Below are 374,914 nucleotides of genomic sequence, written 5' to 3' on the forward strand. Positions count from 1 at the left end.
CGTTCCGGGCGGTCGCCCGGCACGTAGAGGCCCGTGATGAGCACGTTCACACGATCCCGCTCTCCCGCAGCGCCGCCAGCTGCTCGGGTGTCACGCCGACCTTCGCCAGGACCTCGTCGGTGTCGGCGCCGTGGGGACGGCCGGTCCAGCGGATCCGACCGGGTGTGGCCGACAGGCGGAACAGGACGTTCTGCATCCTCAGCTCGCCCAGCTCCGGGTCGTCGACGGCCTGGACCGTGCCCAGCGCCGCGTACTGCGGGTCCGACAGCACCCCGCGCACGTCGTGCACGCGGCCGACCGCGGCGTGGGCCCGCTCGAACTCCGCGACCACCTCGTCGGCGGGACGGGCCGCGATCCACGCCGAGACCGCCGCGTCCAGCTCGTCCGCGTGCTGTGCCCGCTCGTGCCCGGACGCGAACCACGGCTCGTCGACCACGTCCGGCCTGCCGACGAGGCGCATCACGCGTTCCGCGATCGACTGCGAGCTGGTCGAGACGGCGAGCCACGTCCCGTCGCTCGTCCGGTACACGTTGCGGGGCGCGTTGTTCACCGACCGGTTGCCCGTCCTCGGCTGCACGGCGCCCAGCTGGTCGTAGGCGGTGATCTGGCCGCCGAGCAGCATCAGGATCGGCTCGATGATCGCGGTGTCGATCACCTGGCCGACGCCCGCGCGCAGACCGACCATGACCGCGTAGGCCGTGGCCAGCGCGGCGATGCCGTCGGCGAGGCCGAAGGGTGGCAGCGTCGGCGGCCCGTCCGGCTCACCGGTGAGGGCCGCGAAACCGCTCATGGCCTCGGCGATCGTGCCGAAGCCGGGGCGGGTGGCGTACGGGCCGACCTGGCCGAACGCCGTGACCCGCGCGATCACCAGCCCCGGGTTGGCCGCGTGCAGCTCGGCGGGCCCGAGACCCCAGCGCTCGAGTGTGCCCGGGCGGAAGTTCTCGATCAGCACGTCGGCGTCCTCGGCGAGCGCCAGCAGGAGCTCCGCGCCCGCCTGCTCGCCGAGGTCGATCGTGACCGTGCGCTTGTTGCGCCCAAGCGTCTTCCACCACAGGTTGACCCCGTCCTTCGCCGGCCCGTGTGCGCGGGCGGCGTCCGGTTTGCGGGGGTGCTCGACCTTGATCACGTCCGCGCCGAAGTCGCCGAGGAAGGTCGCGGCGAGCGGGCCCGCGAACAGCGTGGACACGTCCAGCACGCGGATCCCGGCGAGTGGCGGTTCGGTCACTAGTGCACCCTCTTCCGTGCGGGCCCTCCGAGGGGGCTTGTGGTCATCGGCCCTCCCAGGCGAGGCGGAACCCGATCGACGGCGAACGGTCGACCCCGAGCCCCGGCAGCAGGAACTTCAGGCTGAACGACGGCTCGCGGGGGCCACCGTCGACGTACCAGTCCGAGCCCTCGCCGCGGTGGTCGCTGCCGCCCTTGAGCATCACGAACCGGGTCACGCCGTCGGTGTGCTCGCTCTCGGTCCAGTTCCAGACCAGGGGAGTGGCGCGCCGGAACCCGGGCTGCCCGGCCGCGACCTGCCATTCGAACTCGGTCGGCAGCCGGGCACCCGCCCACGCGGCATAGGCGCGGGCGTCGTCGAGGCTCACCATCGTGGCCGGGCCGTCGCCCTCCGGTGCCACCCAGCGGTTCTCGCAGGACGGGCGGTAGCCGGTGGCGGCCACGAACGCCGCGAACTCGGCGGCCGTCACCTCGTGGGCCGCGACCTCGACGTCGGCGAGGGTGAGCGTCAACACCTCGGACCTGGGGTCGTGCAGGCGTGGCGGCAACGGCTTCCACTCCTCGACGTACGGCGCGCCCTGATAGGTGCCCGTCTCGCGGCGCCGGTAGGTCATCGTCAGCTCGCGCGGGCCGCCGTCGACGTGGACAGTCGCGACCGTGGGCCTGCCGGTGGCCGGGCTGGGGTGGACGCGCCGCGCGGTGCGTGCGGGGAAGGTCGTGCTCGTGGCGCCGCGGTCCTCGGCGGCTGCCGCGAGCAGTCCGGCGAGCCAGTCGGGTTCGGTGCCCCGCACCGCGAGGACGGCGGCAACTCCGCGTGCGGGCACCGTGATCCGGTCGGCGCCGAGGCCGAGCCTGCGCCCGTCGGTGAGGTCGAACCACTGCGCGTGCGCGTTCACCGCGGTCAGCGCGGGCCCGGCGAAGTCCGTCTCGCCGCGGTTGACCAGCGTCCACAGTGTCAGCTCCGGCCCGGCGAACCGCGACGCGTACACGCCTGCCTCGACGGCGTCCGAGGCCGTGTCCGCGAGCGGGGTCCACTCGCCGGAGGTGAGCAGCGGGGTGAGCGCCCGCTGCACGCGCAGCATCCGGCGCAGCGTGGCCTTGTCGCGTTCGTGCCAGCCGACCCACACGCCGAACACCGCGTCCCACACGAGCATGCCGGTGCCGTTCATGAACGCGGACTGCAGCTCGGCGCTGTGGTCGCGGTTCCAGCGGCGCGTCGCGTGGGTCATGTGGCGGCGCTCGAACCACCGCGCCCGCTGCACCCCGGGTGCCGCGCTGTCGGCGAACCACTGCGCCCAGCTCAGCTGGTGGTCCTCGACGCGGGCGTTCGGCAGCCGCGACTCGCCCTCCAGGACCTGCGGCGGCTCGTTGGTGAGCAGCGCGGTGACCAGGCGCGAGTCGGCCTCCTTCATGGTGTCGAGGAACATCCCGTCGGTGCCCAGCTCGGTCGCGAGCAGCGCAAGCTCGGTCGCGTCGTCGTGCGCGGCGCGTCGGGTGCCGGTGTCCCACGGGTTGTAGTCGAGGAAGACCCGGATGCCCCGGGACCGGAACTCGGCGACCACGTCCCGCAGGCCGGGGACGTCGCGGTAGAAGTCGAACTGGTTGCGGTCGTCGATGCCGATGACCGGGTAGGCGTGCCACAGGACGACACCGTCGAACCCGCCGTGGTCCCGTGTCCGGTCGAGGAAGCCCGCGACGTCGAACCGCTGTCCGGCCCGGTCGAACAGCCGCTCGTCCCACAGCCAGACGAGCGCGACGCTGTGGCAGGACGCGGTCCACGCCGTTTCAGGTCGGTCGTATTGTTTCCCGTCGTACGCGAGGCGCTCGTGGGCCTCGGCACGCCACCGGGTCAGTGCCCCCCGCCACGCCGGCCAGTCCGCCGGGTCCTGTGGGGCGGCGAAGATCTTGGCGACGTCGCCGACCTCCGGGTCGAGCGGGCCGTCGAGGGGGAGCGTGGTCGGCCGGTCGATCGGGCGCGGCACCAGGGGGTCGAACCGGTTGGTGGCGGCCTCGTCCGGGTCTGCCTCAGCGGTGGAAATCGTCGATCTCCTCCCTGGTCGGGATGGCGGGGACCGCGCCTGCGCGGCCCACCGAGACGGCGGCGGCGGTCGTGGCGAACCGGACCGAGGGTTCGAGCGCGGCGCCCTCGTCGAGCCGCGCGACGAGCGCGCCGCAGAAGGTGTCGCCCGCCCCGGTGGTGTCGACGACCTGGACCGGGATGCCGGGGACCTCGGTGCGGGTGTCCCCGGTGTGGATGACCGCGCCCTGCGCGCCGAGCGTGACGACCAGCCGGGGGACGACGTCGAGGAGTGCCTCGGCGCCGCCGAGTTGGGCGGCCTCGTGCTCGTTGACGATCAGCAGGTCGACGGACTCGAGGAGGTCGCGGGGGAGTGGCCGGGCTGGGGCGGCGTTGAGGACGACCGTGCCGGTGGCCGCCTTCGCCGCCTCGGTGACCGTGGCGAGGGGGATCTCCAGCTGCAGAAGGACGACATCCGCCTCGGCGACGGCGGTCCGTTCGGCGTCGGTCAGGTCCGTGAGGGTGGCGTTGGCGCCCGCGTTGACCACGATCGCGTTCTCGCCGCCCGCCGCCACCGTGATGAGCGCGGTGCCCGTCGGCTCGGTCGACGTGCGGACGAGAGGGCGCACCCCGCTGTCGGTGAGGCTCGTCAGGAGGCGCCTGCCGTTGTCGTCGTCGCCGAAGGAGCCGAGGAACGTCGTGTGGGCGTTCGCGCGGGCGGCGGCGGTGGCCTGGTTGTTGCCCTTGCCGCCCGCGTGCGTGGCGAACCCGGTGGAGAGCACGGTCTCGCCGGGTGCTGGGATCCGCTCGACCCGGCTGACCAGGTCGACGTTGCCGCTCCCCACGACGAGAACGCTCACAGTGCTCTCGTCGCCAACGCGGCGGTGCGGGTGGCGAGCGTGTCGAAGCCGACGCCGTCGAAACCCGGGATGCTCGTGGCGAGCCGGTTGCGCAGCGGGTCGACCCACTGGGCGGGCAGGGCCTTCGCGCCCGTGAGCGCGCCGGCCAGCGAACCGGCGGTCGCACCGGTGGAGTCGGTGTCCCAGCCGCCCGTGACGGCCGTCGTGATGGTGGTGGCGTAGTGCCCGGCACCACGGGTGAGCGCGAACGCGAGGACCGCCGCGTTGTTGAGCACGTGCACCCAGTGCAGGTCGCCGTAGTCGGCGTGGATCGCGTCGAGTGCGTCCTCGGTGGACCGAGCACTGTCCCCGAGCCCCGTCCCGCGCCGCACGGCCGTCGCGAAGCGGGACTGCGGCGGCACCACCGACAGCCCGGCCTCGACGACCGCCGCCACGTCCGTGCCGACCACGGCCGCCGAGCAGGCCGCGGCGGCGAACATCGCGCCGTACAGGCCGTTGCGGCCGTGGGTGAGCCGGGCGTCGGTCCACGCGAGCCGCGCCGCGGCCACCGGGTCGCCGGGGTGGGTCCAGCCGTAGACGTCCGCGCGGATCTGCGCGCCGATCCAGTCCCGGAACGGGTTGCCGACCGCGCCCGCCACGTCGGGCTCGTAGCCGTCGAGGAGGTTGCGGTAGGCGATCCGCTCGGCCGTGAACACCCGCCCACCCGGCAGGTTCGAAAGCCAGGACTGTGCCACGTCCTCGGTGGTGAACGCGTCGCCGTGCCGTTCCAGCAGGTCGAGGGCGATGAGCGGGAAGTTGAGGTCGTCGTCCTCCGGCATCCCGTCGATGTTCTCGTGAAGGCTCGTCGGGCGGCTGCGGCGGTTCCACGGGTACTGCGCGGCGAGCGCGGGGTCCAGGCCGATCTCCGTGAAATAGGTGGAGATCGGCCAGTTGCCCGTGTCCTTCGCGATGGCCCGGATGCCCTCGCGGGGGATCTTCTCGACCGGTTTGCCGAGCAGGCAGCCCGCCGCACGTCCCAGCCACGCGCCGTGGAGCCGGTCCTCGTCGACGACCCCGGGCAGCGACGGGACCGGCCCGGCCAGCGCCAGGATCGCGGCCAGGTCGTCGGGCTCGGCCGCCAGCAGTTCGGGGGGCGGCTCGCGGTCGTCCACACGGGACAGTATCTCCCGGCCGAACGCCCGCAGCACGGCCGGAGCCGCCGTCGGGGTGGCGCCGGTGACCGGTGGCACGAGCGAACCGCCCGCCGCCACCCACTCCCGCGCCAGGTCGTCGACCTCGATGCCGTCCAGGTGAGCCGCCCGGAGTGCGTGCGGCACCAGGTCCTCCGGCTGGGTCCACGTGAGACGAAGGCTCATGCCGCCTCGTCCAGCGACCCGAACAGCGTGGCCCGCGCGGCGAACCGCTCCTGGTCCTTCGCCCAGACGTCCTTCGCCACCGACGCCATCGTCGGGCCCGTCGCCGTGATGTCCATCCTGCTGGCCTCGCTGATCGCGGTGACCCACTCGTCCGGCACGACCGCCCGGCCGCCGAGCGCGCCGGCGATCGAGCCACCCATGACCGCGATCGAGTCCGAGTCGCGGCCGTAGTTCACCGCGCCGAGCACCGTCTCCCGGTAGTCGCCCCCGGCCACCACGAGCATGCCCAGCGCGACCGGCAGCTCCTCGATCGACTTGGTACGACTGGGAATCCGCGCGTCACGGGCGGGCGCCCGGTAGTTCGGGCCGACCGTGTCGAACGGCTCCACCGCCGCCCGGATCGCCCGCAGCGACGTGCGCCAGTCGTCCAGGCCCGACGCGGCCGCGGTCACCGCCTCGATCGCGTCGCGGGTGCCGTCCTTCGCCAGCGCCAGCGCGACCTCCACCACCGACGACACCGACGCGCCCGGCCGCATCGCCTCCGCGACACACGCCGCGTAGACCCCGGCCGCCTCCCGGCCGTAGCTGGACTGGTGCGCGCCCGCGACGTCGACGGCCTCCGCGTACGCCCCCCTCGGCGAGCCGGCGTTCGCGATCCCGACGGGTGCCGCGTACATGGCCGCACCACAGTTGACGATGTTCCCGACGCCTGCCTCACGCGGGTCCACGTGCCCGTAGTGCAGGCGCGCGACCAGCCACTTCTCGGCCAGGAAGATCCGCTGGAGCAGGATCGTCTCGGTCTCCAGCTCCGGGATCCACCGGCGCTCACCGATCAGCAGGGGTACCAGGTGGTCGGCGACCGCGTACGCGTCGAGGTGGTCGCGCACCCGGTCGTAGACCTCGACGAGTGCCCTCGTCATCAACGTGTCGTCGGTGACGTGCCCGTCGCCCTTGTGGTACGGCGCGATCGGGCGGGCATGCCGCCAGTCCGGCAGGAACGGCGGCACGATCCCCTCGATGAACCCGTCGTACCGCTCGCGGATGGCTTCGGGGGTGTTGCCCTCCGCGGCGCCGCCCAGCGCGTCGGCCACCGCGGCACCGGCCAACGCCCCCGTCGCCCTGTCCTCGAGCAGATCCATGGAAACACTCCCCTTTGTGAACGTGCGTGGCGCCGGTGGCCGTTCCGGTCAGCCGATGGACGACCAGCCGTCGGTCAGCTGCTTCTTCAGGTCGTCGACACTGATCGAGTTGGCGAAGTACTGCTGCAGCGCGGGAGTCGCGTACTGATCCTTCCACTGTGGATAGTTCTTCGCCTGCTGGAAGGGGGCGCCGGCCAGGTCCTCACCGGTACGCAGCATCGGCCCCCACACCGGGATGTTCTGCGTCTCCGTCGCCACCGCGCCACGCGCGGTCTTCGACGACGGGATCAGCCAGTCGCCCTGCGCGAGCTTCGACTGGTTCTCCGCGTTCATGAAGTAGTCGATGAACTTCGCGGCCTGCTCGGGTGCCTTGCTCTGCGCGGACACCGACATGGTCTGCGGGTTGGCCGCCTGCGTCGGTCCCGCCGAGCCGGCGAGCGGGGGCAGCACCGTCCACTGGAAACCCTGCGGCGCGGACTCGGTGATCTGCTGGGCCAGGAAGTTGCCGCCGACGTACATCGCGTACTTGCCGCCGAGGAAGCCGGGCAGGACGTCGGTGCCGGACTGCGTGAGCGACACCGGGTCGAGCGACTTGTCGTCGAACGCCATGGCGTGGATGCGTTCCGGCACCGCGAGCTCGCTCTCGCCGACGTGGATCGTGGCCGAGCCGTCGTCCTTGGTGTCGAAGAACGTGCCGTCGAAGCCCAACGCGGTGTTCATGACCGCGGCGGTCGGCTGCTTGAGGCCCCAGCCGATGCCGAACCTGCCGTTGCCGGTCAGCTTCTTGGCCATCGACTGCAGGTCGTCCCACGTGAGGGTCTCACCGGACGGGACCTCGACACCCGCCTGGGCGAGCGCGTCGGTGTTGGCGAACACGACGTAGGTCTGCAGCAGGGTCGGCGCGGCCACGACCTTGCCGTCGGCCGTGGTGACGGTCTTCCACACGTCGTCGCTGACCGCGCTCGTGACGTCCTTGCTCAGGTACTTGCCGATGTCGGCGAGGTAGCCCTGCTGCGCGAAGCCCATGATGTCGCTGGACTCGTCGTGGATGATGTCCGGCGCCGTGTCGCCCTGGAACTGCGTGACGAGCTGGTCGTGCACGTTGTCCCAGGTACCCTGCGTGAGCTTGATCTGGATGTCGGGGTTGTCCTTGTTCCAGCTGTCCACGATGTTCTTCGTCGCGGCCACGGTGGAGTCCTGGTAGGCCAGGCTCTGGAACGTCAGTGTCACCGGGCCGTCGGCGGACCCGCCGTCGTCGCCGCTGTCACCGCTGTTGAGCGCACAGCCCGACAGCAGCAGGGCGGCCGCGGCGCCGATGCCGAGCAACGCCTTTCGGTTCATGGAGATTCTCCTTAACTCGTCAGCCTTTGACGGCGCCGCTCATGAGCCCGGAGGTGAGCCGGCGTTGGATGATCAGGAAGAACAACAGGCTCGGGATCGTCGCGAGCAGCGAGGCCGCCGCGAGCTGTCCGAGCTGGACCTGCCCCTCCGCGCCGACGAACCGCGCGAGGGTCAGGGGAAGGGTCTGCTTCTCCGGGTCCTTCATCAGCACCAGAGCGAAGAAGAACTCGTTCCACGACGAGATGAACGTGAACATGCTCGTCGCCACGAGCCCGGGGGCCAGCAGGGGCAGCACGATCGAGCGCAGCACCCGCAGTTTCCCCGCCCCGTCAATGGCACCTGCCTCCTCCAGGTCCACGGGGATGGCGGCGACGTAACCGCGCAACATCCACAACGCGAACGGCAGGCACCATACCGTGTACACGAGAACGAGTCCGACCGGGTTGTTCACGAGCCCGACCTGCTTGAGGACGAGGAACACCGGGATCACGATCAGGATGAACGGGAACACCTGGCTGAGCAGGATCCAGCCGGTCGCGATGCCCCGCAGCCTGGTCCGGAACCGTGCCAGCGCGTAGGCGGCAGGCAGCGAGACGACCGTGACGATCACGGTCGTCAGCGCCGCGACCAGCAGGCTGTTCCCGGCCGCCTGCAACAGGTTCGCCTTCGTGACCGCGTTGCCGAAGTTGTCCCAGGTCAACGACTTCGGGAAGAACGACGGGTTCGGCGACTGCAGCTCCTGCGGCGTCTTGAGCGACGTGGACAGCAGGAACAGCAGCGGGAAGCCCAGGAACACCACGTACGCCAGCAGAGCGAGGTACTGCAACGGCCTCGCGAACGTCGCGCCGCGCCGCACCGGCGGCTCGGCGACCTTGCGGATGGTCTGCCGGGGTGGCGGGGCCAGGGTCCGGGTCATCTGGTCGCTCCGTGTCACGATTCACGGCTCCTCGCCTGGCCACGCAGGTAGAAGAACAGGAACGCGGTGATGACGACGACCATGACGTTGCCCATCGCCGCCGCGTAGCCGAAGTTGCCGTAGCGGAACGCCTCGTTGTAGGCGAACAGCATCGGCAGCATGGTCTTTCCGCCCGGGCCGCCCGCCGTGAGCACGAAAACCAGCGCGAACGAGTTGAAGTTCCAGATCAGGTCCAGCGAGGTGATCGCGAGGATCACCGGCCGCAACGCGGGCAGCGTGACGTGCCAGAACCGCTGCCACGTGCCCGCACCGTCGATGGCCGCCGCCTCGTGCAGGTCGGCCGACACGTTCTGCAGGCCCGCCAACAGGGTCACGGTCGTCTGCGGCATGCCCGCCCACACGCCGACCACGATCACCGCCGGGAGCGCGGTCGAGAAGTCGCCGAGCCAGTTGATGTCGCCGGAGAGCCCGAGCGTCCGCATGGTCTCGTTCACCGGGCCGTACGTGGGATTGAGCATGAGCCGCCACATGATCGCGATGACGACCGGCGGCATGGCCCACGGCACGAGCGCGAGCGTGCGGGCGAGCCACCGCATCCGCAGGTTCAGGTCGAGCAGCAGCGCGAGTCCCAGCGAGGCGAGGAACTGCAGGATCGTGACGCCGAACGCCCACAGCAGGCCGATGCGGAAGCTGCTCCAGAACAGCTCGTTGTGAAGCAGTTTCGTGTAGTTGTCGACGCCGTTGAAGTTCACCGGCTGGTTGAGGCCCGCCTTGGCGTCGGTGAAACCGAGCAGGATGCCCTGCACCAGCGGGTAGACGCTGATCAGCACGACCGGGATCAGCGCGGGCAGCACGAGCAGCCACGCGTCGCGGCCGTCGCCGCGTCCGCGCTGCCTGCGGCGCGGGGCCCGCACGGCGATGGCGGTCACAGGTTCTCTTCCTTCGTGGACGAACCGCGGACGGTCAGCGTCGGCTCGATGACGACCTGGCGCACCGGCGCGTCCGGCTTCTCCAGGCGCCGCAACAGGAGCCGGGCCGCCGTCCTGGCACGCCGTGTCGCGCCGAGGTCCACGCTGGTGATCGCGGGGTTCGCGAGGTCGGCGATGTCCGTGTCGTCCATGCCGACGATCGCGACGTCGTCCGGGATCTTGAGGCCGCGGCGGGTGGCCACGTTCAGCGCGGCGATGGCGAGGAGGTCGTTGGCGCAGACGATCGCGTCCGGAGTTCCCTTCTCAAGCAGCGTCGCCGCGGCCTTGAGGCCGGCCTGGTAGGTGAAGTCCCTGGCGTCGACCTGGGTCCTGTCCTCGATGCCCCTGGCCGCGAGCGCCTTCAGGTAACCGTCGCGCCGGGCCGCGCCCGGCACGGTGTCGACCGGTCCGTTGACGAACGCGATGCGCGTGCGGCCCTGCGCGGCGAGGTGGTCGACGGCGAGCGCCATGCCCGCCACGGAGTCCGCCCGGACGTTGTCCAGCTCCGCACCGGGCGGCAGCGACCCGATGATCACGATCGGGAGCCTGCTCGACCGCAGCTGCGTGCCCAGCTCCTCCGGCACCCGCAGCGGGCTCATGATCAGCCCGTCCGCGTAGCCGCGGTTGAGGCTGACCAGCAGGTCGATCTGGTCCTTCGGGTCGATGCCGGTCGAGGACAGGACGAGCCGGTAGCCCGCCTTCGTCACGACGCGCGAGATCTCCCGCATCATGCCGACGTACACCGGGTTGCCGACGTCCGCGACCGCGAGCGCGATCTGTTCGGTCCTCCCGACCTTGAGCGAGCGCGCGGTCGCGTCCGGGACGTAGCCCAGCTCGGCCGCCGCGGCACGCACGCGCTCGGTGACCCGCTCCGACGCCGGCAACCCGTTCATCACCCGTGACACGGACGCGATGGACACCCCGGCACGCTCGGCGACCAGCACGAGCGTCGACTTCCTGGGGTCGGCCATGGGTTCCTCGCGTCCTCGGAAGAGTCTGTAAACGTTTACGAGAACGTTTACAGCCGGACCCTACGTCCGCTCGCCGACCTCCGCAACCCGGGTCCGATAACGCCCGCGTCACAAGTGGACGATCGACCGGCGCCTTGACAAATTAAGTTGTCAAGGGTTCCCTTGCGGTCGTGCAGGACATCGAGGTGATCGCCGACCCCGCCGCGGCCGTGGTGGTGCTGGACCCCGTGCGAGCCCGGCTGCTCGGTGCGCTCCGGGAGCCGGCCTCCGCCGCGACGCTCGCCACGAAGGTGGGTCTGACCAGGCAGAAGGTGAACTACCACCTGCGTCAGCTGGAGGCGCACGGTCTCGTCGAGGCGGCGGGCACCCGCGTCTGGGGTGGTCTCACCGAGCGGCTGCTCGTGGCCACCGCCGGCGGGTACGTCGTGGCGCCGGAACCCCTCGGCGAGCCGGTCGGCGGTCCCGACCGGCTCTCGGCCGCGTACCTCATCGCGGTCGCGGCCAGGGCGGTCCGCGAGGTCGGCGCGCTCGCCAGACGAGCGGCCCGTGCCGACCGGACCCTGCCCGTGCTCGCGCTGGACGCCGAGATCCGCTTCGCCACCCCGGACGACCGTGCCGCGTTCGCCGACGAGCTGGCCGCCGCCGTGTCCACCCTGGCGGCGAAGTACCACGACGAGAAGGCCCCGGGCGGCCGGTGGCAGCGGCTGCTGGTCGCCGTCCACCCCCGACCGAAGGACGTCGCATGACCGAGGAACACGTGACGAGCGCCGAGGCGATCGCGGCCGGTCCCGAGGAGGTCTGGGCGGCGATCACGACGGCGTCGGGCAGCGAGGCCTGGTCCTTCCGCGCCGACGTGGAACCGAACGAGGGCGGCGCGGTGCGGCTCCACAGGGGACCGTTCGCCCCGGACGCCGCCGCCACGGTGACCGCCTGGGAGCCGCCGCGCCGGTTCGCCTACGAGGAGCCCCCGAGCGCGACGGAGTACCTCGTGGAGGCGCGTGACCGGGGCAGCTGCGTGGTGCGGGTCGTGAGCACCTTCCCCGGCGGCACCGAATGGGACGACCTCGCCGAGGAGGCGGGCAACGGCTGGCGGATGTCGCTGCTCGTCCTGCGTGCCTACGTCACCCACTTCGCCGGCCTGCGCTCGGCCAGGCTGGACCTGACGGCGCCCGTGGACGCACCGGTGTCGGCACGCGCCGAGGTCGGCGCGGTCGTCGCGACGTCGCTGGGCGTAGGTGGTCTCACGGCGGGCGAGGAGTTCCACAACGCGCTCGCCGACGGCACGGTCGAGCACCTCGGCCCCTACTTCACGCTGCTGCGCGCGACACGCCCGTGCCCCGCGCTGTTCGCGATCTCCAGCTTCCCCATGGACGCCGTCACGCTCTCGGTCAACGTGACCGGACGCCTGTACGGCGCCGACGCCGAGGCGGTGGCCACGCGGGAACGCCCGCGCTGGCAGGACTGGCTCACCCGCCTCACCACACAGTGAAGGAGCGAGAACATGTTGCTGGCAGGCAAGAACGCCATCGTCTACGGCGCCGCCGGTCAGGTCGGCACCGCACTGTCCACCGCGTTCGCCCGTGCGGGGGCGCGGGTCCACCTCGCGGGCCGCACGGCGAGGACGCTCGAGGACCTCGCCGAGCGCCTCCGCGGTGACGGCGGCCAGGCCGAGCCGTCCGTCGTGGACGCACTGGACGAGACGGCGGTGGACGCGCACACCGACGCGGTCGCGGCGACGTGGGGGAGTGTGGACATCTGCGTCAGTGTCATCGACATCGCCGACGCCCAGGGCACGCCGCTGGCCGAGATGTCCCTGGAGGACTTCGAACGTCCGGTCCGCATCGCGACGCGGTCCACGTTCCTCACCGCCCGCGCGGCGGCACGGCACATGGTGCGTCGGCGGTCGGGCGTCATCCTGACCTTCGGCGGTGACGGTGGCGGCGAGCCGATGCGCGATTACTCGATCGGCGGGCTGCAGGTCGCGCTCAACGCGGTCGACTTCCTCCGCCGCCAGCTCGCGGCCGAGCTGGGCTCGTACGGCATCAGGGTGCTCGGGCTGCACACCGGCGGCGTCGTCGAGGGGCTGCCGGACGACTTCGGCGCCCGCCAGGAGGTCACGGACATGATCGTCGGGAAGACCATGCTCGGGCGAGCGGCGACCTTCGCCGACGTCGGCAACGTGGCCGTGTTCGCCGCCTCCGACCTCGCCGCTTCGATGACGGCCACGTCACTCAACATCACCTGCGGCGCGGTCGCCGACTAGGGGTTCGCCGAGAGTGAATGGCATCTCGGGTGGCGGCGCTTGTCGGGCGACCCGTGCAAGATAGGGCCATGGCTGAATGCACGCACGTCGCCGAGCTGGGTGACGTCACGCCGAGTGACACCGAGGGCTGCACGGACTGCCTCGCGGTGGGGGGACACTGGGTCCACCTCCGCGAGTGCCTGACCTGCGGCCACGTCGGCTGCTGCGACTCGTCGCCCGCCAAGCACGCCACCGCCCACCACAACGCCACTCGGCACCCGGTGATCCGGTCGTTCGAGCCGGGCGAGGACTGGCGCTGGTGCTACGTCGACCAAGAGATCGTGTGAGTGAATAGCGCCGTGAACAAACCGGTACTGCTGACCGTCGACGACGACCCGGGGGTGTCCCGGGCCGTGGCCCGCGACCTGCGCCGCCGCTACGGCGAGGGCCACCGCGTGGTGCGTGCGTCCTCCGGCCAGGAGGCGCTCGAGGCGCTGCGGGAGCTCAAGCTGCGTGGCGAGCAGGTCGCGGCCATGCTCGCCGACTACCGCATGCCCGAGATGAACGGCATCGAGTTCCTCGAGCAGGCGATGGACCTGTTCCCGCGGGCCCGCCGCGCGCTGCTCACCGCCTACGCCGACACCGACGCCGCGATCCAGGCCATCAACCTGGTCGACGTCGACCACTACCTGCTCAAGCCGTGGGACCCGCCGGAGGAGAAGCTGTACCCGGTGGTCGACGCGCTGATCGAGACGTGGCGCGGCTCGGGCGCGACCGCGGTCGAGGAGATCAAGATCGTCGGGCACCGGTGGTCGGCGCCGACGTACGCGGCGCGGGACTTCCTCGCCCGCAACGCCGTCCCGTACCGGTACTACACGATCGACGAGCCCGAGGGCCGCAGGCTGCTGGAGGCGGCGGGAGCCGACCCGACCGAGATCCCGGTGGTGATCACGACCGACGGGCAGGCACTGCTGGCCCCGAGCGACGCACGGATCGCCTCGGCCGTGGGGCTGACCGTGGACCCGGCCACCGACTTCTACGACCTGATCGTGGTCGGCGGCGGCCCGGCAGGCCTCGGTTCGGCCGTGTACGGCGCGTCCGAGGGCTTACGGACCGTCCTGGTGGAACGGCAGGCCGCGGGCGGTCAGGCCGGGACCAGCTCACGCATCGAGAACTACCTCGGCTTCCCGGACGGCGTGTCCGGTGCCCAGCTCACCGACCGGGCCCGCCGCCAGGCGGTGAAGTTCGGCGCGGAGATGCTCACCGCCCGTGACGTCGTCGCGCTGGAGGTGCAGGGCTCGGCGCGGGTGGTCCGCTTCGGCGACGGCAGCACCATCTCGGCGCACGCGGTGATCCTCGCGACCGGCGTGGACTACCGCAGCCTCATGGCACCCGGCTGCGACGACCTGACCGGCCGTGGCGTGTTCTACGGGTCGGCCAACACCGAGGCCCCCGAGTGCGTCGGGCGCGACGTCTACATCGTGGGCGGCGCGAACTCCGCCGGTCAGGCGGCGGTGTTCTTCTCGAGGCACGCCCGGTCGGTCACGCTGGTGGTGCGGGGCGAGTCGCTGCACTCGTCGATGTCGCACTACCTCATCCAGCAGCTCGAGGCCATCGAGAACGTGCACGTGCGCACCTGCACGACCGTCGGCGAGGCGAGCGGCGACGAGCACCTCGAGAAGATCCGGCTCGACCACGTCGACGGCGCGACGGAGCTCGTCGAGACGAGCCATCTGTTCATCTTCATCGGCGCCCAGCCCCAGACCGACTGGCTCGACGGCGTGGTGGAACGGGACGAGCGCGGGTTCATCTGGACCGGGCCGGACCTGCTGGTCGACGGCGAGCGGCCCGCGGGGTGGCAGCTGGACCGCGATCCGTTCTACCTTGAATCGAGCGTGCCTGGCGTCTTCGTCGCCGGCGATGTGCGGGCCCAGTCGGTGAAGCGGGTCGCGTCGGCGGTCGGGGAGGGCGCCATGGCGGTCACGCTCGTGCACCGCTACCTGGAGGAACAGTGACCACCCCAGCACAGCTTCGCGAGCTGTTCCTGTTCGAGAACCTGACCGACGACCAGCTCGGGTGGGTGGCCGAGAACGGCGACGTCGTCTCGTACAAGGCGGGTGAGACCGTCTCGGTGGAGGGCGAGCCAGCGGAGTGCTTCTACGTGCTGCTGTCCGGCGAGCTGGTCATGGTGCGTCTGGTCCGGGGCGACGAGGTCGAGATAACCCGCAGCGACAGTCGCGGCGCGTACTCGGGCGCGACCCAGTTCTACCTCGGTGACCAGGTCGACCAGGTGTACGCGGCGACGATCCGCGCCGTCACCGACGCGACGTTCCTGGCGCTGCCCGCGGCGGAGTTCGCGGCCAGGTTCAACCAGTGGTTCCCGATGGCAGTGCACCTGCTGCAGGGCATGTTCGTCGGCCTGCAGAACGCCAACGTCCTGGTGGCGCAGCGGGAGCGGCTGCTCGCGCTCGGCAAGCTGACCGCCGGGCTCACCCACGAGCTGAACAATCCCGCCGCCGCGGCCGTGCGCGCGACCGAGACGCTGCGGGAGCGGTTCTCCGGGATGCGCCACAAGCTGGCGATGCTGGCCGACGGCCACTTCGACGGGCTCCAGCTGCACCAGCTGACCAAGATCCAGGACAAGTTCGTCCAGCGGATGGCCGAGGCCGAGGACCTGACGCCGATGCAGGTGGCCGACCGCGAGGACGAGCTGGGCGAGTGGTTCGACGACCGGAAGGTCAGCGGCGGCTGGGACCTCGCGCCGGTGTTCGTCGCCGCCGGGATCACGACCTCGGACCTCGACGAGCTGTCCAACGTGGTCGACTCCGGGTTCCTGGAGCCCGCGCTGCGCTGGCTCGCCTACACGGTCGAGACGGAGAACCTGCTCATCGAGGTCAAGGAGAGCACGAAGCGGATCTCGGCCCTCGTCGGCGCGGCCAAGCAGTACTCCCAGCTGGACCGCACACCCCACCAGGAGGTGGACCTCCACGAGGGCCTGGTCGCGACCCTGGTCATGCTGGCGGGCAAGAAGCCCGAGGGCGTGCGGATCGTGAAGGAGTTCGACAAGTCGCTGCCCCGCGTGCCCGCCTACGCGGCCGAGCTGAACCAGGTGTGGACGAACCTGATCGAGAACGCGATCGACGCCGTCGCCGGAGACGGGACGATCACGGTCCGCACCGCCCGCGACGGCGACTCGGCCCTCGTCGAGGTGATCGACACCGGCCCCGGCGTCCCGGAGGAGCTGCGCCGCCGCGTGTTCGAGCCGTTCTTCACCACCAAGGGTGTCGGCCAGGGGACCGGTCTGGGCCTGGACGTCTCCTACCGCGTGGTGGTCAACCGCCACGGCGGCGACCTGCGGGTGGTCTCCGAGCCGGGCGACACCCACTTCCAGGTCCGGTTGCCGCTGCGGGCTCACGACGCTGCCGGGGGCTGAGCGGGCCTAACGCCAGGAGTGGGCCGGGTCGTAGCCGAGCAGGCGGCGCGCCTTGTCGATCGACAGGAGGGTTTCGTTCGGGCCGAACTCCCGTTTGTGCGGGACGTCCGGGTAGACCTCGGCCAGCAGCTCGTGGTTGGGGCGCGTCATGACCGTGTCGGCGTTCGCGATGACGAACACCTCGAAGCCCGGCTCGTCGTAGGCCAGCGCGAGGCGCACGGCCTGGGAGCCGTCGCGGGCGTCGATGTAGGACCACAGGTTCCAGCTCCGCGACCGCGCGTCCGCGTCGTAGTCCGGGAACCTCTCGTAGTCCTGCGGGTCCATCACGTTCGAGAACCGCAGGCCGATGATCTTCAGCGTCGGGTCCCAGCGGCAGAACTGGGCGGCCATCGTCTCGTCGAGGAGCTTGCCGAGCGAGTACGTCGACTCCGGGCGGCCCGCGTACTCCTCGTCGACCGGCACGTAGGGCGGCGGGGTCCCGAACGGGAGCCCCAGCACCGTCTCGCTCGACGCCCACACCACGTTCGTGATGCCGGCGAGCCGCGCGGCGGCGAACACGTTGTAGGTCGAGGGCACGTTGTTCGCGAACGTCGCCGCGTTCGCCGTCAGGCCGGGGGCCGGGATCGCGGCCAGGTGCACGACCGCGTCCACGCCCCGGTAGCGGTCGTCGACACCCGTCAGGGCCTCCACGACCTGGCCGTAGTCGGTCAGGTCGACGCGAAGGTGCGGGCACACCGGCGCCGCGGGCGCCACCAGGTCCAGGTTGTGCACCTCCCAGCCGTGTGCCAGCAGGTCGGCGACCACCGCACGGCCCAGCTTGCCGCTCCCGCCCGTTACCACCACGCGTGCCATCGGTGCCTCCACGGCTCGTTGTCCCGGTCGGAGGAACGGTAGTTGGCCAGATTGCAGTCTTGTGGTCAGCACCCCGACCGGGTGGAATCAGACACGGAAGATCGCTGACCGGCCACAGCCAGTGGTCAACGCGTGTTTCCGCCTTTCTCGACCCCTGCTGTCCGAGACCCGGACGTCGAAAGGACCTACTCGTGACAACACCACTCAGATCCGCCCTGCGCAGAGCCGCGCTGGTCACCATCGGCGCGGTCGCTGTGCTCGGCGCGGCGGCCGGCCAGGCGCTGGCCGCCCCGCCACCGGCGCCAGGCGACGACGTGCAACCTCAGGTCGTCGGCGGCACCCGCGCCGCTCAGGGCGAGTTCCCGTTCATGGTCCGCCTGTCCATGGGCTGCGGCGGCGCCCTGTACACCCAGGACATCGTGCTCACCGCGGCCCACTGCGTCGGCGCGACCGGCAACAACACGAGCATCGGCGTGACCGCCGGGGCCGTGGACCTGCAGGACGCGAACCGCATCACCCGCACGTCCACCTACGTCTACCGCGCACCGGGCTACAACAACCCGAGCGGTGACGACTGGGCGCTGATCAAGCTGAACTCGCCGATCACGAACCAGGCCACCCTGCCGATCGCCACGAGCACCGCCTTCGACACCGGCACGTTCACCGTCGCCGGCTGGGGCGCGGCCACCGAGGGCGGCGGTCAGCAGCGTTACCTGCTCAAGGCGACCGTCCCGTTCGTCACCGACTCGCAGTGCCAGCAGGCCTACAGCGACCTGGTGCCGAGCGAGGAGATCTGCGCGGGCAACTGGAGCAGCGGCGGCGTCGACACCTGCCAGGGCGACTCCGGTGGCCCCATGTTCCGCCGCGACAACAACAACGCCTGGATCCAGGTCGGCATCGTCAGCTGGGGCATCGGCTGTGCCCGCCCGCAGAACCCGGGCGTGTACTCGCAGGTGAGCGCGTTCGCGTCGGCCATCGCCGCCGCGGCGGCGAACCTCGGCGGCACCACGCCGCCGCCACCCGGCCGCACCTTCGAGAGCACCACCGACGTGACGATTCCCGACAACTCGACGGTCTCGAGCCCGATCACGGTGTCCGGCGCGTCGGGTGCCGCCTCGGCCAGCGCCGCCGTCGAGGTGCACATCGTCCACACCTACCGAGGTGACCTGGTCGTCGACCTCGTCGCCCCGGACGGCACGGTCTACAACCTGCTCAACCGCAGCGGCGGCAGCGCCGACAACGTGGACCAGACCTTCACGAAGAACCTGTCCAGCGAGACCGCCAACGGCACGTGGAACCTCCGCGTCCGCGACGCGGCCACACAGGACACCGGCTACATCGACAGCTGGAAGATCAGCCTGTAGTCGACCGGACCGAGGGCCGTCTCCCCGCGCCGGGAGGCGGCCCTCGCTCGTCCACAGCCGGGGCCACGGGCTGACGCGACACCGGCGAGCGGCGATACCCAGCTGAGCGGCGGCGGCACGGACCTCGCCTCCGCGGGGTCGCCCGACGTGACCGCCGGGCAGACCATCACCGGCATCGACCTCGGTCCCTGCCCCCGGTGAGGCCGGTCCTGACCGCGTGGTCACGGCCGCGCCGGTCAGGTCGCCCGGATCTGCTCGATTCGGGCGTCCAGGTTGCGGAAGTGCTCGACCATCGCGTGTTCGGCCTTGGCCACGTCGTGCTTGCGCAGCGCGGTCACGATGGCCCGGTGCCTGCGGACCGTCTGGGCGGGGTTGGGGTCGGTGACGCCGAGGCGGTGGTTGACCCGGTGGAAGACGTCCCAGAAGGCCCTCAGCAGCTGTGTGACCAGGGCGTTGTTGAGCGACCGGTAGAGGATCTCGTGGAACTCGCGGTCCTCGTCGGCGAAGGTGGCGCCCGCCCTGGCCCGCTCGGCCATCCGCCTGGTGACCTCGTCGAGGGCCGCGAGGTCCTCCTCCGGCACGGTCGCGGCCACCCGGCGGATCAGCGCGGCCTCCAGCGCCTCGCGGACCTCGAGGATCTCCTCCATCGAGCGGAGGTCGCGGCCGATGTCGTGCAGTGCGCGGAAGGTCAGGCCGTCGGCGAGCGGGTCGAGCGACAGCCTGCCGACGTAGGTGCCGTAGCCGTGCCGGATCTCCACGATGTCCAGCGCCTGCAACGCCTTCAGCGCCTCGCGGATCGAGTTCCTGCTGACGCCGAGCGCCTCGACCAGCTCGGTCTCCGTCGGCAGCGGATCACCGGAACGCAGCCCTCGGTTGAGGATCAGCCCGGTGATCTCGTCCCGGATCGCCCTGCTCATCCTCGTGGCCACGCGGTTCATCGGCGCGGGTGTCTGCTGCTCTGTCACGGGGGACCTCCCAACGGGCCAACCTTAGAGGAGGCCGGCCTCGGCCAGACGGCTTCGCACGGCGCCGCGTTCCGTGTCGTCCAACGGGATCATCGGCGTGCTGGTCGTGCCGTTCGCGATGACACCGCGTGCCACGAGTCCCTCCTTGAACGCGCCGATCGCGGAGGAGTAGCGGCCCATCCGGCCGTCGCCCACGTTGATCAGCCTGAACAGCGTGCGCAGCCGCGTCTGTTCGGTCGCGGCCGTCGCCCAGTCGCCGCGTTTCGCCGCGTCGTAGAGGCGCCGGTAGCCTGCCGGGTCGACGTTGCCGAGGCCGGGCACCAGGCCGTGCGCCCCGAGGAACAGGCCCACGTCGGCCAGCACTTCCGAGCCGGAGAACACCCGCACCGGCACCGGGTCCTCGATCAGCGCGCGCAGGCCGTCGAGGTCGCCGCTGGAGTCCTTGACCGCGTCGATCGTGCCGTCCTCGGCGAGCGCCAGCACGACGTCGGTCGGCAGCTTCTGGCCGACCGACACCGGGATGTCGTAGGCGATGAGCGGCAGGTCCACCGCGGCGCGGATGGCGCGGAAGTGGCCGGGGAACTCCACCGGGTGCGTCGGGGCGTAGAAGGGGGCGGTCGCCACGAGCGCGTCCGCGCCCGCGGCCTTGGCGGCCTTCGCGTGCTCGACGACGCGCGGGGTGGTCGTGTCGATGATCCCGGCGAGCACCGGCACCTGTCCGGCCGCGACGCCTGCCACGACCTCGAGGGCCCGGTAGCGGGTCTCGTCCGGCAGGTAGGCGACCTCACCGGTCGAGCCGGTGACGAACAACCCGTGCATGCCGTTCTCGATCAGGAACGCCGAGAGCCGTTCCAGGGACGGCACGTCGAGCTCACGTTCCGGGGTCAGGGGTGTGCACACGGGTGGCACCACGCCGCCGTCGAGCTGTGTCAAGGCATCTCCCTTGCGGATGAGAGGCGGTTCGTCATACGGTCGCGCCCGACATCCTACGTCCTATGTCCTATGTCTTCGGTTGCGAGAGTGGGAATCGTCGTGGAGTCAGTAGTGCGGCACCGCCTCGGGGGGTTCGGGGCCGGGGCCGACTACAACCCCGAGCAGTGGCCGGAGGCGGTGTGGGACGAGGACGTCACGCTGATGAGGACCGCGGGCGTCACCATGGTCTCGGTCGGCATCTTCGGCTGGGCGGCCACCGAGCCCACGCCGGGCTCGTACGACTTCTCGTGGCTCGACCGGGTCATGGACCTGCTGTCCGCGAACGGGATCGGCGCCTGTCTCGCCACCATGACCGCGTCCCCGCCGCCGTGGCTCGCCCACGCGCACCCCGAGACCCTGCCGCGTCTCGCGGACGGGACCGTGCTGTGGCCGGGGGCCCGCCAGCACTACTGCCCGTCCAGCCCCGTCTACCGCGAGCACGCCGCCCGCCTGGTCGAGGCACTCGCGGTCCGTTACGCAGACCATCCGGCGCTCGCCATGTGGCACGTCAACAACGAGTACGGCTGCCACGTGCCCGAGTGCTTCTGCGACGTGTCGGCGGCGGCGTTCCGCGACTGGCTCACCGACCGGTACGGGGAGGTGACCGCGCTGAACGACGCGTGGTCCACCACGTTCTGGTCCCAACGCTACGGCGACCTCGCCGAGGTGCTGCCGCCCCGGAGCGCGCCGACCTTCCGCAACCCCGCGCAGGTGCCGGACTTCAGACGGTTCTCCTCCCGCGCACTGCTCGACTGCTACCTCGTGGAGAAGGAGATCCTGCGCCGGGTCACACCGGACGTACCGGTCACGACGAACTTCGTCGGCGCCTGGCACCGCGTCGACGTGGCCGACTGGGCACGGCACCTGGACGTCGTGTCCTACGACTCCTACCCGGACCCGCACGACCGCGATACCGTAATCCAGGCGGCGTTCTCGTACGACTGGTCGCGTTCGCTGCACGGCAGGCCCTGGCTGCTGCTGGAGCAGGCGCCGAGCGCGGTGAACTGGCGGGAATGCAACGCGCCCAAGGCGCCGGGTGAGATGCGGCTGTGGAGCTACCAGGCCGTGGCACGTGGCGCGGACGCGGTGATGTACTTCCAGTGGCGCCAGTCCCGGGGTGGTGCGGAACGCTTCCACTCGGCGATCGTGCCGCACGGAGGGGCCGACACCAGGACGTTCAGGGAGACCGCGGCGCTCGGCGCGGAGCTGGCGAAGCTGGAACCGTTGCTGGGGACCGATGTGGACGCTCATGTCGCGCTGGTGACGGACTGGTCGAGCCGTTGGGCGCTGCAGGGTGCCGCACTGCCGGCGTCGGACCTCTCGCTGGAGGAGACCAACCTCGCGCACTACCGTCCACTGTGGAACGCGAACGTGGCGGTGGACGTGGTGGCGCCGACCGCGGACCTGACGCGTTACAAGCTGGTCGTGGTACCGAACCTGTACGCGGTGGACGTCGACGTGGCCGCCCGGCTGGTCGAGTACGTGCGTGGCGGTGGGCACCTGGTCATGTCGTACTTCTCGGGGATCGTGGACAGCAGTGAGCGAGTGCACCTCGGCGGCTATCCCGGACCGTTCCGTGAGATGCTGGGCCTGCTGGTGGAGGAGTTCTGGCCACTGCCTGCCGACGGCACGGTCGCACTCGGCTCCGGCGCGGTCGGCGCGCTGTGGTCCGAGTGGATCACCACCGAGGGCGCCGCGGTCCTGGACACGTTCACCGACGGCGCCCTGGACGGCCGACCGGCAATCACGAGACACACGTTCGGCGACGGCGTGGCCACCTACCTGGGCACCCGCCCGAACGACGCGGCACTCGCGCAGGTCATGGCCCGAGCCCTCGCCGACGCGGGAGTCGAGGTGCCGGCCGTACCGGCCTGCGTCGAGCGCGTCCAACGTGGACAGTGGCTGTTCCTGCCGAACCACAACGAGACCGAGGTAGTGGTACCCGTCCCGGTCGGGGCGACCGACGCCCTCACCGGCGAGCCGCTCACGGAGCAGGAGCGGCTCGCCGGCAGAGGCGTGGTGGTTGCCCATCCGAGTCAGTCCACGTCCCGCATCGGCAGCTGGCGGAACGTGATCGTCTCGGACGAGCCGCTCACCCCGGTCTCGTACAGCAGGCCGACAGTGGACCCGGACAGCTGCACCAGGTCGGAGTAGGCCGCGGGCGCGTCGGACACCAGCAGGGTCTGCCGCCACGTCCGGCCGCCGTCCCCGCTCGCCCGGATCGCCAAAGCCCTACGGGCCGCCGGGTCCGACGGGCCGGCGAACAACAACAGATCCGGCCGCACCGTCTGCAGCAGGCTGCCCTCCACCTTCGGGACCGACAGCCCCGCCTGCGGCGCGTACGGCGCGGCCAGCGACCGGCCGCCGTCCGTGCTGTACGCGTCCACCCGGTTGGCGCCCGTGCCCTGGTTGCGGCTGTTGAAGTACACCCGCCCGTCGGGCAGCTGCGCCGCGGTCGTCTCGTTCGCCGCCACGACCGTGGCCGTCCGGTCCTCGGTGAAGCCGATCCGCCACGTACGGCCACCGTCGTCACTGATCAGGTCGTGGCCGCCGTAGTACTTCGCCTCCGTGCCCACGTCCGTCGAACCGGCGGGCGGCGCCGAGGAATGGTTCGCAGGCACGACGATCCGCCCGCTCCGCAACACGATCGCGTGACCCGGCCCCGTGGCGTACCAGCGCCAGTCGGCCTTCTTCGCGACGTTCGTGATCTCCTTCTCCCTCGACCACGAACGGCCCCCGTCGGTGCTGCGCTGCACGTACACCCGGCGGCTGTCCTGCGCGGACGCCGTGCCGGACATGATCTCCTTCTCGGTGACCCGCCCGTTGCGCGTGGTCAGCAACACGACGGTGCCGTCCGGCGACACGACGGGCGCGGGGTTACCGGCCGTCGCGTCGCCGTTGTCCGACACCACGGTCATCGGACCCCACGTGCAGCCGCCGTCGGAAGAACGGCGTTGCACGACCCGGATCGCGCCGGTGTCACCGGCGGACTCGACCCGGCCTTCCGCGAACGCCAGCACCGTGCCGTCCTTCGCACGAACCACGGCCGGGATACGGAAGGTGTTGTAACCCTGCGTGCCGGACACGAACGGCACCGAGGTGCAGCCCTGGCCCGGCAACGACCGCACGGAGTCGAGCGGCAACCGAAGTACCTCCCCGTCACGAATGTCCACATTGGACTGTCGAATCCGGTCAAGCTCCGAAGTGGACAGAGCCCGGCGGTACAGGCGCACCTCGTCGAGCGAGCCGTCCCACCGCTGCAGGTAGTCCTGACGCTCACCGAGATGGACCTGCCACGCCACGCGCTCGCTGATCGACCCGGCCACCGCGGGCCCGGACGCCGCCTGCACGCCGTCGACCCACAGCGTCAGCCGGCCATCCGCCCGCTGCAACGCCACGTGGTGCCACTGGTTGTCCGCGTACGCCGAGGTGGTGGTGATCTGCGACGTGCCCTGCGCGGTCGTCATCAGCGCCACCAGGCGGTTGCCGGCGGGTTCACCACGCAACCACAGCTGTGGCGCGGTGTTCATGCCACCCACCCACAGCAACGCCTGCTGGCCCGTCTGGGCGCCGTAACGGAACCACGCCGTGTAGGTGAGGTCGCCGTCGCCGGGCAGCTGCGCCGAGTCGTACGGCACCCGCAGGTAGTCGTCGGCTCCGTCGAGGTCGAGCGCGGTCCCGAACTTCCCTGCGACCTGCTGCGGACCACCCAGCACGTACGCGTCGGCGTGCGACTTCGACGTGTCCGGCGTGGTCGGGCCGACCGGCTTCCTGCCGCCCAGGTAGTCCTCGGTGAAGCGGGCGAACCGGATCTCGTCGCGTGCGTCGACCGGACCACCCTCGTACAGCAGGCCGATCTCGGCGTCGCGCACGCGTGACGAGCTGATCTGCACGAGATCCGAGTAACCGGACCAGTCCGAGGTGATCCGCGTGCCCTGCTCGGCCGCCTCGAAGCCGCGGCCGCCGTCGTAGGACGAGCGGATCATCATCCAGCGCCTGCGGTCGGTGTCGGACGGGGACGAGAACAGCATCCGGTCGGGGCCGGGGCGGTCGAGGCGCAACACCGCACCCTGCACGGTCGGCGTCACCAGGTCGGGAATCGACGTCCACTGTGTACTGAAGGTGTTCCCGCCGTCCCTGCTGATCGCGTACGTGCGGTTGCCGACCGACGTGCCGCCCTGCTCGCGGGCGTTCGCGTACACCGAACCGTCCGCCAGCTCGGTGACCGTGATCTCCTGCGGCTTCTGGGTGAACGTGCCACCCTGCGGGAACCTCGTCCTCCCGTTCGCGCCGACGTGCCAGCTGCGGCCGTGGTCGTCGCTGTACACGAGCGCGCCGTCGTTGCGGTAGGACGCGGTGCCGTCGCTGACCTCACCGCTGATGCCGAACACGAGCCGACCCGCGTGACGCCCCCTGGTCAGCTGGATGCCGTGCACGGGACCGGTGGCGACCCACCAGTCCCACTCGGGCAGCTTCATCTGCGTACTCGTGTCGACCGGCGCGGACCAGGTGACGCCGTCGTCGTCGCTGTACTGCACGTGCGGGAAGCGTGGGCACGGCGTGTCACACGCCTTGTCGTCGGTGCGACCCTTGTTGTAGGTGCTGACCAGGATGATGCGACCGGTCGTCTGGTCGACGATCGGCACGGGGTTGCCGTGCGTGTCGCCGCCGCCCTCGTTGACCAGCCGCAGCGGCGACCACGTGCGGCCACCGTCCGTGGAGCGCTTGACCACGAGGTCGATGTCCCCGGTGTCGCCGCAGTCGTTCACGCGGCCCTCGGCGAACGCCAGCAGGGTGCCCTTCTTGCTCCTGACGATCGCCGGGATGCGGAAGCAGGCGTAGCCCTGCTCATTCGCGGCCTTGAACAGCACCTGCTGGTCAAGGGTGGGCGGTGGGGCCGGTGCCGGCTCGGCGGCGGCGGACTGGGTGAGCCCGGCCGCCACCACAACGGACAACAGTCCTGCCAGTAACGCTTTCACGACCACGTCCTCTACGACTCGGGGTGAATGCAGCGATAGGTGTGGCCCGCGCCTGCCGTGGTGAGCGGCGGCAGCTCTGCCGCACACTCCTCGGTCGCCTTCCAGCACCTGGTACGGAAGTTGCAGCCACTCGGCGGGTTCGTCGCCGACGGCACCGGTCCGGACAGGACGATCGGCGCCACGGCGTGCCGGAGGCTCGGGGTGGCTGAGAACAACGCACGCATGTAGGGGTGGTGCGTGCTCGCCGGCACAGCCGATGCCGGCGCCGCCTCGACGATCCTGCCGAGGTACATCGTGATGATCCGGTCGCTCATCCTGCGGACGGTCTGGATGTCGTGCGACACGAACACCATCGCGAGACCGAGCCGCTCCCGCAGGTCGATGAGCAGGTTGAGGATCTGGGCACGCACCGAGACGTCCAGTGCGGAGGTCGGCTCGTCGGCGACGAGGAGCTTCGGGCGCAACGCCAGCGCGCGGGCGATCGCGACGCGTTGCCGCTGGCCGCCCGAAAGCTGGCCGGGCACCGCGTCGGCGACGCTGTCCGGCAGGCCCACCAACGACATCAGCTCACGGACCCGCTCGTCACGCTCGTCGGACGTGCCCACCCGGTGCACGTCGAGTGGATCGCGGATGATCTTCGCGATCGAGAGGCGCCGGTTCAGCGCGGTCGTCGGGTCCTGGAAGATCATGCCGACGTCACGGCCGAACCGCTCGGCCCGCTGCGTCGTGCTCATGCCCCACAACGACTCGCCGCCGTACCGCACGGTGCCCTGCGTGGGTTGCTGCAAGCCGACGATCACCCTGGCCAAAGTGGACTTTCCGCACCCGGACTCGCCGACAACGCCGACAGTCTCACCCGGGTCCAGCCTCAGGTGCGCGTCGGTGAGCGCGTACACGTCGTCATGCCCGAAGATCCGACGCGCCCTCACCTGGTGCACGACATGCACACCGTCCAGCTCAAGCAGACTCATGACTCACCACCGGCTGTTCCGCGGGAAAGTGGCAGGCGAAGGCATGGTCGGGATCGCCGGTGTGTGCGGGCGCCTTCTCGTGGCAGATCGCCTGAGCGGCCGGGCAGCGGTCGGAGAACCGGCAGCCGGGCGAGAAATCGGCGGGGGAAGGCACGACACCCTTGATCTGGGTGAGCCGCGCCTGGTTCTCCTCCAACGACAACACGGCCGACAGCAGCCCACGCGTGTAGTGGTGGCGTGGCTCGCCGACCACCCGGGCGATCGCACCCGTCTCCGCGACCTGCCCGCCATACATGACCACGACACGATCGGCCACTTCGGACACGAGCGCGAGGTCGTGCGACACCAGGACCAACGCGAACCCCAGCTCCTCCTGCAGGCGCAGCAGCAACGTCATGATCTGCGCCTGCACCGTCACGTCGAGCGCGGTGGTCGGCTCGTCGGCGACGATCAGCCTGGGGCTGCGGGACAACGCCATCGCGATCAGCACCCGCTGCCGCTGCCCGCCGGACAGCTCGTGCGGGTAGGACCGCAGCGTCCGCTGCGGGTCGAGGTTCACCAGTTCGAGCAGCTCGGCCGGGGTGCGGGTGCCGCCGCGCCTCGTGAACTGCCTGAGCTGCGCGCGGATCGTCATCGCCGGGTTGAGCGAGCTGAGCGCGTCCTGGTAGACCATCGCCAGGTCGTTGCCCAGGTAGCGTCGCCGCTCGCGGGTCCTCAGGGCGAGCAGATCCCGTTGCGCGAAGCGGATCTGACCCGAGACCCGGGCCGTCTCCGGCAGCAGACCCATGATCGACAGCGCGGTGATCGTCTTGCCGCAGCCGGACTCGCCGATCAGACCGAGCACCTCGCCAGCCCGCACCGAGAACGACACGTCGTCGACCACCCGGACACCGTTGTGCCGGTCCCTGAAGGAGATCGCCAGGTGCTCGACGTCCAGCACACTCGGCCTGTCGTCGAGATCGCGTGCGTTGGCCGCGAGCCGCTCACCCGTCTCACGCAGGCCCGCGATCGGCAGCACCGGCTCGGCCGGCTTCTCGGCGGGTGCCGCGGCGGCCTTCCTCGCCTCCCTGCCCGCCTTCGCGCGGCGTGCCGACGGTGTGGCCCACGCGTCGGAGATGCCCTCGGACAGGATGTTCAGTGCCAGCACCGTGATCAGGATCAACAGGCCGGGGAACAGCGTCGCCCACCAGCCGCCGGTGAGCACCAGGTCCTTGCCGTCGGACAACACCGCGCCCCAGGACGGGTCGGGTGGCTGGATACCGGCGCCCACGAACGACAGCGACGCCTCGAACACGATCGCGTCCGCCACCATCACCGTGCAGAACACCAGGATCGGCGCGGCGCAGTTGACCGCGACGTGCCTGGTCAGGATGTAACGCCGCTTGGCGCCGATGATCCGCTCGGCGTCGACGTAGTCCTCGCCGTACTGGGCAAGGACGTTGGCGCGCACGACACGAGCGATCGGTGGTGTGTAGAGGAAGCCGATCGCGAGGATCAGCACCGGGAGACCCCGCCCGAACACCGCGACCAGCACGGCCGCGAGCGCGATGCCGGGGAACGCCATGACGACGTCGAGGACCCGCATGATCGCCTCGCCGACCCGGCGGTTCGAGGTGGCCGCGACGGCGCCGACCACCGCACCCGCCACCAGGGCGATCGCGACCGCGCCGAGGCCGACGGCGAGCGACCAGCGGGCGCCGTAGATCAGGCGGGTGTAGATGTCGCGGCCGGAGGAGTCGGTGCCGAACCAGAAGCTCCCGCCCGGCCCCGCGACGCTGTCGCCGGTGAGGTACGGGTCGTGGTTGGTGACCAGCGGCGCGAGTGCGGCAGCGAGGACCAGCAGCACGAGCACGCCAAGCGCCACCCAGGACGGCAGGCGCAGCCTCTGGAACCGGGCGCCCCTGCTCAGCCGCCCGGTCAGTCCGGGGCGCATCACGAGCGGCTCCTCAGCCGTGGGTTCGCGATCACGTAGAGGATGTCGACAACTAGGTTGACCAGCACGAAGATCGCGGCGATCGTGATCACGAAGCCCTGCACCTTCGCCGTGTCACCGTCCTTGACGGCCTGGATCATGTTCTGCCCCATGCCGGGCAGGGCGAACATCGTCTCGATGACCACCGCGCCGCCGAGGAGGAAGCCGACCCGCAGGCCGAGCACGGTGAGCGGGTTGACCAGGGCGTTCCGCAGCACGTTGCGGCCGACCACCACGACGGGCGGCAGGCCGCCGCCCCTCGCCGTGCGCACGTAGTCCTTGTCCAGCTCCTCCACCATGGACGTGCGGATGATCCGGGTCAGCTGCGCGGCGACCGGTGCCGCGAGCGCGATCGCAGGCAGTGTCATCGAGTTCAGCCAGCCGCCGAACGAGTCCTGCGGGCTGATATAGCCGCTGGTGGGGAAGAGCCCCTGCCCGACGGCCAGCCACTGCACGAGCAGCAGCGCGATCCAGAACGCCGGAGCCGCCACCCCCGCGAGCGACACGATCCGGATCACCTGGTCGGGCCACCGGTCCCGGAAGATCGCCGACACGACGCCGAACAGCAGCCCGAACACGACCGCGATGACGAGGCCCATCAGCGTGAGCTGGATGGTCAGCGGCAGTGCCGTCGAGATGGTGGCGCCCACCGACTGCTTGGTGATGACGCTGGTCCCGAAGTCACCGTGCAGCAGCTGCCACACGAATCGTCCGTACTGGACCGGCCACGGGTCGAGCAGCCCGTTCTCGCTGCGGAACTGGTCGAGCTGTGCCTCCGTGGGGTTGCTGTCCCCGAGTGCGGCGATCGCCGGGTCCACCGGCGAGAACCGCATCACGACGAACACGAACAGCGTCACGCCGAGCAGCAGCGGCACCAGCGAGAGCACACGCCCGAGCAGCATCCGCAGGATGATCACGAGGCCCCCTCGCCCGCCCTGCCCGACGCTATCAACATGGCAACGAGCGGAGCGTCCGTTCTGCTCCCCGGACCCTTACGAGAGTCCCACTCGTGGCCGCATGAACCGGTGTGAGAGTCCCACTCGTGCATCGAGCCGCAGGTGGCGCGCCATCCCGGGTGTCTCTGGTTCGCTCCGCGAGCTTCGCTCACACCGGCGGGCACCGTCCCCTCACCCGCTCGGTGACGGTGCTCGCCGGCGTGCTGCCCGCGGTGCGCTCCGATCACGCCCCGCTCCCCGGCTTCGCCTGGTTGACGTTGAGACCCGGGTAGCCCTGCGCCCGGACCCCGCCGATGGTCTTCGGGTCCCAGGCCGTGCCCAGCTGCGTGAACACCAGCGGGTACACGACGGCCTGGTCGGCGAGCAGGTCGAGCACCTTCTTGGTGGTCTTGTCCCGCTTGCCTGCGTCGGTCTCCGAGGCAGCCTCGTCCAGCAGTGACGTCAGCTTCTGCTGGTCGGGGCCGGACCACCTGGCGTACTTGGTGGCCACGCCGGCACCCGTGTAGTAGTAACGCACCTGCAGGTCGGGGTCGTTGCCGAACTGCTGCGCGTTCTGCGTCGTGGCGACGGCCTGGAAGTCGAAACCGCTGTCGAGCTTGGAGAACAACGCCTTGGTGTCCTGGCTGTCCAGAGTGGTCGTGACGCCGATCGCGTCCCAACCCTCCTTGATGACGTTCACGCAGTCGGCCACCAGCGTGGTGTTCGTCGTGGACAGCGTCACCGAGAGGTTCGTGACACCGGCCTGCGCCAGCAGGTCCTTCGCCTTGTCGGGGTCGTAGGCCAGGGCGTTGGCCGCCGGCTGGGACTCCGGCAGCTTCGGGTTGATGAACGACGTGCCGACCGAGCCCTTGCCCTTCAGGCCCACCTTGAGCATCTTCTCGCGGTCGACCGCGAGGTGGAGTGCCTGGCGCACCAGCTTGTTGTCGAACGGCGCGTGCGTGGTGTTGAACATCAGCCACAGGTTGTTGCCGCCGTCCGCGAACTGGACCGTGCGACCGTCCTTCTGCAGCTGCTCCGCGTTGGCAGGCGGGATGTTCTCGGCGATCTGCGCGGCAGGCCTGGCACCGGAGATCTTCGCGACGCGCGGCGCGGCCTCGACGATCGAGTTCCACAGCATCTTCTTGTACACGGCGGGACGCGGGCCGTTGTAGTCGTCGAACTTCTCGAAGCGGGTGAACGACAACGGCGCCTGCTCGACCACCTTGTACGGGCCGGAGCCGACGGCCTTGCCCGCGATCGCGTCGGCCCACCTGCCGTCGAAGACGTGCCTGGGGCAGATCTTGACGGTCTGGAGCCGTTCCAGGACATACGGGAACGGCTTGCTGAGCACGAACTCGACCTTCGCGTCGTCGACCTTCCTGACCTCCGTCAGCCACGGCACCAGGAAGGTACGGACCAGGACGTTCTCCTTGGGGTCGAGCGCGCGGGTGAACGTGAACACGACGTCGTCCGCGGTGACGGGCTCTCCGTCGTGCCACGTGGCGCCGGCACGCAGCTCGATCTCGAAGGACGTGCCGGTCACGTCCTTCGGCAGCTCCTTGGCGAGGCCCGCGTAGGACTCGCGGGTGATGGCGTCACCCTCCACAAGGGACTCGTAGCTGTGCAGGATCGCGGCCATCGAGAAGGCCGACGCGGTCTGCAGCGGGTCCCAGGTCTGGTTGTTGCCGTACCCGATCACCGCGGTGATCGAGTCGACCGTGCTGCCTGTGGCGTTTGTGGACGCCGGACCGCCACAAGCGGCGAGACTGGACGAGAAGGCGGCCGCGACCCCGGCGAAACCGGTGAAGCGCAACATGTCCCGACGGCTGAAGGACGGACCGGACCCGGGCGGAGTTTTCGACACCCGCACCTCCTGAACACGCGTACGTCATCGGACGACATAGGACATGGGATGTCCTATGAATGGCAGAACCATAGGGCGGTGGTCCCGCGTGGTCAAGTAGGTGAGGGTCTAGCGCGCCAGCCAGTGCAGGGACTGACCGTGACCGGCCGCGTACGCGACGGGCTCGCCGTTGTGCGTGACCAGGAACAGCGCCTTGTCCGGTTCCGGCGACGGCGGCGCGTCGGCGAGGACCACGCCCATGCCCTCGTTGGCGATCCAGTGCGCGTCGAGGCCCTTGACGGTGGCGATGAACCTCTCGCGCTCGTCGGCGCTGAGGTAGGGGAGGACCGCGCTGTGGAAGACGACCAGCGTCGCGTCCTCGGGCGCGGTGGCGGCGACGGCCGTGAGCTGCTCGTTGAGGTCACCGGCGACGATGAGCGGCGGGTGCTCCCTGACGATCCCGATGGCGGCGGCGAGACGCGTGCGGCGGTAGTCGTGCTCTGGCCAGATCAGCGTCTCGAGCCAACGGACGGTGTCGGGGTCGCCGACGTCGAGCGGGTTGAGGTCGATGCCGGCACGCCAGGCGATCTCGGGGACCTTCGTCGGGAACGGCACCGGGCCGGTGGTCTCGCATTCGAGGACCGCCGGGCTGGGGCCGTCGGCGGGGTCGAGCTGGTCGCGGCCGGGGTAGCGGTAGCTGTAGCGGTCCGGGAACAGGCACAGGCCCGCGGAGGCGCCGACCTCGAGGAGTGCCAGCGGCTGGGGGAGCGCGGCGAGCAGGGGGAGCAGGACCGCGCACCGGCCGGGCTCGTTGGTCTGCGTCCGCTTGGCGAGCATGACGGCCGCGACCTCGGGCCACCGTTCGAGGACCGCCCGCCGGAAGCCTGCGAAGGGGCCGGCCGGGACACCGAGGTAGCGGGCGGCGGCGAACAGGAGGTTGGGCTGGCGTTTGGGCTCGGGCAGCTCGTCGAGCAGGGCGATCAGCTCGACGTCGTCCGCGACGCCCAGCGACCACTCCTCGTAGCACGGTGAGGTGGCGCGGGTCTCGAGCACACCGAAGCGCCGGTACTCCTCAGCGGTCGACACGCTTGGCCTTGTCCCGCATTTCGATCATCTCGTCGAACGTCAGTTGCTTCATCCGCCGCAGGGGTTTGCTGAGCTCTCCGGGCCGCTCGCCTGCGATGTTCGCGGCCGCTTCCTCGCACAGACGATCCATCTGCTCGTCGATGGCCGCGAATTCCTCGGGGCTCGCCGCCCGCCGAGTGGTGATGAGATCTTGCATGCGCGTCAACCAGCCCAACAGAAGTTCAGAGACACCCTCCAGAGTGCCACCGACGAGCACGGGAGGTCTCGGTCTCGGCTTCGGTCGTGGGAATCCCCACACAGCGCCCCCTACAGTTTGTCCTGGTCGACCGGTTCGGGCGGTCCTGGTGGGGTGGCGGCACCCGCCGCGGCCTTGCCGCTCTCGAGGCCGACGGTCTGTCCCAGTTCTCCCGGTATCTCCTTCACGGCCTGTTTCAGCGCGCCCTTGGCGAGGATCCCGATCTCTTCGCCGAGGGCGGTCAACATCCCGGTGCTGAACGCCCGGTCTCCATAGGTGCCGGCCATCCCCACCGTGGTCTTCACCGCGCGGAAGATGCCCACGCTCCGCCGCAGCAGTCGCTGGGCGTTCTCGAAGGCGGCCTTCAGTTTGCGCAGCCACTGGACGATCTTGTTGCCGGTCGCGGTGATCGTCTGCGTGATCTCCGGCACGGCGGCGGGCGTCACGGGTGGCGGGTTGCGGCAGAGGATGCTGACGGCCTTGCCGACGGCGTCGGTGATCAGCCCGCGGACGATCTCGCGCACCATGGTCAGCAGGAGACCGGACATCCGGGCGTTGACGGACACGGACTGGGCCGCGGCGGCCCCTGCCCGGTACAGCTCGACCTGGTTGGCGCAGAACAGCCGGTACTGGGTCACCGCCGGCCCCGACCAGCTCGCGGAGTCCCTCGTGTAGTGGTCGTGCAGGTCGTCGGCGGACTTGGTCATCTCGGCGGCGACGCCGGACCAGGTCTCGACGACCAGGTTGAGCTGCTGCTGGTCGCCGGTCAGCTGGTCGAGCACCCAGCGCAGGGGCCCGAACAGCTCGATGACCCAGCCGAGCCCGAGGCTGACGAGCTTCGCGAGCGGGTCGGCGAGGAGGTCCCTGACCTCGAAGGCGAGGGAACCGGCCGAGACGAGGCCCGCGGTCCAGTCGCCGCTGGAGACCTTCGCGCACAGGTCGTAGGCGTCCTTGGCCAGGCCGAACCCCTCGAGCGACGAGCGTTCGGCGCGTGCCGCGGCGGCGTCGGCGACCGGGTTACCGTCCGGCATCGCGCAGCTCCGGCGAGGTGGAGAACATGTCGGTGATGTCGCTTTCGTTGGCGTCCACGTCGCCGGCCCACACGCCGACCCTGACGCGGTGGTCGTCGGCGGCCTCGTGGGCGGCGCCGAGCATGTCGAGCCCTTCGGCGGCCGCGTCGGCGCACTCGATGGCGAGGAAGTAACCGAAGATGCCGAAGGCGTCCCGGCCGACGGGCGCGCCGGCCGCCCGGTGTGCGGCGTCGATCCGGTCGGCGACGTCGGCGACGCGGCCCTGGTGCGCCCGCAGCTCGCGGACGTCGATCTCCACGGTCATGGGTGCCTCCTCAGCGCAGCAGGGTGCGGTCGCCGAACTCGGTGTCGTCGTCGGGGCGCGGGGGCCGGGTTCGTTTCGGTGCCTGCCGTTCCTCCTGGGCGCCGAGCCGCATCGATCGCCGCAGGTGCTGCTGGACCGGGGGCGGTGCCGGGTAGGCGGCGCGGTACTGGGCGTCGAGCTCGGCCATGATGTCGCTACCGGCGAGCGCGGGCATCGTGGCACGGGCGGCGTCGGCCAGTTGGCTCTGCGCCTGCCGCACGGTGTTGACGATGAGCGCGGCCAGTTCGGGGTCGGGCAGCCGCAGGTCGACGAGGTTCCCACCCGAGTCGACGGTGACGGCGACCTTCCCGTCGGCCGAACGGGCGGTGGCCCTGAGCGCGGCGAGGCCGGTCCTGACCTGTTCGGCTGTGCGGGTGGTCTCGGCCAGGCGTTCCTCGAAACCGGCGATGACGTCGTCGGGGTGGGTCATCAGTCGTCCTCGTACTCGTCGTCACCGATCACCTGGGGTGCGGTGAGCACATCACTGCCGAACATTCCCTCGGAGTCCTCCTCGATGAGGACCTTCCGCTGGTGTTCTTCGTCCTTGTCGTCGCGGCCTCGGCCGCCTACGGGTGCGCCACCCATCATGCCGGGGCCGGTTCCTCGCGCCATGGCTGCCGCAGCGCCTCGCCTGAGGGCCGCTTCCTCGGCGGCCAGTGCGCCAGCGCCGGGCGCGAGGGGGTTGCGCCCGGCTGGTCCCGGTCCGGTATCGCGTCCACCGGGGCCTGGTCCACCTTCGCCGGGGCCGCGGTAGGCGCCACCGCGAGCCCCCGGATCAGGGGTGCTTCCCAGGGTGCCGAAACGTGCGACGGGTAGTTCGGGACCGCCTCCGCCGACCCTTGGGGCATCCGGCGCGGGTACCAACGGTCCCGGGGTCCTGCCCGAGGGGGAGAAGTCGTTTGGGCTGGTCAGGCCGGGTTGGTGCCATGGTGTCGGCTGTACGGGGGGTTCGTTCCCGAGGTCGGGGGTCCCGAACGGTCGGGGTTCGCCGCCGCCTCGGGGGCCGGGTCCGCCGCTTCGTGGGGGCGGGTCGTCGCCGTTGCGGGGCTGCCCATCCGGGACGTGGATGTAGTCGTCGGTGTCCTCGCCGGTCACGGCTACCGTGTCGCCGGAGTGGTTGACGGTCCTGTACTCGGCGGGCATCTCGGTCTCGTTGTACTGGCTGGCGTGGTCGTAGCCGCGGTAGACCTCGAGGTTGTGGTGGGCGTCGGCCTGGTAGGCGCTGACCTGCTCCTCGTAGTCGGCGAACGGCGCCATTCGGTCGAAGATGTCCATCTTGGGCGGTTCGGGTGGGACTGGGACCACGCTGTTGGCCGCTCGGTGGAATGACCCGCTCTGCCGGTCGAGCAGATCCTCGGCTCGGCTCAGCAGGTCGGCACCGTGGATCGCGGACTCGGCGAGTGGCTGCGCCGCGCCGAACGCGCTCTCGCTGGCCGCTCCCTGCCATCCATCTCGGATCAGCTCTCCCTGCTTGCGGATCATCGCCGCTCGATCTTTTTCCAGCTCCCACTCGGACCGGGTGGCGTACTGCGCGTCGTCGAGCATCCCGGTGCCGCGCCCGTTCGTCATGTACTCGTAGATCTCGTGAGGCGATATTCCGTGCTTGGTGAACTCGCCCACGGTCACGCCCCCTTCATCGTCTGCAACGCCATCCCCGCGATGTCGGAGGCGGTCTTGCATGGATCTTTCTGTCCGACATTCGCCGTCGACAGGGACAGCTCGGTCGCGAATGCCATGTCGTCGGCCACCCCTACGATAACGACGCAATTGCCCTTGGCCCGGTCGTCGATTCCGCGGACTATCGCCGGGTATCCCTCGATGTCAGGTAGCTCCTCGAAGAGTTCGTACTCACCTCGGTTGTTGGCGTCGTACTCCGGGCTCAGTCCTCGCGGATCGTCGACAATGAAGACGATTCTGACCTTGCCGCGAGTTTCCTCGTTGAGCCAGACGCAGCCAATGCTGAGAGGAATTTTGTCATCGATCGTTCCCACTCGGGGCAGGTTGAGCGACTCTGCCTGGTCGGCGGTCAGTGATCGGCAGGGGTCCCGCTCGTATCGGGAGGTGTCCAGCGGATTCTCAACCTTCGGTGCCCCGGCGAACGGGAGTTCCTCATCCCCGTTGTCAGACGAGGGGGGCGCCGAATCCGAAGCCGTTTTCTCGGTGGACGGGATCGGCAGGGGATCGCCCTTGCTCGTCGTCGTGCATCCGGCAACGACTGCGAGCGCGAGCAAGCTCGCCACGGCTACCAAAGGCCGGATTTGCATGGCTCAAACCCCGGGTTGTGGGCCCTGGGGGGCCGTGGCCTTGGTGATGTCAGTGACGTTGGTGTGCTCGACGCCCAGATAGTCGTCGAGCGCGTTCTGAAACAACTGCGCCTGCTGTCGGCAATAGTCACGATTGTGTTCCAGATATCGCCCGTACGACTCGCCTGACCGGTTGGCCGAGGAGGTGTGTGCACGGCTGGCGAAGTCCTCAGCCGGTGGCCGGATCCGTGACATGTAACCCGAGTTGTACAGCGAATCGTGATAGCTGTCCGCCAGCTCGAGCCAGTTCTTGATGATGGTGCGCAGGTCCGGCTCGAAGTAGGTGAAGCTGCCACCACCGGTTGACGTCGGCTCGGTGGTGTGGCCGGTGAACATGTCGCCCAGTCGGGCCTCGATGTCGTCGCGGTTGGTCATGTCGGCTCCCCCGGGGTTCCGAAGGGGTTCGGAACGCTCGGTAGCTGAGCATACGACAGGCGTGATTTCCCCGAGCGATGTTCCGGGGGAAAGGAGGCAGGTGACTACCTGTCGTCAGCAGCAGTAACGGTGTGCCCGCTCCGGTTCGTGCCACCAGTACTCGGGGTCGTGTTCGTGCGTCGCCGGGACTGATGTCGTCGCCAGTGCGGGCGTTGCCGCCGCCACCGGCGTTCTGAACGGGGTCAGCAGGTCGTCGACCGTGTGCAGTCTGCCCTTCACCATCACGCGGTCCACCGCCGCCGCCGCGTTGATGTCCGCCAGTGGGTTGCCGGTCACGAACGACAGATCGGCCTGCGCGCCCCGGCGCACCTCGCCCAGGTTGCCCGACTGGCCCAGCCACCGGGCCGGGTTCGTGGTCGCCGTCGTCAGGGCCTCGTACGGGGTGAAGCCGAAGTGGACCTTCGCGCGGAGGTTCGTGTGCAGGGACACCGCGGGGTTGTCCAGTGGGGCGTCCGTCCCGGAGATCACGTAGCCGCCCGCTCGGTGGATCCTCAGCACCATGTCCACGTTCGCCGCCAGCATGGCCAGCGCCGGCTCGTTCGCCGGGGTCTGGGCGGCGTCCGCCTTTGTCACCAGTGCCGCGTACTCCCACGCGGGATACAGGGTTCTCGTTCGCTCGTCCTCCACCAGCGCGCGGTCGAACGCGTACATCGCCGCCGAGTTGAACAGTGTCGGGGTCAGCGACATGCCCGACCTCACGAACAGCGTCACCGCGTCCTCGTACGCCCGGCCCAGCCTCGACACCGTGTGCGAGTAGCCCAGGCGGTTCGTCGCGCCCGTGTGCTCCATGCCGTCCATGCCGATGTGCTCTGCCGGGTACAGGTAGTGCGACGACAGCGGCATGCCCGCCCGGTGCGCCGCCGCCACCACTCGCCTCTGGTACGCCACCGGCAGGCGCACGTACGTCTTCACCATGTCGTAGCCCAGCGCCTTCGCCCGTGCCAGCTCCAACCCCAGCTGCGCCACCGACCTGGTCGGGCGCATGAAGTTGTAGTACACGCGCGAACCGTCGATCGCCTCGCCTGTGCCGAAGTACCGTGGGCCCACCCGCGCACCCGACTCCAGCGCCTCCCTCGTCTCCACGAACTGGTACGCCGGGTCACCGGGCGAACGGGTCGTCGTGATGCCGTACGTCAACCACAGCCTGCCCTGCCGGTCGCCCCACTGACGCCCCCTCAGGTGCCAGTGCACGTGGGCGTCGACCAGGCCCGGCATCACCGTCGACGTTCGGGCGTCCACCGTGTACCGCCTGCCGCCCGCCCTCAGCACGTCGACGATCTTTCCCTTGTCCACCACGATGTCCACCGACTCGCGTAGACGTTGGGCCCGGCCGTCCCACAGGGCGCCCGCCCGGATCACCTCGTGCTCGTGGACCTCTGTCGGGCGCCAGTGCAGCGTCAGCGGGATGTCCTTCGGCCTGCCTCCGTCGACGCTCACCGAGCGCAGGGTGCCGTTGTGCAGGTACAGCAACCGGTCCGCGCCCAGCCACGACAGCGAGTCCGTCACCTCGGTCGTCACCTGGCGGGCCGGGCCGGTGAACGCGCCCGTCGGGCTCACCGGGACCACCCACGCGCACGACTCCACCACGAACGCCAGGTACTTCCCGTCCGGGGACCACGCCGGGCCGTCGTCACCGCGGGTGGCCAGCGACGCGTGCGGCATCGGTTCGGTGTAGGTCAGGGCGCCGGACGCCAGGTCCACCGACAGGATCTGGCTCGTCCCCTCGCGGAAGCGCCTCGAGTACGGCTTCACCGCCGCCAGCGCCACCGTCCGGCCGTCCGGCGACCACGTCGGCCGCCCCGGCATGAACAGCGACGGCGTCACCTGCGTCGGCGTGCCGCTCGCCAGGTCCAGCACCCACGTCACGCCGTCCTGGTCGTTGTAGGCCACCCGGCCCCCGTCGGGGGACAGGCGTGGCGCCACCTGCGCGCCCGGCAGGCCGGACAGGCGCCGCTCGCGCCCCGACGCCAGATCGTGCTGCCACAGGTCCGCGTCGCCCGCGCGGTCGGACGCGTACACGATCGCGCGGCCGTCCGGGGTGAAGTCCGGGTCGGAGTTGAAGTAGCCGTCCGCCACCAGCCGCACGGGACGTGGGTCGCCGATCTTCAGCAGCCACAACGCGTTCAGTGCCCGGAACGCCACCTTCGTGCCGTCGCGGGACGCCACCGGGGACGCGATGCCCAGTGCCCGCTGCTCCTTCGTCGAGTCGAGGTCGCGGACCGAGTGCCGGTAGTGCTGCCGGGGCACCACCGGCACCTCGGCGGTGAACGCCACCGCCGTCGCCGCCCCGCCCAGGGTCCTGCGCTTCGGCACGCCGTCCGCCGTGTACACGAGCGTCGTGGGGGACGGCCACGACGCCGCGAAGCCGAACACGTCCTCGCCCCGGTCACTGACCACGCGGTCGCCCACCACCAGCTCCGCCGTCGCACCCGCGACACGCACGTACGCGAGCGTGCCGTCCGGCGCGAAGGACGGGCCGAACAGTGACGCACCCGCGGGGGCGGTCACCGCACGCGTGATCACGCCGGTGGACAGGTCCAGCACGTCCACCGCCGTGGCGTCGACCGTGTAGGCGAGGCGGCGGCCATCCGGTGACCACGCGGGCATCGCCTCGTCGGCCGCCGTGTCGACGCGCGTCGTGATCGCACCCGTCGCCGCGGACAGGGTGTGGACGCCGTAGCTGCCGCCTCGGTCCGACGCGAACGCGATCATCGTGCCGTCGGGCGAGAAGCGTGGCTCACGGTGGTCGTAGGGGCCGGTCGTCAGCTGTTCGAGCGATGAGCCGTCGGGGCGGATCGTGTACAGGTGGTAGTTGCCGTCCCGGTACGCCTGGAAGACGAGCCTGCGGCCGTCCGGCGACCACGAGGGCTGCGTCGCGTCGGTGTCGTCGCCGGTCAGCCTGCGTGCCCGGCCGCCGGTGACCGCCACCGTCCAGATCGCCGTGACCAGGTCGAACGCCACCGTCCGGCCGTCGGGGGAGAGGTGCGCGGCGATGTTGGTGCCCTGGCTGACCGCCACCCCGCCGTCGGCGGTGGCCTCGGCTGCCGCGGCCGTGCCGGTCAGGGCCGTGGCGCCGGCCAGCACACCGGCACTCCGCAGTACGTCCCGCCGAGTCAGCTCCACCATGGGACCTCCCCAGAACACGGGGCGCAGTCGCCCCGTCACTCCATGACAAGATCCACCCTGTCGAACACGGGCGCGGGTGTCTACCCTCCGCCGATACGTGTCGTCTCCACCACGGGGTGTAACACAGGCGGGTGACGTCGCGACCGTAAGCTCTGGGCCGCCCGAACCCCCGCCGAAACGGAGCTCTCCCGTCATGAGACCGCAGCCGCCGACCAACGTCCGCGACCTGGACCTCGAGAAGCCCAACGCCGCCCGCATGTACGACTACTACCTGGGCGGCTCGCACAACTTCGAGTCGGACCGGGCACTCGCCGGGCAGGTCGAGCAGGTAGCCCCCTGGGTGAAGCACGTCGCCGGGATCAACCGGGCCTGGCTGCGCCGTGCGGTGGACTTCCTCATGGCACAGGGCATCCGCCAGTACCTCGACCTCGGCTCCGGCATCCCGACCGTCGGCAACGTGCACGAGATCGCGCAGCGCCGCCACCCCGACACCCGAGTCGTCTACGTCGACTACGAGGCCGTCGCCGTGCACCACAGCTTCGAGCTGTTGCGCGACAACGACAACGCGGCGGTCGTGTGGGCCGACGTCCGCGACGCGAAGGCCGTCCTCGAGCACGAGGAGACCCGGCGGCTCATCGACTTCAGCCAGCCGGTCGGCCTGCTGTGCGCGGGGCTGTTGCTGTTCATCGGCGACGAGTACGACCCCGCCGGGCTGGTCGCCGCCTACCGCGACGCCTGCGCGCCGGGCAGCTACCTCGCGATCTCGACCATGAGCCGGGACGAGGCCGACCCGAGGACCGCCGAGCAGCTCGCCGGACTGCTGAAGCTCTACGAGATGGCCGACGAGCGCGTCTACCCGCGCACCAAGGAGGAGATCGCGGCCTGGTTCGCGGGCACCGAGTTGGTCGAGCCGGGGCTGGTGCCGCTGCACAGGTGGCGCCCGGAGCGGTCCTCGGACGGCGACCCGATGTGGACGCAGCACGAGTCCTCACCCGCGCGTCTGCTCGGTTACGCGGCGCTCGGCCGCGTGCTCTGACTTTCCCCGGGTTCCCTCAGCGCCGTCTCAGGCTGCCCTCAGGTTCGCGGTGAATCGTGGCCGACGGGAGCGCGGGGCGACGAGGGGTGGCACATGCGTGGAATCGTGCGGTTGGTCGGGGGGTGCCTGCTGGCCGGGGTCCTGGTCGCCGCACTGATGGCGCCGTTCGTGGTCGGGAGCGGGCTGGCGGCGGGGCGGGTCGCCGCCACCGCCGCCAGCATCTCGCCGACCTCGCTCGACGGTGAGACGCCGTTGGTGACCACGGTCACGGACCGCAACGGCGCCCCGATCGCCACGGTGTTCGACCAGTACCGGCTGCCGCTGTCGGCGAAACAGGTGCCGGACACCCTGAAGGCCGCGATCATCTCCATCGAGGACCGGCACTTCTACACCGAGCACGGCGTCGACCCCACGGCCGTGCTGCGTGCGCTGGTGAACGACATCGACGGCGGTCCGACCCAGGGCGGCTCGACGATCACCCAGCAGCTCGTGAAGAACTACCTGATCAATGTGGTCGACCGGAACGACCCCGCGGCCCAGCAGGCCGACCGCGCCGACACGCTGACCCGCAAGATCCGCGAGGCACGCTCGGCGATCGAGCTGGACCAGTCGACGGACAAGGACGACATCCTCACCGACTACCTGAACGTCGTGGAGTTCACCGGCCGCGTCTACGGGGCGGCGGCAGCAGCGCAGGCGTACTTCGGGGTGTCAGTCGACAAGCTGAACCTGCAGCAGGCCGCGCTGCTGGCCGGCATGGTCAACAACCCGACGCTCTTCGACCCCTACAACCACCCCGAAGCCGCGCTGAAACGGCGCAACCAGGTGCTCGACGCCATGGCGGGCACCGGGTCCGTCGACCGGCACACCGCGGACGAGACCAAGCAGACGCCGCTCGGGGTGGTGCCCGGCGGCCCGAACGTGCCGGCGAGCACGTGTGCGGGCGCCGCGCCGGACGCGGGTTTCCTGTGCCAGTACGCCCTCACCTACCTGACCTCGGCGGCCGGGCTGTCGTCGGACCAGCTCGCGACCGGCGGGTACACGGTCCGCACGACACTGGACCCGACCGTGAGCCAGGCCGCGAAGGACGCGGTGAACGCGAACGTGCCGACCACACAGGACGGTGTGGCCAACACGATGGCGATCGTCTCGCCGGGGTCGGACAGGCACGAGGTCCTCGCCATGGTCGCGAACCGGAACCTCGGCACGGACGCGGGGCAGGGGCAGACGTCGAGCAACATCGTGTCCGAGGTGTCCGACCCGTTCGGCGCGGGCTCGGTGTTCAAGATCTTCACCTCGGCCGCGGCGGTCGAGTCGGGCAAGGCCGAACTGGACACGCAGCTGCCCAACCCGTCGACGGGATGCTTCGCGCTGTCCGGCCGGAAGTGCTACACCGTGCACAACGACGGCGACTATCCCGATCCGATCACCCTCGCGGACGGCCTGGCCACGTCGCCGAACACCGCGTTCGTCGGCCTGGAGACCAGGGTGGGCATGCCCGCGGTGCTCGACATGGCGAGCAGGCTGGGCCTGCGGACGACGATGAAGTCCAACGACGAGGGCAAGGCACCGGACACCTCATCGGACGACACCCAGCTCAACCAGCCGCAGTCGCAGTACTTCCTGGACAAGCCGTCGTTCACGCTCGGCAACAGCCCGGTGAGCCCGCTGGAGCTGGCGAACGTGTCGGCGACGCTGATGTCGGACGGCACGTGGTGCCCGCCGGACCCGGTCCAGTCCCTGACGGACCGCTTCGGCCACGACGTGGCCCTGCACCGGGAGGCCTGCTCGCAGGCGGTGACACCGGACGTGGCGAGGACGATCGTGGCGGGGCTCGGCAAGGACACGACGATCGGCACGTCCGCGCAGGCCGCGCGCAACGCGCGGTGGACCCGGCCGGGCATCGGCAAGACGGGTACGACACAGACGAGCGAGTCGGTGGCCTTCGTCGGCGGCAGCGGGCCGTACGCGGTGTCGTCGCTGGTCTTCGCCGACGGGTCCGAGCCGGGTGAGCTGTGCCCGGGGCCGCCGGTCCACCTCGGCAACTGCGGCCACGGCGCGTTCGGCGGGACCGCAGCCGCACCGCCGTACTTCCACGCGTTGAACGAACTCCTGGGCTGATCCCGCCGGTGCGCATACGTTGCGTGTGGTGTTTTCACCACCGTGAATTCGTCCTGGACGAACGAAGATCACTGCGTTAGCGTCCTTCCTGGGTCCCGACCTGGGGAGGCAAATGGGACAGTCCTCAGCTGATGGTGCGTTGTTCTTTCCCGATGTCGAAAATCTTGTCGCCGCCTTTCTCGGCACGCGGGGCGAGCTCGACGGGGTTTATGTCGGCGTCGCACTCCCGACGGGTTTCGACGGCGGTTCTCGGGCCGTTGTCGTCAACAGGCTCGGCGGCGGGTTTCGGTCGGATGATTTTCTCGACGACGTCATCGCGCTGGTGGACGCGTACGGCGGTGACAAGACCTCGGCACACGCGGTGGCCAACGCCGTGCGGGGCGTACTGCCCCTGATCACGGTGGCAGGCCACGCGGGCGGCGTGGTCGTGAGCGAAGTGGAAGAAAGCCAGGGGCCGTGCTGGTCGCCGGACCGGCGCAACGGTGGCGCCAGCCGCTATGTCATGCGATACCGGTTCGTCGTCCCCGTTCGTCCCGTTTCGGCCTGAGTCAGGAGGATTCCGTGGCTGGACTCAATGCCAGTGAAATTCGGGTGGCCGGTACCGGGACGATCTATGTCGCGCCGGTGCACACGGCCGCCCCGGCCGATTTCTCGGCGGGCGCCTGGGACGCGCCGTGGGTGAATCTCGGGTACACCACGTCCGACGGCGTCAAATTCATCAGGAAGGACAAGCTGGATCCGGTCGACACGTGGCAGTCGGTGGCGCCGATCCGGTTCGTGTTCAGCGACCGCGACTTCTCCGTGAAGTTCGCGCTGCTGCAGATCAACGCCGACACGCTGCCGTTCTTCTTCAGCGGCAGGGCACTGGACGCGGGCGCCACCTCGTTCGCCCTCGCCGCGGCGCCGACCGTCGAGGAGCGGGCGCTCGGCATCGAGTTCCACGACGGCCCGGACGTCACGCACCGCCTCCACATCCCGAGGGGCGCGGTGACCGAGACCGACGAGACGGCGGTGACCCGCACCTCCGCGATCAAGCTCGGCGTCACCTTCACCGCGCTCACCCCGATCAACGGCGAGTTCGAGCCGCTCGCCGTCTGGTCGATGAAACCGCCCGCCACCGCGTCCGAGGACGCGGAGCAACCGGCCTAGCGACGAGGGGAAGAGCGAACACATGGGGCGGTACAACGTCAACGCGGCCAGGGCCCAGCGCCTGGAGGCCCACGGCGAGCGCTGGGACTTCGAGGTCGACGGCGAGCTGTTCTGGCTGCCGACCGAGCTGCCGAGGCACGTCGTGGGCAAGCTCGCCGAGCTGGACCAGTCCGACCTGGACGGTCTGCTGACCCTGCTGCTGGGCGAGGAGCAGGTCAAGCGTCTCGACCAGCACGTCGTGAGCGTGCAGGACATCCAGGGGCTGCTGGAGGCCTACGGCCGCGACACCGGCATGACCCTGGGGGAATCCTCGGCCTCGACGCGCTCCTGACCGAGCACGGCGAGGCCGTGGAAGCCGACCTGCTCCGCTACTACGGCGTGGATCTGCTGGACTACCACCGCGGCACGCTGTCCGCCCGCCGGGTCCGCGTCCTCGTCGAGCACCTGCCCCGCGACGCGGCGCTCGTGCGTGAGCTGCACGGCGAGACCGCCGACTGGGGGCTGTCCGAACACCTCCTCGCGGCCGTCGTCGACGAGCTGGCCGCGGGTAACTGGCTGTTCGCCACGGCCAACCGCGACGAACACGCCGACCCGCCCGAGCGGCCCAAACCCGTGCCCCGGCCGGGGATCGAGACCGAGACACCGGCGGCGACCCCCGCGGAGATCGCGGCGTTCTTCGTGGGAGGCGGACCGTGACCGGCGCCTTCGGCGACATCGCCGCCGACGCCCGCGCCGCGATGGAGAGCGTCGTCGCGGAGGCACGCAACGCCGCCACCGAGCTGGTCACGAGCGTCAGGACCTCGGCTGTCGGCGTGGTGACCGATGCGCGGACCGCCGTCAGCGGGATGATCACCGGCGTCACGCAGGCGGTGACGGGTGCGGTGACGGGCGCCGCCAACCAGATCTCGCAGAACTTCACCGAGCACGTCAACGCCCAGCTCGGCGAGATGACGGAGAAGTTCAAGGAGACCCACCCCGCCGTCACCGGTGCCGTCACCGACGTCGTCGGCTACGCGGACGCGGTGAACACGGCCGCGACCGCCGTGCAGGGCACCGTCGGCCACGTCAGGGACGCGGCCACGGCCATGCAGGAGCTGCCGGGCGCGATCGGCGACATCCGCACCGGCCTGCGTGACACGGCCACCGAGGCCGCCGAGCTCGGCCGCGAGGTCAAGGACCTCGCGGCCAAGGCACCCGGTGCGGTCCGCGACCTCGCGTCCTCGGTGAGCGGCAACCTGAAGAGCGCGTTCGACACCGCACGCGAGAGCGCCACCAAAGCGGCAGGCGCCGTCGGCACGTTCGCGACCAGCGCCAGGACCATGGCCACCAACGCGGCCACCGCCGTGCGGAGCCTGGTGCAGCTCGCCGCGAGCTACGCCAGAGCGGCGATCCAGGCGGCTCTCGCCGCGGCGAGAACCGTGGCGGTGGCGGTGGCACAACGCGTGGTCGCGATCGCGACCCGCGCGTGGGCGATCGTGCAGGCCGTGCTGAACGCGGTGATGTCGCTCAACCCCATCGCTCTCGTCGTCATCGCCATCGGGCTGCTCGTCGCGGCGATCGTGTTGGCGTACAACCGGAGCACGACGTTCCGCACCATCGTCAACGCGGTGTTCACGGCGGTGAAGAACGTCGTCGTGGCCGCGGTGAACGCGGTGCGCAACGTCATCGCCGTGGTGTGGCCCTACATCGCGCGGGTCGTCCAGGTCGCGGTCACGGCCATCAGGACCTACGTCACCACCTACTTCACGATCGTCCGCACCGTGATCACCACCGTGTTCAACGCGGTCCGCGCGGTGGTGCTGGCGGTGTGGAACGCGATCCGCGCGATCATCACCGGCGCGGTCAACGCGGTGGTGAGCGTGATCCGCGGCATCAGCCGGGTCGTCGGGATCGTCAGGGACGCGTTCAACCAGGCCAGGAATGCCGTCAGCGGCGCGATCTCCGGCATGGTCGAGTTCGTGCGCGGCCTGCCGGGCCGCGCGGTGGGCGCGCTCACCAACATCGGCAGGACGCTCTACGAGAAGGGCAAGGACCTCATCCGGGGCTTCGTCAACGGGATCCGCGACATGGCGGACAACGTCGTGTCGACCATCAAGAACTCGATCATCGACCGGATCCCGGGGCCGATCAAGAGCGCGCTGGGCATCTTCTCGCCGTCACGGGTGATGGCCGGCATCGGCCGCGAGATCGGCGCCGGGCTGGCGGTCGGCATCGACGCCTCCGGCGACGAGGTGGCCGGCGCCATGAAGAAGCTGGTCCCGGTGCCCAAGGCCGCCACGGTCGCGCCCGCGTTCGCGGCCCTGGCCGCGTCCGTCGGGGGATCGACCCTCGTCCAGGCCGCCCGCCGGGCCGCCGCGACGTCGCAGGTGACGGTCAACGTCCACCCACGCGAAGGGCAGTCGGAGTACGAGATCGGGCGCGTCGCCGCCCGCGAGGTGGCGTGGGCGGCGAAGACGTCATGAGCGGAGCTTGCGAAGCGAGTCATCGAGGTTCAGGTCGTCGTCGAGTCCGCGGAGCGGCGGAGGTGGCGTCATGACCTCGGATCTGGTGCTTCCGGTGTTCACCGTGGACGGCTGGTCGGGGAACGTGGTCGACGACGAGGGCGTCGAGTGGTGGGTGACCAGGGAGGATGGCTGGGCGAGCGGCCCGGACGTCCGCCTGTCGCTCGCCAGCCGGCCGCAACGCGACGGCGGGTTCGACGCGGAGTCGTTCCGTTCGGTCCGCGTGATCACCCTCGAAGGCCTGGCGATCGCCCCGGACCGGGACGCCAAGGAACGCGCCAAGAACCGCATGGGTGCCGTCCTGGCGGACGGCTCGACGCTGTCGGAGCTGACCGTCCGGGAACGCACGGTGGTCCGCCGCGCGATGGTCAGGCTGTCGGCAGGCACCAAGATCGTCGACAGGGGCCCGCACGGCTTCGAGTTCTCGCTGCAGGTCACCGCGCCGGACCCGCTCCGGCAGGCCGTCGAACCACGCACGGCCCGCTGCGGCCTGCCGCGACCAGGCCCCGGCGTGACGTTCCCGCTGGGGTTCCCCCTGGCGTTCGGTGAGCCGGTGGACGGGTCGCTGTCGATGACCAACGCGGGAACCGCCGTCGCGTGGCCGGTGTGGACGATCACCGGACCGGTCAACCAGCCGGTGATCCGCAACGACTCCACCGGGCAGCGGCTCGCGTTCAGCCTGCGGCTGGCCGAGGGCGACACGCTCACCGTCGACGTGGCCGCCCGCACGGTCACCCTCGGCGGCGCGTCACGGCGCTCGATGCTGCTGCCGGGCTCGACGTGGTTCGGCCTGCCGCCCGGCACCACCGCCGTCGGCTTCGACGCGACCGACACCACCGCCGCGGGCACGCTCGCGGTGTCGTGGCGGGATTCCTGGATCTGAACGGAGAGGGGACCACCATGGCCGAACGCCATCCCGGCTGGGTCGACGGCATCGACGCGGCCGAGGCACGTCTGGCCACCGGCCTGCTCGTGGCGGCGAACGGTGTCGCCGACGCGCTCGGCCCGATGCGGGTCCGGTCGGGCATCCGGGACGCACCGGGTTATCCCGGCCGGGTCGCCGTGAGCGGCACGAAGGCGACGGTCAACGCGTTCCAGGCGGTGATCGCGGACGACGCCCGCCCGGCGGGTGGCGCCTACCTCGTCACCATGGACACGCAGAAGGAGCTGACCCTCGGCGCCGCGCACCAGTCGCTGTACCGGATGGACCTCGTCGTGGCCGAGGTCCTCGACACCGACCCGGGGTTGCTCGTCAGCGTCTACCCCGGCGACAACAGCGCGAGTGCGACGCCGCCCAGGCCCGCGGTGACCAACCCGCTGTCGTTGGTGCTCGGCGAGGTCACGGTGCCGCCCGCCACGACCGGTGCGCCGTCGGCGAAGGACACCCGGTGGTTCACGGCCGCGCTCAACGCGATCATCCCGGTGCTCGGCGAGGCGGACCGGCCACCCAACCCGCACGGCAGCATGATCATCTTCCGGTTGGACACGCGCAAGCTCGAGGTGCGCACGAGCGAGGGCTGGACGACCTACCGCCCGCCGCGCGGCAGCGTCGACACCTGGCACACCCCGAGCGCACTGTCCAACGGGTGGGTCAACTACAACGCCGGCTACCCGCAGTTCGGCTACACCATCACCGAGGACGGCTGGGTCCACCTGCGGGGGCTGATCAAGAGCGGGGTCTTCGACACGACCGCCACCAAACAGATCTTCACGCTCCCGAACACGCCGATCAACTACCGGCCGGTGACCCACCACCTGTTCCCGGCGGCCGTGCCGCCCGCGGGCAACCCGCCGACCGGCCGGATCGACGTCTGGCCGGACGGCAAGGTCGTCGCCGTCCACGGCACCAACGGCTACCTGTCACTCGACGGCATCTCGTTCGCCACGTACTGACCATGGGGGCCACCTACACGTACCTGATCGCGGACCTGCGCGGCGGCGACATCCTCGACGAGCTGCCGCTCTCCGGCGTCACGTTCGACAAGAAGCTCAACGACACCGGGTCCTTGCGCGCGCAGCTCTACGTCGGCGACCCGGAGATCCGGGTGAGGGAACCACGGCTGCTCACCGAGCCGGGCCGCACGGCTGTCTACGTCGACCGCGACGGTGAGCTGCTGTGGGGCGGGATCGTCTGGACCAGCCGGTACTCCGGCGCCTCCAACGTGCTGGAGCTGGGTGCCGCCGACCTGCTGTCGTACTTCGAGCACCGGCTCGTGCTCGACCCGGAGGACCCCACCGCAGGCGTGCCGCTGGCAGGCGACCAGCTCGCGGTCGCCAGGAGCCTCGTCACGGGTGCGCAGTCCCATCCCGGCGGCGACCTCGGGATCGTGTTCACCGGCGCCGAGTCCTCCGGCGTCACCCGCACGGTCACCTACTCGCCGGGCGACCTCAAGCCGGTCGCCGACGCGCTGCGGGACCTCGCCAACGCCGACGACGGCTTCGACTTCACCGTCGACGTCCGGTACGGCGAAAGTGGGGAGCCGCAACGGTTCCTGCGGTTCGGCTTCCCGCGCCTCGGGCAGCCGGGCGCACCGTACGTCTGGGAGTACGGCGCGAACCTCGTCGACTACGTCTGGCCGAGCGACGCCGCGAGCATGGCCACCCGCGTGCTGGCGCCGGGCGGCGCACCCGTCGTGACCGACCCGACCGCCCTCACCGCGGGCTGGCCGCTGCTGGACGCACAGGTGTCGCCGTCGGACACCACCGACGCCGCGATGCTCGACGCACAGGTGAAGGGTGAGCTGGCCGCACGTCGCAGACCGGTCGTGCTGCCCGAGCTGACCGTGCGTGCGGACCTGGACCCGGTGGTGGGCAGCTACTCCGTCGGCGACGACGCGCGGATCGTCATCGACGACCCGTTCTTCGCCGGCGAGCAGCTCGACGTCACCGTGCGGATACTCGGCCTCGAGGTCACCCCGGGCGACGACGCCGGTCAGGAACAGGTCACGCTCACCGTCGCGCCGTTCCTGGAGCAGTCATGACGAGGGTCAACCGGCCGGACACGCTCCTGACCCGGCTGCGGGAGATCGAGCGTCGCCTTCGGCTGCTCGAAGGCCGCGGACCCGCGATGACCATGGCCTCGGTCTCGCCCCCGCCACCGAGGCCCGTGCCGCTCACACCCGCACGGCCCAGGGACTGGCCGGGTACCGACTCTCCCGAGTGGACGGACCTCGTCCTCACCCTCGCACAGCCGGGCGAGTTCCGGGTCGTGGTCGACGCCGTCGCGGACACCGGGGCGTCGGGGGAGGCACGGGTGCTGGTGAACGGGACACCGGTCGGCGCGGGGTTCGCCGTGGGGGAGTGGCACGTCGTCGACATCACCGTCGGGGAGGAACTGAGCGAGGTCGTCGTGCAGGCACGCAGGACGGGTGGCGGCGGCCTCGTCCGCGTCAGCGCGACGCTGGTGTAGGCCGGTGGGACACCTCGCGGTGCCCCACCGGTCACCCACTATGACCGGGTGAACTCCACCCAGTTCAGGTTGAACAGGCCCGTCGTCGGGCCACCGGCCACCGGCCGGAACACCAGGTACAGCGCGTGCGCCCCGGCCGGTTGGGACACCGGCACGCTCTGGCTCGCCCACGCACTCGTCCCTGCCGTCGCCGCCAGGGTGGCCGTCGTGACGACCGGTCCCGTCGGCGAGTCGAGCCGCAGCTCGACCGCGGCCCTCGGCTGGCCGACCGTGCCCGCCGAGCCACCGGCGTACCGGAACGTCACCGCGGACGCGTCACCCAGGTTGATCGGGTCGAACGCGACGTAGTCCCCGGCGTCCACACCCGACAGTGCGTTGCCGCCGCCGGTGTCGTTGCTGACCGTGATCTCCACACCCTGCTTGACCTGGGCGTTCTCGGCCTGCTGACGCGGTGTCTGGATCACCGTCTGGCCGATCGTGGTCAGCGCGGGCTGACCGCCGCCGCCGAGGTCGGTGTACTGCGCGGAGATCCCGCCGTACAGGTACCCGCCAGCATGGTCGGCGCCGTCAGCCGGGGTCGGCAGCACACCCGTGCACCCGGTCGTCGAGCCCTGGCCGTGGCCATGGCCGTCGTGACCGAGCACGAACGTCACCGTGACCCGCGAGCAGTCGATGGCGCCGTCCTCCGGGTCGGTGACCGTCACCTCGAACGGGACGTTCTCGCCCCAGTCGAAGAACGAGCCGCCGACCGGCGAGGTGACCGTGACCGTCGGCGCGGTGTTCCCGACGGTGATCACACGCGTGAGCACCGCCGTCCTGCCGCTGGAGTCGGTCACCGTCAGCTTCGCCGTGTACTGGCCGTTCACGGTGTAGGTGTGCGACGGGTTCGGGTCCGCCGAGTCCACCGTGCCGTCGTTGTCGAAGTCCCACGCGTAGGAGATCGACTCGCCGGGGTCGGGGTCGTACGTGCCCGCGCTCGAGAACTGCACCGTGAGCGGCGCCGTGCCGGACGTCGGTGTCGCGTTCAGGACGGCCACCGGCGAGCGGGTGCCCTTCACGTACCGGATCACCGACAGCTGGGCGTCCGGGTTCGGGCGGAAGAACCCGTCGCCGTACTCCAGCATGTACAGGCTGCCGTCCGGTCCGAACTCCATCTCCATGGGGTTGTCGAAGACGAAGCCCGGCAGGAACTGCTCCACGCCGACGAGGTTGCCCTTGCCGTCGGTGCGCATCATGAACAGCTTGTCCCGGGTGAACTCGCCGAACACCACCGAGTCCTGGTAGTACTCGGGGAACTTGGTCTCCGACGTGGACTCGCTGTCGTAGTCGTAGATGGGTCCGCCGTGGGGGCCGACGCCACCCGTGCCGATCACCGGCCACGTGAAGTCGCACGGGATCGGCGGGTTCTCCAGGTACGCGCTCGCGCACGGGGTCCGTGCCTCGTACGTGTACCAGAACTGCGGCTGCTGCACCGCCGGGAGCACGCGCAGGCCCGTGTTGTGGCGCGAGTCGTTCACCGGCGCACCGCAGTTGAACCGCGAGCCCGGCGTCAGCGTGCCGAAGTCGTAGTCGACGTACGCGAGGCTCGGCGACACGCACAGCGGCCAGCCGTAGTTGCCCGCCTTGTTGGTGCTGAACCACCGGCCCGTGCCCTCCGGACCCCGGGTGGGGCTCGGCGTGCGTGAGTCGGGGGAGTAGTCCCCGACGTACACCCGGCCCGACGCGTCCACGTCGTACCGGAACGGGTTGCGCAGGCCCATCAGGAAGATCTCCGGACGGGTCTTGCCGTCCGTGTCCTGCGCCTCCGGGAACAGGTTCCCCTTCGGGCTCGTGTAGGTGCCGTTGGCCTTCACCTTGATCCGCAGCAGCTTGCCCCGCAGGTCGTTGGTGTTGGCCGCGGACCGCCGCGCGTCCAGGCCCGGCGCGGCGTTCGCCGAGTCGTTGATCGGCGTGAACCCGTCCGAGCCGCCGGCGTTGGTGTCGTCGCCGGTGATCAGGAACAGGTTGCCCTTGCCGTCGAACTTCACCTTGCCCGCCACGTGGCAGCAGATGCCCCGGTCGGTGCCGACCCGGATGATCTGCTGCTCGGTGGACAGGTCGAGGTGCGGTGTCGGGGTTTCCACCATCTTCACGCGCGAGAGCTGGTTGTAGCCCTCGAACTTGTCCCACACCGTCGGGTCGGTGGACGACAGCGGCGCGTCACCCTCGTTGACCCCCGGCGTCGACGGGTCGTCGACCGGGGTGTTCAGCACGGGTGCGTAGTAGATGTAGACCCACTTGTTCGTGGCGAAGTCCGGGTCGATGGACAGTGTCTGCAGGCCCTCCTCGTCGTGGCTGTAGACGGGGACCGTGGTGATGACCGGGCTGGCGCCGGTGGCAGGGTCGTAGAGCCTGACCTCGCCGCCTCGGGTGTTGTGCAGCACCCGGCCGTCCGGCAGGACCGCGAGCGACATCGGCTCGCCGGGCTCGTCGTTGAGGGTGACCTTCTCGTAGTTGCCGAGCACGGTCGCGCCGCAGTCACCCTCGACCACGCCCGCCGCCCACTCGATGCCACCGAGCAGGTGCTCGCGGACATTGCTGTTGCGGTAGGACTCGATCGAGTGGCCGAGACCGGTGTACCAGCTCCGGCCGCCGACGTGGTCCTGGCACCAGGCCACGGGGTGGTCGTAACCCATCGTTCCGCCGCTGAACGAACTCTCCTCGGCGGTGGCCAGCACGTGCTCCTGGCCGCGCACGTTGGCCGCGAAGTTGTACCACTCCTCGGTCAGCGTGAGGGTGCGTGGCACGGTCTCGGTCGACGGGTGGACGCGGTCGGCGACGGACACGGTGCCCCTGCCGACGCCGGCCACGCTCGCGACCTTCGCGCCGACCAGCTCCTGGTAGAACGGCCAGTCCGGCTCGGTCTCGGCGGCCGCGTGCACGCCGACGTAGCCGCCGCCGGCCCGGATGTAGCCCTCGAAGGCACCCTGCTGGGCGTCGTTGAGGACGTTGCCGACGGTGTTGAGGAAGACGACCGCGCGGAAGTTCGCGAGGTTGTCGGTGGTGAAGGCGTTGGCGTCCTGGGTGGCGGTGACACCGAAGCCGTTGGCGGCGGCCAGGTCCCTGATGGTCTGGACGCCGTCCTTGATCGACGGCCTGCGCTCGCCGTCGGTCTTGGTGAACACGAGCACGCGGAATGTGTCGGGTTGGCGGTTCTCGGACCGCAGGGCGGCCGGACCGTTCTCCTGTACGGAGAGGTCGCGGTCGCCCTGCTCGCCCGGGGCGGCGGCGCTGGACGCGCCGCCGGTGAGGGTCATCGCTGCCGCGGCCACCAGGCCGGTGGCCGCGGCGATCCATCTGTGTGCTGCGCGTTGTGCCGAAGTTGCCATGGTCTCTCCAGGTGCGACGGTGAACGCGGGAGATGGTTACTTGCGGTAGATCGTCAGCTCGGACATGTTGGTGTAGCTGATCTGCGCCTGCTGCAGCGACTGGCCGGGGTTGGCCGCGCCGCCGGGTGCGTTGTCGTTCTCCCAGTTGGCGTGGTGGAAGTTCTGCTCGCCGATGACCTCGAAGAACTGCTGGAAGTTGATGTCACCCACGCCCAGCGCGGTCATGTCGTAGCCGTCGCCCGCGGCCGGGTTCCTGACGCCGTCCTTGGCGTGGAACAGCGGGAACCGGGTCGTCTGCGGGGCGACCGTGAGGATCGGGTCGAACAGGTCGGTCTGGGTGTTGCCGCGCTTGTCGGTGTAGGTCTGGTGGCGGAAACGCGCGACGTAGGCCCAGTAGATGTCCATCTCGAAGAACACGTACCGGGGGTCGGTGATGCCGAAGAAGTACTCGAGCTTGCGCAGGCCGGTGCTGCGGGTCGGCCTGCCGTTCGCGTCGAGGGGGCCCGCGTCGAGCAGGAAGTCGTAGGCGTCGTGGTGGTTGTGCGTGTAGAGGCGCAGACCACGCTTCTTGGCCTTGCGGCCCAGGTCGTTCCACACGTCGGCCGCGGCGTCCCAGTCGGCCTTGTACCGGCTGCCGGACGGGTCGCCACCGGTACCGATGTTCTTCATGCCCAACGTCTGGGCGATGTCCATCTCCTGCTCGAACGTCGTCGGGTTGATGGTCGTGTGGGTGCCGTTCGCGACCAGGCCGTTGGCGTCGAGGAGCGCGCGGATCTCGGTGGGGGTGATCTGGCGGCCCAGGATCGACTCGTGCTGGGTGTAGCCCGCGAACTCGACCTCCTTGTAGCCGCACTTGGCCACTGCCTCGAGGACCTGCGCGAACCCGTACGGCACACCGGTGTTGTCCGGCGCGGCGGTGATCCGGTCACGCACGCTGTAGAGGATCATGCCCCGGTTGCGCGCGGGGATCAGCGGCTCGGCGTGCAGCGTGCTGCCGGGCAGTCCCTGGCCCTTGTCGGCGAGCGCGGGAGCGGCTGTCGCGATGATCGGCGCACCGGCGGCCGCGAGCACGGCCGCCGCGCCTGCGGAGGCCCTGAACACGTCGCGCCGGGTGACGCGGGAGGGGGTCTTCTCGTCCATGAGAGGTTCGCACCTTTCGGGGTTGAGCACTGGCGCACGCCGCGAACGGTCCAGCGAGGCGGGTCCTGGCGTGGGGGGTCTGTGGGGACGGTCGGGTTAGCCGCTTGTGACAGCCGTATGAAGACTTCCGCGCGGAGTATTACATGCTTTTACTCAAGAACGACATACTTTTGTCGACCAATGACAAAAGTTGGTACTAGTGGGGGATGGGTGGCTCCTCCCGGTCCTCGAGGGCGCATGAAGATCAAATGAGAACACGTTCTTGTCTATCGGGTCGATGTGGCGTTGGCTTGACGCATGGACCTCGTCGCACTCGAAGAGATCAAGCGCCTCAAGCACCGCTACCTCCGCTGCGTCGACACGAAGGACTGGGACGGCCTCGCGGACGTCCTCACGGCCGACGCGGTCGCCGACTACGGCACCCCGACCTACGGCAGACCGCTCAAGCTCGAGGGGAGGGCCGCGATCGTCGGCTTCATGCGTGAACAGCTCGGTCCCGGGTTGATCACCACGCACTTCGCGACCCAGCCGGAGATCGAGATCGACGGCGACACCGCGACGGGGACCTGGGCGTTCCAGGACACGGTCATCGCGGTCGAGTACGGCGTGGTGATCATCGGCGCCGCGTTCTACGAGGACCGCTACCGCCGCGAGGACGACGCCTGGCGCATCGCGCACACGGGCTACGAGCGCACCTACGAGGCGACGCTCAAGCTCGAGGACCTGCCGAGCTTCCGGCTGACCGCCAACCGGTGGGCGCCGCAACCGGCGTAGAACACGTTTCGCGCCACGCGGAGGTGCGGTTGAGCTGGGCTGTGGCAAGGGGTCGCGCCCAGCTCACGGTGCATGTTGCGATCGTCAAGCTCGCCGGACGTCGCGCTGGTCGCCGATTCGAGTCGAACAAGCGTGCGGTCCGGTCGTCGTGAGGTGCGCTCTACCTGCGGCTTGTCGGCTGACTTCGGACGCCCGTCGAACTATTGCGTCCATTCGACGTAACTTTGCATATTCTCGACAAACTTTCGTTGACCGCCAGCGAAAGTGGTCCTACTTTCGGCAACGCGGCTGTGATCCCCCTGCTTCCAACCGCTTCCCCGGGAGAAGACATGCGTCTGTCATCCCTCGCAGCGCTGTGCGCTGCGCTGGTCCTGTCCGGAGTCACGAGCGTGCCGGCCCAGGCGGCCGTGCCGCCCCAAGAGCCGGGGGTGACATTACGGGTCTACGACGTCCAGGTCGAGCTTGACCGGCTGTGCACCCTCAAACCCGGCCAGACCCCCAACATCGACAAGCTGATGCCGACGATCGACTGGAGCGGCAGCGCGTTCGGCATCGAGGACTTCTTCATGTCGGAGGCGATCGGCAACATCAACATCGCCACCGCGGGCAGCTACACGTTCCGCCTCACCAGTGACGACGGGTCGCGCATGCGGCTCGACAACAACCTCCTGATCAACAACGACGGCCTGCACGGGTCGACGCCGGTCGAGGCCACCGTCTCGCTGACCACCGGCTACCACGGGTTCAAGATCGAGCACTTCGACCGGGCGGGCGGCCAGCAGGTCACGCTCGAGTGGCGGCCACCGGGTGCGAGTGGTTTCAGCGTCGTGCCGAACTCGGTGCTGAGCACCGACGCCGGGGTCGTGCGGGTGACCGCGCCGGGCCGCAAGGAGTGCGAGGGCGGCGCCGACACCCCCGGCGACGGCCTGCCGCTCACCGGCGTGCACCCGGACCTGACGCTGACCAACCTGCGCCCCAACGGTTTCCAGCCGCAGGTGACCGGCATGGACTGGCTGCCGGACGGCCGCCTGGCCATCACCACCTGGGGCGGTTCCAACAACGTGCTCGGTGAGGTCTACCTGCTGAGCAACGTCACCGGCACCACCAGCCCGTCGCGGGTCACCACGCAGCGGATCGCCAGTGGGCTCAAGGAGCCGATGGGCATCAAGTACGTCGACGGCAAGCTCTACGTGTCGCAGAAGACCGGGCTCACCGAGCTGAACGACACCAACGGCGACTGGGTCACCGACAACTACCGCACCGTCGCGACCTGGCCGTTCGGCAACAACTTCCACGAGTTCGCGTTCGGACTGCTCTACAAGGACGGGTTCTTCTACCTCAACCTGTCCGTGGCGATCGACGAGGGCGGCAACACCACGAACCCGCAGCCCGCGCCGAACCGCGGCTCGACGCTGAAGATCAACAAGACCACGGGCGCGGTGTCCTATGTGGCCGGTGGGCTGCGCACGCCGCACGGCATCGGCTGGGGCCCGGACGGCGACATCTTCGTCACCGACAACCAGGGTGGCTGGCTGCCGTCGTCGAAGCTCGTGCACATCAAGCAGAACCGCTTCTTCAACCACTACATGAACCCGCCGGGGCCGTTCGAGTCGCAGCCGGTGACCCAGCCGGTGCTGTGGCTGCCGCAGAACGAGATCGCGAACTCGCCGAGCAACCCGATCCTGTTGTCGCAGGGGCCGTTCGCCGGCCAGTTCGTCTTCGGTGACGTCACCTACGGCGGCATCCAGCGCGGTTTCGTCGAGAAGGTCAACGGCGAGTACCAGGGCGCGGTCTTCCGCATGACGCAGGGCCTCGAGTCCGGCGTGAGCCGCATGACGCTCGGTCCGGACGGCGCGCTGTACACCGGCGGCATCGGTGCGGGCGGCAACTGGGGCCAGGAGGGCAAACTGACCTACGGCCTGCAGAAGGTCGCGTTCAACGGCAACAACGCGTTCGACATCAAGGCCATGCGGGCGGTCGCGGGTGGCTTCGAGCTGGAGTACACGCAGCCGCTGTCCACCGCGACCGCGCAGGAGGTGGCGTCGAAGTACCAGGCACAGCAGTGGCGCTACGTCCCGACCTCCGCCTACGGCGGCCCGAAGGTCGACGCGGAGACCGTGCCCGTGACCTCGGCGACGGTGTCTGCGGACCGCCGCAAGGTGACGCTGAAGATGTCCAACCTGAAGGCAGGCCGCGTGGTGTACGTCCGCTCGCCCCGCTCGTTCACCTCGGAGAGCGGTGAGCAGCTGTGGAGCACCGAGGCGTGGTACACGCTGAACGCGTTGGTCGGCGGCTTCCAGGACACCGACCTCGAGGCGGAGGCCTCGGCGCTCGGCGGCGGCGCGGTGACGGCGACCGACCACACGGGATACTCGGGCACCGGTTTCGTCGCCGGGTACTGGAACCAGGGCGCGTCGACGACGTTCACCGTGAGCGTGCCCACCGCGGGCTCCTACCAGGCGCGGCTGCGGTACGCGAACGGCCCTGACCCGGTCGCGGGCGCCAAGACGGTCAGCCTCTACGTGAACGGGACGAAGGTGCGGCAGGTCTCGTTGGCCAGCACCGGGAACTGGGACACGTGGGCCACGAAGACCGACGCGGTGACCCTCGCCGCGGGCACGAACTCGATCTCCTACCGCTACGACGCGGGCGACGGTGGCAACGTCAACCTCGACCGGCTCACCGTCGGCGCGACGACGCAGATCCTCGACACCGACCTCGAGGCGGAGTCGTCGGGTCTCGGCGGTGGTGCCGAGGTCGCGACCGATCACGCAGGCTACTCGGGCAGTGGTTTCGTGGCCGGGTACTGGAACCAGGGCGCGTCCACGACGTTCACCGTGACCGTGCCGACCGCGGGCACGTACCAGTCGCGGCTGCGGTACTCCAACGGCCCGAACCCGTTCGCGGGCAACAAGAGGGTGAGCCTGTACGTCAACAACGCGAAGGTGCGGCAGATCTCCCTGGCCAGCACCGGCAACTGGGACACGTGGGCGATCCAGACCGACGTGGTGACGCTGAACGCGGGCGCCAACACCGTGTCCTACCGGTACGACGCGGGTGACGACGGCAACGTGAACCTCGACAAGCTCACGGTCGGGGCCGGCTCGCGGATCGTGCTGTTCGACGGCACCGGGCTCGGTGCGTGGGAGGCCCGCTCGGGTGGCGCGGCGAACTGGCCGATCTCGGGTGGTTCGGTCGAGTCGCTCGGCGGTGACATCCGCACGAAGCAGAAGTTCGGCGACTTCCGGCTGCACGTCGAGTGGTACGAGCCGGAGTACCCGCCGGAGGTGACCGGTCAGGCCCGCGGCAACAGCGGCGTGTTCCTGCAGGAACGGTACGAGGTGCAGGTGCTGGAGTCCTACGGCAAGCCGGCGGCCGACAACGAGGCGGGCAGCATCTACTCGAAGCGCGCGCCGGACGCGAACGTGGCCACCCCGTCGGGCACGTGGCAGACCTACGACATCACCTTCCGCGCGGCGAGGTTCGACAGCGCGGGCAACAAGACCGCGAACGCCCGCGTGACGGTGGTGTGGAACGGCGTGACCGTGCACGACAACGTGGAGATCAACGGCGGCACCGGCGACAACCTCCCCGAGGACGCCACACCGCAGTCGATCCGGCTCCAGGACCACGGCGACGCCGGCGCGAACCCCCGCTACCGCAACATCTGGATCGAGCCGCTGACCTGACGGTCACGGCGGGCACGAACCCGAGCCCGGGGTCGACGCGGCGGAACAGCGCCGGGTCGACCCCGGGCTCGGGTTTCCCGCTGTCCACGAGGTGGTGGACACTACCGTCGAGGACCGGTCGGACCTCTCGGCGGACGGATCGACCTCGGTGCCGACCGGGAGCGGCTGATCATGGCGTTGAAGCCGCGCGACTCGCGATCCGACTCCCGAGTGGGTCTGACCTGACGGTCACGGCGGGCACGAGCCCGAGCCGGGGTCGACGTAGCGGAACAGCGCCGGGTTGACCCGGGTCGGGGGTTGGCGCAGGCCGCTGGCCTGCTCGTACGCGTACGCGTAACCGATCAGTGTCGGTTCGGTCCACGCCTGGCCCAGCAGGGTGATGCCGAACGGGTGGCGGTTCGTCGTGCGGTAGCCGGCGGGCACGGTGATCGAGGGGTAGCCGGCCAGGGCGCCGAGTGACGCGCTGCCGGAGCCGGTGAACAGCAGCGCGGTCAGGTCGTGGCGGTCCAGGACGGCGTCGACGCGGTCGCGGCTGTCCACCAGGTCCTTCGCCCGGTCCGCGGCGTGGCGGGCGGTGTCGGCGCTGTCGGGGGAGAGGTCCATGGCCTGTGCCGTCAGCGCGCGGGCCTGGCCGTACTTGAGCGTCGCCGCGGCGTTGGCCTCGTTGTGGGAGATCACCTCGGCCAGCGTGCGGACCGGGGCGCCCGCCGGGAGACGCGCCAGGTACTCGTTCAGGTCCCGTTTGAACTCGTAGTGCAGGACCGTCGAGTCGTCGCCGCAGCCGCTGTCCAGGTCGACGTCCACCAGGGTCGCGCCCTGTTCCCGGAGCACGGTGCACGCCGCGTCCCACAGCGGTCGCCCGTCACCGTCCGGGACCTGGTCCGCGACCACGCCGATCCTCGCGCCCCGCAGGGCATCCGGGTGCAGTGAGCGGGTGAGATCGCGGTCCGCCAACGGGTTTCCGGCCGTCGCCGGGTCGTCGGGGTCGATGCCTGCCATGGCGCTCAGCAGGACGGCCGCGTCGGTGACGGTTCTCGTCATCGGGCCCGCGGTGTCCTGGCTCGCCGCGATCGGGAGGATGCCGCCCCGGCTGGCCAGGCCCAGCGTCGGTTTGACGCCCACCACCGAGTTCGCCGCCGCGGGGCTCAGGATCGAGCCGTTGGTCTCCGTGCCCACGGCGAGCGCGGCCAGACCCGCGGCCACCGCCGACGCCGAGCCCGCGCTCGAGCCGCTCGGCGACCGGGAGGCGTCGTAGGGGTTGCGGACCTGGCCGCCGAGCGAGCTGTACCCACCGGGCATGCCCTCGGCCAGGAAGTTCGCGAACTCCGTCAGGTTCGTCTTGCCGATGATCACCGCCCCGGCGCGGCGCAGGTTCGTGACCAGTGCGGCATCTGCCGCGGGGTAGGCGTGCTCCAGCGCGACCGACCCCGCGGTCGTCGGCATGCCCCGCACGTCGATGTTGTCCTTGACCAGCACGGGTATCCCGAGCAGCCGACCGTGCGGACCGCCGCGCAGCCGGTCGGCCTCGGCCGCATCGGCGAGCGCGTCCGGGTTGAGCGCGCGCACCGCGTTGAGCGCAGGCCCCCGCGAGTTGAACACCTCGATGCGGCCCAGGTACGCCTGGACGAGGTCCACGCTGGTGATCGTCCCGGCGTCGAGCAGCGTCGCCAGCTGCCGGACGGACGCGACCTCGAGGTCGACGGCGCTACCCATGATCACGAGCGTGGCGGTCCGGGGCGGCCCCGGTCAACCACCCACCGTGCTCTTCTCCACGGTCCATTCCCGCGCCCGGTCGCTCAGCGTGATGCCGAGACCGGGCCGAGCGGACAGGTGCATGCGCCCGTCCACACATTCCAGGCGCTCGTTGAACAACGGGTACAGCCAGTCGAAGTGCTCGACCCACGGCTCGGCCGGGTACGCGGCGGCGAGGTGGACGTGGATCTCCATCGCGTAGTGCGGTGCCAGCCCGAGGTTCGCGTGCTCGGCGAGCGTCGCGAGCTTCAGGAACTGCGTGATGCCACCGATCCTCGGCGCGTCCGGCTGCAGGATGTCGACCGCGCGGTGGCGGATCAGCTCGTGGTGCTCACCGACGCTCGTCAGCATCTCGCCCGACGCGACCGCCGTGGTCAGCGCCCGGGTGAGGTCCGCGTGGCCCTCCGCGTCGTAGGCGTCCAGCGGCTCCTCGATCCACACCAGGCCGAACTCCTCCAGCGCCCTGCCCATCCGCATGGCCGTCGGCCGGTCCCACTGCTGGTTGGCGTCCACCATCAGCGGCACCGCGTCGCCGAGGTGCTCGCGCACGGCCGCGACCCGCCGCAGGTCCTCGCGCCAGTCCGGCTGGCCCACCTTGACCTTGATGCCGCCGATGCCGGACGCCAGTGTCGCGGTCGCGTTGTCCTTGACCTGCTCCACCGACTCGTGCAGGAACCCACCGGAGGTGTCGTAGCACCGCACCGAGTCCCGGTGCGCGCCGAGGAGCTTCGCCAGCGGCAGGCCCGCGCGCTTCGCCTTCAGGTCCCACAGCGCCACGTCGATCGCGGCCAGCGCCTGGGTCGCGGCGCCGCTGCGGCCCACCGACGCACCCGCCCACACGAGCTTGGTCCACAGGCGGCCGATGTCGCTCGGGTCCTCGCCGAGGAGGTCCGGCGCGACCTCCCGGGCGTGCGCGAACTGGGCGGGGCCGCCCGCGCGCTTGGCGTAGCCGAAGCCGACACCCTCGTGCCCCGACTCGGTCGTGATCTCCGCGAACAGGAACGCGACCTCGGTCATGGGTCGCTGCCGCCCGGTGAACACCTTGGCGTCGCTGATGCCGGTCGGCAGCGGGAGGGTCACCGAGGACAGCGTGACCGAGGCGATCCGGTCGAGAACGGCGGCGTTGCTCATGCGCCCAACGTAGGAACGGCGTGTGATCGCTGTCCAACGCTTGTTTCGCATCGGGTGATACCCGCCGCGCATGACGCACGAGGGGTATCGGGCGATGCCGTACACTCCGCTCCTTCGTTCGAACACTGGGGGAGAGACATGTCCGAGCCAGACGGGCCGACAACGGCCGAGCGGAGACAGGCCGCGTTCGACGAGCTGATGCGCATCGAGAACGACCGGAACAGGGCGCCGGTCAGCGGGCTCGCGGTCGCCACACTGGTGTTCGGGATCCTCGGTGGTGTCCTCGCACTGGTCTTCGGGTTCTTCGCGATCTCGCAGATCCGCGACGGGCAGCGGCGCGGCACGGGCTTCGTGGTCGCGGGGTTCGCCGCGTTCGTGGCGTGGGTGGTCTACCTCACGGTCCTCGCCACCTCACCGGCCGGACCCCAGCCGGTGAACGGGGTGGACCTGAAGGCGGGGGAGTGCTTCCAGGCACCGGGCATGTCCGGTGAGGTCTCCGTGGTCCGGACGGACTGCACCGAGCCGCACACCGGTGAGGCGTTCACGGTCTTCACCGTGCCGGACGGCACCTATCCCGGCAGCGTCGAGCTGTTCGACGAGAGCATCGCGCGGTGCCAGAGCGAGGTCGCCGGGATGCCCGCGGACGGGCGTGTGCAGGTCATGACGCCCAGCCCCGAGACGTGGGAGAAGCGGAAGTCCCACACGGTCGTGTGTTACTTCCGCTTCTCCGACGAGGTGACCCACCCGCTCTGAGGGCGTTACGCCGTCGTGCAGGCCGCGCCGTTCAGCGTGAACGTCGTCGGCGCCGTGTTGGTGCCGCTGTAGGTGCCGTTGAAGCCGATCTGCACCGACGCGTTCGCGGAGAGGGTGCCGTTGTAGGACATGTTGGTCGCGGTCACGTTCGCGCTGCCGGAGGCCTGCGTCCACGTCGCGTTCCAGCCCTGACTCACCCGCTGCCCGGACGGGAACGCGAACGCCAGCGTCCAGCCGTTGACCGTCGCCGTGCCGGTGTTGGTGATCGTCACGCTCCCGCTGAAGCCACCGCCGTCACCCCAGTTCGACGCCGTGTACGCGACCCGGCAGGGGCCCGCGGCAGGGCCGGACGCGGTCGTGAACGTCACCGTCGCCGACGGGGTCGACAGGTTCCCCGCGCCGTCCCTCGCCCGCACGTACACCTGGTACTGGGTGCTCGGGGTCAACCCGGTCAACGTCGTCGAGGCCGAAGTGGACTGACCGAGCAGCGGGTCGGTCGTGCCCTGCTCCCGGTAGACGTTGTAGCCGGACAGACCACTGCCGCCCGAGTCCGTCGACGCCGACCACGACAGTGCCGCGGTGCTCGACGTCACGCCGGACGCGGTCGGCGTACCGGGTGTGGTCGGCGCGGTGGTGTCCGGAGTGGACCCGCCCGCCAGCGCGTCGTGCACGGCCGTGTACGCGGGCTTCTGCCGGAAGCTCTCGTCGACCAGCAGTGCGGCGCCCTCGCCGGGGAAGGTGTTCGGCACCCACGAGTACTTGTCCGTGTAGCCCCAGGTGGTGATGCCGACGCAACGGGTGACCGCGAGACACGCGTCGATCACGTTCTTGAAGTACGTCGCCTGGGTCGCGAGCTTCGTCGAGTCCGACGGCAGCTGCATGCGCACGTCCAGCTCGGTGATCGCCACGTCGAGTCCGAGGTCGGCGAACCGCTGCAGGTTCTGCTGCATCTGCGACGGGAACCCGTACTGGATCGCCAGGTGCGCCTGGAAGCCGACGCCGTCGATCGGCACGCCCTGCGACAGCAGCGACTGCACCAGCGTGTACATGGCGTTGCTCTTCGCGCCCATGCCGTCGGTGTTGTAGTCGTTGATGTACAGCTTCACGTCCGGGTCGGCCGCCCTGGCCGCGCGGAACGCGTCGGCGATGTAGCTGGACCCGAGCTTGGCGTACCAGAACGAGTTCCGCATCGTGCCGTCGTCGTTGAGCGCCTCGTTCACGACGTCCCACGCGTACAGCTGGCCCTCGTAGTGGTTCACCACGTTGGTGATGTGGTTCTGCAGGGCCGAACGCAGCGCGGTCGCGTCGAGGTTCTGCACCCAGTTCGGTGTCTGCTGGTGCCACACCAGCGTGTGGCCGCGGACGGTCTGGCCGTTGGCGCGGGCCAGGCTCACGATCTCGTCGCCCCTGGTGTAGCTGAACTGGCCCTGCGTCGGCTCGGTCGAGTCCCACTTCATCGCGTTGCCGGGCGTCAGCTGGCTGAACTCGCTCGCGATGAGCGGCCGGTACTGCGCGTCGGTGATCTCGTTGTTGTCCACCGCGTCGCCGAAGTACTTGCCGCGCGCGGCGGCGTGCACCTTCAGCGGGTCCGCGGAGGCGGGTGCGGCCAGCACGACCACCCCGGCGAGCCCCGACAGGACGACGAGCGTGGCGGCGAGTGCTCTTCTCACGAACATGGCCTGTTCCTGGCTTTCTGTGAGGTTCCCGGGGGTGCCCGTGCGGGGGTGCCTGCGAAGGGGCGGCGGGCACCCCCGGGAAGGTGCAGCGTCAGGCCACCGAACAGGCCTGGCCGTTGACCGTGAAGGCCGACGGTCGTGCGTTCGTGCCCGTGTAGGCGGCGTTGAAGCCCAGCCCGGTGACCGACTGGCCCGCGGCGATCAGGCGGTTGTGGTCCGCGTTGGTCGCCGTGACGCCTGCGCTACCGGACGCCTGCGTCCAGTTCGCGCTCCAGCCGTTGGTGATGCGCTGGTTGCCGGGGAAGGTGAACCCCAGCGACCAGCCGTTGATCGCCGACGTGCCCGTGTTGGCGATCGACACCGACGCGCTGAAGCCGGTGCCCCAGTCGTTCACCGCGTAGGTGACGCGGCAGGACACGGTCGGTGTGGGCGGCGGGTCGGTCGGCCCGGTGCCGCCGGACGGTGCGATGAGGTAGGGATCCAGGTACGCCTGCTTGGTCGTGTTGACCGTGGTCCAGTCGTCGTTCAGGATCCCGCCCGTGTCACCGGAGTTGGGGTTCCACGACCAGTAGGTGAAGCTGATCGCGTCGGTGCCCTTGCCCGTGTAGGCCATGAGCGCCGAGAGCCACTGCCGGTCACGCGGGTCGGCGAGCGTGGTGCCGAACTCGCCGAGCAGCACCGGGGCCACGTTGTTCTTGTACAGGTAGCCCCAGTTCTTGTCCCAGATCGCCGGGAGGTTGCTGGGGAACGCGGGGTCGGAGAACCACGGCTGCGCGAACACGGACGTCGCGTAGTCGTGCGCGGAGTACACGAGCCGGTTGGCCACGTTCAGCCGCACCGGTGCGGTCGCCGCGCCCTGGAGGTTGCCGCCCCACCAGTAGCCGCTGCCGTTGTAGGAGTCGACGCCCTCGACGACGATCAGCCAGTCGGGGTTGATCGCGAGGATGGCGTTGCCCGCCCGCTCGGCGGCGAGCCGCCAGTCGGTCGTGGCGCTGCCACTGCCCCAGTCGGAGCCGCCGCCACCCTGGACGCCGTGCGGCTCGTTGTGGAGGTCCGCGCCGATCACCGTGGTGTTGCCGAGATAGCGGGTCGCGAGCATCCGCCAGTCGGACAGCCACCTGCTCTCCGGGTACTGGGCCGTGTACCAGAGCGCGGACTGCGCCCCGGAGTCCGGCCGGTGCCGGTCGAGCAGCACCTTCATGCCGATCTGGCCGGCATAGGCGATGATCTTGTCCATGATCTGGATGCCGTTCAGGCCCTCCAGATCCGGGCTGAGGTCGTAGCGGATGCTGTTGGGGGTGCTGCCGGAGTCGAAGAGCTGGCTGGAGAAGGGCAACCGCAACGTGTTGTACTTCAGGCTCTTCATCTGGTCGAGCATGTCCTTGTAGCCCCGGGACCACAGGCCGTGTGGCGCGTAGTTCGCCGTCTCCAGGCCGAACCAGTTGATCCCGGTCATGCGTACGGGTTGGTTGCTGGCGTCGAGCAGCTGCCGGCCACTGGTGTGCCAGTAGCCGGTGCCGGCCGCCGAGGCGGGCCCTGCCGAGGCAAGGCCCACCACGGGAACGACCACAAGAGCCAACAACAACGCCATGAGTCGCTTGATCATGGATTGTTGTTCCGTTCACTCATCAGGGAAAGAGCCTGCCGTACTCGGCCATGGCCATCGCGACGTCGGCCTGCGCCCAGAACCGGTGGTACCGGAACGTGGGTGCGGAGCCACCGTTGAGATAGGACTGGACCGAGGACCACGCCGGGTCCTGCTTGTACCAGGACCGGAGGCCGACGAACGTCGACGACGAGTTGATCGGGTCGCCGTTCGACATGGTGCCGGTGAAGTTGCTCGGCACGTAGACGGGGTCGTCGAACCGGTTGTAGTCGGCCCGGGACTCGACGGTCGAGATGCCGCGCGTGTCCTGGTTCGGCGTGGCCCACATGGCGTCGAGGAGGTTCTTCGCCATGTCGCGAGCGGCCGTGTTGCCGGACTCGGACGCGTAGTGCGCCAGGGTCTTCACCAGCGCCGCGGTGACGCCGACATCCTGCCCACGGCTGGTGACCGTGACGTGCAGGTTGGTGTTGGCGGCCGGGTTCGACGGGTTCCACGTGGCCGGTGCGCCCGACCACGACAGGTCGCTCGGGACGGCCCAGGTGCCCGCCGACGGGTTCGCCGTCGTGTTCGCGAGCGCCCACGGCACCCACTTGTCCAGCACGGCCTTGGCCGCGGCGTTGCCGGTCTGGTTGTACAACTCGGCGACGCGCTCCATCGACCACACCTGCATGCCGAACCACTGGTTGCTCGGCGGGTCGTGGTAGACGGGCTGGACGTCGTAGTACATGCCGTAGAACGTCGACGACCCGGACGGCGGGGTCGCGTAGCGGCCCGCCCAGCTGTTGGTCGCGCCACCGGCGATGCCGCCCTCGGCGGACTGCAGCCACCGGTAGAACTCCAGCTGCCTGGTCAGGCTCGCGGACCAGTCGGCCTGCGCGCTCGGCGACTGCGGCTTCAGTGCGGGCACGTTCGCCAGCGCGTACGCGGCGAGCGGGTTCTGGTAGCCGAAGTGCGCCTGACCGGAGCCGATGCGCCACGCCCAGCCGCCCTCGGTCGCACCACCCCACGCGTAGTACCACGTGAGCAGGCCGGTCGAACTGTTCTTCCCGCTGCCCGCCGGGCAGGTGGTCGGACCGACGCAGTTGCCGACCTGCTTGAAGTACTTGTCGTAGAACGCGTACCGCAGGTAGTCACCCATCTTGGCCGCCTTGGCCATGGTGGACGCGACGTCGGCCTGCTTGCCCTGCTGTGTCGCCCAGACGTTGGCCCAGTAGGCCGCCTGCACGGCACGCGCGTCGGCGTCGGGCGCGTTCGTGTAGCGCCACTGCCGTGCGTACTGGGAGTCCTGGATGTACAGCGGCAGGAACCCGTTCGGGCCACCCTGCCCGGAGTTGAACGGCTCCCACGACGGCTGCGGCACCGTCTCCCACACCGACTCCTGCGGGCCGCGCTGGAAGGTGTTGATGTAGGAGGGGCTGCCGGTGCGGTCGCCGCGGCGACCGTAGCCGTAGCGGTTGTCCACGTCGAGCAACCAGTGCATGCCGTAGATGTCACTCGTGCCGTAGGCGCTGGACAGCTCGCTCGCCAGCGGGTCGTTGCCGGTGGACACGTTGGCGTCCAACGGAACCGGGTACTGGTTCGGGGTGTCCTGCTCCGGCGCGTACGTCGCCGTGTCGTTCGGGTTGTACGCGGAGTTGGTCGGCTGGTCGGCGTGCGTCGGGATGATGTTGGTCTCCATGGACGTCCAGGCGGTGTTGAACCTGGACCAGTCCTGGGTCGCCTGCCCGTACTGCGCCTCGAGCCAGAGCCAGTAGCTGAACGCCTCGGACGTCGTCACGTGCCCGTAGTCCGGTGCCTCGACGATCAGCGTTTCCACGGAGTGGTAGGGAATCGGCGGGTTGTGGCTGGAGAAGTAGCCGTTCGCCGGATTCTTGATCTTGTTGTACAGGTCCATGAACCGTTGCGCGTAGCTCGACAGGTCGTTGTCGCCCTCGGTGGCGGTGATCGTCGCCGAGGTCTGGCCGGTCGCGCTCGCGGTGAACGTGGCGGTGCCCGCGGCACTGTCGGTGTCCTCCGCCGCGTTCAGCGTCACGGTCTGCGCGGTGTTCCAGTTCGACGTGGTGAACGTGCGCGTCGCGCCCGTGCCGACGGTCAGGTCGGTGTCGCCGCTCGTGCGTGCCGTCGTCACCGTCACGCTTGAGGACGGTTGCGCGGACAGGCGCAGTGACACCGTCGCGCTGCCGCCCTCGGCCACGGTGACCGCGGTCGGGGTCGCGACGACCGACGGACCCGTGTTGGCGCCCACCGTCACGTCGGCGGGTGCCGAGTTGGTGAAGGCTCCCGAGTTGTCGTAGGCGCGGGCCACCACCACGTAGTTGCCCGCTGCCACGTTGCTCCACGTGCCCGTGTACGGGCTGGAGGTGTCGGTCCCGAGCAGCGTGCTGCCCGCGTAGAACTCCACCCGTGCGACCGAGCCGTCGGAGTCGGCGGCCGTCGCGGCGAGTGGCACGTTCGCGCCGGCCGTGTAGGTCGCGCCGTTCGCCGGCGAGGTCAGGCTCACCGTCGGGCCGGTGTTCGCGCCGGTGCACAGGGTGCCGTTGACGGCGAAGTTGGTCGGGCTCGCGTTGGTGCTGCCCGTGTAGGTGCCGTTGAAGCCGATCCCCGTCGACCCGTTGGTCGCCAGGGTGCCGTTGTAGGACATGTTCGTCGCGGTCACGGTCGCGCTGCCGGACGCCTGGGTCCAGTTCGCGTTCCAGCCCTGGGAGATCCGCTGGGTGCCGGGGAAGGTGAAGGTGAGGGACCAGCTCGTGATGGGGTCGCCGAGGTTGTGCAGGGTGAGGTTGGCCGAGAAGCCGCCACCACCCCAGTTGCTCGCGCTGTAGTCCACCGAGCAGCTCACGGCCTGAATGGAGAGGACGTCGGCGCTGGCCGGGATGGCCAGTGGCACGACGAGTGCGAGACACGCTGGGAGCGCTCCCAGACGACGTCTGAGTCTCATGACCTAACTCCGATGATCGATCGGATTGATGCGGGGGGAGCGCCGCCCGCCTTCGCGCGGCGCGGGGCCGTGCGAAGGCGGGCGGTCTCTCTCAGCTGTCGCTCACAGCGCCGGGTAGGCGTTCTGCATGAGCTGCTGGAACTGGGCGGAGAACCAGTGACCGGACAGCGGTGCGTTGGGCAGCGCGCCGGACATGTTGTTCTGGTTGCGCGGGTTGCCGGTGTACGTCGGGTCGCACATCCGGTCGAAGCCCTTGCCCTCGTCGTTCGGGATCTGCGAGCTGGAGCCGTCGGACTCGCCCGGCGGCTTGATCCACACGTACGCGTCGATCCCGGTCGCGGGCGCCGACCTCGGGCGCTCGCCGAGGCCTGCCCCGGACTGGTTGCACCAGTTGCCGAGGTGGATGCGGCGGTCGATCCGCGACTGGTTCATGAAGGTGATCGGGTCGGTCGACGTGCTCGCGGCGGTGGGCCGGGCGGAGCCGCCCCAGCCGTTGCGCGAGGTGTCGATCAGCATGCCGATGTTCGAGCCGAAGCACGAGGCCGCCTTCGTGCGGAAGTCCTGCGCGAAGGAGAGCTCGTCGACGTAGCGGTTCCAGTCGACCCAGCCACCGGACACCTCACGCAGCACCCTGCCGCCCACCGTGGTGTTCGCGGTGAAGAACGGCTCGCGCAGCGCGCTGTAGTTGGCGGTGTTGGTGATGAAGCCCCACACGTCGGCCGGGGTCGCGCCCTGTGCCCGCGCGGCCTGGCAGGTGATGTCGATCGTCGGCTGGAGGTTGTCGTCCCAGCCGATCCAGCCGTGGTGGCCCGCGTCGATGTAGTTGTAGACGTTCGGCACGTCGCCGAGCTTGTTCAGCGCGTAGCCGACACCGTTGACGTAGTTGCCGTTCGACTTCATCGTGTCGCACTGGGCCGTCGCCGTCTCGCGCGGCGCGACGTTGGTGATCAGGTTCGGCAGCGAGTCGATCTCGATGACCGTGACGATCCGCAGGTTGGCGTAGGCCGGCCTGGCGAGGATCGCGGCGATCGCGTCGATGTACTCGGACTTGTACCTGGAGAGGTCACCGGGGCCGAGCTCGCCGTTGGAGGCCAGCGCGGCACAGTCGCGACCGGGCAGGTTGTAGATGACGACCTGGAACACCATCGGCGTCGAGCCGTTCGCGGCGTCCTGCTGCACCGCACCGTCGAGGTGCGAGGCGAGGCCGCGGGCACCGGTCGTGCCCGCGATCGCGGCGATCCGGTCCATCCACACCCCGGTGGGCTGGTTGGCGATGCGGCTGCCGCCGGACTCTGCACGTGCCTTCGCGGCCCAGTCCGGGTTCACGTAGACGCCCGCGCCCGCGTACGGGTTGTTGACCCGGTCGGCCGGTGTCTCCGGGTTCTCGCCCGGGTCCTCGGGGTCCTCGCCGGGGGGCTGGCCGGTGCACGCGACGCCGTTGAGCGAGAAGCTCGTCGGCGCCGGGTTGCTGCTGCCCGTGTAGGTGCCGTTGAAGCCGATCTGGACGGACGCGCCGGTGGCGAGCGAGCCGTTGTAGGACATGCTCGTCGCGGTCACGTTCGCGCTGGACTGGGTCCAGTTCGCGTTCCAGCCCTGGCTGACTCGCTGGCTCGTGCTGGGGAAGGCGAAGGTGAGCGTCCAGTTGGAGAGGGCGTCACCGAGGTTGTTGACGGTGACGTTGGCGCTGAAGCCGCCGCCACCCCAGTTGCTGGCCGAGTAGTCGATCCGGCAGGCGGTCGCCGCACTGGCCGGGGAGGCGCCCAAGGTCATGACGAACGTCGTGGCCATCACGACGAACGACACGGCCGCGGCCGTGATACGGCGACCGCTGCGCACCCTTCTGAATGTCGGTTTGATTCTGAGCCTCATCGCAGTTCCTCTCGCTCAACGTTGAGCGGGCGCTCTGGGAGCGCTCCCAGAATCGGAGTCTAACGTGTGTTAACGCCGTGTGTACAGCCTCTCACCCACGATGAACAGTTAAGTTCGCACTGGCGATCTTGGGTCATCCGATCTCTCACCTGGCCGGTTGGTTGGAACTTTCGGTAATTGACGGGTCTACCGGCAGTGATCGCGGAGGGTGTTGGACACGGCTTGACAGCCGGGCGAAAGGTCTGGATTCTGGGAGCGCTCCCAATCGGAGATCCACTGACCGGGCGGGCGACGAGGCGTGTCCTGGGTCAGGCGCGGGTGATCGCGACGCCCACGGTGGTGAAGCGTGTGGTGAACGAGCCGCCCATCGCGTCGATCGCGGCGCCGACGTCGGTGAGGATCGGGTCGAGCCGCTCCGGCGGGACGCGGGTGAGGGGGCCCAGGGTGGGCATGAGGTCCAACCACTGGTCGCGGGTGGAGGTCCGCTCCACCTCGAACCGCCACGTCCGCGGCTCGCCGAAGGCGCCCGTGGCGGCGAGCCTCTCGCCGGTCGAGGTGATCAGCGGCTGGTAGGGGTTCGCGTCCTGCTTCACGCCGTCGAGGTTGAAGGGGGAGTCGGGCACGGCGCGGCGAAGCGCCGTCGCGGTGGCGCTCTGGATCTCCGCGGGTGGCATGAACACGTGCCAGAACGCCGCGAACAGGCCGCCGGGACGCAGGGTCGACAACACCTTCGCCGCGCCGGCCACCGGGTCCACCCAGTGCCATGCCTGCGCGGCCACCACCGCGTCGAACGTGCGACCCGCCGGGTCCCAGTCCTCGAAAGTCGACACCTCGACCGCCACGCCCGTCTCGCGTGCGACCCCGGCCATCCGCGGGTCCGGTTCCAGGCCCAGCACCGTGGCGCCCGCCGCCTGGAGCTGGCGTGCCGCGATGCCGGTGCCGCAGCCGACGTCGAGGACGTCACCGCCGGGACTGGTGGCCACGATGCGGTCGATCAGCTCCGCCGGGTAGGCGGGACGGGCGCGGTCGTAGCGTTGTGCGTCGGTGCCGAAGGACTCGGCTATGCGTCGGTACTGGTGTGGTTCTAGAGTGGGCATGCGCCCACCTTAAGTGGGCAAGCGCCCATTACGCAAGGAGAGAGCGCGTGCCAACCGGTGTGGCCCTTCGTGACGTGCGCAGGCAGCTGTTCGACGCGGCCGAGCGGGTGCTGCTCCGGGACGGCCCGAGCGGTCTGACCAGCCGCGCGGTCACCGAGGAGGCGGACGTCGCGAAAGGCGTGCTGCACCGGCACTTCGCCGACTTCGACGCCTTCCTCGCGGAGTTCGTGCTCGACCGCGTGAACCGGTTGGACGCGGGCGCGCTGCGGGAGTCGGCGGGCACCGGCTCGGTCGTGGACAACATCGCCGAGGCGGTCGTGGCCGTGTTCGGGTCGGTCGCGGTGGCGATCGTGCCGCTCGTGACCTTCCGGGACGGGCTGCGGGCACGCCTGCGTGACGCGTGGCCCGCGGGTGTCCCGGTGCTGACCGACGCCGCGGAGATGATCACCGACTACCTCGGCGCCGAGCGCGAGCTGGGGCGGGTCAGGGAGAACGCGGACCCCCAGTTCCTGGGGCCCATGCTCGTCGGGTCCGCGCACCTGCTCTTCGCCGACCGCACCGGCACGCCGCCGACACCGGAGGCCGTGCGGAAGATGGTGGCCTCGGCACTCGGCGGCGCGCTGCGCGGCCCGACCGGAACGCACTGAAGGACGCCTTCGTGACGCTGGGCGCAAGGAAGGCGTCCTTCAGTGCGGTGGACTAGAGCGGGCGGCCGCGTGGGGTCAGGCGGACGCGGACCGGCTTGTCCGGACCGAGCGTCAGCAGCGGTCTCGGTTCGACCGGCTCCCGGGACTCCAGCTCGATGCGGTACCGCTGCATGGTGCTCGCGACGACGAGCAGCATCTCGGTCAGCGCGAACTGGTTGCCGATGCACAGGTGTGGGCCCGACCCGAACGGGAAGAACGCGGCGCGGTCGCGTTTCGCGGCCTCCTCGGCCGTGAACCGCTCCGGGCGGAACTCGTCGGGCTCGTCCCAGAACTCCGGGTGCCGGTGCGCGTGGTAGGCGCTGAAGAAGATCTCCGTGCCCGCCGGGACGCGGAAGCCGCCGATCTCGTCGTCCTCCTGCGCACGCCGGGAACCCAGCCACGCCTGCGGGTACATCCGCATCGTCTCGTCGAGCACCGAGCGGGTGTAGGTCAGCTTGGCGCAGTCGGCGAGGGTCGGCGCCCTGCCCTCCAGCTGGTCGTCGACCTCGCGCAGCACCCGCTGCTGGATCTCGGGGTGGCGGCCGAGCCGGTACCACGCCCACGTGAGCACGTTGGCGCTCGTCTCGTGCCCGGCCCACAGCATGATCATGACCTGGTCGCGCAGCTGCTCGTCGGTCAGGCGGGCGCCGGTCTCCTCGTCCTGCGTCATGATCAGCATCGACAGGAGGTCACCGCGGTCCACCTGGTCGGTCAGGTGCTGCATGATCACGTAGTCGATGATCTCCTCGGCGATCTCGCGGCTCGCCCAGTACCGCCGGTGGCCCGCGGTCGGCACGGACAGCGGCAGCAGCGGGAACCGCACCCACTCGCCGAGCTGGTGGTCGACGGTCTCGATGGCGGCGGCGAACCGGTCGCACACCTCGCCTTCCTCCAGCGCGAACAACGCACGTGCCACGACCCGCAGCGTCAGGCTGCGCATCTCCTCGGCGGCGTCGATGACCTCGCCGTTGGCGGCAGGCTGCGCCCAGCGTTCGATGCGGGCGCGGATCACGGCGAGCATGTGCTCGGTCATCGACGCGACGCGCTGGTAGTGGAAGGACGGCTGCATCATCCGCCGCATGGACCGCCACTCCTCACCGCCCTCGACGGTCGCGAGACCTCGGCCGAAGAAGTTGCGGGTCATCTTGTACGCCATGGAGTCGCGCGTGTAGGTCGCCGACTTCTGTTGCAGCACCCGCCGGATGTGGTGCGGGTGGCGCAGCAGCGTGACCCTGGTGGTGGCGAGGCGGAACGACGAGACGTCGCCGTAGGTGTCCACCACGTTGGTGAGGTACGCCAGCGGCGCCTTCGGGTAGGTCAGCATCGTCCTGACCAGGTTCGTCGGTCCTGGCGGAGAGGGAAGCGGCACGGGTTTCGATCCTGCCAGAGCACGGCGTGGATTCGAGGTCCGTTTGGTCGAACTGGCTCCGGCGTTCGGACGTTCCAGTATCTTGCCTACTTGCGTTCCGGTGCGCCGCCCAGCGTGAGGACTGATATGCCACCTCGAGAGCCCGTCCCCCCAGAGCACCGGTCGATGACCGACGTGCTGCTCTACCTCCTCGTCGCCATGGCGGTCACCGCCGGGGTGACGCTGTGGGTGACCTTCCAGGTCGACACCGAGGACCGCCTCGTCGTGGCGTCGTCCGCTGGCGCGCTGGCGCTCGGGCTGTGCATCGCGCTCGCCTTCTCGACCCACCGCGCCATCCGGGCAGGTCGGACCACCGCCCGGCTGCGCAGGCTGGAGACCGGGCTCGCGCGGCTGGTCGACGAGGTCCTCCCCGGTGCCGCGCGCCGCATCCGCGACGGCGCCTCCGCGGACACGGTGCTCGCCGAATTGGGCCCGGAGGCCGCCGACGTGCCGAGGGGCGTGCTCAACGCGGCGGTGCGGGAGGTGGGCGTCAGCGAGCGGCAGCGGTCGGCGGCGATGGCGGCGTGCGCGAACGCCGCGGGCCGGGTGCAGGCCATGGCCACGAGCATGTTGGCCGACCTGCGCGAGATGGAGGGCCGCCACGCCGAGAACGTCCTCGGCGACCTGCTCAAGCTCGACCACGCCACCGCGCAGACCGGCCGCCTCGCCGACAGCATCGCCGTCCTCACCGGCGCACGCTCCGGCCGCCGCTGGACGAGGCCGATCGTGATGGAGAGCGTCCTGCGCGGCGCCATGGGCAGGATCCAGGCCTACCAACGGGTCCAGGTCCACTCGAGCAGCGGGGCGGCGGTCGTCGGGTACGCAGCGGAGGACGTGATGCACGCCCTCGCCGAGCTGATGGACAACGCGACCCGCTTCTCGGCCCCGTCCGAGGAGGTGCACGTCTACGTCGAGGAGCTGAACACCGGCGTCGTGGTCACCATCGAGGACGGCGGGCTCGGCATGAAGCCCCAGGCACTCGCCCGCGCCGAGGCGGCCGTGTCGACCAGGGAGCCGCTCGACCTCGCGAAGGTGCCGGGCACCCGGCTCGGCCTCGTGGTCGTGGGTTCGTTGGCACGCAAGCACAGGCTCCAGGTGTACTTCCGGCCGTCCTCGCGCGGCGGCACCGGCGTCGTCCTGCGGATCCCGCAGCAGCTGGTGATCCACCCCCGGGAGGAGGAGCCGCCCCCGGCCGCGCCACGGACCGCGGACACCGTCCGGTCGGCGGCGGGGGAGACGGCCACGACGAACGCGACGACCACGGCCGTGCTCGACGCCGCCCCCGCCGCGGCCGACGACGACACCGCGGAGATCACCGAACTGCCCAAGCGCCCGCGCGGTGAGACACTCGCCGCCGCGGTGCGCGCCACGGAGGCGGGCCGCACACCGAGGAAACGCACCGAGAAACGGACCGACATCGGCGCGCGCTTCAGCGCTTTCCAGCAGGGCCGCCGATCCACAACGCCCGACGAGACTGCTGGAGAGGACGACACCTTATGACGATGGCGACCGACGCCAACCTCACCTGGATGCTGGAGAGCCTGGTGGAGCAGACCGCGGGCGCCACGCATGCGCTGGTGCTGTCCAGGGACGGGCTGAAGCTCTGCCACACCGCGGGGCTGTCCGTCGACAAGGCCGACCAGCTCTCCGCCATCGCCGCCGGCGTGCAGGCGCTCTCGCAGGGCGCCTCCGTCGAGTTCGGCGACGGCACCGGCGGGGTGCGGCACTCGATGACCGAGTTCCACGGCGGCATCCTGTTCATCGTCGAGGCCGGTGAGGGCGCCCACCTGGCCGTGCTCGCGAACGAGGAGGCCGACGTCGGCCTGATCGGTCACCGGATGAACGAACTGGTCGAGCAGATCGGCGCGTTCCTGATCGCGCCGCCCCGGCGGCCGGAACGGACCAGGTGAGCATGATCCGCAGAGGGCTCGACAACGAGGGGCCAGACCGGCTCTACACCGTCACGGGCGGGCGAAGCCAGGCCGACGAACCGGACCTCGACCTCGTCACGCTGATCATCGGCACCGCGGAGCCGGGGACGGGCATGCAGTCCGAGCACGTCAGGATCCTGCGCATGTGCCGGACCCCGATCGCGGTGGTGGAGATCTCCGCCGAACTGGGCATGCCCGTCGGCGTCGTGAAGATCTTGCTGTCCGACCTCCTGCGTGCCAACAAGGTCACCGCCCGCCACCCGTCGTCGTCGACGCGCGCTCGTACGTCGCTGCCGGACGCCGCGATCCTGAGGAAGGTGCTCGTTGGACTCCACAACCTCTGAGTCCCGCACGCCACTGGCCGAGACGGCCCGTGAGGGACTGAAGATCGTGATCGTCGGCGGCTTCGGGGTCGGCAAGACGACCATGGTCCGCTCGGTCAGCGAGATCCGGCCGCTGTCCACCGAGGAGACGATGACCCAGGCGGGCCTCGGCATCGACAACACGGGCGCGGTCGAGGGCAAGACGACCACGACCGTCGCGTTCGACTTCGGGCGCATCAGCCTCGACGAGGAGATGGTGCTGTACCTGTTCGGCGCGCCGGGCCAGGAGCGTTTCTGGTTCCTGTGGGACCGGCTGTTCTCCGGCACGCTCGGCGCGGTCGTCCTCGTGGACACCAGGCGCCTGGCCGACTCGTGGTACGCCATCGACCGCCTCGAACACCACGGGACGCCGTTCATCGTGGCACGCAACAACTTCCCCGGCACCGAGCACAGCATCGAGGCCGTGCGCGACGCGCTGTCGCTGCCCTCGGAGGTGCCGCTCGTCGACTGCGACGCCCGGGACCGCGACTCGGCGAAGAAGGTGCTGATCGCACTGGTCGACCATCTTCACGCCCTCAGCACCGCCAGAGAGGCCGTCCCGTCATGACCGAGGTCGCGCGCCGTACCGACGCCGTTCCCCTGTACGGGGACCGGTACCGCACGGACCCGGCCGAGGTGTACGCGCAGCTGCGCGACAAGCACGGGCCCGTGGCGCCGGTGCTGCTGGAGGGCGACATCCCGGCGTGGTTCGTGTGCGGGTACCGGGAGCTGCACCAGGTCACGACGGACTCGACGCTGTTCGCGCGGGACACCCGGCGGTGGAACGCGTGGGAGACGGTGCCGGACGACTGGCCGCTGCTGCCGCACCTGGTGCACAACCCGTCGGTCATGTTCACCGAGGGGCCGGAGCACCAGCGGCGGGCCGGGGCGCTGTCCGAGGCACTGGAGTCGGTCGACCAGTTCGAGCTGGCGAGCCAGTGCGAGCGCATCGCCGACCAGATGATCGACCGCTTCGCGGGCGCGGGCGAGGCCGAGCTGATGAGCCAGTACGCGTCGCGGATCCCGCTGAGTGCCGCCGCGCTGATGTGCGGGGTGCCCCAGGCGCAGACACGCATGCTGGTCGACGACGTGATGGCCGCGATGAACTCGTCGCTGGCCGACCAGATGACCGCGTACGGCCGGATGGAGGAGGAGATGCTCGCGCTGCTCGAACGCAAGCGCGTGACTCCCGGCTCGGACGTGCCGTCGCACCTGCTGACCAACCCGGCGAACCTCGGCGACGAGGAGATCCTGGCCGACCTGCTGCTGGTGATGCTGCAGGCACACGGGCAGACGACCAACTGGATCGGCAACACGGTCGCGCTGATGCTGACCGACGAGCGCTTCGCGATCACGCTGTCCGGCGGCAGGGCCAGCGTCGGCGACGCGCTGAGCGAGGTCCTGTGGCACGACACGCCGACCCAGAACTACCTCGGGCGCATAGCCACCCGCGACACCCGCCTGGGCGGCCAGCGCATCCGCGCGGGCGACCTGCTGGTGCTCGGCCTGGCCGCCGCGAACGCCGACCCGCACGTGCGTCCCGCCGAGGGTGCGTCGGGCAACCGGGCGATGATGTCCTTCGGCCACGGCGAGCACGGCTGTCCCTACCCCGCGCCCGAGATCGCGGAGATCATCGCGAAGACCAGCATCGAGGTCCTCGTCGACCGCCTGCCGGACCTGGTCCTCGCGGGCGACCTCGAGTGGCGGTCGTCGGTCTGGACCAGAGGTCTGACCCGTCTCCCGGTGTCCTTCACGCCCGCCTACCAGCCCTGACACCCGCACACCGGTTCAGGGTTTGTCCCTGAGCCGGTCCCGGTCATGATCGGGTAAGAAGAGTCCTCATGCGAAGGGGCATCCACTGGGGCGCGGCGCTCGTCGCCGTCGCCACGATATTCACCACTGTTTCCGCGGTACCGGGGGCGGCCGAGCCGCGTCACGGGTACGCGGCCGACATCCGGTACACCGAGTACGGGATCCCGCACATCACGGCGAAGGACTTCGGCGGTCTCGGCTACGGGTACGGCTACGCCGCCGCCACCGACAACGTCTGCCTGCTGGCGAAGATGTACGTCACGGTGAACGCGCAGCGGTCGAGGTACTTCGGCGCGGACACACCGTCGGACTTCGACTACGGTCCCGCCAGGACCAACCTGGACAGCGACCTGTACTTCCAGCAGGTCAACGACTCGAGGATCGTCGACCACCTGGTCGCGCAGCAGGCACCGGTCGGGCCGAGGCGCGAGGTGCGCGACATCATCCGGGGGTACGCGGCGGGCTACAACCGTTTCGTCCGCGAGGGACGGATCACCGACCCGGCCTGCCGCGGCGCGGAGTGGGTGAGGCCGATCTCCGAGAAGGACGTCTACCGCCACTTCTACGCCGTGTTCACCTACGCGGGTGCCGCGCAGGCCATGGACTCGATCGCCACGGCCGCCCCGGCGACGGCGGCGACCCCGGCGGCGGCCGCCGCGCCCGCCGACGCGGTCGCGAAGGTCCGCGAGGCGCTCGAGGGCCGGGACATGGGCAGCAACGCCATCGCCGTCGGCTCGGACGGCACGGCCAACGGACGCGGCCTGCTGCTCGGCAACCCGCACTTCCCGTGGCAGGGCGGGCGCCGGTTCTGGCAGTCGCAGCTGACCGTGCCCGGCAGGCTCGACGTGAGCGGCGGCAGCCTGCTCGGCCTGCCGCTGGTGCAGATCGGCTTCAACAAGGACGTGGCGTGGAGCCACACCGTGTCCACCGCGGCCACCTTCGGCTTCTACCAGGTGAACCTGGTTCCCGGTGACCCGACGAGCTACCTCGTCGACGGGAAGGCCGAGAAGATGACCAGCCGGACGGTGCGGGTGCGGGTCCAGGACGGGACCGTCGAGCGCACGCTCTACTCCACGCGTTACGGCCCGGTGCTGGCGGACCTCTTCGGCATCCCGGGCACCGGCTGGACGACCACGACCGCGTTCGCGATCCGCGACGCCAACCGGGACAACCTGCGTGGCCTCAACACCTGGTTCGGGTTCGGTCAGGCCCGCGACACCAAGGGGATCACCGACGTGCTGCGCGGCACCCAGGGCGTGCCGTGGGTCAACACGATCGCGACCGACCGGTCCGGTCACGCGTTGTTCAGCGACATCCAGGTCGTCCCGCACGTGACCGACGAGCTGGCCGCGACGTGCAGCACCCCGCTGGGGCAGCAGATCTTCCCGGCGGAGGGCATCCCGGTCCTGGACGGCACCCGCGCGGAGTGCGCGTGGGGCACCGACCGGGACGCTGCGGTACCCGGCATCTTCGGCCCGAAGCGGCTCCCGCTGCTGAACCGCGCGGACTACGTCGAGAACTCCAACGACAGCGCGTGGTTGTCCAACCCGCACCAGCCGATCACGAACTACCCGCGCATCGTCGGCGACATCGGCACGCAGCGCGGCCCGCGCACCCGCATGGGCATCACCGCGATCGAGGAAGGGCTCGGCTCGTTCACCCGGCAGGCCATGCAGAACCTGCTCTTCGCCGACCGCAGCTGGTCGGGTGAGCAGGCGGCCGCGGCGGCGGCACAGCTGTGCGCGTCGTTCCCGAACGGCCAGGCGCCGACGTCGTCGGGCGGCACGGTCCCGGTCGGCAACGCGTGCACCGCACTGTCCGGCTGGGACAGGACGATGACGGTCGACAGCCGTGGCGGCCTGCTGTTCGAGCAGTTCTGGCTGAAGGCAGGCGGCACGCAGGGCCTGTGGCTCGTGCCGTTCGACCCGGCGGACCCGGTCGCCACGCCGAACACGCTCGACACGGCCAACCCGGCCGTGGCACAGGCACTGGGCGACGCCATCGCCGAGCTTCGTGCCGCCGGTGTCGACCCGGCCGCCCCGCTCGGCGAGAACCACTACGTCGTCCGCAACGGCACCCGCATCCCCGTCCACGGTGGGAACGGCGCACAGGGTGTGCTGAACGCGATCCAGGCGACGTGGGACCCGGCGGCGGGCGACGTGGAGGTGGTCCACGGCTCCAGCCACATCCAGGCGGTCTCCTTCACCGGCGGCCAGTGCCCGGACGCGGCGACGCTGCTGACCTACTCGCAGTCGGCGAACCCGAGTTCGGCGCACTTCGCCGACCAGACCGCGTTGTTCTCCGACAGCCGGTGGGTGCGCTCCCGCTTCTGCGAGAAGGACATCATGGCCGCACCGGGCCTGAAGGTCGTGCGCCTGAGGGGTTAGCGCACAGCTGACGCACAGGTTCCACACAAGGTCGGGTGTTACGGTCCGCGCTCACCTGTTCCCGGACAGTGAGGGCAACCATGGACAACGACGACGAACCCGTCGGGCGTGTGCTGGGCCGGCGGCAGGCCATCGCGATTCTCGGTCTCTCGGGAATGGCGCTGACCGCCGCCGGCTCGGCAGGCGCCGCCTCGGCAGAGCCGAGGGCCGCCGACTGCGTCGACTGTGTCGTCAGGCCGGAGATGACCGAGGGGCCGTACTTCGTGGACGAGGGGCTGAACCGCTCCGACATCCGCACCGACCCCTCGGACGGGTCGGTCTCGGCAGGCACGACGCTCGCGCTCGGTCTGCGGGTGCTGCGGGTCGACGGCCGCCGGTGCGCGCCGCTGCGTGGCGCGGTCGTGGACATCTGGCACTGCGACGCGCTCGGCGCCTACTCCGACATCGCGTCGGAGGGCACCAGCGGCCGCAAGTTCCTGCGGGGCTACCAGACCGGTGACCGCGCGGGACGCGTCCGGTTCACCACGGTCCTCCCCGGCTGGTACCGGGGGCGGACCGTGCACCTCCACATCAAGGTCCAGACGACCGGCACCGACGGCAACCCGTACGAGTTCACCTCGCAGCTCTACTTCACCGAGGAGTTCAAGGCCGAATACCTGACGGCGCAGCCGTACGCGGACAAGGGGACGCCGGACACGACCAACGCCGAGGACGGCATCTACCAGGCGGGCGGGGCGGGCGACCAGATGCTCCTGCACCCGAGGCGTCGAGGCCGGGGCTACGTCGCGGACTTCGCGATCGGGCTGGACCTGTCGGACACGGCCGTCGGCGCCGACGACGGGTTCGGCGGCGGTCCACCACCTGGCGGCGGGCCAGGAGGCCCACCCGGCACAGGCCCGGGCGGCCCGCCGCCGACCGAGCCGCCGACGTCCTGAGTGGACGGTGGGCCGGGGGTCACCGCTGTGCGCAGCTGACCTCCGGCCTCGGCCGGTCGTCCCCGTTCGCGCGGGCCGTGAAGCCGAACGTGGTCTCGGCGCCCGCCTGGATCGTGACGTTCCAGTCGAGGTTGCGGACGGTCACGTCGGTGCCGTCGCGGGTCAGGGCGCCTGCCCACAGGCCGTCGATGTCGTGCCCGCTGGGCAGCGTCCACCGGACCGTCCAGCCGTCGAGGGCGCGATCCCCGTCGTTGCGGATGGTCACCCTCGCCTCGTAGCCGTTCGGCCAGGAGTTGACCACGTCGTAGCTCGCCACACAGGTCGGGCTGCCGGGCGGCGGCTGCTGTGTGGACCGCGTGGGTATCGTCGTCGTCGGCGGTGACGTCGTCGGCGGCGGTGCGGCCGCGGTCGAGTCCCCGCTCGTGAGCAGCGCGCCCAGCACGGCACCCACCGCCACCAGTGCCACGGCCGCGCCGCCGATCACCGCCGCCCGCCGCGACCTCCCGCGCGCGGGTGCGGGCAGCATCGTCGTCGAGGCCCTCGCGCGGGGCACGTCGAACGGCCTGCCCTCCGCGACCGTCGCGAGTGCCTCGTGTGCCACCCGCATCGTCGGCCGCTGCGTCGGATCCCTGCGCAGCAGCCACAACACCAGCTCGGTGACGTGGCCCGACCGCTGCGGCGGCGTGACGTGGCTCGTCGCGACCCGGTGCAGCAGCGCGATCGGGTTGTCGTCCACGCCGAACGGCGGCAGGCCCTCCATCGCCGCGTACAGCATGGCGCCCAACGAGAAGACGTCCGAGCGTGGCGTCGCCTTCCCGCCGCCCGCGACCTCCGGCGCCAGGTAGGCGGGCGTGCCCGCCAGGATCCCGGTCGTCGTCACGGTGCCGACGCCCACCGCGCGGGACACGCCGAAGTCGGTGATCTTCGCCGTGCCGTCCTCGGTGATGAGCACGTTCTCCGGTTTGACGTCCCGGTGCACGATGCCCGCCGCGTGCGCCGCCGCCAGCGCCGAGGCGATCTGCGTGCCGATCCTGGCGGCCTCGGTGGGTGGCAGCGCCCCGCCACGCGCGACCATCACCGCGTCGAGCGGCTGGGAACGCAGGTACTCCATGACCAGGCACGGTCTGCCGTCGTGCGCCACCACGTCGTGCACGGTGATCGCGTTCGGATGGCGCAGCCGCGCGGCGATGCGTGCCTCCCGCACCCCGAGCGCCGTCGCCTGCTCGGGCGTCGCCTCGGCCATGGCCCTGTCCGGCGAGTCCTCGACCAGCAGCTGCTTGACGGCGACCTCGCGGTCCAGCCGCTCGTCGGTGGCCAGCCACACCACACCCATGGCGCCACGCCCGATGACCGACGCGAGTCGGTACCGCTCGGCGACCAGCTCACCCGCTTCCATCGGGGCACACGCTAGCGCGTGCGCGCACGCGGGCACACGCGCGCGGCGTCGTACGGCCGGCACGCGACGCGGGCGCGTAGCGAACGGGACCGCCCGGCGCAGCGACGCGACCGGTGGCCGACAGCGGTGAACTCCTCACTGCCTCCCCAACGCCTCGAGCGCCGCCTGGACGCCCTGTGCCTCGGGCAGGCCGAGCCGTTCGTAGAGGTCCAGCGCCTCCCGCAGGTACGCGCGCCCGCTGCCGGAGTAGCTGTCGCTGATCAGGCAGCGGCCCATCCCCTCCAGCGCACGCGCCTGCGCCACGAACGCGCCGATGTCGCGCGCCATCCGCAGCGCCCGTTCGTGGTAGCTGAAGGCGTCGCCGGCCTCCGGCCAGTCCGCTGCGAGCCTGCCGAGGTCGTTGAGCGAGTCGACGGTGCCGGTCGGGTCGCCGATCTCGGTGCGCAGGTTCAGCGCGCGCACGAGGCTCGCGGTGGCCTCCTGGCAGTGGCCTGCCAGGTGCGCGAGCACGCCGAGGTCGTGGTAGACGCCCGCCTCGCACAGCCGGTCGCCGATCTTGCCCGCGAGCGTCAGCGCCCGCTCGAGCGCGTCGACCGCGACGGTGTAGTCGGCCGCCGTGCGGTCGCTCGCGAGGTAGCGGGTCATCGCGATGCCGCGCAACGTGTTCGCCTCGCCCTGGTAGCTGTCCAGGTCCATGAACAGCAGGTGCGCGCGGTGCAGGGTGGCGAGTGCCTCGGTGTGCTCGCCGATGGCGCGCAGCAGCGTGCCCATCCGGCACAGGGCGGTGGCCTCGCCCCGGCGGTCGCCGATCTCGGCGAACAACGCGACGGCCTTGGTCAGGCACCGCAGCGCGGGCGAGCCGTCGCCCGCCATCCCCTGCAGGAGCCCGAGGTAGCTCAACGCCTCGGCCTGACCCTGCCCGCAGTCGAGCTCGCGGTAGAGCGTGTACGCACGCACCAGGCTCAGCGAGGAACGCGAGTAGCTCTCCGTGAGGTGGCGGACGATCCCGAGGCGCAGGTGGCTGCTCGCCTCGCGGTAGCGGTCGCCGACCTCGCCGGACAGGGCGAGCGCACGCATCAGGTTCCTCGCGGCGGCCGCGTACTCGCCGAGCGCGTACTGCACGGCGCCGATGTGCTCGATCGCGGCCGCCTCGCCCCTGGCGTCGCCGAGCTGGATGTAGAGCCGCTGCGCGCGGGAGACGTTGACCATCGCGGAGGAGTAGTCGTCGGCGAGCAGCTGCACCGCGCCGAGGTCGCGCAGCGACGCGGCGAGCCCGGCCACGTCGCCGGACCGCTCCGCGGCGAGCACCGCGACGTTGTGGATGGCGAGCGCGTCGTCCCAGTGCCCGCGCTGCGTGAGGTACGGGTGCAGGACGGCCGCGAGCCGGACCCGGTGGCGCGGGCCCGCGAGGTCCACGCACCCGGTGAGGTTGCCCCGTTCCCGCGTGAACCACGCGGTGGCCTGCGCCTCGGTGGTGAGCGGCGGGACGTGCGCGGGCGGGTGGCCGACCGGGTCGGCGGGCGCGTCGGGGTGGGGGAGCAGCCGCGCCGCCTCCGTCGCGACGTGCACGTAGTAGTCGAGCACGCGCTCGACCGGGTCCTCGTCCCGCTTGGCCGCGAGCAGGGTCGCGGCGTAGTGGCGGACGAGGTCGTGCAGCCGGTAGCGGCCGGGTGCGGTCTCCTCGACGAGGTGGTCGAGGTAGAGCCGCTCGACGAGGCGCCGGGTCGTGTCCAGGTCGCCGCCGCCGACCGCCGCGGCCGCGTACAGGTCGAAGTCGGGCCCCGGGTGGCACGACAGCAGGCGGAACAGGCGCGCCACGTCGGCGGGCAGGTCGCGGTGGGACAGCTCGAACGCCGTGCTGACCGCGCGGTCGTCGGCCCGCATCTCCGCGAGCCGGTTGGTCGAGGAGACCAGCTGCTCGGTCAGGTACCGCACGTCCCAGCACGGGTGGCTCCGCAGCCGTCCGGCCACGAGCGCGATCGCGAGCGGCAGGTGACCGCACACCCGCACCAGCTCCCGGATCCGCTGGCTCGCCTGGTCGTCGGCGGGCCGGTGGGACAGCCGCACGAACATCGCGACGGCGGCGTCCGGCGGCAGGACCGTGAGCGGCAGCGGCCTCGCGTCCTCGAGCGCGGGAACCCTGCGGCGGCTGGTGATCACGACCTGGCAGCCGGGCGTGCCGGGCAGCAGCGGCCGGACCTGCTCGTGGTCGGCGGCGTCGTCCAGCACCAGCAGCATCCTCTTGCCCGCCAGCCGGTCCCGCCACATCCGCGCGCGGTCGTCGAGGGTGGGCGGGATCAGCCGCGTCGGCACGCCGATCGCGACCAGGAGCGAGCGCAGCGCGTCGGCGGGCGCGAGCGGCCCCTGGCCGGGGGTGTGCCCGCGCAGCTCCAGGAACAGGTGGCCGTCGGGGAACCGGTCGGCCACCCGCCGCGCGACGTGCACGGCGAACTCGGTCTTGCCGACCCCGGGCATGCCGGTCACGACGTGGATGCCCGCGTCCTGCTCGGTGACCCTGGCGATCAGCTGCTCGGCCTCCTGCCTGCGTCCGGTGAACGACGCCACACCACGCGGCAGCGTCGACATCACGGCAGCCGTCGGCCGGTGCCGTGTCGGTGCGGGCGCGGGGGCGAGGACGGGCGGGTCGCTACGCCGGGTGAGCACCCGCGCGAGCTCCTGGACACCGGTGGCGCTGAGCTTGTGAACGCGGTAATGACTCGCACAGTGCGGTTGGAGGTACAGCGGAATCTCGTCGACCGACCGGCCGGGCAGGATTACCGGGAGCAGCTTGCGCGTCCAGGTTTCCCGGTCCCGATAGAGGTGATTGCGCAGCACGGCCGACTCGGTTTGCACGCCGCGGTGTATGTCGGCCGGCACGTTGCCGTCACCGGCCGCCCGGTACTGAGGGGACGCCACGGCGATGACGTGGTCGGCCCGCTCGAGCTGTTCGATCATCCACAGGAACCAGTCCCGCCGCAGGTCGGTGTGCCACTCGTCGACGTGGACGTCGACCCCCTGTCGTGCGAGGACGGTACAGAGCCGGAGCACCAGGCGGCGGTGCTGCGACGAGTCGTGCGCATAGGACACGAACACCCTGGTCCGTGTCCCCTCCCCGGTTGTCACGGAATTAATTTCGTTCGTCGCTGCCATGGTGCGAATCCCCCGACGATGTCTTATCTCGCGTCATGCGCATCCCCCGTTAGCCGGAGATTAACCCAATCGAGATGCGCATCGGCAAAGGGGTCGTCGGAGTTTGATTAGCGGGCAGGATTGTCCTTGATCTGTCCGGTATGGGGTCCACCGAAGGTGGAAGAGCGGACTGAACAGTCACCGCGCGTGTGCGTTCAGTCGTCGGCGCGGTGGCACGGACGCGTCTCGCCCGAGGCGGGTCGGCGACCCGGGGCCAGTGGTCTGACCAACTGGTCGGCGAGGACGAGTCGGCGTGGCGTGGGTGTCGATCACGCGTCCGGCTGGATACGGTTGCGCGTATGGCTGGGCGGGTGTTGTCGTGGTTTCTCGAGTTCGCGCCTGCGCGCGAGGCGATGCGGCGCGAGGTGAAGGTCGCGGTCGACCTCGTCATGGACGAGACCGAGGACGCGCACTCCCGGCTGCGTCAGCGGCACCGGACCGCGTTGGCCAAGGCGCAGCAGGAGGCGGCCGAGCTGCGGGCGCAGGTCGACGAGCTGACCGCCACCACCACCGACCTGCGGGAGTCCACGGTGTCGCTGCGGGACCAGGTCGCCGACCTGGAACAGGCCGCGCAGCGGGAGCAGACCAGGCGCCAGGAGTTCGCGCAGCTGCTCACCCGTGAGCAGGAGGCCGCGGCGACCCGCCAGTGGGACGGCGCGACGAGCGACGTGTTCTGCTGCCAGTCCTGCTGGGCGTTCTGGTTCCTGAGCACCGCGCCCGACCGGATGAGCTGCCTGGTCAGGGGTCCGTTCGGCAGGCACAGCGAGGCGTGCACCGTCTGTGCCGACCCCGTGATGGCCCTGCCGTCGGCGAAGCTCGTGGTCTACCGCAAGAACGCGGAGGACCGGATCAGCAGGCCCGTGGCCGCCGACGAGCCGCGGTCGGACACGGCCGTCGCGAACGCGGAGCTGGCCGCCGTCGCCGAGGGCCTGACCCGCCTGCCGAAGGTGCCGAGCCGCTCGGTGGCCTGGGTCGCGGCCGACCTGACCGGTTCGCCGGAGCTGCCCGCGAAGGTGCTCGGCGAGATCGCCGTCCGCACCACGATGCCCGTGCCCCTCGACGGGATCGTGGCAGGCATCCGCGCCTTCATCGAGGTCGGCTCCTAGCTCCCGCGACCGGGAGCCGGACTCGTGTCGCCACTGGAGTTCCGCTCGCGTGGCGGCCGACGGTACTTCTGTTCTCTATGGGCGATATGTCAGGCTGATGCTGGTTCCGGTCGTCGAGACAGCCTGGAGATCACTGTGGTGGAACGCAACGACCTCATGGGTGTCGCGGCGGTGTGGGGGCAGGCGGCCGACAGGGTCGGCGCGCTCACCAGGGACGGCGCCGACTCCTGGAACGCCGCCATCGAGCACGCGACCCAGGTCCTGCGCAAGGAAGCCGACGACGTCCGCGCGATGAACGAGATGGCTCACCGGATCATCGTCGGGAACCTCCGCTGACGGCGCGGACGGCGAAGTCCACCGCGCTGTGCGCGGGCCTGCCCGCGAGCCTGGACACGGTGTCGTGCACCGGGATGACCAGCTCCCCGGTCGCCACCCGCGCCAGCGCCTCGGCCAGGAACGTGCCGTAGTCGGCGGTGAAGCCACGCGCCACCATCAGCTCGACGAACTCCTCGGCGGGCACCGGCGTGTACGTCACCGGTCTGCCCAGCCCCTCGGTCAGCGCGGCGGCCACCTCGTGGTGGGTCAGCGACGCGGGGCCGGTGATCGGCAGCGGCCCGGTCGGCCCGTCGGCCGCCATCGCCGCCACCCCGACCGCCGCCACGTCGCGGGCGTCCACGAACGGGATGCGGCCCTCGCCCGCGGGCAGGCGCATGACACCCGAGTCGACCATGCCCGCGAACGAGCCGAGCGTGAAGTTGTCCAGGAACCACGTCGGCCGCAGCGACGCGGTGGCCGACGGCAGCCCGAACAGCGTGTCCTCCGCCTGTCGCAGCGGGCTGTCCGGCTCCGCCTCCGTGACGTCCAGGCTGGACAGCAGGACGACCCGGCCGACACCGGCCGCCGCGACGGCCCGCAGCAGTGCCGGCGTGTTCTCCGGGGCTCCGGGATGGTTGAACGGGATCAGCACGTAGGCCGCGTCGCTGCCCTCGGCGGCGGTCCGCCAGGTCCGCTCGTCGTCCCAGTCGAACGGTTCCAGCTCGCCGTGCGCGGGAACGGAACGACCGGCCGCCCGCACCCGCCAGCCGCGCTGGGCGGCGTAGCGGGCGACGTGGCGGCCGGTCTTGCCGGTGGCACCGAACACGGTGACCGTGTACTGACTCACGCGCGGTTCCGCCTCCCCGGAATCAATCCTTGTGGTCACCTTGTGCTGTTGCCTTCCGGTTCGGTACGTGCCGGTGGCTGGGTTGCGTCCCGTTCCCCTCAGGTGCGGGTGGGAGACACGCGGCGCGGGCACACTGCGCTCACGCGGCCACCTTCTCATGCGGCAGTGGCAGGCCGAACAGGCTCCCGTAGCCGGGGGACACCGCCGGAATGCCCGCCAGGCGCAGGGAGTGCCACAGCGCCGCCTGGTTCGACGTCACCACCGGCACACCGAGGTCCGCCTCGAGCGGCGCCACCGCGTCCGCCGCCAGCAGGCCGTTGCCGAGCACCGCGACCCCGTCCGCGTCGGCGGGCAGGAGCGCCCGGACCTGGCGGTACAGCTGGTCCTGGCGCACCTCCTGCTGCCCGTTGGCGTCCCACACCTGCCACGGCTCCTTGTCGTGCCAGGCCGGGCCGAGGTCGTAGCGGACCATCCCGGCCGGCGCGAAGCCGCCCTGCTCGAAGTACGCTCCCGCGTGCTTGGCGATCAGGTCGTTGAACCACGGCGGCGTGATGAAGAACGGCCGCCGCACGCTCGTCGCCGTCAACGCCGCCCGGACCGCGCCCGCCGCGGTGCCGACCGCGCAGCCGTGTGCCTTCTCGCTCGCCTTGGCCGCGAACGCGTCGTCGAAGGCGACGCCACCGAAGAAGCTGCCGGTCACGAAGCACAGCGTGATCGCGTCCAGTCCGATCCGGCCGAGGTAGTCGAGGCCCTGGGCGATGTCCGGGGAGTCGGCGACCGTGGCGGCCGGGTCGTCGCCGTAGCTGCCCGAGCCGTGCTGGCGGGGGCTCGCGAACCGTGCCGCGTGCACGGTCACCCCCGCCGGCGCCATGGCCTGGAACTCGACCTCGGGCACCGTGTCCTTGTCGATCACGAGGATCCCGATCCGCGCCCGCCAGCCGACGGCCGGCCGCCACACCTCGGTCATCACGCCACCTTCTCAACCACTTTTGGGGCAGCGGTGACGGTCCTGCGCCTGCGGGACAGCCGGTTCTCCGCGATCGCGAGGCCGACCATCACCGTCAGCACGCCCGCCACCATGTTCCAGGTGAGGGAGTCGCCGAGCAGCGTCGTGCTGGCCACCGCGCCGACGACGGGCACGAGGTAGTTCACCGAGGACGCGGTCGCCGCGCCGAGGTCGGTGATCAGCCGGAAGTACAGCACGTAGGCGGCACCCGTGCCGAAGACGCCCAGCAGTACCACGCTCACGACCACGGGCCACGTGAACGTCGGCGTCTCCCAGCCGAAGGCGGGCAGAGTGACGGTCTGCAGCACGAGCGCCATGATCACCTGGCCGCCTGCCTGCGCGACCGGCGACAACCCGTGCGGCACCAGGAACTTGCGGATGTACACGGTCTGCGCCGCGTAGCTGCACGCCGCCGCGATCACGGCCAGCTGCCCGGTCAGCTCACCGGGCGCGCCCTCCCACGGCGCGACGATCAGCACCACACCGGCGAACCCGAGCAGGAACCCGTACAGCTTGCGCCTGCTCACCTTCTCCGACGGCAGGAACACCGTGACCGCCGCGAGGGTGGCCAGCGGCAACACGGCGATCAGCATGCCTGCCATGGCGGCACTGGTGTGCTGCTCGCCGTAGCCGAGCAGCAGGAACGGGATCACCATGCCCAGCGCGGACGAGACCGCCATGTGGGCCCAGACCTTGCCGGCCTTGGGCAGGCCGATGCTCCACAGCAGCAGGATCGCGACCAGGAACACGAGCCCCAGCCCGAGCCGGGCGAGCACGAGCTGTGTGGGCGTGAGCCCTCCCAGCGCGGCCTTGATGAAGGTGTAGCTGGTGCCCCAGATCGTGCCGAGCAGCAGGAACTGCAGCAGGTTGGTGCGACTCATCGACGTCATGACTGAACTCCGGGGGTTTCGGGAATGCTGGCCAGGCCGACCGCGAGGGACTCCTCGCTCACCGAGTCGTCCGGCAGGGTGCCTGCGGCGAACCGCTGGTAGGCCCCGAGGTCGAAGTTACCGTGGCCCGTCAATCCGAAGAGAATTGTCTTCTCCTCGCCGGTCTCCCGGCAGCGGACGGCCTCGTCGACGGCGGCACGGATGGCGTGCGTGGCCTCCGGCGCGGCGAGCACGCCCTCGGCGCGCAGGAAGAGCACACCGGCCTCGAAGGCACGCTTCTGCGACTCGGCCACGGCCTGCATGTAACCCAGCTCGACGACCCAGCTGATCAGCGGCGCGATGCTGTGTGCCCGTAGGCCACCGGCGTGCACGGGCGGCGGCACGAAGCCGTTGCCCAGCGTGTGCATCCGCTGCAGCGGGGTCATCCCACCCGAGTCGGAGTGGTCGTAGGCGATCCTGCCCCGGGTCAGCGTCGGGCACGCGGACGGCTCGACGGCGAGCAGTTGGACGTCCCTGCCGCCTGCCAACTTCTCACCGAGGAACGGGAAGGCGAGACCGGCGAGGTTGCTGCCGCCGCCCGCACAGCCGATCACGATGTCCGGGTAGTCGCCGAGCAGCTCCAGCTGCCGCTTGGCCTCCTGGCCGATGACGGTCTGGTGCAGGCAGACGTGGTTGGCCGCGCTGCCGCGCGTGTAGCCGGCGTCCGGGTCGTCGAACACGATCTGCAGTGCCTCGGACTTGGCCACCGCGAGGCTGCCGGGGTGGTCGGGGAACTCGGCCAGCGTCGCCCGCCCCGGCGCGGTCTCCGTGCTGGGGCTGGGGATGCACTCCGACCCGAACGTCTCCATCATCGTCTTGCGGTGCGGCTTCTGCTCCGCCGACACCCGGACCTGGAAGACCTTGGCCTTCATGTCGAACAGCGACGCGGCGAACGCGATCGCGGCACCCCACTGGCCCGCGCCGGTGTCCGCGACGACCATGCTCCGCCCGGCCTGCTTGTTGTAGAACACCTGCGGCACCGAGCTGTTCGGCTTGAAGCTGCCGGTCGGGGCGTCACCCTCGTACTTGTAGTAGATCCTGGCCGGCGTGTTCAGCTCCCGCTCCAGGCGCCGCGCCCGGAACATGGGGGTCGGCCGCCACTGCGCGTAGATCTGCCGGACCTCCTCGGGGATCGCGATCTCCCGCTCCTTGCTGAACTCCTGCTCCACCAGCGCCGGCGCGGTCGTGCGCATCATGTCCTCGGGCGTGATGGGAATGCCGGTCTTCGCGTTGATCGCGGGTGCCATCGGCGGCAGGTCCGCGGCGATGTTGTACCAGTGGGTCGGCAGCTCTTCCTGCGGCAGCTGGAAACGAACCTGTTCGGTCATGACTTCTCCTTGCTGGCTTCAGGCCGCCGGAACGCTCCGCAGGCCCCGCTCACTTGGCACCGCCGGTGGCGAGCAGGGCACGCTGGTCGGCGGACTCGTCGACGAGCGAGCCGGTCGCGGTCTTCGTGTTGCCGGCGAACAGCTTCGGGTGGTGGGTCTGGAAACCGCCGATGACGAGGTCGTAGGGGAAGTCGTCGAACTCGCCGTGCCAGCGGACGAACTCCATGTGCTCGCGGCCCTTCTCGTCGTACGGGTGGTAGACCGCGTCCGAGGTGCCGTCGAAGTCGAGCGGCTTGATCTTGTACAGCCTGCACAGCGTCTTGGTGAACACCGGCGTCGCCTTGAGCCACTTCCCGTCCAGGTACACCTGGGTGAGGCTGTGGAACCGGAACAGGTCGCCGCCGACCAGCTCGCGCAGCCGGGGCGAGGCGAGGTGGTTGCGGACGTCGCCGTAGGTGACCCGACTCGGGATGCCGACCGCACGCAGCGTCGCCGCGTACACGAGCGCCTTGTGGATGCAGAAGCCGAAGCCGCGCTCGATGATCGAGCTGGCCTTCATGCCGTCGTGGGAGAGGTCGTTGCCGTACACCTCGTACCGCAGCCCATCACGCACCGCGTAGTACAGCTTCACCGCGTCCTGCACCGGGTCGCCGCCCGAGCCGTCGAGGGTCTTGGCGACGAACGCGCGGACGGTGTCGGACTCGTAGTCCATGAACGGTGTCGGTCGTAGTAGTTCCTGCAGGTTCTCGGACACGTTGATGTCCCTTTCGGTCAGCTCGTCGGCAGCTTGAGCATCGCGGCGATGCGGCTGCGCTGGATGTCGGACGTGCCCGAGTAGATGGTGCCGCCGACCGCGTTCCTGACGTCCTTCTCGAGGCCGTATTCGGCCATGTAGCCGTTGCCGCCGAACACGTTCACGGCGGCGATCGAGGTGGACAGGTTGGCCTCGCTCGCGACCAGCTTCGCGATCGCGAGGTCGGTGGTGATCGTCTCACCGCGCTGGAGCTTCTCCGCGGTGTCGTACAACCACTTCCGCGCCGACTCGGTCGCGATCTTCATGTCCACGATCCGGTTCTGCACGGACTGGTTCGCGCCGATCGGCCGCCCGAACTGGTGCCGTTCGTTGGCGTACTCGACACAGCGCTCCACCCGGTGCTGCATCTCGCCGGTGTTGATGACGAAGGAGAGGAGGATCTCCCACTTCATCACGTGGTCGAGGATCAGGAACCCCATGCCGCGCCTGCCGATCACGTTGCCGTCCGGCACGAAGCAGTCGTCGAGGTAGATTTCGGCCATCGGCGAGGTCTTCAGCCCCATCTTCGCGATCGGCTGCCCGACCGAGAACCCGAGCGAGGACGTGTCGACGAGGAACGTGGTGATGCCGAGCGGTCCGCCCGCGGGGTCGGTGCGGGCGTAGACGACGACCACGTCCGCGATGGGTGCGTTGGAGATGAACGTCTTGCTGCCGGAGAGGACCCAGCCACCGTCGACCTTCTTCGCGGTGGTCCGCATCGCCAGGGCGTCGGAGCCGCTGCCCGGCTCGCTGATCGCGTGGGCGCCGATCAGCGAGCCGTCGCAGACGGCCGGTAGGTACCGGTCCTTCAGCTCCCTGGAACCGAAGCGCGCGAGCGGCACCCCGGTACTGACGATGTGGGTCGTCGTGGAGAAGAGCAGGCCGCCGTCACGGCAGCCCTGACCGAGTCCCTCCAGCACGAACATGGTCGTGACCAGGTCCTGCCCGAGCCCGCCCCACTCCTCCCCGAACGGGAGGCCCAGAATGCCCGAGCCACGCAGCGTCTTCCACGCGTCGTGGGAGAACTCGGCCCGGGCGTCACGCTCGATGTGGCCCTCGTTGATCGTCTCGCAGAAGGGCGCGAGTCCGTCACGCAGCTCCCGCTGCTCCTCGGTGCAGGTGAACACCATGGTCGGAGACCTCGTTCCGTTCAGTAGGCCGACGAGACGGCGGCGTCGAGCGAATGCACCTCGTCGCCGCGAAGCGCCGGGGTGAACATGCAGATCAGCCGCAGGTCGGTGTGCGGCGCCGCGACGAGGTAGTGGGCGTCGTGCTGGTCGAGCGCGTACATCGTGCCCGGCGTGATCGGGTGGGAGTTGCCGTCCATGTCGACGACCTCGCCCTCGCCCTCGACGCAGTAGCACGCCTCGAGGTGGTTGCGGTACTCCAGCCGCGACTTGGTGCCCGCGTTCACGGTGGTGTCGGTCAGCGTGTACCCCATGCCGTCCGACGCGGTCAGGAACCGTCGCGACAGACCGTTGCCCCACTCGACCGTCTTGACCTCGGAGATGCTGCGGATAATCATCTCGGTACTCCTTTATCCTGTGGTGATCCCTTGTGTGGCGGGTGTTACGACTTCGCCGACGCGACCATCGCGTCGATGTTCTCGACCGTCCGGAAGTTGTCCGGGGACAGGTCGAGGTCCTCGACGGACACCTCGAACTCGGCCGCGATCCAGTCCACGACCCGCAGCAGCGCCAGGCTGTCGATGACGCCGTTCTTCAGCAGGTCGTAGTCGGACTCGAGCTCGCTCTCGTGGACGTCCGGAAGGAACTCCGTGACGATGTACCTGGTGATCGTCTGCGCGTTGGACATTCCGTTACCTCTTCTGGGAGTTGGCGACGAGGGTCTGTCGGTCGACCTTGCCGGTCGAGGTTCTCGGCAGTGGCTCCGATCCGATGTGGAGGGTCGAGGGGATCGCGGCGGGAGGCAGCCGCTCGGACAGGTACCTGCGCAGCGCCAGGCTGTTGAGCCTGCTGCCGTCGCGGCGGCGCACCACCACGTGCAGCCGCTTGCCCGCGTGTTCGTCGGGCACCGCCACCGCGGCCGCCTCGATCACGTCCTCCGCGGCGAGCAGCACCTCCTCCACGTGCTGCAGGTACACCTGCTGGCCGCGGACCTTCACCCGGAAGTCGGCCCGGCCCTCGAGGAAGTACTCGCCGTTCTCGTCGCGGCGGACGAGGTCGCCGCTGCGGAAGTACTGGTTTCCGTCGGCCCGCACGGGATGCGGTCCGAACGCGCCCGTCGCCGAGTCGTGGTAGCCGGCCGACTGGAACGGGGTCCGCACGACCAGCTCGCCGACACCGGGACCCGTGAGGATCTCGTTGTCCGCCACCAGGTCCGCGTGCACGCCGGGGAGCGGTTCGCCGAGGGGGAGCGCGCTGCGGCGCTCGTCTCCCACGCGGACCTCGTGGCGGAAGCTGTCGTTGGTCTCGGTGCAGCCGTAGATGTTGTGCAGGCGGGCGGCGGGGAACAGCGCGTGGAGCCTGCCGAGCCGCTCGGGGCTCGTCGCGTCGCCGGTGAAGATCACGTGTGCGACCGACGGCAGCGTGTGCGTGCCGCCGGCCGCTTCCGTGAGGAGCTGGTAGAACAGCGGCACCGCCTGCACGACATGGGGGCGCGTCGTCTCGACGAGTGCGAGCAGCGCGTCGCAGTCGGCCGCGATCTCGGGGTTGACCAGCACGACGCAGCCGCCGTGGCGCAGTGTCGCCCAGATCTCGAACAGGCACAGGTCGAAGTTCAGCGGCGCGTAGTTGAGCACGCGGCGGCCAGGGCCGACGTCGAACACGTCGTGCGTCCACCGCGCGAACCGCTCGACGCTGTCCGAGTCGATCGGCACCAGCTTGGGCACCCCGGTCGAGCCGGACGTCGTGAGCATGAACGCGGTGTCCACTGTGGACGGCGCGGTGTCGCCGGTGGTGAACCGTGCCAGGTCGGCCTCGTCGACCACGGCGCGGGCGCCCGCCCGCTCGAACAGCGCCGTCAGGGTCTCGGCGGGCAGGGTGGGGGAGGGCAGCACGACCGTGCGGCCCGCCGCGAGGCAGCCGAGCACGAACGTGACCGCCTGCGCCGACTTCCTGGCCCGCACCCCGACCGGGCCGGCAGGCAGCGAGGCGAGCCCGGCCGCGGCGGCACGCATGCCCGCGGCCAGCTCGCCGTAGGTGACCACGGTCTCCCGCCAGATGAGCGCCGGAGCGTCCGGACTGGTGCCCGCGTGGCGGTCGACCGCGCCCGCGATGGTGTTCGTCATGGCCACATGCCTCCTTGGTAGCCGTCCGTTCCGGGGAGCGCGCCCGCAGGCACGCCGAGTCCGTTGCGCAGTGCTGCCTGGTAGAGCTGGTGGGTGAGCCACAGCCCGCCCGCGTCGGTGCCGAGCAGGTCGACGAACAGCACGCCGTCGAGCGCGTCGCGGCCCGGGTGGGTGCCCGCGAGCACCTGCCCGAGGTCGGCGGTCCCCGGCGCGCTGCCGGGTAACAGCCGCCGGTCGTCGACGAAGACCTGGTCGACCCGCGCGTCCAGCGGGACCTCGTGCCCGGTGGCGTTGACGATCACCGCGCCCTGCGGCAGCTGCCAGCTCGCCCTGGGCTGTGGGCCGGCGAGCACCACGAGGTTGGCGCCGAACACCGCGTCGGCCCCGCACTTCGCGACCGTGAGCCCGATGCCCGCGCCGTCGAGCCACTCGACGAGGGACGAGGGCACCCGGCTCCTGCCGTCCGGCGCGTGCACCGCGACGTGGCTGACGCCCGGGACGTGCGTGGCGAGCGCGAGGATCTGCAGCCGCGCGGCGAGTCCCGAGCCGAGAACGCTGACGGTGACCACCTGCGGGCCGACGAACATCCTCGCCGCCGCCGCGGTGAGCGCCGCCCCGCGCACGGCCCGAAGCCCCGTCGTGGGGACGAGCATCCCTCCGCCGCTGTGCTCGCCGTAGAGCAGGGTGAGGTCGTCCCCGATGTTCCCGTGCAGGCGCCAGCCGCCGATGGCCCGTCGGCTGAGCGCCGCGTCGTTGTCGGCGACCTCCTGCCAGAGCAGCTCGTCGACGACGGCGCGCGGCGCGTCGGCCCCGGTGAGTGCCTCGGGCAGCTCGTGGGCGCGCAGTCGTAACACGGTGCTCATCTCGGGTTCCTCGGGTTCGTGGGTGCCATCGACGGGACCAACGGTCGCGCGCCGCGCTTCTGATCGGCTTCTCAACGGGTTCTGGAACCCGGCAGCGGAAAGGGAAGCGGGCGGGAAGCCGTCGAGAAGGACCGCGGTGTGCACTTGTCCCATGCACACACAGGACGACACCCACTGGCGCTAGCCGCGGCCCACCGCGCCGGCCTACCGCACTGAAGGACGCCTTCGTAACGCCCAGCGTTACGAAGGCGTCCTTCAGTGCGTCCAGGCGCCCGTCAGGCTGCCCTGTGGTCCGAACCGCGCCTGCCGGGCTCGTTCGGCACCGCGACCGTGCCGGCCGCGGACGAGTCCGCCCGGCCGTCGCGGGCCTGCGCCAGCAGAGCCGTCGCCCCGGCCTCCCAGGCCGACGACCTCAGGTCCGCGAACAGGCCCCGCGCGGCCTCCAGGTGGTCGATCGCGGCCGCGAAGTCCGTGCGCAGCAGGGCGATCTCGCCGAGGACGTGGTTCGCCTTCGCCTCGACGACGCGTTCCCGCACCCGGGTCGCGAGGTCCAGCGCGTGTGCCAGCGTCGTCATCGCGTTGTCCACGCGGCCTTCCCGGTGGCGCAGGACGCCGAGTGCGTACAGGGCGTGTGTCTCGCCGATCTTGTCGCTGGCGTCCCGGACGATCCGCAGCACGGTGTGCAGCGACTCCCTGGCCCGGTCGAATTCGCCCGAGGTCAGGTACAGCTCGGCCAGCGTGTGCACGGCCTGGGCCTCCGCCCGCCTGCAGCCCTCCGCGCGGCAGATCGACAGGGCGTCGGTCAGCAGGACCCGTGCCCGCCCCAGGTCGTCGTTGTCCAGCCAGTACCTGGCCTGGTTGCGCAGGATGTGGGCCTCGCCGATCCGGTCGCCCACCGCGCGCATCGTCGCCAGCGCGATGTCGTACTTCGTCAGCATGCGGTCGTGCCTGCCGCAGAGGCCGTCGATGTGGGCGGCGTTGCGCAGTGCCAGCGCGCCGCCGTGCTCGTTGCCCGCCTCGGCGAACGCGTCCACGGCGTCGGCGAAGCACTGGTCGGCCTCGGCGAGGCGGGACTGGAACATGCACCACGTCCCCATCGAGTACCGCATCGCGCCGACGCCGTTGTGGTCGCCTGCCAGCACCGACGCCTCGTGGGCCAGCTCGGTGACGGACTTCCAGTCGTCGAAGTAGCCCTTCACCTCGAACAGCGTGACGCAGGTCAGCGCGAGGTCCCAGCACTGCGCCACGAACCCCGTCCGCGCGGCCTGCCGCACCGCCGCCACCAGAGCGGCGCGTTCGGAGTCCCACCAGCCCAGTGCCGCGCCCGCGCCGATGTAGGACGACGGCGACGCGTCCGGCGGCTGCCACCTCGGCGCGGTGCTGTGGACGACCGTGTAGTCGCCGCCGTACTCCTCGCGGTGCGCGGCGTCGACGAGCGACAGCCAGCCGCCCAGCACCCGGCGCAGTGCCGCCTCGCTCTCGTACGGTGTGATCGAGTCGGCCAGCAGCTCTTTGGCGTACACGCGGACGAGGTCGTGCAGCCGGTAGCGCAGGTGCCGCGCCTCCGGGTACTCGACGGCGTCGAGCAGGCGGGCGTCGACGAGGCTCTCCAGCACGTCCTCCGCGTCGCCGAGGGTCGCGTCGAGCAGGGCGGCCGCGGTCCACGCGTGCAGCTCCGGTGTTTCCACCAGCGCCAGCAGCCGGAAGAGCCTGCGTGCCTCGGGGCTCAGGTTCTCGAAGGTCAGCGCGATGCTCGACCGGAGGGTCCAGCTCCGGTGCGACAGCTCGTCGAGCCTGCGGCCCTCGTCGCGCAGGCGGTGGACGAGCCCGCCGATCCGCCAGTTCGGCCGCGACGCCAGCCGTGCGCCGCCGATGCGCAACGCGAGCGGCAGCCCCTCGCACAGCCGCACCAGCTCCTGCGCGTCGTCGACCTCCGCACGTACGCGCCGGTCGCCGACGATCCGGTTCAGCAGCGCGAGAGCCGTCTGCGTGTCGAGTGGGTCGAGGTCGACGTGGTACGCGCCGGGCAGGCTGCCGAGCCGGACCCGGCTGGTCATGATCACCGCGCAGCCGGGAGAGCCGGGGAGCAGCGGCAGCGCCTGGTCCTCGGTGCCCACGTCGTCCAGCACCACGAGCACGCGCTTGCCGGACAGCGTGCTGCGGTAGAGGGCCGCCCGCTCGTCGAGTGTCTCGGGCACCGCGCGGCCCGCGATGCCCAGCGCGCGCAGGAACCGTGCCACCTGGCCGGGTGGGCTGGTGTCCCGCAGGTCCGCGTACAGCTGGCCGTCGGGGAAGTGCTCGGCCAGCTCGTGTGCGACGCGGACCGCGAGGCTCGACTTGCCGACCCCGCCGCGCCCGGAGATCGCGACGACCGGCATGCCGTAGCCGCGTGCCCGCTCGGTCAGGAGGGCCACGATGTCGTCGACCTCGGCCTGCCGCCCGGTGAAGTCGGCGACGCTCGCGGGCATCTGCTTCGGCACGGTGACGACGACGGGCTCGGGTGCCGGCTCGGCGGGCGGGCTGTCGAGGTTCAGTGCCGGGTCGCGGTTGAGGATGGCCAGTTCCAGCTCGCGCAGTGCCTGCCCCGGCTCGACGCCGATCTCCTCGATCAGCACGTCGCGGGCGTGCCGGTAGGCGTTGAGCGCCTCGGCGGAGCGGCCGGACCGGTACAGCGCGATCATGAGCAGCTCGTGGAGCCGTTCCCGCAGCGGGTGGTCGTTGACCAGGGCGTGCAGCTCCGAGACCAGCTGCTGGTGCTGGCCGAGCGCGAGGTCGAGCCGGACGCGCTCCTCGATGGCGGTGAGGCGCTGTTCGTCCAGTGCGGTCGCGCCTCGGCGGACGACCTCGCTGTCCACCCCGTCGAGGGCGGGCCCGCGCCACAGGGCGAGCGCGGTGCGCAGGGCGTCGACCGCGTCGGCGGTCCTGCCGGTGTCGGCCGCCTCCGTGGCGGTGGTCACCAGCCGGGCGAACGCCAGGGTGTCGACGTCGTCGGCGTGCAGCTCGAGCCGGTAGCCGGGCGGGACGGTCCTGATCGCGTCGGCGTGCCCGGCCTCGGCGAGCTGTTTGCGCAGCCCGGAGATGCAGACCTGGATCTGTCCCCGTGCGGTCTCCGGTGGTTCTTCACCCCACACGGCCGCGATCAGCCCGTCCATGGAGGTGACCCGTTCGACGTTGAGCCCCAGCGTCGCGAGCACCGTCCGCTGCCTCGGCCCGCCGATGTCCATCGACCGGCCGCCGGCCACGAGCTCGATCGGACCGAGAAGCCGTAGCACCAGTGCCACCCCAGTCCCCGATATTCGTAGCGATCTTCCCCAGAGCTGAGGGTCGGATGACCCCTCTGGATCATCACCCGTGTCGCGCGTCGCGGAAACCCTTGGGACACAGTGTCTCGCGGGATGCGAGAGCGGGGTTACCCCTCGATGGGCAGCGAAGTTCCTCAAGGCGAACGGGTTTCACTTCGGCGCGGACTAGGTGAGCAGGTTCAGCAGGCCCCGCATGGGGAGCGAGTCCGGCGGCTCCAGGTTCGAGATCGTGGTGACCAGCTCCACGAGGCCGTTCTCCACCGCCGTGCACGTGCGGAGCATGCTCGTCAGGTGCGCCCGTCTCGTCGGGGCGTAGCGGATCATCCCGGCGTAGGAGAGCTGGTCGAACACGAGCTGGCGCAGGTGTTCGTCGCGCATGCACGGGATCTGCTCCAGCGCGTCGACCACCTGGAAGAACACCGGGGAGGTGCGGGGGAGCACCACGAGCGGGTCGCCGTCCTCGGTAGGCACCACCTGCGCGGGCCGGTCGTCGCCCGGCAGCCTGATCCAGCCGGTGCCGCTGGTCTCCTTGACGTTGACCTCGATCCTCCGGTAGGCCTCCGGCGCGCAGTCGGGGTGGTGGTAGACGACGTCCTGGTAGAACCAGTCGGACGTGATCACCGCGAGCGTGCTCGGGGAGTCGGCGTGCGCCTCCTTCAGCGGTTCGGCGGCCAGCAGGCGGTGCACGTGGATGATCGCGGGGCCCGTGACGCCACGGCGGTCGTAGGTCACCTCACCCGCGTGCAGGCCGACGCGGAACGCCAGCTGTTCCTTCGCCTCGTGGGTCTCGTTGTGGGCGTGCACGGTCTCGGTGAGTGCGTGGATGACCGAGCTGGCGACGACCTTCTTGGCCACCGACGGCGGGACGAGCACGAGCATGCCGTCGCCGACCGTCTCGTGGTAACAGTCCGACCAGCACACTCCCGCGCGTTCGAACGACGCCCGCACGCAGTCGTACATGCCTTCCCGAATGGCCACGAAGTTCGCTCTCGTGCGATTCATCCCGCCGAATCCGCGCATGTCGACGGCGAAGATCGTCCGATGCACGTCGTTCATGAGTCTGTCGTCGGGCACGCCTGTCGGGGCGTTACCGGCGCCGGGATCGTGGCTCATCGTGTTCTTCCCGTGGTCGCGGAACCTGTTCGGGCGCGGTGATGGTACTGGTGACAGGACCTTCACCATCGCCCGCGTTCCCACCACGGTCACTGTTAGTGGGAAATTTCGCACGAACGGGTTACGAATACCGGGGAATTGTCACGATTGTGGTGCGAATCCACCCCACGAGCCGAGCACCGGCTCCCGCAGCTCCAGCAGACCCAGCGCGTGCGCGGCGACCAGCGCGCCGGATCGGTTGCGGGCACCCAACTTCCGGTACAGCCGCGACTGCGTGTTCTCCACGGTCTTCGCCGCGATGCCCAGCGCACGGGCGGTCTGGCGGACCGTGTGCCCGTCGGCGATGAGCCGCAGGATGTCCAGCTCGCGTGAGGTCAGCTCCGGCAGCCCGGGGTCGGGCGATGGCGCGCGTATCGCCTCCAGCACGCCGCGGACCGCCTCCGCCTCGATCGTCACGTAGCCGTGGACGGCGAGCGTGCACGCCGACACCAGGTCGGCGGGTACGCGGTCGGCGGTCATCACCGCGTGGACACCGCGCAGCAACGCGGTGAGGATCTCCGCGCGGGACGGCTGCCCGCTGTGGACCAGCACCACCGGCACACCCTCCTCCGGCCAGTCCGACGGGGCCGGGTCGACCAGGACGACGAGCGCCCCGGCCAGCGTCACACCGCTGCTGACGGCGAGACCGCCCGCCAGCAGCGCGGTGGTCGTGCGCTGCATCGCCGCGCCAGGGGTGCCGCGCACGACCACGGGCAGCATGTCGCCCGGCACGTCGTCCCGCACGTCTGCTCGCCACGGGTCCGAGGACAGCAGCCTGCCTGCCGGGCGGGCGACGATGCCCAGCGCCGTCGCCCGTGCCATCGCCTGCCCCTGGCTGCCGACCTCGAGCTTGCGGTAGATCCGCCGTTTCGTGTTGGCCACCGACGAGGTGCTCGCCTCGAGCAGCTGGGCGATCTGGTGGACCGTGTGCCCCGCGCCGACCAGCGTGATGATCTGCCGCTCCAGCTCGGTGAAGCCGTCGCCCGCCGCGGGCCGGACGGGGCCGTCGCGCTCGCCGTCGAGGTAGCGGCGCAGCACCACCAGCAGTGCGTCGAGGCCGTGCGAGCAGGGGAGCAGCGTGTCGACGCCGACCCGGCACAGCTCCCCGAGGTCGGCGCAGGACAGGCTTTCGTACACCACGACGACGGTGGTGAGCGCCGCGCAGTCACGCAGCTCGTCGGTGCCGCTGTGGCCGGACCCGACGTCCACGAGCGCGACGTCGGGTTGTCGCAGCCTGCACAGCGACACCAGGTCGTCGAGCCTGCCGACGTGCCCGACGACCGCGTACTCCGGCTGTGCACGCAGCCACGCGGTCAGTGCGTCGCGGAACATCCGGCGTTCCGACCGGATGACCACGCGGAGGTTGTTCTGCTGTCCTGGCGCCGTTGCCACGAGGACCTCCGCCTTCTGGGAGCGCTCCCAAGACCGTATCGGCCCGGCGGGGGTCCGTGTTACACGATGTGGCCCTGTTGTCCCGGACTGTCCGGATCGACCCGCGGTGGGTCGATCAGCGACGCTATTTCAGACCGGTGGTCGCGATTCCGCGCATGAGGTACTTCTGGCCGAACAGGAAGATCACGAAGATGGGGATCAGGGAGACGACGGAGTCGGCGAACAACGCCCCCCACGAGCTGTCGGCGGTCGAGTCGACGAAGGTGCGCAGCGCGACCGGCACGGTGTACATGTCCGGGTCGGTGAGGAAGATCAGCTGGCTGAAGAAGTCGTTCCAGGTCCAGATGAACGTGAAGATGGCCGTGGTGGCCAGCGCGGGCATCGACAGTGGCAGCATGATCCGGAAGAAGATCCGGCCGTGCCCGGCGCCGTCGATGTTGGCCGCCTCGGTCAGCTCCCTGGGGATGCCGCGGAAGAACTGCACCATCAGGAAGATGAAGAACGCGTCGGTGGCCAGCATCTTCGGCACGACCAGCGGCAGGTAGGTGTTGATCCAGTCCAGCTGCGCGAACAGCACGTACTGGGGCACGATCACCACGTGGATCGGCAGCATGATCGACATCAGCATGATCGCGAACCAGATCCGCCTGCCGCGGAAGTTCAGGCGTGCGAACGCGTAGGCGGCGAACGAGCACGACACGAGGTTGCCGAGCACCGCGCCGCCCACCACCGCGAACGAGTTCAGCAGGTAGTGCGTGAACGGGTGCGCGAGTGCGTTCCAGCCGATCGTGTAGTTCGACAGGTCCAGCTCGCCGGGGATCAGCGACGGGTCGCGGAAGATCAACGCGTTCGGCTTCACCGAGCTCGCGATCATCCAGAGCAGCGGGTACAGCATCAGGAACCCGGTGAGCACCAGGACCACGTGTTTCGCCAGGCGGCGCAGGGGTTCAGTCATCGTAGAAGACCCAGAACCTCGACAGCAGGAAGTTGACCGCCGTCAGTGCGCCGACGATCAGGAGCAGCAGCCACGCCATGGCCGAGGCGTAACCCATGTTCAGGTTCGCGAAGCCCTCCTTGTACAGGTAGAGCGTGTAGAACAGCGTCGAGTCGACCGGGCCGCCGGTGCCCCCGCTGACGACGAACGCCTGCGTGAACGACTGGAACGCGTAGATGACCTGGAGCACCAGGTTGAAGAAGATGATCGGCGTGAGCAGCGGGAGCGTGATGCTGCGGAACTGGCGCAGCCTCCCCGCGCCGTCGATCGACGCCGCCTCGTAGTAGGTGACGGGGATCTGCCGCAGCCCCGCCAGGAAGATGATCATCGGCGACCCGAAGGTCCACACGTTGAGCACGATCAGCGTGCCGAGCGCGAAGCGCGGGTCGGCGATCCAGCCCGCGCCCTGGATGTCGAACCAGGACAGGACCTGGTTGATCAGGCCGTCGTTGCCGAAGATCCGCCGCCACAGGATGGCGACCGCGACGCTCCCGCCGAGCAGCGACGGCAGGTAGAAGACCGACCGGTAGACCGCGAGCCCACGCAGCCCCCGGTCGAGGAACAGCGCCAGCCCGAGCGCGAACGCGAGCTGGACGGGCACCGACACGAAGACGTAGACGAACGTGACCCGCAACGCCGTGTGCAGGCGCTGGTCGGTGAACATCTCGACGTAGTTGTCGACACCGATCCACGTCGGTGGCTCGAGCAGGCTGAAGTCGGTGAACGACAGGTAGAGCGAGGCCACCATAGGGCCGACGGTGATGAGGAACAACCCGGCGAACCACGGCGCCAGGAACAGCATGGCGGCCCTGTTGTCACCCGCCTCGGCGGGCTTGGGCTTGGTCCGGACCTTCGGTGGCTCCTTCGGCCTCGCCTTGGCCAGCTCCTGGATGGCGATCACGACGTCTCCCACGCGGGCTGCGCGGCGGTGCCGGTCAGTCCGGGCAGGCCCAGCTCCTCGATCTGGACCGGGCGGCCGGTCGTCATCGACGTGTTGACCGCGAGCCCGACGGCCACCGAGGCGAGGCCGTCGCGGTAGCCGGCCTGCCTGCCGAGGCGGTCGGCCGCGGTCACGCCGCGGAACACGTCCGAGAGGAGCAGTGCGTCGCCACCGCCGTGGCCGCCCTCGTTCTCCGCGATGCGGACCTTCCGAGCCGTCTCCCAGTGGCGTTGCACGAGCAGGCGGGTGCCGCCCCGCCTGCCGTCCTCGCCGCTGTCGACGACCGAGCTGGCGTCGAGGATGATGCGGCCGTCCGGGCCGGGCAGGACCGCCGCCCGCTCCACGACCTCCAGCTCCGCGCGGCCCTCGGTGCCGTTGACGGTGACCCGGTAGCCCTCCCACGGGCTGTGGGCGTTGAGCGAGTACGTCAGCACCGCGCCCCTGCCGTAGCCGACCATCACCGACAGGTTGTCCTCGATCGTGATGCCCGGCGAGAACACGTCGCGGTCCCGCAGGTAGCCGTCGTGCTTCTCCGCCTCCCAGTACAGCGACCGCAGCACCGGGTCCACCCGCAGGTCGAGTGCGAACGGGTCGATGCTGGGCGGGTCGACCGTGCCGCGCGACGGCCGGTCGCCGAGGCCGCGGGCACGGGCGTTCGCGTCGCCGTAGAACCGCAGCCCGCCCTTCGCGAACACCCACTCGGGCACGTCCGCGAGCCACCAGTTCATGAGGTCGAAGTGGTGTGACGCCTTGTGCACCGCCAGCCCCGCCGACCGCTTCTTGTCCCGGTGCCAGCGGCGGAAGTAGTCCGCGCCGTGCATGGTGTCCAGCACCCACTCGAAGTGCACGGACGTGACCTCGCCGATCTCGCCCGCCGCCAGCACCTCCTTCAGCGCGGCGTTGCGGGGCGAGTAGCGGTAGTTGAACGTCAGCACGAGCGACCGGCCGGAGTCCTCGATCGCCGACACGATCGTGCGGCAGCCGTCGAGCGAGGTGGTCAGCGGCTTCTCCAGCACCACGTCCGCGCCCGCCCGCAGCGCGCGGCTCGCCATCTCCGCGTGTGTCCAGTCAGGACTCGTCACCACGACCGCGTCGAGCCGCTGCTCGGCGATCATCCGTTCGAGGTCGTCCGGCGCGTACCGGACCGGCGGCGGACCCGGGCGGCGCTCCGTGACCAGCCGGTCCGCGTGGTCCATCCGCGCCGGGTTGGGCTCGCACCACGCGACCAGCTCGGCCACGTCGGTGAAGTCCCCCGCGAGGGCCCTGACGAACATCTGCGCGCGGGCACCCGTGCCCACCACCCCGTACCGACGAACCGAACTGTCAGTCATTCCCTCTCCGATTCATGGTGAGCGGACAAAACCCTCGTGCCGCACCGACCAGCCCTCCCGGGGGAAGCCGGGCAGCGGTGGGCCGCCGTCCCAGCCCGCGACCATCAGCGCCAGCGCGGCGAGCAGGCCGCCGTTGCCCGGCAGGTACAGCGGCAGCGTGGCGGTCTGGAAGTTGTGCCCGTTGTGGAGGTAGGTGTTCTTGTCGGTGTCCCGCAACAGGATGTCCACGGCGGTGGCCGGTTCACCGAGGCGGGTGGCCGTCATGGCCATGGCCGGGTAGTCCCAGCCCCAGGTGCCCGGCCAGTCCCAGTCGGCGAGCACGTCGTGCAGCGTCGCCCGCGCCACCTCCGGGTCGACGAGGTCGGTCACGGGCACGGGGCCCAGCGCGTACACCATCGAGGGGTGGTCGGTCCGCACGGTGAACGGCGCCACCGCGACGGCGGCATAGGTGCCGTCGCGGATCAGTGGCCTCACGAGGCCCCGCCGCACCTCGTCCCATCCCGGATCGGGTGGTTTCCCGGCCCGCGCACGCCATTCCCGTGCCACGTCCAGCGCCCACGCCCAGTACGCCAGCTCGAAGGGCGGGTTCCGCACCCGGTCCCGGAGGTCGGCGTAGGACTCCTGTGCCGGCACCAGCGGCGGCCCGAGCGCGTAGCCGTCGCTCGTGGGTTCGGCCACGGCGGCCATGAAGTGTGCCGTCTCCTCGACCAGCTCGAGGTGGTCCTCGCGGTCGCCCGCGCGGCGCAGCAGCTCGGCGAGGTGGATCGGATGCGGTTGCTGCCACAGCAGGAACGGCCCGATGTGGCTGGGGCTCTCCCGCCCGTCGGGCCCGACCTGCTTGGGCCACCGCGCACCCGCGTACCCCTGGGTCGCGGCCGTGGCCCGCGCCTTCGGTAGAATCCTGTGGTAGAAGGACATGCTCCGCGCCAGCAGCTCCGGACGGCCCCACAGAGCGAAGTGTGCCGCGTGCCACCAGTGCATCTCCAGGTGGAAACGGCCGCGCCAGCTGTTGGTCGTGAGCCCGGTCTCCTGTGGTGGCAACGAACCCGCGCACTGGATCGCGGTCAGGTACTGCGACAGCACCGCCCGCCGTTCCAGCTCCCCGGCACGAGGGTCGGTGCTCCCGGCCAGGTCCAGTGCCGCACCACCGGCCCAGAACCGCGGCCAGTGCTCCCTGCTCGCGGTCACCACTGTCCCGACGTCCACCTCGGACGGCTCGCCCGTCGCGAAGGACACTGCCACCGAGCCCGCCACCACCAGCTCGTGCGGGCCGGTCCGCCGGACCGGGTCACCCCGTACCCGCAACCGGTACACCGGCTCGGCGTTCCCGTCGAACCGCCGCCGCACCAGCACGCCGCCCGGCGCGGGTTCGACGTCGGTCTCGTGTTCGTCCGGCCGCGACCAGTCCGCCGCGTCGTGCCACACCGTCGAGCCACAGGGAAAAGCCAGCCGAATCCCGAACACGCCGGGTGGCGCGTCGAGCCGCACCGCGACCGCGTCCACCGACGGGTGGCACGCGGTGGTCACCCGCAGCCGCTGTCCCCGCAGCGTCAGCTCGCTCGTGACGACCCCGGTCCACAGGTCGAGCACCTGCCGGCTCGCGCCCAGCTCGTCCGGGGTGGGCGTGCGGAGATCTGCCAGCCACACCAGGCCGATCCGCGCCAGGTCGAGGCGGTGCGGGTTGGCCCGTAACCACCGGGTCGCCTCGTCCATGGCGGAGTCGTCGGCGCCGGTCATCGACGGCGAGTCCACGTACGGCACGTCACCGCGCGAGGTCCGGTACGGCCGCGTCGTCAGCTCCGCGCCGGGCGGCGCGGGAGTGCTGTGCCAGCCCCACTGCGACTGCGTGGCCAGCAGCGTCCCGTCGCCGACGGGGTAGAGCGAGGGGAAGGTCTGGAGTCCGGTCACGTCGACGGTCATGCACAGCTCGCCGTTGCCGACAGACAACGCCGAGCCCGCGTCGATGCCGGTCACCTCGACGGCGTGCCGCGTCACCACGGCACGCCGGTCCACACCGCCCTCAGGAGACCGCATTGGTGAGCTCGGTGACGAACTGGTCGGCGCCGTCGTCGGGTGACTTCTGTCCGAAGAGGACGGACTGGTTGACGCGCGTGAGGATGTCGACCGACTCCGTGGAGCCGGTCGGGCCGATCACGAACTGGCCGTCGACGAGCTTGCTCATCCGGTTCACGAAGTCGAACTCCACCTTGGCGTTCGCGTCGAGGTTGGCCTGGAGGTGCTCGCGGATCGTCGGGTTGGCCGGGATGCCGCGGTCGGACTTGACGAGGTCGGCCGCGTGCTCGTCGGACACCAGGTAGTCGATCAGCTTGGCCGCCGCCTCGGGGTGCTCGCTGCGCTTGCTGATCGTGTAGAGCTGCGAGGCCTGCAACCACATGCCGGTGCCCTTGTCCGTGGTCTCACCCGGTGCGCGCAACATGACCAGCTCCGCGCCGGACGCCTCCCGGTAGGCGGTGAGGAGGTTCGACCAGCCGAACATCATCGCCGCCTTGCCCTGGGCCATCAGCGTCTGCTCCGGTGCGGACAGCGTGTCCTGCTCGGCACTCACCTGCGCGGGGGGAGTCGCGCCGTCCTTCATGAGCTTGGTGGTCATCGTGAACCAGTTCCTGACCGTCTTCCTGTCGATCGCGAGACCGCCCTTGCCGCTGTACAGGCCCTCGCCGGTCTTCTGGTTCGCGAACAGGTCGAGGGTCTCCGGCGCGGTCGGGTCGTCCGAGCCGTACACGCCCTCGGGGGCCTTCTTCGACAGGTCCGTCGCGAGGCGGGCGTAGTCGTCCCAGCTCCACTTGTTGTCGTTGGGCAGCTTCACGCCCGCCTGCCGGAAGATGTCCGGGTTCACGATCACGCCGTAGGTGTTGACGCCGGTCGGCACGCCGTATTGCCTGCCGTCGAAGTTCCCGTTCGACAGGGCGGGCTCGTCGAGCTTCGACAGGTCCAGGTCGCCGGACACCTTCGTCATGTCGAGCAGCACGCCCCGGTCGGCGTACTCGCGCGGGTACGCGCCACCCATGGTGATCACGTCCGGCTCGTCGCCCGCCGCGACGGAGGTGGACAGGCGGTCGAAGTAGGAGTTGAAGTCGACCGACTCGGTCTTGACCGTGATGTTGGGGTGCGCCTTCTCGAAGGCGTCGACGGCCTGGTTGGTGATCTTCGCCCGGTCCTCGTTGCCCCACCAGGAGAACCGGATGGTCACCGGGCCGCCGTCGTCCGCGTTGTCGCTTCCGCAGGCCGTGCTCAGCCCGAGCAGCAGGATGGCCGCGAGGCCGACAGTGATGCGCATGAGCTTGCTACTCCCTCTCGCCACGTCGTCGAGGTCCGTCGAGAGCGGTGCGACCCGCATTTACACCGGTGTAATTGGAGCATGACCACCGGTCGCGGTCAATGACCCTAGCGCTACTCCTAGTGGCCCTGGCCGGAGGACTCCCGCACGATCAGGCGATGGGGCACCACGACCTCCTCACCCGCCGGCCGCTGCGGCGCACCGGAGAGCCGGTCCATCAGCAGGGCCACGGCGGCACCCGCGATCTCCGCGCGGCCGGGATGCACGGTGGTGAGGCTGGGACGGGCGAACCGGCCGTCCTCGATGTCGTCGAACCCCGCGACCGCCACGTCGTCCGGCACCCGGAGACCGCGCTCGAACAGGACCCGCATGGCGCCCAGCGCGAGCGCGTCGTTGAGCCCGAACACCGCGTCGATCTCCACACCCCGGTCGAGCAGCGCCCGCATCGCCTCGGCGCCGGTCGCGCGGGTCCATTCCAGCGTCTCCCCGGTGCGTGCCGGGTCGTGCTCGAGGCCCGCCGCGTGCAGCGCGGACAGAAACCCCTGCGTGCGCAGCGAACCCGCGCCCGCACCGCGCTCGTCGTAGGACCCGACGAGCGCGATCCGCCGACGGCCTCGGGCGATCAGGTGCTCGGCGACCGACCGCGCGCCCGCCACGTTCGCCATCGACACGTGGTGCACCTCGCCGTGCAGCGCCCGCTCGCCGAGCAGCACCAGCGGGTAGCCGACCTCCAGGCGCGGCGCGTCGCCGGGGCGCAGGCCCAGCGGGGAGAAGATCAGGCCGTCGGTCATCCGCCGCCGGTCGCTGCCGAGCACCTCCAGTTCGCGCTCGTGCACGCCGCCGGTCTGCTCCACCAGCACGGTGTAGCCCCGCGCCTCGGCGGCGACGATCACCTCGTCGGTCAGCTCGGCGAAGTAGGGCAGCCGCAGCCGAGGCACGGCCAGCGCGATCATCCCCGTCCGCCCGCGACTGAGGTTGCGTGCCGAGAAGTTCATCTGGTAGCCCAGCTCGGTGATCGCGGCGAGCACGCGGGTCCTGGTGGCCACGCTCACGTGCGGGAAGTCGTTGACCACGTTGGACACCGTCTTGACCGACACCCCGGCGAGCCGCGCGACGTCGCGCATCGTGGCCGACACCCCGGCTCACCTCCGAAGATCGAGTGAAACTTACGTTCAGGGTAACCGGTTACCGTCCGAACGGAAGACTGACGCTGGCGGCGGCGAGCCGGGGGAGGGAGGATCGACTCCGGACGGAGTGGACCCACCGCGCCGACCGGTGACAGGGGGAGGTGGAGGCCGGTGTGGGCACTTCGGCAACCGGCGCCGTACGAGTTCGAGCGGATCGACGTGCCTGCCCCGACGGCGGACGCGCTGACCCCCGGCGAGGTCCTGCTGCGCTACCGGCTGGGCGGTGTCTGCGGCAGTGACCTGCCGCCGTTCGCCGGTGTCCGCAACGAGGGGCACCAGCACACGGGCATCGTCGGCGCCCCACTGCACGAGCTGGTCGCCGACGTCGTGGCGTCCACCGTGGACCGGCTGACGGTGGGCGACCGCGTGGTCGGCACGGTCCTGCCCGCCGGGCTGCGGGAGTACCTCGCCGTACCAGCCGACCAGCTGCACGCCCTGTCCCCGACGCTGCCCGACCACGAGGCGATCGGCGTCCAGCCACTCGCGACCGTCCTGTGCGCGCTGAGCAGGATGGGCGACCCGGCGGGCAGACGTGCCGCGGTCGTCGGGCTCGGGCCCATCGGGATGCTCTTCTGTGTCGTGCTCAAGGCCCGTGGCGCGCACGTCACCGGCGTGGACCGGGTCGACCGCACGGCGGAGGCGGCGATGTTCGGCATCGACGAGGTGGTGACCGGCCAGTCCGGCGAGTGGGCGGCAGGCCTCGCCGACGCCGACCGCGCGGACCTCGTGATCGACGCCGTCGGCCACAGCCAGGAGGTGCTCGCCGACTGCGTCGACGCGGCGCGGCCGTTCGGCGAGGTCTACGTGTTCGGGCTGCCGGAGGACCAGTACGTGCTGCCGATCCGCCGGTTCTTCCGCAAGACGCTCACCCTGCGCGGCGGCGTCACGACCGACTGGCCCGTCCACCTCGCGGCGGCGGAGCGGTTCCTCGTCGACCGCCGCGACCTGGCTCGGGCCTACGTCACCGACACCTATCCGCTGGCCGACGTCGAGGAGGCGTTCCTGACGGCGATGCGCCCGTCGGCGGGCCGTCTGAAGGTCATCCTCATTCTGTAGCGCCGCCGACCGTGACGTTCGCCATGGTCCGGTACCGCACGGCGGCGAACGGACCATGCTGATGCCGTGAACCGCTACCTGCTCGACAACCGCCGCCCGGAGGCGGGAGACCGCTTCGAGGCACTCGCCACGCTGTTCGACCCGTGGACGTTCCGTCATCTCGACGACCTGGGGCTCGGCGACGGTTGGCGGTGCTGGGAGGTGGGCGCGGGCGGGGTCTCGGTGCCCCGCGGCCTGGCCGAGCGCGTCGGGACGAGCGGGCGGGTGCTGGCCACCGACATCGACGTGTCGTGGACCGAGCCCGCGGCGGGCGGAGTACTGGAGGTACGCAGGCACGACGTGCTGCGCGACCCGCCGCCCGAGGAGAAGTTCGACCTGGTCCACGCCCGGCTGGTGCTGGTCCACCTGAAGGACCGCGCGGCCGCGCTGCGGGTCATGATCGACGCGCTCCGGCCGGGCGGCTGGCTGGTGATCGAGGACGGGGACCCCGCGCTGCAGCCGCTGGCCTGCCCGGACGAACGCGGCCCCGCCGAGGAGTTGGCGAACCGGCTGCGTACCCGGATGCGCGCGTTGATGGCCGACCGCGGCGCGGACCTCGCGTACGGTCGCACGCTGCCCAGGCTGCTGCGTGAGTCGGCCCTGGCGGACGTCAGGGCCGAGGCCTACTTCCCGATCGCGTCACGCGCGTGCGCGGTCCTGGAGGCGGCGACCGTCCAGCACGTCCGCGACCAGCTGCTGGCCGAGGGACTGGCGACGCGGGAGGAGATCGCGACCCACCTCGGGAACCTCGCGGGCGGCGACCTGGACCTCATGCTCGCACCGATGATCACCGCATGGGGTCGCAAGCCGAACTAGGAGGCGGCGGGGCCGCGCGGGCGGGCTGTGGCAAGATCACGCGGTGCGTTTCCATGCCGACCTGCACATCCACTCCAAGTACTCGCGAGCCTGCAGCAAGGACTGCGACCTGGAGCACCTGACGTGGTGGGCGCGACGCAAGGGCGTGACGCTGGTCGGCACCGGGGACTTCACGCACCCGGCGTGGTACGAGCACCTGCGGGAGAACCTGGTCCCCGCCGAGCCGGGGCTCTACCGGCTGCGTGAGGACCTCGACGCCGACATCGCGCGCCGCCTGCCGCCCAGCCTCGCCGACCGCGTCGTGCGGTTCATGCTGTCGGTGGAGATCTCCACGATCTACAAGCGCGGCGACAGGACCCGCAAGGTCCACCACCTCGTCTACCTGCCCGACCTCGACTCGGTGGCCACGTTCAACGCGAAGCTCGGCCGGATCGGCAACCTCGGCTCGGACGGCCGCCCCATCCTCGGACTGGACTCGCGGGACCTGCTGGAGATCACCCTGGAGTCGAGCGAGCACGGCTACCTCGTGCCCGCGCACCTGTGGACGCCGTGGTTCGCCGTGCTGGGCTCCAAGTCCGGTTTCGACGCGGTCGCCGACTGCTATGCCGACCTCGCCGACCACATCTTCGCCGTGGAGACGGGCCTGTCCAGCGACCCCGCGATGAACTGGCGGGTGTCGAGCCTCGACAGGTACCGGCTGGTCAGCAACTCCGACGCGCACTCCCCGCCGATCCTCGGCCGCGAGAGCACGGTGTTCGAGACCGACCTCGACTACTTCGCCGTGCGGTCGGCACTCGAGACGGGCGACGGCCTGGCGGGGACGGTCGAGTTCTTCCCCGAGGAGGGCAAGTACCACGTCGACGGGCACCGCAAGTGCGGCGTGCGCCTGGACCCCGTCGAGACCCGTGCCCACGGCGGCCTGTGCCCCGAGTGCGGCAAGCCGGTGACGGTCGGGGTGCTGGCGCGGGTGGAGGAACTGGCCGACCGTCCCGACGGCCACCGCCCGGAAGGCGCGCCCGACTTCGACAACCTCGTGCCACTGCCCGAGATCATGAGCGAGATCGTCGGCACCGGCCCGAAGAGCAAGAAGGTGCTGAGCGAGATCGACAGGCTGACGGCCCAGTTCGGCCCGGAGCTGTCGATCCTGCGGGAGGTCCCGCCCGAGGAGTTCGAACGCGGCTGGCCGCTGCTCGGCGAGGCCCTGACCCGCCTGCGTCAGGGCAGGGTGATCCGGGACGCGGGCTACGACGGCGAGTACGGCGAGATCCACCTGTTCGAACCGGGGGAGCTGGCCGGCAGGAAGCTCGTGGCGGCGCCCGCCCTGTTCGAGGACGTGCCCGCGGTCGAGGAGCCCGCCCGCAGGCCGGCCCCGGAGCCCAGGGCCCAGGAGCCGAGAGCACAGGAACGCCGCCCCGAGGCGCCGGGCCTGTTCGACGACCCCGTCCCCGAGGAGCAGGACGAGGAGCCGTCGCTCTTCGAGGGGTTGCCCCGGTCGGCACCGCCGCCACCGGAACCGGAGCCCGAACCGGAACCGGAGCCCGAGGAACTGCCCGACCCCATGGCGGGTGAGCCGGGCCTGTTCGACGACCTCGGCCCGCTGACCGTGCTCGAGGCGCTCGACCCCGACCAGCGGGCCGCCGCGGCCGTCGGCGCCGGGCCGTTGCTCGTCATCGCGGGCCCGGGCACCGGCAAGACCCGCACTCTCACCCACCGCATCGCGCACCTCGTCCTCGAGCGCGGCGTGCCGCCCGAGCAGTGCCTCGCGATCACGTTCACCCGCCGCGCGGCCGAGGAGATGGCCGAACGCCTCGCCGACCTCGCCCCCGACCACGCCCCGCGGCTCACCGTCGCCACCTTCCACTCGCTCGGCGTCCGCATCCTGCGCGAGCACCACGCCCGCGTCGGCCTGTCCGCCGACTTCGGCATCGCCGACCAGACCGTCCAGCTCGCCATCGCCGCCGAGGTCACCGGGGACGACGCCCGGGCACGCCGGTTCCTCGCCACGCGCGACGCACCGGAGCCCGACGCGGCCGACCTCCGCGAGCGGTACCTCAAGGCCCTGCGGCAGCGCGACCTCGTCGACTTCGAGGACCTCGTCGCGCTCCCGCTCATGCTCCTCGAGACCGAGCCGGACCTCGCCGCCGCGTACCGCGAGCGCTACCGGTGGGTGTCGGTCGACGAGTACCAGGACGTCGACGAGCGCCAGTACCGGCTCCTGCGCCTGCTTGCCCCGCCCGACGGCAACCTCACCGCCATCGGCGACCCGGACCAGGCCATCTACCGCTTCCGCGGCGCGGACGTGGGCTTCTTCCTCCGCTTCACCAAGGACTTCCCGACGGCCGGCACCGTCAGCCTGACCAGGAACTACCGGTCGAACGCGCATGTCGTCGCCGCGGCGGTGAGCGTCGTCGCGCCGACCACCCTCGTGCCCGACCGCGCGCTGACCCCCATGGGCGACCACGGCGACGCGCGGGTCGGGGTGCACCAGGCCGACTCCGACCGCGCCGAGGCGGAGTTCGTCGCCCGCACCATCGACCGCCTCCTCGGCGGCGCGGCGTTCCACTCGTTCGACAGCGGCCGCGTCGACGGCGCCGACGACACCCACCACCTCGGCTTCTCCGACTTCGCCGTGCTCTACCGCACCGACCGCCAGGCCCGCGCGGTCGTGGACGCGCTGACCCAGGCCGGCTGGCCGTGCCAGAAACGTTCGCACGACCGGCTTTCCGACCGTCCCGGCGTGGCGGGGCTCGTCGCGGAGCTGCCGCACGTACCCGGCGAGCTCGTCAGGGAACGGCTGCGTGCCGCGGTGCGGACCGTGCTCGCCAGGGCGCCCGCCGCCGAGCGCGACACCTCGGCAGGCGAGCTGTACGGGGCGCTCGACCTGCTCACCCCGCTCGCGGACCGCTGCGGTGACGACCTGCCCGCGTTCCTCACCGAGCTGTCACTCGGCGTCGAGGTCGACACCTGGGACCCGCGCGCCGACCGGATCTCCCTGCTGACACTGCACGCCTCGAAGGGCCTCGAGTTCCCCGTGGTGTTCGTGGTCGGCTGCGCGGACGGGCTGCTCCCGCTGCGCTGGCCCGGCACGACGCCGAGCGACGAGGAGCTGAGCGAGGAGCGGCGGCTGCTGTTCGTCGGCATGACCCGCGCCCAGCGCCACCTGTACCTCAGCCACGCGGGCGAGCGCTCACCCTTCCTGTCCACAATGGACGAGGAGGCGTGGCGGCAGGTCGGCGGGACCGCGAAACGGAAAACCAGGGATTTCCAACTTCGCCTGCTGTGAAGAGAAATCTTCGAAAACCGGCAATCCTGGCCGCATGGTGAACCGAATGCGTGGTGGCGGGCGAGGCGCGCCCCTACCGGCAAGGAGTTCCCACCATGGTCCAGCATTCCGACCCCGCGGCGGGTGAGCCGGGCACGGTCTCCCGGCGCAGGCTGATCGTCACCGGCGCCACGCTGGCCGCCGCGGGCGTCGCCGCCGGTGCCGCGGCGGCGATTCCCCTCAGCGCCGCGGAAAGCGCCGAGGGCGTCCCCGGCGACACCCCGCAGGTGCCCGTGATGGTGCACCTGCGCAGTGCGAAGGACGGCACGTTCGACGTCTTCCACGGCACCGAACGCGTCGTGGTCGAGGACCGCGCGTTCGCGGCCCGCCTGACCGACGCCGTCCGGGCCTGAGGGGGAGTGCGAGCATGTCCTCCCACCGCGAGGCTCCCGAGATCTCGAAGGACCCCGTCGCCGACTCGACCGACGTGTACGCCTTCGTCAGTCCCGACAGGCCGGACACCGTCACCCTGATCGCGAACTACGTGCCCTTACAGGCACCGGCGGGTGGCCCGAACTTCTACGAGTTCGGCGACGACGTCCGGTACGAGCTGCACGTCGACAACGACGGCGACGGCGAACCGGACGTCACCTACGAGTTCCGGTTCACCACGGAAGTACGCAACCCCAACACTTTCCTGTACAACACCGGCCCGATCCCGTCACTGGACTCGCCGAACTGGAACCGCAGGCAGTTCTACACGGTCCTCCGCAGGGACGCGCGCGGCCGGGAACAGCAGCTCGCCCACCGCGTGCCCTGCCCGCCCTGCAACATCGGTCCACTGTCCACTCCGAACTATCCGAAGCTCGCCGACGCGGCGGTCCGCGACCTCGGCGGCGGGCGGCGCGTGTTCGCGGGGCAGCGCGCCGAGGGCTTCTACGTCGACCTCGGCGCGGTCTTCGACCTGCTCGACCCGCGCCCGTTCGCCGACGCCCACGAGCACTTCGGACTGAAGAAGTTCCCGCAGGCGGGGCCCGGTGTCAACGCGACGAAGAACTTCAACGTGCACACCATCGCCCTGCAGGTGCCCAGGAGCGACCTGACCCGCGACGGCCACCGGGTCAAGGACCCCGCCGACCCGCGTGCGGTGATCGGCGTGTGGACCACGGCGAGCCGCCAGCGCGTGCGGATGCTGGACACCGAGCTGAACAACACGTGGGCGACCGGCCCGTACCGCCAGGTGTCCCGGCTCGCGAACCCCCTGTTCAACGAGGTCGTCATCCCCATGGGGCAGAAGGACTTCTGGAACACCCAGCCGCCGTCGGGCGACAGCCGCTTCGCGAAGTTCGTGTCCAAGCCGGAGGTCGCGCAACTGCTGCCGGTGCTCTTCCCCGGCGTGTTCCCGAACCTGGACGTGCTCAACAAGTCCGGCGCGCCGCGTGCGGACCTGCTGGCGATCCTGCTGACCGGTATTCCCCCGGGGCTGATCCCGGGGTTCCAGAACTTCACGGGTCGGACGCAGGCCGACCTGGTGCGGCTGAACACGGCCATCCCGCCGTCGGACGAGCCGAGCATCCACGGCCTGCTGGGCGGGGACCTGGCGGGCTTCCCCAACGGGCGGCGCGTGTTCGACGACGTCGTCGCGATCGAGCTGCGGGCCATCGCGGGTGCGACCTACCCGCTGGTGGACAAGAACTACGTCCCGGACCCTGCCGCGGCGCAGGTCGACGACGGGGTGACGCCCGACAGCCTGGACATCCCCTACCTGCACCGCTTCCCGTACCTCGGCGTGCCGAACAGCGGCTTCGCCACCCCGTCGGAATGAGGGACACCATGGACAGCCTGGTACTGGACATCGGCGGCACGGTCGGCGCGCTCGTCATCCACGCCGGGCCGGCGCTGGCCGAGCGGGAGATCGAGATCAGCCCCGCGGACCGGGACTCCCCGAGAGAGCACAACGTGGTCCACGCGCGGCGTGACCACGACCGCACGGCCTACACGGCCGTCTTCCCGAGCGTCGAGGCCGGTGACTACACCGTGTGGGCGCCCGAGGGTGCCCGGCACGCCGTGGTCACCATCCACGGCGGCGAGGTGACCGAACACCACCTGTGAAACGCGGGACACCGGACGGCGCGCCGCAGGGGTCGCGCCGTCCGGTGCTCGCACGGACTCGGGGTCCTGCGCAGGTCATGGCAGGTCATGGCGTTACTCACCTCGTATTTCATGACATTCTCACTGTCGGGCGGGCCACTCGCCGGAATACCGTGATGTGTCCTTCAATCGTGGTTGAAAGATCGTCGCATCCTTCCGGGGCTATCCGTCGGAGTGCAGCTCGGGCGGTACAAAGTGCGGTGGGTCTGGCTGATAGCGAGGTCCCGAAATGGTCACGAAATTAGATGAACTTGGCATGATGACGCACGAGGAGAAGCTGGCCCTCCTCGCGACACTGCTCGAGTCGACCTCGCGCCAGGAACGCACGGAACCGGAGGAACCCCAGCGCACCATCACGGTCACTGGCCCGAACCCGGTGGCGGACCTGCGTTTCGAGCTGCTCGGTCCGCTGGTCATCCGGCACGGCGGTGAGGACGTCGCGCCGAGCGCGCCGAAGCTGCGCCTCATCCTCGCCACACTGCTGTTCAACGCCAACAAGCCCGTCGGCGCGTCCGTGCTGGCACGGGAGCTGTGGAACGACGGCGCGCCACGCACCGCCCACTCCACCCTGCAGACCTACATGTTCAAGCTGCGCCGCCTGTTCCACGCCGTGCTCGGCCTCTCGGTCGACCACGTCACCCGCGAGGTGTTGCAGACCTGCTCCGGCGGCTACGTGTTGTGCGTGGACCCGAGCCAGCTCGACATCACCGAGTTCGACCACCTCGTCACCGTCGGTTCGGCCGCCATGCACGCCGGTGACTACGAGAAGGCCGCCACCGACCTGCGCCGCTCGCTCGCGCTGTGGCGTGGCCAGGTCGTCCACCACGGACAGTGGGGCACCCTGCTGCGTGCACAGGTCGCGCGGCTCGAGGAGCGCCGTTTCTACGCCCACACCTCGCGAATCGACGCCGACCTGTGCCTCGGCCGCCACCGCGAGATGATCAGCGAGCTCGCGTCGCTGGTCGTCGAGCACCCGCTGCACGAGTCCGCGCACGCGATGCTGATGGTCGCGCTGTACCGGTCGGGCCGCGCCTCCGCCGCGCTGGAGCTGTACATGCGGTTCCGCCAGCGGATGCTGCACGAGCTGGGCATCGAGCCGTCGGAACGCATTCGCGCACTGCACATGGCGTTGCTGTCGGCCGACCCGGTGCTCGCGGACCGCTCGCTCACCTCGGAGATGCTGCTCGACCGCCTGGTGCGGCCGGTGGGCCAGCGCCGCCACGACAGTTCGTCCACTGTTACCGGTGGGTGACCTCCCGGCGATTATGTTCAGGTCGATTCCGGGTTGCGCTTCAGGAGGAAAAGGATGACATCGCCGAAGAACTTCGATACGGAAAAAGCGACCTATGTCAACGACCCGGAGCTGCTGTCCAGGGTGCTGGCTCCCTACGAGCGCCCTCGCACGCAGTACCTGAAGTCGGCGACGGTCGACGTGTCCGGTGAGCTCGCGAGCGCGGAGGGAAGGTTCTCCATCCCCTTCCCGTGCTACATCGACGACACCGGGCACCTGAACTCGGTCGAGGTCAACATCTGCTTCAACCAGCTGATGTACTACCTGATCGCGAAGGTCGTCCAGGAACGCGCCATACCCGAGTTCGACGACTGGACGATGGAGGACTACTGGGCCAAGCAGCTGCCCGACATCCTCATCGCCCGGTTCCAGAGCGACTTCAAGCGCCCGATCGACTCGAGCGACTTCCTCGGCGAGGTGTCCTTCGCCGAGTTCCGCCGCACCAACCGCAGCCGCCCGGTGCAGATCGTCGAGATGCCGTGGCGCTTCTGGGACGAGAACGGCGGCTTCGCGCAGGGCCAGGTGCGGATGGCACTCGTCGACCCGCCCGGCATGTCCGTCCGTACGGACGCGGCGGCGTGACGCCGGGAGGAAGACGGTGAGTCCCCAGCTGCGCACGCTCGTGGACGTCGTCCGCTCACACGCGGCGCGACGTCCCGACACGGCCGCGATCATCTGCGAGGGCAGGCGGATCGACTACGCCACCCTGCACCGCGTGACGAACCAGGTCGCGCACGGCATCCAGGCCGCCGGTGTCCGCGCCGGCGACCGGATCGCCTACCTCGGCAAGGAGACCGAACAGTTCTACGAGCTGCTCTTCGCCGCGGCGAAGACCGGCGCCGTGCTGGTCCCCATCAACTGGCGCCTCGCGGCCGACGAGGTCGAGCACATCCTGCGCGACTCCGGCTCGGTACTGCTGTTCGCCGACACCGAGGCGATGGCGGTGGCACAGCGACTGCGCCCGGAGCTGCCGAAGCTGACCAACGTGATACCGCTGGAGTCGGGGTTCACGGCGTGGCTCGCGACCCATCCGGACGTGAACCTGCTCGCCAGGGTCACGCCGGACACGCCGCTCGTGCAGATGTACACCAGCGGCACCACGGGCCTGCCCAAGGGTGTGGTCCTCGCGCACCGCAGCTTCTTCGCGGTCCGCAACGCGCTGTCGACGGCCGGTCTCGACTGGATCGACTGGCGTGAGGGCGACCGCAGCCTCATCGGCATGGCGGGGTTCCACATCGGCGGGATCTGGTGGGCCACACAGGGATTCGCCGCGGGCGTGACCAACGTCGTGGTGCGCGAGTTCACCCCGGCGGGCGCGGTCGAGCTGATCAGGACACTCGGCGTGACCACCGCGTGCATGGTGCCCGCGATGCTGCGGCTGCTGCTGGCCGAGCCCGGTGTCACGTCGGCCGACTTCACGACGCTGCGCAAGGTCATCTACGGAGGCGCCCCGATCTCGGCGGCGCTGCTGGCGCGGTGCGTCGAGGGCTTCGGCTGCGAGTTCGCGCAGATCTACGGCCTGACGGAGACCGGCAACACGGCGATGTGCCTGCCGCCTGCGGACCACACGCCGGAGGGCGGCAAGATGCAGGCCGCCGGCCGCCCGTACCCCGGCTTCGAGGTGAAGGTCGCCGACAGCGAGGGCAACCCGCTGCCGACGGGCGAGATCGGCGAGGTGTGGCTGAAGACCCCGGCGGCGATGCTGGAGTACTGGAACCTCCCGGACGCGACGGCGAAGACGCTGGTCGACGGCTGGGTCGTGACGGGCGACGCCGGTGTGCTGGACGAGGACGGCTACCTGTTCATCCGCGACCGCATCAAGGACATGATCATCGTCGCGGGGGAGAACGTGTACCCGGCGGAGGTCGAGCACGTCATCGGCAGGCACCCGAAGGTGGCCGAGTCGGCGGTGGTCGGCGTCCCGGACGAGCGCTGGGGCGAGGTCGTGTACGCGTTCGTCGCGCCCGTGGAGGGGGAGACCCTGACCGAGCGGGAGCTCGCGCTGTTCCTGAAGGGCAAGCTGGCCACGTTCAAGCAGCCACTGCGCTACGAGTTCGTCGAGAAGGTCCCGCGCAACCCGAGCGGCAAGATCCTGCGCCGCGAGCTGCGGGAACGCTTCTGGGAAGGACACGAGCGCCGGGTGAGCTGATACCCGCGCTCCGTCCACGAAGGCCCACCGACTCCCGCCGGTGGGCCTTTCCCGTTGCCCGTGGACCACAGGACGGTGCCGCGGCCGACCACACCCCGAGGTCAGGTCGGGTAGCGGCCCGGCTCGGTACGCGGCATCGTCCTCGACCCGCCTGGGGGTGCGCCGCCGGGTAACCCCGGGGGACGGTCAGAGGTCGTGTGCGAGGATGCGCCGTTGCAGCTCCTGGAGCTCACGTCCCGGCTCGATCCCGAGCCCGTCGACGAGGGCGCTGCGGGTGCGGCGGTAGACCCGCAGCGCGTCGGCCTGGCGGCCGGACCGGTAGAGCGCGATCATGAACTGGCGGCAGAGCCGTTCCCTCGGCGGGTCGGTCGCCGTCAGCACCTCCAGCTCGGAGGTGATCTCCCGGTGACGCCCCCTGGCCAGCTCGGCGTCGAGGCGGTCCTCGAGGGCGGACAGCCGCTCGTCGTCCAGTGCGGTCGCCTCGGGCCACTGCAGCCCGTTCTCGACGAGGTCGGCGAGCGCGGGCCCGCGCCACAGCTCCAGTCCCGCGTTGAGCAGCGCCGCCCCGGCGGCCGTGTCGCCGCAGGCGATGGCCCGGCGCCCCTCGCGCGCCAGGCGCCGGAACTCGGCGAGGTCGACGGCGCCGGTCTCGACGTGCAGGACGTAGCCCGGCGGCTGTGTGCGCAGGGTCCCCTTCGCGAGGACCCGCCGGAGCGCGGAGACGGCGTTCTGTACCATTTTCCTCGCGGTGGCGGGCGGTGCCCCGTGCCAGAGGGCATGCAGGATCCGGCTGGTCGGCACGACGGAGTTGGCGTGGAGCACGAGGTAGCCGAGAATCGCCCGCTGCCGGACGCCGCCCAGCTCGACCTGACGATCTTCCGCGGTGACCTCGACACTCCCAAGGACGGCGAACTTCATGGGTTTTCTCTCCACGGGTCGGAGAACGCCCCGCCATCGTCTCACCTGGACACACGCCACCGGAACTCGTGGCGTGGGCAAGTAGTCGTGAACAACTCACGCCACGCACGGGAGTAAACCACCCGGGCAGGGATGAGCGAATGCCCTTGCCTGATCCGCCGACCTCGGAGAGATTGTAGAGATGACAGCCACCGACCTGTGGGTACGCCGCTTCCACCCCGCGGCCGGCGCCAGAACCCAGCTGCTGTGCCTCACGCACGCCGGCGGCTCGGCGAGCTACTTCTTCCCCGTGTCCCGGTCCCTGTCCCCGGACATCGACGTGCTGGCCGTGCAGTACCCCGGCCGTCAGGACCGCCTCAGGGAGCCTGGCCTGACGTCCGTGACGGACCTGGCCGACGCGTTGACCGAGGCGCTCTGGCCGCTGACGTCCAGGCCCATCACCATCTTCGGCCACAGCATGGGTGCCACACTCGGCTTCGAGGTCGCGCTGCGCCTGGAGAAGGCGGGCGTGGCACCGACCGGGCTGTTCGCGTCCGGCAGGCCCTCCCCGGCCAGGACCCGGCGGGACACGACCTACCTCGGCGACGACAGGGAGTTGCTCGCGAACGTCAGGGCCCTCGGCGGCACGGACACGTCGCTGCTTGACGACGAGGACGTGCTGAGCATGGTCCTGCCCGCGATCCGCGCGGACTACACCGCCGCGGAGACCTACACCTACACCCAGGGCCCGCGGCTCAACTGCCCCATCGTCGCGATGACGGGAGACGTGGACCCCAAGGTGACGCTGGAGGAGGCGCAGGCCTGGCGTGAGCACACCAGCGGCGAGTTCGAGCTGGTCGTCTACCCGGGCGGTCACTTCTACCTGAACGAACACGTCCCGGACATCCTCGACAGGATCAGGGCGCACGCGAAGTCCATCTAGGACTACCGGTCCTGGTGGTGCGCGGGACGCGGCCCCCGCGCACCCCGTACGTTTCGGCACGGCCGCTCGTCTGATTCACGTGCCGCTCACCTGTGCGGTTACCCGCCGATTACCGCACCGGCAGTATCGTTGACCCGTTGTTTCCCGGCAGTTACCCACCGATCGCGCGTTGCTGCCACAATGAACGCATTGTCGAGAACCGGAGGTAGCCGGCGTGAAAATCGTGGTGAAAGGTCCAGTCTGGAACTTCGTCCAGCACCTGATCGAGATGACCATCGCGATGTTCGTCGGCATGCTCGTGCTGGACATCCCGGTCGGGGCGCTGTTCGACGCGCTCGGCTGGTCGGTGCTGAACGACGCCACGGTGCCGATGACGCTCGTGATGGCGACGAACATGTCGATCGGCATGGCGATCTGGATGCGCATCCGAGGCTGTGGCTGGCCCGCCATCTTCGAGATGTCGCTGGCCATGTACATCCCGTTCGTCGCGATGTACCCGTTCTACTGGGCAGGCCTGGTCGGCGAGATGACCGTCATGATCGTCGGCCACTCGCTGATGGTGCCCGCGATGGCCGTGGCGATGCTGTTCCGCCTCGACGAGTACACCGGCGCGCACCGCCACCGCAAGGCGGCCGAGGCCCCCGCCGACAAGGAGCTTGCCTCCCAGACCGAAAGCTGAGAAATTCCGCGAGAACCCCCGAACAATACGGTCATACCAGTGTTGTTCGGGGGTTTTCCGTGTGGTGCGTGACGTATACCAGGCTGTTGTGTCAGGGCACAGGTGATCATGTTCACTGCCGTCGGACGGTTCGCCGCCTCCCAGCTCGTGATCCGACGCGCCGTCCGGTGTGGACAGTCCGATCGGGTGCGGACGTGACCAGGGCCCGGCCGACCGCGAAGTACTGGCTCCCGCTCGGCGAGCCGGACCTGGCGTGTCCCCGCCTGTACTGCTTCCCGCACGCGGGCGGGGGAGCCGCGAGCTTCACCGCGTGGCGCACGATCGCGGGCGTCGAGCTGACGGTGTGCCCGGTCCAGCCACCCGGCCGGGCCGAACGCTTCCACCACCCGGCCCACCGCAGCGTGGAGTCCTATGTGGATGCCCTGCTCGCCGACGCGGGCGAGCAGTTCGCCGGCCACTACGCGTTGTTCGGCCACAGTGTCGGCGCGCTCGTCGCCTACCGGCTGGCGTGCCGCCTGCGTGCGGAGGGCAGGCCCGCGCCGGTGCACCTGTTCGTCTCGGGTTGTACACCGCCGCACCGGCCGTCACCCCGGCCGTTGTTCGCCGGCCTGCCGACCGAGGAACTGGTGCCACACCTGCGAAGGCTCGGCGGCACCCCGGACATCGTCCTCGACGACCCGGGCCTGCTGGAGTTGTTCCTCCCGCCGCTGCGCGCCGACTTCGCGCTGAGCGAGTCCTACCGGCACCGCAGGCAGGAACCACTCGCCATCCCGGTCACCGTGTTCGGCGGCGCCGACGACCACCGGGCGGACCCCGCCGCGCTGCGTGCGTGGGCCGAGCTGACCCGGGGCGGGTTCGCGACGCACACCTATCCGGGTGGACACTTCTACCTGGAACACCACGCGGCGGCCATGCTGGAGGTCATCTCCGGGACCATGGTCGCCTGCTGACACGGAGAATTCTCCGGCGCGGGCTGGGGACCGGCCAGTGCGGCAGTCATTCACCGGCATGGGAAATCGCCTGACTTCCCCCTTAGTGGCTCACATCGCATACATGTGTTTTTCATGTGGGTTGCCGTTGCTGCCGTCCTGACCTGCTGTTTCGCGCCGTGGATGTGATCTTCGGCGGGTATGTCCGACTTGGGTGTGCGCGGGCGTTGGGGGTTCCCTGTCAGTGACCGGTCGTGTGACCATGAATTCTCAGCCCACTGGTTCGGAGAGAACAGCCATGAAATTCTTCGTGCTCGGATCGTTGGAAGTCGCCGACGGCGCCGCGCCGACCGACCTCGGTGGCGTCAAACAACGCGCTGTTCTCGGCTACCTGCTCCTGCACGCGAACCAGGTGGTGCCGAACAGCCGCATGCTGAACGCGCTCTGGGACGGCCAGCCGCCCTCCACCGCGCGCAAGATGGTCCAGAACGCCGTGTCCGCGATCCGCAGGATGCTGGCCGCCGCCGAGCCGGGCTGCTCGGCGGAGCTGGTCACCCACGCGCCCGGCTACCAGTTGCGGGTCGCCGAGGACGACGTGGACATGTACCGGTTCCGCGCGCTCGTCCACAAGGGACGGGACGCCGCCGACTCCGGCGCGCCGGTCCGCGGCGCGCACCTGCTGCGTGAGGCGCTTCGCCTGTGGCGCGGCCGTGCGCTCGCGGACCTCGTCGAGTCGGGCACCGTCTGGTCGGAGCTGTCCGCCGTGGAGGACGAGCGGCTGACCGCCCTCGAGGACTGCTTCGAGGCCGAGCTGCAGTGCGGCAGGCACCGCGAGATCACCCCCGAGCTGGAGGTGCTCACCGCGGCGGAGCCGCTGCGCGAGCGGCTGTGCGTGCAGTTCATGCTGGCGCTCTACCGGTCCGGCAGGCAGGTCGACGCGCTCAACGTGTACCGCAGGACCAGGGCCGCGCTCGTCGACGGTCTCGGCATCGAGCCGGGCCCCGAGCTGCAGGCGCTGCAGCACCGGATCCTGGACCACCACTCGTCGATCCAGGTTCCCGTCTACGCCTGAACGCACACTGTCCACTTCGGTTCCCGCGAGTCCGCAACTCCGCGCCCATCACCCGGTCAGTATTTCGGTCTTTTTCGGGTAATGCGCGCTGGAATCGCGGTGAAACCCTTTTTGGGGCCGTTGCCATACCTCCACGCGCGTTGCACCATGAGATGACTACACAAGCCAGCCGCGGATAACCCTCCAGCGACCGGTAACCACGTGGTAAGTCGTCTCGATCAGGAAAACGAGCCAGGAGGGTTCGGTGTCCATCGGCATTCTCGGTACCGGTTCCTATGTGCCCGAGTGGGTGGTGACGAACTCCGAGATCGCGAGCCGCGTCCCCGGTGCCACCGACGAGTGGATAGAACGCAAGACCGCGATCCGGTCCCGCCGCTTCGCTGCCGCGGGCGAGGCGACCTCCGACCTCGCGGCAAGGGCGGGCGCCCGTGCGCTCGAGCACGCGGGGCTCTCGGTCGACCGCGTCGACTACCTCATCGTGTCGACGTCGACCGGTGACTTCCCCCAACCACCGACGGCGTGCGTCGTGCAGGACCTGCTCGGCGCCTTCGGGGCCGCGTGCTTCGACGTCAACGCCGTGTGCGCGGGCTTCGTGCACGCCATCGTGCTGGCACGCTCGCTCGTGGCCACCCGGCCAGGCGCGCACGTGCTGGTCATCGGCGCCGACCTCTACTCGCGCATCCTGGACTTCGACGACCGGCGAACGGCCGTCCTGTTCGGCGACGGCGCGGGCGCGGCGGTGGTGGGTGCGGTGCCGCCCTCGCGCGGGATGATCGACTTCGACCTGGCGAGCCGGGGCGACGCGCACGGCGTCATCCGCGTCGAGGCGGGAGGCAGCCGTCAACCGGCGTCACAGGCGACGCTGTCGGGCGGCGGGCACTTCTTCCGCATGAACGGGCGGGAGGTCACCGACATCGTCCTGCACGAGGTGCCGCCGTTCGTGGACAAGCTGCTCGCGCGGGCGGGCGTCGCGGCCGACGAGGTCCGCCACGTCGTGCCGCACCAGGCGAACGGCGTGCTGCTGGAGCGGCTCGTCGAGCGGTGCGGGCTGACGGGTGCGACCACCCACCGCACCGTCGAGAAGTACGGCAACGTCGGCAGCGCCGCGATCCCGGTGACGCTCGACGAGGCCAACCGCGCCGGCCTGCTGGCCGACGGTGAACTCGTCCTGCTGCTCGGTTTCGGGGGCGGCATGTCCATGGGAGCGAGCCTGCTGCGCTGGGCCGCCCCGTCAGGGAAGTGATCTCTCATATGAACAGGATTCGACGCGTCGGCGTCGTCGGGTGCGGCGTGATGGGCGCCGGGCTCGCCGAGGTCTGCGCCCGTGCCGGGCTCGACGTGCTCGTCGCGGTCTCCCGGCCCGCCCGGATCGCCGACGGCCGCCGCAAGCTCGTCGGCTCGCTCGACCACGCTCTGCGCAAGGGGAAGATCACCGAGGCCGACTGCGACGCCGCGCTCTCCCGCGTGTCGTTCACCGCCGACCTCACCGACTTCGCCGACCGGCAGTTCGTGATCGAGGCGGGGCCGGAGCGCGAGTCGGTGAAGCTCGACGTGTTCACCACGCTGGACAAGGTGGTCGAGGACCCCGACGCGATCCTCGGCTCCAACACGTCGTCGTTCCCGATCATCCAGCTCGGCCGCGTGACGAACCGGCCCGGCAAGGTCGTCGGCACCCACTTCTTCAACCCGGTCACCGTGCTGCCGCTCGTCGAGCTGGTCGGTTCGGTGCTGACGGAGGAGGAGACGGTGGCCACGGCCGAGACGTTCGTGACCGACGTCCTCGGCAAGCAGGTCGTCCGCACCAAGGACCGCAGCGGGTTCGTGGTGAACGCACTGCTGATCCCGTACCTGCTCTCGGCGATCCGCGTGTACGAGTCGGGCGTGGCGACCATGACCGACATCGACAAGGCGATGAAGCTCGGCTGCGCCCACCCCATGGGCCCGTTCGAGCTGAGCGACCTCATCGGGCTGGACATCGTGCAGGCCATCAGCGAGTCCCTGTACGGGGAGTACCGCGAGCCCCACTACTCGCCGCCGCCACTGCTCGCGCGGATGGTGTCGGCGGGGCTGCTCGGCAAGAAGTCCGGCCGCGGCTTCTACGACTACCCCCCAGCCGCTGTGCACAAGGCGGCAGCATGAGCGTGGTGGACTTTGCCGACTACCGCATGCGGATGCGTGCCGGTGTGCCGTCGAGGCAGCGTTCCTACTACCTGGTGGGCCTGACGCACGGCGTTCGGCGCGGCACGGTCGACCTGGACCTGCGCAGGCACCTGAGCGGCGCGATCCGTGCGGTGGACCCGCACGCCGTGGTCCACGACCCGGTGGAGACCTGGCACCGCACCTCCGCCCCGGAAGGGGCCGACCGGTTGGACGAGTTCCACCGGCTGACGGGCCTCGCTTCGGGCAGTGAGGTGTGCATCGCCTGGCTGCCCGACCGCGACGCGGTCACCGACGCGGCGGCCGAGCTGCAGGCCGCCCACCGCGGCGGTGCCACCGTCGTGGCCATCACCGGCGAGAACGACGACTTCCTCGTCCGCGCCTTCGCCTCGATCGTCCTGCCGGACCTCGACGCGTTCGGCGACTGGGTCCGTGCGGCATAGCGAAGAAACCGGAAGCGGGCGTGCCCTCCACGAGAGGGCACGCCCGCTTTGCCTTGTCCGCGGGGAATTCCGACCTCCTGACCTGCGATACCAGTGATTTTCAAAATCGATTGGTGAATTGTGCGAGACCGGGGTCCTAACGTTGTCACCGTCAGTGGATGAGGGATTCACGGAAGTGCGTTCCCCTCACCGGACGCGACGACGCTCGCTCTCCGTCCGATGTGGACAGAATCTCGCTGCGGGCCCGGCTGCGTGGGCCGGCACGTGAAGTCCCGGCACACCGGGACTTCCGGTCGACCTCCTGTCCGGCCGCACGGCGAAACAACTGGAGACGGCATGACCACTACCCCATGGTCGCTCGAGGGACCGATCGTCCCGCTCACGGGCGCGGCCGGGAAGTCGGCGGCCACCGCGTTCACCGGGGCCGGCGCGAAGGTCGGCGTGGACCGCGACGCGGAACCGCCGGCGGAGCCGCTCGACACCGGCACCGCTGTGCGGCTGTGCCGCGCCTACGCGCCCGGCATGGCCGAACGCAGGCGCCGCAAGGTGATCGCGCTGGAGTACGCGGGCCGGGGCGTGCGGTGCGACGTCCTCGCGCCGGGCTACCCGGCCGGCCCCGGGAACCAGGAGTACCTCGACTCCCCGGTCGGGCGGCAGTTCGTCAACCGGTTCGGGCGGGAGACCGCGCTCGACGGGCCGCTGCCTTTTCCCCGCGTCCGGCACGTTACTGGGCACGTCTTGGTGGTGGACGGTGGGTACGGCGTTTGGTGAGGCCCGGTACTCGTGGCCGCCCGCGGAGCTGACCGAGATCCACGGCCAGAACGGACCTCTCGTCGCGGTCGGGGTCCTGCCGCACGCCAACGAACCTCTCGGCTCGGCGTTCACCTCGACGCTGCCGAGCTACGGCGGTCCGCACGGGCGGATCGCGCTCATCGGACCCATCGACCCGCCCCCGGCGGCGCGGCGCTTCGGCTTCCCGGTGGACCCGGTCGGCTACGCGGCGGCCGGGTACCTGCAGCCGCTGGCCGACCAGGCCGAGTTCGCGCACTGCCGGGTGCCGATGACGCTCGCGCAGATGCGTGCCGCCCGGCTGCGTGACCAGCTGGAGGAGCTGCGGCCCGACGCGTTCGTGTTGCTGCACAACGACGTCGGCGCGGTGTCGCCGTACCTGTACGCGAACCGGGTGTGGCCGGAGGTGACCGCGCGCCTGCGTGCGTTCTGCCCGCCGCCGGTGCTCGGCGCGACGTGGACGCACGTGCTGGACACGTTCACCTACGCGTTCTTCCCGGCGTCGCGGATCGGGGTGGTCCAGTCCGAGTGCGCGGGAAAGTACATAGAGGAGGAGCTGGGCATCCGGACGTTGACCGTCGAGCTGCCGATGTTCGCGTGGGCGACCCGCGACCCGGCGCGGCACGCCGTGGCCAAGGCGATGGGGGAGTGGATCGCGCGGGGCGCGAGCCACGGCGGCGACACCGATCGGCTGGTGCGCGAGGTGTCCGCGGCGGTGGGTGACCGGCACGTGCCGATGGTGTCGGCGCAGACCTCGGCCCGGGTGGTGTGGGCGGCCCTGACCGGCGTGTTCGAGACGCTGACCGAGGATTCGTGGCCCTATGCTGCTCCGAACCGTGACAGTCGAGTCGGAGGTGCCACGTGGGAGAAGTTCACGTTCACGAGTTCATGAGCCTGGACGGCGTGATCGACGCGCCAGTGTGGACGTTCGACTACGGCTTCGACCCGAACATGGGCGAGGCGCTCGCTGTGCTGACGGGCCGGGCGCGGGGCATCCTCCTCGGCCGGACGACCTACGAGATGTTCGAGCCCGCGTGGTCGAAGCGGACCGTCGACGACGACCCCGGCGCCCCGTTCTTCAACGACACGACGAAGTACGTGGTGTCGGGCACGCTGACGAACGCGAGCTGGCGCAACACGAAGGTCCTCGGCGCGTACGACCCCGACGCCATCCGGGCGCTGAAGGACGAGGTCGGCGACCTGTACGTCAGCGGGAGCGGCACCCTGGTCCGCGCCATGCTGGCCGACGGCCTCGTCGACGAGCTGCACCTGTTCGTCTTCCCGCTGACCCTGGGCGAGGGCCCGCACCTGTTCCCGAACGAGGGCAAGCCGGTGAAGATGTCCCTGTCGGCCTGCGTCCCCTACGACAACGGCGTCGTCTACCAGGCATACCGCCCTCTGTAACACCGCACTGAAGTACGCAGTGCACCCCGCCCGTGCAGCGGGCGCGAGGCGCGTTCTGTCAGGCCGAAACCCGGGCGGGCGAGACCTGCGCCCCCTCACCGGGAAACACGGGATCGGACAGCCGCGACCAAAGCCGCGCCACGGTCCACGGAGCGTTGCAACCCGTCCTTCAGTGCGCTCAGCGTGATGAAGGCTCCCTTCGGTACGCCCAGCGTTACGAAGGCGTCCTTCAGTGCACCCGGGCCGCGGCCGGGAACGTACTGAAGGACGCCTTCAGTGCGTTGGGTCAGCCGAGTGCCGTCAGGAACGTGCCGGTCACCGCGACCGCCGTGTCGGACGTGTTGCCGTTCACCACGAGTGTCGCGAACGCGAGGTCGTCGCGGTAGCCGGTAAACCAGCCGTGCGCGGCGCCGCCGTCGATCTCGGCCGTGCCCGTCTTGCCTGCCACGGGGCCGTACCGCGCCAGGGCGCCGGCCCGGCCCGCCGTCACCACGTCACGCATCATCGTCCGCAGCGAGCCCACCACCCGCGCGGGTGGCGCCGAGTACGGGGTCGTCACCGTGGTCGGCAGGTCCCGCCACAGCTTCGGGGTCACCGCACCGCCCGAGGCGACCGTCGCCGACACGAGCGCCATGCCGAAGCAGCTCGCCTGCACCCGCCCCTGCCCGATGCTGTCCTCCACCTGCTCGGTCGCGTTCGCCGGGTCGGGGACGCTGCCCGCCTCGGTGGTGATGCCCGGGATGTCGAAGTCCGCGCCGAGCCCCAGCTGGTCCGCCGCGTCACCCAGCGCCGGGGGCGCGAGCTTCGCGGCCTGTTCGGCGAACGTCGTGTTGCACGACTTCGCGAACGCCGTCCGCAGCGGCACGTCACCCAGCTCGAAACCGGCGTTCGTCACGGTTCGCTGCCCGACGGTCGTCGAGCCCGGACACGGCACGACCGTGCCGACGTCCGCGACCCCGCCCTCCACCAGCGCCGTCGCGGTGGCGATCTTGAACGTCGACCCCGGCGGGTACAGGCCGTTCAACGCCGTCGGCTCGCTGCCCGCCGCGGCGTTCTGCGCCACGGCCAGGATGTCGCCGGTCGACGGCTGGATCGCGACCAGCATCGTCGGCAGCGGCTGCGAGTCCACGGCCGCCTGCGCCGCCTTCTGCACCGGCACGCTCAGCGTCGACACCAGCGACGCCGTCGGGCTGCCGTACACGACCTCGAGGTCCTTGCCGGCCGCGTCGACCAGCGCGACGTACCAGCCGCCCGCAGTGCCCTGCCCCGCCGCGACCCGGCCCATGGCCCCGACGAGCCGGGGCGCGAGCGTCGGGTCGGCCGGGGCCGTGTCCTCGCCGACCCGGTTGACCAGCGGCGTGCCGTCGCGGTCGACGACCGCAGGCTGGCCGTTCCCGTCCCGCAGCGCCAGGCTCTGTCCGGCCGCCAGCTTCGGGTGCACGAGCGTGGGCCGCCAGTTCACCCGCCAGCCCGCCTCCTTCTTCACCAGGTGCAGCCCGCTGTCGTACGTCCACTCCCGGACGCCCCAGTGCCACGACAGGGTGAACTTCTCGTCCACGACGGTCGCGTCCGGTGGCGGGACCTCGGCCGTCGCCGGGACCGTGGTGACCGCTGTCGGCGAAAGCGTGCGCCACACCTCGGCGAGCTGCGTGGTCGCGGCGGCCTCGTCGTCGGTCAGCCGCGCGGCGTCGGCGGCCTGACCCGCGGCGAACGCGGACAGGAACTGGTTGGCCACGTCGGCGGCGGTGAGCTGCACCGGTGGTGCCTCGGTCGCGGCGACCGGTTCGGTCGGCCCGTCCGGCGCGAGCTGGAGCACGCCGACGACGACGATGGCGGCCACCGCCAGCGCGCCGGCCGCGATGACCAGCCCTTTTCTCGGTCGGGAGACAGGAGTCTCCTCATGGCCAGCAGTCACGGTATCCCCCAGGATGTCGTCCCCCGACCTGGCGACGGGACCACTGTACCGACAGTGGGGGCGGCCACGGGCGGTAGTCGTGCCGCGTCCATAATGGATCAATGTCGAAGGTCCTGAGCGAGCTTCCGGTCGGCGAGCGCGTGGGTATCGCGTTCTCCGGCGGTCTGGACACCTCTGTCGCCGTGGCGTGGATGCGTGAACGCGGCGCCGTGCCCTACGCCTACACCGCTGACGTCGGCCAGTACGACGAGCCCGACCTGGACGCGGTGCCGGACCGGGGACTCGCCTACGGCGCGGAGCGGGCGCGACTGGTGGACTGCCGTGCGGCGCTGGTCGAGGAGGGCCTGGCCGCGCTGGCGTGCGGTGCCTTCCACATCCGGTCGGCGGGTCACACGTACTTCAACACCACGCCGCTGGGCCGCGCGGTGGTCGGCACGCTGCTCGTGCGTGCCATGCACGCCGACGAGGTCGACATCTGGGGCGACGGCTCCACCTTCAAGGGCAACGACATCGAGCGGTTCTACCGCTACGGGCTGCTCGCCAACCCGAACCTGCGCATCTACAAGCCGTGGCTGGACAGGGAGTTCGTCACCGAGCTCGGCGGCAGGCACGAGATGTCGCAGTGGCTCGTCGAACGCGGCCTGCCCTACCGCGACTCGGCGGAGAAGGCGTACTCGACGGACGCGAACATCTGGGGCGCCACCCACGAGGCCAAGCGGCTGGAGCACCTGGACACGTCGATCGAGATCGTGTCCCCGATCATGGGCGTCCCGTTCTGGTCGGCGGACGTCGACATCCCGGCCGAGGACGTCACCGTGACGTTCCAGCACGGTCGCCCGGTGTCGATCGACGGCGATTCCTTCGAGTCGGCCGTCGAGCTGGTCCGGCGGGCCAACGAGGTCGGCGGCAGGCACGGCCTTGGCATGTCCGACCAGATCGAGAACCGCATCATCGAGGCCAAGAGCCGGGGGATCTACGAGGCGCCGGGCATGGCGCTGCTGCACGTGGCCTACGAGCGCCTGCTGAACGCCATCCACAACGAGGACACCGTGGCGATGTACCACATGGAAGGCCGCCGCCTCGGTCGGCTGCTGTACGAGGGCCGGTGGTTCGACCCGCAGGCACTGATGCTGCGCGAGAGCCTGCAGCGGTGGGTGGGCTACCCGGTGAGCGGGAGCGTCACGCTGCGCCTGCGGCGGGGCCAGGACTACACGGTCCTCGACACGACCGGGCCCGCGCTGAGCTACCACCCCGAGAAGCTGTCCATGGAACGCAGCCAGGATCCGGCGTTCGGGCCGGGGGACCGGATCGGTCAGCTGACCATGCGCAACCTGGACATCGCCGACTCGCGCTCGAAGCTGGAGCAGTACACGTCCCACGGCCAGCTGACCCCGTGGGACGGCATGATCGGCCTGATCGGCGAACTGTCCCCGGGCGGCGCGGCAGCCATCGCCGCCCGTGACGACGCCGTCGTCGAACCGGACGCCCTGGACAGCGCGGCGATGGAGTCGGGCACGGACTGACGGCCCAACGCACTGAAGGACGCCTTCGTAACGCTGGGGCTACTGAAGGCGTCCTTCAGTGCGTTCCGGGTGTGGTGTGCCGGGTGGCCTCTGGCTGGGCCTTCCTAACGCCCGGGGGCGCCACCCAAGGTGCCGCTCCCACCGTGCGGACCCGCGCCCAACGTAAGGAAGGCGTCCTTCAGTGCGGCGAAGCCAGCGGTGCGACGCGGAACGTGAAGGTCAGCTCGCGCCAGTCGCCGGCCGGTTCGCGGCCGTCGGGGGCCGGGCCCGTGCGGGGCTCGAAGTCGACGATCAGGTCCTCCTTCACGCCGAAGACCGCGTCCGAGTCCAGGTACCTGCCACCGGACACGAAGAGCTGGGTGATCAGCTTCTGGTGCCCGGCCGCCTGGATCATGAAGTGCAGGTGCGGCGCCCGGTACGGGTGGCGCCCCGTCGCACGGAGCATCTCGCCGACCGGACCGTCCGCCGGGATCGGGTACTCCGACGGCAGGATCGACCAGAACCTGACCCGACCGTCCTCACCGGACAGCAGCCGCCCACGCAGCACCGGCCCGTCCAGGTCCGGCAGCTGCACGTCGTAGAAACCGTCCGAGTTCGACTGCCACACGTCCACCACCGCCCCGGTGACCGGCGCACCCGACGTGGACGTGATCCGCACGTCCACCCACAGCGGCACCCCCGGCAGCCCCCGCGCGATGTCCGTCCCCTGCGCCAGCTCCGGCGGCCCCTCCACGTAGAACGGCCCCAGCACCGCCGACGGCGTCGTCTCCGGCGTCCGCGAGTTCGTCAGCACGTCCACCACGCTCGACACCCCCAGCGTGTCCGACAGCAGCACGAACTCCTGCCGCTTGTCGTCGCTGATCTGCCCGGCTCGGGTCAGGAACTCGATCCCGTGCTGCCACTCCTCCTGCGTCAGGTCGTTGTCCACGGCGAACGCGTGCAGCCTCGGCACCAGGTCGGTCAGCAGCGCACGCAGCCGGGGCGGGCCCGCGAACGTCGACACGACCTGCGCGGTCAGCCCGTCCAGGCTCGGGGACACCCCTGCCGGACGCTCGCCTGCCCACGCGTGGCGCAGCAGCCCGAGGATGCCCTCCCGCGTCAGCGCCGCCGGGTTCGGGTACGGGTGCTCGACAGCCAGCTCCGCCGCCCGGTCCAGGTCTGCCTCCGCCAGCCCCAGCTCACGCAGTGACGTCGGGCCGCCCGCCGTGACGATCAGGTCGTACACCGCCGACGGCGCGTCCGTCGCGCCCAGTGCGTCCGCCACCCGGCGCATCGCCTCGGGTGCCGCCGCCGCGTTGTACGCCATGGCATGCGGCAGCACGACCGTGTGCGTCGGCGCGTGCGGGAGCCCGAAGCTGCCCCCGAGCGTGTGGCACAGCTTGTGGTGCAACCCCGTCCTGACCGCGCCGAGGCACGTCGCCGCGAGCCACGCGCCGTGCAGCAGCTCCTCCCGGGTGTCGGCGGTCGCGAGGCCGCGCAGCCCGCGGGCGAGCCTGCCGACCGCGTCCACGGCGAGCCCGTCGACGACCGGGTTCGCGTCGGGGGAGTAGAGCGCCTCCACGGCGTGGGCCAGCGCGTTGACCGCACTCGTCACCACGACCGGCACCGGCAGGTCGCGGGACAACTCGGCGTCGTAGATCACGGTCTCCGGCAGCACCTCCGGCGACGAGCGCGTGGTCTTGACCCCGTCCCGCGTCTCGCCGAGCACGGCCGTGACCTCCGACCCGGCGTACGTCGTCGGCAGCACGACCTGGTCGACGCCCGTGCGGTCGGCGAGTGCCTTCGCGAGCCCCGTGGTCGAGCCGCCGCCTACCGCGACCACGCAGTCGGCCTCGGCGCCACGCAACACCGCCAGCGCCCGCTCGGTCACCTCGACCGGCGTGTGCATCGCCGCGTCCTCGAACCGGCCGACGACCAGCGGCCCCAACGCCTCCTCGACCACCTCGGCACGGCCGGGCCTGCGCAGCAGCAGCACGCGCGACCGGCCGAGCCGTTCGACCTCGGCGCGCACCTGTCCGGCGGTCCCGGTGCCGAACACGACCCGGACGGGCAGCGGGGTGTAGGAGAAACGCGTCATCAGAGCCTCCCTCTCGACCCATTCTGCACCCGGCTCACCCGGCGAGGAGGGCGGCGACCTCGGCGTTCGCGCACCACTCCCGCGCGGTCCTGTGCGTCGCCGGGTCCACGACCGACGGGTCCGCGCCGTGCCCGAGCAGGCGCCGGACCGACGCGACCCTGCCGTTCCCGGCGGCCACGTGCAGGGGCAGTCGCCGCCACCGCGCGTCAGCCTCGTTGACGGGCGTGCCCGCGGCCACGAGCGCGTCGATGACGTCGAGCCGCTCGTGGTCGGCCGCGAACACCAGTGCCCGCAACCGTTCCTGCGGCGTGAACTGCTCGAGGGAGAACCCCGTGAGGTCGCCTGCCGCCGCAGCCATCTCCAGGCTCTCGATCCGCGCGCCGGCGGCCACGAGCAGGTCCAGCACCCCGGTCATGCCGAACACCGCCGCGTGCTGCACGACCGAACCTCCCGGCACACCACCGGAGTCCGCCGCCGACACGGCGTCGACGTCGGCGCCCGCCGCGACGAGGACGGCGGCCACCTCGGCGTCGCCGTAGCTGGCCGCGGTGATCAGCGGGGTCTCACGGTCGCCGGGATGCCCGTCCACCGGGGCGCCCGCGTCGATCAGCGCCTTCGCCACCGCGCCGGTGCCGGGCAGGTCGCCCGTGAGCCCGAGCCGCGCGCTGTCGAACCGCAGCATGGCCAGGTACCCGAGCACGTCGGCGCCGAGGGGGTGGTGGTCCGTCGGCGCCATGCGGGTGGTGGCCAGGTAGGGGTGGTCGGCGAGCAACGCCGCGAGCCGGGACAGGTCGCGGGCGGTGAGCACGTCGCGGCGCTGCGTCTCCAGGTCAGGCATGACACGGGATCATGCCAGCCCGTAGTGTCATGTCGTGTGGCTGATCAGCTGAGGTGGGGCGTCGTCGGCCCCGGAAGGATCGCCCGCGCGTTCGCCGGGCAGCTGCCGAACTCCCGCACCGGACGGCTCGTCGCCGTCGGCAGCAGGGACCAACAGCGGGCGGCCGCGTTCGCCGCCGAGTTCGGCGGGGCTCGCGCGCACGGCTCCTACCAGGCGGTTCTCGACGACCCCGAGGTGGACGCGGTGTACGTCGCCACCCCGCACTCCGGGCATCCCGAGTGGGTGGTGCGGGCGGCACGGGCAGGCAAGCACATCCTGTGCGAGAAGCCCCTCGCGATCACCTCGGCGCACGCGATGGCCGCGGTCGAGGCAGCACGCAGGCATGACGTCTTCCTGATGGAGGCGTTCATGTACCGGTGCCACCCGCAGATCCGGGCGCTGGCCGACCTGGTCCGCGACGGTGTGGTCGGCGAGGTCCGCCACGTCCAGGCGTCGTTCGCCTTCGCCACGGCGTCGAACCCGACCGGCAGGCTCTTCGCGCCCGAGCTGGGTGGGGGCGGAATCCTCGACGTGGGCGGCTATCCCGTGTCGGCGGCCCGGCTCGTCGCGGGCGCGGCGCGTGGGCTGCCGTTCGTCGACCCCGTGGCCGTGACCGGAGCGGGCCACCTCGGCGAGACCGGCGTGGACGAGTGGGCGATCGCCACCCTGGACTTCGGCGACGGGCTCACCGCGCACGTCGCCACCGGAGTGCGCCTCACCGCGGACAACACGATCCGGGTCGTCGGCAGCGAGGGCTTCCTGGAGGTCGCCGACCCGTGGGTGCCCGCGCCGGACGTACCCGGTCGCGTCGCCGTGCACCGGGTCGGCGAGGAGCCCCGCGAGGTGACGACCGAGGCGATCCCGCAGTACGCGGCCGAGGCCGACGCGGTCGCCGACCACCTCGCCGACCGCCAGGCACCGCAGATGTCGTGGGCGGACAGCCTCGGCAACGCGGCGGCGCTGGACGCGTGGCGGGCCGCGATCGGGCTCGAGTACCCGGTCGAGCGGAACACCCCGACCGTCCACGGCGGACCGCTGCGGCGGGGCGACCGCCTGCCGTACGGCAGGCTGCCCGGCATCGACAAACCGGTGTCGCGCCTGGTGATGGGCGTGGACAACCAGCGCGACCTCCCGCACGCGTCGGTGATGTTCGACGACTACGTGGAGCAGGGCGGCAACACGTTCGACACCGCCTGGCTGTACGGCCACGGCCACCACGAGCGCCTGCTGGGCCGGTGGGTGGCGAACCGGGGTGTCCGCGACGACGTCGTGATCATCGGCAAGGGCTGCCACACCCCGCACTGCGACCCGGAGTCACTGCACCGCCAGCTGGGCGAGTCGCTGGAGCGCCTCGGCACCGACCACCTCGACCTGTACCTCATGCACCGCGACAACCCGGAGATCCCGGTCGGCGAGTTCGTCGACGCGATGGAGCAGGAGCGCGCCGCCGGGCGGGTGCGTGCGTACGGCGTGTCGAACTGGACCCTGCCGCGCGTGACGGAGGCGTCGGAGTACGCGGCCGCGCACGGCGTGGCGGGGTTCGCCGCGCTGAGCAACCACTTCAGCCTCGCCGAGGCGTACGCGGTGCCGTGGCAGGGCTGCGTGCACGTGACCGACGCGGTGTCGCGGGAGTGGCTGCGGTCGCACGACCTGCCGCTGCTGCCGTGGTCGAGCCAGGCACGCGGCTTCTTCACGGGCAGGGCGCACCCGGACGACCGTTCCGACGAGGAACTGGTGCGCTGCTACTACAGCGACGCGAACTTCGCGCGTCTGGCGAGGGCGGCGGAGCTGGCGACGTCACTGGGCGTGCCGACGACGGCGGTGGCGCTCGCCTACGTGCTGCACCAACCGTTCCCGACGTTCGCGTTGATCGGCCCCCGCACCCTGGCCGAGACCCACGGCTCGCTGCGTGCACTGGACGTGACACTGACCCCCGAACAGGTGACCTGGCTCGAGGGCTGACCCGCTGTAGGCGAACGGCCACCCGTAGGTCCGAACGGAAGGGCACGACCCGCGCGAACACGGTGATCTCCCCGACCGAGGGGGCCGCGTCGGCCTAGACTTCGGCGCGACGTAGGCGTTCGTGGGAGGGACCGGGATGGGCATCATCGCGAAGCTCAAGGGTGAGCTCGTCGACATCATCGAGTGGCTCGACGACAGTCGGTCGACGCTCGCCTGGCGCTTCCCGCGCTACGAGAACGAGATCAAGAACGGCGCGGAGCTGATCGTCCGAGAGGGACAGCGGGCGGTGTTCGTCTACCGTGGACAGCTCGCCGACCAGTTCGGGCCGGGCCACTACGAGCTGGTGACCGAGAACCTGCCGATCCTGTCCACGTTGCAGGGCTGGTCGCACGGGTTCCGCAGCCCGTTCCGCAGCGAGGTCTACTTCATCAGCACCCGCCCGGTCACCGACCTGCGGTGGGGCACCCCGTCGCCGGTGACCGTGCGTGACCCCGACTTCACGATGGTGCAGGTCCGGGCGAACGGCCTGTGCGTGCTGCGCATCGCCGACCCCGAGATCTTCCTGCGCGAGGTCATCGGCACCGACTCGTCGGTGTCCACGGACGAGATCTCCGAGCTGCTGCGCCGGGTGATCACGCAGGCGTTCTCGGACATGGTGCTCGAGACGCGGCTGGGCGTGATCGACCTGCAGGGCCGCCAGACCGAGCTGGCGGGCAAGCTCAAGGACTACGTCCAGGAGCGGGTGGACGACGAGTTCGGCCTGAAGATCGACGACATCGTCATGACGATCACGCTGCCGGAAGAGGTCACCGAGGCGATGACCCGCGGCGTGGCCCGCGGTGTGGAGCAGGCCCGCTACCTGGACAACGTCGGCCCGATGGACCGCCTCCAGCAGGGTGCCGCGGCCGAGGCGATGGTCGCGGCGGCCCGCAACGAGGGTGGTGGTGCGGGGTCGATGATGGGTGCCGGTCTCGGGATGGCGCTGGGGCAGCAGATGGGCAGCATGATGGCCGCGGGGGCGCCGCAGGCCGCGCCACAGGCGGGTCCGCCGCCGCTGCCCGGTGCCCAGCAGTTCCACGTGGAGATCAACGGTGCCGCGGCGGGGCCGTACACGCCGGACCAGCTGCGCCCGTTCGTGGCGGGCGGGCAGCTGACGCCCGCGACGCTCGTGTGGGCGAACGGGATGGCCGGGTGGGCTGCCGCGCAGACCGTGCCCGCCCTCGCGGGTCTGTTCGCCCCGGCCGGGCCGCCGCCGCTGCCGGGTGCGTCGCAACGGGGTGGCAACGCGTGACCGGGCCGAGCGGTCCGCCCCCGCTGCCCGGCGGCCCCCCTCCGTTACCGGACGGCCACGAGCACCGCCAGGGCCCACCGCCCCTCCCGAACGGTTCGCGCCACCCGGGGCCACCGCAGTTCTCCAACGGTTCGGACCAAGGGCCACCGCCGCTGCCGGGTGGTCCCGGGCAGCCCGGGCCACCGCCGCTTCCCGCCGGTCCGGGGCACGGGCCGCCGCCCCTGCCCGGCGGGCCCGGGCAGTACCAGGGGCCGCCACCGCCTCCCGCCGGGCCGAACCAAGGGCCCTACCAGGGGTCGTCGACCAGCCAGGACCCGGCGCTGCGGGCGACCCTGCACACCACCGAGCAGACCCGCACCTACCCCTGTCACCAGTGCGGCGCGCAGCTGGTGTTCGACATCGCCGCTCAGTTGCTCAAGTGCCCCAGCTGCGGCAACGAGCAGCCGATCATCGAGGACGCCGGCCGGTCGGTCGTCGAGCACGATCTCGGGCTGATGCGCACCCAGCAGGCGCGGATGGTCGTCCAGGCAGGTGCCGAGAAGGAGATCGTCTGCCAGAACTGCGGTGGCCACACCACCTTCAGCGGCACCCTCACCGCCACCCGCTGCCCCTACTGCGCCACCCCGATCCAACGTGACGACATCCACGACTCGCCCAACCGCCTCCCGGTCGACGCCGTGCTGCCGTTCCAGGTCGCCGAGCCGGTCGCCCGCGAGGTCGTGGAGAAGTGGATCAAGAGTCGCTGGTTCGCGCCGAACGAGTTCAAGAAATACAGCGAGGTCGGGTCGTTCACCAGCGTCTACGCCTCCTACTTCACCTTCGACGCCTCCGCCGACACCGACTACACCGGTGAGCGTGGCACCACCTACACCGTCACCGTCGGCTCAGGTGAGAACCAGCGCACCGAGACCCGCATCCGGTGGACGCACGTGCGTGGCCGGGTGCACAACGAGTTCGACGACCTGCCCATCCTCGCCAACACCGGGCTCGACGAGGGCAAGGTCGCCAAGCTCGAGCCGTGGCCCACCGAGCAGGCGCGGCCGTACTCGGCGGAGTACGTCGCCGGGCACCTGAGCCGGACCTACGACCTGACCGCGGAGCAGTGCTTCGAACCTGCCCGCGAGCAGATGGACCAGGAGATCGAACGCACGATCCGCCGCGACATCGGCGGCAGCCAGCAGCGCGTCCACAGCAGGGACAGCCACTGGTACGACATGCGGTTCAAGTACCTGCTGATGCCCATCTGGCTGCTCACGGTGATCTACGAGGGCACGCCGTTCCAGGTGTGCATCAACGGCGTGACCGGCGAGGTGCAAGGCCGCCGCCCGATCAGCAAGATCAAGGTCACCCTGGCGGTGCTGGTCGCGCTCGTGGTCATCGTCGCCGTCGTGGTCCTCTACCAGTCACGCGGAGGCTGACGTGGGAACCGTGCTCCTTGTCGTGGTACTCGTGGTCGTCGTCGCGGCGGTGCTGTTCGCCGTCGCGTTGGCGCGCAAGGGAAAGCGCAAGTACGAGGCGCGTACCGGCGGCCCAGGGCTCGCGCCGAACGCCCCACGCGAGTGGGCGGGGGCGCACACCCCGGAGGCGAGGCTGCACCGCCGCCTGGCCGCCGCGGCGCGGTCGCTCGACGCCCAGCCGATGGGTGACGCGGTGACGATCGAGCAGCGGGTCACCATCGAGCAGCAGATCCAGCAGCTCGACGAGCAGTTGGTGGCCGTCGCGAGCGTGCCAGGCAACTCCTCGGGTGTCGCGGACATGGAGCCGCTGGTCAGCGACGTCGAACGGGCCGTGGCCCAGCTCGCCACCACCGGCGTCGACATGGACCTGTTGAAACGCAACCAGGCCGAGCTGGACGCGGGTGAGCCCGGCACCTGACCCCCTGCGTTCCGGACAAAAGCACACGAGTCGGCGTCAATCCGGCCACGGGCAGCGTGCCGGCCGCGGGCTTCACCGGCGCGAGCCTGCTGCTGGTGGCGGACCTGGTGGCGCGGCACGTGCTGCCGACCGAGCTGCCCACGGGCGTGGTGACCGGCGCGGTCGGCGCCCCGTACCTGCTGTGGCTGCTCGCCACGGCCAACCGGGCGGGCTCCGGCGGCTGACCGGCCGGGGCTACCAGTCCGGCAGCCTGCCCGCGGCCCGTTCCATGTCGGTGCAGTACACGGGCCCGGCGAGGTCGCCGGGCCAGTCGATGCCCGCCCAGAACGCGCGGGCGACCGGGTCGTCGGCGACCTCGGTGGTGGACCACTGGTAGGTGTCCGGCGGGGCGAGGGTGAGTGCGGCGGCGACGAGCACCCGGCCGTAGCCGCGCCGCCGGTGCGGCTCGTCGGTGCGCACGTGCTCGATGACGCCACGCCTGCACGGCCCGCAGACGGCTACGTCGATGTCGGCGAGTGCCACGCCGTCGACGTGGAGCCGCAGCTGGCCGACGCCCGCGCGGGTGTCCGGCGGGACGCGGACGAGGACGAGACCCGTACGTGGTGCGCCGTCGACGGTGTGCTGCCGGGCGGGGTTGACGAGACACCAGCTGGCGAGCGGGTCGTGCAGGGCGTAGCAGACCCCGCAGGTGATCTCGGTGAGCGCGTACCGGTGGTGGTAGCTGGACCGCGCCCCGGCGATGGCCAGCCGGTGCCCACGCAGGCAGTCAAGGGGGATCCGTTCGTCGCGAGCCGGCCGGACCGGGCGCGCGGCGCCGTAGACCCCCCGCGCGACGTCCCGCACCTCATCGCTCACACGTTCGATTATGGGCCCGTCCGGCCAGACAGGGAAGGGTTTCGCCGATCAGAGCCCGCACGAGGACGCAGCGTACCCGCGCAGCGACGTGGAGTCCACTGTGGTCAGTCCACTGTGGATCTATCGGCCGACTGTCGAGCCGCCGAGTGGCATCGGGGGGAGGCCGAGCTTGCGGTGGTCCCACGAGCGGACCCGCGTCACGTCCACCCGGACCGCGACCCGCTTGTGGAGCATGGCCGCCACCATCGGTTTCGTCTCCTCGCCGTAGGGCCCGTGGTAGCGCTCCCACACGTTGACGCCGACCGCCCACAGCGCCGCCGCGTCGTCGACGACCTCGGCGCGGCCCTCCAGCGACACGCCGCGCAGGGCGTCGTAGGTCTCCCCGTCCTCCAGCAGGACGGTGACCCTCGGGTCACGCCGGATGTTCACCGCCTTCTGCGCCTTGGCCTTGGTCTCGAACCACAGCACGCCGTCGAGCACGGCGAACCACATCGCGACCGCGTGGGGGTGGCCGGTCGCGCCGACGGTCACCAGCGTCGCCGTGCGGCGGCCTGCGACGAACGCCTCGACCTCCTCGGCCGTCATCTCAACCTGTGCTCGCTGGTTGGCGCCCAACGGAACCTCTCCTCCCGCGACGGTCCGGCGGCGGACCGGCCAGTATCGATGTCACGACCTCGACCAGGTCGGCGACGACCTCCTCGGGGGTCCCCGCGTCCGGTCCCTGGAGCAGTCTGGTGCGCTCCACGTCGCCGAGGACGGTCAGCGTGACGTTCATCGCCTGGGTCAGGCGGAAGTTGAGGACCCTGGCGGGGACGCCGGGGCGGCACCGCTCCAGCAGCTCGACGAACGCGGCGTTGCGCCGGAGGAACGACCCGGCGAGCGTGCCGAGCCCCGCGCCGTCGCCCCTGGCCAGCAGTTGGCCGACCAGGCGCACCCAGTGCTCGCCGCCCGCGTCGAGGACGGCGACGACCGGCTGTACGAACGCGCGGGCAAGGTCGTGCGTGGTGACCTCGCCGTCCGCCAGGTCCCGCAGCACGGCGTCCCGCTCGCCGACGATCTGGTCGAGACGGCCACGCAGCACGGCGTCGAGCAGCCCCTCCTTCGAGCCGAAGTGGTAGTGGATCGCCGCCACGTTCGTCTCGGCCGCCTGCATCACGGTGCGCAGCGACACCGCGCCGACGCCCTGTTCGGCGAACAGGCGCTCCGCGGCGGCGACCAGTGCGGCTCGGGTGGACACCCCACGAGACTATCAACTGATTCAATCAGTCGATAGAATCGCCCGTCATGGTCCTCCACATCGCAGACCTCGTCGAGCATGCCGTCGATGCCGTTCCCGACAAGCCCGCGGTGAAGCTCGGCGACCGCGTGGTGACCTTCGCCGAGCTGGAACGCGACGCCAACCGCCTGGCGCACTACCTGTCGTCGCGGGGCGTCGGCGTCGGCGACCACGTCGGGATCTACGCGAAGAACAGCGTCGAGCACGTGGTCGCGATCCTGGCCGTGGTGAAGATCCGCGCGGTCACGATCAACGTGAACTACCGCTACGTCGAGGGCGAGCTGGACTACCTGTTCGACGACGCCGACATCGTCGCGCTCATCCACGAGAGCTGCTACACCCCGCTCGTGGCGCGGTGCGCGCCGAAGCACGACAGGCTCGGGACCGTCGTCGTCATCCCGGACGCGTGTCCGCCGGAGGCCGACACCGAGCACGCGGGCGTGCGATACGCCGACGCCATCGCGGGCCAGAGCGCCGCACGCGACTTCGGCCCGCGCAGCCCCGACGACCTCCACGTCATCTACACCGGCGGCACGACCGGGTTCCCCAAGGGCGTGATGTGGCGCCACGAGGACTTCTGGCGGGTGCTCTGCGGCGGCATCGACTTCTACAGCGGCGCGCGGCTGTCCGAGTACGACCAGTCGACACAGGCCACAATGGACGGTCGGCTGGTCACGTTCCCGCTCAGCCCGCTCATGCACGGCGGCGCGCAGGCCGGCCTGCTGATGCACCTGTTCGCCGGTCACCTGACGATCCTCGAGCCGACGTTCGACCCGAGGCGGACCTGGGAGATCATCGAGCGTGACCGGGTGCAGCTGATCTTCATGACCGGCGACGCGATGGCCAGGCCGCTCATCGAGGAGTACGAGCGGGCCCCGCGTGACGCCGGGGCGCTGGTGGCGGTCGCCAGCAGCGCCGCGATCTTCAGCCCGGCCGTCAAGAAGCGGTGGCTGGCCGCGTTCCCGGACACCCTGTTCACCGACTCCGTCGGCGCGTCGGAGACCGGCTTCCAGGGCATGGGCCTGCAGGACAGGGACCGGGTCGGCGGCGAGGGGCCGGTCGTGACCCTCGGCCCGGACGGCGTGGTGATCGACGACGACGGCGCGATCCTCGACCTCGCGGGCGACGTCGGCGCCGTGGGACGTCTCGGCCGCGGCGGCTCGGTGCCGGTCGGCTACTACAACGACCCGGTGCGCTCGGCGGCGACGTTCCTGGAGATCGGCGGCAGGCGGTACTCGGTCCCCGGCGACTACGCGCGGATCGAGGAGGGCGGCCGGGTCACCCTGCTCGGCCGCGGCTCGAACTGCGTGAACACGGGCGGTGAGAAGGTGTACCCGGAGGAGGTGGAGGGCGCGATCAAGGCCCATCCCGCCGTGTACGACGTGCTCGTGGTCGGCGTGCCGGACGAGCGGTACGGCCAGGCCGTCGCCGCGGTCGTCCAGCCCCGCGTGGACCGGACGGTCGCCCTGGAGGAGCTGCGGGACTTCCTGCGCGCTTCGCTGTCGGGCTACAAGCTCCCGCGCGTGCTCGCGCTCGTGCCCGAGATCCCGCGCAGCGCCACCGGAAAGGCCCGGTACCCGCGAGCCAGGGAGATCGCGATGGCGGCGCGTTAGGCGAGGGACACGAGTGCCTGGACCGGGAAGTGGTCCGACGGGAACTGCCCGTCGACGGCGAAGGTGTTGATGCCGGCCGCCGGCACCCCGGCCGTGCCCCTCGTGAGGATCCAGTCGATCCGGTCGCCGTCGGGGACCGGTCCGCCGTAGCCGTGGAAGGTCGCGTACCGCGGGGTCGCGTGGGTGGCCGCCGCGGTCCAGGTGTCCGCCAGGCCCGCCGCGGTCAGCGTCCCGTACGCCGCCGACCGCCCGGCCGGGGCGTTGAAGTCGCCGGTGACGATGACCGGCAGGTCCGGCTCGAACGCGGCGACGCGGTCGCGGAGCAGCTCGGCGCCGCGCACCCTCGCGTGCTCGGACAGGTTGTCGAGGTGGGTGTTGACCACCGCGAACTCTCGACCGGTGGGCCGGTCGGTGAAGCGGACCCAGGTGACCATCCTCGTGGTGACGTTGCCCCACGACGCCGAGCCGGGCACGTCCGGGGTGTCGGAGAGCCAGAAGTCGCCGTGTGTCGACGGGGTGACGCGGCGGGTGTCGTAGAGGACGGCCGTGAACTCGCCCCGGTCGCCGCCCTCGCGGCCCTGCCCGATCCGGTCGTAGTGGTCGGGCAGGTCGTGGTCGAGGTCGGTGAGCTGGTCGCGCAGACCCTCCTGGGTGCCGACCACGGCGGGCTGCTCGCGGCGGAGCAGCTCCGCCATGACCGGCCGCCGCCTCGGCCACGCGTCGGCGCCCCGCGCGGCGGCGTAGCGCAGGTTGAAGGTCATCACGTGCAACGCGGTGGAGTCGCCGAACATCGTGTGGTCACCTCTCGTGCTGGTAGACGTCCGGGATGCCGTCCTCGTCGGTGTCGCGCCGCTCGTCGTCGCACAGGCGCCGGTAGACCCCGTTGCGGATCCGCAGCACCAGCGTGGCGAGCACCGCGGCGGTGACGGACGCGGCGAGGACGCCGATGCGGACATCGGCGTCCTGGGCCGAGCCCGCGCCGAAGGCCAGCTCGCCGATCAGGAGGGAGACGGTGAAGCCGATGCCGCCGAGCAGGGCGAGCCCGAGCACGTCCCACCAGCCGATGCTCTCCGCGAGGCTCGCCCTGGTGAACCGCTGTACCAGGAACGTCGCCCCGAACACGCCGATGGCCTTGCCCGCGACCAGGCCCGCGATGATGCCGAGCGTCACCGGCCTGCCCAGCGCGCCGCCGGCGTCGGAGACCGACACGCCCGCGGCGAAGAACGCGAACACCGGCACGGCGACCCCGGCGGACAGCGGCCGCCAGCGGTGTTCGAAGTGTTCGGCCAGCCCGGGACCCGGGCCCGCCGCGCGTCGCCGGACCGGCACGGTGAAGCCGAGCAGCACGCCCGCGACGGTCGCGTGCACGCCGGACGCGTGCACCAGCACCCAGGCCAGGACCGCCAGCGGCAGCAGCAGCCACCAGGACCGGACCCTGCGCTGAACGAGCACGGCGAACACCGCGATCGGCGCGAGGGCCAGCAGCAGGGGGAGCGGGGAGAGGGTGTCGGTGTAGACGACGGCGATGAGCACGATCGCGATCAGGTCGTCGACGACCGCCAGCGTGAGCAGGAACGTGCGCAGTGCCGAGGGCAGGTGCGTGCCGATCAGGGCGAGGACCGCGAGCGCGAACGCGATGTCGGTGGCCGTCGGGATCGCCCAGCCCGCCGACCCGTCCGGCGAGCCGGCGTTCACGGCGGTGTAGAGCAGGGCCGGGACCGCCATGCCACCCACCGCGGCGGCCACCGGCAGGACCGCCCGCCGGACGTCCCGCAGGTCGCCCGCGACGAACTCCCGTTTCAGCTCGAGCCCCGCGACGAAGAAGAAGATCGCGAGGAGCCCGTCGGCGGCCCACTGCGCGAGGGTCAGGTCCAGGTGCAGCGCCGAGGGCCCGATCCGCAGCTCGGAGAGCCACTCGTAGCCCGACCGCCACGGCGAGTTGACCCACACGAGCGCGGCCGCCGCGGCCACGGCGAGCAGCACCCCACCGACGGTCTCCAGGCGGAGGATGTCGCCGATCCGTCGTGCCTCGGGCCACGACCCGCGCCCGAACAGGCGAACCCGGGCGTCCTGACCCGACGGGTGTGCATCGTTGTCCATCCCACTCCAGACCGGTCGACGACACGTTCCGCCGACCAGACTTCCCGGCACACCTACGGGTCAACATGCCGTAAAGATCAGCGGAGCGCAAACCGCCTGCCCGGCCGGCACGCCGCGGGCTCACCCACAAGGGGGGTTAGTCGCGTGCGTTTTGCCGAATCAGCGGGTTTGTGGTCGCGTATGTCCTGTCAGGTAGCGTCCCGCTTCGGGATACAGGGCGTAACCGGTACCTCGGGTTCGGTGAGTACGACGGGAAGAACATGGATGGGGTAACGCGAGACGTCGATGACGCGTCGACGGCGACGCCGATCTTCGAGTCGCTGCTCGTGGAGCACGGTCTGACCTGGACCGAGGACCGCGACGTGCCCGCTGCCCCGAGCGGCACCACCCGGGACGGCACGGCGGGCTGGTTCGAGCCGAACACCGTCAGCCCCAACTAGGACCTCCGGCCGCGTGGTGCCCGTCGCCGCTACGCCGAGGTGGTCGCGTGCCCCCGGTCGTCGCCGACGGGGGTCGCCTCGCCTGCCTCGCCCGCCAGGACGGGGCCGGGGTCGGGGTGGCTCGACTTCACGGGCAGTCGCGCGCCGAGCCCGGGCAGGCGGCGGTCGAGGAAGCAGACGCACATCGCGAGGAAGCAGACACCGGTGAACTCGCGGACCGAACCGCGGCCGTAGTGGGCGGCGAGCCGGGGCCGCAGGTGCCGGAGGCGCCTGGCGACGTCGGCGAGGCCCAGCCTGCCCTCGGTGGCCAGGGTGCGGATGCCCGCGCGCCGGTCGGAGTCGCGGTCGGCGTAGTCGTCGAGCATCTGCAGCGTCTCGCCGATGTCCATGACGAGGGTGCGTTCCCGCGCGGAGAGGTCGGGCCGCACGAGGGCGAAGACCGTCAACGTGCCGTAGCGCCCCTTGCCCGCCGAGATCGCCGCGAGGGTCGCGTGCGGGGTGGCGGGATCGCGTTGGTCACGTGACCGGACCTGGAACCGGTGCGCGGCGGCGGCCGCGGCGTAGAGCGGGTCGTCGCGGCGGCGTCCCAGCCGGCCCTCCAGCTCCCGGTACATCCGGTCGAGCAGGCGTTCGGCGTCCGAGACCGGGGTGAACCGGCCGTGCTCGACCAGCTCGCCGAGCCTGCGTTCCAGGTCCGGTCCGCCGACCTCGTCGAGCAGGTCGTCGTAGAGCCTGGTGAACGCCAGACCGAGCACCGCGATATCGACGGCGAGGGGAATGTCGGCCATCGTCGCGTATCCGGAAATGACGAAACCGGATTTGGTGGCGTAGGAGAGCAGTGATTCCGCGAGCCGCGCGCGTGGCTCCGCTTCCGTGATCGTGGATTCGAGCAGAGGCAGTACGGAATTTTCGAACTCACGCGTGAACAAGGCGGCCTGGCGGCTCGCCGTACGCACGATTCGTGGTGCCGCAACGGCCATCGGTATCACCCCGAGGAGTGCGCACAGTTCACTCCCGATAGCGGCGTCCACGGTTCCCCCAATCCGAAGCAGGCGTGGACGCACAGTCTATGCCTGTTTACAGTGAGATATAAGGTCGCGTGCTGTGTTACTTCGTTACCTGGTCCTACTGCTCGCGGTCGCCGCCGTCGCCGTCGTGTGGGTGCGTTACGGCGACACGAAGGTCACGATTCTGGTCGCGATCATGGCGCTGGGCGTCTCCGTGCTCCGCTTCCTGCCGTCGTGGCCGTGGCGGTGGCTGCTCGACCCGAGACCGAGCACGCCGGAGCAGGTCGACGCGGCGGCCGAGGCGCTCGCCCGGTCGGCGTCGCAGCAGTGGATGGCCGAACGCGGACGCAGGAACCTCGAGGACGCGCACTCGATGGCCATCCGGTGGTCGGTCGACGACAGGTACTCGCGCCAGTCCGTGCGTGGCGGCACCCCGGTCGCCGGTGACCTCGCGAGCGTGATCGACGACTTCGTCGCGCGACCGCGCCGACTGGTCGTGACCGGCGACCCCGGCTCCGGCAAGACCGGGCTCTGCGTGCTGCTCACGTTGGAGCTGCTCAAGAGCAGTCTGCCGGAGCGGCGGGTGCCGGTGCTGTTCCAGATGTCGTCGTGGGACCCGGACACGAACTTCGGCAACTGGCTGGTCCGCAGGCTGGTCGAGGACTACTCGTGGCTGGCGGAGCCCTCGACCTACGGTGCGTCCGCCTGTGCGGAACTCCTGGCGCAGCAACGGTTGCTGCCGATCCTCGACGGTCTCGACGAGTTGCCGGAGGGACGGCGGACCGCGGCGCTCGACGCGCTGCAGCGCGACTTCGCGGGCCGGCCGTTCGTGCTCACCTGCCGCGCCGACGAGTTCGCGGCGGCGCAGGGCGACCGGCTGCTGAAGGACGCGCTCGTCGTCTCGTTGCTGCCACTGGACGGCGGGGCCGCGGCGAGCTATCTGCTCGACTCCGTCACCGGCACCGGACTGGCCTGGTGGGACGCGGTGATCAGCCGGATCACCGACGAGCCGACGAGCACGGTGGGGACCGCGCTGACCAGACCGCTCACCCTGTTCCTCGCGCAGGCCGTCTACCAGCGCGCGGACACCGACCCGTCGGAGCTGCTCGACGAGCGGCGGTTCCCGGCACCGGAGGACGTCGAGCGACGCCTGCTCGACTCGTTCACCTACGCGGCGTTCGACGACGGCCGTCCAGCGCCGCCCGGCCCCGGCAGGCCCGCGCGGCCCAGGCGGTGGGACCCGGAGACGGGCATGCGGACCCTGACGTTCCTCGCGGCGCTCCTGCGTGACCGCAGGACCCGCAACCTCGGCTGGTGGGAGCTGACCGACCTGGTGCCGAGGTGGGTGTACGTCCTCGTGCGGGTGGTCATCGGGTCCGTGGGCACCTCGGTGCTGTCGGCCGTCCTCTTCGGACTCTTCGGCGCCCCTGGTTCGGTGCCTACTTCGGGCTCGGGGCGGGTGCGGTCGTGGCACTGGCGCTGGAGGCCATCACGACCGACCGGCCACGGCGGCTCGTGCTCTGGGACAGCCACAGCAGGCGGTTCGCCGTGCGGGCGGTGCTGACCGACCTCGAGTTCGTGCTGCTCGGCGGGATCGGCGGCGGGCTGATGGCCGGGCTGCTCTACGGGCCGTTCTACGGCATCCTCGCCGGTCTGGTGTTCGGGCTGGTGTTCGCGATGGTGCGCCGGTTCGTGCAGCCGACCGAGCCGAAGGAGGCGCTGAGCCCACGTGGTCTGCTGGTCAGCGACCGGGCCGCGGTCCTGTACGCGGCACTCGCCGGTGTCGGTACCGGCGCGCTCGTCGGCGGGTTCCTCGGCGGGGTGGTCGGTGGCGACGAGGCCGGGCTCGTCGTCGACGTGGGCGGACCCGTGCAGGAAGGGCTGCTCGGCGCCGGGATGGGCGCGGTGGTCGTCGGTGCGGTGCTCGGCATGATCGTGCAGGCGAACAGTGCCTCCGGCCGGTTCATCACCGTGCAGCTCTGGCTGGCGCTGCACGGCCGTACGACGGTGCGGCTGATGTCCTTCCTCGAGGAGGCGCACCGCGTCGGGGTGCTGCGCCAGGTCGGCGCCTACTACCAGTTCCGCCACGCGAGCCTGCAGGACCGGCTCGCCGCCCTGGCTAGCGCGCAGGCGCCTGGTCCCGTGCGAGCCGCGTCACCGTGAGGGTCGGTCTGCCGAGGACCCAGTAGGTCGTGGGCCGCTCAGCCGACGGGCGCACTCCGTAGTGCGCGGTGGGGAAGCGGACCCGCGCGGACCGCCCGGCCGCCGAGTTGTCCTCCAGGTGGATGGAGCCGAGCTCACCGCGGATCTGCTCGAGGCCGACCCCGTCGTCGGTGGGGTAGCTGAACTCCACGGTCACGGGAACGACCACGCCGTCGGCGTCCGCCCGCCTGCGCACGCCGAGCAGCCGCTCCACCTCGTCGCGCCGGGTGAGGTCGTAGACGCGGCGCACCGCCCACCTGCCCTGCCCGGTCTCGACGGGCTCGCTGGTGGTGAACCGGAGCACGTCGAACCGCCGCGCCCGCAGCACGTCCGACTGCGCCACCAGCCAGGTCCGTTCGAACCGCGCCTGCCGCCGCCGCAGCACCGCGAGGCTCACCGCGGCCAGGCCCGCGTACGCCGCGACACCGGCGGCGACGGCCACGACGAACGGCCGCAGCCCGTCGTCGACCAGGAACTCGCCCGCGAGCACGACCAGTGCGGCGACCACGACGAGCCGTGCGGCACGCCGGCTCGCGGCGCTGAACCCCGGTTCACGCAGCCCGACCAGCCGTCGCGGCCAGACGGGTCCCGGTGCGCCGGGCACGGGCAGGTCCGGCCGGGAGAACCCGACCGGGTAGAGCGCACTGGACGGCACGTCCATGCAGCTCACCTCCTCGCCGGCGGCGCACCCCCACCACGCCGGCAACCACGGCCCAGGCACACCCCATCATCCTGTGCCACGGCCGTCGTGCAACCCCACACCGGTGAACTTCCCGAAGTTCCAAGGAAAGCGCAGTACCGTCAACAGCCGTTCATGTGCATGCGCACCTGCGTGCCCGCGAACGACGACCGCCACTGGACCAGGTCGCACCACTCGTTGGCCAGCCAGAGCCCGCGTCCGCCCCTCGCGCTGGCCGGTGGGCGTTCGCGGCCGGTCAGCGGGTCGGGTGCCCAGCCGCTGTCGCTGATCTCGCACACCACGGTGCCCTGCTCGATCCACGCGACGAGCCTGCCCCGGCCGCCGCCGTGCCGGATGCTGTTGACGGCCACCTCGTGCACGGCGAGCACCAGTTCCGCGGCCCGGTCCGGGCACAGTCGCGCCGCCGAGGCGAGTGCGGCGACGACGTCGCGGAGCGCCGGGAGGTCGGTCACGGTGAAGGCCACCTCGGCAGCCTCGGGTGGCGGGGCGGGCAGGGCGTGGTCGAGCCGGTCGAGGTTCGCGACGAAGCGGTCGCTCGGGGAGCGCACGCCGTCCTCACCGACCACGGGGTGGCTCGCGAGTGCCTCGTCGATCACGGCGGGGGAGAGGGTGGTGACGTCGTACGGGCACATCAGCCGCCACGTCGGGCCGTGCTCGAACGCGACGTTCAGCAACGCCTCGTGCCGCTGGCACTCGAGCAGCTCGGCACTGCTCCGGCCTGCCCAGATCGGCTCGCCGATGCCCCGGCACCCCCGGCCCGACCGGACACTGTCCCTGACGAGCTCACGCCAGATCGAGATGATCCGCGTCGGGTTGCGGCCGAGGTCGGCCATGTTCGCGAACACGACGTCCCCCGTGGTGCCCAGGGCCTCGCGCAGTGCGTCGATCTGCCGCGCGCCGACCGCGACGAGCACGGTCTCGCCCGCCGCCACACCCTCCTCGACGAACGACACCGCGGCGTCGACGAAACCGGCGAGGTCCCGGTAGAGATACGCCTCGTGTCGGACACTCAAGCCACGATCTCCGCTCTGGGGCAGGTCTCGTCGTAGCCGAGCATCTCCCAGCAGCGGCGGAACGAGTGCGACGACGACTCCACCTGCAACGACATTCCCGGTGCCGACTCGACGAGGTCGGCGATCACCTGTAAGCCGGTCAGGTCGAGGAAACGCAGCTCGGCGAAACTCAGCCGCAGCACCGAGGACTCGCTCGCCGCGCTCTGCAGGGCCGCGCGGAAACTCGTGACGTTCGTCAGGTCGACCGCGCCGCACACGTGCCATCCGCCGGCGGCGTCGCTCCACATCCGGAAGCCGAGGTCGCCGCTGTTGGCGCCGTAGCCCTGTGCGTGCGCGGACATCGCGGCGGCGACGGCGTCCGGGGCGAACATGTGGTTGCGGTAGAAGCAGAGCATGGTGGCGTCGAGGTCGTTGACCGTGCGGTCCAGCGCCAGCTCGAACGCGATCAGGTCCCGGGTGCTGAGCGGGGTCATGCCGATGTCGCACATGTCCGCGAGCACGCGGACCCCGCGATAACCCTGGCGCCGCGCGGCTTCGACCTCGCGCCGCAGCTCGGTCTCCACCCCGTTCGCGGGCCAGCGCTCGTTGTGCGAGATCTCGCCCGCGTGGAACTGCTGCCCGCTGCCGAAGACGACCAGTTTCTCACCGGAGCGTTGTCCGTCGAAGAACAAAGGGCGAACCAGCTCGTCGAACTCGCGTTGTGAGTCGACGACGAGTCCGACGTGTCTGTCCGTTCGCGTCGAATCCGCGAGGTCCTGCTCGGGCGCCATTCGGGGAGAATACGTGTCCGACCGGGCAGGAAATAATTCTTCACTCAATAGGGTGAAGATCGAGGGTGGGAATAAGACGGGAGAATAACCACCCGGAATATCCGGTGCGTCCACCGACCCAGCTCGACGCCGGGCGCACGCTCGCCGGGCCACTCGGTTTCCAGGACCTCCACCCCGCCCACCGGCGCCTCTCGGCCGACCGGCGATCTCACGGCACCTCGCCCACCACCTGCTCCTCTCCGCCCGCGACTCGCCCGGACCGGACCCCTCGTGCTCGACCAGGGCCATCGGCAGTCCGCCCGACCCGTCCTGCGTTCCGGGCCTACCTGTGGGGGTCGCCCTGCCTGCCGAGGGTCTCCACGGGGGCCGCGCCGGGGCGAGTCCACTGTGCCGTGGGTCTGCTGGTCGGGCCCCAGGTGGCCACACCGTCGGCGTCCGAGCGCCAGTACCAGCAGGCCTGGCCGCCGCCCTCGGCCGGGTGTCCGTCGCGGACGCTGCCGAGCACCGGCCGGCCTTCGGGGTTGTCCTCCCACGCCTCGCCCCTGCCGTAGGGCGTCATGTCGAGCAGGGCCAGCGACGGGTTGGCCACCTCGTTGCCCCGGCCCGTCGTCGAGTAGGTGAGGAAGGTGCGGTCGCCGTCACGCAGGTAGGTGGTGAGGTGCCCCATGTCCTCGCCGACCGGTGCCGGCAGGTCGCGCACCGAGTACCAGGGCTCGGTGTAGCCCATGAACTCGACGAAGGCGGCGACCTCGTCCCACCGCCCCGTGGTCACGACGGCGTAGGAGACACCGCGGGCGTTGAGGTAGACGGAGTCCCCGAGGTGCCACGCCGTGGTGGTGCAGCCCTCGCACTGCCCCTGGTGCGGCGCCCCGTCGTACCACATGTGCTTGTAGACCACGAGCTCGTCGCGGCCCTGGAATAGGTTTAGGAACGGCACCGGCCCGTCGGCCCCGACGACCTCGACCTTCCCGTCGAACTCGACCATCGGCAGCCTGCGGCGGGCCGCGGCGATGGCGTCACCCTCGCGGGTGTGGGCCTTCTCGCGGACCAGCAGCTCGTCGCGGGCGGCCTGCCAGGTGGCCAGGTCGACCACGGGCGGGCGGCCCGGCTGTGCGGGGGTCGAGTCCTGCGGTGTCGTCGTCATGGTGTCCTCCGTGTGCCGTGGTCCTGCTCGTCACTATGGCGACGCACGGTACCCGCGGCGTTCGACACGCGTCCGGGAAGAACTTCGTTGGCGGCGTAGGCCGAACAGCACGACGGTGATCGCGGCGCATGGGAACAGGCCTTCGAGATCGGTCAGAGCCAACCGCGGCGGGTGAAGACGCGGTGCAGGATCACGCACACGGCGAGGATCGCGAGGATGACCGCCGGGTAGCCGAACGCCCAGTGCAGCTCGGGCATGAAGTCGAAGTTCATCCCGTACACACCGACGACCATGGTGGGGACCGTGATGATCGCCGCCCACCCGGTGATCTTGCGCATGTCGCCGTTCTGCTGCAGCGTGATCTTGGCGAGCGTCGCGTCGACGAGGGTGGTCAGCAGGTCGTCGAAGCTCGCGACCCGCTCCGCGACGACCGACAGGTGGTCGTCCACGTCGCGGAAGTAGGAGCGGACGTGGTCGGGGACCAGCGGCGTGTAGCGCTCGGTGAGCTTGCGCATCGGCGTCGTGAGCGGCACGACCGCGCGGCGCAGCTCCAGGATCTCCCGCTTCATCAGGTACATCTGCTCGGCACCGACCTGCGAGTTCGGCGCGAAGACCATCGACTCGACCTGGTCGACGTCGCGTTCGAACGCCTCGGTCACCTCGAGGTAGCTGTCGACGACGTGGTCGGCGATCGCGTGCAGCACCACGGCGGGGCCCTGCGCCAGCCGTTCCGGGGTGGCCTCCAGGTCGGCACGCAGCGACTTCAGCGCCGAGTGCTCGCCGTGGCGGACGGTGACGATGAAGTCCCTGCCGAGGAACGCCATGATCTCGCCGCTCTCGACGATCTCGTTCGTGGTGGTCGGCGCGGCGTGCTCGACGTAGCTGACGGTCTTGAGCACCATGAACAGCGTCCCGGAGTAGGTCTCCAGCTTCGGCCGCTGGTGGGCGTGCACCGCGTCCTCGACGGCCAGCTCGTGCAGCCCGAACGTCGCGGCCAGGCCGCCGATCTGCTCGGCCTTCGGCTCGAACAGTCCGATCCAGACAAAACCCTCGCCGCGCCTGCGGACCTCCGCCACCGCGCGGGTGTGGGTCCAGCGCCCCGGCAGCCGTCTGCCGTCGACGTACACGCCGCAGTCGATCACGTAGGCCGACATCGGCACGGGGATGCGCGGCGGACGTGCCGTGTCACGCGCCACGGGACCACCCCCTCCGAGCCGCACCCGACCGACCGTCATCGTAGATGACCGCGAAATCGGTGCGCCGGAACTGTCGAGGACCGCCGTTCTGGTTCGACTCCATGGTGAGCCTCCAGAAAGGATCGTCCACTCATGACCGCATCAGGGTTGACCACCTCCGGGCGCACCGGGGCGCCGGGGTGGACCCGCGGCCCCCGCGTCGCGCTCGCGCTGCTGGCGCTGCCGTCGCTGCTCCTCGCGATCGACATCAGCGTGCTCAACGTCGCGCTGCCGAGGATGGCCGCCGACCTGCACCCGAGCCCGACCGAGCTGCTGTGGATGAACGACATCTACGGGTTCATGGTCGGCGGCACCATGATCACGATGGGCACGGTCGGCGACCGGATCGGCCGCCGGAAGCTGATCATCCTGTGTGCCATGGTGTTCGCGGTGGCGTCGGCGTTCGCGGCGTTCGCCACCGAGCCGTGGATGATCATCGCGACCCGGGCCGTGATGGGTGTCGCGGGTGCGGCGATCATGCCCGCCTCGATGGCGTTGATCGGCCGGATCTACCCGGACCCGAAGGCGTCCGTCGCCGCCATGGGTGCCTACATGACCTGCTTCCTGACCGGGATGGCCGTGGGCCCGCTGGTCGGCGGCGTGCTGGTCGAGCACTGGGGCTGGGGCTCGGTGTTCCTGATGGGCGTGCCGGTGATGCTGCTGACCGTGGTCGCGGCGCCCCGCGTGCTGCCCGAGTTCCGCGCGAGCGACCCCGGCCGGCTCGACGTGCGCAGCGCCGTCCTGTGCCTCGCGTCGATCCTGCTGGTGGTCTACGCGCTCAAGTCGTCGGTCAACAGCGGCTTCTCCTGGCTCGTGGTGGCCGCGGCCTGCGTCGGGGTGGTGCTCGGCGTGGTGTTCGTGCGCCGCCAGAAGCGGCTGGCGCACCCGCTGGTGGACCTCGGGCTGCTGGCGCGGCCCGGCGTGGCGCGGACGATGTGGGTGCTCCTGCTGACCGCCGTGGTGATGGGCGGGACGTCGCTGTTCGTCACGTTCTACCTGCAGTCGGTCCAGGGCCTCACACCGCTCGTGTCGGCCATGTGGTTGCTGCCCCAGATGGCCGCCATGATCGTCGCGTCCAACCTCGGGCCGTGGCTCGGCCGCCGCGTGGCGCAGTCCCGGCTCGTCGCGGTGTGCATGGGGATGATGACCGTCGGGTTCGCGTTGTTCGCGCTGGTCCCTGACGGTCCGGCCGGGCTCGCCGTCCTGACCTGCGCCACCGTCCTGACCACCGGGGGGATCGGCGCGGCGCTCCCGTTCCTGATGAACGACGTGATCGCGCACGCGCCGCCCGACCGCGCGGGCTCGGCCGCCTCGTTCACCCAGACCGCGAACGAGATCGGCATCGCCATGGGCCTCGTCGTGCTCGGCAGCGTCGGCACGGTGACCTACCGCGACCGCCTCGGCCAGGCAGGCGGCTCCTGGGTCGACGGCTTCGCGAAGGCGACCGGCGACCCCACGCTGCTCGACCACGTCCGCCACGCGTTCACGTCCGGGTTCCACGCCGCGGGCGCGACCTGTGTCGGGATCATGCTCGTCGTGCTGGTCCTGACCGTCCGGCTCCGCCGCCGCTCACCGGCCGAGTGACTCGCCGCCGTCCGCGGCAGGCTCGTGCCGTGTCGGCCGCCGTCACACGACGCGGAACCGGAGGTTCGTGGCCCGGGGTGCCTCGGTCTGGGCGATGCGTTCGAGCTTGACGTTGGTGCCGCCGGGGTGGTCGAAGAGGCGGACGCCGTCGCCGAGGAGGACGGGTGCCACACACACGAAGACCTCGTCGAGCAGTCCCGCCTCGAGGCACTGGCGGGCGACGTCGGCGCCGATGACGTTGACGTACTTCCCGCCCGCGGCGGCCTTCGCGGCGGTGACGGCCGTGTCCAGGTCGGGGACGAACGTGACGCCGGGCATCGGGGTGGCCGGGGCGTGGTGTGTCAGCACGAAGTGCGGACCGTCCCAGCTGCCGAACGCCTTGCCTGCCTTCTCCGGGTCGTCGCGGTGCGGGTCGTCGCCCCGGAAGCTGCGGTTGCCGACGAGGATGGCGCCGATCTCGTCGATCAGCCGGTCGACGGTCGGGTTGGGTCCGATGTGCTCGGTCAGCCAGGACATGTCACCGCCCGGGCCTGCCATGAAGCCGTCGAGGGACATGGTCGCGGAGAACAGCAGCTTGCTCACGATCTACCTCCATCACGGGTCGACTCGTGTTGAGACGGTGGATCGTCCGGAAAGTCATCGGTGAGTGTGGCGGGCAGCCCGAACGCGGGGAACAGGCCGAGGTCGTGGAAGGCGGTGATCTCCGTGACCCGGTCGTCCTCGATCTCCAGCACGGAGATGGCGAAGGGGTGGTAGGCGTCGGTGCGCTGGACGTAGGTCGCCACCGCGGGCTGCCGGTTGGCGCCGGTGGGCACCATCCGGAGGCGGCCGACGTAGCCGGAGTCCCAGCTCGCCGTGAGTGCGGCGACGACCGAGTCGCGGCCGTGCAGCCACATGGGCCACGGCGGCATCGCGGTCCGGACCTCCTCGGCGAGCAGTCTCGCGAGCGCGTCGAGGTCGGCGCGTTGCATGGCGTCGACGTACCGGCGCAGGACCGTGCGTTCCTGCCCGGACGGCCGGTTCGCCCAGTCGGCGCGGCGTTCGGGCAGGTGCTCGCGCAGGGTGGTCCTCGCGCGTTGGAGTGCGCTGTTGACCGAGGCCACAGGGGACTCCAGGAGGGCGGCCGTCTGTCTGGCCGGCCAGCCGAGCACGTCCTGCAGGATCAGGGCGGCGCGTTGCCGCGGCGGGAGGTGCTGGAGCGCGGCGAGGAAGGCCAGCTCGATGGTCTCCCTGGCGACGGCGACGGAGTCCGGTCGGGACTCGCTCGGCGCGGCCGGTTCGGCCAGGCGGTCCGGGAACGGCTGGAGCCACGGGATGTCGGTACGCGGCGGCAGCGCGGGTCCCGGTGGGGTCGGCGCGCTGAGGTCGTAGGGGAGGACCCGTCGGGCCCGGCTGTCGAGGAAGTCGAGGCAGGCGTTGGTGGCGATGCGGTAGGCCCACGCGCGGAACGTGGAGCGGGCCTGGAACCCGTCGAGGTTCTTCCACGCCCGCAGGAACGTCTCCTGGACGAGGTCCTCGGCCTCGTCGAACGAGCCGAGCATCCGGTAGCAGTGCACCCGCAGCTCACCCCGGTACCGTTCGAACAGCACCCCGAACGCGCCCTCGTCCCCCGCCCGCGCCGCGGCCACCACCTGGTCCTCGTCCACACCGGAACGCTACTGGCCGGGCCGAGGACCTCGGCATGACGGCGGTGCGCGACCGTTCGGGATCGGTACAGAGCGGTCGTGGCCGCCGACGTCGGTCCCGGTGGGTACCCGGCGGATGCTATACACGGACGATCTCGTCGAGACCGATCAGTGCGACGGCGTCGCGTTGATCCGCGTCCACCGCCGGGGAAGGGACGCGGGATGAGTGATCCGGGAGACCATCCCCACGGCGTCGTGCGCGAGTTGCGGCACAGTGTCGACGCCAACCCCGACACGATCGGCCGCACGCGGGACCTGCTCGGCGAGTGGGCCTCGGCGGCCGGAGTCGTCGCCGAGCAGCGCGACGACCTCCTGCTCGCCACCTACGAGGCGATGGCCAACTCCACCGAACACGCCTACGGGGGACACGGCGGCGTCATCGACCTCCACGCCTACCGCACGCCGGACGGGATCGCCATCACCGTCAGCGACCACGGCAACTGGCGCGCACCCCACCCCAGCATGCTGCGTGGCCGCGGCCTGCCGTTGATCGAAGGGCTCGCCGACCACGCCGAGATCACCCACGACGAGTTCGGGACCACCGTGCGCATGCGCTGGGACCTAGTCGGCCCGGACGCGCAGCGGGAGGACGAACCACAACACCGCGAACAACGCGGCGACCACCACCGCGGCGACGGACGCGACGGCGGTACCCGCGACGACCTTGAACAACAGCAGCACGGTCGCGGTCATGGCGACGGCCAGTGAGGCGAGGCCGGCGACGGTGAGCCTGTTGGCCACCGCGACGATCTCCGGGCGCCTGCCCCGCCGGAACAGCAGCCGGTGCCACGCGGCCGGCGCCGTGAACAGGGCTACCGACGCCGTGGCGAACACGACCGCCACCAGGTGCACGACCTGCTCGAAGCCCGACGCGCGGGCGTAGTGCTCGGTGAACGCCACCGAGAGCAGGAAGCCGAAGAGGAACTGCACCCCCGTCTGCGCGACCCGCAGTTCCTGGAGAAGCTCACTGACATTGCGCGCCAGCTGTTCGTCGCGGCTCTCGGCGTCCCCATCGAGAGGCTTTGTCACCATAACGGGTGAATTACCCGAAAAGTCCTACCCAAACGCGTACCTACGACACCGCCATCGCGCCGACCTGTCCGTCGGCACGGGGTTCTGCCTGGCAGGCGAGCACGGCCCACACGGTCTTGCGGCCGGTGCCTGCCCTGCGGCGCACGCCCCAGGCGCGCGCGATGTTCTGCACGAGCACGAGGCCACGCCCGCGGTGCGCCGCCTCGCCGAAACGGGACTGCCCGACGGTGACCGTCTCGAGGTTGGAGTCCTCGACCTCGATGGTCGTCCTGCCGTCGACGACGCAGTGGTGGAGACGGACCATCTGCGGACCGTCGCCGTGCTCGTAGGCGTTGGACGCCAGCTCGTCCGCCACCTGCATGACCTCGGTCACGTGCCGCTCGCCGAGGTCGGCGAGCACGGCCGAAAGCCACTGCCGCAACCGCCGCAGCCCTCTGGCGTCACTCCCGCGCAGGTCCAGACTGTGGCTACCCACCGGACAACTCAGCCGGTTCGTCACGTGTCCTCCTCCGCCGCCCTGCCCCTGCCCCGATCACGTCGGCCCTGTGCGGGTAATGCCCCGTCAGGACGATCCGGAAACCACCGCTGGTCTGGCCATCGAGCCGACAGCTCAGCCGCACTGGCTCAGACCGGTCAGGTCGTTGCCCGCCAGGCTCGTGATGCCGTTGGTCCGAATGGGCAGCCGCACCTGGGGGATCAGCGCCCGGCGCACCCGTCGTGCCAGCTCCTCGGGTCGCGGCCGGAGCTCCTCCGGCCAGGCGGCCAGCACGACCGGCGGCTCGTCACTGGCAGGCTCGATCGCCAGCGACCAGCCGTCCGTGCTGGTCCACTCGAGCATCAGGAAGCGTCTCGCGTCGGCGGGCGCCGGGTGGGAGAGCGCCACGTACGCGGCGGACGGCGGCCCGTACTCGCACCAGGCGGCCGCGGGCTCGACGCCGACCGCGTGGGCCACCTCCTCGACGTAGTGGCGCAGTGCACGTGCCTCGCGGTGGCTGTTGTCGGGCTGCATGACGACCGTCCCTTTCGGTTGATCACCCATTCGGGGGACGACTACCCGGGGGCAGGGCCACCAAACGGCGGGACCCTGGCGTGACACCTCACAGTTACGCAACCGCACGGCGTCGGCCTCGCTCGCGACGTCGTCCCCGGCGACGCGTGCGTCTCCGCCGTCGAAGCCGATCAGCGTGAAGAGGATCCGCACCACGGTCGTCTTGCCGGCGCCGTTCGGGCCGAGCAGTGGGAACGTGGTCCCCTCGCGGACGCCCAGGTCGATGCCGTCGAGCAACACCTTGTCGCCGAACGACGTGCGCAGCCCGTCACCGCGATCGCCGATCGTGATGGCGCGCTGGTCATGCCCCTCCTCCCAGTCCGTCGTGGCCCGGTCGGCCACGTCCGGGAAGGCGGATGCGGGTGAGGGGTGTCGCCGCGGCCTCGTCCCGGTGTCGGCCCGCGACACCGGGACGGCGGGCGTCACCCCCGAGCGCGGTCAGTCGTCCTCGGTCGGGAACAGGATCGGGCTGAGCAGGTAGCGGGCGCGGCCGGGGGCGGGCTCGTTGGCGAGCCTCGGCAGGATCGCCGCGCGCAGGTCGAGGATCAGGGCCGTCAGCTCGTCGCGGCTGAGCCAGACGGCGTGCTGGCGGTAGCCGACGAGGTCCTCGGCCGGGTCGACGTGCTCGCGGTCGAGGTAGGCGCCGAACTCGGCGGCCAGGACGGCGAGTGCCGTGGCGAACGCGCCTCGGTGGTCCTCGGTGGACAGTGCGGCGGCTGCCGCGCCGTCGATGACCGCCCGGTCGCGGCGCAGCCGGTAGTGGCGTTCCACCGCGCCTCGGACGCGCCGTTCCTCGGCCACCTCGAGGATTCCGCCGGTCGCGAGGAGGTCGACGTGCCGGTACACCATGGCCTTGGAGACGTCCGGGAGGCGGGCGCAGAGGTCGGCCGTGCTGAGTACGCGGTCGCCGTGCATCGCGTGCACGATCCGCAGCCGGACGGGGTGCGCGACGAGGGTCATGGTGTCCACGTCCGAACGATCTCATCCTGTGCTACCTTTCGCAAAGTATGAGAAAGGTGGTTGGATGGTGGACGGCGCTGCTGCCGCGCTGGCGTTGGTCGGCCTGGCGCGTGACGGCCGGTTCGGGGAGGTGGCGGAGCTGTTCTCGGCGCCGTTGCGGGCGCTCGCGTCGGAGGGGACGGTGCGGTCGGCGTGGGTGGCCGAGCTGGGGAGGATTGGTGCCGTCACGGCGATCGGGATCCCGGCGACCGGGCCGGGGGAGGCGGGCCTGGTCCGCGCGAGTGTCCCCGTCACGTGCGAACGCGGCGGCTTCACGGTGCTGGTTTCCTTCGACGACAGGGGAATCGTGCACGGGCTGCGGCTCGCACCCGCGACGGGTCCGGTGTGGACGCCGCCGGACTACGTGCGCCGCAGGCGGTTCACGGAACGCGAGATGGTGCTGGGCGGCGGTCCCCGTGCCGTGCCGGGCACGCTGACCCTGCCCCGCCGGGCGCGAGTCGGCGTGGTGCTGCTCAGCGGCGGCGGCCCGTTCGACCGCGACGGGACGAGCGGGGCCAACAAGCCGCTGAAGGACGTGGCGTGGGGGCTGGCGAGCAGGGGAGTGGCGGTCCTCCGGTTCGACAAGGTGACCCACGTCCACGGCGGGCTTGCCCCCGGCGCGACGATGACCGACGAGTACGTGCCACACGCCGTGGCCGCCGTCGAGCTGCTGCGGGCGCACGTCGAGAGGGTGGTTCTCGTCGGGCACAGCATGGGTGGCAAGGCCGCACCGCTGGTCGCGTCGAGTGTCCAGGTGGATGGCATGGTGCTGCTGGCCGGTGACGCGCAGCCGATGCACCACGCGGCGGTGCGCGTGGCCCGCTACCTGGCGTCGGTCGCGCCCGACGTGGTCGACGGGGAGGCGGTGGCGGTGTTCACCCGGCAGGCGGCGCTGGTCGACGGTCCCGACCTGACGCCGTCGACACCGGCGGCGGAACTGCCGTTCGGCTTCCCGGCGTCGTGGTGGCTGGCCATGCGCGCCTACGACCCGGTCGCCGCCGCGGCGGCCGTCGGCGTGCCGATGCTGATCCTCCAGGGCGCCCGCGACTACCAGGTGACCGTGACCGACGACCTGACCCGCTGGCAGGCGGGCCTTGCCCACCGCCCGAACGTCACGTTCCGCGTCTACGCCGGCGACAACCACCTGTTCTTCCCCGGCGAAGGCCCCTCGACCCCCGCCGAGTACGACCAACCACAGCACGTCGACCCCCAGGTCGTCACCGACATCGCGACGTGGCTGTCGACCACCCGGCCGGTTGGTCAGGCGGGGCGCCGCGCGGTGAGCAGCACCTGAGGACGCAGCGACGGCGGCTGCGGCGGCAGCCGCAGCTCGGCGACCGTCTCGAGGCCGGCGTCGACCAGCATCCCGGCCAGTTCCTCGGGGCGGTACAGGTGGGTGGTCCAGGAAACAGGCCGACGCGACGGAGAACCGCAGGTCGGGGTACTGCCGCCGGGCGTGCTCGACCATCCGGGGCGACAGGTCGACGCCCGAGGCGTCAAGACCGAGATCGGCGAGGTGCGCTGTGACAGTGCCCTGCCCGCAGCCGACGTCCAGGACCGGGCCCAGCCCGCGGACGGACTCGGCGAACGCGGCGAGCACCGCCCGCAGCCACGGTTGCGCCTCCAACCTGCCCACGGCGAGGTCCACATAGGCGTCGGCGACGCGGTCCTAGGACTCGCGGACCGTCTCGAGGTCGGAGGGCTGCCGCACGGGAGGCATCCTACGTACGGTGCTGGTCGGCCACCCGGATGGTGACGGTGCCCAGGCGGTCGAACTCGGCGGTGAAGACGTCGCCCGCCGACAGTGGGACGGCGGCGTGCAGGGCGCCGGTCATGACCATGTGGCCGGGTTCGAGGGCGACGCCGTGTTCGCCGAGGGTGTTGGCCAGCCAGGCGACCACGGCGACCGGGTCGCCCAGTGCCGCCGCGCCCGCCGCGGTGTCGAGCAGCTCGCCGTTGCGGGTCATCACCATGCCGATGAGGCGGGGGTCGAGGTCGTCGATGGGCAGCTCGCGCTCGGCGGTGGCCATGGCGCCGTTGGACGCGAGGTCGGCGACCGTGTCCGCCAGCTTGATCCGCCAGTCCGCGATGCGGGAGTCCACGATCTCCATCCCCGCCCGCGCACCGGAGATCGCCGCGCGGGCCTGGTCGACCGTGACCCCGGGGCCCCGCAGCCGCGTCCCGAGCGTGAAGACGATCTCCGCCTCCACCCTCGGGGCGATGAAGTCGCCCAAGGACACCGTGGCGCCGTCGGCGTAGACCGTCGACGCCAGGACCGGGCCGTAGTCCGGCGAGTCGACGCCGATCATCTTCTGCATCGCCACCGACGTCAGGCCTACCTTGTAGCCGATGACCCGGTCGCCGTCGGCCAGCAGGAGCCGCACCAGCTCCTGCTGCACGGCGTAGCCGTCGGCCATGCCGAGGCTGGGGTCGGTGTCGGTGAACGGGGCGATCGGGGTCCGGGTGCGCCTGGCCTCGTAGAGGGCCTTCGCCTTGCCCGGGGCGTCGGTGAGCGGCATGGGGTGATCCCCTCAGCGTTGCGCGGCTAGTTGGATGGCTACGTCGATGATCATGTCCTCCTGGCCGCCGACGTACCCCAGCTCACCACACCGGCGCAGGATGTCGTGGGCGGGCACCTTGTACCGCTCCGCCGCCCGTTCCGCGTGCAGCAGGAACGACGAGTACACACCCGCCCAGCCCTGCACGATCGCGTTGCGGTCCATCTTCGGCCACCGGTGCAGGTACGGGCGCACCACGTTCTCCGCCGCGTCCAGCAGGCCCAGCACGTCCAGGCCCGTGGACACGCCCAGCCGGTCGAACACCGCCGCCAGCACCTCGGTCGGCGAGTTCCCCGCGCCCGCGCCCAGCGCGCACACCGACCCGTCGATGTAGCGGACCCCCGCCTCGTACGCGAGCACCGAGTTCGCCACGCCGAGGCTGAGGTTCTGGTGCCCGTGGTAGCCGACCCACGCCTCGTCGCCGACCTCCGCGACCAGCGCCTCGAACCTGGCCTTGGCCTCGTGCATGAGCAGCGCCCCCGCAGAGTCCGTCACGTACGGGCACTGGCAACCCGCGTCGACCATGATCCTGGCCTGCTTCGCCAGGTCCTCCGGCGACGTCCGGTGCGCCATCATGAGGAAACCGACGGTCTCCATGCCCAGGTCGCGGGCCGCCGCGAAGTGCTGCGGCGACACGTCGGCCTCGGTGCAGTGGGTGGCCACCCGCACCATGTCCGCGCCCGCGTCCCTGGCCTGCCGCAGGTGCTCCACCGTGCCGATGCCGGGCACCAGCAGCACCGCGATCCTCGCCTGTTTCGCCTCCTCGCGGGCGGCGGCGATCAGCGTCATCTCGTCGGTGTGGGAGAAGCCGTAGTTGAACGACGAGCCGCCGACGCCGTCGCCGTGGGACACCTCGATGGTGTCCACGCCTGCCTGGTCCAGCGCGCGGACCGTGTCCCGCACGTGCTCCTCGGTGAACTGGTGGGCCATCGCGTGGCTGCCGTCACGCAGCGTCGTGTCCGTGATGCGGACGTCGTGGGTCAGCTCCGGCCTGCTCATGCCGTCACCCTCGCCTTCGCGATCAGCTCGCCGACCTGCGCGGCGGCGGCGGTCATGATGTCCAGGTTGCCCGCGTAGGGCGGGAGGTAGTCGCCGTTGCCCTTGACCTCCAGGAACACGGCCACCCGACCGTTGTCGCGCCAGTCGGGGCGCGGGTCGTCGAACTGGGGCTCCGCGCGCAGGGTGTAGCCGGGCACGTACTGCTGGACGTCCGCGATCATGTCGTGGATCGAGCCCGTGATCGCGTCGCGGTCGGCGTCGGGTGAGATCATGCAGAACACCGTGTCGCGCATGATCATCGGCGGGTCGACCGGGTTCAGGATGATGATCGCCTTGCCGCGCTCCGCGCCGCCGACCTCCTCGACCGCCCTGGCGGTGGTCTCGGTGAACTCGTCGATGTTGGCCCGCGTGCCCGGGCCTGCGCTGCGTGAGGACACCGACGCGACGATCTCGGCGTAGGGGACCGGGGTCACCCGCGAGACGGCGTGCACGATCGGGATCGTCGCCTGCCCGCCGCAGGTGATCATCGAGACGTTGGGCGAACCGAGGTGCGCGGCCCCGTTGACCGGCGGGCACACCATCGGTCCGAGGTGCGCGGGCGTGAGGTCGACCGCCTGGATGCCCGCCTCCTCGTAGCGTGGCGCGTTGGCCACGTGCGCCTTGGCCGAGGTCGCCTCGAACACCAGCTGCGGCAGCGGGTCCTGGCGCAGCAGCCACTCGACCCCGTCGGAGCTGGCCGCCACCCCGTTGTCGCGTGCGCGGGCGAGCCCGTCGGACTCGACCACGCCCACGACGTAGGCGACGTCGACGACGGTGCTGCGGCGCAGCTTCTCGAACAGGTCGGTGCCGATGTTGCCCGGCCCGACGATCGCGGCGGTGATTGTGCCCATGAGCTGGACTCTCGCACCGGGGTCGCGTCACGATGAAGGCGTGCGTACCGCTGAATGGAACGACGGGCCGAACTCGGTGCTCGGTCGCGCCATGAGCCTGCTGACCGCGTTCCGGCCGGAGGAGGTCGAGCTGAGCCTCGCCGAGCTGGCGCGGCGCACGGGGCTCGCGAAGACAACCGCGCACCGGCTGCTGCGGGAGCTGACGGCGTGGGACCTGGTCGAACGCACTCCCGGCGGGGTTCGGCTCGGCATGCGGCTGTTCGAGCTGGGCTCACTGGTGCCTCGCCAGCGAGGCCTCCGGGAGGCCGCCGCGCCGTTCCTGGCGGACCTGTTCGAGGCCACGCACGAGACCGTGCACCTGGCGATCCTCGATGGGGTCGAGGTCGTGTACGTGCAGAAGCTGGACAGCCGCAGAGGTCCGAAGCTGCCCTCACGCGTGGGTGGGCGGCTGCCTGCCCACTGCACGGGGGTCGGCAAGGCGTTGCTGGCGTTCGCCCCGCAGGCCAGGGTGGACGCCGTCCTCGCGACCGGGCTGCGCCGCCGCGCGCCGCGCACGGTCGTGGCGCCCGGCCTGCTGCGTCAGGAGCTGGCCGAGATCCACGACCGCGGCGTCGCGATGGAGCACGAGGAGTCGACCGTGGGCATCACGTGCGTGGCGGCGCCGGTGCTGGACACCGACGGCTTCGCCCTCGCCGCGGTCTCCATCACCGGCTGGGTGAACCGCCTCGAACCCGCCCGGTTCGCGCCGGCCGTGCGGACCGCGGCCCTCGGTATCTCCCGCACGCTGCGTGGCGGGCGATAGCACGCGAGGTCACGCCGACGCGAAGCTGGCCATCCAGAGAATGCAGAGCAGAAGGCCGACCAGGGAGCACGACAGCCCGGCGATGGCGGGGCCTTTCGGCATACCGGGAACCTTGCCCGCCTTGCTGATTCCCGCGCCACCGAAAATGACGCCGAGAATGACCAGCGGCCAGGCGATCACGCCGATCACCGGGATGAGGGAGAACACCAGACCGAGAATTCCCAGGACGAGGGCGGCGGTGCCCAGTCCGTTCGTCGGCTGTGCAACATACACTGGCGCGGGGTGGGTCTGGGCCTGGGGCGGGACATAGTCGGTCATAGGAACCCTCTCTGTGTGGTGAGTTGGATCCTATGTCGTGCCTTGTGGTGAATCCGTTACTGCTCGGCTGGAATTCACTCGTTCGTGTGTTCCGCATGGTTACCCGGGGCGGCCCTGAATCCGCGGTGGACCTTTCTTCGTCGAATTCCTCACCTGTTACCGCAAATCCGCCGACTGTTGTCGGGCCCGTTCCGCGTGACACGGGAGCGGGCACCCGGCCCACGAGGCGCCGCCCCCGCTGTCGGTGATCGGCCTCCAGGAGACGAGCCAGCACTAGGGTTTTCCCTGGTGCCAACGGACCTACGGTCGGTGGACGCACGACCGGAGGTGGCTCGTGGGCCGTCATGCCTTGTTCCTGGCCATTCCGGCGCATGGGCACATGCGCCCGGCGCTGGCCGTCGCCGGGGAGCTGGTCTCGCGGGGATGGCGGGTCAGCGTGCTGGCCACCGACGAGTTCGCCGGCATGGTCACCGCCGCGGGCGCCGACGTCGTGCCCTACACGACGCAGATGTCGCAGTGGCTCGGGCCGGGACGGGCGGGCAACGCCGACCCCGACGCCGACTCGCTGGCCTGGTCGCGGGTCCTGTTCTTCATCGAGGGCGCCCACCTCGTCGAGAAGGCGCGGGAACGGTTCGACGACGACCCGCCGGACGTCGTCGTGTACGACATGGCGGTGGCCCACGCCGGCCGCGCGCTCGGGCAGCTGTGGCACCGGCCGACCATCCAGTCCACGCCCTCGTTCGGCTCCAACGCGCGGTACTCGCAGGTCGACGTCGTGCTCGCGTCGGCAGGGGTGGGGCCGGGACATCCAGCCCTCGCCGAGCTGCGCCGCATGGCAGGCGAGTTCGCCGCGCGGTACGACCTGGCCGACGCGCCCGACGACCTCGTCAGCTGGGCCGCCGACCACGCGATCGTCTACCTGCCGAGGCAGTTCCAGGTCGCCTCGGCCGGCTTCGGTGACGGCGTGGGGTTCGTCGGACCCTGTCTCGGCACGGAGGACCGTGCGGGGGACTGGGCGCCGCCGCCGGACGGGCGGCCCGTCGTGGTCGTGTCCATGGGCACCACCGTCAACGGCGGGGTCGAGCTGTTCCGGCAGTGCCGGGACGCCTTCGCCGACCAGCCGTGGCACGTGGTGATGACGCTGGGCGGCACCGATCCGGCCGCTCTCGGCGCCATCCCGACGAACATCGAGGTCCGCGCCTGGATCCCGCAGCTCGCCGTGCTCGGGCACGCCGCCGTGTTCGTCACCTCCGGCGGGCTCGGCAGCGTCGCCATGGCGTTGCACGAGGGCGTGCCGATGGTGGTCGTGCCCCGGATCCCCGAGTGTCGGGTCATCGCGCGCCGGGTCGCCGCACTCGGGCTCGGCACGGTCGTCCCGCCCGGCGAGGCCACCGGGCCGCGGCTGCGTGACGCCGTGGCCGCGCTGCTCGCCGACGGGGACACCGCGCGCCGGGTCGCCGCGATGCGGGAGCACACCCGCGCGGCGGGTGGCGCCACGGCGGCCGCCGCGCTCGTCGAGGCCAGGTCGGCCGTCCACGCCGGCGGCTGAGCCACCCGCACCGAGGAGGAACCGCCCATGATGCCGGGACTGCGGCTGCCCGACCCGTTGCTCGCCAAGCGGATCGAGGAATCGGCCTGCGCACGCGACAGCGTCGTCCTGCCGACCGACCGGTTCGGCGACTGGCTCACCGAGCGGCGGCGCGCGCAGTGGCAGGAGGTCCGCCGGGTGCCGCTCACCGCGCTGCGCGGTTGGGACTTCGAGTCCGACACCGGCAACCTCGTGCACGCCAGCGGCCGCTTCTTCGCCGTGGAGGGCCTCGCGGTGCGCACCGACACCGGCCCGGTGCGGCGGTGGCGCCAGCCGATCGTGAACCAGCCCGAGATCGGCGTGCTCGGCATCGCCGTGCGTGAGATCGACGGCGTGCTGCACTGTCTGATGCAGGCCAAGGTGGAGCCGGGCAACGTCAACGGCGTGCAGCTCTCGCCGACGGTGCAGGCGACCAAGAGCAACTACACCGGCGTGCACGGCGGCGCCCCGGTGCCCTACCTCGAGCACTTCCGTGACGCGGAGCCGAGTGCGGTGATCGCCGACGTGCTCCAGTCCGAACAGGGCTCCTGGTTCTACCGCAAGCGAAACCGGAACATGGTCGTCGAGGTCGGGCCGGAGGTCGAGGCCGTCGACGGCTTCTGCTGGCTGACCCTCGGCCAGGTGCTCGACCTGCTGCGGGTGGACAACCTCGTCAGCATGGACGCCCGCACCGTGCTGTCCTGCGTGCCGCTCGGCTCCGGGGAACCCGACCGGGTCGGCGACGACTTCGCCTCGGCCCTCGCGCTGTCCGGCGACCCCGCCGCGGGCGGGCTGCACACGACCACCGAGGTGCTCAGCTGGATCACCGACATGCAGGCCCGCCGGGAGATGGACGCGCGCCGGGTGCCGCTCGACGAGGTCGACGGCTGGACCCGCGGCGACTGGTCGATCAGCCACGACAAGGGCCGGTTCTTCAGCGTGATCGGCGTCGACGTCGAGGCGGCGGGCCGGGAGGTGGCCGCGTGGCAGCAGCCGCTCATCCGTCCACACGGGACCGGGGTGGCCACGCTGCTCGTCCGCCGTTTCGGCGGCGTGCTGCACGCGTTGCTCAACGCCAGGGTGGAGGCCGGGTACCTCGACGTCGTCGAGCTGGCGCCGACCGTGCAGTGCACGCCGGGCAACTACGTCGACCTGCCACCCGGGAGCCTGCCGCCGTTCCTGGACATCGCGCGGGCGGCACGCGCCGACCAGGTCCGGTTCGACGCCGAGCTGTCCGAGGAGGGCGGCCGGTTCCACCACGCCCGCACCCGCTACGGCATCGTCGAGGTCGGCACGGGCGTGGCCGACACGGAGCCGCCCGACTACCGGTGGCTCACGCTCCACCAGCTCGCCGGCCTGCTCCAGCACAGCCACTACGTCAACGTGCAGGCCAGGACGCTCGTGGCCTGTCTGCTGGGCCTGCGATGAGCCTGCGGGTGGGGGTGCTGGGCTGCGCCGACATCGCCCTGCGCCGGATCGGGCCCGCGCTCGCCGCACTGCCCGAGACCACCGTCGCGGCCGTGGCCGGCCGGAGTCCCGGGCGGGCCGCGGAGTTCGCGCGGGCGTTCGACTGCGCGGCGACCGACTACAGCGGACTGCTCGCCCGCGACGACGTCGACGCGGTGTACCTCCCGCTGCCGCCCGGCCTGCACTTCACGTGGACCAGGGCGGCGTTGCTGGCGGGCAAGCACGTGCTGGTGGAGAAACCGCTGACGCCGACCTCCGCCGAGGCGCGGGAGCTGGCCGACCTCGCGCTGGCGCGTGGCCTGGTGCTGCGCGAGAACTTCATGTTCCTGCACCACCGCCAGCACCACGTGGTCCGCCAGGCAGTGCGCGACGGCGTACTCGGCGCGGTGCGGTCCCTGTCCGCGGAGTTCTCGATCCCGCCGAGGCCCGACGGCGACATCCGGTACGACCCCGCGCTCGCCGGCGGTGCGCTCGTGGACCTCGGCGGCTACCCGATCCGGCTGGCCCAGTACCTGCTCGGTGACGGGCTGACGGTTCTCGGTGCCGAGCTGACCACCGATCCCGACAGGGGCGTCGACCTGCGCGGGGTGGTCACGCTCGCGGGTGACGGGGTCACCGCGGACCTGCGCTTCCACCTCGGGGGCGCCTACACCAACGAGTACACCGTCGCCGGGGACCGCCGGTCGGTGCACGTCGCCCGCGCGTTCACCCCACCCGCCGACTTCGAACCCGAGCTGCGGCTGTCCGACGGCGAACGGCTCGTGGCCCCGGCCCAGGACCAGGTGCTTGCCGCCGTGGCCGCGTTCGCGTCCGCCTGTGCGGCACCGAACGCGCGGCGCGAGCGGGGTCGGCTCGCCCGGTCGGTGCGCACCACCGAACTGCTCGACGCCGTGCGCGGCGCGGGGCTCACCCCCGCGCCGAGGTGAACTCCCGGATCGTCCGTCCCATGTAGTCGATCATCTCGTCGGTGACGCCCGGGTAGCAGCCGATCCAGAACGTGCGGTCGACCACCGCGTCGCTGTTGGACAGGTCCCCGGCGACCCGGAAGTCCACGTCCTGGTAGGCGGGGTGGCGGGTCAGGTTGCCGCTGAACAGGAGCCGGGTGCGGATCTGTCTGTCCTCCAGGAAGAGCTGGAGGTCGCGGCGGGTGTAGGGGGCGGCGGGGTCGACGGAGAGCACGAAGCCGAACCAGCTCGGGTCGCTGCCGGGGGTCGCCTCCGGCAGGACCAGCCCCTTCGCACCGGTCAGCTCCGCACGCAGCCGTTCCCAGTTCTTGCGCCGCGCGTCGCCGAACTCGGTCAGCTTGGCCAGCTGTCGCAGGCCGAGGGCGGCCTGCAGGTCGGTCGACTTCAGGTTGTAGCCGACGTGGGAGAACGTGTACTTGTGGTCGTAGCCCTCCGGCAGTGAGCCCAGCTGCCAGCCGAACCGCTTGTGGCAGCGGTCGTCCTCGCCGGGCTCGCACCAGCAGTCGCGGCCCCAGTCCCGGTAGGACTCCACCAGGTGGGCCAGCTCGAGGTTGTCGGTGAGCACGCAGCCGCCCTCGCCCATGGTGATGTGGTGGGCCGGGTAGAAGCTCACCGTGCTCAGGTGGCCGAACGTGCCGGTGAGCCGGCCCTGGTACAGCGAGCCAACCGCGTCGCAGTTGTCCTCGACGAACCACAGGCCGTGCTCCTGCGCGAGCGCGGCGATCTCCGCGACCTCGAACGGGTTGCCGAGTGCGTGCGCGATGATGATCGCCCTCGTCTTCGGCCCGATCGCGGCGGCGACGCGGTCCGCGGTGGTGTTGTAGGTGCCGAGGTCGATGTCGACGAACACCGGCACCATCCCGTTCTGCACGACCGGGTTCACGGTCGTGGGGAACCCGGCCGCCACGGTGATCACCTCGTCGCCGGGGCGCAGCCGCCGGTCACCCAGCTCGCGGGCCCGCAGACACGACAGGGCGAGCAGGTTCGCCGACGAGCCGGAGTTCGTCAGGTGCGCCTTGCGCAGCCCGAGGTAACGCGCGAACCGGCGCTCGAAGCGGATCGAGTACGTTCCTGACGCGATCCGCATCTCCAGCGCCGCCTCCACCAGCGCCACCCGGTCCTCCGCGTCGAGCACGGCGCCCGAGGACAGGATCGGCGTGGTGCCGGGGACGAACGGCGCGCCGCCGGTGCGCTCGGTGTCCAGCTCGCGCACGAGGTCGAGGATCCGGGACTTGGTCCGGTCAGTCATCGAGGTTCGCCTTCCCTGCGGTGTTGAGGGGATGTGCGGCCGACGCCCAGATGGCGGCGAGGGTCTTCGGCAGCGGGGTGCGGGGCGCCCACCCGAGCAGGCGCCCGGCCCGGCGGAGGTCGGCGAGCTGCCACCCGGCGCCGGTCGCGCGCCGGGCTCCGGCGTGGCGGTCGACCCGGTAGGGGACGCCCGTGTGCTCGGCCAGCGCACACACCACCTCGGCCGTGGCCCTCGCGTGGCCCGAGCCGATGTTGACCACGTGCGGGCCCGGCGCGGGCAGGAGCGCGACGGCGGCGGCCACCACGGCGGCGGCCACGTCGCGGACGTCCACGTAGTCCCGGTACTGCTCCACGGCCAGCAGCCCGATCCGCGCGGTGTCCCGCTCGCGGTGTGCCCGCAGGAGTTCCGCCGCGGTACGGCCGAGGACGCTGGCGGTGTCCACGCCGGGCCCGATCGCGTTGAACACCCGCAGCACCACCACGTCCAGCCCCCGGTCGGCGGCCCGCAGCACCAGGCGGGTGCTCGCGAGCTTCGAGCGGGTGTAGGAGTCGAGCTGTCCGGTCGCCGTCGGGGCGTCCTCACGCAGTGCCGCGGGCGGTTCGACCGGCCCGTATTCCAGCGACGAGCCGAGGTGCACCAGCCGTGCGGGCCGGTCCGGGATCGCCGCGACGAGCTGGTCGGTCAGCTCTACATTGGACACCGCGTGCGCGGTGGCGGACGGTGTCCAGATGTGGCCCGCCGCGTTCACCACCACGTCCGGCGCCAACTCCGCGAGCACCTCGGTGAGCCGGGCACGCAGTGGCCAGGACCGGCCGAGGTCGGCGATCGCCACCTCGGCAGGCACCAGGTGCGGCCTGCGGGTGAGCGCGGTGACGGCGTGCCCGGCCGTGTGCAGCGCGGCCACCACCTGCGAACCGAGGAACCCGGTGCCGCCGAGCACGGCCGCGCGCATCAGACGTTCTCGCGGTGGAAGGTCCTGGTGCCCCACCACAGCGCGGCGGCGGCGAGGCCGAGCAGCAGCAGGCCGCCCGTGGCCGTCTCGGCGAGGGCGAAGTCGCCCCGGAACCCGGCGCGCCCGGTGTCCACGACGTGCGTGAGCGGGTTGACCGACGACGCGGTGACGAGCCAGTCCGGCGCGAGTCCGCTCGTGATCGGGATGAGGATGCCGGAGAGCAGCAACAGCGGCAGCAGCACGGTGTTGAGCAACCCGAGGAACGCGTCCTCGTCGCGCAGCCGCAACGCCAGTGCCTGCGACACCGACGAGAGGGTGACCGCCAGCAACGCGGCGACGGCCAGCACGAGCAGCACCCCGGCGAACGGCGCCCGCAGGTCGAACACCAGCACGGCCAGCAGGATGATCAGCACGGCCTGGACGAGCGTGTGGGTCGCGTTGGTCAGCACCTTGCCGAGCAGCAGCGCGATCCGGCTCGCCGGGGTGGTGCGCAGCCGTTCCAGCACGCCGCCCTCGAGGTCGGCGAGCAGCCCGAACCCGGTGAAGGAGCTGCTGAACAGGGCCAGCTGCACGATCAGCGCCGGGGTGAACACCACCCACGCCCCGCCCGGCGGGTAGCCGGGGATGGTGGCGGCGATCCGCTCGGTGAGCGGGCCGAACAGCAGCAGGTACAGGGCGGGCTGCGTGAGCCCGATCGCGATCCAGGCAGGCGTCCGCAGCGACGGCAGCAGCTCCATCCGGTACAGCAGCCCGATGTCACGCCACACTGTCGACCTCCACGGGCGACGCCTGGCCGGTCAGGGTGAGGAGCACGTCGTCGAGGGTCGGGTGGCGCACCTCGACCGACGTCGCGGTGACCCCGGCGGCGTCCAGTGCCCGGAGCAGCGGCGGCACCACGGTGTCGCCGTCGGGGACGCGGAACCGCACGCCGTCCCCGGTCTCGGTGACCTCCGTGGCACCGGCGAGCCCGGACACCACCCGCAGGGCCGCGCGCCGCTCGGTGCGCGGCACGCCGACGGTGAGCAGGTCGGCGGACACGCGTGCCTTCAGCTCGGCCGGGGTGCCCGCGGCGACCACCGTGCCGCGGTCCATGACGAACACCCGGTCGGCCAGCGTGTCGGCCTCCTCCAGGTAGTGCGTGGTGAGGAAGACCGTCATGCCGAGGTCGCCGCGCAGCGCGGCGATGTGTTTCCACAGGTTGGTCCTGCTCTGCGAGTCCAGCCCGGCGGTCGGCTCGTCGAGGAACACGAGCGGGGGCGCGTGCACGAGACCGAGCGCGAGGTCGAGCCTGCGGCGCTGACCGCCGGAGAGCGTCCTGCCGGGCCTGCGTTCCAGCCCGGCCAGCTCCAGGTCCGACAGCAGCCGTCCGGTGCGGGCGCGGGCCTCGGCCCTGCCGAGCCCGTACAGCCTGGCCTGCAGCTCGACCTGTTCGCCGACGCGGTGGTCCGGTGCGGAGCCGTGGCCCTGGGCGACCGAGCCGATCCTGGCGCGCACGCCGAGCGGGTCGGTCATCAGGTCGCGGCCCGCGACGACGGCGTGGCCGCCGCCGGGGCGCAGCAGTGTGGTCAGCATCCGCACGGTGGTCGTCTTCCCGGCGCCGTTGGGGCCGAGGAAGGCGGCGATCTCACCGGGCTCGACGTCGAGGTCCACGCCGCGCACGGCGTCCACCGGCCGGCCGCGCACGGTGAAGCCGCGCCGCAGCCCCCTGGCAGTGATCACGCCGGCTCCTCTCGGTCGGACTCCCGGCCCGACGCTAGGTCGCCGGAAACCGGGAAAACCCCGGACTTCTGGGCGTTCTCCCGACACCGGTCGTGTTGTCATGCCGTTCCAGCACCGGGAAAACCCGGCGTGAGGCACCCGAGTCCCAGTGAGGTTCGCCATGTCCTCGGAAGCACCCGCGCTCCGCCGGATCGGGATCGTCGGCCTTGGCTACGTCGGGCTGTCCCTCGCCGCGGCCCTGGCCCGCAAGGGATGTACGGTCCACGGCGCCGACACCGCCCCGGACGTGGTCGCCACCCTGGCGGAGGGCCGCTCGCACCTGTTCGAGCCCGGCGTCGGGGAGGCGCTCGCCGAGGAGGTCGGCACCCGCCTGTTCGTCGCCGACGAGCTGCCGACCGACGGTCTGGACGCGGCCGTGATCTGCGTGTCCACCCCGATCGACTCCGGCTCCCGCGAGCCGGTGCTCGGCAGCCTGCGTGCCGCGGCCGAGCACGTGGCCCGCACCTGCGGCCCGGACACCCTGGTCGTCGTGCGCAGCACGGTGCCGGTCGGCGCGTGCCGTTCGGTGGTGCTGCCGGTGCTGACGAGGGCGTGGGGCAGGGCGCGGCTGGTGATGGCTCCCGAGCGGACCATCCAGGGCCGGGCGATGGCCGAGCTGGCGTCGCTGCCACAGGTCGTCGGCGGTGTGGACGAGGAGTCGACGCGGCTGGGGTGCGCGTTGTTCTCGGTGCTGGGCACGCGGCTGATCCCCGTATCCGGGTTGGAGACCGCCGAGTTCGTGAAGCTCACCAACAACTGCCACATGGACGTCATGTACTCGTTCGGCAACGAGGTCGCGCTGCTCACCGACCGGCTCGGGCTCGACCCGCTGGAGGTGTTGCGGGCGACCAACCTCGACTACCCGAGGCAGGACATCGCGAAGCCTGGCTACGTCGGCGGCGGGTGCCTGTCGAAGGACCCGTACATCATGATGTCCAGTGCCCGCGGGGCAGGCCGCAAGCTGGGGTTGATCGGCGCGGCCCGCGCGGTGAACGAGGAGCTGCCGCTGCACGTGGCCGACCGGGTGGTCGAGCTGATGCGCCGTGCGGAGGTGAAGACGCTGCTGGTGCTCGGCTGGGCGTACAAGGGCACGCCGCCGACCGACGACATCCGCGGCACCCCGATCGCGGCGATGACGACCACGTTCTCGTCGGCCGGTCTGCGGGTGCTCGGGCACGACCCGTTGGTGCGTCCGGAGACCGTGCGTGCGCTGGGTGGCGAGCCGGTGGAGCTGGCGGAGGGTTTCGCGCAGGCGGACGCGGTGCTGGTGATCACCGACCACCCGGCCTACCGGGAGCTGGACATGAAGGCGCTGCTGGCGGACTCGGAGGTGCGGCTGGTCTACGACTCCTGGCGGGTGCTGGACGGCGCCGAGGTCACCGGTCTCGGTGTGCGGTACCACGGGCTCGGCTACGCGGCGGAGGTGTCGGCATGAGGTCGCTCGTGTTGGGAGGCGCCGGTTTCATCGGGGTGCACCTGTGCCGCAGGCTGCTCGCCGAGGGACACTCGGTGACCATCGTGGACAACTTCTCCCGTGGCCGTCACGACCCGGAGCTGGACGCGCTCGACGTGCCGGTGATCAACGCCGACCTGACCGACGCGGCCGCCTACGCCACGATCCCCCACGGGTGGGACCACATCTACCAGCTGGTGGCCGTGGTGGGCGTGCGGTACTTCGAGAACGAGCCCGCGCGGACGCTGCGGGTGAACACGTTGTCCGTGCTGCACATGCTGGACTGGCTGGAGGAGGGGTCGTCGGCGAAGGTGTTCTTCGCGTCGACGAGCGAGGCGTACGCGGGCGGGGTGTCGGCCGGTGTGGTGCCGGTGCCGACGCCGGAGACCGTGCCGCTGATGATCGAGGACATCACCGCGCCGCGCTGGGCGTACGGGGCGTCGAAGCTCCTCGGCGAGGCGGCGGTGATCCATCTCTGTGCGGCCAAGCGGGTGCGGCACGTGGTGGCGCGCTTCCACAACGTGTACGGGCCGCGCATGGGTGCCGCCCACGTGATCCCGGAACTGTCGCTGCGCGCCATCCGGGGGGAGAACCCGTTCACCGTGTACGGGGTGGACCAGCGGCGTGCGTTCTGTTACGTCGACGACGCGGTGGACGGCATCTACCGGGCCATGACCACGGACTCGCTGACGGGTGAGATCGTCCACATCGGCAACGACACGGACCACACCAACATCGGCGACCTGGCCGACCTGATCCTGAAGATCGCCGACTTCCAGCCGGAGCTGGTCCCCCTGCCCGCCCCGGCCGGCTCGGTCGCCCGCCGCTGCCCGGACATCACGAAACTACGCTCCCGCACGGGTTTCCGGCCTCGGGTCTCCCTGGAGGACGGCGTGCAGCGCACCTTCGAGTGGTACCGCGACGTGTGGCGCGCCAACCCCGGCACAGCCTGACCCCCGGCTCGGCCCCACTGCACTGAAGGACGCCTTCAGTACGCCGGGTGCACTGAAGGCGTCCTTCAGTGCGTTCAGACGGGGGTGGCGTGGGCGAGGATCAGGTCCGCTGCCCTGGCGACACCACCCAGTTCCCGCTGACGGGCCGACCAGTACCGGGCGCGCTCGGTGAACGACGGGTCGGACAGGACGCGGGTCAGCTTGTCCACCACGTCGTCGGCGTGCACGGTGTCGACGTCGTCCAGGGTGAGGCCCATGCCCGCGTCGTCGATGCGGTGGGCGATGTCGTGGCAGTCGATCCAGCCCGGCCGGGACACCATCGGCTTGCCGAAGTTGAGGCACTCGTGCATGCCGTTGCTGCCCGCGTGGGTGAAGAACACCTTCACGTTCGGGTGGGCCAGCACGTCGAACTGCGACGGCACCCAGTGCTCCACACGGACGTTGTCCGGCACCGCGACGTCACCCGGCCGCTGCTCCCACTGGTCCTTCGGGATCTTCCACAGCATCGCGTGCGGAGCGAGCCGTGCCGCCGCCGCCAGCATGGCGCCGATGCTCTGCGGCGACAGCCGGTTGATCGTGCCGAAGGCCAGGTACACCACCGACTCGTGGTCGTCCAGCCACGACCTCACCGACCGCTCTTCCGGCGCCTCCGGCAACTTCGGCGTGATCGAGCCGACCGAGACCACGTTCTCCGGCGCCGGGAACGGGTACTCCAGGTCAAGCGGCGTGTGGAACATGACCAGCGACGCCGCCTCGATCCGCGCACGCGGGTGCATGGCCTTCGCGTTGATGCCCATCGCCCTGGCCTGTTTGGCGTAGGCGATCGCCTTGCCGAACACGCCTGGCCGGAACATCACGGTCCGCATCCGGAACCTGAACCACGCGTTGGTGATCCGCTGCCCGCGGCTCATCTCCCTCGGCAGCCCCGAGTACGGCCACGGGTAGTCCTTCGGCAGCCACGGCTGGAGCACGAAGCTCGGCATCAGGCACGCCTCGACGACGAACGGGATCCCACGCGTCATGGCCAGGTCGATCGCGTACTGGGACAGGCAGTCGACCACGAGCAGCGACGGCCGCAGCCGCTCCACCTCGGCCTCGAGCCGCCTGTACCAGTCGATCTGGATGTCGATGTCCAGGTTGTGCCTGACGAACGCCTTGGCACTGCGCCACCGCGACGGCTGCGTGAACGACCGGAACGTCTCGTCGTCCCACGTGGACGGATCGGCGGGCGAGTCACCCGCCCCCAGCGACAGGTACTTCGCCCCGGTGCCCGCGGTGCGCTCGTCGAACTCCGGTCGGTAGCTCTCGGTGCCGACGAAGTACACCTCCGCGCCACGCCTGGCCACCTCCGCGGCGGTGACGATCATCGGGGTCATCCCGCTGTAGGGCGCGCCCGCGAACACGATCGGGCCGGGGACGTTGCTGTTCACGAGTTCCTCCCGTGGAAGGCGCGGACCCGGTCGATCACGCGGTCCTGCTCGGCGCGGGTCATGCCGTTGTAGGTGGGCAGGCACAGCCCCTCCGCCGCGAGACGCGCGGCGTTGAGCGACGGCCACCCCTGGTCGAGGTACATCGGCTGGCGGCTCATCGGCGGGAAGAACGGGCGCGTCTCCACCCCGTTCTCCGCCAGGAACGCACGCAGCTCGTCGCGCCGCGCCGACCGGACGTCGTACATCCACAGCACCTCGCGAGGCGGCATCGGCGTCAGCCCGGTGAGGTCGGCGAGTCCCTTGTCGTAGTAGCCGGCGATCTCCTCGCGCCTGGCCAGGAAATCGTCGATGCGTTCCAGCTGCGCCAGCGCCACCGCCGCCTGCAGCCCGGTCATCCGGTAGTTGTAGGCGAGCTTCCTGTGCAGGAAGTCGTGTTCCGGCCCGATCGCCATGCCACGCAGGTGCCGCATCTGCTCGGCGAGCCTCGGGTCGTCGGTGACGCACACCCCGCCCTCGCCCGCGGTGATGATCTTGTTGGCGTACAACGAGAAACACGCGACGTCGCCGACCACCGGCACGCCGTGCGCCTCGGCCGCGTCCTCGACGACCCGCAGGTTGTAGTCGAACGCCAACCGCATGACCGCGGCCATGTCGGCACGCCTGCCGTGCACGTGGACGGGCATGATCGCCTTGGTGCGCACGGTGATCGCGGCCTCGGCCAGCGACGGGTCGATCGTCAGGTCGTCGCGGACGTCGACGAACACCGGAGTCGCGCCGGTGTAGGTGACCGCCCACGCCGAGGCGACGAACGTGCACTCCGGCACGATCACCTCGTCACCCGGCCCGATGCCCATCGCCCGCAACGCCAGCACGAGCGCCGCGGTGCCGGACGAGCAGCTGACGCCGTGGGCACGGCCGCAGTACTCGGCGAACGCGCCCTCGAAGCGGCGCACGAACGGCCCCGCCGAGGAGATCCAGCCGCTCTCGATGACCTCGGTGAGGTAACGCAGCTCGGCAGGGCCCACCTCGGGGCGCGATGCCTGGATGGCCATGGGATCTCGCTTCCGATCAGGCGGAGTCGTGGACGCACAGCTCCGGCGCGGACAGCAGCATGGTCGACGGCTCGGGCCTGCGGTCGGGGACCAGGTGCAGGCGCTCGACGTCCGGCGCGTCGGCGAGCGCGGTCTCGCACGGGCACACGTCCTCGGCGAACCCGCTGAAGCGGTAGGCGATCTCCATGACCCGGTTGCGGTCGGTGCGCCGGAAGTCGGCGACGAGGTGCGTCCCGGCCCTGGCGGCCTGGTCGATGAGCCAGCCGAGGATCACCGACCCGGCGCCGAAGGACGTGACGCGGCACGAGGTCGCGAGCAGCCGCAGGTGCCACAGCCCGGGATGACGGCCGAGCAGCACCACGCCGACCGCACCGTGCGGGCCGAACCGGTCGGCCATCGTGGTGACGAGGACCTCCTGGTCCGGGTCGGCGAGCCGCTCGCGCAGGTCCGCGCCGGAGTAGTGCACGCCGGTGGCGTTCATCTGGCTGGTGCGCTGGGTCAGCTCGGCCACGCGGGCCAGGTCCGCCTCGGACGCCACGCGGATCTCCATGCGCATCCGCAGTGACCGCAGGAAGTCCTCGTCCGGTCCGGCGAACTCGTCGCGGGCGGCCACGCGCCGCACACCCGCCTGGTACATCCGGCGCCGCTGCCGGGAGTCCTCGGTGACCGTGTCCGGCGTGAACTCCGGCAGGGTCAGGAGGTCCGGCAGCATCTCCGCCGGATAGCAGCGCACGTCCGGCAGGTGGTAGGCGACCTCGGCACGCTCGGCGGGCTGGTCGTCGACGAAGGCGATGGTGTGGTGGGCGAACCCCAGCTCGTCGGCGATCTCGCGCACCGACGCCGACTTGGGCTGCCAGCCGATGCGCGGCAGCACGAAGTACTCGGCCACGCCGAGGGCCACCAGCCGGGACCACGCGTGCTCGGGGTCGTTCTTGCTGGCCACCGACTGCAGGATGCCCCGCTCGTCCAGCGCGACGATCGTGTCCCGGATCCGTCGGGGGAGCAGGACTTCGCCGTCCTCGAGGAGCGTGCCCTGCCACAGTGTGTTGTCCAGGTCCCAGACCAGGCACTTGACCGTGCCGACACCGACCGCGTCCGTCATCCCGTTCCCCCTCCCGAGAGGGCGTGCCTGGCCAGGAGGAGCTGGCAGATCTCGGTGCTGCCCTCGATGATCTCCATGAGCTTCGCGTCCCGGTAGGCCCTGGCCACGACGTGCCCGTCCCTGGCGGCGGCCGAGCCGAGGACCTGCACGGCACTGCTCGCGCCCCGGGTGGCGGCGGTGGCGGCGACGTTCTTGGCGAGCACCGCGGCCACGACGTGGTCGGGGGAGCCCGCGTCCAGGCGCTCGCTCGCGTGCTCGCACGCCAGGGTCGCGGTCCGTTCGGCCACGAGCAGCTCGGCGAGGTGCCGGGCGACGAGCTGGTGCTCGGCGAGCGGCACGCCGAACTGACCACGGCTCGCGGCGTGTGCCGAGGCGGCGGCCAGGCAGGCACGCAGGATGCCGACACAGCCCCAGGCCACCGACAGCCGCCCGTACCCGAGGGCGGCGGTGACGAGCAGCCGCGACGGTTGTCCGCCGCCACCGAGCACGGCCGTGGCGGGCAGGCGCACGTGGTCGAGGTGGACGTCGGCGTGTCCGGCCGCGCGGCAGCCGCTCGGGTTCTCCACGGGGCGGATCGACACGCCGGGGGCGTCGGCCGGCACCACGACGGCCGCGCCGCCATCGTCCTCGACACCGACCACCACGACCAGGTCGGCGTACCGGGCGGCCGTGGTCCACGTCTTGTGCCCGGTGACGACCACGTGGTCACCGTCGCGGCGGACCTCGGTGGTGATCGCGGACAGGTCGCTGCCCGCGCCGGGCTCGCTGAACGCGACCGCCGCCAGCGTCCCGGCGCACAGGCGCGGCAGGTGCTCGGCGCGTTGTGCGCGGTCGCCGAGCCGGGTGATCATGCCCGCGGCCATCGACTGCGAGGTCAGCACACTGCGCGTGGACCCGCAGTGTGCGCCGAGGGCCGCGGTGAACTCGCCTGCCCACCGGCTGGTGGCGCCCCGGCCGCCGTACCCGGCGGGCACCTCGGGGCAGAGCAGACCGGCGGCACCCAGCTCGCGCAGCACCTTCTCGGGCACCGCGCCCGCCAGGTCCCAGTCGTCGGCCTGCCCGGCGACGAGGTCCTCGACCAGCTGCTCAGTCATGCCCTGGTTCCTCGCGCAGCCTGATCACCAGGGCGGTCATCGACTCGATCGTGCGGAAGTTCCGCATCTTCAGGTCCGACCCGGTGATCGCGATGTCGAAGGTGCTCTCCAGGTGCACGACCAGCTCCATCGCGAACATGGACGACACGAGCCCGTCGGCGAACAGGTCCTTGTCCGGCGGGACGTCCTGGCCGAGCCGTGTCCTGAGGAACTCGGCGATCGGGCCGCTGACGCCGATCCCGTTCACGGTGTCGGTCACGACAGCACCTTTCCGTAGTCGTAGAAGCCCCGGCCGGACTTGCGGCCGTGGTGGCCGTCGGCGACCTTGGCCAGCAGCAGCTCACAGGGTGCGTACCTGGTCTCGCCGGTGCGGTCGGCGAGCACCCGCAGCGCGTCGGCGAGGTTGTCGAGGCCGATGAGGTCGGCGGTGCGCAGGGGACCGGTCGGGTGGCCCAGGCAGCCGCGCATCAGCTCGTCCACCTGCTCGACGGTCGCCGTGCCCGCCTGCACGAGCCGGGCCGCGTCGTTGATCATGGGGTGGAGCAGCCTGCTGGTGACGAAGCCGGGGGAGTCGTTGACCACGACCGACCGCCTGCCCATCCTCGCCAGCAGGACGGTCACCGCCCGCAGTGTCGGCTCGCTCGTGCGCGGGCCGCGGACCACCTCGGTGGTGCCGATCAGGTAGGTCGGGTTCATGAAGTGGGTGCCGATCACGTCCTCCGGGCGGGGGACCGCGCCGGCCAGCTCGTCGATCGGGATGCCGGAGGTGTTGGACACCAGCGGGGTGCCGGGCGAGACCAGGCCGGCGACCTCGGCGAGGAGCTTCGCCTTGCACTCGGCGTTCTCGGTGACGGCCTCGATGACGACCTCGGCACCCGCGACCGACGTGAGGTCGGTGGTCGTGCGTGCGGTGGCGACGGGCGTGTCGGCGGGAAGGGCACCCATGAGCTGACCGTGGCGCAGGGCGGTGCGGATGCCCGTCGCGGCACGGTCGAGGATCGCGGTGTCGAGGTCGACCAGGGTCACGGGCAGCCCGTGGCCGAGGGCCAACGCGGCGATGTTCACGCCCATGGTGCCCGCACCGACCAGGACGAGCCCACTCACGCCACGGCCTCCGTGCGTGCGTGCCAGCGCTCGACCAGGTCGGCGGCGGTGGCCAGGCCGGTCTCCTCGGCCATGAGGACGCCGAGCTCGACGGCGCGGTCGCGCAGCCGGTGGTCGCCCAGCGCGATGGCGACCGACGCGGTCAGCGACTCCTCGGTGAGCGCGGTCAGCGGCACCGGCGGCCCGCTCACCCCGAGCGCGTGCATCCTGGCCGCCCAGAACGGGTTGTCGAACACGGCGGGGATCGCCACCTGCGGGATGCCCGCCCGCAGCGCGGCACCCGCCGTGCCGCAGCCGCCGTGGTGCACGACCGCGGCGCAGAGCGGCATCAACGCGCCGTAGTCGACCTCGGTGGTGCGGAACGCGTCGGACGGCAGGCCCCGTTCCGGCCCGCCGACCACCAGCAGCGGCAGCCCGGCCGCGCGGGCGGCACCCAGCGCGAGGTCGACGGTCCGGTCGCCGTCGTGCACCGGCCAGGTGCTGCCGAGGGTGAGCAGCAGCGGCGCCCCCCGGTCGAGGAAGGCCGCCAACTCCGGGTCGGGTGTCCACTCGGGACGGTCGTAGAACCAGTACCCGGTGATGTGCGCGAGGTCGGGCCAGTCCGCCGGCTTCGGGACGACCGCCCGGCTGAACGGATACAGGACCGGTCGGTCCCGGCCAAGCTCGGCGAGCCGGGACCTCCCGCGCAGCGCGGGCCGGCCGGTCGCCTTGAGGTACTTGTTGGCCATCCAGGCCTGCGAGGTCCACTGGAAGGTGTCGAAGAACCAGTGGGTGAGCCCGTTGTAGGCGCCGCCGAACCTCGGCTTCGCCTGGTAGGCGGGAAACTCCCTGGTGCGGTTGGCGGGGATCCACGACACCGAGCACCACGGCTTGTCGCCGACGAACCCGGCGATGTGCGTGACCGGCGCGGTGACGACGAGGTCGGCGTCGGCGGTGGCCTGTGCCATGCCGGTGAACATGGTGACGATCTCGTCGTCGGTCGGCGGCGTGACCGACCGCACGGTCCGCACGAACGACGGTCCCTTGCGGATCGCCGCGTTCATGCCCGGCTGCGTGAACAGGTCCTCGCGCATCCCCGACGGCGGCTCCACCGGGCGGAAGTCGAGCCCGGCACCGGCGACCAGGCCCGCGAAGGACGGCGCGGTGCCGATGGCGACGTCGTGTCCCCGCGCACGCAACGTCACGCCGAGCGCCACCAGCGGCTGCACGTCGCCTCTGGTGCCGAAGGTCAGCATCGTGAGTCTCATGGCCACCTTCCCGGGAGCACGGGGGTACGGCCCAGACGGTAGGAGGGCAGGTCTGGGGAAAGCCCTAGGAAGCCGTGCCTGCGCGGCGGCCCGGCTGGGTGAGACTGGAGCGCGCCCACCGCCCGCGAACGCCGGGAGCCGCGCCGTGACCGCATCCGAGGTCCCATCCCAGAACGCCGTCGCCGTAGTGGGGATGGCGTGCCGGTTGCCGTCCGCGCCGGACCCGGAGGCGTACTGGCGGCTGCTCCGCGCCGGCGGCGACGCGATCGGCGAGCACCCCGACCGGGGTGTCGGCGGGTTCCTCGACAGCGTCGCCGACTTCGACGCGCACTTCTTCGGCATCTCGCCACGCGAGGCGGCGGCCATGGACCCGCAGCAGCGCCTGGCGCTGGAGCTGGGCTGGGAGGCACTGGAGGACGCCGGGCTGGCCGCGGCACGGTTGCGCGGCACCGAGGTCGGCGTGTTCCTGGGTGCGATGGCCGACGACTACGCGGTGCTGACCCGTCGCGGGGGAGTGTTCGGCGCGCACACGCTCACGGGCGTGAGCCGGGCCGCCGCGGCGAACCGGCTGTCGCACTTCCTCGGGCTCACGGGCCCGTCCCTGGCGGTCGACACCGGGCAGTCGTCGTCGCTGGTCGCGGTGCACCTGGCGGCGGCGAGCCTGCGCGCGGGGGAGTGCGGGGTGGCGCTGGCCGGTGGGGTGCAGCTCAACCTGACCGACGACGGAACCCGGGTGGTGGCCCGTTTCGGGGCGCTGTCGCCGGATGCGCGCTGCTTCACCTTCGACGCCCGTGCCAACGGGTACGTGCGGGGCGAGGGCGGCGGCGTCGTGGTGCTCAAGACGCTGGCGCTGGCACGAGCCGACGGCGACCGGGTCCTGGCGGTGCTCGAGGGCAGCGCGGTGAACAACGACGGGCCCGCGGAGGGGCTGACGGTACCGAGCGCCCGCGCGCAGGCCGCGCTGGCTCGCGTGGCGTGTGCACGGGCGGGGGTCGCGCCTGCCGACGTCGGCTACGTCGAGCTGCACGGCACCGGCACGAAGGTCGGCGACCCGGTGGAGGCCGCCGCACTCGGTGCGGTCTACGGTGCCGACCGGCCGGTGCCGCTGCTGGTGGGCTCGGCGAAGACGAACGTGGGACACCTGGAGGGCGCGGCCGGGATCACGGGCCTGCTGCGTGCGGTCCTCGGGCTACGGCACGGGATCGTCCCCCCGAGCCTGAACTTCACGAACCCGAACCCGGCCATCCGCTTCGACGAGTGGAACCTGAGGGTCGCCACCACGGCGACCCCGTGGCCCCCCGCCGCCGACGGCAGGCTGCTCGCCGGGGTCTCCGCCTTCGGGGTCACCGGCACCAACTGCCACGTCGTCCTCTCGGCAGGCGACCCGGTGCCGGAGGTGGTCGCCGCGCCGCCCGCGTCGACGGGGCGGGCCGACCATCCCGTGTCGGCCGCCGACGTGGCGACGTCGGTCACCGGGCCGGTGCCGTGGGTGGTCACCGCGCGGACGCCGACCGCGTTGCGGGCACAGGCAGAACGCGTCGCCGGGCACCTCTCCGACCATCCCGCCTCGCCCGCCGACGTGGCCCACTCCCTGGCCTCGCGCTCCGCGCTGCCCCACCGCGCGGTCGTGGTCGGCGCCGACAACGCCGACCTGCTCGCCGGGCTCCGGGCCGTCGCCGCCGGGTTGCCCGCACCCGGCGTGACCACCGGCGTCGCGCAGGATCCCGGGCCCGGGCCGGTGTTCGTCTTTCCCGGGCAGGGCGCGCAGTGGGCCGGGATGGCCGTCGAGCTGCTCGACACCTCGCCCCAGTTCCGTGCCCGGCTCACGGAGTGTGCCGAGGCACTCGCGCCCTTCGTGGCGTGGTCGCTCGTCGACGTGTTGCGTGGTGGCACGTTCGAGCGGGTCGACGTGGTCCAGCCCGCGCTCTGGGCGGTCATGGTGTCGCTCGCCGAGGTCTGGCGGTCCTTCGGCGTGGTGCCTGCCGCCGTGGTCGGGCACAGCCAGGGGGAGATCGCCGCCGCCGTCGTCTCCGGTGGACTGTCGCTCGTGGACGGCGCGCGGGTGGTCGCGCTCCGCAGCGGGCTGATCGCGCGGACCCTCGCCGGGGACGGCGGCATGGTGTCCGTCGCCCTGCCCGAGGCGCAGGTCCGCGAGCGGCTCGCGCCCTGGTGCGGGCGGCTCGTCGTCGGGGCCGTCAACGGGCCTGCGTCGGTCGTCGTCACCGGGGACGCCGCCGCCGTCGGCGAGCTGGTCGAGTCCTGGCGGAACACCGGGCGCGTGCGGCGGGTCGACGTCGACTACGCCTCGCACTCGCCCATGGTCGAACGGCTGCGCGACCGGCTCGGTGAGCTGCTCGACCCGATCACCCCGCACCGACCCGACGTCCCCTTCTTCTCAACGGTCGCCGGCACGAACGGCCACACCCCGGTACTGGACGCCGGGTACTGGTACCGCAACCTGCGCGGCACCGTGGAGTTCCACCACGCCGTCGAACGCCTCCTCGCCGCCGGACACCGCCACTTCGTCGAGGTGAGCCCGCATCCCGTGCTCACCGGCAGCGTGCGTGACGCCGCGGGCGGCCGGGTGGTCGCGGTCGGCACCACCAAGCGCGGCGACGGCGGCCTCGCCAGGGTGCTCGGCTCCGCGGCCGAGCTGGCCACCACCGGCCTCGATCCCGACTGGTCGGCCTGCTTTCCCGGCGCGACAAGGGTTTCGCTGCCCACCTACGCCTTCCAGCGTGAGCGTTACTGGCTCGACGACGCCCCGGTGTCGGCGCCCGCGGCCACCGACGTGCCGACCGACCCGCTCCGCCTGGTGCTCGCCGAGTGCGCCGCCGTCCTCGGCTACCGCGACATCGACCGGGTCGAGCCCGACGTTCCGTTGCGCGGCCAGGGTTTCGACTCCCAGATGCTCGTCGAGCTGACCGCCCGGCTGGCCCGCTCCACCGGCCGCCCCCTCACCACCGCGGAGCTGTTCGACCACCCGACCCCCGCGCGGCTCGCCGCCCACCTGACCGGCACGGCCCCCGACGACACCCCGGCACTCACGGCTGCTCCCGACGAACCGCTCGCGATCGTCGGCATGGCCTGCCGCTACCCCGGCGGCGCCGGCACCCCCGAGGACCTGTGGCGGCTCGTGTCCGAGGGCGTCGACGCGACCGGCCCCATGCCCGCCGACCGCGGCTGGAGCGCGGCGGTCACCGGCACCGGGCGGCTCGGCGGCTTCCTGCCGGACGCGGCCCGCTTCGACGCGGAGTTCTTCGGCATCTCCCCACGCGAGGCCGCCGCGATGGACCCGCAGCAGCGCCTCGCGCTGGAGGTGTGCTGGGAGGCCGTCGAACGGGCCGGCGTCGCCCCACCGGACCTGCGCGGCACCCGGACCGGCGTCTACCTCGGCGCCATGGCCCAGGACTACGGCCCCCCACTGCACCGCACGTCCGGTGAGGTGGAAGGCCTCGCGCTGACCGGCACCACCCCCAGCGTGCTCTCCGGCCGCGTCGCCTACACCCTCGGCCTCGCCGGCCCCGCGGTCACCGTCGACACCGCCTGCTCCTCCTCCCTCGTCGCCCTGCACCTCGCCGGGCAGGCACTCCGGTCCGGCGACTGCGACCTCGCACTGGCAGGCGGCGTCACCGTGATGTCCGAGCCTGGGCTGTTCGTGGAGTTCGCCAAGCAGGGCGGGCTCTCGCGGGACGGTCGGTGCAGGCCGTTCGCCCGCGCGGCCGACGGCACCGGCTGGGCCGAAGGCGCCGGGGTCCTGGTCGTCGAGCGGCTCGCCGACGCCCTGCGCAACGGGCACCCCGTCCTCGCCGTCGTGCGGGGCACCGCCGTGAACTCCGACGGCGCGTCCAACGGCCTCACCGCGCCGAGCGGCACCGCCCAGCGCGCGGTCATCGGCCAGGCGCTCGTCCGCGCGGGTCTCGCACCGTCCGACGTGGACGTCGTCGAGGCACACGGCACGGGCACCCGCCTCGGCGACCCCGTCGAGGCGAACGCGTTGCTGGCGACCTACGGCCAGGACCGGGACGTGCCGCTGCTGCTGGGTTCGGTCAAGTCGAACCTCGGGCACACCCAGGCCGCCGCCGGGGTGGCCGGGGTGATCAAGATGGTGCACGCGATGCGCCACGGCGTGGTCCCCGCGACCCTGCACGTCGACGCCCCGTCCGCCGAGGTGGACTGGTCGGCCGGTGCGGTGGAGCTGGTCACCGAGCCGGTGCCGTGGCCGGACGCGGACCGGCCGCGCCGGGCAGGCGTGTCGTCCTTCGGCATCAGCGGCACCAACGCCCACGTCGTGCTGGAACACGTGCCGGAACCGGAACCCGAGCCCGAGACGGACACCGGCCGGGTGTTGCCGTGGGTGCTGTCCGCCCGCACCCCCGAGGCGCTCGCCGAGCAGGCCGCCCGGCTCACGGCCACCCCCGGCTCCCGGGCCGGGATCGGCCTGTCGCTCGCCACCACCCGCGCCCACCACGACCACCGGGCCGTCGTGCTGACCGACGCGGCACTGGCCGCGCTGGCCGACGGAGAACCGGCCGACGGGCTCGTGCGGGACACCGCCGTCGGCGCGCCCCGCACCGCGTTCGTGTTCGCGGGCCAGGGTGCCCAGCGACCCGGCATGGGCCGCGAACTGGCCGCCGCCCACCCGGTGTTCGCCGACGCGCTCGCCGAGGTCTGCGCCCGCCTCGACACCCACCTCGACCAGCCGCCGCTGCTGGACGTCGTGTTCGGGACGGACCCCGACCGGCTCGCCGCCACCCGGAACGCGCAGCCCGCGCTGTTCGCCGTGGAGGTGGCTCTGGCCCGGCTGCTGGACTCCTGGGGGGTGCGGCCGGACGTGCTGCTCGGCCACTCCGTCGGCGAGGTCGCCGCCGCGCACCTGGCCGGGGTGCTGTCGCTCGCGGACGCGTGCACGCTCGTCGTGGCCCGCGGCGCCCTGATGGGGGCGCTCCCGTCCGGCGGCGCGATGGTCGCCGCGCAGGCGGGCGAGGACGAGGTGGCGCCGGTGCTCGTGCCCGGCCGGGTCGTGGTGGCCTCGGTCAACGGCGCCCGCTCGGTGGTGCTCTCGGGCGTCGAGCACGACGTGCTCGCCGCGGCGGCGCACCTGGCCCGACGCGGCCACCGCACGAAACGCCTGCGCGTCACCCACGCCTTCCACTCCCCGCTGATGGAACCGATGCTGGCGCCCTTCCGCGAGGTCGTCGCCGGACTGGCCCCGACCGCACCACGCCTGCCGCTCGTCTCCACGCTCACCGGCGCCCCGGTCGACGCCGCGACCGTCACCGACCCCGAGTACTGGGTCCGGCAGGTACGCGAGCCGGTCCGGTTCGCCGACGCGCTGCGGGCGGCACACGCCACCGCCGTGGTCGAGGTCGGCCCGGACGGCTCGCTGTCGTCGGTGGTCGACGACGACACCCTCGTGGTCGTGCCTGCGCTGCGGTCCGGTCGAGGCGAGGACCCCGCGCTGGCCGAGGCCGTCTCCCGACTCCACGCCCACGGTGTCACGGTCGACTGGGCCGCGTTCTTCGCGGGCACCGGAGCCCACCGCGTCGACCTGCCGACCACCGCCTTCCGCGGACAGCGGTACTGGACCGCCGCCCCGGCCGCGGACGTCGCCGCCGCGGGCATGGACACCCCCGACCACCCGCTGCTCGGCGCCGCGGTCGACCTCCCCGACGACGGTGGCGCCGTGCTCACCGGCCGGCTTTCGACCGCGACCCACCCGTGGCTGGCCGACCACGTGATCGACGGCGCCGTGCTCGTCCCCGGGACCGTGCTCGTCGACCTGGCGCTGCGAGCCGGTGACCAGGTCGGCGCACCAAGCCTCGTGGAACTGACGATCGAGACCCCGCTCGTGCTCACCGGGCACGACACCGTGCCGCTGCGGGTCGCGGTGGCGGCGGACGACGACGGCACCCGCGCCGTGACCGTCCACTCGCGACAGTCCGGCGACTGGGTGTGCCACGCCCGCGGTCTCGTCACCACGACAGGCGAACCCCCCGCGGCACCGGGGGAGTGGCCGCCACGCGACGCGGAACCCGTGCCACTGGACGGTTTCTACCCCGCACTCGGCGCCGACGGCTTCGGCTACGGCCCGGCGTTCCTCGGTCTGCGCGCGGCCTGGCGGCGGGCGGGCGAGGTGTTCGCCGAGGTCGAGCTGCCCGGCGACGCCGACCGGTTCGGCCTGCACCCGGCGCTGCTCGACGCCGCCCTGCACGCCACCGCGCTCCTGTCCGACCCACCACGCCTGGCCGGGCTCCCGTTCGCGTTCACCGGCGTCCGGCTCCACGCCGCCGGGGCCGGCGCGCTGCGGGTGCGGGTGCGGGACCTGGGCGGCGGCACGGTCGCGCTGAGCGCCACCGACCCGGCCGGGACCCCGGTCGTCACCGTCGACAGCCTCGCCCTGCGGCCCGCGCGGGCACCCGGGCCCGATCCCGCGGCCCTGTTCCGGCTGGAGTGGACCGAGGTGGCGGCCCGGCCTGCGCCCGTGGACGCGGTGCTCGTCGGCGACGACCCGTTCGGGCTGCCGGTGACCGCCCAGTACCCGGACGTCGAGGCGCTCGGCAAGGCCATGGCCACCGGCGAGTGCGCCACCGGGCTCGCCGTGCTGCCCGTGCTCGGCGCCGACGTCGACCGCGTGCTCGCGGAGCTGCAGGAATGGCAGCGACTCGACCCGCCGAGCGGGGTGCGGCTCGCGGTGGTCACCAGCGGTGCCGTGGCCGCGGACCCCGGGGACACCGTCGAGGACGCCGCGGCGGCCGCCGCCTGGGGGCTGGTGCGGGCCGCGCAGCTGGAGGACCCCGACCGCTACCTGCTCATCGACCTCGACGACCCGGACCGGCTGCTGGTCTCCGACGAGCCGCAGCTGGCCGTGCGGCGCGGTGTCGCCCGCGCGCCCCGGCTGGCCAGGACGAACGGGGACGACGTGCTCACCCCGCCCGCCGGGAGCTGGCGGCTGGCCACCACCGCGCCGGGCACCCTCGCCGCGCTGGCGCTGGTGCCCGCCGACGCACCCGCGCCGGGTCCGCGCGAGGTGCGGGTCGCGGTGCGGGCCGCCGGGCTGAACTTCCGCGACGTGCTGACCGCGCTGGACATGTATCCCGGCGAGCCCGGCCCGCTGGGCATCGAGGCCGCGGGCACCGTGCTCGACGTCGGCGCCGAGGTGACCGACCTGGCGCCGGGCGACCGGGTCGTCGGCGTGGTCGCGGGCGGCTTCGGCACCGCCGTCACCACCGACCGGCGGCTGCTCACCCGGGTCCCGCGCGACTGGACGTGGGTCCAGGCCGCGGCCACACCGATCGCGAACCTCACCGCCTACCACGCGCTCGCCGGCCTGGCCCGGCTCCGGCCGGGGGAGAAGGTGCTGATCCACGCCGCCGCGGGCGGGGTCGGTACGGCCGCCGTGCGCATCGCCCAGCACCTCGGCGCCCACGTCTACGCCACCGCGAGCGAGGGCAAGCGTGACGCGGTGCGCCGCCTCGGCGTGCCCGACGAGCGGATCGCCTCCTCCCGCACCCTGGACTTCGCCGAGGTCTTCCCCAGGGTCGACGTCGTGCTCAACTCGCTGGCAGGCGAGTTCGTCGACGCCTCCCTCCGCCTGCTCGCCCCCGGCGGGCGGTTCGTCGAGCTGGGCAAGGCCGACCTGCGCACCACCGTGCCGGTCGGGCTCGAGTACACCGCCTTCGACCTGCTCGACCTGCCCCCCGACCGGATGGCGGCGCTGCTCGCGATACTCGACGAGCTGGTCGCCGCACGCGTCGCCATCCCACCGCCGACGACCACCTGGGACGTGCGGCGCGCGCCGGAGGCGTTCCGGTTCGTCAGCCAGGGCCGCCACGTCGGCAAGGTGGTGCTGACCGTGCCGCCCGCGTGGCACCCCGACGGCACGGTCCTGATCACGGGTGGCACCGGCGGCCTGGGCCTGCTGCTCGCCGGGCACCTGGCCGAGCGGCACGCCGTCCGCCACCTGCTGCTGACCGGTCGGCGCGGCGTCGCCGACCCGGACGCGCTGGCGCGGCTGCGTGACCTCGGGGTGGAGGTGACCGTGGCCGCCTGCGACGCCGGGGACCCCGGCGCGGTCGCCGACCTGGTGGCCGACCTCCCAGCCGCGCACCCGCTCACCGCCGTCGTGCACGCCGCCGGAGTCCTCGACGACGGCGTGATCCCGGCACTCACCCCGGACCGGCTCGCCCGAGCGCTGCGGCCGAAGGTGGCGGGCGCGCACTCGCTGTGGACCGCCACCCGTGGGCTCGACCTCGCCGCGGTGGTCGCGTTCTCCTCCCTCGTCGGCACCCTGGGTGCCGCGGGTCAGGCCGGTTACGCGGCGGCCAACGCCCATCTCGACGCCGTGATCCGGCAGTGGCGGGCCACCGGCGTCCCCGCGCAGACCCTCGCCTGGGGCCCGTGGGAACGCACCGGCGGGATGACCGAGGGCCTGTCCGACACCGACCTCGCCCGCCTCACCCGCTACACCCCGCCGATGTCGCCCGAGCACGCGCTCGCGTTGTTCGACGCCGCCATCGCCGGAGCCGACCCCGCGCCCGTGCCCACCCGCCTCGACCCGGCCGCGGTGACCGCGACCGACCCGCCCGCCGTCCGCGCACTCGGCCGCACCGTCCGCCCCGCCGCGACCGCCACCCGCGCCAGGGGCGTCGGGTTCGCCGAGCGGCTGCGGGACCTCGGACCCGACGAACGAGCCGACGCCACGCTGGAGCTGGTCCGCCGGGAGGCCGCCGCCGTGCTCGGGCTGCCCGGCCCGGACCGGGTGCCTGCCGAGAGATCCTTCCGCGACACGGGATTCGACTCCCTGACCGGGGTCGAGCTGCGCAACCGGCTCACCTCGGCCACCGGCACCCGGCTCTCGCCGACCGCGGTGTTCGACCACCCGACCCCCGCCGCACTCGCCGGACAGCTGCTGGCCGGGCTCGGCCTGACCCCGGTCGCCGAGCGCGCGGAGATCCTGGTCCAGCTCGACCGGCTCGACGCACTGTGCTCGCCGGGCGCCCCCGATCCTGAGCTGCACGAACAGGTCGCGCTGCGCCTCGAGCTGCTGCGCACCCGCTGGGGCCGCCCCGCCGAGGCGGGCGCGGAGAGTCTCGACTTCGACCTCGCGAGCGACAACGAGGTCTTCGACCTGCTGGACAACGAACTGGGCCTGGCATGACGACCGGCGACCTGGCCGCAGCGGCACGCGAGTTCGCCGCCGCCGAGCTGACCGACCACCGCTACTTCGACGGGCTGCCGGACGTGCCGATGCCGCAGTCGAAGGCACTGGCGCAGGCCGGGCTCGCCAACTGGTGGGTGCCCACCGAGTACGGCGGCGCGGGCGTGAGCCTGGTGTCCGGTGTGGACATCGTGTCCGAGCTGTCCTACGGGGACGCCGGGTTCGCGTTCACGTCCTACCTGTCGATCCTCGGCGCCACGATGCTGCACCTCTACGGGACCGACGAGCTGCGCACGCGCCTGCTCACCGAGCTGGCGCGCGGCGGCGGGGTGTGTGCGACGCTCGCCAGCGAGGAGGCGGCGGGCAGCGAGCTGGGCCGCACCGGGACCACCAGCACCCGCCGCGGCGGCGCCGTGATCGTCAACGGGGACAAGTACTTCGCCACCAACACCGACCTCGCGGAGTTCCTCGTCGTGGTGACCCGCGCCGCGGAGGACGACCTCGACTACCGCACCGTCGTGATCCCGCGCGACACCCCGGGTATCAGGGTGGTCCGCCGCTGGGACGTGATCGGCATGCGTGGCTCGGCGACCTACGAGGTGCGGCTGCGCAACTGCCGGGTGCCCGCCGAGAACGTGTTGCGCGGCAACGGGATCCGCGTACTGGAGGCCGGGCTCAACGCGAGCCGGATCCTCATCGCCACGACGTCGGTCGGCCTGGCGAGACGCGTGCGGGACGAGGCGATGGCCTACGCCGAGCACAAGGTCGTCAAGGGCGCCCCGCTGACCGAGAACGCCGTCTTCGCCGCCAAGCTCGGCCAGATCGAGATGCACGTCGAGGTCATGCGCAACCAGTGCCTCGCGGCGGCGGCCGAGTTCGACCGGATGATGGCCGGTCCGGACCCGGCCGGGGAGTTCCTGCGTGCCGGCAGCACCCGGTCCGCGCTGGCCGCGAAGATGATCTGCGGCCAGTCCGGGTGGGCGGTCGCGGGCATCGGCTCCGAGCTGTTCGGTGGCCTCGGCTACACCCACGAGCACGTGATCGGCAAGCTCACCCGCGAGCTGCGCTGGACGAGCCTGGTCGAGGGCGGTGACGACGTGATGCGTGACCTCCTCTACACCCGTTACGTGGTCCCGCCGGCCAAACGCCGTTGAGCACTAGGGATTTCCCGGCTCCCGCCGATCGAGACTGTACGGACGCGTGGCCTGCCGCCGTCGACAGTCCAGATGGGTGGGGTTGAATGGGCACCGAGGACAAACTCCGCGACTACCTGCGGCGGGCGAGCGCCGACCTGGTGCGGTCGCGGCAGCGGGTTCGGGAGCTGGAGGAGGCGAACCGCCAGCCGGTCGCGGTCGTGGCGATGGCCTGCCGCTACCCCGGCGGGGTCGCCGACCCTGCCGGGCTGTGGGACCTCGTGGCTACCGGCCGTGAGGGGATCTCCCCGTTCCCCACCGATCGGGGCTGGGACCTGGCGGCACTGCGGACCGAGGCGGCCACCGCGCACGGCGGCTTCCTCGACGGCGTCGCCGACTTCGACGCCGAACTGTTCGGCATCTCCCCGCGTGAGGCACTCGCCATGGACCCCCAGCAGCGGCTGCTGCTGGAGGTCACCTGGGAGGCGGTGGAGCGGGCCGGGCTGGACCCGACGGCGTTGCGTGGCAGCAGGACCGGCGTGTTCGTCGGTGGTTTCGCCCAGGAGTACGCGTCGGGCCTGCCGCGCGACGCGGAGGACTTCCGGTTGACCGGCAACACCACCAGCGTGTTGTCCGGGCGGCTCGCCTACGTGCTCGGCACCGAGGGACCCGCGGCGACCGTGGACACGGCGTGCTCGTCGTCGCTGGTGGCCCTGCACTGGGCGGTGCGCGCGCTGCGCACCCGGGAGTGCGACCACGCGCTCGTCGGCGGGGTGACCGTGATGTCGACGCCGACCATGTTCGTCGACTTCACCCGTCAGGGCGGCCTGTCCCCGGACGGGCGGTGCAAGGCGTTCGCCGACGCCGCGGCCGGCACCGGCTGGGCGGAGGGCGTCGGGGTCCTGGTCCTGATGCGGCTCGCCGACGCCCTGCGGGACGGCCACCGGGTGCTCGCCGTCGTGCGCGGTACCGCGGTCAACTCCGACGGCGCGTCCAACGGCCTCACCGCACCGAACGGGCCGTCGCAGCAGCGGGTCATCCGGGCGGCGCTGGCCGACGCGGGCCTCGCACCGTCCGACGTGGACGTCGTGGAGGCGCACGGCACCGGCACCACGCTGGGCGATCCCATCGAGGCACAGGCACTGCTGGCCACCTACGGCCAGGACCGCGAGCAGCCGCTGTGGTTGGGCTCGGTCAAGTCCAACATCGGCCACACCCAGGCCGCCGCGGGCGTCGCAGGGATCATCAAGATGGTCGAGGCGATGCGGCACGGCGTGCTGCCCGCGACCCTGCACGTCGACCGCCCGTCCACGAACGTCGACTGGTCCGAGGGCGCGGTGTCGCTGCTGACCGAGTCCGTGTCGTGGCCGCCGGTGGATCGTCCGCGCCGGGCCGGGGTGTCGTCGTTCGGGATCAGCGGCACCAACGCCCACGTCGTGCTCGAACAGGCACCCGAACCGGCCGAGCGGCCCGAGGACCCGGCGCCGGCCCTCGTCGGGGACACCGTGCCGTGGCTCGTCTCCGGGCACACGCCCGCCGCACTCGCCGCCCAGGCACGTCGGCTGCTCGACACCGACCTCACCGACGCCGCCGCGGTGGCCCGCGCGTTGCTGACCCGACCCCGGCTCGCGCACCGGGCGGTCGCGCTCGACCTCGCGGCACTGGGTGCCCTCGCGGCAGGCGAGGCCGCCGCGGGGCTCGTCACCGGGGCGGCCGACGGCGCGGGCAAGGTCGCGCTCGTCTTTCCCGGCCAGGGTTCGCAGTGGCCCGGCATGGGCCGTGGGCTGTGGGACGCCTCGCCGGTGTTCCGGGCCCGGCTGACCGAGTGCGCCGAGGCGCTCGGACCGTTCACGGACACGCCGGTGCTCGACGCCGTCCTCGGTGACACCGGCGACCTCGACCGGGTCGACGTCGTGCAGCCCGCGCTGTGGGCGATGATGGTGTCACTGGCCGAGGTGTGGCGTTCCCTCGGTGTCGTCCCGGCCGCCGTGGTCGGGCACAGCCAGGGGGAGATCGCCGCCGCGGTCGTCGCGGGTGGACTGTCGCTCGTGGACGGTGCGCGGGTGGTCGCCCTGCGTGCCAGGGCGATTCGCGACGGCCTCGCCGGTCGTGGCGGCATGCTGTCGGTGCCGTGGCCCCTCGGGCGGGTGCGTGTGCTCCTGGACGCGCATCCGGCGGTGTCGGTCGCCGCGATCAACGGGCCCGCGTCGGTGGTGGTCTCCGGTGACCGGGACGCGCTCGCCGCGGTCCACACCGAGCTGGCCGCGCGGGACGTGCGGGCCAGGTGGGTCGAGGTCGACTACGCGTCGCACTCCCCGCACGTGGCCGAGCTCGAGGAACGGCTCCTGTCCGACCTCGCCCCGGTCACACCGCTGTCCGGCACCGTCCCGTTCCTGTCCACGGTCACCGGTGACTGGCTGGACACCACGAACCTCGACGCCGCCTACTGGTACCGGAACCTGCGCCAGACCGTCCACTTCGGACCGGCCGTGGCGACGCTGCTCGGCCGGGGCTTCGGGTTCCTCGTCGAGACCAGCCCCCATCCCGTGCTGCGGCCGGGGATCGCCGCCGCCATCGAGGCCGAGGGCCGCGGCACCACGGTCGGCACGCTGCGACGCGACGACGGCGGCCAGGCCAGGCTGCTCACCTCACTGGCCGAGCTGCACACGGGCGGCGCCACCGTGGACTGGCGAGCCGCCGTGCCTGCGGGGGAGCCCGCCGAGCTGCCCACCTATGCCTTCCAGCGCCGCCGTTTCTGGCCCGCGCCGCGCCGACACGCCGCCACCGGCGGCCACCCGCTGCTGCCCACCGCGGTCGACCTCGCCGGGTCGCGGGCCACCGTGCTCACCGGCACCCTGTCCACCGAGACCCACCCGTGGCTCGCCGACCACACCGTGACCGGCGCCGTCCTGGTGCCCGGCGCAGCCGTGGTGGAGCTGGCACTGCACGCGGGTGACCGCGTCGGCCTCCCGCACCTGGCCGAGCTGACGCTGGACACGCCGCTGGTGCTCACCGGGGCGGTCGAGGTGCAGGTGGTCGTCGCGGACGAGGGCTCGGTGGAGATCCACTCCCGTCCCGCCGCCACGGACGCACCCTGGACCCGCCACGCCACGGGCACGCTCGACGCGTCGCCGGACCCGTTGCCGGGAGACGACGTCGTCGCCTGGCCGCCACCCGGCGCCGAGCCGGTCCCGGTCGCCGACCTCTACGACACCCTCGCCGCGACCGGATACGACTACGGCCCGGCCTTCCGGGGGCTCACCGCCGCCTGGCGCGCCGGCGCGACCGTGTTCGCCGAGGTCGCACTGCCCGACCCGACCGACGCCGACGGCTACGGCATCCACCCCGCCCTCCTCGACGCCGTCCTGCACCCCGTCGCGCTGACCGGAGACACGGTCGGCCTGCCCGGTCTGCCGTTCGCCTGGACCGGCGTGACCCTGCACGCCACCGGCGCCACCACGCTGCGGGTGCGGCTGACGCCGACCGCCGACGACTTCACCGTCACCGCCGCCGACCCCACCGGCGCCCCGGTGGTCACCGTGACCGGGCTGGCGCTGCGACCCGTGTCGGGCCTCGCCGAGGCCAGGGCGCGGGAGTCGCTGCTGCGGCTCGACTGGCTCCCCGCCGAACCCGGCCGCCACACCCACTGCGTCGTGCTCGGCGACGACCTGCTCGACCTCGGCCTCGACACCGTGCCGGACCTCGACGCCCTGCTCGCCGAGCCGCCGGGGGCGGTGGTGCTGCCGGTCCGCGCGGCCACCGCCGACACCGCCGCGGAGGCACACCTCCTCACCGCACGCGTGCTCGACCTGCTGCGTGCGTGGCCGGTCGGGGACCGCTTGGCGGACACCCGGCTGGTCGTGGTCACCCAGGACGCGATCCCCGCCGGCCCCGACGACATCACCGCCGACGTGGCCGCCGCGGCGGTGTGGGGCCTCGTGCGGGCCGCCCAGTCCGAGCACCCCGGCCGGTTCACGCTGGTCGACCTCGACGGCGAGGACACCTCGACCGCCGCCCTGCCCACGCTGGTCGACACGGGCGAGCCGCAACTCGTCGTGCGCCAGGGCAGGCCGCTGGCCGCCCGCCTGACCAGGGTCCTCGCCGCCGACCCGGAGCCGGTGGGCTGGGGCACGGGCACCGTCCTCGTCACCGGCGGCACGGGCGCGCTCGGCGCGGCACTGACCCGCCACCTCGTCGCCGCCCACGGCGTGCGGAGCCTGGTCCTCGTCGGCAGGCGGGGCACCGGCGTGGACGACCTCGTCGACGACCTCACCGCCGCAGGCGCGCGGGTGCGGGTGGTCGCCTGCGACGTCGCCGACCGTGCCGCCGTGGCCGACCTGCTGGCCGGGGTCGACGACCTGAGCGCCGTCGTGCACGCCGCGGGCGCGCTGGACGACGCGCTGGTCACCGACCTGACCCACGAGCAGCTCGCGACCGCGCTGCGGCCCAAGGTCGACGGCGCCTGGCACCTGCACGAGCTGACCCAGGACACCGACCTCGCCGCGTTCGTGCTGTTCTCCTCGATCGCGGGCGTGCTCGGCTCGGCCGGGCAGGCCAACTACGCCGCCGCCAACACCTTCCTGGACTCACTCGCCTTCCAGCGCCGCGGCCACGGCCTGCCCGCCCAGTCGCTGGCGTGGGGCCTGTGGGCCGAGCGCGGCGCCATGACCGGCCACCTCGACGAGCGTGCCGTCGACCGCCTCGCCGCGACCGGCCTGCGTCCGCTGCCCACCGAGGAAGCACTGGCCCTGTTCGACACCGCACTGGGCGTCGGCGAACCGATCCTCGTCCCGGCGGGCCTCGACACCACCGCCACGGACCACCCCGTGCTGCGCCACCTCGGCCGTGGCGCGGTCCGCCGCGCCGCCGCCGGACAGGCCGCCCCGGCAGGCGACGGCTTCGCGCGGCGGCTCGCCGGGCTCGGCGCGGCCGAACGCGAGCGGGCGCTCGTCGCCCTCGTCGCCACGCACGCCGCCGCCGTGCTCGGCTACGACGGCCCCGAACACGTGCCCGCCACCCGCGCGTTCCGTGAGCTGGGCTTCGACTCGCTGACCGCGGTCGACCTGCGCAACCGGCTCGCCGCCGCGACCGGGCTGCGGCTGCCCGCGACCGCGGTGTTCGACTACCCGACCGCCACCGCGCTGGCCGGTCTGCTGCGCACCGAGCTGTTCGGTGCCGCCGAGCCCAGCACCGCCGCGGTGTCCGAAGCCGACACCGACGACGACCCGGTGGTGATCGTCGGCATGGCCTGCCGGTACCCCGGCGGCGCCGACGGCCCGGACGGGCTGTGGCGGATGGTGTCCTGCGGCGTGGACGCGGTGACCGGGTTCCCCACCGACCGCGGCTGGGACCTCGACCGGCTCTACCACCCCGACCGCACCCACCAGGGCACCTCCTACACGCGCTCCGGCGGCTTCCTGCCCGGCGCCGCGGAGTTCGACGCCGCGTTCTTCGACATCCCGCCCCGCGAGGCACTCGCCATGCACCCGCAGCAGCGCCTGCTGCTGGAGGCGGCCTGGGAGGCGATCGAGCACGCCGGCCTGGACCCGCGGGCGTTGCGTGGCACGCGGACCGGCGTGTACGTCGGCGCCACGGGCCCCGCCTACGACCCGGCCACCGCGGAGGAACGCGCCCGGCTGGAGGGCCTGCGGGTCACCGGCACCGCCCCCAGTGTCATGTCCGGTCGCGTCGCGTACTTCCTCGGGCTGGAGGGCCCGGCCGTCACCATCGACACCTCGTGCTCCTCCTCGCTCGTGGCCCTCCACACCGCCGCGGGCGCGCTGCGTGCGGGGGAGTGCGGGATGGCGCTGGTCGGTGGCGTCACCGTCCTCACCGACCCCGGGCTGTTCGTGGAGTTCAGCAGGCAGGGCGCCCTGTCCCCGGACGGCCGCTGCCGCGCGTTCGCCGACGACGCCGAGGGCACCGGCTGGGCCGAGGGCGTCGGCATGCTCGTGGTCGAGCGGCTCTCCGCCGCCCGCGCGAACGGCCACCGCGTGTGGGCGGTGCTGCGTGGCTCGGCCGTGAACTCCGACGGCGCCTCCAACGGCATGACGGCCCCCAACGGTCCGTCTCAGCAACGGGTCATCCGTGCCGCGCTCGCCGACGCGGGCCTGTCACCGTCCGAGGTGGACGCCGTGGAGGCCCACGGCACCGGCACCACCCTCGGGGACCCGATCGAGCTGCAGGCACTGCTCGCGACCTACGGGCAGGACCGGGACGAGCCGTTGTGGTTGGGTTCGGTCAAGTCGAACATCGGGCACGCCCAGTGGGCGGCCGGGGTCGCCGGTGTCATCAAGATGGTCATGGCGCTGCACCACCGCCTGCTGCCCGCCACCCTGCACGCCGACAACCCGACCACCAGGGTCGACTGGTCGGCGGGTGCGGTGCGGCTGCTCACCGAGCCGGTGCCGTGGCCCGACGTCGACCGGCCGAGGCGGGCGGGGGTGTCGTCGTTCGGGATCAGTGGCACCAACGCACACGTGGTCATCGAGGAGCCGCCGGCCGAGCAGGCGCCGGACACGGCGACCGGGCCGGTGCCGCTGGTGCTCTCGGCCCGCACCGACACCGCGTTGCGTGCGCAGGCCGCCCGACTCCTGACCTGGCTCGACGAACATCCCGACGTGCCTGCCGCCGGCCGTGCCCTGCTGTCCCGGTCCGCGTTCGAACACCGTGCCGTGGTGGTCGGCGACGACCCGAGGCCCGGTCTTGCCGCGCTCGCCGCAGGACGGTCCGATCCGGCGCTCGTCGAGGGCCGTGCCGGTGCGCCGCGGCCGGTGGTGTTCGTCTTCCCGGGGCAGGGCGCGCAGTGGGTGGGCATGGCCCTCGACCTGCTGTCCGAGTCGCCGGTCTTCGCCGAGTCCCTGACCGCCTGCGACGAGGCCCTCTCCTACTACGTGTCGTGGTCGGTGTTCGACGTGCTGGGCGACGCGGACGCGTTGGCGCGTGTCGAGGTCGTGCAACCGGTGCTGTGGGCCGTGATGGTCTCCCTCGCCGCGGTGTGGCGGTCGCTCGGCGTCGAGCCGGACGCGGTCATCGGCCACTCCCAGGGGGAGATCGCCGCCGCGTGTGTCGCGGGTGGACTGTCTCTCGAGGACGGTGCGCGAGTGGTCGCGTTGCGGGCGCTGGCCATCGCCGAGGAGCTGGAAGGCCACGGCGGCATGGGTTCGGTGGCGCTCCCTGCCGCCGAGGTCGCCGAGCTGGTCGAGCGGCGCTGGCCCGGCCGGCTCTGCGTCGCCGCGGTCAACGGACCGGCGCAGGTCGCCGTCTCCGGCGAGGTCGACGCACTCGACGAACTGGTCGCCGACCTGACCGCGCGGGGGGTGCGGGCCAGGCGCATCCCGGTCAGCTACGCCTCGCACTGGCGCGGGGTCGAGGCCGTCGAGGCGCGGCTGGCCGACGTGCTGGCGCCGGTCGAGCCCGTGTCCGCGCCGGTCGCGTTCTACTCCGCGCTCGCCGGTGGCCGCCTCGACGCCACCGGGCTGGACGCCGCCTACTGGTACCGCAACCTGCGTGAGCCGGTCGCCTTCGACGACGCCGTGCGGGCCGCGCTCGCCGACGGGCACGGTGTGTTCGTCGAGCTGAGCCCGCATCCCGTGCTCACCGCCGGGCTCCGTGACATCGCCGAGGACGTGGGCGTCGAGGTCGCCGTCGCCGGGACGCTGCGCCGCGACGACGGCGGCATGGACCGGCTGCTGCACTCGGCCGCCGAGCTCGCCGTCCTCGGTCTCGCCGTCGACTGGGCCCCGCTGGTGGTGGGCGCGGGCCGGGCGCACCCGCCGACCTACGCCTTCGACCACGAGCACTACTGGGTCGCCCCGGGCGTGTCCGGCGACCCGGCCGACGAGCCGCTGTGGGCGGCGGTGGACCGCGCCGACTCCGCCGCGCTGGCCGAGCTGCTCGACCTCCCGGCCGACCGGGTCGAAGGGCTGCTGCCTGCGCTGTCGGCGTGGCGACGGGGGCGCACCGAGACGGCGACCCTGGACTCCTGGTGGTACCGCGAGGTCTGGCGTCCCGTGCCCGCCCGGGCCGCCGCGCTCTCCGGCACCTGGCTGCTCGTCACCGCCGACCCGACCGATCCCGTCGCCGCCACCCTGCGTGCCGCGGGTGCCGACGTCGAGATCGAGGTCCTCACCGCCGACGACGACCGCGCCACCGTCACCGCACGGCTCGCCGGCCGCGCGCCCGCCGGCGTGGTCTCCACCCTCGCGTCGGCGGCCCACCCGTACCCCGCCGAGCCGACGCTGCCCACCGGCCTGGCGCTGACCGTCCTGCTGGTCCAGGCACTCGCCGGGGTGGACGCGCCGCTGTGGTGCCTGACCACCGGCGCGGTCGCCGATCCGGCGCAGGCGCAGGTGGTCGGCCTCGGCCGCGTCGCCGCGCTGGAGCACCCGCGCCGGTTCGGCGGCCTCGTCGACCTGCCCGCCGACGCCGACCCGACGCTGCTCGCCGCCGCACTGACCGGGGACGAGGACCAGGTCACCATCCGCGGCGGCGGCCTGCACGCCCGCAGGCTCGTCCGCGCCACCCCGGCCAGGACTCGGACGTGGTCGCCGCGCGGCACGGTGCTCGTCACCGGCGGCACCGGCGCGCTCGGCCCGCACCTGTGCCGCTGGCTCGCCGCGCAGGGCGCCGAACACGTCGTGGTCACCAGCCGAAGCGGCACCGGCATCCCGGAACTCGCCGCCGAACTCGCCCGACAGGGCACCACGCTCACCCACGCCGCCTGCGACGTCGCCGACCGGGACGCGCTCGCCGACGTGCTTGCCGCACACGACATCCGGTCGGTCTTCCACGCCGCCGCCCGCACCGAACTCGGCTCGATCGACGGGTCGGAACTCGAAGACCTCGCGGCCGTCGTCGCGGCGAAGGTCGCGGGCGCGGTCAACCTCGACGCGCTGCTCGGCGACCGCGAGCTGGACGCGTTCGTCCTGTTCTCCTCCATCGCGGGCACCTGGGGCAGCGGCGACCACGCCGCCTACGCCGCCGCCAACGCCGCACTGGACGCCCTCGCCGAGAAGCGTCACGCGGCAGGCCGCACGGCGACCTCGATCCGGTGGGGCATCTGGGCCGACGAACGCACCATGGCCCGCGCGGACGTCGACCCGGAGCAGGTCCGCCGCAGCGGCCTGCCGTTCCTGGACGTGGACCTGGCGCTGGCCGCGCTGCGCCGCGCACTGGAGGCCGACGACCCCGCCCCCGTGGTCGCCGACGTCGACTGGCCCACGTTCCACGCCGTGTTCACCACGGGCCGCGAGAGCAGGCTCTTCGCCGAGATCCCCGACCTCGCCACGACGGCACCCACACCGACCGAGTCCGGGTTCGCCGCCGAACTACGCGCGGCCACCACGGCCGACCGGAACCGGGTCCTCCTGGAACTCGTGCGCACCGAGGCCGCCGCGGCACTCGGCCACCGGGGGAGCGACGCGGTGGACGCGGGACGGGCGTTCCGCGAGACCGGCATCGACTCGGTCACCGCCGTCGACCTGCGCAACCGGCTCGTCGCCCGCACGGGTGTCACCCTGCCGAGCACCGTCGTCTTCGACTTCCCCAGCCCGGCGGAACTGGCCGAGCACCTCCGGGTCCAGCTGACCGGCGAGGAGCGGAACCCCGCCCGCCCGGCCACGACGGCGGACCGCACCGACGACCCGATCGTGATCACCGGCATCGGCTGCCGCTTCCCCGGCGGGGTCGGTTCCCCGGACGACCTGTGGGACCTCGTCGCCTCGGGTGCCGACGTGATCGGCGACCTGCCCACCGACCGCGGCTGGGACATCGCCGGTGCCTACGACCCCGACCCGGACTGGCCCGGCAGCACCTATACGCTGCGCGGCGGGTTCCTCGACGCCGCGGGCGACTTCGACGCGGGCTTCTTCGGCATCTCCCCACGCGAGGCCCTCGCCATGGACCCGCAGCAGCGGCTGCTGCTGGAGGTGGCGTGGGAGGCACTCGAACGTGCCGGCATCGACCCGGCCACCCTGCGCGGCACCACGCTCGGCGTGTTCGTCGGCGCCGCCTACCAGCACTACGCGACCGGCGTGCTCACCAACGAGGACGGCTACGAGGCACACCTGCTCACCGGCCGGGCCACGAGCATCCTGTCCGGCAGGCTCGCCTACCTGCTCGGCACCGAGGGCCCCGCGCTCACCCTCGACACCGGCTGCTCGTCGGCTTTGGTCGCGCTGCACCTCGCCGTGCGGGCCGTGCGGTCCGGCGACTGCGACCGCGCGCTCGCCGGCGGGGCGACCGTCATGACCTCCTTGGAGACCCTGACCGGGTTCAGCAGGCAGCGGGCGCTGTCGGTGGACGGGCGGTGCAAGGCGTTCGCCGAGTCCGCCGACGGGTTCGGCATGTCCGAGGGTGTCGGCCTCATGGTCGTGGAGCGGCTGTCCGACGCCCGTCGCCACGGCCACCCCGTGCTGGCCGTGGTGCGTGGCACGGCGACGAACTCCGACGGCGCGTCCAACGGCATGACCGCCCCCAACGGCCAGGCGCAGCGACGGGTCCTGCGTGCCGCGCTCGCCGACGCGGGCCTGGCACCGTCCGAGGTGGACGCCGTGGAGGCGCACGGGACCGGCACGGCACTCGGTGACCCCATCGAGGCGTCGGCGCTGCTCGCCACCTACGGGCAGGGCCGCGACGAGCCGCTGTGGCTCGGCTCGGTGAAGTCCAACATCGGGCACACCCAGCACGCCGCGGGTGTCGCGGGCATCGTGAAGGCGGCGCTGGCGATGCGTCACGGCGTGCTGCCCGCGACCCTGCACGTCGACGCGCCCTCCTCGCACGTCGACTGGTCCTCCGGCGCGGTGGCGCTGCTCACCGGCGAGCGCCCGTGGCCGTCGGTGGACCGGCCGCGCCGGGTCGGGGTCTCGTCGTTCGGGATCAGCGGCACCAACGCACACGTGATCCTGGAACAGGTCCCCGCTGCCGGGCCGGTGCCGCCCGCCGAACCGGTGCTGGCGGTCACGCCGTGGGTGCTGTCCGGCAGGACCGAGGACGCCCTGCGTGACCAGGCCGCCCGGTTGCGTGGCGTGGCAGGGGATCCCGCGTCGGTGGCGGCCACTTTGTTGACACGCGGTCGTTTCGAGCGTCGCGCGGTGGTGGTCGGCGACCGTGCCGAACGGGTCCGGGCGCTGGACGCGCTCGCGGCGGGTGGCGTCGACCCGGCCGCCGTCACGGGTGCTGTCGCCGGCACGCCGGGTGACGTCGTGTTCGTGTTCCCCGGACAGGGCGCGCAGTGGGTGGGCATGGCTCGGGATCTTCTCGGCGAGTCGCCGGTGTTCGCGGCGGCCATGGCGGAGTGCCGGGAGGCGTTGGCGGGTTTCGTGCCGTGGTCGGTGTTCGACGTGCTCGACGACGCGGACGCGTTGGCCCGCGTGGACATCGTGCAGCCCGTGCTGTGGGCGGTGATGGTGTCCCTCGCGCGGACGTGGGTCGCGCTGGGCGTGACGCCCGCCGCGGTGATCGGGCACTCGCAGGGTGAGATCGCGGCGGCCTGCGTGTCCGGCGCACTGTCGCTTGTGGACGGCGCGCGGGTGGTGTGCCTGCGCAGCAGGGCCATCGCCGAGGTGCTCGACGGCCGGGGCGGCATGGCGTCGGTGGCGCTGCCGCTGTCCGGGATCGAGGGGAGGCTGGGGGAGCGGGTCGCGGTCGCCGCGGTCAACGGACCTTCGGCGGTCGTGCTGTCCGGGGACGTCGACGCGCTCGACGCTCTCGTCGCCGAGCTGGTCGCCGAAGGTGTGCGGGCCAGGCGCATCCCGGTCAGCTACGCGTCGCACTGGCCGGGCGTGGACGCCGTCGAGGAACGGCTCGCCGACGACCTCGCCGGTCTCGCCCCCGCCGCGGCGCCGGTCGCGTTCTACTCCGCCGTCGAGGGCGGCCGGATCGACACCACCGGGCTCGACGCCGCCTACTGGTTCCGGAACCTGCGCGGGCGCGTGGACTTCCAGGGCGCCGTCGCGGCCGCGGTCGCCGAAGGTCACTCGGTGTTCGTCGAGGTGAGCCCGCATCCCGTGCTGGCGTTGAGCGTGCAGGAGACCGCGGGCGACACGGCCGTGGCGACCGGGACCCTGCGCCGCGACGAGGGCGGTGCCGTGCGGTTCGCCCGCTCGGCCGCCGAGCTGCACACCAGGGGCGTGCCCGTGCGCTGGGAAGCCGTGTGCACGGCGACGGACCGCGTCGAGCTGCCCACGTATGCCTTCCAGCACCGGCGTTTCTGGCCGGTGCCCGACCTCGCCGACGGCGTGGACGCCTGGCGCTACCGGGTTTCCTGGACCCGGGTCCGGCTCCCGGCCGCACCGGCACGGGGTCGCTGGCTGCTGGTCACCGCCCCGGGCGACCCGGCCGACGACCTCGTCGCCGCGCTCGGTGACCCGGACCGGGTCGAGGGCACCGACCGCGCCGAGCTGGCCGCCGCACTCGCGGGCCGAGTCCCGGACGGCGTGCTGTCCACGCTGCCGACCGCCGCGACGACCGCCGCACTGGTCCAGGCGCTCGGCGACACCGGCATCAGCGCACCGCTGTGGTGCGTCACCCGGGGCGCCGTCGCCACCGGACCCGACGATCGCGCCCCGGATCCCGACCGCGCCGCCGTCTGGGGACTGGGCCGGGTCGTCGCACTGGAACACCCCGACCGCTGGGGCGGCCTCGTGGACGTCGGCGCCGACCCCCACCGGCTCCCGCGGGTCCTCACCGGAACGGAAAACGAGGTCGCCCTGCGTGGTGACCACGTGCTCGCCCGCAGGCTGGTCCGCGCCCCGGCCGGACCGACGGTGCGTGACGTCGGCGTGGGTACCGTGCTGGTCACCGGCGGCACCGGGGCGCTCGGCACGCACGTGGCCCGCCGGTTCGCCGCCGCGGGTGCCGAGCGGATCGTGCTGGCCGGCCGCCGGGGCGAGGACGCACCCGGCGCCACCGCACTGCGGGACGAGCTGTCGGGCACCGACGTGGTGTTCGCCGCCTGCGACGTCACCGACCGCGCCGCCCTCGCCGCGCTGCTCGCCGCGCACCCGCCGACCGTCGTCGTCCACGCCGCCGGGGTCCTCGACGACGGTCTCGTCGACAGCCTCACCCCCGACCGGTTCGCCGACGTGTGGGCCGCCAAGGTCGAGGCGGCCCGGCACCTCGACGAGCTGACCCGCGACCACGACCTCGCCGCGTTCGTCCTGTTCACCTCGATGGCAGGCGTGGTCGGCAACCCGGGTCAGGGCAACTACGCCGCCGCCAACGCCGCACTGGACGCCCTCGCCCAGGCACGCCGGTCCGCGGGCCTGCCCGCCACCGCCGTCGCCTGGGGCCGGTGGGCCGAGATCGGCATGGCCACCGACCTCGCCGCGGTCACGCAAGGCGCACGCCGCGACGGGTTCCGGCCCATGGCCGCGGACCGGGCCGTCGCCGCCCTGTGGACCGCGATCGAGTCCGATGACACCGCGGTCGCCGTCGCCGACATCGACTGGACCCGCTGGCGCGACGCGGCCACCCGACCGAGTTCGGCCCAGCTCGTCGGCGACCTGCTCCCCGCCGCGCCGGCCGCGGTCGAGCAGGTGGACCGGCGCGACCCCGCCGAGTACCGCCGCGTGCTGCTCGCCACCGTGCGCGAGCGGGCGGCGGCCGTGCTCGGCCACGACGACCCGGCCGCCGTCGGCCCCGACACCCGCTTCCGCGACCTCGGGTTCGACTCGGTCACCGCGCTCGAGTTCCGCAACGCCCTCGCCGCCGCACTCGGTCTCGCCGTGTCCGCCACCGCCGTCTTCGACCACCCCACCCCGGCCGCCCTCGCCACCCACCTCGCCGGGGGAACGGACACCGCGACCCCGGTGCGTGCCGTCGACGTCGCGGACGACCCGGTGGTCATCGTCGGCCTCGCCTGCCGGCTCCCCGGCGGCGTGCGCACCCCGGAGCAGTACTGGACGCTCCTGGCGGAGGGCCGCGACGCGATCACCCCGTTCCCCACCGACCGCGGCTGGTCGGCGGCGGACCTGCGCGACAGCGCCACCCGGGCCGGCGGCTTCCTCACCGGCGCGGGCGAGTTCGACGCGGCGTTCTTCGGCATCTCACCCCGCGAGGCGCTGGCCATGGACCCGCAGCAGCGGCTGCTGCTCGAGACCACCTGGGAGGCGCTCGAACACGCCGGGATCGACCCGTACGCGCTGCGTGGCGGGCCGACCGGGGTGTTCGTCGGCACGAACGGCGAGGACTACAGCCGCCTGCTGCTCGGCTCGGCCGTCGAGGCGGACGGGCACGTCGGCACCGGCAGCGCGAGCAGCGTCGTGTCCGGCCGCGTCGCCTACACGCTGGGCCTGGAAGGGCCCGCGGTCACCGTGGACACGGCGTGCTCGTCGTCGCTCGTCGCACTCCACCTCGCCGCGCAGTCGGTGCGCTCGGGCGAGTCGTCGCTCGCGGTGGTCGGTGGCGTGTCGGTGCTGTCGACCCCGTGGGTGTTCACCGAGTTCAGCAGGCAGGGGCTGCTCAGCGCGGACGGGCGGTGCCGGGCGTTCGGCGACGGCGCGGACGGCACGGCGTGGGCCGAGGGTGTCGGAGTCGTCGTGGTGGAGCGGCTGTCGGACGCGCGGCGCAACGGCCACGAGGTGCTGGCCGTGGTCCGCGGTTCGGCCGTGAACTCCGACGGCGCGTCGAACGGCCTGACCGCGCCGAACGGGCCGTCGCAGCAGCGGGTCATCCTGCAGGCGCTGGCGAACGCGGGTCTTCGCCCGTCCGAGGTGGACGTCGTCGAGGCCCACGGGACCGGGACGACGCTCGGTGACCCCATCGAGGCGCAGGCGCTCCTCGCGACCTACGGGCAGGACCGGGCCGAGCCGCTGCTCGTCGGGTCGGTGAAGTCCAACCTCGGGCACACCCAGGCCGCGGCGGGCATGGCCGGCGTGATCAAGATGGTGCTCGCCATGCGGCACGGGGTCGTGCCGCCGACGCTGCACGCGGGCACGCCGTCGTCACACGTGGACTGGTCGGCCGGTGCGGTGTCGCTGGTGACCGAGCCGGTGACGTGGCCGGAGACCGGGCGTGCGCGGCGCGCGGGCGTGTCGTCCTTCGGGGTCAGCGGCACCAACGCCCACGTCGTCCTCGACCAGCTGCCCTCGGCGCCGCCGGAGCCGGTCGCCGAGCCCGCGGTCGTGCCGTGGGTGGTCTCCGCACGCACCGGGGCGGCCCTGCGTCGCCAGGTCGAGCGGGTCGCCACAGCGGATGCCAGACCGGTGGACGTCGGGCGCACCCTCGCGGGGCGCACCCGGTTCGCGCACCGGGCCGTGCTGCTGAACGGGACCGAGGTGGCGGCCGGGGAGGCAGGCGACGGCGGGCTGGCGTTCGTGTTCGCCGGGCAGGGCAGCCACCGGGTCGGCATGGGCCTCGGGCTCGCCGCCCGGTACCCGGTGTTCGCCGCCGCGCTCGACGACGTCGCCGCGCTCGGCGGTCCGCTGCTCGACCAGCCACTGCACACCGTGCTGGGCAGCGCCGAGCTGCTCGACCGCACCGAGTACGCCCAGCCCGCCCTGTTCGCCGTCGAGGTGGCATCGGCGCGGCTGCTGGCGTCCTGGGGCGTGCGGCCCGACGTGGTGGTCGGCCACTCCCTCGGCGAGCTCGCCGCCGCGCACGTCGCGGGCGCACTCACCCTCGACGACGCCGTCCGGCTCGTGGTCGCCAGAGGAGCGCTGATGGGTGCGCTGCCGACGGCCGGTGCCATGGCGGCGATCGAGGCGAGCGAGGCCGAGGTCCTGCCGACACTGCCCGACGACGTGACGGTCGCCGCCGTCAACGGCCCCACCTCGGTGGTCGTGTCCGGCGCCGCCACCTCGGTCGACGCGCTCGCCCGCGACTGGGCGGCCCGTGGCAGGCGCACCAGGCGACTGCCGGTCGGCCACGCCTTCCACTCACCGCTCATGGCGCCCGTGCTCGACGACCTCCGGGCGGTCGCCGAGACCATCACACCCGGCGTCCCCTCGGTCCGCCTGATCTCCACGGTGACCGGCGCGGAGACCAACACCCTGGACGCCGAGCACTGGGTGGCCCAGGTGTGCGGCACGGTCCGCTTCGCCGACGCGGTCGCCGCCCTCGGCGTCGCCACGGTCCTGGAGATCGGCCCTGACGGCTCGCTCACCGCCGTCACCAGGCAGAACACCGACGCCGAGGTGGTGCCCACCCTGCGTGAGGACCGCGACGAGGACACCACGCTGCTGACCGCCGTGGCCCGCGCCGACGTGCGTGGCGTGCCGGTCGACTGGGCCGCGTGGTTCGCCGGCACCGGCGCCCGCCGCGTCGACCTGCCGACCTACCCGTTCGAGCCGGACGTCCACTGGCCGCAACCGCCGGCGCGCAGCGCGATGCCCGGCCGCGAGGACCTGGCCACACTGGCGGAGGACCTCGCCGTCGACCCCGACACCCTCGCCACCGCACTGGACACCTGGCGCCGCCGCCACGACGACGACACCGCCCTGCGTGGCCTGCGCTACCGCGTGGTCGACCGCCCGGTCCCGCCCGGCCCGCCGGTGACCGGCCACTGGCTGGTCCTCGGCGACGACGACCTCGCCACCCACCTCGGTGTTCCCGTCACCGTCGCAGACGACGAGATCCCGGCCGGTGACTACACCGGTGTCCTGGCCGCCTCGACCGACCCGGCGGCACTGCTCGAGCGGCTCGACGCCGCCGGGGTCACCGCGCCCCTGTGGTGCGTCACCCGGAACGCGGCAGGCGACCCCGCGGAGGGCGCGGTCGCCGGCACGGCCAGGGTCGCCGCCCTCGAACACCCGGACCGTTTCGGCGGGCTGCTCGACCTCGCGGCGGGCGCCGACCCGGCCGGTCTCGCCACCGCCCTCACCACCGGCGAGAACCACCTCACCCTCACGCCGAACGGCCTCACGGCATCCCGTCTCGTCCCGGCGCCCGCGCCGGCGCCACTCGCGGTGCCCGAGACGGTCCTGGTCACCGGCGCGACCGGCACCCTCGGCGCCGCTGCCACCCGCAGGCTCGCCCCGCACACCGGGCACCTCGTGCTGCTGTCCCGCCGGGGCGACGACGACCCGGCCATGACCGGTCTCGCCGCCGAGGTGACCGCGCTCGGCACCCGCGCCACCGTCGTCACCGCGGACGTCACCGACCGCGTCGCCATGGCCGCCGTGCTCGCCGAGCACCGGCCCGGTGGCGTCGTGCACGCCGCGACCCCCCGCGCGGACGGTGCGCTCCTGCTCGACGAGCTGGCCGGCGACCTGGACCTGTTCGTCGTGCCCGGCACCGTCGCCGGGGTGTGGGGAGTGGCAGGCCACACCGCCGACGCCGCCGAGGACGGGGCCGTCCGCGCCCTCGTCGCCCGCCGACGTGCCGCCGGCCACGCCGCCACCCAGGTGTCCTGGTCCCCGGTCTCCGTGGCCACCCCCGCCGCCGCGGACCGGCTGCGGCGCGCCGGCCTCACCCCGCTGCCCGCCGACCTCGCCGCCGCCGCGCTGACCAGCGCCGAGGACGTCGTGGTCGCCGACGTCGACTGGACACGCCAGGCACCCCTGCTCGGCGCCACCACCATCGCCGCCGAGCTGGCACCCGCGACCGACCAACCCGACCTGGCCGCACGACTCCGCGACCAACCCCGCGCGAACGCCGAGAGGATCGTGCTCGACCTGGTCCTCGGCGCCGCCGCCGCCGTCCTCGCGCACACCGACCCGACGGCCATCGCCCCCGGCGCCGCGTTCCGCGAGCTGGGCTTCGACTCGCTGACCGCGGTCGAACTGCGTGACCGGCTCGTCGCCGCCACCGGCCTGTCCCTGCCCGCCACGGCCGTGTTCGACCACCCCACCCCCGAAGCCCTGCGCGACCGGGTCTGCGCCGAACTCCTCGGCCACCACACCCCCGCGACGACCACCGAGCCTGCCGGCCCCACCGCCGACGACCCGGTCGTCATCGTCGGCATGGCCTGCCGCTACCCCGGCGGCGTGACCGGCCCCGACGACCTGTGGCAGCTCGTCGCCGACGGCCGGGACGCGGTCGGCGCCTTCCCCGCCGACCGAGGCTGGGACCTCACCGGCCTGCGTGAGCGCAGCGCCACCACCGAAGGCGGCTTCCTGCCCGGCGCGACCCGGTTCGACGCCGAGTTCTTCGGCATCTCGCCACGCGAGGCGCTCGCCATGGACCCCCAGCAGCGGCTGCTGCTGGAGACCACCTGGGAGGCGTTCGAACAGGCGGGCATCGACCCCCACGCATTGCGCGGCGGCGCCACCGGCGTGTTCGTCGGCGCCACCGGCGTCGACTACCGCCCGCCCACCGACCTGCGCGGGCACCTGCTCATGGGCACCGCGGCCAGCGTGCTCGCCGGCCGCCTGTCCTACGTGTTCGGCCTGGAGGGCCCCGCGGTCAGCGTCGACACCGCCTGCTCCACGTCCCTCGTCGCACTGCACCTGGCGAGCCAGGCACTCCGCGCGGGCGAGTGCGGGCTGGCGCTCGCGGGTGGCGTCACGGTCATGTCCAGCCCCGTCGCGTTCGAGGAGTTCACCCACCAGGGCGGTCTCGCCCCGGACGGCCGCTGCAAGGCCTTCGGCGACGGCGCCGACGGCACCGGCTGGTCGGAAGGCGTCGGGGTGCTCGTGCTGGAGCGCCTGTCCGACGCGCGCCGCAACGGCCACGAGGTGCTGGCCGTCGTCCGCGGGTCGGCGGTCAACTCCGACGGCGCCTCCAACGGCCTGACCGCGCCCAACGGCCCGTCGCAGCAGCGGGTGATCCGTGCCGCGCTCGCCGCCGCGGGGCTGCGTCCGTCCGAGGTGGACGTCGTCGAGGCCCACGGGACCGGCACCACGCTCGGTGACCCGATCGAGGCACAGGCCGTGCTCGCGACCTACGGACAGGACCGGGACACCCCCGTGCTGCTGGGTTCGGTGAAGTCGAACCTCGGCCACACCCAGGCCGCCGCCGGGGTCGCCGGGATCATCAAGGTGGTGGCCGCGATGCGCCACGGCGTCGTCCCGGCCACCCTCCACGCGGACACCCCGTCGGGCAAGGTCGACTGGTCGGCGGGCGCGGCCACACTGGTCACCGAGCCGGTCGCCTGGCCGGACACCGGACGGCCCCGGCGCGCGGGCGTCTCGTCGTTCGGCGCGAGCGGCACCAACGCGCACGTGATCGTCGAACAGGCGCCACCGGTCGCGGCCGAGCCCGTCGAGGAGCGGTCCGGGCCGGTGCCGGTGCTGCTGTCGGCCGCGACGCCCGCCGCGCTGCGTGACCAGGCCCGCCGCCTGCTCGCCCTCCCCGCGACCGACCTGTCCGGCCTCGCCGCCGCGACCGCCACCACCCGCGCGCACCTGCGCCACCGGGCCGCCGTGGTGTGCGGCGACGCAGACGGTCTCGCCAGGGGACTCACGGCCGTCGCCGACGGCCGGACCGCCGCCGAGGTCGTCACCGGCACCGCCGACCCGTCACCGAGGCTCGCCGTGCTGTTCGCCGGGCAGGGCGCGCAGCGCGCGGGCATGGGCCGTGCGCTGGCCGCCCGCCACCCCGTGTTCGCCGCCGCGCTCGACGAGGTGTGCGCGGTGCTCGACGGGACGCTCGACGTGCCGCTGCGGACCGTGCTCACCGCCGAGGACGGCACGCCGGAGGCCGGTCTCCTGCACCTGACCGGGTACACGCAGCCCGCCGTGTTCGCCGTCGAGGTCGCGCTCTACCGGCTGGTCGAGTCGTGGGGGCTCCGGCCGGACGTGCTGATCGGCCACTCGGTCGGCGAGCTCGCCGCCGCGCACGTGGCAGGCGTGCTGACCCTGCCCGACGCGGCCCGGCTGGTCGCCGCCCGGGCCAGGCTCATGCAGGCGCTGCCGCCGGGTGGCGCGATGGTCGCCGTGCGGGCCACCGAGGACGAGGTGACGCCGCTGCTGGACGAGCGGGTCGCCCTCGCCGCGGTCAACGCCCCCGGCGCGGTGGTGCTCTCCGGCGCGGCCGACGCGGTGGCCGAGATCGCCGACCGCCTCACGCGCCTCGGGCACCGGACCCGGGGGCTGCGGGTCAGCCACGCGTTCCACTCGGCTCTCATGGACCCGATGCTGGCGGCGTTCCGCGCCGAGATCACCGGGCTGGCCATGACCGCCCCCACCATCCCGGTGATCTCCACCCGCACCGGCACCGACCTGGTGCCCACGCCCGACTACTGGGTCGACCAGGTGCGCGACACCGTGCGCTTCGCCGACGCGGTCGTCGCCGCCACCGAGCGGGGCGTGCGCACCTTCCTGGAGCTGGGTCCGGACGGCTCGCTCGCGTCCGCTGCCAGGGCCACCGCGGGCGAGTCCGTCACGGGAGTACCCGCACTGCGGGCCGACCGCGACGAGGTCACGGCGCTGACCGCCGCGCTCGTCGAGGTCCACACCCGGGGTGTCGCCGTCGACTGGGCCGCGGTGCACGGCCGCACCCGCCCGGTCACGCTGCCCACCTACGCCTTCCAGCACGAGCGGTTCTGGCCGGACACCGACACCGAGATCGACACCGACCGCTGGCGCTACCGGCTCGACTGGACCCCGCTGACCCTCCCGGCCCCGGCGCGGACCGGCACCCGGCTGGTCGTGGTCCCGGCCGTCGCCGACCCGTGGCCGCACGCGGTCGTGGCCGCGCTCGGCCCCGTGGTCACCGTCGAGGCGGGTGGGCACGACCGGTCGGCGCTCGCGGCCCGCCTTCGTGACCTGCCTGCCGGGGTGACCGAGGTGGTCTCCCTGCTGGCGGCCGACGACCGGGTCGACGCGGACGGCGTGCCGGTCGCGGTCACCGCCACCACCGTGCTCGCCCAGGCACTCGGCGACGCCGGGGTCGACGCGCCGCTGTGGTGCCTCACCCGGGACGCCGTCGCGGTCGACGGCCGGGCACCCGCCGACCCGCACCGCGCCGCCGTGTGGGGCCTCGGCGGCGTGCTCGCGCTGGAACACCCCGGCCGCTGGGGCGGACTGGTCGACCTGCCCGAGCACGACCTCGACGACACCACCCTGGCCGCGGTGCTGGCCCAGCGCACCGAGAACCGGGTGGCGCTGCGGGGCGGAGTCGCCCACGGGCGCAGGCTGGTCCGGGTCGAGCCGACGGGAACGGACGGTTGGGTGCCGCGCGGTACGGTGCTCGTCACCGGCGGGACCGGCGCGCTCGGCACCCGCGTCGCCCGCGCCCTCGCCGAGGCAGGCGCCGACCACCTGGTGCTGCTGTCCCGTCGGGGCAAGGACGCGCCGGGCGCCGAACACGCCGTGGCCGAGGTCGAGGCCGCGGGTGCGCACGTGTCGGTGGTCGCCTGCGACGCCGCCGACCGCGACGCACTGGCCGCCGTGCTCGCCGCCATCCGCGACCTGACCGCGGTCGTGCACGCCGCCGGGGTCCTCGACGACGGCCTCGTCGACCGCCTGACCCCGGACCGGTTCGCCGCGGTGTTCGCCGCCAAGGCCACCGCCGCACGACATCTCGACGAGCTGACCCGGGACCGAGGACTCGACGCGTTCGTGCTGTTCTCCTCCGCGTCCGGGTCGATGGGCAGCGTCGGGCAGGCCAACTACGCCGCGGCGAACGCCGTGCTCGACGCCGTCGCCGAGCGCCGAGGCGCCGACGGCCACCCGGCGACCGCCATCGCCTGGGGCGCCTGGGCCGGGGCGGGCATGGCCGCCGACCCGGCCGCCAGACAGGCCGCCCTGCGCGCGGGGTCGGTGCCGATGCCACCGGAGCGGGCCGCCGCGCTGCTGCCGGGCCTGCTCGCCGACCCGTCGCCGACCACGCTCGTCGCCGACATCGACTGGACCAGGTTCGGCCGCGTCCGGGGCGGTGCGCTCACCGCCGCCCTCACCGACCCGCGGGCGGCCGACACCGAACCCCACACCCGGCTGCGTGCCGAGCTGGCCTCGGTCCCCGCGGCCGACCGGCCACACGTGGTGCTCACCCTGGTGCGCGGCGAGATCGCGTCGGTGCTCCGCCACACCGGCACCGACCGGGTGCCGCCCGAGCGCACCTTCCAGGAGCTGGGCTTCGACTCGCTGACCGCGGTGGAGCTGCGTGACCGGCTCGCCGCGGCCACCGGCCTGTCGCTGCCCGCGACCGTCGTGTTCGACCACCCCACACCGCTCGCCCTCGCCGGGCACCTGCACGCCGGCCTGTCCGGCACCGACACCGAGCCGACCGGACCGGACGGCGAGGAGGCCAGGGTGCGGGCGGTGCTCGCCGCCGTGCCGATCGAGCGGCTGCGCACGCTCGGCCTGCTCGACCAGCTGCTCGCCATCGACCCCGGCGACCGCTACGAGTTCGGGGCCGACGACGAGTTCGAGGACCCCTTCGCCGCGCTGCCCCTCGACGAGCTGGTGCGCGCCACCCTCGACGAGCGGGACCGCCGACCCCACGGAGCCGACTGATGTCCACCGCCCCCACGGACAAGCTCGTCGAGGCGTTCCGCGCCGCGCTGAAGGAGATCTCGGTGCTGCGCAGGCAGAACCGGCGGCTGGCCGCGAGCATGGCCGAGCCGGTCGCCGTGGTCGGCATGGGCTGCAGGCTGCCCGGCGGGGTCACCTCGCCCGAGGAGCTGTGGGACCTGGTGAGCGCGGGCCGCGACGCGGTCGGCCCCTACCCGGAGGACCGGGGCTGGGACCCGGAGGAGCTGGCGGTCGGCCCCACCCGCGAGGGCGGGTTCGTCACCGGCGTCGCCGACTTCGACGCGGACTTCTTCGGGCTGTCCCCCCGCGAGGCGCTCGCGATGGACCCCCAGCAGCGGCTGCTCCTGGAGACCACCTGGGAGGCCGTCGAACGTGCCGGCATCGACCCGCACTCCCTGCGCGGCAGCCGAACCGGGGTGTTCGTCGGCACCAACGGCCAGGAGTACCTCGACCTGCTCACCGCCGCCGGCGAGGGCGACAGCGCGCACGCGGGCACCGGCAACGCCGCCAGCGTCGTCTCCGGCCGCCTCGCCTACACCTTCGGCCTGGAGGGCCCCGCGGTCACCGTCGACACGGCGTGCTCGTCGTCGCTCGTGGCCGTGCACCTCGCGGTGAAGGCGCTGCGGGCGGGCGAGTGCGCGCTGGCGGTCGCCGGCGGGGTGACCGTGATGTCGCGGCCGACGGCGTTCGTGCTCTACGGCAGGCAGGGCGCGGTCGCCGCCGACGGCCGCTGCAAGGCGTTCGCCGAGGGCGCGGACGGTGTCGGCTGGGCCGAGGGCGCCGGGGTGCTGCTGCTGGAGCGGCTGTCCGACGCCCGCCGCGAGGGCCACCCCGTGCTCGCGGTCGTGCGGGGCAGCGCGGTGAACTCCGACGGCGCGTCCAACGGCATCACCGCGCCGAGCGGGCCCGCGCAACGCAAGGTCATCCGGCAGGCCCTCGCGGACGCCCGGCTCGAACCCGGCGAGGTGGACGTGCTGGAGGCCCACGGCACCGGCACCTCGCTCGGCGACCCCATCGAGGCGCAGGCCGTGCTCGCCACCTACGGCCAGGGCCGGGAGGTGCCGCTGCTGATCGGCTCGGTCAAGTCCAACCTCGGCCACCCCCAGGCCGCGGCCGGCGTGGCAGGCGTGATCAAGGTGGTCGAGGCGCTGCGGCACGGCCACGTGCCCGCCACGCTCCACGCCGAGCGGACCACCAGCCGGGTCGACTGGTCCGCGGGCGCGGTCGAACCGGTGACCGCCCCGCGCCCGTGGCCCGAGGTCGACCGGCCGAGGCGGGCCGCGGTGTCCTCGTTCGGGGTCAGCGGCACCAACGCCCACGTCGTCCTGGAACAGGCACCCGAACCGGAGCCGGTGCCGCAAGCCGCGCCGGTCGCGGAGCCGGTGCCCTACGTCCTCACCGCGCACGACCGGGCCGCGCTCTCCGCGCAGGCCGGGGCACTCGTCGGCGACTGGTCGGCCGACGTGGCGTTCTCCCTGGTCACCGGGCGGGCCAGGCTCGGAGAGCGGGCGGTCGCGCTCGACCACGACGCCTTGGCGGCGCTGGCCGCGGGCCGTCCCGCGCCCGGCCTGGTCACCGGCACGGCAGGCACCGAGGGCGCGGACCGGCCCGTGTTCGTCTTCCCCGGCCAGGGCGCGCAGTGGGCAGGCATGGGGGCGCGACTGCTCGACGCGTCCCCGGTGTTCGCCGCGGCGATCGACGAGTGCGCCGCCGCGCTCGCCGGGCACGTCGACTGGTCGCTGACCGACGTGCTGCGCCAGACCCCCGGCGCGCCGGGGCTGGACCGGATCGACGTGGTGCAGCCCGCCTCGTTCGCGGTCATGGTCGCGCTGGCGGCGCTGTGGCGGGCACACGGCGTCGAGCCCGCCGCGGTCGTCGGCCACTCCCAGGGCGAGGTGGCCGCCGCGTGCGTCGCGGGTGCGCTCACCCTCGCCGACGCGGCCCGGGTCGTCGCCCGCCGCGCGCGGGTGATCGGCCGGTCGCTGTCGGGCCGGGGCGGGATGCTGTCGGTCGCGCTGCCCGCCGGCGAGGTGACGGATCGGCTCGGCGCCGGGGTGTCGGTGGCCGCGGTCAACGGGCCCGCGTCGGTCGTGCTGTCCGGCGAGCCGGCCGCCCTCGACGCGCTGGCCGCGGAGCTGGCCGGTGAGGGCGTGCGGGTGCGCAGGCTGCCCGTCGACTACGCCTCGCACTCCGCGCACGTCGACGCCGTGCGTGCGGAGCTGTCGGCCGAGCTGGCCGGCGTCACGCCCACGCCTGCGCTGATCCCGTTCCACTCCACGGTCACCGGCGAACCGGCGGGCACCGGCGACGGTGACCTGGGTGCCGACTACTGGTTCGCCAACCTGCGCTCCACCGTGCGTTTCGACGAGGCCGTGCGGGCGCTGGCCGCGCGGGGCCACCGGGTGTTCGTCGAGGTCTCCACCCATCCCGTGCTCACCGCCGCCGTGGTGGACACGCTCGGCGAGGACGCCGCCGCGGTCGGCACGCTGCGCCGCGACGACGGCGGCCTCGACCGGTTCCGGCTCGCGCTCGGCGAGGCGTTCACCGTCGGCGTCCCGGTCGACTGGACCACCGTCTTCGCGGGCACGGGCGCCCGCCGGGTCGAGCTGCCCACCTATCCCTTCCAGCGCAGGCGGTACTGGCCCGAGACCGGTCCGGTGCGTGCCGAGCGACCGGCGACGCCCGCCACACCCGCCGACCCGCTGGCGGCGCTGCCCCGCCCCGAGGCGGAACGCGCGTTGCTGACGCTGGTCAGGGAGACCGCCGCCGCCGTGCTCGGACACGGCGACACCAGCCGGGTCGGGCCGGACCAGGGCTTCGCCGACCTCGGGTTCGACTCGCTGACCGGCGTCGAGCTGCGCAACCGGCTGCGTGGTGCCACGGGTGCCGCGCTGCCGACCGCCACCGTGTTCGACCACCCGACCCCGGCACGGCTCGCGGGCCACCTCGCGGACCTGCTGCTCGACCCGGCCGCCACGCCCGAGGGCGCCACGACCGCCACCGTCGAGCCGGGCGAGCCGATCGCGATCGTCGGCATGGCGTGCCGCTACCCGGGCGGCGTCGCGGACCCCGACGACCTGTGGCGCCTCGTCGCCCAGGGCCGGGACGCCATCGCCGGGTTCCCCACCGACCGCGGCTGGGACCTCGACGCGCTACGCACGACCAGCGCCACGGCAGAGGGCGGGTTCCTGGCCGACGTCGCGAGCTTCGACGCGGACTTCTTCGGGATCTCGCCGCGTGAGGCACTGGCGATGGACCCGCAGCAGCGGCTGCTCCTCGAGGTCGCGTGGGAGTCACTGGAACGGGCGGGAATCGACGCGGTCGCCCTGCGCGGCGGCGACACCGGGGTGTTCGTCGGCGCGGTCGGCACCGACTACCGGCCGCCCGCGGACGTGCGCGGCCACCACCTGGCGGGCACGGTCGCCAGCGTGCTGTCGGGCCGCGTCTCCTACGCGCTCGGGCTGGAGGGCCCGTCGGTCACCGTGGACACGGCGTGCTCGTCGTCGCTGGTCGCGCTGCACTGGGCGGGGCAGGCGCTGCGGTCGGGAGAGTGCTCGCTCGCGTTGGCGGGCGGCGTGATGGTGATGTCGAGCCCGGACGCGTTCACCGGGTTCACCGCACAGGGCGGGCTCGCGGCAGGCGGCCGGTGCCGCTCGTTCGCCGACTCGGCCGAGGGCACCGGTTGGTCGGAGGGCGTCGGGGTGCTGGTGCTGGAGCGGCTGTCGGACGCGCGCCGCAACGGCCACGAGGTGCTGGCGGTGGTCCGTGGTTCGGCGGTGAACTCCGACGGCGCCTCCAACGGGCTCACCGCGCCGAACGGCCCGTCACAGCAGCGGGTGATCCGGTCGGCGCTGGCGTCCGCCGGCCTGACGCCTGCCGACGTGGACGTCGTGGAGGCCCACGGCACCGGCACCGTGCTCGGCGACCCGATCGAGGCGGAGGCACTGCTGGCCACCTACGGCCAGGACCGGTCCGTGCCGCTGCTGCTCGGGTCGGTCAAGTCCAACCTCGGCCACGCCCAGGCCGCCGCCGGGGTCGCCGGGATCATCAAGGTGGTGCAGGCGATGCGGCACGGCACCGTGCCCGCGAGCCTGCACGCCGAGGTCCCGTCGACCCGTGTGGACTGGTCGGCGGGCGCGGTGTCACTCGTGACCGAGCCGGTGTCCTGGCCGGAGACCGGGCGTGCGCGACGGGCCGGGGTGTCCTCGTTCGGCGCCAGCGGCACCAACGTGCACGTCATCGTCGAGCAGGCCCCCGAGGTGCCCGCGGCCGAGCCCGCGGCGCCCTACGTCGCCACCGCGTTGCCGGTGCTGCTGTCGGCCCCCGACCCGGACGCGCTGCGTGCCCAGGCCGCGAGCCTTGCCGCCACACCGGGTGGGCTGGGCGACCTGGCGCTGTCGACGGCCACCACCCGCGCCCACCTGCCGCACCGGGCGGTCGTGGTGGCCGCGGACCGCGACGGGCTCGCCGCCGGGCTGGCCGCGCTCGCCGAGGGCAGGGCCGCGCCGGGCGTGGTGACGGGCCACGCCGGAGACGGCGTGCCGGTGTTCGTGTTCGCGGGCCAGGGCGCGCAGCGTGCCGGCATGGGCCGCGACCTCGCCGCCCGGTTCCCGGTCTTCGCCGCCGCCTACACCGAGGTCCTCGCGGCACTCGACGCGGAGCTGGGCCGCTCGCTGCGTGCCGTGATCGACGGCGGCGAGTTGCTCGACGAGACGGAGTTCACGCAGCCCGCGTTGTTCGCGTTCGAGGTCGCGTTGTTCGGGCTCCTGGCGTCGTGGGGCGTGCGGCCGGAGTTCCTCGTCGGGCACTCGGTGGGGGAGGTCGCGGCCGCGCACGTGGCCGGCGTCCTCACCCTCGCCGACGCCTGCACACTGGTCACCGCGCGGGCACGCCTGATGGGTGCGCTGCCGGTCGGTGGCGCGATGCTGTCGGTGCGGGCCGCCGAGAGCGACGTGGTGCCGTTCCTGGCCGACGGTGTCGTGGTCGCCGCGGTGAACGGCCCGGCCGCCGTGGTGGTGGCCGGCCCGGAGGCGGGCGTGGACGCGACCGAGCGCAGGCTCGTCGACGCGGGACACCGGACCAGGCCGCTGCGGGTGAGCCACGCGTTCCACAGCCCGCTGATGGAGCCGATGCTCGACGAGTTCCGGCAGGTGCTCGCCGGGATCGCCTTCGGGGAGCCGACGATCCCGCTGATCTCGACGGTGACGGGCGAGCAGGCCCGGATGGACTCGGCGGAGTACTGGGTCGAGCAGGTGCGCAGGCCGGTGCGGTTCGCCGACGCCGTGGCCACGGCCGTGGCCCGAGGCGCCACCGTGGTCGTCGAGGTCGGCCCGGACGGGTCGCTGTCCTCGGCGGGGGACGTGGACGCCGTGCCCCTGTGCCGCACACGCCGCGACACGGCCACCGACGAGGAGACCGAGGTCGTCACCGCGCTCGCCCGGCTCCACACCCTCGGGTCGCCGGTCGACTGGCGCGAGGTGCTGGCGGGCACCGGGGCCCGCCGGATCGACCTGCCCACCTACCCCTTCCGGCGACAGCGGTTCTGGCCGTCCCGGTTCGCCGACGTCGAGGTGGACGCGGTCGGCATCGGCGACACCGGGCACCCACTGGTCGGGGCCGCCGTGCCGCTGCCGGCGACCGGCGGGCTGCTGCTCACCGGCCGGCTGGCCACGCACACCCATCCGTGGCTGGCCGACCACCGCGTCGGCGACACGATCCTGCTCCCCGGCACCGCGTTCCTCGACCTCGCCGTCCGGGCGGGCGACGAGGTCGGCCTCGGTCGTGTCCGGGAGCTGACCATCGAGCGCCCACTCGTGCTGCCGGAGTCCGGCGGGGTGCGGCTGCAGGTCGTGCTGGGCGAGCCGGATGCCGACGGCGACCGGACCGTGGCGGTGTTCAGCGCCGCCACCGAGGCGCGGGCGTGGGTCCGACACGCGGGTGGCGTGCTGACCACGGCCGACCCCGCCGACACGCCCGCCGGGGACACGGTGTGGCCGCCGCGCGACGCGGAACCCGTGCCGCTCGACGGTTTCTACGAGCGACTGGCCGCCGCCGGGTTCCGCTACGGCCCCGCGTTCCGGGCGCTCAGCGCGGTGTGGCGACAGGGCGACGACGTGCTGGCCGAGGTCGCACTGCCCGAAGGCGAGTCGGCCACCGGCTTCGGCCTGCATCCCGCGCTGCTCGACGCGGCACTCCACGCCGCCGCGTTCACCCACCCCGGCGGCGACCCGGCGAGGCTGCCGTTCGCGTGGGAGGGCGTGACCCTGCAGGCCGGGGGCGCGACGACGCTGCGGGTGCGGCTGCGTTCCGCGGGTCCGGAGGCGGTGAGGATGGTGCTGACCGACGTGGCAGGCGCGCCGGTCGCGTCCGTCGACTCCCTGGTACTGCGCCCCGCGGCGACCGCGGACCTCACGGCAGGCCCCGACCCGGCCGAGGCGTTGTTCACCGTGGCGTGGGTGGTTCCGGAGACCACGGGGGCGGCTCCCGCCGAGCTGGCACTCGTGGGCGAGGACGTGTTCGCACTCGGCCTGCCACAGGTCACCGACCCGGTGGCCCCGTACACCGTCCTGGCGGTGCCCGCCACCGACGACGCCACCCCCCGGGTCCTCGACGCGGTGCGCGACTGGGTGGGCCGGGACACGGCGGCCCACGCGCGGCTGGTCGTGGTCACGTCCGGAGCCGTGGCCGCCGCGCCGGGCGACGCGCTACCCGGCCTCGCGGCGGCGCCGGTGTGGGGCCTGGTCCGGGCACTCCAGTGGGAGGAGCCCGAGCGGCTGGTACTGGTCGACCTCGACGAACCGAGCCCTACAGCTCTGACGGCCGCCCTCGCGGTGGGAGAACCGCAGGTCGCGGTGCGTCGTGGCGGTGTGCTCGTGCCCAGGCTCACGCGGCAGGCGGGGGAGATCGTCGAGGTACCCGCCTGTGGCGTCGGCGACACGCTCGAGCCCGCAACCGTGCGGTCGGCGGCGGCCGTCGAGGTGACCCTGGGCGCCGGTGACGGCTGGCGACTCGCGGCCACCGGCAGCGGCACGGTCGACGGGCTCGTCGCCGTGCCCGCCCCGGCAGGGCAGCCAGGTCCCGGCGAAGTGCTGCTGGGGATGCGTGCCGCCGGCGTCAACTTCCGTGACGTCCTGTCCACCCTCGGCATGGCCGCCGGCGCCGAACCCGGCCCGCTGGGCGTCGAAGGCGCCGGCGTGGTCCTCGCGACCGGTCCCGGGGTCACCGACCTCGTCCCCGGCGACCGGGTGATGGGCCTGCCCGCCGGTGCGTTCGCGCCCACCCTCACCGTCGACCGGCGCGTGGTCACCCGCGTACCGGCGGGCTGGTCCCTCGCCGACGCCGCGACCGTGCCCATGGCCTACCTCACCGCCTACTACGCCCTCGTCGACCTCACCCGGCTCACCCCCGGCGAGTCGGTGCTCGTCCACGCGGGCGCCGGCGGTGTCGGCATGGCCGCGATCCGGCTCGCCCACCACCTCGGCGCCACCGTCTACGCCACGGCCAGCCCCGCCAAGTGGGGCGCCCTGCGGGCACTCGGCCTCCCACCCGAGCGGATCGCCTCCTCCCGCACCCCCGAGTTCGCCGACCGCTTCCGCGCCGCGACCGGCGGCCGTGGCGTCGACGTCGTCCTCAACTCGCTCGCCGGGGAGCTGACCGACGCCTCCCTCGACCTGCTGGCCCCCGGCGGGCGCTTCGCCGAGCTGGGTAAGTCCGACCTCCGCGACCCCGCCGCCCTGCCCGACATCTCCTACCGCGCCTTCGACCTCGTCGAGGCCGGTGCCGACCGCATCGCGGAGATGCTCGCCGCACTGGTCGACCTCGCCGCTCTCGGCGTCGTCCTGCCCCTGCCGGTCACCACCTGGGACGTCCGCCACGCACCATCGGCCTTCCGCCACCTGCGCGAGGCCAGGCACGTCGGCAAGGTCGTGCTCACCATCCCCGCCCCGTGGCGCCGCGACGGCACCGTCCTGATCACGGGCGGCACCGGCGGCCTCGGCGCGGCACTGGCCCGCCACCTCGTCACCGAGCACGGCGCCACCAGGCTGCTGCTGCTCGGCCGCCGCGGCCCGGATGCCCCCGGCGCCGACGAGCTGGCTGCCGACCTCCGCGAACTCGGCGCGCACGTCACCATCGCCGCCTGCGACGTCTCCCGTGCCGACCAGGTCGCCGACGTACTGGCCGCGGTGCCCGCCGAGCACCCCCTCACCGCCGTGGTGCACGCCGCGGGCGTGGTCGACGACGGCGTGCTGGCCACGCTCACCCCAGAACGCCTCGCCGCGGTCGCCGCCCCCAAGTCCGACGCCGCCCTCGTGCTGCACGAGCTGACCAGGGACGCGGACCTCGCCGCGTTCGTCGGCTACTCCTCGGTGGTCGGCACGGTCGGCGGTCCCGGCCAGGCCGCCTACGCCGCCGCCAACGCAGGCCTCGACGCCCTGCTCGCCCACCGCGCCCGCCTCGGGTCGCCCGCGACCGCCCTGCGGTGGGGACCGTGGACCGGCGACACCGGCATGACCGCCGCCCTGACCGGCACCGACACCCGCCGGGCCGCCCGCGCGGGCACGATCGCCCTCACCACCGCCGAGGGTCTCGCCCTGTTCGACGCCGCCCTCGCCCGCGCCGACCCCGCGCCCGTCCCGGTCCGGTTCGACCTGCCCACCCTGCGTGCCGACGCCGACCTGCCCCCGCTGCTGCGGTCGGTGGTCGCCGGCCCTGCCCGGCGGGTCGCGGCCGGGGCGAACGGCAGCGGCCCGAGCCTCGTGGACCGGCTCTGCGCGCAGGGACCGGGCGAGCGTCGGCGCACCCTGCTCGGCTACGTCCGCGAGCAGGTCGCCGCCGTGCTCGGACACGGCTCGGCCGACGCCGTCGACCCCGGCCGCGGCTTCACCGACCTCGGCTTCGACTCGCTGACCGTGGTCGAGCTGCGCAACCGGCTCGCCGCGGGCACGGGGCTGCGGCTGGCACCCACCGTCGTGTTCGACCACCCCACGGCGACCCGTCTGACCGGGCACCTGCTCGACCGCCTCGGCCCGGTCCTCACCCCGGCCGCCGACACCGCCGCGGTGCTCGCCGAGCTGGAGACCGTGGTCGCCGAGGACCTCGCCGCCGACACCCGCGCCGAGTTCGCCGTCCGGCTGCGCGTGCTGCTCGACCGGCTGGAGCCACCGGAGCCTGCCGGCTCGGACAGCGCCGAGGACGGGTTCGCCGACGGCTTCGTCGACGGCATCGCCGACGCGAGCGACGACGACATCTTCGAGTTCATCGACCGCGAGCTGCGCGGCTCGTGACCGAACGCGAGAGGGACCCGATGGCAGGCGAGAACAGGCTTCGCGACTACCTGAAGCGGGTCACCACCGACCTGCACCACACCAGGCGCAGGCTCGACGAGCTGCGTGCCCGCGCGGAGGAGCCCGTCGCGGTCGTCGGCATCGGCTGCAGGCTGCCCGGCGGGGTGACCGGCCCGGACGGGCTGTGGGAGCTGCTGTCACAGGGCCGCGACGCGATCACCACCGTGCCTGCCGACCGGGGCTGGCCTGCGGGGGACCGCCACTGGCGCGGCGGTTTCGTGGCCGGCGTCGACCGCTTCGACGCCGACTTCTTCGGCATCGCGCCACGCGAGGCCGTCACCATGGATCCCCAGCAGCGGCTGCTGCTGGAGACCGGCTGGGAGGCCGTCGAGCGGGCGGGCATCGCCCCGGGCTCGCTGTCCGGCGAGCGCGTCGGGGTGTTCGTCGGCACCAGCGGCCAGACCTACTCCGAGCTGCTGATGGCCTCGGCCGAACGCGACGAGGGCCACATCAGCACCGGCAACACCGCCAGCGTGCTGTCCGGGCGCCTGTCCTACGCACTCGGGCTGCACGGCCCGTCGATCACCGTGGACACCGCGTGCTCGTCGTCGCTGGTCGCCGTTCATCTGGCGGTGCGGTCGCTGCGGGCGGGGGAGTCGAGCCTCGCGCTGGCCGCCGGGGTCGCGGTCGTGTCGGTGCCGGAGGTGTTCGCCGAGTTCGACCGGCAGGGCGGTATCGCGGCGGACGGCCGGTGCAAGGCGTTCGCCGCCGCCGCGGACGGCACCAGCTGGGCCGAGGGCGTCGGCGTGCTCGTGCTGGCCAGGCTGTCGACGGCCCGCGCGCTCGGCTATCCGGTGCTCGCGCTGGTGCGGGGCAGCGCGGTGAACTCCGACGGCGCCACCAGTGGTCTCACCGTGCCGAACGGCCCCGCGCAGGAGCGGGTGATCCGCGACGCGCTCGCCGACGCCGGTCTCACCGCCGACGGCGTCGACGTCGTCGAGGCGCACGGCACCGGCACCAGCCTCGGCGACCCGATCGAGGCCGCCGCCCTGGCCGCCACCTACGGCCGGGACCGCGACGAGCCCGTGCTGCTCGGCTCGCTGAAGTCCAACCTCGGCCACACGCAGGCCGCCGCGGGTGTGGCCGGGATGATCAAGATGGTCCTCGCGCTCGGCCACGCCCGGCTGCCCGCGACCCTGCACGTCGACGTGCCGTCACCGCACGTCGACTGGCCCGCGAGCGGGCTCGCCCTGCTGACCGAGGCGACGGACTGGCCTCGTGGTGAGCGGCCGCGCCGGGCGGGCGTGTCGTCGTTCGGCTTCAGCGGCACCAACGCCCACGTGGTGCTCGAGGAGGCACCCGCGACCGACGACGTGCCCGAGGCCAGGTCCGTCGCGGTGCTGCCGTGGCTGGTCTCCGCCAGGACGGCGGCCGGGCTGCGTGCCCAGGTCGGTCGCCTTGCCGCCGTCCCGGCCGACCCGGCCGACGTGGCGTTCTCGCTGGCCACCGGCCGCACGGCGTTCGCGCACCGGCTCGCCGCGACCGGCCCCGACCCGGCGGCGGCGCTGCGCGAGTGGCTCGCGTCGGGTGCGGCACCCGGCGTCCGGACCGGCACCGCCACGCCCGCCGTCGAGCCGGTGACCGCGTTCCTGTTCGCCGGACAGGGCTCCCAACGCGCCGGCATGGGCCGTGAGCTGGCCGCGCGGTTCCCGGTGTTCGCCGACGCACTCGCCGGGATCACCGGCGAGCTGGGCCGGGATCCCCTTTCCCATACAGTTGACTTGGAAACGACACGGGACGCCCAGCCCGCGTTGTTCGCGGTCGAGGTGGGGTTGTTCCGGCTGCTGGAGTCGTGGGGGGTGCGGCCGGATGTGGTGGTGGGGCACTCGGTGGGGGAGGTCGCCGCGGCGCATGTGGCTGGTGTGTTGTCGCTGGTGGACGCGTGTCGGTTGGTGGTGGCGCGCGGCCGGCTGATGGGGGCGCTGCCCGGGGGCGGGGCGATGCTGTCGGTGCGGGCAGGCGCCGACGAGGTCGTCCCCCTGCTCGCCGAGGGCGCGGTGGTGGCCGCGGTGAACGGCCCGGCCGCCACGACGGTGTCGGGCCCGGCCGAGGCGGTCGCCGAGACCGAGCGCCTGCTGTCGGCCGCCGGTTACCGATGCCGGCGGCTGCGGGTGAGCCACGCGTTCCACAGCCCGCTCATGGATCCCATGCTCGACGACTTCCGCCGCGCGCTGGACGGCGTCGTCTTCGGGGAGCCGACGATCCCGCTGATCTCGACGGTGACGGGTGAGCCCGCCCGGATGGACTCGGTGGACTACTGGGTCCAGCAGGTGCGCAGGCCGGTCCGGTTCGCCGACGCCGTCACCGCCGCCTCGGCCGACGTGGCGGTCGAGATCGGACCGGACGGGTCACTCGGCGCCGTCGTGCCCGGCGCGGTTGCGCTGCTGCGCCGGGACCGGCCCGAGGAGGACACCGCCGTCGCCGCACTGGCCGCCCTGCACCTGCGTGGCGTCCCGGTCGAGTGGCGCGCCCTGTTCGCGGGCACGGGCGCCCGCCGCGTCGAGCTGCCCACCTACGCCTTCCAGCGGGAGCGGTTCTGGCCGCGCCCCTCGGAACCCACGGGCGTGCGAGCGCACGAGGTCGAGTGGGTGCCGGTCCACGACCTGCCGCCGGGGGTCGTGACGGGACCGTGGCTGGTCGTCGGCGCACCCGCGAGTGCCCTGGCCGGCGAGCTGGCGGCGGCGGTCGGCGGTGAGGTGGCGGTGCTCGACACCACCGACCGGGCCGAACTGGCCACCCGCCTGCCCGCCACCGGCGGCGTGCTCGCGGTCGGCGACATCGGCCCGGCCGGCCTGGTCGCGCTGCTCCAGGCACTCGGCGACGCGGGCAGCTCCGCCGTGCTGTGGTGCGTGACCAGCGGCCCCGAACACGCCGCCCTGTGGGGTCTCGGGACGGTCGCCGCCGTCGAGTACCCGCGGCGTTGGGGTGGTCTGGTCGAGCTGGCCCCCGGAACCGACCCGGCCGCCGTGCTGCCGGTGCTCGCCGCGGGCACCGAGGACGAGGTACGCCTGTCCGCCACCGGGCTCACCGCCCGTCGACTGGTCCACGCCGCCGAACGACCCGCCGAAGCACCGCCGACCGGGACCGCCATGGTGCTCGGCGGCACCGGAGCCGCGGGCAGGCGTGTCGCCGCGTGGCTGGCGCGCTCCGGTGTCCCACGGCTCGTGCTGGTGGGGCGGCGGGAGACCGAGGCGGACCTGGCCGGCGCCGAGGTCGTCGTCGCCGACGCACGGGACGCCGCCGCGCTCGCCGAGCTGGTCACCACACACGACGTGACCGCCGTCTACCACGCGGTCCGCGCCACCGGCTCCGGCGTCATCGACACGATGGACCCCGCCGAGGTCGCGCGGTCACTCGAGGACGTGCGGGCGAGCCTCGCCGCCGCCGAGGCCGCGACCGAGGGCAGGCCGCTCACCCGGTTCGTCGTCCTCGCCTCACTGGCCGGCGTGCTCGCCGGACCGGGGCAGGGCGCCGACGCCGCCGCACACGCCATCGCCGCCGCGTGGGTCGCAGACCGCCGTGAACGCGGCCTGCCCGCCACCCTCGTCGCCTGGCCGAGGTGGGCGGGCGTCGACGAGACGGTCGTCGCCAGGATGCGCCGCGCAGGCATCACCCCCATGGACGAGGACACCGCCCTCGCCGCCCTCGCCGCCGCGGGCGACCGCACCCTCGCCGTCGCCGAGGTCGACTGGGCCCGCTACACGGAGGTCCTGCCCCGGCCGAGTGCGTTGCTGCGTGCCATGCCGGGCGCCCGGTCCACGCCGGTCCCCACCCCGGCACAGCACGACGACCTGCTGGCACTGGTCCGGGGCCTGGCCGCCGCGGTGCTCGGCCACGGTTCGGCGTCCGCGGTCGACCCGGCCCGCAGCTTCCAGTCGCTCGGGTTCGACTCGCTGACCGCGGTCGAGCTGCGCAACGCGCTGGCCGCCGACCTGGGCCGCGAGCTGCCCGCCACGCTCGTGTTCGACCACCCCACCCCGGCCGCGCTCGCCGCACACCTCGACGGCGGCCGGCCCGAGGCACCGGTCACCGTTCGCGCGGACGACGGCGACCCCATCGCGATCGTGGGCATGGCCTGCCGCTACCCGGGCGGGGTCGCGAACGCGGACGACCTGTGGCGGCTGGTCGCCGAGGGCCGGGACGCGGTCACCGGCTTCCCCACCGACCGCGGCTGGGACCTCGCGGCACTGGCCACGAGCAGCGCCACCGGGGAGGGCGGCTTCCTCACCGGCGCCGACCGGTTCGACGCGGCTTTCTTCGGCATCTCGCCGCGTGAGGCGCTGGCCATGGACCCGCAGCAGCGGCTGCTCCTCGAGGTCACGTGGGAGGCCGTCGAACAGGCGGGCATCGACCCGTCGTCGCTGGCGGGCACCGCCACCGGTGTCTTCGCGGGCAGCAACATCAACGACTACCCGGAGTTGCTGCGCCGCTCCGACGCCGACGTGCTCGCCCACGTCGGGCTCGGCAACGCCGCGAGCGTGCTGTCCGGCCGGGTCGCCTACCTGCTCGGGCTGGAGGGCCCGGCGCTCACGGTCGACACGGCGTGCTCGTCGTCCCTGGTCGCCCTGCACCTCGCCGCGCGGTCGCTGCGGGCGGGGGAGTCGAACCTGGCGCTGGCGAGCGGGGTGCTGGTGATGACCACACCGGCGGCGTTCGTCGACTTCACCACGCAGGGGGGTCTTTCCCCGGACGGCCGGTGCAAGGCGTTCGGCGAGGGCGCGGACGGCACCGGCTGGTCGGAGGGCGTCGGGGTGCTGGTGCTGGAGCGGCTGTCGGACGCGGTCCGCAAGGGGCACGAGGTGTTGGCGGTGGTTCGTGGGTCGGCGGTGAACTCCGACGGTGCGTCGAACGGGTTGACCGCGCCGAACGGTCCGTCTCAGCAGCGGGTGATCCGGGCGGCGTTGGCGTCGGCCGGTTTGTCGGGGTCCGAGGTGGACGTGGTGGAGGCGCACGGGACGGGCACGACACTGGGTGATCCCATCGAGGCGCAGGCACTGCTGGCCACCTACGGGCAGGACCGCGAACAGCCGCTCCTGCTGGGTTCGATCAAGTCGAACCTCGGGCACACGCAGGCCGCCGCCGGTGTCGCCGGGGTGATCAAGATGGTGCAGGCCATGCGGCACGGCGTGGTCCCGCCGACGCTGCACGCCGGGACGCCGACGTCCCACGTGGACTGGTCGGCGGGAGCGGTGTCGCTGGTGACCGAGCCGGTGGCGTGGCCGGAGACGGGTCGGGTGCGGCGGGCGGGGGTCTCGTCGTTCGGGGTGAGTGGCACCAACGCCCACGTCGTGCTGGAACAGGCGCCGGAGCCGGAGGCCGTTGCCGATGGCCCCGCGGTGCCCTGGGTGCTCTCCGCCCGCACGCCCGAGGCGCTGCGGGAACAGGCCGCACGGCTCGCCGGTCGGGGCGAACTGGACCCGGCCGCGGTCGCACGCAGCCTCGCCACGGGCCGCACCGCCTTCACCCACCGCGCGGCCGTCACCGCACTGGACCGTCAGGGCCGTGCCGCCGCCCTGACCGCGCTCGCCAACGGCGAACCGCACCCCGAGCTGGTGACCGGCACCGGAGGCGTGCCGAGGGTGGCGGTGCTGTTCGCGGGACAGGGCACGCAGCGGCCCGGCATGGGCAATGGGCTGGCCGCCGCGCACCCGGTGTTCGCCCAGGCGCTGGAGGAGGCCGTCGCCGCGCTGGACCGCCACCTGGACCGCCCGCTGCGGCAGGTCCTGTGCGACGCGGAACTGTTGGGCCGCACCGAGTACGCCCAACCGGCGCTGTTCGCCGTCGAGGTGGCGCTGTACCGGCTGGTCGAGTCGTGGGGCGTGCGGCCGGGCCTGGTGATCGGGCACTCGGTCGGCGAGGTGGCGGCGGCGCACGTGGCGGGGGTGCTCACCCTCGCGGGCGCGGCCGAGCTGGTCGTCGCGAGAGGCAGGCTGATGCAGGCCATACCGGGCGGGGTGATGGTGGCGGTGGAGGCTGCCGAGGCCGAGGTGGCGCTCGGCGAGGGCGTCGACCTCGCGGCGGTGAACGGCCCGTCGGCGGTGGTCCTGTCCGGTGACGAGGACGCGGTACTCGCGGCGGCGGCCCGAATGGGCGGAAAGACTAGGCGTTTGCCGGTCGCGCACGCGTTTCACTCGTCCCATATGGACGCCATGACCGATCAGCTGACGCGCACCGCACGCGGGGTGGCCGCGACGCCGCCCGCGCTGCCGGTCGTGTCCACGGTGACGGCCACGACCGATGCGGACCTCACGGACCCGGCGTACTGGGGTCGTCAGGCCCGCGCGACCGTCCGCTTCGCCGACGCCGTGCGCACCGCGAGGGACCTGGGTGCCGACCTGTTCCTGGAGCTGGGCCCGGACAGCACTCTCGCCGGTCTGGTCGACGGGGTGCCGGTGCTGCGCAGGGACAGGCCCGAACCGGCGGCAGCGGCGACGGCGTTGGCACGGTTGCACGTGGCGGGCGTGGCGCTGGACTGGGCGGGGCTCACGGCGGGCGCCCGGCTGGCGGACCTGCCGACGTATCCGTTCCAGGGCCGCAGGTTCTGGCCGCAGGAGGCGCCGGAACCCGACGCCGGCTCCGACGACTGGTGGACGGAGCTGACCGCGGGCCCGGACACGGCGGCCACTCTCGACGTGGACCCGGCGGCGCTGAAGGAAGTGCTGCCCGCGCTGTCGGCGTACCGCGTGGGCAGGCAGACCAGTGCCGCGGCCGACAGCATCCGCTACCGGGTCGGCTGGACCCCGGTGAGTTCGCCCCGGCCCGGGCGCGTGTCGGGCTGGTTGGCGGTGGTGCCGGAGGGCCACGACCCGAGGGTGCTGTCGGGTTTCGCGGACGTCACCACGCTGGTGGTGAGGGAGGGTGAGGACACCCGCCCGGCATTGGCCACCCGACTGGCCGTCCACGGGGATGTCACGGGTGTGGTGTCGTTGCTGGCACTGGCGGAGACGGGTCCGCCGGCCATGCCGGAGTCGCTGACCCGCACGGTGGCACTGGTCCAGGCTCTGGGTGATGCGGGCGTGACCGCGCCGCTGTGGTGCGTGACCAGCGGCGCGGTGACGGCCGAGCGCGGGGAGCGGTTACGCGCGCCGGCGCAGGCGGCGATCTGGGGCCTGGGCAGGGGTGTGGCGCTGGAACACCCCGACCGCTGGGGTGGGCTGGTCGACCTACCGGCCACAGTGGACACCGAGACCGCCGCCCGGCTGGCCGCGCTGCTCGGCAACCCCGACGGGGAGGACCAGGTGGCCCTCCGCGGGACCACCTACGGCCGCCGCCTCACGTCCGCCCCCGCCAGCCCGGCGAAAGCGGGAACCCGCACCGGCTCCGCTCCTCGTTCCACGCCCGACTCCCGTGCCACGATCGAGGCAGCCCCCGGCATGCGCACTGACGGGACCTTCCTCGTCACCGGGGGAACCGGCGCGGTCGGGGCGCACTTCGCACGGGATCTGGTGCGGCGCGGGGTTCCTCGGCTCGTGCTCGCCAGTCGTCGGGGTGTCGACGCGCCCGGGGCGAGGGCACTGGTCGCCGAGCTGACCCGACTCGGTGCCGAGGTCCGGGTCGTCGCCTGTGACACCGCCGACCGGGACGCCACCGCCGCCATGCTCGCCCCGATCACCGACCTCACCGGGGTCGTCCACGCCGCCGGGGTCCTCGACGACGGCATGCTCACCGACCTCACCCCCGAACGCCTCCACACAGGCCTCGCCGCCAAGTCCGTGGCCGCCTGGCACCTCCACGAGCTGACCCTCGACCGGCCACTCACCACCTTCATCCTCTGCGCGTCCATCGCAGGCAGCATCGGTGCCGCCGCCCAAGGGCCATACGCCGCCGCGAACTCCCTCCTCGATGCCCTCGCCCAGCACCGCGCCGACCTCGGACTCCCCGCACTCTCGGTGTCCTGGTCCCCCTGGGCAGGCGCCGGCATGGGGGTCGACGCCGCCGTCGAGGCGTGGATGCGGCGTGCCGGGGTCACCTCGCTCGACCCGGGCCGGGCCGTCGACGCGGCGCACCGCGCCAACCGGAACGGCGACACCACCCTCACCGTCGCCGACATCGACTGGACCCGGTACGCGCCCGGCCTCGCCGCCGTCCGACCCACCCGCCTCCTCGACCTCATCCCCGCCGCACGCCCGGCGCCCGAAACCACGCAGGACACAGTCGACCTCGCCGGGCGGCTCGTCGACATGTCCGAGCCGGAACGTGTCGCCACCCTCACCCGGTTGGTGCTCGTCACCTCCTCGGCCGTCCTCGGTTACGGCGACCGCGACGAGATCGCCCCGGAGCAGGCGTTCGCCGACCTCGGGTTCGACTCGCTCACCTCGGTCGAGTTCCGCAACCGGCTCGCCGCCGCCACCGGGCTCGACCTGGCTCGCACGGTCGTCTTCGACTACCCCACGCCCGCGGCTCTCGCGCGCCGCCTGCGTGGGCTGCTCACCGACGACACCGACCCGGTGCAGGCCGGTCTCGACCGGCTGGAGAAGGCGCTCGCCGAGCACGAACCGGGCGACCGGAGCCGGGTCGCCGAACGGCTGCGCGCACTGGCCGCCCGGTGGGACCCCGACCCCGAACCCGGCGGCCCGGACCTGCTCGTCGCCTCCGACGACGAGGTGTTCGAGTTCATCGGCAAGGAGTTCGGCATCTCCTGACCGGCCCAGCACGCCCTCGACGGGAGAAGTTCGATGGAGAACGAGGAAAAGCTCCGCTACTTCCTGAAGCGGGTGACGGCGGACCTCCATCAGACGCGGCAGCGGCTGCACGACCTGGAAGAGGGGCGCGGCGAGCCGGTCGCGATCGTCGGCATGGGCCTGCGCCTGCCCGGCGGCGCCGACACCCCCGAGCGGTTCTGGGCGCTGCTCGAGGAAGGCCGCGACGCCGTCACCGGCTTCCCGACCGACCGCGGCTGGGACCTCGGCGCGGTCTACGACCCCGACCCCGAACACCGAGGCACCTCCTACGTCGCCGAGGGCGGGTTCCTGCACGGCGCGGGCGAGTTCGACCCCGCGCTCTTCGGCATCTCGCCGCGTGAGGCCCTGGTCATGGACCCGCAGCAGCGGCTCATGCTCCAGATCAGCTGGGAGGCCCTCGAACGCGCCACCGTCGACCCCACCGCACTGCACGGCACCCGCACCGGCGTGTTCACCGGCGCCAACTACCAGGACTACGCCGAGTTCGTCGCCAGGATGCCCACCGGCGCCGAGGACTACCTGGCCACCGGCACCTCGGGCAGCGTCCTGTCCGGGCGGGTGGCCTACGCGCTCGGGCTCGAGGGCCCCGCGGTCACCGTCGACACCGCCTGCTCCGCGTCGCTCGTCGCCATGCACCTGGCCGCGCAGGCGTTGCGTCGCGACGAGTGCGAGCTGGCGCTGGCCGGTGGCGTCACCGTCATGGCCACCCCCGGCCTGTTCATCGGGTTCAGCCGCCAGCGCGGGCTGGCCGCAGACGGACGCTGCCGGTCGTTCGCGGCCGCCGCCGAGGGCACCGGCTGGGGCGAGGGCGCCGCGGTGCTCGTGCTCGAACGGCTCTCCGACGCCCGGCGCAACGGCCACCCCGTGCTCGCCGTGCTGCGGGGATCCGCGGTCAACTCCGACGGCGCCTCCAACGGCCTCACCGCACCCAACGGACCATCCCAGGAGCGGGTCATCCGGGCCGCCCTGGCCGACGCGGGTCTGCGTCCGTCCGAGGTGGACGCCGTCGAGGCGCACGGCACCGCGACCGTGCTCGGCGACCCGATCGAGGCCGCCGCCCTGCTCGCCACCTACGGCCAGGACCGCGACGAGCCGCTCTGGCTGGGTTCGGTGAAGTCCAACATCGGCCACACCCAGGCCGCCGCCGGCGTGGCGGGCGTGATCAAGATGGTGCTGGCGCTCAACCACGGCCTCCTGCCACGGACCCTGCACGTGGACCGCCCCACCGACGCCGTCGACTGGACCGCCGGGTCCGTCGAGCTGCTCACCGAGGCCCGCCCGTGGCCGGAGCACGACCGGCCCCGCCGCGCCGGCGTGTCCTCGTTCGGCCTGTCCGGCACCAACGCGCACGTGGTCGTCGAACAGGCCCCGGCACCGGACGACGAAGACCCGACGGGCGCATGGCAGGCACCCGCGGTGCCGATCGTGTTGGCCGGCCGCACCGAGGACGCCCTGCGCGCACAGGCAGCCGCGCTCCTGACCGCCGCGACCGACGAGCTTCCCCTGAAGGACCTCGGTTTCTCACTCGCCACCACCCGTGCCGCCCTGCCGCACCGGGCCGCGGTCGTCGCGAGCGACCACGACGGGCTCCGCGCCGCGCTCACCGCGTTGCGCGACGGCGAACCGACCGTCGCCAGAGTGGGCGTCGCGAAGGCGGGTCACTCCGCGTTCGTGTTCACCGGCCAGGGCACCCAGCGCCACGGCATGGGGCGCGAGCTGCGGGCCGCGTTCCCGGTCTTCTCCCGTGCGTGGGACGAGGTGTGCGCGGAGCTGGACCCGCTGCTGCCGACGCCCCTCGACGAGGTGCCCGCCGAGCGGGTCGACGACACCGTCTTCGCCCAGGCCGGCCTCTTCGCCGTCGAGGTCGCGCTCCACCGGCTGCTGGAGTCGTGGGGCCTGCGACCGGACTACCTCGTCGGCCACTCCATCGGCGAGCTGGCCGCCGCACACGTGGCCGGGGTGCTGTCACTGCCGGACGCGTGCACACTGGTCGCCGCCCGCGGCACGCTCATGCAGGCACTGCCCGGCGGCGGCGCCATGCTCGCGGTCGAGGCGGCCGAGGACGACCTCGCCCCGCTGCTGTCCGCCGACCTCGCGCTCGCCGCCGTCAACGGACCCACCGCCGCCGTGCTCTCCGGCATCGAGCAGGCCGTGGCCGCCGCCGAGGCCGGGTTGCGTGAGCGCGGGGTGCGGGTCTCCCGCCTGCGGGTCAGCCACGCCTTCCACTCACCGCTGATGGCACCCGTGCTCGCCGAGTTCGAGCGGGTGGCCGCAGGCCTCACGTTCGCGCCGCCGCGCGTCCCGATCGTCTCCACGGTCACCGGCCGCGTCGCCACCGCCGCGGAGCTGGCCGACCCCGCCTACTGGAGCGGCCAGGTCCTAGGCACGGTCCGCTTCGCCGACGCGTTGGGCTGGCTCGCCGAGCGGGACGTCTCCCGGTTCGTCGAGCTGGGCCCGGACGCCGCGTTGACCGCGTTCGCCGCGGACCACGGCACCGCCGTCGCCACCCAGCGCCGCGACCGCCCCGAGCCGGTCACGCTGCTCACCGCACTCGCCGACGTGCACGTGCGGGGCTGGTCCCCGGACTGGACCTCGGTCTTCGCCGACAGCGGCGCCCGCACCGTCCCGCTCCCCACCTACGCCTTCCGCACCCGGCACTACTGGATCGACGTGCCGCTCGGACCCGCCGCGGGCGACCCGGCCGCGCTCGGCCTGGGTACCGCGGGCCACCCGCTGCTCGGCGCCTCGGTCGCGCTGGCCGACGGCGACGGCCGCGTCCACACCGGCACCCTGTCCACCCGCACCGCGCCGTGGCTCGCCGACCACGTGATCATGGGTGCGGTCCTGCTGCCCGGCACCGCGTTCGTCGACCTGGCCGTGCGGGCGGGCGACGACGTGGGCTGCGGGCTGGTTGACGAACTGACCGTCGAGACCCCGCTGGTGCTGCCCGCCGACGCGTCCGTGCGGGTGCAGGTCGTGGTCGGCGGCGCGGACACCGCCGGCCGCCGCCAGGTCGGCGTGTACTCCCAGCCCGACGGCGTCGAGGGCTGGACCCGGCACGCCGCGGGTGTGCTCGTCCCGGCCGACCCGCTGGCCCGCGAGTCGCTGACCGCGTGGCCACCGGCAGGCGCCGAACCGGTCGACCTGTCCGGCCACTACGCGGCCCTGGCAGGCGCCGGGTTCGACTACGGCCCGTCGTTCCAGGGCCTGCGCGCGGCGTGGCGGTCCGGCGAACGGGTCTACGCCGAGGTCGCGCTGCCCGGCGGGCAGGACCCGGCCGGCTACGGGTTGCACCCCGCGTTGCTGGACGCCGCACTGCACGTCCTCGGCGCGGTCGGCGCCGGCACCGGCGAGGGCAGGCTGCCGTTCGCCTGGTCCGGGGTCGCACTGCACGCCACCGGCGCCACCGCGTTGCGTGTCCGGCTGGACCCGGCAGGCCCCGGCGCGGTGTCGCTGGTCGTGGCCGACGACACCGGGGCACCCGTCGCCTCGGTGTCCGCACTGGCGTTGCGGCCGGCGAGTGCCGCGGGGCTGCGTGCCGCACGCGCCGGCCACCCGTCGCTCCACGGCCTGGACTGGGTCGCCGTCCCCGCGCCCGCCGCCGTCGCACCGACCGGCGCGGTCCTCGGCACGGCCGGCAATCCACTCGCCGCGGCACTCGGCGTCGAGCCCGTCGCTCTCGCCGCCCTGACCGACGTCCCGCCGCTGGTGTTCACGCACGCGGGCGCCGAGGGGGCGTTCCCGGCCGCCTGCCGGGCCGCGCTCACGCACGTCCTGTCGCTGCTGCACGACTGGCTCGCCGACGACCGGTTCGCCGGCTCCCGGCTCGTGGTGGTCACCACGGGAGCCGACCCGGTCGCCGGCGCGGTCGGCGGGCTCGTGCGGGCCGCGCAGGCCGAGCACGCGGACCGGTTCCTGCTGGTCGACCTCGACGACCTCGACGCCACCGCCCTCGGCGTCGCGGTCGGTGTCGGCGAACCCCACGTCGCCGTCCGCGCGGGGGTCGCGCACGTGCCCCGGCTGGGTCGCGTGCCTGCGGTCGATCCGTCGGTGGCCTGGGACGACGGCACCGTGGTCGTCACCGGCGGCACCTCGGGGCTGGGTGCGCTCGTCGCCGGGCACCTGGTCGCCGAGCACGGCGCACGCGACCTGCTCCTGGTGTCCCGCCGCGGCCGGGAGACCCCCGGCGTGGCCGCACTGGTCGCCGAGCTGACCGACGCGGGCGCCGACGTCGAGGTGGCCGCCGCCGACGTGGCCGACCGCGACGCCGTCGCCGCACTGCTCGAAGGCCGCGACCTCGCCGCGGTCGTCCACGCGGCCGGTGTGCTCGACGACGCCACGGTCGAGTCGCTGACCCCGGACCGGTTCGACGCCGTGCTGGCGGCCAAGTCCGACGCCGCCTGGGTCCTGCACGAGCTGCTGCCCGACGTCCCACTGGTGCTGTTCTCGTCCATCGCGGGCATGTTCGGCGCCACCGGCCAGGCCAACTACGCCGCCGCCAACAGCGCCCTCGACGCCATCGCCGAGCACCGCGTGGCCGCCGGCATGCCCGCGGTGTCCATCGCCTGGGGCACCTGGGCGGAGGCAGGCGGCATGACCGGCACCCTCGACGAGGCCGCCGTGGAGCGGCTCACCCGAACCGGCCTCCCGCCGCTGACCGCGGCCCTCGGTCTCGAGCTGTTCGACGCCGCCCTCACCGCGGGCCGGGCCGTGACCGCCGCCGTGCGGCTGGACCTCGACACCCTCGCCGGTGTCGACCCGGTCCCGCCGATCCTGCGCAGGCTGGTCCGCCCCGCCCGGCGCGTCGTGCACGCCGACCGCTCCGCCACGACCCTGGCCGACACCCTCGCGGGCCGCACACCGGCACAACGCCGCCGCGCACTGCTCGACCTGGTGCGCGGCCACGTCACCACCGTGCTCGGCTACCCGACGGGCGCCACGGTCGACGCCGACCAGGCGTTCACCGAGCTGGGCTTCGACTCGCTGACCGCGGTCGAGCTGCGCAACGCGCTGACCTCGGGCACCGGCCTGCGCCTGCCCGCGACGCTGATCTTCGACTACCCGACCGTCGAGGACCTCGCGACGCACCTGGCCTCCCAGCTCACCGGCGAGCCGGCCGGCGGGGACACCCCCATCCCCGCCGGCCCGGCGACGGTCGCCGAGCACGACGACCCGGTCGTGATCGTCGGCATGGGCTGCCGCTACCCGGGCGGCGTCACCTCGCCGGACGAGCTGTGGGACCTCGTGGCCGCGGGCGGCGACGGGGTGACCGAGTGGCCGGACAACCGGGGCTGGGACCGCGCCGGGCTCTACCACCCCGACCCCGACCACCTCGGCACCAGCTACACCCGCGCGGGCGGGTTCCTGCACGACGCGGGCGCGTTCGACCCCGACTTCTTCGGCATCTCCCCGCGTGAGGCACTGGCCATGGACGCCCAGCAGCGGCTGCTGCTGGAGACCGCGTGGGAGGCCGTCGAACGCGCGGGCATCGACCCGCTCTCGTTGCGTGGCAGCCGAACCGGCGTGTTCGCGGGCCTGATGTACTACGACTACGCGGCGGGCAAGGAGTTCCCGCCGGACGTCGAGGGCTACCTCGGCACCGGCACCGCGGGCAGCGTGCTGTCGGGCCGTCTCGCCTACACCATGGGCCTGGTCGGCCCCGCGCTCACCGTGGACACCGCGTGCTCGTCGTCCCTGGTCGCAACCCACCTCGCCGTGCGGGCACTGCGGGCGGGGGAGTGCACGCTCGCGCTGGCCGGCGGGGTGACCGTGATGTCGACGCCGGGCACGTTCGTGGAGTTCTCCCGGCAGCGCGGGCTGGCCGGGGACGGGCGGTGCAAGTCCTTCTCCGACAGCGCCGACGGGGTCGGCTGGTCCGAGGGTGTCGGCGTGCTCGTGCTGGAGCGGCTGTCCGACGCGCGCCGCAACGGGCACCGGGTGTGGGCCGTGGTCCGCGGCTCGTCGGTCAACTCCGACGGCGCGTCGAACGGCCTCACCGCACCGAACGGGCCGTCGCAGCAGCGGGTCATCCGGGCGGCGCTGGCCGACGCGGGCCTCGCACCGTCCGACGTGGACGTCGTGGAGGCGCACGGCACCGGCACCACGCTGGGTGATCCCATCGAGGCGCAGGCACTGCTGGCCACCTACGGCCAGGACCGGGACCAGCCGCTGCTGCTCGGCTCGGTCAAGTCGAACCTCGGCCACACCCAGGCCGCCGCCGGGGTCGCCGGGGTGATCAAGATGGTCTACGCCATGCGGCACGGCCGGCTCCCGGCCACGCTGCACGTCACCGAGCCGTCCACCCACGTCGACTGGACCGAGGGCGCGGTCGCGCTGCTGACCGAGTCCGTGTCCTGGCCGTCGGTGGGGCGTCCGCGCCGGGCCGGGGTGTCGTCGTTCGGCATCAGCGGCACCAACGCCCACCTCGTGATCGAGCAGGGCGAGCCGGACCCCGAGCCGCTCGCCGACCAGGCGCGGGCCGCGCTGTGGCCGCTGTCCGCACGGTCGGCCGCCGCGCTGCGTGACCAGGCCGCCCGCCTGCTCGCGATGCCGCCAGCGGACCCGGCGGCGGTCGGCCACTCGCTGGCCACGACCCGCGCCGCGTTCGACCACCGGGCCGTCGTGGTGGCACGCGACCACGACACCGCGGCGGACGCGCTGGCCGCACTCACCGCGGGCGCCGAGCACCCCGACCTGGTGCGGGCGGTCGCCGAGCCGGACCGGGTGACCGCGTTCCTGTTCGCCGGGCAGGGCGCCCAGCGGTCGGGGATGGGCCTGGCGCTTGCCGAGCGGTTCCCGGTGTTCGCCGACGCGCTGGCCGAGGTCGGCGCCGAGCTGGGCATGCCGTCACTCCTGTCGGGCGACCTGACCGCGACCGAGGGCGCCCAGCCCGCGTTGTTCGCGGTCGAGGTCGCGCTCTACCGGCTGGTGGCGTCGTGGGGTCTGCGGCCGGACTACCTGCTCGGGCACTCGGTCGGCGAGATCGCGGCCGCGCACGTGGCAGGCGTGCTGTCGCTGCCCGACGCGTGCCGGCTGGTCGCCGCGCGTGGCCGGCTGATGGGGGCGCTGCCGGCCGGGGGCGCGATGGTCGCCGTGCGTGCCGCCGAGGCCGACGTGCTGCCGCTGCCGGTCGGGGTGTCGGTCGCCGCGGTCAACGGGCCGGAGTCGGTGGTGCTCTCCGGTGACGCCGACGTGCTGGGGGTGGTCGTCGACCGGCTCGGCAGGCAGGCCACCTGGCTGCGGGTCAGCCACGCGTTCCACTCGACCCTGATGGACCCGATGCTCGACGAGTTCCGCTCGGTGCTGGCCGGGGTGGAGTTCGGCGAGGCGACGATCCCGGTCGTGTCGACGGTGACCGGCGAGCCGGCGGCACTGGACTCGGTGGACTACTGGGTCGACCAGGTCCGGGCCACGGTCCGCTTCGCCGACGGTGTCCGGTGGCTCGGCGAGCACGGGGTGACCACCCTGCTGGAGCTCGGCCCGGACGGCTCGCTGACCGCGTTGGCCCAGGCGTGCTTCGACGGCACCGCCGTGGCGTGCCTGCGCAAGGACCGCGGCGAGGAGGACGCGCTGCTGCGGGCCGCCGCCACCCTGTACGCGTCGGGCGTCGACCTCGACCCGGCCGCGCCCTCCGGTCCGGCCCGGCGCGTCGACCTGCCCACGTACGCGTTCCAGCACCAGTGGTTCTGGCCCCTCCCGGCCCGCGCGACCGGCTCCCCGGCCGCGCTCGGACTGGCCGCGGGCGGCCATCCGCTGCTCACCGCGAGCACCGAGCTGCCCGACCGGGACGGTCACCTGTTCACCGGCAGCCTGTCCCTCGACCAGCAGGCGTGGCTCGCGGGACACCGCGTCGCGGGCACGGTCCTGGTGCCCGGCACCGCCATTCTCGACCTGGCCCTGCACACCGCGGCCCACGTCGGTGCGGCGGCCGTCGCCGAGCTGACCCTGCACACCCCTCTGGTCGTGCCCGCCGACACCACGCTGCAGCTCCGCGTCACGGTCGGCGCCGAAGAACTGTCCGTGCACACCCGTCCCGCCGACGCCCTCGACGACCCGTGGACCCGGCACGCCACCGGCCTGCTCCACCGCGACCCGCCGCCGGTCGAACCCACCGGCGCCTGGCCGTCGGGAGCCGAGGAGATCGGCACCGACGGCGCCTACGAGCGCTTCGCGGCCGACGGGTTCGACTACGGGCCCCTGTTCCAGGGCCTGCGGCGGGTGTGGCGCCACGGCGAGGAAGTCCTTGCCGAGGTGGCGTTGCCGGACGGCCAGGACGCGGCGGGCTTCGGCCTGCACCCGGCGCTGCTCGACGCCTGCCTGCACGCCACCGCGCTGGCCGCCCCGGAGCCGTCCCTGCCGTTCGCGTGGACCGACGTCACCCTGCACACCCCGGGCGCCACGGCGGTCCGCGCCCGGTTGACCCCGACCGGCTCCGGCTTCCGGCTGACCCTCACCGCGCCCGACGGCACCCTCGTCGCCACGGTCGGATCGATCGCGCTGCGTCCCGTGCCCGCGGACCTGGGCCGCCCGACACTGCCGCTGTACGCCGTGGACTGGGTACCGGCCCCGACCGCGACCAGTGCCGGCGAGGTCACCGTTCTGCGTGTGACGGGCGAGGACACCGACGTCGTGGTCGAGACCCACCGCCTGGTGACCGAGACCTGGCGGCGGCTGTGCGACTGGCTGGACACCGCCGAACCGGACGCACGCCTCGCCGTCGTCACGCGTGGCGCCGTCGACCCGGTCACCGACCTCGCCGCCGCCGCGGTGTGGGGCCTGGTCCGCACCGCCCAGACCGAGTACCCCGACCGCTTCCTGCTCCTCGACGACGACGGCTCCGCCGGGCCCGACCTGCCCGCCGACCCGCAGGCCGCCGTCCGTGACGGCCGGGTCCTGGTGCCCCGGCTGCGCCGACAGGAACCCGGCACGTCACCCATCCCGCTCGCCGGACCCGTGCTGGTCACCGGCGGCACCGGCGGGTTGGGTGCCGTGCTCGCCCGTCACCTCGTTGCCACACAAGGGGTTCGCGAGCTGGTGCTGGTCGGGCGACGCGGCCCCGACACCCCCGGCATCGCCGAGCTGGTCACCGAGCTGACCGAGGCCGGTGCCGAGGTCACCGTGGTCGCCGAGGACGTGACCACGCCCGGTGTCGCGGCCGGGCTGGTCGCCGCGCACGCGCCCGGCACGATCGTCCACGCGGCCGGGGTGCTCGACGACGCCACCCTGCCCACCCTCACCCCCGAGCGCATCTCCGGCGTGCTGGCACCCAAGGTCGACGCCGCCTGGCACCTGCACACCGCCGCCCCGGACGTCCCGCTGGTGCTCTTCTCCTCCGCGGGCGGGGTGTTCGGCGCCGCGGGACAGGCCAACTACGCCGCCGCCAACGCCTTCCTCGACGCGCTCGCCCAGCACCGCCACGCACTCGGCCTGCCGACCGTCTCGCTCGCGTGGGGCGCGTGGACCGAGGGCATGGCCGGTGCCAGGGACCGGATGGCCCGCCTCGGCCTGCCCGCCCTCACCACGGACCAGGGCCTCGCGCTCTTCGACGCCGCCATCGCCGCGGGCCGCGCCACGACCGTCCCAGCCCGGCTCGACCTGCCCGCGCTGCGTGCGCTCGGCGACCTCCCGCCGCTGCTGTCCGGGCTGGTCCGTGCCCGGCCCGCGTCCCGGCCCGCCGGGCTCGACCGCCTCACGGGCACCGAACGCCGCGAGGTCGTCGAGGACCTCGTCCGAGGCCAGGTCGCACTCGTCCTCGGCCACGCCGGTCCCGAGCTGGTCGACCCCGGACGCCCGTTCTCCGACCTCGGCTTCGACTCGCTGACCGCCGTCGACCTGCGCAACCGTCTGGGCACCGCCACGGGACTGCGGCTGCCGACCACGCTCGTGTTCGACCACCCGACGGTCACGGCGCTCGCCGAGTTCCTGCTCACCGAGCTGTACGGGGCAGGCGGCCCGGTCACCGAGGCCCCCGTGCGCGCGGCGACCGACGACGACCCGATCGTGATCGTCGGCATGGCCTGCCGCTACCCGGGCGGCGTGGCGAATCCGGACGACCTGTGGCGGCTCGTCGCCGACGGCGTCGACGCGACCGGCGGGTTCCCCACCGACCGGGGCTGGGACCTCGACGCGTTGTCCCGCCCGGACGGACCCGGCACCTCCACCACCCGGCGCGGCGGCTTCCTGCATCAGGCGGCCGACTTCGACGCGGCGTTCTTCGGGATGAGCCCGCGTGAGGCGCTCGCGACCGACGCGCAGCAACGCCTGCTGCTGGAGGTGAGCTGGGAGGCGGTCGAGAGCGCGGGCATCGACCCGGTGTCGTTGCGGGGCAGCAGAACCGGGGTGTTCGGCGGCGTCATGTACAACGACTACCTCGCCGCGCTCGGCACCGGCGGCGAGTTCGAGGGCTTCGCGGGCAACGGCAGCGCGGGCAGCATCGCCACCGGCCGCGTCGCCTACACCCTCGGCCTGGTCGGCCCGGCCGTCACCGTCGACACCGCGTGCTCGTCGTCGCTCGTGGCCATGCACCTCGCCGCGCAGGCACTGCGGTCGGGGGAGTGCGACCTCGCCATCGCGGGCGGCGTCACCGTCATGTCGACCCCCGGCACGTTCGTGGAGTTCTCGCGCCAGCAGGGCCTCGCGCCCGACGGCCGCTGCAAGGCGTTCTCCGACAGCGCGGACGGCGTCGGCTGGTCGGAGGGCATCGGCCTGGTCCTGCTGGAACGGAGGTCCGACGCGGTCGCGAACGGCCACGAGATCCTCGCGGTCGTCAGGGGAAGCGCGGTCAACTCCGACGGGGCGTCCAACGGCCTCACCGCGCCGAACGGTCCGTCGCAGCAACGGGTCATCCGCGCGGCGCTGGCCGCCGCCGGTCTGTCAGCGTCCGACGTGGACGTCGTGGAGGCGCACGGCACGGGCACGACGCTCGGTGACCCCATCGAGGCGCAGGCGCTCCTGTCCACCTACGGCCAGGACCGCGACGAGCCGCTGTGGTTGGGCTCGGTCAAGTCCAACCTCGGGCACACCCAGGCCGCGGCGGGTGTGGCTGGTGTGATCAAGATGGTGCGGGCCATGCGGCACGGCACCGTCCCGGCGACTCTGCACGCCGCCACCCCGTCCGCCCACGTCGACTGGACCGCCGGTTCGGTGGAGCTGCTCACCGAGCCGCGCCCGTGGCCCGGGACCGACCGGCCGCGGCGGGCCGCCGTGTCCTCGTTCGGCATCAGCGGCACCAACGCCCACGTCATCCTCGAACAACCCGCCGCGAGCGACGTACCGGCCCACGCGGAGGAGACCTGGCCGCGGTTCTGGCCGCTCTCCGCGAAGACCGAGCAGGCACTGCGTGGCCAGGCCGCCCGCCTCCTCGACATCGACGCCCACCCGGCCGACCTCGGCTGGTCACTGGCCACCACCCGCGCCAGGTTCGAACACCGGGCCGTGGCACTCGACCGGGCCGGTCTCGCCGCGCTCGCCGCGGGGGAGTCCGCGCCCACCCTCGTCACCGGATCGGCCAGGACCACGCCGCCACTCGCGTTCCTGCTCGCCGGACAGGGCAGCCAACGGTCCGGGATGGGTCGCGAGCTGGCCGCCGCGCACCCGGTGTTCGCGCAAGCGCTGGCCGAGGCGACCGCCGCGCTCGGCGTGCCGATCGACCACGACCGGCTCGACGACACCGAACACACCCAGCCCGCCCTGTTCGCCATCGAGGTCGCGCTCGGCCGGCTCCTGGCGCACTGGGGCCTCCACCCCGCCGTGCTGGTCGGCCACTCGGTCGGCGAGATCGCCGCGGCCCACCTCGCCGGCGTGCTCTCCCTCGCCGACGCCGCCCGGCTCGTGGTCGCCCGCGCCCGCCTGATGGCCGCACTGCCCGCGGGCGGCGCCATGGTCGCCGTCGCCGCCACCGAGGAGCAGGTCCGCGACCACCTCGGCGCCGACGTCTCGCTCGCCGCGGTCAACGGCCCCGCCGCGCTCGTGCTGTCCGGCGCGGAGGCACCCGTGCTCGCCGCCGCGGACGCGCTCGCCGCCGCCGGGCACCGCACCCGCAGGCTCGCGGTCAGCCACGCGTTCCACTCTGCCCTGATGGAGCCCATGCTCGACGAGTTCGCCGCCGCCGCGGCCGGGCTGACCTACCACGAGCCGGCCGTCCCGGTGATCTCCACGGTCACCGGCGACCGCGCCGACCTCGCCACACCCGAGTACTGGGTGCGTCAGGTCCGCGCCACGGTCCGCTTCGCCGACGCCGTGCGTGCCGCGGTCGCCACGGGCGCCACCACCCTGGTGGAGCTGGGTCCCGACGGCTCGCTGTCCGCCGCGGCCCAGGCCACCGCGGGAGGCACCGCCCACGCCGTGCCGCTGCTGCGCCGCGACCGGCCGGAGCCCGACGCCTGCGCCACCGCCCTCGCCCGCCTGCACGTGCTCGGCGTGGAACCGGACTGGACCGCGCTGTTCCCGGGCGCCCGCGCCGTGCGGCTGCCCACCTACGCCTTCGCCCACGAGCGGTACTGGCCGACCCCGTCCCCGGGCCGGGCCACCGACGTGGCGGCCGCCGGCCTCCGCGCGCCGGGGCACCCGCTGCTCGGCGCCGTGGTCGAGCTACCGGACGGCGACGGGATCGTGGCCACCGGCAGGCTCGCCCGCCACACCCACCCCTGGCTGACCGACCACGTCATCGCCGGCACCACGCTCGTCCCCGGCGCCGCCCTGCTCGAGCTGGTGTTGGCCGCCGCGGCCGAGGTCGGCTGCGACCGGGTCGACGAGCTGACCCTCCACACGGCGCTGCCCGTGCCGGACACGGCGGTCAGCGTGCGGGTCACCGTCGGCGCGGACGCGGACCGCCGTCCGGTCGCGGTCCACGCCCGCACCGGCGACGAGCCGTGGACGTCCGTCGCGTCCGGCTATGTCGCCACCGCGGGTGACGCGGAGCCGGTCGCCCCGGTCGGCGAGCCCGCGGACACCGTGCCGGTCGACGAGCTGTACGAGTCGCTGGCCGCGGGAGGTTTCGCCTACGGCCCCGCGTGCCGGGGACTGACCGCGGCCTGGCGTGCCGGCGCGACGGTGTGTGTCGAGGTCAGGACCGGCGACGCCGACGGCTTCGGCGTGCACCCGGTGCTCCTGGACAGCGTCCTGCACGCGGTGTCCCTGCTGGCACGTCCCGAGCTGACCGGCGCGCTGCCGTTCTCGTGGCGGGGCGTCACCCTCCACGCCACCGGCGCGGCCGCGGCCCGCGCCCGGCTCGTGCCCACCGGCCCCGACGAGGTGGCAATACACCTGACCGACGTCGACGACGAGCCCGTCCTCACCGTCGAGGGCCTGGTCCTGCGGGCCCCCCGCACCTCGGGTGACCTGCTGCACCTCTCCTGGGAGCCGGTCGAGGCACCCGCCGCCGTCACCACCGACTGGGCCGCGCTCGGCGACCCCGACGACCACCCCGACCTCGCCCTCGCCACCACCCTGCACACCGACCTGGACAGCCTCCGGACCGCACCACCCGGCCTCGTCGTCGCCCCGGTCCCCCTCGACGACACCGACCCGCCGACGGCCGTCCGCCGAGTCACCGCGGCCGTCCTGACGCTCCTGAACGACTGGCTGGCCGACCCCGCGCTGGCCGCGACCACGCTCGTCGTCGCCACCCGCTCCGGCGAGCAGGCACACGCCGCCGTCACCGGCCTCGTCCGCGCCGCCCAGACCGAGAACCCCGGCCGCGTCCAGCTCGTCCACACCGACCGCCGGGCCGTCGAGGCACTCGGCGGCGCGGCCACCGGCGAGCCGGAGACCCGTGTCGCGAACGGCGAGGTGCTGGTGCCCCGCCTCACCCGTGCCTCGGCACCCCGCACGACCCCGTGGCCGGAGGGCACCGTCCTGATCACCGGCGGCACGGGCGCCCTCGGCCAGGCGGTGGCCCGGCACCTGGTCGCCACCCACGGTGTGCGGCGCCTCGTGCTGGCCGGCAGGCGCGGCACCGCCGAGGGGCTCGACGACCTGGCCGGGCACGTCACCGTCGCCGCCTGCGACGCCGCCGACCGCGACCAGCTCACCGCCCTGCTCGCCGACATCCCGGACCTCGCGGCGGTCGTGCACGCGGCCGGTGTCCTCGACGACGGCGTCCTCGGCTCCCTCACCGCCGAGCGCCTCGACACCGTCCTGGCCCCCAAGGTCGACACCGCGTGGCACCTGCACGAACTGACCTCGGTGCCCCTGGTGCTGTTCTCCTCCGCGGCGGGCACCCTCGGCGCGGCCGGCCAGGCGAACTACGCCGCGGCCAACACGTTCCTGGACGCGCTCGCCGAACACCGCCGCGCCCTCGGGCTCCCGGGCGTCGCGCTGGCGTGGGGTGCGTGGGAGGACGGCATGGCCGCCGGCCTCGACACCGCCGCACGAGCCAGGGTCGCGGGCTCCGGCCTGCCCGCACTGCCGACCGACCAGGCCCTCGCGCTGCTCGACGCCGCACTCGGCGCCGACGAGGCCACGCTGGTGCCGCTGCGGGTCGACCCGGTCGCACTTCGTGCCGCGGGCCCGGTCCCGCCGGTGCTCCGCACCCTCGTCCCGACCGCGCCCACGCGCACCACCACCCGTCGCGCGGTCTCCCGGCAGGCCGAGTCGCTGCGCCGCGACCTGGCACGCAAGCCCGCCGCCGACCGCGAACGCGAGCTGACCGAGCTGGTCTGCCGGGCCGCGGCCACGGTCCTCGGCCACGGCGACGCCACCGCGGTCACCCCCGACCGCACCTTCGGCGAACTCGGCTTCGACTCGCTGACCGCCATCGAGCTGCGCAACCGGCTCGACGCGACCACCGGGCTGTCCCTGCCGCCCACCCTCACCTTCGACCACCCCACCCCGCAGGCCCTGGTGACGCGGCTGCTCGACGAGCTGGGCGAACCGGCGACCGACGAGCCCGCCGAGACGGGCCGTGCCGTGGCGGGCGACCCGATCGTGATCGTCGGCATGGGCTGCCGCTACCCGGGCGGGGTCACCACCCCGGACGAGCTGTGGGACCTGGTCGCGTCGGGCGGCGACGGCATCGGCGGGTTCCCCACCGACCGCGGCTGGGACCTCGACGCGCTGTACGACCCGGACCGCGCCCGTCCCGGCACCTCGACCACCCGCGAGGGCGGCTTCCTCCACGGGGCGGCGGAGTTCGACGCGGCGTTCTTCGGGATGAGCCCGCGTGAGGCGCTCGCGACCGACGCGCAGCAACGTCTGCTGCTGGAGGTGAGCTGGGAGGCGGTCGAGAGCGCCGGGATCGATCCGCTGTCGTTGCGGGGCAGCAGGACCGGTGTGTTCGCGGGTGTCATGTACAGCGACTACGGGCTGCTGGCCCAGGCCGCCGCCGTGGACTCCGACACCCAGGGCAACGGCAGCTCCGGCTCGGTCGCCACCGGCCGTGTCGCCTACGTGCTCGGCCTGGAGGGCCCGGCGGTCACCGTCGACACGGCGTGCTCGTCGTCGCTCGTCGCGTTGCACTGGGCCGCGCAGGCGTTGCGGTCGGGGGAGTGCGACCTCGCGCTCGCCGGCGGGGTGACCGTGATGGCCACGCCGACGCCGTTCGTCGAGTTCAGCCGGCAGGGCGGCCTCGCGCCGGACGGGCGGTGCAAGCCGTTCGCCGACGCGGCCGACGGCACCGGCTGGTCCGAGGGCGTGGGCATGCTGGTCGTGGAGCGGCTGTCGGACGCGCGCCGCAACGGCCACGAGATCCTCGCGGTCGTCAGGGGAAGCGCGGTCAACTCCGACGGGGCGTCCAACGGCCTCACCGCGCCGAACGGTCCGTCGCAGCAACGGGTCATCCGCGCGGCGCTGGCCGCCGCCGGTCTGTCAGCGTCCGACGTGGACGTCGTGGAGGCACACGGCACGGGCACGACGCTCGGTGACCCCATCGAGGCGCAGGCACTCCTGTCCACCTACGGCCAGGACCGCGACGAGCCGCTGTGGTTGGGCTCGGTCAAGTCCAACCTCGGGCACACCCAGGCCGCCGCGGGTGTCGCCGGGATCATCAAGGTGGTGCAGGCGATGCGCCACGGCACCGTGCCCGCGACCCTGCACGTCGACGAACCCAGCAGGCACGTGGACTGGACCGCCGGCGCCCTAAGGCTGGCGACGGCGAGCACTCCGTGGCCCGACTCCGGTCACGTCCGCCGCGCGGGCGTCTCGTCCTTCGGGATCAGCGGCACCAACGCACACGTCGTCATCGAACAGGCGCCTGCCGCGACCGAGGCCCCCGCACGTCCCGAACCGGCAGGCCCGGTCGCCCTTGCCGTCGCCGCGCGGGACGAGGCAAGCCTTGCCGCGCAGGTCGACCGGCTCGCCGACCACCTGTACCGCACCGGCGACCGGGTGGACGACGTGGCGTTCTCGCTGGCCACCACCCGTGCGGCGTTCCCGCACCGGGCGGTGGTCGTGGCGAGCACCGCCGAGGAGGCCGCCGACCGGTTCGCCACCGCCATCACCGGTGTCGCCGGCCGGGGCAGGGTCGCGTTCGCCTTCGCCGGGCAGGGCGCCCAGCGCACCGGCATGGGTGCCGGGCTCGCCGCGCGGTACCCGGTGTTCGCCGAGACGCTGGCCGAGGTCGCGGCGGTGCTCGACGCCGAGTCCGGGTGGTCGCTGGCCGAGGTGTCGGCAGGCGGTGACCTCGACCGGACCGAGTACGCCCAGCCCGCGTTGTTCGCGGTCGAGGTGGGGTTGTTCCGGCTGCTGGAGTCGTGGGGGGTGCGGCCGGATGTGGTGGTGGGGCACTCGGTGGGAGAGGTCGCCGCGGCGCATGTGGCTGGTGTGTTGTCGCTGGTGGACGCGTGTCGGTTGGTGGTGGCGCGCGGCCGGTTGATGGGTGCGCTGCCCTCCGGTGGCGCGATGGTCGCGGTCGCCGCGGCCGAGGACGAGGTGCGGCCCGCGCTGCCGGACGACGTGTCGGTCGCCGCGGTCAACGGCGCCCGGTCGGTCGTGCTGTCCGGGCCGGAGGCCGCCGTGCTCGCCACCGCCGAACAGCTGGCCGCGGCCGGCAGGCGGACCCGACGGCTGCGTGTCAGCCACGCGTTCCACTCGCACCTGATGGCCCCGATGCTCGACGAGTTCCGCGCCGTGGTCTCGACTCTCGCGTTCGGCGAGGCCGCGATCCCGATCGTGTCGACGGCCACCGGCGGGAAGTCCACGATGGACACCGCCGACTACTGGGTCGACCAGGTCCGGGCCACCGTCCGCTTCGCCGACGCGGTCACCCGCCTCGCCGCCGACGGCGTCACCACCGTCCTGGAGGTCGGCCCGGACGGCTCACTGTCCGGTGCCATCGCCGAAACCCTGCCCTCGGTGCCACTGCTGCGTGGCGACGACGAACCGACCGCCGCGGTCGCCGCGCTCGCCGGCCTGTACGTGCGTGGGGTACCGGTCGACCTCGCCGCCGTCGCCGGACCGCAGGCCCGACGCGTTCCGCTGCCCACCTCGGCGTTTAGCCGCCGCCGGTTCTGGCCTACGGTCACCGGTTCGGCCTACGACCTGGCCTCGGTCGGCATCGACCGGCCCGGCCACCCGATGCTCGGTGCGTCCGTCGACCTCGCCGACGCCGACAGCAGGCTCTTCACCACCCGCCTGTCCACGACGAGCCACCGCTGGCTGGCCGACCACGTGCTGGCCGGGACCACCGTCGTGCCCGGCGCGGTGTTCGTGGAGCTGGCCGTGCGGGCAGGCGACGAGGCCGGCTGCCCGGCGCTGGACGAACTCGTGCTCACCGCCCCACTCGTGCTGCCCACCCGGGGTGGTGTCGCCGTGCAGGTGCGGGTCGAGGCCGCCGACGACCGCGGCAGGCGTCCGGTGACCGTGCACGCCCGCGCGGACGCGGCAGGCGACTGGACCCTGCACGCCACCGGCTCGCTCTCACCCACCGCCGCGGACCCAACGCCGTGGCACCCGGAGTGGCCGCCCGCCGACGCGGAACCGCTGGCGCTGAGGGACTTCCACGCCGGGACCTTCGGCGAGTACGGGCCCGCCTTCCGCGGCCTGCGTGCCGCGTGGCGACTCGGCGACGAGGTGTTCGCGGCGGTCACGCTGCCCGACGGGCTGGACCGCGCCGGTTTCGGCCTGCACCCGGCGCTGCTCGACGCGGTGGTGCAGTCCATCGCGCTGTCCGGGGCCGGCGGCGGGACGGGACGGCTGCCGTTCCTGTGGTCCGGTCTGCGCCTGCACGCCTCCGGCGCCACGGAACTGCGTGCCAGGATCACCCCGACCGGCCCGGACACCGTGACGGTCACCGCGGTCGACCCGGCCGGCGCACCCGTGCTGTCGGTCGACGCGCTGACCGTCCGCGCGCTGCCCGATCGCCTGTCCACACAGGACACCGCGCTGCGGGTGGAGTGGCGGCCGGTGCCCGCCGGGACCGCGGCAGGCACGCTCGGCGTGCTCGGCGACGACCCCTTCGGTCTGGCAGGCGCACGCCGGTACCCGGACGTGGACGCGCTGCTGACCGGCGAGCCACCCGACGTGGTCGTGCTGCCGGTCCGCCCGAGCGGCGACGAGCCCACCGCCACGCACACCGCCACCGCGCACGTCCTGACGGTGTTGCGGCACTGGGTCGAACACGACGAACTGGCACCCACCCGCCTCGTGGTCGCCACCGATCTCCCGGGGCCCGCGACGGCAGCCGTGCGCGGGCTGGTGTCCTCCGCGCAGACCGAGCACCCCGGCCGCTTCACCACCGTCGAGCTGGACACCCCCGACGCCGCGCTGCTGCTCGCCGCCGTGGCCACCGGCGAACCCCGGCTTCGGCTGCGCGGTGGGGAGATCCTGGCCGCGCGTCTCGCCCGCGTCCCGCTGCCCACGCCGGCCGAGTCGCCGTGGGCCGCCGGCCCGGTACTGGTCACCGGCGGCACCGGCGGACTGGGCGGCGTCGTCGCCCGCCACCTGGTCACCACACACGGCGTGCAGGAGCTGGTGCTGGCCGGGCGCCGAGGCGCGGACACCCCCGGAGTGCCCGACCTGGTCGCCGCGTTGACCGAGGCGGGCGCCGAGGTCACCGTGACCGCCTGTGACGTCGCCGACCGCGCCGCCCTCGCCTCCGTGCTCGCCGAACACCGGCCCACGACCGTCGTCCACGTCGCGGGCGTGCTCGACGACGGCGTCCTCACCGCGCTGACCCCCGAACGCCTCGCTGGCGTGCTCGGCCCCAAGGTCGACGGCGCCTGGCACCTGCACGAGCTGGCCGGACCCGCCCGCCTGGTCCTGTTCTCCTCCCTCGCCGGCACGCTCGGCTCGGCAGGGCAGGCCGCCTACGCCGCCGCCAACGCCTTCCTCGACGCGCTCGCCGAACACCGCCATGACCTCGGCCTCCCCGCGGTGTCGGTTGCCTGGGGCGCCTGGGACCTGCCCGACGGCATGGCGGGCCGCCTGCCCGAGGCGAACCGGCAACGACTCGCCCGCGCGGGACTCCCGCCGATGAGCGTCGAACGCGGCCTGTCCTGGCTCGACGCCGCGCTGGCCGCCGAACACCCCGCGCTGGTCGCCCAGGAGATCGACGTCCGCGCCCTGCGGACCGCCCCCGAGGTGGCGCCGCTGCTCCGCGGTCTGGTCCCGGTGACCCACCGGCGGGTCGCGGCGGGCACGGCCGACCGGTCCGCCCTCGCTGACCGCCTGGCCGGACGACTACCCGCCGAGCGGGCACGCGTCCTCCTCGACGTCGTCCGCACCCAGGTCGCGGCCGTCCTCGACCACACCGGCGCCGAGCGCGTCGGCCCGGACCAGGCGTTCAACGACATGGGGTTCGACTCGCTGACCGGCGTCGAGCTGCGCAACCGGCTCGGCGCGGCCACCGGCCTCACCCTGCCGACCGCGCTCGTGTTCGACCACCCGAACCCGCGTGCGCTCGCCGACCACCTGCTCGCCGAGCTGGACGGCGCGGCGGCCACCCGGCCCGCGGCCACCGCGCCGGCCGCGGTCACCGGCGACCCGATCGCGGTCGTCGGCATGGCGTGCCGGTTCCCGGGCGGCGTAGCCGACCCCGACGACCTGTGGCGGCTGGTCGTGGGCGGTGGCGACGCGATCTCCGGCTTCCCGGCCGACCGCGGCTGGGACACCCCCGAGCTGGCCGCCGACGCGTACGTGCGTGCGGGCGGCTTCCTCGACGGCGTCGCCGACTTCGACGCGGGCTTCTTCGGGATCTCCCCGCGTGAGGCCCTCGCCATGGACCCGCAGCAGCGGCTGCTCCTCGAGGTCGCGTGGGAGTCCCTCGAACGGGCCGGGCTCGACCCGCACGGACTGCGCGGCGGACCCACAGGCGTGTTCGTCGGCGCCGGCGCGCAGGACTACGCGGGCGTGCTGCTGCACTCGGGGGTCGACGTCGAGGCCCACCTCAACACCGGCAACTCCGCCAGCGTCCTGTCCGGGCGCGTGTCCTACGCCCTCGGGCTGGAGGGCCCGTCGGTCACCGTGGACACGGCGTGCTCGTCGTCGCTGGTCGCCATGCACCTCGCCGCACAGGCACTGCGTTCGGGGGAGTGCTCGCTCGCGCTGGCCGGTGGCGTCTCGGTGATGTCCACGCCGCTGGAGTTCATCACGTTCAGCAGGCAGGGCGGCCTCGCACCCGACGGCCGGTGCAAGGCGTTCGCCTCGGGTGCCGACGGCACGGCCTGGTCGGAGGGCGCCGGTGTCCTGGTGCTGGAACGGCTGTCCGACGCGCGCCGCAACGGGCACCGCGTGCTGGCGGTGCTGCGCGGGTCGGCGGTCAACTCCGACGGCGCGTCCAACGGCCTCACCGCCCCCAACGGCCCGTCGCAGCAACGGGTCATCCGCGCGGCGCTGGCGTCTGCGGGCCTTCGTCCGTCCGAAGTGGACGCCGTGGAGGCGCACGGCACGGGGACCGCGCTCGGCGACCCGATCGAGGCGCAGGCCCTCCTCGCCACCTATGGGCAGGACCGGGAACGGCCGCTGCTGCTCGGGTCCGTCAAGTCGAACCTCGGCCACACCCAGGCCGCGGCGGGCATGGCGGGGGTGATCAAGATGGTGCAGGCCATGCGGCACGGCGCCGTGCCGCCCACGCTCCACGTCGACGAGCCCACACCGCAGGTCGACTGGACGGGCGGCGCGGTGTCGCTGGTCACCGAGACCACCGACTGGCCGGACGCGAACCGGCCCCGCCGCGCCGCCGTGTCGTCCTTCGGCATCAGCGGCACCAACGCGCACGTGATCATCGAGCAGGGCGAGGACCCGGCACGCGTCGTGCCCGCCCAGCCCGCGGTCGCGGCCGTGCCGTGGGTGCTGTCGGCGAAGTCCGAGGCGGCCCTGCGTGACCAGGCCGCCCGTCTTCTCGCCCTCGCCGACGAGGACCCGGCCTCGGTCGGCGCGGCACTGGCCGCACGCACCACCTTCGACCACCGCGCGGTGGTCCTCGGCGACGACCGCGACCGCGCCCTCGCCGCGCTCGCCGACGGCACCGCCGACCCGTGCGTCGTTCGAGGGCACGCCACCCCCGGGCCTGTCGTGTTCGTGTTCCCGGGACAGGGCGTCCAGTGGGTCGGCATGGCCCGTGACCTCGTCGACGAGTCACCCGTGTTCGCGGCGGCCATGGCGTCCTGCCAGGAAGCGCTGTCGGCGTATGTCCCGTGGTCGCTGACCGACGTCCTCGGCGACGCGGACGCGCTGGGCCGCGTCGACGTGGTGCAGCCCGCGCTGTGGGCGGTGATGGTGTCGCTCGCACGGACCTGGCAGGCGTGCGGGGTCGAGCCGGCCGCGGTCGTCGGCCACTCGCAGGGGGAGATCGCGGCGGCCTGTGTCGCGGGTGCGCTGTCCCTCGCGGACGGCGCGAAGGTCGTGTGCCTGCGCAGCCGCGCCATCGCAGAGGCACTGGAAGGCAGGGGCGGCATGGCATCCGTCGCCCTGCCGCTGTCCGAAGTGGAGACCTGCCTCGACGATCGGATCGGCGTCGCGGCGGTCAACGGGCCGTCCGCTGTCGTGCTCTCCGGTGACGCCGCCGCGTTGGACGACCTGGTCGCCGAGCTGGTCGAGCGGGACGTCCGCGCGCGGCGGATCCCCGTCAGCTACGCCTCCCACTGGTCGGGGGTGGACCTGCTGGCCGAGCGGATCGCCGAGGACCTCGCCGACGTGACGCCCGTCGAGGCGCCGGTCGCGTTCTACTCCGCCGTCGACGGCACCCGCGTCGACACCGACGGGCTGGACGCCGCCTACTGGTTCCGCAACCTCCGCGGGCGGGTCGACTTCCAGGCCGCGATCACCGCGGCGGTCGCCGAAGGGCACACGGTGTTCGTCGAGGTCAGCCCGCATCCCGCGCTCACGATGAGCGTCCAGGAGATCGCGGGCGAGACCGCCGTGGTCACCGCAACCCTGCGCCGCGACCAGGGCGGCGCGGCCCGGTTCGCCCGCTCACTCGCCGAGGCCCACACCCGGGGCGTCGACGTGCGGTGGCCCGCGCTGCTGCCCGCCACGGGCGACGTCGAGCTGCCCACCTACGCCTTCCAGCACCAGCGTTTCTGGCCGCCACTGCCCGAACCCGCCACCGACGACTGGCGCTACCGCGTCACCTGGCGCCCCGTCACCGTCGGCCGGGGCACGACCGACGGCTGGCTCGTCGTCGCCCCGACCGACGACCCCGCCCCGGAGTGGACCGACCGGGTCGCCGCCGCCGTCCACGGCACCGTCCTGCGGCTGGGCACCCCCGACCGCGACGCCTACGCCGCGGCACTGCCCGCCGACGTCACCGGCGTCCTGTCCCTGCTCGGCGCCGACGACCGACCCGACGGCGCCGCCCCACGCGGCCTCACCGCCACCCTCGCCCTCGTCCAGGCGCTCGGCGACACCGCGTCGCTGTGGTGCGCCACCCGAGGCGCCCACGCCGTCGCCCCCGGCGACCCCGTGCCCACCCCCGACCAGGCCACCGTCTGGGGCCTCGGCCGGGTCGTCGCACTGGAACACCCCGAACGCTGGGGCGGTCTGCTCGACCTGCCCGCCGACCTCGACGACCACGCCGCCGCGACCCTGGCCGCCGTGCTGGCCGACGCGGGTGGCGAGGACCAGGTCGCGATCCGCGGCGCGACGGCCTACGGGCGGCGGCTCGCCCACGCCCCGGCACCGCGCCCGACCGAACGCACCACCCCCATGGGCACCGTCCTGGTCACCGGCGGCACCGGCGCCCTGGGCGCCCACGTGGCCCGCTGGCTCGCCGCCGAAGGCGCCCCGCACCTGCTGCTGACCAGCCGGCGCGGCCCGGACGCCCCCGGTGCCACCGAACTGTGCGCCGAGCTGACGGCACTGGGTGCGCGGGTCACGATCGCCGCCTGTGACATCGCCGACCGCGACGCCGTCGCCGCGCTCCTCGACACCGTCCCGGCCGACCGGCCGCTCACCGACGTCGTGCACACCGCGGCCGCCCTCGACGACGCCCCCATCGACGCCCTCACCCCGCAACGGGTCGCGGACGTCCTCGCGGTGAAGGCACGCGGTGCCTGGCACCTGCACGAGCTGACCACCGACCTCGCCTCGTTCGTCGTCTTCGGCTCCATCGCGGGCGTGTTCGGCGTGCCGGGCCAGGGGAACTACGCGCCCGGCAACGCCTACCTCGACGCACTCGCCGAACACCGCGCCGCGCTCGGACTGCCCGCGCTGTCGGTGGCCTGGGGGCCGTGGGGCGAGGGCGGCATGGCCGACGGCGACGTCGGCCGCACCGCCCGCAGGCACGGGTTCGCCGCCATGGCACCGGAACGCGCGGTCGACCAGCTGCGCACGGCGATGACCGACAGCCTGCCGACCGTCGCCGTCGCCCACGTGCTGTGGGACCGCTTCGGCACCGCCTTCACCGCGGGCCGCGCCAGCGCCTTCATCGCCGACCTGCCCGAGGTGCGCAGGCCGGCCGAGCGTGCGGTGCCGCCGGTCGAGGCCGACGCGCCGGGCGGGTTCGCCGCCACCCTCGCCGGGCTCTCCCGCGCCGACCAGGACGCCGCCGTGCTGGCCATGGTGCGTGCGCAGGTCGCCGCGGTGCTCGGGTTCGGGCAGGCGGGCGAGGTCGGCACGCACACCCCGTTCCGGGAGCTGGGCACCGACTCGGTCACCGCGCTGGAACTACGCAACCTGGTCAACGCCGCCACCGGCCTGACGCTGCCCGCCACGGTCGTGTTCGACCACGCCACCCCGCGCCGCCTGGCCGACCACGTCCGCGTGTCGCTGGTCGGCGACACGGCCCCGTCGGTGACCGACGAGCACACCGGCGCCGGCGACGAGCCGATCGCCGTGGTCGGCATGGCCTGCCGCTTCCCCGGCGGGGTCGCCGCGCCCGCCGACCTGTGGGCGCTGCTCGCCGACGGCCGCGACGCGATCGGCCCGCCCCCGGTCGACCGGGGCTGGAAAGTCGGGGGAAATGCGCACTCCACCCTGGATGAGACTGGGCGAATGTACGCGCTGGCCGGTGGTTTCGTGCACGACGCCGCGGAGTTCGACCCCGCGTTCTTCGGCATCTCACCCCGCGAGGCGCTGGCCATGGACCCCCAGCAGCGGCTCCTGCTGGAGATCACCTGGGAGGCACTGGAGGACGCCGGGATCGTGCCCGGCACGCTGCGGGGCAGCCGCACCGGGGTGTTCGCGGGCACCAACGGCCAGGACTACGCGACGCTGCTGCGTGACGCGGGCGCCGAGGTCGGTGGGCACGCGGGGGTCGGCAACAACGCCAGCGTGCTGTCGGGCCGCGTCGCCTACACGTTCGGGCTGGAAGGCCCGGCACTCACGGTCGACACGGCGTGCTCGTCGGCGCTGGTCGCCCTGCACATGGCGGTCCGGTCGCTGAGGTCGGGGGAGAGCACCCTGGCCCTGGCGGGCGGCGTGACGGTGATGGCCACGCCGGGCGTGTTCGGCGAGTTCGCGCGGCAGGGCGGCCTCGCGCCGGACGGCAGGTGCAAGGCGTTCGCGGCGGGTGCCGACGGCGCCACCTTCTCCGACGGCGCCGGACTGCTGGTGCTGGAACGCCTGTCGGACGCACGCCGCAACGGGCACCGGGTCCTGGCCGTCGTGCGAGGCAGCGCCGTGAACTCGGACGGCGCGTCCAACGGCCTGACGGCACCCAACGGCCCGGCACAGCAACGAGTCATCCGCGCCGCGCTGTCGGACGCGGGCCTGTCACCGTCCGAGGTGGACGTGGTGGAGGCGCACGGCACCGGCACCGCGCTCGGTGACCCGATCGAGGCGCAGGCGCTGCTCGCGACCTACGGCCAGGACCGGGAACGCCCGTTGCTCGTCGGGTCGGTCAAGTCCAACCTCGGCCACACGCAGGCCGCCGCCGGGGCGGCCGGCGTGATCAAGGCCGTCCTGGCGCTGCGGCACGGCACCCTGCCTGCCACCCTGCACGTCGACGAGCCGTCACCGCACGTGGACTGGTCGTCCGGCGCGGTGGAGCTGGCCACCGAGACGTGTCCGTGGCCCGACGCGGGCCGACCGAGGCGAGCCGGGGTGTCGTCCTTCGGGATCAGCGGCACCAACGCACACGTCGTCCTCGAACAGGCGCCGGAGGAACCGGCCGACGCGCCTTCCCCGGAGACCGACCGGCACGCGTGGCCGCTGTCCGGCAGCACCCCGGCCGCGCTGCGTGGCCAGGCCGCCCGGCTGCTCGCAACCCTGGCCGCCGACGCGGACCTCGCGGGCGTGGGGTTCTCGCTGGCCACCACCCGCACCGCGTTCACCCACCGCGCGGTGGTCCTGGGTGCGGGCCGGGAGCGGCTGCTCGACGGGCTCCGCGCGGTGGCCGCGGGTGAACCGGCGCCGTCGGTGGTCACCGGCACCGCGGGCGAACCCGGTCGGGTGGCGTTCCTGTGCACCGGGCAGGGGGCGCAGCGTCCGGGGATGGGCCGCGAGCTGCGTGCCGCGCATCCCGTGTTCGCCGAGGCGTGGGACGAGGTGGCCGCGCTGCTGGACGCCGAGCTGCCACGCCCGCTCGACGAGGTGCTGGACACCGACGCGGTGCACCGCACCGAGTACGCCCAGCCCGCACTGTTCGCGTTCGAGGTCGCGTGCGCCCGGTTGCTCGCGCACCGGGGTGTCCGGCCGGACGTGCTGGTCGGGCACTCGGTGGGGGAGATCGCCGCGGCGCACCTGGCCGGGGTGCTCACGCTCGAGGACGCCTGCCGGCTGGTCGCCGCGCGCGGCAGGCTCATGCAGGCGTTGCCGGCGGGCGGTGCCATGGTGGCCGTGCGGGCCACCGAGGACGACGTCGCGCCGCTGCTGGGTGACCGGGTGTCGCTCGCCGCGGTGAACGGCCCGGACTCGGTGGTGCTCGCCGGCGACGAGGACGCGGTGCTCGCGGCCGTCGCCGGCTTCGGGCGGACCCGGCGCCTCGAGGTCTCGCATGCCTTCCACTCCCACCGCATGGAGCCGATGCTCGCCGAGTTCGCGCAGGTCCTCGCCGGTATCACGTTCGGCAGGCCGCGGCTTTCGGTCGAGCCGGCCGCCGCGTCGCCGCACCCCATGACCGAACCCGCCTACTGGCTGGACCAGGTGCGGGAACCGGTGCGGTTCGCGGGCGCGATCACCGCACTGGCCGGCCGAGTGACCGCGTTCGTCGAGGTGGGTCCGGACGGTGCGCTGAGTGCGTCGACCGGGGAGTGCCTGGCCGGGCGGGAGGCCACCGTGGTCGCCATGGCCCGCCGGGACCGCGACGAGCGGGACGCGTTCACGGCGGGGCTGGCTCGTCTGCACGTCACCGGCACCCCGGTCGACTGGGCCGCCGCGTGCCCGGGTGCCCGGCGCGTCGACCTGCCCACGTATGCCTTCCAGCGCAGCCGCTTCTGGCCGGACACCGCCGCCCCGGTCGGGGAACCGGCCGCGGACGGCGAGTTCTGGGCGGCGGTCGAGAGTGCCGACAGCACCGCGCTGGGTGCGGTACTCGGCGCGGAGGCCGACGCCCTCGCTCCGGCGCTCCCCGCCCTGGCGGCGTGGCGAAGGCGCCACCGGGAGACCGGCGAACTCGACGGCTGGCGCTACCGGGTGTCCTGGCATCCGGTCACGACAGGGACAGTGCCCCCGGCCGGCACGTGGCTCGCCGTCGGCGACGCCCAGCAGGACGTCGTGGCCGCACTACGCCTGCAGGGTGCGGACGTGCGTTCCGTGGCCGCCGCCACCGACCGGGACACGCTCTCCGCCCGCCTCCGTGAATCGGCCGCCGACCTGCGGATCGCGGGTGTCCTCGGCCTGACCGCGCCCGCCGACGCGGCCGGCGTGACCTCGGCCGCCGCGACCCTCGTGCAGGCCGTCGTCGATGCCGGGCTCGGTGTGCCGTTGTGGTTGGTGACCAGGGGCGCGGTCGCCGCCACCGAGCGGCTCCTCGATCCCGCCCAGGCGGCCGTCTGGGGTCTCGGTCGGGTCGCCGCCCTCGAACACCCCGACCTCGTCGCCGGGCTCGTCGACCTGCCGCCCACCCTGGACGAGCGGATCACCACGCGCCTCGCCGGGCTGCTGGCCCGGGCGGGCGACGAGGACCAGGTGGCGATCCGCCCGTCCGGCACGCTCGCCCGCCGGCTCGAACCGGCCCCGGCAGGGGCACCCGCCACGCCATGGGCACCGGCCGGAACCGTCCTCGTCACCGGTGGCACCGGCGCCCTCGGCCGGGCCGTCGCCACCGAACTGGCCCGAACGGGCGCGTCCCACCTGGTGCTCCTGAGCCGAAGCGGTGACCGGGCACCCGGCGTCGACGACCTCCGTGCCACCCTGAGCGACCTGGGCGCCCGGGTCACCGTCGTCGCCTGCGACGTCGCCGACCGCGACGCCCTCGCGGCAGTACTCGCCCGCACCGACGACCTGACCGCCGTCGTCCACACCGCAGGCGTGCTCGACGACGGCGTGGTCGAGTCCCTCACCCCCGAACGCTGCGCAGGGGTCCTCCGGGCCAAGGTCGGCGGCGCCCTCGCCCTCCACGACCTGTGCGATGCCGAGCTGATCCTGTTCTCCTCCTTCGCGGGTGTCGTCGGGGCACCCGGCCAGGCCAACTACGCCGCCGCCAACGCCGTCCTCGACGCACTCGCCGAACAGCGCCGCGCCGACGGCCTCCCCACCACCTCGATCGCCTGGAGCCCCTGGGCCGACGCGGGCATGGGCACCCAGGACGAGGCCACCGAGCGACGCCTCTCCCGCGGCGGCCTCGCCCCCCTCCCACCGACCCGCGCGCTCGCCGCCCTCCGGCAGGCACTCGGCCACCGCGACACCACGGTCACCGTCGCGGACGTCGACTGGGCCCGCTTCGTCCCCGGCTTCACCGCCGCCCGGCCGAGCCCGCTGCTCGACGGGATCCCGGCCGCCCGGCCCCTGCTCGCCGCCGCCCGCGAGGCCGCCGACAGCACCGGCGACTGGCACGCCCGCCTGGCCGGCGCCGACCCCGCCACCCGCGCCCGGCTCCTGCTCGACACCGTCCTCGCCGCCACCGCCCAGGTCGTCGGCGCGCCGGCCGGGGACGACGGACCGGCACCGGGCGTGGCCTTCAAGGACCTCGGCTTCGACTCCCTCATCGCGGTCGAGTTCCGCAACCTGCTCGCCGCCCGCACCGGGACCGCGCTGCCGCCGACGCTCGTGTTCGACCACCCCACCCCGCAGGGCGTCGCCGAGTACCTCGACACCGCGCTCGGTGGCGGCGCTACCGACGGCGGCGCCGTCTACGCCGAGCTGGGCCGGCTGGAGGCGCTGCTGGCCGGGGTCGCCGACACCGACGACGCGCACGCCGCGATCGGTGCCCGGCTCACCGCGCTCGTGCGTGCCTGGCACGGCGGCACCGCCGGCCCGGGGGAGCCGCTGGACTCGGCCACCGCCGAGGAGCTGTTCGACCTGCTCGACGACGAACTCGGGAAGTGACGCACGTGGCCAGCGAGGACAAGCTGCTCGACTACCTCAAGCGCGCGACCGCCGACCTGCGCGACACCCGCCGCACCCTCGAGGAGGTCCGCGCCCGCGACCGTGAGCCGATCGCGGTCGTCGGCCTCGGCTGCCGCTTCCCCGGCGGCGTGCGCACCCCGGACGAGCTGTGGGACCTGCTGGCCACGCGCGGCGACGGCGTCACCGGCTTCCCCGCCGACCGCGGCTGGGACCTGGCCGCGCTCGGCCCCGCCATCACCGCGCACGGCGGGTTCCTGGCCGACGTCGCCGGGTTCGACGCCGACTTCTTCGGCATCTCCCCGCGCGAGGCGCTCGCCATGGACCCGCAGCAGCGGATCCTGCTCGAGGTCGCGTGGGAGGCCGTCGAGCGGGCCGGGCTCGACCCGACGGCCCTGCGCGGCAGCGACACCGGCGTGTTCGTCGGCACCAACGGCCAGGAGTACGGCCACCTCGTACACGCGTCCGGCGAGGACGCGGGCGGCCACCTCGGCACCGGCAACGCGGCCAGCGTCCTGTCCGGCCGCGTCGCCTACACGCTCGGGCTGGAGGGCCCGGCGGTCACCGTCGACACGGCCTGCTCCTCGTCGCTCGTGGCACTGCACTGGGCGGCCCACGCCCTGCGCAAGGGCGAGTGCTCGCTCGCGCTGGCGGGCGGGGTCACGGTGATGTCGTCGCCGGGCGCGTTCGTCGAGTTCGCCACCCAGGGCGGCCTCGCGGCGGACGGCCGCTGCAAGGCGTTCGCCGAGGGCGCCGACGGCACCGGCTGGTCCGAGGGCGCGGGCGTGCTGGTGCTGGAACGACTGTCGGACGCGAGGCGGCTCGACCATCCGGTGCTCGCGGTCCTGCGCGGCTCGGCCGTGAACTCCGACGGCGCGTCCAACGGCCTCACCGCCCCGAACGGCCCCGCCCAGCGCCGGGCGATCTGGCAGGCGCTCGCGTCGGCGGAGCTGCAACCGTCCGACGTGGACGTCGTGGAGGCGCACGGCACCGGCACCGCGCTCGGCGACCCGATCGAGGCGCAGGCCCTGCTCGCCACCTACGGACTGGACCGGCAGGCACCGCTGCTGCTCGGTTCGGTGAAGTCGAACCTCGGGCACACCCAGGCCGCCGCGGGGGTGGCCGGGGTGCTCAAGATGGTGCTGGCGCTGGCGCACGAGCAGGTCCCGCCGACGCTGCACGCCGAGACGCCGACCACGGCGGTGGACTGGAACGCGGGCGCGGTGCGGCTGGCGACCGAGCCGACGCCCTGGCCGCGCGGTGAGCGGCCCCGACGGGCCGGGGTGTCGTCGTTCGGACTGTCCGGCACCAACGCACACGTGATCGTCGAGGAGGCACCCGCGGTCGACGCGCGGGTGGTGGAGCACACGAGCGCGGTGCCGGTGCTCCTGTCCGCACGGACCGAGGCCGCGTTGCGTGCGCAGGCCGCCGCACTGCGGGACCACGTGTCCACGTCGGACACTTCGCTGACCGACCTGGCGCACACGACCGCGACGAGCCGGGCCGGGCTCGCGAGGCGTGCCGCGGTCGTGGCCGCCGACCGGGACACGCTGGTGGCAGGCCTCGCGGCGGTGGCGGAAGGCGTGCCTGCGGCCGGGGTGCGCACCGGGGTCGCCTGCCGGGGCGGGCTGGCCATGCTGTTCGCGGGCCAGGGAGCGCAGCGGGCGGCGATGGGCCGCGAGCTGTACGGGCGGCACCCGATCTTCACCGCCGCACTCGACGCGGCGCTCGCGCTGCTCGATTCCGGCACCGGCACGCCGCTGCGGGAGGTGCTCTTCGCCGACGCGGGCACCCCGGAGGCCGCGCTGCTCGACGTCACCGAACACACGCAGCCCGCGTTGTTCGCGGTCGAGGTGGCGCTGTACCGGCTGCTGGAGTCGTGGGGTCTGCGGCCGGACTACGTCGCGGGCCACTCGATCGGGGAGATCGCGGCGGCGCATGTCGCGGGGGTGCTGTCGCTGCCGGACGCGTGCCGCCTGGTGACCGCGCGCGCCACCCTGATGGGCGGGCTGGCGGCCGGGGGAGGCATGGTCGCGATCCGTGCGCGCGAGGCGGCGGTCCGGCCGCTGCTCGCCGAGGGCACGGCGCTGGCGGCGGTGAACGGCCCGGAGCAGGTCGTGGTGGCGGGCCCGCTGGAGGCGGTGCTGGCCGTCGCGGAGGCGAGCGGACGGGACTGGCGGCGGTTGGCCGTGAGTCACGCCTTCCACTCGCCGCTGGTCGAGCCGATGCTCGAGGAGTTCCGCGTGGTCGCGGAGGGGCTAGCGTACTCGGCCGCGCGGGTGCCGGTCGTGTCCGCGGTCACCGGGGAGCCGGCGGAGGTGCACCGGGCCGAGTACTGGGTCGAGCAGGTGCGGGCCACGGTCCGTTTCGCCGACGCGGTCGGGTGGCTGGCGGGTGCCGGGGTGACGACGTTCGTGGAGATCGGCCCGGACGGTTCGCTGTGCGGGATGGTCGAGCGGTGCGCGGAGGGTGTGGCCGCGGTGCCGGTGCTGCGTCGCGACCGGGGCGAGGACGAGTCGGTGGCCACCGCGCTGGGGCATCTGCACGTGGCGGGGGTGCGGCCGGACTGGGCGGTGGCGTTGCCGGGCGAGCACGACGCGGGGCTGCCGACCTACCCGTTCCAGCGGGAGCGGTACTGGCCGCGGATGCCTGCCGGGCCGGTGGGGGACGCCGCGGAGGCGGGGTTCTGGGCGGCGGTCGAGTCGTCCGACCTGGAGCGGCTTGCCGGGGACCTGCACAGGCCCGCGGCCGACCCGGCGCTGGCGGAGGTCGTGCCCGCCCTGGCCGCGTGGCGCCGCAGACGCCGCGAGCGCTACCTCACCGACGGCCTCCGCTACCGCGAGACGTGGACCGAGATCACGCCACCCACCCCCGCCCGGCGCGGCCCGTGGCTGGTCCTCGCCCCGACCGCCGACACCTGGACCCGCACCCTCGCCGCAGCCCTCGGCACCGACCCGACCACGGTGGATTCGGCTTCGCTGGAGTCGGCCGCGGCGGACACCGCCGCGACCGTCTTGGCCACGGGCGGTCCGGCCTCGTTGGGCTCGGTCGGGGTGGGCTCGGTCGGGGTGGGCTCTGGTGGGGTGGATTCGGCTGGGGTGGGCTTGGCTGTCGGTCGTTCGGTCGATGCCTGGGCGGCGGCCGGGAGGTCGGTTGCTGTCGGCTCGGCGAGTGGCGGTTCGGTGGCCGTGGGCCCGGGTGTCGGGGGTTTCGGTACTGGTGACGCGGTCGTCGTCGAGGTGGGAACTGGTGTTGCGAGCCGGGCGGAACTCGTCGAGCGGCTGCGGCCCGCGCTCCTCGAGGGCACTCCGTTCGTCGGCGTGCTCTCCCTGCTCGCGTTGGACGGGACCGACCTCGGTGGAGTGCCCGCCGGGGTCGCCGCCACGGCCACGCTGCCCCGTGTCCTCGGCGAGCTGGGCCTGGACGCACCCCTCTGGTGCGCCACCCGCGACGACGCCCAACCCGCCGTAACCGGCCTGTGCCGGGTCGCCGCGCTCGAGTACCCGGACCGCGTCCGCGGCCGGCTCGACCTTCCCACCCACCTCGACGCCACCACCCTCGCCGCCGTGCCCGCCGTGCTCTCGGGCACCGAGGACGAGGTGCGCGTCCGCCCCGGCACCGTGACCGCCCGCCGCCTGGTCCCCGCCCCCGCCGAAGCCGCCGACGAGCCACGCGTCGAACCAGCCGGGACCGTCCTCGTCGCCGGCACCGGCACCGCGGGCGCGGAAGTCGCCAGAATGCTCGCCCACGACGGCGTTCCACACCTCCTCCTCGTCAACCGACACCCCTCCGACACCGCCCTGGTCGACGAACTGACCCTTCTCGGCACCCAGGTCACCCTCGCCACGTGCGACCTCACCGACCGGGCCGCCGTGGACACCCTGCTCACCGACGTGCCGCTCCTCGCCGACATGCCGCTCGTCGGCGTCGTCCACGCGGTCGGCGGCACCGACGACCGGGTCCTCGACAACACCGACGCCACCCACCTCGCCGCCGCCCTCGCCCCTGCCCGCGCCGCGGTCGTACTCCACGAGGCCACCGCCCACCTCGACCTCACCGCCTTCGTCATCTGCGGCTCGATCACCGGCACCGTCGGCGTGCTCGGCCGCGCGGCCCACGCCGCCGCCCACGCCACGATCGCCGCCCTCGCCGAACACCGCCGCGCCGCAGGCCTCCCCGTCACCGCCCTCGCCTGGGGGCCGTGGGACCTGCCGGACAACCGGGAGACCGGCGCCTTCGGCCGAGGCGTCACCCCGCTGCCACCCGCCACCGCACACGCCCTACTGCGTCACGCCCTCGCCGCGGGCGAGACCGGCCTGCTCGTCGCCGACCTCGACTGGGCCGCCTTCCTCGACCTCGCCCTCCTCAGCCGTCCCGTCCCCCTCGTGTCCCGGCTGCCGCAGGCACAACGGGCACTCGCCGCCGCCGAGGCCGACCGCACCGACGCGGACGAGGTCTCCTCCGCACTCCGCGAGCGCCTCTCCACCCTCCCGGACACCGAACGCGGCGACGCCGTCCTGGACGCCGTCCGCGCGGTGGCCGCGTCCGTGCTGCGCCACCCCGACCCCGCCGCCATCGACCCCGAACGCCCCTTCCGCGACCTCGGCGTCGACTCCCTGACCGCCGTGGAACTGCGCAACGGCCTCGCCGCGCTGACCGGCCTGACCCTGCCCGCCACCCTCGTGTTCGACTACCCGACCCCGGCCGTGCTCGCCGGACACCTCCTCACCGCGCTCGTCGGCGGCCCCGCGTCGGCACCGGTCACCGCCGGCGCCACCGACCTCGCGACGGACCCGGTCGTCATCGTCGGCATGGCCTGCCGCTACCCCGGCGGCGTGAACTCGCCGGACGGACTCTGGGAGCTGCTCGCCGACGGTCGCGACGGCGTCGGCCCGTTCCCCACCGACCGCGGCTGGGACCTCGACACCCTCGGCGGCGCCGACTTCGGCAGCTCCCGCACCCGCGAGGGCGGCTTCCTCGACGCCGTCGCGGACTTCGACGCGGACTTCTTCGAGATCTCCCCGCGTGAGGCACTTGCCATGGACCCGCAGCAGCGGCTGCTGCTGGAGGTCACCTGGGAGGCCCTCGAACGCGCAGGCATCGACCCCGCCGGACTGCGTGGCCGCCCGACCGGCGTCTACGCGGGCACCAGCGGCCAGGACTACGCCGGCGTCGTCGCCCATGCCAGGGGCGAGGTCCTCGGCTACCTCAACACCGGCAACTCGGCCAGCGTGATCTCCGGGCGACTGTCCTACGTGCTCGGTCTGGAGGGCCCTTCCGTCACCGTCGACACGGCGTGCTCGTCCTCGCTCGTCGCACTGCACCTGGCGGCAGGCGCCCTGCGCTCGGGGGAGTGCGACCTCGCCCTCGCGGGCGGGGTCATGGTGATGTCCACCCCGGCCGGGTTCATCGAGTTCAGCGAGAACGGCGCGGTCTCCGCCGACGGCCGCTGCCGTGCCTTCGCCGACGCGGCCGCCGGCGTCGGCTGGGGCGAAGGCGTCGGGATGCTCGTGGTGGAGCGGCTGTCCGACGCGGTCCGCAACGGGCACGAGGTGCTGGCCGTGGTCCGCGGCAGCGCGGTGAACTCCGACGGCGCCTCCAACGGCCTCACCGCGCCCAACGGCCCGTCACAGCAGCGGGTCATCCGGGCCGCCCTGACCGCCGCGGGCGTCACGACGTCCGACGTGGACGTCGTCGAGGCGCACGGCACCGGCACGATCCTCGGTGACCCCATCGAGGCACAGGCGCTGCTGGCCACCTACGGCCAGGACCGCGACGAGCCGCTGCTGCTGGGGTCGGTCAAGTCCAACCTCGGCCACGCCCAGGCCGCCGCCGGGGTCGCGGGGGTCATCAAGGTCATCCTCGCCATGCGGCGCGAACGGCTGCCTGCCACCCTGCACGTCGACCGGCCGACGTCCCATGTGGACTGGAGTGCCGGGTCGGTGCGGCTGCTCACCGAGGCGGCGCCCTGGCCGCGAACCGACCGCCCCCGCCGCGCCGGCGTGTCCTCGTTCGGCGTCAGCGGCACCAACGCGCACGTGATCATCGAGGAGCCGCCGACCGTCCCGGCCGCTGCCCGGGCGTCGGTCGAGCCCGCCACCCTGCCCTGGGTGCTCTCGGCCAGGACCCCTGCCGCGCTGGCCGCACAGGCCGAACGCCTGCGGGCACACCTGGACACCCGACCCGACCTGCGTCCGCTCGACCTCGCCTTCTCACTGGCCACCGGTCGCTCGACGTTCCCCCACCGCGCCGCGTTCACCGCGACCGACCGCGACGAGGCCCGTGTCGAACTCGACCGGCTCGTCGCGGCCGGACCGGTACGTGGGCGGCCCCGCGTGGCGCTGGTGTTCGCCGGGCAGGGTGCGCAGCGGAGCGGGATGGGCCTGGCGCTGGCCAGGCGGTACCCGGTGTTCGCGCAGGCGCTGCACGAGGTCGGCGCGCTGCTGGACGCGGAGTCCGGCTGGTCGCTCGCCGAGGTCCTGGCCGACGGTGACCTCGACCGGACCGAGTACGCCCAACCGGCGCTGTTCGCGGTCGAGGTGGCGCTCCACCGGCTGCTGACGTCGTGGGGGATGCGGCCCGACGTCCTGCTGGGGCACTCCGTCGGCGAGATCGCCGCGGCACACGTGGCCGGCGTCCTGACGCTGCCCGACGCGTGCCGGCTCGTGGTGGCGCGCGGGCGGCTGATGGGGGCGCTGCCGACCGGCGGTGCGATGGTCGCCGTCGCCGCGACCGAGGCCGAGGTGGCGGACGCGCTCGCCCACGGGGTCGTGGTGGCCGCGGTCAACGCGCCGGCCGCCGTGGTGCTCGCCGGGCCGGAGCAGGCCGTGCTGGACACCGCCGAGCGGCTCGCCGACGCGGGCAGGCGGACCAGGCGGCTGCGGGTCAGCCACGCCTTCCACTCGCCCCTGGTGGACCCGATGCTCGACGACTTCCGTGCCGTGGCGGCCGAGCTGACCTTCGGCGAGGCCACGGTCCCGGTCGTGTCGACGGTGACCGGCGAACCGTCCACCATGGACACCGTCGACTACTGGGTGGACCAGGTCCGCGAACCGGTGCGCTTCGCCGACGCCGTGCGGGCGGCGGCCGACCGGGGCACCACCGTGTTCGTCGAGGTCGGCCCGGACGGGTCGCTGACCGGCGCGGTCGCGCGGAGTACCGGCGACGACGCGGTGACCATCCCGCTGCTGCGCGGCGAGAGCGAGGAGACCGCACTCGTCGCCGCGCTGGCCCGCCTGCACACCGCGGGTGTCGCCGCCGACCTGACCGCGGTGTTCGCGGGCACCGGCGCGCGCCGGGTCGACCTGCCCACCTACCCGTTCCAGCGGTCGCGGTTCTGGCCGGACGGCGTCGACCTTACCGCGGGTGACGTCGCCGCCGCCGGGCTCCGCGCGCCCGGCCACCCGCTGCTCGGCGCCGCGGTCGAGCTGCCCGACTCCGGCGGCCACCTGTTCACGAGCGCCCTGTCGGTGGCCGGGAACCCGTGGCTCGCCGACCACGCCGTCATGGGCACGGTCATCGTGCCGGGCACGGCCCATCTCGAGCTGGCCGTGCGTGCCGCCGACGAGGTCGGGTGCGGGCGGGTCGAGGAGCTGACGCTGCACACGCCGCTGGTGCTGCCCGCGCGTGGCCGCGTGCACCTCCAGGTCACGGTCGGCGCCCCGGACGGGACCGGCACCCGTGCGCTGGCGGTGTACTCGCGGCCCGAGTCCGGCGACCTGCCGTGGACCCAGCACGCGAGCGGCCTGCTCGCCGCCGACCCGGCCCCCGCGGCCACGCCGGACGAGACCTGGCCGCCGGACGGCGCGGAACCGGTGTCCCTGGACGGCTTCTACGCGGGCCTCGCCGAGGGCGGCTTCGGCTACGGCCCCGGCTTCCAGGGACTGACCGCGGTGTGGCGGCGCGGCGAGGACGTCTTCGCCGAGGTGGCGCTGCCGGCCACCCCCGCGCAGGCCGACCCGGCGGGCTTCGGCCTGCACCCCGCCGTGCTCGACGCCGCACTCCACGCCGGCGCCTTCGCCCTGCCCGGCGACACGGGCAGGTTGCCGTTCTCCTGGTCCGGGGTGACCCTCCACGCCGCGGGCGCGTCGGCGCTGCGGGTCCGGCTGACGCCGACCGGCCCGGACACCCTCGCCCTGGCCGTCGCGGACCCGGCGGGTGACCCGGTCGCCACCGTCACCGGACTGACCCTGCGCCCGGTCGACGGCGTGGCCGCGACCCGGACCGAGCCGGTGCTGCGGATCGACTGGACCCCGGTCGCCGCGGCGCCGACCGAGCTGGACGCGGCCGTCCTCGGCACCGGCCTGCCCGGCACACCGATCACCGACCTCGCCGACGCGGGCCAGGCGACCGTGCTGGTGGCGCTCACCGGCGACGGCGACCGGCCGGTCGAGTCGGTGCACGAGCTGACCGCACGGGTGCTGGAGCTGTGCCAGTCCTGGTCCGCCACCACGGGCGAGGGCCGGCTGGTCTTCGTCACGCGGGGCGCCGTGCCGGCGGGAGGGCCGGTCACCGACCTCGCCTGCGCCGCCGCGTGGGGCCTGGTGCGTTCCGCCCAGCTCGAGGAACCCGGCCGGTTCGTGCTGGTCGACCTGCCCGCCGGCGACTCCGTCGACGGTCTCGCCGCCGCGGTCGGCACCGGCGAGCCGCAGGCCGCGGTCCGGGACGGCGCCGTGCTCGTGCCCCGCCTGGCCAGGGTGCCCGCCGAGGCACCCGGCCGCGACGGTCCACTCCTCGACCCCGACCGAACCGTGCTCGTCGCAGGCGGCACCGGCGGGCTGGGCGGCATGCTGGCCGGACACCTCGTCGACGGCCACGACGCGCGGAGGCTCCTGCTGGTCAGCAGGCGCGGCCCGGCCGCGGCGGGCGTCGCCGAGCTGGTCGAGGACCTCACCCGGCGCGGTGCGCGGGTCGACGTCGCCGCGTGCGACCTCACCGACCCGGCCGCCACCCGTGCGCTGGTCGAGGCCCACCCGGTCGGCGCGGTCGTGCACTGCGCGGGTGTGCTCGACGACGGCGTGCTGTCCTCGCTGACCCCCGAGCGCCTCGACGGCGTGCTCGCCCCCAAGGCCGACGTGGCGTGGAGCCTGCACACCGCGACCGCGGGCCTCGACCTCACGGCGTTCCTGGCGTACTCGTCGGTGTCCGGCACGCTCGGCAGCCCCGGCCAGGCCAACTACGCCGCCGCCAACGCGTGGGTCGACGCCCTGATGACCCACCGCGCCTCGGCAGGGCTGCCCGGCCAGTCGCTGGTGTGGGGGCCGTGGGCGCAGGACGGCGGCCTCACCGGCACGCTCACCGACGCCGACCTGGCCCGCATGGCCCGGTCCGGCATGCCCGCCATGCCCGAGGACACCGGCCTCGCCCTGTTCGACGCCGCCGTGGCCACCTCGGCGCCGGTCGTCGCGCCGCTGCACCTCGACCTCACCGTGCTGCGTGGCCAGTTCGACGTGCCCGCGCTGCTGCGCGGCCTGGTCCCCGCGACCCGCCGGAGCGCGGCCAGGGTCACCTCCGACGCGGCGGCGGCCCTGTCCGGCGCGCTCGCCGCACTGCCCGCCGAGGAGCGTGCCGGCGCCCTGGCCGGGATGGTCGCCGAGCAGGTCGCGGTCGTGCTGGGGCACGACTCGGCGGGCGCGGTCGACCCGGAGCGGCCGTTCACCGAGCTGGGCTTCGACTCGCTGACCGCGGTCGACCTGCGCAACCGGCTCACCGCGGCCACGGGGCTGCGGCTGCCCGCCACCCTGATCTTCGACTACCCGACCCCGGCCGCGCTGGCCGCCCACCTCGGTGACGAGCTGCTCGGCCGGCTGCCCGACGCACCGACCGAGGTGCCGGCCGCCGTGGCGGGCGACCCGATCGTCGTCGTCGGCATCGGCTGCCGCTACCCGGGCGGCATCCGCTCACCCGAGGACCTCTGGCGGGTCGTCACCGGCGGGGTGGACGCGGTGACCGCGTTCCCGACCGACCGCGGCTGGGACGTGGCACGGCTCTACCACCCCGACCCCGACAACCCCGGCACCTCCTACACCAGGGAGGGCGGCTTCCTGCACGAGGCGCCCGAGTTCGACGCGGCGTTCTTCGGCATGAGCCCGCGCGAGGCACTCGCGACCGACGCCCAGCAGCGGCTGTTGCTGGAGGTCGGCTGGGAGGCCGTCGAACGGGCGGGGATCGACCCGACGACGTTGCGTGGCAGCCGGACCGGCGTGTTCGTCGGCGTGATGTACAGCGACTACACGTTCACCCTGTTCGGGGCGTCCGACGCCGAGGGCTACCAGGGCAACGGCAGCGGCGGCAGTGTCGCGTCGGGCCGGGTCGCCTACACCATGGGGCTGGAGGGCCCGGCGATCACCGTGGACACGGCGTGCTCGTCGTCGCTGGTCACCCTGCACCTGGCCGCGCAGGCGCTGCGGTCGGGGGAGTGCGACCTCGCGTTGGCGGGCGGGGTCACGGTGATGTCCACGCCCAACGTGTTCGTCGACTACAGCAGGCAGCGGGCCATCTCCCCGGACGGGCGGTGCAAGTCCTTCGCCGACGGCGCGGACGGGGTCGGCTGGGCCGAGGGCGCGGGTCTCCTCGTGCTGGAGCGGCTGTCGGACGCGGTCCGCAAGGGGCACGAGGTGTTGGCGGTGGTTCGTGGGTCGGCGGTGAACTCCGACGGTGCGTCGAACGGGTTGACCGCGCCGAACGGTCCGTCTCAGCAGCGGGTGATCCGGGCGGCGTTGGCGTCGGCCGGTTTGTCGGGGTCCGAGGTGGACGTGGTGGAGGCGCACGGGACGGGCACGACACTGGGTGATCCCATCGAGGCGCAGGCACTGCTGGCCACCTACGGGCAGGACCGCGAACAGCCGCTCCTGCTGGGTTCGATCAAGTCGAACCTCGGGCACACGCAGGCCGCCGCCGGTGTCGCCGGGGTGATCAAGATGGTGCTGGCCATGCGGCACGGGGTCGTGCCCGCCACCCTGCACCTGGACTCGCCGTCGTCCCATGTGGACTGGGCGGCGGGGAGCGTGCGGCTGCTGGCGGAGTCCCAGCCGTGGCCGGCCGGGGACCGGCCGCGGCGGGCGGGTGTGTCGTCCTTCGGCATCAGCGGCACCAACGCGCACGTCATCGTCGAGCAGGCTCCCGCCCGGGACACCGCGCCCGAGCCGGCCGGGATCGACCCGATCGCCGTGCCGCTGCTGCTTTCCGCGCGTGGCCCCGAGGCGTTGCGCGAGCAGGCCGCCCGGCTCGCCGACCACCTCGAGGCCGCCGGGACCACGTTGCTCGACGCAGGCCACTCGCTGGTCACCACGCGGGCGTCGTTCGACCACCGGGCCGCGGTCGTCGCCGGTACCCGTGCCGACGCACTCGGCGCGCTGGCCGCCCTCGCGAGCGGCGCACCGGCGGCCGGGCTGCTGGTCGACACCGCCCGGCGCGGCAGGGTGGGCTTCCTCTTCGCGGGCCAGGGCAGCCAGCGGCCGGGGATGGGCCGTGAGCTGGCCGCCCGGTTCCCGGTGTTCGCCGACGCCTACGCGGAGGTCCTGTCGGCACTCGACACCGGACTGGGCCGCTCACTGCGGGAGATCGTCGACGACGGTGAGTCGCTCAATGAGACGGAGTTCACGCAGCCGGCGCTGTTCGCCGTCGAGGTCGCGTCGTTCCGGCTGCTGCGGTCCTGGGGAGTGCGCCCGGACGTGCTCGTCGGCCACTCGATCGGCGAGCTGGCCGCCGCGCACGTCGCCGGGGTGCTGTCCCTGCCGGACGCCGCGGCACTGGTCGTGGCACGCGGGCGGTTGATGGGTGCCCTGCCGTCCGGCGGGGCGATGGTCTCGGTCGCGGCGACCGAGGACGAGGTGGCCCCGGTGCTGGGTGAGCACGTCGCCCTCGCCGCGGTCAACGGGCCGCGCGCGGTCGTGCTGGCCGGGCCGGAGCACGAGGTGCTCACCGCCGCCGGATGCCTGGCCGAGAAGGGCCACCGGACCAGGCGGCTGCGGGTCAGCCATGCCTTCCACTCGCCGCTGATGGCCCCGATGCTCGCCGAGTTCCGCGAGGTGGCGGCCCGCCTGGACTACCACCCCGCGGCCGTCCCGATCGTGTCCACCGTGACCGGCGAACCGGCCCGCGTGGACGACCCGGAGTACTGGGTGCGTCAGGTCCGCGAGCCGGTGCGGTTCGCGGCGGCCGTGGCGCGGATCGTCGCCGACGGGGCCGTGACGCTCGTGGAGCTGGGCCCCGACGGCTCGCTGTCGGCCGCCTCGCGTGAGGTCGCGGAGGACCGGGCCGCGGTCGTGCCCGTGCTGCGCCGCGACGTCCCGGAGGAGGTGGCCGCCACCCGTGCGGCCGCGGCGTTGGCCGTGCGCGGGGTGCCGGTGCGGATGGCCGAGCTGTTCGCTGGCACGGGTGCGCGGCGGGTCGAGCTGCCCACCTACGCGTTCCAGCACCGGCACTACTGGCCACAGGGCCTGCGGCTGATGTCCGGCGGCCTCGGCGCGCTCGGCCTGACCCCCGCGGGTCACCCGCTGCTTGCCGCGTCGGTGGACCTGACCGGGAGCGGCGGGCACGTGTTCACCGGGAGCCTGTCGGTGGAGACGCATGCGTGGCTGGCCGACCATGCGGTGCTCGGGGCGGTGGTCGTGCCCGGGACGGCGTTGCTGGAGCTGGCCGTGCACGCCGCGGGCGAGGTCGGCTGTGGGCAGGTGGCGGAGCTGACGCTGCAGACCCCGCTGGTGCTGCCCGAGCGCGGTGCGGTGCGCATCCAGGTGGCGGTGGGGTCCCCGGCCGAGGACGGCACCCGACCGCTGACCGTGCACGCCCGGCCGGACGACGACGGCGGCGACCCGTGGACCGCGATAGCCACGGGCACGGCCGCGCCGGCCGCGCCCACCGCCGAGCCGCTGGGGGAGTGGCCGCCACCCGGTGCGGCCCCGGTCGACCTGGACGGCTTCTACGACCGCGCGGCAGACGACGGCTTCGTCTACGGATCGGCCTTCCAGGGCTTGGTGACGGCGTGGTGCCGAGGGGAGGAGGTGTTCGCCGAGACCGAGCTGCCGGAGGAACACCGGGGCGCGGCAGCCGCGTTCGGACTGCACCCGGCGCTGTTGGACGCCGCGCTGCAGGCAGTCGGCCTCGGCGGCGGCGACCTGGCAGGCGGACGTCTGCCGTTCTCGTGGCGCGGCGTCGCCCTGCACGCCGCGGGCGCCGCGTCCCTGCGGGTGCGCCTGGCCCCGGCCGGGTCGGGCGCGGTGTCGCTGACCGTCACGGACGCGACCGGCACCCCGGTGGCCACGGTCGGGTCGCTGGTGCTCCGCGCCCCCGACCGCCTCGGCGCCCCGGCCGCGGGCGCGGCCGTGTTCGGACTGGACTGGATCCCGATCACCCCGGGAACGCCGGAACCCGGCCTGCTCCTCGGCGACCTCCCAGGCGTGGACCTACCGACGCCGGCCGCCATCCCGACCGATCCGGCCTCGCCCAGCCTGACGCCACCCGCGAGCGCGGCAGGCACCCTCTACCTCCCCGTCGCCGCGCGGCCCGGCCCGGTGCCGGTCGCCGTGCGCGAGGCCACGTCCCGGACACTCGCCCTGCTCCAGGACGGGCTCGCCGGCACCGACACGCGGCTGGTCGTCGTCACGCGTGGTGCCATGGGTGAGGACCCCGACCCCGCACTGGCGGCCGTCTGGGGGTTGGTCCGGTCCGCGCAGTCCGAGCACCCCGGCCGCATCGTGCTCGCCGACCTCGACGCCGACCCCGCCTCGGCCGCCGCGCTGCCCGCCGCCGTGGCCAGTGGTGAACCCCAGCTGGTGGTGCGTGACGGCACCGCGACCGCACCCAGGCTGACCCGGCTGCCTACGGCGGGCCCCACCGAGTGGCACCCCGACGGCACGGTCCTCATCACCGGCGGCACCGGTGGCCTCGGCTCACTCGTCGCCCGCCACCTGGTCACCACGCACGGGATCCGGCGGCTCGTCCTCGTCGGCAGGCGTGGGCCGGACGCGCCCGGCGCGGCCGAACTGCGCGACGAGCTGACCGCGCTCGGCGCCGACGTCACCGTCGCCGCCTGCGCGGTCGAGGACCGCGACGCCCTGGCCGCTCTCCTCGGCACCGTCCCCGACCTCACCACCGTGATCCACGCGGCAGGTGTGCTCGACGACGGCATCCTCGCCTCGCTCACCCCCGAACGGCTCGACCGCGTCCTCGCGCCCAAGGTCGACGCAGCCTGGCACCTCCACGAACTCGTCGGCGACGCCGAGCTGGTCCTGTTCTCCTCCGTCGCGGGCACCCTCGGCGCCGCGGGCCAGGGCAACTACGCCGCCGCCAACGCCGCCCTCGACGCCATCGCCACCCGCCGCCGCGCCGCCGGGCTCCCCGCCCGCTCCCTCGCCTGGGGTGCCTGGGCCCGCACCGGCGGCATGACCGGCACCCTCGCCGCCGCCGACCTCGCCAGGATGGCGCGCGCCGGCATGCCACCGCTCACCGAGGAGCAGGGGCTCGCCCTCCTCGACACCGGCACCGACGCCACGGTCACCCTGCCCATGCGGCTGGACCTGCCCACCCTGCGCCGCGCACCCGAGCTGCCGCACCTGTTCCGCGGCCTCGTCCGCACCCAGCCCCGCCGTGCCGCCGCAGGCGGCGGTGACCTGCTCCGCGCCCTGGCCGGGCTCTCTCCCACCGACCGCCTGCGGCTGATCCTCGACCAGGTCCGCACGCAGGTCGCCCAGGTGCTCGGGCACGACGGCGTCGCCGAGATCGCCCCCGACCGGGCCTTCAGCGACATCGGGTTCGACTCGCTGACCGCCGTGGAGCTGCGCAACACCCTCTCCGCCGCCACCGGCCTGCGGCTGCCCGCCACCCTCGTGTTCGACTACCCCACCCCCACGGCCCTCGCCGAGCACATCGTCGGCGAGGTCACCGGCGCCGGTGACGTCCCGGCCGAGCCCGTCCGCGCCACCCCGGTCGACGACGACCCGGTCGTCATCGTCGGGATGAGCTGCCGCTACCCCGGCGGGGTCGGCTCGCCCTCGGACCTGTGGCGGCTGGTCGCCGACGGCGTCGACGCCACCACCGAGTTCCCGACCGACCGCGGCTGGGTGCTCGGCGACCCGGCCGAGCTGGGCATCGGCGAGGAGGTCCTGCGTGGCGGCTTCCTCCACGACGCGGCGGACTTCGACGCCGACTTCTTCGGCATGAGCCCGCGTGAGGCCCTCGCCACCGACGCCCAGCAGCGGCTGCTGCTGGAGGCCTCCTGGGAGGCACTCGAACGCGCGGGCGTGCCGCCGAGGACCCTGCGCGGCAGCCGCACCGGCGTGTTCGTCGGCGTCATGTACAGCGACTACGGGATGCTGCTGCAGGGCTCGGCCGACACCGGCGGCTACCAGGGCAACGGCAGCGCGGGCAGCGTCGCCTCCGGCCGGGTCGCCTACACCCTCGGGCTGGAGGGCCCCGCGGTCACCGTGGACACGGCCTGCTCGTCGTCGCTGGTCGCCCTGCACCTCGCGAGCCAGTCGCTGCGGACCGGGGAGAGCACGCTCGCCCTCGCGGGCGGGGTCACCGTGATGGCCACCCCGACCCCCTTCGCCGAGTTCGCCGCGCAGCGCGGGCTGTCCTCCGACGGGCGGTGCAAGTCCTTCGGCGACGGCGCGGACGGCGTGGCCTGGTCCGAGGGCGTCGGGCTGCTCGTGCTGGAGCGGCTGTCCGACGCGCGACGCAACGGGCACGAGGTGCTGGCGGTCGTGCGCGGCTCCGCGGTGAACTCCGACGGCGCGTCGAACGGCCTCACGGCACCCAACGGCCCGGCACAGCGACGAGTCATCCGCCAGGCCCTGGCGGCCGCGGGACTTCGGCCGGCCGAGGTGGACGTCGTCGAGGCACACGGCACCGGCACGACCCTGGGTGATCCCATCGAGGCGCAGGCACTCCTGGCCACCTACGGCCAGGACCGGGAGATCCCGCTGCTGCTGGGTTCGGTCAAGTCGAACCTCGGCCACACGCAGGCCGCCGCCGGGGTCGCCGGGGTGATCAAGATGGTCGAGGCCATGCGCCACGGCCGAGTCCCGCGCTCACTGCACGCCGACACCCCGTCCACCCGCGTCGACTGGACCGAGGGGCGCGTCGAGCTGGTCACCGAGACCACCGACTGGCCCGACCTCGACCGGCCGCGCCGCGCGGGCGTGTCCTCCTTCGGCATCAGCGGCACCAACGCCCACGTCCTGCTCGAACACGTGCCCGCCGTCCCGGTCGACCACGTCGACGGCCCGGTGCCGTGGACGCTGTCCGGCCGGACACCCGACGCGTTGCGGGCCCAGGCCCGCGGCCTGCTCGCACACCTCACCGGCCACCCCGACCTCCACCCGACCGGCGTGGCCGCGGCGCTCGCCGGGCGCACGGCGTTCGAGCACCGGGCCGTCGTGCTCGGCGCCGACGACACCGAGCTGCGCACCCGCCTCGCCGCGCTCGCCGCGGGCGACTCGGTGCCCGGCCTGTTCACCGGGGAGGCCAGGAACACCCCGCGACTCGCGTTCCTGTTCGCCGGCCAGGGCGCCCAGCGGCCCGGTATGGGCACCGACCTCGCCGCCCGGTTCCCGGTCTACGCCAGGGCTCTGGACGAGGTGCTCGCCGCGCTCGACGCCGAACTCGGCGCGGGCGTGCCGCTGCGGGTGGTGCTCGCCGCCGGTGCCGACACGCCCGAGGCCGAGCTGCTGGACCGCACCGAGTACACCCAGCCCGCCCTCTTCGCCGTCGAGGTGGCGCTCCACCGGCTGGTCGAGTCGCTCGGCATCGTGCCGGAGCGGCTCGTCGGGCACTCCGTCGGCGAGATCGCCGCCGCCCACGTGGCCGGTGTGCTGTCACTGCCCGACGCGGCCACCCTGGTCGTCGCCAGAGGCCGGCTCATGCAGGCGCTGCCGCCTGGCGGCGCGATGGCCGCGATCCAGGCGAGCGAGGACGAGGTCGCGGCGGTCCTGTCCGGGGCCGTCGACCTCGCCGCCGTCAACGGGCCCGCCTCGGTGGTCGTCGCGGGGGAGCGGGACGCGGTCGAGGACGTCGCCGCGTTGTTCGCCGCCCAGGGCCGCAAGGTCCGCAGGCTGCGGGTCGCCCACGCCTTCCACTCGCCCCTCATGGCGCCCATGCTCGACGAGTTCCGCGCCGTGCTCGAACGGCTGCGGTTCGGCGCCGCCCGGGTGCCGGTCGTGTCGACCGTGACCGGTGAGCCCGCGCCGCTCGACACCCCGGACCACTGGGTCGCCCACGCCCGCCGGGCCGTGCGCTTCGGTGACGCGGTCCGCTGGTGCGCCACCCACGGCACCGGCGGCTTCCTGGAGCTGGGCCCGGACAGCACCCTCACGGCGATGGCCGCGGACAGCGTCGGTGACGCCCTCGCCGTGCCGCTGCTGCGTGCCGGCCGCGACGAGGTGGACGCCGCGCTCGGCGCGCTGGCCCGGCTGCACGTCGGCGGCGTGCCCCTGGACTGGGCGGCGGCACTGCCAGAGGGCCGTCCCGTGCCGCTGCCCACCTATGCCTTCCAGCACCGCAGGTTCTGGCCGACCGCCACGGCCGTGGCAGGGGACGCCACCGCCATCGGGCTCGCCACCGCGGGTCACCCGCTGCTGGGTGCCGGTGTGGAGCTGCCCGACTCGGCCGGCTACCTGTTCACCGGCAGGCTTTCCCTGCGCACCCACCCCTGGCTCGGCGACCACGCGCTGTTCGGCACCGCGCTGGTGCCCGGCGCGGCACTGCTGGAGCTGGCCGTGCGTGCCGGCGACCAGGTCGGCTGCGGCGCCGTGCGCGAGCTGACCATGGAGGTCCCGCTCGTGCTGCCCGAGGAGGGCGCCGTGCGGGTCCAGGTCGCCGTCGGCGGTCCGGACGAGGCGGGGGAGCGGTCGGTGCGGCTGTACTCGCGTGCCGACGCCGACTGGGTGCGGGTCGCGAGCGGGACGCTGACCACCGAGGTGGCCCGCGCCGAGGCGCTGCCGGGGGCCTGGCCGCCCGAGGACGCCGAACCGGTCGACCTCGCCGGCTTCTACGACCATTTCGCGGACAACGGCTTCGCCTACGGCCCGGTGTTCCGGGGCGTGCGGGCCGCGTGGCGCCACGGCACGGACGTCCTGGCCGAACTCGCGCTCGACGACGACCAGCGTGCGGGCGAGTTCGGCCTGCACCCGGCGCTGCTCGACGCCGCACTCCAGGCCACCGCCCTCCTGGACCTCGACGGCGACACCGCGCTGCTGCCGTTCAACTGGGACACCGTGACCCTGCACGCCACCGGGGCCACCGCACTGCGTGTGCGGCTCACCCCGACCGGTGCGGACTCGGTCGCGCTGACCGCGGCCGACCCCACGGGCGCGCCGGTCCTGTCCGTCCGGTCGCTGGCCCTGCGCGCCGTCGCCCCGGCGGCGCTGGGCACCGCGGCCTCCGCCGATCCGTTGCTGCGGCTGGAATGGCGGCCGGTGCCGGCCGTGCCCGACCCCGGTGCGTGGACGAGCATCGTCGACGCGGACCGGGACGCACTGCCAGCCACGGTCGTCGTCCCGGTCACCGGCGAGACCGACCTGCCGCTGCCCGCCGCGGTCCGCCGCGCCACCGGGGAAGCGTTGACACTGCTGCGGGACTGGCTCGCCGACCCGCGCTGCGCCGACACCCGCCTGCTGTTCCACACCCGCGGCGCGGTCACCGGCGTCACCGACCTCCCGGCAGCGGCCGTATGGGGCCTGGTCCGTGCCGCCCAGTCCGAGCATCCCGGCCGGTTCCTGTTGGTGGACAGCGACTCCGCCGAGCCGCCGGTGGCACTGGCGGTAGGTGCCGCCGAGCCGCAGGTCGTGGTGCGCGACGGCGAGGTGGCCGTCGCCCGCCTCGCGCCCTGCCCGCCCGCCACCGAGGCCGTCCCGGACCGCGAGGGCACGGTCCTGGTCACCGGCGGCACCGGCGGCCTCGGCTCGATCGTGGCCCGCCACCTGGTCGCCACCCGAGGCGCGCGGCGGCTGCTGCTGGTCAGCAGGCGCGGTCCGGACGCCCCCGGCGCCGGGGAACTGCGCGCGGAGCTGACCGGACTGGGCGCCGAGGTCACGGTCGCCGCGTGCGACGTCGCCGACCGCGACGCGCTCGCCGCACTGCTCGCCGAGCACCCCGTCGCCACGGTCGTCCACACCGCGGGCGTGCTCGACGACGGCGTGCTCGACTCGCTGACCCCCGAACGCCTCGACCGGGTCCTGGCCCCCAAGGTCGACGCCGCGTGGCACCTCCACGAGCTGGCCGGTGACGCCGAGCTGGTCCTGTTCTCCTCCGTCGCGGGCACGTTCGGCAACGCGGGCCAGGCCAACTACGCCGCCGCCAACGCCTGCCTCGACGCCATCGCCACCCACCGGCACGCCCTGGGGCTGCCCGCCCGCTCGATCGTGTGGGGCGCGTGGTCGGCCGAGTCCGGCATGACCGCCACCCTCGGTGACGCCGAGCGGCGCCGCCTGGCACGCATGGGCACCCCGCCACTGGACGAGGCGACCGGGCTCGCCCTGTTCGACCGCGCCACCGCCGCCACCGACCCGGTCGTGGTCGCCCTGCGCCTCGACCGGCGGGCACTGCGTGCGGCGGGGCCGGTCCCGCCCCTGCTGGAGGTGGTCACCGGCGGCCCGACCCGTCGCGCGGCCGCCGCCCCGGCCGACCTCGCCGAACGCCTCGCCGGGCTGACCGACGACGAACGGGCCGGCGCCATCCGGGCCGTGGTGCGTGACCAGGTCGCCGCCGTGCTCGGGCACGACCCGGCCGACCTCGACCCCACCCGCGGCTTCACCGAGCTGGGCTTCGACTCGCTCACCGCCGTGGAGCTGCGCAACCGGCTCGACGCCGTGTCCGGGCTGCGGCTGCCCGCGACGCTCGTGTTCGACCACCCGTCGGTCGACGCGGTGACCCGCTTCCTGTGCGAGGCACTGGCCCCGGCGAGCACCACCCCGAACGCGGTGGCCGAGCTGGACCGGCTCGACCGGCTGCTCGCGGGCACCGACGCCGACGACGACACCCGCGCGGAGATCACCTCCCGGCTGCGCGCACTGCTGCTGAGGTGGACCGGCGACGCCACCGCGACCCCGGTGGAGGGCCGGCTCGACGGGTCCACCGCCGAGGAGGTCCTCGCCTTCATCGACAACGAGCTGCGCATCGACTGACAGGGCGAGGAGCCGATGGACGAACCAGTGGACGCCGACAAGCTGCTCGACTACCTGAAGAAGGTCACCGCCGACCTGCACCGGACCCGGCAGCGGCTGGCCGAGGTCGAGTCCCGCGCACAGGAACCGGTCGCGATCGTCGGCATGAGCTGCCGCTACCCCGGCGGGGTCACCGACCCGGACGCGCTGTGGCGGCTGGTCGACACCGGCGGCGACGCCATCACCGGCTTCCCGGACAACCGGGGCTGGCCGGTCGAGCTGCTGCGTGGCGCGCCAGGCCTGCCGCGCCAGGGCGGCTTCCTGCACGACGCCGCCGACTTCGACCCGGCGTTCTTCGGCATGAACCCGCGCGAGGCACTGGCCACCGACCCGCAGCAGCGGCTCCTGCTGGAGGCCGCGTGGTCGGCGGTCGAGGACGCCAGGATCGTCCCCGCGACGCTGCGTGGCAGCCGCACCGGCGTCTACGTCGGCGTCATGTACGCCGACTACGGGATCGTGCTGCAGACCTCCGACGGCGACCACGCCGGCTACCAGGGCAACGGCAGCGCCGGGAGCGTCGCCTCCGGCCGCGTCTCCTACACCCTCGGCCTGGAGGGCCCGACCGTCACCGTCGACACCGCCTGTTCGTCGTCGCTCGTGACCCTGCACCTCGCCGCGCAGGCCCTGCGCCGCGACGAGTGCTCGCTCGCGCTCGCCGGCGGGGTCGCGGTGATGGTGCTGCCCTCGGCGTTCACCGAGTACGGCGCCCAGGGCGCGCTCGCGGGCGACGGCCGGTGCAAGGCGTTCGCCGAGGGCGCCGACGGCCTCGGCTGGTCGGAGGGCGTCGGGATGCTGGTGCTGGAGCGGCTGTCCGACGCGGTCCGCAACGGCCACCGGGTCCTGGCCGTGGTCCGGGGCTCCGCGGTCAACTCCGACGGCGCCTCCAACGGGCTGACCGCGCCCAACGGTCCCGCGCAGCAGCGGGTCATCCGCCGCGCGCTGGCCGACGCGGGCCTCACCCCGGCCGAGGTGGACGCGGTGGAGGCACACGGCACCGGGACCGTCCTCGGCGACCCGATCGAGGCCCAGGCGCTGCTCGCGACCTACGGCCAGGGCCGCGACGAGCCGCTGCGCCTCGGGTCGGTCAAGTCGAACCTCGGGCACACCCAGGCCGCCGCGGGCGTGGCCGGCGTGATCAAGATGGTCCAGGCGATGCGGCACGGCAGGCTGCCGGCCACCCTGCACGTCGACACCCCCTCGGACAAGGTCGACTGGTCGGCGGGCGCGGTGTCGCTGCTGACCGAGGCGCTCCCGTGGCCGCCGGTCGACCGCCCGCGCCGGGCCGCGGTGTCCTCCTTCGGGATGAGCGGCACGAACGCACACGTGATCCTCGAGCAGGCCCCCGACAGGGACGCGGTTCCCGCCGGGCGTCGCGGACTGCCCGCCGTGCCGTGGGTGCTCTCCGCCCGGACACCCGCCGCGCTGCGTGATCAGGCCGCCCGGCTCGCCACCCACGACGGCGACCCGCTCGACGTCGCGCTTTCCCTCGCCACCACGCGTTCCGCGTTCGAGCACCGGGCGGTGGTCGTCGGCGCCGACCGGGCGGAGCTGCGTGCCGGGCTGGCCGCGGTGGCCGAACGGCGGGTCGCGGTCGGCGTGGCGGTCGGTGCGGTGCGTGCCCAGGGTGCGCGGCCGGTGTTCGTCTTCCCCGGCCAGGGCACGCAGTGGGCCGGGATGGCCGAGGGGCTCCTCGACACCGTGCCCGCGTTCGCCGACCGGATCGCCGAGTGCGACAAGGCGCTCTCCCCGCACCTGGACTGGTCGCTGACCGACGTGCTGCGGGGCCTGCCCGGCGCACCGCCGCTGGACCGGGTCGACGTCGTGCAGCCCGCGTTGTTCGCGGTCATGGTGGCGCTCGCCGCGCTGTGGCGGGACGCGGGTGTCGAACCCGCCGCGGTGGTCGGGCACTCCCAGGGCGAGATCGCCGCCGCGTGCGTGGCCGGTGTCCTCGACCTCGACGACGCCGCCCGCGTGGTCGCGGTGCGCAGCAGGCTGATCGGCGAGCTGCTGTCGGGCCACGGCCGGATGCTGACGGTCATGGCGGCCGTGGAGCGGGTCGAGGAGCTGCTCGCGTCGGCCGGACTCGGGCCGGACGAGGTCGCGGTGGCCGCGGTCAACGGCCCGCGCACGGTGACCGTGTCCGGTGAACCCGACGCGATGGCACGGTTCGAGCGGGTCCTCGCCCGCGCGAAGGTCATGCGCTGGCAGCTCGCCGGCGTCGACTTCGCCGCGCACTCCCCGCAGGTCGCGGCCCTGCGCGGCGAACTGTCGGCCGCACTGGACGGGATCGTGCCGAGGGCGGGGGAGGTCCCGTTCCACTCCACCACCGACGGCCGCCGCGTCGACGGCACCGACCTGGACGCCCGGTACTGGTACCGGAACCTGGCCGAGCCGGTCGGCTTCGCCGGGGCGGTGCGGGCGCTCGCGGATGCCGGTCACCGGGTGTTCCTCGAGATCGGCGCGCAGCCGGTGCTGTCGCTGGGCCTGCAGGAGACGTTGGACGAGGCAGGCGTGTCCGGGGTCGTGCTCCACACGCTGCGCCAGGACGACGGCGGACCACGCAGGCTGCTGACCGCCTTCGGCGAGGCGTACACGAACGGCGTCGCGGTGGACTGGGCCACGGTGTTCGCCGGCTCCGGGGCCGCACTCACCGACCTGCCCACCTATCCGTTCCAGCGCGGCACCTACTGGCCGTCCGGCGCGTTGTTCGGCGCGGGCGACGTCACCGCCGCGGGACTGGACCGGCCGGACCACCCGTTGCTCGGCGCGGTCGTCCGGGTGCCCGACACCGGCCCGGTGCTGACCGCCCGGCTCGCGCCCGGCGCACCCGACTGGCTCGCCGACCACGCCTTCGCGGGCACGACCCTGTTCCCCGCCACGGGTTTCCTCGAACTCGCGGTGCTGGCGGGCGACGCGGTGGGCTGCGACAGGGTCGCGGACCTGACCGTCCACACCCCGCTGGTCGTCCCGGCGGACACCGGGACCCGGCTGCGGGTCGTGGTCGGCGAGCCGGTCGACGGCCGCTGCCCGGTCACCGTCCACTCGCGCCGCGAGGACGCCGAGGACGGGCCATGGACCAGGCACGCCGAGGGCAGTCTCGGGACCGGCGCCGGTGAGGGGGAACCGGCAACGCACTGGCCACCCGCCGGTGCCGAGCCGGTCGACCTGACCGGACACTACGAGCGGCTGGCCGAGGCCGGATTCGGCTACGGGCCCGCGTTTCGGGGGCTGGTCGCGGCGTGGCGCCGCGACGGGGAGGTGTTCGCCGAGGTGCGGGTGCCCGACTCGGCGCGACCCGCGGTCCACCGGCTGCACCCGGCGCTGCTCGACGCGGCACTGCACGCGCTCTCACTGGCCGACCTCGCCGACGACGTGCCGTGCCTGCCGTTCGCCTGGACGGGGGTCGAGCTGCACGCGACCGGCGCCGCCGAGCTGCGGGTGCGGCTGACCCCGGTGGGCGAACGCGCCTTCGCGCTGTCCGCCGTGGACGGTGCCGGCTCGCCGGTGCTGACCGTGGCGGAGCTGGCCCTGCGCCCGGTCGCCGCCGGACAGTCCACTCCGGACGCCGCGGTGGGCCGGTCCCTGTACCACTGGGAGTGGGCCACGCCGCTGCCCGACGAGGCCGTGTCGGTCCCCGGCGAGTGGGCCGTCGCCGGCGTCGACGAGCTGGACCTGACCGCGGCACTGCACGCCCGAGGGGTGCCCGCCGACACCGTGGCCGACCCCGCCGCGTTGGCCGACCTGCCGCACGCCCCCTCGGTCGTGCTGCTGCCCGTCGCGGCGGACGGCGCCGAGCGGACCGTGTGCCGCGTGCTCGCCGACCTGCGGGTGTGCCTGACCGAGCCTGCGCTCCTGGCGACCCGGTTCGCGGTCGTGACGACCGGGCTCGCCACCGACCCGGCCGCCGCCGCGGTGTGGGGGCTCGTGCGCTCGGCGCAGTCGGAGCACCCCGGCAGGCTGATGCTGGTCGACGTGGACGGCACACCGGAGTCCGCCTCGGCCCTCCCCGGCGTGCTGACCCGCGCCGCGCTCGCGGGGGAGCCGCAGGTCGTGGTCCGTGCCGGCGAGACGTTCGCGGGCAGGCTCGCCCGCGGGAGCGCCGACGCGGCCGCGTTCGACTGGCCGACCGACGGCACCATCCTGGTCACCGGCGGCACCGGCGGTCTCGGGTCGCTCCTGGCACGGCACCTGGCGACGCACGGCGTCCGGCACCTGCTGCTGGTCAGCAGGCACGGGCCGGACGCGACCGGCGCGGCGGAACTGGTCGCCGAACTGGCCGACCGGGGCACGCGGGCGGCCGTGGTCGCCTGCGACGTGTCCGACCGCGACGCACTGGCGCGGCTGCTGTCCGCCATCCCGGAGGACCGCCCCCTGCGTGGGGTCGTGCACACCGCGGGCGTGCTCGACGACGGCGTGCTGACCTCGCTCACCGACGAGCGGGTGGCCACCGTGTGGGGCCCCAAGGCCACCGCCGCCGCCCACCTCGACGAGCTGACCCGCGACGCCGACCTGGCCGCGTTCGTGCTGTTCTCCTCCTTCGCCGGGGTCGCGGGCACGCCGGGACAGGCGAACTACGCCGCCGCCAACGGTTTCCTGGACGGGCTCGCCGCACGCAGGCGGGCCGACGGGCTGCCCGGCACGGCACTGGCGTGGGGCACGTGGGCGCCGTCGGCGGGCAGCGCCATGATGGCCGACCTCACCGACACCGACCTCCGGCGCCTCGCGGCGGGTGGCGTCGTGCCGCTCGGCACCGCACAGGGCCTCGCGTTGTTCGACGCGGCCATCGCGTGCGGCGACCCGGCGCCGGTGCCGGTCCGGCTCGACCTGCCCGGCCTGCGTGCCGCCGGTGAGCCGCCCCCGTTCCTGCGCGGTCTCCTGCCCGCGGCCCGCCGGGTCGCGACCGGCGGTGCCCGCGCGGCCGAGGTCCGCGACCGGCTCGCGACCGTGTCACCGCGGGACCGTCCCGGTGTGCTCGTGAACCTGGTGCGTGACCTGGTCGCGGCCGTGCTCGGGCACCCCGACCGCGAGGGCGTGGCGGCAGGCCAGGAGTTCGGCGACCTCGGGTTCGACTCGCTGACCGCCATGGACCTGCGCAACCGGCTCGCCGCGGGCACCGGCCTGACGCTGCCCGCGGGCGTGGTGTTCGACCACCCGACCCCGACCGACCTGGCCGCCTACCTGGACCGCGAGCTGACCCGTGCCGCGGAGCCGTCGCGGCCGGACGCCGCACCCGCGGCCGAGGAGACGGTGACCGCGTTGTTCCGGCGGGCGCAGGCGGATCGTCCGGCGGCGGCCATGGCGTTGCTGCGCAGCGTCGCCGCGCTGCGCCCCACCTTCACCGACACCCCGACCCGGCCGGTCCGCGCGGTGCGGTTGGCGGGCGGGGACGGGGAACTGCCCCGGGTGGTGTGCGTGCCCGCGCTGGTGGCGTTGGCGGGGGTGGCGCAGTACGCCCGGCTGGCCGGTGCGTTGCGTGGGCACACGGAGGTGCTGGCCGTGCCCGTGCCGGGCTTCGCCGAGGGCGACGCGCTGCCCGCGAGCCTGTCCGCGCTGGTCGGTGTGCTCGCCGACGCCCTGGCGCCGCTGCCCGGTCGCTCGGTGCTGCTCGGGACGTCCACCGGCGGCCTGCTCGCCCATGCCGTCGCCGAGGAACTGGCGGCGCGCGAGGTGCCCGCGGCGGGGGTCGCGCTGGTCGACACCTACCTGATGGACGCGGACTTCGTGACCACGTCCGGCACCGGTCTGCTCGGCGGGCTCGCCGACCGCAACAGTGCCTTCGCCGCCCCGGGAAGTGCCGGACTGTCGGCGATGGCGCACTGTTTCGACCTGATGTGGGACTGGCGCCCCGGCCGGACCCCGGCGCCGACCCTGCTGCTGCGGGCACAGGAACCGCTGCGCCCGCAGCAGCAGGGCACCGGGTGGCGGTCCACCTGGGACGGCGCCACCGTCGCCGACGTGCCGGGCAACCACTTCACGGTGACCGAGACCCACGCGTCGACCACGGCCCGGGCACTGGTGGCGTGGCTGTCCACACTGTGACGCCCCGCCCAACGCACTGAAGGACGCCTTCGTAACGCTGGGCGTCAGGAAGGCGTCCTTCAGTGCGGAGCGGCGTCAGACCGTCAGGACCGTCGGGCCCGCCCCGGCGACCTCCTCGGCGACGGCCGCGTCGATGCCGGTGTCGGTGATCAGGGTGTCCACATCGGACAGCTCGGCGAAGCGGGCGAAGTTGTCGCTGCCGACCTTGGTGTGGTCGGCCAGCAGCACGGTCCGCCGCGCACTCGCGATGGCCGCCTGCTTCACCATCGCCTCGGCCAGGTCGGGGGTGGTCAGGCCGCGTTCGACCGACAACCCGTTGGTGGCCATGAACGCCACCTCGACGTAGGTCTCCCGCAGCGCCTGCAGTGCCCACGCGTCCACCGACGCCAGCGTGCGCCAGCGCAGCCGCCCCCCGACCAGCATCACGGTCAGGTTCGGCCTGCTCGCCAGTGACAGCGCGATGTTGACCGAGTGGGTGACCACGGTCAGCTCCGCCTCGGCCGGGATGATCTCCGCGAGCTGTGCGGTCGTGGTGCCCGCGTCGAGCAGGATCGACCCCTCCGACGGCAGCTCCGCGAGCGCCGCCTTGGCGATGCGCCGCTTCTCGTCGGTCATCACCGTCTCCCTCGCGGCCACGGCCGGCTCGAAACCCAGCCGCTCCACCGGGATCGCCCCGCCGTGCACCCTGCGCAGCACCCCGTGGCGCTCCAGGACGGTCAGGTCCCTGCGGACGGTCTCGGTTGTCACGGCGAACTCCTCGGCCAGTGCTGCGACGTCGACGCGGCCCTCGGTACGGGCGCGTTCCAGGATTACCTGCTGCCGTTCCTCGGCGTACATTCCCCACCTCTGAAAGATCACGCGAGCAACGCCCCCGCGAAGCCTATGTACGGTCGCCTGCGACCCGGTCCAGCTCCGCCGCGATCACGGCGTCGACCGCGGCCTGGTGCTCGATGAGGAAGAAGTGCCCGCCCGCGAACACGTGCATCGCGAACGCACCCGTGGTGTGTCCCTGCCACGCCCCGGCCTCGTCCTCGGTGGTCTTCGGGTCGCTGTCACCGGTCACCACCGTGATCGGCGCGCTGATCCGCCGGTCCGGCGCACACGTGTAGGTCTCCACCGCTCGATAGTCGCCCCGGATCGCCGGGAGCGCCATCCGCAGGATCTCCTCGTCGGCGAGCACCGCGCTCGCGGTGCCGTTCAGCAGCCGCAGCTCGGCGAGCACACCGTCGTCGTCGAGCCGGTGCACGGCCTCGGCGCGGTGGGTGGCGGGCGCCCGCCGGCCGGAGGCGACCACCGCGTCCGGGCCTGCCCCGGTCCGTTCCAGCCGCCACGCTGTCTCGAACGCCAGCACCGCACCCATGCTGTGCCCGAAGAACACCGTGGGTCCGGGCGGCAGCGGGGCGAGCGCCGCGGCGATCCGGTCGGCCAGCACCGAGATGTCGTCGAGGCACGGCTCGCGGCGGCGGTCCTGGCGGCCCGGGTACTGCACCGCGACCACGTCCGTGCCCGGCGCGAAGCGTGCCGAGACGGGGTGGAAGAAGCTCGCCGAGCCGCCCGCGTGCGGGAAGCACACCAGCCGGGCCCGGCTCCGGCCGCCGGGGTGGTACCGGCGCAGCCACGTGGTCGACCCGGTGTCGGTGGCGGTGCTCTGGGCGCTCACGGCTGACTGGTCCCTTCGTCGCACGGCGGCCACCGGCCGACGCCGGATGTTCAGAGTCAAGCGTCTCCCGAACCGGGGAATCATTAGTCCTGTTTGTGAGGTAGGGCCGATAGGTACCGGTGAGCGGTACGGTGACCCGACCAGGCCCGCTCGCGCTGGGTAGTCCGGACAGTGCTGTCTGTGGAGGGGTAATGCCGGTACGGCCCGCTGAACCGGGACTCGTCGGCCGCGACCGCCAGCTCGCCGCGGTGCGGGCGGGGCTCGTCAGGGCCAGGGCCGGGGACACCGCGCTGCTGCTCGTCCACGGCGGCCCCGGCAGCGGTAAGACCGCCCTGCTCGACGCGTGCGCGGTCGCCGTCGAGGCGTCCGTGCGCCGGGTCACCTGCGGGCCGGACGTGGTGTCCGCCATCGCCACGCTGCTGGCCGACGCACCCGACCGGCCGGGCACGCCGCCGTCGTGCCGCTACCCCGACCACGTCAGGACGCTCACCGCCACCGGCCCTCTCGTGCTGCTGCTCGACGACGCCCACCGCTGCGACCCCGGCTCGGTCGAGGTGCTGGACCTGCTGGTGCGCAGGGGCAGCGGACTGCTCGTGGTGGCCGCCGTCGCCGCGGTCGGCGGGATCGGCGCGCGACCGCCCGGCTGGGGTGTCGTCGCGCCCCGCTGCCAGCCGCTCGACCTGCCGCCGCTCGACCTGCCCGACGTGGCCGAGCTGGTCCGCCGCCGCTGGCAGCGACCGGGGGACGAGGCGTTCGTCGCGGCGTGCCTGCGGGGCGCCGGGGGGAACCCGTTGGCGCTGCGCATGATCCTCGACCGGGTCGGCAACGGGCCGCCGGTCGCCGGGCGCGCCACCGCCGTGCTGGCCGCGGGCTGCGCGGTGCTGGCGGAGCTGCTGCCCGGGCGGCTCGCCCAGCACACCGAGGAGACCCGCGCGGTGAGCGAGGCGGTCGCCGTGCTCGGCCGGACCGACGCCGAGTCGATCGCGATGCTCGCCGGCGTGTCGGAGACGGTCGTGGCCTCGGCGTTCGCCGCGCTGTGTGCCGACGGCGTGCTCGGCGTCGCCGACCTGGACACCCTGCGCGCCGCGCTGCTCGCCGACCTGCCGCCTGCCCGGCTGCGCTGGTGGCACGCCCGCGCCGCCCGGCTGCTGGCTGACGCGGGCCGCCCGGCGGGGGAGATCGCCGCGCACCTGCTCGCGCTGCCCGAGGTGGGTGAGCCGTGGATGCGCGCGATCCTGCGTGAGGCAGCGGCCACCGCGCCGGACCGGGACACCGCGGCCTGCTACCTCGACCACGCGCTGGCCGCGGATCCGGTCGACGTGCCGACCCTCGTCGACTACGTGCGCACCGCGGGCGAGGCCGACCCCCACACCGCGCACCGGCTCCTGCGTGCCGGGCTGGAGCGCACGACCGGCGTGCGGGAACGGGCCGAGCTGGCCATCGAGCTGGCCTGGCTCACCCCTGCCGCCGCCGGTGCGCCGTCGGTGGTGCCCACCCTCGCCGCCGCGCTGGCCGACCTCGACGCCACGCTCGGGGTGCGGCCGACGGGGCCGGACCGCGAGCTGCGGGTGCGTGGCGAGGCGGCCCGGCTGGCGGCGGGCTGGACGCGCCCACCCGTCACCGCGGGCGGCCCCGTGCCCGCCGGGGACACCCCCGCCGAGCGGGACCTGCTGGCGTTGCGGGCCTTCACCGACATGCTCACCGCCCGCGCCGCCGACGTGGCCGCCGCCCGGGCCACGGCCGCCCTCGCCGAGCCTGGCACGCTGCGCTGGCCGCACGCCGCCGCGGCCTACGCGCTCGCGGTCGCCGGGGACGTGCCCGCCGCGCTCACCGGGCTCGACCGGGTGCTGGCCTCGGCGGGCCCCACCGGCTGGACCAGGACGCTGGCCGGGATGCTGCGGGCACTGGTGCTCGCCGACGCGGGCGACGCCCCCGCCGCGGTGGCCGACGCCGAGCGTGCGGTGACGGCGATGGACTCGGTGGACACGGCGAGGGTCGCGCTGGCCACCGCCCACGTGCGGCAGGGCGACCTGGCCGCCGCGGTGCGGGTGCTGCCGGAGACCGACCCGGACGTGCCGGTGCTCGGCCACCCGCTGTCCCTGGTCGTGCGGGCGGCCGCGGCCGAGGACGCGGGCGACCTCGACGGCGCGTTGACCCACCTGAACCGCTGCGGCGCCGTGCTGACCGAGCTGGGCGTGGAGAACCCGCTGGTCGCCCCGTGGTGGGTGGCCGCCGCGCGGCTCCTCGCCGCCACCGGCAGGTCCACCGCCGCCGCCGACCTCGCCGCCGAGGGTGCCGACGCCGCCGCACGCTGGGGGACCGGGAACGGTCGCGGCCTGGCCCTGTTCGCGGCGGGGACGGTGGAGCTGGCCCAGGACCCGAAGGCGGGCAGGGACGTCCTCGCCGAGGCCGTGGAGTTGCTGGAGACCGGCGCGGCGGCCTGGTACCTGGCGCTGGCCGAGCTGGCGCTCGGGGAGGCGGCGCTGCGCACGGGCGACCGGGTGGGTGCGCGCAAGGTGTTCCGCGCCGCGGCGGACGGGGCGGTGCGCTGCGGTTACCGGGGGGTGGCCGTGCAGGCCAGGGCACGCCTGGTCGCCGCGGGCGGTCGCGTGCACCGCGTGCCCGGCGGCACGGACACGCTCACCCATGCCGAGCGGCGGGTCGCGGAGCTGGCCACGGCTGGTGCGACCAACCGGGAGATCGCCGACCGGCTGCTCATCACCGTGCGGACCGTGGAGACCCACCTCACGAGCCTCTACCGCAAGCTCGGTGTCGCCGGCAGGTCCGCGCTGCACGTGGCGATCATGGAACGGGACCGGTCATAACCCCGGAAAGTCGAGTGTTTTCCCCAGTTCCGCATTCGGCAGGGTGGCGGGCCGACCCCTTTTATCGCAGGTAGAACCAACGTTTACAAAGATAGACAAAGGGAAAACCAAACCGAAAGAATTGCGAACCAACATCCACACCACTATGCTCGCTTGTGGCGCAGGTCACGCGGACTGATCCGGAGATGGTCATGGACAAGGCGGTGAGAGGTCGGGAGGCGCGCCGGGTGCCGGTCCGCCACCGCCTGGCCGGAGCGGACGAGCCGTGCCCGTAGACGCGCCCGCCGCAGGCGACCAACGCTGGCTGACCCCCTCGGCACCCGCGCTCGTCGACCGTGACGAGGAGCTGGAACTGCTCGCCCGCGCGGTGGACGACCTGCGCCGGGGCCGCCGCCCCGGCATGGTCACCGTCACCGGGACGCGGGGCAGCGGACTCTCCGCGGTGGTCGACGCCCTCGTCGACGGCGCGCACGCCACCGGCCTGCGTGTCGCGTTCGCCCGCTGCGCCCCCCGCGAGACGGACCTGCCGTTCGGCCTCGCACACCACCTCGCCTCCTGCCTGCACCTGACCGGCTCGACGCTGTGGACCAGACGCCCGGCCACCGTCACCATCCCGGTGCTGTGCGCCGAGTTCCTCGCCGCCGCGCGGACCAGACCGCTGGTCGTCGCCGTCGACGACGCGCAGTGGGCCGACCGCGAGTCCCGCGCGTGGCTGCGTGCGCTGGCCAGACGGATCGGCCAGGCACCGCTGCTGCTGGTGCAGGCCACCACGCACACCGATCCCGGCCCGGAACACCTGACCGCCGCGCGCGTGCTGCGCCTGCGGCCCCTCGACGAGACCGCCGTGCGCGAGGTCATCACCGCCCGCTACCTCGGCCCGGTCGACCGTGGTTTCGTCACCGGCACGACCGCGGCCACCGGCGGCAGCCCCGCGGTGCTCGGCGCGGTCCTCAGACACTTCGCCGAGGCCGAGCTGCCCCCGCTCGCCGAGCACGTCTCCGTCGCGGCGGCCAGGGCGGCGGCCGTGGTCGGCGACCGCGCCGCCGCCGCGCTGACCACGCTGCCCGCCGACGCCACCGCCCTCCTGCGTGCCCTGGTCCTGTGCGGGGACGCACTCGGCCCCGACCTCGCCCGCACGCTGGCAGGCGCCGACACCCCCGGCACGCTCGCGCGGCTGGCCGACCTCGGGCTGGTCGTCGCGCCGGAGGACCCGCGCCCGGCGAGCACCCGCGTGCGCGAGGACGTCCTGGCCGGGATGCCCGCCGCCGACCGCGCGACCCTGCTGCGCCGGGCCGTCGAGCTGGGCAGACGGGTGGCCATCCCGGACGACCGGCTCGCCACCCTGCTGTCCGCCGCGCCCGTCGTGGACGAGGGGTGGGCGGTGGACGTGCTGGTCCGCGTGGCCAGACGGCGACAGGCCCACGGCGACCACCGCGGTGCGGCGGAGCTGCTCGGGCGAGCGCTGCGCGAGCCGCTTCCCCCCGCCGGACGCCACCGCCTGCTGGTCGACCTCGGTGCCGTCGAGGTCGTGACCAACCCGCACGCCGCCGACCGCAGGCTGCGCCAGGTCCTGCTGTGCGCGGCACCCGACTCCGACACCGCGGTCCTGGCCGCGGACCTCCTGCAGACCAGGGGCGACACCGCCGCGGCCCGTCGCGTGATGGCCACCGCCTGCGCCAGGGGCAAGGCGGCAGGCGCGGACACCACCGAGATGGCCGCGCTCGGCTGGCTCGCCGAGAACGACTGCCTCTCCGACGACCTGCAGCCGGTGCGTGCCTTCCCCGAGCCGGTGACCGACCCGGCCGACCCCGGCGGACCCGTTCGCGCCGGGGTGGCCGCGTGGGCGCTGACCCTGCGCGGCGAACACCGGGCCGCCGCGCGTGCCCTCGCCAGGGCGACGCTCGCCGCCGCGGGCGACCCCGTGCCTTTCGGTCCCCGCGTCCACGCCTGCCGCGCACTCCTGCACGCCGACGACGTCACCGCCGCGGTGCTGGGGCTTGACGCCGTGATCGCCGACGCCCGCAGGCGCGGCGTGCCCGCCGCCGCGGCACTCGCGCTGCTGCACCGGGCGTCGTGCGAGCACCGGCGCGGCAACCTGGCGCAGGCCGAGGACGACCTGCGTACCGCGCTCGACCACCTGCCACCCACCTCCTGGCACCCCAGGACCCTCCCCGCGGTGACCGCGCTGACCGCTCGGCTGCGGCTCGCCGCCAACGACGTGACCGACGCCGAGCGGATCGCGGCGGGGGAGCAGCCCCCGGGCGCCGACCAGGGCGCGGCGTGGGGGCTGCTGCTGTGCGTGCGTGGCGAGGTCGCACTGGTGCTCGGCGACCACGACGCCGCGCTGCGCTGGTCCGGGCGCGCGGGCCGGGTGCTGCGGGTCCGCGGCTGGACGAACCCGGCGCTGGCGCCGTGGCAGTCACTCGCCGCCGTCGCCACCGCCGCCCTCGGGGACACCGAGACCGCGCGGGAGCTGACCCTCGAGGCGGGTCGCCGCGCCGCGCGCTGGGGTGCGCCCAGCGTCATCGTGCAGACCTCGCTGCTCGCGGGGCGCGTCGGGCGCAGGGGGTCGGTCACCGGCGCGGGCCACGCGCTGTCGATCGCCGACCAGCGCATCGCCGCACTCGCCGCCGCGGGCCGCACCGCGGCCGAGATCGCCGGCCTGCTGGTCGTGCCCGCGACCACCGTGCGACGCAGGCTCGCCGCCATCCGCGGCGCGCTGGCCGAGACCCTGGGCGGTGGGGACCCCGGCCGGGGCGGCTGACCATGCTCGCCGAGCGCGAGGGTGCCCTGGCCGTGGCAGGCCGGGCGCTGGCGGCCGCCGCGGCAGGCGACGGCGGGCTGCTGGTGATCACCGGGTCACCGGGCACCGGCCGGTCCGCGCTGCTCTCCTCGGTGGTCGACCTCGCGGGGGAGCCGCCCCGCGTGCTGCGTGCCGACGCCACCCTGGCCGAGCGCGACTTCGACCTCGGCGTCGTGCAGCAGCTGGTCCGGCCACTCGTGGACACGGCGCCGGCCGCCGAGCTGGACCGCTGGTTCTCCGGGGCGGCGGCCCTGGCCCGCCCGCTGCTCACCGACGGCCCCGACGCCGGCACGGCCCGGGGCGGCGAGCTGCCCGGCCTGCACGCGCTGGTGGTCAACCTCAGCGCCGACCGGCCGGTGCTGCTCGCCGTGGACGACCTCCAGTGGACCGACCGCTCCTCACTGCGCTGGCTCGCCTACCTCGTGCGCAGGCTGTCCGGCACCCGCGTGCTCGTGGTGGCCACCGCCGCCGACGGGTACGCGGTCGCCGAACCCGCGCTCGTGGAGGACATCTGCACCTCGGCGACCCGGACGGTGCAGGTCTCGCCGCTCACCGCCGCCGGGGTGGGTGCCGTGGTGGCCGCCGAGTACGCCGCGCGGAGCGTGACCGAGCCCGTCGACCCGGCGTTCGCCCGCGCTTGCCACCACGCGACCGGCGGCAACCCGGCGGCCCTGCTCGCGGTGCTGCACGGCCTGCAGGCCAAGGGAGTCCGTCCGGTCGCCGCCGCCGCGGAGACCGTGCGGCGGGAGAGCCACGCGCTGCTGCGTGCCAGGCGGCTGTACTACCTGGACACACAGCCCCCGCCGGTGCGCACGGTCGCCCGCGCGCTGGCGGTCCTCGGCGACCAGGCCGACCACGACCTCATCGGCGAGGTGGCCGGCCTCGACGGCCCCGCCTACAAGGACGCGCTGCAGGCGCTGGACCGGTTGGGCCTGCTCGCCGGTGTGGGGCCGCCCCGGCTCGCGGACCTCGGGGTGCGGACCGCGACCGAGGCGGCCATCCCGGTGGCCGAGCGGGACCGCCTGCACCGCGTGGCCGCCATGGCACTGCACGACGCGGGCCGCTCGGCCGAGGACGTCGCCACGCAGCTCTCCAGGGTGCACGACCACCAGCCGTGGGAGACCGACCTGCTGCGCTCGGCCGCCGCGACCGCGCTGGACCGGGGCGCCGCCGACGAGGCCGTGCGCTACCTGCGCCACGCCCTGCTGGCCGGTTCCTCGGGCGGCCCGGAGCGGGCGCGCCTGCTGGTCGACCTCGCCGCCGCCGAGCGCGGCGTCGACCCGGTCGCGGCCGTCGGGCACATCGTGCAGGCGTTACCGGACCTGCCGGCCGGGCCGGAACACGCCGCCGCCGTGCTGTCCGTGCCGTTCGCGCTCGCGGCACGCAGCCCCTCGGTGTCGACCCCGCTGCGTGCCGGCGCCGAGGCCCCCGACCCCGGGCTCGCCGCCGCCTACCCCGACCTCGCGCTGCGGTTGGAGGCACGCGGGCGTGCCATCGACGACCACGACCCGGTGCGGCTCGCCGACGCCGTCGCCCGGCTCCGCGGGCTGGACCCCCGGCCGCTCGACACGCCAGGCGGGCGTGAGCTGCTCGCGGTGCTCGCCAACGCCGCCTCGGTGGGTGCCTCGACCACGGCCACCGAGGTCGGCGCGCTCGGCGTCGCGCTGCTCGACCGCGAGGACCCCGGGTTCGCCCACGTGCACACGGCGTTCCCGGTGCTGGTCACCGCGCTCGTCGCGGCGGGCGAGGCCGGTGCGGCGGGCGCGTGGCTGGACCGGGTCTGGCGGCGGGCGCGACCTAAGGAGCCCGCGGGCCCCCGGGCGGCGGTACTGGCCGAGCGCGCGGCGGTGCTGCTCGCGACCGGCTCGGTCGCCGAGGCCCGGTCGCTCGCGGGCACCGCGCTGGAGACCGCGGGCACGGCGTGGCCGGGTGCCACCGCCCTGGCGAGGGTCACGCTGACCGGGGTCGCCATGGCCACCAACGATGTCGAGCTGGCGAGGCGGGTGCTCGACGACGGCGACGACGCCGCCGATCCCGGGGCGGTGCTGACCAGCCTGATGGCGCGCGGCCTCGTCGACGCGGTGCGCGGTGACCACGTGGCCGCGCTGGACAAGATGCTCGAGTACGGCGACCGGGCCGCCCGCTACGGCTGGACCAACCCGGCGCTGTTCCCGTGGCGGACCTACGCCGCCGCGCTGTACCAGCGGCTCGGCGACGTGGACGCCGCGGTCGCACTGGCCGAGCGCGAGCATGCCGCCGCCGTGGCGTGGGGCGAGCCGGGCACCGTCGGCCGCGCGCTGCGGTTGCGTGGCACCGTGCTCGGCGGCGAGGAAGGGCTCACCGCGCTGCGCGCGGCCGTGGCACGGCTGCGTGACGCGCAGGACGCGGTCGAGCTGTCCCGCGCCCTGGTGCTGCTCGGCCGCGGGCTCGCCACGCTCGGCGATCCCGGTGCGGGCGCCGCACTCGCCGAGGCCGACCGCATCGCCTCGGCGTGCGGGGGAGTGTGGGCGGCCGTGAACCCGGAGGTCGACTGGTCGGGGCCGGTGCTGTCGCTCGCCCCGGGCGGTGGCGTGACCGAGCTGTCGAAGGCGGAGCTGACGGTGCTCGCCCTGGTCGTCCGGGGGCTCACCAACCAGCGGATCGCGGATATTCTCGGGATTACCCGGCGGGCTGTGGAGAAAAGCCTCACCGGCTCCTACCGCAAACTCGGGGTATCCGGCCGGGCCGCGGTACTCGCGCAGTGGCGGTCATTGTTGCCGGACCTCGACCCGGGCGCCGACGAGCACGTTTAGGCCATCTGGCCCACACAAACCCACATCGGCGCCTCGCGGGGTGGCGCACCACGAGGCCGGCGGGCAACGAGCCGTCCCTGGGGTTCGGTACTGCCTGGTAGTCGGTGTACCGAACTGGTCACGCCGGTACCGTACCGCCCGGCGGGCCGGACCCGGTATGTCCGAACCACCCGAACCCGCGACCACAGCCTTAAGTCCGATTGGTTGTTGTTCTGTTGCTTTGGGTGGTCTTCGTGAAATAGCATCCAAACCAAGGGTTTCGCAGGTCGAAAGTTCGGCCAAAGCGCCGGTTTCCTTTTCGGAACAACTATCACCGTGGATAGGAGGTGGTCGTCCCATGAGCATCGACATGGCGGACCTGACGATCGACGATCTCGAGGAAACCTTCGATCCCGCCCGCTCGGCGAGCGACCGCGACGTGTTCCGCTCGTTCTTCGAACGCTCCGGGATGTGCGTCGCCCACCTCGACCGGACGCTGCGCGTCGTGGCGGCCAACGCCGACTTCCTGCGACAGTTCGGCCGTTCGCCCGCCGAGGTGTACGGCCGTGACTTCTGCGGGCTGCTGCACCCGAGCGTGCGGGAGAAGGTCGACCAGCAGCTGGTCCGCCTCGCCGACAACCAGCGGCGGCGGTTCGCCGAGCAGGTGGTGGCGCTGCGCCCCGGCGACACCGCGATGACCGGGGAGCTGACCGGCTTCGCGGTCCACCCGGAGTCCGGCCCGGTGGAGAGCCTCGTGGTGCTGGTCCGGCCGGACGCGGCGAGCCGGGACAGCTGCCTGGCCGCCAGGCACACGAAGCTGCTGACCGACATGGACGCGCGCATCCTCGAGGGTGTCGCGGCGGGGGTGTCGACCGTGCAGCTCGCGTCGATGCTCTACCTCAGCAGGGGCGGCGTCGAGTACCACGTCTCCGCGCTGCTGCGGAAGCTGAAGGTGAAGAACCGCCCGGCGCTGGTGTCGAAGGCCTACTCCATGGGGATCTTCGGGGTCGGCTCCTGGCCTCCCCGGGTCCTGCCGGAGTTCCTGAAGTAGGCCGGGTGGCGAAGTAGATGGTGTGAGAACGGCGATGGGAAAGGTGATCACCGTGACCCGATTCCTCAGAGTGGTGCTGACCGGTGGCCCCGAGGCCCTGTCCGACACCGAGTACGTCCACGACACCCCACCCTCGGGCGAGAAGGTGAAGATCGCCTACGCCGCGGGCCACGAGCACTACACCGCCAACGGCGAGACCCGCGTGGTGGACGGGGAGACGCTCCCGGTCTACTCGTGGACCGACCGCACGTCGTTCGCCGAGTGACCCGGTTCCCCGCATGACGTTGTCCGCCGACGACTCCCTGCCCGTCCGGTCGCGTGCGACGCGCCGGGCGGGCAGCGGTGCTAACCGGCCTTGCGGACCAGCGTGACGCCGTCGGCCACCGGCAGCAGGGAGATGTCCACCCGCTCGTCGGCGAGCAGCGCCTCGTTGAACGCCCGCACCGCCACGGTGTCCGGGTCCAGCGCGCCGGGGTCCGCGACCCGCCCGAAGTACAGAGTGTTGTCCACCACCACGAGCCCGTCGTCGTGGATCAGCTCGAGCGCGGCCTCGTAGTAGAGCGGGTAGCCCGTCTTGTCGGCGTCGACGAACACGAGGTCGACCGAGCCAGGTGCGATGTCCGCGAGGGTGCGCGCGGCGGGTGCGATCCGCACGTCGATCCGTTCCGCCACACCGGCTCTCGCCCAGAACGGCCTGCCGAGGTCGAGCCACCGCGAGGTGATGTCGCAGGTGATCACCCGGCCACCGGCGCCCACGGCCCGCGCGAGGCACAGCGTGGCGTACCCGGTGTAGGTGCCGATCTCGACCACCGTCCTGGCCCGCACCAGCCCCGCCAGCAGGCCCAGCAGCTGCCCTTCCTCGGGAGAGACCTGCTGTGCCGCCCCGGCGGGCAGCTCGGCGGTCAGCTCGCGAAGCTCGGCGAGCACGGCGTCCTCGCGGAGGGACATCTCCCGCACGTACCCGCTCAGCGCGTCGGTGATCGAAACCTGTGTGGCCATGACGGAAACCGTAGGCGCACGGGACTGGGGAGAACCCCAGCTCATCGCTCGCGGGTCGCGGCGTCCCGCTCGTCGTCGTCCAGGGCGCGGTCGTCGCGCAGGCCGACGAAGGGCTCGTCGTCCTCGGGGTGACCGGCCTCGATGGCGCGGCCGCGGTGCAGCTCCGCGTCGAACTCGGCACCCAGCAGCACGGCGATGTTGGAGATCCACAGCCACACCAGGAAGATCACGACCCCGGCGAGGCTGCCGTAGGTCTTGTTGTACGACGAGAAGTTGGCCACGTAGAAGGCGAAACCCGCCGAGGCCGCGCCCCACAGGACGACGGCAAGGATGCCGCCGGGGCTGACCCAGCGGACACCGGCCTGTTTCGCGTTGGGCGTCGCCCAGTACAGCAGGGCGAGGATCTGGCTGATGATGATCACCAGCACCGGCCACTTGACGATGTTCCACACGGTGACCGCCGTCGACCCCATCCCGACGAGGTCGCCGACGTACTCGGCGACGCCGCCGGTGAGCACGACGATGAGCACGCTCGCGGTGAGCAGGATCGCGACGACGATCGTGACCCCGAGCCGGATCGGGACCGTCTTCCAGACGGGCCGCCCCTCCGGCACGTCGTAGATCGCGTTGGAGGCACGCATGAACGCGCCGACGTAGTTGGACGCCGACCACAGACCGCCCGCCAGGCCGACGATGGCGAGCACGCCTGCCGTGTTCTGCGAGTGCTGCAGGTTGTGCGTCGCGTTGACGAGGAGGTCACGCACGGCGTCCGGTGCGGCACCGCCGATGTCACTGACCACCTTGTCGATCGTGGACTGTCCGAAGAGGCCGAGTAAGGAGACCACGACCAGCAGGCCGGGGAAGATCGACAACACGCTGTAGTAGGTGAGCGCGGCGGCCCAGTCGGTGAGGTTGTCCTCGTTGAACTCCCGCACGGTCCGCTTGACCACCTGCCACCACGAGCCGCGGTCGAGGTCGGTCGGTCCCTTGGGCGGCCTGGGTGATCGGTTTCTCATCGGTCCTCCGTGCGTGCGGTGGGGTGCGCACGCAGGGGTAACCGCCGCCACGAGGAACAAACCGAACCACGCCGGAGACCGGCGTCAACGGGTGTTCGGCACGCCTGTCGGAACCGGTGGGGGCGCGGCCGGGGTGTCCAACGCCTCGCGGTCGAGGCCGTCCGGCAGGGACTTCCGGTAGATCGGCATTGCCGCGGCGGTGGTCACGATCGCCACGAGGACGAGGATCGCGAACAGCTCCGGGGTCACCATGTCGTGGGCGAGCCCGATGTTGATGAAGATCAGGATCATCAGCCCCCGCGCGTTCATCAGGCCGCCCACCGCCGACGCGTAACGCCACGAGAAACCCTGCAGGCGCACCACGGACGCGCACCCGAGGTACTTGCCCGCGAAGGCCGCCAGCATGATCGCCGCGAGGGGCACCCACAGCGCACCACCCGCGCCGAAACCGGACACCTGGGTGTTGAGACCGGTGAAGGCGAAGAAGACCGGCAGCAGCAGGATCGAGTTCAGGTCCGTCAGCCGGGTCTCCAGCTCTCGGCGCACCGTCGGCGACTGCGGCATCGCGAGGCCCATGATGAACCCGCCGAACACCGAGAACACGCCGATGTAGTCGGTGAACCACCCCGCCACCAGCACCAGGAACAGGATCAGCGCCATCACGTCCCTGGTCATCACGCCCTGGCGCTCCACCCGCTCGCCCAGCCTGCCCAGCAGCCTGCGCCCGACGGTGAGCATCAGCACCGCGAACACCGCGGCCCCCGCCACCGTGTCCAGCGCGTCCAGCGGGCTGCCCGCCGACCCGACCGCGATGATCACCGCGAGGATGCCCCACGCCACCGCGTCGTCGATGGCCGCCGCGACCAGGGTCAGGCCGCCGATCGGGGTGTTCGCTATGCCGCGCTCCTGCAGGATCCTGGCCAGCATCGGGAACGCCGTGATCGACAGCGCGCCGCCGACGAACAGCATGTACACCCAGATGCTCGTCCCTTTCGGGCTGAGGCTGCCGAAGAAGGGCGCCGCCACGGCCGCGCCCAACAGGAAGGTCGGCACGATGCCCGACACCGCGAGCACCGACGCCCGCCGCATGTTCCGCCCGCCGGTGAGCCCGTGGTCGAGCGACGCACCGACCAGGAACATGTAGAACGTGAGCCCGATCGTGCTCAGCACGTAGAGCACGCCCTTGACGTCGGCGGGGAACAGCTGTGCCTGCACGTCGGGCGCCACCGCACCCAGCAGCGCGGGGCCGAGCAGCACGCCGGCGACCATCTCGCCGACCACCCTCGGCTGTCCGACGAGCATGATCAGGCGCCCGCACAGCGTGGTCGCGGCGAGGACCACCGCCAGCGCGCCGAACACCTTCAACGCGAACTCGATCTGGTTCACTTGGCGACCTCCAGGGTCTCGCGGCGCACAGGGCAGCCCTGCGTGTCGTGGGCGTCGAAGTAGCGGCCCGCCATGCGCAGCCTGCGGGCGTCGATGACCATCCAGGTGCCGAGGACGAGCTGGACGAGGCTGAGCCACACGTCCTCCCACCGGTCCCGCACGCGCAGTGCCGCGCCGAACACGGCCAGCCGCCACGCGGGCAGCGGCGCACCGGCCCGGACGAGCAGGCACGGCCCCCTGCTTGGCAGCGAGCGCGTGTGCGCGACCGTGGAGTGGAGGGTGACGCGGGCCAGCACCTCACGGGTCGCCGCCCGCAGCGCGAGCGGGGACAGCCGCCACGCGGGACAGGGCCGGTTGGCGGCGACGCCGAACGGGATGTGGTGCGCGTTCCTGGCCGACACGCGTGTCCAGCGGTCCGGGTCGAACACGTCGGGATGGGTGTGACCGCTGCTGTGGTAGACGGGATAGCTGAAGCACAGCACCGTGCCGGGCGGGATCGTGGTCCGCTCGTCCAGTGCGATGTCGCCGGTCGTGATCCGGTGCGCGATGCCGAACAGCGGGTAGAGCCGCATCGTCTCGTCGAGGACGTGCGCGAAGTACCGGTCGTCACGCAGCGCTCGCCCGGCCACGTCGGGGTGCTGGGCGAGCACGAGCAGCAGGTGCGCCATCGCCTCGGACATCTGCACGACGGCGGTGTTGAAGAACGTGCCCTGCAGGTAGTGCACCTGCTCGGTGGGGGACAGGCTCGCGGGCAGCGGCCGGCGCACGTCGCCTGCGGCGACCCGGCGGGCGAGGTAGCGGGTCAGCCGGGCCCGCCGCGCCGGGTGGCGGAGCCCGGTGCACTTCAACGAGGTCACGACGTCGTCGGCGTGGCCGACGATCAGGTCCCGCGCGCCGCGGGGGCAGGGCTCACCGAACACCAGCTCGTGGAAGTACTCCGCCCACACCGGCATCATCAGGTCACGCAGCCGCACCAGCGTCACGCGCCCGGTGACCAGCTCGTCGAGCACCCGCCCGGCGCAGCGGGCCGCGGCGGCCGACAGTGCCTCGCTCGTGCCGGACAGCAGCGCGAGGGTCGTGTGTGCCACGTCGTCGTAGCGCGGGCCCGGCTCCAGGTGCTCCTGGTGCACCTCCGGGCCGGGGGAGAGCCAGTACCAGAACAGGTCGGAGAGCCCGGCGCCCCTGCTGCGGCCGTTCGCGGCCGGGTGGCCGTAGACCTCGCGGAAGCGTTCCGGGCCGACGGCCTCGTTGGGGAACGTGATCGCGTCGTCCCCGTTGACCTTCTGGAACACCCTGGCACGCAGCGCGACCACCCGCGCGGGCAGCCAGCGCGGCGCGGTCAGCACCGCGGCGGCGGTGAGCAGCGGGATCACCCGCACCGGCCCGTCACCCCCGTCCCACGGGTGACGACCAGGTCGCGGGTCAGGTCGGCGAGGCCCCGGCCGCCGCACAACGCCAGGACGTGGTCGAACTCGTCGCGCAGGGCGTCGAGCACCCGCGCCACACCGGCCTCGCCGTCCGCGGCGAGCCCCCACAGCACCGGTCTGCCGACCCCGACCGCCGCGGCGCCGAGTGCCAGCGCCACGGCCACGTCGCCGCCCCCGCGCACCCCGCCGTCGAGCACCACCGGCACCCGCCCCTCGACCGCGTCCACCACGGCCGGCAGTGCCTCGACCGCCGCGGGCGCGAGGTCGGACTGCCGGCCGCCGTGGTTGGACACCACGATCCCCGCCACCCTGTGGTCGACCGCGAGCACCGCGTCCTCGGGGTGGAGCACTCCCTTGAGCCACAGGGGAAGTGACGTCAGCTCACGCAGCAGGTCGAGGTGGCGCCAGGAAACCGTCGGTGACATCCCGATGTCGAGCGTGCCGCCGAGCGGCCCGCCGGGCAGGTCGCGCATGTTCTCCGCCGCGAGACCCGGTGGCAGGTCGTGGAAGCCGTGCTCGGCGTCGCGGCGGTGCCTGCCGAAGACGGGTGAGTCGGCGGTCACCACGACGGCCGCGCAGCCCGCGTCCTCGGCCCGCCGCACCAGGCACGCCGTCACGTCGTCGTCGGTCTGCGGGTAGAGCTGGAACCAGACCGACGCGGCCGGGTCGACGGCGCGGGCGGCGGCCACCACCTCGCCGATCGCCACCGTGGCCGCCATGCCGGACACGAGGACCGTGCCCGCCGCCGCCACGGCACGTGCCGTGGCCAGCTCACCGTCGGGGTGGGCGAGGCGGTGGAACGCGGTCGGCGCGACGAGGAGCGGCATGCCGAGGTGTCCGCCGGGCAGGTCGACGCCGAGGTCGCGGGTCGCGGCACCCCGCAACACCCTCGGCAGCAGGGCGAGCCGCCGGAACGCGGCCTCGTTCTCGCCGAGCACGACCTCCTCGCCCGCACCGCCCGCGTAGTAGTCGTAGTGCACGGGGTCGAGCGCGGCGCGGGCCTTGTCGTGCAGCTCGGCGAGAACGGTGTTCACGGGGTGCCCACGGTGGTCCGCGCGAGCTGGGTGCGCAGGAACGCCAGCAGCGGCGTGCGGTGCACGTCCTCGCTGTCCCACTCGTTCTCCAGGTTCTCGGTGAGGTGGTGCTCGCCGAGAAGTTCCCCGTCGCGGAAGTGGCGCACCACGGGGTGGAGGTAGCGGCCGTCCAGCCCGCTGGTGTCCTCCTGGGACATCCGGCCGCCGCTGATGTCGAACGGGTCGACGCGGTCGTGGTCGGCGCCGTACTCCAGCGTCACCGCCAGGTACGAGTCGACGTCGCCGAAGTCGCCGCGCCCGACCGCCTCGTGCAGGTGCGCCACCGGCACCTCCTCGGCGTAGCGGATGGTCCCGTCCCGCGAGACGAGCACCGCGTCGGCCATGAACGCGAAGAGCTGCCACAGCGCGGAAGTACGGTTGACACGCTCGACGACGGCGTCGGCCACCCCGTCGGGGGTGGGGTCGAGCTGCCGGTGCGGCCACGGCACGTCGTGGTAGCGGTGTTCGAGAATCCGGTGCAGTGCACGCACTCCGTAGCGGAAGCCGTGGATGAAACCGCTCGTGGACTTCTTGAAGTCCCTTCCCTGCGTGATGGTGCCCGCGAAGAACAGGTCGGGCACGTTCACCGACTCCCAGGCCGGGGTCTGGTCGGGGAACCGGTCCCTGATCGTCAGCGCGGGCCGGCAGTCGGGCGCGAAGATCGAGGCGTCGAAACGGAACCCGGTCGCGAGGATCACGCGGTCGTAGCGGATCTCCTTGACCCGTTCGGCGACCCGCGCGAAGCTGACCGGCACGAGGTAGGAGTCGCCGTCGCGCCGGATGCTCACGATCCTGCCGTCCAGCAACGCGTTCTGGGACTTGAGCTGGTAGGTGTCGAGGAAGTTGTTGTTCACCGCGCGCAGGTGCCCGACGAAATGGGTCTGCCACGCGAACTTCAGCGAGCCGGGCCCGGCGACGTGGATGACGGCGGCGGTCTCGACGAGGTTGTCCGCGGTCTCGAACGCGGAGTTGCCGCGCCCGATGATCAGCACCCGCTGCCCGGTGAAGTCGGCGGGGTCGACCGAGACCTCGTCGTACCGCTCGGCGTGCTCGACCCCCTCGATGTCGGGCACGTACGGCTTCGACACGCCGGTCGCCACGATGATCCTTCGTGCCCGGTAGGTGTCGCCGCGCTGGTCGCGCACCACGAAGTCGTCCGGCCTCGCGACCGACTCGACGCGCGTGCCGTACCGGATCGGCAGGTCGTGCTTGGTGGCGAAGTCGGACAGGTAGCGCACCATGTCCTCCGCCGCCGGGAAGTAGCGCGGGGTGTAGGCGGTGAACAGCAGCGACGGGTCGTCGCAGAGCAGCGAGTTCCAGTCGGTCCGCAGGTTCAGCTCCGGGTCCGTCCAGCCGGTGTTGGGCTTGTTGATGGAGATCAGCGTGCGGTGGCGGGGGAAGCGGGTGAAGAACGCGCCGGGCACGTCGCCCGCCTCGAGCACCAGGTGGTCCCGGCCCGCCCGGGAGAGCAGGTAGGACGCCTGCAGACCGGCCGGGCCCGCGCCGATGACGAGACACTCCGTCGAAACCTCGCTGGACACCACTAGCTCCTCACGTCTTGGAAGGGACGGCAGCAGCCGCTTGTCGGGCTTGCCGCTCGGCGCGACCGGCGCCTCCGCGATGGCGGTCACCCGCACCGGCGCGCACGCCGGACCGAGCCGGGCGGTGACGAGGGCACGCAGCGCCGCCGGGTCGGGGGTCCGGCCGGGGGCGGGCACCACGAACGCGTGCACGGCCTCGCCGGTGTCCTCGTCCGGCGCGGCGACCACGTACGCCTCGGCCACGTCCGGGTGCTCCGCGATGACCCGCTCGATCGGCCCGGCGTAGTGGAGGTTGGCGTTCACGATCACGACGTCACGGGTGCGGCCCGTCAGGTACAGGCGGCCGGCGCCGTCGAGGTGGCCGAGGTCGCGGGTGCGCACCCAGCCGTCCGCGAACACCTCGGCCGACCTCGCCGGGTCGTCCCAGTAGCGGGCCGCCTGGGCGGGGGTGCGGACGAACAGCTCGCCGTCGGTCCCCACCGGGACGGGACGTCCTCGGGCGTCACGCACCTCCACGTCGACCGAGGTGGGCGGGACGCCGACCGACCCGGGCGGGTCGTGCGGGGTGGCCATGGCGATCGTGCCGGTCTCGGTCTGGCCGTAGCCGTGGAACACGACCGGCCCCAGCACGTCGAGGGCCTCGCGGTGGCGGTCGGCCGAGAGCGGCGACCCGGACACCATCAGCGCACGCAACGTCGAGAGGTCCGCGGGAGTACGGCGCTGCGCGGCGACGAGCTTCGCCAGGCGTGGCACGGTGACCACGCTCGCCGACGCGCGGTGGCGGGTGATCGCGTCCGGCAGCGCGGGCCGGTCGGCGACGACCACGGTCCCGCCCGAGACGACGGTGAGCACGGCGTACTCGAACATCACCTGGCTCGACAGCGACCCGAACACGAGGTAGCGGTCCAGCCGGGACGCCAGCTCCCGGATCGCGTGCGGCCACGCGTCCGGGCGCGCGGTCCACGCCGCCGCCATCGCGCCGTAGGTCTGCGCACACGCCTTGGGGACACCGGTGCTGCCGCTGGTGTGGATCAGCCGCGCCACGTCCTGCGCCCGGCCGTCGAGCCGCGTCGGACCGGCCGCCGTCGCGCACAGGGCGCCGACGGTGAGGGCGCCCCCGCTGTCACGGTCGCTGACGACCGCGGTGATGTCGAGCCCGAGGAGGTGGCGCACCTGCGCGTCCGGCAGGCCCGGCCGCACGCCGACCACCCTGGCCCCCACGGCGTGCGCGGCGAGGATGGCGGCGAACGCCTCCGGGTGGACCCCCAGCAGGAGCGCGACCCCGTCGCCGGGGCCGACCTCGTGTGCCCGGAGCCCGGCCGCGATCCGGTCGACGAGGTCCAGCAGCTCCGCGCCGGTGACCACGCGGTCGCCGTGTTCGAACACCGGCCGGTCGCCCCCGTTCCCGAGCGCGTCGAGCACCGCCCCCGGGAACGGGCCGGTCTCAGGCCCCGGCAAGGCATTCCTTCACGAACACGGCCAGCGGCTGCTGGTGCACGGTAGGCAGGTCCCAGTGGTTCTCGAGGTTCTCGGCGAGGTGGTGGGTCGCGGCGAGCGTGCCGTCCCGGTAGTGGCGCACCACCGGGTGCAGGTAGCTCGCGTCGTGCGCGTTCGCCGCGTCGTTCTCCGCGACGCGCGGGATGGAGATGTCGAACGGGTCCACGGTGTCGTGGTCGGGCCCGTACTCCAGCGTCGCGACGAACCGGTGCTCGGCGGGCCCGAGGCCGCCGTCGGCGACGTAGGCCACCGGCACCTCCTCCTCGTAGTGGGCGGACCCGCCGGAGACGGTCACGACGTCGCCGATGACCGCGAACTGCTGCCACAGCGCGGAGGACCGGTTCACCCTGGCCACGATCGCGTCGGCGATCGCGTCCGGCGCCGGGTCCAGCACGGTCGACGGCCACGGGGTGTCGTGGTGGCGGGCCGCGAGGATCCGGTGCAGCGCGCGGGCTCCGTAGCGGAAGCCGTGGATGAACCCGTTGGTGGACTTCTTGAAGTCGCGCTGCTGGGTGAGGGTGCCCGCGAAGTAGAGGCCGGGCACCGTGGTCGACTCGTAGGCCGGGGTCTGCTCGGGGAACCGGTCGTCGATCACCAGTGCGGGGCGGGCGCTGTCGTCGAACACCGAGGCGTCGAACCGGAACCCGGTGCACGCGATGATCCGGTCGTACTCCAGCTCCCGCAGCTTCTCCACCGTGCGGGCGTAGCGGAACAGGACCCGGAATCCGCCGCCCGCGCGGGGTTCGATGCGCTCGACCGTGCCGTCCAGCACGGCGTTCTCCGACTTGAGCTGGTAGGTGTCGAGGAAGTTGTTGTTCACCGCGCGCAGGTGTCCGACGTAGTGGGTCTGCCAGGCGAGCTTCACCGAGTGCGGGCCCGCGAGGTGGATCACCGCGGCGTGCTCGACGAGCGCGTCGGCGGTCTCGAAGCCGGAGTTGCCCTTGCCGATGACCAGTACCCGCTGGTCGGTGTAGGTCGCGGGGTCGGTGTCGAAGGTGTCGTAGCGTTCGGCGTGCTCGATGCCGGGGATCGGCGGTACGTGCAACCGGGAGACGCCGGTGGCCACGACGACACGGGCCGCCCGTCGGGTCCGTCCACCGTGGTCGGTGACGGCGAACCCGTCGTCGTCGCGGGAGATCCGCGTGACCTCGGTGTCGTAGTGCACCCGGACCCCGGTGGCCGAGGCGAAGTCGGCGAGGTAGCGCACCATGTCGTCGGCGTGGGGGAAGTACCGGGGGCTGTAGCGGGTGAAGAGCAGCTCGGGATCGTCGGACAGCAGGGAGTTCCAGTCCATGCGCATCCGCTGCTCCGGGTCGGCGTACCCGGTGTGCACCTTGTTGATCGAGATGAGGGTGCGGTGTCGCGGGTAGCGGGAGAAGAAGGTTCCCGGCCCGGCGCCGCGTTCGAGCACGGCGTAGTCGCGACCGTCGCGTTCGGCCAGCGCGGCGAGCTGCAGCCCCGCGGGCCCGGCCCCGATGATCAGGTAGTCGTGCGCCATGTGGTCGGAAGCTACCCACCCGATCTCAGAACACTCTGAGATCGGCCGCCTACGGTCAGTGCCGTGCCCACAACCGTATCGACCGCCGCTCCAGTCGACCTCGCGGCCGCGTTGCGCCGCGACGACCTGCGCCGCGCGGCCACCCCGCTACCCGTCCTGGCAGGCGAGGAGGTACGCGCGCGGGTGGATCGCGGCCGTGAGTACCTGCGGTCCGTGCTGGCCGACAACGACCGGCCGGTGTACGGCGCGAAGACCGGTTTCGGCGCGCTGGTCGGCTTCGCGGGCCGTGCGCAGGAGGCCGACCAGTGCGACAACACGCTCGCGCACCTCGGCGCGGGCCAGGGCCCGGACCTGCCCGCCGACATCACCCGCGCGGCGCTGCTGGTCCGCACGTGGTCGCTCGCGCGGGGCGTCTCCGGTGTCTCGTGGCACGTGGTGGACGGTCTGGCGGCGATGTTCGCGACGACGTTCGTCCCCGCGGTCCCGCGTTACGGTTCCGTCGGTGCGAGCGGTGACCTCATCCCGCTCGCCTACGCCGCACAGGCACTGCGCGGCCGCGGCCACGCCTACGTCGACGGCGAGCGGCTCCCGGCCGCGCAGGCACTCGACCGCGCAGGCCTCGTCCCGCTCATCCTCGACGGCCGCGACGCGCTGGCGCTGGTCAACGGCACGTCGCTGACGACGGCGGCCACGGGGCTCGCACTCGACAGCGTCCGGGCCGCACACCGCGCACTCGGCGACCTCACCTGCCTGCTCGCCGACATCCTCGGCAGCGATCCGGGGTTCCTCGACGCCCGCCTGATCACCGCGTACGGCCACGCGGGCGCGACCGACGTCGCCGAGCGGATGCGTGCGGTGATCGCGGGCACCGTGCCGAGCGGCGCGCGTCCGTTGCAGGAGCCCTACAGCATCCGGTGTGCCCCGCAGCTGCTCGGCGCCGCGGAGGACGCACTGCGGTACGTGGACGGCGTGGTGGCCGCGGACCTCGGTGGCGTCAGCGACAACCCGCTGTTCTTCCCGGGCGAGGACCTCGTCGCACACGGCGGCAACTTCTTCGGCCAGCCGGCGGCCTACGCGGCCGACGTGCTCGCGATGGTGACCGCGTCGCTCGGCAACCTCGCCGAGCGCCAGCTCGACCTGCTCGTCGACCCGACGCGCAACACCGGGCTGCCGCCCATGCTCGCCGCGGGCCCCGGCCGGCAGCACGGGCTGCAGGGCGTGCAGCTCGCGACGACCGCGTTGGTGGCCGAGATCCGGCGTGCCGTGCTGCCCGCGAGCACCCAGAGCCTGCCGACCAACCTGCACAACCAGGACGTCGTGCCGTTCGGCACCCAGGCCGCACTGCGCGCGTACGACAGCGCCGAGCTGCTGCGGCTGCTGTGTGGCTCCCTCGCACTCGGGCTGCGCCAGGCCGTCCACGTGGGCGGGCGCCAGCCGACCGCGGCGGCGTGTGCCGCACTGTTCGACACGCTCGCCGACGCCATCGCGCCGGTCGACCCGGACCGACCGCTCGACGCCGACGTGCGCCTCGCGGCCGACCTGGTCACGGGGACGCGGTCCTGACCCGGGTGCCGACCTCCGGCACGGCCTCGGCGCGGGACGCCGACGCCGGCAACCTCATCGTGAACCGGGCGCCGCCGCCCGGCCGTCCGCTCGCCTCGACCGTGCCGCCGTGGCTCGTCACGACCTCGCGCAGCAGTGCGAGCCCCAGCCCGAACCGGCGCTCCGGCTCGCCGGGCCCCCGGTGGAACCGGTCGAACAGCCGTTCCGCGTCCACCGGGTCGAAGCCCTCGCCGGTGTCCACCACGGTGAGCTCCACGAACCCGTCCGCCGTGCGCCCGATGCGCACGTCGATCCGGCCGTGCGGGGTGTGGCGCACCGCGTTCGCCAGCAGCTCGTCCACCGCACGCCGCAACGCCGTCTCGACGCCTGTGACGACCATCGGCCCGGCCGAGGGGTCGACGGACAGCGTCACGTGCCGTTCACCCGCCCGGTCGGCCTCCGTCGCCACCGCGGCCTCCGCCACACCGGCCAGGTCGACGGCGCGTCCGTCGAGACGCCCGGCCTCCTCGGACAGCCGCGCCGACAGCAGCAGGTCCTCGACCACGTCCGCGAGCCCGCCGATCGAGCCGGCGAGCTTGTCGAGCCCCTGCCGGTGGTCCTCGGGCAGGTGAGCCGCCGCGGCTCGCCGCGCGAGCAGCTGGGCCCTCGTGTGCGCTCGCGCGATCGGTGTCCGCAGCTCGTGGCTCGCGTCGGTGACGAACCGCCGCTGCCTGGCCAGTGCTTCCGCCAGCGGCGCGACCGCCCGCCTGCCGACCAGGAGCCCGGTGATGGCCGCCGCCAGCAGACCACCGACCTCCGCGATCACCAGTGCCAGCAGGAGGTGTTGCCGGTCCGCGATCTGGTAGCGGGTGTCGAACACCGCCTGCACGGTGCTGTCACCGGGGCCGGCCCGGGTGAGCACCAGGTACTCCGTGCCGTTGCGCTCGACGGTCCGCTCCACCGTTCTGCCCGTGGCCCGCACGGCGTCGAGGTCGGAACGCAGTGGAAACCCCTGGGGCGCCGGCAGCACGCCGCCGTCGACCACACCGTTGTCCAGCGCGAACAGCCAGGTGCACCCCGGCGGGGTGGCGGGGGTCCCGTGCTCGGCGTTGTACTCCAGCTCACGGGCGACCTGCGTGTCCTGCGCGTGCACCATCACCGCATACGCGATCCCGCCGACGACCACCACCAGGAGCGTGATCGCCAGCCCGACCAACACGCTGACCCGCAGGCGTGCCCGCCGGATCACCACCCGCTCCGCCTCGGCCCACGAACGGTTCACAACTCCCCCAACCGGTAACCGAGTCCCTTCACCGTGCGCACCACCGTGCGGCCGAGCTTGGCACGCAGGTAGTACACGTAGGTGTCCACGATCGATGGCGCGGCCGCGTCGCGGAACACCGTCCGCCGCAACGACGTCCGCGTGTGCACCGTGTCCGGGTGGGTCGCGAGCACCCGCAGCAGCGCGAACTCCCTGGACGAGAGCGGCACCCTGGCACCGTCGGGCAGCACTGCCTCGCGCTGCCCCACATCGAGTTGGCCCGCGCCGATCCTCAGCACATCGGTCAGTTCGAGGGCGCGCCTGCACAACGCACGCAGCCGCGCGCTCAGCTCGTCGAGGTCGAACGGCTTCACCAGGTAGTCGTCCGCGCCCGCGTCGAGGCCGTCGATCCGGTCGTGCACGGTACCCAGCGCGGTGAGGATCAACGCCCGTGCCCGCACGGCCCTCGACCGCAGCCGTACCAACAGGTCGAGCCCGTCGAGGGCGGGCAGCCCACGGTCGATGACCACGACGTCGTAGGGGCGGGTGAGCCCGAGGTGCAGGCCCCGCTGACCGTCCAGGGCGACGTCCACGGTGTAGCCCTCGTCGCGCAACGCGGCGCAAAGCAGCTCCACGAGCTCACTGTCGTCCTCGACCAGGAGCAACCGGAAAGGGTCGGCCTGCCGGGATCGGGTGGTGCCCTGCACGGCAACAAGAATCCCACTCCGGCCCCTGCCGTCAACGTGACGGCTGCCTCACTCTCCGTGGGCAACGTGAATGTTCCGGCCACGGCTCCACGACCGGCCCCATGGGGCCGACCCCGATACCGGCCTCTGTCCGCTTCGTACCGCTCATCCGGATGCCGACCCGTCGTGTCTTCGCCCTGTTGCGGACGAGCGCAGCCGCCTGCCCGGCCACCGCCGCCACGCTCCGCGCGGTCAGCCGTCCTCCGCGGTGAGCGGTTTCGCGATGTCCTCCAGCGGTGCCTGTTCGGCCTTGATCCCGAACAGCAGCTCCGCGACGCCGCCGACGGCCATCACGACCGCGGCGATCGCGAAGCCGAGCCCGACCGTGCCCCGGTCGCCGCTGGCGGCGAGCTGCCCGAACAGCAACGGGCCCACGATGCCGCCCGCGCCGGTGCCGATCGCGTAGAAGAACGCGATCGCCAACGCCCTCGTCTCCATCGGGAAGATCTCGCTGACCGTCAGGTACGCCGAGCTGGCGCCTGCCGACGCGAGGAAGAACGTCGCCATGAGCACGCCGAGGAACACCCACACACCACCGGTCCCGGTGACGAACAACCACGTCAGGGGAACCACCAGCACCGCGGAGCCGAGGTAGGTCGTCGAGATCATCGGACGACGGCCCACGGTGTCGAACAGCCTGCCGAGCAGGACCGGGCCGAGGAAGTTGCCCAGGGCGTAGCAGACGATGAACAGCGGCACCATTCCCGACCCGACACCGTAGAAGTCGCTGAACAAGGTGCCGAGGTTGAACGTGATCCCGTTGTAGACGAACGCCTGCCCGACGAACAGTGCGAGCCCGAGGGCGGTTCGCTTGGGGTAGCGGGTGAACGCGGTGTGGGCGATCGTCCTGAAGGGGATCGTGCGGCGTTGGCGGACGGTGATCGCGGAGTCGGGTTCCGGTAGCTTCGTGCCCGAGCGCGCCGAGATGTCGTCCTCGATGCCGGTGACGATCCTCTCGGCCTCGTCCTCCTGGCCGTGGATGAACAACCACCTCGGGCTCTCCGGCACGTGCCGGCGCACGACGAGGATCACGAGCCCGAGCAGCGCGCCGATCGCGAACGCGAGCCGCCAGCCGATGTCCGCGGGGAAGATGCTGGTGTCCAGCAAGAGGATGGCCAGTCCGGCGCCGGCCGCCGCGCCCGCCCAGTACGTCCCGTTGATCACCAGGTCGACCCGGCCCCGCAGCCGGGCCGGGATGAGCTCGTCGATCGCCGAGTTGATGGCCGCGTACTCACCACCGATGCCGGCGCCGGTCGCCAGCCGCGCGATGAAGAAGTAGACGGGGGAGAAGGAGAACGCGGTCGCCACGGTGGCGGCGATGTAGACCGCGAGCGTGATGATGAAGAGCTTCTTGCGGCCGAAGCGGTCGGTGAGCTGCCCGAAGAACAGGGCGCCGAGGCACGCGCCGAGCACGTAGAACGCCGCCGCCACACCGATGTCGCCCGTGGTGATCGCGATGCCGCTGCCCTGTTCGGACAGCCGGGCCGACACCGATCCGACGATGGTCACCTCGAGCCCGTCGAGTATCCACACCGTCCCGAGTCCGATGAGGACACGCCAGTGGAAACGTGACCACGGCAGGCGGTCGAGCCGTGCCGGTATCCGCGTCTCGATCTTCTTCGTCACCACGTCCGTGCTCATCGGCCGGTCGCCATCCGTCGTGCCTCCGTGGATCTCACAGCGCTGAGAGCACCTTGTCGAGCGTGACCGGCAGGTTGCGAACCCGCACGCCGGTCGCGTGGTACACCGCGTTCGCGACCGCGGCGGCGGTGCCCACGATGCCGATCTCGCCGATTCCCTTGCTGCCGACGGGGTTCACGTGCGGGTCGTCCTCGTCGAGCCAGACGGCGTCGATGTCGGCGACGTCGGCGCAGGTGGCGATGTGGTACTCGGCAAGGTCGTGGTTCACGACGTGGCCGAACCGCGGGTCGAGCACGCTCTGTTCGTGCAGCGCCATGGACAGGCCCATGGTCATGCCGCCGACGAACTGCGACCGCGCGGTGCGCGGGTTGATGATCCGGCCGGCCGCGAACACGCCGAGCAGGCGCGGCACCCGGATCTCGCCGGTGTCGCGGTGCACGTGCGCCTCAACGAACTGGGCGCCGAACGCGTACATGGCGAAGCGGTCCTCCGCCGGGTTCTCCTCGACGTGGCCGTCGGCCGTCGCGCCGTCGGGTGGCTCGGGGCCGTACTTCTCGCGGAACGCCTCCGCCGCCGACACCACGGCCGAGCCCCACGTCGTCATCCCGGAGGACCCGCCGGCCACCGACGCGTTCGGCAGGCGGGTGTCGCCGATGTCCATCGTCACGTCCTCGACACCCACCCCGAGCGCGTCCGCGGCGATCTGCGCGAGCGTGGTCCACGTGCCGGTGCCCAGGTCCGCCGCGCCGATCTCGACGACGTAGCGGTCCCCGTCGACCCGGATGGTCGCGGTGGACTCGGGCATCCGGTTGACCGGGTACACCGACGACGCGACGCCGGTGCCGACGAGCCAGCCGTCCCGCTCCCGGACGCGGGGACGCGGGTCCCGGTCGGCCCAGCCGAACCGCGCGGCACCCTCACGCAGGCAGCCGACGAGGTCGCGGCTGGAGAAGGGTTTGCCGCTCTCCGGATCGGTCTCGGGCTCGTTGCGGATCCGCAGCTCGACCGGGTCCATGCCGAGGGCCTCGGCCAGCTCGTCCAACGCCACCTCGGGCCCGAACATGCCGGGACACTCGCCCGGCGCACGCATCCAGGACGGCACGGGGACGTCGAGCGCGGCGAGCCGGTGGGTGGTGACCCGGTTGGGCGACGCGTACATCATGCGGGTGGGCACGCCGGTCTGCTCGGCGAACTCCTCGACCTTCGAGGTCTGCTCCACCACGTCGATCGCGATGCCGGACAGCCGGCCCGACCGGTCGGCCGCCAGGCGCATCCGCTGGATCGTCGGGGTCCGGTAGCCCGCGAGGGCGAACATCTGCTGGCGGGTCAGCGCGAGCCTGACGTGGCGGCCGGGGTTGGCGCGGGCGGCCATGGCGGCGAGGACGACGTGCACGTGCGGCTGGCCCTTCGACCCGAACCCACCGCCGACGTACGGGCAGATCACCCGCACGTTCTCGGGGTCGAGCCCGAACAGCTCGGCGATCGCGGACCGGGTCGGGTGCACGCCCTGCGTCGAGTCCCACAGCGTGAGCCGTTCGCCGTCCCAGTGCGCGGTCGTGGCGTGTGGTTCGAGCGGGTTGTTGTGGTACATCGCGGTGGTGTAGGTCTGCTCGACCGTGACGTCCGCGTTCGCCATCGCCGCCGCCATGTCACCGGTGGAGGTGTCGGTCTCGAAGGCCGGGTTCACCTTCTCGGGCGCGTACAGGTCCGTGCGGTCGGCGGACAGCGTCACGTCGTGCGGTTCGGTCGCGTAGGTGACCCGCACGAGGTCGGCGGCCCGTGTCGCGGTCTCCGCGGTGTCGGCCACGGCGAGGCCGACGACCTGGCCGCGGAAGGCGACGTCGGGCCGCTGCAGGACGGCCAGCTCGCCGGTCGTGTCGGTCAGGGTCTCGGCGTCGAACGGGGTGAGGACCATGCGCACGCCCGGCAGGTCGGTGGCCGTGGTGGTGTCCACGGCCTCGACGCGGCCGAGCGCGATGGTCGCCTGCACCAGGCAGGCGTACGACACCGTGTCGGCCTCGGTCTCGTAGGCGTAGCGGGCGCGGCCGGTGACCTTGTCGAGGCCGTCCCTGCGGTGGAGTGCCCGGCCGATCGCGACGGGCCGGAGCCGGGGGTCGGTGGTCGTCATCGCGCTTCTCCCCGGTCTGTCAGGTCCCGCAGCGCGGCGACCAGCGTCCTGGTGGCGAGCCGGACCTTGAAGGCGTTGCCGCCCTCGAGCCCCTCGACCGGGCGGGCGTCGGCCAGCTCCTCGACGGCCGCCGCCTCGAACGCCTCCGCGGTCGGCCGCGCACCGCGCAGTGCGGCCTCGGCGCGGCGTGCCCGCCACGGCTTGTGCGCCACCCCGCCGAGCGCGATGCGGACGTCCCGCACCCGCCCGTCCGCGACCTCGACCGCGGCGGCCACACTGACCAGGGCGAACGCGAACGACGCGCGGTCACGCACCTTCCGGTACACCGACCGCCGCGCCATCGGCAACGCCGGCACGTCGATCGCGGTGATCAGCTCGCCGTGCGCGAGCGTCGTGTCCCCTTCCGGCGCGTCGCCGGGCAGGCGGTGCAGCTCGGTGAACGGGAGCGTGCGTTCGCCGTCCGGGCCGAGCACGTGCACGGTCGCGTCGAGAGCGGCGAGTGCGACGGCCAGGTCCGAAGGGTGGGTGGCCACGCAGTGTTCGGACGCGCCGAGGATGGCGTGGTGGCGCGTGTACCCGCCCAGCGCGCCGCACCCGGAGCCCGGCTCGCGCTTGTTGCACGGGGTCGTCACGTCCTGGAAGTAGACGCAGCGGGTGCGTTGCAGGGGGTTGCCGCCGACCGTGGCCATGTTCCGCAGCTGACCGGACGCACCGGCCAGGATCGCGGCCACCAGCACCGGATAGCGTTCGCGGGCCCTCTGGTCGGCGGCGAGGTCGCTGTTGCGCACGGCGGCGCCGATCCGCAGCCCGCCGTCCGGCAGGTCGGTGATCTCGGCCGAGGTGGCGTGGGTGACGTCGACGAGCGCGCCAGGGGCCGTGACACCGAGCTTGAGGTGGTCGACGAGGTTGGTGCCACCACCGAGGAACACCGCGTCCTGCGCCGAGGCGACGAGCCGGACGGCCTCCGCCGGGTCCGTCGGCGCCGTGAGCGTGAACGGCCTCATCGCGCCGCCCTCGCCGCCTGCTCGACCGCCGGCACGATGTTGCGGTAGGCCCCGCATCGGCAGAGGTTCCCGGCCATCCGTTCGCGGATCTCCTCCTCGGTCGGCTCCGGTCGCGTGCCGAGGTCGGCGGTCGCGTGGCTCGGCCAGCCGGCGTCCAGCTCGGCGAGCACGCCGACCGCGGAGCAGATCTGGCCGGGCGTGCAGTAGCCGCACTGGAAGGCGTCGCGTTCGATGAACGCCGCCTGCACCGGGTGCGGCTCGTCGCCGCTCGCGAGCCCGTCGGCAGTGGTGACCTCGCCGGTCACGGTGGCCGCCAGCGTCAGGCAGGAGAGCACGCGCCGCCCGTCGAGCAGCACCGTGCAGGCACCGCACTGGCCGTGGTCACACCCCTTCTTCGGACTGGTGACGCCGAGCCGGTCGCGCAACGCGTCGAGCAGTGTCGTCCGGGTGTCCACGGTGAGACGGCGCGTCGCACCGTCCACGCCGAAGGTGATCGCGGTGTCCATGCCGGGGGTTGTTCCCCGTGGCGCGCGGCTCAACCACCTCCGTCAGGTGGTACCGATGATCACGTAGGCGACCGCGCCGAGGTAGAGCGCCAGCCACACCGTGAGGGGGACGGCCGAGAAGTGGGGTGGCCTGCGGCGGGTGACGAGCAGGCAGAGCGCCGCTCCGACGATCGCGCAGCCCGCCGCGGCGACCGAGGGCGCGGACAGCCGCCAGTCCACGAAGGCCAGGCCGACGGCGATCGGGATGCTGGCCTGGAACACCATCGCACCCGTGATGTTGCCCAGCGCCAGGGTGTCCTTGTCCCGCCGCACCCACAGGACGCTGTTCAGCTTCTCGGGCAGCTCACTGGCCAGCGGCGCGAGCACGAGCGCGAGGGCGAGCGCCGGCACCCCGAGGTCGGTCGCGAGCCCCTCGATCTCGACGACGAACAGCTCGGCACCGCCGACGACCAGCCCGACCCCGGCCAGCGTCTGTAGCCACACCAGCGCCGTCCGGGGCTCCTCCCGGCCGCGGTCGAAGTACAGGCGGCTCAGGTCGTCGTCCTGTTCGGCACCCTTGCCACGTGCGATGGTCCGCCACGCGTACGCGGCGTAGCAGAGCACGAACAGGACCGCCGCGGTGATCCGCACGGCACTGTCGCAGACCAGGCCGAGGACCAGCGCGATGCTCATCAGCGGCAGGAAGACGGTGAGGTCCCTGCGGGTCGCCGCCCGGTCCAGGCTCAGGTCGGTGCCCTGCTCACGGCGCTTGCGGAACCCTGCGGCGGACAGGCCGACGACGGCCATGCCGAGCGTGCCGAGCAGGAACGGGGCGCCGATGACGGCGCCGATGGCGATCTGCCCGCTCGTCTCACCGGCGAGGATCGCGACCACCGGGATGACCGACTCCGGCAGGGCCGTGGCCACCGCGGCGAGCACGCTGCCGATCGGTCCGTGGCCGAGCCCGAGCCGGGAGCCCAGCCACTCGACGGAGTTCGTGAACAGGACGGCGCCACCGAGCAGGAGGGGAAAGCTGGCGACCACGAGCACGATGTGCCAGAGCATGGGGGAGGGTTACCCGAACCGGTGACGATCACGTCCCGACCGATGAGATCGTCCGGAATCAGCCGGACCCCGGTGCGTCGAGAGCGGCCCTGCCGTCCTCCGGCGCCGGTCCCCATCGACGCCCACGGATTCTCCTTGCGGACAGTCGTCTCGACACGGTCGAGATGGTGTGACCGGCCGGCGTGACGCGGCAGGTCACACCATCGAGCGGCGCCATCCGGGTGACCCGGCGTCACGCCTGCGCGCTAGTCGGGCCGGGTCGGTCGGTCCGCGACGACGGCGGAACCCTCCAGGTGCCGGGCGGTGTTCACCAGGCCGACCATGCTGAACGCCTGCGGGAAGTTACCGACCAGCCGTCCCCTCGTCGTGTCGTACTCCTCGCTCAGCAGGCCGACGTCGTTGCGGAAGTCCAGGAGCGAGGCGAACAGCCGCTCGGCCTCCGCGCTCCTGCCGGTGCCGTGCAGTGCGTCGGCGAGCCAGAAGCCGCACGCCAGGAAGCTGCCCTCCTCACCCAGGCAGCCCGTCGCCCTCGTACCGCTCGATCAACCCGTCACGGACGAGGTCGGCGCGGATGGCGTCGACGGTGCCGAGGACCCGTTCGTCCCGCCAGGGCAGGAAACCCACCCGGGGAACCAGCAGCAGCGCCGCGTCCAGCTCGGTCGAACCGTAGAACTGCGTGAACGTGCCGCGTTCCGCGTCGTACCCGCGCTCGCACACCTCGGCGTGGATGGTGTCGCGCAGGCGTCGCCACCGGTCGACGGGCCCGGGCAGGCCATGGGTCTCGACCGCCCGGACGGCCCGGTCGACACCCGACCACATCGTCACCTTCGAGTGCACGAAGTGCTGCCGCCGCCCCCGGAACTCCCACAGGCTGTTGTCCGGCAGCTGCCAGTTGCCCTCCAGGTGGTCCATCAGCTCCCGCTGGACCTGCCACGCCGTGTCCGTCGCCGTGACACCGGACTCCCGGCACAGGTGCAGCCCGGTGAGGACCTCGCCGAGCACGTCGAGCTGCAGCTGGTCGACGGCGCCGTTGCCGACCCGCACCGGTGTCGACTTCTCGTACCCGGTGAGGTGGTCGAGGGTGCGCTCCGGCAGGTGCCTCGTCCCGTCGAGACCGTAGACGACCTGGAGGTCGCCGGGGTCGCCGGCGACCGCACGCACCAGCCATTCGCGCCACGCGCGAGCCTCGTCGACGTAGCCGGTCTCCAGCAGTGCCTGCAGGGTGAACGTCGCGTCCCGCAGCCAGCAGTAGCGGTAGTCCCAGTTGCGTGAACCGCCGAGCTGTTCGGGCAGCGACGTCGTCGGCGCCGCGAGGATGCCGCCGGTCGGCGCGTAGGTGAGTGCCTTGAGCGTGACGAGCGCACGCCGCACCGCTTCTCCCCAGCGGCCGTCGTACCGGCACCGGGAGATCCAGTCCGCCCAGTACTTCTCGGTGTCCCGCAACGCGTCCTCTGCCTCGACGGGCTCGGGGGCGCCGAGGTGTGACGGGCGGTAGGTCAGGACGAACGGCACCCGGTCGCCCTCGGCGACGGTGAACTCTGCGTGCGCCGCCGTGTGCCGCTCGTCGTGCCGCGCGTCGAGGTCGACCGGGGTACGCAGCCAGACCGCGTCCGGCCCGGCCACGGCGACCAGCCGCCCGTCCTCACGGCGCAGCCACGGTCGCACCGCGCCGTAGCCGAAGCGGACCCGCAGCGTCATCCGCATGGGGACCCGCCCGGAGACGCCTTCGACCACCCGGACCACGTCGGCGTTCGCGCCGCGTGGCGGCATCAGGTCGGTCACCCGGACCGTGCCCTCCGGCGTGTCCCACTCGCTGTCCAGGACCAGCGAGTCACCTCGGTAGGCCCGTCGGGTCGCCGGACCGCCGCCGCGTGGCGCCAGCTGCCAGGTCCCGGCCTCCTCGTCGTCCAACAGGGCGGCGAAGCAGGCCGGTGAGTCGAAGCGCGGCAGACAGAGCCAGTCGATGCCGCCGGTCCTGGACACGAGCGCGGCGGTCTGGAGGTCGCCGAGCATCGCGTAGTCCTCGATCAACGCCATGCGGGTGTTCCGGTGGTCGCGTACCGCTCGACGTCCTGCTCCTTGAGCGTCAGGCCGAGGCCCGGCGCACCCGGGTCGGGCGTGACGACGCCGCCCGCCGGGTCGAGCACCCCGTCGAAGAACGCGGACTCGATGCGGTCGTGGTCGGCGAACCACTCCAGGTGCCGCATGTTCTGCGTGGCGACGGCGACGTGCGCCGCCGCGTTCTGCGCGCAGTGCGCCGAGACCTCGAGGTTCGCAGCCGCGGCCACGGCGGCCACCCGTCGCCATTCGGTGAACCCGCCACACCGGGTGACGTCGACCTGCAGGCAGTCGACCGCGCCCGCCGCGACCATCCGGGCGAAGTACGGCAGGTCGTAGCCGTACTCGCCGGCCGTCACGTCGATGCCGGTGGCGGCACGCACCTCGGCGAGACCGGCGAGGTCGTCACTGGACACCGGCTCCTCGAACCAGCGGACGTCGAGGTCCTCGAGCCGCTGCGCCACCCGTCGCGCCTGCCCGACGGAGTAGCCGCCGTTGGCGTCGACGTACAGCTCCACGTGCTCGCCGACCGCGGCCCGCGCCGTCCGGACGCGGGCGAGGTCCCGTTCGACCTCGCGGCCCCACGACTCACCGATCTTGATCTTCACGCGGGGGATTTCCTGCTTGTGCGCCCACGTGTCCAGCTGGTCGGTCAGCTCCGCGTCGCCGTAGGTGGTGAACCCGCCGCTGCCGTAGAGCGCCGCGGTGTCGTGCACGCGGCCGAGCAGCGTGCTCACCGGCGTACCCATGACCCGGGCCGCCGCGTCCCACAGCGCGATGTCCACCGCGGACAACGCGCACGAGACGAGCCCGGGGCGGCCGAGGTTGCGGATCCCGCGTTGCATCGCCTGCCATCGCGCCGGCACGTGCACGACCGGCCTGCCCACGACGAGCGGCGCGAGCGTGTCCCGCACCAGCGGCACACAGGCGGCATCGGCGTAGGTCCAGCCGAGGCCGACGGTGCCGCCCGCGCGTACCCGGACGACGGCGATCGTCGTCGCGTCCCACGCGAGGGTCCCGTCGGCCTCCGGACTCCGGGTCGGCACGCGGTAGGCACGCGCGTCGACCCCGTCGATGAGCGGTTCGGTCATTTCTTGAGGCCGGACAGCAGTTCCTGCGCCTTCGTCCGCACCCCCTGGGTGACGATGTGGAACGCGTCGGGGTCGCCCTTGAGCACGGCCTCGGTGAGCGACTTGAACTGCTCGAAGGTGGCGTGCGGCGGGATCGGCGGCACCTCGGGGTCGCACCGCACGTCGAGCACGGTGGCCCCCGACGCGGACAGCGCCGCGTCCCACGCCGGGCCGAGCTGGTCGGGTTCGTCGACGTTGTGGGCCTCGAGGCCGATGCCGCGGGCGAAGGCCGCGTAGTCGATGTCCGGCAGTGCCTGCGACTCCTCGAACTTCGGCGCGCCGCCCATGGCACGCAGCTCCCACGTGACCTGGTTGAGGTCGTTGTTGTGGAACACGCAGATCACGCACCGGCGGTCGGTCCACAGCTCCTGGTACCGCGCGATGGTGATCAGCTCGGCCATGCCGTTCATCTGCATGGCGCCGTCGCCGACGAGTGCGATCACCGGGCGGTCGGGGTGGGCGAACTTCGCGCCGATCGCGTACGGCACCCCCGGCCCCATCGTGGCGAGCGTGCCGGACAGCGAGCCCCGCATCTGGCCACGCATCCGCAGGTTGCGGGCGTACCAGTTGGTGGACGAGCCGGAGTCGGCCGTCACGATGGCGTTGTCCGGGATGCGTTCGGACAGCTCGGCCACGATCCGCATCGGGTTGATCGGGCGCGCGTCGACGGCCGCCTCGCGGGCCACGGTGTCCCACCAGGACGCGACGTTCTTCTCGACCGTCTCCCGCCACGACCGGTCGTCCTTGCGGTCCAGCTTGGGGAGCAACGCGGTCAGGGTGGCCGCGGCGTCGCCGACGAGGTTGACCTCCGTCGGGTACCGCATGCCGACGAACCGGCCGTCGATGTCGATCTGGACCGCACGCGCCTGCCCGAACTCGGGGAGGAACTGCGAGTAGGGGAAGTTCGAGCCCACGATCAGCAACGTGTCGCAGTCCCGCATCAGCTCGTAGCTCGCCCGTGTGCCGAGCAGTCCGATCGAGCCGGTCACATAGGACAGCTCGTCGGACAGGACGTCCTTGCCCAGCAACGCCTTCGCCACCCCGGCACCGGTCAGCTCGGCGATCTCCCGCACCTGCGGGGCCGCACCCCGGGCGCCCTGCCCCACGAGGATCGCGACCTTCTCGCCCGCGTTGAGCACCTCGGCCGCCCGCGCCACCTCGTGCTCCGGCGCGACCGTCACCGAGTACGCCGTCCCCGGCGGGCTCGACGGCACCTGCTTGAACACGTGCTTGGGCGGCGTGTACTCCTCTTCCTGCAGGTCGGCGGGGATGATCAACGCCGTCGGCGCCCGGTTGGCCTGCGCGGTGCGGATGGCCCGGTCCAGCGCGTTGGGCAGCTGCTCGGCGACGTTCACCTCGACCAGGTAGTCCGACGCGACGTCCTTGTACAGCGCCTGGAGGTCGATCTCCTGCTGGTAGCTGCCGCCCATGGCGCTGCGCGCGGTCTGCCCGACGATCGCCACGACCGGCACGTGGTCGAGCTTCGCGTCGTACAGGCCGTTGAGCAGGTGGATCGCACCCGGCCCCGACGTGGCCATGCAGACCCCGACGTGCCCGGAGAACTTCGCGTAGCCGACGGCGGCGAACGCGGCCATCTCCTCGTGCCGCGCCTGGACGAACCGGGGCTCGTTGTCCGCCTTGCCGAACGCGGCGACGATCCCGTTGATCCCGTCACCCGGATAGGCGAACACCTGCTGGACGTCCCACTCCCGCAGTCGTTGCAGGATGTAGTCGCCGACGGTCTGTGCCATGTTCTCACTCCTCATCGTGCGGGTGCCTGGTCAGCAGCTCGGCGAGATGCATTGCCTCGCGACCCCCGCTGTCGAGTTCGTGGACCTGTGTGCGGCAGCTGAACCCGTCGGCCAGCACGACCGTCCCGGGGTCGGCCGCACGCACCCGGGGGAGGAGTACCCGTTCCGCGCACGCCACGCTCACCTCGTGGTGGTCGGGTTCGAAACCGAAGTTGCCTGCCAGCCCGCAGCAGCCGGAGTCCAGCCGTTCCGCGTCGACGCCGGCCCTGCGCAACAGCTCCTGGTCGGCGTCCCAGCCGAGCACGGCGTGCTGGTGGCAGTGCACCTGGGTGATCGCCCTGGTGCCGGTGGGCAGCCGAGGCGGCTGGTAGCCGGGGGAGTGCTCGGTGAGCAGCTCGGCCAGTGTCACGGTCTGCTCACGCAGCCTGCGCACGTCCCGGTCCTCCGGGAACAGCTCGGCCGCGTCGGACCGGAACACCGCGGTACAGCTGGGTTCCAGCCCGAGCACCAGACCACCGGTCCGCAGGTGCGGCGCCAGGGTTCCTACCGTGCGGGTCAGGACCCGTTTCGCCGTGGCGAGCTGTCCGGTCGAGATCCACGTCAGGCCGCAGCAGACGGGCTCCGACGGCATGATCACCCGCCAGCCGGCGTCCTCGACCAGCTCGACCGCCGCGCGACCGACCCTCGGGTGGAAGCGGTTGGTGAACGTGTCCGGCCACAGCAGCACCGTGCCCCGCGAGCCGTCGCCGCGGGGGCGCCGCCGGCCGAACCACTGCTGCAGGGTCTCGTTCGCGAACGCGGGGATCTCCCGGTCCGCCAACCCGGCGGCCCTGGTCGCGAGCCGCCGCAGCGCGGGGACCTTCGCGAGCGCGTTGACCACGCGGGTGAGGCGGGCCCTGCCCACCGACCTGGCCAGCACGGGCAGCCAGCCCAACGCCAGGTGCGCCCTCGGCCTGCGCCACTGGCGGCCCTTGTAGTGGTGGGCGAGGAACTCGGCCTTGTACGTGGCCATGTCCACACCGGCCGGACAGTCGGTCTTGCATCCCTTGCACGCCAGGCAGAGGTCGAGTGCGTCACGTACCTCGGTGGAGCGCCAGCCGTCGGTGATGGGGCTGTCGCCGTGTCCGTTCAGCATCTCGAACAGCAGGCGGGCACGCCCGCGCGTGGAGTGCTCCTCCTCGCCCGTCACCTGGTAGGACGGGCACATCACCTCGCCGCCGTCCGTGCTGTGCTGACGGCAGCGGCCGACGCCGACGCACCGGTTGGCCGCGTCGGCGAACGAGCCGCCGTCGTCCGGGTACCGGAAGTACACGTCCTGGGGGGTCGCCGGCGCCCAGTCGCCGCCGAGCCGCAGGTGCGAGTCCAGAGGCGCGGGCGCGACGACCTTGCCGGGGTTCATCCTGTTGTGCGGGTCGAAGATCGTCTTCAGCTGGCCGAACGCCCGCATGAGGTCCGGGCCGAACATGCGGGGGAGCAGCTCACCCCTGGTCTGGCCGTCGCCGTGCTCGCCGGACAGCGACCCGCCCAGCTCGGCCACGAGGTCGGCGGCGCGTTCCAGGAACCGGCGGTAGGTCGCGACGCCCTGCGCGGTGTAGAGGTCGAACGGGATGCGGGTGTGCACGCAGCCCTGTCCGAAGTGGCCGTACAGGCTGGGGCCGGTGTCGCTCGCGTAGCCGAACTCCGCGTACAGCTCCCGCAGCCTGCGCAGGTAGTCGCCGAGCTTCTCCGGTGCGACCGCGGAGTCCTCCCAGCCCTCGAAGGTGTCGGGGCGGTGGGGGACGTGTGCGGTGGCGCCCAGCCCCGCCTCACGCACCTGCCACAGCTGCGTCTCGTGTGCCGGGTCGTCCAGCACCTCCACGTTCGCGGCGTGCTCGGTGTCGTGGATGGCGTCGAGCATGTCGTGGGCCCGCCGGTCCGCCTCGTCGGTCGTCTCGCCGCCGAACTGCACCATGAGGAACGCGTGCCCCGCCGGCAGCTCGGACAACGCGTCGGGGTTGAGGTGCTTGAGCTGCTCGTCGCGGATCAGCTTCGCGTCGAGGCCCTCCAGCGCGATCGGCTCGTGCGGCAGGATCGCGGGCACCGCGTCGGCCGCCTTGTCGACACTGGGATAGCCGAGCACGACCAGGGTGCGTTCCCGCACCACCGGAACGAGCTTCAGCTTCGCACGCAGCACCGTGACCAGGGTGGACTCGCTGCCCACCAGGAGGCCGGCGACGTCGAAGCCGTGCTCGGGGAGCAGCGAGTCGAGGTTGTAGCCCGACACCCGGCGCGGGATGTCGGGGAAGCCGGCGCGGATCCGGTCGGCGTAGGTGTCCCGCAGCGCACGCAGCTGCCGGTAGATCGCCGCCTTCGGGTCGCCGCGACGTTCGATCGCGGCGTAGGCGTCGTCGTCGGTCGGCCCGCACCAGAACCGCGTGCCGTCGTGGCAGAGCACCTCCAGCTCGGCGATGTTGTCCACGACCTTGCCCGTGCGCTGCGCGGTGGCGCCGCAGGAGTTGTTGCCGATCATGCCGCCGAGCGTGCAGTTCATGTGCGTCGCCGGTTCCGGGCCGAACCGCAGGCCGGTGGGGGCCAACTCGCGGTTCAGGTCGTCGAGCACGATGCCCGGCTCCACGACGCAGGTCCGCTCGTCGGTGTCGACGGACAGCAGCCGGTTGCAGTACTTCGACCAGTCGATCACCACGGCGGTGTTCGTGCACTGCCCGGCCAGGCTGGTGCCGCCGCCTCGGGACAGCACCGGCGCGCCGTGCGCGTGCGCCACCGCGACCGCGGCCGCCGCGGCCTCGGGGGTGCGTGGCACGACGACGCCGATCGGCACCTGCCGGAAGTTCGACGCGTCCGTCGAGTACGCCGCCAGGCTGCCCGCGTCGAACCGCACCTCGCCGTCGACGGCGTCGGCGAGCGCGGCCTCGAGCGCGGCGGTGTCCACCTCGGCCGCACGCGCGACGACGACCGGGTCGGGCAGGTCGACGGTGCTCACCGGCCCGCGCCCGCCGCGACGCCACCGAGCAGGCCGTCGGGGCAAGCCGCCCGCGCCCGCGAGCCGCGGCGGATCGCCCGCCTGGACCCGACCCTCGCCCTGGTGACCACCGACACGTGCACCATCCCCATGGTCGTCTTCCCTCCGCCGCTCCAGAAGGCGGGCTTACCTCGTTCACGCGCCGCAAACGTCACCGGCGAAAATGGACCGAGTCGGGTCCGCCGTGGAGTGGACACACTGGTGAGAACCTCCGATAACGCCCAGCGGCTCAGTCGGCGAGGACCCGGCCGTAGCGCCGCAGCACCCGTTCCCTCAGGTCGGGGTCCGAGCGGGGTACCGGCTGGATGAACACCTCGTCGAGGTCGGGGAACCGCTCCCGCAGCTCGCCGTCGATGCGCATGCACGCCTGTTCGAGGTCACCGGCGGTGTAGGTGTCCACGAAGTCGACCCGTGCGCACAGCAGCACCCGGTCCGTGCCGGTGAGCATGGTCTGGACGTCGACGAGGTCGTCGACCTCGGGCTGGCGCTCCAACAGCTCCCACACCGACCGCACGAGCCGGGGGTCGGCCTGCCGTCCGATCAGCAGGGTCTTGCAGGTCTGGCCGAGCAGGAACGCGACGACCGTGAGCAGCACGCCGATCGCGATCGACGCGACGCCGTCCCACACCGCCGACCCGGTGAGCTGGTGCAGCGCGACACCGGCCCCGGCCAGCACGATGCCGATCACTGCGGACAGGTCCTCGGTGAACACCGCGCGTGGCGCCGGGTCGTCACTGCCGCGCAGCTGCGTCGACACGGACTGGTCGTGTTCGTCGGCCTCGGTGCGCACCTGCCGAGTGGCCTGGAGGAACGAGGTGCCCTCGAGCACGAGCGCGATGCCGAGCACGACGTAGTTCACCCAGGCGTAGGTGCTGGGCTCCGAGTCCTCGACGATCGTGTGCACCCCCTGGTACACCGAGAAAGCCGCGCCGGACACCAGGATCCCGAACGCGGCGAGCAGCGACCAGAAGTACCGCTCCTTGCCGTACCCGAAGGGGTGTTGCCGGTCCGCGGGGCGCTCCGACCGCCGCACCGCGGTCAGGAGCAGGATCTGGGTGGACGTGTCGCCCACCGAGTGCGCCGCCTCCGAGAGCAGGGCACCCGAACCGCTCAGCAGGCCCGCGATCAGCTTGAGCACCGCCACGGCGAGGTTGGCGCCGAGTGCGACGAGGACTGTGACAACGCTCTGGTTCTTCTCTGCCATACCGACCTCAGGACGCGGAGAACGGCAGCTCGCCGAGTGCGTCGCGCAGGCTCGGCAGGTCCGCGAACACCGCCGCGGCACCCGCGTCCCGCAGCTCCGCCTCGCCGAAGCCACCGGTCAGCAGCGCCACACACGGCAGCCCGGCGCGCTCGGCGGCCGCACAGTCCCAGGTGGAGTCGCCGACCAGGCACGCACGGTCGCCCCCGACGCGCTTCAGCGCCGTGTCCAGCAGGTCCGGCGCCGGTTTGGTGTCCGAGACGTCCTCCGCGCTGGTCCAGTCGTCGGCGAGGTCGTGCAGGTCGAGCAGGTCGAGATAGTGCTTGACGTGTGCGGGATCACCCGAACTGGCCAACGCCACGGTCCAACCGTGTCCGCCCGCCGCCGCGACGAGGTCCCGCGCCCCCGCGAGGCCCCGGATCTGCGGGATCATCGGCTCGAAGACACGCTTCCACTCGTCGCGCAGGGTGTCGCCCAGCTCACGCTCCACGTCGTCACCCGCGACGTGCGCGACGAGGCGGTCGCCACCCATGCCGATCGCGCGGTGCAGGCGCCACACCGGGACCGTCACGTCGTGGCGCTGGAACGCCTGGAACCAGGCGATCGCGTGGTGGTAGTTGGTGTCGACCAGCGTGCCGTCCACGTCGAAGATCACGGTGTCGTCGGTCTGCTCAGTAGTCACCGAAAATGGCTACCCAGGGGGTCGTTCGGGGAAACGCCGGTCCGGACAGGACACCGCCGGCGTGTTACACGAACGTTTCGTTCGGTCTCCTGTGGGCAGCCACAAGTATGGACTCCACGGATGAAACGCCCAGGCTCTCGGTGATCCTGGGCGATCTCACGTACCCGGCCGAGAAGTGGCGGATCACCGCGTGCGCCGACATCTACGGCGTCGACGCGAGCACCAGGCGTGCGTTGTACCGCCTGCCCGCCCGCACCTACCGGGACGCCGACGACGTCACGTCCGCGCTCGACGAGTCGGCGACCGTGGGCTGACGCGCGTCACAGCCGCCTTTTCCCTGGCCGATCCGCTGATAGCTTGAGATCAGCGAACGGCGAGGGAGGGGTAACGGGCATGGACGAGCCGCCATCACCGACCGGTCCTGCCGGGATCGACGCCGCGCTGCGTGCGGTCGACTACCTGGCGGACACCCAGACGGTCACCACGCTCCACCTCGCCGAGCGGCTCGACAAGCCGGTGCTGGTGGAGGGGCCCGCTGGTACCGGCAAGACCGAGCTGGCGAAGGCGGTGGCCAGGATCGACGGGTCGCCGCTGATCCGGTTGCAGTGCCACGAGGGCATCGACGAGTCCAAGGCACTCTACGAGTGGGACTACCGCAAGCAGCTGCTCCGCCTGCAGGCCACGGCTGACACCAGCGACTGGGCCGCCGTCGAGCAGGACATCTTCTCCGAGCCGTTCCTGCTCGAACGGCCGCTCCTGGCCGCCATCCGCAGCGAGCGCCGGGTCGTCCTGCTGATCGACGAGGTCGACCGGCTCGACGTGGAGACCGAGGCGCTGCTGCTGGAGGTGCTGTCGGAGTACCAGGTCTCGGTGCCGGAGCTGGGTACCGTCCGGGCCCGCACCCACCCGCGCGTGTTCCTGACGTCGAACAGCAGCCGCGAGCTGTCGGAGGCGCTCAAACGACGCTGCCTCTACCTGCACCTGGGCTATCCCACCCCGGAACGTGAGCGGGAGATCATCCAGGCCCGCGTGCCGGGGCTCTCCACCGCGATCGCCACGCAGGTCGCCGACACGGTCGGGTCCATGCGGAGGCTGGAGCTGCGCAAGCGGCCGTCGGTCTCGGAAACCCTGGACTGGGCGAGGATCCTGCTGGACCTGCGGGTGTCCGAAGTGGACGACGACGTCGTGGCGCAGAGCCTCTCCGTGCTGCTGAAGAACCAGTCCGACATCGAGCTGGTCAGCGAGAAGCTAGGAACCGCGTGACCGCGTCCATCGCGGCGAGAGCCGACACGGTGGCGAAGTGGTCGACACCCCGCAGTACGACCAACCGCGCGTCGGGCAGCGCGTCGACGAGCCCCTGCGCCGGCATCGCCGTGTCGCGGTCGCCGATCACCACCAGCACCGGGCACGTGATCTGCCGCAGCCCGTCCTCGGGCACACCGCGCGGCGCCGACTCCAGGTACGACGCGACCTCGTGCCGGTCGTTGCCGTTGCCCGCGATCATCCGCCAGAACGTGCGGTGCCCGATGTCCTCCGGTTCCGCCGGTCCCCGCAGCGCGGCCGCCAGCGCGGTGGCCCGGCCGGGGGCGGGGTCGAGCACCCGGTCGCCGACGCCGAGCACGGCCAGACGCGTGAACCGGTGTGGCTCCCGCGCCGCCGCGGCCAGCACCGCGACGGCCCCCGCCGAGAAGCCCGCCGCGGCGGTCGGCTCGTCCCCGGCGGCGGCGAGGACCGCGTCGGCGGCCGAACCGTCCACCGGGGCGCCGCCGTGACCGGGCAGCCGGACCGGCCGGGGGATCACGCCCTCCGACACCAGGACGTCGACCCAGCCGGGCCGCCGCCAGTTCTGGTCGAAGGTGGACCCGAGCCCGTGCACCAGAAGGACCTCTGACATGTCGCGAGACTACGGCGTGGCCGGGCTGGTGCGGGAGCTTCGCGCCACCGGCGTCCCCGTCGGGCTGTCCGAGCACCTCGACGCGACCAGGGCCCTGGCCGAGACCGACCTGTTCGACCGGGACGAGCTGCGGGCGGCGCTGCGGACCACGCTGGTCAAGGACGCCGGTCACTTCGCGACCTTCGACCTGGTGTTCGACCTGTACTTCACCGGACAGCCGGTGGACGTCGCCGAGCACCTGGCCGAGCTGTCCGACGCGGAGCTGCGTGACCTGCTCGCCGCGGCAGTGCGCCGGGAGGACGACACACTGCTGCGCCAGGTCGTCGGCGTGCTCGTCGGCCGCCACGCGGGGTTCGAGCCGGGCCGCGCGGTCGCGGGCGTGCTCTACCAGATGCGCACCGTCCGGGCGATCGACCTGGAGCAGCTCGGCACCGCTCTGTCCGACCCGAGCCCGCCGGGACCCGGCTGGGCCCGCAGGCTCGCGACCGAACGCGTCGAGGACGCCCTGCAGCGCGTGCAGGACGAGGTCGGCGCCGAGATCCGGCGCAGGCTGATCGAGGACCGCGGTGCCGACGCGGTCGCGCGGACACTGCGCACCCCGCTGCCGGAGGACGTGGACTTCCTGCAGGCCGCGCAACGTGACGCCGACGCGCTGCGGCTGGTGATCCAGCCGCTGGCCCGCAAGCTGGCCGCGCGGCTGGCCGTCACCCGCAAGCGCGCGGCGCGGGGCATCCTGGACTTCCGCCGCACGGTCCGCAACGCGTTGTCCACCGGCGGGGTGCCGGTCGAGCCGGTGTTCCGGCCGCGGCGGCCCGCCAAGCCGAGGCTGGTCGTGCTGGCCGACATCTCCGGCTCGGTCTCCACCTTCGCGGGCTTCGCACTGCAGCTCGTGCACGCGCTGCGGGGCGAGTTCACCGCGGTGCGCTCGTTCGTGTTCGTCGACGGGCTCGACGAGGTGACCGACATCTTCTCCGACGCGGGGCACCTCGGCGCGGCCATCAGGTCCATCAACGCACGCGGCTGCGGCGTCCGCTACGACGGGCGCTCGGACTACGGGCACGTGTTGAGGACCTTCGACGGGTCGTTCGTGGACAGCCTCACCCCGCGCACGACGGTCCTGGTGCTGGGCGACGCCCGCTCGAACTACCTCGAACCGCGTACCGAGGCGCTCGCGGGCATCGCCGCCCGCGCCGGGCACGTGTACTGGCTCAACCCGGAGCCGATGTCGGCGTGGGACAGCGGCGACTCGGTGATCGGCCGGTACGCGCCGCACTGCGAGCGCGTGGTGGAGTGCCGCTCGCTGCGCCAGCTCCGCGCGTTCGTGGAGTCCCTGACGTGAGCGGACGGCCGGTGCTCACCCCTGGCCACGACGCAGCAGCAGGAGTGGCGTGGCGAGGAGCGCCACCCCCGCGAGGGCGAGGGCCGCACGTGGGCCGGTGACCTGCGCGAGAAGCCCCCACAGCACGGTGATCGACGCGATGCTGACGCTGCTCGTGATCGACCAGGCGGTGAGCACCCGCGCCTGGCGGTCCTCGTCGGTGTTCCTCAGCCGGTAGGCGACCAGGACGGGGTTGAACAGGCTGATACAGGCGATCAGCCCCAGCTCGGTGACGATCACGACCACGAGTCCCGCCACGCCCGGCTGGATGAACACGAGCCCGACGGGCCAGCAGGCACGCACCGTGCCGAACACCCGCAGCACCGCCCGCTCCCCGAGCCGGCGGACGACGCGGCGCGCGAGCCGGGACCCGACCAGCCCGCCGACGCACGGCACCGCGAACGCCAGCCCGTACTGCCAGACCGGGAACCCCAGCTCCGAGAGCATCAGCACCGACAGCAGCGGCTCCGTCGCCATGATCAACCCGTTGACCAGCATGACGTTCACGAAGAACCGGCGCAGCGTGCGGTGGGCGAGGAGGTAGCGCCACCCCTCGACGACGTCGCCCCATCGGCGTGCCGGGGCCGTCCGCGCCGGCGGGGGCCGCTCCGGCTCCCTGATCGCGGTGATGCCGAGCGCCGAGAGGAGGTAGCTCACCGCGTCGAGGACGACCGTGGTCACCGGCCCCAGCAACCCGATCGCCGCACCTCCCAGCGGCGGCCCCACGATCGTCGCCGACCAGGTGGTCGACTCGAAACGGCTGGTGGCCACCAGGAGCCGGTCCGCGGGGACGACCGTCCTGAGGTAGGCGCCGCTCGCGGCGGCGAACGCGATCTTCGCCGCCGCCGTGACGATCGCGACCACCAGCAGCTGCGCGAACGACAACGCGCCGAGCCAGTAGACGAGCGGCACGGACGCCAACACCGCGAAGCGGGCCACGTCCGTGGCGATCATGACGGGTCGCTTGGCACGGAACTCCGTCCACGGCCCGAGCGGGACCGCGAGCAGCGCCCCGATCGCGAGCCCCGACGACGACAGGACCGCCACCTCGGCCGAACCGGCGTGCAGGACCGTGATGGCGACCACCGAGAGCGCGCCGAAGCCGAGCCCCGTCCCGTAGGCGCTGACCGCGTAGGCCGCCCACAGCCACCCGAACGTCCCGCCCAGGCTCGTTCTCCGCCACATGTCCGATACCCCCGGCTCGTGGACAACGCCCTGTTGCCACGGAGAGGGAAGCCGATCCCGGGGCCTGGGCACCAACAACGGTTCGATCGGCGTGTCACAACCCGTCGTTGTGGGAGTAGGTTCCGGCTCGTGGAGCTGGACGCCGTTCGCACCTTCGTCGCCGTCGCCGGCACCGGCCAGTTCCAGGCCGCCGCCGACGAGCTGGGCATCACCCAGCAGGGCGCCTCGAAGCGTGTCGGGGCCCTGGAACGGGAGCTGGGGGTTCGGCTGTTCGCGCGGGAGGCGCGGGGCGTCCGGCTCACCGTCGACGGGCAGGCGTTGCTGCCCCACGCCCGCGAGCTACTCCGCGCCGCCGAACGCGTCACGGCGGCCGTGACGCCGGGGCGCCGGCCACTGCGGATCGACGTCGTCAGCCGCAGGATCGCACCGGCCGCCATCCTGCACGCCTTCTACCAGCAGCACCCCGACATCGAGCTGGACGTCGTCGCCCTGGTCAACGCCGACGCCCCGGCGGCACTGGCCGAGGTCGGCGCGGGCACCCTCGACGCGACCTTCAGGTCCCTTCGGGACACCGCCCGCGACCTCCCGCCCGAGCTGCGGTCGGCGCGGGTCGTCGACGACCGGCACGAGCTGCTGGTCGGCCCTCGGCACCCGCTGGCGGACGCCAGGTCCGTGACACCGGCCGATCTCGTCGGTCACCCCATCTGGATGCCCGGCATGACCGACGCCGAGCCGATCGGCTACTACGAGGACCTGGCGAAGGCGTTCGGGCTCACCATCGACACGATCGGGCCGATGTTCGGCATCGAGGCGCTCCTCGCCGAGCTGGCGGACTCGACCCGGCTGGCCAACCTGGTCGGCAGGGGCTCGCGTTACCTCTGGCCGGAGAGCTACGACCTGCGCCGGATCCCGGTCGTCGACCCGACGCCGGTCTACCCGCTCTCGGTGGTGTGGCGGGCGGACAACCCGCACCCGGTCCTCGCGAGCTTCCTCGACCACCTCCACGCGAGGTACCGGGAGACGGCCACCGACGACCTCTGGGTGCCGGACTGGGCGCGTCAGCCGGCCAGTTCCTCCCACAACAGTCGGAAACGCCGCAGCGGGTCGCTCTCGACGGTGGTCGTGTCGCCGAGCACGAGTGTCCGGCGCGTGTCGGGGGCATAGGGGGACCAGTGGGGCAGGCCGGCGCCGTTGGGGTCGCCGGTGCGGGCGAACCGCACCCACGCCCCGGCGAGGTCGTCGGCGAGCTGCCGCGCTCGTGGCGCGTTGTCGCCGGTGATGGGCGCGTCGGCGTTGTGGAAGACGAGTGCGACGTCGATGCCGTGGGTGGCCGCCCAGCGGGCGGGGTCGGCGGGCGAGGGCCAGGTGAACAGGTACAGGTAGGCGGGCGCACCGCCGAGCGCGGCCTTGCGTTCGGCCTGTGCCCTGGCCGCCACGAAGACGCCGCTGTCGGTGCTGATCCTGGCCGCCAGCAGCGCGGGGGAGGCCTGCGGGTATGCGTCCCGGTACTCGGCGACCACGCGTGCCGCGTTGTCCGCGCCCGCGAGCGCGCCCGCGGCCGTGAGCAGCCCGGCCTCGGTCAGCTCGGGGTCGGCCGCGAAGGCCGTCGCCTCGTCCCGGGTCAAGCTGATGATCATGGGCACGTCCCGCGACACCTCGGGCGCGGTCGGCGAGAACGGGTCGCGTGGGATGGCGACACCGTCGACGACCGGGGTGAACTGTGCGGGCGGGGTGCTCGCCTCCAGCCCCGCCTGTGCGGCGACCAGCATCTCGACGGGCACGTCACGCAGCTCGGTGATCCGCCTCGTGGACAGGCCGAGCCGCGCGAGCAGACGGCTCGCGTTGCGGGTGCCGGACTCGCGGTTCGCGAGCGTGAGCGTCGATCCACTCTGGACGGCCGCGCGGTGCACCAGTCCCGCCGCCGAGGGCATGGCGAGCAGCACCGAGGTCTTCGAGCCGCCACCGGACTGGCCGAAAACGGTGACGTTGCCGGGATCGCCGCCGAAGTTGGCGATGTTCTCCCGCACCCACCGCAGCGCGGCGACCGCGTCGAGCATGCCGTTGACGCCGGCACTCGCCCATTCCGCCGGCGCGCCGAGGTCGGCGAGATGGAGGAACCCGAGCAGGCCCAGGCGGTGGTTGACGGTGACCACGACGACGTCGCCGAACCGCGCGAGCGGGTCGCCGTCGAAACCCTGGTGGTTGCCCGAGCCGGTGGAGAACCCGCCGCCGTGGAAGGAGACCAGCACCGGCCTGCGGGCGGCGCCCGGTCGCGGCGTCCACACGTTGAGCACGAGGCAGTCCTCGTCCTGGCCGCCGGGCTGGTCGAGCCAGCTGATCAGCCGCGTGTAGTCGAGGCGGGCGCCCGGGATCGGCTGCGGGGCGATGTGACCGAAGCGGTTGGCGTCCCGCACGCCACGCCACGGCGCGGGTGCCGTGGGCGGCCGGAACCGGTTGGCGCCCCCGGTCGGGCCGCCGTAGGGAATGCCGAGGAACGCGCTCACCCCGGCCGTGCGCCTGCCCCGGACCCAGCCCGACGCCGTCTCGACCAGCTCGACCCCGCCGCGGGTCGGGGTCACGGACGGGGTCGCGGCGGCGAGGTGCGCGTCGAGCAACCCGGCGGCACCGACGAGTGAGGTGGTCGTGAGCAGACCACGACGGCTGATGGCAGACGAGCGGGGAGCATCTGCTGCTGGCGTCATGGCCTCCATGTCAGCACCTGCCGCCGCGGGCAGGAACCGTTGCGGCACAAGACTGGCGATTTCACCGATCCGCCCGTTACCTGTGTGCCACCGGCCGGACGCCGGTGTCCCGATCGTCGTCAACGCCCGCATCGACACGTTCCTGCCCACCGGCGGCATCCCCGCACCGGAGCGCCTCGCGGAGACGGTCGGGCGGGGCAGGCTCTACCGGGACGCGGGCGCCGACTGCGTCTACCCGATCGGCGTGCGTGACCGGCACGACCTCGCGACCCTCGTCGAGGAGCTGCCCGGCCCGGTCAACGGCAACACCGGCGAAGGTCTGGACCTGGCCACGCTCCGGGAGCTGGGGGTGGCACGCGTGTCCTACGGTCCCCGGATCTACCGCGCGGCGCTGGCCGAGCTGAGGTCCGCGGTCCAGGCGCTGGTCTGACGCATCGGGGATGATCGGGCGGTGGGACCTACTGCCAGAGGAGCGCGAGATGCCCAACCCGCACGTCCCGGCCGGCGGTGAGTTCGTGCGCAGCCCCAGCGGCGCGCTCGTGCCCGCCGAGATCGACCCCTTCCACCGGGCGCTGCGGCACGTGGCACCCTCGGGCCTCGTCGGGGACACCACACAGACCGCCGGCATGCGGCGGCTGGAGGCGATCAGCGGCAAGACCGTCGGCGCGAGCGCACTGTGGATGGGCCAGACCCACGTGCCCGCGTCGACGGCGTCCGCCAACCACCACCACGGGGCGTCGGAGACCGCCATCTACGTCGTCTCCGGCCACCCGACCTTCGTCTTCCTGGACGTCGACGGGGACGAGCCGACCGAGACCCGCGTCGAGACCGGGCCGGGCGACTACGTCTTCGTGCCCCCGTACGTCCCGCACCGCGAGGAGAACCCCGACCCGGACACCGAGGCCGTCGTGGTGATCGCACGCACCACCCAGGAGGCGATCGTGGTCAACCTCGACGGCCTCGACTGGTCCGAGGTGCGCGTGGAGTAGCCCCGAGTTAGTCCCTCGGGGCGGAGAGCAGCTCGGCGACCAGCTTCGTGGTCCTGCCCAGCAGCGCCGCCAGCTCGGGCAGGCGCTCGTCGGTGATGCGGATCGTCGGGCCCTGGATGGCGATGGCACCCACCACACCCCCGCCCGGCCGCAGCACCGGCGCCGCCACGGCACGCACGCCAGGGTTGCGTTCCTCGTCGTTGAGTGCCCAGCCCCGCTCACGGACCAGCTCCAGCTCCGCCCGCAGCTGGTCGCGGTCGGTGATGGTGCGGTGGGTGGCGCGGTCCAGGTCGCCGAGCCCCTCGATCTCGGCGTCGATGTCGCCGCACGCGAGCAGGCACTTGCCCATCGCCGAGACGTGCAGCGGGATCCGGGTGCCCGACTCCTGGTTGAACCGCAGCGGCTGGCTCGACATCACGTCCAGCACCACGTTGACCTCGTTGCCCGCGCGGATGCCCAGGTTGATCGACTCGCCCGTCTCCTCGGCCAGCTCCTCCAGCAGCGGCAGCGCCTGCTGGTAGCCGAGCCGCCGCTCCGCCTTGCGCCCGAGCACGACCAGCGCCGGACCCAGTCCGTAGCGCTCGCTGCGTGCGTCCTGGCGGAGCAGCCCGGCCTCGGTCAGCGTGCGCGCGAGGCGGTGGGCGGTGCTCACCGTCAGGCCCGTCCGCTGGGCCAGCTCCGTGACGCCCACGCTGTCGTCGGTGGCCTCGACGCAGTGCAGCACCGCGAGCGCACGCTCGACGGCCTGGGCGCCGGACCTCTGCTGGCTGGGTTGCGGGACGGTCACGGCGAAATTTTCGCACATCAACGCGGTCGCGCCCGGTGGCGCGGTCCCGCTGACATACGTCACCACCGCCTGGCACCCAACCTCTCGTGGAAGCCTGTTCCACACTATGGAAATTGTGGCGGGGCCTGCACCGCCTGTGCCTGGATGGGAGTGCGAGAGGAGTGGTGATGGCCAGGTTGATCCGGTCGCTCGGTGCTCGCCGCGCCCTCCGCGGCGACCGAACGCCTCGGCCTCGCCGGCACGATCAACTCGACGTTCAACGAGCCCTACGAGGTGGCCAGGCACTTCGCGACCCTCGACCACCCCACCGGGACGACCACTTCGACATCGAGGGCCACTTCAACGTCCCACGCGGTCCCCAGGGCCGGCCGGTGATCTTCCAGGCGGGTGACTCCGACGAGGGCCGCGAGTTCGCCGCCGCCACGGCCGACGCGATCTTCTCCCGCCACGGCACCCTGGAGGCGGGGCAGGCGTTCTACGCCGACGTCAAGGGCAGGCTGGCGAAGTACGGCCGCGGCCGCGACTCGCTGAAGGTGTTGCCCGCGGCCACGTTCGTGCTCGGCGACACCGACGCCGAGGCCCGTGAGCACGCCGCGCACGTGCGCCGCCGGCAGGTGAGCGGCCAGACCGCGATCAAGCTGCTGGAGCAGGTGTGGAACCGCGACCTGTCCGCCCACGACCCGGACGGCCCGCTGCCCGACGTCGACCCGGTCGCGGGGGAGAACACGGTCGCCAAGGGCAGGGCGAGTGTCCGCATGACCCGCGATCCCCTTGACCAGGCGAGGAAGTGGCGGCAGCTCGCGGCGGAGAAGAACCTGTCGATCCGCGACCTCATGATCGAGGTGTCCGCGCGGCAGACCTTCGTCGGCTCGCCCCGGACCGTCGCCGACTCGATCAACGACCTGGTGCAGCGCGATGCCGGCGACGGCTTCATCCTCGTCCCGCACATCACCCCGGGCGGTCTGGACACGTTCGCCGACACGGTGGTCCCATTGCTGCAGGAGCGGGGCGTGTTCCGCACCGAGTACACCGGCACCACCCTGCGCGACCACCTGGGTCTGCCCTCGCTGTCATGACCGTTCGAGAGGACACCGCATGACCACGACCACGTTGGCGCTGGAACCGTTGACCGTCACGATCGGGGCCCGGGTGGCGGGTGTCGACCTGACGGCGCAGCCCGCACCGGAGCTGGTGGCCGCGATCCGCTCCGCCCTGCTGGAACGCAAGATGCTGGTCTTCCCGGGGCAGCGGCTGACGCCGTCGTCGCACCGCGCGTTCGCCGCGGCACTCGGCGAGCTGACGCCCGCGCACCCGGTGGTGCCCGGCCTGGACGCCGAGCACCCCGAGATCTACGTGCTCGACAGCGGTGACGGCGGCAAGGCCCCCGTGTGGCACACCGACGTCACGTTCACCCGCACCCCGCCGCTCGGTTCGGTGCTGCGGGCGGTGTCCCTGCCGCCCGCGGGCGGCGACACGTGCTGGACCGACCTCGAGGCCGCCTACCTCTCGCTCTCCCCGCAGCTGCGGCGCCTGGCCGACGAGCTGGAGGCCCTCCACGACGGCCGCGACGACTTCGAGGAGTACCTGCGGGTGCGCCGGTCCGGCGAGGGAAACGTCTGGGAGGGCGAGCTGGTCCGCTCACTCGACCCGGTCGTGCACCCCGTGGTGCGGGTGCACCCGGAGACCGGCAGACGGAGCCTGTTCGTCAACCCCGGCTTCACCACCCGCCTCGTGGACCTGACGGAGACCGAGAGCCGCGCCCTGCTCGGCGTCTTCTTCGCGGCCATCGGCAGGCCCGAACACAGCGTGCGCCACCGGTGGACGCCGGGCGACGTCGTCGTGTGGGACAACCGCAGCACCGCGCACTACGCCGTCGACGACTACGGCGACCAGCAGCGCGTCATGCACCGGATCACCATCCGGGGCGACCGGCCGGTGGGTCCCGGCGTGACGGCCTCGCCGCGCTGACCGACACGCCCGCCCGGTCAGGACCATCACTGGCGTGTTTGGCCGCGGTGGCCGTGGGCACCTCACCACCGAGCGGACGTCGCCGCCAGTGAGTGGAGGAGAAATCGTGATCGGTGAGCTCGAAGCCGTCGTGCTGGACACCCGTGACCCCCACCGCCTTGCCGCGTTCTACCGGGAGGTGATCGGCGCGGAGATCGTCGTGGAACGGCGTGACTGGGTGACGATAGCGGACCGTCAGGGGCGGAAGCTGTCGTTCCAGACCGCGCCGGGCCACGAGGCGCCCCGGTTCCCCGACCCGGCAGGCAGCCAGCAGTTCCACCTCGACGTGCATGTCGAGGACGTGGACGAGGCCGAGCGCAAGGTGCTCGAACTGGGCGCGACACGCGTGCCCAACGCGAACGAGGACCGGACCTTCCGGGTCTACCGCGACCCCGCCGGACACCCGTTCTGCCTCGTGTTCGACTGACGGCCGGTCACGGCCACGCCGGACACCCCCATGCCCGGCCGTCCCACTCGACGAGGAACGGCCGGGCATGGGGCAGGGGAGTACCCCAGACCCGCCCGCCCAGCCCGCACAGCCTGCCGAGAGCCACGGTGAGACTCGCGACGTGGCCGACCACGGCCACCGTCTCCCCGCGATGGGTGTCGGCGATCCTCCCCAACGCCGAGCTCATCCTGGCCACCACCTCGTGCCCGGTCTCGCCGTCGCCGACCCGCTGCGTCAGGTCCCCCGCCACGACCCAGGCGTGGAGCACCTCCGCCGTACGTGCGTGGACCGCCGGGTCGTTCGCCCCTTCGTGTGCGCCGATGCCGACCTCCACCAGCTCCGGCATCGCCGTGATCGCGGCGCCGAGGTGCGCGGCCGTCTGGCGGGCCCGAAGCGCCGTGCTGGCGTAGACCCTGGTGATCGGTTCGCCCGCGAGCGTCCCGGCCGCGGTGACCGCCTGGCGGCGGCCCAGTTCCGTCAGTGGCGCATTGGGCACCGCGCCGGCGAGGCGTCCGGTGACGTTGTGGGACTCGCCGTGGCGCAGGCACCACACCCGTACCGAATCCGCCGTCCGCATGCTTGACACCGCCGCTCCCGGGGTACCTCGAAGGTCCACCGTAGAGGAGGTCAACCCATGATCCTGCGTAGGATCGCTCGCCCGATGTTGGCGGCCGTGTTCGTGTCCGGCGGTATTGACACGTTGCGTAACCCGAAGCCGAGGGTCGCCGCGGCGGCGCCGGCCATCGACAAGGCCGTCGAACAGGTCGGGGACAAGCTTCCGGCGCAGGTGCCGACCGACCCCGAGATGCTGGTGAAGATCAACGCGGCCGCGCAGGTCGGCGCGGGAGTCCTCTTCGGCCTCGGGAAGTTCCCCCGGCTCTCGGCGTTCGTCCTCGCCGCGAGCCTCGCGCCCACGACGGTGGCGGGCCACCGGTTCTGGGAGCAGGAGGACCCGGCGAGCCGCGCGGCGCAGCGCACGCACTTCCTCAAGAACCTCGGCCTGCTCGGCGGGTTGATCATCGCGGCGGCCGACACCCACGGCAAGCCGTCGCTGACCTGGCGGGCGAGGCACGCGACCGACGCACTCGCCGGCTCCGTCCAGGGCACGGTCCACGGCGCCGCGGCCTCCGTGCAGGGCACGGCCAGGTCGGCCGTGGGCAGTCTGGAGGAGGCCGCCAGGTCGGCCGTGGGCAGCGTCGAAGGAGCCGCGAAGTCCGCCCGGGGAAGCGTCCAGGGGGTGGCGAAGTCCGCCCGGGGGAGCGTGGAAGGCGTGGCGAAGTCGGCCAGGGGAAGCGTGGAGGACGCGACCAAGTCGGTCCAGGGCACGGCAAGGTCGGTCAGGAAGAAGCTCGCCTGAGCGGGCGGCCCACCATGCCGGACCGTGGCGGAGACCCCGAGATCCAGGACCTGAGCCTGCCCGAGCTGCGCAGGGCGGCGGCCGGCTGCGAGCGCTGCGACCTGTACCGGGACGCGACCCAGACCGTCTTCGGGAAGGGCCCGGCGCCCGCGCGGCTGATGATGGTCGGCGAACAGCCGGGCGACCAGGAGGACCGGGCCGGCGAGCCGTTCGTCGGCCCGGCGGGTCGGCTGCTGGACCGCGCGCTGGCCGACGCGGGCATCGACCGGGCGCAGGTGTACGTGACGAACGCGGTGAAGCACTTCAGGTTCACCGAACGCGGCAAGCGCAGGATCCACCAGAAGCCGAACCGGACCGAGGCCGTGGCGTGCAGGCCGTGGCTGCTCGGGGAGCTCGCGCGGGTGGCACCCGAGCTGGTGGTGTGCCTCGGTGCGGTCGCGGCCCAGTCGCTGCTGGGATCGTCGTTCCGGCTGACGCGGCACCGCGGTGAGGTCATGGACCTGCCCGGGTCGACCGCGAAGGTGACCGCGACCGTGCATCCGTCGGCCGTGCTGCGTGCCCCGGATCGCGACGAGGCCTACGAGGGGCTCGTCGCCGACCTCACCGCGGCCCGGGGCGTCATGGCCTGAGGCCGGTCAGGTCTGCGACGCGGCGAACTCGCGGACCAGCGCCTCGCAGAACGCGGGCAGGTCGTCGGGGTTGCGGCTGGTGATCAGGCCGCCGTCGATGACGACCTCCTTGTCCACGACCGTGCCGCCCGCGTTGCGGATGTCGGTCCGCACGCTGGGGTAGGAGGTGAGTGTCCTGCCGCGCACGACGTCGGCCTCCACGAGCAGCCACGGGCCGTGGCAGATGGCCGCGATCGGCTTGCCCGCCTCGACGAAGTCGGCGACCAGGCCGACGGCCCGCTCGTTCTGGCGGAGCTTGTCGGGGTTGGTCGTGCCGCCGGGCAGGATGAGCGCGTCGTAGTTCTCGGCCGAGGCCGACTCGACGGTCAGGTCCACCGCGAACGTGTCGGCCTTCTCGACGTCGGCGTTCATCGCCTGGATCGGCTCCTCGGACAGCGCGATCAGGTCGGCGTGTCCGCCGGACTGCTCGACCGCGGCCCTCGGTTCCTCCAGCTCGACCTGTTCGACGCCGTCGGTGGCGAGGATCGCGATCCTGCGCCCGCGCAACGACTGGGCCAGCGATGTCGCCGGCGACTGGTTGGCCATGTCCGGCTCCTCCTCGTCAAGGCGCTGGTCGAGCGACTCGCCCTCGCGCTGCTCGCGTTCCGTCGTGCCGAAGCGGTTGGCTCCCGACCAACCTTCCGGGGGTTCGACCCCACCCTCCAGGGGGTCGGTGGCCAGCTCGTCCTCGTCGAGCTGCTCGCTGGTGGTGAAGTCCGGGTCAGATGGGGTGGTCATGGTGACGCGGGTACCCGCTGCCGGCCGCCGTACACGGTCGTCCGCCCGGGAAGGGAGATGCGATGTGCAAAAAGCAGGTGGCACGAGGTTCGGGTCCGACGGACGCGGGGTAACCCCCGGGAAGTTGTGCGTATCGGTCCGACGACGGGACACCCCCCATGCACATAGCGATGATCTCCGCGCACGCGAGCCCGCTGACGGGGGAGGTGGAGCCCGACGAGCACGGCCGTCACGTCGGGGAGCTGTCCGCCGCGCTCGTGCGGGCAGGCCACGAGGTCACGGTCTACACCAGGAAGGCGTCCGGTCGGCAGGCCGCCGAGGTGTGCTCCGCCCAGGGCTACCGCGTGGTGCACCTGCCCGCCGGACCCGCGAAGCACGTCCCCCGCGACGAGCTGCTGCCCTACCTGGGTGAGTTCACCAGGCGGCTGCGCACCAGGTTCGCCGAGGACCTGCCGGACGTCGTGCACTCGCACTTCTGGCTGTCCGGGCTCGCCGCCGTGTTCGTGAGCATGGCCGCCCCGATGCCGATCGTGCACACCTTCCACTCGCTCGGCACGACGAGGCGCCGCAACGACGAGAACGACCCGAGTCCGGTGGAGCGGATCCGCCTCGAACGGATGGTCGGCCAGTCGGTCACCAGGGTCATCGCCACCTCCGAGGACGAGGTGCGGGAGCTGCGCGGGATGCGGGTGACCGGCAGGCACGTCTCCGTCGTCCCGCGTGGCATGGACTGCGACCGCTTCCGCCCCGACGGCCCCCGCCTGACCAGGCGGCTGCGGTGCCGGGTGGTCAGCGCCGGCCAACTCGCGCCGCGCACCGGGTTCGCCGACGTCGTCGAGGCCATGACCCACCTGCCGGACACGGAGCTGGTGATCGCGGGCGGACCCGACCGGGAGCGGCTGCCGCAGGACCCCGTGGCGTGCCGGCTGCGTGAGCTGGCGGAACGGGTCGGCGTGGCCGACCGCGTGCGGCTCGTGGGGCAGGTGCCGACCGAGCGGATGCCGGAGCTGTTGCGTTCCGCCGACGTGGCGGCGTGCGTGCCGTGGTACGAGCCGTCCGGCAACGAGGCGCTCGAGGCGATGGCGTGCGGCGTGCCCGTGCTGGCGACCTCGGTCGGCGACCTCGCCGACACCGTCGTCGACGGCGCGACCGGGGTGCTCGTGCCACCACGCAGGCCCGAGAAGCTCGCGGCGGCGATGCGGGCGCTGCTCGCCGACCCGGCGCGCCGGGACTTCCTCGGCGCGACGGGGCGTGAGCGGGTCGAGGTCCACCACAGGTGGGACCGGATCGCACGGGACACCGCGGACGTCTACGAGGAGAGCCGCGACCGGGCCCTCACCTGCAGTGTGTCGTGAACAGTCAACATTGAACAATCAGCCTTGAGCAGCGAGGCGGGAGGCCCGCTTGCGCTCCGCGACCATGGCTTCCTGCGCCAGTACCTCGGGGTCGGCGGCCCCCGCCTTCCGGTAGACGTACACCGTCTCCTCGGCCACGCGGTCCCAGGAGTAGCGGGCCGTCGCCCGGTCCCGGCCCGCGGCACCGAACTGCTCGCACGTCGACCGGTGCGACAGCACCCGCTGCAGCGTGGCCGCGAGCTCGCGTGGTTTCCTCGGCGTGACGTGGATGCCGGTGACCCGGTCGACCACGGTGTCCACCAGCCCGCCCACCTTGTTGGCGACCACGGCGAGTCCGCACGCCATCGCCTCGAGCGCGGCGATCCCGAACGTCGACTCCCACTGCGTGCACACCATCAGGTCGGCGGACCGAAGCAGCGCGGGCATCTCGGCGTGGGGGACGGCACCCAGCAGCCGCACCCGGTCCGCCACCCCGAGGGAGGACGCGTAGTCACGCAGCTCGTGCGCGTGCGCCCCCTCGTACGGCTCGCTGGCGATCACGAGCTCGGCCTCCGGCAGCGCGGGCAGCGCGGCGACCGCGGTGCCGAAGCCGGAGGAGGGCGTCATCTCCCCGAGCGCGACGACCCGCTGGGGCCGGGTCCTCTCGGCCTGGTCGCCGTCCGGGTCGAAGAGGTCGAGGTCCACGCCATAGGGCACCAGGGAGATGTTCTCGCGGGCCACACCGGCGGCGACGAGCCGCGCCCGCTGCGCGGAGAACGTCGCGACGACGTGGTCGGCACTCCGCAGGGCCCGGTCGTCCTGGCCGGTGACCTCGTGCGGGCTGAACACGAACGGGACGTCGATCGCGTGGGCCGCGGCAGCCGCGCCGTCGACCGGGCAGTGCGCGTGCACCAGGTCCGGGGCGCCCGACCGCAGCCGGGCGGTCAGGTCGTCGTGCCGGGTGTGCACCGTGACCTCGTGGCCCGCGCGGGTGAGGGCCTCCGCCAGAGCCGCCACGTGCGCCTTCCGGGACACCGACCCCCGCAGCTGGTCGGTTCCGGCGATCATGGCGATCCTCAGCATGTGAGCCACCTTCCCGGGCAGGGTCGGACACCCGGGCACATGCGCGCCGGCGCCGGCCCCGTCCGCTCCACAAGGGACGAACAAATCGGGCCGCGCCAGCTGTTTGACGCTGAACAACGGGTACCCGCCACGCGCCCGGCCCAAACCGCGCCCCGCCCGTGGTTCGGCGGCAGGCGCGCGGGTACACGCGGGGCATGGTGAGCATCGGATACTTCCTGTCCTGTGAAGAGTTCGGCCCGAAGGAGCTCGTGCGGCAGGCCCGGCAGGCGGCCGACGCGGGCTTCGAGCGGCTGTGGATCTCCGACCACTACCACCCGTGGAACGACACCCAGGGCCAGAGCCCGTTCGTGTGGTCGGTGATCGGCGCGCTGTCCGAGGCCGTCGACCTGCCCGTCGCCACGGCCGTGACCTGCCCGACGGTCCGCATCCACCCCGCGGTGCTCGCGCAGGCGACCGCCACCGCGGCCGTGCAGCTGGACGGCAGGTTCGTCCTCGGCGTCGGGTCGGGCGAGGCGCTCAACGAGCACATCCTCGGCGACCCGTGGCCGTCGGCCGACGTGCGGCTGGAGATGCTGGAGGAGGCCGTCGAGATCATCAGGACCCTGCACGGCGGCGGTACCAACAGCTACTCCGGCAAGCACTACACGGTGGAGAACGCGCGCGTGTACACGCTGCCGCCCGAGCCGGTGCCGATCTACGTGTCCGCGTTCGGCCCGAAGGCCGCCGAGGTCGCCGGCCGCATCGGCGACGGTTTCGTCAGCGTGCAGCCCGACGCCGACATGGTGAACGCCTACCGCGAGGCGGGCGGGAAGGGCCCCGCGCAGGGTGGTTTCAAGGTCTGCCACGCCAGGACCGCGGCGGAGGGCCTGACGACGGCACACCGGATCTGGCCCAACGAGGGGCTGCCCGGCGAGCTGGCGCAGGTGCTGCCGCAGCCGAAGCACTTCGAGCAGGCGAGCGAGCTCGTGACCGAGGACATGCTGAGCCTGCCGACCGGCCCCGACCCCGAGCCGTACGTCGAGCGGGTCAGGGCGTTCGCGGACGCGGGCTTCGACGAGGTGCACGTGGCGCAGATCGGACCCGACCAGGACGAGTTCTTCCGGTTCTGGCGCGAGGAGGTGGCGCCACTCCTGAAGTGAGGACTCGGGTACCCGTGTCGAGGTGTGATCAGCGGGTAACCCGGGCATCAGCGATCGGCGCGGCGAGGCTGCCCAGGCTGCCGCTCGCCAGATGGCCGGCGGTGTGCAGCCACGGGTGTTCAGCAGCGAGCACCCGTGCCCCGGCCATCGAGCCCTAGTTGAGCTCGAGCAGGCCCAGCAGGACGCCTTCGCGGGTGGACCACGGGCAGATGTCGATGGAGGCGTGGCCGGTGGCGGTCATGAGCGCCTCGGCGACGACCGCGCCCGCGAACACCTGCCGGGCTCGGTGGGAGGAGATGCCGGGGAGCCGGGCGCGGTGCCGCGGCGACAGCCGCGCGAGCAGGGGAATCCACGCGGCGATGTCGTCGGCGCGGAGGTGGTTGGTGCCGGCCAGCTTCGCGAGTGACTCGAAGACCTTGGAACAGCCGGTGGCCGGTGCCTCGGCCAGGGCGCCGCGCAGCTCGGGTGGTATCGCGTCGCGGATCTCCCCGCGCAGCATCGTGCGGGTGTCGTCGAGGTCGGTGGTGTCGGTGAGCCCGGCCATGGTGAGGGTCCTGGCGCCGAGGGGGAGCGAACACGTGAAGGCCGGTCGGCGGGTGGCACCGTAGGCGATCTCGACGGTGCCGCCGCCGACGTCGAGCACGGTGAGGGCGTCGGCCGGGCCGTGCCAGTGGCGTGCCGCCTGGTAGGCGAGGCGGGCCTCCTGTTTGCCGGTGAGGAACCGCAGGGTGACGCCGGTTCGTTCGGCGACGGTCTCGACGACGGTGTCCGCGTTGGTCGCGTCGCGGACCGACGACGTGGCGAAGGGCAGGAACCTGCCGGCACCCAGGCCGTGCAGTCGCTGTTCGGTTGTCTGGACGGCGTCCACGATGTGCTCGATGCCGCGTCGGGTGATGCGGCCGTCCGCGTCGATGGCCTGGTCGAGACGGAGTCTCACCTTGTGGGACACGACCTGGCGGTCGGGGGTGTGGTCCACGACGAGCAGGTGTGCGCTGAAGCAGCCGACGTCGAGGACCGCGACTCTGGCGGACTCCTTGTCGCGCGGTGTCGATTTCGTGGCCACGTCACTCCCGGGCTCGGCAACAGGTCGATACCCGCCGCTCCTTGACGTGATCGCGTCACGATCCTACGACGGCGGGTCGCGCCGTCCGTCGGCGCCACAGGAAACCTATGGGCAAGGATGGCGGAATGCCTGACTTTTCGCTGGACGAGTCGACGAGTTCGCCTGGACGGGCTGCCGGAGGTTCATTCGACAGTGGCGCCGGGGCTGGTAAATCCCCCGGCGCCACCGGGATCAGAAGTCCTCGTCGAAGCTGACCGTGCCGCTGACCGCCACCTGGTAGGCGGAAACGCGGCGTTCGAAGAAGTTGGACAGCTCCTGCACGTCCTGCAGTTCCATGAACGCGAACGGGTTCCTCGACCCGTACTCCGGCTCGAGGCCCAGCGCGGCGAGGCGCCGGTCGGCGACGTGCTGGAGGTACTCGCGCATGTCCCCGAGGGTGAGACCGGCCACACCTCCGGTGAGCAGGTCCTCCGCGAACCGTACCTCGGCCTCCACCGCTTCCCGGAGCATCCGGCGTACCTGGGCGTGCAGCTCGTCGTCGAACAGGTCGGGTTCCTCGCGGCGGACGGTGTCGACGACGTCGAACGCGAACGTCATGTGCATGGACTCGTCGCGGAACACCCAGTTGGTGCCCGACGCCAACCCGTTCAGCAGCCCCCGTGAGCGCAGGAAGTACACGTACGCGAAGGCGCCGTAGAAGAACAGACCCTCGATGCACGCGGCGAAGCAGATCAGGTTGAGCAGGAAGGCACGCCGGTCCGCGCGCGTCTCCAGGCGGTTCAGGTGCTCGATCGAGTCGATCCACCGGTAGCAGAACTCGGCCTTCTGCCGGATCGACGGGATGTTCTCCACCGCGGCGAACGCGGCGACCCGCTCTTGCTCGTCGGGCAGGTAGGTGTCGAGCAGCGTCAGGTAGAACTGGACGTGCACGGCCTCCTCGAACAGCTGCCGCGACAGGTAGAGGCGGGCCTCCGGCGCGTTGACGTGCTCGTACAGGTTCAGCACCAGGTTGTTCGCCACGATCGTGTCACCGGTGGCGAAGAACGCGACCAGGCGGTTGACCAGGTGGCGCTCCGCGTCGGTGAGCTTGTCCAGGTCCGCGAGGTCGGAGTGCAGGTCCACCTCCTCGACGGTCCAGGTGTTCCTGATCGCGTCCCGGAAGCGTTCGTAGAACAGGGGGTAGCGCATCGGCCGCAGGGTCAGGTCCATGCCGGGGTCGAGCAGGGCCTGCCTGCGTGCGGTGTTTCCCAGCGTGGAGTTCGGGGTGGTCACTGGCATGCCTCACATGACTCGGGGTTCTCCAGGGAGCAGGCGGCAGGGTCCACTGTGGACTCCACGGCGGCGACAGTGGCCTGCTGGATGCGGGTGGCCGGGCGGGACCGCAGGTAGTAGGTGGTCTTGAGGCCGGACTGCCAGGCGTAGCGGTACATCGACGACAGCTTCCCGATCGTCGGCGAGGCCACGAACAGGTTCAGCGACTGGCTCTGGTCGACGTAGGGGCCGCGCGCGGCGGCCAGGTCGACGAGCGCGCGCTGCGGCAGCTCCCACGCCGTGCGGAACAGCTCCTTCGTCGCGGCGGGCAGGTCGAGCCCGGCCACCGAGCCGTCGTCGCGCTTGAGGCGGTCGCGGGTCGCGGCCGTCCACAGGCCGAGCGCCTTCAGCTCCGCCACCAGGTACGCGTTGACCTGGAGGAACTCGCCGGACAGCGTCTCACGCTTGAAGACGTTCGACACCTGCGGCTCGATGCACTCGAAGCAGCCCGCGATCGACGCGATCGTGGCCGTCGGCGCGATCGCCACGAGCAGCGAGTTCCGCAGCCCCGACTCGGCGACCTTCTCGCGCAGCGCGGTCCACCGCGTCGTCTGCGTCGGCGTCACGCCCCACAGGTCGGGCTGCAGACTTCCCCGTGCCGCACGGGTCTCCGCGTAGGCCGGGTGCGCACCCGCGGCGGCGGCCAGGTCGGCGGAGGTCTCCAGCGCGGTCAGGTACACGTCCTCGGACAGGCGCGTGGACAGCTCGCGTGCCTCGGCGGAGTCGAACGCCAGGCGCAGCGTGAAGAACACGTCCTGCAGCCCCATGACCCCGAGACCGACCGGCCGCCAGCGCGGGTTGCTGCGACCCGCCTGTTCGGTGGGGTAGTAGTTGATGTCGATCACGCGGTCCAGGAAGGTCACCGCGACGCGGACGGTCTCCCGAAGCCGGTCCCAGTCGACGGCGCCGTCCACGACGTGGGCACCGAGGTTGACCGAGCCGAGGTTGCAGACGGCGGTCTCGTGGTCGTTGGTGACCTCGAGGATCTCCGTGCAGAGGTTGGAAAGGTGGATGACGTTGCTCGCGTCGGCGGTCTGGTTGGACGTGCGGTTGGCGGTGTCCTTGAACGTCATCCAGCCGTTGCCGGTCTGGGCGAGCGTGCGCATCATCTTCGCGTACAGGTCACGGGCCCTGACCGTGCGCACGGCCCGGCCCGCCTGCTCCGCGGCGCGGTAGGCCTCGTCGAAGGCGGTGCCCCACAGGTCGGGCAGCTCGGGGATCTCGTCGGGGTCGAACAGCGACCAGTCGGCGTCGTCCTCGACGCGGCGCATGAACTCGTCGGGGATCCAGTTGGCGATGTTGAGGTTGTGGGTGCGGCGCGCGTCCTCACCGGTGTTGTCGCGCAGCTCCAGGAACTCCTCGATGTCGGGGTGCCACGTCTCCAGGTACACGCAGGCCGCGCCCTTGCGCCGCCCGCCCTGGTTCACCGCGGCGACCGAGGCGTCGAGCGTGCGCAGCCACGGCACGATGCCGTTCGAGTGACCGTTGGTGCCGCGGATCAGCGCACCCCGCGAGCGCACCCGGGACCACTGCACGCCGATGCCGCCCGCGAACTTCGACAGCCGCGCGACCTGCCCGTACCGCTCGTAGATGGACTCCAGCTCGTCGCGCGGCGAGTCCAGCAGATAGCAGGAGGACATCTGCGTGTGGCTGGTGCCGGAGTTGAACAGGGTCGGCGAGCTGGGCAGGTAGGCGAGCGAGGACATGAGGCGGTAGAAGCGGATCGCCTCGGCCGGGGTGTGGGAGAGTCCACACGCGACACGCAGCAGCCAGTACTGCGGCCGCTCGGTGACGGCCCTGCTGTCGGGGTGCCGCAGCAGGTAGCGGTCGTACACCGTGCGCAGGCCGAAGTACTCGAACCGGTGGTCGCCGTCGTGGTCGACGGCGTCGTCGAGCTTGCGGGCGTGCGTGGCGACGAAGGCCGCGGTCCCGTCGCCGATCAGCCCGTGCGCGTGGCCGAGCGCGATGGACTGGCTGAACGAGTGGATGCCCTGGCCGCGCACCTCCTTGTCGATCAGGGTCGCGAGCAGCCGGGCCGCCAGCCTGGAGTACTCCGGCTCCTCCGCGACCAGCTCGGCGGCCGTCCTGATCGACAGGCGGTCCAGCTCCACGGTCGTCGCGCCGTCGTAGAGGCCACTGATCGTCTTCGTCGCGACCCGTGACGGGTCCACTGTGGACAGTCCGGTGGCGCTGCGGGCCACGGCGCGGACGATCTTGTCCACGTCGACGTTCTCGAACTCGCCACTGCGTTTGCGCACCCGCATCGTCGGCTGCGCTGTCTCGTCGTCTACGTCCCGTGTGTCGACGGGGCTTGCCGTCACGGCTCTTCTCCTCGCGAGCTCGGCTGACTGCCCCAGACCCGGACGCGAAACGCGAGGAGACCCGGCGGTGCCCCCCTCTCGGGGTCACCGCATCGAGTGTCCGCACGCCCTCCCTCGGGGCCTGGAGACGCCCGTCCGCGGCGCGGACGGGCGAGCGGGCAGGTCTTCGGACTCACGGACACGCCGAACCACGGCGCGTCGACGCGCCGGTTCGGTGGTCTACTGGCCGTCGCTTCCCGGGCCCTCGGGCCCAGTGCTTCGTTGACGGCGGTCGTTCCCGTTCACCGCTGCGGGGCAGTCCCGGACTCGCACCGGGTTCCCTCTTGCGACGGACGCCCATGGCTTGGACGTCCGAACCAGCTCGTTGATCACAATACATGGTGCCCCGACGAAGTCAGGTACCCATATGTTGTGTCGGCGTGTCGCGCACCCCGGCCGCGACCTCGCACGCCTTCGCAGCCCGTTGGTCGGTGCGGCCCGCGAGCGAGGACCACCCTCGGGCAGGGGTGCCCGGCCGGCTCGGGGGCGCCGCGCATCAGCACCCACCCCGGCGTCGAGGTCAGGTGCGGACGCGGTCGGCCGAGTAGAGGTGGCTGTCGGAGAACTGGTCGGCCGCGAGCGCCGGGCCGACGACGATCACGGCCGTGCGCACGATGCCCGCACGCTCGACCTGTCCCGCGATGTCGGCCAGCGTGCCGCGCAGCACCACCTCGTCCGCGCGGCTCGCCCGTGCCACCACCGCGGCCGGGCAGTCCGCGCCGTAGCGGGGCAGCAGCTGCCCGACCACCTCGGCGATCCGCTGGACCGCGAGGTGCAGCACCATCGTCGCGCCGCTCGCGGCGAGGGTGGCCAGGTCCTCGTGCTCGGGCATCGGCGTGGCCCTGGCGGCGATCCTGGTGAGCACGACCGACTGCGCGACCCCCGGCACCGTCAGCTCACGCCGCAGTGACGCGGCCGCCGCGGCGAAGGCGGGCACGCCCGGCGTCACGTCGTAGGGCACACCCTCGGCGTCGAGCCTGCGCATCTGCTCGGCGACCGCGCTGAGCAGCGACGGGTCGCCCGACGACAGACGTGCGACGTCCAGCCCGTCGCGGTGCGCCGCGACCAGCTCGGCGGTGATCTCGTCGAGCGTCATCCTCGCCGTGTCCACCCTGCGTGCCCCGTCCGGGCAGTGTGCGAGCAGCTCGGGCGGGACCAGGCTGCCCGCGTACAGGCAGACCGGCGACGACGCGATGAGCGACTGGCCACGCACGGTGATCAGGTCGGCGGCACCCGGCCCGGCGCCGATGAAGTGCACGACCATGCGTTCCCCCCGCTCGTGACGACCGATCACCTCCGAGGCTAGCCGCCGCCCCGCGACGCGGCCCCGGCTAGCATCGCGACGAGGGAACCTCGACGGAGAAGGTGGTCGGTGAAGATCTACACCCGCAAGGGCGACACGGGGGAGACCGGCATCTGGGGCGGCAGACGCCTCGGCAAGGACGAGGCCAGGATGGAGGCCATCGGCTCGGTCGACGAGACCAACGCGGCCATCGGCGTCGCCGTCGCCCAGGGGCTCCCGGAGCAGGCCGCGGCGATCCTCGGTTCCGTGCAGAACGCCCTGTTCGTCGTGGGGTGCGAGCTGATGGCGCCCGAACGCACCGGGTCGGGGGCGTCCGTGCCCCGCCTCACCGGCGAGGAGGTGCCGGAGATGGAGGAGGTGATCGACAGGCTCGAGCTGGAGCTGCCCGAGCTGAGGAACTTCGTCCTGCCCGGCGGCACGCTCGCCGCCGCGCAGCTGCACCTGGCGCGCGGGGTGTGCCGCCGTGCCGAGCGGACCGTCGCGGCGCTGCGGCGTGACGAGGAGGCCAGCCCCGAGGTGTCGGCGTACCTGAACCGGCTCGCGGACCTGCTGTTCGTGCTGGCCCGCTACGTCAACCACGAGGCGGGGGCGCCCGAGGTCCCGTGGGCGCCGCGCGGCTGAGCGGTCACTCGGTGGTGCGCCTGCGCAGCAGGTAGGTGTCCATGATCCAGCCCTTGCGGGCACGGGCCTGCGCACGGCGTGCCCTGATCTCCTCCGCGACCTCGGACACCTGCCCGGAGATCAGGATCTCGTCCGGCGTGCCGAGGTAGGCGCCCCAGTAGATGTCCACATCGGACTCCTCGAGGCCGGCGAACGCGTTGTGCGCGTCCAGCATCACGACGACGTCGTCGACACCGTCCGGGAAGCCCCGCGCGAGCCTGCGGCCGGTGGTGATCTGCACCGGCCGCCCGATCTGGTTGAGGCTCGTGCGGTGGCGCGCGGTGAGCGTCGCCACACTGCTGACGCCGGGGATCACCTCGAAGTCGAACTCGACGTCTCCTCGCGACAGGACGGTGTTCAGCATCGCGATGGTGTTGTCGTAGAGGGTGGGGTCGCCCCACGCGAGCACCGCGCCCGTGCCGTCCTCCGGGACCTCGTCGCGGATGAGCCGCTCGTACACGTCGGCCCGGCGCTGGTGCCAGTCCGCGACCGCGCCGACGTAGTCGCTCGCCGTGCGGTCACGTGGCGGGTCGGCGGCGACCACGATCCGGTAGGTCGACTCGCCGACGTAGCGGTCGAGGATCTCCCGCCGCAGCAGGACCAGCTCCTCGGCCGCCTCGCCCTTGTCGAGGAGGAAGAACACGTCCACCTCGTTGAGCGCCCGGACGGCCTGGATGGTGACCTGCTCCGGGTCCCCCGCGCCGATCCCGATGACGGAGATCTTCCTCATGAGGCGGAGTCTTCCATGTGGTCGACGGGTAGTGTCCGTGAAGTGCCTGCTCAACGCCCCGAGCTCGCGCGGCAGGACGCCTGTCCGGGCGCACTTCGTCCCCACCCGGCGGCAGACGGACTGCTCGTCCGCGTCCGGTTGCCGGGCGGGCTGACGACCCCCGCCCAGCTCGCGGCGCTGGCCGGGCTGGCGCGTGAGTTCTCCGACGGTCACCTGGAGCTGACCTCCCGCGCCAACGTCCAGCTGCGTGCCCTCCCGGCGGACTCGGTCGACGAGGTAGCACGGCGGCTCGCCGCGTGCGGACTGCTGCCGTCGGCGTCCCACGAGCGGGTGCGCAACATCCTGGCGTCGCCCATGGACGGCCGGGGGCCGGGCGGTCGCCTGCCGGTCCGCCCGGTCGTCGCCGAGCTGGACCGGCGGCTGCTCGACGAGCCCACCCTCGCGGCCCTGTCCGGCCGCTTCCTGTTCGCGGTCGACGACGGTGGCGGGGACGTCCTCGGGTTCGGCGCCGACCTGGCCCTGTATCCGGTGTCCGGCAGGGAGATCGCCCTCCTGCTCGCCGGCGTCGACAGGGGCCTGCGGCTCGCGCCGCGGGACGCGGCGTCGGTGCTGGTCGAGGCCGCGTCGGCGTTCCTGGCGGAACGGGCCGCCCAGGAGTCACCGGCATGGCGTCTCGCCGACCTGGCCGTCGGCCCCTCACGGGTGTCGGAGCGGATGGTCGGGTCGTCGCTGCGCCGGGTGAGCGACGTGATGTCGGTGCCGGCCGGGGAGCCGGAGCCGCCGGTCGGCGTGCTCGCGGAGTCCGGTGGCCGGTACGCCGTCGGTGCGTTGGTGCCGCTGGGGCGGCTGTCGGGCGAGCAGGCGCACCTGCTGGCCCGGCTGGGTGAGCTGGGCCGGGGTGAGGTAGTCGTGACGCCGTGGCGCACGGTGCTCGTCGGTGGCCTCGACGAGGAGACCGCGACCGCGTGGACGCGGCAGCTCGGCGACGCCGGTCTGCCCGCGTCGCCGGAGTCGCCCTGGGCGGGAGTGTTCGCGTGCGCGGGTGAACCGAGGTGCGCCAAGGCCCTCGCCGACGTCCGCGCCGACGCCGCCGAGGTCGTGCGGCAGTCCGGCCGCGGGTCCCGGCCCGTGCACTGGGCCGGGTGCGACCGGCAGTGCGGGAAACCCGCGGGCGCGGTCGAGGTCGTCGCCACGCGGAACGGCTACGAGGTGCGGGACGGGGACACCAGGCGGCACTGCCCGTCGGCGCGGCTCGCCGCCACGGTGTCCACCGCGAGGGAGGCGAGGGCATGACACACAGCTACGTCAGGGACGGCGCCGAGATCTACCGGCAGTCGTTCGCCACGATCCGGGCCGAGACGGACCTCGCGCACTTCCCCGAGGACGTCGCCGGGGTCGTGGTCCGGATGATCCACGCGTGCGGCATGACCGACCTCACCGACGACGTCGCGTACTCGCCGCGTGTGGTCGCCGACGCCAGGGCCGCGTTGCGTGCCGGGGCGCCGGTCCTGTGCGACAGCACGATGGTCGCGAGCGGCATCACCCGCCGACGCCTGCCCGCGGACAACGAGGTCGTGTGCACCCTCCACGACCCGGCCGTCCCCGAACTCGCGGCGTCACTCGGCACGACGAGGACGGCCGCCGCGCTGGAGCTGTGGCGTGACCGGCTCGACGGCGCCGTGGTCGCCGTCGGCAACGCGCCGACGGCGTTGTTCCGGCTACTGGAACTCGTGGCGGCCGGGGCCGCCCGGCCCGCCGCCGTGCTGGGCATCCCCGTCGGCTTCGTCGGTGCCGCGGAGTCGAAGGCCGCCCTGGCCGAGGACCCGAACGGCCTGGAGTACCTCGTCGTGCACGGCCGCCGAGGGGGCAGCGCGATCACCGCGGCCGCCGTCAACGCGATCGCGAGCGAGGTCGAATGAGCGGCACGCTCTACGGCGTCGGTCTCGGCCCCGGCGACCCGGAACTCGTGACGGTCAGGGCGGCTCGCCTGATCACCTCGGCAGGGGTCGTGGCCTACCACTGTGCGAGGCACGGTCGCAGCATCGCGCGTTCGGTCGCCGCGCCCTACCTGCGGGACGGTCAGATCGAGGAACCGCTGATGTACCCGGTCACGGTGGAGACGACCGACCACCCCGGCGGCTACCGAGGTGCCCTCGACGACTTCTACGCCGACTGCGCCACCCGGCTCGCCGCACACCTGGACGCGGGCCGCGACGTCGTGGTCCTCGCCGAGGGCGACCCCTTCTTCTACGGCTCCTACATGCACCTGCACAAACGGCTCGCCCACCGGTACCGGGCGGAGGTCGTGCCCGGCGTGACGTCGGTGTCGGCCGCCGCCGCGGCACTGGGCAGGCCACTGGTCGAACGCGACGAGGTCCTCACGGTCCTGCCCGGCACACTGGACCCCGACGAGCTGGCCCGCAGGCTGGCCGACACGGACGCGGCCGCGGTCCTCAAGCTGGGCAGGACGTTCCCCGCCGTGCGTGACGCGTTCGAGCGGTCGGGCCGGCTGTCGGCCACCTGGTACGTCGAACGGGCCACCACCGCGGCGGAACGCACGACCCCACTGTCCGACGTGGACCCCGAGTCGGTGCCGTACTTCTCGCTGGCGTTGCTGCCGGGCCCGCTCAACGCCGATGCCGAGCCCCTCGAGCCACCCGCCCGGTCCACGGACGCGCGTGGCGGTGAGGTGGTCGTGGTCGGCCTGGGACCGGCGGGCAGGCCGTGGCTGACCCCCGAAGCACAGGCCGCGCTGGCCGAGGCCGAGCACCTGGTGGGGTACCGGGCCTACGTCGACCGGGTGCCGCCGAACCCGAGGCAGCGCCGGCACGCCTCGGACAACCGCGTGGAGGCCGAACGCGCGACGTTCGCCCTCGACCTGGCGAAGAGCGGCGCCAGGGTCGCGGTGGTGTCGTCCGGTGACCCCGGCGTCTTCGCGATGGCCGCCGCGGTGCTGGAGGTCGCCTCGGAACCCGGCTACGCGACGGTCCCGGTCCGCGTCCTGCCCGGCCTGACCGCCGCGCAGGCGGTGGCGAGCCGCGTGGGTGCCCCACTGGGCCACGACTACTGCGTGCTGTCCCTGTCGGACCGCCTCAAACCCTGGGACGTGATCGAACGCCGCCTGAACGCGGCGGCCGAGGCCGACCTGGCGATCGCGATCTACAACCCGGCCTCCCGGGCCCGCACCTGGCAGGTGGCCAGTGCCCGCGACCTGTTGCTGCGCCACCGGTCCCCGGACACCCCGGTGGTGATCGGCCGCGACGTGGGCGGTCCGGCCGAGACCGTCACGGTGGTCCGGCTGGCCGACCTCGACCCGGCCGACGTGGACATGCGGTGCCTGCTGCTGGTCGGCTCGTCGACCACCCGCTGGACCAGGACGGCCGACGGACACCCCGACGTGGTCTTCACCCCGCGCCACTACCCGCCCGGTTCCTGACGGTTGTTGGACGCCCCCGCAGGGCGGTACCGTTTTGGCGAACGATATCGTCGAAGCGCTTCGACGATATCGACGGCGAATTCGACCGAGCCGCAATGGAGCGTGCCCAAATGACCAGTCAACGATTCGGCAGGCGCGGTTTCCTGGCCGCGGCGGGTGCGCTGGCCGCCACCACGGCGGCGACCACCCCGGTCCTGGCGGAGGGACACGGGCCGTCGAGAGGCAACCGCTACGACCTGCAGAGGCGTTTCGTCGACTGGCGTTTCGGCATGTTCCTGCACTTCAACATGGGCACCTTCCACGACGCCGAGTGGGTCGACCCGAACCAGGACCCGATGTCGTTCGACCCGACCGACCTGGACTGCGGGCAGTGGGCCGACGCCGCGGCGGCCGCGGGCATGCGTTTCGCGGTGCTGACCGCCAAGCACCACGACGGCTTCTGCCTGTGGCCGACGAGGTACACCGACTACAACGTGATGAACAGCGGCCACCGCCACGACGTGGTGCGCGCGTACATGGCCGCGTTCCGGGCACGCGGCGTGACCCCGTGCCTGTACTTCTCGATCTGGGACCGGACCAACGGCGTCGGCCCCGCGGTGTGGGACGAGCCTGCCGACATCGACCTGGACCTGGTGAAGGGCCAGCTGACCGAGCTGCTGACCGGCTACGGCCGGGTGCCGGTCCTGATCTTCGACGGCTGGGCGTGGCACCCGAGCCTCGGCCACCACCGCGTCCCGTTCGGCGAGATCCGCGCCCACGTGGCGGCCCTGCAGCCGGACTGCCTGGTCCTCGACCTGAACGGCCTGACGGAGCCGTGGGACGCGGACCTGCTGTTCGTCGAGGAGCCGAAGGGCGGCGTGTTCTGCCCGTCGGACAACGAGTACGCGGCGAGCCAGGGACAGACGATCTCGCCGTCCGGCTGGTTCTGGCACCCGTCCACGCCGACCGCGCTGCTGACCACCGAACAGATCGTCGACGAGCACCTCGCGGTGCTGGAGCCGAGGTACTGCACGTTCATCCTGAACTGCCCGCCGAACCCTCGGGGTCTGCTGGACCCGAGCGTGGTCGCGACCCTGCACGAGGTGGGGGAGCGGTGGTCGCCCGACCGCAGCCGCCCGCCCTTGCCGCCCCAGCCCGACCAGCTGGTCCACCCGGTCACGCCGGTGGCGGCCACCGCGTCGAGCGGTTCGGCGGCCCTGGCGATCGACGGCCACAGCGACTTCGGCTGGAACGGCCTGGCCGACCAGACCCTGTGGCAGGCGGAGGGCCCGCGACCGCAGACGCTCACCCTGGACCTCGGCCGCCCCTACAGCGGCATCGACACCCTCACCTACCTGCCGCGCCAGGACGCCGTCACCCCGTACGCGTACGACTTCCGCACCGAGGGCAACATCACCGGCTACCGGGTGTCCGCGAGCACCGACGGTGTCCACTTCCACGAGCTGGCCCGAGGCACCTGGCCGGGCGACAACACGCTGAAACGAGCCCGTTTCCGCGCCGGGAGGATCCGCCACCTCCGCCTGGAGGTCCGCTCCACAGTGGACGACGCACCCGCGACCGTGAGCGAGCTGAACTGTGGCGGCACCGACACCCGACCGCGACCGGCCCGGTAACGCGGCTCGACCGTCCCCGGTGGAACTACGATGCGGCACGTGACGATCGGACTGCTTCATCCAGGTGCCATGGGCGCGGCGGTCGGCGCGCAGCTCGTCGCGGCGGGGCAGCGCTGTGTGTGGGTGCCGGAGGGCCGAGGACCCGCGACGCGGCAGCGCGCCGAGGAGGCCGGCCTGGTGGCGGTCGCCGGCCTCGACGAGCTGGCCGCCTGCGAGGTGATCATGAGCGTCTGCCCACCCGCGGCGGCGCTGGACGTCGCGAGGCAGGTGGCGCGGACCGGGTTCTCCGGCTGCTACGTCGACGCGAACGCGATCAGCCCGCGACACAGCCGGGAGATCGCGGGCGTGCTCACCGCGGCGACGGTCGTCGACGGCGGCATCGTCGGCGGTCCACCCCGCCGCCCCGGCACAACCAGGCTGTACCTGTCCGGCCCGGACGAGGCGGTGTCCCGGGTGCGCGCGTTGTTCGCCGACACCTTCCTGACCCCGGTCGTCGTGTCCGGCCCGGTCGGCGCCGCGTCCGCGCTCAAGCTGGCCTTCGCCACGTACAACAAGGTGGGCCTCGTGCTGGCCGCGCAGGCGCACGTGCTGGCCCGCGCCCACGGCGTCGACGCGCAGCTGACCGAGCTGGCGTCGGTCATGACGCCGGGGACGGCGCTGGCCGCCCCGGAACGCCTGACGGGTGCCGCCCAGCGCGCCTGGCGCTGGTCTCCCGAGATGCGTGAGATCGCCGAGGCCAACCGCGACGCAGGCCTGCCCGCCGACCTGCTGGACGCGGCGGCGGCCTTCCTCGAACACTGGCACCGGCACAAGGACGACCCGAACGTGACCGTCGACGGGCTCCTGACCGCCCTGTCCGAGTGATCACCGACCGGCGAGAAGCCGTAGGCTCGGCGGGTGGAGTGGGCGTTGCCGGAGTGGACGGTGCTGGCGGTGGTGCGGGAACGACCCGCGCACGGGTTCGCCGTGGCCGCGCTGACCGCGCGGGGCGGTGAGCTGGGCCGGGTGTGGCAGATGCCGAGGCCCGTCATCTACCGGGCGCTGTCCCGGCTGGCCGACGCGGGCCTGGTCGTGCCGAAGGAGATCGAGTCGGGCGGCGGCCCGCCCCGGACGGTCTACGCGATCACCGAAGCCGGCCGGACCGCGGTCGACGAGTGGCTGGCCCGGCCCGTGCCCCACGTCCGGGAGCTGCGGTCCCATCTGCTGATGAAGCTCGCGCTCCTCACCCGGCGGGAGCTGCCCGTCGGGGCACTCGTGGCGGCGCAGCGCAGGGCGCTGGAACCCGTGCTGGCCGCCGTGGCGGAGGAGCGGGAGCGAGCGGTCGGCTTCGAGGCGGTCCTGTTGTCGTGGCGGCACGGCAACGTCGTCGCCGCACTGGGCTTCCTCGACCAGCTCGGCGAGCGGGTCTAGGTGAGCCCGGCCCGTCGGCGGACCCACGTCGGCGGTTGGCCGCACTCCGCGGCGATGGCCCGCCAGCTCATGCCCGCCGCGCGTCGGTCGGCGAAGTAGTCCTCCAGACAGGCGAACCCGAACCGGGCGGTGACGGCCTGTGCGCGTTCGTCCCGCCGGGCGCGGGTGGTCGCGTGCGGGTGCCGGGCCACGCCGTGGCGGCGCAGTGCCGACTCGACGGCTGCCCGGGAGAACCCGGTCTCGGTCGCGATGGCCCGCACGGTGTGGTTGCCGACGACGTGCCGGTCCCTCAGGTACGCCGCCACGTCCGGAAAGCCCAGCTCACGCACCAGCGGCAGCCAGCGGGAGTCCCACTGCTCGTGACGCCGTGCCAACGAGGTCGCGGCGAGGTCCGCGGCCGTCTCCGGGGCGACGGTCGACAGGTGCCGGCACAGCCAGTCCTTGTGCAGGCCCGCCTCACGGCTGATCGCGGCAAGGCTCGCGCCCGCCTCGGTGCGCGCGACCACCAGCGCGCCGATGTCGGCGAACCCCAGGCTCTCGGCCGCGGCCCTCGCCGTCTCCCGCAGCTGCGAGTCGGCGCGGCGGCGGCTGCCCTCGGCCCGTGCCTGCGGGCTGATCGCGGCCAGCGCCGCCAGTGTCTTCCTCCGGCGCTGCTCCGGCTGTCGCCGCCCCGCGGCTGCCCTGGCGGCGGCCCTGGTCAGCGCGCCGGAGCGGACCAGCTCCCTGCCCAGCTCGCAGCCCGCGCGTACGGCCGGGTCGTGCACGCGGCGCTCCGTCATCGCCTTCGCGCGCAGGCTCCTGGTGTTCGACCCCTCGAGCGGCTCGCTGCGCAGCAGGCCGAACGCCTCGCGGTAGGCGAGGTGGTGCCAGCCGTGGGACCGCAGGTGCGCGACGACCGAGCGGAACCACCGGCCGCACAGGTGGCACAGCACCCGGTCGCCGTCCCGCACGACCCGTCCGATCGGGCCGTAGCTCGGGGTGCCGTCCGGCAGGACGGCGGCCACGGCGCGGACCGTGCGTGACCGCCGCCGAGGCAGTGCGACCGGCGCGGGTTCGAGATCGGGAGCCGTCATGGCCACCTCCCCTGACTAGTCTCAATGAGACTAGCCGGTGATCGGCGCCAGGGGGAAGCGCCGGCCACCCGGCCGGGCGGCTCAGGTCAGGTCGGTGATGACGGTCTTGGTCTCCATGTAGTTGTCGAACACGGCCTGGCCCATCTCGCGGCCCCAGCCCGACTCCTTGTAGCCGCCGAACGGGAGCGCCGCGTCGAACACGTTCCAGGTGTTCACCCAGACGGTGCCCGCGCGGAGCTTCTTGGCGGTGCGGTAGGCCTTGCCGATGTCGCCTGGTCGGCACGCACCGGGACCCGCTGGCTGGGGATCTGCACCGGGTCCACATCACGCACTGTAGAACCGCCGGTGCACGTCCGAAACCACCTGAGGGTTGAAATACGGTAACTGCGGATGTTTCCCGCCGGTTCAACCCGCATCCGCGCTCGTCGACCGCTCCCGGGTCCGCGAGTGCGGATGCGGCATCGGGTCGGGTCAGGACTTGGTGCTGTACGAGTGGGCACCCGCGCCGGCGAGGGCGCCGCCGTCCACGATCAGGTACTCGGGGCGCACCGGGGTGCCGGTGAAGTGGCTCTCCAGGATCTCGCGGGTGCCTGCGGCGTAGCGCGCCTGCGCGGACAGCGACGAGCCGGAGATGTGCGGGGTCATGCCGTGGTGGGGCATGGTCCGCCACCGGTGGTCGGCGGGCGCGGGCTGCGGGTACCAGACGTCACCCGCGTACCCGGCGAGCTGCCCGCTCTCCAGCGCGCGCACGATCGCGTCCCGGTCGCAGATGAGGCCACGCGCGGTGTTGATCAGGTACGTGCCGTGCCGCATGGTCGAGAGCAGCCTGTCGTCGAACAGGCCCTGGGTCTGCGGGTGCAGTGGTGCGTTGACGGTGACCACGTCGCAGTTCGGCACCATGGCCTGCGCCGACTCGTGGAAGGTGAGGTTCAGCTCCTCCTCGACCTCGGCGGGTAGGCGGTGGCGGTCGGTGTAGTGCAGCCGCACGCCGAACGGGGCGAGCCTGCGCAGCACGGCGGTGCCGATGCGGCCCGCGGCGACCGTGCCGACGTCCATGCCCTCCAGGTCGTAGGAGCGGGACACGCAGTCGGCGATGTTCCAGCCGCCGTCGAGCACCCACTGGTGGGACGGCAGGTAGTTGCGCACCAGCGAGAGGATCATCATCACGACGTGCTCGGCGACGCTGACGCTGTTGCTGAAGGTCACCTCCGCAACGGTCACGCCGTGCTTGATCGCCGCGTCCAGATCGACGTGGTCCGACCCGATTCCGGCGGTTACCGCCAATTTCAGGTTCGGTGCCTTCGCGATTCTCTCGGCCGTCAGGTAAGCGGGCCAGAATGGCTGGGAAATGACGATCTCGGCGTCCGGGAGGTGGCGGTCGAACTCCGAGTCCTGGCCCTCCTTGTCCGAGGTCACCACCAGTTCGTGACCGAGGCCCTCCAGGTACTTCCGCAACCCCAGTTCGCCGGAGACGCTGCCGAGCAGCTCGCCGGGCGTGAAGTCCACACCGGACGGAGTGGGTGCGGTCTGCCCGTCCGCGTAGCCGCTGATCCTCGGCACGCTCGAGCGTGCGTATTCCTTCGGATAGCCGTTCACCGGGTCGGGGTAGAGCACGCAGAGAACCTTCGCCATCACACGCCTCCGTATTTCGTCGCATCGTTGCTGTAGTCACGTTTCTCGGGTGGGAGTAATCATGCAAGGCTTTCGTCGCTCATTCTTTCGAACGGCTCATAAGCGATATCGATCGGTGGTGGAAAGCGGTATCCACAGGGCGGCTAGTTCCAGTGCGACCAGTCCGGTTCGGGAACGGTCGGACGGGATGTCCGGTGTGCATGGTCACGATTCCGCACGGGAGCCGTGCCGCGTTGTTGATGTCCGCGTTTGCGGGGCTAGACTCGCCCGCATGCCGAAGCTGCGGATCAGTGAGGCGGCCGACCTGCTGGGCGTCAGCGACGACACGGTCCGCCGCTGGGTGGACCAGGGACGCCTGCCGGTGGTGGCCGGGGAGAACAACCGCATGGCGGTCGACGGGGGCGAGCTCGCCGCCTTCGCGCAGCGGCTCGCCGACTCGCCGGAGCGCGGTGTCACGGTGGCGGCCTCGGCACGCAACCGGATGAAGGGGATCGTCACCAAGGTCGTCAAGGACACGGTGATGGCGCAGGTCGAGATGCAGGCGGGCCCGTTCCGGATCGTCTCCCTGATGAGCGCGGAGGCCGCCGAGGAGCTCGGCCTCGAGGTCGGCAGCGTCGCTGTCGCCTCGATCAAGTCAACACATGTCGTCGTCGAGATGGAGGCGTGAATGACCCGCTCGCTATGTGTTGTCGCCGTGATGGCGGCCGCGGCCCTGGCGCTGGCCGGCTGCGGTTCGAGCGACCCCGGTGCCTCGACGGAAGACACCGGCTCGGCCGACACCACGTCGGCCGCGCCGGAGATCACCGGTGACGTCACCGTGTTCGCCGCCGCGTCGCTGACCGAGTCGTTCACCCGGATCGGCAAGGACTTCGAGGCCGAGCACTCCGGGGTGAAGGTCACGTTCAACTTCGCGGGCAGTTCGGCGCTGGCGACCCAGATCAACCAGGGTGCCCCGGCCGACGTGTTCGCCTCGGCCGCGCCCAAGAACATGACCGACGTGACCGCCACCGGCGCGATCACCGACAAGCCGGTCACGTTCGTGACGAACACGCTGGAGATCGCCGTCCCGGCGGGCAACCCGGCCAAGATCACCGGCCTGTCCGACTTCGCCAAGCAGGACCTGAAGATCGCGCTGTGCGCCGAGCAGGTGCCGTGTGGCGCCGCGGCCAAGAAGGTCTTCGACACCGCGGGCATCACGGCCGCGCCCGACACCCTCGAGCAGGACGTCAAGGCCGTGCTGACCAAGGTGTCCCTCGGCGAGGTCGACGCGGCACTCGTCTACAAGACCGACGTGCAGGCCGCGGGTGACAAGGTCGAGGGCATCGAGTTCCCCGAGTCGGACAAGGCGGTCAACGAGTACCCGATGGCGGCGTGCGCGAAGGCGCCTAACCCCGACGGTGCCAAGGCGTTCGTCGACTACGTGCTCTCCGACAAGGGCATCGCGGTGCTCACCAAGGCCGGTTTCAACACGCCGTGAGCAGCCGTGTCCCGGGCAGGCGACGGGGACGGCTGCCGGTCGTCCTCGCGCTGCCCGCGCTGGTCGGTCTGCTGTTCCTCGTCTTCCCACTGGTCGGCCTGCTGGTCCGCGCGCCGTGGACCACGCTCGCCGACCAGCTGTTCAGCGAGTCGGTCGGGCAGGCGCTGAGCCTGTCGCTGGTCTGCGCCAGTCTGGCCACCGTCATCTGCCTCGTGCTCGGCGTGCCGCTGGCGTGGCTGCTCGCGCGCAGCGGCCTGCCCGGCCGCGGTGTGCTCCGCGCACTCGTCACCGTGCCGCTGGTGCTGCCGCCCGTGGTCGGCGGCGTCGCGTTGCTGCTGGTGCTGGGCAGACGCGGGATCGTCGGCCAGTACCTCGACGAGTGGTTCGGCGTCTCGCTGCCGTTCACGACCGCCGGTGTCGTGCTCGCCGAGGCGTTCGTGGCCATGCCGTTCCTGGTCATCTCGGTCGAGGGCGCGCTGCGGGCCGCCGACCCCCGCTACGAGGAGGCCGCGGCCACACTGGGGGCGTCCCGCTGGCTGACCTTCCGCCGGGTGACGCTCCCGGCCGTCGCGCCGGGGGTCGTGGCGGGCACGGTCCTGTGCTGGGCCCGCGCGCTCGGCGAGTTCGGCGCCACGATCACCTTCGCGGGCAACTTCCCGGGCAGGACCACCACGATGCCGCTGGCCGTCTACCTGGCGCTGGAGACCGACCCCGGCGCGGCGATCGTCCTGTCCGTCGTCCTGCTCGTCCTGTCGGTGACCGTCCTCGTGAGCCTGCGCGACCGCTGGATCAGCACGCCCTCATGACCCTCGACGCCGAACTGGTCATCACCCGGGGCGAGGGCTTCCGCCTCGAGCTGGACCTCGCGATCCAGCCGGGTCAGGTCGTCGCCCTGCTCGGCCCCAACGGCGCGGGCAAGACCACCGCCCTGCGTGCGCTCGCCGGGCTGCTGACCCTCACCGAGGGGTACGTGCGCCTGGACGACCAGGTCTGGGACCAGCCGCCCGGGGTGTTCGTCCCGACCGAACGGCGGCCGATCGGCGTGGTGTTCCAGGACTACCTGCTGTTCGACCACCTGACCGCGCTGGAGAACGTCGCCTTCGGACTCCGTGCGCGCGGCACCCCCAAGGCCGCGGCCCGCAGGCGGGCAGCGGAGTGGCTGGAGCGGGTCGGCCTCGACGGGTACCGCAACGCGAGGCCGCGTGCGTTGTCCGGGGGGCAGGCCCAGCGCGTGGCGCTCGCGCGTGCCCTGGCGACCGATCCCGGGCTGCTGCTGCTCGACGAACCGCTCGCCGCGCTGGACGCGAGCACCCGCGTGCACATCCGCTCCGAGCTGGACCGGCACCTGTCGGCGTATCCGGGCCACACGCTGTTCGTCACCCACGACCCGCTCGACGCGATGGTGCTCGCCGACCACCTCGTGATCATCGAGGACGGCACCGTGGTCCAGCAGGGGGCGCCCGCCGAGGTCGCGCGCAGGCCGCGCACCGAGTACGTGGCCAGGCTCGTCGGCCTCAACCTGTACCGGGGCACCGCCGAGGGCACCGCGGTGGTGCTCGACCCCGGCGGGCGGTTCACCGTCGCGGAGCCGGCGACCGGGCCCGTCCACGTGGCGTTCCCCCCGACCGCGGTCAGCCTCCACCCTCGGCCGCCCGCCGGCAGTCCGCGCAACAGCTGGCCGGTCACCGTCGGCCAGGTCGAGCAGCACGCGCACACCGTCCGCGTCCGCCTCGACGGCACCCCGCCCGTGCTCGCCGACGTGACACCCGCGAGCGTCGCCGAACTGCACCTCGCACCGGGCGCCTCCCTGCACGCGACGGTCAAGGCAACGGAGATCACCACCTACCCGGCCTGACACCTTGCTAGTCTCAGTGTGACTAGTCGACGAGTGTGGCGTGCGTGGTTTCGCGCGGGTGACCGAGCCGATGCTGGAGGTACTGCGGGCCGCAGCCGTCCGAGGTGAGCGCGCGGGCGGCGGGTGCCACGGTCATGCACGCGCCCATCACGTTCGCCAAGGGCACAACGGGATCAGCGCGCACCCGTACGGCATCCTCAAGGGAGTCGTGGACGGGAACGCGTTCGTCACGGGGGAGTGGGGCTCGGCGGCTTCCTCGCGAACTGCTGCGTGGAGGCCACCATGCGCACCGGCTACGAGAACGGCTACCAGGTCATCACGCTGTCCGACTGTGTCGCGGGGACCTCGGTCGAGGAGCACGAGAACGCGCTCAGGTACGACTACCCGATGTTCTCCCAGCCCATGACCGCCGCGGAATTCCGCGCGCAGCTGTCCTCATGACAGGAACGTCAGCGTGCGTTCCATGAGGAGCTTCGCGGCGTCCTCGTCGTAGGTGGGCAGCGTGCGGTCCGCGAAGTAGTGCTGCTCGCCGGGGTAGAGGAACAGCTCGGCGTCCTTGGTGGACGCGACGAGCGCCCTCGCCGCGTCGAGGTCTCCCTCGCCCGCGAAGACCGGGTCCTCGGACTTGCCGTGGACCTGCACCGGGACACCGGCCGGCCAGACGGGGGAGAACTCGGCGACGGGGACGCACGAGTAGTACAGGAGTGCGCCGCGTGCGCCCGCACGCGTCTGGGCGAGCATCTGCGCGGGTAGCACGCCCAGGGAGAAGCCCGCGTAGACCAGCTCCTCCGACAGGTCGGCCACCGCCTCGGCGCCACGCCGCACGACCGTGCCGAAACCGATCTCCCGGACGTGGGCGACCCCCTCCTCGATCGACCCGAACGTGCGGCCGTCGAGGAGGTCGGGCGTGTGCACGGTGTGGCCCGCCGCCCTGAGGTCGTCGGCGAAGGCCACCACGCCCTCGGTGAGACCCAGAGCGTGGTGGAACAGGACGACCTCGGCCATGTCGGACCTCCCGTGGCGTGTACCCGCGAACGACCCACGAGGCTAGTGGCTCAGCCCATGGATTTCTGGCCGTCCAGGGACTCCCGGATGATGTCGGCGTGGCCGGAGTGCTGGGCCGTCTCCGCGATGATGTGCATGAACACGCGGCGGGCGGTCCAGCGAGCGCCCGGCTCGAACCACGGCGCGGGCGGCAGCGGGTGGCTCGCGTCGAGGTCGGGGAAGCTCGCGACCAGCTCGTCGGTTCGCTTCGCCACCTCGGCGTAGTCCGCCAGCACCCCGTCCAGCGTCTCCTCCGGCAGCAGGCGGAAGCCGTTGTTCCAGTCGGCGAAGTCCTCCTCGGTCATGGTCGACGGGTCGCCGCGCTCGGCGGGGCCGTTGACGACGAAGTCCGCCCAGGTCGCCTCCACCGCGGCCACGTGCTTGACCAGGCCGCCGAGCGTCAGCTCGCTCGCCGTCGTCCGCTGGCGGGCCTGGTCGTCGGTCAGCTCGCGGACGGTGAAGCGGAGGAAGTGGCGGCCCTTGCCCAGCATCGCCAGCAGGTCGGCGCGCTCCGGGTCGTCGGTCGCGGCCGCCGTGCTGGACTGCTCGGTCGTCGTCATCGTCTGCTCTCCCTGTTGTCGCTGGTCATCGGGTTCGGGGGCAACGCTAGACATCATTGCGGCCACTTCCTGACCTCAATGTCGGGCAGAATCGGAGCCATGGCGAACACCAGCTCACGGACCCTGCGGCTGCTGTCCCTGCTGCAGACCCACCGCTACTGGCCGGGTACCGAGCTGGCCGAGCGGCTCGGCGTGTCGGTCCGCACCCTGCGCCGCGACGTCGACCGCCTCCGCGAGCTGGGCTACCCCGTCGAGGCCAACCGGGGCGTCGACGGCGGGTACCAGCTCGCCGCGGGTGCTGCGCTGCCGCCGCTGCTGATCGACGACGAGGAGGCCGTCGCGCTCACGATCGGGCTGCAGAACGCGGCGCAGAGCGCGGTCGCGGGGCTCGCCGAGTCCTCGGTACGGGCCCTCGCGAAGGTCACACAGGTGATGCCCGCCCGCCTGCGCCGCCGCGCCGAGGCGTTGCGGGCGATGACCGTGCCCGTCGAGTGGGGTGGCGGCGGGGACCGGTCGCGCGTGGACGCGGACGTGCTCACCACCGTCGCCCTCGCCTGCCGCGACACCGAGCGCCTGCGCTTCGCCTACACCGCGGCCGACCGCAACCGCACCGACCGGCACGTCGAGCCGCACCGGCTGGTGAGCGTCGGGCGCCGCTGGTACCTCGTCGCCTACGACCTCGTCCGGCACGACTGGCGCAGCTTCCGCATCGACCGGCTCACCGCACCGCACCCGACCGGCGCGCGGTTCCGGTCCCGCGACCTGCCCGCCGCCGACGCCGCCGAGTTCGTCCGCACCCAGGTGGTCAACGCACCGCGACCGTACGAGGTGGAGGCCGTGGTCGACGCGCCCGCCACCGTGGTGCGTGAGCGCGTCGGGCAGTGGAGCACGGTCGAGGCGATCGACGAGACGCACTCCCGCGTCCGCATGACCGTCGACACCCTGTCGTGGCCGATACTCGCGCTCGGCGTGACGGGCGCCGAGTTCCGCGTCGTCGGCCCGCCGGAGCTGGTCGACGACCTCCGCGAGTGGGGTGCCCGCTTCGTCAGGGCGACGACCTGAATCGATTTCTCCGGAACATATCCCACGGTGACCGAAATTATCGGCGTCACCGCAATCGCCCGGCGATCTTCGGAAGAAGGCTATTTCGAAAGTATCGCCGTCGCCGGATTCCGAAACTTCGCCGAAAATAATTGACTCTCCGGAATGGCGTCGATACCGTCGGTGCCGAGGGTATTTCCAACGCTTCCGGGTTGTTTGTCGTGTGTTTGTGACGCGATAGCTGTCGAGGGGTCATCGCCTTACCTCAACGAGGAGGAAGGACGCGAATGAACAACGTCCCTGTTAGCACGAGGAGACGCGGCCGGATCAGGCTGCTCGTCGGCGGCGTCTGCGCCGCACTGGTCGCGGCCGTGCTGGCGCCGACGACCGCGAGCGCGGATGTCGGTATCGCCGCCACGTGTTCGAGCCAGACCGGCACCAACAACGGCTACTACTACTCGTTCTGGACCGACGGCGGCGGCTCGGCCTGCATGACGATGGGCTCCGGCGGGAACTACAGCATGTCGTGGAGCAACGTCGGGAACTTCGTCGGTGGCAAGGGATGGAGCAACGGCTCGCGGCGGACCGTGCGGTACTCCGGCAGCTTCAACCCCTCCGGCAACGCCTATCTCACGCTCTACGGCTGGACGTCGAACCCGCTCGTCGAGTACTACATCGTCGACAACTGGGGCAACTACCGCCCGACCGGCACGTACAAGGGCACGGTGACCACCGACGGCGGCACGTACGACATCTACCAGACGATGCGGTACAACGCCCCGTCCGTCGAGGGCACGAAGACGTTCCCGCAGTACTGGAGTGTGCGCCAGTCGAAGAAGACCGGCGGCACCATCACGTCGGGGAACCACTTCGACGCGTGGTCACGGGTCGGGATGAACCTCGGCAGCTTCAACTACTACATGATCATGGCGACCGAGGGATACCAGAGCAGCGGCAACTCGAACATCTCGGTGAGCTGACGGCGTGGGAAAGGAACACACGCGCATGCGTATCACCCGTCTGTCCACAGTAGTCGTCGGAATGGCCGCGGCCCTGGTGTGCACGATCGCACCGACCGCCGCCGCGGCCCCGGTCCACGTCGCCGCCTGCAACGGGTACGTCGGGCTCACCTTCGACGACGGGCCGTCCAACGACAAGACCCCGGCGATCCTGAACGCGTTGCGGCAGAACGGTCTGCGGGCGACGATGTTCAACGAGGGCCAGTTCGCGGCCGCCGCGCCGAGCCAGGTCAGGGCCCAGGTCAGTGCGGGCATGTGGGTGGGCAACCACAGCTACACCCACCCGCACCTGACCCAGATGTCCTCGGCGCAGGTCGACTCGGAGATCTCCCGCACCCAGCAGGCGATCGCCAACGCCGGCGGCGGCACGCCGAGGCTGTTCCGCCCGCCCTACGGCGAGACCAACGGGACGGTGGCGCAGGTCGCGGCCAAGTACGGGCTGCGACAGATCATCTGGGACGTCGACTCCGGCGACTGGAACAACGCGAGCGTCGACGCGATCGTGGCGGCCAACAACCGGCTCACCAACGGTCAGATCATCCTCATGCACGAGTGGCCGGCCAACACCCTCGCCGCGATCCCGAGGATCGCGCAGGGGCTCGCGAGCCGCAACCTGTGCGCGGGCATGATCTCCCCGTCGACCGGCCGTGCCGTGGCACCCGGCTGATCGTTCGACCCGGATGGCGCGACGGTCTCACGACCGCCGCGCCATCCGTGCTGTCGGACGGGTTCTCTCGAGCAGCTCGACCACGACGGCCAGCTCGGCCACCTCCTCCCGGCATCGACGGCACCGTGCCACGTGGGCCTGGACGGTCAGCAGCTCGTCGCCGTCGAGGCGGCCGAGTACGTACACGCCAAGGCTTTCCCGCAGGCGCCGGTGTGCTCTCACAGCCAGTTCGCGAGGCTGCCGAGGATGGCCTTCCTGGACTTGGCGCCGTTGATGGTGGTGGCCGCCCTTCCGTCGACGAACAGCGTCATGGTCGGAATGGACATGACGTGGTGGTCGGCGGCGATCTCCGGGTTGTCGTCGATGTCGACCTTCACGACGGAGATCGTGCCGGCGTGCTCCTCCGCGATCTGGGCTAGGAGCGGGGCGAGCGCCTTGCACGGACCGCACCAGGGCGCCCAGAAGTCGACGAGTACGGGCCTGTCGGCCTGGAGCACCTCGACGGTGAAGGTCTCGGTGGTGACGTCCTTGATGGTCACGTTCTCTCCGCTCAGCCAGAGGTGAATGCCGGTCATCCACCATGGTTCGTGGCCGTGCCCACTGCGGATTGGTCCAGGGCGCGGGGATAACGGACGGGTAACGGCTTGTTTTCCCGCCAATCCGACCCGCACCGGACACCGAATTCCCGACGACCGCAGGCCCCGGGCGAC

General features: G+C 72.7%; 249 protein-coding genes, 4 pseudogenes and 1 riboswitch (1 of these 254 running past the window's edge). Of the genes and pseudogenes, 113 read left to right on the plus strand and 140 right to left on the minus strand.

The annotated features are described in order from the left end of the window. The 10 genes in view from CLV71_RS23995 to CLV71_RS24040 are tightly spaced (at most 48 nt apart) and all read right to left on the minus strand, a layout consistent with a single transcriptional unit that may run on beyond the window. On the minus strand, window positions 1-50 hold the 5' portion of the coding sequence (locus CLV71_RS23995) for an HpcH/HpaI aldolase/citrate lyase family protein (RefSeq protein ID WP_133905108.1). 757 nt of this gene lie to the left of the window's left edge; 50 of the gene's 807 nt are visible here — the first part of the coding sequence; the start codon lies at window positions 48-50; the stop codon falls past the left edge of the window. After that, window positions 47-1,225 (minus strand): CaiB/BaiF CoA transferase family protein, encoded by a 1,179-nt coding sequence (locus CLV71_RS24000; protein WP_133905109.1) that lies wholly within the window; start codon window positions 1,223-1,225, stop codon window positions 47-49. The genes CLV71_RS23995 and CLV71_RS24000 overlap by 4 nt, the downstream gene beginning before the upstream one ends. A gap of 43 nt (window positions 1,226-1,268) precedes the next feature. Beyond that, window positions 1,269-3,206, minus strand: coding sequence for an SUMF1/EgtB/PvdO family nonheme iron enzyme (locus CLV71_RS24005; protein WP_243866675.1), 1,938 nt, complete (start codon window positions 3,204-3,206; stop codon window positions 1,269-1,271). A 43-nt stretch (window positions 3,207-3,249) separates the two neighbouring features. Then, window positions 3,250-4,101, minus strand: a complete 852-nt coding sequence (locus CLV71_RS24010; protein ID WP_133905111.1) for a ribokinase — start codon at window positions 4,099-4,101, stop codon at window positions 3,250-3,252. Next, on the minus strand, window positions 4,098-5,456 hold the full coding sequence (locus tag CLV71_RS24015; RefSeq protein ID WP_133905112.1) for an ADP-ribosylglycohydrolase family protein: 1,359 nt from the start codon (window positions 5,454-5,456) through the stop codon (window positions 4,098-4,100). Before CLV71_RS24015 ends, CLV71_RS24010 begins: the two co-directional genes overlap by 4 nt. Then, window positions 5,453-6,595, minus strand: a complete 1,143-nt coding sequence (locus CLV71_RS24020; protein ID WP_133905113.1) for an ADP-ribosylglycohydrolase family protein — start codon at window positions 6,593-6,595, stop codon at window positions 5,453-5,455. The genes CLV71_RS24015 and CLV71_RS24020 overlap by 4 nt, the downstream gene beginning before the upstream one ends. Before the next feature lie 48 nt (window positions 6,596-6,643). After that, the gene (locus tag CLV71_RS24025; protein ID WP_133905114.1) at window positions 6,644-7,936 is read right to left on the minus strand and encodes an ABC transporter substrate-binding protein; all 1,293 of its coding nucleotides are present in this window, start codon (window positions 7,934-7,936) and stop codon (window positions 6,644-6,646) included. Window positions 7,937-7,955: 19 nt separating this feature from the next. Continuing rightward, window positions 7,956-8,852 carry a carbohydrate ABC transporter permease gene (locus tag CLV71_RS24030; protein ID WP_133905115.1) on the minus strand — a complete coding sequence of 299 codons (897 nt, stop codon included), beginning with the start codon at window positions 8,850-8,852 and terminating at the stop codon, window positions 7,956-7,958. A gap of 14 nt (window positions 8,853-8,866) precedes the next feature. Next, entirely contained in the window at window positions 8,867-9,781 is a 915-nt protein-coding gene (locus CLV71_RS24035) for a carbohydrate ABC transporter permease (RefSeq protein ID WP_133905116.1), read from the minus strand. Continuing rightward, window positions 9,778-10,791: a LacI family DNA-binding transcriptional regulator gene (locus tag CLV71_RS24040; RefSeq protein WP_133905117.1), complete on the minus strand. Its 1,014-nt coding sequence runs from the start codon at window positions 10,789-10,791 to the stop codon at window positions 9,778-9,780. The genes CLV71_RS24035 and CLV71_RS24040 overlap by 4 nt, the downstream gene beginning before the upstream one ends. Window positions 10,792-10,961: 170 nt before the next feature. Between CLV71_RS24040 and CLV71_RS24045 the strand changes: the two genes are divergently transcribed. From CLV71_RS24045 to CLV71_RS24070, 6 genes are all read left to right on the plus strand, one after another. Beyond that, on the plus strand, window positions 10,962-11,537 hold the full coding sequence (locus tag CLV71_RS24045) for an ArsR/SmtB family transcription factor (protein ID WP_133905118.1): 576 nt from the start codon (window positions 10,962-10,964) through the stop codon (window positions 11,535-11,537). Beyond that, entirely contained in the window at window positions 11,534-12,280 is a 747-nt protein-coding gene (locus CLV71_RS24050; protein ID WP_133905119.1) for an SRPBCC domain-containing protein, read from the plus strand. Before CLV71_RS24045 ends, CLV71_RS24050 begins: the two co-directional genes overlap by 4 nt. 12 nt (window positions 12,281-12,292) lie before the next feature. Next, window positions 12,293-13,054, plus strand: coding sequence for an SDR family NAD(P)-dependent oxidoreductase (locus CLV71_RS24055; protein ID WP_133905120.1), 762 nt, complete (start codon window positions 12,293-12,295; stop codon window positions 13,052-13,054). Between the two features lie 68 nt (window positions 13,055-13,122). Further along, entirely contained in the window at window positions 13,123-13,380 is a 258-nt protein-coding gene (locus CLV71_RS24060) for a UBP-type zinc finger domain-containing protein (protein ID WP_133905121.1), read from the plus strand. A 12-nt stretch (window positions 13,381-13,392) separates the two neighbouring features. Beyond that, on the plus strand, window positions 13,393-15,048 hold the full coding sequence (locus CLV71_RS24065; protein ID WP_133905122.1) for an FAD-dependent oxidoreductase: 1,656 nt from the start codon (window positions 13,393-13,395) through the stop codon (window positions 15,046-15,048). Then, window positions 15,045-16,466, plus strand: a complete 1,422-nt coding sequence (locus CLV71_RS24070; protein ID WP_133905123.1) for an ATP-binding protein — start codon at window positions 15,045-15,047, stop codon at window positions 16,464-16,466. Before CLV71_RS24065 ends, CLV71_RS24070 begins: the two co-directional genes overlap by 4 nt. Window positions 16,467-16,472: 6 nt before the next feature. On the opposite strand, the gene CLV71_RS24075 is transcribed toward CLV71_RS24070, so the two are convergent. Further along, window positions 16,473-17,318, minus strand: a complete 846-nt coding sequence (locus tag CLV71_RS24075) for an NAD-dependent epimerase/dehydratase family protein (RefSeq protein WP_133905124.1) — start codon at window positions 17,316-17,318, stop codon at window positions 16,473-16,475. A gap of 191 nt (window positions 17,319-17,509) precedes the next feature. Between CLV71_RS24075 and CLV71_RS24080 the strand changes: the two are divergent. Together CLV71_RS24080 and CLV71_RS50455 are read left to right on the plus strand one after the other, a co-directional pair. Further along, window positions 17,510-18,316, plus strand: a pseudogene (locus CLV71_RS24080) (S1 family peptidase); the annotation flags it as partial. 138 nt (window positions 18,317-18,454) lie between these two features. Then, the gene (locus tag CLV71_RS50455; RefSeq protein ID WP_341771667.1) at window positions 18,455-18,682 is read left to right on the plus strand and encodes a proprotein convertase P-domain-containing protein; all 228 of its coding nucleotides are present in this window, start codon (window positions 18,455-18,457) and stop codon (window positions 18,680-18,682) included. On the opposite strand, the gene CLV71_RS24085 is transcribed toward CLV71_RS50455, so the two are convergent. Genes CLV71_RS24085 through CLV71_RS24095 form a run of 3 tightly spaced genes read right to left on the minus strand, consistent with a single transcriptional unit; the run spans window position 18,652 to window position 20,580 of the window. After that, window positions 18,652-18,858, minus strand: coding sequence for a hypothetical protein (locus CLV71_RS24085; protein WP_133905126.1), 207 nt, complete (start codon window positions 18,856-18,858; stop codon window positions 18,652-18,654). The genes CLV71_RS50455 and CLV71_RS24085 overlap by 31 nt on opposite strands. Before the next feature lie 60 nt (window positions 18,859-18,918). Further along, window positions 18,919-19,647: a FadR/GntR family transcriptional regulator gene (locus CLV71_RS24090; RefSeq protein WP_208297724.1), complete on the minus strand. Its 729-nt coding sequence runs from the start codon at window positions 19,645-19,647 to the stop codon at window positions 18,919-18,921. 24 nt (window positions 19,648-19,671) lie between these two features. Beyond that, window positions 19,672-20,580, minus strand: coding sequence for a dihydrodipicolinate synthase family protein (locus tag CLV71_RS24095; protein WP_208297725.1), 909 nt, complete (start codon window positions 20,578-20,580; stop codon window positions 19,672-19,674). A 99-nt stretch (window positions 20,581-20,679) separates the two neighbouring features. Between CLV71_RS24095 and CLV71_RS24100 the strand changes: the two genes are divergently transcribed. Continuing rightward, window positions 20,680-22,773 (plus strand): beta-galactosidase, encoded by a 2,094-nt coding sequence (locus CLV71_RS24100; RefSeq protein ID WP_243866676.1) that lies wholly within the window; start codon window positions 20,680-20,682, stop codon window positions 22,771-22,773. On the opposite strand, the gene CLV71_RS50460 is transcribed toward CLV71_RS24100, so the two are convergent. From CLV71_RS50460 to CLV71_RS24170, 14 genes are all read right to left on the minus strand, one after another. Beyond that, window positions 22,656-25,598 (minus strand): exo-alpha-sialidase, encoded by a 2,943-nt coding sequence (locus CLV71_RS50460; protein ID WP_208297726.1) that lies wholly within the window; start codon window positions 25,596-25,598, stop codon window positions 22,656-22,658. The two genes, CLV71_RS24100 and CLV71_RS50460, sit on opposite strands and share 118 nt — an antisense overlap. Before the next feature lie 11 nt (window positions 25,599-25,609). After that, entirely contained in the window at window positions 25,610-26,569 is a 960-nt protein-coding gene (locus CLV71_RS24110) for an oligopeptide/dipeptide ABC transporter ATP-binding protein (RefSeq protein ID WP_133905130.1), read from the minus strand. After that, window positions 26,556-28,502 (minus strand): dipeptide/oligopeptide/nickel ABC transporter permease/ATP-binding protein, encoded by a 1,947-nt coding sequence (locus tag CLV71_RS24115; protein WP_133905328.1) that lies wholly within the window; start codon window positions 28,500-28,502, stop codon window positions 26,556-26,558. Before CLV71_RS24115 ends, CLV71_RS24110 begins: the two co-directional genes overlap by 14 nt. Continuing rightward, complete coding sequence (locus CLV71_RS24120; RefSeq protein ID WP_243866677.1) at window positions 28,502-29,458, minus strand: ABC transporter permease; 957 nt, start codon at window positions 29,456-29,458, stop codon at window positions 28,502-28,504. Before CLV71_RS24120 ends, CLV71_RS24115 begins: the two co-directional genes overlap by 1 nt. Before the next feature lie 262 nt (window positions 29,459-29,720). After that, the gene (locus CLV71_RS24125) at window positions 29,721-31,292 is read right to left on the minus strand and encodes an ABC transporter substrate-binding protein (RefSeq protein WP_133905131.1); all 1,572 of its coding nucleotides are present in this window, start codon (window positions 31,290-31,292) and stop codon (window positions 29,721-29,723) included. Between the two features lie 156 nt (window positions 31,293-31,448). Continuing rightward, window positions 31,449-32,405 (minus strand): DUF2332 domain-containing protein, encoded by a 957-nt coding sequence (locus CLV71_RS24130; protein ID WP_133905132.1) that lies wholly within the window; start codon window positions 32,403-32,405, stop codon window positions 31,449-31,451. After that, entirely contained in the window at window positions 32,392-32,601 is a 210-nt protein-coding gene (locus CLV71_RS24135) for a hypothetical protein (protein ID WP_133905133.1), read from the minus strand. The genes CLV71_RS24130 and CLV71_RS24135 overlap by 14 nt, the downstream gene beginning before the upstream one ends. A 110-nt stretch (window positions 32,602-32,711) precedes the next feature. Then, window positions 32,712-33,671, minus strand: coding sequence for a hypothetical protein (locus CLV71_RS24140; RefSeq protein WP_133905134.1), 960 nt, complete (start codon window positions 33,669-33,671; stop codon window positions 32,712-32,714). Next, window positions 33,658-33,975: a hypothetical protein gene (locus CLV71_RS24145; protein WP_133905135.1), complete on the minus strand. Its 318-nt coding sequence runs from the start codon at window positions 33,973-33,975 to the stop codon at window positions 33,658-33,660. Before CLV71_RS24145 ends, CLV71_RS24140 begins: the two co-directional genes overlap by 14 nt. Before the next feature lie 10 nt (window positions 33,976-33,985). Then, window positions 33,986-34,444, minus strand: a complete 459-nt coding sequence (locus CLV71_RS24150; protein ID WP_133905136.1) for a YbaB/EbfC family nucleoid-associated protein — start codon at window positions 34,442-34,444, stop codon at window positions 33,986-33,988. Continuing rightward, window positions 34,444-35,640 carry a hypothetical protein gene (locus tag CLV71_RS24155; RefSeq protein ID WP_133905137.1) on the minus strand — a complete coding sequence of 399 codons (1,197 nt, stop codon included), beginning with the start codon at window positions 35,638-35,640 and terminating at the stop codon, window positions 34,444-34,446. Before CLV71_RS24155 ends, CLV71_RS24150 begins: the two co-directional genes overlap by 1 nt. Beyond that, window positions 35,637-36,254, minus strand: coding sequence for a DUF3558 domain-containing protein (locus tag CLV71_RS24160; protein ID WP_166664235.1), 618 nt, complete (start codon window positions 36,252-36,254; stop codon window positions 35,637-35,639). Before CLV71_RS24160 ends, CLV71_RS24155 begins: the two co-directional genes overlap by 4 nt. Window positions 36,255-36,281: 27 nt before the next feature. Next, window positions 36,282-36,692, minus strand: a complete 411-nt coding sequence (locus CLV71_RS24165; protein ID WP_133905139.1) for a hypothetical protein — start codon at window positions 36,690-36,692, stop codon at window positions 36,282-36,284. Window positions 36,693-36,806: 114 nt separating this feature from the next. Continuing rightward, window positions 36,807-39,878, minus strand: a complete 3,072-nt coding sequence (locus tag CLV71_RS24170) for an amidohydrolase family protein (protein WP_133905140.1) — start codon at window positions 39,876-39,878, stop codon at window positions 36,807-36,809. 193 nt (window positions 39,879-40,071) lie between these two features. On the opposite strand from CLV71_RS24170, the gene CLV71_RS24175 reads away from it, so the two are divergent. The 11 genes from CLV71_RS24175 to CLV71_RS24225 all read left to right on the plus strand — a co-directional run bounded on the left by CLV71_RS24175 (window position 40,072) and on the right by CLV71_RS24225 (window position 50,094). Further along, entirely contained in the window at window positions 40,072-40,914 is an 843-nt protein-coding gene (locus tag CLV71_RS24175) for an SAM-dependent methyltransferase (protein ID WP_133905141.1), read from the plus strand. A gap of 93 nt (window positions 40,915-41,007) precedes the next feature. Further along, window positions 41,008-43,035 (plus strand): transglycosylase domain-containing protein, encoded by a 2,028-nt coding sequence (locus CLV71_RS24180; RefSeq protein WP_133905142.1) that lies wholly within the window; start codon window positions 41,008-41,010, stop codon window positions 43,033-43,035. A 112-nt stretch (window positions 43,036-43,147) separates the two neighbouring features. Continuing rightward, window positions 43,148-43,582 carry a hypothetical protein gene (locus tag CLV71_RS24185; RefSeq protein ID WP_133905143.1) on the plus strand — a complete coding sequence of 145 codons (435 nt, stop codon included), beginning with the start codon at window positions 43,148-43,150 and terminating at the stop codon, window positions 43,580-43,582. Window positions 43,583-43,596: 14 nt separating this feature from the next. Then, window positions 43,597-44,184, plus strand: a complete 588-nt coding sequence (locus tag CLV71_RS24190) for a phage tail tube protein (RefSeq protein WP_133905144.1) — start codon at window positions 43,597-43,599, stop codon at window positions 44,182-44,184. A gap of 22 nt (window positions 44,185-44,206) precedes the next feature. Beyond that, window positions 44,207-44,515, plus strand: a complete 309-nt coding sequence (locus CLV71_RS24195; protein WP_133905145.1) for a hypothetical protein — start codon at window positions 44,207-44,209, stop codon at window positions 44,513-44,515. 17 nt (window positions 44,516-44,532) lie between these two features. Beyond that, a complete protein-coding gene (locus tag CLV71_RS24200; RefSeq protein ID WP_208297727.1) occupies window positions 44,533-44,880 on the plus strand; it encodes a hypothetical protein in 348 nt (115 codons plus the stop codon). After that, entirely contained in the window at window positions 44,877-46,646 is a 1,770-nt protein-coding gene (locus CLV71_RS24205) for a phage tail protein (protein ID WP_133905146.1), read from the plus strand. The genes CLV71_RS24200 and CLV71_RS24205 overlap by 4 nt, the downstream gene beginning before the upstream one ends. 70 nt (window positions 46,647-46,716) lie before the next feature. Continuing rightward, window positions 46,717-47,568, plus strand: coding sequence for a phage distal tail protein (locus tag CLV71_RS24210; RefSeq protein ID WP_133905147.1), 852 nt, complete (start codon window positions 46,717-46,719; stop codon window positions 47,566-47,568). A gap of 17 nt (window positions 47,569-47,585) precedes the next feature. Then, window positions 47,586-48,578 (plus strand): hypothetical protein, encoded by a 993-nt coding sequence (locus CLV71_RS24215; RefSeq protein ID WP_133905148.1) that lies wholly within the window; start codon window positions 47,586-47,588, stop codon window positions 48,576-48,578. A gap of 2 nt (window positions 48,579-48,580) precedes the next feature. Then, window positions 48,581-49,666, plus strand: coding sequence for a hypothetical protein (locus tag CLV71_RS24220; RefSeq protein ID WP_208297728.1), 1,086 nt, complete (start codon window positions 48,581-48,583; stop codon window positions 49,664-49,666). Continuing rightward, window positions 49,663-50,094, plus strand: coding sequence for a hypothetical protein (locus CLV71_RS24225; protein WP_133905149.1), 432 nt, complete (start codon window positions 49,663-49,665; stop codon window positions 50,092-50,094). The genes CLV71_RS24220 and CLV71_RS24225 overlap by 4 nt, the downstream gene beginning before the upstream one ends. Before the next feature lie 38 nt (window positions 50,095-50,132). On the opposite strand, the gene CLV71_RS24230 is transcribed toward CLV71_RS24225, so the two are convergent. After that, entirely contained in the window at window positions 50,133-53,462 is a 3,330-nt protein-coding gene (locus CLV71_RS24230) for a ThuA domain-containing protein (protein WP_133905150.1), read from the minus strand. Window positions 53,463-53,498: 36 nt separating this feature from the next. Further along, window positions 53,499-54,602 carry a sugar phosphate isomerase/epimerase family protein gene (locus CLV71_RS24235; protein ID WP_133905151.1) on the minus strand — a complete coding sequence of 368 codons (1,104 nt, stop codon included), beginning with the start codon at window positions 54,600-54,602 and terminating at the stop codon, window positions 53,499-53,501. A 297-nt stretch (window positions 54,603-54,899) separates the two neighbouring features. On the opposite strand from CLV71_RS24235, the gene CLV71_RS24240 reads away from it, so the two are divergent. Both CLV71_RS24240 and CLV71_RS24245 read left to right on the plus strand, forming a co-directional pair. Then, window positions 54,900-55,376: a nuclear transport factor 2 family protein gene (locus tag CLV71_RS24240; protein ID WP_133905152.1), complete on the plus strand. Its 477-nt coding sequence runs from the start codon at window positions 54,900-54,902 to the stop codon at window positions 55,374-55,376. A gap of 329 nt (window positions 55,377-55,705) precedes the next feature. After that, on the plus strand, window positions 55,706-59,065 hold the full coding sequence (locus CLV71_RS24245; RefSeq protein ID WP_133905153.1) for a 3-keto-alpha-glucoside-1,2-lyase-like domain-containing protein: 3,360 nt from the start codon (window positions 55,706-55,708) through the stop codon (window positions 59,063-59,065). 228 nt (window positions 59,066-59,293) lie between these two features. On the opposite strand, the gene CLV71_RS24250 is transcribed toward CLV71_RS24245, so the two are convergent. Then, window positions 59,294-60,778, minus strand: a complete 1,485-nt coding sequence (locus CLV71_RS24250; RefSeq protein WP_133905154.1) for an amidase family protein — start codon at window positions 60,776-60,778, stop codon at window positions 59,294-59,296. Between the two features lie 33 nt (window positions 60,779-60,811). Beyond that, window positions 60,812-61,948 (minus strand): L-talarate/galactarate dehydratase, encoded by a 1,137-nt coding sequence (locus CLV71_RS24255; RefSeq protein WP_208297729.1) that lies wholly within the window; start codon window positions 61,946-61,948, stop codon window positions 60,812-60,814. Window positions 61,949-62,086: 138 nt separating this feature from the next. On the opposite strand from CLV71_RS24255, the gene CLV71_RS24260 reads away from it, so the two are divergent. Further along, window positions 62,087-62,701, plus strand: a complete 615-nt coding sequence (locus tag CLV71_RS24260) for a DUF4190 domain-containing protein (RefSeq protein ID WP_133905156.1) — start codon at window positions 62,087-62,089, stop codon at window positions 62,699-62,701. Window positions 62,702-62,706: 5 nt separating this feature from the next. On the opposite strand, the gene CLV71_RS24265 is transcribed toward CLV71_RS24260, so the two are convergent. The 5 genes from CLV71_RS24265 to CLV71_RS24285 form a co-directional block, all read right to left on the minus strand. Beyond that, window positions 62,707-64,377, minus strand: a complete 1,671-nt coding sequence (locus CLV71_RS24265) for an endo-1,4-beta-xylanase (protein WP_133905157.1) — start codon at window positions 64,375-64,377, stop codon at window positions 62,707-62,709. A 91-nt stretch (window positions 64,378-64,468) separates the two neighbouring features. Continuing rightward, on the minus strand, window positions 64,469-65,983 hold the full coding sequence (locus tag CLV71_RS24270) for a cellulase family glycosylhydrolase (protein WP_243866678.1): 1,515 nt from the start codon (window positions 65,981-65,983) through the stop codon (window positions 64,469-64,471). Window positions 65,984-66,005: 22 nt separating this feature from the next. Further along, entirely contained in the window at window positions 66,006-68,921 is a 2,916-nt protein-coding gene (locus CLV71_RS24275) for a glycoside hydrolase family 48 protein (RefSeq protein ID WP_133905158.1), read from the minus strand. A 102-nt stretch (window positions 68,922-69,023) separates the two neighbouring features. Next, window positions 69,024-70,757 (minus strand): glycoside hydrolase family 6 protein, encoded by a 1,734-nt coding sequence (locus tag CLV71_RS24280; RefSeq protein ID WP_279588750.1) that lies wholly within the window; start codon window positions 70,755-70,757, stop codon window positions 69,024-69,026. Between the two features lie 341 nt (window positions 70,758-71,098). Further along, entirely contained in the window at window positions 71,099-71,887 is a 789-nt protein-coding gene (locus tag CLV71_RS24285) for a class I SAM-dependent methyltransferase (RefSeq protein WP_133905159.1), read from the minus strand. A gap of 47 nt (window positions 71,888-71,934) precedes the next feature. On the opposite strand from CLV71_RS24285, the gene CLV71_RS24290 reads away from it, so the two are divergent. Then, complete coding sequence (locus tag CLV71_RS24290) at window positions 71,935-72,534, plus strand: TetR family transcriptional regulator (RefSeq protein ID WP_133905160.1); 600 nt, start codon at window positions 71,935-71,937, stop codon at window positions 72,532-72,534. A gap of 52 nt (window positions 72,535-72,586) precedes the next feature. Here CLV71_RS24290 and CLV71_RS24295 read toward each other — a convergent pair whose 3' ends face one another. Further along, window positions 72,587-73,942 carry a cytochrome P450 gene (locus CLV71_RS24295; protein ID WP_133905161.1) on the minus strand — a complete coding sequence of 452 codons (1,356 nt, stop codon included), beginning with the start codon at window positions 73,940-73,942 and terminating at the stop codon, window positions 72,587-72,589. Window positions 73,943-74,107: 165 nt separating this feature from the next. On the opposite strand from CLV71_RS24295, the gene CLV71_RS24300 reads away from it, so the two are divergent. From CLV71_RS24300 to CLV71_RS24330, 7 genes are all read left to right on the plus strand, one after another. Next, window positions 74,108-75,481, plus strand: coding sequence for a sensor histidine kinase (locus tag CLV71_RS24300; protein ID WP_243866679.1), 1,374 nt, complete (start codon window positions 74,108-74,110; stop codon window positions 75,479-75,481). 2 nt (window positions 75,482-75,483) lie between these two features. Beyond that, window positions 75,484-75,891 carry a roadblock/LC7 domain-containing protein gene (locus CLV71_RS24305; protein WP_424923904.1) on the plus strand — a complete coding sequence of 136 codons (408 nt, stop codon included), beginning with the start codon at window positions 75,484-75,486 and terminating at the stop codon, window positions 75,889-75,891. Between the two features lie 2 nt (window positions 75,892-75,893). Further along, window positions 75,894-76,256: a DUF742 domain-containing protein gene (locus CLV71_RS24310; RefSeq protein ID WP_133905163.1), complete on the plus strand. Its 363-nt coding sequence runs from the start codon at window positions 75,894-75,896 to the stop codon at window positions 76,254-76,256. Next, a complete protein-coding gene (locus tag CLV71_RS24315) occupies window positions 76,237-76,842 on the plus strand; it encodes a GTP-binding protein (protein WP_133905164.1) in 606 nt (201 codons plus the stop codon). Before CLV71_RS24310 ends, CLV71_RS24315 begins: the two co-directional genes overlap by 20 nt. Next, window positions 76,839-78,047: a cytochrome P450 gene (locus CLV71_RS24320; protein WP_133905165.1), complete on the plus strand. Its 1,209-nt coding sequence runs from the start codon at window positions 76,839-76,841 to the stop codon at window positions 78,045-78,047. The genes CLV71_RS24315 and CLV71_RS24320 overlap by 4 nt, the downstream gene beginning before the upstream one ends. Window positions 78,048-78,115: 68 nt before the next feature. Then, on the plus strand, window positions 78,116-80,473 hold the full coding sequence (locus CLV71_RS24325) for a penicillin acylase family protein (RefSeq protein ID WP_133905166.1): 2,358 nt from the start codon (window positions 78,116-78,118) through the stop codon (window positions 80,471-80,473). Window positions 80,474-80,553: 80 nt separating this feature from the next. Beyond that, complete coding sequence (locus CLV71_RS24330) at window positions 80,554-81,408, plus strand: dioxygenase family protein (protein WP_133905167.1); 855 nt, start codon at window positions 80,554-80,556, stop codon at window positions 81,406-81,408. Between the two features lie 19 nt (window positions 81,409-81,427). Here CLV71_RS24330 and CLV71_RS24335 read toward each other — a convergent pair whose 3' ends face one another. Next, window positions 81,428-82,804: a protein kinase domain-containing protein gene (locus tag CLV71_RS24335; RefSeq protein ID WP_133905168.1), complete on the minus strand. Its 1,377-nt coding sequence runs from the start codon at window positions 82,802-82,804 to the stop codon at window positions 81,428-81,430. Between the two features lie 135 nt (window positions 82,805-82,939). Further along, a complete protein-coding gene (locus CLV71_RS24340) occupies window positions 82,940-85,927 on the minus strand; it encodes an ATP-binding protein (protein WP_166664238.1) in 2,988 nt (995 codons plus the stop codon). Between the two features lie 365 nt (window positions 85,928-86,292). On the opposite strand from CLV71_RS24340, the gene CLV71_RS24345 reads away from it, so the two are divergent. After that, window positions 86,293-87,099 carry an OmpH family outer membrane protein gene (locus CLV71_RS24345; RefSeq protein WP_133905170.1) on the plus strand — a complete coding sequence of 269 codons (807 nt, stop codon included), beginning with the start codon at window positions 86,293-86,295 and terminating at the stop codon, window positions 87,097-87,099. A gap of 135 nt (window positions 87,100-87,234) precedes the next feature. Next, a complete protein-coding gene (locus CLV71_RS24350; protein WP_133905171.1) occupies window positions 87,235-87,435 on the plus strand; it encodes a hypothetical protein in 201 nt (66 codons plus the stop codon). Here CLV71_RS24350 and CLV71_RS24355 read toward each other — a convergent pair. The 19 genes from CLV71_RS24355 to CLV71_RS24445 form a co-directional block, all read right to left on the minus strand. After that, the gene (locus CLV71_RS24355) at window positions 87,413-88,261 is read right to left on the minus strand and encodes an NmrA family NAD(P)-binding protein (RefSeq protein ID WP_166664239.1); all 849 of its coding nucleotides are present in this window, start codon (window positions 88,259-88,261) and stop codon (window positions 87,413-87,415) included. The two genes, CLV71_RS24350 and CLV71_RS24355, sit on opposite strands and share 23 nt — an antisense overlap. Window positions 88,262-88,400: 139 nt before the next feature. Beyond that, window positions 88,401-89,228 (minus strand): maleate cis-trans isomerase family protein, encoded by an 828-nt coding sequence (locus CLV71_RS24360; protein WP_133905173.1) that lies wholly within the window; start codon window positions 89,226-89,228, stop codon window positions 88,401-88,403. Beyond that, window positions 89,228-90,157 carry a DMT family transporter gene (locus CLV71_RS24365; protein ID WP_243866680.1) on the minus strand — a complete coding sequence of 310 codons (930 nt, stop codon included), beginning with the start codon at window positions 90,155-90,157 and terminating at the stop codon, window positions 89,228-89,230. The genes CLV71_RS24360 and CLV71_RS24365 overlap by 1 nt, the downstream gene beginning before the upstream one ends. Next, window positions 90,154-91,524 (minus strand): TrpB-like pyridoxal phosphate-dependent enzyme, encoded by a 1,371-nt coding sequence (locus CLV71_RS24370; RefSeq protein WP_133905174.1) that lies wholly within the window; start codon window positions 91,522-91,524, stop codon window positions 90,154-90,156. The genes CLV71_RS24365 and CLV71_RS24370 overlap by 4 nt, the downstream gene beginning before the upstream one ends. Window positions 91,525-91,573: 49 nt before the next feature. Beyond that, a complete protein-coding gene (locus CLV71_RS24375) occupies window positions 91,574-92,278 on the minus strand; it encodes a transglutaminase-like domain-containing protein (RefSeq protein WP_243866681.1) in 705 nt (234 codons plus the stop codon). 17 nt (window positions 92,279-92,295) lie between these two features. Continuing rightward, window positions 92,296-93,447: an acyl-CoA dehydrogenase family protein gene (locus CLV71_RS24380; RefSeq protein ID WP_133905175.1), complete on the minus strand. Its 1,152-nt coding sequence runs from the start codon at window positions 93,445-93,447 to the stop codon at window positions 92,296-92,298. A 20-nt stretch (window positions 93,448-93,467) separates the two neighbouring features. Next, complete coding sequence (locus CLV71_RS24385; protein ID WP_133905176.1) at window positions 93,468-93,842, minus strand: ectoine synthase; 375 nt, start codon at window positions 93,840-93,842, stop codon at window positions 93,468-93,470. A 44-nt stretch (window positions 93,843-93,886) separates the two neighbouring features. Beyond that, window positions 93,887-94,132, minus strand: a complete 246-nt coding sequence (locus CLV71_RS24390) for an acyl carrier protein (protein ID WP_133905177.1) — start codon at window positions 94,130-94,132, stop codon at window positions 93,887-93,889. Window positions 94,133-94,136: 4 nt separating this feature from the next. Beyond that, on the minus strand, window positions 94,137-95,567 hold the full coding sequence (locus tag CLV71_RS24395) for an AMP-binding protein (RefSeq protein ID WP_133905178.1): 1,431 nt from the start codon (window positions 95,565-95,567) through the stop codon (window positions 94,137-94,139). Continuing rightward, window positions 95,564-96,430, minus strand: coding sequence for a hypothetical protein (locus tag CLV71_RS24400; RefSeq protein WP_166664240.1), 867 nt, complete (start codon window positions 96,428-96,430; stop codon window positions 95,564-95,566). Before CLV71_RS24400 ends, CLV71_RS24395 begins: the two co-directional genes overlap by 4 nt. A gap of 275 nt (window positions 96,431-96,705) precedes the next feature. After that, on the minus strand, window positions 96,706-99,702 hold the full coding sequence (locus tag CLV71_RS24405) for an AfsR/SARP family transcriptional regulator (protein ID WP_133905180.1): 2,997 nt from the start codon (window positions 99,700-99,702) through the stop codon (window positions 96,706-96,708). Between the two features lie 195 nt (window positions 99,703-99,897). Continuing rightward, window positions 99,898-100,788, minus strand: coding sequence for an effector-associated domain 2-containing protein (locus tag CLV71_RS24410; RefSeq protein ID WP_133905181.1), 891 nt, complete (start codon window positions 100,786-100,788; stop codon window positions 99,898-99,900). A gap of 198 nt (window positions 100,789-100,986) precedes the next feature. Beyond that, the gene (locus CLV71_RS24415; RefSeq protein ID WP_133905182.1) at window positions 100,987-102,276 is read right to left on the minus strand and encodes a LuxR C-terminal-related transcriptional regulator; all 1,290 of its coding nucleotides are present in this window, start codon (window positions 102,274-102,276) and stop codon (window positions 100,987-100,989) included. A 124-nt stretch (window positions 102,277-102,400) separates the two neighbouring features. After that, window positions 102,401-103,231 (minus strand): carbohydrate ABC transporter permease, encoded by an 831-nt coding sequence (locus CLV71_RS24420; protein ID WP_133905183.1) that lies wholly within the window; start codon window positions 103,229-103,231, stop codon window positions 102,401-102,403. Next, window positions 103,224-104,171: a carbohydrate ABC transporter permease gene (locus CLV71_RS24425; protein WP_243866682.1), complete on the minus strand. Its 948-nt coding sequence runs from the start codon at window positions 104,169-104,171 to the stop codon at window positions 103,224-103,226. The genes CLV71_RS24420 and CLV71_RS24425 overlap by 8 nt, the downstream gene beginning before the upstream one ends. Further along, window positions 104,168-105,541 carry a Gfo/Idh/MocA family protein gene (locus tag CLV71_RS24430; RefSeq protein ID WP_133905184.1) on the minus strand — a complete coding sequence of 458 codons (1,374 nt, stop codon included), beginning with the start codon at window positions 105,539-105,541 and terminating at the stop codon, window positions 104,168-104,170. The genes CLV71_RS24425 and CLV71_RS24430 overlap by 4 nt, the downstream gene beginning before the upstream one ends. A gap of 12 nt (window positions 105,542-105,553) precedes the next feature. Next, window positions 105,554-107,575: a hypothetical protein gene (locus CLV71_RS24435; protein WP_133905185.1), complete on the minus strand. Its 2,022-nt coding sequence runs from the start codon at window positions 107,573-107,575 to the stop codon at window positions 105,554-105,556. Then, complete coding sequence (locus tag CLV71_RS24440) at window positions 107,562-108,899, minus strand: ABC transporter substrate-binding protein (protein ID WP_208297730.1); 1,338 nt, start codon at window positions 108,897-108,899, stop codon at window positions 107,562-107,564. Before CLV71_RS24440 ends, CLV71_RS24435 begins: the two co-directional genes overlap by 14 nt. 59 nt (window positions 108,900-108,958) lie before the next feature. After that, on the minus strand, window positions 108,959-109,975 hold the full coding sequence (locus tag CLV71_RS24445; RefSeq protein WP_208297731.1) for a LacI family DNA-binding transcriptional regulator: 1,017 nt from the start codon (window positions 109,973-109,975) through the stop codon (window positions 108,959-108,961). A gap of 162 nt (window positions 109,976-110,137) precedes the next feature. Between CLV71_RS24445 and CLV71_RS24450 the strand changes: the two genes are divergently transcribed. The 9 genes from CLV71_RS24450 (at window position 110,138) to CLV71_RS24490 (ending at window position 120,790) form a co-directional block, all read left to right on the plus strand. Beyond that, on the plus strand, window positions 110,138-111,082 hold the full coding sequence (locus CLV71_RS24450; RefSeq protein WP_133905186.1) for a zinc-dependent alcohol dehydrogenase: 945 nt from the start codon (window positions 110,138-110,140) through the stop codon (window positions 111,080-111,082). A 66-nt stretch (window positions 111,083-111,148) separates the two neighbouring features. Next, the gene (locus CLV71_RS24455) at window positions 111,149-111,937 is read left to right on the plus strand and encodes a class I SAM-dependent methyltransferase (RefSeq protein ID WP_208297732.1); all 789 of its coding nucleotides are present in this window, start codon (window positions 111,149-111,151) and stop codon (window positions 111,935-111,937) included. 43 nt (window positions 111,938-111,980) lie between these two features. After that, complete coding sequence (locus CLV71_RS24460; RefSeq protein WP_133905187.1) at window positions 111,981-115,220, plus strand: UvrD-helicase domain-containing protein; 3,240 nt, start codon at window positions 111,981-111,983, stop codon at window positions 115,218-115,220. Between the two features lie 95 nt (window positions 115,221-115,315). Continuing rightward, window positions 115,316-115,612 (plus strand): hypothetical protein, encoded by a 297-nt coding sequence (locus CLV71_RS24465; RefSeq protein WP_133905188.1) that lies wholly within the window; start codon window positions 115,316-115,318, stop codon window positions 115,610-115,612. Window positions 115,613-115,626: 14 nt separating this feature from the next. After that, the gene (locus tag CLV71_RS24470; protein WP_133905189.1) at window positions 115,627-117,024 is read left to right on the plus strand and encodes a DUF4331 domain-containing protein; all 1,398 of its coding nucleotides are present in this window, start codon (window positions 115,627-115,629) and stop codon (window positions 117,022-117,024) included. Between the two features lie 8 nt (window positions 117,025-117,032). Further along, the gene (locus CLV71_RS24475) at window positions 117,033-117,311 is read left to right on the plus strand and encodes a phospholipase (protein ID WP_133905190.1); all 279 of its coding nucleotides are present in this window, start codon (window positions 117,033-117,035) and stop codon (window positions 117,309-117,311) included. Between the two features lie 295 nt (window positions 117,312-117,606). Next, window positions 117,607-118,602, plus strand: coding sequence for an AfsR/SARP family transcriptional regulator (locus CLV71_RS24480; RefSeq protein ID WP_166664241.1), 996 nt, complete (start codon window positions 117,607-117,609; stop codon window positions 118,600-118,602). A gap of 54 nt (window positions 118,603-118,656) precedes the next feature. After that, window positions 118,657-119,223, plus strand: a complete 567-nt coding sequence (locus tag CLV71_RS24485; RefSeq protein WP_133905192.1) for an FcoT family thioesterase — start codon at window positions 118,657-118,659, stop codon at window positions 119,221-119,223. 16 nt (window positions 119,224-119,239) lie between these two features. Continuing rightward, the gene (locus tag CLV71_RS24490) at window positions 119,240-120,790 is read left to right on the plus strand and encodes a fatty acid--CoA ligase (RefSeq protein ID WP_133905193.1); all 1,551 of its coding nucleotides are present in this window, start codon (window positions 119,240-119,242) and stop codon (window positions 120,788-120,790) included. A 186-nt stretch (window positions 120,791-120,976) separates the two neighbouring features. On the opposite strand, the gene CLV71_RS24495 is transcribed toward CLV71_RS24490, so the two are convergent. Continuing rightward, window positions 120,977-121,708, minus strand: coding sequence for an AfsR/SARP family transcriptional regulator (locus CLV71_RS24495; RefSeq protein WP_133905194.1), 732 nt, complete (start codon window positions 121,706-121,708; stop codon window positions 120,977-120,979). 181 nt (window positions 121,709-121,889) lie between these two features. On the opposite strand from CLV71_RS24495, the gene CLV71_RS24500 reads away from it, so the two are divergent. The 10 genes from CLV71_RS24500 (at window position 121,890) to CLV71_RS24545 (ending at window position 130,103) form a co-directional block, all read left to right on the plus strand. Continuing rightward, window positions 121,890-122,630 (plus strand): thioesterase II family protein, encoded by a 741-nt coding sequence (locus CLV71_RS24500; protein WP_133905195.1) that lies wholly within the window; start codon window positions 121,890-121,892, stop codon window positions 122,628-122,630. Window positions 122,631-122,853: 223 nt separating this feature from the next. Continuing rightward, window positions 122,854-123,309 carry a hypothetical protein gene (locus CLV71_RS24505; protein WP_208297733.1) on the plus strand — a complete coding sequence of 152 codons (456 nt, stop codon included), beginning with the start codon at window positions 122,854-122,856 and terminating at the stop codon, window positions 123,307-123,309. A gap of 194 nt (window positions 123,310-123,503) precedes the next feature. Then, window positions 123,504-124,259, plus strand: coding sequence for a thioesterase II family protein (locus CLV71_RS24510; RefSeq protein ID WP_133905196.1), 756 nt, complete (start codon window positions 123,504-123,506; stop codon window positions 124,257-124,259). A 277-nt stretch (window positions 124,260-124,536) separates the two neighbouring features. Continuing rightward, window positions 124,537-125,310 (plus strand): AfsR/SARP family transcriptional regulator, encoded by a 774-nt coding sequence (locus CLV71_RS24515; protein ID WP_166664242.1) that lies wholly within the window; start codon window positions 124,537-124,539, stop codon window positions 125,308-125,310. Window positions 125,311-125,554: 244 nt separating this feature from the next. Continuing rightward, window positions 125,555-126,553 carry a 3-oxoacyl-ACP synthase III family protein gene (locus CLV71_RS24520; RefSeq protein ID WP_133905198.1) on the plus strand — a complete coding sequence of 333 codons (999 nt, stop codon included), beginning with the start codon at window positions 125,555-125,557 and terminating at the stop codon, window positions 126,551-126,553. An 8-nt stretch (window positions 126,554-126,561) separates the two neighbouring features. Then, window positions 126,562-127,449, plus strand: a complete 888-nt coding sequence (locus CLV71_RS24525; RefSeq protein ID WP_133905199.1) for a 3-hydroxybutyryl-CoA dehydrogenase — start codon at window positions 126,562-126,564, stop codon at window positions 127,447-127,449. Then, window positions 127,446-127,910 (plus strand): hypothetical protein, encoded by a 465-nt coding sequence (locus CLV71_RS24530; protein ID WP_133905200.1) that lies wholly within the window; start codon window positions 127,446-127,448, stop codon window positions 127,908-127,910. The genes CLV71_RS24525 and CLV71_RS24530 overlap by 4 nt, the downstream gene beginning before the upstream one ends. Window positions 127,911-128,246: 336 nt before the next feature. Continuing rightward, on the plus strand, window positions 128,247-128,681 hold the full coding sequence (locus CLV71_RS24535; protein ID WP_133905201.1) for a Rossmann-fold NAD(P)-binding domain-containing protein: 435 nt from the start codon (window positions 128,247-128,249) through the stop codon (window positions 128,679-128,681). Beyond that, on the plus strand, window positions 128,662-129,591 hold the full coding sequence (locus tag CLV71_RS24540) for a M14 family metallopeptidase (protein WP_133905202.1): 930 nt from the start codon (window positions 128,662-128,664) through the stop codon (window positions 129,589-129,591). The genes CLV71_RS24535 and CLV71_RS24540 overlap by 20 nt, the downstream gene beginning before the upstream one ends. A gap of 11 nt (window positions 129,592-129,602) precedes the next feature. Beyond that, window positions 129,603-130,103, plus strand: a complete 501-nt coding sequence (locus CLV71_RS24545; protein ID WP_243866683.1) for a dihydrofolate reductase family protein — start codon at window positions 129,603-129,605, stop codon at window positions 130,101-130,103. A gap of 286 nt (window positions 130,104-130,389) precedes the next feature. Here the strand turns inward: CLV71_RS24545 and CLV71_RS24550 are convergent, their stop codons facing one another. Continuing rightward, window positions 130,390-132,018 carry a penicillin-binding transpeptidase domain-containing protein gene (locus tag CLV71_RS24550; RefSeq protein WP_243866684.1) on the minus strand — a complete coding sequence of 543 codons (1,629 nt, stop codon included), beginning with the start codon at window positions 132,016-132,018 and terminating at the stop codon, window positions 130,390-130,392. Window positions 132,019-132,119: 101 nt separating this feature from the next. Here CLV71_RS24550 and argG point away from each other — a divergent pair, with 101 nt between their 5' ends. Then, window positions 132,120-133,541 carry an argininosuccinate synthase gene (gene argG, locus CLV71_RS24555; protein WP_133905204.1) on the plus strand — a complete coding sequence of 474 codons (1,422 nt, stop codon included), beginning with the start codon at window positions 132,120-132,122 and terminating at the stop codon, window positions 133,539-133,541. 178 nt (window positions 133,542-133,719) lie between these two features. Here the strand turns inward: argG and CLV71_RS24560 are convergent, their stop codons facing one another. Next, window positions 133,720-135,618 carry a maleylacetate reductase and hydroxyquinol 1,2-dioxygenase domain-containing protein gene (locus CLV71_RS24560; RefSeq protein ID WP_133905205.1) on the minus strand — a complete coding sequence of 633 codons (1,899 nt, stop codon included), beginning with the start codon at window positions 135,616-135,618 and terminating at the stop codon, window positions 133,720-133,722. Window positions 135,619-135,652: 34 nt separating this feature from the next. Next, entirely contained in the window at window positions 135,653-136,456 is an 804-nt protein-coding gene (locus CLV71_RS24565; RefSeq protein ID WP_133905206.1) for an ankyrin repeat domain-containing protein, read from the minus strand. 36 nt (window positions 136,457-136,492) lie between these two features. On the opposite strand from CLV71_RS24565, the gene CLV71_RS24570 reads away from it, so the two are divergent. From CLV71_RS24570 to CLV71_RS24590, 5 genes are all read left to right on the plus strand, one after another. After that, entirely contained in the window at window positions 136,493-138,457 is a 1,965-nt protein-coding gene (locus CLV71_RS24570; protein ID WP_133905207.1) for an aldo/keto reductase, read from the plus strand. A 136-nt stretch (window positions 138,458-138,593) separates the two neighbouring features. Continuing rightward, the gene (locus CLV71_RS24575) at window positions 138,594-139,748 is read left to right on the plus strand and encodes an SPFH domain-containing protein (RefSeq protein WP_133905208.1); all 1,155 of its coding nucleotides are present in this window, start codon (window positions 138,594-138,596) and stop codon (window positions 139,746-139,748) included. Then, entirely contained in the window at window positions 139,745-141,166 is a 1,422-nt protein-coding gene (locus CLV71_RS24580; protein WP_208297736.1) for a TFIIB-type zinc ribbon-containing protein, read from the plus strand. The genes CLV71_RS24575 and CLV71_RS24580 overlap by 4 nt, the downstream gene beginning before the upstream one ends. Before the next feature lies 1 nt (window position 141,167). Beyond that, the gene (locus tag CLV71_RS24585; protein ID WP_133905209.1) at window positions 141,168-141,623 is read left to right on the plus strand and encodes a hypothetical protein; all 456 of its coding nucleotides are present in this window, start codon (window positions 141,168-141,170) and stop codon (window positions 141,621-141,623) included. Beyond that, on the plus strand, window positions 141,620-141,847 hold the full coding sequence (locus CLV71_RS24590; protein ID WP_133905210.1) for an iron chelate uptake ABC transporter family permease subunit: 228 nt from the start codon (window positions 141,620-141,622) through the stop codon (window positions 141,845-141,847). Before CLV71_RS24585 ends, CLV71_RS24590 begins: the two co-directional genes overlap by 4 nt. 10 nt (window positions 141,848-141,857) lie before the next feature. Here CLV71_RS24590 and CLV71_RS24595 read toward each other — a convergent pair whose 3' ends face one another. The 3 genes from CLV71_RS24595 to CLV71_RS24605 all read right to left on the minus strand — a co-directional run bounded on the left by CLV71_RS24595 (window position 141,858) and on the right by CLV71_RS24605 (window position 143,715). Continuing rightward, complete coding sequence (locus tag CLV71_RS24595; RefSeq protein ID WP_133905211.1) at window positions 141,858-142,478, minus strand: GNAT family N-acetyltransferase; 621 nt, start codon at window positions 142,476-142,478, stop codon at window positions 141,858-141,860. 120 nt (window positions 142,479-142,598) lie between these two features. After that, a complete protein-coding gene (locus CLV71_RS24600) occupies window positions 142,599-143,063 on the minus strand; it encodes a pyridoxamine 5'-phosphate oxidase family protein (RefSeq protein WP_133905212.1) in 465 nt (154 codons plus the stop codon). A gap of 1 nt (window position 143,064) precedes the next feature. Continuing rightward, window positions 143,065-143,715, minus strand: a complete 651-nt coding sequence (locus CLV71_RS24605; RefSeq protein WP_133905213.1) for a TetR/AcrR family transcriptional regulator — start codon at window positions 143,713-143,715, stop codon at window positions 143,065-143,067. A gap of 47 nt (window positions 143,716-143,762) precedes the next feature. Here CLV71_RS24605 and CLV71_RS24610 point away from each other — a divergent pair, with 47 nt between their 5' ends. Then, window positions 143,763-145,367, plus strand: a complete 1,605-nt coding sequence (locus CLV71_RS24610; RefSeq protein WP_133905214.1) for an acyl-CoA synthetase — start codon at window positions 143,763-143,765, stop codon at window positions 145,365-145,367. On the opposite strand, the gene CLV71_RS24615 is transcribed toward CLV71_RS24610, so the two are convergent. Both CLV71_RS24615 and nhaA read right to left on the minus strand, forming a co-directional pair. After that, a complete protein-coding gene (locus CLV71_RS24615; protein WP_133905215.1) occupies window positions 145,364-146,158 on the minus strand; it encodes an endonuclease/exonuclease/phosphatase family protein in 795 nt (264 codons plus the stop codon). The genes CLV71_RS24610 and CLV71_RS24615 overlap by 4 nt on opposite strands. 7 nt (window positions 146,159-146,165) lie before the next feature. Then, window positions 146,166-147,467: a Na+/H+ antiporter NhaA gene (nhaA, locus tag CLV71_RS24620; RefSeq protein ID WP_133905216.1), complete on the minus strand. Its 1,302-nt coding sequence runs from the start codon at window positions 147,465-147,467 to the stop codon at window positions 146,166-146,168. A 260-nt stretch (window positions 147,468-147,727) separates the two neighbouring features. Here nhaA and CLV71_RS24625 point away from each other — a divergent pair, with 260 nt between their 5' ends. Beyond that, window positions 147,728-147,907, plus strand: coding sequence for a hypothetical protein (locus CLV71_RS24625; RefSeq protein ID WP_133905217.1), 180 nt, complete (start codon window positions 147,728-147,730; stop codon window positions 147,905-147,907). Between the two features lie 29 nt (window positions 147,908-147,936). On the opposite strand, the gene CLV71_RS24630 is transcribed toward CLV71_RS24625, so the two are convergent. Beyond that, complete coding sequence (locus tag CLV71_RS24630; protein ID WP_133905218.1) at window positions 147,937-148,695, minus strand: hypothetical protein; 759 nt, start codon at window positions 148,693-148,695, stop codon at window positions 147,937-147,939. 316 nt (window positions 148,696-149,011) lie between these two features. Here CLV71_RS24630 and CLV71_RS24635 point away from each other — a divergent pair, with 316 nt between their 5' ends. Together CLV71_RS24635 and CLV71_RS24640 are read left to right on the plus strand one after the other, a co-directional pair. Continuing rightward, window positions 149,012-150,478, plus strand: coding sequence for an NACHT domain-containing protein (locus CLV71_RS24635; RefSeq protein ID WP_133905219.1), 1,467 nt, complete (start codon window positions 149,012-149,014; stop codon window positions 150,476-150,478). Further along, window positions 150,382-151,077, plus strand: a complete 696-nt coding sequence (locus tag CLV71_RS24640) for a hypothetical protein (protein ID WP_133905220.1) — start codon at window positions 150,382-150,384, stop codon at window positions 151,075-151,077. Before CLV71_RS24635 ends, CLV71_RS24640 begins: the two co-directional genes overlap by 97 nt. On the opposite strand, the gene CLV71_RS24645 is transcribed toward CLV71_RS24640, so the two are convergent. From CLV71_RS24645 to CLV71_RS24665, 5 genes are all read right to left on the minus strand, one after another. Next, on the minus strand, window positions 151,034-151,777 hold the full coding sequence (locus tag CLV71_RS24645) for a hypothetical protein (protein ID WP_133905221.1): 744 nt from the start codon (window positions 151,775-151,777) through the stop codon (window positions 151,034-151,036). The genes CLV71_RS24640 and CLV71_RS24645 overlap by 44 nt on opposite strands. 140 nt (window positions 151,778-151,917) lie before the next feature. Further along, window positions 151,918-152,829, minus strand: a complete 912-nt coding sequence (locus CLV71_RS24650; RefSeq protein WP_166664244.1) for a sensor histidine kinase — start codon at window positions 152,827-152,829, stop codon at window positions 151,918-151,920. Next, the gene (locus tag CLV71_RS24655; protein WP_166664245.1) at window positions 152,826-153,599 is read right to left on the minus strand and encodes an MEDS domain-containing protein; all 774 of its coding nucleotides are present in this window, start codon (window positions 153,597-153,599) and stop codon (window positions 152,826-152,828) included. The genes CLV71_RS24650 and CLV71_RS24655 overlap by 4 nt, the downstream gene beginning before the upstream one ends. Before the next feature lie 322 nt (window positions 153,600-153,921). Then, window positions 153,922-154,743: a DUF899 family protein gene (locus CLV71_RS24660; protein ID WP_133905224.1), complete on the minus strand. Its 822-nt coding sequence runs from the start codon at window positions 154,741-154,743 to the stop codon at window positions 153,922-153,924. 152 nt (window positions 154,744-154,895) lie between these two features. Next, window positions 154,896-155,978 carry a magnesium and cobalt transport protein CorA gene (locus tag CLV71_RS24665; protein ID WP_133905225.1) on the minus strand — a complete coding sequence of 361 codons (1,083 nt, stop codon included), beginning with the start codon at window positions 155,976-155,978 and terminating at the stop codon, window positions 154,896-154,898. Between the two features lie 93 nt (window positions 155,979-156,071). Here CLV71_RS24665 and CLV71_RS24670 point away from each other — a divergent pair, with 93 nt between their 5' ends. Beyond that, window positions 156,072-157,562, plus strand: coding sequence for an MFS transporter (locus CLV71_RS24670; RefSeq protein ID WP_133905226.1), 1,491 nt, complete (start codon window positions 156,072-156,074; stop codon window positions 157,560-157,562). Between the two features lie 42 nt (window positions 157,563-157,604). On the opposite strand, the gene CLV71_RS24675 is transcribed toward CLV71_RS24670, so the two are convergent. Together CLV71_RS24675 and CLV71_RS24680 are read right to left on the minus strand one after the other, a co-directional pair. Beyond that, a complete protein-coding gene (locus tag CLV71_RS24675; protein WP_133905227.1) occupies window positions 157,605-158,144 on the minus strand; it encodes a dihydrofolate reductase family protein in 540 nt (179 codons plus the stop codon). Further along, window positions 158,141-159,208, minus strand: a complete 1,068-nt coding sequence (locus CLV71_RS24680) for a sigma-70 family RNA polymerase sigma factor (protein ID WP_133905228.1) — start codon at window positions 159,206-159,208, stop codon at window positions 158,141-158,143. Before CLV71_RS24680 ends, CLV71_RS24675 begins: the two co-directional genes overlap by 4 nt. 201 nt (window positions 159,209-159,409) lie before the next feature. Here CLV71_RS24680 and CLV71_RS49430 point away from each other — a divergent pair. Continuing rightward, window positions 159,410-159,793 (plus strand): annotated as a pseudogene (locus tag CLV71_RS49430) (ATP-binding protein); the annotation flags it as partial. A gap of 15 nt (window positions 159,794-159,808) precedes the next feature. On the opposite strand, the gene CLV71_RS24690 reads toward CLV71_RS49430, so the two are convergent. The 4 genes from CLV71_RS24690 to CLV71_RS24705 all read right to left on the minus strand — a co-directional run bounded on the left by CLV71_RS24690 (window position 159,809) and on the right by CLV71_RS24705 (window position 162,287). Further along, on the minus strand, window positions 159,809-160,279 hold the full coding sequence (locus CLV71_RS24690) for a DUF6328 family protein (protein ID WP_133905230.1): 471 nt from the start codon (window positions 160,277-160,279) through the stop codon (window positions 159,809-159,811). A 40-nt stretch (window positions 160,280-160,319) separates the two neighbouring features. Then, window positions 160,320-160,778, minus strand: coding sequence for an ATP-binding protein (locus CLV71_RS24695; RefSeq protein WP_133905231.1), 459 nt, complete (start codon window positions 160,776-160,778; stop codon window positions 160,320-160,322). Window positions 160,779-160,889: 111 nt separating this feature from the next. Further along, window positions 160,890-161,618: a DUF6292 family protein gene (locus CLV71_RS48575; RefSeq protein WP_208297748.1), complete on the minus strand. Its 729-nt coding sequence runs from the start codon at window positions 161,616-161,618 to the stop codon at window positions 160,890-160,892. Window positions 161,619-161,765: 147 nt separating this feature from the next. Then, complete coding sequence (locus tag CLV71_RS24705) at window positions 161,766-162,287, minus strand: helix-turn-helix domain-containing protein (protein WP_243866700.1); 522 nt, start codon at window positions 162,285-162,287, stop codon at window positions 161,766-161,768. 64 nt (window positions 162,288-162,351) lie between these two features. Here CLV71_RS24705 and CLV71_RS24710 point away from each other — a divergent pair, with 64 nt between their 5' ends. Beyond that, window positions 162,352-163,620: an alpha/beta hydrolase gene (locus tag CLV71_RS24710; protein ID WP_133905233.1), complete on the plus strand. Its 1,269-nt coding sequence runs from the start codon at window positions 162,352-162,354 to the stop codon at window positions 163,618-163,620. A gap of 165 nt (window positions 163,621-163,785) precedes the next feature. On the opposite strand, the pseudogene CLV71_RS49435 reads toward CLV71_RS24710, so the two are convergent. The 4 genes and pseudogenes from CLV71_RS49435 to CLV71_RS24730 form a co-directional block, all read right to left on the minus strand. After that, a pseudogene (locus CLV71_RS49435) lies at window positions 163,786-163,974 on the minus strand (class I SAM-dependent methyltransferase); the annotation flags it as partial. A gap of 73 nt (window positions 163,975-164,047) precedes the next feature. Then, window positions 164,048-164,845 (minus strand): 2-keto-4-pentenoate hydratase, encoded by a 798-nt coding sequence (locus CLV71_RS24720; protein WP_133905234.1) that lies wholly within the window; start codon window positions 164,843-164,845, stop codon window positions 164,048-164,050. Between the two features lie 12 nt (window positions 164,846-164,857). Further along, window positions 164,858-165,883, minus strand: a complete 1,026-nt coding sequence (gene dmpG, locus CLV71_RS24725; RefSeq protein WP_133905235.1) for a 4-hydroxy-2-oxovalerate aldolase — start codon at window positions 165,881-165,883, stop codon at window positions 164,858-164,860. Continuing rightward, a complete protein-coding gene (locus CLV71_RS24730; RefSeq protein WP_133905236.1) occupies window positions 165,880-166,773 on the minus strand; it encodes an acetaldehyde dehydrogenase (acetylating) in 894 nt (297 codons plus the stop codon). The genes dmpG and CLV71_RS24730 overlap by 4 nt, the downstream gene beginning before the upstream one ends. A 40-nt stretch (window positions 166,774-166,813) precedes the next feature. Here CLV71_RS24730 and CLV71_RS24735 point away from each other — a divergent pair, with 40 nt between their 5' ends. After that, complete coding sequence (locus CLV71_RS24735; RefSeq protein WP_133905237.1) at window positions 166,814-167,575, plus strand: IclR family transcriptional regulator; 762 nt, start codon at window positions 166,814-166,816, stop codon at window positions 167,573-167,575. Between the two features lie 9 nt (window positions 167,576-167,584). Here the strand turns inward: CLV71_RS24735 and CLV71_RS24740 are convergent, their stop codons facing one another. Further along, on the minus strand, window positions 167,585-167,893 hold the full coding sequence (locus tag CLV71_RS24740; protein WP_133905238.1) for a hypothetical protein: 309 nt from the start codon (window positions 167,891-167,893) through the stop codon (window positions 167,585-167,587). A 334-nt stretch (window positions 167,894-168,227) separates the two neighbouring features. On the opposite strand from CLV71_RS24740, the gene CLV71_RS24745 reads away from it, so the two are divergent. From CLV71_RS24745 to CLV71_RS24755, 3 genes are read left to right on the plus strand one after another with little or no spacing between them, the layout of a single operon-like run. Beyond that, entirely contained in the window at window positions 168,228-169,442 is a 1,215-nt protein-coding gene (locus CLV71_RS24745; RefSeq protein ID WP_133905239.1) for a macrolide family glycosyltransferase, read from the plus strand. A gap of 27 nt (window positions 169,443-169,469) precedes the next feature. Beyond that, window positions 169,470-170,888, plus strand: coding sequence for an NDP-hexose 2,3-dehydratase family protein (locus CLV71_RS24750; RefSeq protein ID WP_133905240.1), 1,419 nt, complete (start codon window positions 169,470-169,472; stop codon window positions 170,886-170,888). Further along, window positions 170,885-171,853, plus strand: coding sequence for a Gfo/Idh/MocA family protein (locus tag CLV71_RS24755; RefSeq protein ID WP_133905241.1), 969 nt, complete (start codon window positions 170,885-170,887; stop codon window positions 171,851-171,853). Before CLV71_RS24750 ends, CLV71_RS24755 begins: the two co-directional genes overlap by 4 nt. On the opposite strand, the gene rfbH is transcribed toward CLV71_RS24755, so the two are convergent. The 4 genes from rfbH to CLV71_RS24775 are packed head-to-tail and all read right to left on the minus strand — an operon-like array spanning window position 171,834 to window position 175,812. After that, window positions 171,834-173,141: a lipopolysaccharide biosynthesis protein RfbH gene (rfbH, locus tag CLV71_RS24760; RefSeq protein WP_133905242.1), complete on the minus strand. Its 1,308-nt coding sequence runs from the start codon at window positions 173,139-173,141 to the stop codon at window positions 171,834-171,836. The two genes, CLV71_RS24755 and rfbH, sit on opposite strands and share 20 nt — an antisense overlap. Further along, window positions 173,134-174,093 (minus strand): NAD-dependent epimerase/dehydratase family protein, encoded by a 960-nt coding sequence (locus CLV71_RS24765; RefSeq protein WP_133905243.1) that lies wholly within the window; start codon window positions 174,091-174,093, stop codon window positions 173,134-173,136. The genes rfbH and CLV71_RS24765 overlap by 8 nt, the downstream gene beginning before the upstream one ends. Beyond that, window positions 174,093-174,860 carry an ABC transporter permease gene (locus CLV71_RS24770; protein ID WP_133905244.1) on the minus strand — a complete coding sequence of 256 codons (768 nt, stop codon included), beginning with the start codon at window positions 174,858-174,860 and terminating at the stop codon, window positions 174,093-174,095. Before CLV71_RS24770 ends, CLV71_RS24765 begins: the two co-directional genes overlap by 1 nt. Next, window positions 174,850-175,812 (minus strand): ATP-binding cassette domain-containing protein, encoded by a 963-nt coding sequence (locus CLV71_RS24775; protein ID WP_133905245.1) that lies wholly within the window; start codon window positions 175,810-175,812, stop codon window positions 174,850-174,852. Before CLV71_RS24775 ends, CLV71_RS24770 begins: the two co-directional genes overlap by 11 nt. A 160-nt stretch (window positions 175,813-175,972) precedes the next feature. Here CLV71_RS24775 and CLV71_RS24780 point away from each other — a divergent pair, with 160 nt between their 5' ends. Further along, a complete protein-coding gene (locus CLV71_RS24780) occupies window positions 175,973-177,286 on the plus strand; it encodes a nucleotide sugar dehydrogenase (RefSeq protein WP_133905246.1) in 1,314 nt (437 codons plus the stop codon). Continuing rightward, window positions 177,283-178,257, plus strand: a complete 975-nt coding sequence (locus CLV71_RS24785) for an NAD-dependent epimerase/dehydratase family protein (RefSeq protein ID WP_133905247.1) — start codon at window positions 177,283-177,285, stop codon at window positions 178,255-178,257. The genes CLV71_RS24780 and CLV71_RS24785 overlap by 4 nt, the downstream gene beginning before the upstream one ends. A gap of 74 nt (window positions 178,258-178,331) precedes the next feature. Here CLV71_RS24785 and CLV71_RS24790 read toward each other — a convergent pair whose 3' ends face one another. From CLV71_RS24790 to CLV71_RS24820, 7 genes are read right to left on the minus strand one after another with little or no spacing between them, the layout of a single operon-like run. After that, on the minus strand, window positions 178,332-179,687 hold the full coding sequence (locus tag CLV71_RS24790) for a glycosyltransferase (protein ID WP_133905248.1): 1,356 nt from the start codon (window positions 179,685-179,687) through the stop codon (window positions 178,332-178,334). Next, on the minus strand, window positions 179,684-180,739 hold the full coding sequence (locus CLV71_RS24795; protein WP_133905249.1) for a DegT/DnrJ/EryC1/StrS family aminotransferase: 1,056 nt from the start codon (window positions 180,737-180,739) through the stop codon (window positions 179,684-179,686). Before CLV71_RS24795 ends, CLV71_RS24790 begins: the two co-directional genes overlap by 4 nt. Window positions 180,740-180,755: 16 nt before the next feature. Next, complete coding sequence (locus tag CLV71_RS24800) at window positions 180,756-181,841, minus strand: HAD-IIIC family phosphatase (protein ID WP_133905250.1); 1,086 nt, start codon at window positions 181,839-181,841, stop codon at window positions 180,756-180,758. Next, complete coding sequence (locus CLV71_RS24805) at window positions 181,838-182,935, minus strand: acyl-CoA dehydrogenase family protein (protein WP_133905251.1); 1,098 nt, start codon at window positions 182,933-182,935, stop codon at window positions 181,838-181,840. Before CLV71_RS24805 ends, CLV71_RS24800 begins: the two co-directional genes overlap by 4 nt. Continuing rightward, complete coding sequence (locus CLV71_RS24810; RefSeq protein ID WP_133905252.1) at window positions 182,928-183,194, minus strand: acyl carrier protein; 267 nt, start codon at window positions 183,192-183,194, stop codon at window positions 182,928-182,930. Before CLV71_RS24810 ends, CLV71_RS24805 begins: the two co-directional genes overlap by 8 nt. Further along, complete coding sequence (locus CLV71_RS24815) at window positions 183,191-184,039, minus strand: 3-hydroxyacyl-CoA dehydrogenase family protein (RefSeq protein ID WP_279588751.1); 849 nt, start codon at window positions 184,037-184,039, stop codon at window positions 183,191-183,193. The genes CLV71_RS24810 and CLV71_RS24815 overlap by 4 nt, the downstream gene beginning before the upstream one ends. After that, window positions 184,036-185,286, minus strand: a complete 1,251-nt coding sequence (locus CLV71_RS24820; protein WP_133905253.1) for a glycosyltransferase — start codon at window positions 185,284-185,286, stop codon at window positions 184,036-184,038. Before CLV71_RS24820 ends, CLV71_RS24815 begins: the two co-directional genes overlap by 4 nt. A 145-nt stretch (window positions 185,287-185,431) precedes the next feature. Here CLV71_RS24820 and CLV71_RS24825 point away from each other — a divergent pair, with 145 nt between their 5' ends. The 8 genes from CLV71_RS24825 to CLV71_RS25000 all read left to right on the plus strand — a co-directional run bounded on the left by CLV71_RS24825 (window position 185,432) and on the right by CLV71_RS25000 (window position 290,981). Further along, window positions 185,432-194,446: a type I polyketide synthase gene (locus CLV71_RS24825; RefSeq protein WP_243866685.1), complete on the plus strand. Its 9,015-nt coding sequence runs from the start codon at window positions 185,432-185,434 to the stop codon at window positions 194,444-194,446. Beyond that, window positions 194,443-195,600, plus strand: coding sequence for an acyl-CoA dehydrogenase family protein (locus tag CLV71_RS24830; protein WP_133905254.1), 1,158 nt, complete (start codon window positions 194,443-194,445; stop codon window positions 195,598-195,600). Before CLV71_RS24825 ends, CLV71_RS24830 begins: the two co-directional genes overlap by 4 nt. 86 nt (window positions 195,601-195,686) lie before the next feature. After that, window positions 195,687-217,919, plus strand: coding sequence for a type I polyketide synthase (locus CLV71_RS49440; protein ID WP_243866686.1), 22,233 nt, complete (start codon window positions 195,687-195,689; stop codon window positions 217,917-217,919). After that, complete coding sequence (locus CLV71_RS24910) at window positions 217,919-227,221, plus strand: type I polyketide synthase (protein WP_133905255.1); 9,303 nt, start codon at window positions 217,919-217,921, stop codon at window positions 227,219-227,221. The genes CLV71_RS49440 and CLV71_RS24910 overlap by 1 nt, the downstream gene beginning before the upstream one ends. 20 nt (window positions 227,222-227,241) lie before the next feature. After that, a complete protein-coding gene (locus CLV71_RS24915) occupies window positions 227,242-235,923 on the plus strand; it encodes a type I polyketide synthase (RefSeq protein WP_133905345.1) in 8,682 nt (2,893 codons plus the stop codon). A 33-nt stretch (window positions 235,924-235,956) separates the two neighbouring features. After that, window positions 235,957-264,762, plus strand: coding sequence for a type I polyketide synthase (locus CLV71_RS49445; protein ID WP_133905256.1), 28,806 nt, complete (start codon window positions 235,957-235,959; stop codon window positions 264,760-264,762). A 5-nt stretch (window positions 264,763-264,767) separates the two neighbouring features. Further along, window positions 264,768-284,903, plus strand: a complete 20,136-nt coding sequence (locus tag CLV71_RS48705) for a type I polyketide synthase (RefSeq protein WP_243866687.1) — start codon at window positions 264,768-264,770, stop codon at window positions 284,901-284,903. A gap of 15 nt (window positions 284,904-284,918) precedes the next feature. Then, on the plus strand, window positions 284,919-290,981 hold the full coding sequence (locus CLV71_RS25000; RefSeq protein ID WP_133905257.1) for a type I polyketide synthase: 6,063 nt from the start codon (window positions 284,919-284,921) through the stop codon (window positions 290,979-290,981). 75 nt (window positions 290,982-291,056) lie between these two features. Here the strand turns inward: CLV71_RS25000 and CLV71_RS25005 are convergent, their stop codons facing one another. After that, complete coding sequence (locus CLV71_RS25005) at window positions 291,057-291,818, minus strand: DeoR/GlpR family DNA-binding transcription regulator (RefSeq protein ID WP_133905258.1); 762 nt, start codon at window positions 291,816-291,818, stop codon at window positions 291,057-291,059. Window positions 291,819-291,861: 43 nt separating this feature from the next. Next, a complete protein-coding gene (locus CLV71_RS25010) occupies window positions 291,862-292,641 on the minus strand; it encodes a thioesterase II family protein (RefSeq protein WP_279588752.1) in 780 nt (259 codons plus the stop codon). Window positions 292,642-292,832: 191 nt separating this feature from the next. Between CLV71_RS25010 and CLV71_RS25015 the strand changes: the two genes are divergently transcribed. The 5 genes from CLV71_RS25015 to CLV71_RS25035 all read left to right on the plus strand — a co-directional run bounded on the left by CLV71_RS25015 (window position 292,833) and on the right by CLV71_RS25035 (window position 302,356). Then, a complete protein-coding gene (locus CLV71_RS25015) occupies window positions 292,833-295,466 on the plus strand; it encodes a helix-turn-helix transcriptional regulator (RefSeq protein WP_133905260.1) in 2,634 nt (877 codons plus the stop codon). A gap of 265 nt (window positions 295,467-295,731) precedes the next feature. After that, the gene (locus CLV71_RS25020; protein ID WP_133905261.1) at window positions 295,732-298,230 is read left to right on the plus strand and encodes an AAA family ATPase; all 2,499 of its coding nucleotides are present in this window, start codon (window positions 295,732-295,734) and stop codon (window positions 298,228-298,230) included. A 2-nt stretch (window positions 298,231-298,232) separates the two neighbouring features. After that, complete coding sequence (locus tag CLV71_RS25025; protein WP_133905262.1) at window positions 298,233-301,061, plus strand: helix-turn-helix transcriptional regulator; 2,829 nt, start codon at window positions 298,233-298,235, stop codon at window positions 301,059-301,061. 337 nt (window positions 301,062-301,398) lie between these two features. Then, complete coding sequence (locus tag CLV71_RS25030; protein WP_243866688.1) at window positions 301,399-302,091, plus strand: helix-turn-helix transcriptional regulator; 693 nt, start codon at window positions 301,399-301,401, stop codon at window positions 302,089-302,091. A gap of 52 nt (window positions 302,092-302,143) precedes the next feature. Then, entirely contained in the window at window positions 302,144-302,356 is a 213-nt protein-coding gene (locus CLV71_RS25035) for a DUF5988 family protein (RefSeq protein ID WP_133905263.1), read from the plus strand. 80 nt (window positions 302,357-302,436) lie between these two features. On the opposite strand, the gene CLV71_RS25040 is transcribed toward CLV71_RS25035, so the two are convergent. From CLV71_RS25040 to CLV71_RS25075, 7 genes are all read right to left on the minus strand, one after another. Beyond that, window positions 302,437-303,090 carry an O-methyltransferase gene (locus CLV71_RS25040; RefSeq protein WP_133905264.1) on the minus strand — a complete coding sequence of 218 codons (654 nt, stop codon included), beginning with the start codon at window positions 303,088-303,090 and terminating at the stop codon, window positions 302,437-302,439. A 41-nt stretch (window positions 303,091-303,131) separates the two neighbouring features. Further along, a complete protein-coding gene (locus CLV71_RS25045) occupies window positions 303,132-304,106 on the minus strand; it encodes a YihY/virulence factor BrkB family protein (RefSeq protein ID WP_133905265.1) in 975 nt (324 codons plus the stop codon). A gap of 84 nt (window positions 304,107-304,190) precedes the next feature. Next, entirely contained in the window at window positions 304,191-305,492 is a 1,302-nt protein-coding gene (locus CLV71_RS25050) for a cation:proton antiporter domain-containing protein (RefSeq protein ID WP_133905266.1), read from the minus strand. Then, window positions 305,489-306,871, minus strand: a complete 1,383-nt coding sequence (locus CLV71_RS25055; RefSeq protein WP_133905267.1) for a cytochrome P450 — start codon at window positions 306,869-306,871, stop codon at window positions 305,489-305,491. Before CLV71_RS25055 ends, CLV71_RS25050 begins: the two co-directional genes overlap by 4 nt. Beyond that, the gene (locus CLV71_RS25060) at window positions 306,862-307,953 is read right to left on the minus strand and encodes an alpha-hydroxy acid oxidase (protein ID WP_133905268.1); all 1,092 of its coding nucleotides are present in this window, start codon (window positions 307,951-307,953) and stop codon (window positions 306,862-306,864) included. The genes CLV71_RS25055 and CLV71_RS25060 overlap by 10 nt, the downstream gene beginning before the upstream one ends. After that, window positions 307,950-310,991 carry an AMP-binding protein gene (locus CLV71_RS25065; protein ID WP_243866689.1) on the minus strand — a complete coding sequence of 1,014 codons (3,042 nt, stop codon included), beginning with the start codon at window positions 310,989-310,991 and terminating at the stop codon, window positions 307,950-307,952. The genes CLV71_RS25060 and CLV71_RS25065 overlap by 4 nt, the downstream gene beginning before the upstream one ends. Beyond that, entirely contained in the window at window positions 310,978-312,528 is a 1,551-nt protein-coding gene (locus CLV71_RS25075; protein WP_133905269.1) for an FAD-dependent oxidoreductase, read from the minus strand. Before CLV71_RS25075 ends, CLV71_RS25065 begins: the two co-directional genes overlap by 14 nt. A 63-nt stretch (window positions 312,529-312,591) precedes the next feature. Between CLV71_RS25075 and CLV71_RS25080 the strand changes: the two genes are divergently transcribed. Continuing rightward, window positions 312,592-314,091 carry an aromatic amino acid ammonia-lyase gene (locus CLV71_RS25080; RefSeq protein WP_208297739.1) on the plus strand — a complete coding sequence of 500 codons (1,500 nt, stop codon included), beginning with the start codon at window positions 312,592-312,594 and terminating at the stop codon, window positions 314,089-314,091. On the opposite strand, the gene CLV71_RS25085 is transcribed toward CLV71_RS25080, so the two are convergent. The 15 genes from CLV71_RS25085 to CLV71_RS25145 form a co-directional block, all read right to left on the minus strand. Beyond that, the gene (locus tag CLV71_RS25085; RefSeq protein ID WP_208297740.1) at window positions 314,072-315,352 is read right to left on the minus strand and encodes a sensor histidine kinase; all 1,281 of its coding nucleotides are present in this window, start codon (window positions 315,350-315,352) and stop codon (window positions 314,072-314,074) included. The two genes, CLV71_RS25080 and CLV71_RS25085, sit on opposite strands and share 20 nt — an antisense overlap. Then, window positions 315,349-315,996 carry a response regulator transcription factor gene (locus CLV71_RS25090; RefSeq protein ID WP_133905351.1) on the minus strand — a complete coding sequence of 216 codons (648 nt, stop codon included), beginning with the start codon at window positions 315,994-315,996 and terminating at the stop codon, window positions 315,349-315,351. The genes CLV71_RS25085 and CLV71_RS25090 overlap by 4 nt, the downstream gene beginning before the upstream one ends. 273 nt (window positions 315,997-316,269) lie before the next feature. Continuing rightward, complete coding sequence (locus CLV71_RS25095) at window positions 316,270-317,718, minus strand: MFS transporter (protein ID WP_133905270.1); 1,449 nt, start codon at window positions 317,716-317,718, stop codon at window positions 316,270-316,272. 34 nt (window positions 317,719-317,752) lie between these two features. Beyond that, window positions 317,753-319,846: a xanthine dehydrogenase family protein molybdopterin-binding subunit gene (locus tag CLV71_RS25100; RefSeq protein WP_133905271.1), complete on the minus strand. Its 2,094-nt coding sequence runs from the start codon at window positions 319,844-319,846 to the stop codon at window positions 317,753-317,755. Continuing rightward, window positions 319,843-320,850, minus strand: coding sequence for an FAD binding domain-containing protein (locus CLV71_RS25105; RefSeq protein WP_133905272.1), 1,008 nt, complete (start codon window positions 320,848-320,850; stop codon window positions 319,843-319,845). Before CLV71_RS25105 ends, CLV71_RS25100 begins: the two co-directional genes overlap by 4 nt. Next, window positions 320,847-321,356, minus strand: a complete 510-nt coding sequence (locus tag CLV71_RS25110) for a (2Fe-2S)-binding protein (protein WP_133905273.1) — start codon at window positions 321,354-321,356, stop codon at window positions 320,847-320,849. The genes CLV71_RS25105 and CLV71_RS25110 overlap by 4 nt, the downstream gene beginning before the upstream one ends. A 42-nt stretch (window positions 321,357-321,398) precedes the next feature. Next, the gene (locus tag CLV71_RS25115) at window positions 321,399-322,400 is read right to left on the minus strand and encodes a sodium:calcium antiporter (protein WP_133905274.1); all 1,002 of its coding nucleotides are present in this window, start codon (window positions 322,398-322,400) and stop codon (window positions 321,399-321,401) included. A gap of 245 nt (window positions 322,401-322,645) precedes the next feature. Continuing rightward, complete coding sequence (locus tag CLV71_RS50465) at window positions 322,646-322,915, minus strand: glycoside hydrolase family 15 protein (RefSeq protein WP_341771668.1); 270 nt, start codon at window positions 322,913-322,915, stop codon at window positions 322,646-322,648. Then, window positions 322,908-324,437 carry a glycoside hydrolase family 15 protein gene (locus CLV71_RS25120; protein WP_243866690.1) on the minus strand — a complete coding sequence of 510 codons (1,530 nt, stop codon included), beginning with the start codon at window positions 324,435-324,437 and terminating at the stop codon, window positions 322,908-322,910. Before CLV71_RS25120 ends, CLV71_RS50465 begins: the two co-directional genes overlap by 8 nt. Beyond that, window positions 324,428-325,549 (minus strand): enolase C-terminal domain-like protein, encoded by a 1,122-nt coding sequence (locus CLV71_RS25125; RefSeq protein ID WP_133905275.1) that lies wholly within the window; start codon window positions 325,547-325,549, stop codon window positions 324,428-324,430. Before CLV71_RS25125 ends, CLV71_RS25120 begins: the two co-directional genes overlap by 10 nt. Then, window positions 325,546-327,339, minus strand: a complete 1,794-nt coding sequence (locus CLV71_RS25130) for a thiamine pyrophosphate-requiring protein (RefSeq protein ID WP_133905276.1) — start codon at window positions 327,337-327,339, stop codon at window positions 325,546-325,548. The genes CLV71_RS25125 and CLV71_RS25130 overlap by 4 nt, the downstream gene beginning before the upstream one ends. Before the next feature lie 4 nt (window positions 327,340-327,343). After that, entirely contained in the window at window positions 327,344-330,319 is a 2,976-nt protein-coding gene (locus CLV71_RS25135; RefSeq protein ID WP_133905277.1) for an FAD-binding and (Fe-S)-binding domain-containing protein, read from the minus strand. Next, complete coding sequence (locus CLV71_RS50170; protein WP_279588753.1) at window positions 330,316-330,450, minus strand: hypothetical protein; 135 nt, start codon at window positions 330,448-330,450, stop codon at window positions 330,316-330,318. The genes CLV71_RS25135 and CLV71_RS50170 overlap by 4 nt, the downstream gene beginning before the upstream one ends. A 137-nt stretch (window positions 330,451-330,587) precedes the next feature. Next, window positions 330,588-331,562 carry a cation diffusion facilitator family transporter gene (locus CLV71_RS25140; protein WP_133905278.1) on the minus strand — a complete coding sequence of 325 codons (975 nt, stop codon included), beginning with the start codon at window positions 331,560-331,562 and terminating at the stop codon, window positions 330,588-330,590. A gap of 7 nt (window positions 331,563-331,569) precedes the next feature. Further along, the gene (locus CLV71_RS25145; protein ID WP_133905279.1) at window positions 331,570-332,241 is read right to left on the minus strand and encodes an HAD family hydrolase; all 672 of its coding nucleotides are present in this window, start codon (window positions 332,239-332,241) and stop codon (window positions 331,570-331,572) included. 107 nt (window positions 332,242-332,348) lie between these two features. Between CLV71_RS25145 and CLV71_RS25150 the strand changes: the two genes are divergently transcribed. Together CLV71_RS25150 and CLV71_RS25155 are read left to right on the plus strand one after the other, a co-directional pair. Continuing rightward, complete coding sequence (locus CLV71_RS25150; RefSeq protein WP_166664247.1) at window positions 332,349-332,555, plus strand: DUF2795 domain-containing protein; 207 nt, start codon at window positions 332,349-332,351, stop codon at window positions 332,553-332,555. A gap of 79 nt (window positions 332,556-332,634) precedes the next feature. Beyond that, window positions 332,635-333,504, plus strand: coding sequence for an AAA family ATPase (locus CLV71_RS25155; RefSeq protein ID WP_133905281.1), 870 nt, complete (start codon window positions 332,635-332,637; stop codon window positions 333,502-333,504). Here the strand turns inward: CLV71_RS25155 and CLV71_RS25160 are convergent. Then, window positions 333,479-334,135 (minus strand): alpha/beta fold hydrolase, encoded by a 657-nt coding sequence (locus CLV71_RS25160; protein ID WP_133905282.1) that lies wholly within the window; start codon window positions 334,133-334,135, stop codon window positions 333,479-333,481. The genes CLV71_RS25155 and CLV71_RS25160 overlap by 26 nt on opposite strands. Here CLV71_RS25160 and CLV71_RS25165 point away from each other — a divergent pair. Beyond that, window positions 334,134-335,474: a vWA domain-containing protein gene (locus CLV71_RS25165; protein WP_133905283.1), complete on the plus strand. Its 1,341-nt coding sequence runs from the start codon at window positions 334,134-334,136 to the stop codon at window positions 335,472-335,474. The two genes, CLV71_RS25160 and CLV71_RS25165, sit on opposite strands and share 2 nt — an antisense overlap. Window positions 335,475-335,489: 15 nt before the next feature. Here CLV71_RS25165 and CLV71_RS25170 read toward each other — a convergent pair whose 3' ends face one another. Next, window positions 335,490-336,698, minus strand: coding sequence for an MFS transporter (locus CLV71_RS25170; protein ID WP_133905284.1), 1,209 nt, complete (start codon window positions 336,696-336,698; stop codon window positions 335,490-335,492). Between the two features lie 129 nt (window positions 336,699-336,827). Here CLV71_RS25170 and CLV71_RS25175 point away from each other — a divergent pair, with 129 nt between their 5' ends. Next, window positions 336,828-337,862 (plus strand): LysR family transcriptional regulator, encoded by a 1,035-nt coding sequence (locus CLV71_RS25175; RefSeq protein WP_133905285.1) that lies wholly within the window; start codon window positions 336,828-336,830, stop codon window positions 337,860-337,862. Here CLV71_RS25175 and CLV71_RS25180 read toward each other — a convergent pair. Next, window positions 337,757-339,400 (minus strand): carboxylesterase/lipase family protein, encoded by a 1,644-nt coding sequence (locus tag CLV71_RS25180; RefSeq protein ID WP_243866691.1) that lies wholly within the window; start codon window positions 339,398-339,400, stop codon window positions 337,757-337,759. The two genes, CLV71_RS25175 and CLV71_RS25180, sit on opposite strands and share 106 nt — an antisense overlap. A 7-nt stretch (window positions 339,401-339,407) precedes the next feature. Here CLV71_RS25180 and CLV71_RS25185 point away from each other — a divergent pair, with 7 nt between their 5' ends. Then, complete coding sequence (locus CLV71_RS25185; protein WP_243866692.1) at window positions 339,408-339,830, plus strand: isocitrate lyase/phosphoenolpyruvate mutase family protein; 423 nt, start codon at window positions 339,408-339,410, stop codon at window positions 339,828-339,830. A 49-nt stretch (window positions 339,831-339,879) separates the two neighbouring features. Then, a complete protein-coding gene (locus tag CLV71_RS25190; RefSeq protein ID WP_133905287.1) occupies window positions 339,880-340,389 on the plus strand; it encodes a cupin domain-containing protein in 510 nt (169 codons plus the stop codon). A 7-nt stretch (window positions 340,390-340,396) separates the two neighbouring features. Here CLV71_RS25190 and CLV71_RS25195 read toward each other — a convergent pair whose 3' ends face one another. After that, the gene (locus tag CLV71_RS25195; RefSeq protein WP_208297741.1) at window positions 340,397-341,176 is read right to left on the minus strand and encodes an IclR family transcriptional regulator; all 780 of its coding nucleotides are present in this window, start codon (window positions 341,174-341,176) and stop codon (window positions 340,397-340,399) included. 189 nt (window positions 341,177-341,365) lie between these two features. Here CLV71_RS25195 and CLV71_RS25200 point away from each other — a divergent pair. The 3 genes and pseudogenes from CLV71_RS25200 to CLV71_RS25210 form a co-directional block, all read left to right on the plus strand. Beyond that, window positions 341,366-342,252: pseudogene (locus CLV71_RS25200) on the plus strand (LLM class flavin-dependent oxidoreductase); the annotation flags it as partial. A 19-nt stretch (window positions 342,253-342,271) separates the two neighbouring features. After that, entirely contained in the window at window positions 342,272-343,144 is an 873-nt protein-coding gene (locus tag CLV71_RS25205; protein WP_133905289.1) for a TauD/TfdA dioxygenase family protein, read from the plus strand. Between the two features lie 106 nt (window positions 343,145-343,250). Further along, complete coding sequence (locus CLV71_RS25210; protein ID WP_133905290.1) at window positions 343,251-343,610, plus strand: VOC family protein; 360 nt, start codon at window positions 343,251-343,253, stop codon at window positions 343,608-343,610. Window positions 343,611-343,617: 7 nt separating this feature from the next. On the opposite strand, the gene CLV71_RS25215 is transcribed toward CLV71_RS25210, so the two are convergent. Further along, window positions 343,618-344,208, minus strand: coding sequence for a histidine phosphatase family protein (locus tag CLV71_RS25215; protein WP_208297742.1), 591 nt, complete (start codon window positions 344,206-344,208; stop codon window positions 343,618-343,620). A 57-nt stretch (window positions 344,209-344,265) separates the two neighbouring features. Between CLV71_RS25215 and CLV71_RS25220 the strand changes: the two genes are divergently transcribed. Both CLV71_RS25220 and CLV71_RS25225 read left to right on the plus strand, forming a co-directional pair. Further along, a complete protein-coding gene (locus CLV71_RS25220; protein WP_133905291.1) occupies window positions 344,266-344,988 on the plus strand; it encodes a DoxX family protein in 723 nt (240 codons plus the stop codon). Between the two features lie 14 nt (window positions 344,989-345,002). Next, entirely contained in the window at window positions 345,003-345,617 is a 615-nt protein-coding gene (locus tag CLV71_RS25225; RefSeq protein ID WP_133905292.1) for a UdgX family uracil-DNA binding protein, read from the plus strand. A gap of 6 nt (window positions 345,618-345,623) precedes the next feature. On the opposite strand, the gene CLV71_RS25230 is transcribed toward CLV71_RS25225, so the two are convergent. Beyond that, window positions 345,624-346,175 (minus strand): type 1 glutamine amidotransferase domain-containing protein, encoded by a 552-nt coding sequence (locus CLV71_RS25230; RefSeq protein WP_133905354.1) that lies wholly within the window; start codon window positions 346,173-346,175, stop codon window positions 345,624-345,626. A 377-nt stretch (window positions 346,176-346,552) separates the two neighbouring features. Here CLV71_RS25230 and CLV71_RS25235 point away from each other — a divergent pair, with 377 nt between their 5' ends. Next, window positions 346,553-347,749: a glycosyltransferase gene (locus tag CLV71_RS25235; RefSeq protein ID WP_133905293.1), complete on the plus strand. Its 1,197-nt coding sequence runs from the start codon at window positions 346,553-346,555 to the stop codon at window positions 347,747-347,749. Window positions 347,750-347,767: 18 nt separating this feature from the next. Here CLV71_RS25235 and CLV71_RS25240 read toward each other — a convergent pair whose 3' ends face one another. Then, the gene (locus tag CLV71_RS25240) at window positions 347,768-348,811 is read right to left on the minus strand and encodes a glycosyltransferase (protein ID WP_133905294.1); all 1,044 of its coding nucleotides are present in this window, start codon (window positions 348,809-348,811) and stop codon (window positions 347,768-347,770) included. Between the two features lie 194 nt (window positions 348,812-349,005). On the opposite strand from CLV71_RS25240, the gene CLV71_RS25245 reads away from it, so the two are divergent. Beyond that, complete coding sequence (locus CLV71_RS25245) at window positions 349,006-349,950, plus strand: TIGR03557 family F420-dependent LLM class oxidoreductase (protein WP_133905295.1); 945 nt, start codon at window positions 349,006-349,008, stop codon at window positions 349,948-349,950. 154 nt (window positions 349,951-350,104) lie between these two features. Here the strand turns inward: CLV71_RS25245 and CLV71_RS25250 are convergent, their stop codons facing one another. The 4 genes from CLV71_RS25250 to cobM form a co-directional block, all read right to left on the minus strand. Then, a complete protein-coding gene (locus tag CLV71_RS25250; RefSeq protein WP_133905296.1) occupies window positions 350,105-351,013 on the minus strand; it encodes a Ppx/GppA phosphatase family protein in 909 nt (302 codons plus the stop codon). Between the two features lie 231 nt (window positions 351,014-351,244). Beyond that, on the minus strand, window positions 351,245-352,291 hold the full coding sequence (locus CLV71_RS25255; protein ID WP_133905297.1) for a ribonucleotide-diphosphate reductase subunit beta: 1,047 nt from the start codon (window positions 352,289-352,291) through the stop codon (window positions 351,245-351,247). Beyond that, window positions 352,282-354,645 (minus strand): ribonucleoside-diphosphate reductase subunit alpha, encoded by a 2,364-nt coding sequence (locus tag CLV71_RS25260; protein ID WP_243866693.1) that lies wholly within the window; start codon window positions 354,643-354,645, stop codon window positions 352,282-352,284. The genes CLV71_RS25255 and CLV71_RS25260 overlap by 10 nt, the downstream gene beginning before the upstream one ends. Window positions 354,646-354,785: 140 nt before the next feature. Beyond that, window positions 354,786-355,021, minus strand: a riboswitch (cobalamin riboswitch). Window positions 355,022-355,204: 183 nt separating this feature from the next. Further along, window positions 355,205-355,948: a precorrin-4 C(11)-methyltransferase gene (cobM, locus tag CLV71_RS25265; RefSeq protein WP_133905298.1), complete on the minus strand. Its 744-nt coding sequence runs from the start codon at window positions 355,946-355,948 to the stop codon at window positions 355,205-355,207. 108 nt (window positions 355,949-356,056) lie between these two features. On the opposite strand from cobM, the gene CLV71_RS25270 reads away from it, so the two are divergent. After that, entirely contained in the window at window positions 356,057-356,608 is a 552-nt protein-coding gene (locus CLV71_RS25270; RefSeq protein WP_133905299.1) for a cob(I)yrinic acid a,c-diamide adenosyltransferase, read from the plus strand. A 4-nt stretch (window positions 356,609-356,612) separates the two neighbouring features. On the opposite strand, the gene cobF is transcribed toward CLV71_RS25270, so the two are convergent. After that, entirely contained in the window at window positions 356,613-357,377 is a 765-nt protein-coding gene (cobF, locus tag CLV71_RS25275; protein WP_133905300.1) for a precorrin-6A synthase (deacetylating), read from the minus strand. 42 nt (window positions 357,378-357,419) lie between these two features. Here cobF and cobG point away from each other — a divergent pair, with 42 nt between their 5' ends. From cobG to CLV71_RS25305, 6 genes are all read left to right on the plus strand, one after another. After that, on the plus strand, window positions 357,420-358,670 hold the full coding sequence (gene cobG, locus CLV71_RS25280; protein WP_243866694.1) for a precorrin-3B synthase: 1,251 nt from the start codon (window positions 357,420-357,422) through the stop codon (window positions 358,668-358,670). Further along, the gene (locus tag CLV71_RS25285) at window positions 358,667-359,296 is read left to right on the plus strand and encodes a precorrin-8X methylmutase (protein ID WP_133905302.1); all 630 of its coding nucleotides are present in this window, start codon (window positions 358,667-358,669) and stop codon (window positions 359,294-359,296) included. The genes cobG and CLV71_RS25285 overlap by 4 nt, the downstream gene beginning before the upstream one ends. After that, the gene (locus CLV71_RS25290) at window positions 359,293-360,813 is read left to right on the plus strand and encodes a precorrin-2 C(20)-methyltransferase (protein WP_133905303.1); all 1,521 of its coding nucleotides are present in this window, start codon (window positions 359,293-359,295) and stop codon (window positions 360,811-360,813) included. Before CLV71_RS25285 ends, CLV71_RS25290 begins: the two co-directional genes overlap by 4 nt. 110 nt (window positions 360,814-360,923) lie before the next feature. Beyond that, window positions 360,924-362,426: an alpha-L-fucosidase gene (locus CLV71_RS25295; RefSeq protein ID WP_166664249.1), complete on the plus strand. Its 1,503-nt coding sequence runs from the start codon at window positions 360,924-360,926 to the stop codon at window positions 362,424-362,426. Window positions 362,427-362,465: 39 nt separating this feature from the next. Next, window positions 362,466-363,290 (plus strand): NAD(P)-dependent oxidoreductase, encoded by an 825-nt coding sequence (locus CLV71_RS25300; RefSeq protein WP_208297743.1) that lies wholly within the window; start codon window positions 362,466-362,468, stop codon window positions 363,288-363,290. A 33-nt stretch (window positions 363,291-363,323) separates the two neighbouring features. Beyond that, on the plus strand, window positions 363,324-363,836 hold the full coding sequence (locus CLV71_RS25305; protein ID WP_133905306.1) for a PadR family transcriptional regulator: 513 nt from the start codon (window positions 363,324-363,326) through the stop codon (window positions 363,834-363,836). Here the strand turns inward: CLV71_RS25305 and CLV71_RS25310 are convergent. From CLV71_RS25310 to CLV71_RS25320, 3 genes are all read right to left on the minus strand, one after another. Beyond that, complete coding sequence (locus CLV71_RS25310) at window positions 363,833-364,909, minus strand: MucR family transcriptional regulator (protein ID WP_133905307.1); 1,077 nt, start codon at window positions 364,907-364,909, stop codon at window positions 363,833-363,835. The two genes, CLV71_RS25305 and CLV71_RS25310, sit on opposite strands and share 4 nt — an antisense overlap. Window positions 364,910-364,990: 81 nt before the next feature. Further along, window positions 364,991-365,176 (minus strand): aldehyde dehydrogenase family protein, encoded by a 186-nt coding sequence (locus CLV71_RS25315; RefSeq protein ID WP_279588754.1) that lies wholly within the window; start codon window positions 365,174-365,176, stop codon window positions 364,991-364,993. Between the two features lie 204 nt (window positions 365,177-365,380). After that, window positions 365,381-366,541, minus strand: coding sequence for an NAD-dependent formate dehydrogenase (locus tag CLV71_RS25320; protein ID WP_133905308.1), 1,161 nt, complete (start codon window positions 366,539-366,541; stop codon window positions 365,381-365,383). 271 nt (window positions 366,542-366,812) lie between these two features. On the opposite strand from CLV71_RS25320, the gene CLV71_RS25325 reads away from it, so the two are divergent. Genes CLV71_RS25325 through CLV71_RS25340 form a run of 4 tightly spaced genes read left to right on the plus strand, consistent with a single transcriptional unit; the run spans window position 366,813 to window position 369,873 of the window. After that, on the plus strand, window positions 366,813-367,208 hold the full coding sequence (locus tag CLV71_RS25325; RefSeq protein WP_133905309.1) for a TOBE domain-containing protein: 396 nt from the start codon (window positions 366,813-366,815) through the stop codon (window positions 367,206-367,208). Next, window positions 367,209-368,018, plus strand: coding sequence for a molybdate ABC transporter substrate-binding protein (gene modA / locus CLV71_RS25330; RefSeq protein ID WP_133905310.1), 810 nt, complete (start codon window positions 367,209-367,211; stop codon window positions 368,016-368,018). It begins immediately after the preceding gene. After that, on the plus strand, window positions 368,015-368,824 hold the full coding sequence (modB, locus tag CLV71_RS25335) for a molybdate ABC transporter permease subunit (RefSeq protein WP_133905311.1): 810 nt from the start codon (window positions 368,015-368,017) through the stop codon (window positions 368,822-368,824). Before modA ends, modB begins: the two co-directional genes overlap by 4 nt. After that, window positions 368,821-369,873, plus strand: a complete 1,053-nt coding sequence (locus tag CLV71_RS25340) for an ABC transporter ATP-binding protein (protein ID WP_133905312.1) — start codon at window positions 368,821-368,823, stop codon at window positions 369,871-369,873. Before modB ends, CLV71_RS25340 begins: the two co-directional genes overlap by 4 nt. A 22-nt stretch (window positions 369,874-369,895) precedes the next feature. Here the strand turns inward: CLV71_RS25340 and CLV71_RS49455 are convergent, their stop codons facing one another. Then, window positions 369,896-370,033 carry a hypothetical protein gene (locus CLV71_RS49455; protein WP_243866696.1) on the minus strand — a complete coding sequence of 46 codons (138 nt, stop codon included), beginning with the start codon at window positions 370,031-370,033 and terminating at the stop codon, window positions 369,896-369,898. A gap of 122 nt (window positions 370,034-370,155) precedes the next feature. On the opposite strand from CLV71_RS49455, the gene CLV71_RS49460 reads away from it, so the two are divergent. After that, window positions 370,156-370,314 carry an isochorismatase family protein gene (locus CLV71_RS49460; protein ID WP_243866697.1) on the plus strand — a complete coding sequence of 53 codons (159 nt, stop codon included), beginning with the start codon at window positions 370,156-370,158 and terminating at the stop codon, window positions 370,312-370,314. Here CLV71_RS49460 and CLV71_RS25350 read toward each other — a convergent pair. Both CLV71_RS25350 and CLV71_RS25355 read right to left on the minus strand, forming a co-directional pair. Further along, window positions 370,309-370,878, minus strand: a complete 570-nt coding sequence (locus CLV71_RS25350; protein ID WP_133905313.1) for a dienelactone hydrolase family protein — start codon at window positions 370,876-370,878, stop codon at window positions 370,309-370,311. The two genes, CLV71_RS49460 and CLV71_RS25350, sit on opposite strands and share 6 nt — an antisense overlap. A gap of 50 nt (window positions 370,879-370,928) precedes the next feature. Then, the gene (locus tag CLV71_RS25355) at window positions 370,929-371,477 is read right to left on the minus strand and encodes a DinB family protein (RefSeq protein WP_133905314.1); all 549 of its coding nucleotides are present in this window, start codon (window positions 371,475-371,477) and stop codon (window positions 370,929-370,931) included. Between the two features lie 99 nt (window positions 371,478-371,576). Here CLV71_RS25355 and CLV71_RS25360 point away from each other — a divergent pair, with 99 nt between their 5' ends. From CLV71_RS25360 to CLV71_RS25370, 3 genes are all read left to right on the plus strand, one after another. Continuing rightward, complete coding sequence (locus tag CLV71_RS25360; RefSeq protein WP_133905315.1) at window positions 371,577-372,539, plus strand: helix-turn-helix transcriptional regulator; 963 nt, start codon at window positions 371,577-371,579, stop codon at window positions 372,537-372,539. Between the two features lie 266 nt (window positions 372,540-372,805). Further along, window positions 372,806-373,498: a glycoside hydrolase family 11 protein gene (locus tag CLV71_RS25365; RefSeq protein ID WP_133905316.1), complete on the plus strand. Its 693-nt coding sequence runs from the start codon at window positions 372,806-372,808 to the stop codon at window positions 373,496-373,498. A 25-nt stretch (window positions 373,499-373,523) separates the two neighbouring features. Then, window positions 373,524-374,204: a polysaccharide deacetylase family protein gene (locus CLV71_RS25370; protein ID WP_133905317.1), complete on the plus strand. Its 681-nt coding sequence runs from the start codon at window positions 373,524-373,526 to the stop codon at window positions 374,202-374,204. A 27-nt stretch (window positions 374,205-374,231) separates the two neighbouring features. Here CLV71_RS25370 and CLV71_RS25375 read toward each other — a convergent pair whose 3' ends face one another. Together CLV71_RS25375 and trxA are read right to left on the minus strand one after the other, a co-directional pair. Next, complete coding sequence (locus CLV71_RS25375; RefSeq protein ID WP_133905318.1) at window positions 374,232-374,426, minus strand: zf-HC2 domain-containing protein; 195 nt, start codon at window positions 374,424-374,426, stop codon at window positions 374,232-374,234. Then, window positions 374,423-374,779 (minus strand): thioredoxin, encoded by a 357-nt coding sequence (gene trxA / locus CLV71_RS25380; protein ID WP_166664250.1) that lies wholly within the window; start codon window positions 374,777-374,779, stop codon window positions 374,423-374,425. Before trxA ends, CLV71_RS25375 begins: the two co-directional genes overlap by 4 nt. Window positions 374,780-374,914: the final 135 nt, after the last annotated feature.

This window comes from Actinophytocola oryzae, assembly GCF_004364325.1.
Classification (GTDB): Bacteria; Actinomycetota; Actinomycetes; order Mycobacteriales; family Pseudonocardiaceae; genus Actinophytocola; species Actinophytocola oryzae.

What these genes read in the sequence shown, in the direction of transcription:
- CLV71_RS24015 (WP_133905112.1), bottom strand. Translation starts at nt 5,456, where the DNA reads ATGAGCCTTCGTCTCACGTGGACCCAGCCGGAGGACCTGGTGCCGCAC.
- CLV71_RS24020 (WP_133905113.1), bottom strand. Translation starts at nt 6,595, where the DNA reads ATGGATCTGCTCGAGGACAGGGCGACGGGGGCGTTGGCCGGTGCCGCG.
- CLV71_RS24025 (WP_133905114.1), bottom strand. Translation starts at nt 7,936, where the DNA reads ATGAACCGAAAGGCGTTGCTCGGCATCGGCGCCGCGGCCGCCCTGCTG.
- CLV71_RS24030 (WP_133905115.1), bottom strand. Translation starts at nt 8,852, where the DNA reads ATGACCCGGACCCTGGCCCCGCCACCCCGGCAGACCATCCGCAAGGTC.
- CLV71_RS24040 (WP_133905117.1), bottom strand. Translation starts at nt 10,791, where the DNA reads ATGGCCGACCCCAGGAAGTCGACGCTCGTGCTGGTCGCCGAGCGTGCC.
- CLV71_RS24050 (WP_133905119.1), top strand. Translation starts at nt 11,534, where the DNA reads ATGACCGAGGAACACGTGACGAGCGCCGAGGCGATCGCGGCCGGTCCC.
- CLV71_RS24055 (WP_133905120.1), top strand. Translation starts at nt 12,293, where the DNA reads ATGTTGCTGGCAGGCAAGAACGCCATCGTCTACGGCGCCGCCGGTCAG.
- CLV71_RS24060 (WP_133905121.1), top strand. Translation starts at nt 13,123, where the DNA reads ATGGCTGAATGCACGCACGTCGCCGAGCTGGGTGACGTCACGCCGAGT.
- CLV71_RS24075 (WP_133905124.1), bottom strand. Translation starts at nt 17,318, where the DNA reads ATGGCACGCGTGGTGGTAACGGGCGGGAGCGGCAAGCTGGGCCGTGCG.
- CLV71_RS24085 (WP_133905126.1), bottom strand. Translation starts at nt 18,858, where the DNA reads ATGCCGGTGATGGTCTGCCCGGCGGTCACGTCGGGCGACCCCGCGGAG.
- CLV71_RS24110 (WP_133905130.1), bottom strand. Translation starts at nt 26,569, where the DNA reads ATGAGTCTGCTTGAGCTGGACGGTGTGCATGTCGTGCACCAGGTGAGG.
- CLV71_RS24115 (WP_133905328.1), bottom strand. Translation starts at nt 28,502, where the DNA reads ATGCGCCCCGGACTGACCGGGCGGCTGAGCAGGGGCGCCCGGTTCCAG.
- CLV71_RS24125 (WP_133905131.1), bottom strand. Translation starts at nt 31,292, where the DNA reads ATGTTGCGCTTCACCGGTTTCGCCGGGGTCGCGGCCGCCTTCTCGTCC.
- CLV71_RS24135 (WP_133905133.1), bottom strand. Translation starts at nt 32,601, where the DNA reads ATGCAAGATCTCATCACCACTCGGCGGGCGGCGAGCCCCGAGGAATTC.
- CLV71_RS24140 (WP_133905134.1), bottom strand. Translation starts at nt 33,671, where the DNA reads ATGCCGGACGGTAACCCGGTCGCCGACGCCGCCGCGGCACGCGCCGAA.
- CLV71_RS24145 (WP_133905135.1), bottom strand. Translation starts at nt 33,975, where the DNA reads ATGACCGTGGAGATCGACGTCCGCGAGCTGCGGGCGCACCAGGGCCGC.
- CLV71_RS24150 (WP_133905136.1), bottom strand. Translation starts at nt 34,444, where the DNA reads ATGACCCACCCCGACGACGTCATCGCCGGTTTCGAGGAACGCCTGGCC.
- CLV71_RS24165 (WP_133905139.1), bottom strand. Translation starts at nt 36,692, where the DNA reads ATGACCAACCGCGACGACATCGAGGCCCGACTGGGCGACATGTTCACC.
- CLV71_RS24170 (WP_133905140.1), bottom strand. Translation starts at nt 39,878, where the DNA reads ATGGTGGAGCTGACTCGGCGGGACGTACTGCGGAGTGCCGGTGTGCTG.
- CLV71_RS24175 (WP_133905141.1), top strand. Translation starts at nt 40,072, where the DNA reads ATGAGACCGCAGCCGCCGACCAACGTCCGCGACCTGGACCTCGAGAAG.
- CLV71_RS24180 (WP_133905142.1), top strand. Translation starts at nt 41,008, where the DNA reads ATGCGTGGAATCGTGCGGTTGGTCGGGGGGTGCCTGCTGGCCGGGGTC.
- CLV71_RS24185 (WP_133905143.1), top strand. Translation starts at nt 43,148, where the DNA reads ATGGGACAGTCCTCAGCTGATGGTGCGTTGTTCTTTCCCGATGTCGAA.
- CLV71_RS24195 (WP_133905145.1), top strand. Translation starts at nt 44,207, where the DNA reads ATGGGGCGGTACAACGTCAACGCGGCCAGGGCCCAGCGCCTGGAGGCC.
- CLV71_RS24210 (WP_133905147.1), top strand. Translation starts at nt 46,717, where the DNA reads ATGACCTCGGATCTGGTGCTTCCGGTGTTCACCGTGGACGGCTGGTCG.
- CLV71_RS24215 (WP_133905148.1), top strand. Translation starts at nt 47,586, where the DNA reads ATGGCCGAACGCCATCCCGGCTGGGTCGACGGCATCGACGCGGCCGAG.
- CLV71_RS24220 (WP_208297728.1), top strand. Translation starts at nt 48,581, where the DNA reads ATGGGGGCCACCTACACGTACCTGATCGCGGACCTGCGCGGCGGCGAC.
- CLV71_RS24225 (WP_133905149.1), top strand. Translation starts at nt 49,663, where the DNA reads ATGACGAGGGTCAACCGGCCGGACACGCTCCTGACCCGGCTGCGGGAG.
- CLV71_RS24230 (WP_133905150.1), bottom strand. Translation starts at nt 53,462, where the DNA reads ATGGCAACTTCGGCACAACGCGCAGCACACAGATGGATCGCCGCGGCC.
- CLV71_RS24235 (WP_133905151.1), bottom strand. Translation starts at nt 54,602, where the DNA reads ATGGACGAGAAGACCCCCTCCCGCGTCACCCGGCGCGACGTGTTCAGG.
- CLV71_RS24240 (WP_133905152.1), top strand. Translation starts at nt 54,900, where the DNA reads ATGGACCTCGTCGCACTCGAAGAGATCAAGCGCCTCAAGCACCGCTAC.
- CLV71_RS24245 (WP_133905153.1), top strand. Translation starts at nt 55,706, where the DNA reads ATGCGTCTGTCATCCCTCGCAGCGCTGTGCGCTGCGCTGGTCCTGTCC.
- CLV71_RS24250 (WP_133905154.1), bottom strand. Translation starts at nt 60,778, where the DNA reads ATGGGTAGCGCCGTCGACCTCGAGGTCGCGTCCGTCCGGCAGCTGGCG.
- CLV71_RS24255 (WP_208297729.1), bottom strand. Translation starts at nt 61,948, where the DNA reads ATGAGCAACGCCGCCGTTCTCGACCGGATCGCCTCGGTCACGCTGTCC.
- CLV71_RS24260 (WP_133905156.1), top strand. Translation starts at nt 62,087, where the DNA reads ATGTCCGAGCCAGACGGGCCGACAACGGCCGAGCGGAGACAGGCCGCG.
- CLV71_RS24265 (WP_133905157.1), bottom strand. Translation starts at nt 64,377, where the DNA reads ATGTTCGTGAGAAGAGCACTCGCCGCCACGCTCGTCGTCCTGTCGGGG.
- CLV71_RS24270 (WP_243866678.1), bottom strand. Translation starts at nt 65,983, where the DNA reads ATGATCAAGCGACTCATGGCGTTGTTGTTGGCTCTTGTGGTCGTTCCC.
- CLV71_RS24275 (WP_133905158.1), bottom strand. Translation starts at nt 68,921, where the DNA reads ATGAGACTCAGACGTCGTCTGGGAGCGCTCCCAGCGTGTCTCGCACTC.
- CLV71_RS24285 (WP_133905159.1), bottom strand. Translation starts at nt 71,887, where the DNA reads ATGCCCACTCTAGAACCACACCAGTACCGACGCATAGCCGAGTCCTTC.
- CLV71_RS24300 (WP_243866679.1), top strand. Translation starts at nt 74,108, where the DNA reads ATGACCGACGTGCTGCTCTACCTCCTCGTCGCCATGGCGGTCACCGCC.
- CLV71_RS24305 (WP_424923904.1), top strand. Translation starts at nt 75,484, where the DNA reads ATGGCGACCGACGCCAACCTCACCTGGATGCTGGAGAGCCTGGTGGAG.
- CLV71_RS24310 (WP_133905163.1), top strand. Translation starts at nt 75,894, where the DNA reads ATGATCCGCAGAGGGCTCGACAACGAGGGGCCAGACCGGCTCTACACC.
- CLV71_RS24320 (WP_133905165.1), top strand. Translation starts at nt 76,839, where the DNA reads ATGACCGAGGTCGCGCGCCGTACCGACGCCGTTCCCCTGTACGGGGAC.
- CLV71_RS24325 (WP_133905166.1), top strand. Translation starts at nt 78,116, where the DNA reads ATGCGAAGGGGCATCCACTGGGGCGCGGCGCTCGTCGCCGTCGCCACG.
- CLV71_RS24330 (WP_133905167.1), top strand. Translation starts at nt 80,554, where the DNA reads ATGGACAACGACGACGAACCCGTCGGGCGTGTGCTGGGCCGGCGGCAG.
- CLV71_RS24335 (WP_133905168.1), bottom strand. Translation starts at nt 82,804, where the DNA reads ATGGAAGCGGGTGAGCTGGTCGCCGAGCGGTACCGACTCGCGTCGGTC.
- CLV71_RS24345 (WP_133905170.1), top strand. Translation starts at nt 86,293, where the DNA reads ATGGCTGGGCGGGTGTTGTCGTGGTTTCTCGAGTTCGCGCCTGCGCGC.
- CLV71_RS24360 (WP_133905173.1), bottom strand. Translation starts at nt 89,228, where the DNA reads ATGACCGAGGTGTGGCGGCCGGCCGTCGGCTGGCGGGCGCGGATCGGG.
- CLV71_RS24365 (WP_243866680.1), bottom strand. Translation starts at nt 90,157, where the DNA reads ATGACGTCGATGAGTCGCACCAACCTGCTGCAGTTCCTGCTGCTCGGC.
- CLV71_RS24370 (WP_133905174.1), bottom strand. Translation starts at nt 91,524, where the DNA reads ATGACCGAACAGGTTCGTTTCCAGCTGCCGCAGGAAGAGCTGCCGACC.
- CLV71_RS24380 (WP_133905175.1), bottom strand. Translation starts at nt 93,447, where the DNA reads ATGGTGTTCACCTGCACCGAGGAGCAGCGGGAGCTGCGTGACGGACTC.
- CLV71_RS24385 (WP_133905176.1), bottom strand. Translation starts at nt 93,842, where the DNA reads ATGATTATCCGCAGCATCTCCGAGGTCAAGACGGTCGAGTGGGGCAAC.
- CLV71_RS24390 (WP_133905177.1), bottom strand. Translation starts at nt 94,132, where the DNA reads ATGTCCAACGCGCAGACGATCACCAGGTACATCGTCACGGAGTTCCTT.
- CLV71_RS24395 (WP_133905178.1), bottom strand. Translation starts at nt 95,567, where the DNA reads ATGACGAACACCATCGCGGGCGCGGTCGACCGCCACGCGGGCACCAGT.
- CLV71_RS24400 (WP_166664240.1), bottom strand. Translation starts at nt 96,430, where the DNA reads ATGAGCACCGTGTTACGACTGCGCGCCCACGAGCTGCCCGAGGCACTC.
- CLV71_RS24410 (WP_133905181.1), bottom strand. Translation starts at nt 100,788, where the DNA reads ATGAACGACGTGCATCGGACGATCTTCGCCGTCGACATGCGCGGATTC.
- CLV71_RS24420 (WP_133905183.1), bottom strand. Translation starts at nt 103,231, where the DNA reads ATGACTGAACCCCTGCGCCGCCTGGCGAAACACGTGGTCCTGGTGCTC.
- CLV71_RS24430 (WP_133905184.1), bottom strand. Translation starts at nt 105,541, where the DNA reads ATGACTGACAGTTCGGTTCGTCGGTACGGGGTGGTGGGCACGGGTGCC.
- CLV71_RS24435 (WP_133905185.1), bottom strand. Translation starts at nt 107,575, where the DNA reads ATGCGGTCTCCTGAGGGCGGTGTGGACCGGCGTGCCGTGGTGACGCGG.
- CLV71_RS24440 (WP_208297730.1), bottom strand. Translation starts at nt 108,899, where the DNA reads ATGCGGGTCGCACCGCTCTCGACGGACCTCGACGACGTGGCGAGAGGG.
- CLV71_RS24465 (WP_133905188.1), top strand. Translation starts at nt 115,316, where the DNA reads ATGGTCCAGCATTCCGACCCCGCGGCGGGTGAGCCGGGCACGGTCTCC.
- CLV71_RS24470 (WP_133905189.1), top strand. Translation starts at nt 115,627, where the DNA reads ATGTCCTCCCACCGCGAGGCTCCCGAGATCTCGAAGGACCCCGTCGCC.
- CLV71_RS24475 (WP_133905190.1), top strand. Translation starts at nt 117,033, where the DNA reads ATGGACAGCCTGGTACTGGACATCGGCGGCACGGTCGGCGCGCTCGTC.
- CLV71_RS24480 (WP_166664241.1), top strand. Translation starts at nt 117,607, where the DNA reads ATGATGACGCACGAGGAGAAGCTGGCCCTCCTCGCGACACTGCTCGAG.
- CLV71_RS24485 (WP_133905192.1), top strand. Translation starts at nt 118,657, where the DNA reads ATGACATCGCCGAAGAACTTCGATACGGAAAAAGCGACCTATGTCAAC.
- CLV71_RS24495 (WP_133905194.1), bottom strand. Translation starts at nt 121,708, where the DNA reads ATGAAGTTCGCCGTCCTTGGGAGTGTCGAGGTCACCGCGGAAGATCGT.
- CLV71_RS24500 (WP_133905195.1), top strand. Translation starts at nt 121,890, where the DNA reads ATGACAGCCACCGACCTGTGGGTACGCCGCTTCCACCCCGCGGCCGGC.
- CLV71_RS24515 (WP_166664242.1), top strand. Translation starts at nt 124,537, where the DNA reads ATGAAATTCTTCGTGCTCGGATCGTTGGAAGTCGCCGACGGCGCCGCG.
- CLV71_RS24525 (WP_133905199.1), top strand. Translation starts at nt 126,562, where the DNA reads ATGAACAGGATTCGACGCGTCGGCGTCGTCGGGTGCGGCGTGATGGGC.
- CLV71_RS24530 (WP_133905200.1), top strand. Translation starts at nt 127,446, where the DNA reads ATGAGCGTGGTGGACTTTGCCGACTACCGCATGCGGATGCGTGCCGGT.
- CLV71_RS24535 (WP_133905201.1), top strand. Translation starts at nt 128,247, where the DNA reads ATGACCACTACCCCATGGTCGCTCGAGGGACCGATCGTCCCGCTCACG.
- argG (WP_133905204.1), top strand. Translation starts at nt 132,120, where the DNA reads ATGTCGAAGGTCCTGAGCGAGCTTCCGGTCGGCGAGCGCGTGGGTATC.
- CLV71_RS24560 (WP_133905205.1), bottom strand. Translation starts at nt 135,618, where the DNA reads ATGACGCGTTTCTCCTACACCCCGCTGCCCGTCCGGGTCGTGTTCGGC.
- CLV71_RS24565 (WP_133905206.1), bottom strand. Translation starts at nt 136,456, where the DNA reads ATGCCTGACCTGGAGACGCAGCGCCGCGACGTGCTCACCGCCCGCGAC.
- CLV71_RS24575 (WP_133905208.1), top strand. Translation starts at nt 138,594, where the DNA reads ATGGGCATCATCGCGAAGCTCAAGGGTGAGCTCGTCGACATCATCGAG.
- CLV71_RS24600 (WP_133905212.1), bottom strand. Translation starts at nt 143,063, where the DNA reads ATGACGGCCGAGGAGGTCGAGGCGTTCGTCGCAGGCCGCCGCACGGCG.
- CLV71_RS24610 (WP_133905214.1), top strand. Translation starts at nt 143,763, where the DNA reads ATGGTCCTCCACATCGCAGACCTCGTCGAGCATGCCGTCGATGCCGTT.
- CLV71_RS24615 (WP_133905215.1), bottom strand. Translation starts at nt 146,158, where the DNA reads ATGTTCGGCGACTCCACCGCGTTGCACGTGATGACCTTCAACCTGCGC.
- nhaA (WP_133905216.1), bottom strand. Translation starts at nt 147,467, where the DNA reads ATGGACAACGATGCACACCCGTCGGGTCAGGACGCCCGGGTTCGCCTG.
- CLV71_RS24625 (WP_133905217.1), top strand. Translation starts at nt 147,728, where the DNA reads ATGGATGGGGTAACGCGAGACGTCGATGACGCGTCGACGGCGACGCCG.
- CLV71_RS24630 (WP_133905218.1), bottom strand. Translation starts at nt 148,695, where the DNA reads ATGGCCGACATTCCCCTCGCCGTCGATATCGCGGTGCTCGGTCTGGCG.
- CLV71_RS24645 (WP_133905221.1), bottom strand. Translation starts at nt 151,777, where the DNA reads ATGGACGTGCCGTCCAGTGCGCTCTACCCGGTCGGGTTCTCCCGGCCG.
- CLV71_RS24655 (WP_166664245.1), bottom strand. Translation starts at nt 153,599, where the DNA reads ATGGCGCCCGAGCAGGACCTCGCGGATTCGACGCGAACGGACAGACAC.
- CLV71_RS24660 (WP_133905224.1), bottom strand. Translation starts at nt 154,743, where the DNA reads ATGACGACGACACCGCAGGACTCGACCCCCGCACAGCCGGGCCGCCCG.
- CLV71_RS24665 (WP_133905225.1), bottom strand. Translation starts at nt 155,978, where the DNA reads ATGACGGTCGGTCGGGTGCGGCTCGGAGGGGGTGGTCCCGTGGCGCGT.
- CLV71_RS24670 (WP_133905226.1), top strand. Translation starts at nt 156,072, where the DNA reads ATGACCGCATCAGGGTTGACCACCTCCGGGCGCACCGGGGCGCCGGGG.
- CLV71_RS24690 (WP_133905230.1), bottom strand. Translation starts at nt 160,279, where the DNA reads ATGGTGACAAAGCCTCTCGATGGGGACGCCGAGAGCCGCGACGAACAG.
- CLV71_RS24705 (WP_243866700.1), bottom strand. Translation starts at nt 162,287, where the DNA reads ATGACCCTCGTCGCGCACCCCGTCCGGCTGCGGATCGTGCACGCGATG.
- CLV71_RS24710 (WP_133905233.1), top strand. Translation starts at nt 162,352, where the DNA reads ATGGTGGACGGCGCTGCTGCCGCGCTGGCGTTGGTCGGCCTGGCGCGT.
- CLV71_RS24720 (WP_133905234.1), bottom strand. Translation starts at nt 164,845, where the DNA reads ATGCCGCTCACCGACGCCCCGGGCAAGGCGAAGGCCCTCTACGAGGCC.
- dmpG (WP_133905235.1), bottom strand. Translation starts at nt 165,883, where the DNA reads ATGAGCAGGCCGGAGCTGACCCACGACGTCCGCATCACGGACACGACG.
- CLV71_RS24730 (WP_133905236.1), bottom strand. Translation starts at nt 166,773, where the DNA reads ATGGGCACAATCACCGCCGCGATCGTCGGGCCGGGCAACATCGGCACC.
- CLV71_RS24740 (WP_133905238.1), bottom strand. Translation starts at nt 167,893, where the DNA reads ATGACCGACTATGTCCCGCCCCAGGCCCAGACCCACCCCGCGCCAGTG.
- CLV71_RS24750 (WP_133905240.1), top strand. Translation starts at nt 169,470, where the DNA reads ATGATGCCGGGACTGCGGCTGCCCGACCCGTTGCTCGCCAAGCGGATC.
- CLV71_RS24755 (WP_133905241.1), top strand. Translation starts at nt 170,885, where the DNA reads ATGAGCCTGCGGGTGGGGGTGCTGGGCTGCGCCGACATCGCCCTGCGC.
- rfbH (WP_133905242.1), bottom strand. Translation starts at nt 173,141, where the DNA reads ATGACTGACCGGACCAAGTCCCGGATCCTCGACCTCGTGCGCGAGCTG.
- CLV71_RS24765 (WP_133905243.1), bottom strand. Translation starts at nt 174,093, where the DNA reads ATGCGCGCGGCCGTGCTCGGCGGCACCGGGTTCCTCGGTTCGCAGGTG.
- CLV71_RS24780 (WP_133905246.1), top strand. Translation starts at nt 175,973, where the DNA reads ATGTCCTCGGAAGCACCCGCGCTCCGCCGGATCGGGATCGTCGGCCTT.
- CLV71_RS24785 (WP_133905247.1), top strand. Translation starts at nt 177,283, where the DNA reads ATGAGGTCGCTCGTGTTGGGAGGCGCCGGTTTCATCGGGGTGCACCTG.
- CLV71_RS24795 (WP_133905249.1), bottom strand. Translation starts at nt 180,739, where the DNA reads ATGGCCATCCAGGCATCGCGCCCCGAGGTGGGCCCTGCCGAGCTGCGT.
- CLV71_RS24800 (WP_133905250.1), bottom strand. Translation starts at nt 181,841, where the DNA reads ATGACGGACGCGGTCGGTGTCGGCACGGTCAAGTGCCTGGTCTGGGAC.
- CLV71_RS24805 (WP_133905251.1), bottom strand. Translation starts at nt 182,935, where the DNA reads ATGACTGAGCAGCTGGTCGAGGACCTCGTCGCCGGGCAGGCCGACGAC.
- CLV71_RS24820 (WP_133905253.1), bottom strand. Translation starts at nt 185,286, where the DNA reads ATGAGACTCACGATGCTGACCTTCGGCACCAGAGGCGACGTGCAGCCG.
- CLV71_RS24830 (WP_133905254.1), top strand. Translation starts at nt 194,443, where the DNA reads ATGACGACCGGCGACCTGGCCGCAGCGGCACGCGAGTTCGCCGCCGCC.
- CLV71_RS49440 (WP_243866686.1), top strand. Translation starts at nt 195,687, where the DNA reads ATGGGCACCGAGGACAAACTCCGCGACTACCTGCGGCGGGCGAGCGCC.
- CLV71_RS24910 (WP_133905255.1), top strand. Translation starts at nt 217,919, where the DNA reads ATGTCCACCGCCCCCACGGACAAGCTCGTCGAGGCGTTCCGCGCCGCG.
- CLV71_RS24915 (WP_133905345.1), top strand. Translation starts at nt 227,242, where the DNA reads ATGGCAGGCGAGAACAGGCTTCGCGACTACCTGAAGCGGGTCACCACC.
- CLV71_RS49445 (WP_133905256.1), top strand. Translation starts at nt 235,957, where the DNA reads ATGGAGAACGAGGAAAAGCTCCGCTACTTCCTGAAGCGGGTGACGGCG.
- CLV71_RS25000 (WP_133905257.1), top strand. Translation starts at nt 284,919, where the DNA reads ATGGACGAACCAGTGGACGCCGACAAGCTGCTCGACTACCTGAAGAAG.
- CLV71_RS25005 (WP_133905258.1), bottom strand. Translation starts at nt 291,818, where the DNA reads ATGTACGCCGAGGAACGGCAGCAGGTAATCCTGGAACGCGCCCGTACC.
- CLV71_RS25015 (WP_133905260.1), top strand. Translation starts at nt 292,833, where the DNA reads ATGCCGGTACGGCCCGCTGAACCGGGACTCGTCGGCCGCGACCGCCAG.
- CLV71_RS25025 (WP_133905262.1), top strand. Translation starts at nt 298,233, where the DNA reads ATGCTCGCCGAGCGCGAGGGTGCCCTGGCCGTGGCAGGCCGGGCGCTG.
- CLV71_RS25030 (WP_243866688.1), top strand. Translation starts at nt 301,399, where the DNA reads ATGAGCATCGACATGGCGGACCTGACGATCGACGATCTCGAGGAAACC.
- CLV71_RS25040 (WP_133905264.1), bottom strand. Translation starts at nt 303,090, where the DNA reads ATGGCCACACAGGTTTCGATCACCGACGCGCTGAGCGGGTACGTGCGG.
- CLV71_RS25045 (WP_133905265.1), bottom strand. Translation starts at nt 304,106, where the DNA reads ATGAGAAACCGATCACCCAGGCCGCCCAAGGGACCGACCGACCTCGAC.
- CLV71_RS25075 (WP_133905269.1), bottom strand. Translation starts at nt 312,528, where the DNA reads ATGGCGCACGACTACCTGATCATCGGGGCCGGGCCCGCGGGGCTGCAG.
- CLV71_RS25095 (WP_133905270.1), bottom strand. Translation starts at nt 317,718, where the DNA reads ATGAGCACGGACGTGGTGACGAAGAAGATCGAGACGCGGATACCGGCA.
- CLV71_RS25100 (WP_133905271.1), bottom strand. Translation starts at nt 319,846, where the DNA reads ATGACGACCACCGACCCCCGGCTCCGGCCCGTCGCGATCGGCCGGGCA.
- CLV71_RS25105 (WP_133905272.1), bottom strand. Translation starts at nt 320,850, where the DNA reads ATGAGGCCGTTCACGCTCACGGCGCCGACGGACCCGGCGGAGGCCGTC.
- CLV71_RS25110 (WP_133905273.1), bottom strand. Translation starts at nt 321,356, where the DNA reads ATGGACACCGCGATCACCTTCGGCGTGGACGGTGCGACGCGCCGTCTC.
- CLV71_RS25115 (WP_133905274.1), bottom strand. Translation starts at nt 322,400, where the DNA reads ATGCTCTGGCACATCGTGCTCGTGGTCGCCAGCTTTCCCCTCCTGCTC.
- CLV71_RS25120 (WP_243866690.1), bottom strand. Translation starts at nt 324,437, where the DNA reads ATGGCGTTGATCGAGGACTACGCGATGCTCGGCGACCTCCAGACCGCC.
- CLV71_RS25125 (WP_133905275.1), bottom strand. Translation starts at nt 325,549, where the DNA reads ATGACCGAACCGCTCATCGACGGGGTCGACGCGCGTGCCTACCGCGTG.
- CLV71_RS25130 (WP_133905276.1), bottom strand. Translation starts at nt 327,339, where the DNA reads ATGGCACAGACCGTCGGCGACTACATCCTGCAACGACTGCGGGAGTGG.
- CLV71_RS50170 (WP_279588753.1), bottom strand. Translation starts at nt 330,450, where the DNA reads ATGGGGATGGTGCACGTGTCGGTGGTCACCAGGGCGAGGGTCGGGTCC.
- CLV71_RS25140 (WP_133905278.1), bottom strand. Translation starts at nt 331,562, where the DNA reads ATGGCAGAGAAGAACCAGAGCGTTGTCACAGTCCTCGTCGCACTCGGC.
- CLV71_RS25150 (WP_166664247.1), top strand. Translation starts at nt 332,349, where the DNA reads ATGGACTCCACGGATGAAACGCCCAGGCTCTCGGTGATCCTGGGCGAT.
- CLV71_RS25155 (WP_133905281.1), top strand. Translation starts at nt 332,635, where the DNA reads ATGGACGAGCCGCCATCACCGACCGGTCCTGCCGGGATCGACGCCGCG.
- CLV71_RS25165 (WP_133905283.1), top strand. Translation starts at nt 334,134, where the DNA reads ATGTCGCGAGACTACGGCGTGGCCGGGCTGGTGCGGGAGCTTCGCGCC.
- CLV71_RS25160 (WP_133905282.1), bottom strand. Translation starts at nt 334,135, where the DNA reads ATGTCAGAGGTCCTTCTGGTGCACGGGCTCGGGTCCACCTTCGACCAG.
- CLV71_RS25170 (WP_133905284.1), bottom strand. Translation starts at nt 336,698, where the DNA reads ATGTGGCGGAGAACGAGCCTGGGCGGGACGTTCGGGTGGCTGTGGGCG.
- CLV71_RS25180 (WP_243866691.1), bottom strand. Translation starts at nt 339,400, where the DNA reads ATGACGCCAGCAGCAGATGCTCCCCGCTCGTCTGCCATCAGCCGTCGT.
- CLV71_RS25185 (WP_243866692.1), top strand. Translation starts at nt 339,408, where the DNA reads ATGTCAGCACCTGCCGCCGCGGGCAGGAACCGTTGCGGCACAAGACTG.
- CLV71_RS25190 (WP_133905287.1), top strand. Translation starts at nt 339,880, where the DNA reads ATGCCCAACCCGCACGTCCCGGCCGGCGGTGAGTTCGTGCGCAGCCCC.
- CLV71_RS25205 (WP_133905289.1), top strand. Translation starts at nt 342,272, where the DNA reads ATGACCACGACCACGTTGGCGCTGGAACCGTTGACCGTCACGATCGGG.
- CLV71_RS25215 (WP_208297742.1), bottom strand. Translation starts at nt 344,208, where the DNA reads ATGCGGACGGCGGATTCGGTACGGGTGTGGTGCCTGCGCCACGGCGAG.
- CLV71_RS25220 (WP_133905291.1), top strand. Translation starts at nt 344,266, where the DNA reads ATGATCCTGCGTAGGATCGCTCGCCCGATGTTGGCGGCCGTGTTCGTG.
- CLV71_RS25225 (WP_133905292.1), top strand. Translation starts at nt 345,003, where the DNA reads ATGCCGGACCGTGGCGGAGACCCCGAGATCCAGGACCTGAGCCTGCCC.
- CLV71_RS25235 (WP_133905293.1), top strand. Translation starts at nt 346,553, where the DNA reads ATGCACATAGCGATGATCTCCGCGCACGCGAGCCCGCTGACGGGGGAG.
- CLV71_RS25240 (WP_133905294.1), bottom strand. Translation starts at nt 348,811, where the DNA reads ATGCTGAGGATCGCCATGATCGCCGGAACCGACCAGCTGCGGGGGTCG.
- CLV71_RS25245 (WP_133905295.1), top strand. Translation starts at nt 349,006, where the DNA reads ATGGTGAGCATCGGATACTTCCTGTCCTGTGAAGAGTTCGGCCCGAAG.
- CLV71_RS25255 (WP_133905297.1), bottom strand. Translation starts at nt 352,291, where the DNA reads ATGCCAGTGACCACCCCGAACTCCACGCTGGGAAACACCGCACGCAGG.
- cobM (WP_133905298.1), bottom strand. Translation starts at nt 355,948, where the DNA reads ATGGTCGTGCACTTCATCGGCGCCGGGCCGGGTGCCGCCGACCTGATC.
- cobF (WP_133905300.1), bottom strand. Translation starts at nt 357,377, where the DNA reads ATGAGGAAGATCTCCGTCATCGGGATCGGCGCGGGGGACCCGGAGCAG.
- CLV71_RS25285 (WP_133905302.1), top strand. Translation starts at nt 358,667, where the DNA reads ATGACACACAGCTACGTCAGGGACGGCGCCGAGATCTACCGGCAGTCG.
- CLV71_RS25290 (WP_133905303.1), top strand. Translation starts at nt 359,293, where the DNA reads ATGAGCGGCACGCTCTACGGCGTCGGTCTCGGCCCCGGCGACCCGGAA.
- CLV71_RS25295 (WP_166664249.1), top strand. Translation starts at nt 360,924, where the DNA reads ATGACCAGTCAACGATTCGGCAGGCGCGGTTTCCTGGCCGCGGCGGGT.
- CLV71_RS25310 (WP_133905307.1), bottom strand. Translation starts at nt 364,909, where the DNA reads ATGACGGCTCCCGATCTCGAACCCGCGCCGGTCGCACTGCCTCGGCGG.
- CLV71_RS25320 (WP_133905308.1), bottom strand. Translation starts at nt 366,541, where the DNA reads ATGGCGAAGGTTCTCTGCGTGCTCTACCCCGACCCGGTGAACGGCTAT.
- CLV71_RS25325 (WP_133905309.1), top strand. Translation starts at nt 366,813, where the DNA reads ATGCCGAAGCTGCGGATCAGTGAGGCGGCCGACCTGCTGGGCGTCAGC.
- modA (WP_133905310.1), top strand. Translation starts at nt 367,209, where the DNA reads ATGACCCGCTCGCTATGTGTTGTCGCCGTGATGGCGGCCGCGGCCCTG.
- CLV71_RS25340 (WP_133905312.1), top strand. Translation starts at nt 368,821, where the DNA reads ATGACCCTCGACGCCGAACTGGTCATCACCCGGGGCGAGGGCTTCCGC.
- CLV71_RS49460 (WP_243866697.1), top strand. Translation starts at nt 370,156, where the DNA reads ATGCGCACCGGCTACGAGAACGGCTACCAGGTCATCACGCTGTCCGAC.
- CLV71_RS25350 (WP_133905313.1), bottom strand. Translation starts at nt 370,878, where the DNA reads ATGGCCGAGGTCGTCCTGTTCCACCACGCTCTGGGTCTCACCGAGGGC.
- CLV71_RS25355 (WP_133905314.1), bottom strand. Translation starts at nt 371,477, where the DNA reads ATGACGACGACCGAGCAGTCCAGCACGGCGGCCGCGACCGACGACCCG.
- CLV71_RS25360 (WP_133905315.1), top strand. Translation starts at nt 371,577, where the DNA reads ATGGCGAACACCAGCTCACGGACCCTGCGGCTGCTGTCCCTGCTGCAG.
- CLV71_RS25365 (WP_133905316.1), top strand. Translation starts at nt 372,806, where the DNA reads ATGAACAACGTCCCTGTTAGCACGAGGAGACGCGGCCGGATCAGGCTG.
- CLV71_RS25370 (WP_133905317.1), top strand. Translation starts at nt 373,524, where the DNA reads ATGCGTATCACCCGTCTGTCCACAGTAGTCGTCGGAATGGCCGCGGCC.
- trxA (WP_166664250.1), bottom strand. Translation starts at nt 374,779, where the DNA reads ATGACCGGCATTCACCTCTGGCTGAGCGGAGAGAACGTGACCATCAAG.